Source organism: Thalassotalea nanhaiensis, from assembly GCF_031583575.1.
Lineage (GTDB): Bacteria > Pseudomonadota > Gammaproteobacteria > Enterobacterales > Alteromonadaceae > Thalassotalea_A > Thalassotalea_A nanhaiensis.
In genome coordinates, this window is sequence record NZ_CP134146.1 from 288,358 (window position 1) to 749,730 (window position 461,373).

Below are 461,373 nucleotides of genomic sequence, written 5' to 3' on the forward strand. Positions count from 1 at the left end.
AAAAGCTTACAACATTTTACAGCACCGTCATCAACCAGAAATTAGTCAAGAGTGTGGTCAGCAAGTGATTTTTAACCCACATATTGCACCTTATAAACGTGGCTTGCTGTCAACGGTAACATTAAATTTAAAAAGTGACGTAACTGCTGAGCAGGTAGAGCAAGCGTTTAGCGATGCTTATAGCAATACCCCACTGGTAAGAATAAGCAATGATTGGCCAAAAATTGATGATGTAAGCAGTACTCCTTTTGCCAATGTGAAGTGGCAGTTTGACCAAGAAAAACATGTACTGGTTGCAAGTTGTGCTATCGATAACTTATTAAAAGGTGCGGCTTCGCAAGCAATCCAATGTTTTAACTTAACCTTAGGTTTAGACTCACATTATGGCTTACTGCCTAATTCTATGAGCAACTCTATGACCAATTCTATGAATAAGGGAGATGCTTAAATGAGCACGCCTTTGGTTATTAAGATTGGTGGCGCGATTATGGAATCGCCACAAGCACTTATTGAACTATTCAAAGTAGTTAAAACGCTGCAAGACAATGTACAAGCGATTATTGTTGTGCATGGTGGTGGCTGCGTAGCTGATGAGCTACTTGCCAAAGCCGGCTACACCAGTAAAAAGGTAAATGGTTTACGAGTGAGTGAACCAGAACATATGCCTATAATTACCGGAGCACTCGCGGGCACGGTAAATAAAGCGTTAGTCGCCAGTGCTAATACGGTTGGCTTATCTGCCGTAGGTTTGGCTTTACATGATGGTCAAATGATCAAATGCACACCCGCAGAAGAATTTTTAGGCTGTGTTGGCGTACCAACCCCTAATGATGACGCATTTATTAATGCATTAGTAACAGGTAATAGCGTTGCTATTATTTCATCTATTGGCTGTTTAGATAATGGTCAATTAGTAAACGTTAATGCCGATGATGCCGCAGTTGCTATTAGCCAATTAGTTAATGGCAATCTTATTTTATTAACCGATGTTGCCGGCGTGAAAGGTGCTTCAGGCGAGTATTTAGCAAGCCTCAATCATAAAGATGCCCAACAACTAATCGAACAAGGTGTTATTGATGGCGGTATGATCGCCAAAGTAAACGCCGCCTTTACCGCTGCTACACAATTACGACGAAGTATCGCGGTTGCCAGTTGGAAGACGCCTGAGCAGTTAATCACACTGCAACAAGGGAACGTTTTTGGCACCCGTATTGAACCAAACATATAACACACACGTTAAATACAGATTTAGAAAACAGGATACTTATGTCATTACAACATTTTTTAGCAGACCAACTGCAGGATAAACAACAACTTTTAGAATTGATCGAGCAAGCGATTGATATTAAAAATAACCCAAGTAAATACTCACAAGCATTAGCCGGAAAATCTGTAGTAATGCTTTTTGAAAAGCCATCTTTACGTACACATATCAGCTTTGATATTGGTATTCAAAAACTGGGTGGTCACAGTCTTTATATTGGCCAACAAAATGGCCAATTAGGTGAACGTGAACGCGTTAAAGACGTAGCTAAAAACCTTGCCTGTTGGAGTGACGCTATTGTTGCGCGTGTTTTTAAGCAGCAAGTGCTTGATGAAATGGCTGAACATGCAGGCATTCCTGTCATTAATGCGTTGAGCGATTTATACCATCCGTGTCAAGCATTGGCTGACTACATGGCGCTTACCGAAAACTTTGGTAGTGTTGAAGGTTTAAATATTGCGTACATCGGTGATGGTAACAATGTATCAAATTCATTAATGCTAATGGGCAGTATTTTAGGTGCAAATGTTACGGTAATAACCCCTCCAGGTTATGAACCTGACAATACATTGGTCGCTAAGGCGCAAACGCTTGCAGAACAAAGTGGTGCAACCTTAACTGTGTCGACGGATATTGACGATGCGAACAACCAACAAGTTATTTATACCGATACTTGGATTTCTATGGGTGACAGTACTAAAGTTGATGCAATCCTAGAGAAATTTATGCCTTATCAAATTAATGATCAATTAATGGCTAAAGCAGGCGCGACTGCAGTAATGCATTGTCAGCCGGCTCACTTAGAGCAAGAAATTACCACAAGCGTGTTTGATTCTAAGCAATCAATTGCTTTTCAACAAGCAGAAAACCGTATGTGGGCACAAAATTCAGTATTAGTAAGTTTATTTAAATAAATTTATTTAGAACTTATTAAGCGTAACCAAATTTAAAAATTAAAGAATTGAGAGTAATAACATGAGCAAGAAAATTAAAAAGGTAGTATTAGCGTATTCTGGTGGTTTAGATACTTCGGCGATCATTCCATGGTTAAAAGAAAACTACGAAGGCTGTGAAGTAGTCGCCTTTTGTGCCGATGTTGGTCAAGGCGAAGAAGAGCTTGTTGGTATTCAAGAAAAAGCCATTGCTTCAGGTGCTTCTGAATGTCACGTAGTTGATTTAAAAGAAGAATTTGTTAAAGACTATATCTTCCCTATTGTAAAAACTGGTGCAGTTTATGAAGGCCAGTACTTACTTGGTACGTCAATGGCACGTCCTGTTATTGCTAAAGCGCATGTAGAAGTAGCTTTAAAAGTAGGCGCCGATGCCGTATGTCATGGTTGTACTGGTAAAGGTAATGACCAGGTACGTTTTGAGTCATGTTTTGCCGCGCTTGCCCCACAACTTACGGTTATTGCTCCATGGCGTGAGTGGGACATGGTTTCTCGTGAAGACTTATTAGATTACTTAGCAGAGCGTGATATTCCATGTTCTGCATCATTAACTAAAATATACAGTCGCGATGCTAACGCATGGCATATTTCGCACGAAGGTGGCGAATTAGAAGACCCATGGTGTGAGCCTACTAAAGAAGTTTGGACCATGACTACTGACCCATTAGACGCACCAAATGAACCTGGTTCAGTAATGCTTAGCTTTGATAAAGGTGAGCTAGTGTCTGTCGATGGCAAAGCAATGTCAGCCTATGAGTCTTTAGTTTATCTTAATGAAAAAGCTGGCGCACATGGTGTTGGTCGTATCGATATTGTTGAAAACCGTTTAGTTGGCATGAAGTCTCGCGGTTGTTATGAAACCCCAGGCGGCACAGTGTTAATGGCAGCTTATAAAGGCTTAGAGTCATTAATTCTTGATAAAGAATCGTTGAAATTCCGTGAGTCTGTAGCGTTAGAGTATTCACACGTAATTTATGATGGACGTTGGTTCACTCCTCTGGCTAAAGCACAAATGGCGGCAACCAACTCATTTGCAGAGCAAGTCACTGGTGATGTAGTTGTGAAGCTTTATAAAGGCCAAGCGAATGTAACACAGCGTCGTTCACCAAACAGCTTATACTCAGAAGAGTTTGCGACCTTTGGTGCAGATGATGTGTACGACCAAAAACATGCAGAAGGTTTTATTCGTTTATTCAGCTTATCAAGCCGGATTAACGCGTTAAAACAGCAGGAGAAGTAATATGGCAGCATTATGGGGTGGCCGTTTTAAGTCGGGCAGTAGTGATATTTTTAAAGCATTTAACGATTCTCTACCGTTTGACTATGTCTTGGCTCAACAAGATATTAAAGGTTCTATTGGTTGGTCAAAAGCGATTCAAAAAGCTGGTGTATTAACCATTGAAGAACAACAAAAAATGGAACAAGCGTTACTGGATTTAGCTGCGAAAGTGGAAGCGGGCGAGGTAGATTTTACTGAAGCAACTGCTGAAGATATTCACAGCTGGGTCGAATCAGAGCTTATTGAAGTAATTGGTGATACCGCTCGTAAACTCCATACTGGTCGTAGCCGTAATGATCAAGTGTCTACTGATTTACGTTTATGGTCGCGTGAACAGACCGATGTTATTTTAAATATGCTAAAAAACTGCGTCCAGCAGTTAATTAATTTAGCCGACAATAATAAACAGCACATATTGCCAGGTTATACTCATTTGCAACGTGCACAACCTGTACGTTTTGCCCATTGGTGTATGGCGTATGTAGAAATGCTTAAACGTGATATTTCACGTCTTGAAGATGCTCGTAAACGTCTGAACCAATCGCCTTTAGGTTGTGGTGCCTTAGCGGGTACTACATACCCTATTGATCGGGTTGAGTTAGCTCACTCTTTAGGCTTTGATGGCCCATGCATGAACTCGCTTGATGCAGTATCTGACAGAGATTATGTGTTAGAACTGTTGTTTGCTGCAAGTACTGGCATGATGCATTTGTCGCGTTTTTCAGAAGACTTAATCTTCTTTAACTCTGGTGAAGCTAATTTTATTACTTTAGGCGATCAGGTAACTTCTGGCAGCTCTTTAATGCCACAAAAGAAAAACCCTGATGCGTTAGAGCTGATTCGTGGTAAATGTGGTCGCGTATACGGTTCATTGCAGGCGTTATTAGTAACCTTGAAAGGTTTGCCGCTTGCCTATAACAAAGATATGCAAGAAGACAAACAGGGCTTATTTGATGCGTTAGAGCAATGGTTATCTTGTTTGGTAATGGCTATTGAAGTTGTGAACTCGATTGAGCTGAACAGTGCCGAATGTCAAAAAGCGGCGCGTGGTGGTTATGCTAACGCGACTGAGCTTGCTGATTACTTAGTTGGCAAAGGTGTACCGTTTAGAACTGCGCACGATATTACTGGCTCAGCCGTACTCTATGCCATAAACCAGGGTGAGCCATTAGAAAGCTTACGTTTAGATGAATTTAAACAGTTTTCGCCACTAATTGAAGCCGATGTATATCCGGTGCTTGAACTTGAGTATTTGGTTGATAAACGTAATATTCTTGGTGGTACTGGTATTGAACCTGTGCAAAAAGTCATTGATGATAATCGTCTTCAATTTGGCACCGCTAACTATGTCGTACGAGATGCGAAACTTACCGATTTACGTTCAATTGTTAAGTTAGTGAATTACTGGTCTTCACGCGAAGAAAACTTACCACGTAAAGAAGATGACTTAATTAAGAGTATTCGTGACTTTGCCGTAATTGAAGTGAATGGCCAAGTGTGTGCTTGTGCCGCGCTCTATATTTATAGTACTGGTTTAGCAGAAATTCGCTCACTGGGTGTAAGTATTAATCATCAAGGTAAAGGTTACGGTCAGCAGTTATGTAAATACTTATTAGGCAGAGCTAAAGAAATGGCGCTACTAAAAGTATTTGTGTTAACTCGTAAACCAACGTTCTTTGAAAAGTTAGACTTTATTCCTGGAGATAAAGACACTTTACCAGAGAAAGTTATGAAAGATTGTGACTTATGTCCTAAGCAAGATAATTGTGATGAAGAAGCACTAATGTTTAACTTAAGTGAGCATAACTTACCGCAAATATTAGGTAGTATTGAAATCGTTGAGGCGTAATCAATTAATCCAGATTGAAAATTATAAAAGGGATCTGTTTATCAGATCCCTTTTTCATATATCAATGTTGTTTTCAATGATGTGTACTTTACATTTCTTAGAACGAGTAGGTGACACTAACCACTGTTTCGGTATCAGTATCTTCGATGCCAACAGGCACTTCCTCTGTATGTTTCACGATATAGCTTACTTTCAGTGATACTTGACCTATCACTTGTACTTTGACGGCCGATTCTGAAAGGCTAATGGTATTTTCTTCACCAATCTCGGTACTGAGTAGCTGTACAAACGACGCTGTTGGTGAAAACTGCCATTTAAATAGTGTAGAAAGCCTGTAAATAACTTCTTCTTCATCTTCTGCTATTAATGGATCTTCGACTTTAGCTGAGCGGTAACCAGCACCACCTTCAAGATCCCAGTCCATTTCTTCACTATCGATAATGTTCCAACCAAGACCAACTGTCGCGGTACTCTGAGAATCATAACCACTGAATTTATCTTCATCATAAGAAACACGACCAAAAACGTAATTTTTATCAGTGAAATTATATTCTAAACGGGTATATGCTCCCCAACGTTCCGCACTTTTCTCATCATTGCTTTCAGAGTATAAAGATTCAAAATGAGCGACATACTTCCAAGGCGCACTTTCACGTAATACATGAATTTTACCACTGGTAGTCGTTTCTTCGGTGTTACCAGTAAGGTTGGTATAACCAAAATCGATGTCGCCCGACCAAATTTTTGTTTCTTCTTCAGCAAATGCTGAGCTGCTTGCAAGGGCTATTGCTATACCTAATAGTCTATATTTCATATTTACTCCCTGACTGAAAATGATTTTTTAAAATAATTCTTCTTCTTCGATGGTTGTTTCTTCTTGGTTTTCTATTATTTGCTCAATGTTATCTTTATCAACCCACTCGGTTGGCTCTGTACCTTTAATGAAGTATTCAAACCTAGAACTTTTATCTGTTTTGTTGGTTCGTTTGCCTGTTAACTTATCGATGCGGATTGAAACAATATTATCTGGTTGGGTAAATGCTTCAAATTCATATTTACTTAAGGCAACTTCCATAAATTTAATCCATGAAGGCTGAGCTGCATTTGCCCCTGCTTCACCGCCTGCAGTTTGGTTTCTGCCCAAGTTACTATTTACATTGGTACGGCCTAAATTGCGGGTAGGATCATCAAAACCTATCCAAGAACTTGCCGCTATACGTCGACTGAATCCACTAAACCAAGCATCTTTAGATTCATTCGTTGTACCGGTTTTACCTGCTATATCGCGACGATTTAAAGTTTTAGCTCGCCAACCCGTGCCGCTCCAACCGGTACCTTTTGACCAGTCACCGCCACCGCCCCAAATAACGCCGTTCATTGCTTCTGTAACTAAAAATGCATTTTCGCGACTGATAATTCTTGGCGCTAACGGTGTGGTGATCATTTCTACATCCACCTCGTCACTGGCATCGAAGCTGTTGGCATATTCTGCTTGGGCAACTTCACATTCATAACAAGCCACTTTAGGCTCTGCTTGATAAATAACTTCACCATCAGCATCTTCAATTCGGTCAATAATATAAGGCTCTACCAAATACCCCTGGTTCGCAAACGCTGAAAACCCAGCGACAACCTGCATAGGCGTCATCGAAGCGGAACCTAAAGCAATTGATTCATCTTTTGGTAATGCAGATTGATCAAAACCAAATTTTCCTAAATGTTTAATCAATGTACTTAATTTCATGCCACGTAATAAACGAACCGACATAACATTTTTTGACTTAGCCAAACCTATTCTTACGCGTAGTGGTCCTTCATACACCGCAGGCGAATTTTTTGGACGCCAGGCAAAACCAGAGCGTTTATCCCACTGGTTTATTGGCGCGTCATTTACAATTGTCGCTAACGTATAGCCATTTTCTAACGCCGAAGAATATACAAATGGTTTAATATTTGAGCCCACTTGACGGTTTGCTTGAGTGATGCGGTTGAATTGGCTTTGTTTGAAGCTGTAGCCACCTACGCTCGCTAAAATAGCCCCGGTATCAGGAGAAATAGCAACAATGCCAGCAGAAACATCTGGCAATTGGCTTAAGCGATAGACACCATCAACAGACGTTCGAACATAAATAACATCTCCGCTAGTCAATATTTGCTTTGCAAGTTTTGGTGCTTTCCCCTGAGTTTTATCATCAAGATAAGCTCTAGCCCACGACATACCATCCCAGTCAATAATGGCAGTGTCGCCATTACGAAGTTGGATTTGTGCTTGCTGTTCTTCAACATTGGTAACAACCGCTGCCTTCAAGTCGTTATAAATAGCTACTTTGTTCAAATTGTCGAGAATGTCTTCTGCTTCAGGGGGCTCTGCGCTTATTTCTGTTAATGCTAGTTGGTATGATTCGTAATCATTTTCACTTAAACGTTGTTTGGCACTTGCTAATAAATACACTTTATCTGCTTCACTGAGCCAAAGACGTTTAATAGGTCCTCTATAACCATGACGTTCATCATATGCATATATGTTGCCAATAACAGCGGCTTTCGCAGCGTTTTGCAAATCTGATTGTACAGTAGTGTAGATTTTCAAGCCCTTACCATAAGCGACTTCAGAGCCATACATTTGCAATGCTTTTTTGTTGGCCATTTCAGCAACGTATGGAGCACTTAATTCAATATCTACACCATGTCGTTTAGTATGAATTTCTTCATTATTCGCTTGCTGGTATTCGCTCTCGGTAATGTAACCACTCACTAACATACGTTGCAGGACAGTCGTACGGCGAAATTTAGCTTTATCTGGATTACTGATTGGATTGTAGGTACTTGGTGCTTTTGGTAAACCAGCGATAACTGCGATTTCAGCTAAGGTAAGGTCTTTTAATTCCTTACCGTAATAAACCTGTGCAGCTGCACCTACACCAAACGCACGATGACTTAGCTCAATCTTATTTAAATATAACTCTAAAATTTCATCTTTTGTTAACAGCTTTTCCATATGTAAAGAGATAAAAATTTCTCTTATTTTTCTGATGTAAGTTTGCTCTCGTGTTAAAAAGAAATTTCGTGCTGTTTGCATGGTAATAGTACTGGCGCCACCAGCATCATTACCGGTAATTTGGCCGATAATAGCTCGTGTCATGCCGATTGGGTCTACGCCAAAGTGCTCATAAAAGCGATTGTCTTCGGTTGCTAAAAAGGCATTGATAAGCTGTTGCGGCATATCTTTTAGCTCAACAGGAATACGTCTTTTAGTGCCGAATTGCGAAATGAGTTCACCTTCGCTACTATAGATTTGCATAGGTATTTGTAGCTGAACATCTTTTAGTACCTCCACACTGGGAAGGTCGCTGCGCATGGTTAGGTAAAAACCGCCTATAACCAAGCATACTAGAAGGAACCCGATAACGGATAGTTGCATTAAACGTTTGAAAATTAGCACTAAAAATCAACCATTAGTAAAAAAGATATTAATATTATTTACTAGTATATAGAGATATTTAGTGTAATAAATGTATTTTTAGCTATATTATGTTTAAATAAGAAAAAAAATAAGAATAATCACAGGAAGTTATGCTAAGTAGATTATGGAATAAAAATGCGTCTAAAATGGTCGGAATAGACATTGGATCTTATTCTGTCAAAGCTGTTCTTATAAGTGAAGATAAAAACGGTTACCAACTTGAAGCATTTTCAGTAGAGCCTATGCCAAAAGGCGCTGTAGTTGATCGAAAAGTTCAAGATATTGAAGCGGTCGGAGCTGTAATACGTAAAGTACGTAAAAAGGTGCTTTCCTCGGTACAGAATGCCGCTGTTGCCGTTTCTGGTTCTACAGTTATTACCAAAATAATCTATATGGACGTGTCATTAAATGATGACGAATTGGCTAGTCAAATTGAAATTGAAGCCGATAGTTTAATTCCATATCCTCTCGATGAAGTTAGCCTAGATTTTGAAAAGCTCGATGTTAACGAAGCAGACCCCAGTAAAGTAAATGTCTTATTAAGTGCGGTGAGAACCGAAACTATTGAAGCTCGTGTAGCTTCCCTTGACGCTGGCGGGTTTCATACTAAAGTTGTTGATGTCGAATCCTATGCGCTAAGTCGCTCTTCGGCACTATGCTTACCAATGCTGCCAGATGATGCAGCCGATAAAGTTGTCGCTTTTATTGATATTGGTGCAACTATGACCTTATTTACTGTCAATGAAGGCAGCGACACAATTTATACACGCGACCAACTATTTGGCAGCGAACAATATACTCGCTCAATTGTCTCCTATTATAATAAAACCTTTGAAGACGCTGAAAAAGAAAAGTTGAGTGGTGAACTACCTCCAACTTATACGTTTGAAGTGCTAGCACCATTTCAAACCACATTAATTCAGCAAATTCGCCGTGCTATTCAAATGTATTTAACATTTAGTGGTAAAGAAAAACTCGACTATTTAGTGATTTCTGGCGGTACTGCTGCACTTGAAAATATTCAAGAGTTACTATCGGCAGAGCTTGGTATTCACACTGTAATAGCAAACCCGTTTAATGATATGGTCATCGGTGACCAAATAGATGAAAACGTCTTAGCTCAGTTTGCACCTCAGTTAATGGTAGCTACAGGGCTTGCTTTAAGGAGTTTTTCACCATGCCACATATAAATCTCCTGCCTTGGCGTGAAGAAGCTCAACGTTTAAGGCAGCAACAATATTTTTCAATACTAACGTTCTTAGCGTTAATGAGCTTTTTAATAGTATTTTTAATTTCTCAATTTTATCAGGCAAAAGTTGATGGACAACGCGCTCGCAATCAATTTTTAACCAACGAAATTAAAGTGCTTGATGCTCGAATTGCTGAAATTAAAACTCTGGAAGAAAAGAAAAAAGATTTAATTCAACGGATGACCTTGATTGAGCAATTACAAAAAAGCCGTAACGTGGGTACGCAAGTTCTTGATGAGATAGCTAAAATTGTTCCTTCAGGGGTTTATATTGTTAAGCTGCAAAAGCAAGGTAATGAGTTATTAATTCAAGGTAAAAGTGAATCAAATAACCATCTTGCAAATATGATCCGTGAAATTCAAAGCTCCAATTTATTAGCTGATGCAGAACTTGAATCAATTACAAATTCTAAAACATCAAGCAAACTATTAAGTGATTTTAAAATGAGTTTGCGTATTCAAGGTTTACTTGATGACGAGCAAATTAGCAATGCAGGAGGTCGATAATGGATTTAGATCTTTCCCAATTTGATAACCTAGACCTAAATAATATTGGTCAATGGCCAAAAGCCGCAAAAGTCATACTTGCCGTAGTGATGGTCGCTTTCGTTTCATATTTTGTTTATTACCTGTTAGTAAGCGATAAAATTGTTGAACTGGAACGTGAAGCAGCACAAGAAATTAAATTAAAAACTGATTACCAGGCAAAGTACTTTGTTGCGGCAAATTTAGAATTGTTCAGAGAGCAAATGATTGAAGCTGAAGAATTGTTTTCTAAGCAGATCAAACGTTTGCCTGAAAGTCATGAAACGCCGGGTTTACTCGATGATATTACCTTTGTTGGTACCACAAGTCGTTTAGATTTTGTGAAGTTAAATTGGCAACCAGAAATTCAACAAGAATTTTACACAGAATTGCCAATTGAAGTGCAAGTAACTGGTGCTTATCATGACTTTGGCGAGTTCGTAAGTAAAATATCGGGTTTACCTCGTATTGTAACCTTGCATGACTTCTCTATTGCTGGTGATGCAAGTGGTCTTGAAAACTCATTAACGTTAACGCTGCAGGCGAAAACGTATAAATACATAGAGGGTAAATAATGCGTTATTTAGTTTTACTTTCAGTATTTTTATTATCAGCTTGTTTTGATGACTTAACCGATTTGCACGCTCATATCGATAAAGTTAAAGCGTCAACACCAAATAAAATAGAGCCTATGCCACCATTGGCAGAGTTTAATCATTTTGATTACTCTGCATTTGCATTGCGCAGTCCTTTTGTTGCACCGAAGCCTGAAGCGATTCAAGAAAAAATGCAACAAATGTCAGATTGTTTACACCCAGACCCGCGACGTAGAAAGCAACCGCTAGAAAAATTTGCTTTAGAAAGTTTAAATATGCGTGGTACATTAGGTGAAGAAGGAATTATTTGGGCGTTAGTAGAAGCGGCAGATCAAACTCTACACAGAGTATCGATTGGTAGCTACCTAGGCTTATATAATGGTCGCATTACTAATGTAGGCCAAGAAGAAATAATAATAGTAGAATTGATTCCAGATGGCGCTGGCTGTTGGGTTGAACGAGAAACAACTGTTTCTATGATTGAACCGGATCAAGAGGGGTAAGGGAATTAATGTTTAGTCGTAAAATGAAAATAAAATCACCAAACAAATCAAGACCAAGTATGCTTGCTACTGTCTTGTCTGCAGTATTGTTGTTGGTTTCTTTTGGTAGTTATGCTGAAGGAAAACTTAATGATATTTATTACAACACGTTGCTTGCCGATGAAGTTGAATTTACTTTTGGTTTTGAAGAGGCGTTAACTGCCGAGCCTGTGGTAAAAACATTTACTGAACCTGCACGTATTGAAATCCTGTTTAATGCTACTGAGTTTGCTACCCCTCTAGCTGATACTCAAGTAAATCATGCCGGTATTAAAAATATTGATGTACAGCAAGTAGCTGGAAAAATTAAAGCTACTGTTTTCCTTAAAGAATTGAAGCTATATCAAGCAGAGATAATTGAAGGTAAATTTGTGCTGTTATTAAACAGCCTTTCTTCGTTTGATAAAAGCGATCCGCAAGCAGATGTTGCCAGTGAATTTATTAATAATATTCAAGCAATTGACTTTAGAAAAGGCGAAGCAAACACCGGGCAGGTATTAGTATTCCTAGACGACAGCATGTCTGCGGTAGATGTTAAAGACAAGCTGGGTAAAATTAATATTGAATTCCATAACACTGATATTATGGAAGAACTGCTTTATAAATTAGACGTTACAGATTTTGGGACAATTGTCACCAGCATTGAAACGTTTAAAGAAGGCAACAATGCCCGTTTAGAAATAGGTACAAATAAACCATTTACCGTTGAACACAATCAAATCGATAATATCTTTTCATTAACAGTGAAAGAAGAAGAAGAGAAAAAGTCATATCTGGAAAATGGCGAAGACTTTAATGGCAAAGCTATTTCATTAAACTTCCAAGACATTCCTATTCGCACCGTGTTGCAAATTATTGCCGACTATAACGGCTTCAACCTGGTAACTTCAGACACCGTAAATGGTAATATTACCTTACGTTTAGATGGTGTTCCGTGGGACCAAGCCCTTGATATCATTTTAAGGGTAAAAGGTTTAGGTAAGCGTATGGATGGCAACATCTTGATGATCGCGCCAAATGATGAACTTGTTGCTCGTGAAGCGAAAGAATTGCAAGCACAACAACAGGTTTCAGAGCTTGCACCGCTATATGCCGAATACGTACAAATTAATTATGCCAAGGCTGCTGACTTTTCTAATTTATTGAAAAATGAAGGCACCAGCCTTTTATCAGAGCGTGGCAGTGTTACTGTCGATGAACGTACAAATACATTACTAATTCGCGATACTGCGAGTAGTATTGAAGATATTAAACGCATGATCAATGTGCTTGATATTCCGATTCGCCAGGTCGTAATTGAATCACGCATGGTGACAGTTAAAGATAACATCAGCGAAGAATTAGGTATTCGTTGGGGAGTTACCCATAATGGCGGCGATACTTCAACCTCTGGTAGCTTAGAAGGTGCTGACTTAGCCAATGGTGGTATTATTCCTTCGATTAATGACCGCTTGAATGTTAATTTACCAGTTGCTGATCCGGCTGGAGCGATTGCGTTCCAAGTGGCAAGATTGGCTGACGGCACAATACTCGATCTTGAGCTTTCTGCGATGGAGCAAGAGAACAAAGGTGAAATTATTGCCAGTCCGCGTATTACTACGTCGAACCAAAAAGAAGCGTATATCGAGCAAGGTACTGAAATTCCATTCGTACAAGCAGCTTCTAGTGGTGCCACGTCTGTAACCTTTAAAAAGGCTGTTTTAGGACTACGAGTAACACCGCAAATTACACCAGATAACCGTATAATTCTTGATTTAATTATTACGCAAGATACCCGTGGTGACACTATTGCAACGGGCACAGGCTTGGCAACTGCAATTGATACTCAAGAAATTGGTACACAAGTTTTAGTAAATAATGGTGAAACTATCGTATTAGGTGGTATTTACCAACAACAAGTGATCAATTCAATATCGAAAGTTCCAGTACTGGGCGATATTCCTTATGTGGGTTGGTTATTTAGAACAACAACAGAATTTAATGAGAAAAAAGAACTACTTATCTTTGTAACACCAAGAATAGTAACTGAAAAATTTTAAACGAAATAACAAATATTAATCTAGCGGTTTAACTTAATTTAAAAGTAAATTTAGCTAGATTGTATTTTTTTAAGGCGCATGCTTGCAATTTGTCTATAAGAATTGCGATAATTGCGCCCTTAATTTTTTCGAGGAGTGTCCTCAATTTCGTTAACAGATACCAAGTTGACTGAATATTCTCCGCTTTGGTATCACAATTTACGAGTATTAAAGAATCTCATGGCAGAAAAACGTAACATTTTCCTAATTGGTCCAATGGGCGCAGGAAAAAGCACAATTGGTAGAGAGTTGGCTGATAGGCTTCACCTGGAGTTTTTTGACTCAGACCAAGAAATAGAACGTCGTACTGGTGCAGACATCGCATGGGTATTTGACCTTGAAGGTGAAGAAGGCTTTAGAAAGCGTGAAGAAACTGTTATCGAAGATTTATCTTTGATGCAAGGCATAGTACTAGCTACAGGCGGTGGTTCAGTAATTAGTGATCAAATTCGTAATCACTTGTCTGCACGCGGCATAGTTGTTTATCTAGAAACAACAATCGATAAGCAAGTTGCTCGTACTCAACGTGATCGACGTCGTCCTTTACTTCAAACTAAAGAAGAACCACGCACAGTGCTAGAAAATTTAGCCGTAGAGCGTAACCCTTTGTATGAAGAAATTGCTGATGTAATCGTTCAAACTGACGACCAAAGCGCTAAAATCGTAGCAAATAAAATCGTAGAACGTCTGGACTTTTAATTCCAAATGGCCAGCCTAAACGTTTCATTAGCTGAACGTAGCTACCCAATCTATATCGAATCAGGGCTATTATCGAACAATAGCCCTTTGACGAAGCATATCAGCGGCAAACGTGTTTGTATTGTTACCAATACTGTTGTTGCACCACTTTATTTAGACGCATTAACACAACAGTTATCTGACTTTATCGTTGATCAAATAATCTTACCTGATGGTGAAGCGCAAAAGAGCCTCGCTAATTTTGAAAAGATTATGGAACACATGCTTGCTCACACTCATGGCCGAGACTCAACCTTAATTGCCTTAGGTGGCGGTGTTATTGGCGACATTACCGGTTTTGCCGCGGCATGTTATCAACGTGGTGTTGATTTTATTCAAATACCGACCACCTTGCTGTCACAAGTTGATTCTTCTGTTGGTGGTAAAACTGCCGTGAATCATCCTTTAGGCAAGAACATGATAGGTGCTTTCTATCAACCGAAAGCTGTACTTATTGATATTGATAGTTTATTTACCTTACCTGTGCGTGAGTTTAACGCGGGCTTGGCCGAAGTCATAAAATATGGCATTTTAGGTGATAAGGTATTTTTTGATTGGTTAAATACCAATAAAGCTGCGATTAAAGCAAAAGATAAGCATATTTTAGCTGAAATGATTCAACGTTGTTGCCAGAACAAAGCTGATATTGTTAGCCAAGATGAAAAAGAGTCTGGCGTAAGAGCGCTATTAAATTTGGGCCATACCTTTGGCCATGCAATAGAAGCAGAGCAGGGCTATGGTGTTTGGCTACACGGTGAAGCTGTTGCAACCGGTATGGTACAAGCTACCCAACTGGCAGAGCATTTAAACTTTATTACCAGTACTGAAACTCAGCAAATAATCGATCTGATTGCTTATTTTGATTTACCAATTAAAGCACCATCATCGATGAGCTTTGATGATTTCATCAAACATATGGCTCGTGATAAGAAAAATTTAGGCGGTAAACTTCGTTTAATTATTCCTACAGCTATTGGAAAATCTGAGATTTTTGATAACATAAGCCACGAACAATTACATAAAGTTATTTGATTTCCCTTTCTTAATATATCGAAAATAACACCAGCCACTTAGCTAATTAAGCAGTATAAGAATTATAATATGATCAACAAGCAAAGGGCTTTTTTAAAATGGGCTGGTGGTAAATATACCCTCAGTGATGTGATCAGAAAAATGCTACCTAAAGGCAGTCGTTTGATCGAACCATTTGCCGGTGCCGGTTCAATTTTTCTTAATACTGATTATTCAAATTACGTACTCAATGATATTAATAAAGACTTAATTAATCTTTATAAAACTCTACAAACAAAGCCTGAGCAGTTTATTAATGATGCCGCCAAGTTGTTTACCCCAGAATATAATATCAGTGAAGAGTATTACGAGATCAGAAAGCAATTTAATGCCACTGATGACCCTTATCAGCGCTCTTTAATGTTTTTATACATGAATAGACATGGTTATAACGGTTTGTGCCGATATAACTCTAAGGGAGGCTACAACGTGCCATTTGGCAAATACAAGCGCCCTTACTTTCCTGAAAATGAATTACTTAATTTTGCGAACAGAGCTATAAAAGCTGAATTTGTTTGCGAAAATTATCGTGACACCTTTGCCAGAGCTAAAGATGGTGACGTGATTTATTGCGATCCTCCGTATGTACCATTAAGCAAAACGGCTAGCTTTACCAGTTATGCTGGTAATGGCTTTGGTTTGGATGAACAAGCGGATTTAGCTAATGCAGCAGAGGAAGTAACCGCAGAAAAGAAAGTTACGGTGTTGATATCAAATCATGACACTATCTGGACTCGTAAAATTTACGAGCATGCCAATAAAATTAAATCAGTGAAAGTTGCCCGAACTATTAGCCAGAAAGGTACTAATCGCAACAAAGTTGGTGAATTACTGGCGCTTTATAAACCACAGAAATAGTCAGTAAAATTCAAATCAAAGGGGTCAGTGAAATTTAAATATCACTGAGCCCTTTAGTTTCTTTAACTCGGTAAAACTAAACTTACTATTGCTACCAAAACGCCTACAAATAGCACCACACCAATCAATCCAACCACTACAAAGTGACTGAATTTACCTTTGGTAAAATCGCGTTTCCTATTTTTATCACTCTGAACACCAATAAATGCAGCAGCTACGCTACCAGCAACGTCTTTTAGTGATGATTCAGGTTCTTTATCTGCAGAAGAGTCATGCTTTTGTTCAACATTTTTGCTATTCATTGCGCGCCCTTGTTTATGCCAATTCCATTTTTGAAACACCACATTAACAAGTGAGGCGTAAAAATTAAACAAATAAAGTGGTTGGACCAGTTCTGTTTTCTGTTATACTCGATGCTTAATTAATAAGTATTAGATAAATAACAGGGTTAGGATTTACACAATGTTGAGCTATAAAGCACCAATTACAGACATAAAGTTTCTACTTGAAGATGTGTTTAATTATTATGAACATTACCAAAAGCATCCTGAATTTGAGGAAGCAACCCCTGATCTGGTCGACGCTATTGTGGGCGAATGTGCCAAATTCTGTGAGAATGAATTATTACCGCTAAATCAAAGTGGTGACAAAGAAGGTTGCACATTTAATGATGGTGTTGTGACCACGCCAAAAGGTTTTAAAGAAGCTTACAAACAATATGTTGATGGCGGTTGGCAAAGTTTATCGCACCCAATCGAGCATGGTGGTCAAGGTTTACCGCCATCGTTAGGTATGGTGAAATCTGAAATGATGGGCAGCGCTAACTGGTCTTGGGCTATGTACCCTGGGCTAAGCCACGGCGCGATGAATACCATACAAGTGCACGGTACTGACGAACAAAAAGAGCTATATCTGACTCGACTCACTGAAGGCACATGGACAGGTACCATGTGTTTAACGGAACCACAATGTGGTACCGATTTAGGCCAAGTAAAAGCGAAAGCAGAAGACAATGGTGACGGTACTTATAACATTACCGGTACTAAAATCTTTATCTCTGCGGGTGAACATGACTTAACCGATAATATTATTCATATTGTTTTGGCACGTTTGCCAGGCGCACCTGAAGGTACTCGTGGCATTTCATTGTTTATCGTCCCTAAAATGCAAGTTGATCAACAAGGCAACATTCTTGATAGCAATAATGTGACCTGTGGATCTCTTGAAGAAAAGATGGGCATAAAAGCCTCTGCAACAGCGGTGTTAAATTTTGATAATGCCAAAGGGGTGTTAATCGGTCCTGAAAATAAAGGCTTGGAATGTATGTTCACCTTTATGAATACCGCTAGGGTAGGGACAGCATTGCAAGGTGTTTGTGCTGCTGAACTTGCGTATCAAAACTCACTTAATTATGCGAAAGAGCGTTTATCAATGCGCTCACTAACCGGAAAAAAACATCCTGATAAAGTGGCTGATCCTATTATTGTTCACCCTGACGTTCGTAAAATGCTGATGACACAGAAAGCTATCAGTGAAGGTGGTAGAGCAATGATCTACTACACTGCAAAGTTGGTCGATGATATCGAAATGGCAAAAACAGAAAAAGAACGTAAGAAGGCCGATTACCGCTTAGGTTTCATTACGCCAATTCTAAAAGCGTTTTTAACAGAGTTAGGCTCTGAGAGTGCTAACCATGGTCTGCAGATATTTGGTGGTCATGGTTATATTAAAGAATGGGGCATGGAACAAATAGTACGTGATGCTCGCATTGCAACCTTGTATGAAGGTACTACCGGTATTCAGTCGTTAGATTTATTAGCGCGTAAAATATTGCTTAATCGCGGTAAATCGTTCAAACAGTTTGCCTTTGAAATTTTAGGATTTTGTAAAGACAAATCCATGGTGTCGAGCAATCCGCATAAAGCCGCAATGAATCGATTTATTTGGCCACTAAGTAAAGCAACAGCAAATTGGCAACAGTACACCTTGCGACTAGCGTTAAAAGCGAAGAAAGACAGAGACATCATTGGCTCGGCTTCAGTTGATTATCTAATGTATTCTGGCTATGTGACTATGGCTTATTTTTGGGCTCAGATGGCACAATCGGCTTATGAAAAATTGGCAACCGATGTTGAAAACAGAGATTTTTATCGCGCTAAAATTAAAACGGCGGAATTCTATTTCGAACGTATTTTACCAAGAACGAAATCTTTGGCTGAAACCATGATGGCTGATCCTAAAACCTTAATGCAACTTGATGAAGAGTTGTTGAGCTTTTTGTAGTTGCTGTAGTATTTATTAAGCCCGTTCAAGGGCTTCTAAATAAGCCTCCAAGATCAAGTTATTACGAGCACCTTTGCGGGTAATAGCGGAAAACTTGGTGGCAAAATTTCTATTTCTAGCATCAATGCTGCGCATTTTGTCCTGACAAACCCAGCGTTCGGCAAAATGAGTCGGTAAAAAACCAATAAACTTACCTGTTAAAATTAAAAAGGCTATCCCCTCTCTGTCGGTAGACGTAGCGGCAGCATTTAATGCTTTTTGTTGGTGTTTAATCGCTACCGTTTGCGCATAACTTGGCACGACTGCATCGTATTGAGCAATGGCATTGTCACTAATAGAATCCAGGTCTTGATTAAACAAAGGGTGTTGTTCGTTGCAATAAAGCAGAGACTGCTCTTTGTATAATTGCACGTAATTCAAACCCGGCAATGGGCGCAACTCGGGTACTATGCCAATATGTAATTGACCATCAAGAATTTGCGCTTCAATGTCGTTTGGCGGGATCATTTTAATGTTAATGGTGACATTCGGCGCTTTGTGTTTTAACGAGTTTAATGCCTGGCTAATGCGCATTTGCGGTATGGTGACCATGTTATCAGTGATGCCAATGTTTAAATCACCAACAAGTTCAGTATTAATGGCGTTAATTTGAGATTTGAATGTTTCCAGGCTAGCTAATAATTGCATTGCAGATTGGTATACTTGCTCACCTTGTTCAGTTACAGAAAACCCAGCCCTGCCGCGATTACACAGTTTCATATCCATTAAACTTTCAAGTTCGCTAATAGCTTGGCTAATCGCTGGTTTGCTGATGTTCAGTTCTATTTCTGCGGCGGCAAAACCTCCCGCTTCTATCACTGCTTTAAATATTCTTAACAGTCGAATATGAGCATCACCTATTTGTCTTGGTAGTAAGTTTTTATTGGCTGGCATACTCGTTACCTTTAGTTAAGTGATTGCTTAACTTAGATTAATTAATTATGGATTTAATAATCTAACAGGTTGTAGATAATAACTGCAACTTTAATTAGGTATTTGATACGCCAAGCTGGCGATAACATTGGGGTTAACTATGCAAAATAATTCAGCCACTTATGGGTTAAGCCAGGAGCAACTTGATGCTCACTGGATGCCGTTTACGGCCAATCGACAATTTAAACAAGATCCGCGATTGATTGTGAGCGCTGAAGGTAGATATTACACCGATGCGCTGGGCCGTAAAATATTTGACGGTTTATCAGGTCTTTGGACGTGTGGTGCTGGTCATTCTCGCGACAAAATTACCGAAGCTATCGCAAGCCAAGCCAAGCAACTAGACTACTCTCCGGCGTTTCAGTTTGGACATCCAAAGTCGTTTGAACTTGCTCATAAAATTACTGAATTTATGCCAGAAGGCATGAACAGAGTATTTTTTACCGGGTCAGGTTCAGAGTCAGTTGAAACCGCGTTAAAAATGGCGCGTGGTTATTGGCGTAAAAAGGGCCAGGCAACTAAGACTCGGTTTGTCGGTAGAGCTAAAGGCTATCACGGTGTTAACTGGGGTGGTATCAGTGTTGGCGGCATTGGTCCGAACCGGGCGTTATATGGGCAGGGCATTGATGCGATTCATTTACCTCATACTATGATCAGCGAAAACAAGTTTAGCAAAGGCATGCCAGCGCGAGGTGAAAGTTTAGCAGATGAATTAGAAGACATGATCGCGTTGCATGATGCGTCAAATATCGCCGCGGTGATCGTCGAACCTTTAGCGGGATCTGCTGGTGTAATACCACCACCGGTTGGGTATTTAAAGCGTCTTCGAGAACTGTGTACTAAACATAATATTTTATTGATTTTTGATGAAGTTATTACTGCATTTGGCCGTATGGGTAGTAAAACCGGCGCGCAAGAATTTGGTGTTGTGCCCGATCTTATGACTACGGCTAAGCAAATTACCAATGGTGTTGTTCCAATGGGCGCCGTAATTGCTAAACAAGAGATCTATGATACGTTTATGGAAACGGGTGGACCGGAGTACATGTTAGAGCTGCCACATGGTTATACCTATTCTGCTCACCCCGTTGCCTGTGCTGCTGGTATTGCCACGCTTGAGCTATTAGAAGAAGAGCAATTGATCGAGCGATCGAAAGCGCTAGCACCTATATTTGAACAAAAACTTCATAGTTTACAGGGCAGTAAATACATTACTGATATTCGTAACTATGGCTTGGCTGGTGGAATTACTATTGCCGCTAAAGACGGGCAACCGGCACTTCGGCCTTATGAAATTGCGATGAAATGTTGGCAAAAAGGCTTTTATGTTCGCTATGGCGGCGACACTCTCCAACTGGGCTTACCGTTTAGCACTGAGGCAAGTGAAGTTGATAGTTTGATCAATGCCATTGGCGAGTCAATCGCAGAAACAGAATGAATTTAATTACATTTAATAAAGGAAAACTCATGACAACAATTGGTCATTTAATTAACGGTGAAATAGTTAACGAAGGTAGCCGTTCACAAGACGTATTTAATCCGGCAACAGGCAAAGCTGAAAAACAAGTCTTGCTGGCCTCTAAACAAACAGTTGAACAAGCTATTGCCTGCGCCGAAGCGGCATTTCCTGAGTGGCGTAATACACCGGCAATTAAACGTGCCAGAGTAATGTTTCGTTTTAAAGAATTATTAGAACAGCATGCCGATCATATTTGTAAGCTAATTGGTCAAGAACACGGAAAAATTAGTCATGATGCCGCCGGTGAATTACAGCGCGGTATCGAAAATGTGGAGTTTGCTTGTGGTGCACCACAGTTATTAAAAGGTGAGCATAGCCGTAATGTTGGTCCGGGGATTGATTCATGGTCTGAGTTTCAACCACTCGGCGTGGTTGCAGGTATTACCCCGTTCAACTTCCCTGCAATGGTACCAATGTGGATGTTTCCATTAGCAATTGTATGTGGTAATACCTTTATTTTGAAGCCATCTGAGCGTGATCCAAGTTCAACACTTTATATTGCTCAGTTGTTGAAAGAAGCTGGCCTGCCTGACGGTGTATTAAACGTGATTAACGGTGATAAAGAAGCGGTAGATACGTTATTAACTGATCAGCGGATAAAAGCCGTTAGCTTTGTTGGTTCAACACCAATAGCTGAATACATATACGCAACGGCCAATGCTAATGGCAAACGTTGCCAAGCATTAGGCGGCGCTAAAAATCACGCTATTGTAATGCCAGACGCCGATATGGATAACGCGGTAAACCAACTTCTTGGTGCAGCCTTTGGTTCATCAGGAGAACGTTGTATGGCGTTATCAGTTGCGGTGGCCGTAGGTGATGAAGCAGGGGACGCATTAGTTGCTAAAATGCAAAATGCCATGACCGGGTTAAGCGTAGGTGCGTACGACAATGCCAGCAATGACTTTGGTCCGGTAATTACTTGTCAGCATAAAGATAAAGTAAATGGTTTCATCAGTAGTGCTGAACAACAAGGTGCCACCATAGTGGTTGATGGTCGAAACCCTGAGGTTGAAGGTTATGATAATGGCTATTTTGTCGGTGCAACATTAATTGATGGTGTTACGCCAGAAATGGATAGTTATAAAGCCGAGATTTTTGGTCCTGTGTTACAAGTTGTGCGGGTTAAAACCATGCAAGAGGCGATGAAATTAATCGACGATCATGAATATGGTAATGGTACCTGTATATTTACTCGTGATGGTGAAGCCGCGCGTTACTTTTCTGATCATATTCAAGTTGGCATGGTTGGTATTAATGTGCCGTTACCTGTGCCAGTGGCTTATCATAGTTTTGGTGGGTGGAAGCGTTCATTATTTGGCGATCTACATGCTTATGGGCCAGATGGCGTACGCTTTTATACTAAACGTAAAACTATCACCCAACGCTGGCCTTCAAGTGGTGTGCGTGAAGGCGTTTCATTCGCATTTCCAAGCTAAATAAGCATAATAGACTTAGTCTTAACTACAAAATTCAGTTGCTGAGGGATTAAAATGAACTATCAAATAAAACAGGCGGGCGTAGAAGAACATCAACAAATAGCTGTTTTATTTGATCAGTATCGACAATTTTATAAGCAAAAAAGCGATATTAAAGCTGCCGAAGCTTACTTAAAAGCAAGGTTTGAACAAAAGCAGTCTATTATTTTTCATGCCATCGATAATACGGGTAATAGCCTAGGCTTTACCCAGCTCTATCCCAGTTTTTGCTCCATAGCACTTAAACCTGTATTCATTCTTTACGATTTATATGTTGTCGAGCAGGCTCGGAAACTTGGTGTGGGGCGTGCATTAATGAATGCTGCAAAACACCATGCGATTGAGCATGATGCAGCGCATTTGTCATTAGAAACAGATGTGAGTAATCATCAAGCACAGGCTTTATACGAAAGCTTAGGCTATAAGCAAGAAGATGAATACTTTAGCTATTATTTAGAGCTAAACAACGAATTATAAATAACAGCCACAACAACAATAAAAACAACGTTACTATGACTATATCTGCAAACCTAAGAAATATTGTTACTAAACTCAGCGTGTTTCAACTGTTCAAATATTCGGTTTATATCCTACTGTCGATGAACATTTACTTTTTTTTCGTTGAAGATTATAGCGCCAGTTCCCAAACTTTTGCGCAAGGTGTATCTGGCTTGCAAGTGATTGAAGCCTTCACTGCAACAATAGATACCGCCGCTTGGGTAGTTCTATTGTTGCTATTCGAACTTGAAACCTACGTGCTTGATGATGAGAAGATAACTGGCTGGGTAAAGTACAGCATTAACACGACTCAAGCATTGTGTTATTTGATCATAGTTTCTTCTTTTTATGGTTACATTGCTAAATACAATATGCTGCACAGCATTAGTCCATTTATCATCGATGATGTGTGCAGTTTGGTCGGCAGTACGTTTACTTATCTAAGGGACATAGACGATTATGTGCCGTTAACCCATGAAGCCTGCGCAACGTTTTCCAACCAGCCGTTGTTGCAAATAAACGGCACAGAAATTATTGCCGACCAATACCATTTAACTGAAGCTCATCGTTTATCCACGGTAGAAGTCGTGAATTCTGCAACCTGGTTGCTAGTAGTGATAATTCTTGAAATAGAAGTGTACTTACAATTAAAGGGTAAATTGACTGACCGCCGTTTGTTTATGCATAAACTGATAAAAACAGTACTGTATTCAACATTATTTGTCGCCGCAGCTTATTGGGGTGTTAAAGGTGGCTTTATTGATTTCTGGGATGCATTTTTATGGCTGGTGGCGTTTATATTTATTGAGTTAAATATATTTCAATGGAATGCTGAAACAAAAGAACATAGTGATAAGCAAGCGATAAACGTGAATGAGGCTACTGGATGAAAACCATAACCAGTAAGCCAAGCTATATTATCGATAAGCCTCTTAACATAGGCCAACATAATTGGGATCAACCTGAGCACCTAGCGATTGGCCAATTGTCCATGGAAAAGTTGTTTAAAACGGTGGAAATAGAATGCTCTACAACAATTGAGTTGCCTAGCAGTAAGCAACGATTGCACGTTGAGCAAATGCAATTTTCTGATCCGTTGATGCAAGACCGTATGATTTCGGGTGAACAGTTACTCAATCGCCGTATTTTTAATGACGGTTTATTGGTTATGCACAACGGTGAAGTTTTGCATGAATCATATCGTAACGGTATGACAGATAGTGACCGTCATGTGATCCACTCATGTACTAAGTCGTTGTGTGCAATGCAAGTTGCTATAGCAATTAGTCAAGGCCTCTTAGACCCCACTGCAAATCTAACGTTTTATTTACCAGAATTTGCCCAGCACAAAGCTTGGCAGGGGGTTACCTTACAACATGTACTTGATATGCAAGCGGGTATTGAATATGACGAAGACTATACCAACCCCGATGCACACTATTGGAGTTATGCGCGAGCTGCGGGGTATTACCCACCAAAAGCAGGCGAGCAAGCTATTGGTGCAAAAGCCTGGGCATTAAAAAACCTGAACAAACGCGAACATACTCCCGGTAGCCATTTTGTTTATAACTCTTGTTTGGCAAACGTACTGGGTATGGTACTTGAAAAAGTGTATCAACAAGACTTAGCTGAAATCTTTGAAAATATTTTGTACCAACATTCTGGTGCAGAAGCGTCGGCTTATTTTAATACTGATCCACAGGGGTTTCCAATAACTGAAGGTCAGTTTAACCTTAGGCTTCGTGACTTTGCCCGCATCTCGTCAATCATGCTTAATCAGGGCAAAAACCTGGACGGTAAGCAAGTTGTTCCGGTTGAATTTATTGAGCAACTGGTGGTGCCGAATAAAGCGTATCAGCAAGCCTATCAAGCAAGTCATCGAGATAGCATCTTCCCACAAGGCCAGTATAAAAATCAGTTTTGGGTATTAGAGCCACAGCAACAACAATTTACCATGCTGGGGATTCATGGCCAGTTTGCCTGGTTTGATTTATCGCGAAATTTGATGATAGTTGGCATGGGATCGTACCCAGTGCAAGATGGCGATTTAATGATGAAATGCTTGAATACGCTGTGGCAAACTATCGCAACAGAAGTCGCTGAATAATTGGCTACTTAGCATACTTATAGCCGCAGGTGTTGAGGCAAAGTTGTATGTTATCAGCTAATTAATCGCTTTTTCATATAGACTCTATTGTAACCATGTTCGGTTATCTGATGAGAAATACAGTAACCAAAGTGTTTATACAGTGAGATATTTTCAACCATACTTTCATGAGTATATAACTCAATGAATTCATGGCCTGTTGTTGTTGCTATCGACTCTGCTAGGTTAAGCAAAGATTTACCAAAACCTTTACCCTGAGAGTTTTTATGTATGGCTATATTTTCAATAAAAAGTTGATTGTTTGACTCAATTAATACCAAAACTCCTACAACAACCGAACCATCAGTTACAACATAAACGGTATGTTCATCAATTGCTTGTTGATAGTTAGCAAGCATAGGCGCCGGTTTTTTACCTATGCGTTCAATATAATGAAAGTAAGACGAGTTTACGCAGGCTACTATCTCTTCAATATCTAATTTATTTGCCCTTCTTATCTTCAAGCCACACTACCTAGTAAAACGACTAGCTGCCAAACAGTCAGCGGTGAAAACATTATGATAGGTTTACCTTTAAAGGACAAAGCGGTCTCCTTCTGTCGCAATATTAAACCCTGCAGACTTTACCTTACTACTTTCTGGGCTATCTGGATTCAGTAACGGATTAGTGTGATTCATATGAATAAACCATACCTTTTTACGTTCGGCTAAAGGAAGGTGCTTCAACGTTTCCATCGTTTCAGTAACAAAAGGATGCGGTATCATAGACATGTCGCGACCTGGCAATTCTCCATCAGCAAAAAAAGCTGCATCAAGCAGGGCATAATCTACTGTTTTCACAAGCTCAGATATATTCGTTTTCCATTGGTGCCATTTGTTAATATCTGGGATAAATATGGCTGTTTTATTAGGTCCTGTCACTTGATAGCCCACTGTTTCAGAATATTCATCTCGGTGCGGCACTAAAAAAGGCGTAACTTTAAGGTTGCCCAGATTCTGTTCTACTTTGTCCTGCAAGGGTACTAAAGCAATATTTTTATATGTGATCAATTGACTCCAAGGCCCATTTGATTGCAAAAACTGGGTCATTCTCGGCATCGAAAAAACAGGAATATTTGATGCTCCCATCGATTCATGGCCCAAAAACATCAATCCTGAATAGTGGCCAATATGTGCATGAGTAAGAAATATCCCTGAAAAGTCGAAACGCTGCGAAGGTGCTTCTCGCTCAAGCCCATAGAGCTGTGCGGGGAAGTTAGGTGTTGCTTCAAACATGTATTTTTTATTTGCCAAAGTGTCTATAAGCCCCAGTGAAACAGCACCTCGTCTGAGACGTGAATCTTCCCACCCAGGCAAGCAATGTGCTTCGTAGCAGCCAGCCTGTGGATACCCTGCATCTTGGACAACACCTAGAACATATAAATAAGGGTTTTTAGTCTCGGCGAACGCTGAAAAACTACCTAGCAAACAAAAGCTCAGCAGAATAATGACCTTTAATGAATGTAACTTCATACTGCTTGCAAACTCCTGATTATTATTTTTTGGATGGATAGTTATATCACTCAAGAATGGTCAATATGTATATCATTAGGGAATGGTTTACCCTTGTCTGTTTCTAATACTTCTTTCAGACTCAGTAAAAATACAGCCCACTTGGTACTACAATGAGCCATGAAATTACTTTGTTCTTTCCAGTTCGAGTGAGTAAATCTTACAAAGGTTTGGTCGCCTTCAACCCTTAGTTGAAAAGATATGTTTGTTCCCATCCATGCCTCAGGTATGTTTCCGACATGTTTCCAGATAACACTTTTATTTGGGGTTAACTGCGTCACAGCAAAGTCAGGGCCACCCCCATTAAAGCGAAATTTAATTATTGAGCCCACACTACCTGCGCCAGATACATCATTTGTCCACCATTGCGAAAGACCGCTATTGGTAGTTAACAATTCGTAGATTGCTTCAGGTGTCGCTTTAATGCCAACTTGATGATTTATATCACTCATAACATTAAACTTTAGCTCAATAGCACTATAACGTCTATCTGAGGATATATAGCCCTTTGTTAACAGTCTGGTGGTGGAGTTTGTTTTGCACGTTCTGGCTTCCAAAATGGCCCTATGTGTTGTTCACATTTAGCCACTTTATGATGCCAACGCATTTCTTTTTGATAGTATATTTCAGTCCAAATATCGCCTTTTAAGCTCGCTCTTTTAATAAACGCATAGGCAATGTTCTGTTTTAACGCCGAAGACCAAGCCGCGGATGTAACAAAGCCGATTTCTTTATTACAACTTTTGTCAGAATACAAAATGCTGCCATCTGCAGGTTTATTGCCTTCGATATCAAGTTTGATTAATTTATAAGTAGAGCCTTTTTCCTTTTCTTTTAACAGTGCTTCTCGACCATTAAAGTTGCCTTTTTTAAAGCTTACTATCCAATCTAAGCTTAGCTCAAACGGTGACTGATCATAGCCTAAATTAACCGTGTGCAGGGCACCATGAAATTCAAGCTCGGGTAAAATAAAGCCAGCTTCCAGTCGCGCTAATCCAAGAGAATCATCGCCAAGTGGCTGAATTCCATAAATTTTTCCTGTGCTAAATAACGCGTCCCATAAAGCAATAGCATCTGTTGGCTCTACCCATAACTCATAACCTAAATCTCCGGTAAAACCAGTACGAGAGATCATAAGTTCGATACTTCCTGTATCTGTTGCCAGGGTGAATTGGCCAATATCAAACGGCTTTAATAACTCAACGCCATTGATGTTTAGTGCTTTGAGCAACGCACAAGATGTAGGTCCTTGCAATGCCAGTCCTGCAATATTATGGCTTTCATCGGTGATCTCAATATCATCAAAGCCAACAGCGCTTAAACAAAACCAATCCATGCCCGGCTCTGCACAAAAGATAATGAATTCATCTTCACTTAAACGAAATAGGGTACCGTCGTCAATCACTCGGCCGTTGTCGGTACACCACACATTGTAAGCTACACGGTTTATGCCTTGTTTTGTTACGTCTCTGGTGACCATACGATTAAGCATGCGTTCAGTGTCTTTACCTTTAATACGGTATTTACACATAGGTGTACAGTCAAATACGCCACAGGTATTACGGGTAGCCATATATTCGGTATGAGCATCAAAATAGTAAGCTGGCGTGCGGTAGCCATTCCAATCAATCCAAGATTCAGAAAGATTCATAGCACTAATGCGCGGGTCAAATGGCGAGCGCCGTTTGGTCATTTTAATATGATTTATGTCACTGGCTGTTTTCATTGTTTTCGCCGTTTTAGAATTCATTGCTTAATACCTCTTTTGCGGCGTTACTGCCTGCTGCGCCCATAATGCCACCGCCAGGATGTGCTCCAGCGCCACATAAATAAAACCCTGGTATAGGTGTTTTATATTGAGCCGTGCCATAGGTAGGACGATTCATCCACCATTGGTCAATGGCCAGTTCGCCGTGGTGCCAATGGCCACCATCAACGTTAAATTGCTGTTCTAAATCGGCCGGTGTTAACAATTCGCTGGCAACGATGCAGTCATCAATATTTGGCGCGTATTGTCTTAAAACTTGCATGACGTTAGTCAGGAGTTGCGCTTTATTTTCTTGCCATCCGCCTTTAACCGTATGTGGCACATATTGAATATTCACCGACATAACGTGTTGACCGTTTGGCGCTAGGCTGCCATCAACCATTGAAGGGATCAGCACTTCCAGTGCTGGATGTTCGGGTATTTCACCATATTTAGCATAATCAAAGGCATTTTCAATGTAGCCCATTGAAGGGGTAATTAATAATCGCGCATCTGGCGTGGTAACACCGGTGAACGTTGGCAATTGATTTAATGCAATATGTAATTTAGCCACCATGCCCTTATTACGAATGCGATTAATACGATGGGTAAATTGAATTTGTAAATGCTCAGCACCAAGTAAGTGTAAGAAACTGGTTTTTGCACCGGCATTAGAAATGACCACATTCGCAGCTACGTGTTGACCCGATGCTAATTCAACACCAGTAACTTTATGATCTACCACTGATACTTTAGCCACCGGCGAATCACAAATGATATCAACTCCGTTTGCTGTACAGGCTTTTGCCATAGCTTGGGTTAAGCCCCCCATACCGCCTTTAGGTAATGGCATTTGTGCTGATAAATAACCTTTGCCATTAATATCACCAGAGCTTCGATACCATAGGTTTAATAGCGCGTTATTCGGTGATCGCGGTGCAAGTTTATTACCAATATTAATGTCCCAGCTCAACGCGGCTTTTAATAACGGGTTAGTGAAAAACTCATCCATTAAATCTTGAGCGGGCAGGGCGAAAATTCGGGTGAATTCACGCATATCGGTTTTCCCCAACGCTTTTATACGTAAGGCAAATTGGCCTAAGGTTAGGTTTTGCTGCAAATCTTTAACGCCAATTCTTGGTGGCATTTTATGCCAAAATGGTAACAGGGTTTTGCTGTATTTAGTCATTAAAGCGGTATAGGCTTGGTAAGCACTTTGCTCTTCGCTCGTTATGCCTTCAACGCCATCGGCCGACAGTGTAATATGTTCACCGTTATTATTCGCCGCTTGTGGGTCGTCTAACACTATGGTGTTTATTGATTGCTTCGCCCAACTAAAGCCAAATTTTTCGAGCTGCATATCTTTCAGTAACTGCTGATTCATTTGTGGCATTAAGTGCGCCACTGAGGCATTAAAACCTGGGCTAAACTCACGTGTAGCGGCTAAGCCACCAACCTGATTATTCGCCTCTAACACTAATACGCTTTTGCCTTTATCAGCTAGTTTGTAAGCACACACTAAGCCGTTGTGGCCTGCACCTATAACGATTGCATCATAATGTTTTTTCATTGTTATTGTTTTACTCATCATCATCGTCCTCAGGTACAACTGGTTTTCCATCTTTATTTAAACGATTTAAATCCATTAAAATTTCTCGGGCACTATTTGCCCCACATGCTGATGAAACACCACCGCCGGGGTGAGAGCCTGAGCCTGACATATACATGCCCTTAACCGGACCTCGATATTGAGCATAACCAGGAAATGGTCGGTTAAACATTAATTGATCAAGGGTTAGTTCACCTTGGAAAATGTTACCTTCGGTTAAGCCCACTTCATTTTCAATTTCAAATGGTGTTCTTACTTCCATATGAGCGATTAATGAACGGAAGTTTGGGCTGTGCTGTTCAATTCTATCGAGTACTGACTCGGCAAAGGCATCGCGTTTTTCTGCGGTCCAGCCACCTTCAATATCGGCTGGGCAATATTGAGTAAAACAAGAAACAAAATAATGCCCAGGTGCGGCAATAGTAGGATCCCAACAAGACGACTGGGTCATCTCAATAAATGGATTACTGGAAAAGCGTTGATGCTTCCAATCATCATAAGCGCGTTCCATCTCTTCTAATGATCCACAAAAGGCAAACGAGCCTGTTTCTAGCCAGTGGTCATCGGGTAAGCCAGTAAATTTAGGCATACCGGTTAGGGCAATATTAAGCTTGCCGCTTGAGCCACGTATCTTGAAATTTTTAGCTTTTTTGTATAAATCTGCTGGGATGTCTTGTTGCGCCATTATTTTAGTGAACGTGCGCTTTGGATCTAAATTGGAAATAATAATGTTGGCATTAATAACCTCACCATTATCTAACAATACGCCAATGGCTTTATTATTTTTAACCAGTATCTGCTTCACCCCTTTACCGGTTTGAATTTCACCACCAGACTCTTCCAGAGCATTAGCAATAGCCGCAGAAATTGCCCCCATACCGCCACGTGCTAAACCCCATGCGCCTACTGCACCATCAACATCACCCATTACATGATGTAGTAAAACATAGGCAGTACCAGGTGAATAAACCCCAAGTGCGGTGCCAATAATACTGGCTGAGGCCAATGATGATTTAAGCAGGTCGTTTTCAAAGTACTCATCTAAAAAGTCAGCGGCGCTCATGGTTAAAAAACGCATAAATTCATAGATTTGCTCTTCGCCAAGCTCGCCAAACTTTTTACCCATATGCAGTAATTCTTTTAAATCTCTGGGTTTTAATGAGCTTGGATCGGCAGGCGTGCGTAGTAAAAAGTGACGAATGAGTTTGGCATAGCGCAATAAGTCAGTTTCGTAGCGATGATACGCGGCTGCATCGCGTACACTGTGGCGCTCAATTTCTTTGTAGTTTAATGAATCACAAGGAAAAGCAGCGATATAATCACCATCAGCGCCGAAGGAAATAGTGCCGCCGTAGGGGACAATTAATAAGCCGTGTTTCGATAGCTCTAAATCACGATGAATAGACTGACGTAATAGGCTACATACATAAGAACAGTTTGAATATATCCAGCCCTTATGCAGCTCGCGTGATACCGCGGCACCACCTATATAATCATTTTTTTCTAATACCACTACCTTCATGCCTGCTTTGGCAAGATAGGCTGCATTGGTTAAGCCGTTGTGGCCGGCGCCAATAACGATAGCATCGTAATTTTGGCTCATAAACAAACCTCTGTTTTTATAGTTATTTTTTAATATATTTTCGGATTATCCAAAAATTATGGTTTTATTGTTGTGCACTAATACTCGTTCTTCTAAGTGATCTCTTAAGCCGCGCGATAACACCGTTTTCTCTACATCTTTGCCAAGGCGTATCAAATCATCTACTTGGTGGTAATGGTGCACACGGGCAATGTCTTGATCGATAATCGGACCGGCATCCAAATCTTCAGTGACATAATGACAGGTAGCGCCAATAAGCTTAACACCACGCTCCAATGCCTGATGGTAAGGCTTAGCGCCCATAAATGACGGTAAAAAACTGTGATGAATATTGATTACTTGGTGCTGATACTTAGCACACATCCACGGCGGTAAAATTTGCATGTATCTAGCCAAAACTACAGTGTCAGGTTGATATTTATCGATTACGTCTGACGTGGCGTTAAATGCTACTTCTTTACCGGCATCATCTTTCGGAACTGGAATGTGATAATAAGGAATGCCAAACCATTCAACATATTCTTTTAAATCGGGGTGATTTGAAATGACGCAAGGGATGTCAAAATCTAATTCGCCACTTTTCCAACGATATAATAGATCTTTTAAACAGTGGTCAATTTTACTCACCATTAATAAAACTTTGGTTTTTCTCTGAGTATCGGTGAGCTTATAGTTCATTGCATAACGTTCAATAATAGGCACAAACAAGGTGTTGAATCCTTCAGCATCCATGCGTAAATTTTCTGGGTCAATTACGTAGCGCATATAAAACATACCGCTATTAGGGTCGCTATATTGATGTGATTCAATAATGTTGCCGCCATGACCAGTAATAAACCCACTAACATCGGCAATAATGCCAGGCCTGTCTGCACAAGAAATAGTTAAACGATATGGGTGGTTCATTATGTTTTCCTTAAATAATATCTTTATGATCGATACATTATTTAACCTGAGTTTAGCTTCATTAATATAGATTATTATCTTATATCTAGTAATGGCAGTGAAAAAATAGGACAATGACGGGATAATAACGGACAGAGATTAGCCGAATATGAACCCTAGTGCACTGTGGTACGGTCACGAAATTCAACAATTAGTGAAAGCCTTAACTGAACAGCAACATGTTGATATAGATATATTATTAGCTACAACTGGGCTTACAGCTAAACAGCTAAGAGATCCAGGGCTGCGAATATCGATAGAACAAGAAGAGCAAATTTATGGCCAAATAGCTAAATATAATAGCGACCCTTATCTAGCTATCGAACAGGGCAAAAGCTTAGGGGTAAACCATTATGGGGTTCTTGGCCAGGCAATGCTGGGAGCGAATACATTTCGAGAAGCTTTATTACTAATGCAAAAGTATTCATCAATCATAAGTTGGCAGTTGAGTATGCAGTTAAAGTATGAAACTTATCAGGGGCAAGATGTGCTTACTATCGGCTTACAAACTGGTGCTGGCGATGATAGAAGCGTCGCCTTTGAACTTGAAAATACGATCGCATCCATTCATACATTGCTTAATCAAATTGTTGTTGCACCCGTTAATTTTAGCGCGATTGAGCTTAGTACCGGTCAATACGCTGATGATCTAAAGCCCTACCAAGATTTATTTAATTGCCCAATTACATTTAATGCTCCGGCAACAAAAATGATTATCAAACGATCATTACTACGTAAACGTCTACCCTACGCTGCACCAGAGTTAAGTGAATTAAGAATACAACTTTGTCAAAAGACTTTAGACTCATATAGCCAACAACACGGACTTGTGAATGCGCTCCTTACGTTTATTTCAGGCTATGAACAGGGCATACCTACGTTAAAACAAAGCGCCGAACAATTTCATCGCAGTGAACGAACTATGCGTCGACAATTATCTGAATTAAACACCTCTTATCAGCAATTAATTGATCAATACCGTTTTGACCAAGCGAAGCAATATTTAACCAATAGTACCTACACCACCGAAACTATGGCGCAACTGCTTGGTTATAGCGATAGTCGTAGTTTTCGTACTGCATTTAAACGATGGTCTGGTAAAACCCCAAGCGAATATAGAGCACTAAACTGAGTTTGCGCTAATTAAACAGTCTTGACTTGTACGTTGCGCAATCTACTATTTATATATTCATCTTGTTTGATTTTGGCCTATGATAATTCCTCCAATCCGTGAAAATATTGCAGACTTGATTGGTAATACTGACCTATTACGGATCAACAGTATTTCTGAGTTAAGCGGCTGTGAAATACTGCTTAAATGTGAACAGCAAAACCCTGGTGGCTCTATAAAAGACCGAGCGTCATTGCAACTGGTGCAAGATGCCATTGCCAGCGGTAAACTTAAACCCGGTATGACTATAGTAGAAGGAACCGCGGGTAATACCGGTATTGGTTTGGCTTTAGTTGCTAAAGCTCTAGGGTTTAAAATGTTAGTTGTTATGCCAACAGGACAAGCACCGGAAAAAGAACAAATGGTTGCACTATATGGTGCGACTCTTAAGTTGGTACCGGCTTGTCCTTTTGCCGACAGCAATCATTTTTATCATACGGCCAAGAGATTAGGGCAAGAAAACGATGACTATTGGTGGGCTGATCAGTTTGAAAATATAAGCAACACTAAAGCCCATTATGAGAATACTGGGCCAGAAATTTGGCAACAAACCCAAGGAAATATAGATGCATTAGTGTCAGTCGTGGGGACCGCAGGCACTATTGCGGGTAATTCTCGATATTTGGCAGAGCAAAATCCTAATTTAAAAACCTGGCTGGTAGACCCTGATGGCTCAGGACTGTATTCATATTTAAAACATGGTGAGTTTGTTAATAATGGTAGTTCATTTACCGAAGGTATTGGCATAATGCGCAGTGTAGAAAATTTTCGTCAAGCTAAAATAGACCATGCTATTACCTTGCCCGATCAAGATTTAGTCGATATTTCCCGTCATCTTCGCGACCGTGATGGCATTTTATTGGGTAGCAGCTCAGCGTTAAATGTAGCTGGTGCTTTGTACGCGGCCGCAAAAATGGGCCCAGGAAATACTATTGTTACATTTTGCTGTGATCTGGCCGAGCGTTCGTATACCAAACTGTATAATAGTAATTTTTTACAAGGCAGAAACTTAGTAGAAACCAACGAAAGCCTTGCCGAAAAATTTGCTCGATATCAAGCCGAACCAACAAGTAACGTTGTGCAAGTGCGTAGGTAATACCTCTTTAAATTAAAGCCCTAGCGAATCACGAAGTCCATAATACCATGCACCCATCATTGTAAATGGCACTCTAAACAGTCTTCCTCCCGGGAAGCTATAGTGCGGTAAATTGGCAAATACATCAAAGCGGCTGCTGTCACCATGGATAGCTTCAGCCAATAATTTACCGGCTAGATGTGAGGTATTTATTCCGTGGCCACTGTAGCCTTGAGTGTAATAAACATTCTCACCTATACGGCCAAGTTGTGGCAGTCGATTTAACGTTAATAAGAAATCACCGCCCCAAGCGTAATCAATTTTGTACTCCTGCATTGCAGGAAAAATTTTGTTCATGTGTGGTTTTAAAAAATTTTCGATACTGGCCGGATCGCCACCACCATAAGTTACCCCACCACCAAATAATAAGCGGTTATCTGCAGTGACACGATAGTAGTCGAGTTTATAATTCATATCTTCAACACAATATCCCGATGGGATCAGGCTGTTTGCCAACTCTTCTGGTAATACTTCAGAGGTGACAATTTGGGTGCCACAAGGCATAGATTTTTTTGCTAGTTTAGGCTCTAAATTACCCATGTAAGCATTACCTGCAAGTACTACTTTGTTGGCAGTGACACAGCCCTGTTTAGTCTTAACCAGCGTTATTTTTTTGTCTTGTTGTTGTAGGTGCTCAATATTAATGACTTTCGATTGTTCAAATACTTGTCCGCCAATTGAGGTGAATGCAACAGCTTCACCCAGAGCCAGCTTTAGTGGATGTATGTGACCACAATGTTCATCAACCAAGCCACCTACATAAGCATCGGTGTTTACTATGTTGGAGATGTTGTGTTTATCCACTATAGATAGTTTGTTGTTGTCGTAACGTTCCCAAAGTTCTTTTTTTCTGGCTAATTCATCCATTTGCTTTTCAGTGAAGGCTGCAAAAAAACCACCACTTTTATAATCGCAATCAATGGTATAACGTTTAATTAAATCTCGAATACAGTCAGCACCTTCAAAGGCCATTGACCCCATGGCATTGGCAGTATCTTTGCCGTAATGCTTCTCGATGTGATCAATATCTCTGCTAAAGCTATTGACTAATTGACCGCCATTTCTACCTGATGCACCGAAACCAATTTTACTGCCTTCCAATAAAACCACCTTGTAGCCTTTTTCTTGCAAGGCTATGGCCGTAGATAGGCCACTATAGCCACCGCCAACAACACAAATATCAGCAAATATATGATCGGTTAAGCTTGGGTAGTCGGTAGTGTCACCTCTTGAGGCGGCATAATAAGAATCAGGATAACAAGTCATATATTACTCTTAAATTATTCACTGTATTTCACAATGAGGTGTTTTAAATATTGAACAGATGTATTGATGTTATGCTAAATAATGAATAAATTAAACATATATTTTACACTTTTCTGAATATTAATTTAAAATGTAAAGAATATTGAATGGGCGATTTAGTGTCTTGCTACTAACTAACAAGCATTAAAAGTTTCCTGGTGTTGTCGCGCTAACAATTTTACACACCTTAGTGAACGGATTACGAAAACGGTGCGGTTTATTATTATCAAAATAATAACTATCGCCTTTCGTTAAAATATGAACCTGATTATCGACAGTAATTTCAATTTTCCCTTCAACGATATATCCACCTTCTTCGGCATCGTTTTGGAGCATTTCAATACCGGTATCTGCATTGGCTGGATATGTTTCTAATAAAAATGTCATTTGCCTGCGTGGAAAAGCTTTTCCCACTAACATCATAGAGATATCGCCCGTTCCAATATCCATTAGGTCTTCAGGCTTGTAGACTACTTGTTGGGTTTTTTCAGTGTTTACATCTTCAGAAAAAAAATCGACTAAGGAAATAGGGATACCGTTTAGTACTTTTTTTAGCGAACTGATCGACGGGCTAACACTATTTTTCTCGATCATCGAAATGGTGCTATTCGTCACTCCAGCACGTTTTGCCAGTTCTCGTTGAGATAAATTTTTTAACAGTCTAACTGTTTTTAAGCGCGCACCAACATCCAATTGCAGTTCCTCAAAAATTATTTATAGATTGGATAATAAAACAAATATATCTGTGTGCAATAAATAAAGCAATGATGTTCAATATTTAATACAATATTGCTTGATCTTTAGAGTTTTGCTCGTTATTTTTATCCTATTATACATTTTCTTGCGTTTTATATGACAGCTATACACACAGATGAGTATCCTGAGTCTTATTACTTTGCTTCAGCTAATCAACCTTTTCACTATCCTGTGTTGACCGAATCTATTGATGCCGATGTTTGCATTATTGGAGGTGGCTTTAGTGGTGTTGCAACCGCTTTAGAATTATCAGAAAGAGGCCTTAAGGTTGTGTTACTTGAAGCACATAAAATAGGCTGGGGCGCCTCGGGCAGAAATGGTGGCCAATTAATTCGTGGTATAGGCCATGACTTAGAAGTATTTCGCAATACAATAGGTCAAGAAGGTATAGATTCGATAACCCAAATGGGAGCAGAGTCATTAAGTATAGTTACTGACCGTATAAAAAAATACAATATCGATTGTGACTTAACCATGGGGTATTGTGACTTTGCTAATAAAGCTAAGCATGTGAAATGGCTTGAACAAAGTTATAAGCAGTTACAAAAAAATAATTATCCTTTCCCAATAAGATTGCTCGATAAAGATGAAGTGCAACAACAAGTTATTGGTTCAGCTAGTGCTCTGGCAGGATTTGAAGATATGGGCAGCGGTCACTTACATCCATTGAATTTATGTTTAAGTGAAGCACACATTGCCACAACATTAGGGGCACAGATATTCGCCGATTCAAAAGTAACTAAAATTGAAAAGGGCACAGTAAATACAGTTCACACGCTATTAGGGCAGGTAAAGGCGAAAACATTAGTGCTCGCCGGAAACGCATATATTGAAGGCTTAGAACCGAAACTTGATGGTAAAGTGCTACCAGCTGGAAGTTACATAATTGCCACCGAGCCGTTAAAAGCAGAACTTCATAGTAAAATTCTGCCAGGTAATCATGCGGTCTGTGATCAGCGTACTGCTCTGGATTATTTTCGCTTATCTGCAGATAAAAGGCTGCTCTTTGGCGGCATGTGTAACTATTCAGGCCGTGATCCGAAAGATATTAAAGCTGTACTGTACCCTAAAATGTTGCAGGTATTTCCAGAGTTAGAAAATATTAAAGTTGATTATCAATGGGGTGGAAAAATTGGCATTGGTGCTAATCGATTACCTCAAATTGGTCGCTTACAAAATAATATTTATTATGCGCAAGGGTATTCTGGTCATGGTGTAAACGTTACTCATATGGCGGGAAAACTATTGGCGGAAGCCATCAGTGGTGAAACTAATCGAATTGAAGTATTCAACCAGGTCAAACACCTTACTTTCCCTGGAGGAAGGTATTTACGCTCACCTCTGTTAGCGTTGGGAATGCTATACCATAAAATGTTTGATTAAGAGCCCGCTACGCCCGTTTATATTTACTTACTTGGATGTATAGTCGGGTGGACAGCAAGCCACTCGCTAGGAAAATACCAACTAAAAATCCGCCCCAAAAGCCATATATGCCATAGCTTTGCCCCCAAACTTCCGTAACGGCGAGGCTATAACCCAAGGGAAAGCCAATAAGCCAATATGAAGTCACCTGAAGTATCATGGGGACTTTTGTATCTTCAAAGCCGCGCAGGGTTTGTGCTGCCCATACCTGCATAATATCAAATACCAGATAGAAAGGAGCAAACCACATAATTGCGGTTGAAATCGCCGCAATGGCAATATCTTGGGTAAATAAATTTGGTAGATCAGCGCGAAAACCAAAAACTAATAAACCCACCAAGAAACCAAAAGCTGCCACCATGCTAAGCCCAGCTTGCAAGTGGTTATACATCGCACTAGTGTTAGATTTGCCAATGCTTTGCGCAACCAGTATTGAGGTTGCCTGCCCAATACCAAGGCCAAACATTAAGACTAAAGACACTACCTGAATGGTTATTTGGTGGGCTCCTAACGATTCGGTTCCTAGTGGCGCAATAAGCAGCGCGGTAAAATTGAAAAAACCTTCTTCGGCCAGTATTGCCAAACTAATTGGTAGTCCTAAAGAAAGTAGAACTCGCCAACGAGATAATATAATTCCCGGCCATTTTTTGTAGATGTTGTATCGTTTGGTTTTCTTATGCTTAGCGGTATAAATAATTGCAGAAAAACCCCAAAGCCAATAAATTATCGTCGTAGTCCAGGCACAACCAACTCCGCCAAGCGCTGGAAATCCATATTTGCCAAAAACAAATACATAATCTAAAAATAAGTTGAGAGAAACGGCAACTAGACTGGAAATTACCACAAAACGCAATAAACCGTGGCCTTCTAGAATTGCACATAATGCCCAACATACACCGCTGATAGGTAATGAGTAAGCGATTATTTCACCGTAACCTTGAGCTATTTTGGTCACTTCGACACTGGCACCCAAATGTGGGATTAAAGGTATAAGCGACAACATTAACACCGTCGCTAAAATGCCAAGAAAAGCCGCTAATAACAAACCTTGCTGACTTTCAATGGATATTTCTTTATAGTTTTTTGCACCATAGAAACGGGCAACTCTTGGGGTAATTGCACAAATTATGCCGTACAAGGTCATTTCAATAACCAGCCAAATGTTGCCGCCAATAGCAAGGCCTGCTAAGTCCTCACCACTGACCTGACCGGCCATCATTGTGTCGATAACTCCCATACCAATCATCGCTACATTAGCAATGATCAGCGGCACGGCTAAGCGTAAAATTTTATTAATTTCAGCAAACCATAACCGCTTATGCATATATTTCCCGTAATCGAAGTAGGTTAATAGCCAACAATACCTTTAATTTCGAGAAAATCATCAAATGCAAAATGTCCCCACTCACGGCCATTACCAGATTGCTTATAGCCACCAAATGGCGCATAAGGGTCAAATTCAGGGTCGTTAATATAAATGGTACCAGCACGAATGCTACGGGCAATATGACGAGCTTGATTCATATCTTTGCCTTGAATATATCCGGCAAGCCCATACAAAGTATCATTAGCAATTTCTATCGCTTGCTCTTCGTTGTCATAAGGCATAATGGCCAACACCGGCCCAAACACTTCTTCTCGGGCAAGCATCATGTCGTTGGTTACGTTGGCAAAAATGGTTGGCTTAACGTAATAACCATGATCTAATCCTTCGGGTCTACCTGAGCCACCGGTAACAAGCTCCGTACCTTGTTCTACGGCCTGCTGGATCATGTTATTGACCTTAGTAAATTGATTCTTATTCGACAGTGGACCAAGGTTGGTGTCACTATTATTTGGATCGCCAACCATGGTTTGCTGTGCAACAGCCTTGGCCGCAGCAACTGCTTTGTCATGATATTTGGCCGGTACCAACATTCTTGTTGGTGCATTACAAGATTGGCCGGTATTTGAAAAACAGTCTTTAACGCCAGCAGCAACGACTTGTTCAATGTCGGCATCTTCCATAATTATATTTGCCGACTTGCCGCCTAACTCCAAGGTCACTCTTTTTATTGTGTCAGCAGCATTTTTTGATACTGCTACACCAGCACGAGTAGAGCCGGTAAGAGAGACTAATTCAATATCTTGATGAGAAGATAGAGCTGAACCAACATTGGGTCCATCACCTTGCACCATATTAAATACACCTGGCGGAAGCCCTGCATCATGAACTATTTGCGCAAATAGTTGTGCCGATAAAGGTGCTAACTCACTTGGTTTTAATACCATGGTGCAACCGCAGGCAATCGCCGGCGCTACTTTACATGCGATCTGATTCATTGGCCAATTCCATGGGGTAATAAAGCCACAGACTCCAATGGCTTCTTTGACTACGTGGGTAATGCCCTGATTTTCTTCAAAAATGAAGTCCTCTAAAGCCTTTCGCGTTGTTTGAAAATGGGTTAACCCTATTGGTGCTTGTGAGCCTCTAGCCATGCTCATTGGTGCGCCCATTTCTAAGGATATGGCTTGTGCCATTTCTTCCATACGTTCTTTATACAAAGCAATTATACGGTCAAGGTAGCCTAATCTTTCTTCTTTAGAGGTTGATGACCAGGCAGGGAAAGCGTCTTTGGCAGCTTGTGTAGCCAGGTCGACATCTTTCGCAGTGCCTAATTTTAGCTGGCCAATAATTTGTTCATTGGCCGGGTTTATGATATCCATCATTTCGCCATGTTCTGGGGTAACCCAAGCGCCATTGATATAAAATTTATCACAGAGTTTCATATATAAGTTTCCAGAAATAGCTAAGTTGTTATTTAAATTAGTTAGATAATGCGCTTAAAAGCAATATTAACTGGTAAAGTTGAAGTCTATACTAAGGTTATCTTCAGGCTTAATAAATAACCCTATAGGGGTAACTTTTTATTGTTAATTTGGTGTAAATGCTGTTAAATGGGATAAAGGTTAGCAGTAGTTAGTGAGCATTTTGAAACTATGCCAAACAGTAAAAAACAGCAAATAAAACAATCATTTCTCTCTACTTTTAGTGAGCAATATGCTGCTTTAATGCCCATTGTTAATAGCCCGATGTTTGCTGAAAAACTTGCAGACATGTTTAAGTTATTAATACCAACAAATAACGTAATGATTATTTCTAACCCAAGCAAAAACCTACCGATTTTAGAATATAATGATCTGCCTCCCGAGAACAGAGCGTCAATTGCCAATCAATATGTTAATGGTACATTTTTACTCGACCCGTTTTATCTTGCGGCAAGAAAACAAGGCAAAAATGGTTTCTTTCATTTAATCGACATCGCCCCTGATGGTTTTGAAGATAGTGAATATTATAAAACTTATTTTAAACACTCAGGTCTGTCTGATGAATGTGGTTATATTATTCAGCTTGCCGATCACGGCGAAAAATTTATCATCATTTCTTTGGGACAGATTGCAGTTTCGGAAACGTTTACTGATAAACACTTGAAATGTATGAAAGATATATCCCCATTAATAGAGTCTCTTGCCAAGCAACATTGGTTAAGTGGAGAGCATGAAAACGAAACACAGTTTGATGTTCGCCAGCAACTTGAAACTGCACTGGAGTGTTTTGGTAAGAGCATGCTTACTGAACGAGAAATTCAAATGGTGCAAATGATCCTGCACGGTTATTCAAGTAAAGCAATTGCTGAACGATTTAACATCTCCTTGGAAACAGTCAAATTACATCGCAAAAATGCCTATGCTAAACTTGATTTAAGCAGCCAAGGTGAGTTGTTTAATTTATTTATCAATTCATTGATTAACAATGAACATTATGAAGGCGGCGATCCACTTATTTCATATTTTGGCTTAAGTGTTGTTGTTTAGGTTCTACTATTCCCCTTAGTAACTGAAATAATACCGAAAAGGGGTATTTATTTCAGGTCGATTATTCGGTTTAATCAAAGCTTAAAGATTTCTTTCAACAAGGTTGATAATTTATCAAATGGTTATTGGTAAAGCTTAATATTTCAGCTGAAGATCTTCAGCAGCGAGTTAAATGGCTCGTATACGTCCTCTTGCTGATAAATTATGCCCTGTATTTTCGGGATGATTGGGTTATCGCCTCACATACCATGCGCAATGGAGGTTCATTTCTTGAGTGGACAGCGGCCTTTGCTACAACCATCGATGAAACCGCTTGGATGTTCCTCCTTATCTTGTTTGAGATTGAAACTTATATACTTGATGACGAACCATTGTCGCGAGTAAAAAGTATGTTGCTACATAGTGTAAGAGTAATTTGCTATATCTCATTAGCTCATACACTTTACGCCTTTGGTATATACGCTGCAGATTTACAGCAAGTGGTTGTAATTGATGATGTATCTAACTTATGCCAGTTGGTGGATAAAAATGTTTCCTATGCATTAAATTTTTACTACACAGTGTTAGACGCCAATAACTGTAAAAGCCTTTCTGCTGCGACACAGTTTTTCTATATTGACCCACCAAACTTTTTAATTGTCACCGACAGTGCAGGTCTAGTTATTGAAAAACAACTCGCTTGGCTGGATGTCATTGAAGTGATTGCCTGGTTTATTATCTTATTTACCATTGAAACAAGCATTTACTTGCAAGACCGCGGCATAACAACTGGGCCGTTAACTGCTTTTCTAAAAAAGGCTAAATTATTATTCTATACAATCCTTTGGGGCGCTATCTTCTATTGGCTTTATCGTGGTCATTGGATGTATGCCTGGGATGAATTCTTATGGATTGCCGGTTTCGCTGCGATCGAATTAAATGTGGTGGATTGGCGTAAAGAAATTAATGAAACTGATAATCCAGATCAGCATCGCGAGTTAAAGGAAGAAATATGAAGAAAATAGTCGGCAAACTGGTAGCCGTTAATCTTGGCAAAGAGACAGACGGCTTAGCCAAGAGCCCCACGAATTACTTACACGCTGAACTTGATGGTTTTGTTGGTGATCGACACCGTTCAATACAAAGGCAGTGTTGGCAAGGTGATAAACAGGCGAAAGGCTCAATCAGAAGAAATGAACGCCAGTGGTCGGCTACCTCGATTGAAGAACTGGCAGAAATTACCGAGAAAATGGATCTTAGCCAACCCCTAACTGCCGATAAGGTAAGCGTTAATTTATGTTTTGAAGGTATACCAAAATTATCTTTATTACCAAAAGGCTCCATTTTAAAATTTTCATCTGGTGCTGAATTGATGGTAGAAGAATATAATCCCCCATGTGTTGAGATGGGGGAAAAATTGGCTGAAATTTTTAGTACTAATTCAGGTAAAGATCTCGTTGCGACAGATTTCACCAAGGCGGCTGCCTTTTCTCGGGGGTTGGTTGGAGTCGTGGAAGTTGCAGGTAAATTGAGCGTAGGTGATCAGGTATCGGTTAGCGTTTATCAGCCACCTCTGTGGATTGCCAAAATGCAAAGTGAGTCATAACCAAAGATTTCGTTAAAACCGTAAAATAAAAAACAGCCCATAAGGGCTGTTTTTATATTTAGTAACCTTTTGGTGGTTAATCCCAACTCATACCAAATCGTATGCCCATGGTACGTGGTTTAAATACAGACCAATGTACGGCAGGGACAACACCAACACCGTTGTATGCGTTATCATATCCTTCTTCATCGGTGACGTTATCCACGTAGGCTTGAACCCACCAATTAGAAGCCGACTCGTAGCCAAGTCGTACCGCGGCAGTATAAGTCGCATCAAGCTCTGTTTCAGGCAAATATTCCCAACCGCCGCCACGCTCATCTTCCCAATACATCTCTAAACTAGTGGTAATTGCTGCACCACTATCAAGTGGGAAAGCGCCGTCTAGCACAAATGCTCCAGTAAGCTCCGGTGCATAATACAAGGGCCTACCTTCACAATAATCTGATCCCGGCTCACCTTGACCAGTTGGACCAAGACATACATCGTGAAGATCCGTTACTTCCGTATCAAGGTAGCTTAATCCCAAGTAAAGCTTCCAATATTCGCCTAAGCTTGTATTGATAGTACCCTCTAAACCATAGGCTTCAGTCGTACCAACATTTTTCACAATCGTTGCACCGGTGTTTGGCTCAGAAGCGTTTACTTGTAAGCCGCCGTAGTCGTAGTAAAACGCGGTTAGAGCGATATCGGTATTACCTTCAAAGAATGAATCTTTATAACCTATCTCATAAGAGTCAATGGTTTCTGGGGCAAACGTTTCAAGCGGGTAGCCTGATTCATTGGTAAGATCATAGGTTTGCCAAGGAACATCTTCACCTTGAGCATTTGTTCCTAGGGAGAAGGATGCAAAGCCACCGGCTTTATAGCCTTCGGTATAGCTGGCATAAAACATCATATCATCTTGTGGTCGCCATCTAATGAGGGCTTTGACCGATGTATCGGTCCACGTTTTGCTATCCTTAATTGGTTCGGCCGTAGTGAAACCATAGTACCACCAAGCACCAAGGAAACTGTCCGGTGCTGGTACATCAATCGAAAATTCTTTTGAATCAGAACTATGACGAGCACCGAATTCAACATTAACAGTATCGGTTATTTGATAGTCAAGGTTAGCATATACTGCCCAGCCATCAAATTCGCCATCATGAATAACCGATTCAACTAAGGCGTGATCTTCACGGTAGTGAGAAAATGTCCCATAATATCCGCCATAGTAATCATTGAAGAGTTCTTCACAGCCAGAAGTACCTAGATCGTAGTAATATGAGTAATAATAGTCACATAAAATATCTTCATTGAAACTGTTTTCCACATAAACATCGAGTGATTCTTCATAGTAGGATGCACCAAAATACCAACCTAAGGCATCATTGCCTTTGGAGTTCAGTCGAGCTTCAACTTGCGTGTAATCACCTGACTGATCCATTTTCCAATCTTCAATCGGCAAAGGACCACCATCAAGATCTTCGGCATAGAAATAATCATGATCTTTGTAGCCTGCACTTACGGTTAAGTCGGCAAAACTAAATTCTTTTTCAACTCGAATTTGAATGTTTAATGCTTCGGCGTCATCTTTTGTACCGTAGTTTTTATGATAAAAACCGCCATCGAGATCAATATCAGCACTGCCGCCTTTTAAACCATTACCACCATTAACTTGATCGCCAAAAATTTCATCCCACATTTCCCAATGCTCGCCTTCTTCAACGGCACGGTAAGCGGTACCAGGCTGATTACGTTCTTCATAATCAATCATGGTATAAATAGATAAAGTATCAGATGGTTGGTAAGTGGTAGATAAACGAAATGCGGTTATTTCCCTATCGGGTATATCGCCTGCTGGGCCTAAGTTATCAACATAACTTTCTTCATTGTGAGACAGGCCAGCAATACGTACCGCAAAGGTATCGCTAACATCAAGGTTTATAGCACCATCAACCCTAACTAGATTATTTTCGCCTAAATCTACGCTAATATTACCATCACTGCTGCCTACTTCTGCGCGTTTTGTGTGTACGCTAATGGCACCACCAATAGAGTTTCGACCAAAAAGGAAGGCTTGTGGACCACGAACAATTTCCGCTCGGTCCATATCATACATACTACTAACCGCAGAGCCAGTGCGTCCTTCATACAGGTCATTTTTAAATAGACCATTAGACATATCACCACCAGAACCGTAATCCTCAGTTCGTATACCACGAATACTTAAAGCGTCGAGGAAGCTATCGGCACTGTTGCCCGTAGCCCCTGGGGTAAATTTAACTAACTCTTTAACATTGCTCAGATGTACAGCTTCGATGAAATCCCCTGTTAAAGCCGTGATGGCAATTGGAGCTTCCTGAAGAGTTTCATTTTTCTTTGTCGCGGATATGACTATGACTTCAACTTCTTCTTCTTCCTGTTCGGTAGCAAAAGTAGGGATTGAAATCATCGATGTTATAATGGCAGCAGAGACTGCCTTCGCGAGCGAGCTTTGATGGAAGGGGTGAGCCAACGATGTACGACTACTGGTGTATTTCCTAGACATTATTTACCTCGAGTTTTTATTAGTATTTTTCTTTCGGCTAAATAACAGCATAATGCTGATACAACTTTTTTAGCTTTTCATTTAACAGTATCCAATGCATTGCTTAAATAATATACCCCCTAGGGGTAGGTCGTATTTTCAATGTTACTTTTTTATTCGATTGTTTTTATTCAGAAATATCTACACCATGTGCTTTTAATGTATTTAACATTGGTTGTAGTTGTTGCTCGTATTTCCGCCATCGGCCAATAGAGCGGGTATGTGCAGGTTCACGCACCTGAACAGCACTTGCGGTTGTTACTGCACTGTCTTGGCTATGGAAATTCAGGCAGGCATCTTGCCAAGGCAAATCAAGAAATTCGATTAATGCCCGTGCATTAGGTTCTAAATCCCGCGCCGTTTGTTCATAGCTAATGTCGAAAAAACGCCCTGGGAAGCGCTCTCGCCATATTTGCATTAACTCTAAATACCTTACATGGTGTCGTGCCATTTCTTCCTGGTTATAAGAGTGCAGGTAAGCATCAGCAAATAATTGTTTATAACTGGCAAAACAGGCATCCATTGGATTACGAACTAAATGAACTATTTTGGCGTTCGGAAATGCTTTTAAAATCAACGGAATAAGCAGGTAGTTTTGCGGTAATTTATCAACAAACCTTTTCGTGTCACCTTGCATACGTTTCGTACTTCGCAGGTACATATTAGCAACTTTAGTACTATCTAAATCTTTTGCTGCTTTAAGTAATTCAGATGAAAAACGCTGTTTGTTGGTGGTTTTGCTTAGTCTGCGTAACGCCAATCCAAATTGCTGTAATTCTCCAGCAGAGGTAACGTCTGAGTGAGCGGTAATAATACGTTCAATGAGTGTTGTTCCAGTACGGGGCTGTCCTAAAACAAAAATGGGAGCAGTTGTAGGATTACCCGTACTTCCTTGATCGAGCCACTCTTTGGTGTAATTATCGATTAAACATTGAAAGGTTTGAATTTCAGCTTGTACATCATATTCGTTTGCTTCACGTTTGGCTTTTGCGCCTAGCTCAAAAGCTGAAAATGCTTGCGGCCATTGTTGCAAGTCTTCATATTCTTTACCAATGGCATACTGATAAAAAGCCAGAGTGCTGTTGTTATTTTTGTTGTTAGCTAATAATTGTTGCATTTCATCAATATGGCTTTCATCTTTTGCTTTTATTGATTTTGAAATCGACCAATGTGCTTGCGCTGAGTTTGCTCTCAGTTTAATAATATCTCTTAAGATAGATTCAGCTGCCGCTGTTTCACCATGATAAATCAAACAATTTGACAGGTTTCCCATATACAATGGATGGTTTGGTTTTATTTCATTGGCTTTAATGAAAAACATTTTTGCAAGGCCATGTTCGCCCATCATTGACAATGTGGTGCCAATTAAATCTAATACTAATGGGTCATTGGTTTTTATTCGCCTTGTATGCTGCAGTGCTTGATCGGCAAGGTTTACTTTACCTTCATCCATATACAGCTTGGCTAGATTTGCCCATGCGGCAACATGGTCATTGTCCAGTTTTACTACCGACTGAAAGGCACTGAAGGCAATTCGTTTATTTTTACTCGCCAAGCCAACCAAGCCAACTAAAAAGTGACCAGGAACCAAGTCAGGTTTAAGCGTTAATATTTTTTGACAAATTTCACTGGCGGTATCAAATTTTTGTTTTGATAGGGCGAAAAAACCCTGCTTAAGTAGGTCTTGCAATTGAGGTTGAAGTTCCTGACTGGTAATACTATTCATCTAAACTATCCGGAAATTATTATTATTTTTTAAGCTATTTTATTAGCCTTAATATCTACATTATCACGAACACACACTTAATCAAGCCGCAATATTTGAAGTGCATCAGTGTTTGTTAATGGCGAGACGTGACTATTATATATGCACCTAACATGGTGATGAATATAGAAAAAAATGGCACAACAACTTCAAATGCACTACTGATGCCTATGTTCTTCATAATGGCAAATATTGGTGCACTCCAAAAAGAACCAAAACAAATAGCCAGCACACCCACTGCGATAGCGATAACACCTAAAATTATAAATAAATATTGCTTAATATGAATAATGCTTGGTTCAGTAGTTGGAATTTCTAATGGTTCATGATTAGTGCTTCTCATTAGCAGTTTTCCTTAGCAAATTATTGGTTTGCTGCCTGTGTTTTATGCTCCAGGCGGCCATCCTTAAACTCCAAACGATAAAACCAGCCCAATAAAAAATATAATCAATGGGTTGATCAATGCCAACGTAATAAAATAGCTCGTACCAATAGGTACTCCAAACGGTAGCCCAAAGGAAGTAAATGCCCCATTTATGTAACACTTGCCACTGCTTGGGGCTTATTAATTTACGGCCAAACGTGAATGAGGTCACTGTCATGGCGACTAAAACAATATAACCAGGTACCTGAATGATAATGTCGTTAAATGAATAAACATTGCTAATATAATGCTCACTAAAAATGGTCACCAGCCAAATGATAAAGACAAGTTGCCATGCCATAGCCGCTGAATAGGCTACGCCAATGTATTTTCGGTTTCTCAATAACCAGCGACTGAATACGCCAGGAAACAGCGCGTGATAGGAGGATGCAACAAAGCTTAAGTACAGTAGAGGTACAGAACAGCGTACGGTGAACTGGATCATCGACGACACCTCGTCAGCCTTGCCCAAATCAACCGTGCTGATAACAAAAAATACTGCTATTGTGATAGTTAAACTGATAAGCCAAAACAGCTGCCAACCGTTAACTAGTTTACTTTTGAGAATTTTTTTCATATTGAAAATCTACAAACCCTAGCCATAATTATAGTCAATGTATTTAATCTCGTTTATATGTTAAGTATGCTTTGCGTACAGTTTCTAACACCTCCCAGGTGCCTTTTGAATTGTTATCAAAATAAACAGTATCTCCTGCTTTAATTTCAATAGTGTCACCATTTTCTGGGTGAAACAGAGCATGGCCAGCAACAAAGGAACTTATCTCAGCATCCATAACTAAACGAGTCCAAATACCAGGTGTACACTCCCAAATGCCTGCTTCTGAACCATCTGGATTTTCATTTATGATAAGTCCACGAAGCGTTGAAATCTCAGCTGAAATTGGTTGTGGTACCGGACCCCAATCATCTAAATCAGCGGAGGCAATATCTGCAACATTTTTTAATTGTTTAATCGCCATTGATTTTTCCTCATCTTATTTTTTGTTTAAGTTAATAGTGAGCAACCATGCATTTATTATTCAGTATTATCTGTCTTGCAAAATTTTCTTGGCAGCATTAAAACCCGGAGCGCCCGTTACGCCACCGCCCGGATGAGAGCCTGAACCACATAAATAAAGACCTTTTATAGGCGTTGAATATTGTGCGGCTTCTGGATGCGGACGCATGCTGAACAATTGATCAGGTTCAAGGCGACCATGACAAATATCACCTCTGGTCATGCCAAACATTCGCTCCAGATCTAAAGGTGATAAGCATTGATAAGACACTAAAATCTCGTCTAAATTAGAAATATATTTGCCAAGATAGGCGAGTATGTTTTTTACAACGTTTTCTTTTTCTTGATCCCAATGCTTACCATCTTCTAAGTCGTAGGGCATGTATTTACACAGAAGGCTCATAACGTGATGACCTTCTGGTGCGAGTGAGTCATCGATTATGCTCGGAATTAGTGCTTCAATAATAGGCGGATCAGCAGGTATTCCTGCGCGAGCTGAACGATAAGCCCTTTCAACATGATCTTTATTTTCGATGATTGATATTGTTGATTTATGATGCTCACCAATATCATCACCTGGTATACAAGCAAATTTCGGTAAGCCATTTAATGCAAGGTTCATCCGTAACGATGCGGACTCTTGGCGTATAACATTGATGTCTTTGGCAAAGCTACTGGGCAAATGCTCTGCGCCAACGAGCGTCAGAAATGTTCTTTTCGGGTCGGTATTGGCGGCGACTATTTTGGTACTTATTATCTGTCCATCATCCAGGGTTACCCCTGTTGTATGGTTATTTTCAATATTTATTTTAGCGACACTCGCACAGGTTTTTATCACGACACCTTTCGCTATTGCCGATTTTGCCATGGCTTGGGTGATGCCACCCATGCCCCCTTTAACTAATCCCCACGCACCTTTAACACCGTCAATTCCTCCAACAGCATGGTGCAACATCGACATAGCGGAACCCGGTTGATGTAGGGAGGTAAAGGTTGAGGGTAGGCAGTGCTGAGCCATTACCGCTTTTATTTTATCACTTTCAAACCAACGCTCAATCAAGGTTTCAGGTGCGCCAATAAATAGCTGTAACATACGATGTTTGCTGTCATTGTCCAACTTGTAAAAATCCAAGCCTAATTTTACACAATTGAGTAGATCGGTAGCGCCACCACCACTCAGTTTAGGTGGCGGTTTGAGCCATTGTTTGGCGACCACATCGCCCACCTTATCTATGATGTCATGCAGTTCTTGGTATGAGTCATAATCAGTTTTTGAAAACTTATTAAATTGTTTTCTGTTCTCCTCTTCATCTTTACCAAGTAACAGATAATCACCATTAAGGTTTGGATAAAATGCATTATCAAGGGGTAAGGTTTGATAGCCATATTTTTTAAGCTGTAAATCATCAATCACTTCAGGCCGTAATAAACTGACCACATATGAGGCAATCGAGTTACGATAACCTGGGTGAAATTCTTCACTAACTGCAGCGCCGCCTACGATATGACGTTGCTCTAATACACAAACTTTCAATCCTTGCATAGCAAGGTAATTAGCCGTTGTCAGACCATTATGACCGGCACCAATTACAATGGCATCATAGTGATTGTTGCTCATAACTGAATTCCAGGTAAACCGGATGATTTATGCATTAGTACACTCACTGCTAACGCTGCTGGTTTTAGTCGTTTTAGGGGCATATGAGCGGTTAACTACTCGGTAAGTTAATATGCCCAAAGGCACATAAATGATTGCCCAGCCAAGAGCTAATAATGCTTCTGCGCTAAGCCAATCTAAACTATTATTGTTAAGTAGAGTGCCGGTAACTTTTTGATATGGGTATACGTAGTAGATCAGTAAAATAACTGTTAATGACAGACCGAATAACATAACGGTGATGCCAGCCCATTTAGTTCTTTTGGTTTGAGATGCGCTTTGCTCGTCAATTGGCATTTGGTGTAATTCAAGTCGACGCTGTTTTTCAATGTCGCTCACATTGCCAAAGTAAGAAACCAACACTATGGTGATTAGACTTATTATACAGCCAATAAGAATTGGATTGAGGTATGAAGGCAAATCAATTATTCCCGACACATCGAGAAACCTCGGTATAACATTGCCAACAAAGCCGCTAATAATCCCCCAAAAAGCACCACGTTCAGTGATCGATTTACTCCACACGCTCATAAAGGCAATAGGCCCCCATGAAGAAGCAAAAACAGTGCCTACATAATTGCTTAACCAAAAGATATCTACTGCTGTGATAAAGCTGATTAACAAGGTAACTATACTGACTATAAGCATAACCATTCGGCTGAAACGAAGCTTGGATTTATCATCATCTTGTTTGTTGTTTTTTTGTTTACTGGGCAAGATATCGTTACTAACGCTAAAACCGACTAAAGATAAAAATGTTGTCGATGAGGAAAGCGCAGCCGCCATAATACCTGCTAACAACAACCCTCCAACGATAGCCGGCATCATATTCATTGCCGCATAGATCATAGTTTGTTCAAATGGAAAAATGTCATCTTTACTCAAGTTCACTACAGTAGCGGCAGCAAAGAGCACCAGGTTACTCACCGCAACCACGACTGCGGCGATACACGCGGAGCGAATCACTACATGCTCAGATTTTGCCATTAAGTAACGGCTCGACTGCCAGGGACTTACTGCAGTAACCAAGCCCCAGGCGAGGCCGGTGATTAATGACCATATGGCGTAATCTGCCGGTGTTTGCCACTCGGTTTCGGCGCCTACCGTCCCATGCCAGCTCATAAGGTCGGGCTTACTTTCAAGAGTAATTAGTCCTTCAAACGCAGATAACCAACCACCATGCAGATCAATGATGTAATAAAAGGCGACAAAGCTCATGATCGTAAATAACAAGAACATGATCGTATCGGTGAGGATGACCCCGCGTGAACCTGAATAGAGAGTAAAAAATGTGTAACAAAACCAAGATGTTATCAAAGCTTGATGATAATTTAGCGGTGTAAGGTTTGTTAAAATAATCGCGGTACCTTGTGTAACCGCCAATAAATAGCCGCCAAGTCCTAATACTACGGTTATACCTGCTGCGCAGCGCACTGACTTGCTATTAAAGCGGCGGCCGAAAAATTCAGCGACGGTTAATACCTGGCTGCGTCTTAGGTAACGTCCAAAATATAATGCACCAATAATATACCCGGCAACCCAAGTTGCAGGCCAGAGAATATATGAGCCACCTTGTGAAGCATAAGAAAAACCTGTTTCACCTAAAAAGGCATTGGTACTGAGGACACTGGCCACTAACGTACCGACAATTAATATTGTTGGTGCTTTGCGACCAACAACAAAATAATCATCAAGGTGTTTTACTTTTTTACCGGCATAACCGCCAACAAATAAGTAGATGAGAACACTGATCAGAATGCTAGTGGTATATATATCCATAATTCTATTTATCTATTTCCATTAAAAAGGTGCTGGTGTTTGGTTGCGTTGGGCTAAATTGATAAACGGTAGTTGATGTAAACTACAATAAATCGCTTTGCCGGTTGTTTTGTCTATAACGTAAGTATTTTTGATATCAGCACAGCTGTCCTTGATCGATGCAAACCCTATCCATTGCTGCTCACGTTCATGCCAAACCAAGGAAGGGATAGTGCCAATTTGAATCTCAATATTATCGACTGCTGCGAACAGCTCTTGTCCTTCAGCAATTGTAGATTTACTGTTTATTTTTGTGCCTTTCATCTTATATCTGGAACCGGTTACTTTGGCCATTTGTAATGCTTGCTTGCCAACAAAATCTTCTTCGCGATCAACCTTTACGTTCCAGCCCAAGGTGAGCTCAAAGGGTAAACGTTCTTTAGATAAATCAGTAAAGGTACCAGCGGTGTCCCAACCTGGTACTATCATGCCAGCCTCAATTCGACACATTTGCAGAGCGCTTAAGCCATATCCCGGCAATGATAGCTGCAGGGTGTTTTCCGCATTAATAATGGCCTGTTCTACTTCATTAATTGCCTCTGGAGAGAACCATATTTCGTATCCCAAATCCCCTGTAAATCCAACTCGACCAACAAGAATCTGCTGACCCATTAACTCATAATATTTGAGCTCAAATGGCGCTAAATGTTCGATATCGGTGAAACCGAATTGTCTTAATACTGCGCAAGACTTGGGTCCTTGGATAGCAAGGCCGGCAAATTTTGATGTTTCTTCAGTGATGCTTAAATTGTCAAAATCATTATATTTAGCGAAATGGCTATCAAGATTTAACTCTGAAATTAACAGTAAATAATCATTGTTGTTAAACTTATAAACGATACCATCATCAATAAGAAATCCTTGCTCATTACAAATAAGCCCATAAGCAGCACGCATCCACGTTAGCTGGCTTACCGGTGAGGTTAAAATTCGGTCTAGAAATGCGCTGGCATCCTTTCCAGTGATACGAATTTTTTTCATTGGTGATGCATCAAAAAGCGCACAACTGTTACGTATTGCCTGATATTCATCAGCTGGATCACTGTATTGCATTGGCAAACAAAAGCCGTTCCAAATATCGTATTCATCAACAGTATGACTGGCAACGTAATGGTCAAAATTAAAGGCGCTATGACGTGAAACCAAATCACATAACACGCTTTTTTTTATGATATTTGTCATTTAAATTCTCACTAAAGTAGTCGCATTTTAGGCGTTACAGTTCGTCTAAAATTTTATAATACATCATGCCAATGGCTAGGGCCGGTCTTCTAAAAAGTTTGCCCCCAGGAAAACTCCAATGATGGATTTTGGCCAGAATATTAAATCGTTCAGGTTTACCATCTATTGCTTCAGCGATAACTCTTGCCATCATATGGGTCGGCGCAACGCCATGGCCAGAATAGGCTTGAACATAAAATATATTGTCGGCGAGATTCCCAAGTTGAGGCATGCGGTTTAGGCCTATGCCCATTTGGCCGCTCCAGCCATAGTCGATGTCAATGCCGGCAAGTTCAGGGAATACTTTCAACATTTTTTTGGCCATTGTTGCTTTTAAATCAGTAGGTTCTAAACCGGTATAGTTTGACAGACCACCAAATAACAAACGTTTGTCTGCCGATAATCGAAAGTAATCAAGCGCTGTTCGTGGATCACATACGGCTACATCAGCGGGCATAATGGCATTAACTATTTCACTGGGAAGCGGTGCAGTAGCAATTACCGAACTATTTGATGGCAGTATTTTTGTCGCAAGTTTGGGTACCAGCTCTCCCATATAAGCATTACCGCATAACACCAAAAATTTGGCATCTACTTTGCCACAATCGGTGTGCACTTTTACTCTTGAACCATGCTCTATATTTGTGACTTTTGATTGTTCGAAAATTTGCACACCAAGTTCACTTGCCGCATGTGCCTCACCGGCACATAAATTCAGTGGATGCACGTGACCATTGCCTGTTGGATTAAACAGGCCGCCAATGTAATTGTCTGAATTGACGAATTGTTTAACTTCATGTTGATCAAGCATTTGTAGCTGATGTGGGTTACCGTCTTTTTTTGTTTGCGCCTGCCATTGCTCTAATTCTTTCATGTGTCGAGGCTTTATTGCGACATCGCAATAACCCCACTTTAGATCACAGTCAATATTGTATTTTGCAACGCGCTCTCGAATGACTTCACTTGCTTCAAAGCCCATTTCATAGATGGCATTAACGCCGGATTTGCCTATGGTCCGTTCAAACTTTGCTGGAGATCCGATACCGGCAATAATTTGCCCGCCATTACGGCCCGTAGCGCCCCAGGCGATTCGTTTCGCTTCTAATAAAACTACCGCGTAACCTTTCTCAGCTAATTCAAGAGCGGTATTGACGCCGCTAAAGCCGCCGCCGACCACTACAACATCAGTTTTTATTTCACCTTCTAGTTTCTGGTAAACGGTTTTGTCATTGGCCGTTGCCGCATAATAAGAGCTAGTATGCTCTGTTTCTTGCACAGTTTTTTTAAGCCCAAACATAATTTTCTCCATATCATTTTTATGAGGCAATCAAAGTTGCCGTCAAAGTTAAATTCATTGTTATGATTACTGCAGAAATAAATGCAAAGGGTCTTCTTCTTCACCTCGGAAAAAATTTTGCCAAATTGCTGAAGTACTCACAAAATGTGACCATTCAATGACGAAAAAATGTTGAATTAGGTTGTGTGATTTCATGGTGTTAATCTAAATAATTCTATTAATAAACACTGCTACTCTATCAATGAAAAACAACAAGGTCAGTACCCCATAGGGGTATATACATTAGCATTACAACTTCCTATTCTTTTGATAGCAGGGTCAATTGATCTTTTATGGGAAAGTAAAATGATAACCGGTAGGTGTGAGTGCTCTAAAGTACGATTTCAAGTGAACGGTAGTATTAATGACTTTAGTCATTGTCATTGCAGCCAGTGTAGAAGGCTTCATGGCGCGGCATTTGCTACGTTTGCCGGTGTAAATCGGAATGACTTTTCCTACCTGTGTGGTGAATCTGAACTTAGATCGTATGCATCTTCAGAATCTCATTCACGAATATTTTGCCGACATTGCGGCTCAAACATTTTAGTTGCTTTAATCGATGAACCCAATGCACTCTATTTATCAATGAGTGCCATTGATGGAAACCCTTCACGACCTCCTGCTTACCATATCTTTGTAGGCTCGAAAGCGCCTTGGCATGTCATTCTGGATGATGCCGAGCAATTTGATACATTTCCAGAAAATGAAGATTAACCCAGGAGTTAACAACTAAATTATGATTATAAGTTCATATTTCCTTAGAGAGTCTTCCAATATATTTGATGGCTGGCGCTCTCTTTCAATCGCTTTATTCATGGCATTAGTCGGCTATTCAGTAATGGTTAGCATTCCGGTACTAAGTACTGCATGGGTAGAAATGCTTGGCTTTACTGAAGAGCAAGTGGGTCGTGTTGCAGGGGCCGACCTTGGTGGGTTTTCAGTTGGGGCGGTGCTTGCTGCATCATTCGTAGGGCGGATGAATCGACAATTATTGGTATTAATCGGCATTATTATATCAATAGCAAGTAATGCCTTATGTATGGCTTATGTTGAGTATGAGCAAGTTCTGTGGCTGCGAGTCGCCGCGGGGTTTGGGAGCGGTATTTTTACAGCGGTTGCCGTCACTTCATTGGGGGGAACTACCAAGCCAGCTCGTGCGTTTAATTTATTATTATTCGCCTTTGCATTTTCCCAAGCGCTTGAGTTGTATATTTTACCAAAACTGTCAATGGATGGAATTTATCTATTTTTTATTGGCCTGACTGTGGTTTGTTTATTGTTTATCCGCTGGGTACCTAAGCGACCACTCAATGATAGTGAACTGGCCGAACAAGAGAAACATGAAGATAGCATTGAGGATTGGCACGTACCCAAAATATTACCTTGGTTTTGTTTGGCTGCGATTAGTTTTACCTACATTAATATTGGTGGTTACTGGACTTATATTGAACTTGCCGCGTTAAGCGATGGTATTGCCGACGATTGGATAGGGAAATTACTGGTGTTGACCTCTTTCTTCTCAATTGTAGGTTGTTTGGTTGCAACCCTACTTAGTGACCGGTTTGGCTTATTTAAACCCCTTATTTGTTCTCTTTTGGCGATGGCAATAATCGTTGGCATGCTCAGTAGCGGCATTACCGATCTTAATATTATGATCAGTTTGTTCTCTTTTAATTTGTTATGGATTTTTGTTGATGTATTTCAAACGGCTATGGTGGCCCATATGGACCGAAGTGGCTCGTTGGTCGCGCTTGTACCTGGCGCTCAAGGTTTTGGTCAAATAATTGGCCCCAACGTAGCAGCCTCGGTATTAGGTGCTGAACTTGGTTATGACACTATGTTTCTGGTGAGCGGCTCTATGGCGCTTATTGCTATGCTCATCTACATTGGTGTTTACTATACCCGCTTCACCTCAACATACAGGTTTCAGAGTGACTGAGCTATTTCAATTCAAGGCACAGCTATACAGTAATGGTGCTCCCTTACAAATAGATGTAACGTAGAAGTGGGATTGCTCAGCAACTCCGTTCCGGTGGGTTTAAAATCAATTTATGCTGCGTTATTCAATTTAACAAGGGAACAACCATTCTCTAAATTTAATGCCTTGTCTAAATTGATTTTAACTCCCACTGAAATCTCGAAATTTGAGGTGGAACGGGTATATATATGCATCAACAAAAAGCGGTGTTGTCTAATGCAAGCTAAGATAGATATGAATGCTTGTTAAATATACACGAAGAAATACAGACAATGAGTGCAAAATTTTATCCTTTAACCATCGTCAGTGTTGAGCAACTAACCTCTGACGCTATACAGGTTCAGTTTCATTTACCTGCTGAATTAATGACAGAATTTTCCTATAAGCAAGGGCAACATCTAACCATTAAAACCGACATTGAGGGCGTCGAGTATAGACGTTCATACTCTCTGTGTAGTGGCGTGGTTGAACAAGAGTTAGAGGTTGCTATTAAATGTATTAAAGGTGGAGTGTTTTCTAATTTCGCCTTTGCAAATTTTACCGTAGGAATGACTTTAGAGGTAATGCCACCGCAGGGGCACTTCTGTACAGAATTATCTCCAGACAATGAACATGACTATCTTTTAATTGCTGTCGGCAGTGGGATCACCCCAATCATCTCTCACATCCAATCTATATTAGCCATTGAACCAAAAGCAAAAGTAACTTTAATATATGGTAATAAATCAGCTGAAAGTATCATGTTTTATAAAAAGCTGTCGGTAATTCATCATTATCATAAAAGCAGGTTTCAATGGCTTAATGTGTTTAGTCAGCAAACTGATATTGCTGAGCTTTACAAGGGGCGAATTAACCAACAAAAACTTATCGATTTATCTGCCGCTAATGTGGTTGATCTTGCAAGGGTAGGTGATGTTTTTCTTTGTGGTCCTGAAGCGATGATTGATGAACTGAGAGCAGCATTTAAAGATTGGCAGTTTGATCAACAACACATTCATTCAGAATTGTTTTTCTCTTTACCAAATAGAAGTGAAAAAAGTAATTCTGCTCACAATCAAGAATCCCAAAAGTATAACGAAACCAGTAGCGTTACTGTTAAAATTGATGGTGTCAAAACGGTTTATAAGGTGCCTAAAGCGGGTGAGAGTATCATTGATTCGGTTATGGAGCAGGGCGCTGATTTACCGTTTGCATGTAAAGCAGGCGTTTGCGCCACTTGCATGGCCAAATTGATTAGCGGTAAAATTGAAATGGATGAAAACCATGTGCTCAGTGCAGAAGAGACAAACGCAGGGATGATATTAACTTGTCAGTCACACCCTGTGACTGACGAAGTAGAAATTGACTTTGATGCAGATACAACCCCGTAACATACTAACTTGGAATGACGTCTGCAGTCAGACCTGTTAGCTTACGGACAGTTGTTTTTCTTCGGCAATATCAGCTTGCCATTCGAAAATGTTCAACTCAATTAAGAAGAAAGCCACCAACCATAAAAAGCTGTCCCAAAAATCGACAAAGTTACCTTCAAATCCCCAATAAACAGAAGCGACAAACAGTACTAGATAAACGCTACCTTTCATCACTCGGCTGTACTTTTCCCAAAACAAACTCGAATATTGTCCTAACTGGACACGTACGTCGTACTCCAACATCATGACCACGACAAGCCAAGCAGTAGCATTAATCACGTCAACCCATGCTAACGCTTGTGTCATAAATAAGTCATCAGCATTACTGATCACATTGAATTTTCCGTGAGTTAAAAAGTGGCCGTTAGTTAAGGCATAATCAGCACAATTTTGTTTGCTGATTTGTACATATTCATTCAGAGTTTCCATATACTTCCAATCACCATTTATGCTACATAAATCGGTAATATCAGAGGTACTGAAATTAAATGTTAATCCTAGTTTTACGATGTAGCCATATAATGCATAAACAATAAAAAAGTAGCAAAAAACACGAAAGCCATGCATCGCTCTTTTGGTCCAACCGGTAATTTGCTCATCTTCAATGGTGTAGGTTTCCAGTTCAAATAACAGTAGCAATAATACCCAAGCAGCGGTATCTACGGTTGCTGAAAATGCTTCAACAATATTGGCGAGAGAAAATCCGGCGGCAAAAGTGACTTCACTGGCCAGAGATTCTTCTTGGTAAAACAGTACCAGATTGTAAGCCAGCAATAGATATATGAGATATTTGAATGCCTGGTATCCCCAGGCATCAAAGTGGTGCTTAATTATTGCTTTCATTAAAGCCTCTTTTATATTTTTTATTATTATTTTGCTAAAAATAAAGGCAAATTATTTATCTATAATTTGCCTTTATTCAAGTTACTTAATGCCGTAGTGCGCCGCAGTTTGGTCTAAGGTAAGTTTTGCTTTTGCAATAAGCTCATCAATTTCCTTTTCGCTGATCACTAAGGGCGGCGAAATAATCATAGTATCGCCGCAAGGTCGCATGACTAAGCCATTACTTACAGCATAATCCCTACAGACACCGCCACCTTTTGTTTCAGGTTCAAGTCGTTCCCTCGTTATTTTATTGCCGACCAACTCAATAGCGGCAACCATGCCTAGACCGCGGGCTTCACCGACAATAGGGTGGTCAGCGAGTTCTTGCCATCGTTGTTGTAGATATGGCGCTGTTTTAGCTTTAACTTGATCAACAATCCCTTCAGAATCTAATAAATTGATATTAGTTAAGGCCACATTTGCCGCTACTGGGTGACCAGAATAAGTAAAACCATGATTAAAGTCACCGCCTTCTTCAATCAATACTTCTGCGACTTTATCGGAGACAATGACTCCTCCAATTGGGATGTACCCGGAAGATAAACCTTTGGCGATTGTTATTAAGTCTGGTTTTAAGTCAAACGTTTGTGCGGCAAACCATTCACCGGTACGACCAAAACCAGAGATAACTTCATCTAGAATAAATAAAATATCGTACTTGGCTAAAATGCGTTTAATTTCGGGCCAGTAAGTGGAGGGAGGGATAATAACACCGCCCGCACCTTGAAATGGCTCCGCGATAAATGCACCAATGTTTTCTTCACCAATTTCTAGAATCTTTTCTTCTAAAGACTGGGCCGCTTTTATACCAAACTCTTCTGGTGTTAAATCGCCACCTTCGACAAACCAGTATGGTTGATCAATATGAACGATACCATCAATGGGCAAGTCACCTTGTTCATGCATGTAACCCATACCGCCCAGACTAGCTGCTGCCACGGTTGAACCATGGTAAGCGTTCTTTCGACTGATAAACATTTTCTTTTCAGGCTTACCTTTTAAATCCCAATAACGGCGCACCATTCTAAAATTGGTATCGTTAGCTTCAGAGCCAGAGCCGGTAAAAAACACTTTATTCATATGAACGGGGGCCAGCGATGCTATTTTAGCGGCCAATTCTGTTGCCGGTGTTGTCGTTGTTTGAAAGAACAAATTGTAATAAGGCAATTCGCTCATTTGTTGTTGGGCAGCATCAGCTAATTCTTTACGGCCATAGCCTATGTTTACGCACCAAAGGCCAGCCATACCATCAAGAAATTTATTACCTTCACTGTCATAAAAATAAACACCTTCGGCTTTAGTAATAACTCTGGGACCCTTTTCTGCAAGCGTTTTATTGTCACTAAATGGCTGAAAATGGTGAGCATTATTTTTTTTCTGTAATTCAGTTTGCATAAGATTCCTTTATACGGCAGTTAGCAGAAAGTGTCTTTCCCAGGCACTGATCACGCTTTTATAATTTTCATGATCGGCTTTTCGGGTTTCGGTATATCCCTGCACAAATAAATCGCCTAAGTAGTGTTTTACTTTTTCACTACTGGCCATGGTTGCAATAGCATCATCGATGTTCGTCGGCATGGCTGTCGACTTTTCATCATTCTCTTTGCCAAGCCTTGGCTTGCTAGGCTCAACCTTATCAGACATGCCAATATAGCCACACAAAAGTGTTGCTGCTATGGCTAAATAGGGATTAGTGTCAGCGCCAGGTAAACGATTTTCAACACGACGTGCCTGAATAGGGGCGTTTGGTACACGCAAACCAACAGTTCTGTTTTCTAGGCCCCAATGTAAATTTACAGGTGATGCATAGCCGGCAATAAAACGTTTGTAGGAGTTAATGTTTGGTGCAAACATCGGCATCATCTGTGGGATATATTTTTGTAAGCCACCTATATAATGGCGAAATGCGTCAGTATCACCGTCAGCGGTTGCGAAAATATTTTCACCACTGGTGGCATTGATCACACTTTGATGGATATGCATGGCATTACCCGGTTCACCATGAATAGGTTTTGCCATAAAAGTAGCGGTTATACCGTGTTTGCTGGCTGCTTCTTTTACCATCCGCTTAAATACAAAGACTTGATCGGCCAGTGCTAAAGGATCACCATGGATGAAATTAAATTCAAACTGTGCCGCCCCTTCTTCATGAATAGCAGCATCAAGTGATAACCCTAATTGTTTTGCCCAAGTGTATAAGTCATCTATAAATGGTGAAAATTCAGTCATCGCGTCGATCCCAAATGACTGTCGACCACTTTCAGTATGTCCCGAACGACCAATTGGCGGTTCAAGTGCTCGGTTTGGATCTGGGTTGGTTTTCGCTAAATATAATTCCATTTCGGGGGCAACAACCGCTTGTAAATCCGCTTTATTATATAGTTCGATAACTTTTTTAAGCACGTTTCGAGCAGATAATTCAACTAATTCACCTTTTTGGTCAAAACAATCATGAATGATCATGGCGGTTGGTTTTTGTGTCCACGGTAAAATATAGCAAGCGTTTGCATCTGGTTTTAGCACCATATCAATGTCGCGTTCATCAACCAAAGTGAATAACAAGTCATCGTCTATATAATCACCACAAGCAGCCTGCAACATAATCGCTTCTGGAATGCGAAATCCGCCATCATTGATAAAAGTCTGTACCGGTAAAATTTTGCCTCTAGGAATGCCTGTATGATCGCAAGTGATGCATTGAACTTCTTCAATGTTATTTTCTTCTAACCAGTTTTTAATGCTATCCATTGTGTTGTTTTACCTTTTGTCTATTTGCGCATGCCTTACCAAATTCGGTAAAGATTTTAATACTGTGTTGATTATTTTTATATTGCCACTCTGGATGCCATTGCACTGCCATAGCAAAACTGTTGGCGCTGTTAACAGAGAAAGCTTCCACTAGACCATCTTCGGCAACAGCTTCAACTGTAAGCCCATCACCTAATTCATTAACACCTTGAGTGTGTAAAGAATTAACGTCGATACTTTTCTCGTTCAGTATTGTATGTAGTAGGCCGTGTTCAGTAATTTTTATGGTGTGACTTTCACTATATTGCTGTTCGAGGGGGAGGTCTTTATCTTCTCTGTGTTCAATAAATTGGCCAACGTGATGTAGGTTTTGATGCAAAGAGCCACCAAATGCAACATTCATTTCTTGGAAGCCACGACAAATACCTAACAAAGGAACACCTTTTTCGATGGCCGCTTTAATCAACAGTAAACTGGAATTGTCACGCTCAACATCTAATTTTGTATCGGGATGTGCAGGCTCATCTTGGTAATGTAAAGGATTGACCATTGAATAACCCCCAGTAAGCAATACGCCATCAACGAGCTCAATGAGTTGCTCAATTTGCAAATCATTTGCTAACGCAGGAATTAATACCGGTTGGCATTTACTGCCCCCTAAAATAGCCTGCAAATATTTATCGCCGGCAATATGAAAAGGGTGAGGACCAATAATATCTCGGTCACAGATAACACCAACAATTGGAATGCTTTTACTTGTCATATAAATTCTACGTTTAATAACCATGTGTTTGATTTATTACACACTAGCATAAAAATTTAGCTACAGTCGAGTATTTAAGTGAATAAAAATTAAACTTTTAGTTAACTTAAAATGACTAAAAAAACTCAAAATTTAAATTAAAGTTGAATTAAATCAAGCATTTGTTGTTTTTTGTTGGATTGTGGGGAATTTGTTGGTTATCTACCCCTAAAGGGTGGTTGATATAATTTACAGGATGAAGTAATGGGCGCTAAAATAAGTCTATAATATACATGTTTGCTGATCAAAAATGCCGATGTAGTTCGGCATTTTATAGAGGTGAATTAACTATTCAGCAGTTGCTAGTAAAAAATGAACATGCAACTTTTGTTTAAATTCGGGGGTAATTGGTTGTGGTTTCTTCAGGGTATAATCGTAATGCACCATAATCGCAGTACCGGAAACATGCTTAACATTATTTTGCCAGGCTTCTTGGTATATATCTAAAGACGTATTACCAATACGCTTTACAAACGTTTTAATTTCTACGTCGTTACCAAATTTCAGTGGCACATGAAAATCGATGCTCATATTCGCCAAGATCAAGTTCCACTGGGTTAGGTTTAACGTAGCGTCTGGATTAAATAACTTGAAAATAGGATTACGCGCAGCTTCAAACCACTGTGGAAATACTGTGTTGTTGATGTGCCCTAAAGCATCGGTTTCACCAACCCTTGGTTTAATTATCTCGTAAAACATTAATGATTCCCTGCGATTTTAAAGTGGATAGTTCTGAATTTTATTAGGTTACACCGATTAAATTTAATGTTCAATAAATGAAGTTGCTTATAAGTTTGGTGACATTAAAACATTAGGTTGATATGTTTATATCTTACAGGTTGTTAATTTAGTGTTAGATTTATTTTGATGTCATTATTAAGGTGCATGTCATGAATAAAAAAGAAAATGAATTACAGTATGCCAATGAAGAAGAGACACAAGAGAGCTCGTTAATCTATGGCATTGAAGATGAGCAAGAAGGTATTGATAATGACCAGAGCAACAGCTATGTGCTTGGATATAACTAACCTTTAGCTAAGTGAAAGATTTCAATAACGCTTGTTTAAGTAAATTTACCTTATTTACTTCTCTAGGTACTTTTTTGTGTACCATAGATAATTTGAACTGGTAAGTTCGAGTACTGGGTTGTATCAATCTGATTTGACCCTGATTTAATTCTTCCTGAATATAACTCTGTGACATAAAACCAATATAATGCCCTGATAAAATCATCGCTTTGCGCGTATCAAATTGATAAGCCTTTGCATTAAGGTTAAGTTTTTGCAGCTGCTTACGACCAGAATCATCAATGTCTATTCCCGGATGAATTGCGGCTACTTCAGCTAAATCCGAGTCACTAATTTTATTATCAACTTTATTAAAAAATGGATGTTCTTTACCGCAACATAAATAAATCGGCTCGCTGTAAATTGGTGTGTAATTAAGCCCTTCAATTTGTTGGTAGCCAGGAAATAAACCAATATGTGCCTTATCTTTTAATAAAGACTTTTCAATATTAGAAATTGAATCGCCATCTAACACAATATGTAAATTTGGCGCATTATCATGAATTTGACGAATAACCTGGGCTAGCTTTTGTTGGCGTTTAGTGTCCAATTGATCGGCACAAAGGATAACAATTTCACCACTCAACTCTTTACCAAGCGTACCTACATAAAGAGAGAAGTCATTTAAGGAATCAAATAAACTGATCACTGCTCGATAAACTTCCTGGCCTTCTTCGGTAAGCGAAAAGCCGCCCCTGCCACGTAAACAAAGTTTTAATTTCATTCGTGCTTCAAGGTTCGACATATGCACACTGATGGTTGAGCGGGTAATACCAAGTGCCACTTCTGCAGCGGCAAAGCCACCATGCTCAACAACAGAAACAAATATACGTAATAAGCGTAAATCGTATTCTGCTATTGGTTTTGGGATTATTGATGTGTTACTCAATGTTTTGCCTGAGTCAAACTTAAGGTTGAATGTTTAGTATTTAACATCAATTCAAAATGTTATTCAATAGATAAAACAATTTGCGTTGGAGAGAAACATGCAGCAGTTACAAGACAAGCATTTACTTAAACCCTTTTCATACATCAATGGCAGCTGGCATAGCAGCGAATCGTCATTCTCAGTGACTAACCCGGCCACCGGTGAAGAAGTTGCCAATGTAAGTGATGCGGGCGTTGCTGAAACTGAACTTGCCGTTAGTGCAGCCAAAAATGCATTAAAATCTTGGTCAGCAAAATCTGCCAATGAAAGAGCTACGTTAATGCGTAACTGGTTCAATCTTATGATGCAGCACCAAGATGACTTAGGCCGAATTCTAACCTTGGAACAAGGTAAACCGTTAGCTGAAGCTAAGGGTGAGATTGCCTACGGAGCAGCCTTTATCGAATGGTTTGCTGAAGAAGGTAAGCGAGTTTATGGTGATACAATCCCAGGTCCATCTGGTGATAAACGTATTGTTGTGATCAAACAACCTGTGGGCGTTGTTGCATCGATAACGCCATGGAACTTTCCAAATGCAATGATAGCCCGAAAAGCCGCTGCGGCATTAGCTGCGGGATGTACTTTTGTAGTACGCCCAGCAACACAAACGCCACTGTCAGCATTAGCGATGGCCGAACTGGCTGAAAGAGCAGGGATCCCTGCTGGTGTGTTTAATGTCGTTGTTGGTATGGATTCTCGAGGTATTGGTAAAGTATTAACCCAACATCCTGATATTGCCAAATTCACTTTTACGGGGTCTACCCCAGTTGGAAAAACGTTAATTGCACAATGTGCAACGACCGTTAAAAAAGTATCGATGGAACTCGGCGGTAATGCACCTTTTATTGTGTTTGACGACGCAGATATAGATGCTGCTGTACAAGGTGCGATGGCCTCTAAATATCGTAATGCCGGTCAAACATGCGTATGTACTAATCGTATTTTTGTACAGCAAGGTGTGTTGAACGAATTTACAGAAAAATTCAGTCAAGCTGTAGCCGCGCTTCAGATAGGTAATGGCTTAGAGCAAGGCGTAACGATTGGTCCAATGATTTCATCTTCGGCGGTTGCTGATGTTGATAAGTTAGTGACTGCATCGATTGCAGCCGGCGCAACACTGGTAACTGGTGGGGAAGGGCATCATCTTGGTGAAAATTATTATCAACCAACCATTTTAGCGAACGTAACCAGTGATATGCCGATTGCCAGTAATGAAATTTTTGGCCCTGTTTCACCAATTATTGCTTTTACTGATGAAAGTGAAGCACTGGCCATGGCTAATGATACAGAGTATGGCTTAGCGGCGTATTTTTACACTCGTGATATTGGTCGTGTTTGGCGCGTTGCTGAAGGGCTAGAGTTTGGCATGGTAGGCATTAATGAAGGCATTATTTCTAATGCAGCAGCGCCTTTTGGCGGTGTTAAACAATCTGGAAATGGCCGTGAAGGTTCTAAATACGGCTTAGATGACTATATGGAAATTAAGTATTTATGTATGGGTGGCTTAGACAAATAAGTTAACCGCAAATAGATCGTTAAATAGCAAATTTGAAACAAAAAAGTTTAATAGGTAAGAATATGAATAATCAACAATTACAAGATAGAAAGACTAAAGTAATTGCCCGTGGTCAAGGCAACATGTATCCAGTGTATGTTGAACGTGCTGAGAATTCAGAAGTTTGGGATGTTGAAGGTAAACGCTATATTGATTTTGGCACAGGCATTGCTGTTTGTAATACGGGTCATAGTCATCCTAAAGTTGTAGCTGCAGTAAAGGCGCAAATTGATAAATTCAGCCATACCTGTGTAATGGTAAATCCATATGAAGTTGCTGTTGAACTTGCTGAAAAACTAACGGCTATCGCACCTGGCGAGTCAGAGAAAAAAGCAATATTTGTTTCTACCGGTGCTGAAGCTGTTGAGAACTGTGTGAAGATCGCTCGGGCACATACTGGGCGCCGTGGTGTTATTGCGTTCAATGGTGGCTTTCATGGTCGAACTAATTTAACGATGGCCTTAACCGGGAAAATATTGCCTTATAAGAATTTATTTGGCCCGTTTCCAGGTGATATTTTTCATGCGCCATTCCCAATTGATTGCCATGATGTTTCAGTTAAAGCGTCATTAAAAGCGTTGGAAAACTTATTTAAAGTAGACATCGCTGCCACTGATGTTGCCGCAATTATTGTAGAGCCAGTGCAGGGTGAAGGTGGTTTTTATGCCGCTCCTCCGGAGTTTTTACAAGCGTTACGTAACATTTGTGATCAACACGGCATTGTTTTAATTGCTGATGAGATTCAAACCGGCTTTGGCCGTACGGGTAAAATGTTCAGTTTTGAACACGCAGGTGTAGAGGCTGATTTGATGACTATGGCTAAAGGTATCGCTGGCGGTTTTCCTATTGCTGCGGTTGTTGGTAAAAGTGAAGTTATGGACGCACCTTTACCAGGTGGTTTAGGTGGTACTTACGGTGGTTCGCCGGTTGCTTGTGCGGCAGCATTAGCGGTTTTAGATGTAATTGAAGAAGAAAATTTAGTAAGTCGCTCAGTAGAAGTTGGAACTTTATTCAATCAACGCTTAACTTACTTACAAGCAAAGTTTCCTAACTTGATTGGTGAGGTTAGAAACCAAGGTTCTATGATTGCTATTGAATTAATTAAAGAAGGGGATTTTGAACAACCAAACCCAGAGCTTACGCAGGCGATTATTGCTAAAGCAGCTGAAAATGGCTTAATTCTTCTTGCTTGTGGGTTTTACGGTAACGTTATTCGTTTCTTGCCGGCATTAACCATTAGTGATGAGCTTGCAAATGAAGGCTTAGATAAGTTTGCTGAATTGTTCACTTCTGTAGCTTCATAACGAGAAAAAGATACTGTAGGCTAATGCTTACAGTATCTTTCAATACTAGCTCTGTCTAAGTAGATTAGAAAGATTTACTGATACTAAATACTAATGATTCTTCATCGTCTGCAAAATCTTCTTCTACGTTTAACTCTTCAGAGTTAACAATTACTGCAACACCAAGATCAAAACCAGATACTTCAGCGCCGTAACCTAATTCAACATAATCACCTTCAAAATCTTGACCCCAAGTGCCAACCGTTGCATAAAATCCTTCATACTCAACTGTCGCAGAGATAAAGTCATAATCAGCTTCTTCTATACCTAAATCATCATCTTCTTCGTGAGTACCAACGTTGTATGATAACGAGAACATGCTATAGCTTACGCCAAGGTTTACTTCATTGTATGCAGAATCAAAATCACCAGTATATTGGTAAGAAGTGAAACCAGCACTTAAACCTAAACCACCATCAAGTTCAAAACCGTATGCGCCGTAAAAATCAATTTCAAGGCCGTCTTCAACGTCTGCCGCCCAAGTACCTACAGAAAAATTGCCCTTTTCATAGTCTAAACCAGCACTTGCTGATGCTGTACTTGTTTGTGCGATTCCACGGAAAAAGTATTGTGATACTACACCGGCGTTGCCGCTTAATCCTTCGATTTCAAATGCTGTTGCTGTTGTTGATACTGAAGCGCCAAGTGTCATTGCTGCTAATAATAGCGAAGTAGTAAATGCTTTTTTCATTTTAGATCCCTAATTTAATTTTATTTTTAATAGTTTTTAAAGTAACTGTTAATAAAGTTTGCAAGGACGGTGCCTGATTGAAATAAAATGTTAAAAACAGCTGTAGAGTGCTGTTTTTCAAGGTTTATAAATACATTGGGGATAATTAATTTTCTATCAATAATTGCAATTGCTCGAAAGTGGTGCGCATTGTGCACTTTTTATGCACAAATAATATTGAATATTTACGCAATGTTACTTCAACTTAAGCGCATCATTAGGTAAAGTACGCCTATTCGAAATATAAGGTTATATGCATGTCTTCTTATTTAATTGCACCATCCATTTTATCAGCCGATTTTGCTCGTTTGGGAGATGATGTTGCTAAAGTTTTAGCCGCCGGTGCTGATGTTGTCCACTTTGATGTTATGGATAACCACTTTGTGCCTAATTTAACGTTTGGTCCTATGGTGTGTAAATCATTAAGAGACTACGGTATCACTGCACCAATTGATGTGCATTTAATGGTTAAGCCAGTTGATAGTTTAATACCTGAATTTGCAAAAGCAGGGGCAGATATTATTACCTTCCATCCGGAAGCGAGTGATCATGTAGACCGTACATTGCAACTTATTAAAGATCATGGTTGTAAAGCTGGTTTAGTATTAAACCCGGCCACACCTCTGCAAGTATTGGACTTTGTTATGGATAAACTGGACGTTATTTTATTAATGTCAGTTAATCCAGGTTTTGGCGGTCAATCATTTATCCCGTCAACACTGGACAAGTTAAAGCTTGTTAAAGAAAAAATTAACGCCAGTGGACGCGATATACGTTTGCAAATTGACGGTGGCGTAAAAGTAGATAATATTGCAGAGATTGCTGCAGCTGGTGCTGATATGTTTGTTGCCGGCTCTGCCATTTTCTCAAACAACGATTACAAAGCGGTAATCGACCAAATGCGCGCTAACCTTGCGCAAGTAGATTAACAGTTTAAGTTTTAAGGATATACATGTCTAAGCCAGTTGTATTAAGTGGTTGTCAGCCATCAGGTGATTTAACTATTGGTAACTATTTAGGTGCTCTGAAACAGTGGGTGAACATGCAAGATGACCATGACTGTTATTACATGTTGGTTGATCAGCATGCGATAACTGTTAGGCCTGATCCACAAGCATTGCGCAAAGCAACTCTTGATGGTTTAGCGTTATATTTAGCATGTGGTATTGACCCAAGTAAAAGCACGATTTTTATACAGTCGCATGTGCCGGAACACTCGCAATTAAGCTGGGTATTAAATAGTTATACACAAATGGGTGAGCTTAATCGCATGACCCAATACAAAGATAAATCACAAAAATCAGAAGCTAATATGAACAGTGGTTTGTTTACTTACCCGGTATTAATGGCGGCAGATATTTTATTATACCAAGCAGACCGTGTACCTGTAGGCGATGATCAAAAACAACATCTTGAACTTGCTCGAGATATTGCTACTCGTTTTAACAATATTCATGGTGATATTTTTAAAGTGCCAGAGCCATTTATTCCTAAATTTGGTGCAAGGGTAATGAGCTTACAAGAGCCGACTAAGAAAATGTCAAAGTCAGATGATAACCCGAAAAACTTTGTTGGCTTGTTGGAAGATCCTAAGAAGATTTTAAAGAAAATCAAAGCGGCAAAAACTGATTCTGATGAGCAAGCACGTATCTATTTTGATGTTGCTGAAAAGCCGGGTGTTTCTAACTTATTATCATTACTATCTTGTGCGACTGGTCAATCGGTAGAAAACCTGGTTCCTCAATATGAAGACAAGATGTATGGTCACTTAAAAGTAGATGTGGCAGAAGCCGTTGTTGCTATGCTAGAGCCGATCCAAGCCAAGTATCATCAGTACCGGGAAGATCAAACGTTCCTTGATAAAGTGATGCGTGAAGGTGCAGAAAAAGCGTCTGCGAAGGCCAGTAAAGTAATTACTTCAGTTTATGATGCAGTAGGCTTTATTCCTCGCCCATAAATTTTAAACCCATAAAAGGGGTCAGCGATATTTACCAAGCCAATGGTAAATATCGCTGACCCTTTTTTTATAACTGTAATAAGTTCAGGAAACAGCTCGGTTGTGTTAAGAGCTGATGATTAAACGTTGATTGTAACGATTACTTTGCTTGCCCAAGTAAATTGAAAGCAGGGTAAATAGGGTAATGCCGGTAAAGTTTGCTGCCATATCAGCAAAGCTGAATGTACGGGTAGCAATGAATATTTGGCTGAATTCTTCAGTGGTACTAAATAATAGTACTAATACGGTACCGTATTGATTCATTTTATTTGCGGTGAAATAACGAAACTTAAATGCATAGTTGGCAAATAACGTTAAGCTGCCATACATACAAAAATGGCCAATTTTATCGCCGTAAGGCAGTGAATTTTTAATATCCATAACAATACTTTGCTGGCCAGTATTAGCCATAAATAATACAACACATAAAAATGTAAAAAATAGCGCAGCGATTAGTTTCATCTAATTGGATACCTGAGAAAATTGGTGATTGTATTGTAGGGATTTGAAAAAAGAATACTGTGTTTGTTTGTTAGTAACTTGTTAATGCTTTGTTATGTTGATTAGTCAATTAAATCCTTAACAAGTTCAACAGCTTGCTTTATTGACTGGCAATTAATTTTTTCGATACAGCATTGCCCTGACATGGAAGCATGTGCCTTCACCAGTTCGATCACATTTTCAACGCTGGCGATGGCAAGGTAATCGTCACTGTTAATGTTTTTCTGTATCACCGGCAGTGAGAAAACTTTACCGGTAGAGTCAATTAACACGTCTCGTTCTGTAAAGATATAAAGTAACATTTCTTCATCACTTTGCCATTCGCTAAACGAGCTTATATAAATAAGCTCGTCTTCACCATCATGTTTTATAAAGGCAGGCCAAGTGATCATAATTACCCGTTGTTTTCACTTTCTGGTTTTATTGCCGTGGGCTCTGAAGTTCTTCCAGGAAATTCTTTAATATAAAGGTCTTGCTTGGCATAAGGGATTTCAATGTTATGTTCGGCAAACTTTCTATAAATAGAACTATTGAGTTGATGAATAATACGACCTCTAAATGCCGGTTCACTGATCCAACCCATTAATTCAAAATCTAAACTTGAGCCACCAAACATTCTAAACCGAACAACAGGCAATGGGTAAGAGCAGATATCTGCATCTTCTTTAGCCACTTCCATTAAAATTTTCTCAACTAAATCGATATCACTGCCATACGCGGCTCCAACTTTCGCTCTGATTCGATACTTAGTACTTGGGCCGCCGGACTCGTTAATAACTTTAGTGTTACCCATTACAGAATTAGGTACGGTCACTTCAATATTATCGCGAGTTAAAATACGCGTGCTACGTAAACCAATATTGGTTACCTCACCTCGCTCGCCCGTTTCTAACACAATATAATCGCCAATTTTATATGGCGCATCGGCCATAATAAATACCCCTGAAAATAGATTAGCTAGAGTGTCTTTTGCGGCAAAACCGACTGCGATACCGACGATACCGGCAGAAGCAAGCCAGGCGGACATATCGATATCCCAAGAGGAGAAAATGTAAAATACCGACAGTATAACGATTAATATTAAGGCTAAATTTTCAAATAACGGCAGCGTTTGGTTATGTAAAACTTGGAAGTGTTTTTCATTGGCGGCCATATTTCGCAAAACTACTTTGGTGATCCTAAGCAGGAACATGGTCCATAAAATCAGCAAAATGGTGTATAAAACTGGAAACATTATTGAAGTAATTGCTTCTGGCAGTTTTATAATACTGGTGGCTACGGATAAACCGATCACCAAAATTGAATAGAATAAAGGTTTATGAAGTAAATCGACCAGTTGGTCATCTAATTCAGCATTGGTTTTTGCAGTGTAATTTTTTACCCAGGCGATAATCACTTTATCAAGTATCCAGGCAAAAATGAGAGAAATAAGAATAATAACAGAAGCTTGTATAGTTGGGTCGTCACCTATATAGCTTAAGTACTTCATCAGTTCTTGCTTCCAAGTTGCTTCCATTAGTCGCTCCTTTCTCTCAATTTATTAAAATTAACTGTTATTACGACGTGCTTTATTACGGCGTAAACTTAAACAAGTATCATTAAACAAGTGCTGCCAAAATAATGTAAATACTTTTAACGATGTATCTACTGGTTTGTTATTGGCTAAACGAATTATTTGTTGGTAGTAAAAACTTACTTGGCCAACGGTATTCATCGACTTGATGAACGCGATAGGGCTGTTATTACCCCAAAATCCATCACCTATTTTTAACGTAGTTTCAAAGTCATCAATGCTATCTATGCGTTGCTCTATTAATAATTGCGACACATTGGGTTGCGTACATAGTGGTCTTGCTAAACCAACCATGTCAATTTCACCACTGGCTATTGCTTGTTCCATTACTGCACGAGAGCGAAATCCACCGGTGATCATTAACGGTACATTAGCTGAGGCTTTGATTGCTTGTGCATATTCAAGAAAATAGGCTTCACGGCGGCGAGTACTTTCTCTAACTTCTGTTGCTTCAACACCCATCAAACTTAGCTGTTCATAGGTACCACCAGATATTTCGAGTAAATCGATACTGTCTTCACTTAACCAAGCTGCAACTTGCACACAGTCTTCTAAGCTAAAGCCACCTTTTTGAAAGTCGGCTGAATTTAATTTTACCGCTACCGGAAAGTCATCACCTACAGCTTTACGCACCGCTTGTACTATTGATCGAGCAAAGCGAGCTCGGTTTTCAAGGCTACCACCCCATTTATCGGTTCTTTGATTGGTTTTTGGTGATAAAAATTGGCTGATCAAATAGCCATGAGCACAGTGTATTTGTACGCCGGTAAAACCTGCTTCTTTAGCTAAACTTGCGGTATTAGCAAAGCGTTGAATAATATCTTCAATTTCTAACTGGGTTAACGCGCGTGGTTTAGAAAAAGAGCCCAACATTTTTAACTGCACATCAGAAGGAGATAACGGTTGGCTGTTTACCAGCCTAGGACACTGACGGCCCGGATGGCTGATTTGCATCCATAAATGGTTACCATCAACGGTGCCGGCTTTCGCCCATTCTTTGAATTTATCCAAGGCTGAATCATCTTCTAAAACAACGTTACCAGCGCGTTCTAAATAGCGATGATCAATCATTACATTTCCAGTTAGATGAACACCTGTGCCACCTTGTGACCAAGTTTTGTAAAGTTGATTATGTTGCTTGGTTGGCCGATCAAAGGTGTCAGCCAAACCTTCTGTCATCGCGCTTTTACCAAGGCGATTATTAATAATAGTGCCGCAGGGTAATGTTAAGGGGTGGGCAAGTGGTGAAGTCATTATTGTGCTTATTGTAATTGTTAATTTTTCTCTATATTACCAGTTATCCAATCAGTTAACACCGTAAAAAATTCATCGCTGTGTGAGATGAATGGCGCATGTGATGCTCGATGAAACGTATAGCTGTCACTGTTAGGTAATAGTTTATCCATTTGTTCGATCATCGCTTTCGGTACTAAGGAGTCTAATCGTCCATACATGCGCAATACCGGTAACGTTAACGCTTGTATTTTTGCGCGTAAATCAACGGTTTCTAATAAGGATAAGGAGGCGTCCAAGGTTGCCGTATTTGGCTCTGGGTAAGCATTTATTAATGCTTTTATTTGCTTTATATCATTACGTACATGCTCTGAGCCCATCGCTTGAATTTTTAGAAATCCTTCAATAGTTTTATGAGCATCAACGCTTAATTGCTGATGAAACGCCAATAATAATTCTGCTTTAATTCCCGGCCAGTTCGCTTGCTCAATGAAATAAGGAGAGCTGGTGACACTGACTAGGGCATGAGCTTTTTCTGGATGGTGCAAGGCTATGTTAGTAGCAACCAATCCACCCAGAGACCAGCCAATGATAATGGCTGGTTGGTTAATACAATCAGCAACCATTGCGGTTATATTTTCCAGTGAGTAATCATCTAAGAGTACATCGGAATTTTGGCCAAAGCCGGGCAAGTCGATTGTTGTTACTTGATAATGAGTACTCAATTTTTCCACCATGGGTGAAAAAATAGCACCGTTAAGCCCCCAGCCATGAAGAAAAACCAGCGGAAAACCACTACCTTGGGTGTTAAATTTCAATTGTTCTGCCATGCTTAATTATCACTACTTTCTTTTACATCATAAGTAGTTAATTTTAAGCAAAGGATGGCTTTAATGGAAATGAACAACGCAAAAATATCTGCTTTTCTGCAAAAAAGTTACTGTAGCACTGCTCATTTAATTAAAAATATTGTCGCACAGTTCTATTGCTGTGATTTATGCAAACAGCCCAGTGATAAATATTCATTGTTGTGCAGTACTTGTTACCAAGATATTAGCCGTTTTAATTTAGCGAGAGTGAATGGAAATTTATTAAACCATCCTAAAATTAGTAAACATTTACCCTGCATCCACTTTCAGCAATTAATAGCTCTAGCACCTTATTGCTGGCCTTATACTCGTTGGGTGAGTGAGTTGAAATATCAACATCGCTTCGAACTTGCTCCCTTATTGGCGAAAATGCTGGTACAGCATATAAAGCAAGCTAATCTTTGTGACGAGCTGCCTAAACTGCTTATTTCGGTGCCTATACATTATCAACGATTGAAAGTAAGGCAATTTAATCAAGCAGCGTTGATAGCCAAGCATACTGCAAAAGAACTTGGCTGTATCTATGATGAAACTACGATTATTCGCCAGTGTAAAACTGACTCGCAGGTTGGGCAAAGCGGTGCTAATCGAAGGCGTAACTTAAAAGGGGCATTTGCGATAGATAAACCAAAAATACTCCCTGCACATGTCGGCATCGTTGATGATGTAGTGACAACTGGAGCAACAGTAAGTGAAATAAGCAAATTATTGACTCAACACGGCGTTAAAAAAATTACCGTGTTGAGTGTTTGTTTAACTATACCCGTCCCACCTCAAGATGCTGGATTTCAGTGGGAGTTAAAAGCAATTTAGGCAAGGCATTAAGTTTAGAGAATGGTTGTTCCATTGTTAAAGTTAATAACGCGGCATAAATTGCTTTTAAGCCCATCGAAGAAGCCCTTGAGCAATCCCACTACATCGTTGCAGTCATTTGAAAGGGAATAACCATATCTTCATAACTACGTCTTGTATTGGCATCGCTCAAGTACTCTGAAACCTGCATCTTGAAGTGGAACGGGTATATGCCCCAGTAGGCAATGGTTAAGCTAAGTATGGAGCAGGTAGTTTTTACTCTTTGCCATTAACGCTAAATGCCTTTGAGAAAAACAACGCATTAGCAACTATTTTAGCTGTACCTTGCCAGTAACCTCTGAACACTAAGTTACTGCTACTTGCGATTATCCGGCCTCTGCCAACATTATGAGCAACAATTGCGGCATTGCCACTTACTTTATCGATCATTTCTGGTGCAGCATAGCCACTCAATAACGGTGAATTTGTAAATCTGGCAACTGTCACAAAAGGCTTTGAAGGTTGTTCAATGATCACCGTACTATTTTTAAATACCGGTAAGCTATCTTCGCTGTACCCATAAGCAAGCGGGTGGCTTAAATCGAGTTTAGCGGAAAATATAGTGCCGGCAATAAGTTTTTGCGCAGCTAAAGAGCTTTTATCTGCATAGCTTAAGTCATGCGTATCAAACAGTCGGTTGATTTCACTTTTGCTGGTAAAACTGGCATTGAGTAAATTTTTAGCCGCTAAATATTTTAACGCACGTTTTTGCGCATAAATACTGCCACCTTGCTCTAGCCAAGCTTTTAATTTTTTACTGGTTCCTTCAGGCATGGTTTTATATTCGCCATCCACCATAATAATGTGGCTATAGGCAGATAAGTCTATTTTAGCTAAACGACTGGTTTCAATAATACTTACCGGAATGTTTAAGGTGTTATCAAGGTAATAAAGCATGTGTCCAGCTTCATTAGGCGTAACACCTTGACCACCCATCATAAGTACTTTAACTGGCGCTAATGATTTTAAAGAAGGGCTGCCTAAATCGATACCTTTAATTGTTAAACCTGTGCTAATCGCAGTCAGTTCAATAGGTATTTGCTTTTGAATCGATGTTAGCGTATCAAACCAATTATCAGATTGTTGTAACCCCTGTGATATTACTATGGTACCAGCATTGAAAGTTTCTACTTTTTGGCCGATTTCAGCACTAAATGCCTTAGTAGCCACCTTAGCTTTAATGCCGCTGTTTAATAATTTATTCAACATTTTTGGTGCTAAATAATTGTCCCATTTAAATGCATAGGCGTAAGCCGGGGCTGTGGGTGAAACAATTTTTGAATCAACAGGTTGCCATGGGCTTGAAGAGAACTTTACGCTTCTACTGCTTTCTACTTGTACGGCATTAATGTTATAAGCCAATGGTAAAGTCCAACCGGATACATCGTAAAAGGTGTTGTCTTTAAAAGACGTAACCCGTTCAAAAATGGTTTTAATTAAACGATATTGATTTTGCTTCAACGGAACATAATAACTTGTCCCTTGATTGTAATTACGCAGGTCACCTTGATAGGTCTTTGTTAGCGGGTACGCTTGTATTTGATGCTGATTTAACAAATCAAGAAATGTATTTAAGCGATAAGAGTCATGTTCTTCATTAAATAAATAACCTGCATAGTCTTCATCGGCGACCAGTTTATCGATGCTTTGGTAAAACTCATTTCTATGTTCATGCAATTGAACTTTATTTTCTTTTGCGGCAGTCAAGGTTGAAAACGATGTTAAAACATGGTTTTTAATGCCAAAACCAAATGTTAGCTCACCGTTAGCACTGTCGGTTACAAATCCTCGAGAGCTGGCTTGTTCAAATAAAATACCCACGGCAGCATTGATGTCAGGGTAGGTTGAGCCTTTGCCATAATAAAAGTCATCAAACCCTTCTTCGCTGTAATATAAGCGATTGTCAGAGTCGAGGGCCTTGGCGTGATAGTTGGCAAATAACTGTGTTAATTCAATTGTTTTTACTGGTGTTATTGGGTTGTTTCGTGAAGGTACGCCAGGTTGAAAAAAGTAATTGCCATCTTTGCCCATTTCATGAAAATCGGCTAATACGTTAGGTTTATAGTAATGGAAATTCTTCACTCGGTTTTGGCTTTCTACTTGCGAAAGTGGTAACCAATCACGGTTTAAATCAAACATAAAGTGATTCGTTCGACCAGAAGGCCATTGGCGAATATGAGTGCGATGATTAGGATCTGTATTAAAAGATTGATTACGGTTTGAATTTACCCAAGTGGTAAATAAATCCATGCCATCAGGATTTAAACTTGGCTCAATAACAACAATGACGTTATTAAGTATGGCATCAATTTCGCTAGAAATAGCCGCTGCTAGTTGATAAGCAACAAGCATTGAGGCATTGGCGCCAGATATTTCATTACCATGAATACTGTAACCTAACCAAACAACGACAGGAGCATCTGGATCTTGTTTTCCTGTTGCTCTGCGGTCAGCTAAAATTTTATCCAAATTCTCGATATTAGCTTTACTACTAATTGTTGCCACAACTTGGCGACGATGTTCATTGGTAAAACCAATATCGGTAACATTAACATTGTCGCTAGATGCTGCTAATGCATCAAAATACTGCATTAACTGATCGTGGCGCACATGTCGGTCGCCAACATTAAATTTTAAAATGGACTCAGGAGTAGGAATATCTAAGCGATATTTGGTTTGATTGCCAAAGTAGTAATCTAAAGGCTCTGCTTGTACAAGCGCAGTTATAGAAATGCTGCAAAGTATCAAGGCTTTCATTAATTTGAACAACACAAGGCTCCAAGAATGTTAGGTGAAAATGTACTTAATGACTTAAAATTATAGTCTTTTTAGGGGCTTAACAAAATAGATAATAATAAATAGCAATTTATTATCAAAAATAAGTGCCTAAACATGATTAAATATTGTGACAAAACTGGCTCTTAGGCGCATAGAATAGTATTATGGCAACATACTTGAGTTGTTTAGTAGGGTATTGCCAATTTTTATAAAGTTTTTAACGTGCTAAACAAAGTAGAACAATTTAATGGATACAAAAATGATTAAGATTTCAGATACCGCACAAGAGCATTTCGCTAAGTTATTATCGCAACAAGCAGAAGGCACTTGTATTAGAGTTTTTGTTGTAAACCCTGGTACTGCGCAAGCTGAATGTGGTGTTTCATACTGCCCTGTTGAAGCTGTTGAGCCAGACGATATTCGTATTGAATATAAGGGCTTTGCTGCATTAGTTGATAAAGATAGTGAAAAGTTCTTAGTTGATGCTGAAGTTGACTTTGTTACTGACCAAATGGGTTCACAGTTAACTCTGAAAGCGCCAAATGCCAAGTTACGTAAAGTAGATAATGATGCTCCACTGTTTGAGCGTGTTAACTACTTTATTCAATCAGAAGTTAATCCACAACTGGCAGGCCATGGCGGTGATTGTCAATTAATGGAAGTTACTGAAGACGGCTACGCTATTTTACAGTTTGGCGGTGGGTGTAATGGCTGTAGCCAAATTGATTTAACCGTTAAAGACGGTGTTGAAAAACAACTTATTGAAGTTATGGCTGGTGAAATCAAAGGTGTTCGTGATGTGACCGAACATCAACGTGGTGAACACTCGTACTACTAAACCATATTTCACGATAAACAATAAAAACCAGAGCCTAGCTCTGGTTTTTTACTTCATGGAAGAAGTAATGCAAATCGCCAGGGATGGCAGTAGATTTGTAACTTCATGGAAGAAGGAATGCAAATCGCCAAGGACCATTCCTACGCATCCTCGGCAATTGCTCCCTGCATTGCTCTAATAAACAACATCCATGTTGAAAATGCGATCACGGCATATACAACTTCCATGTTGAAAACGGCAGTAGATTTGTAACTTTATGGACAAAGGAATGTCAACCTAACAAGGAGGATAAATTTGAAAAAAAACGCCAAAGACCAGCTATTTAACCCTCATGAATAGTGCATTAATCACCTCTCGAAAGCCACTGTCCGCCCTAGTTTTACTATCTTTTGTAAGTTTTTTGTTTTATCTGTTTGATTGATTTTTCTGTGTTGTTATTTGTTTGTAATTTATCGATTTAAATCTATTAATTGGTTTTTACTTGTTTAGTATCGAAAAAATAAACTAATCAGTTAAAAATTAACCGAACCAATGAAGATCAAATTTATAATAGTTACCGCCTTACTTGCCTCACCGTTAGTTGTCGCAAAAGTAGGTGAGCCACCATCAAACCCACTTGGCTATCTACAAAGTCAATTATCAATAAAGTCTGGTTTTTATACGGTTCAAAATGGCGCAAAAAATAGCGATTATAAACAACTTGATCCTAGCTTTAGTGGTGTTGATGATACTGTTATTACCTCTGTTGAAGCCAAAAGCCAATTTACTTGGGGTGGAACTCATCTAATTGCTCATCATGGTTTAAAAAATGCCACTAATAAAGATGGTCAGCAGGTTATTGCCAATATGATGTTAAATACTGGCGTTAAACCGATAAAGTTATTTGTGGGTTATGATGAATTATCATACAAGCATGGCGCTACCGAAACTAAGTATCGTTATGGTGTGGGATTCGGTCTGCCAATTAAAGGTCAGCTGGTTACCGGTTATTTAACCAAGATATATGGCACATTAGAAACTCCCGGCTTAGCAGACTTTGAAGGCGATAATGGTTATGCGCTGGCATTAAAAAGCAGTTTCAGCATCACCGATAATATTACATGGGATAGTGCTTTTGAGTATACGTGGGATCGTAAACTTACCACACTTCCATTGCCTGAAAGCCATCCTTTAAGAGTCATTGCTGAAGAAAATTTAAGTAAAGAGTCGTTACGAGTATGCAATAAATTATCATATAAGGTGACCAGTAATTTTGACCTTGGCCTAGAGTATGTTTATTTAAAAGGTGATGCAGTATTTGTTAAGGATGGCGGGCTATTAGGTGCCTTTGCTGCCTATAAATTTTAATGATTTATAGGCTGTTTTTACGGTTTTTATAATGCCAAATACACACGAATAACATAATAGCAATAAATGGCAATGTACTATAAATCACTATTTCCCAGCTTTGGGTGAATAGCAACCAACCTGCCAACAAAGATGCTAAGCCTTGCACAGTAAAAATACTAAAATCATTTAAGGCTTGTACCTTAAAGCGTTCATTGCCTCGATAGCTTTCAGGTAATAACACCGTGCCGGTAATAAATAAGAAATTCCAACCAATGCCCAGTAATACCATCGCCCACCAGTAATGCATTACCTGTTGGCCATCTAATGCAACAATTGTCACTACGGCAAACATTACTGTTCCTACAATTAACACCTTTGCACTATTAAAGCGTTTAATTAATGCACCAGTAAATAGAGAAGGTAAAAACATGGCGGCAATATGGCTTTGAATAACCCATTTAGTATCTATTAATGAATGACCATCCATTGCATGCATGCTTAGAGGTGTTGCTGTCATGACGAAGCTCATCAAGCCGTAACCGATTGCTGACGAAAGTAAAGCGATAACAAATATAGGCTGTTTGATAATTTGTTTGAGCGGTCTATCTTGGTCAATTTGAACGTTACTTTGCTTGGCGTTAGGATCAGTAAACAATTGAAACACAAGCAACGAAATTAATAACAGGATTAAAAGACCTAAAAATGATCCCGCGTATCCATGCGGAGCTGTTATCCAATCTTTCGCCATTAGAGCTATTTCAGGCCCTATCATGGCCGCAAATATTCCGGAGAGCATTAGTGCAGATATAACTTTAGCGGCGTTATCAGGGCTCACACTTTCAAGAGCAGCGAAACGCATTTGCTGAGCAAATGCCATGCTGGAACCCATTAAAAATGTTGCTAATATAAATAAATTAAAGCTGGCGGTCACGGCACTGAACATAGCGGTTAACGTGCCAACAATAGCAATGATAAAGCCAATGTTTGTTGCTCTTTTACGACCGAATTTACTCGACAATTTAGAGACTAAAAAGGTGCTTGCTGCCATGCCTAAAATCATTATGGTCATTGGTAATGTCGCAAGGCTGGGGTCGGGAGCAATTTTGCTCGCCAAAATCCCACCGATGAATGTAATGGTAGGAGTAATACACATTAATAATGGCATGGTAAAAAAAAGCACTGCCACATTACGGGGTAGATTCAATACTTTTGTTATTGTTAATAAAGCAATAACCATTGCCACTACTATCAATGCAAGAGTGATAAACATTTAACAATAAACCTTAGGATTAACCAAACTCAGTGTACCTTAGCAAAAACGGTGTTTGTTTTTATTAAAGTGGTAAAAAAGAGTAACGCCACGCGCCACCATAAATAGACAAAACGCTGCCCATATACCATGATTTCCGTAGCCTTGTAGGATGAACCAGCATGGAAAAAAGCAGACAAATGTTGAAATTACCATTGAATTTCGCATCGTTGCAGCTTCAGTTAAACCGATATACACACCGTCATATAAATAACACCAACAAGCGAGTATTGGTAAAGCAATTATCCAGGGCAAAAACTCACTGGCATAGCTAACTACGTCAGGTATGTCAGATAACATGTTAATAAACGCTAAGCCGAATAGATAAAAGAACAAACTATACACAATCGCAAAAGCAAAGTTATATTTCAACGCTGTATTGACCGCGAGAGATAATGCGCTTGCATCTTTTGCCCCTTTTGCTCGTCCAACCCTTGCTTCGGCGCCATAAGCAATGCCGTCTAAACCAAACGAAATAAGCAGTAAAAAATTAAGCAAAATTGCATTAGCGGCAACTACGGTATCACCTAATCTTGCCCCTTGAAAAGTAATAAAGACAAAACAAATTTCTAAGCACAATGTCCGTATCACAATATCGCGGTTAAGTTTTAAATACGGGCTGAAATCTGCTTTGCTAAACAAGGTGTTTTTAGTATCAGCTAAGGTTTTAACCAAATCTCGATGGTGAATGTTCAGAGTTTTTGCGACAAAGTATAAACCTAACAGTAAGCTTGAATATTCAGCAATTAATGTTGCAACGGCTATACCCATTATTTGCCAATTAAAGCCTAAGACAAACAGTAAATCCAAACTTAAATTAACAACGTTGGTGACAATTAACAGCCACATAGCAAGTTTGGCTTTATGTAAGCCCAGTAACCAACCTAAAATCACTAAATTTGCTAATGCAGCAGGGAAACCCCATATTCTGATTTCAGTGTATTGGCGGGCATAAAATTGCACTTGTTCGCTGCCACCAGATAACCATAACGATGCATTTATATAAGGCGCTTGCAGTACAATCATTATAAGGCCAATAATAAAGGCAACAACTAAACCTCGACTTAATACCAGAAGTATTTGCTGACGGTCGTCACTACCATAAGCTTGTGCAGCAAGGCCTGAGGTAGACATCCGTAAAAAACCACAAAACCAAGTGATAAAAGTGATGATCATTGCACCAACAGCGGTGGCACCTAAAAAGTAAGCTTCAGGCAAATGACCAATTACGCCAGTATCTACCAAGCCCAATAACGGCACAGTAATATTGGATAAAATCATTGGAATGGCGAGCGCAAATAACGCCTTCCGCTCCTGTTGTTGCTTGGTTGCTGTCAATGCCACACCTTGGGTAGAAAATAATTATGTTTTTATTAGCAGAATCAATCAAATGACTCTATTCTGAAAGTAACATAGCGGTTACCATTACTATGAAAGTTAACGAGTATATAATACGGGATCTAACGAAATATTATCTATGAAAAATACATTATTTGTAATTTTACTCTCAATGTTCTCTTCTTTTGCGCAAGCGACTGTTGTTTTGGTCTATCACCATGTAAGCGAGAAAACGCCGAAAAGTACATCAATCACTCCGACACAGTTTGAACTACATCTCAATTATTTTAAAGATAATGATTTTAAAGTGATCCCACTATCTGAAATGGTTGATAAGCTAAAAGCTAAACAACCGCTGGAGGATAGAACGATCGTTATCACCTTCGATGATGGCTATAGCGATATTTTAACCAATGGCCATCCGTTATTACAAAAATTTGGCTACCCATATACTATGTTTATTAACCCAAATACAGTACCCAACAAAAGTGGTATGTATTTAGATTGGGCTCAAATAAAACAAATGTCTGATGACGGTGTGATAATTGCTAACCATGGTTTAGTACACGATTCTTTAATTAAAGCGCCTAAAGGAGTAGATGCACAAACATGGCTTGAGAAAAAGCTGGATGAATTGCAGCAATCGGAGCAAATAATTAAAAATAAAGTAGATCAAAATTGGAAATACTTTGCTCTACCTTACGGAGAATATACCCCACAAGCGCAGCAACAGTTGGCTTCATTGGGCTATGCTGTTTTTACTCAACAATCTGGCCCTGTAGGCGACACTACTGATATTACTGCGATACCACGTTTTCCCGCCTCAATGCCTTATGACCAACTTGGGCCGTTAAAAGATAAGCTAAATTCATTGGCTTTTACTGTGTCCGCGAAAAGCCAAAGAGCGCAAACAATAGTGCCTTTTGGTGAGCAACCTGACAAAACGGTGGAAGTAAGCCTTAATGACTTTTATCCCAACATGCTTGCATGTTTCATTGCTGGTGGTGGTAAAGCAGAAATCACTTGGCAAGGAGAAGAAAGTTTTACCATGAATTTTGACGCTAACTTTAAACCGGGTAGAAATCGCAGTAATTGCACTGCACCGAGTATTTCAAAACCGGGTAGGTTTTATTGGTATTCAAGGCCTTGGTTTGTACCAAAAGCAGATGGAAGTTGGTATACCGATTAAATGAAAAAGGGGTCAGTGATATTTACCATTTATGATTGGTAAATATCACTGACCCCTTTATCTATATTCGTATTTTATCGAATTACTTCAGCGTTGTGATAAATGTTTTGCACATCATCACTGTCGTTAAGCATATCCATAAATTTATCAAACATTTTAAGATCATCTTCACCACTGATTTCTTTATAATCTTGTGGATTCCAAGTGATTTCATCTACTTCTAAAGTGAGATCTGGGTATTCTTCAGTTAGTGCTGTTTTAGTGTTGAAATACTCAGTGTGCGGCGCCGTTACAGTAATGATGCCATCTTCTAACTCAACATCGGTTACATCAACATCAGCCATCATTAATGCTTCTAGTACGGCTTCTTCGTCATCACCTTTAAAACAGAAAATAGCAACGTGGTCGAACATAAACGCGGCTGAACCTGGACCACCAATTTTTGAATCGGTTTTAGTAAATGCTTGACGTACATCTTTGATGGTACGGTTGGTGTTATCTGTTAAACAGTCAACAATAACCATGAAGCCACCAGGGCCAAAGCCTTCATAGCGAGCTGCTTCGTAATTTTCACCACCAGCGCCACTTGCTTTGTCGATTGCATTTTGAATTACATGAGTTGGAACTTGGTCTTTCTTCGCCTTATCGATTAAACGACGAAGGGCTAAGTTGCCATCAGGATCAAGACCACCGTTTTTAGCGACTACGTAAATTTCTTTACCGTATTTTGAATAAACTTTAGTTTTTTGTCCCGCGGTTTTCGCCATATCGGCTTTACGGTTTTGGTAAGCTCTGCCCATCTTAATTCTGCTCTTTATTTTTTAAACTGTATTGCTACTGATTTTATCAATAATAACGCCATTTATGCTAGTGCCATTTGTGCTAGCGCAACAATTATCAATGCTAATCGCAATAATGATATTTTATTAACTAGAAGATAGGGGCAAACTTAGTGCTTTTCAAGGTTAAAAGCATTCACCCTTATGGTTGCGTTAATTGATAAATCTTTTCAAAATCTTTCAGCATAATTTCTGAGTCAATGCTGGGGATTGCCAATGGGTCGGTTTGTACCGGTTTGAAAATTGCCTGAATTTGACCATTAGGGTTGGTCAGTATAATTGAGGCACTATGGTTTACCAGATAAAACTCGTCGCTAGTGTCTTCAACAATGCCATACATTAACCCTAAACTTCTGGCGAAGGGGAACAACACTTCGTGACCCGCCCTGAGTGCAACAAATTCCTCATTGAAATAGCGTATATAGCTGTTCAATTTTTGTTGGGTATCTCGTTTTGGATCAGCAGTCACTAATGCCACTTGCATATTGTTTTGAGTAATTTCTTTAAGCTGTGGATAGATATAATTAAGCTCTTGTAACGTTACCGGACATACATCCGGGCACGATGTATAGCCAAAAAAGAATAGCGTCCATTTGCCAAGTAGTTGTTCATTAGCAAATGAATTACCGTTATGGTCGGTAAGTTCAAAATTGGCTATGGTGCGCGGTTGCTGGTACAACAAAGCATGTTCTGGTTGCTGATTGTTAAAATGCTTTTGGTAAACAAACGCACCAATGGCTGCAGATGCAACAGCCAAAATGATGATTAATAATTTATTCATAAAAACTTATACTGCCGGTAAAATATAATGATCAGCTAATAATACAATAAATAGCACCATTAAATGCACAATGGAAAATCTGAATGTTTTCATTGCCGTATCTTTTTCAGCGTTAAACTTTAATTTCCATGCATAAGCAAAAAATGCCAAGTTTAAAGCACAAGCACCAATGAGATAAATCCAGCCACTCATGCCTACCAAGTACGGCATTAAGCCAACAATAAATAATAAAATGGTATACAGCAAAATTTGTGTTTTAGTGAAGGTTATACCATGGGTAACCGGCAACATTGGAATGTTTACTTTCGCGTAATCGTCACGACGATGAATTGCCAGAGCCCAAAAATGTGGCGGCGTCCAAACAAATACTAATAACACTAAAAGTAATGCATGCGGGTGGACTTCATTAGTCATTGCCGTCCAGCCTAACAGCGGTGGAATTGCTCCAGCAAGACCACCAATGGTGATGTTTTGCGGGGTCGCGCGCTTTAAGTACAAAGTATAAATTACCGAATAACCAACTAAGCCAGCAAACGTTAACCAAGCGGTTAACGGGTTTACTAATACATACAGCATTGCAAAACCGATAACCGATAACGCGGCAGCAAAGACAATGGCATTTTTATTACTTATGCGGCCATTAGGTAACGGACGGTTGTGGGTACGAGCCATAATGGCATCGATTTTTTGATCAACAATATGATTAATGGCGGCTGAAGCCGACGACAATAAACCTATTCCCAGCATTGAAGGTAAGAGGATTTGCCATGGAATTGCACCCGGTACAGACAAACTCATGCCAACTAATGCGGTTAACACTAATAATGCGACAACTTTAGGTTTGGTTATTTCGTAATATTCGCGCCATGAAACAGGGCTAGTATCAACTTCTATAGTCTCAAGGGTATCTACGCTTGCTTTACTCATTTTAGCTCCTAAATTTTTCGTTTTAAGCTATAGCTTAAATTGATCATGCTTAACATTAACAGTGCTGCAACTACGTTGTGACTAACAGCTACTGGAAGCGGTAAAGTAAAAACAATATTACTTACGCCAAGGGCTACTTGGCAGGTTAAAATAAAGCCGATCAATACGGCAGTATTTTTGAAAAAGCTTGATTGTGCATTGCGAAACACACTGATTGCTAACCAGGCAATATATAGCGTGGTAACGATTGCGCCAATTCGATGCATAGCATGAATGGTAATGCGTTCGGCGTGACTTAAAAAACCAAATTCATAGGTTTCACGCTCTGGTGGAATTAAATCGAATGAATTAGCAAAGGTAAGTTGTTGCATCCAGCCATCCTGACAAATTGGCAATTGTGTACACACGAGCGCAGCGTAGTTACTTGATGTCCAACCACCGAGGGCTATTTGCAGCGTGAGTATAACCACACCAATAAACGCAAAGATTTGATACTTGCGTAATTTATAATCCCCACCTGGAACGCGAGAGGAAGAAAGACGAAGGTATAGCAGGTACAGCAAGCATAAAGTAACAAATCCACCTAATAAATGCCCCATAACTACAATGGGCATGAGCTTCAACGTAACTGTCCACATGCCAAGTGCCGCTTGGAATATTACTGTACATACCAAGGCAAAAGGCAGAAATAGCGGAAGCCCTTTATCTCGATGTTTAAATGAAAAGATAAAGATTGCACCAATAAGCAATCCTAACGCGCCGGCAAAGTAGCGATGGATCATTTCGTTCCATGCTTTTTCTGGTTCAACTGGACGTTCAGGGAACGCTGACTCTGCAACGGCAATTTGTTCGCTAGTTTCTGGAACATCAATAAAGCCATAACATCCCGGCCAGTCTGGGCAACCTAAACCGGCGTGAGTTAAACGAGTGTAAGCCCCAAGGGTAATAACGACTAACGCTAATAAAATGGCGACAAAAACTATTTTACGAGTGCTGGCACTGTGTTTGCGATCTTGCATAGAATCGTTCATTAGCCAATCCTCGAGTATTTTAATAGCTTTTTCAGATCACTTAACATTGCTTTACCAAAGGCAGGAATATCTTCAACGGTCGCTGGCTGGGTGTACGTTAGAACAATGTTACCTAATGGGTCGGCAACATATATTTGAGTTGATGATAACGAGCTTTGCGCTGCAACAGGGGTGTCAATTACACGCCAATGTTTATCGTTTATGTGTTGCAGTTGCTCTGCGTTAAACGGCGAATTGCTCAGTGCAATTGGAGTGACTCGCGGTGTTTCTCGACCCAAAGCTAAATAAGCGTGCTCAATACCCATTAGGGTTTGTTGACAATGCTCTTCGCAGTTTTCAGGCAATGAATAAATAACAAACCATTGTTTGATGTCGGCTTTTTCAAGGCCAATTTCTTCCAGGGTTAATGGTTGTTCTAATAACTGTCCCTGGTTTGTTACGCCATAGTTAAACCATTGATTATCTAATGCGAGTTTTGCTATTACTACGGGAAGAATAAATGCAGCTAATACGAGTACTAGTGTACGCCGTGATTTTTTCTGACTATTGGTGGAAGAGGTCATTGGGAGCCTTTTTTAATTTTTATTATTAGGTGTTTTTTTAATTAGTTTTTAATTCTGGGTTTAATCTTTAGAGCGATAAGTTTTGTAACTTGCCCAAATCATTAAGCTTAACCAGGCGATTGCCAGTGTTAACCACTGCAGCGCATAGCCTGTATGTTTTTCAGGCGGCATTACTACCGGTTGCCAGTTTTTTGTATAACCTATATGTTCTTTTTTATCTAAGAAAACCACAAAGGGCAAGAGCTTAATGTTAATTAGTTGTGATATTTTTTTTATGTCTATTTGTTGAATTCGCTGTGGCCATGAATCATGACTTAATTGTTCTTCAGTTAAAACAATGCCTTGTTCGATGATCCTGATGTTACCAACCATCCGTTGACTACCATTAATGTCGTTTACGCTAGGGATAAAATTTCTATCGATTGAGCCTTGTATCCAACCTAAATTCACTAATACCGATTTATTCGATTTTTCATCAGTAAACACCTGCAGAACTCGGTAGCCTAATTTTCCCTGATGGGTTTGGTTATCCACTAAAAACTTGTATTGGTTATTAAAGGTGCCGTTCAGAACTACCGGGATATCGTTAAGCATTTCTGTTTTACCGTTTACATCGCTGAGTACAAAGTTGAGGTCCAGCGCTTGTTGCTTGCTTAACATTTCTATATTAGCTAAGCGTTGTTGTTTATCAGCACTGCGATCAAACTGCCAAAGACTAAGCTTGATTAATCCAAAAAATACAAGCAAGGTAAAGATAACCCACGGCAGATGCCATGAAGCCAAGAATGATTTAAACGTATTTTTTGTAGTCATTGGGTACCATTACAACAATTTTTATAATAAAAAAAATCAAAAAATAAATGGGAGCAAAACATTGGTTTATAAGATTTTCATCGCTATATTTTTAGCGTTTATGATTTACAACTTGTATCGAGCTATGGTGGTAATGAATAAAAACTCAGCAGAGCAACCACCTATGTCTAAATATATAGGTCGTCGAGTAATATGCTCAGCTATTATTGTTTTAATCCTACTGATTGGTATAACCACAGGGTTAATTACTCCAAATCCAAGACCGTATTAAACATCGACTATCAGCCGACACACCAGTGTCGTCCTGAACTTGTTTCAGGATCTAGAATTAAAAAACCGCGCCTATAGTTAAGCGCGGTTTTTTATTAACTTACTACAGTATATAAACGAATAAAAACAGTAGTACCCATACTACATCGACAAAATGCCAATACCAACTGGCAGCTTGGAACGCAAAATGGTTGTCAGGGCTAAAGTGACCTTTAAGCACACGAAAGAACATCACAATTAACATGATAGTACCTAAGGTTACGTGCATGCCATGGAAGCCGGTGAGCATGAAGAAAGTATTACCATAAATACCACTTGCCAGGGTTAATCCCATTGATGAGTAGGCATGAATATATTCTTCAACTTGAAGTACTAAAAACGCTAAACCTAGTAACACTGTAATACCTAACCAAGCTTTCAATGCACCACGTTTATTTTGCTCTAAAGCTACATGAGCAAAGTGAGCAGTAACTGATGAAGTCATTAGCAAAATTGTGTTATACAGCGGTAAACCGCCCCAACCCATGGCTTCGGTAGTCGTGCCATCTGGCGTCGTTGTTAGTGGCCATGCAGCATGAAATTCAGGCCATAATACTTGGAATGTTTCCAAGTTATTACCAGCACCGCCAAGCCAAGGCACACTTAATACTCTGGCGTAAAATAATGCGCCAAAGAATGCGGCAAAAAACATTACTTCTGAAAATATAAACCAGCTCATACCTTGGCGAAATGAATTATCCATTTGCGCACTGTATTTTCCGTCCATTGATTCATCAATAACGTTACTAAACCAGCCGAATACCATATAAATTATTAACGCGATACCCGCTAATAATACCCAGCCGCCAATACCTTCACCGGTATCCAAATTGGCCACATAGTTACCAGCACCAATTGCGATTAAAAATAATGCAACGGCGCCTATAATTGGCCATTTGCTTTGATCCGGTACGTAATAACTTTCATAATCTTTTGTTGTTGTCATTAGTTTTCCCCTACGCTTAATCTGCAACTTCGGTCGACGTTTCGCTCTCTGTTATGTCATATAAGGTATATGACAAAGTCAGCTCAGAGATATGTTCTGGCAGTTCTGGATCCACATAAAATTGCAGTGGTAACCAGGCATCTTCATTTGCTTGTAATGGTTGCTGATTAAAGCAAAAACATTCAATTTTTTGAAAATAATTAGCTGCCTGTCCTGGTGAAACAGACGGTACTGCTTGCGCAACACCATCTCGACCTGATTCATTTTTTGCGTAATATTTTACAAATTTCATTTCCCCTGGGTGAACATTGATAAAGTTCATTTCTGGCTTAAATTGCCAAGGCGCACCCTTTGCAGTGCGACTAATAAATTGAACTCGAATTGTTCTTGATGTATCAATGCCATCTTCATTAACGGTCGCAGCAGTCGTTGCTGTTTTACCGTTTAACCCAGTGATATCACAAAACACATCGTATAAAGGCACCAAAGCAAAGCCAAAGGCGAACATAGCAAATACAGTAACAACAAGTTTCGTTACTCCTTTTTTTACCTTCGTGTCCATTGGCTGTGCTTGGTCTTTAGTCATGTGCTTTCCCCATTACTTAATTTCTGGTGGTGTTGAGAATGTGTGATAAGGCGCAGGAGATGGAACTTCCCACTCTAAGCCTTCAGCACCATCCCAAGGTTTCGCAGGCGCTTTCTCACCGCCACGAATACATTTGATCACCAACACTAAGAATATTAGTTGTGATAAACCAAAGGCAAAACCACCTATACTTACCCACTTGTTAAAGTCTGCAAACTGTAGAGCGTAATCAGGAATACGACGAGGCATACCAGCAAGGCCCAAGAAGTGCATAGGGAAGAACAATAGGTTTACTGAAATTAGTGAACACCAGAAATGGAATTTGCCTAACTTCTCGTTGTACATGTTGCCGGTCCATTTAGGTAACCAGTAATATGCTCCTGCATAAATAGAGAACAATGAGCCGGTAACCAATACGTAATGGAAATGCGCTACAACAAAGTAAGTATCATGATATTGGAAATCCACCGGCGTCATCGCCAGCATTAATCCAGAGAAACCACCAATAGTGAATAAGATCACGAAGGCAATTGAGAACAACATAGGTGTTTCAAAAGTCATCGAACCTTTCCACATGGTTGCTACCCAGTTAAATACTTTAACCCCGGTAGGCACCGCAATTAACATGGTGCAGTACATGAAGAACAATTCACCTGCAAGCGGCATACCTGTCGTAAACATGTGATGCGCCCATACAATAAAGGATAGGAACGCAATCGATGATGTTGCATAAACCATTGAGCTGTAACCAAATAACTTCTTGCGAGCAAACGCAGGAATAATGGTTGAAACAATACCAAAGGCTGGCAATATCATGATGTAAACTTCAGGGTGACCGAAGAACCAGAAAATATGCTGGAACATTACCGGATCACCGCCCCCGGCAGCATTAAAGAAGTCAGTACCAAAGTAAGTATCGGTTAATACCATAGTTACTGTACCTGCGAGGACCGGCATAACTGCTATTAATAAGTAAGCGGTAATGAAGAATGTCCATACAAATAATGGCATCTTCATGTAAGTCATACCTGGAGCACGTAAGTTCATTATGGTAACAACAATGTTGATTGCCCCCATAATTGACGAAATACCCATAATATGAACAGCAAATACGAAAAATGCAGTACTACCATTTGAATAGGTTGTTGATAATGGCGCGTAGAATGTCCAACCAAAGTTAGGACCACCGCCTTCCATAAACAACGAAGCCAATAAAATGCCAAAGGCAAAAGGTAATATCCAGAATGACCAGTTATTCAAACGAGGCAGTGCCATATCTGGAGCACCGATCATCATAGGTAACATCCAGTTAGCCAAACCGGTAAAGGCTGGCATAATGGCACCAAAAACCATGATCAAACCATGTACGGTTGTCATTTGGTTAAAAAAGTCAGGTTCTACAATTTGCAAACCGGGTTGAAATAGCTCGGCGCGTATCACCATTGCCATTGCACCACCGGTAAGCAGCATAATGAATGAGAACCAAAGATAAAGGGTACCAATATCTTTATGGTTAGTTGTGTATAACCAGCGTTTAATGCCAGTCATCTTATGATCATGATGATCGTCGTCATGATGATCCATAGTGTCAGTTGCTGTTGTCATAATCATTCCCCCTTATTTGGCTACGTCTTTAGCTTGAACCATATCGCCGGTGCTATTGCCCCAAGCATTACGTTCATAAGTAATTACTGCTGCCATCTCTTGTGGAGATAACTGTGCAGCAAAGCCCATCATGGCAGTACCAGGTTTACCATCTACAACCATGCTAATGTGTGCATTAACATCGCCAGTGGCAATTGGACTACCTTTTAAGGCTGGGAATGCTGGTGGCATACCAGCGCCTGAAGCTTGGTGACAAGCGGCACAACTTGCGTTGTAAACTTCTTCACCTTTGCTCATCAACTCATCCATAGATAAGTCATCTAAATTGACTTCGGCTGCTGCAACTGGTGTTTCTACAGCCGCTTCTTCTACAACTGGCGTTGCATCACTAATTGATGCTCCATCAGTACCGTCGACAATAAATTTAACATCTGCAGGTTGAACAGCTTGACCAGTATTGTTATCCCAAGCATTACGCTCGTAAGTAACCACTGCAGCAATTTCTTTAAGTGATAATTGCTTACCGTAGCCTTGCATACCAGTACCTGAACGACCATTGAATACCACATCAATGTGCTCGCCAAGTTTGCTTGGAGCCGTTGCTAGTTCACTGCCCTTAAGCGCAGGGAATGCTGGTGGTAAACCTAAACCTGTTGGTTGGTGACACGCCGCACAGTGTGCTGCATATGTTTGCTCACCTAATGCCATTAGCTCTTCCATTGGAAGTTTAGCGGTAAGCGATTGTGCTTCGGCCTCTGCGGCTTTAGTCATGGCAATTTTTTGCTCATTAACCCATAGCTCGTAATCAACTTCAGAGCGAACATCAACAACAATAGGCATGTAACCGTGATCTTTACCACAAAGCTCAGCACATTGGCCGCGATAAATGCCAGGTTCATTCACTTTGGTCCAAGCTTCATTAATAAAGCCTGGGTTAGCATCTTGTTTAACCGCAAATGCTGGTACCCACCAAGAGTGAATAACGTCATCAGAAGTTATTAAGAAACGAACCTTGCGATTCACTGGTATAACTAATGGCTTATCTACTTCTAAAAGATAATTTTCATTTGACCATTTCTCGCCATTGTCACCATCTCGGTTATCAAATTGAGATTTTGGTGTAGATAAAACACTATAAAATTCAATGCCTTGATCAAAATACTTATAATGCCATTTCCACTGCGAACCAGTCACTTGCACGGTGATATCAGAATTACTGTTATCTTCCATGTCAATTAAAGTCGTAGTTGCAGGCCATGCCATACCGATAAGAATTAAAATAGGAATAGCGGTCCAAAGAATTTCAACTTTGGTGCTTTCATGAAATGAGGCTGGTTTTGCCCCTTTAGATTTGCGGTGGAATATCATTGACCAGAACATAGCGCCAAATACCACGACACCTATTACCGTACAAATCCACATTACCAACATATGCAATTCATAGACATTTTGGCTGACATCAGTCACACCTTTGGTCAAATTTAATTGCGATTCTGCCCAAGCTGAACTGGAAAGTAAGCTTCCCAACAACAGCCAACCCAGGTTACGTCTCTTCACTCGACATCTCCTCTGCTTTTTTTAGCCAAGAAAATACAGAAATAAGTGACAAGATACATCTTAATTCGATGTCTCTAATTTCCGTAATTTATTTTTATTATTGTGTTACGTAAAAAACCTACATCGATGAATGGGGTAGGGAGTCTACAGCGTAATATTTGTATATTATCCACTCTAGAATTACTTAATTTTTAAACAAGGTCTAGTGCTTTGTTATAAAAAAGTTAAATTAATTAATTAAAAGTAGCTAGAGTAAATACTACTAAATTTGAATGAGTTAGGCTAAAACAAAGGGATGGGAAGAAAAGAAAATGGCTAAATTAAGTACATAATTTAGCCATTATTTATTGGTTATTTTTTATACTGCTAAAGGGGCGGCAGACTACATCCAGTCAGCGTTGCGAATAACACCAACAGCAATGCCTTCAATATTAAAATTTTGACTAGTTAAGTCTACAACTATTGGTGAAAAATCTTCATTTTCAGCGTGTAAATATACGACATTACCTTCGCGTTTATAGCGTTTTACCGTTACATCGTCTTCAACGCGAGCAACTACAACTTGGCCATTATTAATGTCTGTAGTTTGATGAACCGCTAATAAATCGCCATCAAGAATACCAATATCTTTCATGCTTTCACCGTTCACACGCAGTAAATAGTCTGCTGCAGGGTGAAATAAGCTACCATCAATTTTGTAGTGCTCTTCAACATGTTCTTGTGCCAGTATTGGCTCACCAGCAGCAACGCGACCAATTAAAGGCAACCCTTCTTCTTCAACGTGTTCTTCAGCTAAGCGAATGCCACGAGAAGTGCCCGGTAGCATTTCAATAAAACCTTTTTTCGCCAATGCCTTTAAATGTTCTTCGGCAGCATTCGCTGACTTAAAACCAAAAAATGTTGCTATTTCAGCACGTGTTGGCGGCATACCGGTTTCGCTTAGCTTTTCTTTAATGAAGCCAAATATTTGTTCTTGTCGAGCAGTAAGAGGGCGCATAATTATTTTTGAACCTGTTTATCTGTACAGTAACTGTCAGTATATACAGCCACAAAATAAACGCAACTGTAAATCCTTAAAAAGGTTGAATTTTGTGTGATCCAGTTTAGAGTTAAATTTAATTCAGTTTAAATAATGCTTATTGTTTTAAATTATTTTTCAAGCAATAGGTATAACAACAAGGCAGCCTGAAATGCAGATTTTTAATACATCAGAGAAAACAACAGATATTATCCAGGCCCTGTTAAAAGACGGCGGTGTTATCGTCAAGCATCAGGCACCTGATGAGCTTATTGATAATGTCAAAGCTGAATTTAGAGCAGCCTTTGACCGAGAAGGGCATTTATTTGAGAACGATTTTAACGGTTATAAAACACTGAGATTGAGTGGCATACTGGGGTTATCTCGATCTGCTGCCGAGCTTATTGCCCACCCATTAGTCAAAGACGTTGCTGATAACATACTAAAACGCCATTGTGAGTGTTATCGCATAGGAAGCTCTACTGCGATAGAGATTTTGCCGGGTGAAGCCGATCAGGTGCTGCATCGTGATGATGATTTTTATCCCATTCGCATTCCTGATGTTGAGTTCCAAATTGCCGCAATGTGGGCGCTGGACGATTTTACCCTAGAGAACGGTGCTACTCGCGTGGTGCCAGGGAGTCAGGATCTTCGCGAGATTGAAGATGTAAAAGCCTCTGATATTACTCAGGCGGTTATGCCAAAAGGATCGGTACTGCTTTATCTTGGTTCAACCATACATGGTGGTGGTGCCAATAACAGCCAAGCGGCTCGTTCCGGGTTAATCACTACGTATAGCCTGGGCTGGCTAAGGCAGGAAGAAAATCAATATTTAACTATTCCTCGAAAAACGGTCGACAGCTATCCTGAAAATATACGCCGTTTATTAGGTTACCAAAGCCATGGTGAAAACCTTGGTGTTTTTCCGGGCGATCCTGATGGCAATTGGTACGAGTCTTAGGTTTAACATGCAAATGTTTAAAATAATTAATCTTGTTAATAAATAAATGCTTAAAAATGTCTCTATAGAACAACTTGTACCATTAATGCTAGAATTACGATAATTCTGAAATTTTACTTTTTATTCTGAGTTTTTTACCCATGAGAGCACTGTTTTACTTTTTACTATCTTGGCCAGTACGTTTACTGGTTCGTTGTAAAATTATCCCCGATAACGTTGATGCATTAGAGCTAGGCGACAATAAAGATGTGTTTTATATCGTAAGGTATCAATCAGCGAGTGATTTAATTGCCCTACAAATGGCCTGTAAAAAACTTAATATGCCAGACCCTCTTGAAACCGTTCAGGTTAACGGTAAATCAATGAGTCGCTGTATTTGTCTAGAGAAGCCCAGCTCAGTTATTCCTTGGATAACTAGAAGTTCAACTAAAGCTATCGAACAAGGCTTAGCTTTATTGAAAGAACATGAAGCAAATACCAACAAAGATGCGAAATTGATCCCGGTAAATTTACTTTGGGGCAGAGCGCCAACAAAACAAAAAGCTAATGTTGGGCATGTGTTAGCTGATGAAGCATCGCCAAGTATGTTTCGTAAATTTTGGATGGTACTATTTTTGGGCAGAGATACCTTAGCTCGCTTCAGTGCTGCGGTATCCTTTAGAGAAATGGTAGAAACTCAAGGCAGTGACAAGGTAGCTGCTCGTAAACTTATCCGCATGGCTCGTATTCACTTTTACCGCCAAACCGTTGCGGCAATCGGTCCCCGTTTGATGGATCGCCAACAAAAATTTACTGCTTTATTTGCGACACCCGCGATAAAGCGCTTAATAAAAGATGAAGCGAAATCGAAAGGTAAGACAGAAGCTGAAATAAAAAAACAAGCACTTGGCATGATGAAAGAAATTGCCGCAGATTATCGCCAAACAGTGATCCGTCTGGGTGAACGTATTTTAGGTTGGTTATGGAATCGATTATACGATGGCATTGAAGTTAAAAATGCAGATCGTTTACGTACCTTATCGGAAGAAGGTCATGAGATTATTTATGTACCTTGTCACCGTTCGCATATGGATTATTTATTACTCACCTACGTTATTTATCATCAAGGATTAGTAACACCGAGAATTGCTGCCGGTATTAATTTGAACTTTTGGCCAGCAGGACCAATCTTCCGTAAGGCAGGCGCGTTTTTCATTCGTCGCAGCTTTAGGGGCAATCGTCTCTACTCAACTATTTTTCGTGAATACTTAGGCTTGTTATTCAGTCGTGGTTACTCGGTTAAATATTATACTGAAGGTGGTCGCAGCCGTACGGGGCGCTTATTGCAGCCTAAAACCGGTATGTTGGCAATGACAGTTCAAAGCATGCTTAAGGGCATTGATAGGCCTTTAACGCTGGTGCCTGTGTATATTGGCTATGAACATGTTATGGAAGTGGCAAGTTACCATAAAGAATTAAAAGGCAGCTCAAAACAAAAAGAATCGGTATTTGGCATTGTTAAAGCGATCCGTAAATTACGTAACTATGGTAAAGGTTACGTAACATTTGGTGAGCCAATAAACATTAATGAATTCTTGAATAAAGAAGTGCCAGAATGGCGAGATAGCATAGACCCTATTGATCCGCCTAAACCTAAATGGTTAACACCAGCTGTTAATGTAATGGCAAATCAGGTCATGACTGAGATTAACAAAGCGGTTGCGCTTAACTCGGTCACCTTAACGGCGCTTATTTTATTAACCGCCGAAAATAAAGCATTAACGCGTAAAGAATTGGAAGAGCAGTTAGACTTCTTCCTAGGATTACAGCGATCTGCGCCGTTCAGTAAAGAAATGTATATTCCTGAAGAGTCAGGGAAACAGTTGGTCGACTCTGTTATCCGTTTGAATAAAGTGGATGTTTGCGATGACAAGTTAGGACAGATTATTTCACTGTCAGAGCAAGCGTGTTTAGAGATGAGTTATTACCGTAATAATATTGTTCATGCCTACATGCTGCCATCGGTAGTATGTCGATTACTAAGAACATACGATAAGCTCACTACCGAAGAAATTGATCATAAAGTAGAACAGCTTGCCCAGTTGATAAAAGCTGAATTATATTTATGGCAAAGCCATGACAATATTATTGAGCAAACAGAAGCTATTTTAGCCACCTTGCAAACACAAGGGTTAATTAAATTAAGTAAAGCGGGTTACTGGTCGATTAATGAAGATTGTAGTTCTGCTTACATGCTTAATTTAATGTCTGCTTGTATTAGTGAAACTGTACAACGTTACACCATTGTATTGAACATTATTAAGCAAGCCGCGCCGATTAGTCGTTCATCACTTGAATCCGATGCAACCACATTAGCTCAGCGTATGTCTAAACTGCATAACATTAACGCGCCTGAATTTATTGACAGGAAAGCACAAGCGGCAGTGGTAAATGCATTACGTGAATATGGCTATATTGAATCCGATGAAACGGGGTGCTTTATCGCTACTGACCGTTTAACCGAATTAAACGAAACCTTAGAACACTTAATTGAACCTGACGTTTTACAAAGTATTTTACATTCATAAAAAAATAAAACAGGGCGAAAGCCCTGTTATTTTTTAGAGAGATTAGATGCGACTCACTCTGTTTATACTGCTGATCACAGCTTCATTCCTTATTACCGCCAAACCTCTAGTGTTACCTAACTTGCCCGAGCCGGTCACCAATAATGCTGTTGCACAAGTAACAACGTCTCAAGGTGATTATTTCATCAGTTTTATGGGCTTGGGCGTAAATAAAACATATAAAGACGTACATAATAAAGTGTGGGCGTTGAAATTAGGTGAAAAACAATGGCAAGCTAAAACGTCTGTACCTGCGAGCTTGCCTTTATCTGAGCGCTTGGCCTCAATAGCGGTTGGTGTAGGCCCGTATGCCTATGTGTTTGGTGGTTATACTGTCGCCAGTGATCATCAAGAAATATCAAGCCCTGACGTGTATCGCTATGATGTGGTAAATGATACCTATAAAGCACTCCCTGCAATGCCTGTCCCTGTCGATGACAGTGTGGCTCTGGTGTATAAACAGCGGTATATCTATTTAGTCAGTGGCTGGCATAACGCCGGCAATGTTAACTTGGTGCAGGTATACGACATTAAAACCAACAGTTGGCAACAGGCATCGCCTTTTCTAGGCAAGCCGGTGTTTGGCCAAGCAGGGGCAATTGTTGATAATAACTTATTAGTTTGCGATGGCGTTATTGTGCAGCCACAGTTACTAAAACGCCGAACGTATCAAGGAATTGCGCAATGTTTAAAAGGTATTATTGACGAGGGTAATCCCCTGAAAATAGACTGGCAATTGGTCGATCATCCAATGGGGCAAGGCAGATATAGAATGGCATCTGCAGTTGTTAATAAGCAAATGGTGTTTATTGGCGGCTCAACCAACCCTTATAATTTTAATGGTATGGGGTATAACGGTGTTGCGGCTCCCGCTACAGCTGAAATTTGGCTATTCAATCCCAACACTAATAGCTGGCAGGTAAAACTTGGTAGTCATGCTAAATCGATGGATCATAGGGGCCTATTAAATTACAAAAATAAGCTCATTATTGTTGGCGGAATGGATGATCACCAACAGGTTACTAATGCTGTTATAAATATTTCTATAGACAATACAAAATCCAACTAATCAATTACAAAAAGACACCTAAGTTAACGCTTTGTTGATCTAGATCATAACGCTTATCTCTATGCTTTTTATACTTAATCCATAAGTTTGAACAAGCTCAAAGCAGGAGATTCACATGAACAATTTATCATTTTTATTATCAGACCCAATCGTATTATTTTCTGCAGGTGGCTTAGTAACTGTTCTGGCTATTTGCACATTTTATGTGTTCTTCTTTTTAAAGAAAATTAACAACAACGAATAGGAATTTATCGATAATCAGCTTATGTTTGCTGGTTTTTAAAACGCTCTTCACACCCTTTTGCAATGCTAAACTTTTCTCTGTGTAGTTAATAGCATTGCTTTTTTTTGCCTGTTTTTTACGGAATCCCTAAAATTTTTCCTCTTTTACCAAGCCCATTAAACTTGCATTTGTTACTAACAAGGTTAAGCTGTTGATATATATAGTTGAATAATCCAATCAATAAAAAAAATATTGCCATTATTACGGCAGGGAATTTCCATGGGTAAAGTCAAAATTTTTCTAGTGTTCACTCTCGCATCGCTATTTTGTGGAGTGGCTCATGCTGCTTTAGTTAGTCAAACGATAAAAAGTGAAAAGTCGTTTAGTCTAAAAGACATGAAGATGGAAGCCATAAGCGGTGAGTTTACTTTTCTTATTGACCCTAACAATCCAAGTAATCAACAGATTATTGATATAGAGAAAGCCCCTACTAATAGCAAAGGATTGGTTGAGGCAAAGGCAAACTTTTTTATTATTCAAAATAAAGACCCAAAACAACGTAAAGGAGCCTTAGTTGAAGTCAGTAATCGAGGTTCCAAAGCATCACTTCGATACTTTAATCATGCTGCAAGATCAGACTCTCCAAATAAAGCATCGGCATTAGGCGATGGCCTTATTCAAGAGCTGGGTTTATCGTTGGTTTGGGTAGGTTGGCAAGGCGACTTAACCATTAATGCTACCAATATGCATGCCTCACTTCCAAAAGTTATTGGCGTTGAAGGTTGGGTGCGTAGCGATTGGACTGTGGATTCGGCAAAATCATTATTACCGCTTGCCCATAGAGAAGGTATTAACACAATTTATCCTGTTGATTTTAGTAAGCAGCAAGATGCCTGGCTTACCAAGCGAATGGGCCGAGATAATTTACGTTCAGTCGTGCCACGTTCTATGTGGCAATTCAGCTCTGATGGTAAAAAAATCGCAGGCGACTTTTCCCCTGGCATTTATGAGTTAGTTTACCCAAGCCGGGATCCTTTAGTCGCTGGTGTTGGTTTAGCCATTCTACGTGATACAGCGGCCTATTTAAAACAGGGTGATAATGCCTTTTCAGTGCCAAAAACCATCGCGTTTGGAGTGTCACAAACCGGGCGCTTTTTACGACACTTTTTGCACCAAGGTTTTAACGAAACAGAAATGGGCACAATAGCATTTGATGGCATGTTAATTCATACTGCAGGTGCTGGTAGAGGAAGTTTCAATCACAGGTTTGCTCAGCCTTCGCGCGATGCGCATCGTATGTCGGCATTTTTATACCCTACTGATGTTTTCCCATTTACCAGTGCTCGTGTGCGTTCAAATATTACTAATAAAAAACTTGGTTTATTAAAACGCCATCATGAAGATTTTTATCCTAAAATTTTTTACACCAATACAGGCTATGAATATTGGGGGCGAGCTGCGGGTTTAATTCATACGCACAATGTCTTCGATATAGCACCATTAAAAAATGAGCGTATTTATCACTTTGCTTCTGCTCAGCATTTTGTTGAAAATAAAAATAACCTTGTATTACTCGATGAAAAGACAGGTATGTACCGTGGTAATCCATTAGATTTCAAACTACATTTACGCGCTCTATTATCACATTTAACTAATTGGGTTGTTAATGATGATCAACCACCGAAGAGTGCTTACCCACGCTTTGCCGATCAAACATTAACCACCTTCTCTCATTTTCAATTACCTGAATGGATAAATTTAGAAAAACCATTTAAACCTCATACTGCTTACGAGATTGATTATGGGGAAACTTGGCCGCAAGGGGTGATTACTAATCAACCGCCGGTAGTCTTGGCCGAAATTTTGCCGCCAGTTCCTAAACTCGATAACAATGGCCATGAATTAGGTGGAATTAATCACCCACTTATTAAAGCACCTATTGCTACGTTTTTGCCTTGGGTACTTCGATACAATAAATTTTCAAGTAATGAAATTGAAGATTTTCGAGGAAGCGTTAAAAAGTGGACTAAAAAGCGCATATTTTCACGTTATGCTGATAAGAAAGCCTATTTAAATCATTTAAATAAAATGACCCTTAAAAGCTTGGCTGATGGCTGGATCCTAGCCCGCGACGTTGCAAGGGTTAAGCAGCAAGGTAATTGGCTGTGGGAATGGAGCATGGATCAACCCGATCCAATTTACGCCTCAGAAGACACAAATTTACTAGAAGAATAATGCCCAGATATTTTGGTCGTTCTCTATGAATAATATTTTTGAGCAAATACCCAAAGATTTAAGTTCGGAAGTTTTTGAAACAATCGCAAAGAGCGATACCATTAAAATAGAACGAATAATATCTAAAGGGCATTGTTCACCTCAGCAAGGTTGGTATATTCAACAAAATCATGAATGGGTAATTGTGTTACAAGGTGAAGCCATAATAACCTTTGCAGATAACAGTAAGGTAACGCTCAGTGCCGGCGATTACCTAAATATCAAACCTTTACAAAAGCATAAAGTGAGTTGGACAGACCCAGCTATAGAAACAATTTGGTTGGCTATTCATTATGATTAGTACACCAAAGCGTTAACTGTTTAACGCTCATAAAATAGCTCGACTAGCTCTTCACGGTTCATTGTCTTTAGATAGATTTTTCCAAATTTACTCTTTCAAAAGCATAATCCAAGTATTAGCGTAGTCAGGCAGATGTTTGTTTGCTTGGTGATAATCACTCCAACCGTAATAGCTATCGACCAAAAAATCTAATTGAAAACGGTTATCATCAAACGCACCACCGGTATCTGCTAAAATGCCCATTTGGCTGACGGACTGGCCATTTAACGAGTAATTAATCATGATCAGCTTACCCAAGCCTAAATCCTGCATATTACCGGCAAAAGTGACTTGTGGTTTTACCGCTATTTTACTCTCTAGGGTTTTCCCGTAGCCCATAACCGAAGGTACTTCGGCAAAATACCAGTAACGAGCTTGTTCAGTTTTACCAATGCTATAGTCATAACTAATGCCATTATTGCGGTGTACGTTAAAGTATCTGGTTTTCCCTTCTACTTCTAATACACCCGTTCCTTGTAATAGTACGTCATGCAATCCATCTTCACTGATCCAAACTAACGGCTTTGCCAAGTTGAGTTCACTAATCTTGCCTTCAATTACTTCTTGGCGAGTATATTTAAACCGGGTCAAAGTACGCTTTTGCAGCTCTGCTTGTTCTGCGGTTAGCCCTTGTTCATCAAAGGGTAATGCAAATAGAGCCTGGTTAAATTCAGCTGTTTTAACGGGGCTCGCTTTTAATAACTTAGTGTAGTATTTAGTAATAAATAACTGATTATCAGGAATGCCGGTTAACAGGCGGTTTTTAGCTGCGTTGGTACTCTTTTTACTTATATTAAGGGCAGTCGCGGTGTCAGGGTACCAACGATAAAAATCAAAATTTTGTTTTAAAAATTCAGCATCTTGTAAGCGGCTTTTTTGTTTCGTTCTAACATCGCTAACGTAGGTTTTACAAATAAAATCCAAAGTGTTCTGTACTCGCTCGAGAGTAACATCTTCAGGTAGTACCTCGCCTTGATGTACTGCAACCGGATCAGTGTCGTTTCCTGAACTGTGGCTATTAATATAAGCATTGGAGTTTTTTGCAACAGTGCATAAATCGCTGGTTTTAAACAGCTGCATACTGCCTATACTTGGATTTGGCTCTAAAACAAAACGGGCATTGCCGGCAAAAGCATTAACGCTGATGCTGGCTAAAAGTAGGGGGATGATAAATTTCATGATGCTCTTAAATTTATGCTCTTACAGTGTTCATATAAAATATGATCTAGTTATCAATTAAACTGCAGAGCAAGTTATTGCTGAGCAATAAGCTCTTGATATACGCGGTTAGCTTGTTGATGTTCACCCATTAACTCTAACAACTTTGCATAGCCTTGTAAGTCATCGCTGCTTTGCTCAATTTTTAGTAATGAGGTAAATGCTTTATGAGCCTTATCATATTCTTTATTGGCAACACAAAGGTGCGCGAGTGCGCTTAACCACAAAGTGTTCTCTGGTTGCTTTTGTAAAAGCTTTTGCACCGCAAAAATAATATGTTCACAATTCTGCATTGGTAATTGTTTCACTGCATTAATGAAGCTGACAGAGGCTCCTTTTTTTATCAACGGCAACACTAAGTCTTCTAAATTAGTAACTAAGCCATTGGCAATTAAACAATCAGCATAAGCCAAAACGATTCCTTCGCTTTGACGTTCTTTTCTTGATAGTGCTTTATAATATTTAGCCACAGCTTCTACGCTGCTGGTGTGTATAAGCTCGGCAAAATATCCACCAAACGCACGAACTTCCCAGTCAGTAATTTTTTCTTTGTCTAAGTTTTTATCTTTGCGCGCGGTTTTCAATAACTCAATTGCTTTTTCAAACTTACTTTCATGAATGTTTATTTCAATGTCTAAGCCTAATAAGCGACCATCATGACCGATCAGTTTATGGTTTTCATCTAACAGGGCTCGCGCTTTAGAAAATTGTTTATCGTCTAAATTTAAACGACCAGCAACCAGTAACGTTTCAAAACTAAAGTTTTCTTGAGCTTGTGGATGCTGAGCAATAAACTTTAAGTAATTTGCTGTTTTTGCCGACTCGCCGAGCTTGTTAGCCGACGATGCTGCAATCAACCAGGCGCTGTTAGTCATATCTGATTGTTCAGCACATTTAGCCATTAACTCTTCAGCCTGTTTATAGTCACCCAATAAATAAGCACCAATACCTTTTTGAAAATCTCGCTTAGCTTTGGCCCGGCTACTGAATGCTAACTTGCGCCAAGCACTGGAACTAAACTTGAAACCAATACGAGTCCCCCAAAATAAAAAGGCGAAAACAAAGCTGGCTAAAATCATTAATAAAATGGCACTTACTACGGTAAGTTCATAAGTTAAATCGCCCATTGCGATTAAAATGTAGCCCTTTTCATCAATCAAAAACGGTGCAATGGCGATAAGTGCCAGTAATAAAACTAATTTAATTATTGAACGGATCATGCTTTACCTTCCTCTTGCGTTGGAGAAGATAACTTTTGCTCTGGTTCAACGATAGGCTCTGGCTCTACGTTAAGCTCTGTATTAGATGGCTCTATGTTCACCGGCGTTTGAGGAGCTTGTTCTATTGTTTTTTTCGGAGCAGGCTTAACGCCACCAAGCCTTTTAACTGGTTTGTTATCCAGCATTGCTCTAAGCGCTTGCTGAGAGGCTAATGTTTGTGGGTATTCAACAGTTACCGGCATTGCTTTAATTTCAGCTAGACGAGCATTAAATTGCTGAGTTTTAACTTCGGTCATATCAAAATGATGGCTAAGCCAGCGCTGAATATCGGTTACTGTTGCAAGGAATAAGTCTTTTTTACCTTGGCTTACCGCCCACTGCGCTTGTTGAAATTTTAGTTCCAGGTTGTGATATAAATTTTGTTCAAATTGAGGTTCCATTAACGGCTCAACATTACCTGAACGACGACGAACGGTGATAAATTCGTCTTTAAATTTAGCCCAGCTTTTCGCTAAATTATCTTGCCAGTCACTTACATCTTCCGTCAAAGCGGTACTTTCTGTGAGCTCAGCTTCGTCAGGTAACTGAACTGTGGCTAGAGATAGACCATCTACCTGTTTACTAAGGCCCATTAGGGTTAAAATGATATCGTCACGTTGTAGTTTTGGCAGTACTTTAAGCTTTTCAATGTCTTCATGTAACAACTCTCGAACCTTCATCATACGAGGGTCTTTTAAATCTTTTATTCGAGCGTCAGCATCATTCATTAACATGATCGCTGTGCTGGTATCTTTTTCTAACCACAATACACGCCCAGCCATACGAGTTAAGTATTCGGCCTCGGTAATTTGCCAATTGTTTGGCTGGCTATCGATTAATTGTTCAATTTCTTGTTCTAATGCTGAAATACGGCTGCCACTGCGTTGCTCTACTTCATTGATTAATTTGCTAATTTGTTGTTGAGATTGCTTTTGCAATGCGCTGATTTGTTGCTGTAAATGTTGATCAAGTTCGACAACACTTGCTTTAGTATTTCCTACTAATCGTTGTTCCAACTCGATTGTTTGTTGTTGCTGCCACCAATAATGAGCACCAACACCGCCGGCAGCACCAAAGGCTACTAATAATGCTAAGACTGCCGTTTTAGAAAGTTTTTTCTGAATTGGAGAGGTTTGGATTTTTGCTTTAGGCGTTGGTTTCACTGCTTGTTTAGCTGGCGTTGGCGCTGCTTTACTCTTACTTGAGTCTTGGCTTTGCTGTTTTGCTTTTGCGGCAATTTTAGCAGCATCACTGGCACTTATTTTTGCTGAAGACTGCTCAGCTTTTTTAGGACTAGTTTGCGCTTTGTTGTTTTCTTTCTCGGTCATAATAAACTTCCATTGGCCGCTTGCCGTATTTTAAATAAGTGCTGTCATTGCTTTATAAATATGTTGGTGACTTGCACCTTGTGCATTAATTACCTTGATTAAACCATGAGCGTTAGCTTGCTCGGCAATTCGTGCGCTAGCAACTATCCAATGACAACTTTTAGCCCAGTTCATATCGGTGATTAAAGACAAGGTTTTTTCTAATAATTCACTTGATGTAATAACAATACAATTAATTTCATCTTTACGCCATTTATCAATGGTTTGCTTAGCTGTTAAAGTTATCCATTGGCGTTTGTATACTTCATTATAGGCAACTTTTGCCTGTTTAAGTTCAAGCTGTTGCTTTAACAATTCTCTACCGCCATTACCGCGGATAATTAGAACTTGCTTATTAGCAATGTTTTGTAACTCACTTAATGCCAATAATCCTTCACTAGTTTCTAGTTCTGGAACGATGACATTTTTAATATCATGAGCAATTAATATGTTAGCGCTGGCCTGCCCAACGGCAATAAATGTGGTGTTTTTTAATTGTTCAGAAAAGTCTGTAACTTGTAGGGCAAAATTAGCCGCAGCAGGACTAATGAATATAATGAACTCTGGATTTAAATTGCTAAGTTGTTGCTTTAATGAAGGTTGTTGTTCGCCTGACTGATAGGCGAACAAAGGTGTGATCTCAATGTTGCTGACAATAGGTGCAATGACCTTTGCCAGCTGTTGAGACTTATTTAGAGGACGAGTTAATAAAACGTTGAGTTTATTGTTGCTCATATACCTGCTTTAAAATAACATCTGCGCCATCTTTTAATAGTGCTTCTGCTAGCTGCGTCCCAAGAGCATCACCCTCGGTTAACGCGCCGCGAATTTCATTGTGTAAAATTTTGCTGCCATCTGTTGCGCCAACTAAACCGCGTAAATAGATTTGTTCATTTTCAATAATGGCGTAGCTGCCAATAGGTACCTGACAACCACCTTCTAAAGATCGATTCATTGAACGTTCGGCAAGCACTCGAATACGTGTTTCATTATGCTCAAGTGGTGCAAGTAATGCTTTAACACGCTCGTCATCTACGCGGCACTCGATACCTACAGCGCCTTGGCCGTTTGCCGGTAACATTACTTCTGGCTCAATAAATTCTTGAATACGCTCTGGCATTTCTAAACGAATTAAGCCAGCTGCTGCTAAAATAATAGCGTCGTATTGCCCATCGTCCAATTTTGCTAAACGAGTATTTACATTACCGCGTAAATCGCGAATATCTAGGTCTGGGCGTAATGCTTTAATTTGACACTGACGACGTAAACTTGATGTACCTACAATAGCACCTTGTGGTAAGTCGGCTAGGCTGTTAATTGTATTTGATACAAATGCATCACGTGGGTCTTCACGTTCACAAACAATTTCTAAACCTAGCCCTTCAGGGAATTCTACTGGCACATCTTTCATTGAATGCACCGCGATATCAGCACGATTTTCAAGCATGGCAACTTCCAGCTCTTTAACGAATAGACCTTTTCCGCCAACTTTTGATAATGGCGAATCGAGAATAATATCGCCTTTGGTTACCATAGGTACTAATTCAACAGTAAGGTCAGAATGGAAGTGTTCTAAACGTGCTTTTACAAATTCAGCCTGCCAAAGGGCCAGAGCGCTTTTTCGAGTCGCTATTTTCAGCGTTTGTTGCGTCATGTTGATATCCGTTAATATATTGTATTTGTTAGTTATTCTGCAGTTAATTTAACTTCAGTTTGTGCTTGAACACTTACTGCTTGAGATAAAAACTGCCAGAATTCATCACCACCGCGTTTATCAATCCATTGTTCATTTTGATAAGCAAAGTGATGGCCATTAAATTTGGTCGCTACCCATATTTCATGTAGAGGAGCTTGTTTATTGATAATAATTTTTGTGCCATTCACAAAGGCTAAAGTTAATAAACCACTTACACTTTCATAGTCTATGTCTACACCACAATCTTCTATTGCTTCTTCAACGGCTAAAAGTAAGTCATCTGCAATGAGATTATATTGGCTATCGTTCATTATTTACCCTTGTTTATTATCATTTTGTTCAGAATAATTGATTATACCTAATTAATCTGAGCAACAACTTGGTATTTATTGTATCGCATGCGATTATATACGTGTATAAATCTATTAATCAATCGATGCGATCAATAAAATGCTTAATAAAAAACTACTTGTTGTTGTATTATCATTATTACTATGTATGGTTTCCTCTTGCGGCCTAAAAGGCCCTTTGTATGAGACCGATCCAAATGAAAAAGAAAAGGCTGAAAAGTCTAGCGAAACAGTTAGCTCAGTCAATAAGAGCAACCAGTAAATAGCGACAACCATTTTTAACTCTTTATTATCCAATAATAAATTCAGGACTGATACCCGTGGACTTTTTTAACCGTCAAAATAATTCATTGTATGCTGAAGATTGTTCAGTAACAGAATTGGCCAAAACTTATGGCACACCGCTTTATGTTTATTCTCGTGCAACCATTGAACGTCATTGGCACGCATTTGATCAAGCTGCCAAAGATATGAAACATTTGATTTGTTATGCTGTGAAAGCCAGTTCAAATATCGCTATTTTAAATGTACTCGCACGATTAGGCTCAGGTTTTGACATTGTTTCAAAAGGTGAATTAGCTCGAGTGATTCAAGCCGGTGGTGATCCAGCCAAAGTTGTATTTTCTGGTGTGGGAAAAAAGGCTGAAGAAATTGCTTATGCGTTAGAAAAAGGCATTCATTGCTTCAACGTTGAGTCAGAAGCTGAATTGGCTCGTATAAATGAAGTGGCGGCGAGTATGAACATGCCAGCGTCAATCTCTATGCGTGTTAACCCAGACGTAGATGCGGGCACTCACCCTTATATTTCGACTGGTTTGAAAGATAACAAGTTTGGCATTCCAATTGATCATGCGGTTGAAATTTACCAAAAAGCTGCGGCAATGTCGCATCTTGTTGTTAAAGGTGTTGATTGTCATATCGGTTCACAACTTACTGAGGTTCAGCCATTTTTAGATGCATTGGATCGAGTATTAGTATTGGTTGATAAACTTGCTGACGCAGGCATTAAATTAAGTCATATTGATGTTGGTGGTGGTTTAGGTGTGCCTTATCAGGGTGAACAGCCGCCGCACCCAAGCGAATATGCAAAAGCGATAGCTGATAAAATGCAAGGTTACGACTTAGAACTCATTTATGAGCCAGGGCGAGCTATTATGGCTAACGCGGGTATTTTAGTTACAGAAGTAGAGTTTCTAAAAACTAACCAAGATAAACATTTTGCAATTGTTGATGGTGCGATGAACGATTTAATTCGTCCTGCGCTTTATCAAGCTTGGCAAGAAATCGTCCCGGTTGAACTTAATGCTAATGCGCCTACTCAAAATTATGATGTAGTAGGTCCGGTGTGTGAAACAGGCGATTTCTTAGGAAAAAATAGAGATTTAGCGATTGCCGCAGGTGATTTGCTTGCAGTTCGTAGTGCTGGTGCTTATGGTTTTACCATGAGTTCAAACTACAACTCTCGCCCAAGAGCCGCAGAAGTTATGGTTGATGGTGAGCAATCTCATTTAATCCGTCAACGAGAATCCCTAGAGTCTTTATGGCAAGGTGAAGCGGTTTTACCGTAACCTTATAAGTAGTTAAAGCTGAGTTGGTATAACAATGTTAATGAATTTTTCCAAAATGCATGGTCTGGGTAACGACTTCCTAATGTTGGATAACGTTACACAAAACATTTACTTGTCGAATGAGCAAATTCGCAAGTTGGCCGATCGCAATTTTGGTGTCGGTTTTGATCAATTACTTGTAGTTGAGCCTCCATATGACCCAGAGCTAGACTTTCACTATCGCATTTATAATGCCGATGGCAGTGAGGTAAGCCAATGTGGTAATGGCGCTCGTTGTTTTGCTCGTTTTGTTAAAATGAAAGGCTTAACGAATAAAAACAAAATTAAAGTTACCACTACCTCTGGCAAAATGACTCTTCACATAGAACGTGATGGGCAAGTAACCGTTACTATGCCAGTGCCTGACTTTGAGCCCAAAAAAATCCCATTTACAGCACAAAAAGTAGAAGGCACTTATATATTACGTGCAGAAGAAGAAACGGTGCTTTGTGGTGCTGTGTCTATGGGCAACCCGCATTGTGTCTTAACGGTAGATTCAGTTGCTGATGCGCCAGTAGAATCTTTAGGTAAAGCACTTGCTGAACATGAACGATTTTCTGAGGGCGCCAATGTTAGCTTTATGGAAGTTGTGTCTCCTAAGTATGTAAAACTTAGGGTTTATGAACGCGGCGCAGCTGAAACATTAGCGTGCGGCAGTGGTGCATGCGGTGCCGTTGCTGTTGGTATTACCCAAAACAAACTAGCAAATAACGTAACGGTAGAATTACCGGGCGGAAAACTTAAAATATATTGGAAAGGCCCTGGGCATCCTGTAAAAATGACCGGCCCAGCCGAACACGTATTCGATGGACAACTTTATCTATGAGTGACAACAAAGTAGCAAATAATAATAACATGCAGGATCCGATGACAGCTGCCAGTGAAATGGATGTGCTAAATGACGAGCTTGTGACTACTTACTTACAAGACAACCCGGATTTCTTCGGTAGAAATCCACAGCTACTTGCTTCATTGCGATTTAATGACAGCAAACGTGGTGTGGTGTCTTTAGTTGAAAGGCAGCAACAAATACAGCGTCAAAAAATTCATTTACTTGAAGAAGAAATTACCCAGTTATTAACTGTCGCTAATTACAACGAGCAATTATTCACTGTTTATAATGATCTGTATCTAAGCCTGATTGAAAGTTCAGATTTATCGCATTTTCTAGATTGTTTAACACAAACCACTACGCAACTTTTAAACCTTGCATCTTTTAAGCTTTATTTAACCAATAAAGATTTTGAAATCGGCCATGACTCGATTGTTAAAAGTGATTGCAGCTCTGTTATCAATAAGCGCTTTACCAACCAAGACTATTACTTTGGTCGCTTGCAACAAGAAGAGAAAGAACTCATTTTTAGCGAGCAAGAGGTGGGCTCAGTTGTTTTAGTACAATTAACCGAGGGAGAGCAGTGCCTAGGTTTTATTGCCATTAGCTCAAATGACGCAGAACACTTCAATCCATCTATGGATACATTATTATTAAACCAATTTCGCACACTTGTTGCTAAACTATTAGTACAACAGTTACGCAAAATAGGACTTTAATGTGCGTTTTTATCGAAGGTTGTCATCGTTTAAAGCTATAAGCTTTGATTTAGATGACACCTTATATGATAACCATCCGGTTATTTCTAAAGCCGAAGAAGAACTACAACAACACCTTAGAAATGTTGCACCAGTATGCGCAACATTAAGCCCAGACTTTTGGTGGCAACATCGAAATGTTTGTTTAACCAATCAGCCGGAACTTTGCCACGACGTAACAGCCTTGCGTCTTGCCTGTATGCAATCAGGCTTTGAGGAATTAGGTTTTTCAAGCCATGAGGCCAAGCAAAAATCAACACAAGCATTTGAATACTTTTTGGCACACCGTAACAACTTACAAGTTCCAGAGTCGGTTAAAAATTTGCTTGCAAAACTACAAGATAAATTCCCTTTAGTTGCTATTTCAAATGGTAACGTCAGCATTGAAGATATTGGTATAAGTCATTATTTCAGTGATACCTTTTTTGCCGGCAATGGCAATCTACAAAAACCTGAAAGCGACATGTTTGTGCAAGCTTGCAATAAGCTTAATATTGAAACTAAAGAGCTTTTACATATTGGTGACTGCACCCACGCCGATATTTATGGTGCCCTGCAAGCTGGCTGCCAAACTATTTGGATAAACAACAATGAATTTGGCATTAAAAAGAAACCATTAAAGGTGTTGCCTAATGCAGAATTTGATCACGTTGAACAGCTAAGTATTTTTCTTTAATAATTTCTGCCATTTAGCGCTAATATCAGCTCCTTTGTCGCAATCATGTTGTATTTGCTTATTAACAACATTCTAATAAACTTAGTAGACTTCGTATTATTAACTATCACGAGAATCCAATGAAAAACATAACAATAATAGCGTCAATGCTTTATTTTATTTCCAGTCTTGCTTTGGCAAATGACACAGACAATAGCCGTAATCTGGAAATAGACCATAAAGTGGTCACAAAACATGAAACAGAAGTAAACGGTGAAGATTTTTCTTACACTGCAACCGCTGGTACTCAACCGGTATGGAATGAAAACGGCGAAGCAATAGCTGCGTTACATTACACCTATTACCAGCGTGACGATGTAAAAAATAGAGCATCTCGACCATTACTTATTTCATTTAATGGTGGTCCTGGTTCTGCTTCTGTATGGATGCATGTTGCGTACACTGGACCACGTGTTTTAAACGTTGATTCTGAAGGTTACCCACTGCAACCTTATGGCGTTAAAACTAATCCATATTCTGTTTTAGATACTGCCGATATCGTATTTGTTAACCCTGTAAATACTGGCTATTCTCGTATTTTGAAAAATAAAGAAGGTAAACTGCCTTCAAAAGAAGAGCAAAAGAAACTGTTCTTTGGTGTAAATGCTGATGTGAAATACTTAGCAGAATGGCTAAACACGTTTGTTACTCGTAACAATCGCTGGCGCTCACCTAAATATTTAATCGGTGAAAGCTACGGTACTACACGAGTTTCAGGTTTAGCGCTTGAATTGCAAAGCCGCCAATGGATGTATTTAAACGGCGTAGTGTTAGTATCTCCTACAGATATTGGTATTGAGCGTAATGGACCGGTAAAAGCAGCGAACCGTTTGCCTTATTTTGCCGCAGCAGCTTGGTATCACAAAGCGCTAGGATCTGATTTACAAAGTAAAGATTTAGCAGAAGTATTACCAGAAGTAGAAACATTTACTATCAATGAGTATTTACCGGCGTTAGCAATGGGTGGTTTTATTGCTCCTGAGCACAAACAAAAAATCGCTGAGCAGGTGGCTAAGTATTCAGGTTTAAGTGTTGATGAAGTGTTGAAATCTAATTTAGATATTTCAGCTCGCTATTTTTGGAAAGAATTATTACGTGAGCGTGGTCAAACAATTGGTCGCTTGGACTCTCGTTATTTAGGTATTGATAAACAAGATGTAGGTGACAGTCCAGATTATAGTGCTGAACTTACCTCTTGGTTGCATTCATTTACCCCAGCGATTAATTATTACATGAGTGAAGAGTTAAATTACAAAACCGACATTAAGTACAACATGTTTGGTAATGTTCACCCATGGGATAGAACGAATAATAATACCGGTGAAAATTTACGTTTAGCTATGGCGCAAAACCCATACTTAAACGTTATGGTACAGGCCGGTTATTTTGATGGCGCAACTAACTATTTTGATGCCAAGTATACTATGTGGCAATTGGACCCAAGCAGTAAAATGAAACAGCGTTTAAGCTTTCAAGGTTACCGAAGTGGTCACATGATGTATTTACGTGCTGAAGACTTAATGAAATCAAACAACGATTTACGTGATTTTATCAAGGCAAGCATGCCGGCTAAAGACCAAGCGGCAAAATATTAGAAAAACAGAAAATACAAAGGGGTCAGTGATATTTACCAGTTTAACGGTTAAATATCACTGACCCCTTTCTTTCATCTTTCTGTGCCGCTGACTATGAATAATGATCTTCTTCCGGCTCGCTCATTACTTCCAGTAAATTAATCGCGACATTAACAAAATCACTATCGGTTACTAAACCTTTTAGCATGTTATCTTCTACGACAGGTAGGCAGCCAATCTTATGCTTTTGCAAATATAAAGCGGCTTGATGCACTGATGCTTGCGGCGGAATGGTGACTAGGTTGTTATGATAAAAATCGGCAATTTTGATGTTTTGTTCACGCTCAAGTCGTAAATCTTTTTTTATGCCATATAAGCTGGATTCTTCTGCAGCTAATACATCTCTTTGACTGATTAAGCCAATAAGTTCGTTTTTGTCGTTAACAATTGGAATGTGGCGAATTCGCTTTTCCATCATCATTAAGCGAGCATCAGATAAACTGTGTTGTGGCGTTAACGTTAACACTTCTGTTGTCATTATTTTAGTAATACTAGTCATTGTAATTTTCGCTTTTAATGTCTTTCGCTTACTTTTAAGTATGCGTTAATTTTAGAAAAATACCCGATATTTGTTGTCGATAAAGTTGCGGTAAATCAAAAATACTGTAGATATCTTATTGCGTTATAAATGTCGTTAAAATTAACCGGGTCAGATGTTCAATAATAGAATTTAAATATTTATAGGCGTTAATATTTAATATTAATTCACTGTTGTTACATACAGTGATAGACTTGGCGTATAAATCTCAATTTTTCTCTAGTTACGTGAATAAAAACAATTATGGATGTTTCTGAATTACTCGATTCTTTAAATGATAAACAGCGTGATGCTGTTGCCGCTCCTTCTAAAAATATGTTGGTTTTGGCTGGCGCTGGCTCAGGTAAAACACGAGTGTTGGTACATCGCATTGCCTGGCTTGTACAAGTAGAGCAAATATCTCCGCACAGTATATTGTCGGTAACTTTCACCAATAAAGCGGCAGCAGAAATGCGTGGCCGGGTTGAACAATCTATAGGCGGTAATATACACGGCATGTGGGTTGGCACCTTCCATGGCTTAGCTCACCGCTTGTTGCGTATGCATTTTCAAGAAGCAAAATTGCCACAGACATTCCAAGTACTCGATTCTGATGATCAATTACGAATGATTAAACGTGTCGTTCGTTCACTGCAACTTGATGAGAAAAAATGGCCTGCCAAGCAAGCAATGTACTATATCAATGGTAAAAAAGATGAAGGCCTAAGACCGCAGCACATAGATTGTCAGTTTGACCCGACCGAACAAACGTTCGTTAAAATTTATCAAACTTATCAAGATACTTGTGATCGAGCAGGCTTGGTCGATTTTGCCGAGTTATTATTGCGGGCGCATGAGCTTTGGTTAAATAATCCTATTTTATTAGAGCATTATCAGCAACGTTTTACCCGTATCTTAGTGGACGAGTTTCAAGATACCAATGCTATCCAATACGCTTGGCTAAATATGCTTGGTAAAAAGCATGGCAATGTGATGATTGTTGGTGATGATGATCAGTCTATTTATGGTTGGCGTGGCGCAAAAATTGAAAACATTCAACGTTTTGTAAAAGACTTCGATGCCGAAACAATTCGTTTAGAACAAAACTACCGTTCTACAGCGAATATCCTTAATGCTGCCAATGCTTTGATTACCAATAATAATAATCGCTTAGGCAAGGATTTATGGACAGAAGATGATGCTGGCGAAACTATTTCATTGTATACCGCATTTAATGAAATTGACGAAGCAAGGTTCATTTCAGGACGTATAAAACAGTGGCTTGAAGACGGCAATTCGTTAGATGATGTTGCGTTATTATATCGCTCAAATGCGCAATCACGTTTGCTGGAAGAAGCATTATTGCAAGCTCGCTTACCATATCGTATTTATGGTGGGTTGCGCTTCTTCGAACGTCAGGAAATTAAAGATGCATTAGCGTATTTACGCCTGATTAATAACCGCAATGACGATGCGTCATTTGAACGAATTATTAATACGCCAACACGTGGCATAGGTAATAAAGCGTTAACCCTCATTAGAGATTGTGCTCGTAGCCAAGGTTCTACATTGTGGGATGCGTGTTTGCATATGATTGAAGAAAATGAATTAGCCGGACGTAGCGCTAAATCAATAAAGGCATTTGTCGATTTAATTGTACAACTTGAAGATGATTCAACTAATTTAAACCTTGATCAACAAGCCAACCACGTCATTCAGCACAGTGGTTTAAAAGCCATGTACCAAGCTGAAAAGGGTGAACGCGCAGCAGCAAGAATTGAAAACTTAAATGAATTAGTCACCGCATGTTCTACCTATGAAGTAGACCCGGAAGTTGAAGAAGAACTAACGCCGTTAACGGCATTTTTAACTCATGCTTCACTTGAAGCAGGCGAATCGCAAGCTGACGAGTACGAGTCTGCGGTACAGCTTATGACGTTGCACTCTGCAAAAGGTCTAGAATTTCCATTAGTGTTTATTGTCGGGATGGAAGAGGGCATGTTCCCTTCTCAGCAATCTGCTGAAGATATTGTTCGTTTAGAAGAAGAGCGTCGCCTTTGTTACGTTGGCATGACCAGAGCAATGAAAAAACTGTATTTAACCCATGCTGAATCGCGCAGGTTATATGGCCAAGAAAAGTATCATCGTCAAAGTCGTTTCTTAAAAGAAATCCCAGACAAGTTCATTGACGAAATACGAATGAAAAACCAAGTCGCTAAGCCTAAAACGACTGGTCGTTTTAGTAATACCATTACCATGGAAACCTTTGAGAATACTGGCTTTAAATTAGGTCAGCGAGTAATGCATCAAAAGTTTGGTGAAGGTGTGGTACTTAACTTTGAGGGCACTGGCGCACAATCCCGTGTGCAGGTTAACTTTAGCGAACATGGTAGTAAATGGCTGGTGGTTGCTTATGCAAGACTTGAGGCCGTATAGATCAATAACAATGCTGTAAATCTTTAAATGCATTTAGAAAATGTAATGATTCAGAAAACATTTGATCTTTTGAGTATCAGTCATATATCATCGCTCTTTAACCCTCTTTAAGTCGTATTCGCTTAATCGCAATAAGGTAAAATCAGCAACTTATGATTCATAATCAATATATGATTGGGCCTTGCCTGCTTGATTGTCAAACCATGAGTTTGTCATATCAAGAAGAGACAATTAAGCTGTCAGTAAAAGTGTTTGAACTACTTAAATTGTTTCTCATAAGTAGTGAAAATATCGTCAGCAGACAAGCTGCTATCGAATCTATTTGGCTCGGGAATGAAGGGGTTGGTAAACGTGGTTATACCAATGCCGTTTGGACCTTAAGAAAGACATTTAAAGAACTTGGCTTGGAAGAGGATGATTTATTCATTACCTTGCCGAAAGTAGGTTACCAACTTAGCTTAAATGTTGAAGCCATCAAGTTAAATGAAAGCGTAGACGAAAACGCAGATACTGCTCTAAAAGCTCAATTGAAAAGCAATAGCGCAATGAGTAAATTTAGGCTTGTAAGTGCTTTTGCATTAATTGTTGTACTCATTGCTGTTTTCTTTATGTTGAAAAATATGAATGATCACCAGCACGCTGATTCAAACAACACAGAAATAAGTAAACCTGTTGTCCTCACCCAAAATAAAGTTACTAATTTTGAAGGAATTGAAGAACATCCTGCCGTTGCCAATAATGGCCAATACGTCGCGTTTCAATGGCTTCGTGAAAATTCCAAAGGCAAAATATATATTCAAGACTTGAAAAACAGCTCTACCCCATTGCGATTAATTACTATGGTGGATAAAGAAGAAGCGTCACCTGTTTGGTCATTCAACGACGAGTCATTAGCCTATATAAGAATTACCGAAAAAGGTAACTGTCAGGTTCGAGTGCGTCAGATAGTGACAAATAGTGACTCATTAGTTGATGACGATTGTTTTTATCAACCATTTAAGCGTGTACTTACTTGGTCAAATGCAAATGATAAAGCATTAACCTATACCAAGAGAATCAATGATGGCGTAGCATTATTTCGCTATGATTTTGAGTCAAAAGTTTCCACTCAAATAACCTATCCTTTAGCAGGAGACGTTGATTTTGCACCTCATTGGTCCGCTGATAATAAAACCTTGGCATTTATTCGAGAGCAGGGCACACAAGTAAATAATATTCTCCTGCAAGCAGAAGATAAAACGATACAAACTATTCTCAAAAACAAAGTAGGTATTGTCGATCTTGATTGGGATTTGGTACGAAATGAAATTTATACTAATTTGGCTGAAGATGGACGTTATGCAATTAAGAAGATCTCATTACCAAATCTTGAAGAAACTCTAATAACAGATCATGGATTGCCGAGTAATATTTCGTTTAATAATCGTAGCGGAAAATTATTTTTTACCAATCATATATCAAAAGAATACATTGCTCAGTTATCACTGGATACTGGAAGAATAATACGTAAGATTTCTTCTTCTTCAAGAGATCTTTATGGTCGATTTGTGGCAGAAACTGGTGACATTATTTTCCTTTCCAACCGAGCTGACAATTGGGCTCTTTGGTTGAATAATAAACAAAGCAGTATTAACTTAACGAAGGAGCTTGGCAATGCAACCGTACCAGCCGTTTCTCCTGATGGCAGAAAGTTTGCGGTAAATATTCGCTCATTTGATGATAATGAGAGAAGTTTGTACATTGGCTCGATAGAAACGCGAGATCTGCATAAAATTGATACTAACGGTATATATGCTGATAACTTAAGTTGGTCACGAGACGGTGAATCGATTTATTTCTATGGCAGTAATAAAACCAACTCAGGTATCTACAAACTCCATTTAGCGAGCAAAAAGATAGACCAAATCACCAATAAAGGTGAGCACTATGCGATCGAATCTAATGACGGCAAACTTTATGTTAGTCGCTCAAATAAAGATGGTATCTGGTCGTTTGATCTTAAAACTGCTGAATTTAACCTTGTTACTGAAGAATTAGCTGCTTACGATTACGCCGCGTTCTTTTTGCAAAATGGAGATATTTATTATTTAAATCGTGATGCTGATGCCGACCTACTTAAACGTATCAACAGTAAAGGCGACACTGAAATTTTGATTTCTTATCCGAAAAATAGCATCAGAAAATTCTTCGGCATATCCTCTGCGACAGAAAATAGTTTTCTCGCCACATTGAAAATTACTAATGAAGCTGACATCAACTCTGTAACAGTCGTTAACACCAATCAATAATAAGATTTTAACTCAGTCAAACCCACTTAACTGATCTACCTAAACAGTGTTAGATATTTATTAACACTGTTAACGGCTTTTTAAATTTCTTCTAATATCTATTTAATAAACGTTTAAAATTTATCATTTCGTTAAATCTGCAATTTTTTAAAATGCTCGTAACCTATTGTCTTAACATTAATTAGACCTTTTTTTGACATTTTGTAGTGCTAATTTTGAGGTTATTTTGTCTTAAATTTGAGTTTTATCATATTGCCCTTAAATGCCGCCTTCTTTACAACAAATATAGTGCTATTCACATTAAAGAAAAGTGTGACTCTCACTAAATAATTATAAAAATGAAGGGAAGAATAATTAATGAGATTTAATAAAACGGCTATTACGCTCGGCATTAGTGCGGCGATATTAGCGAACACATCCATGGCTGAAAATGCTGTTGAAAGCAAAGCTGCTTATTCAGCAGCGCCTGAAACAACCACTCAAATAGTGATTCGCCTTAAAGATAGCGCTGCGCTTGAACGTGGTTTTGAGGTGAGAAGCGATTACAGTAAAGAAGCGAATCAAATTAGTGAACAGCAACAACAGGTCTTTCAACAAATCCTAGCGATTGCTCCAAATGCTCAGTTGCTGGGACAAGCTCGTTTGTTGTCGAACTTTATTACTGTTCAGTTGGATGGTGATACTGATGTTATCAATAAAATTACTGAATTAAATGCGGTTCAGTCAGTTGTTAGTCAGCCACTTGAGTCTCGTTCAGTATTATCGAATAAAAGAACTTCAGTTCAAGCTCAAACTAATGCAGAAGAAAGCAGTGAAGAAGTTGCATTAATGGCACCTTATAATAATTCTGACACTGCCGGTTCAGGAGCAACAGTTGCCATTATCTCCACTGGTATTGATTACACCTTGCCAATTTTTGGTGGTAGCGGCGTATATGGTGACGATGGCGACCCTGAGACACCACCAGCTGCAGGAAGCTACATGGAAGCACTTGAAAATGGTGCCGTAGGTCCAACAATTCCAGCGGTCGAAGATGACCCTGCAACACCTGATATTGATGAAAGTGCAGATGCCATTCCAGGCTTTGACGGTTTCCCTACTGACGTAGTCGTTGGTGGTTGGGATTTCCAAGCAGAAAACTATGGTAATGATGCCAACCCAATTGATCAGAATCACCAATACGAACATTGGAACGGTGCTACTTACCCAACAGGTATGGGTACTGAGTTAGCGAGTATCGTACATCAGCTGGCACCAGGTGCTGGGTTATATGCTTATAAAGTATTTGATGTGAGTGAAAGCTACGGCAGTATACGCGCACGATGGGCTAGTAGAACTCAAATTTTACAAGCGATGGAGCATGCACTGGATCCAAATCAGGATGGCGATACAAGTGATCATGTTGATGTTGTTCTATTAGACTCAATGGGCGCTGCTGCATTTTATAATAAATATGAACAATCAGGCTCTGGGTTTATTTTAGACCAAGAAATGATCCAAAGAGCTTCGGCATTGGGTATGACAGTTGTTACTAATGCCGGTATTGGCGGACATTTAAATTCAAATGGCGAAGCAACAGCAATGAATCATCGTGGCTGGATTTCGTGGGAAGGTTCTGCTCCAGCTGCTGTAACTGTGGGTTCTGCGGTTATTGCCGATGATGGTGAAACTATTGTGCCAGCTACATGGTCACCAATGGGACCTGTACGTGGTAGCAGAGATTTAAAACCTGAGGTAATGAGTTTTGCTCAAGACATTCCTGTAGCAAAAATCAGTAGTGGCGACGATATGGCGCCAACAAAGGGCAAGCGTAGTGATGCAACTGTTGCCGCAGCTCGAATTGCCGCAGCTATCGCAGTTATTAAATCAGCTCACCCTGGCCTAGGCCCGGTTGAACTTAAAGCGCTATTATCAAATACAGCTAACCATAATATTAAAGAAGTTGATGTTGAAACTGGCGAAATTCTTGAACAAGCGGAGCTTCTTCATATTGGTCATGGTGTTGAAAACATAGAAGCCGCAACAAGTTCTCCTGTCGCTGTATGGGACAATGAAAGCAATCAACCGTATGTACAGTTTGGTTTTCATGAAGTTGCAGATAAGAAAGTTATCAACAAATCGATTATGGTTCGTAACTTCTCGGATTCTGTGCAAACTTATACATTAGGTTTCAACGCCAATGGTGATAAAGAAGCACAATCTGCGATCAGCCTAAATTATCCTGAGAGTGTATCTGTTCCAGCAAATCACTCCGTGCTAATTAATGTTGAAATGACAATTGATGGCACTATGTTGCCAGCATGGTCAATGGTTTCGTCTGAAGATTACACCAGCGAAAATTACTTACAAAGCGAATTAAATGGTTACTTCCAATTAACGTCTGAAGGTCAACCTGAGCTAAATGTTGGTTGGATGGTGCAAGCTCGTCCAAGTAGTACCATAAATAAAAATGTTGTGGTTCAAGAGTTTCCTTTATCATTAGGCTGGAATGCAGATTTAGGCCGTAGTGAATGGCTTAACATCGGTTGGGCGGAGCAGTTTTATCCTACCACTTTTGATGAGAGTCCTCAGTATTTTGCTTTAGCGTCATCGTTTATCAACGAATCAAATACTGCAACAACCTATGAAGCGTACCCGGTGATTGTAAAAGCCGATAATCCGCCAAAAGATAAGGCTAAAACCTTCGGTCATAAAATCAAAGCTGTTGCTGGTGGTTTATATGACGAGCCTATGTGTGAAATTTCAGGTAAAAAACTGAGTATCGCAGTTAATTTATGGGAGCCGGCTCATGATGCTATGGCGAACTGGACCGATAAAATTGGAACCCCACTGTTTTTCTACGATATGTTTTCACAAGACGTGTTGAAAGAAACAGGTGCGGATGAAAGTTTTGCCGGCATTAGCCAATATGACGTAGCAGGTGGTGAGGCAGTTTTACTTGGCCAACCCTATGTAGACATTGATGAAAATGGTCAACCAGCGACCTTTTATATCGATTACAACATGGAGTACGTTTACCTAGGGCCTTCTCGTATCAAGAAGTCAAAACTACCGGTACGTATCACTCCAAATGGGACTAATGTTGTTTCAGAAGTATGTCTTGAAGAATTATCACATCATGACATTAGTGATGCTGTAGATGACCCTTCAATTCCGTTAATGGTGCCTGAACTAGATGAAAATGGTAACCCAATAGCTGAAATGGCAGATTGTAGTGCGGCTGGCCTTACATTAGAAGAAATGATTGAGTTCGGTTACTGGCCTGCTTACTCTAGCTATTGTACGACTAGTACTGGTACTTTTGATGCCGAAGGTTATGCTACCGATGAGAACGGCGAACGCCTGTACAACATGGTAGAAAATACCGAACGTGGCGTGCCTGGACAAAATGAGTTGCTAAACTATTTTGACCAAAACTTTGGTTTCCATATAGAAACTGACCGCGATGCACAATCAGAAAAATTTGCTCCTATTGCTCAGTTTAATCCAACTAAACACGGTTTCTACTCTGATCCAGAAGAAGTATGTACTAATGGTTGGTTTGGTATGGTTTGTGAAGTGGTAAATATAGACCGCACGGTACAAGTTGGCTTTGCTAAAGTTAATGATGACAATCCAATTGAAACCGCTGAGTTTAGCCATATCATTACTCTTGAACCTAATGAAGAAGCCGCTATTGTTGCATTAAGAGCCGGGACTTTCGGTGCTGAAGGCGCAGACTTTATGGTTATCAGTACCGATGATAACTACGCAATTACCGCTCCTTCTGACTATGTTGACGAAGATGGAACTCCTATGGCTTCTGTACGAACAGAGCAAGTATTCAGCGTAATGGAAAATGCCGAAGTAGGCACCGTTGTCGGTAAAATTAAACTGGATAAAGCAGGATTCTTTGGTATGACTTCTAGCACATATTCAGAGTTTATTTTAAGCATTGTGAATGCATTGCCTGGCTCTCCATTTACTATTAATCAAGAAACATTAGAGCTGGTTGTTGCCAACCCTGAAGCATTAGATTATGAAAATAATGCAAAGTTTGAGGTGATGGTACAAGCCAGTCAGGACCTTCGAAATGCCTCACAAGCAGCAATGATTACTGTTTGGATTGATAATGCTAATGACATCGCTCCTGAAGTTACAGCAACTGTCACTTCTGTGACTTCTGTTATCACTAACTCTAGTGATGCTGAAGTAGTGATTGATATTGCCGCTATGTTTACTGATGTCGAAGGCGACAGTTTGACGTTTACCGTAACAGGCTTACCTATGGGCTTGACCTATGCAAACGGCCTAATCTCCGGAACTACCGATGTTGAAGGTGTGCATGTTCTTACCGTTACCGCTTCTGACGGTATCAATGAAACAAGCACAAACCTTGAACTTGTCATTGAAGACGAAACCACATCAAGTGGTAGCTTTGGTGGATTCTTATTAGCATTTGCTGGTTTGTCATTCCTGCGTCGTCGCAAATAACTTTTAAACACTAAGGTAAGCCCATTGGGCTTACCTTGTTTATTAGACTCCTTAAGGTAAGTGTTTTAGCCCTTGCCTTATTCAATAGAAAAAGTTGCTTAACTATGAAACCTTTTAAAACCTTACTTACACTACTTAGTGGAAGTATCTTTGCCTTTTCAGCAAATGCTGCATCCTTAAACGATGGTCAGCAAATTCACCAACCAATCGTTGGCAAAGAAAAGATAAAATATTCCCGTTCACATAAAGCCCGTCAAGACTCGCTTTATTATATCCAATTACATGAACAACCATTAGCTGCCTACGATGGCAATATTAAAGGATTAACTGCGACCAGCATTACCGCTTCAAAGGGCAGCAATACTGATCAGTCTGGTATATTGAATGTCAAATCAACCAGTAGTAAAAACTACTTATCTTATTTGAGCCAGAAGCAAAACCAAATAATTTCTCTGGCAAACAAAACGCTAAAGCGTACCATCAAGGTTCGTCACAACTATAAAGTAATCGTAAATGCACTCGCGGCAGAAATTACTGCTGAAGAAGCTAAAGTTTTGGCCAAGCAACCAACTGTTAAGTCTGTAGAAAAAGTTGGTATGCATTACATTCAAACCGATAGTGGCCCTGAGTTTATCAAGGCGAAAAATATCTGGGATGGCGTGAGTGACTATGCCGGCACTAAAGGTGAAGGCGTTGTCGTTGGTATTATCGATACTGGTATTAATGCCTATCATCCATCATTTGCCGATATTGGTGGTGATGGTTACGATCATACCAACCCACTTGGAACTGGTAACTATTTGCCGGGTGATTGTACTCTGTTCCCGCAATTTTGTAATGACAAGCTGATTGGTATTGTTAGTTATCCTGAAATAAGAGATAACCGACCTGAAGTGGTCAATGAAAATTATGAAGAGCTTGATGACAAATTAAAAGTTGGTTACGACTTTAATGCTCATGGTAGCCATGTATCATCGACGGTTGCCGGAAATATTTTAAACGATGTTCCTTATTATTTATCTGTAGTGGATGATATTGGCAGTATCGTACAAGAAAGTGAATTTCAATTTCCTCAAGTTAGCGGTGTTGCCCCGCATGCCAATATTGTGTCTTACCAAGTATGTAACGATGAAGGTTGTTATTCAGAATTAACATTGCTTGCAGTAGAGCATGCGATTGAAAATGGCGTTAACGTATTAAATTACTCTGTAGGTGGAGGGTATCGCGACCCTTGGACTTCAATTGATACTCTTGCCTTTTTGAATGCACGTGAAGCGGGTATCCATGTAGCAACGTCTGCAGGTAACAGTGGCCCAGATGCTCAAACTATAGGTGCACCAGGAAACGCACCTTGGATCACAACCGTAGCCGCTTATACTCATGATCGTGCCTTTAGTGAAAAAGCCCTAACAGCTTTTAGTGGTGGTGAAACCACTCCAGCAGATATCAGTGGTCTGGGCGCGACAAAAGCGTATACCGGCACTGTAGTGTTGGCGAAAGATTTTGGCGATGCAATGTGTTTGGAGCCATTTGAAGAAGACACGTTCAATGGTGAAATTGTAGTTTGTCAGCGTGGTGAAATTGCCAGAGTTCGCAAAGGTTTAAATGTTCAACTGGGTGGTGCAGGCGGTCTTATTTTAGCCAATATAGAAGGTGAAACAGCAGGCATTAACGCCGATAATCATGTACTTCCGGCTATTCATATTAACGCGGCTAACGGTAAAGTATTAACTGACTGGATGGCCACAGGCAGTGACCATCAACTAACCATTACTGGCTCTGAGCTTATTAGTGATGAATCTTTAGGCGACATAGCGGCTTATTTCTCTTCTCGTGGTCCTAATCTACCTTATGCGAATATTTTTGCACCAGATGTGGCCGGTCCGGGTGTTGATATTTATGCTGCCAATTCAGAAGATCATCCATTTACTGAAGACGTGACTGAAGTGCCTTTTACTACGATGAGCGGTACATCGATGTCTAGCCCACATGTTGCAGGTGCCATGGCATTAATTTATGCAGTACATCCAGACTGGACACCTGCGCAAGTGCAATCTGCGTTAATGACAACTGCACAACATAATACCCGAAAAGATGATGATTTTGATGGTGAAACAGAGCGTTCAAATTTCTTCGATCAAGGTGCGGGTAGTATTCGTGTCGATGCTGCGGTAACTGCCGGCTTGCTATTAGATATTTCTAAAGCTGAATACATAGAAGCAAACCCGCAAACAGGTGGTGATCCAACTTCGCTTAATTCATCTTCTATGGTTGGAGAAAAATGTATTTCAGTTTGTACATGGAGCAGAACTGTAACTGCAACAGCAGATGCTACATGGACAGCAACATATGAATACATCAACCCTGGTGTTGACCTAACTATTAGTCCGGCAAGTTTCACATTGGCTGCTGGCGAAAGCCAGGAAATCACCATAACGGCTGCTGCTAACATTGAGTTGGTTGATGAATGGACTCACAGTTTCGTTAAATTAACACCGAGCAATCGCGAAATTAGTGCAAGCCGCTTACAAGTTTTGGCTAATTTCGTTGCCGGTACTACTGATGAATTGGTCGAAGCTAAAATTAATAATGTGCATAACATTGTTACTATCAGTGATGTACAAACGACGGGGTCAAATGATTTGCAAGTGCGTGGTTTTGGTTTATTTAAAACTCGACAATACACTGGTCAAGCGGCTGGTGCAGGCGAAGATAAAGAAATATTTAGAAATTTAGATACCATTTTTGCCAAGCAAATCGTCATACCGGCGTATACCAAACGTATTGTTGTAGACATCATTTCTTCTACATCTCCAGATATGGACTTATTTGTTGGCCTTGATGAAGATAACGATGGTGTACCTAATTTTTACGAATTGTACTATTCAACACTTTGTTTAAGCGGCAACGTAGACTCTGTGGAACATTGTTATATTGAAAACCCACCAGCGGGAACCTATTGGGTATTTGCTCATAACTTTGAAGGTACAGCCGTTGGCACGATGGATGATGTCACTATTGAAATTGGGGTGGTGAATTATACTGAAGAGCCTTCATTTACGATCGAAGCGCCCGTCACTGTAGCCCAAGATGAGTTGTTTGATATTAATTTAATCATACAAAATGCGGTGGTGAATAATGCGCTTGATGATATTCAACCCGGCGAGAAATACTATGGTTTAGTGCAAATTGGTACAACACTTGAGCTTAAACGTAATGTTGGGGAAACATTAATAAGTTTAACCGCAATCGAAAATGAAGCGGTGCTGTCAGCAGCGCTGGAGCAAGCTGTTGCTGGCGCTGAATTAGATTATGCCATTGAACTACCTGCTAACAGTACTTCATCTGATAAAAGTTATGAGGTGAGTGTAACTTTACCAGAAGGTTTCACCTTGGTGTCTTCAACGTCTGATGCGGTGGTAACAGGTAATTTAATCGAATTTACTGTTATTCAACCGGCAAATGGCGAGATAAGTACAATTGATTTTGTTATTGCGACCACACAAATTAATGCTGCAGGTGACTACCTGTTAACTGCACAATATTCTGTCAATGGCGTTGGTAGTGTCGTATTAAATAGCGCACCAATAACTATCGAAATGCCAGTACAAGCGTTAATCAATGATAACGAAGCCCTTTCGTTATCAATAAACGAAGGTACAGCAGCCGTTACATTATCAGCCTTAAACAGTGTAAAAAGTGTGGAAACTGATGTGCTGACCTACACCTGGGTGCAAACATCAGGTACTGCTTTAGCATTGAGTGCACTAGATTCTGCAGAAGTTAGTTTTGCCACACCAACTGACTTAATTGCTTCTGGTAGCTACAGCTATGAAGTGACTGTTAGTAATGGTCGCTCTTCAGATACAGCAACAGTAACAATCAATATTGCAAACGTTGAACCAGAAAAGAAATCTTCTGGTGGAGGCTCAACCGGTATTTTATTCATATTGATTGGCGTATTCGCCACAGTGCTAAGACGCAGGTAATAGCGTTAACACTGAGTATGAAGTTTTCGGAAGGGGTATTCACCCCTTCCTTTTTTTAAATCAATTATCTAAGGCATGAAGTATATGCTCTCAAAAATCCCACGTTTTATAATCACAGCAACGGTATGTTTGATAATAGTTGCTTGTGGAGGCGATGATAAAGCGTTAAACGCTTCGCCAACTCTAGCGATACATGCCCCGGTAGAATCAAACGAGCTTGAAGTTGTAGAGTTATCTGCTGTTGCAGCTGATGATGATGGCGTTATTTCATCATATTTATGGCAGCAAATAGCAGGCACGCCTGTTGTGCTAAACGGCGTTAATCATTTAACCGTTAGTTTTACGGCACCTGAAATAGCTCAGGATGAAATATTAGAATTTTCCCTTACGGTACAAGATAACGACGGAGCTGAAGCTAGAGAAACTGTTAGCTTATCGGTGCTAAATGTGAATAAACTACCATCAATCACTATTGATGCTGTTCAACAAGTTAACGAGTTGAGTGTGTTGAATTTAGCTGCAACAGCGAGTGATGAAGATGGCGAAATTGTCAGTTACAACTGGCAGCAAGTATCAGGAACAGCAGCAAACTTAGTGAGCAATACTGAAGCTGAATTAATGATTTTATTGCCCAATATTGAACTTGATGAGCTATTAACTTTTACCTTAACGGTTACTGATGATGCTGCTGGCCAAACAACAGAAGAAATTTCCATCTTGGTCAAAGCTTTGACTTTGGCACAGAGCAGCTCTCTTGTGGCAGAACATGTTATAGAAAACGATCCTAGTTCTTCCATATTTATTTCAGCATTCGATATCCAACTGGATGATTCTGTACTCGAAAGCGTGTCATTTTCGATTCTGGCGAAAAAACAAGCCGTTGCCTCAGAAATTAAGGCAACATACGAGATTGAACGGCTAAGTAAAATTGATGGAGGCGTGCAACTACCAATATTTGGCATGTATCGTGGCTATAACAATACTATTGAATTAGCTTTTAAGTTTATCGATGGCTCTACAAAACTTTTAACTAAACAAGTTGAAACTGAAACACTGATTGAACCTGAAGATAGCCCGTTCAACCAGTATAAAATATCATCACCATCTCTTTATCAATCGTCACCAAGTTATGATTATTTATTAATGAAAACGGCTAGGCATGGACCAGTCATTATGGATGTTGATGGTAATGTCCGATGGCAAGCATATATGCCTGATAATGAATTTTACAACGGTTATTCATCTATATTCGATAATGGTGCATTTAGAATAGCGTTAAAAAACAAACTCTATACATTAGAGCTGGACGGTACATTTTCCAGCGTTGAGATTAATCATGATGAGTTTACTGACATTGCAGCCCACCACGAATTAAGTAAGGGAAAAACAGGTTACTTTGTTGAAGTAGACGCCAATAAATCAGGAACTACTGAGCAAATTATTGAATCAATTTTACTTGAAGTAGATGAAAGCGGCGATGTCATTAATACATGGGACTTTGCTGATATATTGTCAGATTACATGATTGAAAATGGCGATGACCCTGCAAATTTTGTTCGAAACGGAGTTGATTGGTTTCATATGAACTCGGCTATTTACAGTGAAAGTGATGATTCAATTATCGTTTCAAGCCGTGAAAATTTTGTCATCAAAATTGATTATAAAACCGCAAAAATCAAGTGGCTGCTAGGGGATGAAAGTAAACACTGGTATGTAAATTATCCATCGTTACGAACGTTGTCGTTATTATCAAATGATACCAAGCCAATTGGGCAACATGCGCTGTCTTTAGTTGCGGGTGAGTTATTGCTATTTAATGATGGTCAGTTCAGTTTTAACCAACCTGAAGAACAACCTGAAGGTCTTGCACTCACTTCAAGCCCTTCGGCTAAATATGTTATTGATGAGAATACATTGACTGCTTCTGTTTCATGGGAGTATGACCCAGCTATATACAGTGATGTATGTTCAAGTATCTATCAAGATGAAAGTTCAGTTACAGGGGATTATTTAGTAAATTTTGCTGCGGTAAACCGCCTTAATTCAGAGCCCATTGCAACGATCATTCAAGGAGTAAATGAAGATAAAGAGCTAATGTTTGAATTTCAATTTGAAACTAAAGCACCTTGTGCCGCGGCATGGAATAGTAGCATTGTTTATGGGTTAACAGACTTACAGGTGAACTAGTGAACTCCTACCAAATACGACATATAAAAAACTCCACAACGTCACCATTGTGGAGTTTTAGCTAAGTTTTAGTTAGAACTTGTAACTAGCTCTTAAGTAAGCGAATTGTCCTTGGCCGCTATGCACATTTACGGCAAAGCCCATAAAGTCATGGTAGGCAAAAGGAGGCTCTTCATTAAATAGGTTTGTTGCACCTAAAGTAAATACTGTGTTTTCGAAACCATAGTAATTTACTGCTGCATCGACCGTTACAAATGAATCTAAAGATGAAATACCAGGTGCTTGCACAGAAGCATCTTGTTCAAATTCATCAATATAGTTTATTGCAGCGTTTGCACCGATGTTACCGTTGCCGCTTATCCAATCTACCCCTGCAGTCCAACGAAATTCTGGTTGTTCAAAATCACCAGCTTCCGTATCAATACGTTGACCACCGTTACCATCAGGACGTTTATCTTCATACTCAAGTACATAGTTAAGTACATAAGATAATTTGAATTGACCCATGCCGGTGTCTAAATTCCAACGTAAATCGAAATCTAAGCCAGATGTATCTAAATCACCTATATTTTGGAATGAATCAAATATTTGTACGACCTCACCAGGATCGCCAGGTAATGTCGATGGTAAGCGTTCTACCACATCAGGATCAGCACCAAAATTACTAAATACAAACTGCGTATCTGAGTCGATAATATCTTCAATCTCGTAACTGTAATAATCGACCGAGAAGCTTAAGTTATCGGTAACATTATATACTACGCCTAGATTGTAACTTGTTGATTCTTCTGGTCCTAAATCAGGGTTACCTTCAAATACCGCGGTATATTCTTGCGGCTCACAGGCTTTATTAATATTACCTACCGCATCACAACGTACGGTATCAACTAAGTTTGGCGATTCATCTGTACGACCTAAACCTAATTGATGTAAAGAAGGTGCTCTAAATGCGGTACCATATGAACCACGTAAACTTAGATTATCCAAAGGTGCCCATAAGAAAGATACTTTCGGATCGGTTGTAGTACCAAAGTCACTATAGTCTTCATGACGAACAGCTAATTGAACTTCTAATGAATCTAATACCGGAATGGCTAACTCAGCAAATATCGCAGTATTGTCTCTACTACCATTCGCTTGAGTTGCTTCAGTACCAAATACATTACCACGTAAGAATTGATCATCAGGGTTATCGCTAATTGACTCTTCACGATATTCCGCACCTACACCAATCATTAAATCGCCCGCTGGCATTTCAAATACCGGCCCAGAAATTTTTGCATCAATGGTTTTATTGGTAGACTTACCTACTCGGGTAGTATTAGTTTCAATATACGCAAGTGCTTCCGCTGAGTTTGATGACGGTTCAAACGGGTTCCACAGTTCGCTATCTATCGCTTCTTGTACGCGTTGTGAGTTTGGATAACCATCTACGCCCATCTCTACAGATTCACTTTTAATGTAACTGTAGGCAGCTTCCCAGTTCCATTCACCAAATTCACCACGTAAGCCAGTAATCACTCGATAGTAATCAGTGTCTACTTCTTTCTTACGATTGCCGATATCAACCATACGGCGTCGCATAGTTAAATCTTGCATGTAAAATGGGTGAGTTGGATCATCAGCCATAGGATGATTGGCGTTATCACCACTCATGAATAACTCATTAAAGCTTGGGCTACCGGCACCACGGATCATGGTTTTGGCGTTTTGTCCGTTAAGCTCGGTAAAGAACTCTAAATTATCATTGATTTCATATTTACCCATGTAGTTATAACTAAAGCGCTCAGTTTGTGGCACCATAGACATGTGCGGCGCATAATCATAGCGACATAAATTATTGGCGGTATCAATATCTTCAGCTGGACAGTGATCATTACCAAAGGTATCTGGTAATCGAACTGTTGGATCTGATGCTAAAGCAATTGTGCCCGGAATACCTGATGAACTTCTAAAGTCAGTGGCAAATTCATCGTTAGGGCGTTGTGCCGCTTGGTTTGCTGATTCAGAATAATCTCGATCTGCGTATAAAATTTCTCCGCGTCGGAAGTAATCTAAAACAAAGGTATGGCTAGTGGTTTCTGTACTGTTACCCCAAACAAGGCTAACATTTTCTTCTTCACCACCACCATCAGCGGTGTCACCAATTTTAGCGCTTATTTCAACGCCTTCAATATCATCACGTAAGATAATATTAATTACACCGGCAATCGCATCAGAGCCATAAGTTGCTGATGCACCATCTTTGAGAATATCAACTCGTTTAATCGCAGCTAACGGAATGTTATTAATATCCACAAACGCTGTATCAATACCTTTAGCAAATGGGCTGACTGATACGCGGCGACCGTTGACTAGAATTAGCGTTGAATCAGCACCTAAACCACGCAATGAAACACTAGAGCCACCATTAGCAGTGTCATCACTACTGTTTGCTTGGGTAGAGAATGTCCCTTGACCGGCAATTGGCAGTTTAGTGAATAAACTGATGAGGTCGGTAACGCCAGACTTGGCAATGTCATCGGCTGACAAGCTGGTTAACGGTGAGGGCCCTTCCATATCTGTTCGTTTGATGTGTGAGCCGGTTACTTCAATGCGTTCAATATCTGTTTCATCTTCAGCACTTATCGCGCTAAATCCTGTTGAAGTAAATAAAGTTGCACTTGTATAGAGTAAAACTGATCGGTTTATTTTTGATAGTTTAAACATTTTCCCTGTTCCTTATAGTGATTATTTTTATACTGAACTACAGCGTCAAAAAATAATTTTTCAACAGCCGACTACAAAATCCAGTTAACAAATTATTAACAGGGTTTTCTGGGAAAAGGAAATTTGCGAGCTCTGATTTGCTGTATTATTTGTAACGAATTTTGTCCAAAGTCGATTTTTAATCGAACTTTCTGAGTAGTTTCTAGGCGAAATTGTAATAAACAACCAAGGCGCAAAAGCAAACAGTACTGGGATTTAGCTCTATTTTTTATTTAACAAAATACGCTAGACTTATTGAATGCTTATACGGGGGCAACAATGTCAGCATTATTTAAGAAACTTAATTTAAAAGATCAACAACAACTATTAATCCTTAATGCGCCGAGAGAGTTCGAACAAGAACTGCAGCAATTAAAAAGTATTGAAGTAGCCGGGCAGCTAGATATGAATAGCAGCTTTGATTTTGTCCTTTGCTTTGTTGAGAACCAGAAAGAATTAGATGCTTGTGGTCCACAAGTAACTGCAAATATCGTCGATGATGCGGTGTTATGGTTTGCTTATCCGAAAAAGTCATCTAAAAAATATAAAAGTGATATCAGTCGTGATCACGGTTGGCAATTATTGGGAAAGTTGGGTTATGAAGGCGTTAGACAAGTAGCGATAGATGACGATTGGTCGGCGCTACGCTTTCGAAAAGTCGAATTTATTAAATCGTTAAAGCGCAACCCTGAATGGCTGCTTTCGGAGCAAAGATTGAAAAAATCGAAAGCAGATAAGTGAAACGCCTTATAGGGCGAATATTCCGTTTATTGTTGTTGGTATAAAGTGGCTTCCTGCTAACAGCCAATCAACATGGCCATCGTGAAACAATTACTCGTAAATTATGAGTACATAAGCAAAACCCAAGAATAGTTACAAAATTTCCAAATCAAAGGTTGATATTTTAACGCATTGTTAACAGAATGTGTGTACTTGGACAAAAGTCCAGTAAATAATAATAATCAAGTTGGGAAACAACATGGAAAATAACATAGAAAACCGCGCTGAAGATTCAGCCAATCATGACGTTAAGTTAATGGCCACACACCCCGTAGAATTTAAATTTAACGGTAAAGCGGGCGAATTTTTTAAGATTTGGATAGTGAATATATTACTGTCGATTCTTACCTTAGGTATTTACTCTGCATGGGCAAAAGTAAGAACAAACCGATACTTTCAAGCGAGTACCGAAGTCGATAATCATAGCTTTTCTTATCTAGCCACACCGTTACAAATTTTAAAAGGTCGAATTATCGCAGTACTACTGTTTGGTAGTTATTATGTTGTGTCGATGATATCTCCTATTGCAGGAATGGCTATTATGGGATGTTTACTGCTCGCTATGCCTTGGCTAATTTGTGCAAGTTTGCGGTTTAAAATGCGCATGACCAGCTATCGAAATGTGCGTTTTGATTTTACTGGTAAATATGGAGAGGCATTTTTAAACTTTTTAGTTTTTCCTATCATTAGTGTGTTTACCCTTTACTTATTATTTCCTTATGCGTTAAAGCGCATGGACCAATTTATCGTGAATCATACTCGTTATGGCGATCGCCAATTTAAAGCGGAGCTTTGTACCACCACTTATTATATGACGAGTATCGTTACTGCAGTTATGGGAATTGCCATCTTTGGTTTATTTGCTCTTGTTATTGGAATGTCTGCTACTGATATGCAGGCTGATGCTGCTGAAGGTATGCAATGGATGACTATAGTAATATTTGCAGTTTATGTTCTGGTGTTTAGCTTTATTCAAGCATTTTATATAACGCAAATTCGCAATCATATATTTGCTTCTACAGAGCTTGAAGATGTTGCGACCTTTAAATCGAATTTTACCTTTACCAGTCTGGCGGTTATTCAGCTAACTAATATGTTGGCGTTGTTGTGTACACTAGGCTTGGCATTTCCATGGGTTAAAATTAGGATGATGAACTATATGGTTGATCGTACTGAAGTTCATATGAACGATAATAAAGAACAGGTACTTGATATTATCAGTGAAAACAACTCTGCAATATCTGAAGAAGTAGCGGAAGTATTTGATGTGGATGTAGCGTTAGTTTAATGACTGATTTAGCTAAGTACTATTTCGCGGGCAATAATAGTGCCCGCGAAGTATATGTTTCGATTGAAAATGGTCGCATTAGCATTGCTTGCCCAAACTCTGAAGATGTTTTACTTAATCAAAACATTAACTCGTGTAAGGTCAGTTCTGCATTGGGCTCAGTCCCTTGTGAAGTAAACTTCCCTGATGGTGATTTGTTAATACTTCCAGCCGATCACCCTATGGTTACTATATTACGTGGCCAACTTCCAAAAAGTAATTACATTTTACATCTGTTCGAGCAAAGTAGGGTATTTTGGTTAATTGCCCTGTTGCTGGTACCGGTTAGTTTTTATTTATTGGTCAATTATATTATTCCTTCTATGGCTGAAGCTGTGGCTAAACAGGTACCGCATTCAATTAAAGTTGACATAGATGATGAAGTGTTAAGTATCTATGATGGGGTGATGTTTGAAGTCAGTGACTTAGAGCTTTCTCAGCAAGAAGAAATAAAAACTCAGTGGCAACATTTGCTTAAAGATTTAAGGTTAGACCATGGCGCTTATTCGTTACAGTTTCGTAAAGGTGAAAGCATTGGTGCTAATGCGTTTGCACTGCCTGGTGGTACGGTGGTTGTTACGGACGAGTTAGTACTCCTATTTAAAGACAAGCCAGAAGCGATTGCTGCAATATTACTGCATGAAATTGGCCATGTTGAGCTTAATCACAGTATGAAAATTCTTGCTGAATCAGTAGGAACCACCTTGTTGATGACTTATTTTTTTGGTGATTTGGAAGGCCTGGTAGAAATATTTTCTGGAACAGCAGTAACATTACTACAAAATACTTATTCAAGAGATTTAGAAAGTGAAGCAGATGATTTTGCCGTTGCTAAATTATCCCTTATAGGGCAGTCGCCACAAGCGTTTGCTGATGCAATGCGGGGATTGACTGGAAAATCAGAAAAGCAGCATGCATTACTAAAGTATTTTAGTTCTCACCCTGATATTAAACAACGTATAAATAAAGCAGAAAAGGCAGCTGAAGGCTTCTAATGAAGCCTTTTTACTTCATAGATGAAGGAATGCAAACCGCCAGGGAAGGAATTAGATTTGTCGCTTTTGTTATTCTTTTGAATGTTTAATTTTACGAATAGAATCCCAGCTGTAAATTGCAATTGCAAACCAGATAAATACAAAAGTAAGCAGCTTTTCAAAAATAAGTTGCTCTTTAAATAAAGCAATTGCCAAGATAAACATTATTGTTGGGCCAAGGTATTGGAAGAACCCTAACGTTGCCAACGATAGTCTTTTTGCGGCCGCGGTAAAGCAAATTAACGGTGCGGTAGTCACTAAGCCGGCAGCAATCAAAGTGATGTTTAGTGAAGTATCATTTACCAGCATATTGCTTGTTGGTGTATCCATAAATAGCAACCAATAAATAATTGCTAACGGCAGCATTAACGCTGACTCGATTAATAACCCTGGTACTGATTCAACCATTAACTTTTTGCGAAATAGACCATAGATACCAAAAGTACCAGCAAGACCAAGAGCAATAACCGGTATGCTGCCAATACTAATTAATTGAATAATCACGCCACACAAGGCGAAAACTACCGCAATTTTCTGCCATTTTCGTAATCGTTCACCTAGAAATAACATACCTAAGGCGACAGAAAACAGCGGGTTAATAAAATACCCTAAGCTCGCCTCTAATATAAAGTAATTGTTGATTGCCCAAATAAATATCAGCCAATTGGCCCCAAGGACTACCGAAGTTAACAGCAACCAGGCGAGCATTTTAGGATTAACCAGTATGCGTTGCACTTTTCGCCAATTTCCCATGGCTAATACAATGATAACAAGAAGGACAAAGGACCAAATTATACGGTGTACTAATATTTCAGGAGCGGATACGTGCTCAAGTAATTTGAAATATAGTGGAGCAAGTCCCCACATAGAATAAGCCGCAAGTGCGTTTAATACACCACTGTTATTTTCATTTACTTGCGTCATAATTTACGAGCCAATTGTTAAGAAGAACTATTCGCGCGGATCCTAACATAATAGCTCCTTAAATAGACAATATTATTCGGTTACACCATATAGGTACCGGTACCAAAGGCAATATGTTCACCTTTTTCATTGTGTAACTCCATGCGCGCAACAGCCACTTTGCTGCCATGACGGATGATACGAGCAGTAGCGACAAATGATTCACCTCTACCCGGGCGAAGAAAGTCTGTGCGCAAATCAATGGTACAGAATTTACCTAATTTTTCGGCAACTTTTTGTTTATCAGGATTGTTGATGCGACTGATCATATTGGCAGATATAACCACGCCGCCAACCATATCTAAAACAGAAGCGGTAACGCCTCCATGAAGAATTTTTTGAACAGGATTCCCCATTAACTTATCTTGCCATTCAAACTTAATTTCAGCGTACTCTTCTTCCATTTTAGTGACCGTGAAACCAAGTAATGAATTGAAGGCAATGTGTTTGTTCCACATGTCGATTACTTGTTCGAAAATAATTTGTTTTTCCATAACATCCTCAAAAATAAGCGTTTCTGTATGTAGAGTAACTTAGTTACAAGAAAAGTCTACCGATCAACTGATGAGCTAGGTTAAAATGGGCTAATTACCTAATAATAACGATAATCTCTTGAAAACTGACGCTAACACCGAACAACAATTACCTGACTTGCATCATTCTTTGAATCATCATTTTGGCTATCAAAGCTTTCGCTCTGGCCAGCAGCAAGTTATTGAGCAATTATTGCAAGGTAGAGATTGCTTGGTATTAATGCCCACCGGTGGTGGTAAATCTTTATGTTATCAATTGCCTGCAACCATAATGTCAGGGTTAACCATTGTTGTGTCACCATTAATCGCTTTAATGAAAGACCAGGTAGATGGCTTAAGTCGACAGGGGATTTCTGCGGCCTATATTAATTCAAGTTTAGACGGGCAAACTATCAATCAAACCATGCAAAAGATTGCCAATGGTGAGATCAAAATATTGTACGTGGCGCCTGAGCGTTTATTAAATCATTATTTTTTGCAAAGCATTCAACAAGTACAAATCAGTTTTTTTGCCATCGATGAAGCCCATTGTATTTCTTCATGGGGGCATGACTTTAGGCCATCATATACTCAACTTGGCAAGCTGAAAGAATACTTTCCTTACACGCCGGTTATTGCTTTAACAGCAACCGCAGATGTTACTACACGCAAAGATATATTAAATCAGCTGCAACTAACTAACCCGTACGTGCTGCTTGATAGTTTCGATCGACCTAATATCCGCTATACCTTAGCAGATAAATACAATGGTGAAACACAGTTGCTTGAATACCTGAAAGAAATGGGCGATGAAAGCGGTATTATTTATTGTAATAGTCGCTGGCAAGTAGATAAATTAAGTGGCTTTTTAGCCTCTAAAGGATATAACTGTGCCGGTTATCATGCCGGTATGGAAACTGAAATCCGTGGTGTTATTCAAGACGGTTTCACTAAAGATAATATCAAGATTGTTGTAGCTACTGTGGCGTTTGGTTTAGGTATAAATAAGCCCAATGTGCGTTTTGTGGTGCACTTTGATATGCCAAGAACCTTGGAATCTTATTATCAAGAAACTGGCCGAGCAGGTCGTGACGGATTAAAAGCAGAGGCGCTGTTTTTATACGATAGCCAAGATATTGAACGAATAAAGAAACGCATTTCGCAAAATGAAAATGAACAGCGTATTAATGTTGAATTACAACGTTTTGCCGCGATGTCAGGTTTTGCTGAAGCACAAACCTGTAGAAGGCAAGTGCTGCTAAATTACTTTGCCGAATACACCAATAATGGCTGTGGTAACTGTGATATCTGTTTAGACCCACCGAGTCGATATGATGCGACAGTTGATGCCCAAAAAGTATTATCTTGTGTGTTTAGAATAAATCAAAGCGGTGATATACATCATGTTATTGATGTGCTTCGAGGACGAGAGCTCGATAAAATTGTCCAAAAAGAACACGATAAGGTAAGTACCTTTGGTATTGGTAAAGATAAAACTCGTGGTTATTGGTTTTCAGTAATTAGACAATTAATACATTTAGGTTTTTTACAACAAGATATCGAACAGCAATCAGCCCTGTGTTTAACCAATGCTTCCAAGGCGGCACTTAAAGGTACTGAGCCTTTAATGATGGCAAGACCAAGGTTACAAAGCCAAGGCTACTGGCAACAAAATAAAGCAACGTCGGCTTACGATAAAGTTTTATTCAAACAACTTCGTACATTGCGCAAAGATATTGCTGATAGTGAAGATATTGCACCGTTTATTGTATTTAACGATGCATCACTAATTGAAATGGCCCGTTTAAAACCAAGAAATTCGACCGAGTTTTTGGCGATAACCGGTGTGGGTGATACGAAACTCGCACGCTATGGCAAAGCGTTTATCGACTTGATAAAAGAGCAATCTTAGCCGCGTAGTCAGCTTCTAATTATTCTGGCACCCAAGTGTCGCACTTATAAAAAGCCGTACCATTTTCATTAACGGCGTTAACCAATTTTGGTAAAAGCTTTTCCATTTTCGCTTTTAACGTCCATGGTGGGTTGATCACTATCATGCCAGCAGATGTCATGCCATGTTCAGCCGTATCAGCTGACAACCCCAACTCAAAACGAACAATGTCTTTGATGCCGCTATTAGCAAAGCTTTTCTCTAACTTCTCAATGCGGTGTCTATCGACAACGGGGTACCAAATAGCGTAGGTACCAGTTGGGAATTTTTTATGGGCTTTTGCAACAACTTTAAATACTTTATCGTAATCTGTTTTTATTTCGTAAGGTGGATCAATCAGTACAAAAGCACGACGTGAGATTGGTGGTACTACCGAAAGTAATCCTTCAAAACCATCACTTTGCCTAACTTTTACCCGGCGAGTTTGTCTTATATTTTCATTTAGTAATTCAAAATCAGTAGGGTGTAATTCAAAGAGCCAGGCTTTATCTTCATTACGTAAAAAGTGTTGAGCAATTACAGGTGAACCAGGGTAATACTCTAATTGTTCGCTGTCGTTGTGTACTTTAATGGCTCTAAAATATTCTCTAAGCTCTGGAAAGTCACTTTCGTTTAATTTGGCAATACCATTTAAGTATTCTCCCAGCTTAGTCGCATGCTCAGAGTTTAAGTTGAACAGTCCTGCACCAGAGTGAGTATCGATATAGTCGAAGACTTTATCTTTTTGGCCTAAATAATCTAATATTTCCACTTGCACAATATGCTTGAGTACATCGGCAAAATTACCGGCATGAAAAGAGTGGCGATAGCTAAGCATAGAGATCCCTAGGTGAGTGTAATAAAGGTGGCGTTAGTATTGAATTATTATAGCGAGTAATACAATCAATAACCCGTAATGATTGTTTAAAAACGCTTTAAAGCAATTATCCCGGTCTCTATTTTTAATTAAATGTTGTTGGTAGATGAATGAACCAGCTGCAAAAATAAGACCTAAATAATAGAACATATTAAATTGCTGAATTTGTCCAACTTTAACCAGTAGAGTCAGAACCAAAATTTGTAATAAGGCGATTATCACTTTGTCTAGTCGGCCAAAAATAATTGCGGTCGATTTGACTCCTATAAGTAGATCATCATCTTTGTCTACCATGGCATACATAGTGTCATAGGCAATAGTCCACAGAACATTAGCGAAAAACATTAACCATGCTGTAGAAGGAATGCTTTGTTGAGTTTCTGCAAACGCCATGATCATGCCCCAACTAAATGCGGCGCCTAATACCACCTGTGGAAAGTGAGTAAAACGTTTCATAAACGGGTAGCTTGCTGCCAATATTACAGCAATTACTGATAAACCAATGCTGTACCAAGAGAGCGTCAACACAAGCGCTAAAGCAACAACTAATAACGTAAAAAATAAGGCTATTGCTTCTTTAGTTGTCATTAGCCCACTAACCAAGGGGCGTTGTTCAGTTCGTTTAACTTTTCCGTCTACTTTTCTATCGGCAAAATCATTAATTACACAACCGGCGCTGCGCATAATAAATACACCCACAGCAAATACTATGGTTAGATGCCAACCTGGAAATCCTTCAGCTGCAACATATAGTGCCCAAAATGTTGGCCAAAGCAATAAATAGGTACCTATGGGTTTATCCATACGAGTAATTAATTTAGTGGCTTGCCAAGAGGGGAGTATTGCTGACATTGATTGTTCCTGAAGACTAACATTTAAAATTATTATTTGTGCTTATATTATATCAACCTTAATAAGAATACGAACCACTGTATTTATTATCTTTAATAAAAAGTGGCTAAGTAAAAACTTAGCCACTAAATTAACTGTTTTTATAGAGATCGATTAACGACTCGTTATCAAGATAACTTTAGGTGAATTGTTCATTCTCTGTTGTCTGGCTAAATCAATGATCTTTATTTCTTCAGCATCTAAACGATATTTTTTCAACGCCCGTTTATTGATGAATTCAAAGGTGTCTTTGGCATTGTATTGAGCGGTAAATTTAACTAAATCTGTGTCGTTACATAGTATGTCATCGCTTGCAAAACTTGTACGACCATACATACCTGTGTGAATTCCAGCCATCATCCCCAGACGACTAATATACAATTTAGTTTTCTTTAAGTCGTTGCTGACGGCTGCTACGCATAGTTTAGTAGCAATAGTGTTGTCTCCCGCCTCAAACGTAATATTTTGGTTAGCATAAGCCTTAAATGTTAATAACAGGAAAACGCTAATAAATAATAAACCTTGTGTTAAAGCCTTCATAATTAATCTCTCCATGTAAAAGGTGATTAAATTCTAGGCGTTACATCGGATCTATTATGATTAAAATAGAATTTTTTTATGATAATTTTTAGAGGGATAGTATGTCTTTGAAATATTGGTGTTTTAGATAGAATCAGTAACGCTTGTGATGTTTCTGAATATTTTAATCATGTTTTCAAGTAAGCTCTAGCGCTTGGCAAAAATACTTCTGCTACCATTAAAGGCTTATCTTCAATAAAAAATAGCGAACGTCGGCCCCATAAATTTTGCTTAACTTGTAAATTTAACATCGCGGCTAATTCACACACTCTTAGGCTAGGTTCAATTTCAGCTACTTCAACCACTTCGCGATGCAATTTAGGGTTATTAAACAATACCTGACCTAATGGCTGCTCTCCTAAACTTGCTAATGCTTGTTGTTCGCCGGTTAAACTTTTTAAGGGCAATAGACTTCGAGCAAACACATGCGGTACATCATCACAAAATAGTATTACTTCTCGAACCAATACTTGTTCGCCAAGAATTATGTCCGCATTCGCTTCATGTGATTGGCAAGCTTCTACGCGTTGCCCTAACACATGTACTTTAAAATCATTGCAGTGACTTTTAAGACGAGCCGTGAGTGATGTCGGATCTAATAACCAATCATTTAATCGTGGCGTTTGTGGTGCATGTTTAGCGCTTACCCAGTTAACATCTAGACCGATGGGAAACTGCTTTGTTAATTCAAACATAGTTAATTAATTTTCTTTATTTTAGTCATTTGAGTAACAAACAAGGCATATAATACTCCCGAAATTAAACCCACTAAATGCGCTGTATTAGCAACATTAATCGGCATAAACTCGGTATAACCTAACACTAACCAAAATAGCATAAAGCCAATTATGGAGTTAGATAAACCAATTCCTTTATCTGGATTTAAATAACCATACCACCAGACGAAACCTACAGTGGCATAAACAACACCAGAAAGACCGCCAAAATTTGGGCCTGACATATAAAATTGAGCAACATTAGAAAGTACAGCAGAGCCAATAAATAATAGTATGATCTTATTCAGTCCCAAGTTCTTTTCTATTTGACCACCAAGTTGCCACCACCACATAGTATTAAAAGCAATGTGCAATAAAGAGTAATGGAACAAGGCCGGAGTGATCAGCCGCCAAGGTTGAGCTGCAGTTTGGCTTATATCTCCTGCTTGGTTGAATATAACCAATTGATACAAACTATTGCCGAATAGCAAGAATGTTGCGGCAAATACCAACCAACAAAGAATAAAAATACCTATGGTGAAAGGACCAGCTTGAGCCAAAAAATTAGCTTTAATTTGCTTAGTCAGACCTGAGCTACCATTGAGTTTGACCGACTGACCACTTTGCCAGGCAGACTGTTGATATTTTGGATGATTAGGCTGTCTAATGAATTGTTCAAATTCATACTTTGCTCTATCTATTTCTTGTGAATCACAAAGAATTGCCCAACCATCAAGGGTTTGATTATCGTTTAAGGCTGGTTTGATCTCACAGTTAATATTGATACTTTTTAAGTAATCAGCAAAGATCAAAGCGATGGATTTTTGTTCTACGTTAACCAATATTTGCATTTAAGATTGCACTCTAGTTATGCTTTTTCGATATGTTGCGGATAGCTGTTAGCCCATAATTCAAATCCACCATCTAGTGAGTAAACATCGGTGAAATCTTGGCTAATTAAAAACTGTGCGGCCTGTTGGCTGGATATACCGTGATAACAACATACAACGGTAGGCGCATCAAAATCAGCTTCTCGTAAAAAGTCGCTCAACACATCGTTGGTTAAATGGATTGCTCCGGGTATATGACTAGCCGCATATGAATTAGCATCACGAATATCTACAACCACATGTTCTTTGGTAGGTAAACCATTTACTACATCGGCCACATTAATGTGTTTGAAGGTGCTGTCGTTTGATAACACAATATTCTCTTTATTTGTTATGAAAAATGTCGTTAAAGTGATTTTAACAAAAAAAGCCTGTTGAGCTAGTAAAAACTCAACAGGCTTGAATAAAAAACGCTTTAACCTAAATTTTCCGGTTAATCCCAGCTAAGAATAACCTTACCAGAGTTACCTGATAACATGGCGTCAAAGCCTTGTTGAAACTCATCAATAGGGAAGTGATGGGTAATAATAGGCGATAAGTCGAGCCCAGATTGAATAAGGCTAGCCATTTTATACCAGGTTTCAAACATCTCACGGCCATAAATACCTTTGATGGTTAAGCCTTTAAAAATAACCTTGCTCCAATCAATTGCCATGTCTTGCCCTGGAATACCGAGCATGGCAATTTTACCGCCATTGTTCATGTTCTCTAACATGTCGGTAAAGGCCATAGGCACGCCAGACATTTCCATGCCAACGTCAAAGCCTTCGGTCATGCCAAGCTCATTCATAACATCTTTCAGGTTTTCGTTTGCAACATTTACTGCGCGGGTAGCACCCATTTTACGAGCTAAGTCTAAGCGGTATTCGTTAATGTCTGTAATGACTACGTGGCGAGCGCCAACATGTTTAGCAACCGCTGCAGCCATAATGCCAATAGGGCCTGCACCTGTAATAAGCACGTCTTCACCGACCAAATCAAATGAAAGGGCGGTATGTACCGCATTACCAAACGGGTCAAATACAGCAGCTAAATCGTCAGAAATTTCATCAGGTAATTTAAATGCATTGTAGGCAGGTATTACCAAATATTCAGCAAATGAGCCGGTGCGGTCAACGCCAACACCAACAGTATTACGACATAAATGAGTGCGGCCACCACGACAGTTACGACAATGGCCACAAGTGATATGACCTTCGCCAGAAACTCTATCGCCTACATTGAAGCCCTTAACCTCTTGACCCATACCAACCACAACACCGGCATATTCATGACCGACAACCATAGGTACTGGAATGGTTTTTTGTGACCATTCATCCCAGTTGTAAATATGAATATCGGTACCACAAATTGCGGTTTTGTTGATTTTAATGAGTAAGTCGTTATGACCAACTTCTGGCTTTGGTGAATCAGTCATCCAAATGCCCGGTTCAGCCTTTAGTTTTGCTAATGATTTCATTTTATAATCTCTAATTTAAGCTTATTAAATTACGCCCATTTCTTTACCAATACGGGTAAATGCTTCAATGGCTTTATCGAGCTGTGCTTTTGTATGAGCCGCAGAAATTTGTGTGCGAATTCGGGCTTGGCCTTTTGGTACCACAGGGAATGAGAAGCCAATAACGTAAATGCCTTCGCTAAGTAAACGGTTTGACATATCTGCTGCAACCTTTGCATCACCTAACATTACTGGCACAATCGCGTGGTCTGCTCCGGCACAGGTAAAGCCGGCTGCTTCCATATTGTTACGGAAATAAGCAGCGTTATCTTTTAACGTTTTACGCAATTCACCACCTTGGGCTAACATATCAATTACTTTAATTGAGGCTGTTACGATTGCTGGTGCTAATGAATTCGAGAACAAGTACGGACGAGAACGCTGACGTAACCATTCAATAACTTCTTTACTTGCAGATGTGTAACCACCTGAAGCGCCGCCCATGGCTTTTCCTAAGGTACCTGTAATGATGTCAACTCGGTCCATTACTTCACAGTATTCGTGTGAACCACGACCATCTTCACCAACAAAACCTACCGCATGTGAGTCATCTACCATAACCATTGCATCGTATTTGTCGGCTAAATCACATACACCTTTTAGATTGGCAATTACGCCATCCATTGAGAATACGCCGTCAGTAGCAATTAACTTAAAACGTGCTCCGGCTTCATTGGCAGCAATTAGCTGTTCTTCTAATGCGGCCATATCGTTATTGGCATAACGAAAACGTTTTGCTTTACATAAGCGAACACCGTCAATAATGGATGCATGGTTAAGAGCATCCGAAATTATGGCATCTTCAGCGCCTAATATTGTTTCAAATAAACCGGCGTTGGCATCAAAACATGATGAATAAAGAATAGTGTCTTCCATACCCAAGAAGTTGGATAGCTTGCCTTCCAATGTTTTATGAATATCTTGTGTGCCACAAATAAAACGTACCGATGCCATGCCAAAACCGTGGTCGTCCAAACCACCTTTAGCTGCATTAATAAGCTCAGGATGATTGGCTAAACCTAAATAGTTATTGGCACAAAAGTTAATTACTTCTTCGCCACTGCTAACTGCTATATCGGCTTGTTGAGCAGTAGTGATAATTCGTTCAGCTTTGTACAGGCCCTCTTCTTTAACTTGATCTATTTGTTGTTGAAGGTGGTTAATAAAATTAGATGACATATTAGCCTCAGTTAAATCATTTATTTAAAAAACATGATTAGTAATTGTAGTTTCTTGCGAGCATTTTGCTGCATTTTTTAATGACACATATTATTCACCTATCAGACTATAAAAAAAAGTTTACAGATGTTCAAAATGCCTTATAATCATTGCAAATTGACACCTTGCTGTGTCAATTTGCAATGTCGGTTTTTAGTTTCATATAAGGTAATTGATGAATGATCAGTGAAAAAGACGAAGAGTTGCTTTCCATTCTTAGATGTAATGCCAGGGCGAGTGTTTCAGATATCGCCAGAGCGTTAAATGTTTCAAGAACAGCCATACAAAACCGTATAAATAAGCTTGAAAGTAATGGTGTGATTAAGTCATACAGCGTTGAATTAGGCAGCAGTTACACCAAAGATTTAATTACCATAAATGTATCTTTGAAAGTTAACCCAAATTTGCGTGAGAAAATTTGCATAATTTTAAGAAAAATACACCAGATAAGCCATATCTATTCAATCAGCGGGGAGTATGATCTGCTTGTTGTTCTGCAAATCCAATCGCTTAAACATCTTACGGCAATATTGGATAATATTTGTCATTTAGAAGGGGTAGAGCGAACGAACTCTTCAATTATTCTTGATGCAATATTTGAAAGATAATACTAATTCCGATAATTTATTAAGCTAATTCAGTCCGTTGTTAGTATGATGATAACGGCTCATTTATTTAGAAGAAAACACATTGAACAAAGAAAAGCTGTCTTTACGCCTATATCAAATACTTATTTTATTGCTTGTACCAGTGTTATTATTGGTTCTCATCGTTCGCTCGTTTTCGCAACGAGAATACCGTCAGCGCTTAACTGAGCGATTTGGCTGGTTGCCTTCAAATATAAAGCCAGGCGGTATTGTTGTACACGCGGCTAGTGTAGGTGAAGTAATAGCCGCTAAACCTTTTATTGATAAGTTATTAATTACTTATCCAGATTTACCTATTACTGTAACCACGTTTACGCCGACAGGCTCAGCGCAAGTAAAAAAATTCTACATTGATAAAGTACAGCATTGTTATTTGCCATTAGACATTTCATTTTGTGTGCATTTATTCTTTCGATTGTTAAAGCCCAAAGCTGTAGTGCTTATGGAAACAGAGCTATGGCCAACACTTATTCAACGCTGCTATAAATCTAACGTTGAATTACTGTTAATTAATGGTCGTTTATCAGAAAAATCTTTAAAAAATTACAAAAAACTGTCGTGGTTAATTAGACCTGCATTGAATAAATTTTCTGCCATATTGTGCCAAAGTGCAGATAATGCCGAACACTTTATTGAAATGGGGGCTAATGCCGATTTAGTTAAAAATTCTGGTAATTTAAAGTACGACATAAGTGTTACCGATGAACTGCAAAATAAAATTTCACAGCTGCAAAAATTCATTCCTGAACATAGACGATTACTGGTTGTAGGCAGTACACACCAAGGGGAAGAATTACCCGCACTTGCTGCGTATAAAAAGTTAAAAAACGACAACCCTGAATTGCTTTTGGTGCTTGTTCCTCGCCACCCTGAACGTTTTTCTACGGTAACAAAACTGTGTGAAGAGCAAGGTTTTAAAACCGTTACGCGCAGTTCTAAACAACCGATAATTGATGACCATGAGGTTTGGGTAATCGATACGTTAGGGGAATTGTTATCTGTGTATGCGCTGGCTGAGATTTGTATTGTTGCCGGCAGCTTTTCTGATGTTGGTGGGCATAATCCACTGGAACCGGCGTTATTTTCTAAACCTGTTCTTGTTGGTGAGAACATGGCAAATTTTAAAGAGATCACACAAAAACTAACAGTAGCCAATGGCATAGTGCAGTTAGAGCAAAACAGCGAACTTGCCGTTAAATTACATTGTTTATTAACTGATCAAGAATTAGCAATAACGATTGGCAAAAATGCACTTGGTGTAGTTCTTGCCAATCAAGGTGCTACAGATAAGAGTATTGAAACCTTACAAAGTTTGCTTAAGTAACTATATTCTTGCTGTTAGTTCAATAACCTAAAGCAGGTAGCTCAGGCTATAGAAGTACATGTACTCAAATATGTTATTAACCTAGTAAGTAAACTCTTCATCAGCTTTTTTTTGTGCAGCACGTTCAGCTTGTTCCTTTTTTTCTTCAGCAAGCTGCTCTTGAATTAATGCTTGTAATTCGGCTTCAATTTTTTGCTCTTTTTGTTCTGAAGAAAGAGTGGTTAAATTTTCAACATCAACGTCATAAGCGTCAAGCAATCTACGTCGCTCTTGTGCTTTTATTTGTTGCTCATTCATCGCGGGAGGAAAAGGTAAACCAAGTTGCCTGCGAATAAAGTCTTCAACATAGACAATTTCGTGTCGATTTCCCTTCCAATAATAGTGATAACCATGGCCAACACTATTGTAAAACACCGTCTCTACATTTTTACCTAGCTGTTGTAAACGATATTTCATTCTATTGGACTGTTCAAAATGAGCGATAGTATCTTTTTTCCCCGCAATTAAGAGTACTGGTACATTAATGTCTTCAGCCAAATAAAACGGTGATACTTCTTTTAATGACTCTTTATATCCACCGATCACTTTGTCTAACGCTTGACGGCGTTCATCACTATAAACTTGATTGTTTGCATTATATAAATGTGGCAAATCGTAGATACCATATTTTGCGACAATGCATTGATAATCTTCAGGGTGTTTAATTGCAAGCATCATTGCTGAATAACCGCCATAACTAGTGCCAATAGAACACATTTTTTCGAACTTATGTTCTTTTCTAACCTGTTTCACCGCGGCGGTTATATCGTGTTCGATCAATTTACCAAACTCGCCACGCCCCTCGTTCATAAATTGTTTACCGTAACCGGAAGAACCACGAAAATTAACCTTGAGCACCGAATAGCCACGGTTGGTAAAATACTGCGTTTGTGCGTCGTATATTGCTAAATCTCTGATCCCAATAGGGCCACCATGTGGATTCACTAACAGCACCCCATTACTATAACCAACTGGTTTAGTTAATAATGCTTCAATGAATACGTCAGGCTCGACTTCTACCTGAAACACCTCAGTAGGACTAAGTTTATAAGGCGCTAAAGTAGTACGTTTTTCGGTAATAAATATTGCCTTTTTAGTATCAGCTTGAAAGAAATAAAACTTTCCCGGATTGGTAGAACTAAATGTTTTAATCAACTTATAATTGTCATCTAGGCTAGATTCAATGACTGACACCTGCTGGTTTTTAAAGGATTTTTTTAAACTTTTAGCTAAATCTGTCTTTTCTTTGGCAAAATAATGACTATTTGGAATGCCCTCTTCGAGAAAGCTTACATAATTTACGCCTTGATGCATTTTATTTAATTTAGCATCAATTAAATCATAATTTGGGTGTTGGTAAATTACTTTACCAAGCGTCTTTGTTGTTATGTCAAACTCAACTAATGAAGTTCGGTCCAAATTTTTATTGGTTAAAACTGCAAGTGTCCCCTCATTTAAAAAGCCAATGGGGATAAACTGATTTTCAGCATTAATATCATAGAATTTTTTCCACTTATCTTTAGATGTTAACTGGTACCAAAATTCTATTTGGTCATCGTTTTTGATTGCAGCAATTAGAGCTTTGTTCACATCATCATAAATATAATGAAAGGCTTCGTTGAGGGTGTTTTCAACCTCTATAGCTTCATCATAGTTACTTACAGCTAACTGATCTGTCGTTATTTTATACAGCTTAAATCTAGGGTATTTTTGCTTTTTAGTGACGTTGCGAGCGAACAGAACGGTGTCTTCTTCATTTGGTAATGTTGAAACCATAAAGCCACTAACCCCTAAGGACTGCCAAATACCTTCAGGTTTTTCACCATCATCCTTTATGTTAATAAAGCCTCTTCGCTTTTTCATCTGTAGGTATACAGTATCATTGTCAACCCATTGATAATTTTCAACGTATGAACTCCGTTTTCTATCCATACGAAACATCGGCACACTAAGTCTTTTTTGCGGGTCAATGAGCCTTACGATATTGAAGCGTTTCATGTGCTCATAAGAGAAAATATACTTACCATCGGGGCTTAATATCATCGAATAAACTTGCGATGATTGCATAATATCTTCTACTGGTATTAATTTGTATGGCTTGGCGATTACGTGGTTGCTTAACAAAGTCACTACTATCAGACTGATACGCAAAACTACTAAATTTAAGCGGCTCATTATTCACTATCCTTTTTTGCTGGCTGTGAATTAATTAACTCAAAGAAGTTCTCTTCGCCGGGGCCAGAATATGTCATCGGATGATTCAGTAAAATGTTGGAGAATTTATCTTCCATAAATTCAAGTGCGATAGATGAGTTATTGTTTAAGGACATTCTTGAGGCAACGTAGTACCAAACAACATAGCTATTCATTTTCAAATGGCCAGCGTAGTTTATTTTGTTTTCTTCTACAGTAAACGCCCAAATATCGTCTTCGAAATCTTTAAGGTAAGCGTAATTATTAAATGTGACCTTACTGATCTCATATTGACCAACAGGTAGAGGAACTAATATGTAATTACTGCCAGATTTTAAATCTTTTTCAGACAGCGCAATGCGTTTGGTGCCTGTTAATATGATTTCTTGGAGTGATCGGTTAGTGTCAACGGCGAGCAGTAAATATCCCTGTTTTTCTTGTAGAGCAACCTCACTCTCCTGATCAATACTTTCAACTTTTGTTGCGCAACTGCTTAATACCAGCATGCACAAAATCAAACTAATTAACTTTATTCTTAACATTATTGTAAACCTAGTTTTGACATTGCTTGATAGAAAAACTATCAATTCCTTGCTTAAAAAAGTCTACTTAATAAAGTTAAAATTGTACAGGTGTTTAAAAAGGTTAATGCGTTAAGATAATATTTTATCAATATTGGTAATGACCATATCAACAGTAATGCGATCCATTAATTCGCCTTTAGCGCGAGTGTTCCAGGGAAGTTGCTCTGAAGGTTTGCCATGCTGCTCTAAAACACACTCTTCATAAACGCTTGCAACATAATGTTGGCAAGTATAAGGACCGGTGCGTTTAGGGTTTGAATGGGCGTATAAACCGATCACAGGTGTTTCCACAGTTGTCGCCATATGTGTTGGGCCAGTGTCGGGAGCAATAACAAGCTTTGCAGACTCTAAAACCGCCATTAATTGTTTTAAATTAGTTTTGCCAACTAAGTTTATTAGCTCAACATTGGCATGCTTGGCGATATCATTGGCAAGATTAACTTCAAGTTCACCAGGCCCTCCGCAAAGTACAACGTGATAGCCTTTTTTACTTAAATAATCCGCTGCTTGAGCATATTTTTGCGCAGGCCAATTTCGCTCTGCTTTACTGGCTGCTGCAGAAATTACAGTATAAAACTTATCTTGTGGGATGAGCTCTTTGGCGTATGTACGTTCATTTTCACCAAAAGGCATGAGCCAGTGCGGCTCTTCGGTTTTAACTCCAATCGCATTAGCAAATGCCATAAAACCTTCCAGTACGTGTGGCTGGTTTTGCGGGGCTACTTTTCTATTGGAAAACAACCATTGGCCTTCTCTTGCTCTGGCACGGTCAAAGCCAATCCTTATTTTTGCCGAAATACATAAACTGGCAATACTTGCTCGTAGCGCTGCTTGCATATGGAACAGCACATCAAATTTTCGACCATTCATTGCTGATTTTAGTTCTTTAAAGGCGGTAAACCCTTTTGATTTATCGAAAATAACAAAATTAATACCTGGTAAATCTTTTAGCAGCATGTGCTCGACTTTACCTAACACCCAAGTGATCTCAATATCTGGATATTGTTTTTGAATTTGTTGTACCATAGCAACTGCATGGCAAACATCACCAATGGCGGAAAGCCTTAAAATACATAGAGATTTTGGGGTAGGTATTTGACCTAGCATAAACGATTTACCAAAATAGCAATTAAGCAAAATATAATTAATTAAGGCCTATTATCTTGAACCTGTCGAGATTTGTAAAACAATCATCTGTTAATTTTTTTAAAGAAGGTGATTATACCTGTATTTATGAGGGTGAATTGTTACCGGATTTTTGTTTAGAAATGTTCAATGCCGACTATTGGCAACAAAAAGATGCTGTATTAGGTAAAGCTGTTGGTCGAGGAACCGCTTGGTTTATTAATCACCCTACAACGAATATGGTGCTGCGCCATTATTATCGAGGTGGCTTAATTGGTAAGTTAATCAATGACAGTTATATTTTTACTGGTGTAATGAATAGCCGTGCGGCAAAAGAGTTTGTTTTGCTCAAAGAAATGCAGCATTGGCATTTACCCGCGCCTAAACCGGTAGCATTTCAGGTGAAACGCAATGGGTTTACCTATCAAGCCGATATTCTGATTGAATTAATTCCAGGCGCAACCGACCTTGTCGGCTTGCTTTCTAAGGCTGGGCTACCTGACGATATATGGCAAAATATTGGTCGTTGTATTAAAACGTTTCATCAAAAGAATATTTATCACCATGACTTAAATGCACATAATATTATGCTAGATAGTGAAAATAAGGTTTGGTTAATCGACTTTGATCAAGGGCGGATTATGCCTAAATCGGGTAAGTGGCAACAAGAAAATTTACAGCGCTTACTACGCTCATTTAATAAGGAGCTGGGTAAGTTACCTGAGTTTCACTTTAATGAAACTCAGTGGCAACTATTGAAGCAAGGCTACGACGAATAGCTGAAGTGGTTATGCAACCTGTTGGTCTAGTGCTTCTTGTTTTAATACTTTGTATTGGTCACGTGCAGTTTCAAAGTCTTCACGGGCCTTATCGGTAACGTATGGACTTAACAATGCAAAAATCTTTAATAGACCTTCATACAAACTAGCATCATCAATTTTTGGATTATCATCTAGTTGTGTTTGCAAATAGCTTAACCAAAATGTTGTTGTGATCCTTAGCAAGCAGGTTAAATCATCTAGTTCATCATCTTTTATACTTAAGATTTCAGCATCATTTAAAGACTGCAACATGCTAGAAACTTTTTTGATGATCTCTTTTTGTATTTCGCTGTAGCGTTTTTTTAGCGCTGGGTTTTTGCTTAACAGTACCGGTAAATTACTGTAGAAAAACCTAAACTTAGAAATTAGCTGAAACACAATGTCCATATATAACAATATACTATCTAAAGGGTTTTGCGCGTCAGATAAGCCTTTAAACTGATTAATTAAATCATCTGCATATTCGCTGTAAATGGCATTTATGATGTCTTCTTTATTACGAAAATGATAATAAAGGTTACCCGGGCTAATACCTAAATGAGCAGCAATATGGTTTGTTGTTATGTTACGTTCACCATTTTCGTTAAAAAGCTCGATGCTAGCGACGATGATTTTATCTCTGGTTTTCATTTGTAATGAAACTCTTTAATTCTGATAATAACTGTTACCAACATCATACTATCAAAATAGTTCAAAATGGAACTTTTTTGAGTAATTACTTTATTTTATTTAAAGGGATATTTTCTTTATCCTTACTGCGAAGGAAATAATAAGTTTTCCAGAACACTTTGCTTTGTTCTAAAGCAGAGCTAAAATGATGAAATTATTAATAAATAAATTTAACTAAGTGACATTATGAAAAATACCGCAATTTATCCAGGCACATTTGATCCGGTTACCAATGGTCACTCTGATTTAATTGAGCGTGCTTCGCTATTGTTTGACCGAGTAATTGTTGGCGTTGCCGCCAGTCCGAGTAAAAAACCAAGATTTAATTTAGAAAAACGAGTGGCAATGTTGACTGAAATAACCGCTCATTTAGACAATGTAACGGTACAAGGGTTTAGTGGGTTATTAGTCGATTTTGCTAAACAAGCTAATGCGCAAGTATTAATACGAGGTTTGCGTGCTGTATCTGATTTTGAATACGAATTTCAGTTAGCTAACATGAATCGACGCTTGTACCCTGAACTTGAAAGTGTATTTTTAACTCCGGCAGAAGAGAATTCATTTATTTCATCTACATTGGTAAAAGAAGTGTCTTTGCATGGCGGAAACGTAAGTGAATTTGTTCACCCTGTGGTAAAATTGGCACTGGAAAACAGTTAAACCGCTTACTGTTTTTTAAGTGCTGCAATAATATTCAAATTAATTCTAACGGCCTTTTATTAAGGCAAACAGGAAATATCATGACGCAACCTTTAGTTGTTGGTGCGAAAGCATCATTAAAGAAATCATTTAGCTCAGCAGATGTAGAAAAATTTGCTGAAGTATCTTTAGACAGCAATCCAATTCATTTGGATGAAGACGCTGGAAAAGCCTCTATTTTTAAACAACGTGTTGTTCACGGGGCTTTAGTAAGCAGCTTATTTTCTGCTTTACTGGGCTGCGAACTACCGGGAGAAGGAACTATTTTTTTAGGGCAAACTGTTAAATTTTCAGCACCGGTATTTTTAAATGAAGAAATAGAAGCGGTTGTTGAAGTTGCCAGCATTCACCCGAAAAGGCCCATTGTTAAATTTACCCTGACAGCAACCAACCCAGAAGGTGCTGTGGTAATTAGTGGTGAAGCAACAGTAATGGCGCCTAAGCACTTAATTGGCTAATAAATAGAGCCTAGTTTTTCTGACATTTAGAACAAAAAACACTGGCTCGCCCGGATTGACGAATTTCTTCCAGCGTTGTTGCACAAACAACGCACTTTTCACCGCCACGGCCATACACCTGTAATGATTGTGCAAAATAACCCGGTCGACCATCGGCCTGGGTGAAGTCCTTTAACGTAGTGCCGCCTTGATTAATCGCTTTTGCCAACACTTGTTTTATTATCTCAGTAAGGTTGTCATAACGCTTTTGGCTAATTTTACCAGCGGGCGCTGTGGGTAAAATACCTGCTTGAAACAATGCTTCATTGGCATATATGTTCCCTACACCAACAACCACATGATTGTTCATAATAAATGTTTTAATTGGTACTGTCTTTTTGCGAGATTTTTTAAATAAATAGCCTTTATCAAAATCAGCAAGTAATGGCTCAGGGCCAAGCTTCGCTAAAAGAGGGTGCTCATAAACATCTTCAGTTAACCAAAGCACTGCGCCAAATCGTCTAGGATCATTAAGGCGTAATGCAACGCCTGAAGCTAGTACTAAATCAAAGTGATCGTGTTTAGCTACTACGGTATCTTTTGGAATAACTCTAATTGTGCCCGACATTCCTAGATGCAGAACTAAGGTGCCTTTAGCCGTTTTTAATAATAGATATTTTGCCCGTCGAGTAACCTCGATAATTTTTTCACCGCACATTTCCTTAATCGTTGGCGTAATTGGCCAGCGCATTTTTGCATTGCGCACCACAACATCGGCAACGGTTTGGTTTAAAACGTGAGGGCTAATGCCTTGTCGGCACACCTCGACTTCTGGTAATTCAGGCATGTAAGTAATCGATTAATTAGTGTTAAATTGAAATATTTAAGCTTTTAATATTTATAAAGCCTCAAGGTTAGACTACATATTGTTACCCAATGTATGATTGATATCAACTAGACTAGAATTTGTGTCCATTAGGGTTAGGTGATGAAATGAAATTTGTAAATTGTTGCTATGAAATACATGCAGCTGAAATTCTTGAAATATTGAATCAGGCGATTGTTTCATCTACTGCCCTATATGATTATAAACCTAGAACCATAGACTCTATGGAAAGTTGGTTTAAAGCAAAAACTATAAATGATTATCCCGTAATTGCTGTTGTAGATGATAACGAACAAATTATGGGGTTTGCTACCTATAGTACATTTCGAGCTTGGCCAGCCTTTAAATATTCAGTTGAACATTCGGTGTATATTCACCAAGATCATCAAGGTAAAGGGCTTGGTAAAGTACTACTGGAAAAAGTTATAGAAATTGCTAAAAAACAACAATACCACACCATTATTGGCGGCATAGATATTAGTAATGCTGGCAGCATAGCATTACATGAAAAGCTTGGATTTGTGCATGCAGGTACAATTAAAGAAGCCGGTTATAAATTTGGCCGTTGGCTTGATTTAGGCTTTTATCAATTAATACTAAACACCCCCGAGAATCCGGTTGATGGATGATGAATTACTGAAAGTGTTTACTATAACTTTGCGTGCTGGCTACTGAATTATTTCAACAATCCATTCTTAATTACATTGGCTTTCATTATCGTTTTCAAGCATTGCTATTACGCCCGTTGGGTTTGAATAGACATCAAAAAAACTACCTTCACGGGTTTCGTCTAACAATGGGTCTGCTAACAAGCTTTCTTCGATAAGATCCATTGCCAGTAGTTGCATATTCTCACCGCAAAACTCAATAAACCACATGTCCTTTTGTTTTATCAATTTTCCTTTACTCACCGAATTGGCATATAAACTACGTTGCTGCTTGTTTAACTTGTTATGGTTGCTTGCTAAAAATAACTCAATTTGTTGATTAAATTGATGCAACTTTTGTTGCTCATTATCTGCAGTGACCATGTAAAAAACGACTTCAGGTTTTGACGATATCTGCCTTTCAGGTAAAGCACTTTGCACCTGTGTTTTTTCTTCTGAGTGATAAATTTCAATCTCATGTGAAACTATGGTCGATGGCGTATTTATTTTAGATACCTGCTCTTGCAGTAATGCAAATAAAGGGATAATTGCGATGGCTGAAATTACCATTAAAGCAGCGGTTTTAAAAAAATTGAAACGATTATATTTCTCGCGTAGGCTAAGTTGGTTATCAGTTTCTCTATGCAATATATCGCTCAGTTTAGTATTTAACTGTTCTGAAGGCTTATGTTCAACTTTTCGTTTTTGATATAAATTTGCCAATTTCTCATCAAACGTTGAGTTGTTATCAATGTTATTATTTGACATCTAACAACTCCATATGTCGTTTAAAGTGGGCTCTTGCATAACGCAGTCTCGATTTAATTGTTTCAGTTTTATCATTACAAATAGAAGAAATGTCCTCTAAAGAGAAACCTTCTTGTTGCAAAATAAATGCTTCTTTTTGGCTAAATGGCAACTGTTCTAATAAGTAATTAAAGATTTGTTCTACCTTCTCGTTAGCCAACAACTCTTCATAATTCACTTCAATGACTTGTATATCGTCATTATTATCGTCAAATTTCCAGCGTTGTTGACGCCTTAACTCATCAATCAAGCAATTTCTGGCGATACTGAATAACCAACTTTTTACGCTAGTTTGTATGCGATAAGAATGGCGTTTCTCAATAACTTTTAGCCAAACGGTTTGCACAATATCTTCGGCTAAATATTTGTCAGACTGACTTAATAAATAGTGATAAAGGTCATCATTGAACTGCTCAATCAAGCGAGTTAAATACTTGCTGTCATAGCACTCAGTAAGCTTTAACATTACCTGCTCATTGGTTAACGTTGTATTGAGCCCGCCTTTCATAATTGATGGTAATTTTACCAATGAAGTTCCTTTATTTTTATATTTTTTAAAAGCGATTATATGAACTGTTTTTAATACCATATTATCGCTATGCAGATTTACCAACTATTTTTTTATTTAACTGTCTTCTTGCTCTATTTTAAAATCAAGTTGTACTGTTAAATTGTGCTGCTCTATCGGTTTGCCAGATACCATTCTCGCTTTATATTTCCATTTCTTAAGCGCTTGAATTGCGGCTTTATTAAATATTCTTTTAGGTTCAGATGCTAAAACTTTAATATTTTTTACGCGACCAACTTCATCAATACTAAAAGCAAGTTGTACCCAACCTTGCTTACCATCTCTCATAGCAGGTATTGGATATTTAGGGGCTACCCTCACAATAGGTCTTGCTTCATTATCTCTATGACCTGCCACATCAAAGTCATCGATAGTTTGTTTTGCAATGTTAATACCTGGAACTTCTACTTTTATCACCGAATCATTATTGTCTGCAGGATCCATTTTTGTGTTTTCAAGCTTCACTATTTTAGGTTGTGGTGGTGGGGGTAATATGTTTGTCTTAACTTGCACCTTACTATCCTTTTTCGGTTGCACAAATTCAACAATTTGCGTCTCAAACGGAACAGTTTCAGGTGTGCTTTTGTTAGTAACTAATGACGCCATAAAGGCAAACAGGCCAAAACAAACAGCCATAGACACTAATGTTATATTGATTACTTTTATCATAATATTTCCTACTTTAATGGTTTAAAAAAGTAGTGATCACCACCAGCAAATAACAAATCCGTTGTTATTATCACTGCCTTAGTAATAAAACGATTCAGTAAAGGAAAAGGGGTTAAAATAAAATAAATAATTTTAGCCGGGAATTTTGCATAGGCTAATTGATTGAAAATTCAATGATTATGGTGTTATTGTCTAAGGACAAATATTTAGGCTAAGTAGTCTGAAAGGGCGATAAGCGGAAATAGATAAAAACTAGTTGGGTTAAAGGATTAAATGAAACTATTACCAATGATGCTAATAATTATTAGCACACTGACAGGGTGTGTTGGGCTAAGTTATACTTCGTTTAAAGCTAACACATCTACTATACAAGCACCCATTGTGTCATCAAATAAAGGCTATTTACTTGAGAGTGGTAAAAGTCTGAATCCTTCTGAGTTAATAAAAAAGTGGGGAGAGCCAAACACCAAAGTTGTGAAAGGCATGTCAGAAGAATGGACATATCATTTCAAAGAATTGGATAAAGGATTTTTTGCTTTGTTTGTTGTTATACCGATTCCTGTGTTTCTGGACGATGGATTTGAGAAAATTACTTTTTTGATAGAAGGTGATGAAATAACTAAAGCCGAAGCTCGATATCAATATGAGAGCGGTGTTGGCTGTATGGCTGTTTTTCTTGTGCACGGTCTAGTCAACAGTGTATGTAATGGTGACAGGTTATTTTTAAAAAATGATATCCCTTTGGTTTTCATAAATGAGTAAAGCTGGTCAAGAACACTTTGAGCAGTATAAAAATCGTGGAAAGCTATGGGCTGTATTGATTATTCTCCTTCCTTTTTCTATTGTCGGTCTCTTTATTTTATATTTATGTTCACTAGCATTCATCTCAATAATAGAACACGGTAATTTAGTGCATGGTTCTGAAGTATTATTAATGCCCCCCTTAGCTTTAGGTTTATTGATATTTCAATATTTACTATTGAAAAGAATCTTAAAAAGGTTAAGGTCTGTTTAGAGCGAACAAGAGACAGTCAAGGAAAGATAAAATTGAGCAAAATATTATTAATTTTAAGCTTGGTACTAATGGCGTACGGTATCGTAATGTATGTGGTAGATTTCCTTCCTGTTGATATGTTTCAAAGCTCGAACGAAAACGAATATATAAAATCAGTTAGTGGCGACTCAATATCGTGGTCAGCATACAGGTTGCACGCATTGGTTGTTGGATTGTTACTTGTGGTTGTAAGTAAGTTCACCACGGACTGAAATGAGCGAGCAACGGACGTAGATAAAAGACTAAATATGGAATATTTATGTGCTAACCCAATGGAGACTATTTACTTTTCATTAGGTGTTGGATTTATTTTGATACTCATCTTTTTAAGAGTAGAAAAGGCTATAATACCAATTGCAAAACAACATCAAATGACACGGTTTGAACTCTTCATTATGTTCTCAACTTGGCAACTTAGAAAGTTTGATGTTATAGAAGCTAATATTTCTGAATTTAAAAAGTATTTTTTATTTAAAGCTCTGTGTTTGGTAGGAATCCCTTTTTTTATTAATTCAGGGTTTCTTGTCATTACTGCTTGTTATCAATGAGCCCACGGGCTGTAATGAGCGAACAGCGGACGCAATTATACTTAGGAAAATTAATGTTCGATAAAGTTATAGATACCTTCATTGCGTCAATTATGACTGTATTTTTTGTTTTAGTTTTTGTGACAATTAGCTATTTAATATTTGGGTTAACAGACTCACCAAGAGAAAGTGATCTTCGAGATCCTGCAATTTTATTTGGCGTAATAGCTGCCATCATTTCTGGCTTCGTAGTTATTGTATGGGCAATTCCGATTCATGCTATTTTAAGTCGACATAATAAAAATCATGTCGGTTGGTACATTGCCTTAGCGATGATTCCTAGTTTCGGACTAGCGGCAATATTTACCAGTTCGTCACATCCGTTGTTGGGTGTTACTGAAGCGCTATTTCATGCTGTATTTATTGGTGTCCCAGCCTCCATTGTATTTTGGTACTTTGCAGCATATGACAATGTCATAGCTGATGATCGCTCAGAGCGGTCGGCCACATAAAGCCATAAGGACGATAAGATAATGAAGTTGATGAATCGGCTTAGAATAATAATGGCTTTGTGGGGATTTACATGTCTGGTTTTTGTTGGTCTAGGCCATCTTGGCGGCATCATAACAAAAATGTCTACCCCTATGGCTTTTTCAGCTATCGAGAGTAGTTACATCAAACTTGATTCGTTATCTGAAGAACAACTGAAAGATTATGACTTTCTTAAGTCAAGGATTCTATTAAATGGCCAAGGGCAAAAGAATTCTTCAGCGAAAGCGAGAAAATACTTAACTCGCGTAGGATTGGGGAATGCTATTATTTTTTTTGTTTTAGCCATATTTCTTCCTAGCATAAAAAAGCGGCTAACTGAGCCTAAACCTGGGTCATATTAAACGCTGCTTCTCAGCATGATTGTTATTCAGTATACTAATTCTGAATGACCGCTATTGGCACTTAGCGGACCCTCAGTATCACTGAAGGAGGTTCCTCATCTCGTTCCACTCGTGGGGGATGACGGAGTATTTTTTCTACTTCCGCAATTGGCGCAATATAGTTTTTCTATTTCCTCTTCTTTTTAAGCTCTTTCGTCTTTAGGTGAATCCATAACTACATGAGTTGAAATGGTTGTGACTTGTGGTAGGGTACCAAGTACGTCGGTATGAAAGGTTTTATAGGTTTTAAGGTTTTCAGTTTCTACTCGCAAGATGTATTCGAATGTACCTGTGACGTTATGACACTCCCGTACTTCATCAGCTTTAATAATGGCTTGTTCAAAGGCTTCTTGTGAGCCTTTGGTATGCTCACCTAAACCAACCGTAACATAGGCGATGAAACCATTGCCGAGCAGTTCATTATCAAACACTGCACGATAACCTTTAATTACCCCTGTGCGCTCTAATTCTTGCACACGACGTAAGCACGCTGAAGGAGATAGACCAACTTTGTCGGCTAATTCTAAATTAGAAATTCGACCATCTATTCTTAATGCTTGCAATATCTGTTCGTTATATCTGTCTTTTTTCATCATTTATTGTGCACTTTGATGTTTGTATGTTGAAAATAGCACATTAATTTCATAATGAAAGGCGTATTATTGTTTTACAGTGAAAGATAAGGAAATTAGTGTGATGAGCTACGATACAATCCCTGCTTTGGTAATGTTTGCCTTTGCATCTTCGGTGACCCCAGGACCAAATAATTTAATGTTAATGGCTTCTGGCGCGAATTTTGGTTTTAAGCGCACAATACCACACGCATTAGGAGTAGGAATTGGCTTTACGTTAATGGTGTTTTTAGTTGGTATTGGCATTATTCAAATTTTTGACCAATTTCCGCTGAGCTACGACATCTTAAAAGTTGCCAGTGTTGGTTACTTATTATATTTAGCGTATAAAATTGCAGGTTCTAGTTCGCCGGTAGATGATGAAAAAGTAAATTCTACACCAATGACATTCATACAGGCCGCATTATTTCAGTGGGTTAACCCGAAAGCATGGACCATGGCACTTACTGCAATCAGTATATATGCGCCAACTCAAAGCCTACAAGCAGTGATATTAGTTTCGCTAATTTTTGGATTAATTAATTTACCGTCGGTGAGTAGTTGGGTAATGCTTGGTAAACAAATGCAAAGAATATTGACCAACCATAGCCGCTTAAAAGCATTTAATATAACTATGGCCTCGTTATTGGTGTTATCGCTGTACCCTGTATTAATTTAGTCTTAATAAAATTTAAGCAAAAAAAAACCTAGCTAGTAGCTAGGTTTTTTATTAGAAGATTATCAATTACTTGATTTTAGCTTCTTTGTAGATCACGTGCTTGCGAGCTTTCGGATCAAACTTTTTGATTTCCATCTTTTCTGGCATAGTCTTTTTATTCTTATCAGTAGTATAAAAATGACCAGTACCTGCAGATGAAACTAAACGGATTTTATCGCGCATGATTCAGTTCCTTAGATCTTTTCGCCACGGGCACGGATATCTGCTAATACAGAATCAATACCATTCTTATCGATAATACGCATACCTTTCGGTGTTAAACGTAATTTTACAAAACGGTTTTCACTTTCTACCCAAAAACGGTGAGTTTGTAGGTTTGGTAAAAAACGACGACGAGTAGAATTCAACGCGTGAGAACGGTTGTTACCTACCATCGGTTTCTTGCCTGTTACTTGGCAAATCTTAGACATGTGAGTCACTCCAAAAAATATTTCAGCTCGAGCTTGTTTAAATCCCAAGGCCGTCGCCACGGGATCCTGAAAAAGGTCGCAAATTATATATACGTCTTTTCAAATGATCAAGCTTTATCGGCTACAAATTAAGCTGTTGTTTGTAATGGGCGCGATTATACTGATTTTTCTGCGAGATCCCAAACTAAATTACGTTTTTATACAATTAATTTTCACTAATGGGTTAAAAAACATCCATTTTGACAATATTCAGCCAAAAACGTTGCTACATGTCTCCGCGCTCGGCTAACGAACAAGTGAGGTGGCCAGCAATTATTATGTGATCAAGCACTCTAATATCGACCAATGCTAGTGCTTTTATTAACCTTTGGGTGATTTGTTTATCGGCTAAGCTTGGTTCTGCGATACCTGAAGGGTGGTTGTGCGATAAAATGATAGCAGCAGATTTAAACTTTAAGGCACTTTCAACCACTACTCTTGGATAAACTGTTGCTGCATCTATGGTGCCAAAAAACAATTTTTTAAAACAAATAATATTGTGTTGGTTATCTAAAAATAAAATAGCGAACACTTCATGGGGTTCGTGTTTTAGTTCAGAGATTAAATAATCTTTTGTTTGGCTAGATGATGTTAAGCCTTTTCCTTTCGTTATTTTAGACGCTAAATACCTTCTCGACATTTCCAAGCAAGCTTGTAATTGCACATATTTGGCTTTGCCTAAACCATATTGCTGACAGAAACTATCACAGTCGCTGGCAAATACATTATGTAAACTACCAAAGTGCTTTAATAAGTGGCGAGACATTTCTACCACGTCATATCCTTTTACACCGGTACGCAGAAAAATAGCCAATAATTCAGCATCACTTAAACTCTGAGCACCTAAAGATAATAATTTTTCACGGGGGCGTTCTTGAATGGGCCAATCTTTTAACATAAAACTGCTTCCTTGCAATTTGCGCTGTTATAACTGAGTTGAAATAAATAAAACGATATTTACTATTTATAAATGTATGTAAATACTCACTAATAGTATTTAATCTACTATCCATTACGTGTTATCTTATCGCAATTAATAAATAGCATTACTTATATAGCTATATATAAGTAATTAATAATATTAGCAGGTGTAGATGTTTTTACAGAATAAAAATATCGTTTTAGGCGTTACCGGTGGAATAGCCGCGTACAAAAGTGCTGAGTTAGTAAGACGCTTAAAAGATCAAGGTGCCAACGTAAGAGTGGTGATTACCAATGGTGGTAAAGCATTTATAACACCATTAACACTTCAAGCTGTGTCGGGTAACCCTGTAGCTGACAGTTTACTTGATCCTGCTGCTGAAGCGGCAATGGGCCATATTGAACTGGCAAAGTGGGCGGATTTAATTTTAATTGCTCCGGCAACGGCGAATACCATCGCCAGATTAAGTGCAGGTATGGCCGATGATTTACTTGCTACTATTTGTTTAGCTACAGCAGCACCTATTGCGGTAGCACCAGCGATGAATCAACAAATGTGGCACGCTGTTGCGACTCAAGAAAACATGGCGGTTATCAAACGTCGTGGCATTCATGTTTGGGGGCCAGGCGCAGGCGAGCAAGCTTGCGGTGATGTGGGCTATGGCCGTATGATCGAGCCTGATGATATTGTTGAATATTGCGTTAAACACTTTAACTCGAATCAATCTTTAGCAGGTCAGCATTGGGTAATCACTGCAGGTCCTACAAGAGAAGCAATTGACCCTGTGCGTTATATCTCGAATCATTCATCGGGAAAAATGGGCTTTTCAATCGCCAGTGCCGCTCAAAGCTTTGGCGCAACTGTTACACTAATTGCCGGTCCGGTAAATTTATCTACGCCATCTAACTGTAACCGTATTGACGTGCAAAGCGCAGAAGATATGCACCAAGCAGCTATAGACCAAGCCGCAAGTGCTGATGTGTTTATTGCCTGTGCAGCGGTTGCCGATTATAAAGTAGCGCAAGTAAGTGAACATAAAATAAAGAAAACCAGCACCAATGATGCAATGAGTATTGCGCTGGTTAAGAATCCAGACATTGTTGCCAGTGTGGCGGCTTTGGCAAAGAAACCGTTTACCGTAGGGTTTGCTGCTGAAACACAAGATGTTGAACAGTATGCTAAAGGTAAGCTGGTTCGTAAAAATTTAGACATGATTGCAGCAAATGATGTGGCTAAACAAGGACAAGGTTTTAACAGTGACGATAATGCCTTAAAAGTGTATTGGCACAGCGGCAACAAAGATTTACCACTAACGGATAAAAAACAACTTGCTGAGCAATTAGTAGTTTTAATCAATGACAGGATGCAAAATGATTAACGACCTTGATAAGAAGCCGATAAAGCTAAAAATTTTGGACCATCGAATTGGTAATGAGTTTCCATTACCAGATTATGCCACGTTAGGATCAGCGGGCATTGACTTGTGCGCCTGTATGGGAACAGAGTTGGTAGTAGAGCCCGGTGAAACGCAATTAATTCCAACCGGAATTTCGGTGTTTATTGAAGACCCAAAATTGTGCGCCACTATATTGCCACGTTCAGGTTTGGGCCATAAACACGGTATAGTCTTAGGTAACTTAGTTGGTTTAATTGATTCTGATTATCAAGGGCCATTAATGGTATCTTGTTGGAATAGAAGTCAAAAAAGCTATACGATCACTCCGGGCGATAGAATTGCCCAATTAGTATTTTTGCCGGTTGTACAAGCTGAATTTGAAATAGTAAATAGTTTTGAGTCCACTAGACGGGGTCTTGGCGGCTTTGGTCATACCGGTAATTAATAGTAGAAACTTTAAGTAAAGAAAAATAAAAATATGTCAGATAATAAAAAACCAAATCGTAAACAACAAATTTTAGAATGTCTTGCTCATATGTTAGAGACAAGCCCAGGACAGCGGATCACAACAGCAAAATTAGCCGGTGAAGTTGGCTTTTCAGAAGCGGCGTTGTACCGTCATTTCCCTTCTAAAGCACGTATGTTTGAAGGCTTGATAGAATATATTGAAGAATCTTTATTTTCTCGTATCAATTTAATTCTTGCCGATCAAAAAGAAACTATGGTGCGTTGTCATCATATTACCCACGTTATCTTGGTATTTGCTGAGCGCAACCCTGGCATGAGCCGTATATTAGCGGGTGATGCATTGGTTGGTGAAAATGAACGATTACGAGTTCGAGTGCATCAGTTATTTGAAAAACTTGAAACACAGTTTAAGCAAATTTTACGTGAGCGTAAGCTACGCGAAGGTAAAGGCTTGCCAATTAATGAACTTGCTTTAGCGAATATTATTCTTGCCTTCTGTGAAGGTAAAATTAGCCAATATGTTCGTTCTGGCTTTGAGAAAAAGCCAAGTGATAGCTTTGCCGAACAATGGCAATTTTTAATGTCAGGTTGCTAGATATACCAATCCGTATAATGATCTACTCATTGAGTAACTCATATAAACAACATATGAGTTACCCTTCGGGAATGTAGATAAAGCTTGATAACTTCCTGAAATTTCAAAAAAGATATGAATAACTATCTATTTAAAATTTCAGTTGTTCTAAAACTTTATATATCATTCTCATTTGATCAAATCATTACGCGAACTGGTATTAAAAACCTACACTCAACTATACTAATACCAAGCACTAATGGCTGGCTATGAACACATAGTCAGTCACTTTTATTTAAGAGAAACACATGTCTGATTTAAGCCAATTATCCCCAAGCAGTTTATGGCAAATTTTTGCCAACATTTGTAGCATTCCACATCCGTCAAAACATGAGCAAAAAATATCGCTTTGGATCCAACAATGGGCCAAAGAACATAACTTAAGCGTAAAAGAAGACGCGGTTGGTAATCTATTTATTAAAAAGAGTGCCACACAAGGCATGGAAAACCGAAAAGGCGTTATATTACAAGCACACATGGATATGGTGCCACAAAAAAATAGTGATACTAAGCATGATTTTTTAACTGATCCTATTCGTCCTTACATTGATGGGGAATGGGTAACTGCTCAAGGTACAACACTAGGCGCAGATAACGGCATTGGCTTATCTTCTGCTATGGCAGTACTTGCCAGTGATGATATAGCTCATGGTCCTTTAGAGCTTCTGGTTACTATTGATGAAGAAGCAGGAATGAGCGGCGCATTTGGATTAGAAGCTGGTTGGTTAGACGGTGAAATTTTAATTAATACCGACTCCGAACAAGAAGGTGAGGTATACATGGGCTGTGCCGGCGGTGTAGATGCCAGTGCAACTTTTACCCTTGAAAACGAAGCAGTGCCGGCTGGGTTTGAATCATTTAACTTGTCTATTTCTGGGTTAAAAGGTGGTCATTCAGGTGTTGATATTCATACCGGGCGTGCTAATGCCAATAAACTGTTGGTACGCTTTTTATTACAAGCCAGCAGAGAGTTTGGTATTCAGTTAACTGAACTGAATGGTGGCAGTTTACGTAATGCCATTCCACGCGAAGCTAATGCCAGCTTTGTGGTTGCTAGTGAAAATGTTGAAACATTAAAAACTGCCTTTGGTCTTTACCTATCTACTATTAGAGCAAATTTGCATGTTGTTGAACCTGATATTTCTATGTTGCTTATTCAACCTGAAACATTTGATCAAATGTGGACTAAAGCTTGTCAAAACAAAATCTTATTAGCACTAAATGGTTGTGTTAATGGTGTTGTTAGAATGAGTGATGATATTGAGGGGGTTGTTGAAACCTCGTTAAACTTAGGCGTATTACGTTGTAAAGGTCCTAAATTTGTTGCCTTGTGTTTAATTCGTAGTCTTCATGATGATGGCCGCATGGAAACCGAAGAAATGGTTGAGTCAGTATTTACCTTAGCGGGAGCTAAAGTAGAGTTTTCTGGCGCATACCCTGGCTGGAAACCAAGTACCAATTCAGAAATTATGAATATTGTTCGTGATACTTATCAACAGAACTTTAATAAAGTACCTGAAATTATGGTGATTCATGCTGGTTTAGAATGTGGCTTATTTAAAACTGAATACCCACATTTAGATATGGTATCTATTGGCCCTACTATTAAATTTCCACATTCGCCTGATGAGAAAGTAGAAATTGCAACTGTTGCAGAATACTGGAAATTATTAATGGCAGTGTTAGCGAACATCCCAACTCGTAACTAACATCATATATCGGACTAGGGAGCTTCCCTAGTTCGAACCTCACTCTTTACGCTTATTTATATGCTAGCAGCTTAATTATGCTTTAAACGTATATAGGTAATCGGTCTATGTAATTATCTCTAGCAATATTTAGCTTGTAAAATCTAACCTTATTAATAATGTTACTAAGGTTTATTGATGGCTAATATATTTCGACCTTCTATCGCTACATCATTACTTCTGCTCAGTACTACCAGTTTTGCAGAGACAGACACTGACGAAGATGTACAGGACATGTCCGATCCAACCGCTGTTTATACACAAGGTGGTGTCGGTGTTACCAACAAAGGCTTAAATTTTAAATATGGTGAATCATATGATACTGGTGATCCAACAAAAATGGGCATGAATGTACTGGAAATAATGGGTGTTGCCGGTGAAACCCTTGGTTGGGATAACAATCATGCAAAAGATAACTCAATTGACTCATTTCGTTTTCGCAACTTTGAACTAAACACCGTTAATGGTCGTGGTACGCAAATCGATATGACCTACAATGTCGATTCTGAAACAGGCTCAGCAGGCTATAACTTAATGCAGGCATTGCCTAAAATGGGCATGTTCCAGTTTTTCCCTCTTGCGGGAGCTGGTGTGGCGTTTGGTAATAATGTGATAGAAGATGATGGAACAACTGATAGTGGTTATTCAGTGATGGGAACTTACGCAACTATTGGTATGTATTCAAAAATCACAATAACCGATAAAATTTGGTTAAACTATAATCCGTTTTATTCTAAGACATTATCAGGCTCAGATAATTATAAAGACTCTGGTATGGAAGGGAATGACGCAGTTTTAACTCATGAGTTCGCAGCGTCTTATCAAATGACTCCTCGAATGAATATCCGTTATTTTGCAAACTGGTCAGAGAATGTTGATATAAGTGATGGTAATCACCGCGTAGAAGTTAATTACCAGTTTTAACATAACATTGCCCTAATTATTTAGGGCATTACTTTATGTTGAGTGTAAAGACATAGCTTGTTCAGCTCTTTCGTATCCCAATGCTATCATTTCATTCGCTTTACTAAACTCCATAGTACCACAAGCATTTCTAGGTATTTCGATTAATACATTAGGTGGTGATGCAGCTAAACGATGTCTTGCTATTTGACTTTGCATCGCATCAATAGCGTGGTTGGCAACATCATATGCATCCCAGTTATGACGCTCCCTAGGTTTGTTTTTGGTGAGGCTGGCAACAAAGCGATGAATTTTCTTTTTAAATGGTGAGGCGCTTATTTCGCGCATCATTTTTACGTTACCAGGTTTGCCTTTCGGATATTCCGTAGCGCCACCTAAATTAACGGCTATGGTTAAGTCGGTATCATCGACAAAGGTTGGTGCAATCGGCACTGGGTTTAATATACCACCGTCAATAACTCGTTTACCTTTATAGGTATAAGGAGTAAAAATCATAGGAATGGATATAGATGCTCTTATGGCGGTAAATAAATCGCCTTTATTTATCCAAATTTCTTTTTCTTTATCAATATCTGTGGTTATCGCGGTAAAGTTTATTGGTAAATCTTCGATGTTTTGTTGGCCAACAAGTTTTTCTAATGAGTTTATGATCTTGTCGCCTTTGATAAAGCCACCTTTATCCCATGAAATATCCATGAGTACCATTAGGTCGAACTTAGATATTGCGCGTACCCACTTTTCATAAACGTCTAACTGACCTGCAGCATATATACCGCCAACCAATGCGCCAATTGAACTACCTGAAATGGATTCAATTTTATAATTGTGTTCTTCTAGCCAACGAATTACACCTATATGGGTTAAGCCTTTAGCGCCGCCGCTGCCAAGAACTAATGATACGGTCTTCTGTTTGTGTTTTTTAATCATGCAAGCTCAGCTCTGGAAAGGGTTTTTAATATCGTTTAATAAAACACTGTAGTCGGTAATTGCCGGATATTCAGTTATTTCTCTATTCGCTTGTTTACTGTCTGGGTTAGCGACAGCCAGTAAATGTTTTATGCCAAAATTTTTGGCTGAATCAAGAATATTAATACTGTCATCGACAAATAAGGTGTTTTCATTGTCAAAGCCAATATGTTGCTGTAATCGCTGCCATAATAATTGCGATTCCTTTGTTACCCCAAATTGATGGCAAGAGATAAGCTGATCAAAATACTCATGCAATTGTGTGCGTTCAATTTTTAACGATAAACTGTCGGGATGTGCGTTAGTAACCAGTATTACTTCACGGCCTGAATTTTTTAATGCCACTAAAAAGTCATGGGCATCGTCTCTAAGTTTGATTAAATGCTGTACTTCTCTTTTTAGCTCAGTGATTGGCATCTGAATTTGTTCGGCCCAATAGTCTAAACAATACCAAGATATTGTGCCTTCAACTTGTTCATAACGCGACTTTAGATAAACATGTGCTTGCTCTAAGCTAATTTGTGCATGGTTTGCGTATCTTTTGGGAAGATGTTCCATCCAAAAATGATTATCAAAATGTAAATCAAGTAAGGTACCATCCATGTCAAGCAACACGGTATGAATTTTTGACCAATCAAACATGGATTTATTCCTGTAAAACAACGGATTAATTGCGTATATTAATGACAATATAATAAAGCAGTAAACATATGTAGTTATGGTAGGCATTATTTGCTGCTTGTTAAAGTACTATTTTCAAAAATTATCTGCATATTGTCTTTCAGATGTTGATGAAAAAAGTATGACCCGATTACTCTAAATTCCCAATTCTGTTGTAGGTAAATAAACGTGGATAAATCAACTAAACTTAAATTACCAGAGATACTTGCTTCTAAAGAAGTCGCAAAAAGTCGACTGGTTACAGTTGAACAAATTGAATTAAAGTTTAGTAATAATGAACTGCGAACTTATGAGAAAATAAAAGGCGCAGGTAGAGGCGCTGTTTTAATTGTACCTTTGCTGAACGAAGACACTATTATTTTAATTAGAGAGTATTGTGCTGGCACTCATTCATATCAATTAGGTTTTCCAAAAGGCCTAATTGATGCTGGTGAGGAGCCTTCTGAAGCAGCGAATAGAGAGTTACAAGAAGAAATTAAAATGGCGGCAACAGAGCTAACATTTGTTCATAAAGTTAGTTTAGCTCCGGCGTTTTTTAATGCCACTATGGAAATATTTATGGCTAGTGGACTCTATGAAAGTGCGCTTGAAGGTGACGAACCTGAACCACTACAAATTGTGCACTGGAAACTCAGTGATTATAAAAATTTACTCGCACAACCTGATTTTACTGAAGCTCGCAGTATTTCAGCGTTAATGTTAGTGAAAGACTTACTTAAGGGAAACAAATGACAATAAGCCAAAGCTTATTAGATATTGCTATTGCCAGTGCCAAAAAAGCAGGTGTTGAGGTGATGCGATTTTACCAAGAAGGTAATTTTGAACAATTCACTAAAGATGATGAGTCGCCTGTAACAAGTGCCGACTTGGCCGCTAATAAAATATTGGAAGACGAATTATCGCGGTTAACACCGGATATACCAATCATCTCAGAAGAAAGCACTTATTTACCCTTAGCTGAAAGAGAGCATTGGACACGATATTGGTTATTAGATCCTATCGACGGTACTGGAGAGTTTATTGCAGGTAGTGGTGACTTTGCGGTGAATGTTGCCTTGGTTGAAAATGGCTGGCCTAAAATTGGCGTAATACATGCGCCTGCTCATCAGGTTACCTATTTTGCCGAAACAGGCAAAGGCGCATTTAAACAAGACACGCATAGTACTAAGCAAATAAACGTTGCAGACTATGATGGCAAACGTGCGATAAATGTTGGTGTTAGCCGTAGACAAAAGCTTGCTGTAATGGCGCAATATTTGAATGATGATTATGCATATAACCACATTCCGTTAGGTAGTTGTTCATTAAAAAGTTGCCAGATAGCTGAAGGAATAACCGATTGTTATTTGAGAATAGGGCCAACAGGTGAGTGGGATACCGGTGCCAGCCAATGTATTTTAGAAGAAGCCGGCGGTACAATCTTAGACAGCGAATTAAATGCTCTTAGCTATAACAAGCGAGAAAGTCTAATGAATCCTGACTTTAACGGTATTGGCAATCAGCAAATTAATTGGCAAGATATCATCAAACCACACCGATGCGAACGCGATTATTAATTCAATAAGAGACAATTATGAAAACATTTATTAGCCTAATTTCAGTTTTAACCATGTTCATCAGTTTACCTACGTTTGCTATTTGGCAGTTAGATAATAAACAATCGATTGTTAGTTTTGTCAGTATTAAAAAAGCTGATATTGCCGAAGCGCATCACTTTGATGTACTTGAAGGAATGATCAAAACTAATGGTGAAGCTAAGGTTACAATTGCACTGGCAAGTGTTGATAGCGCGATTGAAATTAGAGATACGCGTTTAAAGGAAATGCTGTTCAAAACTGATCTGTTTCCAAGCGCGGTTATGACCGCCAATATAAGCAATAAATTTATAGATGAATTAGCGGTAGGTGAAAGTTCAGAGTTAATGCTGCAAGGGCGTCTAGAGCTAAATGGTAATAAAAAAAGTGTACAAGTTCCAACTTGGGTAACCAAAGTCAGTGAAACAAAGTTAATGGTCGTTAGCATAAAAGCCGTGATCATTAACGCTAAAGATTTTGGTTTAGAAGAAGGGGTACAACAGTTACAAAAAGTTGCTTCACTACCAAGCATTAGTAATGCTGTACCGGTGAGTTTTGTATTAACGTTTACTCGTGAGAAGTAAATTGCTCAAACGGTAATATATTTACCGTTTCATGAAGCTCAGAATACACTAAAACGATTTGTTTACTGCTTAACTGAGCTTTTATTTGCTGTTTTTTGTCATCCATTGAACATTCAGACTCACCGTAATCAGTGCCTTCTCGTAATATATAGTCTTCAATAATTGCATTTAATGCTTCTTTACTAATTTGTTCAATATCGATAATCATTCACTAAATTTCTCTTCAATAAAGTCTAATACTCTATGCTCAAGCCAGTATTGTGGTTTGAAGGGGTTATTGCCACTAATAAAGCCAACATGGCCACCGTGATCACTAACTTCAAAATCAATTAGACCATTTTCTGGAATTTCATCCAAATATTTATGGCAAAGAAATGGGTCGTCCATGGCATGAATAACTAAAGTTGGTTTAGTTATTTTATCAAGTCGATACAGGCCACTGGCCTTTTCATAATAATCTTCAGCACTTTCAAAACCGTTGATTGGCGCCGTGACTTTATGATCAAAGTCGTAAAGTGTTTTAATTTTATCTAATTCAGCAAGTTCAATATGGGAAATAAGCTTAAGGCTTATTTTTTCAGTAGTACTGTCTTTCAACATATCGACCAGATATTTTTGGTACACCTTCGAAAATCCTTGGTCTATTTGTGAACTACAGCTTGCCAAGTGTAGTGGGGCGCAAATAACTGCTGCACAACGAAATGGATTATTAGGATCTTCGGCTAAATAATTAGCCAATACATTACCACCCAGTGAAAAGCCTAATATGGCTAATGGCCTGTTCGCAAATCGCTCTTTTAAATACTCTGTACAATAATGGATGTCCCAAGTGTCACCACTATGATATGACGGACCTTGACGGTTAGGGCGTCCGCTGCAGCCTCGAAAGTGCATTAATAATCCGATCCAGCCTTTGTCTTTTATTGCTTCCATCATGCCTTTTGCATAATGGCTGTTAATAGAACCTTCTAGACCATGAAGCACATAAACAATTGGCTTTAAAGGGTGCAAATTTGGATCTTCAGTCCAGGCAAGATCAACAAAATCACCATCGGGTAATTCAACAGTTTCGTTGATTACTTCGATGGTTTGATTACGGCGTAAAATTTTGGCAGCCATGGTTTGTAAGTGTCGATTACTTAACCACCAAGCAGGTTTGAATGAACTGTTTTTTAACATTTGACTCTCTATATTTTCTAGAAAAATTATAACTAAAAAAGAGTAGAGAACATAGAGCTTATTTAGTCGTAAATACGGCTAAAACCTGATTTAAGTCATCTGAAACAGTTAATGTTTTTTCGCTAATTATATAGTTATCGACAGCGCTTAAGGCATTAAACAATTTATTTTCTTGCTCTGAACCCTTTTGACAGAACATACGAGTTGCTCTAGCAGGACCAATTTCCAGGTTATGCTCTTCAGATTCATAGCGTCCTGAATAATTGTTACAACCGCCGTAGCCTCGATAAGTATTCTTTTCAGTTAAAAACTCTATGCTTACCGGTTTATTGTTTTCACCTAATGTTGCCTTAACACCTGCAAGTGTCGTTAAATTCCACACTTGTCCAGTTAATGTATGAACGACAGTTTCCTGTTCCTTTTCAATGTCATTGCTTTGGCAAGCTACACATAATATTGATGCGGTAATACCTAGACTTAATTTTTTAAGTAATGAATTCATATTTTCCCAAAAAGTTAAACAGCTTAAAATAATCATAGTGCGAACTGTAAAAATTGGAAATGAGAATTCAGTTATAAAGTGTAAATAAATAAAGAAAAATTTTGTCTTATACTTGTCTTGATGTTTTTTATGGCATAATACGCGCCAAATTAACGAGGCTATTACTGACTCTGAAATAGCTGTAGTTAAAACATATTAGAAAATTAGGATCAGACAATGTCTATTGAACAAACCTTAAAAGATCGCAGTGGCGATAAGTGTGAACTTTGTGGTTCGCAAGATAACCTTTCAGTTTATGAAGTGCCACCTGTAGCAGAGCCTAATTCTGATAAAAGCATTTTGTTTTGTAGTACTTGTGACAGCCAAATAAACAGTACCGACGGCGTCTACGATACTAATCATTGGCGTTGTTTAAATGACAGTATGTGGTCGCAAGTTCCAGCAGTGCAAGTCATGGCATACCGCATGCTTAAACGTTTGAATAGCGAAAGTTGGGCGCAAGATGCTTTAGATATGATTTATCTTGAAGACGATGTACGTGAGTGGGCAGACTCTGCTGCTGGAGATGCATTAGAGGCCGACGAGCCAACATTAGATAACAATAAAGCAGCTTTAGCAGGTGGCGATAATGTAGTACTTATCAAGGATTTAGTGGTAAAAGGCGCTAACTTTACTGCTAAACGCGGTACTGCAGTACGCAATATATCCCTCACATCAAACCCGTTACATATTGAAGGCCGAGTAAATGGCACTCGTATCGTTATCATCAGTGACTACGTGAAAAAGATGTAGGATTTGGGCCTAAGTCAGGTTATTGAGTAACCTGACTTATCTTACCCATTAATTATTTCTTCAATTTGTTCTTCCAGTTCCATCCATTGCTCTTCGGCACTTTCAAGTTGCGGTTTAATTTTGCCTTGTTTTAGCATTAAGTCGCTTAACCTGGCTTTATTTTCTTGCTCATAGGTTTCTGGCAAAGCTAATTCATTTTCAATAGCTTCTAACTCAACTTGCCATTTCTCCACTTGCTTCTCTAATTTATCAGCTTGTTTTCTGAGTGGCGCGGCTTGTTTTCTGAGCTCTGCTTGTTGTCGACGTTGTTCTTTTTTATCTACTTTTTCAGGGTTTACATCAATAGATTTGGTTTGTGCCAGTGCTGATTTTTTATCATCATCAAGCCATTTTTGGTAATCATCAATGTCGCCATCAAAGGTGTCTACTTTGCCATTGCCAACAATATAAAATTCGTCAACACAAGACTCTAATAAATAACGGTCATGGGCAATTAGTATGATGGCTCCTGCAAACTCTTGCAGTGCTAATACAATTGCTTGTCGCATTTCTAAATCTAAGTGGTTAGTTGGTTCATCAAGAAGTAGTAATTGTGGTTTTTCAAGGACGATAAGTGCGAGTACCAAACGAGCTTTTTCGCCACCAGACATGGTATTAATTACATTAAGCGCTTGTTCACCGCTAAAACCAAAACGGCCTAGATAGTTTCTTGCTTGCAGTTCGGTAAAATCAGTTTTCGCTAACATTATTTGGTTTATTGCGGTTTCATCCATGCGCAATTGTTCAAGCTGATGTTGAGAGAAATAACCAATTGTTAATTCTTGCGCACAAAAACGTGTGCCACTTTGCAGTTTCAATTCACCTGCCAATGACTTAATCAGCGTTGATTTACCCGCACCATTTCGGCCTAATAAACCAATACGACTGCCTGGAACTAAATTTAATGTTACATCTTTAAGAATAATAGCGTCTTCTGAATAGCCACAGTCCGTTTGTTCTAACGATAAGAGCGGATATGGCATATAACCCGGGTTATCAAAACTAAAGCTAAATTGGCTGTCTACGTGCGCAGGCATCAAATCAGGTAATTTCTCTAGGCGTTTTAGCCTTGATTGAGCTTGTTTTGCTTTAGTGGCTTTAGCGCGAAACCGGTCAACAAATGAGGTTAGGTGTTTTACTTCTCTTTGTTGTTTTTGATACATCGCATCTTGTTGTGCAAGTTGTTCGGCGCGTTGGCGTTCAAAACTGGTGTAATTGCCTGAATATATTTTGGCTTTTTGATGTTCTATATGCAAAATTTGACCAATAACATCATCAAGAAAGTCGCGATCATGAGATATTAGAACCAAGGTGCCATCAAAACGTTTTAGCCAGCGTTGTAGCCATAAAACCGCATCTAAATCTAAATGGTTAGTCGGTTCATCGAGTAATAATAAGTCAGCTCTGCTAATCAGTGCTTGTGCTAAGTTTAAACGCATTCGCCAACCACCAGAAAAACTGCTCACGCTATTATTCAGCTGGTCTTGCATAAAGCCTAAACCGTGCAGTAATTCACTTGCTCTTGCTGGTAAACTATAACCATTGATAACATCAATTTTGTTAAGCAAATATGCTTCCTGGTTGCCGTCATCAGCATTGCGAGCTTGTTCTAACTGAGCTTCAAGTTGGCGATATTCAATGTCGCCATCCATCACGTAATCTAGGGCGCTTTGGCTTAAAGAAGGTGTTTCTTGCTTAACGGTAGCTATTTTCCAGGCTTTAGGCATATCCAAAATGCCGCTATCAATTGACAGTTGGCCAAGGAAGGCCGCAAATAGCGAAGATTTACCACAACCATTGGCGCCAACAAGGCCAACTTTATGACCAGGGTGAATGGTAAAGCTTGATGATTTTATTAAAGTTTTTAAACCTCGGTCGAAACCGAGTTCTGAAGCCAGAATCAAGTTAGTATCCTTCGCTATATTTAAAGTTATTTTAAAGGTAAAATGGCAACTTTAGTTTAGCTGTTAATTAATTTTATGAAAAAACGATTTATTGCTGGTGCTACCTGCCCAAAATGTAATGCTATGGATACTTTGGCGTTAACCAAAGAGAACGGTGTTGAAAAAGTTACCTGCGTTAGCTGTAATATGGAAATGACTCAACCTGCAGAGCAAGTTGAACCTGAAATTCGCAGCGACGAACAAGTGATTGGCGTTTTCAAGCCGTAAACATTACCGCCTTAATTTTTAATAATGGGGTGGTGGGGTTTCATCTTCTACCCGCCCAACAGCCGTTGTGTTCATATCTTTTACCCGTTGGCCGATAAGCCTTAGTTGTTCATTTAGATCACTAAGTTGCTCATGGTGAACGGTAATTTCATTATTGAGTTGTTCAATAATATCGTCTTGAAAAGCGATTTTCGCTTCCAAATTATCAACACGGTCTAGTAATACCGATATTTGTTGTAACTCTGTGGTCATAATTAAGCCTTTATTAGTACCCATTACCAATCAATATGCAGGTTTCTGAGCGTTTGAACAGCCTTTATACAAGGTACATTTAAACGGTTACGGTCGTTTCATAAAAATGAAGCTAAGGGAATGCTCAAACGTTTCTTCGATGGGTTTAAAATAGATTTATACTGCGTTATTAAAATTAACAATGGAATAACCATTCTCTAAATTTAATATCTTGCCTAAACCACTTTTAATTCCCACAGAAATCCCGCACTTTGAATTGTAACGGGTATATATCCAAGCATTATCGCTAAATAATCACTGTCGTTAAAGTTTAATTACTAAATAGATCAAATTTTACACTTTAAATGTCGAAAAACATCTCCATATTTATCCTTAAGTATATTTTTTGAGACTTTTGTACATTTTAGGGACTAGGTTTTTACTTTAATTGTCGCTAGTATAATGTCTTATTAATTATTTAAACTTAATGTAATAGGGGTTTTCTCCTTTTATGTGGTACTTATTTTTGGAGAAAAAAATGAAATTTATCGTTAAACCAACTTTGGTAGCAGTAGCTGTAATGGCATTAATGGGCTGTAACCAAGAAGCAGAGAAAAAAGCTGCTGTACTTGAAACAGAAGATCAAAAACAATCTTATGCTTTAGGTGCTTCGATTGGTACTTATATGAATAACAACTTAACTGAGCAAGAAAAGTTTGGTGTTGTTTTAGATAAAGAACTATTAATGGCTGGTTTTACTGAAAGCTTAAATGGTAATGCACAACTAGAGCAAGAAGAAATTCAGCAGCTTCTAATGGCATTAGACCAAAAAGTAAATGAGAAAAAACAAGCTCAAGCAGCAATTGAAAACGAGAAAAGTTTAGATGCTGGTAAAAACTTTTTAGCAGAAAATGCTAAAGTTGAAGGCGTTCAAACTACTGAGTCAGGTTTACAATACCAAGTATTAACTGCTGCCGAAGGTGCTAAACCTACTGCAACTGATACTGTTAAAGTACATTACACTGGTAAGTTAATTGACGGCACTACATTTGATAGTTCTGTTGATCGTGGTGAGCCAATTGAGTTCCCACTTAACCGTGTAATTAAAGGTTGGACTGAAGGTGTTCAGTTAATGAGTGTTGGTTCTAAGTACAAGTTTGTTATCCCTTCAGAACTTGCATACGGACCAAACGGTACGGGCCCAATCCCAGGTAACGCAACATTAGTATTTGAAGTTGAATTATTAGACATCATTACTCCTGCAGCACCAGCTACAGAAGAAGCTGCTGCTCACTAAATACAAGATGCATTTATACTGAACAGCCATGAATTGTTGTTCAGTATCCAGGCTATATTTATAAAGAAATCCTTCATTGAAAAATGAGGGATTTTTTTGTTTCAGGGCCTAAGGAGTTCAACCTGCCATGGAGCGTTTAAGTTTGTCCTTTAATGAAGTATTTTCTTAATATTTTAAATAGTTAGACCTTACCTAATAAAATGATCATAGGAAGTATGGTTTAATTTATTAATTATATTGATTGCTTTCGGCTTTCAAAGAATACACCGTGTTATAGGTGTAGGCTACTTCGCCTTATTTTCTGATGGGACAATAAATCGCTGAACTCCCTCCCCTTGTTACATTCCCGTTACTGATGAAGTAGTGAAGTCCTCGCTTAAATATATTATAAGAAGCTTTAGAGTGAGCGTTAATTCCTCAAAAAATTATATCAGCCTATTTATATTACTTAGTTTGCCAAGGAGTGCTCTGTGGAGTCTATAAAATTTGACGACTTTCGAGCGTTATATTGTGAACAACCTGAAGAAATGGTGGAGATCGCCCAAATATTTTGTACTCACGCCCAAGGGCTAGTGCAGAAACTGCAATTAGAACTGAACGATAACGATGAATATATGTATTTAATCTACCTTCATCAGTTGAAGGGCAGTGTTGGGTATTTATATTTGCATAATTTAGTAAATACTATTATTGAACTTGAATCAGAAATTGCAGTTAAAAGTCTGACCGGTGTGGGTCAGTTACATGACAATTTAATGAATTTGCTTAATACCCTTATTGAAAAAGTTGAAGGTGAAATTGTTATGAGCGAGTGCATATGAAAATAGTCATTATTGAGGCCGACAATTTTCAGTGCTTACTCTTAAGCAGAATGATAAAGCGAGCAGGTGATTTTGATGTTATCGCTTTTTCCAATGTTGACGATTGCTTGATGGAGTTAGCGATAACTAGTGAACCTACGGTCATTTTTTCTGATATAAATTTACCCGATAGATCTGGCATAACATTATTTAGAGAATTAAAAAAGAATGAATACATTCTTGGCTTAGTGGTTGTAAGTGCCTTACCTGAAGCTATGTTGGAATCTATAAAGGTGCTAATTGGGCAGTTCGGGATGAAATTTACCCACATATTAAATAAACCAGTAATAGAGGATGAAATAAATGGGATTATTCACTCAATAGAAAGCTTTATAAACTATCCTAAATTAAGCTGTGCTGACAACCTCTTGACTAAAGATGAATTGCAAAGGGCTAAGTATGAAAACTCTTTTCACCCATATTTTCAACCGCAAGTAAATATTCGTACCGGAGAAATACACGGTTTAGAGATTTTAGGTCGTATTATCTTTGATGGTCAATTAATGCTTCCAGAAACCTTCATTCAGCCACTAACTAAGTTTGGCATGATGACGGAATATACTTTATCGATATTGGCCAGAGCAATTCACTTATTAAGAGCGCATGGCTTGGATGAGCATCGTATTTCTTTAAATGTTGAATATGGCAGCTTACAGGAGGTTGATTTTGCGGAAAAACTTTTACAAGTATTACGCGAATCTGCATATCCTGCACGACAATTAACCCTTGAAGTTACGGAGTCTAAATCTTCATTATCTGCAAATGTGTTATATAACTTAACTGAGCTAAAATTAAATTCTATTACGTTATCTATTGATAACTTCGGACATGGCAGCAGTAATATAGATGAGTTGTTAAATATACCATTTTCTGAATTGAAAATTGATAATAGATACACGGCAAACATGATAACAAGTGTTAAAACTAAAGCCGTTAATCAATCAATTAATCAGCTATGTAAAGACTTGAATATAATTTGTATTGCTCAGGGAGTTGAGACCGAACAACAAATACAGGTATTAAAAGCCTTAGATGTCTCGTTAGCACAAGGATTCTATTTTTCACCGCCTATACCTGCGCCCAAACTGAAAAACGCATTGACAACAACAAGAGAAATGATGGAGAAATTAATTTTAGCCTAGGAAGTTAATGTAATTTAGCAGTTAGATAATTATGAAAGATTTGCACCGAAAAACCAGCTTACTATCTGCCTTGGTAAGAAATGATTTAATTGAAAAAGAGCATATTGCAGAAGTTTTTGGTAATAGCCAAAAACAAAAAATGTCGATAGTTGATTACCTTGTTACTCAAAAGAGTGTTAATTCATATGCGTTAGCGAAAGTACTATCTAAAAGTTTTGGTTGCCCTTTTTTTGATCTCCAACATTATTCTTGCGATGCAATCTTAACTGGTATACGCGATGAAAAACTATTACTAAAACATGACGCATTGCCATTATTTTCTCGAGGCAATGTGTTGTATGTGGCCGTTTCTGATCCGACAAATTTTGATGCTCTAGAGGAAATCCAATTTAATACGGGCCTGACCACTGAAATGGTGCTAACTGACAGCATTCAGTTAAAGCAAATTATAAATAAAATTGTCGAAGGGGAAGTTAATAATCTTGGTATTAGTGAAATAGATCTTGATGAACTTAGTGACATTGATGTTGCTGAGGAAAAAGTAGATGAACAGCCAAGTAACAGTACTGATAGCGATGCCCCTATTGTTATTTTTGTGAATAAAATTTTATTAGAGGCAATTAAAAAAGGCGCATCTGATTTACATTTTGAACCTTATGAAGATGAATTTAGAATTCGCTTTAGAGTAGATGGTGTTTTAATTGAAATTACCAATCCGCCAGCACACTTATCGCAACAAATTATTTCGCGGTTAAAAGTTATGTCTAAATTAGACATTGCTGAACGGCGTATGCCTCAAGATGGAAGAATAAAGCTCAAGCTTTCCAAAAAGCACTCAATTGATTTTCGGGTTTCAACTCTACCCACTATGTGGGGGGAAAAAGTGGTAATGCGTATTCTAGATTCCTCGAGTGCAAAATTGGGTATAGAGGTTCTTGGCTACGAAGCACAGCAACAAGAGTTGTTTTTAAATGCATTGAATCAATCACAAGGAATGATTTTAGTTACTGGCCCTACCGGCTCTGGTAAAACGGTATCTTTATATACCGGACTCAATATCCTAAATACTGTAGGACGAAATATTTCAACAGCAGAAGATCCTGTTGAAATTAACCTTAAAGGCGTAAATCAAGTACAGATAAACCTTAAGGCGGGCTTAGACTTTTCTATTGCTTTAAAAGCGTTCCTTCGCCAAGATCCAGATGTAATAATGGTTGGTGAAATACGAGATTTAGAAACAGCAGAAATCTCGGTAAAAGCCGCACAAACTGGCCATTTAGTTTTATCAACGTTACATACCAATTCAGCAGCAGAAACACTAACACGGTTATTAAATATGGGGGTTGCGGCATATAATATTGCCAGCTCGGTTAATTTAATCATTGCCCAACGATTAGCTAGACGATTATGTGAGCATTGCAAAATAGAAGATCCTCTTGGTAAAACTTCATTAAGAACGCTAGGTTATAACGAGGAAAGGCTGAGTTCGGTAACTGTATTCGGTCCTAAAGGGTGCGAGCACTGTAATGAAGGTTATAAAGGACGTGTAGGTGTTTACGAAGTAATGAATATTTCCAAATCATTAGCAAAGATTATTAACAATGAAGGCACGTCACTTGATATCGAAAAGCAAGCAATACAAGAAGGGTTTAAAACACTACGTCAATCGGGATTAATGAAAGTACTGCAGGGGGTGACCAGTTTGCAAGAAATTAACAGAGTTACCAGCAGTCACTAAAAACAAAATTTAAATATCTATTTTTATGGATATAGATAGGAACTATAAATGTCAGGCTTAAATGATTATAACTTCGATAACGCAAAAGTACTTGTTTGTGATGATGATCCAACTCATTTGTTAATCATGCGCGAAGTGTTAGAAAGCCAAGGATTTGAATTTCATCAAGCAGAAGATGGTAAGCAGTCGATAAATCAATACTTTGCAATTAATCCTGACATTGTTTTATTAGATATTAATATGCCGCATGCTAATGGTTATGAAGTTTGTAAAGAAATAAGGGAAAGTATTTATGGTAAAGATGTTCCTATTTTAATGGTAACAGGCGCGGATGATACCGATTCTATTGAGCAGGCGTTTGAAAGTGGTGGCACGGACTTTTTATCTAAACCGATCAACTGGACATTAGTGGCGTATCGCATCAAATATATACTGCGCAATAGTATGATATATCAAGAACATAAAAATAATGAAGATAGGCTAAGTTATCTTGCTTATTATGATTCATTAACTGGTTTACCTAACAAGCAAAATTTTTTAAAACAATTAGAAGACTATCTTGAAACATCAAAATATAGCGACATGAATGTGGCTGTTGTAAAGATTGATTTGGATAAGTTTAAAAAAGTTAATGAGGCCTTAGGTAAAAAATATGGAGATAAGTTATTACAAATAGTCGCAGATAAGCTAGAGAAATTTATTACTGCGCGAGAATTGATTTCCAAAGATTCTGAACTGCAGCCAATTTCTCATCTTAATAGTAAAGAATTTGCATTATTTTTTGCTGTAAATTCATTGAGTGAATTAAAAGAGACTATAAATTATCTTCTTGAACAGATAGCTTTGCCTGTGAAAATGGCCGGTGTAGAATTTAGTATATCGGCATCTTCAGGAGTCGCTCTATTTCCAAAAGATGGTGATTCTGCGGAAAAGTTATTATCTAAAGCTGAGGCCGCAACCTTTGACGCTAAATCTCAAGGAGGAAATTGTTTTTCATTTTGTTCAGAATCAATGATAAACGAAGCTCTTAATAAGATGTTATATGCCGAAAAAATTAACCATACTTTAAAAAATCATGGATTTAAGCTTAATTATAGCGCTCAAATTAATGTTTTGGATAATAGCGTTAGGGCACTAGAGGTTAGCATTTATGATTCAAAAGACGAAAGTTTTGAAAATAAAATCGAATACATTGATACCTTGTCTGAAAATAATTCTACAGCAAAAGAATTAGATATGTGGATAATTTATAAGGTATTCGAACAGCTGGGAGTTTGGAAAAAGGATAATGTTGAAATCTATCCTGTTGCAATAAAAATATCTACATACAGCCTACTTAAAGCGAATTTTATTGAAAATGTTATGACACTTTTAATGGCTAATGAACTTAACGCTAACTTAATTGAGTTTGAAATCACCGATCATTTACTCGTTAAAGCTGCAAATGAGAGTAATACAATTTTAGCAAGCCTACAATTACTGGGTTTTTCCATTGCAATTGAGAACTTTACCGAAAGTCAGTCATCACTAGCATATCTACCAGGTTCAGGAGTAAAAGTTTGTAAAATACCGACTGAATTAGTCAAAGAATTAGCACAAAATAAAGACAGGCTTAAAGTAATAAAAAGCATCATTGTTATGGCTAAAGAGCTTGATTTAACGGTTATTGCAACAGACGTTTCAGGGCGGGAACAAGTAAATCAATTGACGGCATTAGGATGTGAGATCATGCAAGGCGAAGCTATCGACACTCTGCATGCCAGAGCGAAAAATAACAAAGTTTAAAAATAACAAAGTTTAAAAATAATATTTGTTATTGCCGCTCTGACTTAATAATCAATATACCATTTCTGGGAGGTATTATTAGTATCGACTCTGCGTTTATGAATGATTCGTATAAAGCGCTTCTATTAGCTGATCTTCTAACTCAAATCTATCCTCTAAAAACTGTCCTAACGCCGATAGGCTTTGATCAAAACCATCTAAAATTTCATCTGAGTTGATATCTGCATATTTATCATTAAACGTTAAGCCAAAATCAGTTGTCTTTGCAATGTTAGGATAAATTCGTTGTGCTAATGCCAGTGAGTTAGGACCATTTTTTTTACATTGAGCAACCACCTGATCAAAAACTTCAAAGTGACCTGCTGACATATAGTCCATTAATAATTGGCAAAAAGATTGAATTTCATTACGGTTTGGTAAGGCTTTATCGGTTTGATCAAAAGGAGGTAATCCAGCTAATTGGCAATAACCAACCAGAACATCTTGACGTTCAGTTAACCAGTTGTCGATGGCAGATAATGAACCGCCCCATTGTTGTTGTGCTTGTTCTAAACGACTTAACATTGTCCCTCCGGTATTCTTTGCGAAGACTATGAGATTAACTATATAACACTGAATTTTAATGAAGATTGCAACATTTATTTTACATTCAAATTAGAGCTCAAACTCAAATATCATCAATTGAACAGCACATTTTTTTCTAAGCGTATATTTTCATTATATAAATTATAAATGCTCAGCTAAAAATAAATTTAGCCTTAGGGAAGCAAGTTTAATCTGTTTTATCAATATAGGCCTGTTTTGGTTGTAATATCCGTGATCGAAAATAATAGCTTGATGTGAAGAACTACATGTCAAATTGCTGCTGAACTGCTTGCAATAGCCAGTAATTTTACTTCTACTAATTGTTAAAGATTGGGTTGCCCAAAATAAGATATTATCAGTAGTGAGGTAGTCGACAGGAGAAGCGGGGAGTAAATCTTTATTGCTGTTTAATAATGTGTTTTTGCTGCTTTGGCCTAACAAGCACCTGTCCCAAACTTGATGAAGGTTTTTGCACATGTGCTTATTCGAATTAATTTTATCGACTACTTTAATTTTATTTCCGCCGAGATCTGATTTAAAGCTAACATGTAGAGGCTGATGAAGGTCGCCAATCCAGTGAGCTAAAAATAGCAGTGCTTGTATTTTTTCAACAGAAGAAGTTCGATTTATAAATTGTTGCTGGTGGTGTGTAATAGCATCGATAATACAATGGCCATGGCAGGCATCATCGTTTACGCTTATTTGATCTCTTGCAACATTTACATAATGCCAGCTTTTGAAAGATGAATACTGGACATCATTTCGAATAGCGTCGGCCCAACTACACGCATCTGCAAACGTCACTTTAAAGTTAGCGTCTCGATTTAAATATGTGTTTATTTGCTGCTGTTGTTTAACTGGAAAATGATTGGTTAATTTTGCTAACGCATCTTTTTGAGTGGAAGGGAGATTTTCGAAGGCAAGTTGACAAACTAACCAATGGCCTTTGCTGCTGAGCGCATAAACGTTAGTGCTAAAACACAATATAAAAAGTAATAATAATTTCGTCATTCCTTCGTATCCCTTGTACAGTCTATGATTGAGTATAGACTGCATAAGTGATTATTTATTGTAGGAAAAAAACTGGAAATAAAAAGGCCTTAACAAAGTTAAGGCCTGAAATGCTCGCTGTATGGTCTAGTTGAACTAGCTTCTTATTAGTTATTCTTTAAAGCGTGTAAAGTTTATAACAAAGCATTTTCGTTTGTGCAACACTTTTTTACAATTTAATCAAAATAAAGCTTTTTACTTTTGCTTAACCTGTATACCCGTTCCACCTCAAGATGCTGGATTTCAGTGGGAGTTAAAAGCAATTTAGGCAAGGCATTAAATTTAGAGAATGTTGTTCCATTGTTAAAATTAATAACGCGACATAAATTGCTTTTAAACCCATCGAAGAAGCCCTTGAGTAATCCCACTACATCGTTGCAGCCCTTTGAAAGGGAATAACCATATCTTCAAAACTGCGTCTTGTATTGGCATTGCTCAAATACTCTGAAACCTGCACCTTGAAGTGGGACGGGTATAAGCACATTCTTTTTGAATTTGCGATAAAGTTTGTCCAAGATCATAGTAACTGTGATGAACTTTGGGTAGAATGGCGGCCATAATTATCTAACAGCATTTCAAGTATTAAAATGACAACATTAAAGAATGACACTTATCTGAGAGCCCTTTTACGCCAACCAGTTGATTACACTCCCGTTTGGATGATGCGTCAAGCAGGTAGGTATTTACCAGAGTATAAAGAAGTTCGTAAAGATGCCGGTGATTTTATGGCCCTTTGCCGTAACACAGAACTTGCAACTGAAGTGACTATTCAACCTTTACGTCGTTTTCCTCTAGATGCTGCCATTTTATTTAGTGACATATTAACTATTCCTGATGCTATGGGTTTAGGACTATATTTTGAAACAGGCGAAGGCCCTAAGTTTGAACGCCCAATTACATGCGCGGCAGACGTTAAAAAGATTGGTCACCCAGATCCTGAAGGCGAATTACAATACGTAATGAATGCAGTACGTTCTATTCGTAAAGAATTGAAAGGCGAAGTTCCTTTAATCGGTTTCTCAGGTAGCCCTTGGACACTTGCCACCTATATGGTTGAAGGCGGAAGTTCAAAAGCGTTTACTAAAATTAAAAAAATGATGTTTGCAGAGCCTCAAACATTACATTTATTACTTGATAAACTTGCCGATTCAGTTATCACCTACTTAAATGCACAAATTGCAGCTGGTGCTCAGTCTGTAATGGTATTTGATACTTGGGGTGGTGTACTAAGCCCGGCAATGTATAAAGAGTTCTCATTACAATACATGGCTAAAATTGTTGACGGTTTAACCCGTGAAAATGATGGTCGTAAAGTACCTGTAACGCTATTCACTAAAAATGGTGGCATGTGGCTAGAGTCTATTGCAGCTACTGGCTGTGATGCTGTAGGTCTAGATTGGACTATTAACATTGAAGACGCCAAAGCTCGAGTAGGCGATAAAGTTGCACTACAAGGTAATATGGACCCTTCAATGCTATACGCACCTAAAGAGCGAATTGAGCAAGAAGTACAAACCATATTGAATGGCTTTGGTGATACAGGCACTGGCCATGTATTTAACCTAGGTCATGGTATACACCCAGATGTAAATCCTGAACATGCTGGTTATTTTATTGACGCGGTCCACAAATTTAGTAAACCGTACCATAAGTAGATAAACAACTACTTTGAAAGAGGCTTCGGCCTCTTTTTTGTTTATAGAGAACCTTAAAAGGTGAATTGCTTTTCGTTTCTAGTTTCTAGTTTCTGGTTTCTAGTTTAATATCTAATTAATTGAACATTAGACGCTAATTCCATGCACCACAAAAATTATCCACTTAAAGATTTGAACAGTTTTGCCTTAGATGTGTCAGCCAAAGAGCTCATTTTTGCTGAAACCATAGAGCAGGTTAAAATTTTTGCGCAAAACTTACCTGAACAATTCTATATTTTAGGTGGCGGCAGCAACTCATTATTCATCGAAAATTATCTGGGCACAATTTTCTGTCCAGACCTGCGTGGTATTGATGTTAGAGATGATGAAAATAATTTTTATCTGCATGTTGCCAGTGGCGAAAATTGGCATGAGTTAGTAAAGTACTGTTTAACTTCAAACATGCCCGGTCTTGAAAATTTAGCATTAATCCCCGGCAACTGTGGTGCTGCACCGATTCAAAATATTGGTGCATACGGAGTAGAGTTTGCCAATGTATGTGATTATGTTGATTGGTTTGATTTTCAAAGTTTGAAAACTATCAGAATGTCGGCTGAACATTGTCAGTTTTCCTATCGCGACAGTATTTTTAAGGGCGCACTGAAAAATAAAGGCGTTGTTGTTGCTGTTGGAATAAAGCTAAGTAAAACTTGGGTCCCTACGTTGAAGTATCAAGGCTTGAACGAGCTAGGAGAAAACCCTACTCCGAAACAAGTTTTTGATACGGTTATCGCCATCCGGGAAAGTAAACTGCCTGATCCAAAACGTATCCCTAATGCAGGTAGTTTTTTCAAAAACCCAATTGTTAACCATCAAACTTTTGCTGCTATTAAGGCTCAATATCCAAATTTTCCGGCCTACCCTGCAAATGGCACTGATATGAAACTTGCAGCGGGCTGGTTAATACAAGAAAGCCAATTAAAAGGAGTTGCCATTGGCGGCGCTGCTGTACATACATTACAAGCGTTAGTGTTAATTAATAACAATAACGCCACGGGTAAGAACGTGATCGAGCTTGCTCGACATGTACAAAAAACAGTAAAACAAATATTTAATGTAGACCTTGAACCTGAAGTCAGGTTAATTTCAGCACAAGGTGAACAACTCATAGAAGATATTAATTAATGGCAAAAGTAGTGCGAGAAGAATTAATTCGTCAATTAGCGGATGGCCAATTTATTTCAGGTCAGCATTTAGCAGAGCAGTTAAATGTAAGTAGAACCGCAATTTCAAAACACGTAAAAGTGTTAACAGAAATGGGCCTTGATATATTTTCAGTACAAGGTAAAGGTTATAAGTTAGCCCAAAGTATTACTCTATTAGACTCGCAAAAAATTACCAATGAGCTAACAAATCTTAATCGCAAGAATCTAATCGAAGTTCATAGCATTATTGATTCTACTAACTCATATTTAATGCGACGGTTACCAAACAATGTTACACACGGCCAAACTTGTGTTTCAGAGTTTCAATCAGCAGGTAGAGGTCGCAGAGGTAAAGAATGGATATCACCGTTTGGCTCGCATTTATATTTATCTATGTATTGGTATCTAGAACAAGGGATGTCTGCTGCTATGGGGATTTCGTTAGTCGTGGGGATTGCCGTTAGCGATGTATTGCAGCAAGAATATGAGCTTGAAGTGCAATTAAAATGGCCTAATGACATTTACGTAAATGGTAAAAAACTTGCAGGAATTCTTGTCGAGCTAGAAGGGCAAAGCATTGGCCCTGGCAATTGTGTTATTGGCTTAGGGTTAAATATTAATATGCCAAAACAAAGTGCTGATCAGATTGACCAACCTTGGACTGATTTGTCGACTGAGTTAAATCATGATGTTGATAGAAATATGCTTTCTGCTCAGTTGATTGCAAAAATAAGTGAACGATTAGAGCAACATCACCAGTTTGGTTTGGCACCAATGCTGGATGACTGGCAGCGACAAGATTTTTTCTATAATAAACAAGTTAAATTATTAACTGGCAATAAAGAAACACGGGGCATTTGCAAAGGTATAAACAGCAGCGGTGCGTTATTATTAGAAGTAAATGGCAAACAGCAACCAATTTATGGCGGCGAAGTAAGTCTACGGGGTGTTTAATGGAACTGTTAATTGATGTAGGTAATACTCGAGTCAAATATGCGCTGCTTGAAAATAAGCATTTATCTAAAATTAATCATTGCTCAACGTTTGATTTTTTAAAATTATTAAGCAGCTTTGACCATATATCTTCGATACTCATTTCCTCTGTTTCTAATCAGCTGTTTTCAAAAGAAATACATACTTGGGCTGACTTACAAGATATCCAAATTAAAGACTTAAAAACTGAAGCTGAATCTTTTGGCATTAAAAACAGCTACGAAAATTATGCAACTATGGGGGCTGACCGCTGGTTAGCCGTTATTGGTGCACAATTTCTATACCCAAATGAAAACCTTTTAATTGTAGATGCTGGTACCGCGATCACTTTTGACCTAGTCGACAAGGAAAAACAACACCAGGGTGGCTGGATCATTCCTGGCGTGGATATGATGATGCAAGCGCTGTTTAAAAATACCGATAAAGTATTTGCTGAGCAAAGCACGATTGATGTGTTGGCGTTTGGAAAAAGCACCAGTGACAACGTTAACTTAGGTTGTTGGTCTACTGCGACTGCTGCGGTGCATGGTGCTGTGGCCATGACAAAAGATACTGACTACTCTATCGAAAGGGTTGTTTTTACCGGCGGTAATGGCGCTGAGTTAAATCGACTTGGACAGTTTAATGCAACTTATGTAGAAAATTTAGTCTTTGTTGGTATGCAACGATTTCTATAAAAACTTAACTGGTTAAACCTTGTGGGTATTTCGTTAAAATATTAATATTTTTATTACAAATTCGACTGAAAAAACAGCAACTAGAAAAAAAAGCGCACTTTTTTTAATTTAGCTATTGCATGGTGCAAAACATTCATCTAGAATTCGCTCCACTTAATGCAGTGCCGTCTTAGCTCAGTTGGTAGAGCAACTGACTTGTAATCAGTAGGTCGCCAGTTCGACTCCGGCAGACGGCACCATTAATACACTTTCCAAAGTGTTAAAAAATATTGGAGGGGTTCCCGAGTGGCCAAAGGGATCAGATTGTAAATCTGACGGCTCAGCCTTCGGTGGTTCGAATCCACCTCCCTCCACCATTTTTTATTGTAAAGATAGTCTAATAGATATGCGGACGTCGTATAGTGGTAATACCTTAGCCTTCCAAGCTAAAGCTGCGAGTTCGATTCTCGCCGTCCGCTCCATATTTTTATAAGCGCTGATATAGCTCAGTTGGTAGAGCGCACCCTTGGTAAGGGTGAGGTCGGCAGTTCGAATCTGCCTATTAGCACCATTCCCTGGACCCCCTGAAGTTGCTTCTTCAATATCTATCTTTCGTCTTTACCTTAAAAAATAAACACATTTTACAATTATTTTAAAGGTATTTAACAATGGCTAAAGAAAAATTTGAACGTTCGAAACCACATGTAAACGTAGGTACAATCGGACACGTTGACCACGGTAAAACAACATTAACTGCTGCAATCTCAGCTGTACTTACAAAAGTACACGGTGGTGAAGTTAAAGATTTCGCACAAATCGATAACGCTCCAGAAGAGCGCGAGCGTGGTATTACAATCAATACTTCTCACATTGAGTACGATACAGATACACGTCACTACGCACACGTAGACTGTCCAGGTCACGCCGATTACGTTAAAAACATGATCACTGGTGCTGCACAAATGGATGGTGCTATCTTAGTAGTTGCTGCTACAGATGGTCCTATGCCACAAACACGTGAGCACATCTTACTATCTCGCCAAGTTGGTGTTCCATTCATTATTGTTTTCATGAACAAATGTGACATGGTTGATGACGAAGAGTTATTAGAATTAGTAGAAATGGAAGTTCGTGAACTTCTTTCAGAATACGATTTCCCAGGTGATGACTTACCAGTAATCCAAGGTTCTGCATTAGGCGCACTTCAAGGTGAAGCTAAATGGGAAGAGAAAGTAGTTGAACTTGCTGACGCACTTGATTCTTACATTCCAGAGCCAGAGCGTGCAATCGATGGTGACTTCATTCTTCCAATCGAAGATGTTTTCTCAATCCAAGGTCGTGGTACGGTTGTAACAGGTCGTGTTGAACGTGGTATCGTACGTGTAGGTGACGAAGTTGCTATCGTAGGTATCAAAGACACAACAGTAACTACATGTACTGGTGTTGAAATGTTCCGTAAGCTTCTTGACGAAGGTCGTGCTGGCGAAAACTGTGGTGTTTTATTACGTGGTACTAAGCGTGAAGAAGTACAACGTGGCCAAGTATTATGTAAGCCTGGTTCAGTTAACCCACACACTAAATTCGAATCAGAAGTATACGTGTTAAGTAAAGATGAAGGTGGTCGTCATACTCCATTCTTCAAAGGTTACCGTCCACAGTTCTACTTCCGTACAACAGATATCACAGGTGCTGTAGAGCTTCCTGCAGGTGTTGAAATGGTAATGCCTGGCGACAACCTTAAGTTTGTTGTTGAGCTAATCAACCCAATCGCGATGGAAGAAGGTTTACGCTTCGCTATCCGTGAAGGTGGCCGTACAGTTGGTGCTGGTGTTGTATCTAAAATCATCGACTAATATCGATAATTTATAGAACACTAAAGAAAGGTCGCTAACGCGGCCTTTTTTATTGGGTAAAAATTAGAAACGAGAAACGAGAAACGAGAAACGAGAAACGAGAAACGAAAAACGAAAAACGAAAAACGAGAAACGAGAAACGAGACCTTTTACCTGAATTTATTTCAGGATCTCTGTTTTTCAACGGCACTATTTTTTGAGTCAAAACAATGAACAAAAAGGAAAACGCAGCGGTTCGTTTCTCGCCCCTCGCTTCTTTTTTTAGTTTTCCTCTGTTGATCACCAATTTTCACTTGAGTAATAGATTTTACAACGTATAATAGCCCCTCACTTCTGATGTTAATCTTAATTTTCCAAACAAAATCTAAGAACCGCATGACAAGTGTATGTGTACCTTTTTAAGGTATGAAATTTAGGGGTGTAGTTCCAATGGCAGAACGTCGGATTCCAAATCCGAATGTTGGGAGTTCGAATCTCTCCACCCCTGCCATATTATCCAAACCTCGTCGTTAGACGGGGTAGTTTTGTCCTATTGACAGGAACAGGTTAGAAGTTATGAATGCAAGTGCAGAAAACCAAACTAGTGGTTCTCTAGATTCAGTAAAGTGGGTTTTAGTTTTCCTACTTTTAGGTGGTGCCGTTTTTGGTAATTATTATTACGGTGAAATGTCAGTTCTTGTAAGAGCTGGTGCTGTAGTAGCGGCAGTAGTTATTGCTGGCTTTATTGCTATGCAGACTACAAAAGGTCGTAATGCAGTTTCTTTCGCTAAGGAATCTCGTACTGAAGTACGTAAAGTTGTTTGGCCAACTAGACAGGAAGCTATTCAAACAACTGCTATTGTTCTTGTAGCAACCATGATTATGTCTCTTATTTTATGGGGCTTAGATAGCGCATTATTTGCTATTGTAAACTTTATCACTTCGTTACAGGTGTAATTTATGTCTGAAGATAGAAAATTAAGATGGTATGTTGTACAAGCGTTTTCTGGTTATGAAGCTCGTGTACAAAAAACTCTTTTAGAGCACATTGAAATTCAAGGCTTAGAAGACAAGTTTGGTCAAATTCTCGTACCTACTGAAGAAGTTGTTGAAATGCGCGCTGGTCAAAAGCGTAAAAGCGCACGTAAATTCTTCCCAGGTTATGTGTTAATCGAAATGCTTCCTGATGATCTTGAAGCTTGGCATTTAGTTAAAAGCGTACCTCGTGTATTAGGTTTCATCGGTGGTACTACTGATCGCCCTAGACCTATTTCTCAAAAAGAAGCTGATCGCATATTACAACGTCTTGAAGAGTCTGTTGACCAACCAAGACCTAAAACATTGTTTGAGCCAGGCGAAGTTGTTCGTGTTATTGACGGACCATTTGCAGACTTTAACGGTGTTGTTGAAGAACTTGATTACGAGAAGAGCCGTATTAAAGTATCGGTATCTATCTTTGGTCGTTCTACACCAGTTGAACTTGAGTTTGCTCAGGTAGAAAAAGGTTAAAACTTTTTCAAAATGAATAAAAAAAACCAGAGCAATGCTCTGGTTTTTTTGTATATGGATATACTTATCCTCGACAGGCAGGGACAGCCTTTAGAGAGGGTTACGTTCAGGGATGAAATAATGCAAATCACCATGGATGGTTTTAGATTTGTAAAGACTTAGGGATGAGCGAATGCAAATCACGCTAGACAGATTAAGAGATGTTGCGTCAGGGTGAATGAACATAAAAAATAGCGTTTGAGCTTGTTATCCTAATAATTATTATTTATCGTTAAACACTTATGTTATCTAGTCTTATCTCCATAAAATACCGTAGAGCAACAATTTTGGCTACATTAAGCCTTGTTGCATTTTGGGCTGTATTACTATGGAACCAAACTAACCCGTTGCAATTAGTCAGTGATTTTTTGGGTTTTTTCTTTTTAGGGATCGGCGGGGCAATAACCGCAAACTCAACAGGTGCTGGCGGTGGTGTTGTTTTTGTACCTTCGTTTAATGCCTTAGGAATGGCAATTGATGAGGTTATTGCTACAAGTTTTGCTATTCAATGTTTTGGGATGACTGTAGGGAGCATTTCTTGGTTAATATTTTTTAATGGCGACAGTAAACAAAAAATTGAAAGGGTTAATCTTTTATATCAAACATTAGCGTGTAGCGTGCCAATGTCTATTGCGGGTATATGGCTAGTTCAATACTTTCACTTACTCCCCGTCACCTCCATAAATACTATCTTTAGTGTATTCTCATTAATATTTGGTATTGTTGTGCTATATCACTGTGTTTATCTAGGGAAACGTTCAACGCACCGCGGTGTTAAACAATTAACTAAACCAGAGCTGTTACTCATCGCTGTCACCAGTTTTATTGGTGGAATCATCACAGCATGGATTTCAGTAGGTATAGGAGAAATTCTTGCCGTAATTCTCCTATTGCGGGGATTTTCAGTTATGTTTTCAGTTGCCGCCGGAGTGGTTGTTTCTTCTATATCCGTTCTAAGTGGTATTCCATACTTTATTAGCGAACAATTAATCAATTTAGATGTTCTGCTATTTGCTGCGCCGGGGGCAATGGTTGGCGCACTTGTTGCCAGGTTTATCGCTCAAGCTTTAGGGCCACAAAAACTAAAACTGTTTTTAGGCAGTTGGATTTTATTTGTTGGTTTGGCGGGCCTGCTTTAATAAAACCGTTTATTTTCCCTACTTACCCACTTTTTGCCCTTTTTTTAAACAAAATTACAATTCATCCTTGCACATTTGCCTCTGGTTAATATATAATCCGCTGCCGATTTTATTTGGGGACAGATAGAATCGTTTTTTGTTAACGGGGAGCTGTTTTAACTAATAGCGTTCGAACCCATACTAAAGGTATAAAAACCATGGCTAAAAAAGTCCAAGCTCTAATCAAGCTACAGGTTGCTGCCGGTGCAGCTAACCCGTCACCACCAGTTGGTCCTGCACTAGGTCAACACGGTGTAAACATCATGGAATTCTGTAAAGCGTTTAACGCAAAAACAGATTCTTTAGAAAAAGGCGCTCCAGTACCAGTAGTTATTACTGTATACAACGATCGTTCTTTCACTTTTGAAACAAAAACTCCACCTGCTTCTTACTTACTTAAGAAAGCTGCTGGTATCAAAAGTGGTTCAGGCCGTCCTAACACAGAAAAAGTTGGTACAGTAACTACTGCACAACTTGAAGAAATCGTTAAGACTAAAGAACCTGATTTAACTGCTGGCTCACTTGAAGCTGCAGTGCGTACCATTGCGGGTTCTGCTCGTTCAATGGGTTTAGTGGTAGAGGATTAATCAATGGCTAAATTATCAAAACGCGCTCGTCTTATCCGTGAAAAAGTAGACGTATTAAAAGAATATGAAATCAATGAAGCAATCACACTTCTTAAAGAATTAGCAACTGCTAACTTTAGAGAAAGTGTTGATGTAGCTGTTAAGCTAGGCATTGATGCACGTAAATCTGATCAAAACGTTCGTGGCGCTACAGTATTACCAAATGGTACTGGTCGTGACGTACGCGTTGCAGTATTTACACAAGGCGCAAATGTTGAGAAGGCTCAAGAAGCTGGTGCTGACATTATCGGTATGGAAGACTTAGCTGAACAAGTTAAGGCTGGCGAAATGAACTTTGACGTTGTTATCGCTACTCCAGACGCAATGCGTGTTGTAGGTCAACTAGGTCAAGTATTAGGTCCTCGTGGTTTAATGCCTAACCCTAAAGTTGGTACTGTTACTCCAGACGTTGCTACTGCAGTTAAAAATGCTAAAGCTGGTCAGGTTCGTTACCGTAATGACAAGAATGGTATCATCCATTCTACAATCGGTAAGGTTGACTTTGAAAACGCTCAATTGGAAGAAAACTTAGTAGCTTTACTTGCTGCGCTTACTAAAGCTAAGCCTGCTCAAGCGAAAGGTGCGTATCTTGCAAAAATTAGCTTATCAACAACTATGGGTGCTGGTGTTGCCATCGCTCAAAACTCGTTGAAAATCGCTTAATTTAGCGTTTTACATGGGGTAGAAATTAGACTATAATTTCGCCCCTAAAAATTTGGTAGGTGCTGGTGTCTTTTTAGATATTCAGCTCCCGTCCAAGACCGTAGGTGTTGTTAAACCCTTAAGTACTTTATGAGTATGGCGCTGACAACTTAATGTCCTACGTAGATGGTGATTACCCAGATATTTTCCTAAATTTCTGGCTCTCGCCGTAATGGCCTAAGGTGAATGATTACCTTAGGAGTTTTAAATATCGGATTCGTCCGGTGAAACCAGGAGTTAAAGCCAATGGCTATCAATCTTGATGATAAAAAAGCAATTGTTGCTGAAGTTCAAGAAGCTGCTACTGGCGCTCAATCAGCTGTAATCGTGGATTCTCGCGGTGTAACAGTTGAAGCAATTACTACTTTGCGTAAAGAAGCTCGTGAAAACGGTGTATGGATGAAGGTTGTTCGTAACACGTTAGCACGTCGCGCATTGGAAGGAACTGAATTCTCATGTATCTCTGATACATTAGTTGGTCCTTCACTAATTGCATTTTCAAACGAGCACCCAGGTGCTGCAGCACGTTTGTTCACAGATTTCGCTAAATCTAACGAAAACTTTGAACTTAAAGCGGCAGCATTTGAAGGCAACGTTGTAGAAATCTCGCTACTAGCGAAATTACCTACTTACGACGAAGCTATTGCACGTGTAATGAGCGTTATGAAAGAAGCATCTGCAGGCAAACTTGCTCGCACTATTGCTGCAGTTCGCGATCAGAAAGAAGAAGCAGCAGCATAATTACGCTGTTAGCTTATATTTATATAGTTATATAACAGCGTATTAGCTGTTTTAAAGAAATAGGAAAAACATTATGTCTATCTCTCAAGAAGATATTTTAAACGCAATTGCAGACATGTCTGTAATGGATGTTGTTGCTTTAGTTGAAGCAATGGAAGAAAAATTCGGCGTAACTGCTGCTGTTGGTGTTGCTGTTGCAGCTGACGCTGGTGGTGCTGCTGAAGAGCAAACAGAATTTGACGTAGTAATGACTTCTTTCGGTGAGAAGAAAGTTGCTGTAATCAAAGCTGTTCGTGGCGCTACAGGTCTTGGCCTTAAAGAAGCTAAAGAGATGGTTGAAGCCGCTCCTAAAGCTATCAAAGAAGGCGTTGAGAAAGCTGAAGCTGAAGCTCTTAAAGCTGATCTTGAAGCTGCTGGCGCAACTGTTGAGATCAAATAATCTGTATTTATACAGATTAGCTGCCTAAATTAGGCAATGGCTGGTGATTTATATCACCGGCCTTTTTGCGCTAAAAGAGATGGAATTTTAACCATTTCAATATTTTGGTTCTTTTTTGAATCAAAACAGTGCATTATTGATTATTAACCAAAATTTAACGGAGTTATTTTTTGGTTTTTAATTAGTTTTATTCCTGACTTATTTGAGTCAGATTTGGCCATAACCAGCTAGATGAGGAACCCATGGTTTACTCTTATTCTGAGAAGAAGCGTATTCGAAAGGACTTTGGCAAAAGTGTTCAGGTAATGGATTATCCATTCCTGCTGTCTATCCAATTAGAATCTTTCCGCAAGTTTATTGATATCGATGCAACGGGTGCAGTCGGCCTTGAAGCCGCTTTCCGTAGCGTATTTCCAATAAAAAGTTATTCTGGTAATTCAGAATTACAGTATGTTAGTTACCGTTTAGGTGAACCGTTATTTGATGTAAAAGAATGTCAAATTCGCGGTGTAACTTACTCTGCCGCTCTACGTGTTAAATTACGCATGGTAATTTACGATAAAGAAGCCGCAGCCGGTACAGTTAAAGATATTAAAGAACAAGAAGTCTACATGGGCGAAATCCCATTAATGACGGAAAATGGTACCTTTGTTATTAATGGTACTGAACGTGTTATTGTTTCGCAATTACACCGTTCTCCGGGTGTTTTCTTCGATCACGATAAAGGTAAAACCCACTCATCAGGTAAAGTGTTATATAACGCCCGCGTTATTCCTTACCGTGGTTCTTGGTTAGACTTTGAATTCGACCCTAAAGATAACTTATTTGTACGTATAGATAGACGTCGTAAGTTACCTGCATCAATTATTTTACGTGCCTTAGAATATACGACAGAACAAATTCTAGAGATGTTCTTTGAAACGACACGTTTTGATATTAAGAAAAACAAGTTAGTTATGGAACTTGTTCCAGAACGTTTACGTGGTGAAACTGCAACGTTCGATATCAAAATGCCTAACGGCGATGTACTTGTAGAACAAGGTCGTCGTATCACTGCTCGTCATATTCGTGCTTTAGGTAAAGAAGGTGTTACTACCTTAGATGTACCTGCTGACTACATTGTTGGCCGTGTACTTGCTAAAGAACATGTGAACAAGAGCACTGGTGAAGTAATCGCAGAAGCGAACGCTGAATTAACCTTAGAGCTATTAGCTGAATTAACTGAAGCTGGCTTTAAGTCTTTTGACACTCTATACATGAATGAATTCGATTGTGGTTCATACATGTCAGACACCTTGCGTGTTGATAACTCAACTAACCGCTTAGAAGCGTTAGTAGAAATTTATCGTATGATGCGTCCAGGTGAGCCACCAACTAAAGATGCTGCTGAAGCATTATTTGATAACTTATTCTTCGCTGAAGAACGTTATGACTTATCAAATGTTGGTCGCATGAAATTTAACCGCCGTGTTGGTCGCTCAGAAAGCACTGGCTCAGGCATCTTATCGAACGATGACATCATCTCGGTAATGAAAACGTTAATTTCAATTCGTGACGGTAAAGGTGAAGTGGACGATATCGATCACTTAGGTAACCGTCGTATCCGTTCTGTTGGTGAAATGGCAGAAAACCAATTCCGTGTTGGTTTAGTTCGTGTAGAACGTGCTGTTCGTGAACGTTTATCATTAGGTGATCTTGATGCTGTAATGCCACAAGATTTAATTAATGCTAAGCCTATCTCTGCTGCTGTTAAAGAATTCTTTGGTTCTTCACAGTTGTCACAGTTTATGGATCAAAACAACCCGTTATCAGAAGTTACTCATAAACGTCGTATCTCAGCGTTAGGCCCAGGTGGTTTAACACGTGAGCGTGCAGGTTTTGAAGTACGTGACGTACATCCAACCCATTACGGTCGTGTATGTCCAATCGAAACGCCGGAAGGTCCAAACATCGGTTTGATTAACTCATTATCATGTTATGCCCGTACTAACGACTATGGTTTCCTAGAAACTCCATATCGTAAAGTAGTAGACGGTGTTGTTACAGATGATATTGATTACTTATCTGCTATCGAAGAAGGTAACTTTGTAATCGCTCAGGCGAATGCTGAAGTTGATACTGATAAGAAATTAGCAGAAGGCTTGGTTAACTGTCGTCATAAGAATGAATTTACTCTTATGTCTGCAGAGCAAGTTCAATATATGGATGTATCACCACAGCAAATTATCTCTGTGGCGGCGTCATTAATTCCATTCCTAGAGCATGATGATGCTAACCGTGCCTTGATGGGTGCGAACATGCAACGTCAAGCCGTTCCAACATTAAAAGCTGATAAGCCTTTAGTTGGTACCGGTATGGAAAAAACAATTGCTGTAGATTCAGGTGTAACTGCCGTTGCCAAACGTGGCGGTGTTGTTGATTATGTAGATGCGAGTCGTATCGTTGTTCGTGTTAACGAAAACGAAATGCATGCCGGTGAAGCTGGTATCGATATTTACAACTTAACTAAATACACTCGTTCTAACCAGAATACTTGTATTAACCAACGTCCAACTTGTAATGTTGGCGAACCAGTGCAACGTGGTGACGTGTTAGCCGATGGTCCTTCTACCGATTTAGGTGAGTTGGCTCTAGGTCAAAACATGCGTATCGCATTCATGCCTTGGAATGGTTATAACTTCGAGGATTCAATGTTGATTTCTGAACGTGTAACGAAAGAAGATCGTTTCACTACTATTCATATTCAGGAATTATCATGTATCGCTCGTGACACTAAACTAGGCTCAGAAGAAATTACTTCTGATATCCCTAACGTTGGTGAGTCTGCATTATCTAAATTAGATGAATCAGGTGTTGTATACATCGGTGCAGAAGTTAACGGCGGCGACATCTTAGTGGGTAAAGTTACTCCTAAAGGTGAAACTCAGTTAACACCAGAAGAAAAATTATTACGTGCTATCTTCGGTGAGAAAGCAGCTGACGTTAAAGACAGCTCTTTACGTGTACCAAACTCTGTTTCAGGTACTATCATCGATGTTCAAGTATTCACTCGCGACGGTGTTGAAAAAGACGCTCGTGCGATGGAAATTGAAGAAATGCAATTGAAAGAAGTTAAGAAAGATCTTGGCGATGAATTCAGCATTTTAGAAGATGGTATTTATGCCCGTGCTAAGAAACTTCTATTATCATCTGGTTTAAATGAGTCTGACCTTAATGGTATGTCTCGTGACCAATGGTTAAGTCAAAGCCTAAGCGATGAAGGTCAACAAACTGAACTTGAGCAAATTGCCGAGCAGTATGATGCAATCAAAGCTGACTTTGATAAGAAATATGAAGTTAAGCGTCGTAAGATCACTCAAGGTGATGACTTACAACCAGGCGTACTTAAAATCGTTAAAGTTTACCTTGCTGTTAAGCGTCGCTTACAACCAGGTGACAAGATGGCTGGTCGTCATGGTAACAAGGGTGTTATTTCTAACGTTGTTCCTGTGGAAGATATGCCACATGACAAGAATGGTGAGCCGGTAGATATCGTGCTTAACCCTCTAGGTGTACCATCACGTATGAACATCGGTCAGATTTTAGAAACTCACTTAGGTATGGCGTGTCGCGGTATCGGTGAGAAAATTGACCGTATGATCAAAGAGCAGCAAGAATTAGCGAAACTTCGCACATTCTTAAAAGATGTTTATGCAGTTGGCGAATCTCGTCAAGTTGTCGACATCGATAGCTTCTCTGATGATGAAGTTAAGCGCTTAGCTGATAACTTACGTGCAGGTTTACCAATTGCAACACCAGCATTTGATGGTGCAGCAGAGAAAGAAATTAAAGAACTATTCCGTTTGGCAGATATGCCAGAAAGCGGTCAGTTCACTCTATTTGACGGCCGTACTGGTCGTGCATTTGAGCGTCCTGTTACCGTAGGTTATATGTACATGCTGAAACTGAATCACTTAGTTGATGACAAGATGCATGCACGTTCTACTGGTTCTTACTCACTAGTTACGCAACAACCACTTGGTGGTAAAGCGCAATTTGGTGGTCAACGTTTCGGTGAGATGGAAGTATGGGCACTTGAAGCATACGGTGCTGCTTACACTCTACAAGAAATGCTTACGGTTAAATCAGATGACGTTAACGGTCGTACTAAAATGTACAAAAACCTTGTTGACGGTGATCACCGTATGGAACCAGGCATGCCTGAATCGTTCAACGTATTGTTGAAAGAAATCCGTTCGTTAGGTATCAATATCGAACTGGATCAGGAATAACCTGAATAGCTGACTAATCAGTATACGGGGAGGGCATGATGCTCTCCCTAGATGTTAACTCCGACAGGAGATGAAGTGTGAAAGATTTACTTAAGTTTCTTAAGCAACAAAATCAAACTGAAGAATTCGATGGTATTCGAATTGGCCTAGCGTCACCAGACATGATCCGTTCATGGTCATTTGGTGAAGTTAAAAAGCCAGAAACCATCAACTACCGTACGTTCAAACCAGAGCGTGACGGCCTTTTCTGTGCCCGTATTTTCGGACCAGTGAAAGATTACGAATGTTTATGTGGCAAGTACAAGCGCCTTAAGCATCGTGGTGTTATATGTGAAAAATGTGGTGTTGAAGTAACGCTAACTAAAGTTCGTCGTGACCGTATGGGCCACATTGAACTAGCTAGCCCTGTTGCTCACATCTGGTTCTTAAAATCATTGCCATCTCGTATCGGTTTATTACTTGATATGACATTGCGTGATATTGAACGCGTATTATATTTTGAATCTTATGTTGTTACCGAACCTGGTATGACAACATTAGAGCGTAGCCAAATTTTAACCGAAGAAGAGTATCTTGATTCTCTTGAAGAACACGGTGATGAATTTGACGCGAAAATGGGTGCTGAAGCAGTTTTAGCCCTATTAAAAGAAATTGACCTTAACGGCGAAATTGATCAAATGCGTGAAGAACTACCTGAAATTGGTAGTGAAACTAAGCGTAAGAAAATCACTAAACGTCTTAAGTTAATGGAAGCATTCGCTCAATCTGGTAACAAGCCAGAATGGATGATTATGTCGGTTCTTCCGATCCTTCCACCAGATCTACGTCCACTAGTTCCACTAGATGGCGGTCGTTTTGCAACGTCTGATCTGAACGATTTATATCGTCGTGTTATTAACCGTAACAACCGTCTTAAACGTCTACTAGATTTAGTAGCACCAGACATTATCGTACGTAACGAAAAGCGTATGTTACAAGAGTCTGTTGATGCGTTATTAGATAACGGTCGTCGTGGTCGCGCTATTACCGGTTCTAACAAACGTCCTCTTAAATCTCTTGCTGATATGATCAAGGGTAAGCAAGGTCGTTTCCGTCAGAACTTACTTGGTAAACGTGTAGATTACTCTGGTCGTTCTGTAATCACGGTTGGTCCAACACTACGTTTACACCAATGTGGTCTTCCTAAGAAGATGGCATTAGAATTATTTAAGCCTTTCATCTACGGTAAATTAGAAGCTCGTGGTCTTGCGACTACAATTAAAGCGGCTAAGAAACTAGTTGAACGTGAAGGTGGTGAAGTTTGGGATGTACTTGATGAAGTAATCCGTGAACATCCGGTTATGCTTAACCGTGCACCAACGCTTCATAGACTTGGTATCCAAGCGTTCGAACCTGTACTTATCGAAGGTAAAGCAATCCATTTACACCCACTAGTTTGTGCGGCATACAATGCCGATTTCGATGGTGACCAAATGGCGGTACACGTTCCTTTAACAATCGAAGCTCAATTAGAAGCTCGTGCGTTAATGATGTCTACCAATAACGTATTATCACCAGCTAACGGCGACCCAATCATCGTTCCTTCACAGGATGTTGTATTAGGTCTTTACTACTTAACACGTGATTGTGTTAACGGTAAAGGTGAAGGTATGGTTTTCACTTCTGTTAAAGAAGCTGAAAAAGCTTACCGTACTGAAGTTGCAGAATTACACGCTCGCGTGAAAATTCGTATCACTGAAGTTGTAAATGGTGAAGATGTTGTATCTATGATTGATACAACTATTGGTCGTGCGCTTTTATGGATGGTATGTCCTAAAGGTTTACCATACGAGCTTATTAATAAGCCGTTAGGTAAAAAGCAAATTTCTACGCTGATTAACCATGCGTACCGTAACCTTGGTCTTAAAGACACGGTTATGTTTGCCGATCACATCATGTACACCGGTTTCCACTACGCGATGATCGCGGGTGCTTCTGTTGGTATCGACGATATGGTAATTCCAGATGCGAAATACACTATCATCGAAGCTGCTGAAGAAGAAGTTACTGAAATTCAAGAGCAATTTGACTCTGGTCTAGTAACAGCTGGTGAGAAATACAACAAAGTTATCGATATCTGGTCATCTGCGAACGAAAAAGTTTCGAAAGCGATGATGGACAACTTATCAAAAGAATCAATCTTAAACCGCGACGGTGAGATGGAAGAGCAAGACTCATTCAACTCTATCTTCATGATGGCTGACTCTGGTGCTCGTGGTAGTGCCGCTCAGATTCGTCAGTTGGCCGGTATGCGTGGTCTAATGGCTAAGCCAGATGGTTCAATCATCGAAACGCCAATCACAGCGAACTTCCGTGAAGGTTTGAACGTATTACAATACTTCATCTCTACTCACGGTGCGCGTAAAGGTTTGGCCGATACGGCACTTAAAACAGCTAACTCGGGTTACTTAACTCGTCGTCTAGTTGATGTAGCACAAGATTTAGTTGTAACTGAACAAGACTGTGGTATCGAAGAAGGTCTATTAATGACTCCACTTATCGAAGGTGGTGATGTTGTAGAACCTCTACGTGAACGTGTTCTTGGTCGTGTAGTAGCACAAGATGTATTAATTCCAGGTACTGAAGACGTGCTATTCGCTCGTAACAGTCTACTTGATGAAGCAGATTGTGACACGCTAGAAGAACACTCTGTGGATCAAGTTTGGGTACGCTCAATTATTACTTGTGATACTGACTTTGGTATTTGTGCATTATGTTACGGTCGTGACTTGGCACGTGGTCACCTTATCAACGAAGGTGAAGCAATCGGTGTTGTGGCAGCACAATCAATCGGTGAGCCAGGTACACAGTTAACGATGCGTACGTTCCACATTGGTGGTGCTGCATCGCGTGCATCTGCTGAAAACAGCGTACAAGTTAAAAATACTGGTACTCTTAAGCTTCAAAACGCTAAGTTTGTAACTAACTCAGAGAAGAAACTAGTAATCACATCACGTTCATCAGAACTTACTGTTATTGATGAATTAGGTCGTGAAAAAGAACGTTATAAAGTTCCTTACGGTTCAATCTTGAATAAAGCAGACGGCGAAGATATCGCAGCTGGCGAAACTATCGCTAACTGGGACCCGCATACGCATCCAATCATTACTGAGGTTGGTGGTAAGATTCAATTCGTTGACCTTATCGATGCTGTAACCATGACGCGTCAAACTGATGAACTAACAGGTTTATCAAGTATCGTTATCACTGACCCTGCACAGCGCGGTACAGCGGGTAAAGAAATGCGCCCAATGGTTAAGTTAGTAGATAAGAAAGGTAATGATGTAATGATCGCTGGTACTGAAATTCCAGCACAATATTTCTTACCTGGTAACGCAATCGTTAACCTTGAAGATGGTGCGGAAGTTAATATCGGTGATGCGTTAGCACGTATCCCACAAGAGTCATCAAAAACTCGTGATATTACCGGTGGTCTTCCACGTGTTGCTGACTTGTTTGAAGCGCGTAAGCCTAAAGAGCCTGCAATTCTTGCTGAGAAAACAGGTATCATTGGTTTCGGTAAAGAAACTAAAGGTAAGCGTCGTTTACTAATCACTCAACCAAGTGGTGAAGTATACGAAGAGATGATCCCTAAATGGCGTCAACTTAACGTGTTCGAAGGTGAATCTGTTCTTAAAGGTGAAGTTATCGCCGATGGTCCAGAGTCTCCACACGATATCTTACGTTTACGTGGTATTGACCATGTTGCTAACTACATTGTTAACGAAGTACAAGATGTATACCGTTTACAAGGTGTTAAAATCAACGATAAGCACATCGAAGTAATTGTTCGTCAGATGATCCGTAAGTGTGAGATCATGACAGCTGGTGACAGTAACTTCTTACCTGGTGAGCAAGTTGAAGTAGCACGCGTTAAAATTGCTAACCGTGAATTGGAAGCGCAAGGTAAAGAACCAGCTGAGTTCCAAACTCTAATGCTAGGTATTACTAAAGCATCGCTTGCAACAGAATCATTTATTTCTGCTGCATCGTTCCAAGAAACAACTCGTGTACTTACTGAAGCTGCTGTTGCAGGTAAGAAAGATGACTTACGTGGCCTGAAAGAAAACGTAATTGTTGGTCGTCTAATTCCTGCCGGTACTGGTTATGCGTATCATAAGAACCGCATGAACAAAGCTAATGCTGTTGAAGAAGAAACGACAGTTTCTGCTGAAGACGCAGAACAAGCACTAACTGATGCATTAAATGCAGACATGTTAGGCGGTTTTGCTCCAAGCGGTGACGAATAAAGCATAATCATAAGGCAAAAGGTCGCTTAAGATCTTTTGCCGATGATCACTAACTGTACAAAAAAGATCAAGGATCTTCCTTGTATCGCTTGACAGTGAGGTGCTTGACCTATAAAATTCCGCGACCCTATAAGTAGGGTCGCGGATTTTCACGTTTAAGAGCGTGCTGAAATTACAGAAATAAACTGTAACCAAGCACATGTTTAACTAATTTGGAGCCCATTAATGGCAACTATTAACCAATTAGTACGTAAACCACGTGTAAGACAAGTAACTAAAAGTAACGTTCCTGCGTTACAAGCTTGTCCACAACGTCGTGGCGTATGTACTCGTGTGTATACAACTACACCAAAAAAACCTAACTCAGCACTACGTAAAGTAGCTCGTGTTCGTTTAACTAACGGCTTCGAAGTTACTTCTTACATCGGTGGTGAAGGTCACAACTTACAAGAGCATAGCGTAATTTTAATTCGCGGTGGTCGTGTAAAAGATTTACCAGGTGTGCGTTACCACACCGTTCGTGGCGCACTAGATTGTTCTGGTGTAAACGATAGAAGACAAGGCCGTTCTAAGTACGGTGCTAAGCGCCCTAAATCTTAACGGAACTCCGTCAAGTAAGGCCAAACAACCTAATTTAACTTTTGTTTTGGGAAATTCCTGAAATTACAATCGGAGTACATAAAATGCCAAGAAGACGTGTCGTAGGACAAAGAAAAATCTTGCCAGATCCGAAGTTCAAAAATGAACTTTTAGCAAAATTCATCAACATTCTTATGGTTGATGGTAAAAAATCGACAGCAGAAAAAATCGTTTATGGTGCACTAGACATCTTAACTGAGAAAAATTCTGATAAAGAACACTTAGAGTTATTCGAGATCGCTTTAGAAAACATCCGCCCTTCAGTGGAAGTTAAATCTCGTCGCGTAGGTGGTTCAACTTATCAAGTTCCAGTTGAAGTACGTCCAGTACGTCGTAACGCTCTAGCCATGCGCTGGTTAGTTGACGCTGCTCGTAAACGTGGTGAAAAATCAATGGCTCAACGCCTAGCTAACGAAATGTTAGATGCTTCTGATAACAAAGGTTCAGCTGTGAAGAAACGTGAAGACGTTCACAGAATGGCTGAAGCTAACAAAGCATTCGCTCATTACCGTTGGTAAAATAATATGGCTGGCCAAGCAATTGGCCAGCCTTTTTCTGTTATCTAAGCTCAAGCTTAGAACAAGGATTAAGTAAAGTGGCTCGTACGACTCCTATTGAGCTATACCGTAACATCGGTATCTGTGCTCACGTAGATGCTGGTAAAACGACAACAACAGAACGTGTACTATTTTATACTGGTCTATCTCATAGAATTGGTGAAGTACATGACGGCGCTGCAACCATGGACTGGATGGAACAAGAGCAGGAACGTGGTATCACTATCACATCCGCTGCTACTACCTGTTTCTGGAAAGGCATGGAAGGTCAATTCAAAGACCACCGTATCAATATTATAGACACTCCCGGCCATGTAGACTTTACTATTGAAGTAGAACGCTCTTTGCGTGTACTTGATGGTGCCGTACTAGTACTTTGTGCTTCATCTGGTGTTCAGCCACAAACTGAAACCGTATGGCGTCAAATGGAAAAGTACGAAGTACCTCGCTTAGTATTTGTCAATAAAATGGACCGTACCGGTGCAAATTTCCTAAACGTTGTTGAACAAATGAAGGATCGCCTTGGCGCGAATCCTGTACCAATGCAATTAGCAATTGGTAGCGAAGAAGAATTTACTGGTGTTGTTGATCTTATCAAGATGAAAGCAATTAACTGGAATGACGCCGATCACGGCATGACCTTTACGTACGAAGATATCCCAAGTGATATGCAAGATTTAGCAGAAGAGTGGCGTGAACACTTGGTTGAATCTGCAGCAGAAGCTTCTGAAGAGCTGATGGATAAATACCTGGAAGAAGGTGAATTATCTGAAAGTGAGATCAAAGAAGGACTTAGAACTCGCAGCTTAAGTAATGAAATTATTCTGGTAACTTGTGGCTCAGCTTTCAAGAATAAAGGTGTGCAAGCGGTATTAGATGCCGTTGTTGAATATTTACCATCACCTACTGAAGTAAAGGCGATAACCGGCATCAACAACGATAAACACGAAACCGAAGGTTCTCGTGAAGCTGACGACAGTGCGCCATTCGCTGCTCTGGCGTTTAAAATTGCAACTGACCCATTCGTAGGGACGCTAACTTTTATCCGTGTATATTCGGGTGTGGTTAACTCTGGCGATGCGGTATACAACGCAGTTAAAGCTAAAAAAGAACGAATTGGCCGTATTGTACAAATGCATGCCAATGATCGTGCTGAAATCAAAGAAGTTCGTGCTGGAGACATCGCGGCCTTAATTGGTATGAAAGACGTAACAACAGGTGATACCTTATGTGACCCACAAAAAGTGATCACATTAGAGCGCATGGAATTTCCAGAACCGGTAATTTCAATCGCAGTAGAACCAAGAACTAAAGCTGACCAAGAAAAAATGGGTGTAGCTTTAGGTAAACTTGCAGCAGAAGATCCATCATTTCGTGTAGAGACTGATGATGAAACTGGTCAAACGATTATCTCTGGTATGGGTGAATTACACTTAGATATCATTGTTGATCGAATGAAGCGCGAGTTTAAAGTTGACTGTAACGTTGGTAAACCACAAGTATCTTACCGTGAAACTATTCGCAAAAGCGTTGAAGTTGAAGGTAAGTTCGTACGTCAATCTGGTGGACGTGGCCAATTTGGACATGTTTGGCTTAAATTAGAACCGCTCGCCGAAGGTGAAGGTTTCCAATTTGAGAGTGAGATTGTTGGTGGTGCTGTACCAAAAGAATATTGGGGGGCTGTTGAAAAAGGTTGTGAAGAACAAATGCAAAACGGCGTTTTAGCTGGTTTTCCATTGTTAGATATCAAAGCAACTTTATTTGACGGTTCATTCCATGATGTCGACTCAAATGAAATGGCTTTTAAAGTAGCTGCTTCAATGGGCTTTAGGCAAGGTGTGCTAGATGCAAACCCTGCATTACTTGAGCCTATGATGAAAGTTGAAGTAACTACCCCAGAAGAAAACATGGGTGATGTTGTTGGTGATTTAAACAGACGTCGCGGCATGATTGAGGGTATGGATGAAGGTCCGGCAGGTTCAAAGATAGTTACAGCACTCGTGCCACTATCTGAAATGTTTGGGTACGCTACTGATTTACGTAGTGCAACTCAAGGCCGCGCATCTTACTCAATGGAGTTCAAGCAATACAATGAAGCTCCAAAAAATGTAACAGAATCAATTTGTCAGCCGAGCGGATTTTAATTCTAATTGGCAATCTAATTAAGAGAATTAATCTTAATTAGTAATTTAAATTCAAGCTTGCTCACAAAGAGCATGCTTACTATAAACTTTAAGGTATTAGTAAAATGGCTAAAGAAAAATTTGAACGTTCGAAACCACATGTAAACGTAGGTACAATCGGACACGTTGACCACGGTAAAACAACATTAACTGCTGCAATCTCAGCTGTACTTACAAAAGTACACGGTGGTGAAGTTAAAGATTTCGCACAAATCGATAACGCTCCAGAAGAGCGCGAGCGTGGTATTACAATCAATACTTCTCACATTGAGTACGATACAGATACACGTCACTACGCACACGTAGATTGTCCAGGTCACGCCGATTACGTTAAAAACATGATCACAGGTGCTGCACAAATGGATGGTGCTATCTTAGTAGTTGCTGCTACAGATGGTCCTATGCCACAAACACGTGAGCACATCTTACTATCTCGCCAAGTTGGTGTTCCATTCATTATTGTTTTCATGAACAAATGTGACATGGTTGATGACGAAGAGTTATTAGAATTAGTAGAAATGGAAGTTCGTGAACTTCTTTCAGAATACGATTTCCCAGGTGATGACTTACCAGTAATCCAAGGTTCTGCATTAGGCGCACTTCAAGGTGAAGCTAAATGGGAAGAGAAAGTAGTTGAACTTGCTGACGCACTTGATTCTTACATTCCAGAGCCAGAGCGTGCAATCGATGGTGACTTCATTCTTCCAATCGAAGATGTTTTCTCAATCCAAGGTCGTGGTACGGTTGTAACAGGTCGTGTTGAACGTGGTATCGTACGTGTAGGTGACGAAGTTGCTATCGTAGGTATCAAAGACACAACAGTAACTACATGTACTGGTGTTGAAATGTTCCGTAAGCTTCTTGACGAAGGTCGTGCTGGCGAAAACTGTGGTGTTTTATTACGTGGTACTAAGCGTGAAGAAGTACAACGTGGCCAAGTATTATGTAAGCCTGGTTCAGTTAACCCACACACTAAATTCGAATCAGAAGTATACGTGTTAAGTAAAGATGAAGGTGGTCGTCATACTCCATTCTTCAAAGGTTACCGTCCACAGTTCTACTTCCGTACAACAGATATCACAGGTGCTGTAGAGTTACCTGCAGGTGTTGAAATGGTAATGCCTGGCGACAACCTTAAGTTTGTTGTTGAGCTAATCAACCCAATCGCGATGGAAGAAGGTTTACGCTTCGCTATCCGTGAAGGTGGCCGTACAGTTGGTGCAGGCGTAGTATCAAAAATTATTGATTAATAATTTTTATACAGCCTAGCTGAAAAGAAGGTCGCGTAGCGGCCTTTTTTTATGCCTGTTCTACCAGCTTCACGGTGTTCCGTGATGACGATAGCGTTAAGAAAATAGGCACTATTTTTAGCTATCGCTGTGAGCCTCTGGCTTGCAGATAAATCATTTATGATTTACTTGAGCCGTACAGACCGAAAATTGCTCCTGCATTTTCGGCATACACGCCATTCATGGCGTAATCGGTGCTGGTGTTGACCTATGATTGCTCCATGCATAATAGGCATATCGGCCATCCATGGCCTAATCTCTAAAATCATCGACTAATATCGATAATTTATAGAACACTAAAGAAAGGTCGCTAACGCGGCCTTTTTTATTGGCTAAAATTTAGAAACGAGAAACGAGAAACGAGAAACGAGAAACGAAAAGCTATTGTTCTATGCACGCTGTCAACTTGGGAGGTCCCGTGCCTCGTTTATACTCGCACAGGATGACGTAGTTTAAGTTAACAAGCTCTGCGGAGGCTCAATCGTATCTCGAAAAAATATAACGTCATCCCGGAGGAGCTCAAGCGACATCCGGGACCTCCGTATTTGACAGTGAGCTTACAATCCCAAACCTTATAAAACAAAAAAAGAGGATTAAGCTATAGGCTTAATCCTCTTTTATGCTAATTCTGTGTACAAACTACTTTAACGAAACGACACTTGTACCGGAATGGTTAATATCTGCTTACCGTAACGTTTTAACCAAGTATAAATGATGGCTAATGTTGCAATTACCGACAGAATACAAATGCTCGCGTACACTGGTTGCGCAGCTAAGTTGGCAACTTGGAAAGTGAATGTCGCAGCTAGATAAGCCAGTGCGAAGCTCCATAAGCCAGCAAAAGTAGCCCAGCGTGTACCCACTTCATTCTTAATTGCGCCCATAGCGGCAGCACATGGCGTGTAAAGCAAGATAAACAACAAATAACTGAATGCACCAATAGTGCCTGCAAAGGCTGTTTGCATAATGGTAATAGTGCTTTCCTCTACGCCTTGCTCTTGCGCGGCTACATGGATGTCAGATATGTCACCAATATCAGTTCCAAGTGGGTCTTCAGGTTTAATACCTAATAGGTTTTCCAATACAGTGTCCGATGCTTCATCCCATAATTCAGGTATCGTACTTAATTCGCTTACTTCTTCTTGAGGGGCAGAATATAAGCTGTTAAACGTAGCCACTAGCGCTTCTTTAGCAAATATGCCAGTGATGATACCAACACTTGCTTGCCAGTTTTCTTCCTTAACACCCATCGGCTCTAATAAAGGAGTAACAACTTGTGCAGTTTGGCTTAGTAACGACTCTTCAGTATCTTGATGACCAAACTCACCATCGGTTCCTAAGGAATTAAAAAAGTTCAGGATACACACTACTATGACAATGGTTTTACCTGCACCGAGAATAAAAGATCGAGTTCGTTGCCACACGCGCTGAATCAAAAAAGACAGCTTTGGTAATTCATATAGTGGTAACTCTAAAATGTTTACTGAATTAGTGCCCATTAATATTGTATGTTTAAGCAATAAGCCGGTAAAAAGTGCGGCAGCAATACCGATTAAATATAACAAAAATACGATATTCTGGCCTGAATCAGGGAAAAATGCTGTGGCAAATAACGCATAGACAGGCAATCGAGCACCACATGACATAAATGGTGCCATCATAATCGTGGTAATTCGCTCTCGTTCGCTATCTAGGATGCGAGCCGACATAACCGCAGGTACGGTACAACCGAAGCCAACAATTAGTGGGACAAAGGCTTTGCCAGGCAAGCCGATTTTTTGCATTAAACTATCGACTACAAACGCTGCTCTAGCTAAATAGCCGCTGCTTTCTAATAGCGATAAACCAATAAATAAACAGGCAATGACTGGTATAAATGTCGCAACCGTCTGAATGCCCAGGCCTGCTCCTTCTATTATCGTTAATAACCATATTGGTAAATCTAATTTTGCAAGGTGATACTGTGGATAGTCAACAAAAATAGCACCGGCAAAAATATCAAAAAAGTCGATAAATGCACTGCCGACATTAATGGCGAACATAAATAACAAATACATCATCAGTAAAAACACTGGCAAACCGAGCATTGGATGCAAAATGAATTTGTCTAATTTATCACTGAATGAATGAGTCTGCTTTGCGCAAATTGTTGCTTTAACCAATAAGTCATTTATAAAGTTATAACGTGACTGCATGATTGCGATTGTATCTTCGTTATGGCTTTGGCATTGGTTATTCTGACAGCCACCTTGTTCTAGCTCAAGTAAGTCACAGTTGTTTTCGGCTAATTGAGTTGAAATGTTATCAGGTAAAATGAGGTTTTTAGGGCGACTCGTTTTGTTGCTTAAAGACTCTAGAATAGATTCTATTTTTTCTGTGGTATTTTTAGCTAAGCTGTTTACTGCAATAACTGGACAACCTAACTCTTTGGATAAAATATCCAAGTTCAGCTCATCAGTTTCTTTACGATCTGACTTGTTTAACACCACGCACATAGGTAAGCCAAGTTCTAATAATTGCGTGGTTAAATATAATTGCCTTTTTAATTGAGTCGCATCAACAATATTGATCAAATAATCTATATCTTCATTTTTCAGAAAATCTTGGGTGATAGAGAGATCTTGGCTTTGTTGAGCTTTAGCAGTTAAAGAACTGATACCGGGTAGATCAGATAACAGCCTTGCTTGACCGAGTAAGTTACATTGCTTTTGTGTACTGGCAACGGTAACGCCGGTCCAATTTCCTGTTTTTTGTTTTGAACCCGTTAAATTATTGAAAAAGGTACTTTTGCCGGCATTTGCAAATCCGACCAGGGCAATATGAGAAAGTTGTGACATTAGACTAGTTCTATACCAATTTGTTTGGCGACATTTGTGGCAAGACAAACTTTAGTGCCGTGCAGATGAAAGGCGATAGGGCCGTTAAATGGTGCTTTTTGCGCCATACAAATTTCAGACTTTAAGGCGAACCCTTGTTCCATTAATTGCGCGGCTAAATCGAAGTTATCTGGTAAATAACTTATTTTAGCTCGTTGGCTTTTTTGCAATTCAACTAGGGTCATAAAACTACCTTAAATAATAATGATTCTCATTTCATTTTATAAAAACATTGCCATTTCAGCAATAAAAGAATGATTAAATCAGTTAATAATTGATGTAAAGCAACAAATTTGCGGTGGATTACGATAATTATCTCTTGGAACGAGAGTAACGAATCCAAATATACAAACCACTGAGTGAAAGGATAATAATTGCAAGGGCAACAAGATCCATGAACAACACCATATAATCACCAAATATGCGGCCAGAATGGGCATCCAAAATTACTCTTTCTAATGATAGAAACTGTGACTTATAACGTATGCTGGCATTATTAATATCGGCACTGGTAACTTGATCAGGGACAATCCACGAAGGCTCGTTAACAAAATCGACGTTATGCCAATCAAGCAAGTGTTCGCCACTTTGATAATAACCATTTGAGCTGTTTACTATGATAGAGCTGTTATTAATAGCCATCGCTGTAATGTTACTTGGAAGACCATCACTGGACGTTATTGTATCAACCAAGCTATCGTTATCATCATAAAGTGATAATGTATTTGTAGTTAACACTAGATAAAATTCTAAATATTGGCCTATTGCGATGACATCCTCTAAACCTTCCTGCAACAAAGTATCATCTTTGAAGATATAGCCGTCACTGACAGTGAATTTTTTATCATGGAAAAACGTGGAATTGGTAGGATCCTTGATGCCATAATGTTGCAGTAACCATTGGTTTGTAATGGAAGTATGGCCAAGTTTAAAAAGTTCAGTATGGTTTAGCGCGATACCTGAAATAGATAAAAAGATCAGAAGTACGGCAGCAAAAATCCCTGATTTTCGATGCCACTCACGTAAATGACGAATCAGTTTTGCGTGAAGAGAGTTTTTAGATACTTTAACCATTTTATTGTTTCACTTGGGTTTTGTTATCTAACCAGAGCGCAAGGCGAGCAACTTTATTCAATGCTCTAACAGACAAGGTAGCACCTGTTATTCCATCGATATGCTGAGTGAGTTGATTGTCATCATCTAACTGGGCATTTATAAATTGCTTGGTAAAAAATTGATGACGAACTTCATCACCTCGACTTTCTCGAAATGCGAGTACTTTTATATTTACAATTTTAGTATCTTCAATATGAACACCAATCGTAATAGGTTTTTCCTTACCAATTTCATCAAGTATCCACACTGTGGCATCATCTTGTTGCCAAAAACGAATACGCAGTTGGTTGAACTTACGCTTCATTATGGTACTGATAGCAGCCTTATCATCAGTTGATAGCCATAAAACCTCTGTTTTTGGTACTTCGGTGTTAAATGCTTGTGCTAAAAATTGCTCATTAGACTGATAAACTTCATCCGCAAATGCTGAAAATGCACTTGCAGATAAAATTAACAAAATGTAGATAAATTTGTTCACGTAGTACCTTTTACTCGGTCTGATAGTCGTTTTCTACCCGAAAATATTAATAGGTAAATATAGCATTAATCGTTTCTATTCATTTAAGAAAAATATTGTTTTATCCATACTTTTCTTAAATGAATAAAGTGAATAAGGATTATCCTTATTCACTTTAATATTGATTACTTGTCTGCAGAGACAATTAATTAGAACTGGTAACCAAATCCTAAGTTAAAACCTTTAGAGTCTTTAGAACCGCCTAACTCTTCAACATCAGCTTTAAATACAACATCTTCGTGTAGCCAATAGTTGATACCAACTGTAGTTGTTTCTACAGCTTCAGAAGAACTGTCGCCTGCTTGGTTGTTATATTCCGCATAACGAGCAAATACGCCAAACTCTTCAGATATTTTGTAAGAAGGCTCTACGTACCAACCTGTTTGCTCATCACGACCAAGTGATTCTGCTTCGTCACCATCAATATCCCATGTGGCGTATAATGCACGAATACTAAAGTCATTAACTTGATAAATTGCGTGTGCTTCAATTAATGTTGCCGCTGCTTCATCAACACCCGCTGCGCTTTGAGTAATATCCGTTTGATATTGTAATGTTGCAGCTAATTCTAAACCTGGAATAGCAGTGTATTTAACACGACCTGTATAAGCTAAGTTTTCTGCACTTGCTTCAGCAACCTTTTGACGACCTTTACGAATTAAATAAGCATTTTTATCAGTTACTTCATTAACAACATTTAAACCACTTGTGATTGCTGCATCAATGCTTAAACCAGGAGCCACTTTAAAGTTACCAGCCAAACCTGCTTCCCACCAAGTTGCAGGAATAATGTTTTTCTCAACGCCGTTACGCTCTACACCGTAGAATGTTGGTGGCTCATGAGTTTCATTGATGATACCAACAGGTACTAAAAATAAACCCGCTTTAGTAGTGATATTTTTGCTGTAATCATATTCAACGTAGGCTTGTTCTAGTTCAACTTCACCAGGCTTGTCTTCACCGTCACCGGCTAATGAATGCTCTAGTTCAAACTCTGAGAAGAAACGTGTTTTTGAATCGAACTCATGGCCAAAGAATAAAACAAAACGGTGAAAATCAATTTCAGCATCTTCATCTTCATAATTGTTATAGTGAAGTTCACCATAGCCACCAATAGTTGTATTAGCAAATGGATTTGCAGATGCATTTTCATCCATTTGATCAGCCGTTGCTTCAAGACGACTTTCAGTCTCATTTAAACGTTTCTCTAAAGACTGTAGAACTTTTTGTTGTTCTGCGATTACTTCACGTAATTCTTGAGTTTCTTCAGCAGCCATTGCATTAGTTGCAAATAAAGACATAAGCGCAGTTGCGATAATTGATTTTTTCATCACTTGGTATTCCCTGGTAAATGTAATGTTTTCAAATGGTAATTATTTTATGGCGAGACTATAACCAAAGTTAAATCTAAATGCAAACAATTCTCATTTAGATTTGTTGATTTAGATCAAATTTTTTATAAATGATAAAAAAAGTTAATAAATGTCGATATTTGTACAGGGGGGGGAGGAATACACCTAAGCTATAAAGTAATCAATGAAATTGTATCGGCAATTCAAATGAAAATTCCCAGCAAATATATATGGTTAGACATTTTGACAAGAGACAAAAAGATTTTTGAATTAAATGTTTTTTCTCACGAATAAATTACGCTCTTTTGTAAAAAGCGACTAATCTTTTTAATAGGGTATTTTTTATATTGCCACAGGATGTTCTCGGCAGTTTTAATTCATTAATAAAAACCAGGTGAAGCATGCGTTCAAGTAATAGTTCAGGGTTACTTTCAGCAACATTATTTCATTTTAAAAATTTTTATAAGTTAATACTGCTCGTCAGTATTTTACTATTGGCTGGTTGCGACCATGACGACGATGATAACGATGACAAAAATCCTGATGCAAACATTACCGCCAATGCAGGTGTTGACCAACAAGTAACCTCCCAAGTAATTGTGACCTTACCTGGTTCAGGTACAACTGATACAGGAACCATAAGCACTTATGCTTGGACTCAAATCTCTGGTGATAGTGTTACGCTACTAAACTCTGATTTTGCCACGGCAAGTTTTACCAGCCCAAGTAACCCAACAGACAATGTTTTAACATTTGAATTAACCGTAACAGATACCGAAGGCAATTTTGCTACCGACACTGTTGATATTACCGTACAAGTAGATGGTGGCGGTGGAACAGTTCCACCAACAGCAGAAGCCGGTTCAGATAAAACAGCAATGTATGGTGATGTTGTTAACTTATTTGGTTTAGGAACCGACTCAGATGGCAGTATTGTAAGTTATCAATGGCTACAAGTGTCTGGCGCAACTGTGACCTTAATTAACCCTACTTTCCCCACAACAAAATTTACAGTGCCAGATATTGAACCTGGTGATTTAGTTTTTGAACTAACTGTTACTGACAATGATGGTTTAACGGCAACTGATACAGTGACAGTGACTATTGAAGGCGAAGTGGTTCCACCGCCAATTGATGGAGTGGTCCTATTTGAAACACATTGTGGCGGTTGTCACACGGCTAATGGTTTAGGAACACCTGGCGGTAGTGATAAAACTGGTAGAACAGCAGAGCAAATAACAGATGCAATAGCAACCGTTAGTGCTATGAACTCATTGGACTTTTTAACTGCAGAAGAAATCCAAGCTATATCAGTAGCGATTACTCCAGAAGAAATTGATGGTGCAGCATTGTTTGAATCTGATTGTGGAGGTTGTCACACAGGTAATGGCTTGGGCTCTGGTAGCTCAGGACCGGATTTAACCAGTTATACCTTTGAACAGTTAACTTCTCGCCAGGATATGGTAGGTCATTTATCTGATCCTGAAGTGCAAGCGATTGCAGATGCATTGGTCCCTGAGATAATTGACGGTGCAGCATTGTTTGAATCTGATTGTGGAGGTTGTCACACAGGTAATGGCTTGGGCTCTGGTAGCTCTGGACCGGATTTAACCAGTTATACCTTTGAGCAGTTAACTGCTCGCCAAGATATGGTTGGGCATTTAACCGATCCTGAAGTGCAAGCGATTGCAGATGCATTGGTCCCAGAGATAATTGATGGTGCAGCATTGTTTGAATCTGATTGTGGCGGCTGTCACACAGGTAATGGCTTGGGCTCTGGTAGCTCTGGGCCGGATTTAACCAGTTATACCTTTGAGCAGTTGACTGCTCGCCAAGATATGGTAGGTCATTTAACCGATCCTGAAGTACAAGCGATTGCAGATGCGTTGGTACCCGAAGTACTAGATGGCGCGCAAATATTTACAGATACTTGTGGCGGTTGTCATACCGCCAATGGCCTTGGCTCTGGCAGCTCAGATAAAACCAATCGAAATGTTACGCAAATTATGAATGCCAACATGACGCAAGGCTTAAGTGATTTAGAATTGCAGGCGGTTGAAGCAGCGATCACTAATCAAGTTCAGCTCTTTGATGATAGCTGTAGTGGTTGTCATAGCCGTGCCGATAAAGCGAATCGGACAGCTGCACAAATTGCTGATGCGATCGCAACCGTCGGCTCGATGATGACAGCTGATCTTGAAATATTAAACGATAGACAGCTCGGCGTAATTTCTGACGAGTTAATTGATGGTGCTGATTTATTTACTAATACCTGTGGTGGCTGTCATACCGCCAATGGGCTCGGCTCAGGCAGCTCCGATAAAACCAACCGAAATGTTACGCAAATAATGAATGCCAACATGACGCAGGGGTTAAGTGATATCCAACTGCAAGCGGTTGAAGAAGCGATCACCAATCAAGTTCAACTGTTTGATGATAGCTGTAGTGGTTGTCATAGCCGTGCCGATAAAGCGAATCGGACAGCTGCACAAATAGCTAATGCTATTGCAACGGTTGGTTCGATGATGACGGCTGAGCTGGAAATATTAAACGATAGACAGCTTGGCGTAATTTCCGACGAGTTAATTGATGGTCCTACTTTATTTACAGATACATGTGGTGGTTGTCATACCGCCAATGGCCTTGGCTCAGGCAGCTCCGATAAAACCAATCGAAATATTACGCAAATAATGAATGCCAACATGACGCAGGGGTTAAGTGATATCCAACTGCAAGCGGTTGAAGAAGCGATCACCAATCAAGTTCAGCTCTTTGATGATAGCTGTAGTGGTTGTCATACTCGTGCCGATAAAGCGAATCGGACAGCTGCACAAATTGCTGATGCGATCGCAACGGTCGGCTCGATGATGACTGCTGACCTAGAAGTGTTAAACGATCGACAACTCGGCGTAATTTCCGACGAGTTAATTGATGGTGCTGATTTATTTACTAATACTTGTGGTGGTTGTCATACCGCCAATGGGCTTGGCTCAGGGAGTTCAGACAAGACTAATAAAAATATCGAACAAATCAAAGGCGCTAGCATGACGCAGGGCTTAAGTGATATTCAACTGCAAGCGGTTGAAGAAGCGATCACCAATCAAGTCCAACTCTTTGATGATAGTTGTAGTGGTTGTCACACTCGTGCCGATAAAGCGAATAGCAGCGCCGCTGAAATTGCTAATGCGATTGCAACGGTCGGTTCGATGATGATTGCTGATCTCGAAATATTAAACGATAGACAACTCGGTGTAATTTCCGACGAGTTAATTGATGGTGCTGATTTATTTACCAATACCTGTGGTGGCTGTCATACCGCTAATGGTCTTGGCTCAGGTAGTTCAGACAAAACAAATAAAAATATCGAGCAAATCAAAGGCGCAGGCATGACGCAAGGCTTAAGTGATATTCAACTGCAAGCGGTTGAAGAGGCGATCACCAATCAAGTCCAGCTGTTTGATGATCGCTGTAGTGGTTGTCACACTCGTGCCGATAAAGCGAATAGAAGCGCAGCTGAAATTGCCAATGCGATCGAAACGGTCGGTTCGATGATGATTGCTGATCTCGAAATATTAAACGATAGACAGCTCGATGTAATTTCCGACGAGTTAATTGATGGTGCTGATTTATTTACTAATACCTGTGGAGGCTGTCATACCGCTAATGGCCTTGGAACAGGTAGTTCAGACAAAACAAATAAAAATATTGAGCAAATCAAAGGCGCGAGCATGACGCAAGGCCTAAGTGATATCCAACTGCAAGCGGTCGAAGAGGCGATCACCAATCAAGTCCAACTGTTTGATGATCGCTGTAGTGGTTGTCACACTCGTGCCGATAAAGCGAACCGGACAGCCGCACAAATTGCCAATGCGATTGCAACGGTCGGTTCTATGATGATTGCTGATCTCGAAATATTAAACGATAGACAGCTCGATGTAATTTCCGACGAGTTAATTGATGGAGCTCTATTGTTTACGTCTAACTGTAGCGGTTGTCATAGCGAGGCAGGTAAAGCCAATGCGACATTTGCTGATATCTCAGGCGCAATTGACAATAACACTGGCGGTATGGGGCAGTTCTCAGATTTTAATGATATGCAAATTCAAGCTATTGCAGATTACTTAATTGACGGAGCGTTATTGTTTACGTCTAACTGTAGTGGTTGTCATAGTGAGGCAGCTAAAGCCAATGCGACATTTGCTGATATATCAGGAGCAATTGACAATAACACTGGCGGTATGGGGCAGTTCTCAGATTTTAATGATATGCAAATTCAAGCTATTGCTGATTACTTAATTGATGGAGCCGCGTTATTTACCAATAATTGTACAGATTGCCACCAAGGCAATGGTATGGGCAGTTCAGGCTCAGATAAAACCGATGCCACATTTGCTGAAATATCTGGGGCTATAGATGGTGATTTTGGTGGAATGGGGCAGTTTTCAAGCTACACAGACCCTCAAATCCAAGCAATAGCAGATGCTCTGCTTTCAACTCCATAACAAATATGAATAACAATAAAGGTAACAAATAATGCTAGATTTTATGGAATGGATTTTTGAATTACTCGAACCATTTGGTTTGGTTATAGTGATATTTGCCATTGTGGTTGTTTTGCTGGTTATTGCATTTATTGTTTCCCGTTTTTTTAATAAAGCAGCATATACCAGTTTCTTTTTGATTACGGTTGGTTTATTTGTCGGTGTAGGTACTGTTGTTGGTTTTGAAGTTGGTATGGGAATGACCAATACAGAAGCTTTTTGTACTGGCTGTCATTCACAACCGGGAGCTACGGCAGAAACTTACCATACATCTACTCATTTCAAGAATAAAACCGGGGTTCGCCCTATCTGTTCAGACTGTCACGTACCAGTTGAATTTGGCAATAAAATGTGGCGAAAAATTATCGCATCGCGTGAATTATGGTCATATTTTGCTGGGGAATTAGATACAACAGAACAATATCTATCAAAAGTTGTACATATGCGGGATAAAGAAATAGCCCGCTTAAAAGCAAATGACTCACAAGAATGTCGTAATTGTCACGAAGTTTCACAAATGGTGTTTGAATTGCAAACTGCAAAAGCTCAAGAGTTTCATGCAGCTATGGAAAATGAAGGTAAAACTTGTATTGATTGTCACCAGGGGCTTACTCATTTGTCTGAAGACGTTGCTGCTATTGTTGAAGCAGACACACATTGATTTTTGGTTTGGAGAAAGGAAATATGCAACAAAATATTGTGTTTAAATTGCCTTCAGCAGTTGTTGTGTTATTGGGTTTGCTTAGTTTATTTATAACTGGCAACGCTGGCGCGCAACAAATATCGGCCAAAATTGAATGTACAAGTTGTCATGATCCAAAAGTGAGTCATAAGATCAAAGCAATGCACAATAGTAAGCATTGGGACAAGTTGATAAAAGAGTCGCCAGTGAATAATGATGGTTGTGCCGCTTGTCATGGTGATAGCCAAACACATGCAGCAACACCAACTAAATTTCAACCTAGAACAAGTTATGGTCCAAGATGGACAGCTACTATCGATCAACAAAATAATACCTGTTTAAACTGCCATGAAAAAACGGCAACTCATAAGGAGTGGCGTGCAGGTAAACATGCAGAACAAGAGGTTACCTGTGTGACCTGTCATGACGTCCATGTAGATCTTGATCCTGTTCGAGAAGAAGACACACAAGCTGAAGTCTGCACTGTTTGTCATAAAGTTCAAAAGAATGGCATACATCATTTTAAAGATAAAATTGATGAAAACCCCATATGTTCAACTTGTCACAATCCGCATGCTAATCCTCTGCCGCAATTTATGATGCTGGAAAATAGATCGTTAGGTTGTCGTAACTGTCATGATTTTAGAGAGATGCAACTAAGCAGTGAAGTAAGCCTTAAGGCCAAAAATTATCATTTGGTAATGCAACATAAAGACAGAACATGTGTTGATTGTCACCTTGGTGTTGCTCATGTTGATAAAGAAAACTTTTCTAAATTACGTGAGGGCGGATTAGCGTCGATGTTGGTGGATGTATTCCACCCTGGGCAATCAGATGGTGATTGGTTACTGGAAGAGCATCCTGGAGCACAAGCACTACGTCAAGGTAGAAATTGTCGTCAATGTCATTTAGGGGAAGCGAAAGAACTTGGTAAAGCACTTGCTCCGAAAGAAATCATCTCAAGCATAGAATCCAATGTGTCAGTTAAAAAAATGGCATCAGCAGTGCAATTTACCATCACCTGGAAAGGCAGTGAAAATGATAATAGCCTTGCCTTAATGTTTGATAATGGCCAGGTTGATGCTTTTTCAAAAGGTGGCTGTTGGGCATCTTGTCATGGGGATTTACCGGGTATGAGTCGCGACAGAGGTCTTAATAAAACTAAATATTTATTAAGTTCATTAAAACAACAGCACAGTGTTGGTTTTCCTAGTGTTGAATATGATCAAAAAACACTGGATAACATGATAACAAATGGTGAGTTTGTCGAATTATGGCGGGTTAATTTAAGCAAAGGAAAGTTTGCTGATTTACAGCGATTTAAGGTTTTAGGTGAACGTAAAGAAAGTGAACTTGGACAACTTACGGCAAGTGCAAACTTTGCTAATGGTATATGGACTGTAGTCATAAATAAACCTATTGATGACAAGGTTAAGCCGCTTATTGAAGGTAATGATATTACCTTCGGTATAGCCATTCATTTAGATGGAAAATCAGGCGCAGAACATAAAGTGTCGTTACCACTGACCATTTCATCTGATGGTATTGATACAGATTTTATTTTGCAGTAATAAGTTCGCAAGGAATGTTAAAGCGTGATTAAAAAAACAAAAATAGCACAAGCTTTAAAAGGTAGCCTGATTCGTTTGCTACTCGCTATTGTTTTAGTATTTAGTATTAATAGCTTGTTTGCCGCAGAGCAAGTTACTACTGCAGAAGTCGTAGAGGTAGATTGTTTAGGTTGCCATCAGGAGTCACAAGGCTCGTCTATTCATGCTATTTGGCAAACACCACATGGCAAAGTATTTGGCAAAAATAATGAAACATGTGTTACTTGCCATGGCCCAAGTTTAGAACACGGCAAGGTACCAAGAGATAACTCTCCTAGCTTAAGCTTTGGCCCTAAATGGCCGAGCGAATTTAATGAGCAGTCTGCAGTATGTTTAGGCTGCCATGAAAAAGGAAACCAAGTGATGTGGTTGAGTGGGGTACATAATGATGAACAATTATCATGCTTATCATGCCATAACATCCATACCCAAATAGATGAAGTTTTAGTTAGAATAGAGCAGTCAGAAACTTGCTTCACGTGCCATAAATCAGTGCAGGCGTCTGCCCATATGCCATCTAGTCACCCAATTTTAGAGGGTAAAACAACCTGCGTTGATTGCCATAATCCCCATGGCAATATCAGTGAGCATTCGCTAAATGAGCCAACGGTAAATGACACCTGCTTTTCCTGTCATGCTGAAAAGCGTGGTCCATTCTTATTTGAACATGCGCCGGTTGCTGAAGACTGTACCACTTGTCATAAACCACATGGTTCTGTTAATGCCAGCTTATTAAAAACTCGCGGACCATTTTTATGTCAGCAATGTCATTCGGCAGCTTTTCACCCAAGTGTTCAGCACGATGGCGGCGGGCTTCCTAATACTGGCCAGGGGTCTGAATTTTTACTTGGAAAAAACTGTCTAAATTGTCATTCCCAAATTCACGGCTCAAACCATCCTTCTGGCTCCAGGTTAACTAGGTAGGTATGGCATGAAAATAAATGAATGCTTATCACCTTGTTTGCTTGCAACAGCAATATTTAGCATTAGTAGTTATGCTGAACAAGCTGGTGAGGAGGATCCATTTGCATTTTTAGCCGAAGAAAAATATCAACCCAAAGCCATTTCAGAAGCAGAAGAAAAGACTACATCGGACGTTTCTGAAGCAAGTAAAGAAGAAGACCCATTTGCATTCTTAAAGGACGAAAAGTATCAACCTAAGGCCATCCCTGAAACAAGTAAAAATGACAACTCAGAGATTGTAGATGTTAGCAAAGAAGAAGATCCTTTTGCTTTTTTAGCTGAAGAAAAGTATCAGCCAAAAATAGTAGTTCAGAAAGTAAGTCCTCCTGGTTTTGTGCAGCTGGATGTACTAAATGTAAGTGATGACAATTTTAGTTTTGGGCAATATAACGGTTTAAGTGAAGAAGGGACAAAAGTAAATTTATCTGGCTCTTACCGAGATTTTAATACTGATTCAACATTGACAGATTATTGGCAATTCAATGCACAAAACTTAGGGTTAGATAATCGTGAACTTTCTATTGCTTTAGGACAAGTTCGTGCTTACAAAGTAGCGTTTCATTTTAATCAAATTCAACAAGTTAAAAATTTTACCGGTTTTACACCATTTTCAGATAATGGTGATTCATTAGTTTTACCTAGAGGCCTCTTTACTTTGCCAAATAGTTGGGTTGCAGCGCAAACTACTGATGGTATGACAGCATTTAATACTATTGCCAGTCCATTTGAGCAGACGCTCGAACGCGAGCGACTCAGCCTAGAATATTCACAATATTTTGGTAAAAACTGGTTTTTAACTTCTGACTTTAGCTCTGAAGAAAAGACCGGCACAAAAACTACCGGTGCTGCATTTTACGCTAATGTACAAAACGGACATTCGGCAATTTTACCGCAATCAATAGATCAAACTACCAATAAAATGGAGCTATCTATCGCCTATAATCAGGCGCTTTATTCTGTAAAAGCAGACTATTTACTCTCTCAATTTGACAATGATAAGTCATCGCTCATTTGGCAAAATCCGTATTCTTCTCTAATAGGGCCCAATGTGGCCTACCCTGATGGGACAGGGCAAATAGGGGCCGAACCCGATAATGATTTTCATCAATTAAGAATCTCAGGGCATTATGTCTACTCGCCAACATTGCGATTTTTCGCTGATACTTCCTATTCAATGGCTAGTCAAGATGATAACTATTTACCATATACAATTAATAGCCAGTTGATAAGTGGCTCCTTACCAAGATCAAACTTGGATGGCGAAGTGATAACCATTACTGCTAAAGCTACTGCGTTATATCGCTATTCGAATACTCTAAACTTTAAGGGGCTCTATCGCTATAAGGAGCGCGACAATCAAAGTCCGCGAGATGCATATCAAGTTGTTTTTGCGGATACTTGGGCTCCACTGGAAGGAAAGTTTCACCACTACAATGCTCCCCATAGTAAAAACTCTAATTACTTTGAACTAACAGCTAACTATTCTTTACCTAGTCGCAGTAAAGTCTCGTTGATTTACGGCTATGAAGAAATTGACCGATATAACTATGCCGTAAATAGCACTATTGAAAATGGCATTAAACTAAAGCTTAGAACTCGTTCTGAAAACAACTTGGCCAGTAGGTTTGAGCTAGGATATAAAGACAGATCGGCCTCATTGTACCATTGGGACAGATCTTACTTTTCGTTATTTGATGCTCAGTTAATAAATCAGACTCCTGAAAATCAAAGGTATACCAATCACCCGTTACTTAGTCAGCACTATTTGTCTAACCGTGAACAATTAAATGCTAAAGCCAGTTTTAGTTATCCTATTGAAGACAATATGCATGCTAATTTTGATCTCAGCTTTAAAGAAAATGACTATGACAAATCTACTTTAGGTTTAACCAATGATAAAACCTTTTTCAGTACTTTAAATGGTGTTTGGGTATATTCAAACACCGTCAATTTTTCGAGTTATTTAAGTTATGACAGTTATGAGTTTGAACAAACGGGCAGAGAGTTTACTGGTGGTTACGAAAAGTCAGCCTTTGATTTATATGAACCGCTACCACAAGCAAGTGATAGTGCAAGAAACTGGCAGATAAAGCCACAAGACAGTACCGTATCACTTGGTCTGTCAGCACATTGGGACTACTTACCTAAAAAAATTGAGATGGACTTTGATTATAGGTTAAGTGATTCCACCAGTAAAAATGATAATTATTCTTCTGGCGGGGCAACTGACTTAACCAATATAGGCTTACCCGATGTGAGCAATAAAGAACATCATTTTGAATTTAAAACTTTGTATCATTATAAGCCCAATATGAGCTTCTCCTTTAGTTATCAATATTATCGATTTGATGCTAAGGATTGGGCCTATGATCAGGTTAATCCAAATTCAATCGCGAAAGTTTTGGGAACAGGTCAACGCCCAGCTAACGACCAGTTACATGTGTTTCAACTTTCCTTTAAGTATCAAATTGAGTAGGGCTTTTGAGGTGAACGATGTATAGAAAAACTACATTAATTATCATGATGTCACTGTTAGCAAGTATCGTACTTGCTGGTTGTGATGGCGATAGTGGTGGTGATAGAGCTAAGGGCATAGAAGCTACACCGCCACCAGCAAGTGGAACACCCCCAACGACACCTCCGCCGGTAACGCCTCCTCCACCTGAAAATGGTTTAATTGAGTCGGGTGATATCACCGAAGATGATACTATTAGTACAGCAATGTCAGGGGTAAAAGTAGACCAAAGTTTAACCTTAACATTCACTTTAATGGTTAATGGCGTTAGTCAAATTGTTGATTTAAATTCTAGCAACGCAAGGTTTACTCTGGCAAAGCTAGTGACAAACGCCGGTGAAGCGCAAGGTATGAGCTGGACAAGTTATTTTGTTACTTTTGAAGATCCCATTTGTCGCAACCAGACTGATGTTGACGATGAGAACAATGCTTGTACTACATTTACAGAAGACACAGATCCTGAATTGATTGCTGATACAGCCAAAAAAGTGCAAAGCGAATTTGCTACAGGTAAGTCAGTATTAACTCAAGCAACTTCAGATAATAATGGTTTATTTGAAAATAATGGTGATGGCAGCTGGAATTATACTTTCCCATTTCAGTTTTCTGACGTTGCTGCTCTAACAGAAGTTCATCGAAGCTGTATTCAGTTTAGTTTTAATGCTGATGTTGAAAATATCTGTGTGGACTTTGTACCTTCAGAGGTTGCTACTGCAACTGATGGAATTACCGGCACTTCTTTGTCTGAGATGTTTTATCAAACGCACAATGCGCGACAAATTGTTACCGAAGGAACTTGTAACACGTGTCATGATAAATTGGCCATACATGGTGGTGGACGAACTCAAACCCAATATTGTGTCACCTGTCATAACCCAGACACAAATGATAGTAATAGCGGTAACTCGGTAGATTTTAAACAACTCATTCATAAAATTCATTTTGGTCGAAACCTGCAAAATTTTGTTGATGATGGCAAACCATTCACTATTTGGGGCTATCGCAATAGCGAACACAATTATTCAACGACTGGTTTTCCACAAAATATAAAAAATTGTGGCAGTTGCCATGCAGGTGACGAAGATATTGTTTTCTCGCAAACTCAAATGATACCTGAGCCGACTGCAACAATAACTGATAATGGCCATAGTTGGGTGACAAACCCTACAAAATCGGCATGTGAGTCATGCCATGAAAAACTCTTTACCGAGGGAATTCGACTTAATGGCGAAGAGTTTACTTTGCATATCTCTTACACTGAAGAAACCAATTGTGCAGGATGCCATGCTGATTTAGGTGCTGAAACTCCTGACTCTAAACAAGCAAACCAAGCCCATAGAGATACTGCCATTGAAAAAGCGTTAACTTATGCGATGAATATTGAAAGTGTTATTAATACTGGCCCAGGTGAAAGCCCTGTGGTTACTTTTAATGTTACTGAAAATGGTGTGCCAATAGATATAAAAACGTTTGATGGTAAAATCAGAGTGGGAGTCTCATGGGATGCTGCAAGTGATTTTGATAATGAAGGGTTAACAGGGTTTGATGCGTTAAATATTGAAATTGATGCTATTGCCGAAAGCATTTTAAAAGCAGGTTCAGACAACAGTTTTGTTCTTGATATAAGTACGGTTGGTTTAACACCAAAAACAATTCCTGATGGTCAAGATACTATTGCTGTCTTGATGTTGGGCCATGCAAATGGACCAAATACTACCGCTACCAGCTTTGATGATGTAAGCCCCATCAAAAGTCCAATAGAATTTTTCGCAAGTAGTGGAACATCTGTTACTCCAAGACGAACAGTTGTTTCTATTGATAAGTGTAACAGCTGTCATAATCGCCTCTCTATGGTTGAAAAAGGTCACGTAAATTTTCATGCAGTACCTAGTGGTGAACCTTTAGTGTGTGCATCATGCCATGGTGCCAGCCTTGGTTTTGGCGAATATGCTGATTTTAGGTATCTTATCCACGGCGTACACGCGACTGATATTAGAGAGGAGCCATATAGAGGAGAGTTTTCCGAAAATATCCACTTTCCAGGTGATATAGCTAATTGTGATAGTTGTCATATTGAAGGTACTACACAATTGCCATTAGCGTTTAATACCCCAATATTTACCGGTATTACAGATCAATATACTACTCCTACGGCAACTGCTTGTAGTTCTTGCCATGATTCTGCTGAAGCTCAAACCCATATGATTTCAACAGGTGGGGCAAAATTTAATGAAAGTTATGATTTGGTGCAAAGCACTACGGAGAGCTGTGCCTTATGTCATGGTCCCGGAGAAGCGGCCGATGTTGAAATGGTCCATAAACGGTAAGGTGGTAGTTGACTATGCAAATTGGCAGATTTAAAAAATTATCGCTTCAGAATGTTCTAGTTTTATTGTTAGCATTTTTGACCATTTCTTGTGGAGGGGATGGTAGTGACAATTCTGGAGTTGAAAGTAATAGCCAAAATGTAACGGAAAAATCAGAAACAGAAGAAATCACTCCTGGTAACTTTATTACTTCTGCAACGATTGAGTCAGGAAAATTAACCGTACAATTTCAGCTTTTTGAAGTTGACAGTCAACCCGTCACCACAGTAACTGCTGAGGACGTACAGTTTACCGTGGCAAAATTAATGATAGGCCCAGAAGGAAATCTTACCGGAAATTGGCAATCCTATCTTAACAAAATTGAATACCCTGGCGTAGGAACTGGTACTGAAGCAAAATTACAGGCAACAACTGAAAAAGCAACGACAGGTAGTTTTGTAAACTTTAATAATGGCGTGTACCAATACACGTTTAGTCAACCACTTGAAACCAGCAACCAAACGTTACTACAACAAGCTGAATTAGAAGGGCTAAATTTAAATTATCAAGATAACTTTACTCATCGAGTTGGAGTTCAAATTGCCAATTTAAATGAGCCAGTTAATGTTACCTTTGATTGGAACCCTAGCTCTGGAAAAACACAATACGATGGACTCTTTAGTCAGCATATAGTTGCCACGGAAAACTGTAATGCTTGTCATGGTGAATTAGCCATGCACGGCGGTGGTAGGGTTGAAGTTGATTATTGCGTAACGTGTCATAATCCTGGTTCAACAGATGCCAATAGTGGTAACACAGTTAATTTTAAGAACATGATCCACAAAATTCATCGTGGTAAAGATTTACCGTCTGTGCAAGCCGGTGGTAGTTATCAAATTTATGGCTATCAAGACTCTTTGCATGACTATAGTGCAGTCACTTTTCCAAACGACATACTTGAATGTGGTCAATGCCATGCTGGCGGTGCTACTGCGATTTCGGGCGTTACAGTAACCCAAAGCGGAGACAACTGGCGAGAAGTCGTTACTATGCAAGCCTGTGGATCATGTCATGATGATCTCATTTTTTCTGAACACATGGGAGGCCAAACAGATAACACTAACTGTCGTAGCTGCCACCAAAACTCTGCTATTGCTGGTTCTATTGAAGATAAACATAAAAACCTGATCAACGAAGCAAAATCCCTATTCGCTGCAAATATTTTAAATATTAGTCAAACAGCGCCTGGGGAATTTCCTTTAATTCAATTTAGTATCAGTAACCCAGAAGATAACGACGCATTATATGATATTTTAACTGACGAAGAGTTTACCAACGATTTAAGTTCATTAGCTGTTGATATAGCGTGGTCGACAGCAGATTATACGAATATTGGTAATCAAGGTGACAATGCCAGCGCGGTACAAGTAAATGCATTAACAGAAGCGACGGCTGTAGGTGATGGCAGCTTTACTGTGCAATCTAGTGTGGCAGTGCCAGACGGTAGCCAAGCGCCTTTAATTTCGGCTACAGGCAGCGGTGCGGTAAATATTGAAGGTCATCCTGCGGTTAACTTTGGTGATGTTAACAATCCAGATTATCAAAGTGTTCCATTAACGAATGTTGTAGATTATTTTACTATAACAGACACATCTCCTACTGCTCGTCGAATAGTTGTAGACCTAAATAACTGTTTTGGCTGTCACAGTGAATTATCAATGCATGGTGGAAATCGCAACGATAATATTGAAGCATGTGTTATGTGTCATAACCCACGAAATACTGATAAACGAGTGAGAGCAATCGCAGCTACACCACCTACTGATGGCAAAACAGAAGAGTCTATAGATTTTAAAACCATGATCCATGGTATTCATGGCACCAATATTCGTGAAAACCCATTACAAATTGTTGGTTACCAGGGTTTTTCTACTCATGTTTATGATAATACCTTTCCTGGAGAGGTAGGAAACTGTCTTATTTGTCATAGCGACGGCACATTTGAATTACCACTTGCAGATAATGTTTTAGCGACATCTGTTAATACCGGCGTTGAAGTTTCAGACCCAAATGATGATATCGTTATATCCCCTACAGCAGCTGTATGTAGTTCGTGCCACGACAGTGAGCTGGCGCAAGGTCATATGGAGTCTAATGGAGGCAGTTTCTCTACTACACAAAGTGATATTGATAATGGAATAATTATAGAGCAATGTCAGTTTTGTCACGGTCCAGGAGCGCCACAGGATATTGCAGAATTGCATCCGATTAGCCAATAATTACTACCCTTTATCAAGATAGTAAATATCTATGCACAATACGCTGAAGGAGATCCCGTCCAAAAACATGACGGGAAAATTCCATGTATTTTACAAACCTAAAACCTTCCATGGTGGTTTGTATTCCATCATCCATGAAATAAAAAAAAGGCCGCTAATGCGACCTTTTATAAGAATTAAATAATTATATAACTAATTATTTTTTCTTAGCAGCTTCACGCTCTTTAACTTCAGCCATAACAGTTTCTGCTACGTTGTTAGGACATGGGTTCTGATGTTTGACGAGAGAATTCCATGTATTTTACAAACCTAAAACCTTCCATGGTGGTTTGTATTCCATCATCCATGAAATAAAAAAAAGGCCGCTAATGCGACCTTTTATAAGAATTAAATAATTATATAACTAATTATTTTTTCTTAGCAGCTTCACGCTCTTTAACTTCAGCGATAACAGTTTCTGCTACGTTGTTTGGACATGGGTTCCTAGGTTTGACGAGAGAATTCCATGTACTTTACAAACCTAAAACCCTCCATGGTGGTTTGCATTCCATCATGCATGAAGTAAAAAAAAGGCCACTAATGCGACCTTTTATAAGAATTAAATAATTATATAACTAATTATTTTTTCTTAGCAGCTTCACGCTCTTTAACTTCAGCGATAACAGTTTCTGCTACGTTGTTTGGACATGGGTTGTAGTGTGAGAATTCCATTGAGAATTGACCACGACCTGATGTCATTGTACGTAGAGTTCCGATGTAACCGAACATTTCAGAAAGAGGTACGTCTGCTTTAATACGAACACCTGAAGTGCCAGCTTCTTGGTCTTTGATCATGCCACGACGACGGTTTAAATCACCAATAACATCACCCACGTGATCTTCTGGAGTAAATACGTCAACCTTCATGATAGGTTCGATTAATTGAGCACCAGCTTTTGGAATTGACTGACGGAATGCGCCTTTAGCAGCGATTTCGAAAGCAACAGCAGATGAATCAACTGCGTGGAAACCACCGTCGAATAATTCAACTTCAACATCTAGTACAGGGAAACCAGCTAAAACACCAGTATCCATCATAGATTTGAAACCTTTCTCTACAGCTGGGAAGAATTCCTTAGGAACGTTACCACCAACAACTGTTGAAGTGAAAGTAAAGCCAGAATTTGGCTCGCCTGGCTTGATACGGTAATCGATTTTACCGAACTGACCAGAACCACCAGATTGTTTCTTATGCGTGTAAGAATCTTCAATTTCTTGAGTGATAGTCTCACGGTATGCAACTTGTGGCTTACCAACGTTTAATTCAACGCCGTAAGTACGCTTAAGGATATCTACTTTGATATCTAAGTGAAGCTCACCCATACCACGTAGAATTGTTTCGCCTGAATCTTCATCAGTTTCAACTTTAAACGTTGGATCTTCAGCAACCATCTTACCGATAGCAACACCCATCTTCTCTGAACCACCTTTATCTTTAGGTGCAACAGCGATTGAGATTACTGGTTCAGGGAATACCATAGCTTCTAGAGTACAAGGTTCTTTAACTGAACATAAAGTATGACCAGTTTGAACGTTCTTCATACCAACGATAGCTAAGATATCACCAGCTTGTGCTGAGCTAAGTTCTGTACGATCTTCAGCTTGCATTTCAACCATACGGCCGATACGTTCAGTTTTACCAGTGAATGAGTTAAGAACTGTATCACCTTTATTTAATGTACCTGAATATACACGTACGAAAGTAAGAGCACCGAAACGGTCATCCATGATTTTGAATGCTAAAGCACGGAAAGGCTCGTCTGCATCAACTAAAGCGAATTCACCTGTTGGCTCACCTTCTTCATCAGTTAGCGGTTGAGGTGGTACTTCAGTTGGAGATGGTAAGTAGTCAACAACAGCATCAAGTAGTAATTGCATACCCTTGTTTTTGAAAGCTGAACCACAGTACGTAGGGAAGAACATAAGCTCGTTAGTACCTTTACGGATACATGCTTTGATTTGCTCTTCAGTAGGCGTTAATTCACCTTCTAAGTAATCCATTAGTAAATCTTCGTCTGCTTCTAAAGCAGTTTCGATCATTTCTTCACGGTAAGCAGCAGCATCATCAACCATATCAGCTGGAACGTCTTTTACTTCGTAGTTTTCAGGCTGGCCTGAATCATCCCAGTAGTAAGCCTTTTGAGATAGTACGTCTACTACACCTACGAAATCATCTTCTTCACCAATTGGTAAAGTCATAACTAGAGGACGTGCGCCAAGTACGTTTTGCACTTGATCTTTAACACGGTAGAAATCAGCACCTAAACGGTCTAATTTGTTTACGAAAATCAAACGAGCAACTTTAGACTCGTTCGCGTAACGCCAGTTAGTTTCTGATTGCGGCTCAACACCACCAGAACCACAGAATACACCGATACCGCCATCTAGTACTTTCAATGAACGATAAACTTCAACTGTGAAGTCAACGTGACCAGGGGTGTCGATAACGTTAAAGCGATGCTTTTTCCATTCACATGTTACAGCAGCAGATTGGATAGTAATACCGCGCTCAGCTTCTTGTTCCATGAAGTCAGTTGTTGACTCACCGTCATGTACTTCACCAATTTTATGGATCATACCTGTTAGTTTTAATATACGTTCAGTTGTTGTTGTTTTACCAGCATCAACGTGAGCGAAAATACCAATATTTCTGTATTTTGATAAATCTGCCATTGTATTACTCTATTTCTATTAAAAGTTACGTTAAAAAATTTTGCGCGGATTATACATCAACTAAGAAAAACTAACATCAAAATTTGATAAAAATTAACCAACTTAGTTGTTTATTTTAAAAAAAATTTGCCTTTAGGTGGCTAAATTCGGTGTTTTTACAATTATTTTGCTTATTTTTGCTCTAGAAAAGCATAAAGTTTAGACAATATCGAGAGAGTTTGCTAAATTGTGCCCCTGAAAAGACTCTCTGTATAATTGTTGGTCAATTTTGAATTGTTCGACTAGAATTTGTTGGGAATCGAATACATATATAGTAGTAAACAAAAAAGATTGGGTTGCCGCCCAGTTGTATATAACTTTTAAGGTATTAGAAAAATGGCTAAAGAAAAATTTGAACGTTCGAAACCACATGTAAACGTAGGTACAATCGGACACGTTGACCACGGTAAAACAACATTAACTGCTGCAATCTCAGCTGTACTTACTAAAGTACACGGTGGTGAAGTTAAAGATTTCGCACAAATCGATAACGCTCCAGAAGAGCGCGAGCGTGGTATTACAATCAATACTTCTCACATTGAGTACGATACAGATACACGTCACTACGCACACGTAGATTGTCCAGGTCACGCCGATTACGTTAAAAACATGATCACAGGTGCTGCACAAATGGATGGCGCTATCTTAGTAGTTGCTGCTACAGATGGTCCTATGCCACAAACACGTGAGCACATCTTACTATCTCGCCAAGTTGGTGTTCCATTCATTATTGTTTTCATGAACAAATGTGACATGGTTGATGACGAAGAGTTATTAGAATTAGTAGAAATGGAAGTTCGTGAACTTCTTTCAGAATACGATTTCCCAGGTGATGACTTACCAGTAATCCAAGGTTCTGCATTAGGCGCACTTCAAGGTGAAGCTAAATGGGAAGAGAAAGTAGTTGAACTTGCTGACGCACTTGATTCTTACATTCCAGAGCCAGAGCGTGCAATCGATGGTGACTTCATTCTTCCAATCGAAGATGTTTTCTCAATCCAAGGTCGTGGTACGGTTGTAACAGGTCGTGTTGAACGTGGTATCGTACGTGTAGGTGACGAAGTTGCTATCGTAGGTATCAAAGACACAACAGTAACTACATGTACTGGTGTTGAAATGTTCCGTAAGCTTCTTGACGAAGGTCGTGCTGGCGAAAACTGTGGTGTTTTATTACGTGGTACTAAGCGTGAAGAAGTACAACGTGGCCAAGTATTATGTAAGCCTGGTTCAGTTAACCCACACACTAAATTCGAATCAGAAGTATACGTGTTAAGTAAAGATGAAGGTGGTCGTCATACTCCATTCTTCAAAGGTTACCGTCCACAGTTCTACTTCCGTACAACAGATATCACAGGTGCTGTAGAGCTTCCTGCAGGTGTTGAAATGGTAATGCCTGGCGACAACCTTAAGTTTGTTGTTGAGCTAATCAACCCAATCGCGATGGAAGAAGGTTTACGCTTCGCTATCCGTGAAGGTGGCCGTACAGTTGGTGCTGGTGTTGTATCTAAAATCATCGACTAATATCGATAATTTATAGAACACTAAAGAAAGGTCGCTAACGCGGCCTTTTTTATTGGGTAAAAATTAGAAACGAGAAACGAGAAACGAGAAACGAGAAACGAATGCCTTTTTCCTGAATTTATTTCAGGATCTGTTTAACTAGTCCCGCCAACTCATAATCTATTGTTTATTAATAGTACTTTCCAAATAACCTCTATACTTATTCACATGATAATTGTTTGTATAGGATTAATTTATGGACCATGAAAAACTAATTACTCAGCTAACTACTCTTATTATGGACTTTGGCCCCAAAATTGTAGCTGCAATTTTTGTTTGGATCATTGGTGCATGGGTAATAAAAGCGTTAATTATTGGTTTGAGCAAAGTCCTCGATAAAGGCAATGTAGATGAATCATTAAAACCATTCGTTAAAGGTTTATGTTCTACTCTGCTGAAAGTACTACTGGCTATCACTGTGCTCGGTATGATTGGTATCGAAATGACCTCATTTATTGCCATCTTAGGTGCCGCGGGTTTGGCTATTGGCATGGCACTGTCAGGGACTTTACAAAATTTTGCCGGCGGCGTGATGATCTTGATTTTCAAACCGTTTAAAATCGGAGATGTAATAGATGCTCAGGGCTATGTTGGTAAAGTTTCAGAAATCCAGATATTTAATACGATATTAAAAACGCCAGATAACAAGACTATCATTATACCTAACGGTGGTTTGGCTACTGGTTCAATGACAAACTATTCCACTGAAAGTCAACGGCGAGTAGATTGGACTATCGGTATGGGGTATGGTGATGATGTTGATAAGGCAAAAGCAATTATTCAAAAATTGTGTGATGATGATCCGCGTATCCTCAAAGATCCTGAAGTCTTTATTGCGGTATCTGCTTTAGCTGATAGTTCAGTAAACTTCGCCGTTAGAGCTTGGGTTAAGGCTGAAGATTACTGGGATGTATTTTTTGCAATGAACGAAAATACTTATAAAACATTCAATAAAGAGGGGATCAATATTCCGTACCCACAAATGGATGTACACGTACATAAATCAGATTAGCTATTTTTGATAATGTTTTTTAGAGGCCGTAACTGATAACCTCGTTTAAATTGATAACGTTTAAGGTATAAATATGAAAAATCTTTTAACTACATTGATGATAGTTTCTACAACACTGATCACCAGCGCTTGTGCTAACGAGTCTTTGAGCGAAACTTCTACCACAGCATCAAATACTGAAAAGGCATTGCCAATGAAACATCATACTCCGCCACCTACAAGTGAATTGAGCAAAGCCCCAATACAAGGGCAGTGGTATGTAGGAACATTAAAATTTTACAATCTTGAAGGGGGGTTCTTTGGCTTTACTGGTGATAATGGCGAACGCTTTTTACCATTAAACCTAGATAAAAAATATCAGCAAAATGGGGCCAAAATAAAGATTTTTGGTAAAGTTGATAACGATATAATGACCATTCAACAATGGGGAAAACCATTTAGAGTTGAGCAAGTTGAAATTATTAAAGCCGGTAAACAATCAACTGTAAATCCCAATGATATCTAACATAGCCCTAGTCACTACAAACAAAGCTTTGTTGTAAGATATTTAATTGCACAGCATCTTTAAAGATAACAACCTGATAAATTCTGTTGTAAATAGACTCATCAAAACTACCTAATGGCTGGTTTGCTAATAAACCAGCTAACACTGCAGTAGTATTACTATGGCCAACAACCATTGCATTCTCATGATTGTGTTTTAACTTTGTGGCCAGTAATTGTAATTCTTTGGGGTTGTAATTCGTTATATCTAAGCTCTTATTAATAGCAACGGGCTGTGCTGTTTGCATAGTTCGTTTAAAGTTAGTGCTATAGAGCTTATCTAAATTAACAAGTTTTAATTGATTTGCTACAGCGGCAGCTCTTTCATGACCGCACGTTGTTAATTCAGGATCTTTAATATTTAATTGTTTTTCTGCATGTCTGACTAAATAAATCGTAAAGCTTTTCTCTGTTATTGCTGTTTCTGCATTAGATGCAGAAGCAGAGTGCAAACTTAAAGAAAATACAATTAACCCTAAGCTAAATATTTTATTAAGCATATTGTGCCCTCAATAAATCCCAGTTTTTATAACGTAGGTTTAGATTTTCTTTTAATTCTTTGTAATGTTGCACTAAGCTTGAGCGTTCAACATCTTCAGATAGTTGATTACCTTTTTGCGCGATCAGTTTTTTCTTTGTTTCATAATACAAAGTCATATGATCTATAAGTAAGTCATATTCATGCTGCAGTTTGCTAATTAACTCTTCAGCATGAATAGAATGCTGTAATTTAGTTTGGCTATTAACTAATTGCATATGAGCTTTAGCCTTAGCTATTTTATCTTCAGGGGTTTTTCGTAAACTATGCGCTAAATTTAAATAGCTGCACACTTTGATAATCCATTTGGTTGGGTCAAAATGAAACCAACGTATGCCATTGCGATAGTCATTTTCAAAGATGTGATGAAAATTATGGTAACCCTCGCCAAATGTGAAAAACGCTAATATTCCATTATCACGGGCAGTGTTTTTCTTCGTATAGGTTTGCTTTCCCCAAATATGGGCAAGTGAGTTAATGAAGAAAGTCGTATGATGGCTTAGTACTAATCGCATTACACCAATAAGTAATATGCTCGACCAAACATCGCCATGTAATAAGCCCAGACCAATAGGAATACCAAAGTTAGTAATAATAGTAAGTAATAGATAGTTTTTGTGCTGCCACATTACTATTTTTTCTTTCTGTAAATCCCTAACATTATCGTAGTTACTATACGTTTCTCGATGGTAATCTCTTAACATCCAACCAATATGTGAAAACCAAAAACCTTTTTTGGCAGAGTAAGGGTCAACGTCATTATTGTCGACATGCTTATGATGCACTCGATGATCAGAACTCCAATGCAAAATACTATTTTGTAGGGCAAATGCGCCGCCAATTGCATAAATGAATCTTACTGATGCGTGCGCCTTGTATGTACGGTGTGACCATAAACGATGGTAACCAGCGGTAATAGAAATACCACAAAAGCAAAAACAAATGATTGCGGTTATTATTTCAAAGCTGTCAAATCCGTGGGTAATGGCTCTATAAGGAACGGCAACTGCTGCGACAAGGAAAGTGGCTAAGAAAACTAGGATATTTATCCATAGTAAACGAGGCTTGGTCATTAAAATCTCTTCTATATAATCATTTGAGCGTACAAGTGTACACTATTTTAACTTTTGTGTTGAATGAGTCAAGCACCAGTTTTCAAAGTTGTGTTATCATTTACCTTAATAAAACTTAATCTCATTAGAAATCAGCAAACTATGTCTGGAATTAGAGCTCAACAAAAAGAGAAAACTCGAAGGTTATTAATCGATGCTGCGTTAAATCAATTAAGTGCTGAACGCAGTTTTTCAAATTTAAGCTTACGGGAAGTCGCTAAGGAGGCGGGTCTTGCCGCAACATCTTTTTATCGTCATTTTAATGATATGGATGAGCTAGGTTTAACTCTCGTTGATGAATCAGGTTTAACCTTGAGACAATTAATGCGTCAAGCGCGGCAGCGTATTGAAAAAGGCGGTTCAGTTATACAAATTTCAGTTAAGACTTTTATGGAGTTTATTGAATCAAATGGCAATGAATTTAGATTATTACTGCGCGAACGTTCTGGTACATCACCTGAGTTTAGGGCTGCAGTTAGTCGTGAGATCCGATATTTTACTATGGAACTTTGTGACTATTTACAAAAAGCGAATAAATTAGATGCCGAAACTAGTTACTTACAAGCAAATGCTGCGGTAACTATTGTATTCAGTACCGGAGCAGAAGCACTTGATGCCAGCGCCGAAGAAAAAGCAGTACTGGCTGATCGTATGATAAAGCAACTTAGAATTATCGCTCGTGGTGCTTTAGATTTAAGTTCAAGAGCAACAAGCCCAAAAGGTTAGGGCTTGTTTGAACATAGAAAGGAACTATTTACGGGTTAAAATTACACCGCATTCAATATGATCGGTATAAGGAAATTGGTCAAACAGGGCAAAATTATCCACTTTGTGAGTTTTACAAAGGATTTCTAAATTGTCATGTAACGTATGCGGGTTACAAGAAATATAGATAATCTTTTTAAATCGAGATACCAGCTCACACGATGCATCATCCATTCCTGCTCTAGGTGGATCGACTAAAACGGTATCGTAATTATACTTACTCAAGTCAAAGCCCTGTAGGCGACGAAATTCACGTTCACCATTCATCGCTTGGCTAAACTCTTCACTCGACATTCTAATAATATCTAAATTTTCAATATTATTGGCTTTGATATTAACTTGAGCAGAATGCACTGAGCTTTTAGATATTTCGGTGGCCAACACTTTGTCAAAATTTGGCGCTAAGGCAATACTAAAATTACCGTTACCACAGTAAAGCTCAACTAAGTCACCCTTGGCATTTGTCGTTGCATCGCTAGCCCAAGCAAGCATTTTTTCATTCACACCACCGTTAGGCTGGGTAAAACTGTTTTCCACTTGTTGGTATTTTAATTGCTTACCTTTAACGTTCAGTACTTCAGTAACATACTCTTTATCTAATACAATTTTTAGTTTACGAGCGCGACCAATAATATCAACAGGGGCTATTGTTGATAGAGCTGTTTTTAATTGCTGTGCTTGCTCATGCCATTCATCGTCCAGTTGCTTATGATAGAGCAAACTAACTAACAACTCGCCACTAAGCGTTGAGAGAAAATCAACTTGGAATAACTTACGACGTAATATTTCATTATCTCGAATGTTGTCCAATAGCGCTTTCATTGCATCGTTAATAAGTTGACTGGCTACAGGGAAGTGATCAACCCGATACTTTTCACGAGTTTCTTTATTAAACATGATGTAATACAGATCATCACCTTCATGCCACACCCTAAATTCAGCGCGTAATCGGTAGTTCAAAGGTTCAGAAGTAAACACTTCTGCCTTTGGTACTCCAAACGGAGCAAACAGAGCCGACATAGCAGTTTCTTTCTCATCAAGTTGAGCTTGATAATTGTCTGGGTGTATGTGACTGAACATGTTTATAGGTACCTTTCCAATCGTATTTAAATATTAGAGCGCAGAGTTTAGCGTTAGTTATTCTTTTGTCTAGTAAATCATAGTTAAATTTTCTTATATAAGGTGTATTAGCATCGAAAAACGTGCAGATTTATTAATTTGTGCCATAGTTTTGAATGCATCTTGCATAAGTAAATGTGATTTCTTGATAAGAAAGAAAAGAAAAATATGAAAGAAATAATAACCACGCGCAATAAATTAATGTTTATTTTGCCTTCATTGCTTGGCCTTGGGTTGTTCCTCTTCCCGCTTGAATATGATGGGAAAACCAGTATTCCTGTTGCCGTTCTGGCAAAGATATTAGAAAACGCAATGTCTGATTTTGCCAGCGAAGCTGTGTGTTTGTTAATTCTTATCAGTGCAATTTTGAGCCTCATTGTCAGTATTTTTCGTCCTAAAAGTATTCATCCCGACTCATTAGTTGGTAGCCTGTTTATTGTTACCCCCATTTGGTTGGTTATTCGCTCACTCGGCGCAGCCTTTGCAATTATTGTGTATACCAAAGTAGGCCCTGAAATAGTTTGGAATGGAAATACTGGTGGTCTATTGCTTAATGACTTAATGCCGATTTTATTCGCCATGTTTATTTTTGCTGGTTTGTTATTACCATTATTACTTAACTTTGGTTTACTTGAGTTTATTGGCACTTTATTTAGCAAGGTAATGCGCCCTCTGTTTAACCTACCTGGGCGATCTGCCATTGACTGTACCACTTCATGGCTAGGTGATGGTACCGTTGGAGTGCTACTTACCAATAAACAATATGAACAAAAAATTTATACACAAAAAGAGGCCGCTGTCGTTGGCACCACATTTTCAGCTGTTTCAATTACCTTTAGTTTAATTGTCATTGCTGAAGTTGGTTTGGCACACATGTTCATTCCCTTTTATTTTGCAGTGTGTTTAGCAGGCTTTGTTGCCGCATTAATTGTTCCACGCCTACCGCCATTAGTATTTAAAAAGGATCTTTACATAGATGGCACCTTGCCAGATCCCGATGCCCATAAAATCCCTGAAGGTGATAATGTTTTCAGTCATGGCTTTAAATCAGCATTAATGCGGGCAGCGCAGATTAAAAGTTTTTCAAGTGTAATTGCCGATGGTATTCAGAATGCGTTAGAAATGCTTTTTATCGTGATACCTGTGGTTATGGGAATAGGTACCATTGCGCTTATCTGTGCAGAATATACGCCAATATTTGATTATTTAGGCATGCCATTTGTTCCTTACTTAGAACTTTTGCAAGTACCTGAAGCTGCAACGGCTGCTAAATCAGTTGTTATTGGTTTTGCAGATATGTTTTTACCAGCCATTTTAATTGCCGGCGTAGAGTCGGAATTTACCCGGTTTGTTGTTGCTGCTTTATCAATAACACAATTAGTTTATCTTTCTGAGGTTGGCGCGATGCTATTAGGTACCAAGATCCCAGTTAACATATTAGATTTATTTGTTATTTTTATTTTGCGTACTGTTGTGACACTTCCGGTAATCGTAGCGGTTGCACATTTTGTTTACCCTTAACGGCAATATTATATTCAATTATTTTCAAACAAGTGTTTACATTGGCTAAATAATTTGTGTTAATAGGGGAATTATTACACTGGTAAGACCTCAGGTTCGGTATGACAACAAATACAAAAAACGATAACAATCCATATCCACATTTACTATCTCCTTTAGATTTAGGTTTCACCCAATTAAGCAACAGAGTACTAATGGGCTCAATGCATACTGGCCTTGAAGAGGAAAAAAATGGATTTTCTAAACTTGCGGCTTTTTATGAAGCAAGAGCAAAAGGTGGCGTTGGCCTAATAGTGACTGGAGGCATCAGCCCTAACTTTCGCGGTCGTGTTTCACCGTTCGGCGGTGAGTTGAGTAAATGGTGGCATGTTAAAAAGCATAAAGCAGTAACAGCAGCAGTACATAAGTACCCGACAAAAATTTGCTTACAGTTATTGCATACCGGTCGTTATGGTTTTCACCCGTTTTCAGTATCAGCCAGTAATATAAAAGCGCCAATTAATCCATTTAAGCCTAAGCAATTATCTGAACGCCAAATTTGGAAAACCATTAAAGATTTTGCCAAATCATCAAAACTAGCCCAAGACGCTGGCTATGATGGTGTTGAAATTATGGGCTCGGAAGGTTATTTAATTAATCAATTCAGCTGTAAGCGCACCAATCATCGAACAGATGCTTGGGGGGGAAGCATTGAAAACCGTATGCGTTTAGGTGTTGAAGCTGTAAAAGCAACGCGTGAACGAGTCGGAGAAAAGTTTATTATTATTTTCCGTTTATCTATGCTCGATCTTGTTGAAGGTGGCAATACATGGGAAGAAGTTATTACCATGGCTAAAGCTATTGAAGCAGCAGGAGCCACTATTATCAATACAGGTATTGGTTGGCATGAGGCCAGAGTACCTACAATTGCTACCAGCGTTCCAAGGGCTGCATTTGCTTGGGTTACCGAGCGAATGATGGGCGAGGTCAACATTCCATTGGTTTCAACTAACCGTATTAATACACCTGAAGTTGCAGAAGATATATTAGCTTCTGGGCAATCAGATATGGTTTCAATGGCAAGACCATTTTTAGCCGATGCTGACTTCGTTAATAAAGCTGCAGAAAATAAAGCCGATGAAATAAATACTTGTATTGGTTGTAACCAAGCGTGCTTAGATCATGTATTTAAACAACAACGAGCATCTTGTTTAGTTAATCCGCAAGCGTGTTATGAAACAGAATTAACGTTTGATAAAACTAAACAATCAAAATCTATCGCTGTAATTGGCGCGGGTCCTGCAGGATTAGCATTTAGTTGTTATGCCGCTGAACGAGGTCATAAGGTTGAGCTGTTTGATGCCGCAAGTGAGATTGGCGGACAATTTAATTTTGCTAAACAAATTCCAGGTAAAGAAGAGTTTTACGAAACGTTACGTTATTTTACTAAACAACTTGAACTATTGAAGGTGAAGGTCACTCTTAATAGCCATCAAACAGCTGAAACGTTAGTTGAAAAAGGTTTCGATGATGTTGTTGTCGCCACAGGTATTTCACCGCGTACACCACCTATCGAAGGTATTGATAACCCTATGGTGCTCAGTTACCTTGACGTATTACGCGATCGCAAGCCAGTAGGTAAGCGAGTTGCAATAATCGGTGCTGGCGGTATTGGCTTTGACGTTGCTGAGTTTTTAGCTGAAGAAGATTCACTAACTAATAAGCCACAAGAGTGGTTAAAAGAATGGGGTATAGATAAATCATACCAACAGGGTGGGGCGTTAATAGCCGAACATACTCATACTAAATCTGAGCGTGAAATACATTTAATGCAGCGTAAAACAACCAAAGTTGGCGCGGGCTTAGGAAAAACCACGGGTTGGATCCATAGAAGTACACTGAAAAATCAGGGGGTTAATATGATCCCTGGCGTTGAATACTCTAAAATTGAAGGTAATAAATTGTTTTTTATTGTTAATGGCAAAGAGCAAAATATTGAACTTGATAACATTATTGTCTGTGCTGGCCAAACACCGAACAGGACGCTTTTTGAACAATTAGTTGATCGAAATCAAAGCGTTCATTTAATTGGTGGGGCAGATGTTGCTGCCGAACTTGATGCAAAACGAGCAATTCGTCAAGGCGCAGAATTGGCTGCTCGCATCTAACTTTTCTTTCTTTTTTGCAAGGAGTTTCCCTAACTCCTTGCAAACAAAGAAAAATAATCTCTATTTCCATGTAAAAAATTATAATTTTATTTGTTAATAAAATTTTAATTCCCCATTTTTGAACTACTATAAAATTAGAATAAATAATTAATCCATATACCAAAACGTCATATAATAGATCTTGATGTTATAAGTAAGTGCGTTTACTGATAACATCCAGTTGCCCTTTGGATCATTTGTTTTGCTTAGTTATTGATATATTAATCGAGTTAAAAAATAATTTAGAGTTCGCAGGAGATAATAATGCGCTTCAAAGTTTTAGGTACTTCAGCATTAATGATGCTAATGATTACAGGTTGTGGTGAGCAACAACAAGCAGCTCCAGCTGCCGCTCCAGCCCCTGAGGTTGGTGTACAAGTAATTAAGCCAGAAAAATTAACAATTTCAGAACGTTATGCTGGTAAAACAGCTGCACTGTCTAAAGTTTCAGTTATTCCTCAAGTTTCTGGTGTCATCACTAAGGTTCACATTAAAGAAGGTCAAAATATTAAACGTGGTCAAATCATGTTTGAAATTGATTCACAACCATTTGAAGCAGAAGTCCTTCGACAACAATCGAACTTGAAACAAGCAGAAGCCGGTCTTGCATTAGCTGAAGTTAAGTATGAAATGTCGAAAGGCTTAGCTGGCAGCAATGCGATGAGTAAATTGGATGCTGAGCAAATTAAGGTAAACCGTGATGTAGCTGAAGCCGCACTTGCTGCAGCAAAAGCGTCATTGGTACAGGCACAATTATCTCTTCATAAAAGTAAAGTACCGGCGCCTATTGAAGGTGTAGTTGGTATTACTAAGTTTGATGTTGGTGATTTGGTTGGTACAGCACAAGGGCCAATTGTTGATATCGTAGCTAATGGCCAAATTGAGGTTTATACCCAAATTGGCGAAAAAGAACATTTTAAATCTGTAGCTAAAAAACTGAAAAATCAGGAAGTTATTCCAGATACAATAGAGTTAGAACTTGCCGATGGATCAATGTACAACCATACCGGCACCATTAACTTTATCGGTAGTGAAATTAGCGCAGGTACGGTTACTTATCGTGTTTTATTCCCTAACCCAGACGGCCTATTGCTTGGTGGTCAAAATGTAACTCTTGTTGCTACAGCTGGCAAAGCGAAAGATTTCCATTACATCCCACAAATGGCGGTAATGGAAGATCAATTAGGTAGATTTGTCTACGTAGTAGGCAAAGATAATATCGTAGCTAAACGAGTTGTTAAACTTGGCAAACGTTATGGTGTGAACTGGATTGTTGAAGATGGTTTGCAAGATGGCGAAAAAGTTATTGTTTCTGGCATCTTAAAAGCAAAAGTTGGTCAAGCCGTTAATCCAGTTGAAGAATAAGGGGTTAACTCATGATTGAATTTTTCATAAATCGTCCCAAATTTGCAATAGTACTTTCTATTGTAATGACGTTGACCGGTATTTTGACCATGCTGAAAATGCCTGTGTCATTATACCCAACAGTAACACCACCTACTATTATGATCACGGCTACTTTCCCTGGTGCCGATCACAACACTATTCGTGATACCGTTGCCTCTGTATTAGAGCAAGATATCAACGGTGTTGAGAACATGATTTATATGGATACTAAATCAGCTAATGATGGTACCTATATTGGTCGTGTTACATTCGCTATTGGTACTGATCCTGATCGCGCACAATCTTTAGTACAGAACCGAGTAAATAAGGCGTTGCCTAAATTACCCGGAATCGTTAAGCAATTGGGTGTGACGGTACAAAAATCATCACCATCAATGTTGGTTTCTGTAAGCTTGTATTCACCAAACAATACTTATGACGATGTGTTTTTATCGAATTACATGACACTGAATATTTTAGATCAATTGCTTCGTGTAGACGGTGTTGGTGAACTGAAATTACTAGGTCAAAAAGATTACTCATTACGAATTTGGATTGATAATGAAAAAATGGCAGGCTTTGGTATTACCGATACTGAAGTAAGCAATGCTGTTGCTGCTCAAAACGCGACAATTTCTGCTGGTAAAATTGGTGAGTCACCAAACCCAGAAGGGACAACATTTCAATACACTATCAAGACGAAAGGTCGTTTGAAAAATGTTGATGAATTCGGAGAAATTGTTGTACGTGTAATGCCTGATGGCAGTGATATTCGCCTGAAGGATATCGCTCGCATTGAATTAGGCTCAAAAGCATATATGGCACAAGCAAGTTGGAGCGACAAGCCTTCTCCACTTCTTATTGCGTATCAAGCACCAGGTGCTAATGCAATTGTTGTAGCAAATGATGTTAAAGCAGCAATGAAAGAAATTTCTGAGTCGTTTCCTGACGATGTTGAATACGATATTGCCTTTGACTCAACAACCTTTATTTCAGCATCGATGAATGAGGTTTATAAAACTTTATTTGAAGCATTAATACTGGTAGCAATTATTACGTTCATGTTCTTACAAAACTGGCGCGCTACGATTATTCCTTTAATCGCAATTCCTGTTTCACTTGTAGCCACATTCTTGGTATTCCAAATGATGGGCATGGATATTAATACTATTTCTATGTTTGGCTTGATCTTGGCAATTGGTATCGTTGTTGATGCCGCCATCGTGGTAATAGAAAACGTAGAACGGTTGATGCATGAAGAGCATTTACCGGCGAAAGAAGCTACATCTAAGGCGATGAAAGAAGTGACCGCACCGCTAATCGCATCAGCATTGGTATTAATGGCGGTATTTGTACCAGTGTCACTAGCACCAGGTATGGTTGGTATCCTTTACGCACAATTTGGTGTTGCAATTGTAGCCTCAACAGTTCTATCGACAGTTGTTGCTTTAACATTAACACCTGCTCTTTGTGCAACTTTGATGCAGGTAAAACCACTTGCAACTAAAGGGCCTTTAGGTTGGTTTAACCGTTTTGTTGATGTTACCCGTGAAAAATATGGTTGGTTAGTTGACTTCCTTGGTCGTCGCTTAATGCTAACCATGGTCATTTTTGTCGCACTACTTGCCTATATTGGCTATTTGGGTAAAACCATGCCAACTGGTTTCATTCCTGAAGAAGATAAAGGTAACTTTATCGTTGATGTGTCGTTACCTGAAGCGGCAACATTAGAACGTACTATTGAACAAGTAAACGAAATGACACGACAAATAGAAGCGATTCCGGGTGTTGCCCGTGTAGTTTCGGCATCAGGTTTTAGTATGCTTAAAGGAGCTCTGGCGACTAACTCGGCAATGCTTATTGTTTCATTGGATGATTGGTCTTTACGTAAAACACCTGAATTATCGTTAATGTCTGTACTTGCCCAAACTCGCGGTTTACTTGCAGCAAACAAAGAAATCAAAGGCTTGGCAATTACCACTCCTGCAATTCCTGGTATGGGTACATCATCGGGTTTGAGTATTGTTTTACAAGATACTATGGGCCGTTCAACAGAGTCACTTGCACCAGTATTGCAAAAGTTTTCTATGGACTTGATGGCTCGACCTGAAATTGCTTTTGCATTTTCTACTTATACCGCGAATGTTCCACAACTGTACCTAGATATTGATTATGAGTTAGCAATGAAGTTAGGCATTCAGCCAACAGCAATTAACTCAACCTTGTCGACTATGTTTGGTAAAAAATACGTCAATGACTTCACTAAATTTGGTAAAAACTATCAGGTTAATATTATGTCTGACGGCCAGTTTAGGGATGATGAATCAGATCTAAATACATTGTATGTTGCTAGTGATACTGGAAAATTAATTAAATTCTCTTCGTTTGCAGAATTTAAACCAGCTATTGGTGCAGATGTATCAGCCCGTTATAACTTATACAATGCTACCCAGCTTATGGCCGCGGCGGCTCCAGGTTATTCATCTGGTGATGCAATTAATGCAGTAAAAGAAGTAGCTAAAACATTACCTGATGGATATTCTTTTGACTGGACGGGGCAAACGTATCAAGAAGTTGAAACTGGCGGCGGTATCATTTTCCTTTTCGCCTTAGCTATTTTGTTTACATACTTGTTCCTAGTAGCACAGTATGAATCTTGGATGACACCGTTTGCTATCATACTTTGTGTACCAACAGCACTATTTGGTGCATTGTTCTTGGTAAGCATGATGGGCGGAACGTTAAATATTTATACTCAAATTGGTTTAGTCTTAATGATTGGTATGGCTGCTCGTAACGCGATATTGATTGTTGAATTTGCCAAGGTTTTACGTGAAGAGAAAGGCATGTCAATTTTAGAGGCTGGTATACAGGCTGCTAAACTTCGTATGCGCGCCGTAGCAATGACAGCATTTGCATTCATCTTAGGTGTTGTGCCTCTGATGATAGCTTCAGGTGCTGGTGCTGCTTCTCGTAACGTGATGGGGCAAACGGTATTTGGTGGTATGTTATCAGCTACAATTGTTGGTTGTATATTTGTTCCAATCTTCTTCATCATGTTCCAAAGATTACGTGAGAACTTTGGTTCGAAGACTCAGATTGCATCAATCGCCGATGCTGCGAGAGATGGTAAAGAATAACGGTTTATATTAAACCATTTAAAAAGCGGGCTAATTAGCCCGCTTTTTTTGCACAAGGAAGTGCTTATCCTCCCGTGCCATGGATGGCGCAAAGGGAGGGTTTGGTTTTGGGATGGCAATAGATTTGTAAATGGGATGAATCAATGCAAATCGCCTTGGCCGTTCTTTAGAATTCCGCAGTTGTTGAATATAAAAAAGGCCGCAACAGCGACCTTAAATTGTTATTGTTTAAGAAGGCTTTATTGTTAATTCAATAAAGGTTTTAAGAATCTAGCTGTATGTGACTCTTTATGCTCAGCAACAACTTCCGGCGTGCCAGTAACAAGTATTTGTCCACCACCGGAGCCACCTTCGGGTCCTAAATCAACAATCCAGTCAGCGGTTTTAATCACATCCAAGTTATGCTCGATAATGACCACCGTATTGCCATGATCACGCAGGCGATGTAATACGTGCATTAATTGCTTAATGTCATGAAAATGCAAACCTGTTGTTGGTTCATCAAGTATATAAAGCGTTTGACCGGTATCTCGTTTTGACAGTTCTTTTGAGAGTTTTACCCGTTGAGCTTCACCACCTGACAAGGTTGTAGCCGACTGACCAAGCTTAATGTAAGAAAGCCCAACATCAACTAACGTTTGCAGCTTGCGCTTCACAGCAGGAATGGCATTGAAGAATTCAAAACCATCTTCGATAGTCATATCCAAAACTTCATGAATGTTTTTGCCTTTATAGCGAATTTCTAAGGTCTCACGGTTATAACGTTTGCCTTTACAAATGTCACATGGCACATAAACATCCGGTAAAAAGTGCATCTCAACTTTTATAACACCGTCACCCTGACATGCTTCACAACGACCGCCTTTAACGTTGAAGCTAAAGCGGCCAGGTTTATAACCGCGAGAGCGAGATTCTTGTGTTGCAGAAAAAATGTCGCGAATAGCGGTGAATATTCCTGTATAGGTTGCTGGATTAGAGCGAGGCGTTCGACCTATCGGACTTTGATCAATATCGATTACTTTATCGAGCTTATCTAAACCAGTAATGGTTTTATAAGGCGCTGGTTCATCTAACGTGGCACGGTTCAATTCGATATGAGAAATCTTATATAGTGTGTCATTAATTAGTGTCGATTTACCCGAGCCTGACACACCGGTAACACACGTCATCAAGCCTAAAGGAATGGTTAAATCAACATTTTTTAAGTTGTTCCCCGTAGCGCCAGTAAGCTCAATAACTTTGTCTTGTTCAAACGGTGTGCGTTTTTTAGGGATTTCAATCTTAAGCGCACCGGATAAATATTTGCCCGTTAAAGAATCGTCACTAGCTAAAATGTCATCAATGGTTCCTTCGGCAATAACTTGTCCGCCATGTACACCTGCACCAGGGCCTATATCAATTACATGATCGGCTTCTTTAATGGCATCTTCATCATGCTCTACCACAATTACGGTATTACCTAAGTCACGTAGATGAATTAAAGTTTTTAGTAAGCGCTCATTATCGCGTTGATGCAAGCCTATAGAAGGTTCATCGAGTACGTACATTACGCCTACCAGGCCCGCGCCGATTTGCGAAGCTAAACGAATGCGCTGTGCTTCACCACCAGATAATGTATCGGCACTTCTTGAAAGCGTTAAGTAATTTAAACCAACATTAACCAAGAAGCCTAAACGGTCATTAATTTCTTTTAATATTTTTTCGGCAATCTGGCCACGTTGGCCAGTTAACTCTAGCTGCTGAAAAAATCCGGCAGCTTGAGCAATCGAATACTCAACAACTTCATCGATGGTTTTATTATCAACAAATACATTACGCGCTTCCAAACGCAATCGGCTGCCGTCACAACTTGGACATGCTTGGTTATTTAAGTATTTAGCCAGCTCTTCTCTTACTGCATTTGATTCTGTTTCGCGGTAGCGCCTATCCATATTCACCAAGATGCCTTCAAAAGGATGCTTGCGTTTAACGATGTCGCCGCGGTCGTTCATGTATTTGAATTCAATATCTTGACGACCACTGCCAAGTAAGATTATGTGCTGGATACCTTGTTCTAATTCTTTAAAAGGCTGGTTTAGGTCAAATTTATAATGTTCAGCTAAAGAGCTAAGCATTTGGAAATAGTAAAAGTTACGCTTATCCCAACCACGGATAGCGCCACCAGCCAGGCTAAGTTCATCATTAGCAATCACACGATGTTGATCGAAAAATTGTTTATTCCCTAAACCATCACAGGTTTGACATGCCCCTGCAGGGTTGTTGAATGAAAATAGTTTTGGCTCAGGCTTTTGCATGCTGTAACCACATTGCGGACAGGCAAAGTTAGCAGAAAATAGTAGCTCTTCTTTTTCAGGCTCATCCATAAAAGCAATCGCAGCAATACCATCAGTTAGTGATAACGCTGTTTCAAAAGACTCTGCCAAACGTGTTTGAATATCTTCGCGCACTTTTAAACGGTCAACAACCACTTCAATAGTATGCTTTTTATGTAGGTCCAAGGTTGGAGGATCAGACAAATCACAAACATCGCCATCTATACGAGCACGGATGTAGCCTTGTGCGGCCAAGTTATCTAATAACTTTATATGTTCGCCTTTTCTGTCCTGAACCACCGGAGCCAACAACATCACCTTAGTACCCTCTTCAAGGGATAAAACATTATCAACCATTTGACTAATAGTTTGTGCAGCGAGAGGTTCATGGTGAGTAGGGCAACGAGGCTCTCCCACGCGGGCAAACATTAAACGCAAATAATCATAAATTTCTGTGATAGTACCTACGGTTGAACGAGGGTTATGCGAGGTAGATTTTTGTTCGATAGAAATAGCTGGCGATAAGCCCTCTATATGATCGACATCAGGCTTTTCCATTAGGGATAAAAATTGACGGGCATAAGAAGAAAGAGATTCAACATAACGACGTTGACCTTCAGCATAAAGAGTATCGAAAGCTAAAGATGATTTACCCGAACCGGATAGGCCGGTTATAACAATGAGTTTATCGCGCGGGATATCTAAGTCGATATTTTTTAAGTTATGAGTGCGAGCACCACGAACTTCAATTTGTTTCATCTTACATCCTGTTGCCACCTTTAAACCAAAATATTGGTTCCGGTCAGCCTGAAATTTTGAGAATCGAGCATTATGCCATAAAACTTATCTAAAAACTTACATTGTTAATAAATATGGAGATAGGAAAACAAACTCAATATCATTCTGGTTTTGATAGTTTGAACAATTCTAAACCATGTTCTAAAGAGTGATTTTCATAGAAAACAGGCATATAAACTTTGATGATTAAATTAGTTAACAATATAGCTACAATTTTCTAAGGCGTAGCTCATAATTTATACTTGCATCAATTGCCCAATTCTGTATAATACGCCGACTTGTCCTATATGGGTAAGTAATTTTGTTAGGTGCATTTGGCTACAGGCCTTTTGAAATCTAACCGACAGCAACTCCGATTTGGAGTTGAATGTATATATAGCAGTACGCTCCCCTACACCAAAACGTAGGTGATGAGCCGTACTTTGTTCGTTCTTTTTATATTGGGGATTTGATAAATGTCAAATCAAAGAATTCGCATTCGTTTGAAAGCGTTCGATCATCGTCTGATTGATCAATCAACAGCTGAAATCGTAGATACTGCAAAGCGCACTGGTGCTCAGGTTCGTGGTCCTATTCCACTTCCTACACGTAAAGAGCGTTTTACGATCTTGATTTCTCCACACGTAAACAAAGATGCTCGTGATCAGTACGAAATCCGTACTCACAAGCGTATGATTGATATCGTTGAACCTACTGAGAAAACTGTAGACGCATTAATGCGTTTAGATTTAGCAGCTGGTGTTGACGTTCAGATCAGCTTGGGTTAATAAGGGGATTTAACTATGACTATTGGTTTAGTCGGACGTAAAGTTGGTATGACACGTATCTTCACTGAAGATGGCGTTTCTGTACCAGTTACAGTCGTAGAAGTTGAAGCTAACCGCGTTGCTCAAGTGAAAACTCTTGAAAACGATGGTTATCGTGGTTTACAAGTAACAACTGGCAGCCGTAAAGCTAGCCGTGTTACTAAGCCTTTAGCAGGTCATTTTGCTAAAGCAGGTGTTACAGCTGGCCGTGGCTGCTGGGAATTCCGCTTATCAGATGGCGAAGGTGAAGGTATTGAAGCTGGCAGTGACATCACTGTTGAGTTATTCAATGAAACCAAATTAGTAGACGTTACCGGTACTTCGAAAGGTAAAGGTTTCCAAGGTGGTATCAAGCGCTGGAATTTCAGCATGCAAGATGCAACTCACGGTAACTCTATCTCTCACCGTTCTAACGGTTCTATCGGCCAGTGTCAAACACCTGGTCGCGTTTGGAAAGGCAAAAAGATGTCTGGTCACATGGGTGCTGAGAAAGTTACTACTCAAAACCTTGAATTGGTTCGCGTTGACGCTGAACGTAACTTGCTCCTTATTAAAGGTGCGGTTCCGGGTGCAGTAAATGGCAACGTAATCGTTAAACCAGCTGTTAAAGCCTAACGTCCAGGAGATTAGTGATGGAATTAGCAATTAAAGACGCGTCAGGCGCTCTTGAAGTTTCTGAAGCTACCTTTGGACGTGAGTTCAATGAAGCCCTAGTACACCAAGTAGTTGTTGCATATGCAGCAGGTGCTCGTCAAGGTACTCGTGCTCAACTGACTCGTTCAGAAGTTAGCGGCGGTGGCAAGAAGCCATGGCGTCAAAAAGGTACTGGCCGTGCACGTGCTGGTACAACTCGTGGTCCAATCTGGCGTACAGGTGGCGTAACATTCGCTGCTAAGCCACAAGATCACAGCCAAAAAGTTAACCGTAAAATGTATCGTGGTGCGATTCAAAGCATCCTTTCAGAATTAGTACGTCAAGAACGTCTAGTTGTGGTTGAGAACTTTGCGGTAGAAACACCTAAGACTAAAGAATTAGTTGCCAAGTTAAAAGGTCTTGAATTAAAAGACGTTTTAATCGTAACGAAAGAAGTTGACGAGAATTTATTCTTATCAGCTCGCAACTTATATAAAGTTGACGTTCGTGACGTAGCTGGTATTGATCCTGTAAGCCTTGTTGGTTTCGAAAAAGTATTAGTTACTGCTGATGCGGTTAAGCAAATTGAGGAGATGTTAGCATGATAAACGAAGAACGTTTGTTGAAGGTGATCATGGCACCTAACATTTCTGAAAAAGCAACTATGTCTGCTGAGTTAAACAACACTGTTGTTTTCAAAGTAGCTACAGATGCTAATAAAGCAGAAATCAAAGCAGCAGTTGAAAAACTTTTTGAAGTTGAAGTAACTGGTGTTCGCACTTTAAATGTTAAGGGTAAAGTTAAACGTACCGGCGCACGTTTTGGTCGCAGAAGCGACTGGAAAAAAGCTTACGTTACTCTTAAAGAAGGCAGCGACATCGATTTCGTTGGCGCAGAGCAATAGGAGATTATAATGGCTATTGTAAAATGTAAACCTACTTCTCCGGGTCGTCGCCACGTTGTTAAAGTGGTTAACTCGGAATTGCACAAAGGTAAGCCTTACGCTCCTCTATTAGAGAAAAACTCTAAGTCTGGTGGTCGTAACAATACTGGTCGTATTACAGTTCGTCACGTTGGTGGTGGTCACAAGCATCATTACCGCGTTATTGACTTTAAACGCAATAAAGATGGCATCCCTGCAAAAGTTGAGCGTTTGGAATATGATCCAAACCGTAGTGCAAACATTGCACTTGTACTTTATGCAGATGGTGAGCGTAAATACATTCTTGCACCTAAAGGTGTGAGCGCTGGTGATACGATCCAGTCTGGTGTTGACGCACCTATCAAAGCAGGTAACACATTACCACTTCGTAATGTACCTCTTGGTAGCGTAATCCATGCAATCGAACTTAAACCTGGTAAAGGTGCACAAATCGCACGTTCAGCTGGTACTTATGCACAATTAGTTGCAAAAGACGGCCAATACGTGACTTTACGTCTTCGCTCTGGCGAAATGCGTAAATTCTTAGCTGATTGTCGCGCAACTTTAGGTGAAATCGGCAACGCTGAACACATGCTTCGCTCTTTGGGTAAAGCAGGTGCTACACGCTGGCGTGGTGTTAGACCAACTGTTCGTGGTGTTGCCATGAACCCAGTTGATCACCCACACGGTGGTGGTGAAGGTAAAACTTCAGGCGGTCGTCACCCGGTATCACCTTGGGGTGTACCAACTAAGGGTTACAAGACTCGTAAAAACAAACGTACTGATAAATTTATCGTACGTCGTCGTACTAAGTAGTACTAATTAAGTAATTAAAGAGGAATTACCATGCCACGTTCTCTCAAGAAAGGTCCATTTATCGACCTACACTTGTTGACGAAGGTAGAGAAAGCTTTGGAAAGCGGGAATAAAAAACCAATTAAGACTTGGTCCCGTCGTTCAATGATCATACCTAACATGATCGGATTGACCATCGCTGTCCATAATGGCCGTCAACACGTTCCAGTATTTGTTACCGATGAAATGATCGGACACAAACTGGGTGAATTTGCACCTACTCGTACTTATCGCGGTCATGTCGCTGATAAGAAAGCGAAGAAAAGATAAGGGGAAATAAGATGGAAGCTATCGCTAAACATAAATTTGCCCGTGGTTCAGCACAAAAAGCACGTTTGGTTGTAGACCAAATTCGCGGATTGCAAGTTGAAAAAGCTCTTGAAATATTAAACTACAGCAACAAGTCTGCTGCAGATTTAGTAAAGAAAGTTCTTGATTCAGCTATCGCAAATGCTGAGCACAATGAAGGTGCAGACATTGATGAATTATTCGTTAAAACCATTATGGTTGACGATGGTCCAACAATGAAACGTATTAAACCTCGTGCGAAAGGTCGCGCGGATCGTATCCTTAAGCGCACCAGTCACATTACTGTGATTGTAGCTGATCACTAGGAGATATTAGTATGGGTCAGAAAGTACATCCTACCGGTATTCGCCTAGGTATCACTAAGCCTTTCGCGTCTACTTGGTATGCAAGCAGCAAAGAATATGCAGCTAACATTAAGGGCGATCACGAAGTTCGTGCATTCCTTACTGAAGAATTAAAGCGTGCATCATTATCGAAGATTGTTATTGAGCGTCCAGCGAAGTCAATCCGCGTTACTATCCATACAGCCCGTCCAGGTGTTGTAATTGGTAAGAAAGGCGAAGACGTTGAGAAATTACGTAAGAAAGTTTCTCAAATCGCAGGTGTACCGGCACAAATCAACATCGCTGAAGTTCGTAAGCCAGAAATGGATGCGCAACTTGTAGCTGACGGCATCGCTAGTCAGTTAGAGCGTCGTGTTATGTTCCGTCGTGCAATGAAACGTGCAGTACAAAACGCTATGCGTTTAGGTGCTAAGGGTATCAAAGTTCAAGTAAGTGGTCGTTTAGGCGGCGCTGACATCGCACGTGCAGAATGGTATCGTGAAGGTCGTGTACCTTTACATACATTACGTGCTGACATTGATTACGCAACAGCTCGTGGTGACACTACATATGGTGTTATCGGTGTTAAAGTCTGGATCTTTAAAGGTGAAGTAATTGGTAAAATGCCACTAGTGGCAGAACAACCAGCGGCTAAACCTAAAGGTAAAGGCAAGCGCAAGAGCAGTAAGTAAGGAAATAAGTAATGTTACAACCAAAACGTACTAAATTCCGTAAGCAATTTAAACTACGCAACCGTGGCCTAGCGCACACTGGTAGCTCAGTTAGCTTCGGTACTTATGGCTTAAAAGCTGTAGCACGCGGACGTATGACTGCTCGTCAAATCGAAGCAGCACGTCGTGCAATGACACGTCACGTTAAACGTCAAGGTAAAATTTGGATTCGAGTTTTCCCTGACAAGCCAATTACCAAAAAACCTCTTGAGGTTCGTATGGGTAAAGGTAAAGGTAGTGTTGAATACTGGGTATGTCAGATTCAACCAGGACGTGTTCTTTATGAAATGGAAGGTGTTCCGGAAGAATTAGCACGCGAAGCTTTCGAGCTTGCAGCAGCTAAAATCCCTTTCAAAACTACTTTCGTAACTAGGACGGTAATGTAATGAAAGCTACTGAACTTAAAGATAAAAGCATTGAAGAGCTTAATGCTGAATTACTAGGTTTATTGCGCGAACAGTTTAACTATCGCATGCAAGCAAGCACTGGTCAGTTAGCTCAAACTCATTTGCTACGTAACGTACGTCGCGATATCGCACGTGTAAAGACAATTCTAACTGAAAAGGCAGCATCATAATGAGCGAATCTATTCGTACTCTACAAGGTCGCGTTATCAGTAACAAGATGGAAAAGTCTATCACTGTTCTGATTGAGCGTCGTGTTAAACACCCTATCTACGGTAAATTCATGATCCGTTCAACTAAGTTGAAAGCGCATGATGAAGCTAACGTATGTAACGAAGGTGATGTAGTAACAATTCGTGAATGTGCACCAATCTCAAAGTCTAAAAACTGGACTTTAGTTGATGTAATCACTAAAGCTTAATTTTTTAAGCTAATTGTACTATCTAAAAGCGGTTCCTTAGGGAGCCGCTTTTTTTGTCCAAAATATATAGTTGTGAAATGCACATTCGATGAATGTATTTGCACCTTCAAGCTTCAAAGTCTGCTCTTAACTTACTAAAGATGGACTTTAGTTGATGTAATCACTAAAGCTACTAACTTATAAAAATTAAGCTAATTGTACTATCTAAAAGCGGTTCCTTAGGGAGCCGCTTTTTTTTGTCCAAAGTATATAGTTGTGAAATGCACATTCGATGAATGTGTTGGCACCTTCAAGTTTCAAAGTCTGCTCTTAACTTACTAAAAATGGACTTTAGTTGATGTAATCACTAAAGCTACTAACTTATAAAAGCTAAGCTAATTGTACTACCTAAAAGCGCCTCCTTAGGGAGCCGTTTTTTTATGTCTAAAATATATAGCTTTGAAATGCACATTCGATGAATGTATTGGCACCTTCAAGCTTCAAAGTCTGCTCTTGACTTACTAAAGATGGACTTTAGTTGATGTAATCACTAAAGCTACTAACTTATAAAAATTAAGCTAATTGTACTATCTGAAAGCGGTTCCTTAGGGAGCCGCTTTTTTATGTTCAAAATTTGACATTCAAGTTCCTGTTTACGGTAGGAGATTAAGCTCCAGTTTTTTGGTGTTCAGTTTCGTACATCGATAAATGTGCTAACTATTGATATTAATAGGTTTTTTAAAATGTTGAATAATTATCTACTTTAATGACTGAGTTTTGTGCTAATTTAGTAAGCAAAATAATAAAAATTATAAGCTTCTCATGACTTCTATATCTCTAAAACTATTTGGCGACTTATCCAATACTTTGATTGCAACTGGCTTTTATCGTGAAAAGTCTTTCCAAGTGTTTCTTGTCTCCCAAGTCGCATTGTTAATCGCATTCATTATTCAACTAAGTAATGCTGCTTATGGTTTGGCAGGGGCGTTGTTTCTTGTTTTTGTGGCAATTGCTGCAAGCTTTCTTTCCCTCTATAAAAAGCATCCTAAAACGGCAACAGGCATTTTGCTATTTGGCCACACTTGTTTGGCTACCGTATTGATGTGGTCATACGGTGGTATGCGTGATGAGGTTTTATTTGTATATCCAATGGTATTAATTTTTGCGACATTACTTGGCTCAACTAAACTTGTAACAATTATATTTTCGATAATCAGCATAGTAATATTTGCTAACGGCTATGCGAATCAATATGGACTTTATACAAACAACGCACCACAAATAGATCTCCAGTCAGCCGCTATCATTAACTTAATTTTATTAGTGATATTTATTTGCAGTTATTTCGCCGCACAAAACATAAAAGAATTAATCAACAAATTGGTTAAAGAAAACGAGAAAGTTGAAAAGTCGAAACGTGAAATTCAAAAACTAGTCCACCAGGATGCGTTAACGGGATTGCCTAATAGAGTAGTAGCTGAAAGTAAGTTCAAAGAACTAGTCGTTGCGGCTAAAGATGATAACACTTCACTGGCGTTGCTCTTTGTCGACTTAGATGACTTCAAAAATATAAACGATACTTTAGGACATCATGTAGGTGATAAATTTCTAAAAATCATCTCAACAAGAATGGCAGGTAAACTTGCCGGTATCGGTTCTTTGTATCGCCTAGGGGGAGATGAATTCATTATTTTACTTAATTCTGCCTCTACAACAGCAGAAGTTAAAAAGATATCTGAAACTATCTCTCGTACTGTTAGTGAGCCACTAACCATTAATGATTGCCATTTATCTGCATGTTGCTCTATCGGTGTAACCATAGCACCAACAGATGCTGAAGATTTTGATACCGCATTAAAATATGCGGACATAGCGTTATATGAAGCAAAAAGTGCAGGTCGAAATCAGATCTGTTTAATAACCGACAAAATGATCGAGAAAACGGAAACAGAATTCATCTTGTTAGAAGAGTTGCGTAAAGCTCTGCGTGATGAATCATTTAAAGTTCACTTTCAACCAAAACTGGATTTGGTCACAAAAGAAGTTATTGGTGCAGAAGCGTTATTACGTTGGTGGCATCCAACTATGGGGCAAATAACACCAAACCAATTCATTCCTTTAGCAGAGAAATCAGGGTTAATTAAGGAATTGGGTTTTTGGGTACTTGAGCAATCAATTAAAGAGTGTGTTTATTGGCATAAGCGCGGCTATAAAGATTTAGTCATAGCGGTCAATCTATCACCAATACAATTTAATTCGCCGGACTTTACTAAGTCAGTGTTACAGCTTTTAGGCCGACACGGTCTGTCAGAGTCACATTTAGAATTAGAAATCACTGAGAATGTGCTCATCGAGCAGAATGATGTGCAAAGAGCTAATATTAATATGCTGGCAGCTGCGGGTATAAAACTGGCTATTGATGATTTTGGTAAAGGCTATTCAAATTTGGCTTATATTAAAAAGTTAAATATAGATTCAATCAAAATAGATTTTGAATTCGTTAAGGGCATGGCTTCAAATGACGATGACTTAGCAATTGTTACCGCCATTATAGATATTGCCAAGCGCCTAGGAATTAAAAGTGTAGCAGAAGGGGTTGAGTCAGAAGATATCTCAAGTTTATTGAAAGAACTTGGCTGTAATTCAGCGCAAGGCTTTTTATGGTCGCATGCTCTGGAATCGTCGGCATTTAATGCATTCTTAGATGAAAAAGAATAATGTAAATAAGCCATTTTAGAATAAAAATAGCTGTTATTTCATAGCTGTAGCTATATCAGATTACACCTCTTAATTTTTTTAGCTAGATAACCACAATCGTGCTTATGGCAAACCGGCTAAAAAGAGAGCATTTAGAGCCCCTGTTTAAAGGGGCTTTTTTAATGCTGATTCGTAACAATATGTAATTCAGTTTTCTACTGTTTATTCCTGTAAAAACAAGTAGATAGCATGTTAATAAATTAACAACTGGTTAACCCTCCCATATTCACCTTATTTTTTGTTTAAATAAAGTACCACTTTTTTCTTAGTGGTGTTATAATCTCGCGCCCACTGACTATAGGTTAGTGGATAAAAGGCAGTGACGGGTCAAATTTTTGGCCTTGAATTTAATAACAGCGGAGCACATATAATATGATCCAAATGCAATCACAGCTAGACGTTGCTGACAACAGCGGCGCTCGACGCGTGCAATGTATAAAGGTTCTAGGTGGCTCGCACCGTCGCTATGCAGGTATTGGCGACATCATCAAAGTTTCTGTTAAAGAAGCAATTCCTCGCGGTAAAGTGAAGAAAGGTGATGTTCTTAATGCAGTAGTGGTGCGCACTAGAAAAGGCGTACGTCGCTCGGATGGTTCATCTATTCGTTTCGATGGTAACGCGGCAGTAATGCTTAATGCAAACTTACAGCCAATTGGTACACGTATTTTCGGACCAGTAACTCGTGAATTAAGAACTGAAAAGTTCATGAAGATCGTTTCACTAGCCCCTGAAGTACTTTAAGGAGTCACGAAAATGGCCTCTAAGATTCGTCTAAATGACGAAGTAGTAATCCTTGCTGGTAAAGATAAGGGCAAAAGTGGCAAAGTCACTAAAGTTCTTACAGCTGAAGGAAAAGTTTTCGTTGAAGGTATCAACTTAATCAAGAAACATCAAAAGCCTGTACCTCAGTTACAGCAACCTGGTGGCATTGTTGAGAAAGAAGCTGCAATCAACGTATCTAACGTTGCGATCAAAAACCCTGCTTCTGGCAAGGCTGATCGTGTAGGTTTTAGAATTGAAGACGGCAAAAAAGTTCGTTTCTTCAAGTCTAATAACGAATTAGTTTAATTTTTGGAGTAAAAACGATGGCGAAACTGCATGATTTTTACAAAGATACAGTTGTTGCTGAACTTGCCAAAGAGTTCGGATACAAAAGTGTCATGCAAGTCCCTCGGATTGAAAAGATCACACTTAATATGGGTGTTGGTGAAGCTATTGCTGATAAAAAAGTACTAGACCACGCCGTTAATGATCTAACAGCAATCTCTGGTCAAAAGCCTATGGTAACTAAAGCCCGCAAATCTGTTGCTGGTTTTAAAATCCGTGAAGGCTATCCAATTGGTGCAAAAGTAACTCTACGCGGTGACCGCATGTGGGACTTTTTAGAGCGCTTAATCGCGATCTCGGTTCCTCGTATCCGTGATTTCCGTGGCTTGAACCCTAAATCGTTCGATGGCCGTGGTAATTACAGCATGGGCGTGCGTGAGCAAATTATTTTCCCTGAAATCGATTACGATAAAATCGATAAGATTCGCGGTATGGATATTACTATCACTACTACTGCGAGTTCAGATGCGGAAGGTCATGCTTTGCTGACTGCCTTTAACTTCCCGTTTAAGAAATAAGGTGTAGAGTTATGGCTAAATCATCAATGAAAGCACGTGAAGCAAAACGTGCAAAATTAGTAGCTCAATATGCTGAAAAGCGTGCAGCACTAAAAGATATCATCTCTAACGTAAATTCTTCTGAAGAAGAGCGTTGGGATGCAGTACTAAAACTACAAGCTTTACCTCGCGATTCAAGCAGCAGCCGTCAACGTAACCGTTGTGCTGTTACTGGTCGTCCACATGGTTACTTACGTAAATTCGGTTTAAGCCGTATTAAATTACGTGAAGCAACTATGCGTGGTGAAGTTCCTGGTCTTAAAAAAGCAAGTTGGTAAGGGAGTAATTAATTATGATGACTGATCCTATCGCGGATATGTTTACACGCATCCGTAACGGTCAATCTGCAGCTAAAGTTGCAGTATCTATGCCATCTTCCAAGCTAAAAGTAGCAATTGCTAACTTGCTTAAAGAAGAAGGTTATATTAACGGTTTTGAAGTAACTGAAGGTGTTAAACCTTCATTAGAAGTAACTTTAAAATATTTCGAAGGTAAAGAAGTAATCGAGCAAATCAAACGTGTTTCACGTCCTGGTCTTCGCGTATACAAAGGAAGTAATGATCTTCCTCAAGTATTAGCTGGCTTAGGTATTTGTATTGTTTCTACTTCAAAAGGCCTTATGTCTGACCGTGCCGCTCGCAATGCGGGTCTTGGCGGTGAGATTCTTGGTATCGTAGCGTAAGGAGCAAGAATATGTCTCGTGTTGCAAAAGCACCTGTGTCTATCCCTGCTGGCGTTACAGTTACGTTATCTGGACAAGACATTACAGTAAAAGGTCCTAAGGGCGAATTAACTCGTACGATTCACAGTGACGTAGCAGTTTCTCAAGAAGAAAACAGCATCATCACTACAATCGTTGGCGAAGTTAAAGGCGCTTGGGCTCAAGCCGGTACTACTCGCGCATTAATCAACAACATGGTTGTTGGCGTGAATACTGGTTTCGAAAAACGCTTAATTTTAAACGGTGTTGGTTACCGTGCGAAAGCTGCTGGTCAGAACTTAAACTTATCTTTAGGTTTCTCTCACCCAGTAGACCACGCGATTCCAACTGGTGTTAAAGTTGAAACTCCTAGTCAAACTGAAATCGTACTTACAGGTACTGATAAGCAGGTGATTGGTCAAGTAGCAGCGAACATTCGCGCTTACCGTAAACCAGAGCCTTATAAAGGTAAAGGTATTCGTTATAGCGATGAAGTTGTTCGTCGTAAAGAAGCTAAGAAGAAGTAGGATAATACTATGGATAAGAAAACATCTCGTCTTCGCCGTGCAAAACGTACACGTGCAAAGATCAGCGAGTTGGGTGCGAATCGTTTAGTCGTTTTCCGTACTCCTCGTCACATTTACGCGCAACTAATCGCAGCAACTGGTTCTGAAGTAATTGCATCTGCATCTACTTTAGATAAAGAAGTTCGTGAATCAGTTAAAGCTACTGGTAACAAAGAAGCAGCAGCAGCAGTTGGTAAAGCAATCGCAGAACGCGCTGCAGCCAAAGGTATTACTAATGTTGCATTCGATCGTTCAGGTTTCTTATACCACGGTCGTGTACAAGTGTTAGCAGAAGCAGCTCGTGAAGCTGGCCTTAAATTCTAGGAGTTAGATAATGGCTAATGTAGAAAACACACAACAAAGTGAATTTGCTGAAAAGTTAATCGCAGTTAACCGCGTATCAAAAGTGGTTAAAGGTGGTCGTATTTTCAGTTTCACTGCACTAACAGTAGTTGGTGACGGCAACGGTCGTGTTGGTTTTGGTTACGGTAAAGCACGTGAAGTGCCTGCTGCAATCCAAAAAGCAATGGAAAAGGCTCGCCGTAATATCGTAAACATTGATCTTAAAGGTACTACTTTACAGCACGCTGTTAAAGGTAAGCACTCTGGTTCTAAAGTTTACATGCAACCTGCTTCTGAAGGTACAGGTATCATCGCCGGTGGCGCGATGCGTGCAGTACTAGAAGTTGCTGGCGTACAGAACGTATTGTCAAAAGCATACGGTTCTACTAACCCAATTAACGTTGTACGCGCTACAATCGGTGCTCTTGCGAACATGAAATCGCCTGAGTCTGTTGCAGCTAAGCGTGGCTTAAACGTTACTGAAATTCTGGGGTAACTAGACATGGCTAAGACTGTTAAAGTAACACAATTAAAAAGTTCTATCGGACGTTTACCGTCACATAGAGCTACATTGAAAGGATTAGGTTTACGTCGTATCCGTCATACTGTAGAGTTAGAAGATACTCCATCAGTACGTGGCATGATCAACCTAGTTCATTACATGATTAAGGTGGAGGATTAAGTTATGCATTTAAATACATTATCCCCTGCACCTGGTGCTAAGAAAGATAAAAAGCGCTGTGGTCGTGGTATCGGTTCTGGAATCGGAAAAACTGGTGGCCGCGGTCACAAAGGTCAAAAGTCTCGCTCAGGCGGCGGCATTCGTCCTGGTTTTGAAGGTGGTCAGATGCCACTTAAACAACGTTTACCTAAATTTGGTTTTACTTCGCGTAAATCTTTAGTTCGCGCTGAAGTTCGTTTACACGAATTAAATCAAATCAACGGTGATGTTGTTGATATTCACGCGCTTAAAGACGCAGGTCTAATCACTCGTAACATCGTATCTGCAAAGATCATGTTATCTGGTGAAATCAGCCGTAAAATTACGGTTCGTGGCCTAGCAGTAACCAAAGGTGCACGTGCAGCGATTGAAGCTGCCGGTGGTACAATAGAGGAATAGTACACAATGGCTACACCAGGAATGGAAAACAAAGCTCAAGGCGGTTTGTCTGAGCTTAAACAAAGATTGTTGTTCGTACTCGGAGCGCTTATTGTGTTTCGTTTAGGTTCATTTGTACCAATCCCTGGTATTGACGCCGCTGTACTAGCTCAGTTGTTTGATCAACAAAAGGGCACCATTGTAGAAATGTTTAACATGTTCTCTGGTGGTGCACTTGAGCGAGCCTCTGTATTGGCACTTGGTATTATGCCGTACATTTCAGCTTCGATTATCATGCAGATCAGCACACATATTGTGCCGAGTATGCAAGAATTGAAAAAAGAAGGTGAAGCTGGACGTCGTAAGATCAGTCAATACACACGCTACGGCACACTGCTTCTGGCAACAGTGCAAGCGATAGCAATATCAAAGAGTTTACCTGGTATGATGCCTGGCCTAGTAGTTAATGCTGGCTTTGGTTTCTACTTTACCGCGGTAGTATCTTTAGTAACTGGTACCATGTTTTTAATGTGGTTAGGTGAACAGATTACTGAACGTGGTATTGGTAATGGTATCTCAGTATTGATTTTCGCAGGTATTGTTGCTGGCATGCCATCAGCTGTTGGTCAAACAGCAGAAATGGCGCGTCAAGGTGAATTGCACCTATTAGCATTATTAGTTATCGGCGTTGTTGTCTTCGCCGTTACATGGTTTGTTGTATTTGTAGAGCGCGGTCAACGCCGCATTGTGGTAAACTACGCCAAGCGCCAACAAGGTCGCAAGGTATTTGCTGCTCAAAGTACACATTTACCACTTAAAGTAAACATGGCGGGTGTTATCCCACCTATCTTTGCTTCAAGTATTATCTTGTTTCCAGGTACCATCGCAAGTTGGTTTGGACAAGGTAGCGGTACAGTAGCTGACGTATTGCAAGAAGTTTCTCTTGCTCTATCGCCAGGACAACCTTTGTATGTAATGCTATATGCTGCAGCAATAATCTTTTTCTGTTTTTTCTACACGGCATTGGTTTTCAATCCGCGTGAAACAGCAGATAATTTGAAGAAATCTGGTGCGTTCATTCCAGGCATTCGCCCGGGTGAGCAAACATCTAGATATATCGATAAAGTAATGACTCGCTTAACTTTAGCGGGTGCTTTATACATTACTTTTATATGTTTGGTACCTGAGTTCATGATGATATTTATGGATGTACAATTCTACTTCGGTGGAACATCCCTACTAATTATAGTAGTTGTTATTATGGATTTCATGGCGCAAGTACAAACTCATTTGATGTCTCATCAATATGACAATGTACTGAAGAAAGCCAATCTTAAAGGCTATGGCCGTTAGGCCAACGGAGTATTAAATGAAAGTTCGTGCATCCGTGAAAAAGATGTGTCGTAACTGCAAAGTTGTAAAACGTTCAGGCGTTGTACGAGTTATTTGCAGTGAGCCAAAGCATAAGCAAAGGCAAGGCTAATCTTTTACTAAAGTGTCACTTGTTGTATTATTTTGCAATCTGTGACACTTTATATTGCAAAATTGTTGCTGGTTGAGTATCCTTACGGGCTTTTCAACCGGTTATCTTTTAACCTTAATAAATAGGAGATGTGTTAGTGGCCCGTATCGCTGGCATTAACATCCCTGATCGTAAACACGCAGTAATTGCCATTACTGCTATCTACGGTATCGGTGCAACTCGTGCAAAGGCAATTTGTGCGAACGCTGGTATCGCTGAAGATATAAAGATCAGTGAATTAGACGAAGCTCAAATCGATTTGCTTCGTACAGAAGTGGCGAAATTTACCGTTGAAGGTGATTTACGTCGTGAAGTTTCAATGAACATCAAGCGTCTGATGGACCTTGGCTGTTATCGTGGTTTACGCCATCGTCGCAGTCTCCCTCTACGTGGTCAACGCACTAAGACTAATGCGCGCACCCGTAAAGGTCCTCGTAAGCCGATTAAAAAGTAGATCGAGGAAATAGACATGGCTAAAACACCAACGCGCACGAAAAAGCGCGTAAAAAAACAAGTTGCTGATGGCATGGCTCATATCCATGCTTCTTTCAACAACACAATCGTAACTCTTACAGATCGTCAAGGTAATGCTTTATCTTGGGCAACTGCAGGTGGTTCAGGTTTCCGTGGTTCACGTAAATCTACTCCATTCGCTGCACAGGTTGCTGCAGATCGTGCTGGTAAAGTAGCACAAGAGTTTGGCTTGAAGAATATTGAAGTTTTCGTTAAAGGTCCAGGTCCAGGTCGTGAATCTGCAATCCGTGCCTTAAATGCTGCTGGTTTTAAAATCACCAACATTACTGACGTAACTCCGATTCCTCATAATGGTTGTCGTCCACCTAAGAAACGTCGCGTTTAATAGGTAAGTTGGAGAAATAACATGGCAAGATATTTAGGTCCTAAGCTAAAACTTAGCCGCCGCGAAGGAACAGATTTGTTCCTAAAAAGTGGTGTTAGGGCAATTGATACTAAATGTAAGATCGAAACTATTCCAGGTCAGCACGGCGCACGTCGCGGTCGTTTATCTGACTATGGTGTTCAGCTTCGTGAGAAGCAAAAAGTTCGTCGTATTTACGGTGTGCTTGAGAAACAGTTCCGTAATTACTACAAAGAAGCTGCTCGTCTGAAAGGTAATACAGGTGAAAACTTGTTACAACTTTTAGAAAAGCGTTTAGACAACGTTGTTTACCGTATGGGTTATGCATCTACACGTGCAGAAGCTCGTCAACTAGTTAGCCACAAAGCTATCGTAGTTAACGGTCAAGTTGTTAATATTCCATCTTTCGCTGTTAATGCAGATGATGTGATCTCAATTCGTGAAAAGTCTAAAACTCAAGCGCGCATCGTTGCTGCTTTAGAATTAGCTGAACAACGTGAGAAACCAATCTGGGTTGAAGTTGATAACAAGAAAATGGAAGGGACGTTCAAACGTATTCCTGACCGTTCTGACTTATCAGCAGAGATTAACGAACAGTTGATTGTCGAGCTTTACTCGAAATAAAGCTGAACTTTAAGAGAGGACAATAATGCAGGGTTCTGTAACCGAATTCCTAAAGCCGAAATTAGTAGGTATTGAAAACCTATCTGATACGCGTGCAAAGGTAACTTTAGAGCCACTAGAACGTGGTTTTGGTCATACTTTAGGTAACGCACTACGTCGTATCCTACTTTCTTCAATGCCAGGTTGTGCAGTGACAGAAGTAGAAATTGACGGTGTATTGCATGAATACAGTAGTAAAGAAGGTGTTCAAGAAGACATCATCGAAATTCTGTTAAACCTTAAAGGTTTGGCTGTTGGTTTAGAAGGCAAAACTGAAGCAGTTTTAACTTTAACTAAGTCGGGTGAAGGCCCTGTAACGGCCGCTGATATACAGCATGATGGTGATGTAACAATCGCTAATCCTGCTCACGTAATCTGTAATTTAACAGGTGACGGTTCTATCAGCATGCGCATCAAGATAGAAATGGGACGTGGTTACGTTCCAGCATCTATTCGTCGCAATGCCGAGGAAGAAGAGCGTGCAATTGGTCGTTTATTAGTTGACGCATCTTTCAGTCCTGTTGAAAGAATTGCTTATGACGTAGACTCGGCTCGTGTTGAGCAGCGTACTGACTTAGATAAACTAGTTATCGACATGGAAACTAACGGTACGTTAGATCCAGAAGAGGCGATTCGTCGTGCATCAACAATTCTAGCTGAACAGTTAGATGCGTTTGTTGACTTACGCGATGTTAAAGAAGTTGAACCGGAAGAAGTTAAACCTGCTTTCGATCCAATTTTACTTCGTCCAGTTGATGACTTAGAACTAACAGTTCGTTCAGCCAACTGTTTAAAAGCAGAAGCGATTCAGTACATTGGTGATTTAGTACAGCGTGCAGAAGTAGAACTTCTTAAAACACCTAATTTAGGTAAGAAGTCTCTAACTGAAATCAAAGACGTGTTAGCGTCTCGTGGCTTATCTCTAGGCATGCGCCTAGAAAACTGGCCACCTGAAAGCATTGCTGATAACGACTAAGTCGATCACAATAATAGTTTAAGAGAAGAAGGATTAACTTATGCGCCATCGTAAAAGCGGCCGCCAGTTAAACCGTAATAGCAGTCATCGCCAGGCGATGTTCCGCAATATGGCAAGTTCACTAGTTAAGCACGGTGTTATTAAAACTACTGTAGCTAAAGCTAAAGAACTACGTCGCGTTGTTGAGCCATTAATTACATTGGCTAAAACAGATAGCGTTGCAAATCGTCGTTTGGCATTTGCTCGTACACGCGACCAAGAAGTAGTTGGTTTATTATTCAGCGATCTAGGTCCTCGTTACCAAGAACGTCCAGGTGGTTACACTCGCATTTTAAAATGTGGTTTCCGTACTGGTGATAAAGCACCTATGGCTTATATTGAGCTTGTTGACCGTCCAGTAACTGAAGAAGTTATTGAAGACGTTGAAGAAGTTTCAGCAGAAGCATAATCGAATTTACATTCGATAAAAAAGAGTCCTTCGGGGCTCTTTTTTTTGTTTAAAATTTGTCATTTAACAAATGCACGTTTTGAATTAAGGAGGTCCCGTGCCTCGCTTAGGCTCGCACAGGATGACGTTGCACTTTTTCTAATTTTGTTGATGCTACGCGTTAATTATTAACTTACACCACGTCATTCCTGAGGACTAGTGCATGGATGCACGTAGGTAGAACAATGCAGGAGCAAATTGTCGAGCTCTAGCGACATCAGGGGCCTCCATAATTGACAGTGAGCTCTTGTTTAACATCGCTCTTTTAATCCTCATCCTTGACCTTAATCCTGATACACCGTACTGTGGTAAGTCAATTTTAATTTAAGCGAATATAATGTCAGAACGAAATCCGATAATAGCAGTAACAGGTTCATCTGGTGCTGGTACTTCTACTACATTAGACGCCTTTGAGCACATCTTCCGTTCTCTTGGTATTAACGCTGCTATGGTTGAAGGCGATAGTTTCCATCGTTTTACCAGACCTGAAATGGATTTGGAAAAAAGAAAAGCTAAAGCCGAAGGTTCGAAAGTGAGCTACTTTGGTGACGTTGCCAATGACTTTGATGCGCTAGAAAGTTTGTTTACAGATTTCGGTGAAAAAGGTGTTGGCACCATGCGCAGATATCTGCATACCTTTGACGAAGCTGTACCTTATAACCAGATGCCAGGAACATTTACTCCTTGGGAGCCCCTGGGAGAGGATTCAGACCTTTTATTCTATGAAGGTTTACATGGAGGGGTGGTTACAGAAAAAAATGATGTAGCACGTCATGTGGACTTACTGATAGGCATGGTACCTATTGTAAACCTGGAATGGATACAGAAAATTATTCGCGACACAAACTCTAGAGGACATTCTCGAGAAGCTGTTACTGAAAGTATCGTAAGAAGCATGGAAGATTACTTCTCATTTATCACCCCACAATTTTCTCGAACCCACATAAATTTTCAACGAGTCCCTACTGTAGACACATCTAACCCGTTTAGTGCAAAGGCTATTCCTACGCAGGATGAAAGCTTTGTGGTTATTCGATTTAGAGAAATGAAAAACGTAGATTTTCCTTTTTACCTTCGCATGATCGATGGTTCATTTATGTCCAGGGTAAACACATTAGTTGTACCAGGTGGTAAAATGGGCTTTGCCATGGAGCTAATTTTAAAACCGTTGATTGTTGATATTATGGAAAAGAAAAAGGCCGCAAGTCAGCAAATGGACTGGATGCAAACTTACGATTAAAATGAGAAACACAAAACGGAAAAGGAGCCAAATGGCTCCTTTTTTAATAAACGCTTTGTACAGAATTTATGCTTCGACGATCTCAAAGTCATGTGTAATGTTAACCGATGCATTTAGCATTAAGGCAACAGAGCAATATTTATCGGCTGAAAGAGATACTGCACGAGCAACATGTTTTTCACTTACATCAGTTCCGGTAATCACAAAATGTAAATGAATGTCTGAAAACAATTTTGGTACGGTATCTACTCGAGTACCATCGATTTCAACAACACAATCTTTAATGTTCTGACGAGCTTTTTCTAAAATACTAACGACATCTACTGAAGAACAACCACCTAAAGAAAGTAAAATGTTTTCTAATGGACTTACAGCGTTATTACCGCCATTAGCATCCATTAACATGCTATGACCACTTTCAGATGTGCCCATAAACATTTCTTCACCAACCCATTGTACTTTTGCTTGCATGCTTTATTCCTGTGTAAATTATGAATTTCAATTAAGTTATTTTACATCATCCAGTCTTAATAACGAATATAAAATATGCGGATTTAAATTATTAATTAGAACGAAAGCTCTAACTTTGTCGTATCATTTTTGAGCATTTTTACCGTTAAAAATTACAAAGTATCACAGATTTAACTATCCATAATCGTTAGTATTTTGTTACTTGAGTTAAGAGAATATCAGAATGCTTTATTTTTTACTTTGTGTAGGGTTATTAATCGCGGGTTACTTTATTTACGGCAGTTTCGTAGAAAAGGTTTTTGGCGTAAAACAAAATAGACAAACACCAGCGTTAACTCAACCCGATGGTGTCGATTATGTTCCTATGTCAAAAGGTAAAGTGTATTTAATTCAACTTCTGAATATTGCCGGTGTAGGCCCAATCTTTGGACCCATTTTAGGTGCTCTATATGGTCCTGCTGCGATGATTTGGATTGTTTTCGGTTGTATCTTCGCCGGTGCAGTTCATGACTACTTTTCAGGTATGATTTCGGTTCGACATAATGGTCAATCTGTACCAAACCTTGCAGGTAAGTACTTAGGTACAGGAGCAAAACATTTTATGAATGTCTTTGCCATTATCTTATTGTTACTTGTTGGTGTGGTATTTATCTCTGCCCCAGCAGGTTTACTGGCTAAGTTAACTGGTTTAGATGCCGCTATATTCCTCGGCATCATCTTCACATACTACCTGATTGCAACTCTGGTACCGGTAGACAAGCTAATCGGCCGTTTCTACCCATTCTTCGGCGCACTGTTGGTATTTATGAGTGTCGGCTTAACACTAGCGATAATATTCTCTTCTGAGCATACCTTGCTGCCAGGTGTGCAGGTTAGCGATTTCATGACTAACTTAAACCCTAATGACATGCCGTTGTGGCCAGCATTATTTATTACTATTGCCTGCGGTGCGGTTTCTGGTTTTCATGCTACACAATCGCCGTTGATGGCTCGTTGTATTGAAAATGAAGAAAATGGCCGTTTCGTATTTTATGGGGCAATGATAGGCGAAGGTATTATTGCCTTAATTTGGTGTGCGCTAGCGTTATCATTCTTTGGTGGTGTTGACGCATTAAACATTGCCATGAACGGTAACCCTGCCAATGTGGTATACGAAATATCTAATGGGCTTCTTGGCGCTGTTGGTGGGTTTTTGGCTATTCTTGGCGTGATCATTTTACCAATCACTTCTGGAGATACCGCATTTCGTTCAGCTCGACTGATTTTATCTGAATTTTTCAATATTTCTCAAAAGAAATTAAATAAGCGTTTAATATTGGCATTACCTCTATTTGCCATTGGTGCAATCCTTACACAAGTTGATTTTGGTATTATATGGCGATACTTCGGTGTTGCTAACCAAACAACTGCAGCATTAATGTTGTGGACTGCTGCAGCTTATTTGATGCAACATCAAAAAAATCACTGGATTTGTACAATCCCGGCGATGTTTATGACCGTTGTTGTAATTGCATTTATATTTAGCTCCGCCACCCTTGGTTTTGGCCTACCGATTGGTATCTCAACAGTTTCAGCTGGTGTAATTACTTTGCTTGCGACATTCTTTTTATTAAATAGAATGCTTAGGGCTGACAAGTTAATAACGACAAGTTAACTTAGTTGATATTTAAAATAAGAATGCCGCAATAAAATATTGCGGCATTCTTGATTCTGGGAGACTCAATGCAAAGAATTAATTGAGTAAAGACGTATTCGTGCTTTCAAAAATCTTATCTGCAGATGCGGCAACAAACCCGGTGTATAAATTTCCACAAGCCATTGGATAGCGTTTAGCAAATTCATAAAAACAGCTAGGGATCTCAACTTCTTTATCAGAAAATTTAACTTTGATGCTATCAGCCATTGTTGATGATTGTTCTAGAAATACTTGTGCATTTCCTTTTACTTCACCACCAGAGCTATTCAGTTTAAAGCCACCATCTTTAACAACGGTATTTACTTTATCAATACATTCAAAATCATTTAAATGATTAATGCTAACGGTAAAGTGGTTTGCTCGATAACCCCAAGCCGCTAGCCATGCAGCGTATTCACTTTCATTTAATAGTGTTTTGTATTCGTCATAGCTAATTTCCCAGTGCGTACCAGAGAATAGAAAATTGCTATCTGTAGTAACACTACTATCCATATTAGCAACGATACGGTTAATAATAGCTTGCACTTCAGTTGAAAACTCTTCAACGATTAACTCACTAATAAATACTTTCGGCAAAGTGTCATCAGGATGCTCGAAATGTTTAGCATTCAGTTTTTTTGCTTTAAATTCATATTGACCACATTCCGTATAGCCAAGATTTAAAAGGTGAGCTGATAGCTTATCAATATTAACTCTTTCAATATTGAATGTACGATATGCAACATGATCGTTAATTAAATCATTACCAGCACCTAGTAATTGATGTACTTTATCAGCAGATGGAGTAACTGCTAGGTATTGCTGCCAGATGTTTTCAAAAAGTTCTGTAACTTGTTTTTTCATGGTGGACCCTTCAAATCGTTAGATTGAATTAATTAAAATAAATTTGTTTATAGAATACCAAGTTGATTAAATATCTGATCATTTTAAATGGTTAAAACGAATAACTACTGCGTTATAAAATTTATAAGTAGAATAACTACTTACTAAATTTCATGCCTTGTATTTATCCGTTTTTCCTCATTAAAAAGTAGGCCATATACTTAATGAAATTGGTATAATTTGGTAATAGTGGGCGAAAGGTTTACTACTGCGGGGAAAACACGAGGTGAATTACCCGGCGAAGGTGTATCCTTCGCCAGCTAATTAAATGTTATCGATAGCTTTGAAAAAGCAAGGACGTAGTCCTGCAATTTGTAATATGTACGATAACCTAAGCATTAAAACGTTAAACCAGTTAGATTGATAAGCCAGGGCTTAATTGTGCTGGCAATTGTACTTTATCTGCTTCTACAGAAGCAACTGGGAATGCACAATAGTCTGCGGCATAATAAGCGCTAGCTCGGTGATTACCACTGTCGCCAATACCACCAAATGGCGCTGCACCACTTGCTCCAGTAATCGGCTTGTTCCAGTTAACAATACCGGCACGTATACGCTTAAAGAAGTGATTGTAAAGCTCTTCACTGTCACTTAATAAGCCAGCAGATAATCCAAAGCTGGTGTTATTAGCTTCAACGATAGCACTGTCAAAGTCGTCATAACGATAAACTTTCAATAATGGCCCAAAGTGCTCTTCATCAGGCATATTTTTAATCGCTGTAACATCGACAATACCTGGCGTTACAAAGCCTGTACCTTGCTCTTTGTGAGTTAACTCGACCAGAGATGTCCCACCAAGCTCAACCAATTGATCGTGCGCTGCAACTAAACCCAAAGCTGCGCGTTCTGAAATCATAGAACCAATAAACGGCTGCTCTTCATCGTTGAAGTAACCAATTTTGATTGCTTTAGTTGCATCAAGTAGCTTTGCAATAATGGCATCGCCAGTGGCATTGTTCTCAATAAACAAGCGACGGGCACAAGTACAACGTTGGCCGGTAGTTATAAATGCAGATTGGATAATGTCATGTACTACAGCATTAATGTCAGATACATCTTTAACGATAAGAGGGTTATTACCGCCCATCTCTAACGCTAAAATTTTGCCGGGTTTATCAGCAAATTGTTGGTGTAGTAACTTACCTGTGGTTGAGCTACCGGTAAAGAATAAGCCATCAATACCGTTATGGCTTGCCAATGCTTTACCTGTTTCAATTTCACCTTGAACTAGGTTAATCACGCCAGCAGGTAATTCGGCTTTTTCCCAAAGTTTAAGCATCAACTCTGCAACCATTGGCGTTAACTCTGAAGGTTTAAATACAACAGTATTGCCGGCAATTAACGCTGGAACTATATGACCATTAGGTAAATGACCAGGAAAGTTGTATGGGCCAAAAACAGCTACAACACCATGAGGCTTATGGCGAATAAAAGCCTTTGCTCCTGGAATTGGGTTTTCAACGGTACCTGTTCTATCGTTATATGCTTTAATAGACAAGTTTACCTTGCCAATCATTGCACCAGCTTCGGTGCGAGTTTCCCAAAGAGGCTTGCCCGTTTCCTGAGCTATGGCTATTGCCATTTCTTCTTTGTGTTCAGTTAGAATGTCCATGTAGCGTTGAATAACAACTAAACGTTCATCTACACTTTTAAAACCCCATTCCTCAAAAGCAAGTCGAGCACTATCAATAGCGTCATTAACTTGCTGTTGTGATGCCGATTTACCTTGCCAGATCACTTCATTCAATGCAGGGTTTAATGAATTCATTTCATGGCCTTGGCCTGGTTGCCATTGCCCGTTAATAAATTGTACCGAATTTGTCATTTTTACCTCTCGCTGATTAAACAGCACTTAACTTTTTGCAACTCTTACAGAATCACCATTAGTGACTTGTAAAGCTGTAGCCGTTTGTTGATCAATAATTGCGATTTTATCATCTTGATTAATTGCAATTGGCATCTGTACAGCTCTAAAGTCTCTTACTTTAGTGTTGCATACCATTGCTTTAGATGCGCCTTCTACATCGCCAATTTTTACCGTTAAACTTAATGAATTACGCACTGTTTTAATGGTTTTAAGTTCTGCTTCTACTGTAGGACCAGCGTCGAAAATATCAACATAGCCACGATTAACAAAACCTTCATTCTCCAGTAAACGCAATGCTGGAACAGTATGTTGGTGTACTTTACCGATAACTTTTTGTGCTTCTTTGCTTAACAAACTTACATAGATAGGATATTTCGGCATTAGCTCCGCTATAAACTCTTTTTTACCTATGCCTGTTAAGTAATCAGCAGTAGGGAAGTCTAATGAAAAGAAGTGTTCTTCTAACCATTGCCAAAATGGTGAATTACCATTTTCATCTGATACACCACGCATTTCAGCGATTACCGTTTGGTTGAATCGTTTAGTATGTTCAGCCATAAATAACATGCGGCATTTCGATAAAAATCGTCCGTTGTTATTCACTCTATAATTGTCTCGCAAATACAGGGTGCAAAGCTCAGATGTACCGGTGTAATCATTATTTAAGGTTAATGTTTCAACGGTATTATGAATATTAAGTTCACGAGATGAATGCACAACTTTACCAACGTGGTAATGGTAAAAGGCATCGTGCAAACCCACTGCACTTTCGATACCTGTTGTACCTACAACTTCACCTGTAGCAGTATCTTCCATAACAAACAGGTAACCTTCATCACCACAGTTTTCTAATTCTGTATGAAATGATTTGGTCGCACGATTTATACGGCTAAGCAATAGTTCTTCGTTAACCGGTAACGAAGTGAAACCATGCCCAGATTCTACTGCAATTTGGTGTAAAACATCGTAATCACTATTTCGAATAGGACGGATGATGATCATAGTATGTTCTCTTTAAAGTTCGTTGAAATTGGTTAAGGCGATCCTTAACCTTTTACAATATTTGCTACTGCTTTTTCAAAGCGAAGTAAGCCTTCAGCAATATCTGCATCAGGGATCACAAGAGAAGGAGCAAAACGAACTATACTTGCGCCAGCAACTAAAGACATTAAACCTTCAGACATTGCTGCGTTTAAGAATTCTTTAGCTCTGCCTTGGTAGTCATCTGTAAGTACAGCACCAATTAATAAACCTTTTCCGCGAATTTCTTTAAAGACATTATATTTATCGTTAATTTTGTTTAAGCCATCTTTAAACAGTGTGGCTTTTGATAATACCGCTGCTAACACTGCAGGATCATTTACTGTATCGAATGCAGCTTCGGCAACAGCACAGGCAAGTGGGTTACCACCATAAGTACTGCCGTGAGTACCAATTTTTAAGTGTTTAGCAATTTCTGTCGTTGTTAACATAGCACCAATTGGGAAACCGCCGCCTAACGCTTTTGCTGTTGTTAGGATATCTGGAGTAACATTTAATCCCATATACGCGTATAGGTCACCAGTACGGCCAACACCTGTTTGAACTTCATCAAATACTAATAGAGCATTATGTTGATCACAAAGATCACGTACACCTTGAATAAAGTCATTTGTTGGAGAAATAATTCCACCTTCGCCTTGTAATGGCTCCATTACAACGGCACAAGTTTTCTCAGAAATAAGCTCTTTTACAGAGTCTAAATTGTTGTATTCTGCATGGAATACATCACCAGGCTTAGGGCCAAAACCGTCAGAGTATGCTGCTTGACCACCAACAGTTACAGTGAAGAATGTTCTACCATGGAAACCTTGTTTAAAAGCTATAATTTCAGTCTTGTCTGCTCCGTGAACATCAAGTGCCCAACGACGAGCCAGCTTTAATGCTGCTTCGTTTGATTCTGCGCCAGAGTTAGCAAAATATACTTTTTCAGCAAAAGTATTATCGACAAGTTTTTTAGCTAAACGAAGAGCTGGTTCGTTAGTCATAACATTAGATAAATGCCATAGCTTTTCACCTTGTGTCTTTAACGCTTCAACTAAAGCAGGGTGACAATGGCCTAAACAGTTAACAGCAATACCACCAGCAAAGTCGATATATTCATTGTTATCTTGGTCCCAAACTTTTGAACCTTTACCGCGTACAGGTATTACTGCAGAAGGTGAATAGTTAGGCACCATTACTTGATCAAATAAATCACGATTTGCTGAATTATGTTCTGTCATACCCTAAATCCTCGTTTTAAAATGCTAAATGTTGAATACGTTGTTTATGTTTGTTTCTCTAATAACGTATAGGCTCAACTAAAAATGAGGTGATATTATGCCAGAAAAAATTGCATTTGTCTTGATTGAAAAATCCTGAAAGCCAGTAAATATAAGGGCTTGCAAGGTTTTATTCAATATTTATGCATAACTATACTTGTTAAAAGAGTGTTTAATAGCAAATAAAAAATTAATTGTTGATTAACAATTATAGTCACTTAAAGTAGTTAGGTTTAATGATTAAGTAACATTTCTATAGTTGTTAATTGTTCGGCAGAAATATTGATGAATTTTAACCCTAAGAGGAATTCATTTTGGGATATGCGACGATTTACAATTAAACGAACTGTTATTGGTGTTACGTCTGAATTGTCACTTAAATTGATTTGGAACTCAGCGGGGTGACCAGCTTGTTCTAGGATGAGGTCAACGCTTGCTTTGTCTAAACTAAGTTGGATGCCGGATAATGAGAGGTTAACAGCAGTACTTTCTAGCTGTTGTTCATTATTATTTAGCACGATATTTACTGAAAAATTCACATCCTTTCTTGGATGAAACCTTCTTTCAATCGACATAATGAGCCTCAGTTATTATTGTTATTCTTTTCATACTTTAACAAATCTGACGGCAATGTAACCAGTTTAATTTGTAGTTAATTTTAAAAAATTATTAAGTAGTTGATGACCCTGCTCGGTAAGAATTGATTCTGGATGAAATTGTACGCCCATTATCGGTAATGTCTTATGAGCAACGCCCATTATTTCATCCATATCGCCTTGCTTCGTCTCAGTCCAAGCTGTGATCTTAAGCGTGTCAGGTAACAATTGCTTATTTACTACTAATGAATGATAACGGGTAACTTGTAATGGATTATTGAGACCTATAAATACACTTTCGTTATTGTGCTTTATTAATGATGTTTTGCCGTGCATCACTTGTTTAGCTTTTTCAACCACACCACCAAAATATTGTGCAATGCACTGATGTCCTAGGCATACACCTAAAATAGGGATTACACCTGAGAACTTGTCGATGATTTCTAATGATAGGCCAGCACTTGCTGGATCGCAGGGACCCGGTGAAATAACAATATGATCAGGCGCCATTTCACGTATTTGATTAATAGTGATTTCATCATTTCTAACTACAATTACCTCTTCCCCCAAGTGCTGGAAATAATGCACCAAATTAAAGGTAAACGAATCGTAATTATCGATCATTAAAAGCATGGAACGTCCTAAAGCTTAATAAGAGCTGCAATTATATCTCTAAGCTTTACCAAGTCCATTAAATAATTTAATTGCTAACAGAGTATTCTTGGGGGGGGTGCTTACTTATTATTTCAACCTTATCACCAACTTTAATAGAGCCTTCATTTAATGCGATAAGGTTTTGTCCAAAATAAATCTCCTTGTCTTTGGCTTGTCTAAATTTCTTTAATGTCGATAGTGGCTCTTTTTGTTTATTTCTCTTACCCGTTATTTCATTAACGGTGGTAAATATACATCGACTGCAAGGTTTCACTATTTCAAAAACAACCTCACCTATCCTAATTTTGTGCCAACCGTCTTCAGCAAATTCTAAACATTGTGACACCACTAAGTTTGGTCTAAATTGCGCCATCGCAACAGGGTGTTCTAATTTAGCATTCAACGCTTCTAAAGATGCTTCACTGATGAGTAATAAAGGATATCCATCAGCAAAACTTAGTTTGTGATCCAAGCCCTTTACTTCTCGATGTGAATGTTCCCCTAGGTAATAGAACCTACAAGAAAAATTTAGGTACATTGAAAACCATTGATCTATTTCATTAGAACAATGTTGAGCAGATATTTCATCATTCCAAACTTGAACATTTTGATATTTATTTGAGAAGTTATTATAAGTAATTCTTAACTCGGGCATGCCAGGAGCATTTAATATCAATCCAGTTGCCGTTATATTACTGTTTACCAATACTAGGGCTGACTTTGTTCGGCCAGTAATAAACTTTCCATTTAAATCAGTAATAACAAAATGTCTATCGAGTTCTAGCCCCGTTTCTTTTACTAATGCATTGTTAAGGGATATACCTTGAGTTGACTTAATTGGGTAGGTAGTTACGTTTGTTAAAATGGTCGATGACATTGTGTTTATTGCCTAAAAGAAATAAAGCTAATAATCTAGCCTAACCTAGTTATAAATATTAATAAATAAACTGTTTTAAATATCAGTTCAGCTATAATGCTAATACATTTTGAAAATTAGAAAAAAGTAATCCAAATTAATGGCAGAGCAGGAAAAAAACAATAACATTTCACTAAGTTTATTATTGCCGTTATTAGCGTCAATAGTTGCCATTACTCCCTTAGCTGTTGATTTATACCTTCCAGCAATGCCTGTTATAGCTCAATACTTTAATAGCTCGATTGCTGCGGTACAAAATTCCTTAAGTATATATTTAGCCGGCTATGCTTGTGGACTGGTCTTGTTCGGGCCTTTAGCCGACATTATTGGTAGACGAAAACTTGCCATCTTTGGGTTAAGTTTTTTCTCAATTATCTCTTTTGCTATTCCTTTGTCACAAACAATTGATCAGTTTATTGGATTAAGATTTGCTCAAGCATTTTGCGGTAGTGCAGCTACTGTCGTAGTACCTGGAATTATCAGGCAATTCTATGGCAAAAATACAGCGAAAGGGATGTCATATGTCAGTATGATAATGATGTTTGCTCCAATGTTGGCGCCCACCATTGGTAGTGCCATTTTAGTGATTGCAAATTGGCAGTCGATGTTTTATTTCTTGGGCATTTACTCGTTAATTATATTAATCGCTAGCTTTACAAAGTTACCCGAAATGACCAAAAATACTGATCCTGATATTGAAAAAGTCTCGTTTTTTGGTAATTACAAAATTGTACTGTCTAATAAAGCCGCTCGTAAATATATACTGAGCTCGATGCTGGTGTCTTTGGCATTTTTTGCTTATCTAACGGCAATACCGTTTGTCTATTTGGAAGTATATAAAACCAGTGAATTTGTTTTTAGTTTCCTATTTGGTATTAATGTTGTTGCTCTGATGATGGCACAATTAATAAATACTCGCTGTGTTGGTAAATATGGCTCGGAAAAAATGCTTTTGTCTGGCCTTTTGGTTGCCCTTTTTTCTGCTTTAACTTTAGTCGTTGTTAATATTCTTGAATTGTCTTTATTCTGGACAGTTATTTCAATACTGCCTTTAATGGGCAGTATTTCATTAATCGCAGTAAATTCAGACTCATTAATATTACTGACATTCGCGAATCAAACAGGGACCGCAACAGCGGTAATCGGTACCCTTAGGTTTGGCATCGGCGCTTTAGCAGGACCAATTTTAGCATTTTTCCATACAGAATCAGCACTGCCTTTTGCGGTTCTGATGTTAACTTCAATTATTCTCGTTGGTTTATGCCAATATTCACCGTTAAAACGAAAACTATAGTTATAAAGCTTACTCTTCGATTTCACCCCTAAACTGCTATTTATCTGCTTAGGGTGAAGAATTCCCTTTCTGGTTACATTTTGATAACAAAAAATAACAAAGTATTTTTTCTTAATTGTTCAAAAATAAACCGTTTTAAATTAACCACCTATTTACTTTTGATGTTCGTAAGTTGTTTTAAAGAGTTAACTATTGGTTAAAACCTGTTCAATTTGGTTGACCGCAGTACAATTTATATCATACATTTCACACTTGAAAACAAGAACAAAAACGACTTTGCAAATATTGTTCTTAAGCATAAAGTTTGCTTTAGACCTTATTTTAAAGGGGTTTTGTAATTTGATAGAAAAGGTAGTTTTGATTTAAAATAAATTTTACAAACAATTAATTTGTTTTTAATCAAAGGTCTACGATACCTTTCCTAGTTTGCAGAACTGTCATTTTCATTTTGCATGTTAACCTTAAAAATTAACATAATAATAATAAAAGACAATTAATTGCGTTAGGGTGTGTTGTAGGCTTCACGAAAGTGAAGTCTTGGTGATTTATTTAGATAAATTGGCGTTATTTTGCCAATAAAACATTAATTAATAATGGTTTTAACTTTAAAACTGCATTTACAGTTTTTATTGTTAAGTATACCTATTGGTAGACCTGTTATTTACTGTTACTTAACTCATCAAACTTCAAGGTTTCATTTCTTTTTCTTTCCTAATTTTAAGTTCTTTTCTTTAAAAGTTTCAGATGACTGATCTTTTAATTTGTAACTAGCTCTAAAAATAACAATAGCTCTTCCTCTATCGAGCATGCCAATGGCAAAACCGGTAGGGACCCTAACTTAAATTTACTTCCTTAGGAGGAACGAGTAGTGTTCAGTATAAATGCGTTAATAAAAACAATAAAAATCTCTAAAAAAATGATCATGGCCTCAGCCATAGTTTCGTTATTACCTTTGTCAGCTTTTGCGGCAAATGATTTTGCCCCTGGGAGAATATTAGTGTCGGCTAAGCCGGGGTTGTCAGATGCTCAGCTAGCTAAGATTCTAGAAAAACATAAGGGTAAATCAAAATCTAAAATTTCCAAAATAAATGTGCATATTGTTTCTGTTCCTGAAAAAGCGGAAAAAGGCATTGTTAATGCATTATCAAAAAACCCTAATATTGATTTTGTAGAGGTAGACGAGCTTGTTGCTTCTAGTGAAATTCATGCAAATGATACAAAGTACTCTAATGCATGGCATCTATCGAAAATGAATCTTCCATCGGCTTGGGAGCAATCTAAAGGTGAGGGTATTGTTGTCGCAGTGTTAGATTCTGGCCTATATTCAAATCATCCAGATCTGATTGGTAACGTTAAATCAGGCTTTAATGTTGTTAGTAGTAACTATGATACAAGTGATATTAATGGTCATGGAACCATGGTTGCTGGTGTAATATCAGCAGTCAGTGACAACAACACTGGTGTTACTTCTATTGCATGGAATACTAAGGTGATGCCCGTGAGAATATCCAATAATAGTAATGGAAGCGCTTATACCAGCGACGTTGCGAAAGGAATTACATGGGCTGCTGATAATGGTGCAGATATAATCAACATTAGCTATGGTAGTATATTTAAAAGTAGTGCTGTCGTAAATGCCGCAGAATATTCTTACAATAAAGGTGGATTAGTTGTTACAGCTGCAGGAAATGACGGCTCAGATTTAAATTGTGTAGATAATAAATACTTCATTGTTGTTTCTGCCACAGGTAGCAATGATACTAAAACAAGCTGGTCTGATTACGGGAACTGTGTTGATGTAGCAGCTCCAGGTGCTGGTTTGCCAACAACCACGAAATCTGGTGGTTATACTAACTTCTCGGGAACATCCGCAGCATCACCCGCTACAGCTGCAGTGTTAGCATTAATGAAATCAAAATATCCAACTCTGACTAATTTTGAATTAGAAAGTCTACTAGAATCAACGGCGGATAAAACTGTAAGTGGTACAAATTATAGTAAGCTATATGGTCATGGTAGAGTTGATGCCGCTTCAGCACTAAGCAGTGATGTAGAAGTACCTGGATCTGATCAAATAGCGCCTTCTGTAGCTATTACATCTCCAGCTGAAGATAGTACAAATTCAAATAACATGGTAGTTCAAGTAAACGCCCAAGATAATACTGCAGTTAGTAAAGTTGAGCTGTATGTATCAGGGACTAAAGTAGCGACAGATACAACTCAACCTTATAGTTTTAGTTTAGATACAACAGAAATGAAAAATGGAGAAGTTTCTCTTGAAGCATATGCTTACGATGCAGCTAATAATATTGGTTCTACCGGAAATTATTGGGTACAAATCAATAATCAAATTATTGAACCTGAGCCTGAGCCGGAAGACACTATTTCTCCAACAGTAGTCATTAGCAACCCTGTTAATGGTCAAACTATTAGTGGAAATCAAGCAATCCAAGTTTCAGGAAAAGATAATGTTGGGGTGAAAAAAATTCAATTGTTTATAGATTCTCAACTTAAATCAGAAGTATTTTCATCTAGTATGAGCTACAGCTGGAATACTAAGAAAGCTGGAACTGGTAATCACAGTATTAAGGCAAGAGTTTATGATGCAGCAGGTAATTATAGTGAACAAAACATAGTTGTTTCAGTAGCTAGTAATTCAAAAGGTAACGGTAAAAAGCCTCATTAAGTAGGCATATTAAATGCATGTTGTCTAATTCAATAGTGCCTTCAGTGTTATTACAATTGAAATGCAAATGAATAAACCGTAAACGTGTATAATTTTTCAAGATAGATAAATTCAAAAAAAAGCTCTGTATAAATACAGAGCTTTTTTATTTTAGAAGTATATTACTTCACTTTTCTTCTTCTAGAAATAAATAATCCAATCAAACCAGAGCCTAAAATTAATAATGTCCCAGGTTCAGGAAGACCTCTTGGTGTCACAATACAAGTGTCGTGACCCGGATTTTCCGCACAAAAACATTCATCTCCAGGTACTTCAGCTGGACAACCAGGGCCCCCATCAGTGATTTTTACACTGCCACCACCATCAGGCAAAGCTTGAAAATGTACCATGGCAGGTGTAAAAATATTTTCTAAAGAAAGGTTGGTTAATGTCCATGTTGCAGTTTCACCATCGGTCATTCTATCGCAACTTATATTACCACAGTTAGGGAAGTCAACATCCCAGTTAAAAGTTATGGAGGCGTTAGTAAAACCGGTTCCATCAAAAGTAATAGCGTCAACATTTGCAGACTCGTTGATAAGCGAGGTTGCATCTAAATCACCGCCAAAAAACAAACGACTTAAAAAGGTAAAGTCATTGCCTGGAAATAAATTACCGATAGTATTAGTCAGGGTAAAATCTAAATTATCACCATTCTCTACATACTCGAGTGTTGCTACTACAACTCCAACAGCATCACCATTCGACAAGCCAATGTTACTACAACTACTATGACAAGTAGAAAATTCAATTAAAGCAGATTTTGCGTTTGATGAGAAAATGAGTAAAAACAGAATAAATATTTGTGGTAATAATTTTTTCATAATTAATTCTCCAAAATCAGAAAAAGCAAGCATAATTGAAGAATTAATAAGCATTAACTGTTCCATAAATTAAAAAACAATATAAATCAGTATGTTATGCCGCAAGTTAAGGTGTTTAGTTTTATCAGGGACCTTATTTGAAAAGGAGTGTATATTTTTGTGACACAAAACCTACATAAATAAAGCTTTATACGACAAGTGTCGTATTACAAATGTAAAATTTATGTTAGTAATTATATGGTTAGAATTAGATATTAAGTATATTGTAAAAATTTTAAATTTGTAAAAAAATCTGACACCAGAACGAGTGCTAGATCTAAGTTATTGATTGTTTTCGGCTTTATTGCTTTTTTCTAATTCGCTTTGCTGAATGCGCCACTTTTGCAATTCGGCATAGTAATGGTCCCAAACACAAGGGTTACACACACCGCTTTCACAACATTCATTGCTATTGGGAGGGGTTGGCTTTTCAAGAACATCGGTCATGGCTTTAAGAATCTACCTGTTGTTTAATTTCAGCTTGTTGAACACGCCACTTTTGTAATTCAGCGTAGTAATTATCCCAAACACATGGGCAACACGCACCTCCGCCACAACAGTCATCATCGGCAGGTGGGTAGGGTTTTTCTAATAATTCGGTCATGATGTTTCATTAATAATTTTAAATGTTTATTGTTCGTTATTTTACCTGAATGTTTAGGTCGGTACTAGAGCTTAGATCCTGAAACAAGCTCAGGAAATGAGTACAGAGATACACCGGATATTTAGGTAATAAAAAACCCTGCAGTTGAAGTGCAGGGTTTGATTAACTTAACAAAGATCCTGAAATAAATTCAGGAAGTGGTTTAGGGATATTTGACCCTAAACTCTACTCAATCTCAGCTAGTTTTTTCTCTAGGTAGTGAATGTTTGCACCACCACGAGCAAAGCCGACATCATTCATGATATCTTCTTGTAACGCGATATTAGTTTTAATACCGTCGATAACTAACTCATCCAAAGCGTTTTTCATGCGAGCAATTGCTACTTCACGAGTTTCACCATAAGTGATTAGTTTACCAATCATAGAATCATAATGAGGCGGTACTGAGTAATCAGTATAAATGTGAGAGTCCCAACGAACGCCCATACCACCAGCAGGGTGGAAACGCGTTATTTTACCCGGAGAAGGGATAAATGTACGTGGATCTTCAGCATTAATACGACATTCAATTGCATGACCGTTAACTTTAATGTCTTCTTGCTTGATCGTTAATTTTTGACCAGCAGCAACACGTAGTTGCTCTTTGATTAAATCAACGCCAGTGATCATTTCAGTAACTGGATGCTCAACTTGAATACGGGTGTTCATTTCAATGAAGTAGAACTCACCATTTTCAAATAAGAATTCGAATGTACCAGCGCCGCGGTAATTAATTTCATTACAAGCGTTACAACAACGAGCACCAATTTCAGCACGTAGTTCTTCAGAAATACCAGGTGCTGGCGCTTCTTCAACAACTTTTTGGTGACGACGTTGCATTGAACAGTCACGCTCTGCTAAATGAATTGCGCTACCTTGGCCGTCAGCAAGAATTTGAATTTCAACATGACGAGGGTTTTCTAGGAATTTTTCCATGTAAACCATATCGTTATTGAAGGTGTTTCTTGCTTCAGTTTTTGTTAACTGGATAGATTCTAGTAAGTCGTCTTCGCTGCGTACAACACGCATACCACGACCACCACCACCACCAGAGGCTTTGATGATTACTGGGTAACCAATACGGCGACCATGAGCAATATTTGCTGCATCATCGTCTGTAAGCGGGCCATCAGAACCTGGTACACAAGGTACACCGGCAGCTTTCATCGCAGCAATAGCAGAAACTTTATCACCCATTAAGCGGATGCTGTCTGCTAAAGGTCCAATAAATGCAAAGCCAGAATCTTCTACTTGTTCAGCAAAGTCTGCATTTTCAGCTAAAAAGCCGTAACCTGGATGAATAGCATCGGCGTCAGTTACTTCTGCTGCAGTAATTAAACGAGGGATGTTTAAGTAACTGTCTAAAGCAGAAGCTTTACCAATACAAATAGTTTCGTCTGCTAATAAAACGTGTTTAAGGTTTTTGTCAGCAGTAGAGTGAACAGCTACGGTTTTAACACCTAGCTCTTTACATGCACGTAATATACGTAATGCAATTTCGCCACGGTTGGCAATAACTACTTTCTTTAACATGGAATTAACCTTCCTTATCGGGCTTATTCAATTACGAATAGTGGTTGGTCAAATTCAATTGTGTCTTCATTTTCAGCAAGAATTTGTTTAACAACACCAGATTTGTCAGCTTCAATTTGGTTCATCATTTTCATAGCTTCAACAATACATAATGTATCACCAGCATTTACGTGTTGACCAACTTCAGCAAACGCAGGCGCATCAGGAGAAGCAGCTGAGTAGAACGTACCAACCATAGGAGAGCGAACAACATGACCTGATAAAACAGCGCCAGCCGGAGCTTCAGCAGCAGGTGCCGCCGCAGCTGGTGCCGCAACTGGAGCTGCTACAGGTGCAGGAGCTGCCATTGCAACTGGAGCCGCAGCTACAACTGAACCGCCACGACTGATTCGAACTGATTCTTCACCTTCAGAGATCTCTAATTCATTGATCCCAGACTCTTCAACAAGTTCGATTAGTTTTTTAATTTTACGAATATCCATTAGTACACCTTTTAAATGTTTTTTGTAATTTATTTGTTTAGGGCTTGGCTTGCACTATCAAGGGCATACTCATACCCCTTAGCACCCAAACCGCATATTACCCCTTCAGCTATATCTGAAAGGTAAGAATGTTGGCGAAACTCTTCACGTTTATGCACATTAGACAAGTGTACTTCAATAAACGGGATATTTACTGTTAACAACGCATCACGTAGTGCCACGCTAGTATGAGTAAATGCCGCTGGATTGATGATTATAAAATCCACTTTGTTATGTGCCTGATGAAGGGCATCAATTAATTCATGCTCTGCATTACTTTGCAGATGCTGTAAATTTATCTCTAAAGATTCAGCTTTAACTTCTAACGCGGCAATAATGTCTACTAATGATTGTGAGCCATAAATCTCAGGTTCACGTTTACCTAACATATTTAAATTAGGGCCATTCAACACTAAAACATTAAACTTTGTCGTCATCTGTCGCTAAATCCATGGTAATTATTATTATTGAATATATTATCTGCTTAAAATGCATTCGTTGCTTATTTTTTATGCAGAAAATATGTGTTTTTCCAAATATCTGCACATTATAGTCATTTTCGCAGAAATTAGCAGCAAAATACTGGTCTAATCACTGAAGTTGTTTTTATTTAACATGTTATTTACATTAAAATGCACAAAAGGGGCAAGCGCCCCTTTTATGAATCATGTTAAGTAGTAGGGCAAAGCCCTTATATTTACTGGTTAAATAACGTATTTATGTGGTTGGCAAATTCGTTTGCCCCCATAAAACCAGTTACTCGCTGCTGACTTAATTCTTTTCCATTTAAATCAAAAAACAAAATTGAAGGTAAGCCGAATACTTCAAAGTGCGACATTATTTCAATATTTTGTTCACTGCCTGTTTCAGTTAAGTCAATTTGTATCAATACCGTATTACGTAATGCTTGTTTAACTTCAGGCTTTGGAAATGTGTATTTTTCAAATTCTTTACAGGCGATACACCAGTCGGCATATAAATCTACCATAACCGTTTTACCGTCTGCATTCGCTTTAGCAACTTCGTCATCTAACTCTGATACCGTTGCTACTTTAATAAATTCTTGATGTGCAGACTGCTGAGCCGTTGGTTTATCAAATACCGTGTTATAAGCTAAATTGGCACCGAAAAACATCATTAAGAAAATTAACAATGAGCGTAGCCCATACCAAATACTTGCAGGTGATTTACGATTATCATTATTTACCATGTAAAAGTAAGTTGCAGTGACTAATAATAGTGCCGCCCACAATAAGTTAGCGATAGTTTCTGATAAGAAACGTTCAAGTAAAAATACCGGTACAGCAAGTAATAAGAATCCAAAAATATTCTTGATCACAGTCATCCAATTTCCTGCTTTTGGAAGCAATTTACCGCCTGAGCTACCTAAAGCAAGTAATGGTAAACCCATGCCTAGACTCAATACATATAATGCAGAAGCACCCAGAAATAAATCACCCGTTTGAGCAATATAAAGTAACGCACCAGTAAGCGGGGCAGTAGTACAAGGAGAGGCAACCAGACCTGAAATTGCACCCATAATAAATACAGAAGGGATCGACCCGCCTTTTTGGCTATTGCTTAAATTGTTAAGTTTATTTTGCAAGCTAGCCGGTAGGGCTAAGTTAAACACCCCAAACATCGACAGCGCTAAAAATACAAATAAAACACTAAGACCAATTAAAATTGCAGGATGCTGAAATGCGGCTTGAAATTGCGCGCCCGCTAATGCAACCACAACACCTAATGCAGTGTACGTAATGGCCATGCCTTGTACGTATGCCATAGATAGCGTAAATGCTTTGCGAGTGGTAAGGCTTTCACCTTGACCAACAATGATACCCGTTAAAATAGGGTACATAGGAAATACACATGGGGTGAAAGATAGTAATACCCCTAAACCAAAAAATGTTAATAGTGTCCAAAATAGACTACTGCCACCTAGCATTGAAGCAAGTTCGTCTTGTTGACTAACCGAGGTTAACTCATTACTTTCAATATTAGACGAGGAGCTTGTTTCATTGTTTATCGCGCCAAGTATTGAACTGGCAGTGCTTTCATCTGAGCCAGCGATATAATCATTTAATGGGATAACATGTTTGGTTGGTGGGTAACACAAACCTTTTTCAGCACAACCTTGAAAAGTAAGCGTTAACTCACCATTAGGGCCTGATTGGCTAAGAGGTATTGTAAATTTAACTTGGTTGTAATAAACCTGCTGAATACCAAAGTATTCATCTTCATGATCAACACCTTGCGGTAAAACAGGAGATGTGAACTCTGCTCGTTCGGCGTTAAATTTTAGCTTGTCTTTATATAAGTAATAGCCATCTGCAATGGCAAAATACACTTCAACTTGAGAGCTTTGTTGGTTGAAATCAAATTGAAATGCTTGATCAACAGGTAAAAATTCTTTGTCGTTACTGAACAGAGAATCCATTGAGGTATCAAAAATTGAATCTTGAGCATTGGCTACATTACCTAATAAGGTAATTGTTACTAGCAACGCAGTTATTATTGAGCGCATAGGTTAATTTTTCACAGTATTATTTATCCAGTTTAAATACAGCTCATTACCTTGCTGGATATTCAAGGCAACAATTTCAACTACATCATATGGGTGTAGTTTTATTATGTTCTGTTCAAGTTCAGAAAATGCTGAAGCTTTAGTTTTTATCAAAAGCATGACTTCTTCATCGCAATGAATTTCGTCTTGCCACTGATATACCGATGTCATTGTCGGCAAGATATTAACACAAGCCGCTAGCTTTTCAGAAACTAAGTGGTTAGCAATTGTTTTAGCTATGTCATTATCCGGACAATTACATACAACAATTTGATACATAATAAACTTTTACCTTAAGGCTTTCTTAATAATTAAATTAACTAAGTATAAATTATATTAATAGAGTAATCGCTATTCAATTGCTTACGGTTGAAATAGACCCGGTAACCCCCATATTAGTTTCATCATTATAAATATTTGGACCATTAATGTTTAAAGTTTTATTTTTATTATTTATTGTCATGCCGATTGTTGAAATTATGGTACTGATGAATGTTGGTAGTTTAATTGGCGCTTTACCTACTATTGGTATCGTTATTCTTACTGCTTGGATTGGTGCTGCCATGGTACGTCAACAGGGTATGGCCACTTATCAATCGGTGCAAAATAAGCTGGCACAGGGACAAATACCTTCAGATGAAATAATTGCCGCTATGCTGCTACTTGTTGCCGGCGTATTATTATTAACCCCAGGTTTTATTACGGATGGTTTTGGTTTACTACTATTATGGCCAGTTTCACGAGCCGTTATGGTAAAAGCAGTACAAGCTCAAATGGCAAAAAGTAAAGCTAATCCAAGCCAGAGTAGTACGTTTTTTTACAGTAATTTTCAGCAGTCAAATCACCAACAAACCCCGTTTAGTGATATCGATGAGCATGCTTCCAGCCATCATATAAATGATGGTAAAAGTAACCAAACTATTGATGGTGAGTTTGAACGCAAAGATTAATTATCAGGGGAAACCTCAAAATTAATGTTAAATGGCGCTATTTTACCAATAAGCGCTATTTTTTTAGCTAAATTTAAGCAGCACCCTTGAGAGTAAAAAAAATACCCCCATCTGTTTATTAATAAAAATTTTAATTATTTAATTTATCTAATTTGGAGATAGTAATGAGCATTCGTCCTTTACATGATCGCGTAATTATCAAACGCAAAGCTGTAGAATCAAAATCAGCTGGCGGTATCGTTTTAACTGGTAGCGCAGCTGAAAAATCAACTCGCGGTGAAGTTGTTGCTGTAGGCAATGGCCGTATTCTTGAAAACGGTGAAGTTCGCGCCCTAGACGTTAAAGTTGGCGACCAAGTTATCTTCAGTGAAGGCTATGGTGCTAAAACTGAAAAAATTGACGGCGAAGAAGTACTAATTCTTAGCGAAAGTGACATTTTAGCGATCGTTGAATAATTTCAACGTATCCAAATAAAAATATTAATCCTAGATTAAACAGAATTAAAGGAAACAAATAATGGCTGCAAAAGACGTATTATTCGGTAATGACGCACGTGCAAAAATGCTACGTGGTGTAAATGTATTAGCTGATGCTGTAAAAGTAACATTAGGTCCAAAAGGCCGTAACGTTGTTCTAGACAAAAGCTTCGGTGGTCCAACTATCACTAAAGATGGTGTAAGTGTTGCTAAAGAAATTGAACTTGCTGACAAGTTTGAAAACATGGGCGCACAAATGGTGAAAGAAGTTGCTTCTAAAGCCAATGATGAAGCTGGTGACGGTACAACTACTGCAACAGTTTTAGCTCAAGCTATTGTTAATGAAGGTCTAAAATCAATTGCTGCTGGCATGAATCCAATGGATCTTAAGCGCGGAATTGATCAAGCAGTAATTTCTGCAGTTGAAGAACTTAAAGAATTATCACAAGCATGTTCAGATACTAAAGAAATTGAGCAGGTAGGTACTATATCTGCAAACTCAGATTCTTCTGTTGGAGAAATCATCGCAACAGCAATGGATCGTGTTGGTACTGAAGGTGTTATTACTGTTGAAGAAGGGCAAGCCCTTACTAACGAATTAGACGTTGTTGAAGGTATGCAGTTTGATCGTGGTTACTTATCGCCATACTTCATCAACAACCAAGAAAGCGGTAGCGTTGAATTAGAAAATCCGTTTATTTTATTAGTTGATAAAAAAGTATCAAACATTCGTGAGTTATTAACAACGCTTGAAGGTGTTGCTAAAGCTGGTAAACCTCTACTTATTATTGCTGAAGATGTTGAAGGTGAAGCACTTGCAACATTAGTTGTTAACAACATGCGCGGTATCGTTAAAGTAGCAGCTGTTAAAGCGCCAGGTTTTGGTGACCGTCGTAAAGCAATGTTACAAGACATCGCAACATTAACGACTGGTACTGTAATATCAGAAGAAATCGGTATGGAACTTGAGAAAGCAACATTAGAAGACCTTGGTCAAGCTAAGCGCGTTGTTATCTCTAAAGACAACACCACAATTATCGATGGTATTGGCGAAGAAACTGAAATTAAAGCACGCGTTGCTCAAATTCGTGGCCAAATTGAAGATTCATCTTCAGACTACGATAAAGAAAAATTACAAGAACGCTTAGCTAAATTAGCTGGCGGTGTTGCTGTTATCAAAATTGGTGCTGCAACAGAAGTAGAAATGAAAGAGAAGAAAGCTCGTGTTGAAGATGCATTACATGCAACTCGCGCAGCGGTTGAAGAAGGTGTTGTTGCCGGTGGTGGTGTTGCACTAGTTCGTGTTGCTGACAAAATCAAAGATTTAGAAGGCCACAATGAAGATCAAACTCACGGTGTTAAAGTTGCACTTCGTGCAATGGAAGCGCCACTTCGTCAAATCGTTACTAACTGTGGTGATGAAGCATCAGTTGTATTAAATGCAGTACGTAATGGTGAAGGTAACTTCGGTTACAACGCTGGTACTAGCGTTTACGGTGACATGTTAGAAATGGGTATTTTAGATCCAACTAAAGTAACTCGTAGCGCATTACAATTTGCAGCATCTGTTGCTGGTTTAATGCTTACTACTGAAGCGATGATCACTGATCAACCTGAAGAAGTTTCAGCAGCTCCTGCAATGCCTGATATGGGCGGCATGGGCGGTATGGGTGGCATGGGCGGCATGATGTAAACGTATTGCCCAAATACTAGTACTTCCTAGAAAAGCCCGTAAGCTTATAGTTTACGGGCTTTTTTATTGACTTAGCTTCCTAAGTCATTCCATAATATATCATTAATTCCCAGAATTATTAGGTGTTAATGAGGGGTATCTCATTTTTTTTGCAACCTTAAATTGAGTCTTTGAGATACGCGTACCCTTCATTTTGTACCCCGCTTAGGAGCTTTGAATGCCATTAACAGTACAAGAAGTTAAGAATATATCCTGTCCTGATGGTAAATCACAGATCAAAAAATCTGACGGCAATAACTTGTTTTTACTGGTTAAGAATGGCGGTTCTAAGCTTTGGAGGTTGAGGTTTAGGCATGCTGGCAAGTATCAAGAAATGGCTTTAGGAAAATACCCCTCCATATCCCTAAGTGAAGCACGTAAATTAGCAGAAGAAGCAAGAGCCTCTTTAATCCACGGTATTAACCCGATGGATGAACGAAGAGAAAGAAAGCGTACAAAAACCACTGCGAAAGATAAGTTATTTTCAACCATTGCCCAAAAGTGGTGGGAACAACAAAAAGACTCTTGGTCAGAAGATCATGCCGCACGAATTAAACGCTGGTTACAGATTGACTCTAAAAGTATAAGTAAACTCCATATTGAAGAGATTGATGCGGGGCATATTACCGAATTAATGTTAGCCATTGAAACGGCTGGCACACCTAAAAAAGCGCCTAATATATTAGCGGTAATAAATAGGGTGTTTGGCTATGCGCTGGCGCATAGATTAACAAGAAGTAACCCAGCACAAGGATTACCGTTAGGGGATATATTAAAGCCCTTACCACCCGTTAAGCATAGGGCTGCAATTGTTAAACCTAATGAGCTTGGTCAATTAATTAAAGACATAGATACAACACAATCAGGTAATTATTGCACTATTGAAGCGCTTAAATTAATTCCTAGGGTATTTTTAAGACCTACTGAAATAAGAAATCTAAAGTGGGAATATATCGACTTTGATGATCGTTTGATCAGAATACCCGCCGAAGAAATGAAGCGAAATCGAGAACACTTAGTGCCGATGGCGAAACAAGTTGCCGAGCAGCTTAAAGAAGTTAAAGCCGTTACTGGTTACTCTGAACTGGTATTTCCAAACCAAAGAGACAGCAGTAAGCCGATGAGTAAAAACATATTAACCAATCGCTTACGAGATTTAGGTTATCCCGCTGATGTAATGTCGGCTCATGGCTTTAGAAGCACAGCTTCCACTATATTGCACGAAAAAGGCTGGAACCATGAAGTGATTGAAGTACAGCTTGCGCATTTGACAGGAACAGCAACATCAAGGGCTTATAACCGTTCACTTTATTTGGCGGAAAGAACAAAGTTAATGCAGGAATGGGCTGATTATCTAGATGAATTATCTGATAGTAAAGGGATGTAAATATAATGAGCAAACTATTTAAACTAAAGGAGTGGTTAACACTTAAAGAAGCAGCTAATCATATTTCTACTGTACTTGGTGAGTCTGTTACATTAGCAGATATTTACCGATTGGCTCTTGATAAGCATATAACGCTTTCGGCTGATTTTGTTAATGGCGCACAGGCGAGGACAGGCAAATTTGTCAAAACAGATGATATTGAATTTAGGAAAGTAGAAAATCATCTTTTTACGGGCGAAAAACTAGAAGATCCCTATTTAAGCCCCTTAAATAACGAAACTTATGTGTTCGAAGATGATTGGGTATCATTAGATTCAAAAACGGTTTCTATAAAAGGGCTTTGGGACTTAACAATGATAGGCTCAGAGGCTTTAGATATTGAGCATTATTACCAACAAGAAACATCGGGACTAAAGGTCACTTTAACTTGTTTAGAAGGTACTCTCCTTCGTCAAGGTGACGTTATTTGTCAACTTCAAAGTGACTTTGATGATAATGAATATCAGCAAGGCTCTAAAGCGGCAAAACAAAAATTAGAACAATTCATTACCAGCAATAAATTAACTGATGATGAAATTAAAAAGCTAAGGGATGAATACCAAACTGAACGGAAAGCATACCTTGGCGGAAAAAGAGAGTTTGAACGAGTACCAAGCTATTACCCCTCAGGTGGTTTAGATGAGCATGACTATGTTTTAGTGGTTAAAACCAATGAAGTGACACGGTTTATTCAATCACTAGAAGGTACGCCACCAGAAGCCAAACCGCTAACGTCTAAAGAGCGCAATTCGTTGTTAGTGTTATTAGGAGCAGTTTGTAAAAACGCTGATATTGATCCAAGCCAACGCGGTATAGCAACCTCATTAGTTGCTTTGACTGAATTAATTGGCGCACCATTAACAGATGATACTATCCGTAAAATATTAAACCAGATTGAACCCGCAATAGAGTCTAGAAGTAAGTAAACCAAAACCGAATTAGGGATCGTATATTCCTAATTCTCCTTTTCTAACCCCTTTATTAAATAACCTCGTGATCGTTTTCCAATAAATGATTAAGAGGTTTTAACATGTCTAAAAAATTCATTCGTTTACCAGAAGTAAAAAACAAAACGGGCTTGTCGCGTAGCAGTATTTATTTACGCATGAGCAATGGCGAGTTCCCCCAAAGTATTTCATTAGGCGGTCGTGCAATTAGTTGGCTTGAAAGTGATATCAATGAATGGCTTGAGCAGTGTATCGCGACAAGTAAAAATAGGGGGCGTTATGAAACGAACCCATAACCCTAACAAGTGCAAGATCCACCGTAGTTATACGGTGGAGGAAGTTGCCTTACTTTTTGAGGTGCATAAAAGAACGGTGAGAAATTGGATCATTAAAGGCTTAGCGGTTTGTGAGATAAACGCCCGATACTTATTTTAGGTAATGATTTAAAGCAGTTCTTACAAAAACAAAGAAAAGTTAATAAGCGTAAATGTAAGCCGTCAGAGCTTTATTGTTTAAAGTGCAGGGAGCCAAGAACGCCAGGTCAAAATACCCTTGAATTTATCGAAGAAACTAACACTAAAGGTCGAGTGATTGCGGCTTGTTCGGTGTGCAATTCGATGATGAATAAATACTTCAAATTAGAACGTTTAACATCAATTCAGCGAGATCTATCGGTGATCTTACCGCTGCAACAAAAACGATTAGGTTAGATGACTAACCCCCTCCTGAATTGTACTTTAAATAGATAAGGTGAAACGATGAAAAAGCACAACGCAAATAACGTAAGAGTTACTCGACAATATTGCATATTTTTAAAAGAAGCTAAACGGCAAAATGAAGCGTCAATTGATGGTGTGGCAAAAGCAATAAATCGCTTTGAACAATACACCAAATTTAAAGAATTTAAACAGTTTCACTTTGAACAAGCGGTAGGTTTTAAAAAGAACTTAACTAATCAAAAAAATGAAACAACCAACAAGCCATTAAGCAAGGCAACTTTGCATACAACATTACGCCATTTAAAAAACTTCTTTCAATGGCTTGCGATGCAAACGGGCTATAAATCACGAATTAATTATAGTGACACCGAATACTTTAACTTATCAGAAAAAGATACTCGTGTTGCCAATGCGAAAAGAAAAAAGCCAGTGCCTAGCCCTGAGCAAATAATTCACGTATTAGAAAACATGTCAGATTGCACCGAAATTGAAAAACGTAATAGAGCATTAATTGCTTTTACTTTATTAACAGGGGCAAGAGATAGCGCCATAGCATCAATTAAAATTAAGCATGTAAACTTAATTGAAGAAAGCCTGTTTCAAGATGCTAGAGAAGTGAACACCAAATTTAGCAAAACATTTACCACTTACTTTTTTCCTGTGGGCGAGTTACCGCTAAACATAATAAAAACATGGATTGAATACTTAACCAAAGAATTACTTTTTAGTCCTGATGATCCGTTATTTCCAAAAACTAAAATGATAAATGGCACTAACAGAAAATTTCAAGCCTCTGGTTTATTACGCGAACATTGGCAAACAGCTAGCCCGATCAGAGAAATTTTTAAACAGGCTTTTCAAAATGCAGGATTGCCGTATTATAACCCTCATAGCTTCCGCAATACGTTAGTAAGGCTAGGCGAGAACTTATGCCAGACACCAGAGCAATTTAAAGCATGGAGTCAAAATATAGGGCATGAGGGTTTTTTAACCACTCTGTATAGCTATGGTGATGTACCTGATTATCGACAAGCTGAAGTATTGAAAAAGTTAAGGGAGCCAAGTTCAGATGTTACCCCAGAAAAACAAGCTGAATATGAAGAGATGTTTATAAAAATGATGGGTACATATTAATTGAGGTGTAGTTAGTGGGTTACTTATTTTTTTATTCCCTGTAAAATCCCCCACCAACATACAATATTGGGATTAATTGGTTGAATGAAATTTAGATCAGATATTAATGGCCTAAGAGCCATTGCAGTAATAGCGGTTGTGCTGTTTCATTTTAATGCTTCATGGATGCCTGGCGGTTTCGCAGGTGTAGACGTGTTTTTTGTTATTTCTGGTTTTTTAATGACAGGGATAATTTTTAGAGGAATAGAACAAGAAAGTTTTTCTATTCTGAAGTTTTATGTTGCACGAGCTAATAGGATTATTCCTGCTTTAGCTGTTCTATGCTCGGTCTTACTTGTGTTCGGTTGGTTTTATTTAAGTTTAATAGATTATAAAGCATTAGGCATTCATGTCGGAAGTAGTATAGGGTTTCTTTCTAACATCATATATTGGAGGGAGTCAGGCTACTTTGATACAGCTTCACAAGGAAAGTGGTTATTGCATACTTGGTCATTATCAGTTGAATGGCAGTTTTATATAATTTACCCGTTAATACTTGTAGCATCAAGAAAAATCATGTCGGTAAACATGATGAAAAAAATGATTTTGCTCGGAACCATTTTAGGGTTTATGCTTTGCGTTATAGTTACTTATCAATGGCCTAGTTCGTCATATTATATGTTGCACACCCGAGCGTGGGAAATGATGCTAGGTGGCGTTGCTTATCTTTATCCATGGAACCTTGAAGATAAAAAAAAGAAGCTTTTAGAGTGGGTTGGTTTAGCTTTAATACTTAGCTCTTATATTTTTATATCAAAAGAAAGCTTTTGGCCTGGTTATTTAGCCATGCTTCCCGTTCTAGGTACGTTTATTATTATTCAAGCACAACGTAATGACAGTCTAATCACAAATAATATTATCGCTCAAAACTTAGGAGCATGGTCTTACTCTATATATCTTTGGCATTGGCCTCTTGTAGTTGCTATTTACTATTACTCATTAAGTGAAGTATTCATCTACTTAGGTCTCACGCTATCAATTTTTCTTGGATTTTTGAGTCATAAATATATTGAAAAAGTCAAATTTAGGGATAATTTTGTAAATATATCCGATCACTTTAAAGCCAAACCTGTTTATATGGTTTTATTTATTGGAGCTTTAGGTAGCATCACTTTTGTCAATAACGGTTTTGACTCTAGATTTTCTGGAGACGAGCAATTGAAAAGTAAAAATGCCATGGCAGCTATTGGTGATTGGGGCTACCCAAGCCCTAACTTTGAAGTAGATAATTATAAAATTAGGCTGATTAGAGGTAGCTCAGATAAAAATATATTATTCATAGGCTCCAGTCATATTGAACATACTTACCCTTATGTAAAAGCTTTAGGTAGCGAATATAATGTTTATTATTTGACTATGGGAGGCTGCTTTGTTTCACCTTCTTTTTTTAATCCAAAGTGGAGTTGTGAAAATATTCAGAATTATAAAGAAATTATTAAAAAAATTGGATTTGATAAAATAGTTACATCGATCTACTTTCTTGATGGGTATTTATCAGGAACTGAAAAAGATAGAAGCGATCAAATTGATTCAAGAACACTTGAATATAATGACTTTTTACATTTTGCAAAAAACAATTCGCATAAAGTATTTATGATTTTAGGTGAACCGCAAGGCTCAGCATTTGCTCCGCAATTATCGATTAGGAATAGTTTAAATGACTTTATTACGTTAAAAGAAGCTAGAGAATCTTATAAAACTCATTATGACGCATTAAATAAACTCAATGAAGTTAATGGGGTAGTTGTTATTGACCCGATTGATTACTTATGTGATGAAGTGTGCATGACTATGGATAGTAACTTTAATTATTATTATAAAGATTCTAATCATATGCGACCTTGGTATGCAGAAAAAGCTCTGGGGTATTTAGATGGAATATTTAAATAATTTAGGGGTGTAATGAGGGGTATTTATTTGTTTTGTTTTTTATTTTCCTACTAAAACAGTATGATAGGTATTGTTGTGCAGCATGATGTAAACCCAGCCTCACTATACGTTCCCTTTTACATCAAAGGGCAACAAGTAGCTATTAAACATATATTAATCATGTTTAATAGTGTGTGAAAACTCAAAAGGCATACTGTTTAGTATGCCTTTTTTGTGCCCGTCAGTTGTTATTGATTTTTGAATAAGCAAATGAAACGCCCCTGAGCCGAAGTAGGGAAGATCTAACAAACTAAATTCCTTTAGTTTGTAATCTAACCATTAAGTTTACGTAAGTCATTGGTATCGTTTAGGGCCTGTTACGAGCGAACAGCTGCCCAGCTACGTTAAAATAGTTAAAAAGTAATTGGATTATGTTTAAACTAACTACTACATCTTTTCAGACTCTCACATTTCTATAGTTTGCAATATGCATACTTTAAACTCCATCATTGATACAGCAGGGTACGCTTTATTATCTTTTATTGGTAAGTATAAGGCTCCTCACTTTCACAACTAAATTAATATTTATGATCAGATACCCTATTAAGTAGCCAATGAAAATTAAACCTTTGTACAATAAATGATCTGTGTTAGAGTCCGCAGCGCTCAAAATAATGTAAATAAAATGTTAATGAAAAACTCTAAACTAACAAGGGGTTATTTTCCTGTGAACCTTTCTGTAAAAACAATTTGTAAGAATATACTTAATTTAGGCAAACCCCCTCTTAATCATAGGGACATTACCAGGCAACAAAGCGTCTACTTTTCTCAATCATTTTTATTATTCATTCGTCCTGTAATGTTTATTTCTTTTATATGTTTATTAGCAATTTGGTCAACTGAAACTTATTTACAACAAATCAGTTCATTTAATAAATTTTGTTATCCATTACTTACCCTCTTTTTAGCAACGAATCTTATATACTCCTATCGGAGTAAAACTAACATTGAAGTAGTCACTTGCTTGTTTTTTATATTGTTCATGACTTATTTTGTTGTTGATTATTACTACATATTTATATATCTGGAAGTGATAGGTGAGAGCTCTCATTACAACTTATCTTCCTTGAGCCAGTGGTTGCCAATAGCCTATATCGGTGCTTTCCTATTTTTAAAAAAATATAATGCTTTAAAATTTTCACTGGTTTTTGCTCTATGTTTATTTCTGCCTGAACTATTATGCTTTGATAACGTATATAATCACTCACCGATCGCACATAGCTTAACCTTAAATTTAATGCTCTCACACCCTGTTTATATTTGTTTATTATGGGGAGTTAGTCATTTAAAAATGATGAGCTACCACGATAGAAACAACGCAAATCTCATGTATAAATTATCAAAAATAGATAGTTTGACTAAGGTTTCAAACCGTCGTGGCATTAATGAAAGTTTGAGAAAAATGTTAAGCGAATATAAACGTGGCTCAACCCAATTTAGTGTTGTTCTTTTTGATATAGACCATTTTAAATCAATAAACGATCAATTCGGCCACTTGGCAGGCGATGAAGTGTTAATAGCAATTGCCGATTCGATTAAAAGTGAACTTAGATTATTTGATGAGCTGGGGCGTTGGGGCGGTGAGGAATTTATTGCGATTTTAAGACACAATAACTACCACTTAGTCAGTGAAATTACAGAGCGCCTAAGGATAGCGATTAGCTCATTATGTTTTGAGAGTATTCCTCAAAAAATTACTGCTAGCTTCGGAGTTGTTCATTGTAAGGCTGAAATCAGTGAAAAAAATGACCAAAAAGCCATTGAGCTATTAATTGCTCAGGCTGACAAGGCTCTTTATAAAGCCAAAAATACTGGTCGTAATAAAGTGGTAATTGCTTAAGGCTTTAAAGTGGAAATTGAATGAGCTTCAATCTGAATAGGCAAAACTAATAATCGCCAAACTTACCAACTGACGGAAAACAACTCATTTGAGTAACTCGGTCCAATAAGATAGGCTGTAATGAGCGATAAGCGGAAGTTAACAGGGAATAATTAATATGGACTGGAGAGCATTAGATATATTCAAAGGAATTGATTTAAACGATTCTCTTGTTATAGATTGGTCTCTTGAAAACAACCGCTTAAAGTTCGATTTGATTGCTAGTATTTGGCCAGAATCCGACTTTTATTATCCCCCTAAAAAAGATGAATACACTTGCTATCGGAATGCATTAATTTCATTTGAAAATATAACTTCCATTACTGGCTTACTATCTAAGGAATCCGTCAAACCATCAACAGATGCTGATGGTTCAATTGATTATGGAAACATAGATACATTAACCGTATTAGAAGATAAGTTTGAGTTGATTGGTGATTTTGGTAAAGTTGAAATCAACGGTGGAGCTTTAAAATTTGAAGTTTTGGAATGAGCGAACAACAGCGAGTCAATAAAGGAATGTTTTGTCTTTTACTAAGTTAATGAATATTTGGGTTGTAAGTCTTCTTCTCTTGAGTGGTGTTGCTTATATACTAACTAGTGATAACCCCATAACCATTCATTCTACAGCTTTCAATTGTGAAGCTGATATTTGTAAATATAGTTACCAAATAACGAACACTACAACAAAAATACATACAGGTTTCGTTTATATTCATTTACGTAAACATCTCCCGACCATGGCGAATACACCTAAAGATTTAGGGTATATCGATATTCCGTTTAGTCTTGCTCCTGAAAGTACGAAGGATTTTGAAGGTACTTACGAATCAGATAACGAACTGATTGCTTACTTTAGGCTTTCAAGTGAAGAGCCGTAAATCATCGTCAACTTGACCTTAACTAATTGAAAAGGTTAAGGTCTGTTTAGAGCGAGGAACAGCCGTTGGCAATTTAATTAGGAGGTGAGTTTATGGCCTTGCCTTATATCCCATAAAAAATACAAGCTTACTAAAATACCACCTATCAAAACAATACACATATAGGTAAGCCAAAAAGTCCCGTTGGTCAGTGGTAGTTCATCTATAAGTGTTGGTGTACTTTCTTTGATAGCTACCCAAACTTGCATATCTACAATTAAAGATAATGCCGCACTGCCTACAGAAATTAAATACAAGGTGCTGACTACGAAAGCCTGAAATCGTGTAAGCTTCGCCCCAACAACGAACGCGGTAACTAAGAAACCAAACGTAAAAGTGATATAAATAGTAAAGCTTGTTAATGCGTTATTAGCATATAACGCAATGAGTTCAAGTGCTTCAGCATCTGTCATGGATTATCTCTCATCATATCACTACAACTATTGTAGCATCTCCTCCCAAATAGGTGCTGAGACTAATTGCACATCTAAGCAATCTATCGTAATGTAATCAAAAGTCCATCGACAGGTTTGAGCGAACAGCAGACAGTGGTATTAAAACTTCTCCACACAATCTTTATACATAGCAGGAAGCCTTGAGTGTTCGCAAAAATCATTGAAAAAATCAAAAATAAAATAAGTGAATTGGAAGAATACGCTGACAACTCCAAAATAGGTTTCACAGTTAAAGGACTTGTTACTTATTCAGGTCATGATGGATTATATGAAATAGAAAAGGTGTATCCTTTCTTAGCCATTATAGATAAAGCCAATATTGAACTCTCAGCTACTCATATTACCCAATTGCTTGAGAGTCAAGATTGGAACAATGTTAATATCGAAGAGTACAGTGAAATAACTCTACGCGATTACAGTAAGCAATCTGAAGGTCATGAGGATTGGCAAAAAATGATAAATGAGCAAGGTGCGTTCTATATAATCTACACAGAAAATGGTGCTTAACAAATTCAAGAATGGCACGTTTGCACCACTCACCGATTTAACGTAATGTAATCAAAAGCTCACAGGCCGCTGCGAGCGAGCAGCAGACATAGGGAAGTCTAAAATATGGATGTTATTACTGACGTCGAAACTATAAACGACTTTATAAAATGTCGGTGTAAAAAGTTAACTACTGATTCTTCAGACTGGGAAACTTTATACATAAATGAAGATGCGAATGAGTATTGGGTTAAGTCGTACCCTAACTCAGAATGTCATGGTGGCGGCAACCCAATTTTAAGCCGAATAACTTCGCTTGAAGTTGAGCAAAAGTTTGGGTCAACCGAACGACAAAAATGAGCGATAAGCGGAAGTTATGGGATGTAGAATTTTTAGCTTAATATGAAAAAGTTTATAGTTTATTTACTAGTCATCATCTGCTTCACGCCAGTTACATTTTTCTTGTTGACCAGTATTGGTCTCGTCCCCTATATGTTGGCTTCAGTATGGTCATTAGAAATAGAAGGTATTCTAACCTTTTTAGCATTTGCCTTTGGTTGGATTGGACTGACTTCGGTGTTTGTTGCTATAAATATTCCTTTAGGCAAAGCTTTGAACCAATCACAAACAAAATATTGTCGTATAGGGTTGGTGTTGGGAAGTTTATCAGTTCTAAAGTGCTATCAATTGATGGGGTTTGAACCTAAGTTACTAATCTTTGTATTATTACCTTTACTTGCGGCCCTATCATTGTTTTATCTTACATTTCGCAAGTACGGCTAGTTTTATTTGTATTCCTATAGGTTGAATAAAGTGAATTGTTGGCACCAATACATTTGCAACACTCAGATATATAACGTAAATTAATCAAAAGCTCACCGACAGGTTTGAGCGATAACCAGACCGTCGACTAACCAATTTATACCCGCATTAAATAAAGGATTATTCTCAGGTAGCAAGATGATTTACGACCTCAAATTAGTAGCTGAACTATCAAAGGAACTCGGTTTTAGTATAGTTGATAGCTCCCAAACCTCAGTTGACATTAAAATCTTTGAAGATGCCATTTTAGTTTTTCAAAATATAGATGAGCAAACAGATTCATTAATTGGCTTTTCTGGTACACCTTGGCATGAGCATGGTGTCTTAATGTTTAGTGGCTCAGATGGTTGCTACACAGAGCTAGCTTATATAGATGTTCTTTCTGAAATAAAACTTGGCAAAGTGTTGGTTTGTGAACTTTTTAATCACGGTGTTTTAAAAGACCGATACCTTGTCCATAAAAACCATATTGATGAGTTTGAATACATGCAGTCTGGAGATGAAATTAGAATACGTCAATATATCAACGACAGTCTCTGATTGGCACTGACTTGACCATAAGCTATTGAAAAGGTTAAGGTCGGGTTAGAGCGATAAACGGAACTAGAGCTTTATAGGGATTTAATTTTGAAAGATTTAAACAAGTTAGATTTGCATGACTCGACACTTGAATCTATTAAATTCAATTGGATAAAACAGACTACTGAATTAACACTAAAAACTAGTAGTGGCTCAACTCTGATAACATTCTTTGAATGCAATGACTTACATATTCCTGCCGAAAATCCTTGGGGAAAATCTATTTCAATTAACACGACAGTTCAGCGTGATAATACTTTTGAAATAGAAATGCAAAGCGGTGATATCATTTCAATTAAGTTTACATCTTTTGAAGTTATTCAGAGTTGAAATGGGCTAGTACGACTGTCTCTCAATGGCACAAAACTGCCTAAATAAATCATCTTAAAACTGGAGCGCTCCCACCCAAAAGCATGGTCTGATGACGGTGTTCTTTTTCGATAGTTTTATGTTCTATATTGTAGAGCCACTGTTAGGACAATATTACCTAACCCTAACAGTGCTGCAATGTAATTCTTATCGTGCTCTTTTGTTCAAGCCTGTATTCTTTTTACCTAACTTGTATTGCTCAAACCAATAGCCAAGTGTGAAGGTACAGATAGTAATGTCGGTAATCGCAAATGGTACAAACCATTCATTTAACCAAGCAGTTTCAGGTGAAAATGCATTACTTGTATATAAGTAGACCATGAACAGCTTTTCTAAAAACGAGTATAGAATTATTGATTGCTGCCATTTTGGTACAAATGCAGAGGCTGCGATAAAAAAGCCCATTAATCCAACCATAATTCCCCAGTGACGTATGATAAATAAATATTGATTGTCGTAAGGGAGTTGATTCATATCTGCAAGTGCCCATTGTGGCCAAAATGCATAAATTGCTGCGTACATGGTAACTAGGCCGCCAATAATTAAGAAGGGCTTTAAAAATTTTGTAAAAAACATAATGATCCTTGATTCAGATAAATTAAATTTTGAATATTGGTTAAGGGGTAGAGGTTTGCTTAAAACTTCTTAATAAGTTTTAAAACGGCCTTACCCATAAGTTTTTCACCGATTAAGTTTTGTGCGAAAAGCATTAACTTTGCGTCCAAGGTTGACCGGTAAGAAAGTTTTGGTTTGTTAGCAAAACCAGCTTTTAGCATGGTATTAACGGTAGATTGTGTGCAGGACCCTTTGCCATAAGCGTCTGCTAAAAAGTCATGGGATTTTTCAACAATAGCTTTGTATGTTTCCATATTGTTAGTCGCTACCATGTCTGCTAATTGATGGCTGTCAAACTCGGTTTTAACGCAGCCTGGCTCTATGGTGATCACCTTAATGTTAAAGTCAGCAACCTCTTGCGCTAATCCTTTTGCCATACCATTTAACGCGTGTTTGCTGGCCGAATACCAAGAGTTCATGCTCGTTGATATTCGTGCCGCAATAGACGTGGTAAATATAATGCGGCCACTATTTTGTTCACGCATATAAGGTAATACAGCTCTAGCAACACGTGCTGCGCCATAAACGTTGGTATCAAACTGAGCATGAACTTTGTCGATTGGTGTTTCCTCAACCGGGCCTGCTATAGCAAATCCCGAATTTGAGTAAACAATATCAAGGTGGCCGGCGTGTTTAATAACCTCTGCCACGACTTGTTGTACGTTGCTTTCATCACAAACATCCAATTTATAAATATTGGCGCCTTGCTCTTGTAAATATTGCATTTTATCTACACGGCGGGCGCAGCAATACACATTGTGATTGGCTTTAAGTAAAGCAAGTGATAAATCTTTGCCCATGCCTGATGAAGCACCAATTACTAAAATATTCTTTGTCACGTTACATCCTTAACTAATGATTTTTAATTAATTTAAACAGCACAAATTAATGTGCTGTTTTAGGTTAAAGTGTTGCTATAAGTTAATGCGCTGTGGTTTTGCGCTTAGCATTTTTCATCAGCTGTACCTTCGGGTTGTAGCCTTCTGGTACGGGTATTACATTGTTAGTTGATGCATAATCTTCATAAGCCTTAATTAACGTCGCCAATTTTTCAGGGTTTACTTTAGCAAGGTTGTTAACTTCTGCTGGGTCTTTAACAATGTTATACAGCTCCCATTGACCAGTCCCTTTAGGTGGCAGGTTTTTAACCAACTTATAATCGCCATTAAACATCGCACTACTACCAGCAAGCTCGTAACCTATCATCGAATCGTTATCGTGAACCTTACTTGTTTGGCCTGTAAACAATGGCCACATGCTTTTACCTTTAGGTGTATGTACATCGGTTTTGTCAGCGTATGCATCAGTAACGGTTGTGCCGGCTACATTTATAAGGGTTGGCAAAATATCACTAACGTAAGCGAATGAATCCAGTTGTTGTCCTGCTTTAATTTTTTTCGGGTAATACGCAATCAGTGGTGAACGAATACCGCCTTCAGAAGAATAGGTTTTCCAATAACTCATTGGTGTATTACTTACCGATGCCCAGCCAGGTCCATAGGCAGAGAATGATCCTTTCTGACCAAGCTCTGGGAAACCTTTTGTCATTTCTGACGGATAAGTGTAGTTATAGTTTCCTCTATACCAAGGCTCAAATACTGGAATGTTTTGCAGTTCTGTGGCATCAGCACCATTATCAGACATAAAAATGATAAGGGTATTTTCATCTTCACCAATAGACTTTAAATATGCCATTAAGCGGCCGATATTGTGGTCCATATTGTCAACCATCCCGGCGTATACTTGCATTCTACGTGCTTGGAATTGCTTTTCTTCTACGCTGTACTGGTCCCAATCTGAAAGCTTGTACATCGTAGATTTATCAAAGTTTTCTGCTAAAACAGTCTCTTGAGAAATCAGTCCAATTTCCTTTTGTTTTGCTAGTCGTAACTCTCTTTGCTTATCCCAACCTTGATCATAAACACCGTTGTATTTGTCTACATATTCTTTAGGAGCCTGATGTGGACTATGTACTGCTTGATATGCAACATAGCTAAAAAATGGCTTGCCTGAATTACGGTTAGATTCGATGTAATCGATCATTTTGTCAGTGTAAAAATCAGTCGAATAATAATCGTCTTTTGGAAGTTCGGTAGGCTTACCATCTTCATAATAATGTACTTTTTTATACATAGGGCCATATGATTGGTCTACCCAGTTATCGGCGCCACTTTCAAGTAATGTAAATGAGCGATCAAAGCCTCTACCTGATGGTAAATTTTCTGCTGACTTGCCAAGATGCCACTTACCTACCATATAAGTGTTGTAGCCTTGCTCCTTTAATACATTGGAAACAGTTACAACACTGTTATTTAAATGCCCTTCATAACCAGGCTTACCAAACTGGTTGTCTGCCTGTATTTCAAGCATATTACCTAAGCCGGCAAAGTGGTTATCAACACCTGTCATCAACATAGTTCGGGTTGGAGAGCAGGCAGCACCAACATGAAAATTGGTCATTTTTATGCCCTGCTCTGCGAGCGTATTTAGGTTTGGGGTGTCAATTTCACTACCAAAAGGCGCAATATCCGAATAGCCTAAATCATCTGCAAGGATGACGATAATATTGGGGCTTTTTACAGGTTGATGTTGTGCTACCTGTTCTGTTTCTGTTTCTGTTGCTGATTGAATGCAGCCACTTAATGTTAGGCAAGTGAATGCTGTGAACATTATTTGTTTAAATATGATGTGTGTATTCATTGTTAAAACTCATTTCAATTAGTGTGATTTTACAATTACAAAACTCTCAATGTTGTAATTGTTGGTTGTTAATACGGTTCGTTAAAAGTTATTCATTTTGGAAGTTCAGCAAGCATTTTGTTTATCAACTCAGCTATCGCTTGATCTCTTTGCTCTATGCTGTCAAACGTCTTCAACGGTTTAGTTAAGGTGCTGCGCCATACTGTTTGTTTAGTTTTGTTGTCAATAAAATCTAAAACAAATGTGCCTTCGGTATAGTCTTTGGCGCTAATGCCTGGATCATATGTTGGGGCGTAAACGTATCGAGGATTGTGTACGTATGACGTTACTTTTACTTTATCTTTAGTGATGACAAAGTAGCTGATAAGAATATCTGCTGAATTGTGTCCTGCTGCCTTAAATCCTTCCTTTTGCAGTTTGCTATCTATGGCATAAGAAATACGACCTCGGTCAATATCACTTAGCATAGGGTTTTTTAAGCCTTTATCAGCGATAACAAAATATGATCCTACTTTTGAAAAGTCATATTCTTTTTTATAGTCTGTATTTGCTTCATAACTGGAAGAGCAACCAGCTAAAAATGCGAAACACAAGAAAAACAAACTAAATCTATTCATCATATTCTCCACAGTTACTTATAAATTTTGATGATTGGCTAAGATGTTTTTATTGTATTAAGCTATGGATATAACAACAAATGATGTATTTTTATTTGCGATATAACTCAGGGGAATATCATCGTTTTTTAAAGAGGCTCATTAATGAACAAGTTGGAACAAAAACTGGCACGGGTTGATTTGAACCTGTTGATTTCTTTAAGTGTATTATTGAATGAACGAAGTGTAAGCAAAGCCGCTGATGTTATGTTTGTGACACAGCCGGCGATGAGTAAAGCCCTGCAAAGGCTAAGAGATATTTTTGATGATCCGCTATTTCATCGCACATCAACGGGAATATTTCCTACGGCTAAAGGTATGGAGCTGGAACAAAAGCTGCCAAGTATACTGAATCAAGTTAACGGCTTGCTAAAACAGAACGAGTTTACCCCGGCAACGTGTAATGAGACATTTTCAATTTCAGTGCCATCGGTTATTTGCCATTTAGTATTATTACCCTTTATTTTAAAATTAAACAAAATTGCACCAGATATATGCATAGTCGACTTTCCGAGCGAGGCTGATCCATTTACCTCTTTAGAAAAGGGAAAATATGATTTTGCCATTCATATTGCAAAACCTAAAAACAGCCATTTCAGCCATACCTCTTTAGGCTTTGTTAAACCCAATGTTTTTGCCAGGAAAAGCCATCCGTTAGCAAATAAAAAAGCTCCAAGTACTATTGATGATTTATGCCGTTATAAGTTTATTGATTATCAAATCGGGCCCACTGAAAGTAAGAGTTTTGAAAATCCCGCAGATAGGATATATCGACTATTAAATTTTAAACCTCAAATTTCGTGTAAAAGTAGTCAACTGAGTATGTTAACGGCATTGTTAGAAAGTAATGATTATTTATTTATTGCGCCAAGTTTTATGCTTAATACACCGGAATTTGCCGATAAATTTTCGTCTATTTATGAGTTTGATCTTGCCCAAGAGCACATGTATGAATTGCTTTTGCTAGAAGCACCTCAAATTAAATATAGCCCAGCCGAGCAATGGCTAAAAAATGAGTTGGTTAAGAGCATTAACATTGACTAATCAGCTACGGTATATTATTAACAGTAACTTACTCACTTCACCATAAGGTAATTGTTTTTCATATGAACACTGAAAAATTTAATCAGGCAATTCAATTAATCGATAAAGCCAATTCTGAAGATCCAAACAAAGAGGTTTGGCAGAGTAAGGAATATCCAAAAGAAATACTGTATTCGATGCGAATGACTGACATGTTGGCAGACTTTGCGCCTGATGCCTCACTCGCATTAAAACTGGCAACGCATAGTCAGCATATCTGCCGATGGCAACATCCGCGTAAAAATTATGAAATGAACAGAGCCGGTTATTTATTATGGCGCAAAGAGTTAAATAAATTTCATGCACAAAAGGCCGCCGAAATTCTCTCGTCGATTAATTTTGATGATGAAACCATTGAAAAAGTACAGTTTCTTCTGTTGAAAAAACAATTAAAGCGAGATCCACAAACTCAAACATTAGAAGATGTGGTGTGCTTGGTATTTTTGCAGTATTACTTCACTGATTTCGCAGCAGATCATACTGAGGAAAAAGTCATTTCGGTATTACAAAAAACTTGGGCAAAAATGTCAGATCAAGGCCATCAAAAAGCACTAACACTGTCACTGCCAGAACATGATAAAGCGTTGATCGTTAAAGCGTTGTCCTAAATTAATTAAAGCCCTGATTTGCATGTGAATTAGGGCTTTATATAGTTAAGTAACTTACATTAAACTTGCTTGATCTACTTGACTAAAATCGAGTACCTCACCACCAAACTCTTGAGCAAATGCCAGAGCATCTTGCTGTTTGCTAAAGCTTGCCAATGTTTTCCCCATGGCCCCTGTTTTTTCTGAGCCAACAACAAACCAAGCAGTTTTGGCATCGATAAAGTAGCCATCGTTTGGTGCATCCCAAGGCATTTTACTCATGTCATGTACGTAAATAGTCGTAACGTTACGTTTGTTTTCTGGGTCTAGATAAAAGCTAAACATATCTCGGGTTGAACAAAACTTATGTACTTTTTCGCCTCTGTCCTTGCGATATAACTCGCCTTTAGGACCAGCAAAGTTAGTGATTAGCATGCCACACAAATGACACTCATCGGAACTTTCTATGGCTTGTGCTTGATAAACTATTTGTTTTTGGTCTTGCTCACCACAAGCGGTTAAGCATAAAAGGGTGCTCGCAATTAACGTGATTTTTAATATATTTTTCATTACAGGGTTTTCTTCTTCAGAACAAAAATAGCTAGGCTTAACGGTAATATAACCCAAGCAAACAACGAACTTATTAATACGGTTTGTGACAAGCTGGAGTTTATGGCAATGGCAACTGCGCCATTAACATCACTACTATCTAACCCCGAAAGATTCACTAAACGGAATATGTCCGCTGGGTTTAACAACATTACTTGAGTTAATCCTTGCTGGCTTAAACCATTATCAATACCAACCAATAAGGCTAATAATGCCAGATCAAATACAAGTGCAAAAATAAACCAGGTTATTAGGGCAAAACCAGCAGCCTTTGATTTTTCACTTACCGATAAACTGATCAAGTAAGCGATAGCCGTAAAACTCAAACCCAGTAAAATTGCGCTGCAAATAAACAGGGCAAAACTGCTGATAACTTGGCTATTATCCAATTGGAAAAATAGCAGTGCAGCTGAGGTGCCAAACCCCAATAATATGGCTAAAGCAATAATCGCCCCTTGGCCAAAAAATTTACCAAGTAATAGCTGCGTTTTACTTAACGGATAAGTGAGTAACAATAACAGCGTGCCACTTTCTTGCTCACCAACAAAACTGTCATAACTTATTAATAAGGCAATTAACGGGATAAGAAATACTGCCAAGCTGGCGAGGCTGGCAATGGTTGTAGATAATGATGCAATGCCGATGCTACCTGACGCTGCGCCACCAAAATAGGTTAATCCCAAGGATAAAATAGTAAAAATAATAGTAATAGAAACCAGCCAACGATTTCGCAGCCCGTCTTGAAATTCTTTTAGTGCAACATTGAAAATTTGCATCATGAGCTCTCTCCTCTAAATTCACTTGTTCTTTGAGTGAGGTAATGCTGATAAAGCTGCTCTAAATTAGCTGGCTCAACTTGAATATCATCCATAGCGTCATAAGAGAGTAGTTGTCTTAAGGTGGATAACTTGTCTTGCTCGGGAACAAGTAAGGTTTGTTGATCAAGCTTGCAAGTTAAAAATTGACTTAATTTAGGATCATTGCTGACTGCACCATTTAACCCTTTAGGTTTAATTTTCACCGGCATATTGGCGTTTTGCCTCAATTCATTCAACGTTCCTGCCGCGAGGACTTCTCCATCAGATAAAATCATTGCACGGTCAATATGTTGTTCAACACCTGGCAGTACGTGAGAACATAAAATAACACTTGAACCATTGGTCTTTAGTTGATCAACGGTACGATAAAAGTCAGCTGTGGCGATTGGATCTAAGCCGACAGTAGGTTCATCTAATAACAATAATTTAGGTTCACCAATAAACGCTTGTGCTAAGCCTAATCGTTGCCTCATGCCTTTTGAATAGGTTTTAACTTGTCGTTTCATTGCGTGAGTAATACCGACTTGTTCGAGCAAAGCAATGGCCGTTTTCTTATTAAAGCCTTTTAGCTTTGCAAAGTAAGTAAGGACTTCTAAGCCGGTAAGTTGCTCATAAAAACTTACGTTTTCTGGTAAGTAGCCTATTTGGGTTCGGCTATGCCAAGCCTCTTTAGAATCAGGAGCCATGCCCATGACTTCAACGCTGCCACTACTTGGAGATATAACCCCTAAAATTAGTTTCATCATTGTTGTTTTGCCGGCGCCATTATGACCAAATAAGCCAAGTACTTCACCTTGATTAAGGGTCATGGTTACCGATTCCAGGGCCGCTAATTGTTGGTACTTTTTACCAACATTTTGCAAAGATATTAATGGAACATTCATCTTAATTTCGACCTTTAATGTTTAGTATCTTGCAGCTCAGTATTAGCTGCTACAGATGTAGTATTTGCTTGGTGAGGAGACTGCATCAAAGGGTAGCTGTCTTTTACACCAGGTGGTTTTAATATAGGAAATTGTCTTTGAACCCACCGTAAAATCACAATTGCCGGACTGTCCATTAACATTTTCATTTCAGGATACTGCCAAACCAATTTATCAATGCCATCGTTTGGCTCAAAAATTACATCACCAACGTTGTCATTGTTCATATCCCAACCGAGATAATTACTCCAATAGTTACCTTTGCCGTCCTTGCTCCATTCTTGTTTTTTATTAGAAACATACTTCACTTGCGTTGGATTATTGATAAAACTGTTGCCAAATACTTTGGTGTTTTCAGATCCAGCAGTTAAATGGATGCCAATCTCACTGGTATCAATTAAATTATTGCTAATGGTGTTATAGGCTGAGTTATAGACAAACAACCCTTTACCATCCCGTCCTAGTACTTTGTTTTCAGGTTTAGTCCAAACATTTTTAATAACATTGTCAGTAATGGTTGAAGAGGTAATAAAATTCATCAGAAAACCGTAGTCTTCACTGTTTTTACTGGTGTTGCCCGACACGACTAAATGTTTTGAGCTCATTAATGCGTAACCGGCCCGGGTGTTATATGCGAGGTTATTCAGTACTTTATTACTGTGTGAATACATATAATGAATGCCATAGCGCAAGTCATGCATAGTGTTATTTTGCAGTACATTTTCTTGGCTAGAAATTATATACAGGCCATCTCTGGTATTAGATACATTGTTACCACGTACTAATACATGCTTAACCATAGATAACTGAATGCCATTGCCCCTATCGGCTGAACGTAAAGTGTTATCACCAACAATGGTGTTATTTAGTACTTCAATGTGTTCTGCTTTTTGTAGCCAAATACCAAAGCCGCTGCCTTGTAATTGGTTATTTTTAATTAGGATATTGCTTGCTTTGGTGTCAGAGTAAATTGCCGCGTTCTGTTCGGTTAAATCAGCGCCCCAATTTATTATCTCCAAATCTTTTATTGTAATATTTGAATTGTGTAAATGCAGAGCATTACCTTTGCCTTGAGCATCAATTATTGCCCCAGCTTTACCTTGCAAGGTAATTTCGTTATCAATAGCAAAATTGCCGTAATAAGTACCGTTATTCAAGGTGACTATGTCGCCATTAACGCTATTATTTAGTATTTGTTGTAAATCATCTTGCGGTGAAACTTGCCACTGTTTTGCCATGGCTGTGTTATGAACAACCATTATTAGAAGTAAATAAAGTAGAAAATTTCTGATCATTGCGATTAACTTAATATTAAAAAGTTAAGGGTAAGGCGTAACACCAATCGGTATTACGCCACGGTTCATACCCAAATTGGTATTACTAAGCTTCTACGAACATACGGCCACGCATTTCCATGTGTAGCGCATGACAGAACCAGTTACAGTAATACCACTGTACGCCAGGTTTATTAGCCGTAAAGGTGATAGATGATGTTGCTTGTGGACCAACTTCCATTTGTACACCATGGTTAGTCATACAGAAACCATGTGTAACATCTTCTACTTGGTCAAGGTTAGTAACAACCACAGTTACTTCATCACCAAGTTTCACTTTAAACTCACTCATACCAAATGTAGGTGCAACAGATGTCATGTATACACGAACTTTATTGCCATCGCGGATAACTTTGTTATCTGTTTCTAACGTTACACCATCTTTTTTCGCCATAGCTACTGTAGGAGCAAAGATAGGATCATCACGTGTCCAAAGCTTATTAGGTTTCATTCTACTGCGATGAACTATCATACAGTCATGCGGTTCTGCGTACGTTGGGCCGTCATGTACAAGTTTCATTTCATCACCTGAAATATCAATTAATTGATCATTTTCAGGGCGTAATGGACCTACAGGCAAGAATCTATCTTTAGAGAACTTACATAAAGATATTAGCCATTTACCATCGGCGTCACGAGTTTCACCTTGTGAAGTATGGTTATGGCCAGGTTGGTAATGAACATCTAGTTTTTGACGGATGTAATTAACTTTTTCACCATTGTGAGCTTTAATCGCATCTTCTACATTCCACTTAGCAATTTGGCTATCAAGGAACAATGTTGTATAAGCATTACCTTTGTTATCAAATGCTGTATGCAATGGACCTAAACCTAATTCAGGCTCTGCAACAATGGTATCACGCGGTTTAATTTTATCGCTAAATAGAGCATCAAGTTTATCAATTGCGATAATAGAAACTGTTGGTGATAACTTACCGTTTGCAACAAAGTACTTACCATTTGGTGATGTATTCATACCATGTGGTGATTTAGGTACTGGGATGTAACGGGTTAAGTCAGAGCCTTTACGACCATCTAAAACAGGTACATTATTACCATTGTAAGTTTTGAACTTACCGGCTTTAAGTGCTGCTTCACAACGCGCAAGGTTAAATACCACAACATGGTCACGTTCAGCAGAAATCATTTCCCCTAAGTTCATACCCATTTCTGAGTTGTAACAAGTAGAGGCGAAGTACTTACCATCATAATCAGCATCGGTATTATCTAAATTACCATCAACCATAACTTGGAAAGTAACTTCCATTTTTTCAGCATCAATTACATTGAACAATGAACGATAGGTACTCACATCTTCCATTGAAGATTTACCGTCGTTGTTCATTGGAATTTCGAACTCACCATTACAAATTACATATTTTGTATGTGGCACTTTTTGCACGCGTAAACCGTGAATTGCTTGTACGTTCGGTATGGTGATCATCTTATCAGTTTTCATCACATCACAACGGATACGAGCAACACGAGAGTTTGCTTTATCGTTAATGAAAACGTACTTACCGTTGTAGCGACCATCGGTCATACTCATGTGCGGATGATGTGAATCACCGGCATGTAAATGTGCGCTGTCGCCTTTTATGCGTTTACTTTCGTCGGTTAAACCCCAACCTGTAGCACTGTCAGTATTAAATACTGGAATACGCATTAATTCACGCATTGATGGTAAGCCCATAATACGAACTTCACCAGAGTGGCCGCCACTCCAGAAACCATAATATTCATCTAAGTCACCTGGGTGAACAAAGGCGCTGTTTCCTGCTTCTGCCGCATTGGCTTTTGCCATTGAAGCAAACATTGTTGCTGTCATTGGGGCAGCGATTGCACCAGCGCCTAATAGGGCGGTTTTACCGAAAAATTTTCGTCTTTCTTTGTTTTCCAGCTCCAATTCATTAGAGCGTTTATCTTCGTTACTCATTCTAATTCTCCATCTTGCTGTTAATTTGTAATTCCAAAAATTAATTACTGTTAGTTGTTTAAGTTTTTTTGTTGCTTTTACATTGAGTTACTTAAGTAACTTCAACGGTTTGAATTTGTTGTTCTTTATATTTTTGTTTCTTGCGCGCTATTTTTTTCAATGGCGGGCATTTTTCATCATTAAAATAGGTGATTTGGCAATCTAAACAGTAATGACATTCACGCATATTTATCGTGCCATCAGGGTGGATTGCTTGAATTTCACATTCTTTTGCACAAGTTTTACAAGGCTGTCCACACTCAGGTCGACGTTTTAACCAGTCAAATAACCTAATACTGTTTCCGGTAGATAATGCGGCGCCGAGTGGACATAAATAGCGACAGAAAAACTTGCGCGAAAATACATTGATAAGTAGCAACAGTAATGCATAAATAATGAACGGCCATTCGCGATCAAACTTTAATAAAAATGTGGTTTTAAAAGGTTCAATTTCGGCAAATTGCTCAGCCAACGCCAGTGAGTCTAGTGATAAGCCAAATAGGCCAAGTAAGATCAGGTATTTAATTGCCCATAAACGCTCATGAACGGCCCAAGGAAGCTCAACTTGTGGAATTTTAACGTGCCTAGCAAGTACATTAATTAACTCTTGTAATGCTCCGAAAGGGCATAACCAGCCGCAATATACCGCTCGTCCCCAAAGCAAAACAGTTGCTGCTGCTGCGCCCCAAAGAATGAAAATAACCGGGTCGAGTAAGAATAAGTCCCAGGAAAAATCGGACATAAATGCTTGTAAGAAAGTAAACACATTAACAACTGATAATTGGCCACCCCAAACCCAACCGATAAATACAACGGTAATCACTAAAAAGCCATGACGGAAATTGTGTAAAAAGGTAGGGTGCCTTACTAAAATATCCTGGAAGAATAATGTTGCAAGAAGAGTTAAAAGCAATATTCCTAAAATAATTACTTCAACATTTTTTTCTTGCCAAACTTGTTGGGTAAGCGTGAGTTCTGGCTCAGGCAAAACAACCGGCGGTCTATATACATAACTATCTAGGGCATCGTAGTCGCCTTTGAAGCTGGTAAATAAACTATCAACAGCACCTAATTGTCTGCGCACTAATAATTCGAGTTGCCAATTTGTACCTGGGTTAAATTCATGATGCTCCCGAATAATAAACAATGACATTTCTTTAAATGTTGGCGCACCGTCTAAGTAAATATCGGTTATACGGTTGTGATCTAGGTCGCGAAAGGCTACTGCATCTTCATTTTGCAGCACTTGAATTCGATCAAAAATTCCGCCTCGAACATAGCCTGAGCCTTTAAATGAATAACCATTACCCATAATTGCAATCGCATGTTCGTTTGGTTTTAGGGTGCGTATTAGCCAGTTATACTCAGCATCGCCTAACAAATTTCTGCCCACGTTTGGCAAATTTGCTTGAGCATAATAAATGTCAGCAAAAGTATCTTGTTTTTGCTCTGGCTGCGCTTCATCCACATGTTCTGCTGCAGTGCCAGCAAAGGCTTCGTCAACTGTCTTTCTATTTAAGTGCAGTTTACGAATCGAACCATCACCAACTAATGTTTGCCAATCAGACTTTTGATAAACATCAGGTAAGATAGTTGCCATCGGCATAATAACTTCGTCACTTGCACTAATAATGCCTAACGAGCGAGCAACTTTGGTAGCCGATTTTGTAATGGCAACATTCATGACCATTACGGTCACTGTCGCACCTGAGAGCCCATCTATATGGATCATGTTATCGGTTTTATTGCCGCCTACTTTTAATCTATCGCTTACCTTAAGTCCTGGATATTGATCGACGAATTTATAAAGCTTGGACTCGGGTATACCGGCCAAGATAATTGGCTCATGATGCTCCAAAACCTTTGCGCCTAAATAGATGCCTTGCGGATCTATGGCCACTAACATATTTACCGGCTCACCAGAGTAGGCCGGTATTTTGTTTATATCGTTGGTTTCAAATGCGTATCCAATAATTTCATCATCGTTTTTTATCGTCCAGAAAGGCACATCACCTGATTTTTCACCAATATCAGTGGCTTGTGGAAATATTTGATGGATTAATGGAATTGGATCTTTTGGTGGGCTCACAAACAGTGCATGAGCTGGACATATAAAAGCAAATAAAAGTGTTATACAAGCCAGAAGCTGGATTGAATTAATTCTATTTAGTCTGTTCATCAGCATGTAGTTGTAAAACCTTAAACTTAGTTTGCAGCAAGAATATTTTTCTGCTGTTACCATTTAAAGTCAGTCTACGCTTTCGAATTTTAGGCTGGCTGATCTAGATCAACTAAATGTTAATGAAATGTTTAGTGGATAATTTGCTGTGTTGGGGTCGCTTTAAGGTGGTTTTTAAATGATGTTTAGTGGCAATTGGTCTAAGCTACATTTAATAACAGTTTATTATTATTCAAATTGTAAAGTTATTGTTATTATTAAAAAAAATATTATTGGAGAAAATAATAATGCCTAAGTTAATAATGGTTTTACTCGCTTTATCTTTATCTGCCTGTGTACAGGTAAATACTGAAGTTGAAAACGCTAGTTCACAACTGGCCATTTCAAGTATTCATGATCACGATATTGCACTTGATGAAAACTCAACCTATGCCTTTACGCCATTACAAGAAAATGAAAAAGGTGCATCTTTTCCAATAGTTACTGCTGAAATTGAAAAATATTTAGCTGTTAAAGGTTTTAAACAAGTTACACCAGAGCAAAATCCCACGTTTTATATTGGTTATATTCTTGAACGTGAAGAAGACTTATCTGACGAGCAGTTGTCTGAAACCTTCGGTTTAAACCCAGGTTTGCCTGATTTACCAAACTTAGATAAAGGCACCATGCTGATGTTCGCACTAGAGGGCGAGTCTAAGCAGTTTGCATGGAGAGCAGCAGCACAGGGCTTTATACTTGAAGATATTTCAGATGAAGAGCGCCACTTAAAGGTACAGCAATTGGTAAATTCAATGTTGCACCAGTTTGTTAACAAATAACAACAAATCGACGCTAAAATGCTACACTTTAATTGAAACTTTACTGGATTAGTGTCGGTCTATGTATTTGATTAATTATAAATTGATAAGGTATTAGTTATGAATAACATGATTAAAATAGTTGCCGCTATAATGTCACTTTCAATGTTTACAGTGCCTGCTTTTGCCGGACAAGCTGAAATTGATTGGGTAGATCCAGATAAATATACTGATATTAGGCCTGGAAATGAATCTCGTAGTAAAATGCAAAAACGAGTATTTAAAGAATTAGGGAAGCACTTCTCTGAATTAGCTGCCAAATTGCCTGAAGGGCAAACATTAAAGATTTCAGTGACAAACATAGATCTCGCTGGCGATGTTCGTTATATGGTTGGTCCTAATAATGACACCATCAGAATTGTTGAAGATTTATATTTTCCTAAAATGAAATTTGATTATCAACTAATCAATAGCGATAAATCGATAATTAGCACTGCTAAAGCGGACATTAAAGATATGTCGTTCAATACTGGCGTACGAAGCTCAATGAGCTCTGAAGCATTTCAGTATGAAAAGAATATGATCGATGACTGGTTTTATAAGGCATTTCCAGAAACTAAAGAAAAGTAAACCAAGCATTTATAAGTGATTAGAAGAAGCCCGTTGAACGGGCTTTTTTTTAATCCCAACGGTAGGCCCAAGCTATAGCATAAACCACTGAATCGTTACCGCGATTTGTCGTTATCCCTTTGTTCGCAAGAAGTTTAAAACTATGTTGGCTATTTATCGCTTTACTATAGGTTATTCCTGCTCGGTAATTTGCTTCTTTATTTGCAGTTTGTTCACCATCGACAAATGTGTCTCCACCCCAAAAGTAATTACCATTTAATGATATCCAATGGCCGGGGCCAAAATCATAAATTAAATGCGATTGGACATTGTAAATTGGATCTTGCTCAAACGTTTTATTTCCTTGCAAATCATTATTATCAGTAAATATTTTAGCTGAAATTGACAGATCTAATTCCCATGCTCCAAATGGCATGGATGCACCAATTTCAGGTTTAAAAAACCATCTATTGGCACCAATGTTTAATATGTATTGATCATCATACTGACCGGTAGGTGCGCTCACTTGTAAACTGGCGCCAACAACAACACCTTTTGGATGTTTAACAAACTCCGACATGGTTTTGGCTTTTGCGCCATAGAAATTGTAGTTAAGTCGAACTCGAGTATCAGTCATACCGCAGTATTTTCTCGAGACATCTTCGCCTAAATAAACTGCTTCACCATATGAACAAGCTTGCCCGCCAACAATGTCTATTTTGCTGGAGTTGCCAAATAGTTCAAACGTATGAGCATAAGCGAATGCTGGTCCGTCAATTTCTAACGTGAGATTTTCAACTGGTATGTCAGGAGATGTATATATATCACCCTCAGTATAAACGTATAAGGCACCGAAAAAATTTTGTCCGGTGGGTAAATCAATATAAGAACGAGGGTCAAGCTCTTGAGCTACTAAGGTAGTGCATTGCAATAATAAACCAGTTGTTAATATTCTTTTTATGTAATAACTCAATGTGATCCCTTACTGAAAATTTTATTTTTGATATAACGTTTCAAATTCGCCTATAACTTTAAATAGTTGTTCTATTTTTTTTACTAATGTCACCAGCAACTGTTGATCTTTACTTTGCTGCCATTGCATTAACTCATCAGCTACTTCTTCAATATACGGCTGAAACGTCATCGCTGTACATTTAAAAATCGAACCTTTTGGAAAAATGGCGCTGAAATTCCCTTGCTTATCTTCTTTAAGTTGCGCCAAAGCACTATCGGCAATAATAGAGCGTTTTAATAGTTGTGAAATGTTATCAATCAGTTGTTGTTCAATTTTAAGCATCATAATCGTTAGGTATTCTTATATAGTTTTCTTAAATTTTTAATGGTAGCGATTCTATTATGACAAATTAATAGCTGTCTTGTTAGCCTCTCCAGCAATTTCTTGTACTAATTTAGGCATTAAAAAACCAGGCAACGTAGCCATCATATGCTTTGCTATTTGAATTGCTTTATCGGGCTTAACATCAAAATGTGCTGCACCGCTAACGGGATCCAGTAAGTGTAAGTAGTAAGGCAATATACCAACAGCGAACAGTTGCTCAGAGAGTTGGCAAAGCGTATCGGCATTATCATTAATGTTTTTTAATAACACACTTTGATTTAGCAACGTTATGCGTTTTTCTCGCAGCGGCTCTAAAGCACGATCAAATATATCATCTATTTCATTGCTATGATTTATATGAAATACCATCACCGGTTTTAATCGACCCTGGGTTAAAATGTCCACTAGCTGAGGTGTGATTCGCTGTGGGATCACAACCGGTAGTCGAGTATGAATTCGTAATCGTGTTAAATGCTTAATTTGATTTAATTGCTCAATTAACCAAGCTAAATGCTCATCTTTAGCCATTAATGGATCGCCACCACTAAAAATTACTTCATTAATTTCGTCATGATTCTTTATATAATCCAAGGCTTGTTGCCAGCGTTGTTTATTGGGGCTGTTATCTTCGTAAGGAAAGTGTCGACGAAAACAATATCGACAATTAACCGCACAGCCTGATTTAACAATCATTAATACGCGATGTTTGTATTTATGTAATAAACCTTCCGCGACAGTGTCATGTTCTTCTAGTGGGTCGGTAACATAACCGTCAACATGTTTATGTTCAGCGGAACAGGGCATTACCTGTTGTAACAGCGGGTCATTAAAGTTTCCTTTCTCCATTTTTTTAATAAATGGTTTGGGCACACGCACAGGAAAAAGCGTACGGGCAGAAAAGTGTTGACAGTATTTTTTATCATCTATTTCTAATAGCGATAACAGCTCTTTTGGGTCGGTAACAACATTTGCTAATTCTTTTTGCCAAGAACAGTGCAAATTGTCTTCAATCTGCGGTATTATTTGCAGCATTAATTAATCTCTGCTTACTTTTCGTTAAATGCGAATATTAATATACGAATATTAATCTATTAGTGAGTGCAAATATAGTAAGAGAACTCTATGGCTAACTTTAGTACCAACGAATTCAAAAACGGTCTTAAACTAATGATCGATGGCGAACCATGCAACATTCTTGATAATGAAACAGTAAAGCCGGGGAAAGGCCAAGCATTTAACCGTATAAAAATACGTAAACTTATCTCTGGTAAAGTAATCGAAAAAACTTATAAATCAGGCGAGTCTGTGGAAGGTGCTGATGTTATGGAAACTGACCTAGCTTATCTTTACGAAGATGGTGAGTTTTGGCATTTCATGAATAACGATACATTTGAACAAATTGCAGCAGACGCGAAAGCAGTTGGCGATAACGTTAAATGGTTAAAAGAAGGTGATTTATGTGTAATCACACTTTGGAATGGCAGCCCAATAACTGTAACGCCGCCAAACTTTGTTGAGTTAGAAGTGACTGAAACAGACCCTGGCCTTAAAGGCGATACTGCAGGTACTGGTGGTAAACCAGCAACATTAAATACTGGCGCTGTTGTACGTGTACCACTATTTATTCAGATTGGTGAAGTAGTGAAAGTAGATACACGAACAGGTGAGTATGTATCACGCGCTGGTAAGTAATATCAATAAATAACTGAATAATTAAGGGAGCTTGTGCTCCCTTTTTATTTTTAAAATGACTATTGATGCTATGAAGGGAAGGTACCTTTTAGAAACGAGAAACGAGAAACGAGAAACGAGAAACGCAAACAGAATTGTTAACCACTTCCTGAACTTGTTTCAGGATCTTATAAACCCGGATACATTATGAATTGGCAACCAACAGCTTCGATAGATAACATAAAAAAACGCGCTAAAATGTTGGCTATGATCCGTCAATTTTTTATCCAGCGAAATGTGTTAGAGGTAGATACTCAAGCACTTTCACATGCCACCGTAACAGATTTACACTTGGTTAGTTTTGACACTCAGTTTCATGATGCTGGCGCAAGTCCTGAATCAGGAACAACGCTGTATTTACAAACATCACCTGAGTTTGCGATGAAACGTCTTATTGCTAGTGGTAGTGGCTGCATATATCAAATTTGTAAAGCCTTTCGAAACGAAGAATCAGGTCGTTATCATAATCCTGAATTTACAATGCTTGAATGGTATCGAATTGGTTTCGATCATTTTGATTTAATGGCTGAAGTAGCAGAATTAGTACAGCACGTTTTAGGTTGTAAACCTGCAGAGCAAATAACCTATCAGCAAGTGTTTATTAACAATGTTGGCTTGGATCCATTGACTTGTAGTTTAGGTGATTTGAAACAAGCTGTTATTGATCACAAATTAAATGCAGATTGGGTAATAAATGAAAACAATTTAGATACATTATTACAATACCTCTTCGTAGAATTAGTTGAACCAAACATTGGAAATATAGTGCCATGCCTAGTGTATAACTTTCCTGCAAGCCAAGCTGCTCTTGCTAAAATATGTAACGATGACAGTCGTGTTGCAGAGCGATTTGAACTGTATTTTAAAGGCATGGAACTGGCCAATGGTTTTCACGAACTTACCGATGAAATCGAGCAGCGACAACGCTTTGAAGCTGATAATAAGCTTAGGGTTGAGAATCAATTAGCGGCTAAACCCGTTGACGAAAACCTATTGTCTGCACTGCAATATTCTTTACCAAATTGTGCGGGGGTTGCTTTAGGTATAGATAGGTTGTTAATGCTTGCTTGTGGTGCTAAAAACATCGACGAAGTTATCGCTTTTCCTGTTAACAGAGCGTAACAAAAAAACTCTGTTTAACATTGTTAATTGTGATATTATCACTTTCCTAGAAACTTTTTGGAATAGAGACTCACTTATGCTCGATAGACTTGGTATTACAGCGACATCAATATGCGCATTACATTGCATTTTGCTGCCTGTGTTAGTGCCGCTATTATCTTTATTCGGCCTAGAATTCCTTGGCGATCATGAATCAGAGCATATTTTTTTATTCGTGACGTTAATCCTTGGTTCTATTGCTCTTTTCTCTGGTTTTAAACGCTATCACCGTAAAATTTATCCATTTTACTTACTGTTTTTAGGTGGCTTTATCTATTGGCATAAACATAGTGTTGATGAAAGCTTGCAACCGGTTATGATCATCGTTGGTGCTTGTCTTTTAATTGCTGCACACGTAGTAAATTTGAAGTTATGTAACAATTGTCGAAGCTGTAGCGATCACGAATGTGGCACTGAATTAGAGTAAATTCTGCTGATATAGTAGTAATTTAAACTAGATAAAAAAATAAAGGGAACTGCTTAGTTCCCTTTATTCGTTCATGGACTTGGTATTATGAGTCTTGCAGTTCTTTCAACTTTCTCGTTAAGGTATTACGTCCCCAGCCAAGTTTTCTTGCTGCTTCCTGTTTATGACCATGGGTAAAATTCAGCGCTCTATCCAGGCATATTTTTTCAAATTCAGGAATAGCAGTGGATAAAATATCTGTGGAGCCTTGATTTAACTTTTCATCTACCCAAGATGATAGTTGTTCTTGCCACCCGCCACTTACTTGCGCTGAAATTGCAGCAACAGGGTTTTGTGATAGCTCCTCTGGTAAATCATCGACTAAGATTTCTTGTCCACTTGCCATTACGGTTAAATAACGACAAGTGTTTTCTAACTGACGAACATTGCCAGGCCAATCACAGCGCTGCATAAATTTAATGGCTTCGCGTGAAATAGTTTTACACTCAACGCCGAGTTCATTCGCCGCTAAATTTAAAAAGTGCTTAGCTAATTGTTCAATATCTTCTTTACGTTCTTTTAAACTAGGGATATGAACACGAATAACATTCAAGCGGTGAAATAAATCTTCGCGAAATTCGCCTTGATTAACCCTATCTTCAAGGTTTTGATGCGTTGCAGCTATGATCCTAACATCAACTTTGATTGGGTTATGTCCACCTACACGGTAAAACTGACCGTCAGCAAGTACTCGTAATAAACGTGTTTGCACATCAATTGGCATATCACCAATTTCGTCTAAAAATAACGTACCGCCATGAGCTTGTTCAAAGCGCCCCTGACGAACAGAGTTAGCACCGGTAAACGCCCCTTTTTCATGACCAAATAATTCTGACTCGATTAAATCTTTAGGAATTGCCGCCATGTTTAATGGAATAAATGAATTTTTCTTCCTAGGGCTATGTAAATGCAACGCATGGGCGACTAATTCTTTACCAGTACCAGATTCGCCATTAATTAACACGCTAATACTAGAGCGTGATAGACGGCCAATCGCTCTAAACACTTCTTGCATTGCTGGCGCTTCACCAATGATACCAACACCGTTTTCTGTTTTGGTTACGGTAGCCTTTTTCGCATTTTGTTCTTGTGCGTGGATTAATGCGCGTTTAGTTAAATTAAGTGCATCATCTATATCAAATGGCTTCGGTAAATATTCAAAAGCACCACCTTGATAAGCGTTTACAGCACTGTCTAAATCGGAATGGGCGGTCATTATGATAACCGGTAAGTCAGGGAATTTATCGTTGATGATGCTAAGTAACGTCATGCCATCCATTTTCGGCATGCGGATATCTGAAATAATAACGTCAGGTTGGCTGTATTCAATTGCTGCTAATAAATCATCTGCATTACTAAAAGAAGCACAGCTGATGTTTTCTCCCTTGAACGCACGCTCTAATACCCAACGTATTGAGCTATCGTCGTCAACAATCCAAACTTGTTCTGGGTTCATGGTTATACTCTCTTCGGTAAAGGTAATAAAATGGTAAATTCGGTGCGTCCAGGGTAGCTATGACAAGATAATTTCCCTTTATGTTGATGTACTAGAGTTTGCGCAATTGATAGCCCTAAACCAGTACCATCATCGCGCCCAGAAACCATAGGGTAAAAAATAGTGTCTTGAATTTCGGCTGGAATGCCTGGTCCGTTATCGATAATTGATATTTTAACTGCCAATTTCACTTGTTTACCGTTAATAGTTTGGTTGGTCGCAATTCTAGTTTTAAGGGTTATTACACCGCTTTCATCAAGTATTTGCGTCGCATTTCTAATAATATTGAGTAGACTTTGTTGCAACTTTTCAGTGTCAATTTCGATATCAGGGATCGACGGATCATAATCCCTCAAAATTTCAATTTGATTTACATTATCCATGCTAACTAACTGGCGAACCTTCTCTAACACTTCATGAATGTTATGCATTTCAAGCCTTGGCAATTGATTAGGCCCTAATAGACGATCGACTAAATTTGTTAATCGGTCAGCTTGTTCAATAATCATTGAGGTAAATTCTTGTTGATCTGGATTCAACTCTTTGTCGAGTAATTGTGCCGCGCCACGTAAACCGCCTAGCGGGTTTTTAATTTCGTGTGCTAATCCTCTGATCAAATCACGAGCAGCTTCCCATTGTTGTTCTTGAAAAACTTCTGCGCTGATTTGCTTTTGTTTATCGATTTGTTTGCACTCTAAAAGGATATGCTCTTTGTCATTAAACAGTGCTACTGATGCGGTAACTTCGATAGTAATGTGGTAGTTTTCAATAAACTCCAGTACGACGTCGGAATCAGTAAAATCTTGTCCTGTCTTTAATACTTGTATTAAGCGTTCAGTAGAAATGGAGCAGTGGGTAAAAATACTCAGAAACCTTTGCTGGTATAAACGGTTGAGGCTTTTTGAAAACAGAGCTTCAGCAGAAGAGTTCAAATATTGAATATTCAAATCGTCATCGATTATGACAACAGCGGTAACAAGCTGTGGAACTAAATGTTGAGCGTAAGTCGCTCTGATCTCTTTTAAACTAGCGTTGGTGTACAATACAATCTCCAATGCACCAAATTGGTGCGACCATTTATAGCAGTGTAATAAATAGTCAGGCGTTTTGCACCTAAATAGAGAAAATTAGCTAATTAACCCTAGCACGATGCAAGTAAACAGTTCTTTCTTTAGAAGATGCAATAACCTTGCCTTGATTGTTAAGTAGCTCTAATTTTATTTTATGTTCGCCGCGATCAACATCTCGTAGGATAAATACTGAACGGGTTTGAGGTTCTCCATGTGCTTCGCCATTCATTAGTAAGCGCACTTTAAAGCCACGCTTGAAAACAGGAGCGACTCTTCCGGAGATGTATATTGAACCTGAATTATCGCGTATGGTGGCATGATCTTCAGGTTGAGAGATTTGGACCTGGTATTCTTCTTGTACGACTCTTGGGCTGATATCCAGCACAGTAGTGTTTACAGAAGATATAACAGTTTGTTTGTTTTTAATTTCAATTTCTTCGGCAATTTCTTCAGCACCAGGTTTGGGGCTATCAGAATACACTAAATCACCATTTGCATTGCGCCACACATATATCTTTGATGAGGCCGCAGTAGCAGGTGCTAAGAGTGTAAAAAACAGTATTACAAAAATTGTATACTTTGCCATCGATTAAAATGTTCCTTTTTAAATCGTCTTACTAAATGATTGATACATCATATAGTTACTAACCCAAGTTTAGGGCATTACTATCTAATTTAACTAAATATTTAGCATAGTGCTAGTAAATTGCTATAAAATTTTATTATAGCAGTTCTGTAATTTATCGCTGAAACAAAGAAGCCCGCATTAGCGGGCTTCAATAAGTTTAAATGATATTCGCGATTAAACGCTGTAGTACATATCAAATTCAACTGGGTGAGTAGTTGAGTTTAATAATTCAACTTCATCACGTTTTAAACCAATGTAAGCATTGATCATATCTTCATCCATTACACCACCAGCTGTTAAGAAGTCCATATCAGCTTCTAAGCTATCAAGTGCTTCTTCAAGTGAAGATGCAACTTGTGGGATAGCCGCTGCTTCTTCAGCAGGAAGGTCGTATAAATCTTTATCCATAGCATCGCCAGGGTGGATTTTGTTTTTGATACCGTCAAGGCCAGCCATAAGCATTGCAGAGAATGCTAAGTATGGGTTTGCTGTTGGATCAGGGAAACGAACTTCAATACGAGTTGCTTTTGGTGTAGGAACAATTGGAATACGAATCGATGCACTACGGTTACGTGCAGAGTATGCAAGCATTACCGGAGCTTCAAAACCAGGTACAAGACGTTTGTACGAGTTAGTTGAAGCGTTAGTGAATGCATTTAACGCTTTAGCATGTTTAATAATGCCGCCAACGTAGTAAAGTGCAGTTTCAGATAAACCACCGTATTGATCACCAGAGAAAAGGTTAACACCGTCTTTCGCTAATGATTGGTGAACGTGCATACCAGTACCGTTGTCACCAACTAATGGCTTAGGCATGAATGTAGCTGTTTTACCGTATGCATGTGCAACGTTATGTACAACATACTTATAAATTTGAACTTCATCGGCTTTTAATACCATAGTATTAAAACGACAAGCGATTTCGTTTTGACCAGCAGTTGCAACTTCATGGTGATGTGCTTCAACAACTAAGCCCATTTCTTCCATTACTAAACACATTGCTGAACGTAGATCTTGAGACGAATCAACTGGTGCTACTGGGAAGTAACCACCTTTAACGCCTGGACGGTGACCTGTGTTGCCGTCTTCATAGTGTGTAGCACCATTCCATGCAGCTTCTTTGTCATCAATTTTGTACATTGAACCAGACATATCAGTGTGGAATTTAACGTCATCAAATACGAAAAACTCTGGCTCTGGACCAATTAATACTGTGTCAGCAATACCTGTTGAACGCATGTACTCTTCAGCACGCTTAGCTACTGAACGAGGGTCACGGCTGTAACCTTGCATAGTTGCAGGCTCAACGATGTCACAACGAAGGTTCATTGTTGCTTCTTCAGTGAACGGGTCTAATACAGCTGTTGCTGCATCTGGCATTAATACCATGTCAGATTCGTTAATGCCCTTCCAACCAGCAATTGAAGAACCATCGAACATTTTACCGTCTTCAAAAAAGTCTTCATCAATTTGATGATGTGGAAGTGTAACGTGTTGCTCTTTACCTTTTGAATCGGTAAAACGTAAATCAACGAATTTTACATCGTTATCTTTGATTAGATCGAATACTGCTTGTGACATGAACGTCTCCGTAATTACTCTGCAGGTTATAATTAAAGTGTAAAAATATTAGTTGTTTTTCATTAAGCGATTATCGTGCCAACTCTTTAAGTGTTTATATATAAAGGTTTTGTCATATGCGGGGCATTAAATCAAAAAACTTTACGCACCACTATGGTGCGTAAATGCACTGTTGTGGTGAGTTGTTAGTTCAGGTTAGAGTTTATCAGTTCTAACGCCTCATCTAAGATTTCTTTAACCGCTATATGGGCTTTTTCAGGGTTTCTAGATTTAATTGTGTTAAGGATATGAGCGTGCTTTTCGATATCTCCTGATTCACCTTTTGTAGCATTTGTATATCGAATACTTACTTTTAGTGCCGTACTAATAAATTCGGTTAATTGTACAATAAAAGGATTGCCACTGGCTTTTAGGACACCAGTATGAAAAGCAATGTCTGAATCTAGTGGATCATCTAAACCCTTTTCAGCAGCTTCCATACGGGCTAATGCTTTTTCAATTTCTTCTAGTTCTTCAAATGTTGCATTAACTGCGGCTAATGCAGCAGCTTGTGGTTCAATAGCTGCCCTAACTTCTGTGAAAGATTTTAACAATGTAAGGGAAGGGTTCGAACTGAGAATCCAACCGAGTACGTCGGTATCAAACATATTCCAATTAGTTTCAGGTAAAACCTGAATACCCTTTTTAGGGCGCGAAGCAATTAACCCTTTAGCGGCAATCATTTTAACAGCCTCTCGGGTGGCGCTACGACTTACGTCATATTGTTCGCACAGATCAGCTTCAGTAGGGAGACCTTCACCTACTTTATATGTCCCTGTAACTATAGCTTTTCCCAAGTCATGGGTTAGTTGGTAAGTTAAGTTATGTTTTTGTACCATCGTTATACTCATTTGCGCATTTATTCATTTGTCCATTAAATCATATAATTTCCCGAAAACAAATCCCGAATACATTTTTTATATGTTAATAGGTTGTTAAGTTATCGTATTTTTGGTTTATATCCACTTATTTATATATGTTTATCAGGTGTTATCAATGATTGAAAAAAACAATTAAACATGTGAAAGTGTTTATATAATTAAAAAAAATGCACTATAGATGTATTTGTGAAAGGGGAGAATTTGATGAGTTATTCTACTCATTATCCTAGTTTGAAAGGCAAAGTTATTTTTATCACCGGTGGTGCCAGTGGTATTGGTGCTGAAATGGTTCGCTCTTTTGTCGAGCAAGGGGCAAAAGTTGCTTTTGTTGACCTAGATAATAATGCAGCACAGCATCTATCGGATGATTTGCATGGAAATGTATGGTTTCAAAGTATTGATGCGACTAAACAAACTGACTTGCAACAATCAGTTAAAGACGCTGCTGAGGCATTAGGCGCTATAAATGTTCTCATTAATAATGTTGCTAATGACATGCGCCATCATGTTTCTGAAATAAGTGAGCAACAATGGCATGACTGCATGAAAATAAACTTAGATCCGACATTTTTTGCATCACAAGCCGTTTATCCTTATATGCAGAAAAATGGTGGTGGTAGTATTGTAAATTTCAGTTCTATTAATGCGATTGTTGGTTTAGCAAATATGTCTGGTTATGTAACCGCTAAGGCTGGAATTATTGGCATGACCAGAGCCATGGCCAAAGATTTTGGCTGTGACAATATTAGAGTAAATGCCATTTTACCAGGTTGGGTTGCGACAGAGCGACAGTTACAAACTTGGTTAAATGAAGATGTTGAAAACCAATGGATGGAATCCATGGCGATAAAAAAACGAATCCTTGCCAGTGACGTTGCCAAACTCGCTTTATTTTTAGCCTCTGATGATAGTTCAATGATAACGGGCCAAAAATTAGTCATAGATGGTGGCAAGATATAATGGCTAGCCAATATCTAGTAACTATTGATTGGGGAACCAGTTTTTTACGTGCTTACCTTTGTGAGTTATCAAAGGACGCTGAATTGCGGCTTATTGAGACCCAAGTAGGACGTGGCGTGTCAAAGTGTGATGGTAATTTTGAGCAGGAGTTGCTTAATTGTATTTCATCTTGGATACCTCAGTATGGCAAACTACCTGTGTATATGGCGGGACAAATTAGTTCAAGTATTGGCTGGCAAAACACAAAATATTTACCCTGTCCGCTAGCACCCAAAGACATTGCTTTTGGTGGAAAAAGTTTTAGCGCTAACGGTCATGATATCTATGTACTTCCAGGCACATCATGCGAGTATCCAGATCAAAGTTTTGATGTCATGCGTGGCGAAGAGTTGCAAATTTTAGGTTGGATGCAATTAGCTTTAGCCCATGAAACCGGTAAGCATATCCTGTGTTTACCTGGCACCCATACAAAATGGGTATTAGTAGAAAATGGCACTATCCGATTGTTTAAAACAGCGATGACCGGTGAATTATTCGATATTTTATCAAATAGCAGTGTATTAATAGAAGAGCCAAACGATAACTTTGATTCTAAAGTGTTTATAGAAGGTGCTGAATATGTTCTACAAGGTGATGCAGGTGATTTTAGTCATGACCTCTTTAGTGTTAGAACCAGGCAAATACAGGCACAGCTAACCAAGCAACAAGCAACGTCATATCTATCAGGGATTTTGATAGGAACAGATGCAAGAGCTGCACAGCAATCACCATATTGGGAATTCGATCAAGTTGAATCCATTCATATTGTTGGTTCAATAAAATTAAGTAAATATTTTGCAACGGTTTTAGGCTTAATGGGCTACAAAAGTAAAACCTATGATGCTAAACAAACGTCTTTGTTGGGCTTCGCCTCAATTCTTAAGCAGAGATGTCTTACCAATTCTACAAATTAATCCAAACTAAAACATAAAATCCTTTTATTCAGGTATGATTTATATTATAAATGGTGTTATATGAATATAGATCTACCTAAAGGAAATATGTTGCGCCAGTTACAAAGTAATCCATGCATAGCTATCCTTAGGGGGCTGAAACCAGCTCAAGCCAAAGCTATAGGGCAAAAGCTTTATCAGCATGGCATCAAAATAATGGAAGTGCCATTGAATAGGGAAGGTGCTTATGAAAGCATTGAAATTCTTTATAACTCAATGCCTTCTGATTGTTTAATTGGTGCAGGTACAGTCACTAAAGTAGAGCAATTAGACAGGTTGCATGCTTTGGGGATTAAATTAGCAATCTCTCCAAATACTGATGTTGATATTATCCAAAAAGCGGCTGAATATAACATGTTACATATGCCTGGGGTTGCAACTCCTTCAGAGGTCTATACAGCATATAATAGTGGCGCTCGTTGGTTAAAGCTTTTTCCGGCAACAACTTTTGGTACAGGGCATTTAAAAGCATTATTAAGTATTGCCCCCAAAGGTGCTAACTTTATTGCTGTTGGTGGACTAGATACTACTAACTTAAAAGATTGGATGGCTGCCGGAGCCAAAGGTGTTGGTATTGGAAATAGCCTTTACAGTGAAGATGACATATTCGTTGAAAGTGAGAAAAAAATAGCTTTGTTTGCAGAGGCTTGCAAACAAATTAAATAAAACTAAAAACAAACTTAAAAGAGAATTTTCAGGGGAAAATTATGAACTTATCAACACTAGACATTTCAGTCTTCGTGTTTTATGTGATTGCACTTATTGCAATTGCTTATATGGTTTCAAGAGAAAAAGTGGGCCATGAGAAAAATTCGAATGATTATTTTTTAGCAGGTAATTCATTACCTTGGTGGGCCGTTGGTGCTTCACTAATTGCGGCAAATATATCTGCTGAACAGATTATTGGTATGTCGGGCTCTGGCTACAAAATTGGTTTAGCAATCGCTTCTTATGAGTGGATGGCAGCTATCACTTTAATGATAGTTGGTAAGTATTTTTTACCAATTTTCCTCGAGAAAAAAATCTACACTATGCCGCAGTTTCTAGAACAGCGCTTTGACCATCGTGTAAGAACAGTAATGGCGGTATTCTGGCTAGGGGTTTATGTATTTGTAAACTTAACTGCTATTTTATGGTTAGGGGCTTTAGCAATTAACACCATTACCGGTGTAGATGTTGTTTATGGCATGATCTTCCTTGGTGGTTTCTCAGTAGCTTACTCTCTTTATGGTGGCTTAAAGGCAGTAGCCTTTACCGATATTATTCAAGTGGTGTTATTAGTATTAGGCGGCTTGTTCTTATCTTATATTGCTTTAGATTTGATTGGCGAAGGACAAGGCCTAATAGCTGGTTTTAATAACTTAGTAGCGCAAGCGCCAGAAAAGTTTGACATGATTTTAGCCAAAGACAGTGAGCACTATATGGACCTTCCTGGTTTGTCTGTTCTTGTTGGTGGCATGTGGATCATGAACCTGTCGTATTGGGGGTTTAACCAATACATTATTCAACGTACGTTAGCCGCAAAAGATCTACGTGAAGGCCAAAAGGGTATCGCTTTTGCCGCATTTTTAAAACTATTAATGCCAGTAATTGTTGTATTACCAGGCATTGCAGCTGTGTTACTAGTACCTGATTTACACAAACCTGACCAAGCATATCCAGCATTATTGAATTTGATGCCAGAAGGCTTAAAAGGATTAGTTTTTGCAGCATTAGTTGCAGCAATAGTTTCTTCACTAGCGTCAATGACAAACTCAATCGCAACTATTTTTACCATGGATTTATATAAAAATGATAAGAAACCTCGTAGTGAAGAGCATTACGTAAAAGTTGGACGCATTGTGAGCTTAGGCGCTCTAGTTATTGCAATGATAGTGGCTAAGCCATTACTTGGTCAATTTGATCAGGCTTTCCAATATATTCAAGAGTTTACTGGCTTCTTTACACCAGGTATAGTTGCGCTATTCTTCTTAGGTATGTTCTGGAAAACAACTACTGCAAATGGAGCTTTAGTTGCAGCTTTAGGTTCTGCACTATTTTCGTTTATATTTTGGATGATTTGGCCTGAATTACCATTTATGGACCGTGTGGGTTTAGTGTTTGTACTTTGTACATCGCTCGCCGTTATTGTTTCCCTTTTAGAAAAGAAAGGTGAGCATGACAATGCAGTTGACCTGAAAGGAATGGACTTTAGCACATCAAAAGGATTTAACATTTCAACAGTCGCTGTTTGTTTAATCTTAATAGGCTTCTACTCTGCTTGGTGGTAATAAGCTATGTCAAAAGTAACAATCGGTAACTTACTCAAAGTTATCGACGTTACAAATACATTAGGTGAGGGCGTGCAATGGCACGCCCTTAGCCGTTGTATTTGGTGGACCGATATCGAAGGCTCTAGCCTTTATTGTTACTGCACTAAAACAAACCAATTAACCAGATTTCAAATGCCTGACCGAGTAGGCTGCTTTGCTTTTATTAAAAATGATAAAAGGCTGATCGTTGCTTTCGCTAATGGTTTAGCTTTTTATGATTTTGAAAGTGAAGCGATTGAATGGCTAGATAAACCTGAACAGCATATTCCCGGAAATCGGTTTAATGATGGGCGAGTTGATCGACAAGGTCGATTTTGGCCTGGTAGCATGGTTGAAACCCAATCAGCTAGCAATCAATTAGCACATTTATATATGGTAAATAAAGAGCTTAAATGCCAACCAAAGATAAGTGATATTGAAATATCTAATGGTCTTTGTTGGAGTCCTGACGGAACTAAGCTTTATCATGCTGATTCACCAAAACAACAATTATTTCAATATGATTTCAATGTTGATACTGGTGAAATCTCAAATAAAAGGCTTTTCGTTACAACAGCTGAGAATTCATATCCAGATGGTTCAACGGTAGATGCACAGGGGTTTATTTGGAATGCTCAATGGGGAGGCTCTAGAGTTGTTCGTTATAATACTGATGGGCAAGTAGATATTGAACTTAGCTTGCCAGTTTCACAGCCTAGTTGTGTTGCTATTGGGGGGCCAAATCTTGATTGGCTAATCATAACTTCTGCTCGCCAAGATTTATCAGCAGAGCAATTATTAACTGAACCACAAGCCGGTAATGTGTTTATTTATCAGCTTGATGGCGTACAAGGGCTTGAAGAAAACCAATACGTCTTACCATAAATCCTCATCAGACAATGATGATTAAATTATTTTTGGGTTAAATGCAATGCAGAGTTGCATAACCAAGAAACAAACGTTAATCTAATAATATGATAAATAGTATTATAGATACTTGATGAAGATAATAATAAAAGATAGTAAAAGTGAAGTGGTTATTGCACCTGAACTTGGTGCAAGTATCTTAGCTTATGACTACATTACAAATGATAATCGATTTTCTATTTTCCCAAATAGGCTTGGTGCTGTAGATGTTACCAGCACAGCATGCTTTCCGTTAGTACCATTTTCAAACCGCATTCGAGAAGGCAAATTCTTCTGGCAAGGTGAACAAATTCAATTGCCATTAAATCAACTTCCAGAGCGGCATACAAACCATGGTCATGGGTGGCAAGTGGCTTGGAATGTTGACGAGCAAACTGAAAGTAGCTTGACCCTAAGCTATGTGCATACCGCTAATGAATGGCCTTTTTCGTACAAGTCGATATATCGTTTTGAATTGCAAAACGGAGAGCTGTTACAAACGTTAATCTTGAAAAACCTTAGCCCAAATGAGATGCCAGCGGGTCTTGGTTTGCATCCATACTTTTCCCGTACTGCTCAAGCCACGCTTAAAGCTGATGTTAAACAAATGTGGCAGGTAGATAATGAATCCATGCCCGTTACCGTGATAGATGCACCTAAGTGCTTACAATCTGCGCAAGGTATGGTGGTTAATGATCATCAGTTGGATAATACATTCATCGATTTTCCTGCTAAAGCAAAAGTGTGCTGGCCTGAATGGCAAATGTGTGCAGAAGTTAGTGCATCTACTAACTGCAAATTTATGGTTGTTTATAGCCCTGAAAAGCAGGATTTCTTTTGTGTTGAGCCTGTTACTCATGCTCCAAATGCAATAAATAAGCATCAACGAGGCATTGAAAATACCGGATTTTCAAGTCTGAAGTCACAACAAGAAATGACTGTTTGGATGCGCGTATCACCTAAACCAGTTTAATACTCTTTCGTTTCAATTATTGCTGTAAGCGATACTTGTACATATGATAATTTGTCCTACGTACATACTCTAACAACTGATAATAAGGCCTGTCAGAAGAAGAGACTAAACCGGCATTAGCATTTTCCCCAACGACACTTCGACCAGCCGTTGTCGAGTCGGCCCACATAAACCAATGAGCACCGACATTTTTGGGGTCACGCATCGAGCTTTCTACAAAGTTTTGATATTTTTCACCTCTGTTACGCTGATCTGATGCATGGCCAAGTCCTGGATAGAATTTACCTGAATCGACAGCACCAAAGTTGAATTCAGAAATTAAGTAAGGTTTGTCTATATTAACCATTTCTGCAATGCTGTTTTCTAACATTTCGTTATCGTATTGATTAAATGAAATAACATCTAAATATTGTGCGCCAATGCTTACATTGTAGTGGTTTCGATGATCGGCATTTACGTGCCAGCGACAACCTAAATACAATTTATTAGGTGCGTGATTTTTTATTGCTTTAGAAATGGTACTGAAGTATTTGTGGCTCATTTTCTGATAAAAGGCAATGTTTGCTTGTTCAAGCATTGTTATGTTTTTTAAAGGAAATTCTTGTTTATTCGCCTTAAGAGCAGACCAATTCGTAAATGAACTTCCTAGGCGTTTATTTACTTCATCAAGAGTCTTGTATATATCTTTAACAATATCTACATACTGGTGCTTAGCAGAGCTGTTTTTAGGCTTTTTAATCAATTCTTTTGCCAAGGTATTTGGGCTTTTCCAATACAACTCGTTATCAATAAAAAAACCGATAAAAAATGGATCATCTTTTATCGCTGTCGACGCCTGTTTTACTCGCTTGTTTACACTCTTGGCAAAATTTGGAGAGAATACATCCGGAAACTTACTGGTTATCCCTGGGTTTCCCCAAATTGTAGATAGTGTCTTTGTATATGGAATTCTATTTTGCTCACTTACAAGTGCGCCCTTATTGCTAAAGCCGGCTACCGTATTTAACCCCCAGCTGTGCATTCGAGTGGCAGAAAATTGCGCATACTTTGATTCATCATTATGGCCATATTTGCGAAACATATTTAACTTACCGAAATCGAACTCGCCATTTTTCTGATAAAACTGACCATACTTGGCATCATTTTTCTTAGGAAGAAACTCGAAAAAGTTCTCACGGCCTGTTACTGGTGTACCCACATGCAATTGCAGAGCACTATTCACCCCTATAGACCAGAATAAATAGCCGTTAGGATCAACAAACCACCATTTACCCTGATGTTTCTCTACACGAAAGTGCCCACTTGCAGTTAGTTTCGGACCAAATTTACTCCACTCTTTGGAGCCAGTATGTAAGTTTAAGTCGACTTGTTCATCTTTAAGTTCTTGCTTAAGTTGTGCATCTGTTAGTGTTTTACCTAGCCAAGTTTCATGTTTGTATTGGCCAAACCTGTCAATAAATGGAAAAAATTTCTCTTTGTTAGTTGTATATAGCTGAGCAAATGCTGGGCGCTTTAAACTCATTTTTTTTAATAAAATAGTTTGCGAAAAAGACTGGGCAGGTAAGGTAAGTTTAATTTGATTAGTTAACGCTAAATCAAAACTATTAGTGAATGATATTGCGGTTGGCATGCCGCGAGTGTTCGGAAAATCCTCGCTCATCGCTGCATAGGTTGTTTTTCTAGTCGAATAATCAGGAAGTAGTAAATTGTTAAATAAGCGTACTTCTTTAGCCTCAAGCCAACCAATAGCATGTATTGGTTTAGTAAACTTTCTTCCTTTTACCTTGCCTAAGATATAGCTATCGAAGCGCAGGCGCTGGTCAGTTTTATTTTCTAAATCTAGCGTTAAGTAGAGCCATTGATGTATATCCCAATTTCCCGAAAATGAAATGCTGGCCTTCTCATTGGCTTTAACCTCGATAAGTAAACCATCTTCACTGTAAGTAATGTTGCCGCCAGAGTGAGTTATTTCATTTTTCGGTATTGCTTTGCGAAAGTCTACGAGGACTTTAGGTTCAGCATTTTCAGCAGCATTACAGCCCAACAATATAGATAAATATAAAATAAAAATCGCGCTGAATTTGGCCTTCATAATTGTCCTTTGACGATAATATTTGTCAGTTTATGCAAATTGTTCTTCCAAATTGTAGTAAAGTACTATATATAATACAATACAGATTAATAAATATGATGAATAAAGTATAACTACACTCTTTTCATCAACTGGGTATACGTCCCTGGAAGTTATAAGGTAAGAGCACCGCTATTTACGAATATGAATGTAATAAAACTATTGTTGGGGAAAGTATAGGTGAATGTTGAATATGTCATAGTTGCAGATTGGGGCAGTAGTCATTTGCGTGCCTATTTATGCCAACTTAATCAGCAAGGCACTTTAACAGTAATAAAATCTGCCAAAGGAACAGGTGTAACGAAGATTGAAGAACAATTTGAGCAGCACCTTATGCAGGTTATAGCGCCATGGCGGAAAGAGTTTGGACAAATGCCAATTCTCTTATCTGGCCAAGTAGGGTCAACCTTAGGCTGGAAAGAAGCACCGTATTTACCTTGTCCAGTTTCTCTTGATCGACTAGCAACCTCTTGTTTAACGTTTATATGTAGGGGCCACCCTATATACATCGTTCCCGGGCTAAGTTGTGAAATTCCTGATAAACACTCTGATGTAATGCGCGGCGAAGAATTACAAGTATTAGGCTTGTTACTTAAACATGAAAAGTATCAACAAGGTCGTCAGCTTATTTGCTTACCTGGTACGCATACTAAATGGGTACTGGTTGACAATGGCGAAATACAATTCTTTAAAACCGCAATGACCGGCGAGCTGTACGATCTGCTTACCAGTAAAAGTGTCTTAATTCAAAAGAAAACAAACATTTTTGATGCAGACGCATTCAAGCTTGGCGTTGATAAAGCCAATTCAAGCAGCGTCGGTAGCTTTAGTCACAATATTTTTAGTGTGCGTACGAAGCAACTTTTTGGCGAGTTAAATCAAGGTAATGCATGCTCTTATTTATCTGGACTACTTATTGGTAGTGATGTACATGCTGCCATCGCGACTGAGCAATGGAATATCTCTGATATTACCGAAGTTGTCATCGTTGGAGATGAACATTTAAGCACTTGCTTTGCAATGGCGCTTGAATCGCAAGGTGTACAGACGCGTGTTGTTGATGAGGCCGAAGTTGCCATCGCCGGCTATTCAGGGATATGTAATAGTTTATTTTTAAAAGATTTAACGCAAACAGCAATATAAAAATAAAAATAAAAATAGGAATACGTTTTCTAACAATAGAACGCGGAGATGACATTAATCCCAGGGAATTAAAATGTTTAACACCACTTTGAATAATTCAATTAAAGCGCTAATTCTAGCGACTGTAGCAGCCACTATCAGTATGTTCTTTGCACTCAAAGTGAACGCAGCAGAAAAACCTAATTTAATTGTTATTTTAACCGATGACCAAGGCTATGCTGATGTCGGCTTCAATGGCTCCAAAGAAATATTCACCCCCAATATTGATCGCATTGCCCATGAAGGAGCACGGTTTACTAAAGGCTATGTATCATACCCGGTTTGTGGACCGAGCCGAGCAGGTTTATTAACTGGTCGTTACCAAGATCGATTCGGTTTTGTCGGGAATCCAACCATAGATCCAACCGTTGAAAATGCAGGTATTCCCAAAACCGAGAAAAATATTGCTGAAGTATTAAAGCCTGCTGGCTATACGTCAGGTATTTTAGGGAAGTGGCATATGGGAACTCATCCAGACTTGCACCCGAATAAGCGTGGTTTTGATCACTTCTTTGGTTTTTTGTCTGGTGGTCATCGTTACTTTCCAGAAGAATTGAATATTAACGACTTATCAGAGGTGACGAAAAAATGGCAGTGGTATTCCACTCGATTATTACGCAATAACGAGCGCGTTGACATAAAAGAGTACTTAACCGATGAACTGTCTAATGATGCAGTAAACTTTATTAAACAAGAAAAGGATAACCCATTCTTTTTATATGTTGCCTACAATGCCCCACACGCTCCATTACAAGCAACTCAAGAGTATTTAGACCGTTATCCGCATATAAAGAATAAACGTCGCAAAACTTATGCGGCTATGATCAGCGCAGTTGATGATGGCGTTGGCAAAATTTTAGATACCTTAAAAGAGCAGGGCATCGATGATAATACTATTGTCTTTTTCCTATCAGATAATGGTGGTCCATTAGAAAAGAATGCTTCAGATAATGGCGTATTACGAGGTGCAAAAGGTGACCCGTTTGAAGGCGGTGTAAGAGTACCATTTGCTATGCGTTGGCCAACAAAAGTGCCTGCCGGCATAGATTACCATAAGCCGATAAGCTCGCTGGATATACTTGCCACAATTGTTGATGAGGCAAGTGTTGATGTTAGCAAAAATAAGCCATTAGATGGGGTGAATTTAGTGCCTTATTTAACTGGCGAAAACAAAGGCCAACCTCACGATGTTTTATTTTGGCGAAGTTTTGGTCGTTGGCAGGCATCGCTCACCGGCGATACGAAAATGATCAAACAACGCAAGCAAACCATGCTTTATGACATCGAGGAAGATATTTCAGAGAGTAGTAATCTTTATAAACAAAATAAAAGCGAGTTTAATAAGCTACACGCTGAGTATGAGCAATGGAATGAAGAGCTTGAAGGCCCATCATTCCCTAAATTAGGAAGCTGGGACTTTAAGAAGCAAAACGCTCAAGCAGTAAAGCCTAAAAATACAAAGACCAAAAAAGCAGAATAAAATCAAGGGGAAAATTATGAAAGCCAAAATGTTCACAGTAGCAGCGTTACTAACGTTAAGTTTTTCAGCATCGGCAAACGACTACTTCAATAGTTTTGATGTAGATAAAAATGGCTATATCGATATCAACGAACATAAACAAATGTCGAAAGGTTGGATGGATAAAAAAGGCATTAAGGATGAAAAGCTGAGAGCTAAATATAATCAAGGTGGCTTCGATAAAAAAGATGCCAATAAAGATGGAAAGCTAACACTTGAAGAGTTTAAAAAAGCTCAAAAAAAGAAGAAAAAAAATAAAAACAAATAACTGAGTTTATTTAAAGCAAAGCCGAAGTTGCAACTAAGCATCATAAAGTTATGGCTGCTTGTGCCGAGGACTTCGGTTTGTTTATTTTTAAGGGCTCGAGAAAGAGATTAATATGTCTAATAATACTATCAAAAAAATACAAAAATCTGTATTAAGCATCCTTGTACTGATGACCATAGGTTGTAGTGAACAAGTGGATGTTGCTAGCGCCACAATTGAGAAAAAAGCACCAGTAAAGAAACCTAATGTAGTTATATTTTATGTTGATGATTTAGGTTTTGGCGACCTTTCTAGTTACGGTATGACGGCAACAAAAACTCCTAATGTTGATGAATTAGCGGCGCAAGGTATTCGCTTTACTGATGCCCATAGTTCAGCTGCAACTTGTACGCCGAGTCGTTATTCATTGCTTACCGGGCAATATGCTTTTCGCAATAATGCAGCAATTTTACCTGGCGATGCGCCTTTAATTATTGATCACACAAAGCCAACCTTACCTAAAATGATGAAAAAGGCTGGTTATAAAACCGCTGTAGTCGGTAAGTGGCATTTGGGTCTTGGTCGTGGCGAAGTTGATTGGAATAAAGACGTTAAACCTGGTCCATTAGAGCTTGGTTTCGATTACAGTTTTTTAATGCCGGCAACAGGTGATCGAGTACCGACAGTTTATCTTGAAAATCATAAAGTGGTTAACCTTGATCCAAGCGATCCTATTACTATTAGCTATGAAAAACGAGTTGGTGACCGCCCGGTAGGGACAGAATCACCAGAGTTATTAAAGCAGACCGCAGATTTACAACACAGTGCCACAATCGTTAATGGCATAAGCCGTATCGGTTGGATGAAAGGCGGCAAGTCTGCTGAATGGGTTGATGAAGATTTCCCACAAGTATTCACAGATAAAGCCATTGATTTTATTCAAGAGTCGAAAGATGAAGCATTTATGCTATTTTTCCCATTCCATGATATTCATGTACCGCGAGTGCCGAATAAAATGTTTGCCGGTAAATCGGGTATGGGACCACGTGGCGATGCAATTTTACAAATGGACTGGATGACAGGACGCATTGTTGATGAGTTAAAAAAACAAGGTTTATATGAAAATACCTTAATTATCTACTCAAGTGATAATGGCCCGGTTATGGATGACGGTTATGACGACTTTGCTGAAGAAATGCGAGGTGAGCATGACCCAAGTGGTGGTTTTAGGGGCGGGAAATACAGCGCATATGAAGCAGGAACACGTGTTCCTATGATCGTAACTTATCCAAACGGTATGATTGAAGCGGGTGAAAGTGATGCGTTAATTAGTCATATCGATTTATATAAAACGTTAGCGACACTTGCTGGTGTTGAACTGGAAGCAAATGAAGCTGTGGATAGTGTTAATGTACTTCCTGCTTTGCTGAATTCTAAATTGTCAGCCCGTGATGAAATGCTAGAAGAGTCATTTACTTTATCTTTGCGCGCGGGAAAATGGAAATATATCGAACCATTTAGTGGTGTAACACCTGATTGGTTGGCGAATAAAACGGCGATTGAAAATGGTTTAACAACAGAGCCGCAGCTTTACGATATATCCAGTGATCAGAAAGAGCAGCTGAATTTAGCTGACAAGTATCCTGATAAAGTCATTGAATTACAGCAGCGATTAGACAGTATTAGGGCGTTAAAATAGAACTAACAAGGCAGTTCTTAACTAAGATGTTTAACAACAATAGCCAACCAATTTAATCATTTAAATTGGTTGGTTTTTTGTATAAAGTTTGACCATTTAAGCAATTCATTGTAATGTGTGATTTATATTACTTATTAAAATAATAACAAATTATGTCCCCTATCATAAACATTTCAAAAGTAAGTCTATTAAATACAGGTTTCATTCTCGCTTTATTCTCTAACTCTATATTTGCTGCAGACTATTACGTTAATAATAGTGGTGATGATAGCTATGATGGTTCATCGCATGAGCAAGCTTTTCAAACGTTGAGCAAAATAAATTCTTTGTCTTTGCAGGCCGGAGATAATGTTTTTTTAGCTGCAGGGCAGACGTTTAATGGATATTTGAAGGTTGCTTACGCTTCAGGAACAGCTGAGTCACCAATAACAATTTCAAATTATGGTGAAGATACTCAGCGAGCAATCATTGACGCAACTGGAGAATTGGCAGGTATAGAGTTTCTTAATGCTCGTCATATAAACGTGAGTAATATTGAGATAACTGCAGACGGTGGGGACAAAAAGAATTATCGAAATGACACTAAAAAGCCAATGCGGTTAGGCGTTCTTGTCGATGTTAATTCTTTAGACAATGCCACTCCTTTTGGCTATATCACCATGGATAACTTGTATATTCACGATATCTATTATGAAGAGTTTGGTTATGAAGGCCGCGGTAGCGATGTTAATACACCAAATGGTACACAGGCATATGGTTGGGGGGTTCGTCTATACAACAACAATAACGGTACGACAAAGCTTACTAATGTTTCGATGATAAATTCAGAAATCGCCGACGTCGCTCACACCGCATTCAAAGTAACGTCAAATTCTAATAAAGATATTACTGAGCGTCGTTGGGGTAATGTTTATGAGGTTGAGCTTAATAATAACTACTTTCATGATATTGGTGGTCCAGGTATACAATTTGGTGGTACTAACAGTGGTTATGTAGGTCATAACAAAGTACATCGTACCGGCAGTGGTAGTGACACGCGTAAATGGCATCGTGGCAGTGGTATGTGGCCATGGGGAAGTAAAAACTTGCTTATTGAACACAATGAGTTTACCGACGCACAAGGTCCTGCAGATTCAGCTGGCTTTCATATTGATTTCAATTGTACCAACATCGTTGTCCAATATAACTTAAGTAAAAATAACGCTGGTGGGTTTGTTGAAATATTAGGGAATAATGAAAATAACAGCTACCGCTACAATGTTAGTGTTAACGATGGTTATCGCCAAAAAGGTAAAGATGGCGCATCTCACGATGGTAAGATACTTTGGTTTAGTGGTTATGTTGGTAAAAATAACCCGCAAGTAGCAGCCAAAAACAATTACATTTATAACAACACCGTTTATGTAAAAGACGACCAACTTGCTCAGTTTGCTTTTCATAATGAAACAGATGGACTGATAGTTGCTAATAACTTATTTATCATTGAAGGCGAAAGTCACTACATCACCCAAGATATTTATAACTTAGTCGATGGTGAAAACCCCACGCAAGACATTTTGGTTAGCAATAATGTTTTCTTAGATGCTGCTGATTGGCCTACGGAATCATTAGCGGTCAGCACTAACCCGGTTATTGGGGATCCGCAATTTGCCAATAAAGGCGGATTTTCTATTACAGATTACACCCCAGGGAACATTGATTTAGTCGCATATAAAGGCATCGAAATAAACGCCATTGATGATGACCCAATTGGCTTGGTGCCTGGGTTTATATTAGCAACTGATATTTTAGGTAACAGTATTAATGGTAACCAGCATATTGGCGCTATCGCGCCAGGGGACGATAAAGGGCCTTCTGTAAATATAATCGGACCAACCGGCACTAAATTAACTGCGCAAAGCTTTTCTCTAACTTTCGAATTTGACGAGGCTATTGACACTTTTTACGAAACAGATCTTACCGTCAAAAATGCTACCCTCGCTAATTTTGTGTCTGTATCAAGTACGCAATGGAAAGTGGATGTAACCGCAATAGATTTTGGCGAAGTCACTATTACACTCCCAGAAAATACAGTTTATGACCTTTCAGGAAATGGCAACAAAGCAGTAACTTATTCAATTAATTATGAGAAACCTGCTGAAATATACAAGCAGGAGATATCTAAAGGCAGCTCAGGCGGTTCATGGCACTATATGCTAATAGTATTAGTGGCAACGTTGGTAAGAGCACGCTTAAAGGTTAACTGATAAATTTAACGGCCATTTGAGATGTTAGCATTTGCAACATTTAAATTTATAACCTAAATTATTTAAAACCTTCAGCCGGGCGTGAGTTATGTATAAACATTCACACCACTTCATATTAGTAGGGCTTTTTCTGAGCTTCACTTGCTGTCTTCTTACTCCTTTTCTGAGTCATTCAGAAGAAATGGATTTAGTGAGCATCAATATGCGTGCTAGCGTTTCAGAGGAGACAGTGCTGGGAAAAGATGCACCTGAAAATTTTGAGGCGTACGATTTGTCAGCGAATTTCGCTCTACCTTGGAAAAACTACTCAACCTCAGGTTGGGGATTGGGTACTAATTTGATGGCAAGCGCCGGAATTTTGCGCGGCTCTGGGGAAAACGCTCTTGTCGTTTCTCTTGTCCCTGAATTGGTTCTAGGGACTGAAGACGGGCGTTTTAATCTGGATCTTGGGGCTGGTGGAGCATTGTTTAGCAGACATCGCTTTGGGAAACAGGATTTTGGTGGACCTTTTCAGTTTACTCTTACTATAGGTGTCACTGTTCCGCTCTATAAAAAATTGAAGCTGGGCTATCGATTTTTGCATTATTCTGATGCCGGTGTTAATGGTTCAGATACCATAGGGGCCGATCTTCATATGATTATGCTCAGTTATAGGTTTTGATCTTAGTCGGTAGGATTAGTTGAGCTACTTCTATTGCCATATTCCATAAAAAAACTCCTTAGAGTGTAGCGAATACACCTGTAAGGAGTCTTTGTTTACGTTGGTTAAGCATTGTTAGATACATGCTAACAATGCCTGTTTATTTTTAAAACGTATACGTTTGGCTAACACCTGAGGCATGAGTTGCAGTAATGCTTGCGCCATTTAAGCTGTTGCCTATTTCAATTAACGTTGAGGCAATACCTTGTTCTGAGGCTGAACTGCTCGGCGCTAAAACTTTAATATCACCTTGCGTAGTAAAAACTACGTCTTCATTATTTAGTGGTACAGTAACATTATCAGCATCTAAGAATGTTGCATGAACAAACACGACGTCTTTGGTACCTGTTGCGGGGGCAACACCGCTGGTATCTATGCTTACAGATAGCTGAGTAAATTCTCCCGGTGTCGTTACCTGGTGAGTAGCAACTTGTTTACCATCAATATATGCTTTTGCTGTTAACGTTCCAGGAGTAAAACCTTCTAATGAAAACTTAAAAGGTGCGTATTTAAGCATGGTTGAATATTTATCGTCTGAGGCTTTATTGCGAGCAACAAGGGTGTCGTTTAAATAAAGTTCTATTTCTTGTGCATTACTAAATACGGTTACATTTGTAGACGATGTTTCGCGCCACTCGTTGGCAATAAATGCCATTGGACCAGAAGCGTAATTATCTGAAACTATGTTAGGGTCACGTTGACTTTGATAGAAGTAATAACTGTATTTAGGTAAACGGTTAATGCTCATTATGCCAGACGATTCCAAGTCGTGATAATAGCCACGGTTATAATCAAACATTACCCAGTAACCGTCGGCAAACGCAGGGTAGGTAAGGTTATCATTATGTGATTCTTGTAAATTAAACGCTTGTTGTAGTAGACGTTTCTCACCTGAGTTTAATAGTTGTCGACTGGTGCGCTCTTCTTTTTTAAGATCTTGCCATGCATCTTGGTTTAATCCTGCATTTTGCGCGTAATATTCCCAATCACCATACTCAGAAACATTATAAGGTTGGGTAGGTTCATGGTAGTGGTTTTTCTTCATGCGGTGCTGGCGTGCTTGTAAGTAAATATCAAAATCTGGTTTCCAGCCGGCAGATAAACGAGTAGTGTCTTCTTGGTGTACAACGTTGTTTAATTGCTTCATAAACCCTTTAGTCATTTTAGATTCGTTTAACGAACACTCCCACGCTAAAACACTGGCATGGTTTCTATCACGACGGATCATGTCATGACAAGTACGTAGCACTTGTTCTTTAAATTCAGGCGTATTGGCAAAGTACTGCCAGCCTAATATCGCATCAAGTAATACTAAACCCAGTTCATCAGCAGCATTCATAAACGCTTTAGAGTGTGGGTAATGTGATAAACGCACATAATCATAACCAGCAGATTTAATTTTTACTGCATCACGATAATCAGCTTGCGGTGATGTTGCATAACCAACATACGGATATTCTTGATGGCGGTTTACGCCTCGTAAAAATGTTACTTTGCCATTAATCAATAACTCGTGGTCTTCATTAAATTCAAATGAACGGATACCAATTCGATTACTTTGTGACTCTAGCACGGCATCGTTTTTAATGAGCTCTGTTGTTACGGTATATAAATTAGGAGAATTAGGGCTCCACAGCTTGGCATTGTTAACCAATAAGTCTTGGCTAAATTGTTTATCTGTATTTGCATCAAGGCTAACTGTTTCGCTAATCGTCGCAACTTCTTTATTGTCAGCTGATAACAGTGTTTGACGAATTGTGAATTCGGCTTTACTCGCTTCAGTGTTGGCAATATGAGTTTTAATATTTACTGAAGATTGCTTTTCTGCAACCACAGGAGTTGTGATAAAAATTCCGCCACTGGCAACTTTGTTTGCCATAATTTCGTCGGTTATATGTAATGAATTTTTTACCAAAATATTTACATCGCGGTATAAACCACCGTATGTATTAAAATCTAAACGTTTTAACGGTTTAGGGCCTATATCCGGATTGTCTTGGTTGTTAAGTTTAACGGTTAGGGTATTTTCTACACCAATGTTAATTACTTTAGACATGTCTAAAGTAAATGGTAAATAGCCACCCATGTGCTCACCGAGCTTTACGTCGTTTAAAAATATATGGGCATGGTTCATTGCTGCTTCAAAGCGAATCAGTAACGTTTTGTTTTGCCATTCTTTAGGCGCAATAAACGTTTTTTTATACTCAGCTAAACCTTGCCATTGATCGTTTACAATTAAAGGCTCTATCTGAGCTGTATGAGGTAAATTAACGTTAGTCCAAGTTGGGTTTTCAATAGCTAACTCTTTATTGCTTACCTTTTTAAATTGCCAATCTTGGTTAAATGGAACCACCTTAGCAACTGATAATGGGTCTACGCTCGAATCAGTATCGGCACCATTACAGGCACTTAAGGTTGATACCAAAGTTAGGTTTATAAGAAGAGTTTTGAATAAATGTTTCAACGGTTGTCTCCTAAAGAGGCTGATGCTTTATGATGTTATTTAATTAGTAGCATTACTCGTTAGTGTTAATTTTTGTGTTAACCAGCAATGCTAATTTTTAGTTATTTACCTAGTATCGCGTAAATAAAATAATTAATAAACATATTTATCATATAATTATTGATTAGAGTTAACATAGTGTTTACTATTGATGTAATACACTAATAATCAGAGTTGTAATTTATGAATCTTGGCAACACTTTACTTAATACTAAAGCCGTTTTAGTTATTAGCTTGTTTTCACTTTTGATCGTTGATCAAACAAAAGCATTTGCAGAAAATAAGTCTATTCAATCCGTTACTGAAAAACGTCCCAATATCGTGTTTTTACTGGCGGATGATCTTGGTTACGGTGAGCTTGGTGCTTATGGTCAAAAGAAAATTAAAACCCCAAACTTAGATAAATTAGCAACAATGGGAATGCGCTTTACTGATTTTTATGCTGGTAATGCCGTATGTGCTCCTTCTCGTGCCGTCTTGATGACAGGTAAGCACCCTGGACACGCAACTATTCGTGGCAATCAAGGGTACTATGCAGAGCAAAAAACATGGGATCGTGTCGCTCTTAATAAGGACGAATTAACTTTAGGTGAGTTAATGCAAAACTCTGGATACAACACAGCGTTTATTGGTAAATGGCATTTAGGTGTACCTGAAGATACTTCAACGTGGGCATCTGCTCGCGGCTTTGATTATGCGGTTCAAGAACAATGGGGACAATCTGATGAAGATACCACTTTTGATGAGCGTGAACATTGGATAAATGGGCAAGAAAGTAGCAGCTTTTATGACTATACCAAGTTTGATAACTTAGATGAGTTTCGCACTAATTTTGCCATTAAGTTTTTAGATAAACATCAACAAAACCAAGAAACTAAAGAACAGCCATTCTTTTTGTTTATGTCTTATAGAGCGCCTCATGGTCATGAATGGACCGTACGTAACGACCAAATGTACAAAGAATATCATTGGCCAGAAGGCGAGCGTCATCACGCAACTAAAATAACTCTTTGGGATCAGCAAGTAGGTCGATTATTAGATTACCTAAAACACATCGGTGAATTTGATAATACCTTAATTGTATTGACCAGCGATAATGGTCCTCATAATGAACATAGCACTACGTCAGGTAAGCATGACTATAAGTTCTTTAACAGTAACGGTCAGTTAACAGGTTATAAGCGTGACTTATATGAAGGCGGCATTCGTGTACCCCATATTGCCGTTTGGGCAAATAAAATAAAGCCTAATACTGAATCTAAACACATTGGTGCGTTTCAAGACTTTATGACTACTTTTGCTGACGTTGCTGATGTTAAAGCTCCTTCTGAGTTAGACGGTATATCTTTGTTACCTACTTACCTACAAAAAGGCAAGCAACAAGAACATCCTTACCTTTACTGGGAAGAACAGCGTAAGTTTGATAATAAACCAAGAAAATCCCTTTTACGCGCTATTCGCCAAGGCAACTGGAAAGCGGTACAAGTTAATTTAGATCGTCCGATTGAGATCTACAACCTAGAAAATGATATTGACGAAACCGATAATTTAGCTAAGCAATACCCAGAAAAAGTAAAACACTTTAAGGCATTGTTTGAGCAATCCAGTGTACCTGCAGAGCATTTTCCATTTGCTCATACTGACGAATAGTTAAGCCTAACTACTTTCAAAAAAGCCCAGTGATTAGACAATCACTGGGCTTTTTTTTTAAAGCTTTACAACTAAAATAATATCATTAGAGTGTTAATAAAGGACTTGCGGGTTCCGCCGTTAGTTACGTCATAAAGAGTAAGTGAATGAAGTTGATACTTTTGCCAGGTCTGGATGGTACCGGCAACCTTTTCAAGGCTTTGTTAGAGGTATTACCTAACCATATTACCTACCAAGTTATTCCGTTATCAGATGAGTGTTTAAACTATTCTGAACAGGCATCACAGATCGCAAACCAAATAGATACCGATGAAATCATCATCTTAGCAGAATCTTATTCAGGTAAAATTGTGTATGAGTTGTGTAAACTTGATTTGAACATCAAACACATAATATTTGCAGCAAGCTTTATAAGTCGGCCATCTTTGATCAGCAAATTTTCGAGTCTATTGCCAATAATTTTAATAAAGAAAAAATTTATACCTAACCAGATATTGAGTAAATTATTTTTTGATTCATATAATATGTCCAATAGTGTTTCGGAAGTTTTTGAATCGTTAAATAAAGTGAGCAATGAAACTCTTAGTAGTCGATTGAGTTTGGTTTCGTCTCTTGATGAGCCAAATGATAGATTTGCGGTAAAGGCTACATATATCCGACCAAGTAATGATTTATTTGTTATGCCTGAATGCATTAAACCTATAAAGAGTACATTTCAACATTTAGAAGTAATAAATGTTTCTGGAGGGCACTTTATCCTGCAATCTAACCCAGAAAGGTGCAGTGAAATAATACAAACTAAATTCGAAGGGTGGTGACTTAATTGCCTGAAATAATTGACTAAAAAAATAAAAACGGTATTAGGGCATTGCTGCCCTAATACCGTTTGTGTTAACAGAACTCTAAAATTAGAACTTAGCGCGTAAGCCTAATGTATAACGAGTTCCTGTGTATTGAATACGACCTAAACGTTCTTCTATATCTAGGTATTCATGGGTCTTTTCATCGGTTAAGTTAATTGCCGCAAGAGATACCTGGAAGTGCTCAGATATTTTGTACGAAACGCTAGCATCTAACTGACCGTAAGCTTTAACATGTTCAGGGATACCTTCACCATGTTGATAACGTGTACCATTTCTTAGTTTCAAGAAGTCATCACGCCAGTTGTAAGCAATTCGCCCTTGAAAGGCATCTTTTTCATAAAAGGCAATGATGTTATATGAGGTTTCAGAAAAACCTTCTAAACCCGAACTAGGAGCTTTGATACCATCAAGTTCAATGGTTTCAGAGTTATCATCTTCACTGTCTAAGAAGGTTGCATTCGCTTGAATACCAAAACCACTTAAAAAGCCAGGAAGATAATCAAAGTAGTGTAACGCAGCTAGTTCAACACCATTAATTTTACCGCCATTACGGTTTTCTTTCTGTGTAATTAATTCAGATAAATTTGAACCATCAGCTAAAGTAACTGTGGAATCTTCCAGTCCGCCATTAACGTAAATATCTGGCGTAGGATCTGAAGTGGTTTTTTTAGAGATAAAGGTGTCTATATCCTTTGTAAAAAAGTTCACTGCATAAGCACTGCCGTTGTCTTGATAATACTCTAAAGTAAAATCAAACTGGGTTGCTTCATATGGGTTTAAAAATGGGTTACCACCTGATTGAGCAAAGTTATCAACTCGACTGTCAGTATATTTTCTATCGGTGCCAATATCTGTAATTGCAGGTAAAGAAATTACCTGCGCACCAGATAATCGAGCTACAAGGTTGTCATTAATATCTAGTTTAAAGTTTGCACTAGGCAATACATTATCATACGAATTTTCACGCTTAATTTGGCCAGGCTCACTATACATTACATTGAGTAGTTCCTTACCTTCTTCATCGACTTCAACTTCAATTGATAAGCGGTTTTTACCATGACCACGTGAGGTAGTTTCCGTGTCTACATAACGAAGACCGACATTACCACTCCAGCTCAAGCCACCAACTTCTCCGGCTAAATTTGCTTGAGCATAAATTGATGTTCGTGTTTCTTCGACAGAGGTTGAACGGGTTTCGTCATAATCCTGACGAGGCCAATCTGGCTGCCCTCTAAGCTCTGCCATTGCCGCATGATAAGCATCTAAATCAGCTACTATCATAAATTGACGAGGGAAAGTGCCACTTTCTTCAGATAAATAATCTGACGTTGTATTTACCGCAAATATTTCATCAGGTAAATCGAACTCTTTACCACAAATAGCTGGCCCCCATGTTGTTTTATCACTAGGGTCTGGTTTATCCCTACAGGCGGTACCTTGTGGAATTCGATAGTCATCTACTATTTTTTCGCGATCAAAATAGCTTACACCGGTATCAATAGAGACCAATACTCCGCTATCAATGTTATAACTTACATCAAATTGAACTTCTGTGATCTCATCTTCTAATTCTTGATGGACAAGGTTATTAAAATGCGCTCTGGCATTAGCCGGATCAGTATAGTCGATAGGGGTGGTATAAGTGATAATGTCATTATCCCTCATATCGAAAACATCAGGATTATCTGGTGTTGAATTTGTACCATCTGAGTAATGTGGTACTAAGTCTTCCTGACCAATGTTGGCATCAGCCGTAGAATATGAAACATCAAAATTAAAGGTGAAATCATCCATATAAGCTAAAAGGTTATAACCAATGGCTTGGGTTTCACTGTCTGTTCCCCGAATACCAAATTGACCATCAAGGGGTTTTCCGTGATTTTTCTCCCCAGCAATAGCGGTACCTGCGTCTGATGCAATAACGTTCTGCCAACCTTTAACTTGCATTGGCACTTGCATGCCTTGTTTATTTTCTTGGCGGCTAAAGTCACTGTATAAAAAGTCTATTCTGTGGGTTATATCATCTGATTGAGCAAATTCTAGGGTTGCATTTGCCCCGGTACGTTCACGTTCTTCTTCAGCTAAGGTAAATTGATAACGCCCCGGAAACCAAAGCTTATTATTTACTTCCTCACCATCAACAATTTTAGTTTCTGGAACAACTTCACCACGTTCATCATGAGCACCATCAATATCGCTCACTTTTACTTGATCCCAGCGCTTAGTTTCAACTAAGTCTATTCGGTTAGTGCTTTCTTCGTGGCTAAAACCTAGTAATACCCCAAATCTATCATCTAAAAAGGTGTTACTGATAATCCCTGAAAATTTAGGACTGTATTCATCTGATAAATCGTTATATTTACTTTTAATTGAGCCTGCGGCTTGGAAGCCTGGTTTATTCAATGGGCGGGCAGTTTTAATATTAACATAAGCACCCATACTTCCTTCTGGCGTTTTTGCCATTGGGGTTTTGCTCACTTCAGCACCAGAAATAAGCTCTGATGGTAGTAATTGAAAATCAAGAGAACGAGAAGCGTCGGTAGTCGCTAAAGTTCTTTCGTTTAGTTGAACAACGTTAAATTTGGGACCAAATCCTCGAATGGTTAGTTTAGAACCTTCACCATTTTCTCGAGAGATAGCGACCCCTGAAATTCTTTGTAAAGACTCTGCAACATTTTGGTCAGGAAATTTACCTATATCTTCAGCAGCAATACTGTCAATAATGTTAGCAGCATTTCTTTTATTCCCTAGGGCTTCAGTTAAACTACTTCTAATACCAGTGACCTCTATCACCTCTAGTTCTTCTTCTGCTTGTACAGATGTGACAGCTTGTGTTTCAGATGTTTCTTCCTGAGCAATCGCGTAGGCAGGCAACTGCAGAGCTGCGAGTAACGCTAAGCTTATTTTAGACTTTTTCATGATATTCCCAATTTTTATGTATGGCTTTAGTGCTTTTTAACCATTTATAATTTTTATACTGCTAACGGTCATTACGCCGTAGCTTATTTTTGTATGCTTAAATAAAGTGCAACAATAATTTAACAAGTTTAAGTTATTGTTGCAATACTTATATTATTTATAATACAAAACAATTGTGCTTTAGTTGGAGGCAATCAAAGGTCTTTGTTGATCAGGTTAATTTTTGCTTTTATTTTTCCAAGGATTAGCAAGTTTTTTAAGTGAAAATTCAGGATGAGCGCTTCTGGCGTTTTCAAGAAGCGCTTTTAATTCATCAAATTTTTCTGGCATTTGTGCGATCAAGTTATGATGCTCGCCAATATCTTCGTCTAAATTGTATAATTCGAACTTATTAGGGTATTTTTTAACAAGCTTCCAGTTATCTTTTCTTAATGCTTGTAGCGGCCCTTCTTTTTCATTAAATTCCCAGTACAAATAGTTATGTTTTGCTTGCTCTTGTTGACCAGTAAGGGCGTTAACAAATGAAATGCCATCGGTGTTTGCACAAGCCTGCGACTTTTTATCCATGCTTAAATCGCACAATGTCGCGAAATAATCCCAAAAGGCTGATGCATGTTCACTGGTCGTGCCGGCTTTAATTTTATCAGGCCAGCGAGCAATAAATGGCACACGAATACCACCTTCATATAAATCGCGTTTTTTGCCGCGCAGCGGACCATTACTGTTGAAGAATCCATTGTCGTATTCATGACCGTTGTCACTGGTAAAAATTACCAATGTATTATCATCAATACCTTGCTCTTTAAGGGTGTTCATAACTTTACCTATGTCTCTATCCATCCTTGAGATCATGGCTGCATAGGTGACATTGCCTTCAGGATCATTACGATAATGGCCATCAGTATTTAATTTACGTTTTGGCCAACCTAAGTTTTTGTATTGGCTTTTAGCATCTTCAGGCACTGTTAAAGCAAGGTGGGGAATGGTATAGGCTAAATAAAGAAAAAATGGTTGTTGTTTGTCGGTATTACTCTGCTTGATATAGTCCAATGCCTTGGTAGTAAATAAGTCGTGAGTATATTGGCCCTTGTTTTTTAAATAGTCATTTCCAACTAATGGATATTCGCTGTTATTTTCAAACAAAGTCGGCCAATAGTAGTGATGGGCTGCAAGGTGAGTTTTATAACCAAAAAAGTAATCAAACCCTTGAGCATTAGGCATGGCGTCAAGGTTTGTGGGAACCTCTTCTGCCATTCCCCACTTACCAACTACCGCGGTGCGATAACCATTTTTTTGCAACATAGTGGCAAAGGTGGTGTCTTGTTTTGATAAGTCGACTGGTTTGCCGCTATCTGTCCATTTTGGATTACCGCGTATGCTGGAGTGACCCGAATGTAGCCCGGTCAGCAAACTTGCTCTTGAAGGGCCACATACGGTGGAACCTGCATAATGCTGAGTAAACTTAATGCCTTCTTTAGCAAGTACATTCAAGGTTGGCGTCTTGGTATATTGTTGCCCATAAGGTTCAATGTCACCGTAGCCTAAATCATCGGCAACAATTAAAATAATGTTAGGTTTGATTTCTACATTACTGATATTGCTAGCATAGCAATTAAAGGTAAAAACTGCTGTTATGGCTGCTAATTTTATGAGCGAATATTTGATTGAATTAGTCTTAGGTTTCATCGTATTCCTGGTGCAATAAATTTAATAAAAAGCGCGACACAACTTAATGATTTCGCGCTTAACTTTAACTACAGTATGTGAGTTGTTTAACGATTGGTGATATAACTTAGGATGTTTATCAATAGCGTATCAGCTACCGGGTCTTTACCTAGGTTTGGCACAATCTGCATTGTCGATAAAATTAACTTACCTTTACCAAAATCAACTTCCGATAAATCAGACCCAACCCAAACATCACCCGTACCTTTATAATGGCGCTTCATCAGGGTCATATCAGGGAAATTATCATTAGCAACAAGCGTAACAATTGGCTTGGCTTTTAAATCGACCATACTAATTTTAGGGCGTACATTTTCATATATGCCTTGCATAGCTTTGTTAACTGGAAGGTTATTAAATACAGGGTGATCGCTAACAACATGACTCATGCCAGCCCATAAACCTGTCGATGCCTTCATCTTGATAGATAATGGCATATGTACTGCAGAGCCTTTACTTAACACACCACTTTTCCATTTAGGGCCAATATATGGGAACTGAATATAGGTAACAATTCCACCTTTGTTAGCAAACGCTTTTAATTGCTTGTTAAGCGTTTTTTGCTTTTTGTTAGGCTTGCTTGCCATTGCAACAACTACTGGAGTATCAATGCTGGTGTTGTCATTAAAATCACTAAATGAAATTTGGTTATCGCTTAAGAATGCGCGTAAATTACCGGTTTGATCGGCAAGGGCAAAAGTGCCAATGTTGTTATCCTTACTGGTAGCAAACACGTTAAAATCATAGGTATAGTCAGCGATGGTGTTACCATGTTTATCGGTAACTTTGGCATCAACAATATACTTGCCTGAGAGAGTACTAGTGTCGATACTGTGTTCTAGTAAGGTTGATATGCGCGCTGCAAAGTTGATTTCTTTTTTGCTTTGCCAAACTTGTTTACCAGCTGAGTCACTAACAACTACATGTAATGTGCCTTTTACCGATTTTAAATCGTTGACGCCTTGCACTAATACCTCAACGTTTTCACCTGCATATGCGCTATATGGAAATGTTCTGATTGATAAAATACGCGGTTGGTTTGCTGCCTTTGTACGCTCATATACTTGTGGTTTGGGATCGCGCCATAAATCTAATAAACCAGCACCCATGATCCAGTCACCGCCAGTTAAGGCGTGCACACAATAGCCGGTAACATTTGGATTTAAGCGAGTTGCTTCAATCATGCGGGCATTGGCTTTACCATGAATTTCTTGTTGTTCAGTGAAGAATTCTTGTGGCGTCTTATAAATGTCAGCAAGGTCAGATTGCAATACCTTGTTTAATTGGCTGCCAAGTTGTTTGTGATAGCGAGTTGGCGGCACAATAGGGTTGCCTTGTTCACTAAACCGTTTATTTACCTTGTCAAAATCAACATAACTGCCATAGCCAAGCTCAGACACAAATGAAGTAACACCGGGTTTTAAATTATGGCCGATTGGCTTGCCTTTGATACCAAATGCTTCACGTTCTTCCTTGGTGTAACCCACGCCTAAAAATTTATCAAACCATGCGTTGGTCATGTTAGGGCCAGGGTAGGTATGGACATCGTTAAAACTAACAAAGTTTTTCTCATTTGGTAAAAATACTTTAGCACCAAATGCCCAGCCACCAGACTCATCTAAAATTAAACGACTTGGGTCTAAATCACGAGCCATCATTGATGTTTCTTGCATCATTTGTTTTAAAATAGGACGTCTTACTTCGTTATATAACTCCCACATTACAATACTGGCACGGTTACGATCACGCTTGATTGTTTTACCAATTTCACTAACAACTCGCTTAGGTAAATCTGGTGTATTTACCGGTAAATCCATACACTCGAGCGCAGGAGAACCAATTACCAAAACGCCCATTTCGTCAGCCAAATCTAGCCACTGAGGAGGTGGTGGACGTCGCCATGGACGGATCATATTAAAGCCAGCTTCTTTAGCTAGTTTGATTTCTTTTCTTGCTAATTCCATATCAACAGGTGTTGCTACACCTACCGGATAAACGCCTTCTAAGAACACTGATTTAACGTAAATTTCATCACCATTTAAATGGAAACGTTTATCTTTTACGGTAAATTCACGCAAGCCGAAGCGCTCGCTAACGCTGTCACTTAAGGCATTGTTTCGATTAATATTAACTCTAATATCATAAAGGTTCGGGCTATCTGGCGACCATGCTTTGGCATTGGGAATTACAATGTCTGTGGTTAAGCTGTTTTTACCAGGGGTGAAGGTTGTGTTAATTTGCTTGGTAACAATTAACTTGTCTGACTGATGCTCTCTAATTTCAATATCGACGATATTTTCACTGTCATAAACATCATAATTAGTGGCAGAAACAGTAACATTGGCAGACTGATTTGCTAAATCTGGTTGCACATAAACATCGCTTATATACGATTTGTCAGTAACAACAACACGTACTGATTGCCAAATTCCACCGGTAATACCGCCACGCCATTGTGGTGTTTCCATTGCACCCATGCCATCAATTACTTTGTCGGTATCAAGTAAAATAGGACCAAGTACCCGTAAAGTTAATACGTTTTCTTTATCAAAATTCAACATAGAATCAACGCGAAAACTAAATGGTGTAAAACCACCTTCATGCACACCAACTACATGGTCGTTTAAGTATACTTCGGCACGATAATTGACCGCATCAAAGGAGATATGAGCAATTTTATTTTGCCATTCTATAGGAGCATTGAAAGTACGGCGATAAACGGCAACACCCTCATAGTCTTTTTCAATTCTCTCCCAAACACTTGGTACTTCAATGTTACGAATATCTTTATGTGCTAAAAAGTTACTGTTTTTATAGGTTTTGTTGGCTCTACTTTGATTATCTTTATCAAAAATTATTTGCCAAGTACCATCAAGAGACAGGGTGTTTTGATGACTTTTTTGTGCGTAAACAGTGGTGTTGCCAACAATAGTAAGTGTTAATAGCAAAACCATCTTGAGTATATGTTTCACGGAGAGACTTCCTTTACTTATTCTTTTTAATCGTTAACTAATACGGATACACGTTTTAAGGTCATGTACTCTTCTAAGCTATAATGTGAGCAATCTTTGCCTACACCACTTTGCTTTAAACCACCATGTGGTAGTGATACGTCATAGTGCACTTCATTTACACAAACGCTGCCTGCTTGTATTTGACTTGCCGCTTGTAAGCCACGCTGTAAATTGCTGGTAAATACATAGGCCGCTAAGCCATATTCGGTATCATTTGCCATCGCAATTACATCATCACTGTCTGAGTATTTAATCACGGGTAATACTGGGCCAAAAATCTCATCACATGCTAATGGCATACAAGGGTCAACATCGGCCAAAATAGTTGGCTCAAGATAGTAGCCTTTGGCCATTGATTGTGGGATTTTTCCTCCTAAAATCAGTCGGGCACCTTTATCAATAGCATCTTTGACGTTTGTTAGTACTCGCTCACGAGCTTGTGCGGTTAGCATAGGACCCATCAAGTTTCCATCGCTTCTACCTGTACCAAAGACTAAATCTTGTGCTTGTATTTTCGCTTTATCAATAAACTCGTCATACACTGATTCATGCACAAAACAACGATTTGGTGATACACAAACTTGCCCTGAATTAGCAAACTTAAGGCCAACAATATTTGCTACGGCTTTGTCGACATCTGCATCGTCATAAACCACAACAGGCGAGTTACCACCAAGTTCAACAGAGAAATGTTTAATGTTTGTACTGGCAGTGTGCATTGCGCCAACACCAGCTTTAGTTGACCCAATCATGGTAAACATGGTGGTTTTATCTGAAGTTAATAATGGGTCGGTAATATCGTATCTATCACCTGAAATCACGTTAATAACTCCGGCAGGTATGCCAGCCTCAATAGAAAGCTCTGCACAACGAAGCGTTGCCAGTGGCGTTAACTGCGATGGTTTGATTATTGCGGTACAACCAGATGCCAAAACAGGCCCTAGCTTGTAACCTAGATTTAGTAATGGAAAATTCCAGGCTAAATATCCGACAACAACGCCTAGTGGCTGGCGCATCATATAATTTAGAAAACGGCCGTTAGGATCGGCAATTATCGGTTGGTCGATACGCTTTGCTTCTTCAAGAAAAAAGCGTAAGCAAGTAGTGAGCATGTCAAAGTCATATTCTGCATTATCGGCAGGTTTACCGGTCTCTTCAACCAATAAATCAACGATTTCATCTCGATGTTTTTCTAAAATATTTGCATAGTTTAAAATTATTTCACTGCGCTCTGCCAATGTCATTTTTGACCACGTGCTAAACGCGCTGTCGGCGCTGTCTAGTGCTGTCTGAATTTGTTCTGGTTCCACTTGAGGAGCAGTTGCAATTACCTCTTCAGTTGCAGGGTTAATCACATTTAGGCTATCTTTTGCAGTGACCAATTCACCATTGATCAGCATTTTGTATTGTTTGTTACTCATCGTGTTTCCGTATTATTAATATCAAATTGTTTTATTGCATTTAAATCAATGTTTACCCCTAAACCCGGAGCGGTAGGAACACTGGCTTGGCCACCTTCAATGTGAACAGCAACACTGTACAATTCATCACGCAATGGATTTTCGGTACGATCGTATTCAAGCATTAATTGCTTTTCTTCTGCTCTGCCAGGTTCGTGGTATGCACTTGCTAAAAAGTGCGTCGCTGCTGCCAGGTTGAGCTGAGTTCCCCAAACGTGAGGTACACAGTTAATGCCATTAGCAGAAGCTAATGTACGTATTTTTAATGCTTCACTTGGACCACCACAATAGGCAAGATCTGGTTGTAAAAGAGTCACTCCTCCTGATGCTATTAGCTTTTGAAAACCAAATCGTGTTTGTTCACACTCCCCGGTCGCGATCGCAAGGTCGAGTTTATTATGGAGTTGTTGAAATAGAGGCAAATGCTCAGGCGATAAGGGCTCTTCAAACCAGTCATAGTCATGTTTATCTAATAAACGACCAATGCGAATTGCTTCAGGTAAATCATAGGCATGATTAGAGTCAGCCATTAACGTTGTGTTTGGAAGAGCTTCGCGCATGGCAGTAATAAGCTGTTGATCAAAATCAGGATTTTTTCCGACCTTAATTTTCATCGCTTTAAAGCCTTCATCAGCATAGCCTTTAGCTTCTTCAACTAATAAGGGCAGTAATGCATCTTCTGTTAAGTCCTGATAATACATACCGGTAGCATAACAAGGGATGAAATCGCGTTGTCGTCCGCCCATTAACTCACTAACGCTTAATCCGAGTGCCTTGCCTTTAAGATCCCATAACGCCATATCAATACCTGACATGGCGCCCATCATTATTCCTGCTCTGGCAAAATCTAAGCTTGAACGCCACATGTGTTGCCATATAGCATCCGTAGCATAAGCATCCATGCCAATAATGCGAGGTGCATAAAAGTTATTTACTGCAGACTGTGTAACATCAGCTGGGCCATAACATTCCCCCCAGCCTGATATGCCAGTATCAGTGATAATCTCAATAACTAACACGTTGCGTTGATCATAAGACCATTGGGAGAAGCCAAAAGGCTTCTCTAAATGACACCTAAGGTGATGACTGCGAATACATACTATTTTCATTTAAGCGCTACCTAACTTTTAATGGTTACGGTAGTGTCTTCAAAAATATTATATTCAACATTGTTCACGCTAGTTTGTGGTTGTTCAATTGAATTTGAATAACCTAATAAGCAAATGGCGCTGATTAAAATAACAATACCGGTCGCCATAGTCTTAAATGGGCCTGGTGCACCTTTCCACTCGCCAGTGTATATACCTATAACGGTTGAGATAATAAGTGCTAAACCAAGCAACATAGGCCAACCAATTACCGGACCAATATCTCCCATAAGCGCTGCACCTTGTCCGTAAACGCCTAAAGCGGCGAACCACAATAAGCCGGCAATCACCGCCCATTTATATGCTTTACCTGATTCGGCAACACCAAACGAACTCCAGGATTTATTTTTAAATAATAAAAATATGGCGAATCCTGCGTTCATTGCATAAGCACCAATTAATACAACAACCCAGCGTGCAAGGGCGGTATTTCTAGTTACCGCACCAGCTTCTTCCGCTGCTGCGCCAATCGCTTCTGTTGCTGAAAAGCCAACATTTAACAGTGATGACAAAATACCACAGGCAATTGCTATCATTAGTCCTTTTTTAAAGGCTGCACCGGTTTGGATACCGGCAATTTCAACACCTGACTCAGCTAAAACTTTATCGCGGTTGATCCCTGCCTTTGCAACTATGGCAACAGCAATAAGCATGATCACCATACCTGTTAAAATAAAAGGAATAGCTGAGTTTGCACTCATGTTATTTAGTTGCATTAGTGGTATTAACGACCCCATCAAGGCAGCAAGTCCCATAACAATACCCATAGTTAATGCAACACCGATATAAGGCACACAAACACCAAACATTATGCCGCCTATACCCCAAAGGAAACCGTATAGAGCACCTTCTTGAATAGCTGAAGCTGGTGATGCAGCTATGACCGTAAATAAATCTGGAACTACAATAAATGCCCAAATCCCAGGGAAAATAATCATCGCGATAGTTACGTGTACTAACCACCAAGCTTCCCATGCGAGCGGTTTAGTGTATTTCATGCCAAGGCCAAATGTGCCTTGGAAAACGCTGGCCAGTAATACCAGTAATAGTGGAAACATAATTTCAATCATTGGTTTATCCTGTTGTATTTATTATTAATTGAATATTTTTTCTTATTTAAAAATCTACTATTTGCTCGTCTTCAGTAACTGACTGAATGTAAGCAACAACCGCATCGTGTTCTGGATAAACACAATAGGCCTTAAAATCTTCTTCATTATCAAAAGTTGAGAATAGGCCCACATCAAAAAACTGAGCGCCATAGCTACCAATATTGATACCAACATCATATTGGCGAACTTCTTTTATTAGCGCAGGTAAGCTGTCAAGTTTGGCTTTAACAGTTATTGCTAGCTGATCTTTGCTTTGTCCGTCGGCTTGCTCTTTTAATTTCCATAACACTAAATGTCTGTACATGGTTATCCTCAAAAATTCGTTGTTGTCTGTTGAAACTTCTTATTGTTTTGGTCCTAATGATAAAGCTTGCAATGCATTGGCCTTGGCCACTTGCATTGCTTCAGCTGTTGCTAGTCGGGCAGCTTCGCCATCTCTTGCTTTTAATGCATCAAGACTTTTGGGGTAATAGATTGAGCAGCCTCATCTGCGGCATAACTTTCTAGAGCTTCACGCACACCGTACCTTTGTGTTAACTCTTGGCTATCTGGCCTGTGCACTACCGCGCCAAACCTTGGGCTATAATCGAGCATGCCTTCAATTTCCATTTGCCTTATCGTTTCTCTGATTGGCGTTCGGCTCATGCCCAACTTTTAATTAATGCCTCAACCTTTAACTAACGTGCTCTTTAGATGCCACAAATCAATTGTTAATGGCCTGTATACAATGTATACAAGCCATTACTTTTATGCAAGAATAAATATGATTTATACGATTATCTTGTGGGTTTATAACAATAATGACTGTTTCAAAGCTAACTCTATTACTGCCGCTTTTTCTAATTTCACAACTTTGCAACGCAGTTTCAGTACAAGAATCTGCATTAAATAATGGTGTTATTGGCGAGTGGCAAGCGAACCATGTTGAAACCAATAAAGATTGGCAAGCGGCTTGGATATGGCATGAAAAAGGCAGTAACAACAACTTAATGTTGTTTCGAAAGTCATTCACATTAACTGGTGACGCGGTGAATGCAGTATTGAAAATTACAGCCAGTAGCGTTTATAAACTTTATGTAAATGGAGAGTATGTTAATAGAGGCCCTGCTCGAAGCGCACCTCATCATCAATCATTTGATCAGTTAAATATTAGCTCTTTGTTACAGCTAGGAAAAAATACGTTGGCTATTCAAGTGCATGCGCAAGACATGCTTAACAGTTATGCCTCCCCCGGGCGTGCCGGCTTGCTGGCAGAGCTTTTACTAAATGACAAGATACTCGTTAAAACCGACGCAAGCTGGAAAGTAAGTAAAGATCCTAGTTGGCGTGACAATAGCCCCAAGATGAGTCGTTTTCATCAAGAAGTAAACGACAGTGTTGACCTGAGACTCGCACTGCATGACTGGCAAAGCTTAGAATTTAACGACAGTGATTGGCAAAATGCCACTGAGCTGATGCGTAATAATGGCTGGCCTACGGCCCAAAAGAATGACAGTGCACATGCAATAACACCGCCGTGGGTTTCATTGGTCAAACGCGATATACAGTATTTAAAAGAACAAAGCCTGACAGCCAAAAAACTAGTGTCGGCACAATACATTGATGATTATTTTACGAGTAAAATATCTTTTCCTAAAAAAATAAAAAGCATTCCAAAAGTCTCACTCGAACGAGACAATAAAGCGCTACAATTTTCAACGTATCCCATTAACTTAGAGTCGTCAGATAAACCATTGTTATTGGTATTCGATTTAGGTGAAGTTAAAAATGGTTTGCCTGAATTTACTATTAAAGGCAGCGCTGGCGATAAGGTAGAGGTGATTGCCATACCATATATGATAAACAGCAAATTTACCTATCATATGGTTGATGCAAATTTAATTGACCGTGTTGTGCTGTCAGGAAAAACAGATTATTGGCAGGCGCAATATTTTAAGCCGACACGTTATTTGGGGATTGTGGTAAAACCAAGTAATACAATGGAAATTAGTCATTTTGGATTGCACCAATTAAGTTTTGAACTGCATGAACAAAGCAGTATCAAGTCAGCTTCAGCTACTTGGATAACTGACTATGTTAATGCCAGTAAAAAGACAATCAAAGTCGCAACCACAGATGCTTATACCGATAATTATCGTGAGCGTCGTCAATATGCGCAAACGGGTTTTTATGCAGCCCTTGGCAATTATTACACGTTTGCCAACCACACGTTACAACGTCGATATTTAATCCAAACAGCACAGGAACAAATGGCAAACGGCTTAATGCCTGCTTATGGCCCGTTACAAACAGATGATTATATGGTGATTTTGGATTCTAATAGTTTGTGGATCCGCAGCTTAAAAAACTATTTCCTATATTCAGGTGATAAAAATACTGTACTGCAATTGATGCCGGCAGCTACAAAAATGATGGCATTGTTAAACTCTTTTACCAATTCAGATGGTCTAATTGACAATCCTCCTTATGCCTATTGGCTTGATCATGCTAAAAATGATCGACGCGGTGCTAACTTAAATCTCAATGGTCATTATTTAGGTGCTTTAGAGGATTTTGTTGAGCTGAACGCTTGGTTAGGTATCAGTGATGTGAGGCAATATGGAGAACAAGCAAAGAGAGTTCGCACTGCAATAAATACAAAGTTTTGGAATGAAGATAAGGGTTTATTTGTTGATGCCTTAATTGATGGTGAACAGTCTAATCAATATAGCGAACATGCCAACGCGATGGCTTTGGCACTTAATATTGCAACTAAACAACAAGCTGACATGGTGATAAAAACCTTACTTGATGATACGCCTGATAATTATATTACTCGTGCCAATGGCATGACTATGGTTACGCCTGCAATGAGTTACTTTTTACATAAAGGTATTGCTAATTATGGCTATATCGATGAGTCGTTTGCGTTAATGCGTAAGCGTTTTGATAAAATGCTAGCACCGCAATATAACGGTACATTATGGGAAGAGTGGTGGCTGGATGGCACAGGACGTTCAGGTACATTTATAAATAATGGCCGTACTCGCTCAGATGCACAAACTGAAAGCGCCTTTGCTCCCGCGCTATTTGCGGAATACTTGCTTGGCATAAAGCCTATTGAACCAGGCATGAGAACCATTACTTTAGCAAAGCGTAAGCACAGTATTTCTAATATGGAGGGGACTGTTGCAACCCCTTATGGTCTATTAAAAATTCAATGGCAATATACCACCCCTAAGCAACAAGCTTTACTTATTGATGTACCAAATGGCGTAATCATTAAGCTAGACCGGCACAGTCTAGGTTTTAACGGTGAACAATATCAACAAATTAACTCAGGTACTCATCATATTGAGTTTTAATGGTAGTAATATTTTGTATTTATGTTATAAATACTATAAATACAACTAGGAGGATAAAAGAATGAAAACAATAATAACGATAGCAACAGTTGCAATTCTAGCATCAACAACGTGTCAAGCTGGGCAAGATAACAGCAATATAACTGATTGGCAAAAGACGCGTTTTAAGCAATTAGACCTTGATAACAATGGTTCATTAAATGTAGAAGAGATGCGTGGAACGACCAAAGAATGGATGACGAAAGCTGGCTTTGATGAAGCGGAGCAAGTTAAACGAACGAGTAAAAAATTAGCAAAATTAGATACAAATAAAGATAAGTCAATTTCTTTAGATGAATTTGCTGCTGATCATAATAAACAAAAAAAGAAAAAGTAAATCTAGTTTAACTTAAGCAGTATCTAGCTATTTACCAGTGAACATTGCAGTAAATAGCTAGTTAACACCAACGAAAAAATAACGGCTAACCAGATACTTAAAATGAAACACCTGTCTATATCTCTTATAATTGTGCTGTTAATGGCAACGGCAAGTTGTGTACAACTAAGTTCTGAAACTAATCAGCAGCAACCTAATATTGTCGTATTTGTTGTTGATGATATGGGACTTATGGATACATCGGTGCCATTTGTTATTGATAATAGCAACCCTATAAAACAGCCGTTAAATGACTGGTATCAAACACCCAACATGGAAGTGTTAGCTGAGCAGGGGGTACGTTTCAGCCAGTTTTATGCACAAAGTGTTTGTTCACCAACAAGAGCATCTTTGCTGACCGGGCAAAATGCAACTAGACATCACACCACAACCTGGATTATGCCGACACAGAATAATCGCGGAGAGTTTGGCCCTAAGCTGTGGAACTGGCAAGGTCTAAACAGCAATTCAACGTCCTTCCCACAATTGTTAAGTAAAGCCGGATACAAAACTATTCATGTTGGAAAAGGCCATTTTGGCCCTCTTGAGAGTGAAGGCGCCGAACCTTTAAAATTAGGTTTTGATGTTAATGTGGCTGGTGCTGCTTGGGGGCGTCCAAAAAGTTATTTTGGTCGAGAACATTACGGTAATCATAAAAAATACCTGAATAAAAACAAAACGCTAACTCATAACATTCCTCACTTAGAAGAATATTATGAAGATGATGTGTTTTTAACAGAGGCGCTAACGCTTGAAGCAAATAAACATATTGAAATTGCCAATAACGAGCAGCAACCATTCTTACTTTATTTGTCGCATTATGCTGTGCATGCGCCGTTTAATAGTGATCCAAGGTTTGCCAAAAACTATGAAACCAGTGATAAAAAACCAAACGCCAAAGCCTATGCAACGTTAGTTGAAGGCATGGATAAGTCGTTAGGTGATGTAGTTAGTAAGCTTAATGAACTAGGCGTCGCAGAAGACACACTGATTGTATTTTTAGGTGATAATGGTGGTGATGCGCCATTAGGCGGTAATGATGTTATCGCCAGTTCAGCACCTTTTAGGGGTAAAAAAGGCACAAGCTGGGAAGGGGGGATGCGCGCACCACTTATGGTAAGTTGGGCAAAAGTTAATGATAGTAATCCTCTTCAACAGCAATATCCTATCGCAAAAGGCGCAATTAATAATCAAATCGCGACTATTTTAGACGTGTATCCAACGCTTTTGTCAGTCACCAATGTTGATAACCCAAAGACACATGTGATTGATGGTTTCGATCTGAAAAAGCAATTAGTAAATGAATATGACGATGTTCGTGATAATAGCTTTTTGATGCACTTTCCCCATAAGCATCGTCATTCATATTTTACCAGTTTACGTGTTGGTGATTGGAAGGTAATTTATCATTACAACCCTGAAAACAAAGCAAAAATAAAAAGATACCAATTGTTTAACTTGAACACGGATAGAACTGAGTCTGTTGACCTTGCACAGTCAGAGCCAACAAAGTTGGCAGAGATGATGCAACTGATGTTAGTAAAGTTAGAACAAGAAAACGCTCAATATCCAATAGATAAACAAGGGCATACACTTAAACCCGTAATGCCAATATAGACTTATCATTTAACGGTAAAAGATAACAAAGAAAACTATGAAATATTACCTTCAGCTCATAACTTTATTTATTCTCGGCAGCAATTTAATAGCCTGTTCGAGCAATGAAATTCCTCTGGAAAATAAATTAGTAGCGATATCAGAAAGTAAGTCTATAGATGTAAAGAAAGTAGTACCTAGTAAGTTAATTGAATACAAAAAAACGAATGATATTTCTCTTACTTTGCACGTGTTCAATCCTGAAGGACACAAAGCCAGTGATAACCGTCCTGCTATTGTTTTCTTTCATGGTGGAGGCTGGAATGGTGGCTCGCCACACCATTTTTATCGTCAAAGTAAGTACCTAGCCGATAGGGGAATGGTTGCTATTAGCGCTCAATACCGTACTAAAAAACAGCATGGCACATCACCGGCTGAAAGTGTTAAAGATGGTAAATCAGCAATGCGCTGGGTTAGAGCACATGCCAAAGAGTTAGGTATTAACCCGAATATGTTAGCCGCAGGTGGTGGCTCTGCAGGTGGACAGGTAGCTGCAGCAGCTGGCACAGCAACAACAATTGAAGAATTGGGTGAAGATAAAACAATAAGTTATCGACCAGATGCTTTAGTGCTTTTTAATCCTGTATTTGATAATGGTCCTGGAGGCTTTGGTTATGACCGAGTAAAGGACTATTGGCAGCAGTTTTCACCGCTACACAATGTTACTAAAGATACGCCGCCAACTGTTGGCATGTTTGGTGAAAAAGATACCGCGATCAAAGTTAAATCAGCGTTAGAGTTTGAAAAGCTGATGAAGGGTTTAGGCAACACAGTAGAATTACATATTTACAAAGATCAGCCTCATGCATTTTTCAATGATGCAAAGTATGAAGAGACTGTATTAGATATGGACAAATTTTTAACTAAGCAAGGATTTATACAATGAGAATTTTATTACTTGCCTATCTACTTGTTTTTGGCGGGCAAAGTGCTTTAGCTGCTACCTATTATGTGAACGCCGAGAAAGGTAATGACGCGAATACTGGTCAGTCGAAAAATAAAGCATGGAAAAGTATTTACCATGTAAACCAACAGACGTTTCAGCCAGGCGATAAAATTTTATTTAAAGCTGGTAGTGTATTTACCGGCTCTCTTATGCCCAAAGGCAGTGGTAAAAAAGGCCAATCTATTGTTATTGATTCATATGGTAAAGGCCCAAAACCAAAGATTCACGGCCAGGGCTGGCGACCTCATGCCTTATTGCTAAGGAATGTAGAATACTGGGAAGTAAATAATTTATTTATTACCAACCATGGAAAAAAAGCTCAGGCTAGACGTACCGGTGTAACAATTGAAGCAAATAACATTGGCGAAATGCATCACATCGTTCTAAATAAACTTATCATTGGTCATGTAAACGGTAGCTTAAAGAAAAAAGAAGGCGGTGGAGCGGCGATTTTAGTGCGCAATACTGGCGATAAAGTACCTTCGCGTTTTATCGATTTACAAATTACCAATAACTATATTCACAACAGTAGCCGCAATGGCATTGGTTTTGGAGGTTATAGTAATCGTAAAAACTGGTATCCAAGCCTAGGTGTGGTTATTCGTGGTAACGTTATCGAGAAGGTACCTGGTGACGGAATCGTAGTGATTGGCACCGATGGCGCGCTTATTGAAGGCAATATATTACGTGATTTTCCTGATACCTTACCTGAAGGCGATGCTGCTGCCGGAATCTGGCCGTGGAGCGCCGATAACACTGTGATTCAATATAACGAAGTCAGTGGCCATAAAGCAAAATGGGACGGACAAGGATTTGATGCTGACTGGAATTCTATTGGCACAATAATTCAACACAACTACAGCCATGATAATTATGGTGGTTTCTTATTAATTTGTAATAACGGCAAAAAATACAAACAAGATATCAATATAGGAACAGTGCGTACTATCGTGCGTGGCAACGTAAGCGTTAACGATGGTATTAGGCCATATCCTACCCATGCAGGGGTCTTTTCACCAACGTTTCATTTAACCGGCCCTATTGAAGATACACAAATTTACGACAATTTGATCATTATCCCGAAAAAGCCTGAAAACGTTGATAACACCTTAGTTGAAATGGATAACTGGGGTGGGCCATGGCCAATAAATACCCTGTTTGAGAATAATGAATTTCATTTTGAAGATGATACTCAAATTAAACTGAAAAATATAAAAGATGTACTGTTTAAGAAAAACTTATTTTCTAAGCCGGTAACAAATTTTGATACTGCGGGTAATACCGTTGCAGAAAAAACACCTTTCGATTTACCACAATTAATGCGTTTAGCGCAGCAAAAATTGGATGAAAACAAAACTTATGAATAATAATAAAATTGCCTTGGCTGTTTTAACCGGGTTATTTGCCATTTCTGGTTGTGACTCAAAAGAGAGTGTTAAAGCAGATACACAAGTAACAGATAATGCCGCAGTTTATTGGCAAGACTTAAGTGTATTTAAAGTTAATACCGAAGAGCCAAGAGCTACCTTTATTGCTTATGATGAGCAAAGTAAAGTAGCCGCAGATGACTATACAAATTCACCATATTACAAATTACTTAACGGCGACTGGAAGTTTAACTGGTCAGCCAATCCTAGTGCAGTGCCTGAAGGCTTTTTCAAACCTGAGTTTGATGTAAGCCAGTGGGACGAACTTGCTGTACCGAGTAACTGGCAAATGCATGGTTATGATTATCCAATTTACACTAATCAGAAATACCCATTTCCACTAAATCCACCTTTTATGCCTGAAGATGACAATCCAACGGGTGCATATAGAACTAACTTTACTGTGCCAACCGATTGGGATGGCCAACAAGTGTTTCTACATTTTGGCGGGGTAAACTCAGGTTTTTACTTGTGGATCAATGGTGTAGACGTAGGTTATAGCGAAGGCAGTAAAACAGCAGCAGAGTTTAATGTAACCAAGTACTTAAAATCTGGTGATAATGTTTTAGCCGCTAAAGTTATCCGTCATACCGATGGTGCTTACCTAGAAGATCAAGATTTCTGGCGGGTGAGTGGTATTGAACGTGATGTTTACTTGCATACTGCACCTAATACGCATGTAAGAGATTTTTTTGCTAAAACGACATTAGAAAACAATTACCAAGATGGTGTTTTAAATCTAGCCATTGATGTTACAAATAAAGATAAATCTGCGCAGTCGGTTAAGGTTAATGTTGACCTGACTGATGCCAACGGCAAAGTCGTTGCAACACAAACCAGTTCAATTGAAGTTGCCACAGGTAGCGAGCAAACGATTAACCAAGTTATTAATGTTGAAAACGTAGCCGCTTGGTCTGCAGAAACAGCAAACCTGTATCAACTAAACATTACTACTGAATATAGTGATGGCACACCAACGCAATACCTTGGTGAGCAAATTGGCTTTAAAACAGTTGAACTTAAAGATGGTCAATTTCTAGTAAACGGCAAAGCAATATTACTTAAAGGGGTAAACCGTCATGAGCATGACGAGCGCACCGGTCATGTTGTAAGCCGTGAATCTATGCTTGCCGATGTAAAATTATTAAAAGAAAATAATTTCAATGCGGTACGCACATCGCACTACCCTAATGACCCATATTTTTACCATTTAGCCGATAAATACGGTCTATATGTTGTTGATGAAGCTAATATCGAATCTCATGGTTTTTATTACGCACCAAAAGATACACCTGCCAATAAACCTGAATTTGAAGGCATGCACTTAGATCGTATTGAACGTATGGTTGAGCGTGATAAAAACCATCCTTCAATCACCTTCTGGTCTATGGGCAACGAAGCCGGTGATGGTATTAACTATGTAAAAGCTTACGATTGGATTAAACAACGTGACGACTCACGTTTAACCATATACGAAAGAGCCAATCACGTAGACGCCAAGAAAAAATATGCTCCACATCAAGATGCGGAAACTTGGATGTACGCACAGGTTGATAAGCTTAAAAAACGCTACATCGGCAAATACCCTGAGCGCCCGTTCTTTTGGGTTGAGTATTCACATGCTATGGGTAACTCTAGCGGTAACTTCAAAGAATATTGGGACTTAGTACGAAGCGAACGTCAAATCCAAGGTGGCTTCATTTGGGATTGGATGGATCAAGGTTTAGTCAAAAAAGATGAAAATGGTAATGAGTTTTGGGCTTATGGCGGAGACTTTGAACCAGAGGGGGTATATAACGATGGCAACTTTGTATTAAATGGTTTAATTAATCCAGATAGAACGCCACATCCTGGTTTATTTGAAGTTAAAAAGATTTACCAAGAACTGCATTTTAGCAAAACTGCCGATAATCAATTTGAGCTTTACAACGAGCAATTTTTTGCTGACTCTTCAGCGTATGATATTGCTTGGCGTTTAATTGAAGATGGTGTTGTAGTTAAAACTGGGCAAGTTGATGCTGTTGCAAAACCACAATCAAGCACAACATTTAGCTTGGCTGAACAATTGCCATCGCTAAAAGCAGGTAAAGAATACTTTATTAACTTTTATGCAACGGCAAAAGGTGAACACCCGTTAATTGATAAAGGCCACTTGTTAGCTAGTGATCAAATTGAATTACAACAAGCCGCACCGGCTACATTTGCCAGCCAAGATGGTAGTGTAAGTGTCAGTAATAATGATAATAGTACTGTTGTAAGTACTGGTGATACAAGCTTAAGCTTTGACGCTGATGGTTATTTGAATTCGTATAAATTAAATGGCACAGAGTTACTCATTGAACCGCTTAAATTTAACCTTTGGCGAGCGCCTGTCGATAACGACTTTGGTGGTGGTGCAAAAGCGTATGTAAACCGCGCAAAAACGTGGAAAGATGCAACACAAAACCAACAAGGTAAAGGCATAGAAATCATTGCTAAAACTGATGATGCAGTTACCTTGCAGCAAACGGTTGAACTAGCCGATGCTCAATCAACAGCAACCTACAATTACACGGTTAATGGCATGGGTGAAGTTAAAGTTGATGTAAACTTTGATTTTGCTGGTGATGCTAGTGAAAAGGTAATAATCAAAAATACAAAAGGCAAGGTTAACAAGTTTAGTGCAATTCCACGTATTGGTACTAACTTCCAAATGCCTGTTGAATTTGATCAAGTGACTTACTATGGTCGTGGTCCGCATGAAAACTACTGGGACCGTAAAACATCTGCATTTGTTGGTATTTACCAAGGTATTGTTGCAGACATGGCCTTTGACTACATTCGTCCGCAAGAAAACGGTAACCGCAGTGATTTACGCTGGGCGACACTGACCAATAAAGATGGATTAGGGCTTAAAATCTCAGGTTTACCGAACTTTGACTTTAGCGCTCATCATCAACCACTAAGTGATTTTGACCCGGGCTTTACAAAAGCACAACGTCATCACACAGACATAGTTAAACAAGACTTAGTGAATGTGAACGTTGACTTTAAACAAACCGGTATAGGTGGTGACAACAGCTGGGGCGCTACAGCGTGGAAGAAGTACCAGCTTAAACCTAAAGACTATAGTTATTCATTTACCCTATCGCCAATTACCTCTGCCCCTAAGTATGAAACAGAGCAGACAATTAAAATAGGTACTCATAACGAGTTATAGTAATAAAAACGCCCAAGCAAAGATTATTTGTTTGGGCGTTTTGCTTTTAAGCTTAAATGGAAAACCATAAACACTTAACTATCATCAACGCGAGTAGCATTATGATGCGATATTTAACCAGAATAGCTTGCATGTCTAGCTTATTACTCATGTGTACTTTTTCAGCCCTAGCAGAGCAGCGAACGGGTAGAAGCCCTGCCAGAGACATAAAGGTACCCACCGGTATAACCTATGAAGTTATGTCCTATGGGGATTCTGTTGAGCCAAGAGCAAACCAAATCGGCATAGCCTATAACAAGTCGAGTACCGAGCTTAAACCAACAGTGGTGTTTATTCATGGTGGTGGCTGGCGAAAAGGCGATAAAGATGATGCCGCTTGGATGGCAATTAATGCTGCACAAAAAGGTTATATTGGTATTACTGTTTCTTATCGATTACTAGCGGACGCACCATTTCCTGCCTGTATAGAAGATACCAAACAAGCGATTCGTTTTATAAAATCGTTAAGTCCAAACATACCCATTGATACTAAGAGGATTGGCCTATGGGGTTATAGTGCCGGGGCGCATTTGGCATTGATGGCGGCACTATCACCTGAAGATGTTTTTAACAGTGGTAAGTATGCTCAATATAGCAATGAGGTTAAGTCTGTTTTTGCAGTTTCCGGGCCAACGAATTTTATCAAACGTATCGGTAAAAAATCTGGTATGAAATTATTCAGTAAAGAGCAGGCGGAAAATACTGAGTTTTTAAACGCTATTTCGCCACTCTCTTACATCAATAAAAAACAAGCGCCAGTGACAATTTTGCATGGTGATGAAGACCGTTTGGTAAAGCCGTACCACTACCTGGACTTTAAGCATAAAGCAGCAGAGTTAGGTGTAGAAAACTTCAATTTAATTGAAGTTAAAGGTGGCAATCACACCTTTTACTTTAAGAAAAAGTCATTAGTAAAGCCGATATTTAATGAATTTATTGAATCGCTCTGATGATGTAAATTATCTAAATTTGCCCAACATAATAAATAAGAATATTGATGATGACTCCTAAAACAAGTGGTGCTTTCATTTTGCTATTAGCATCTTTATTCGCGCCTTCTTTAGCAGCGCAAGAGATGCTTTATTTGTCATCAGGTGATGCAATAGAAGTAAAGAAAGTCAATGATCAAACTGGCGCATTAACCAATGTTCAAAAAGTAGAGCTGAAGGGGATTTCGGTATTCACTTTTTCTCACAACAAAAAATTTCTTTATGCCCGCGCGCTCATCAATGGCAAACGCAAACAAAATTCAATTGCCACCTATACAGTTTCCGACAGCGGCAGATTAACACTTATTCATAACGCTCCTATCGATGGGAAAACTACCGAGCTTAAAAGCGATGCAAGTGATCAATTTATCGCGGGTGCAGATTATGGCAAGGGAGCAGTCTCCATTTGGAAACTCGATAATGGCGTTTACAAGGGAGAACTGGTACAGCAGGTGAAGCTTGAACAAAAAGCTCATGCAGCACGATTTTCTCCCGATAATAATATGCTGTTTGTTCCTGCTACCGGCCCCAATAAAATATTTCAATTATCGTTTGATAACGCTACAGGGAAGGTCGAACAGATTGACCCGGCTTTAGGGCCACAAAAAGGCGCATTACAACCTCGGCATTTACTATTTCACCCAACATTAAATGTTGCCTATTCAACACAAGAAAGAATGCAGCCGGGTGTCGCTATTTGGCAAGTAACAGCAGGTGGAACACTCACCCTGAGTCAAACACTAACCAATAGCGATGACACAACAGGGCGAATAACCAATGCAGATTTACATATGTCACCGGATAATAAATTTTTATATATATCCAGTCGCGATCAGCAAAAGCAATTCGACCAAATCATCGCCTATAAGATACACCCTACAAGTGGACAATTAATCCTAGTTGAGAAGTTTGCCAGTGAGCACTTTCCCCGTTCATTTACCATAAATAAACGCGGCGACTTTCTTTATGTTGCCGGCCAAAAAGAAGACAAATTAGGCGTTTATCAAAGGGATAAGGAAACAGGACACTTAACTAAAGTAGAGCAATATAACACTGGTAAAAATCCTATTTGGGTTGAAACCTTAATTTTAGAGTCGAAAGAAAAACAATAAATGTTATGAATAAAAATAAAACCACCATTATTAAGCGCAGTTTACTGACTATATCAATACTCGTTTTGGCGTCTTGTAGCAAACAAGACGTTGGCTCATCTAATGCCAAGGACGATTCGTTAGAGCAGCTTAACGCTGTTGCTGATATGGCAGCAAACATGGCAGGTAAGGCCGAGCAAGATAAAGGGTTACCTCATCGTTACCAATTACAAAACCCATTACCTATTACTGAAAAGGGACAATGGTTTAAAAACGCAGGTTTAGGTCTGTTTATTCATTGGGGACCTGCCTCAATTCCAGATATTGAAGATGTCTGGCGTATAAGGCAGGCCAAAAAAGGAGAGCCAAACCAGCCTAAAGTGGTACCCGAAGATTACTACAATCGCGCGCCTCAAGGATTTACCGCCGAAAAATATGATCCTAAAATGTGGTTAGATGCCGCTAAAAAAGCTGGCTTTAAATATACTGTACTTACCTCAAAGCATCACGATGGTTATACGCTATGGCCAACTAAGCACACCGATCTTGGCGTGCAAAAATACCTGGATAGTAAAGACTTATTGCAGCCTTATGTTGATGCCGCACGAGCTAATGACATGAAAGTCGGTTTTTATTTTTCTGCAGTTGATTGGTATTTAGATAAAAATTACATGAACTACAAATGGGGTAATGATGCTATAGGTTGGGACTTTTCTGGCCAACCACTAGCGCGGAAATCAATAAAACCATTACCTATGGAAATCATTGAACAAAAGCGTCAAATGGCCTTTGAAGTGATGGATAAATATCGACCTGATATTTGGTGGTGGGATACCGGATTACCTGTTAGTTATGACGAAACTGTCAAAAAATATAACCCAGATATGCTCTTTAATAATCGTGGAAATTTTTACCACGACGGTAAGAAAAAAGGAAAATTTCCAGGATCTCATTATGTTACCCCGGAAGGGTTTCATACCCTAGAGTGGCAATACATTAAAAAATTGATTGAGCAAGATACTGCATGGGAAGTGTGCATGACCTTTAACCGTTCAGGTTGGTTTTATCATGCAAATAATGACTTAGGTAATCAGACGGGCAACTTAACCGATACCTTATATGCGCTTGCTAGAATTCGTTCATGGCAAGGTAACATGTTGTTAAATATGTCTCCACGTGAAGACGGCACCCTCGCACCTGCCAATTATGAAGCAATGGAAAAAATGAGTAATTGGATGGCGTGGGCTGATGTATCGGTATTTGATACGAAAGGAACACATTTTCCAGAGCAATCAAATGTCCCTATTACCACATCTAGCGATGGCAAAACTTGGTACTTACATGCAAGACCTGGTGAGCAGAAAGATTTTAACTCTTGGGGACGATGGAAAAAACCATATTACACCCATACTGAACCTGGAAAACCAATCAAAGTACAAAGCGTACCCGCAGTTACATCAGTCACTTTATTACGAACTGGTGAAACCATCGAGTTCAGCTATAAAAACGGTGAGCTTGTTATCGATAACCCTCCTGCAGGACCTGATGGCCTACATGAAGTGATTAAATTAACCTTAGTTGAACATAAATAATAAATAGTAAAGCAGGGCTTTAGTTCGGCTAATAGTCTTAATTTTGACTATTAGCTCTTTAACTTGTATATTTATATATAGTAATATTTATCATACATAATGTGAGTGATGTGTTAAATATAAGGTGTAAAAGCTTAACAACAATAACTAGATCTGCTTTTGCTAAACAGAGACATTAGATGAAAACTTTACCCAAATATTTGATCGTGATTTTAGCTTTGATAGTTATTTTTACAACACTCAAACCATTTTCTGAAGATAACCAAAACGCTCGAATAAAAGAAAATATAAACCGTGATTGGCAGTTTACCTTTAGTTCTGATACCGATGATTTTTCAAATAAAGGTGCAAAGTTAGCACAATGGCAAAACGTAGGTTTACCCCATTCATTTAGTCTGCCTTATTTCCGCTCGGAAAGTTTTTATACCGGTTTTGGCTGGTATAAAAAATCGCTTAAAATTGACCAAGAATGGTTAAATAAAAATATATCTCTTGAGTTTGATGGCGTGTTTCAAGTCGCTGAAATTTATCTAAATGGCGAAAAAGTTGGTGACCATCGTGGTGGTTATACTGGCTTTACTGTTGATATATCGAAAGCGGCAAAGGCAGGCGAAAACTTACTAGCCGTTAGGGTAAATAACCTTTGGGATGCACAACTTGCTCCTCGCGCTGGTGAGCATGTATTTAGTGGCGGTATTTACCGTGATGTTTATCTTAGTGTAACTCACCCTTTGCATGTTGCTTGGAACGGTACATTTGTAACTACCCCAATAGTTAACAAAGAAAATGCGACTGTTAATGTACAAACCACGATAGAAAATAACAGTAGCAAAGCCAGAAACTTCACCTTAAAAACACTAATAGTTGATAGTAGTGATACTCAATTAATTGAAATGGTTTCTAAACTAGCTATTGGAGCCAATGAGGCACTCGAAATTGAGCAACTCAGTGATGAAATAAAGCAACCAAAATTATGGTCGCCAGACTCACCAAATTTGTACCAAGCTAAGACCACCATTTATGAAAACAATACAGAGGTTGATAGCTACCTAACGCAATTTGGTTTTAGGTGGGTAGAGTGGACTGCCGACAGCGGTTTTTTCTTAAACGGCGAACATTTGTACCTTGAAGGCGTAAATGTCCATCAAGACCATGCAGGTTGGGGCGATGCCGTAACCAAAGCCGGTGTTTACCGAGACCTAAAATTAATGAAAGACGCCGGCTTTAATTTAATTCGTGGTTCGCATTACCCTCATCATCCTTACTTCACCCAAGTGTGTGATGAACTTGGTTTAATGTTTATTCCTGAAAATAGTGTTTGGGGCATCGGTGGCTTTAAAGAAGATGGTTATTGGGACTCAAGTACTTATCCTATTCATGACAAAGACAAACAAGCTTACGAGGAAAGTGCAGCCGCTAGCCTTGCAGAGCTAATTCTTATTAATAGAAACAGTCCTTCGGTTATCGCATGGAGCATGAGTAATGAACCATTCTTTAGCGCCAATGCCGTCATTGACGATATGAAGGGCTTGCTCAGTGATATGGTCGACTTATCACATAAGCTTGACCCTACTCGAAAGGCAATGATTGGTGGTGCTCAACGTGCAGGCGTCGACATATTAGGGGATATTGCTGGCTATAACGGTGATGGTGCAACCAGAGATAGAGATCCTGGCATGCCAAATATGGTTAGTGAGTATGGCTCTTGTGTTACCGACCGTCCAGGGGAGTATGACGCTTGTTGGTCCTCTCATTTAAATGGTGGTGAAAAGCCTAAATGGCGCAGTGGACATGCAATTTGGTGTGGTTTCGACCATGGCAGTATTGCTGGCAATATGGGGGAAATGGGCATTGTCGATTTTGCTCGTATACCAAAGAGATCTTGGTATTGGTATCGTAATTACTTTAAAGGCATTGCGCCTCCTAAGTGGCCAATTCAAGGAACACCTAAAAGCCTAAAGTTGTTTGCTGATAAAACAACAATTAAAGGTACAGATGCTACCGATGATGCTCATATCAATGTACAAGTATTGGATGCCAATGGAACGCATATTTCCAACAGCCCAACGGTTACTTTAACCATAGTTTCAGGCCCTGGAGAGTTTGCTACTGGTAGAAGCATTACCTTTAAAAAGACCACTCGTAATGATATTCAAATCTTAGATGGCCATGCTGCCACTGAGTTTCGCTCTTATCATGGTGGTGTCACAGTAATTGAAGCTACATCTTCCGGCTTAGAACCAGCTCAAATTGAAATAACTACAATGGGTACACCTTTATTTGAACAAGGTGTTTCAAAGATAGTAGAAGACCGACCTTATATTGATTATCGCTTAACCAAAGCGATTAAAGAGCAAGCACCGGTAAGAGTCTCAGACGCTCGTCCTAATCGTACTAACTCAAAAGGGACAAGTGATCCTAGCTATGCAAATGATGGCCACAAGTGGCGTCAATGGGTACCTAAGTTCGACAAAAATGCTAAGCAGGGTAACGTTTGGTGGGAGCTGGATATGGAGAATTTCTATGACGTTGAGCGCGTTGAGTTTTCTTTTAAGCCGGCAGCCGATGTAAAAATTGATATTGAAACATCAACCAATCAAAAAGACTGGGTAACCGTTGCCGATGGTAAATTTGTAAAAGCTGGCACACCCAATGTTAGCTTTGACGTAAAAGACAATACCAAGGTGCGTTTTTTAAAAGCAACCTTTTCAGTCGATGATACGAGCAAACCTTTCGGAGTGGGTGAAATAGAAGTGTTTGGCAGTACCAACTAGAAATATAAAAATAGAGGAATTACGGTTTGAATAATAACAACTATATTGCAATAACAAACTCATTAAAATTGGCGGGCATTGCAATAACTACATTTATAATTTCGGCTTGTGGTGAACCTGAAACCGCGACTAAAGGAGCCAGTCTTTCTGTAAAAAATAAATATAGCCAACCAATCAAAGTTAGCACAGGTAAACATCGTCTTTGGTATAAAAAACCTGCGACAGATTGGATGACACAAGCATTGCCCATTGGTAATGGTTTTATGGGGGCGATGCTATTTGGTGGCATTGAAGAAGACCGTATTCAATTTAATGAACAATCGTTGTGGGCAGGTGGTCCTGGTAGTAGTGAAAGCTACACCAGCGGTAATCGTAAAGGTGCGTATAAAGTATTACCTGAAGTACGAAAATTAGTGAATGATGGCAAGTTTGAGCAAGCACATGCATTAGCAAAAACAGAGTTAACCGGTAAAATTAGCAAAGAAGAAAAAAGTGCTAAAGGTCATAGTTTTGGTGACTTTGGTGCGTATCAAGCGTTTGCTGATGTCTATGTTAACCAAGTGGTCAAAAATGATACCTCAAATTACACCAGAACGCTGGACCTTGAGACTGGCTTAGTTACTGTGAAGTACCTTGATGGCCAAATAAATCATAAACGTGAATATTTTGCTAATTACCCGTCAAGGGTCATGGCATTTCGTTATGAAAACGATGCGAAAGCCGGCGTAGATTACAGCGTTCGTTTAGATTCTTTGCACCCAACTCAAGTGCACAGTGAAAGTAATGTTTTAATTTTAACAGGCCATGTTGCTGACAATGGCATGGCAATGGAAGCAAGATTAGAAGTTCGTGTTGAAGGTGGCGAAGTTAACATTAAAGATGGTCTGGCTCACATTGTTGGCGCTAATGCCATGACTTTAGTACTTACTGCAGCAACCGATTACCAAGATGTAGCACCTAAATACAAAGGCAATGATTACGCTAAATTTAACCAAGAAACGTTAGCATCAGTTGCGAGCAAAGATTATCAATCACTACTAATAGAGCATGTTAGTGATTACCAGTCACTGTTTCACCGAGTTGCTCTTACGCTAGATAATGGTGGTGATTCAAACTCTGAGATGGCAACAGATCAACGTATCCTAAATTATAGTAAAACAGCAAGTGACGTAGACTTAGAAGCGTTGTTTTTTCAGTACGGCCGTTACTTACTCATTAGTAGCTCGAGACCGGGATCTCTACCGGCTAATTTGCAAGGTAAATGGAATGACTCTCTGGTTCCTGCATGGGCATCAGACTATCACTTTAATATTAATGCTCAAATGATTTACTGGCCTGCAGAAGTGACTAACTTAGCAGAAACTCATGAACCACTCCTAGAGTACACTCAAAGTTTAGTTACGCCAGGTCAAGTAAGTGCCAAAGCCTTTTTTGGGGTAAATGGTTGGGTGGTCAATACGATGAATAACATCTTTGGTTATACCGCTACTGGTTGGGGATTTCCTTGGGGCTACTTTCCTGCTGGAGCTGCTTGGTTAAGTCAGCATCAGTGGCAACACTATGACTTTAATGGCGAACAAGCTTATCTCGCAGAAGGTGCACTGCCTACTATGGAGCAAGCGGCATTATTTTGGCTAGAGTACTTACAAGAAAATGAGCAGGGCCAACTGATTTCTATTCCAAGCTACTCACCGGAACATGGGGGCATTTCTGGCGGTGCTTCTATGGATCACCAAATTGTTTATAACTTATTCACCAACTACTTAAGTGCTTGTGAAGTGGCTGCTTATGATTGCTCTTTTACAGATAGAGTAGAAACAGCAAAAGCAAAACTACTGCCACCGCAAATTGGTCATTGGGGACAATTGCAAGAGTGGGCTGAAGATCGAGATAATCCAAACAGTAAACATCGTCATGTTTCGCACATGTTTGCCGTTTATCCGGGAAACCAAATTGGACGATTAAGTACACCTAAATTGGCAGATGCGGCTAAAGTTTCGCTTAATGCTCGTGGTGATAATGGTACTGGTTGGTCTTTAGGTTGGAAAATGAATCTATGGGCACGTTTAGCTGATGGCGACCGCGCCCATAAGTTATTACAGCGCACCATGAGATTAGTTGGCTTCAAAGAAACCGACAGCTCAGGTGTGTTAGTAAATAATCATGGCCAGTATGATAGTGGCGTTTACCATAACTTCTTATCTGCTCACCCACCGTTTCAACTTGATGGCAACATGGGGGCAACTGCGGGCATCGCAGAAATGCTATTACAATCTCACGATAGTGCCATAGAGTTGTTACCAGCACTTCCTAACGCATGGCCTAGTGGTGAAATTAAAGGGCTACGCGCACGTGGTGGTTTTGAAATTGATATGGCTTGGGAAAAAGGTCAACTGAAGCAAGTTGATATTCTTAAAGTGGGTCATACCGTTAACGGCAAAACCGTTAAATTAAAGTATGGTGCTAAAGAGATAAGCTTTAAAGATGAAGCTGGTTTGGCGATGAAACTCAATGGTGCATTAAGCGACCTTTAATAATCTATGTGTAATTAAGCTACTTATGGGAACTCCACAACAGGGTAAATTTTATGAATTATAAATATCTTATAGTATTCATATTTTCCACGTGTTTATATTCGTGTGGTCAAAGCAGTGAACCAAATAAAGAAATATCAAAACCTGTTGTATCTTCTACAATCGATATTCCTATAAGGATCGAAAGTGATAACAAACCGAATGAGTTAATTAAGGTACTTATTGTTGATGGCATAAATAACCACAACTGGCAGGAGACTACCGCTCGTATTAAGGCGATTCTAGAGCCTAGTGGGCTTTTTGATATCACTGTTTCTACAACGCCATCACGGGAAGCAACAGACAAAGAGTGGAGCAGGTGGCGTCCTGAATTTTCTGCTTATGATGTTATTTTGAATAACTTCAATGGAGGTCATAACAGTAATGGAAAACGTTGGCCCGACGCTGTTGAAAAAGCTTTTGAGAGTTATGTAAAAAATGGCGGAGGTGTTGTTAATTTTCATGCGGCAAATAACGCGTTTCTAAATTGGCAGGCTTATAACGAAATGATTGGTTTAGGGTGGCGCAACCCGAGCTTTGGCCGAGGTGTGATTGTTGATGCAACGGATAAGCTTGTTTATATCCCTAAAGGCGAAGGACTAGGTGCTGGTCATAAAGAGAACCATGACTTTGTGATGACGGTTTTCGAGAGAGATCACCCAATCACCGTTGGATTTCCACAAAAATGGATGCATGCTATGGAACAGCTTTCTCATGGTCAGCGTGGGCCAGCAAAGAATATGACGGTGCTACACTACGCTTGGTCAAAAGACAGTAAACGTAATGAACCCATAGACTGGATTGTTAACTATGGTGATGGCCGAGTTTATACAACAATGTTGGGACATTTGATGCAGGAAGAAGGGTTAAACTTTCGCAGTGTTGGTTTTCGAGTTCTATTGATTCGTGCTTTACAGTGGACCGCAACTCAGCAAGTGACCTATCCTGTGCCATCAAACTTTCCAAGTAGTGATGCTATTATATTAGTCGATTAGTAAACTATGGCTCCGTTAATTAACAGAGCCATTGCTTAACCATTATACTTATTCTAAATAGAGTAAATTAAACTCATCTACTTAATCTTAATCCCCACACGTATTTTCCAGTTTTATTCTTAGGCAGGCTAACAATAATGTCGTTATCTTTATTCGTAAAAGGTACAGAGCTATTAGCACTTATCAGTTCTATTTTATTTGCATTAAATTCAGCTGCTTGTGGCAGTTTGACTTGTCCGCTTTCTGGCCAATCTACAAACCAAGCATAAAGTGTGTCATCCTTTTGGGTGTAACGAATGGCTTTTTTCTCATATTTCCAATTGCCGTTTCCACCTGCCTGTAAACTATTAAGTTTACCTGTACCATAAGTAGACCATGGTTTTGTTTTGTGAATGCCTTCACCATTAATTTGCATCCACTCGCCAATTTCTATTAAAGCTTTTTCTTGAGCTTTATCTAATGTGCCATCAGGTCTTGGGCCAATATTGAGCAGCAAATTTCCATTGCGGCTGACAATATCAATAAACCCACGCAGTAGACTATCAGTAGCAAAAGCGGGCTTTTCCCCTGCATAACCCCAACTGCCATTTACCGTATAGTGAGCCTGCCAAGGGCGCTGCTTTATTGCGCCCTCAAGTTGTCCTTCTGTATCATGTATACCTTCACCTTCTTGCATGGCGTCGCGTTTCCACGATAAAGCGACGGTTTTATTTAACGCTGAGCTAGTGTTGTAAAAGTTTGCGGTAACACGGCGCATTGCATCGCTAAAATAATCCTTGTTGTATTCTGTTCGCGCATCACAAACACCACCGTCGACAAAAATATAATCAGGCTGGTAGTTATCGATAAGCTCATTCATTACCCGCTCCCATTTCAGCGCATCTTCTGGGCGAGGTGGGTCGGTATCTTTGCGACGTTTACCATAAAGGCCTTCATTCGCAGGGTCCCAAGTATCAAACTGTGGACGAAAGTTATAATATTTCCAGTGTCTGCCGTAATGTGTTGATACGCCAGTTTTAATGCCTTTTTTGCGCATGGCTTCAGTCAACTCTTTAACCACGTCACGCTTTGGCCCCATTTTAGAAGAATTCCATTCAATTTCTTTAGAGTCCCACATTGCAAAGCCATCATGATGTATTGCAGGTGCGGCAAAATATGTGGCACCAGTGTTAGCGATCAAATCGGCGTAATAATTAGCATCAAATTTTTCTAAAGTCAGCGCTGGAATTAAATCTTTATAACCAAAGGATTTACGGTCGCCGTATTTTTTAGTGTGATGCTCCACAAATGACATCGCATAATCAGGATGTCTTTGCATATTCGGATTGTCAGCGGTGTAGTACATATTCGTCGGATACCATTCATTCTTATAGGCAGGAACAGAGAAAACGCCTAAGTGCATAAAAAAACCTAACTTACCCTCACTGTACCACTGTGGCACATCGTAAGAAGATAATGATTGATGACTTGTATCGTACTTTTCTTTGGCGCCAATACTGCTTGTAGAGAACAAAAGTACGAGCAAAATACATTTTAAAAGTCTTTCTTTGTAGCGTTTTACATTGTTCATAGTTGACCTAACTTAACCTATAAATTGTTGATCCTAAGCACCTTAAATATTATTACGATTGCGGCAGTTAATATTTAGTACTAAATTTTTCGATGATTATTTATTATACGAATTTGCAATAATTAATATATATCATACATAATGAATATGGAGTAGTATTTACTGCACAATATTCAAATAACTCTTAATTTATGTTGAACGTACTTCTAGATAAAAACGCCATCTTTAGAACATTGATATTTGTTTTACTTTCTTCATTTAACCTTTCATTGTTGATTGGCAAAGCTGAAGCACAAGTAAAGCTTGCCACAGTATTTGCAGACTCAATGGTTATACAACGAGAACAACCAATAAATATTTGGGGAACCGCCTCAGAAAATGAGCAAATTGCTGTTGTTTTTAAGGACGAAACTTATTACGGGCAAGCCGATAAAAATGGCAACTGGTTAATTAGACTACCCTCACAATCTGTAGCAACTGAACAGTCGCTAAAAGTTGTGGGTCAAAATACACTCGAGATCAAGAACATTGCTTTTGGCGACGTTTTTTTGGCCGGCGGTCAATCAAACATGGGATTTAAACTGAAAGAGGTTTTTAGCAAGTTTCCAAATGAAACCAACCTCAGCGATTACCCTGATGTTCGTCACTTTAAAGTAAAAAGGCACTACAACTTTAGCGGGCCTCAACAGGATATTGAAGGTGGGCACTGGCAAACGGCACGTGCTGGAACTGTAGGTAACTTCTCAGCTGTTGCTTGGTTTTTTGCTAAAGATCTATACCAAAAATATAAAGTACCGATTGGCATTATTTCTTCCAGTGTGGGATCTACACCGGCAGATAGCTGGATGAGTATCGAGTCATTAAAAGACTTTCCAGATGCTCAAGCACTGGCCTATAAACTAGGCAACGATGACTATGTTAAGCAATTAAAAAATGAATACCAGCAAGAGCGACAAGCTTGGCGAAAGCAAAATCCTAACAAAAAGAAAATCCCTTTTATCCTAATGCATCGCACCAGCCTGGATTTCAAACCAACAGGCTTTTATAACGCCATGATAGCGCCGTTAAAATCGATGAAATTTGCCGGCGTTATTTGGTATCAAGGCGAGAGTAATGCTAGATCACCAAAGAACTATGCCAAGCAGTTTACAGAGTTAATCTCGCTATGGAGAGATTTGTTTTCACAACCTAAATTACCATTTATGTTTGTGCAAATAGCTAATTTTCAAATGCCTGATGAAAGTCCAGCTGAAAGTAAATGGGCTGAGCTTAGAGCCGAACAAACGTATGTAGCAAATACGGTAGAAAACACAGCTATGGCGTTAGCGATAGATACTGGCGAACGGCATAATATTCACCCATTAGATAAAAAGACTGTAGGAGAGCGTTTAGCCTTAGCTGCGCGTAACCTGATTTACGGTGAAAAACAGCTAAATTATACCAGTCCATTAGTTGATCAGGCGGTTGTAAATAATGGCCTGGTAACAATTAGTTTTAAGCACGTTAATAAAGGCCTATTGGTAAAGGGGGGGAAGCTATTTGGCTTTGCTATTGCCGCTGAAGATAAGGAATTTATTTGGGCAAATGCAAAGTTAGAAAGCAACCAAGTAACGGTTTGGCATGACAGTATAAAAGCCCCTAAATATGTACGCTATGCATGGGCAACCAATCCTGAAAATGCAAATCTATATAACGATCAAGGGTTACCGGCTACACCATTTAGTATTGCGCTTAAATATTGAGGAAGGTGATGCAGCTTTTTTATGGATCATATGTTACGAAGCTAACTTATTTCACTATCACTTTTCATTTAATCGATATTGATACAGGCGGTAATTGGTCTCGCGCATATACGAGATTAACTCGTAGTATATTTGGTCTGTCATTGACACCAAACCACAATTTGCATTTTCGCCGTTACCACGGCCTGCGGTGGTTGAATTTGCCCACATAAACCAGTGAGCACCAACAATTCGTGGGTTTCTTAACGCGCCTTCTACAAAGTTCTTATACTTCTCACCTCTATTTCGCTGGTTAGACGCATAACCTAGACCGGTAAAAAACTTGCCTGCATCCAACGCGCCAAAATTAAATTCAGAGATGATAAAAGGTTTGTCTATATCTGCTGCTGGGTAGGGGTAATGTTCAACTTCATTTTCATAGGCGTTGAATGACAATATATCGACATATTTTGCCGCGACAGAAATATTGATGTGGTTTTTATGATTACCATGCCAGCGGCAACCTAAATAAAGCTTGCCCGGTGCATGGGTGTCGATAAGTTCTTTACTGGTTTTAAAATAAACGTCCGTCATATTGGTGTAGTGAAGGACATTTATATCTTTAAGTAAACGGTGTTTAACCTTATTTTTTTTAACCTTGGTTGTTAAAAGCGCTTGCCAACTTTTAAAGTTACTGCCGGCCATTTTATTAAAGGTTTCAATGTTTTTTAGCTTGTCTTTTAATAGCGCAATATAGACTTTTTTACCGGCACTATTTTGACCTTTTGCAAGAGTGCTAGCCGCTATACTTTGTGGCGTTCCCCAATGGATTTCGTTATTGATAAAGAAACCAAAAAAATACGGATCATTTTTAACAAGAGCAGCCTTTTGTTTAACTTTCCTTTCAAGTTCGTCTTTCCACTTTGGGTCAAACACATCGGGAAATTTTTCATGAATTTCTGGTTTAGTTGCACCAATAAAAACGGTATATGGTAGCTTTTTCTTCTCGGATGACGACGCGACGTCTTCATTCGACCAGCCGCCTAAGGTATTTAAGCCCCAGCTTTTCATTCTATCTAAGCTTATATCAAGGTACTTTCCTTCACTATTATCACCATACTTTCGATGCAAGTTCTTCAAACCATGATAATAAGTTTGGCCTTTAAAATATTCTTGGTTATTTGGGCTTTTATTAGGAATTCCTTCAAAGAAATGCTCCCTGTTTTTAGTGGGGGTTCCTACAGTTAATTTACCGGCACCATTAACGCCAGATGACCAAAAAAGATTGCCATCTGGATTTATTATCCACCATTTTCCTTCTATTTTTTGTGTTCTAAAATGTCCTGTAGCCTCAAACTTTGGTCCGTTGGCAAAACCTCCAAATCTATCCCATTCAATCGACTTTGGATGTTTGGCTAAGTCTTTTTGTTCTTTTTCTATTGCTTGCTTAAACTGAGTGTCGTCAGTTATTTTTCCGGGCCAAGTGTCATGTTTATATTGGCCATATTTATTAATAAACGGAAAGTAGGACGTTTTATCTTTGGTGTATAAATATGGTAGTGCAGGGCGGTTTTTGAAGATTCGTTTTAGCAGTATTTTTTGCTCAAAACCTTTGGCCGGGAAAGCAATTTTAAGGCCGTTTATATGTTTTGCATCAACGCCTTCCCAAATCATAATAACGCCATTAGGTATGCCTTTCATGCCAGGAAAGTCACTTTTATACGGATAGTCTGCTTTGGTGATTTGGTCGCGTATTAACACATTGTTATAAATCAGAGACTCTAGTGGCTTCAAAAAACCAATATGGGCAAGGCTATGCTGATTTTTTGACTTTGCCTGTGTTTGCTTCTGTCTTTTGGGACTTTCATACATAATAACGGGATCAAAACGTATTTGTTGCTGAGTTTTATTTTCTAATTCAATACTTAAAAATACCCACTGGGTTAAATCCCAATAATCAACGCTTGGCTTGAATACAATGCTACCTTTTTGACCCGACTGTATCGTTATTTCAATGCCATCTGCAGTGCGTTTCGTTTGTACATTATTGGTCTTATAGGACTCTGCAGTTAAAGTATTTAAATTTATAATATCAGAAGTTAATTCTTGTACAGCGATAACTGGAAGAGCCAATGTTAGTGCGAGTAATATAAATAGATTTTTCATTATTTTTATATTGCTTATAACTTAGTTTCAGGGTTCAAATTAGGTGCTTGATAGACTAAAGGAATAATTTTCCCTTCATCGTCAAAACCAATTTCATCAAAATGTACAGAGCGTTGTTTAGCAGAATGTGATAACACTCGAGAGTGATAGAACACGTACCATTTGTCGTTAAACTCAGTAATAGAGCCATGACTGGTACCAGCACCAACCGGTGTCATAACTTCGCCTACATAGTCGAATGGTCCAAGTGGATTTGTGGCCATGGCATAAACCAAGGTTGTGTTTTTTTCCCAGCCATTTGAGTACATGTAGTAGTAATATTTACCACGTTTAAATACCCATGGGCCTTCGCCGTACCAGCCTCCGCCAGTTTTTTCAGTATATTGTTCAATACCATTTATTTGCACAGGCTCAATATCACCATCAAGCTCTATCATGTTGTCTTTAAGTTTGACCACTCGCGGGCTGCGACAGCCAAAATACATATAAGCCTGACCGTCATCATCAATAAGCATTGCAGGGTCTATCGGCTCTTGACCAACCACTTGCTCATTTCCAGTTTTATCAACTAAAGGTTTTCCTAGTGGATCAATAAAACCCGAAGTAGGAGAGTTACTTACCGCGACACCAATTTTTGCTTGTTCAACTGGGTAATAAAAGTAGTATTTTCCATTACGTTTTATTGCATCTGGCGCCCAAGCTTGTTTTGTTGCCCAGGAGATATCATCTAAGTTGAAAAATGCCCCATGATCTGTCCATGTATTTAAATCTTTGGTAGAAAAGACATGCCAGTCGGTCATATCAAAATGAGCTTGATGATCAGTGTCTGAGCGGTCGTGTGAAGTATACAAATATAACGTATCGTCAAACACTCTCGCTGAAGGATCCGCAGTAAATATATGTCGGATCAGGGGGTTGCCTTCATTTTTAAATTCAACAAACTGGGATTCACTACAAGCAGTTAATAAGGCGAGCATTACCATTACCATCGCCCAAATAATATTCTTCACTGAAGAATGGGAGTTCATATTAATTGCAGCTACTTAATTAGCAACAAATTTAATCTGACCGAACACCTTAGGTTCATGAACATCGATATGCTCAGTCAGAGGTAAAAGCGACGATATTGAAGTCCTATCGCCTAATGCATCATTTCGGTCTTGACGAATTATCATAATGTTCCATACACTTCCTTCTGCAAGAGGTGCAAATTCAGATGCACTATGGAATGCCTGAATAGGAATAGCCAACTCCATAGACCAACCAACATCCTGGTCAGAGTTATCATTTAAACTGCCTTCAATTCTAGTTTCCACCTGATAAGATGGGTTATATGATTTCAGTGACACTTTTGAGTTTTGATAAAAATCGTTTAAGAAAATAAAATCATTTGCAGTTTTATTTAAGTTCACCTCAAAACCATAGTGAAGTTTGATCGGCTTCGCACTTGGCATCAAAAACACTTCAAAACAATCATCATAATATGGGACACCGTCTCGCTCGGTTTCTCTAGCCGTCAAATAACGATCTTCTGCATTAAATAAAAAGTAAAGGTGACTATCATCCCATAGCATTTTAACGTTAGATGCTTGTTTGTCTTTTGAACTATTGGCGTTATAAACATAAGATAATGGATAAGCTTCTGCCTTACTCCAATCTTTATCAGTTGCCATCCCGTCCACAACTATATGTTGCGCGGCTTTTTCTACCCTAATAACAGCAGAGTTTTTGTCTACAGCAGCAAGAGTGTGATTATAAAATGTGCCTAAGAACCATATTAACAACACTAACCTTTTCATATTATTTATTACTCCACCTATTTGTTAATTAGCCATTAATTGCTTAACTTTAGGCTCAATGGTCATTGCCCAGTTTTTATATTGCTCTTTATTTGGGTGCAATAAATCTTTCATCACAGATCTGCTTAAGTTGCCATTTGCATCTAAAAAAATATGATTGATGTCTAAGTAATGAACCTTCTCGCCATCGCCATAGGTGCTGATAATGTTGTTAATGTCGTCGTTTATTTTTCTTAGAGGATCATCTGTTGTTGCCCCTCTAGGGAAAACGGCCAACAGTAAAATCTTACTATTAGGCAGCTTGTCATTAATTGATGTTAGTATTTTTTTGATCCCTAAAGCTGTATCTTCAGGCTTGTCTTGACGATGACCTGTGTTATTGGTACCAATCATAAGCACGACCAACTTCGGATCTATATTATCCACCTCGCCATGTTCAAGTCGCCACAATACTTGTTCTGTTCGATCGCCGCTAAAACCTAAATTTAAAGCGTTTCTAGATTGATAATATTGTTGCCAAACCGACTTGCCTTTGTCATCAAAAGAATGAGTTATAGAATCACCAATAAAAACTAGGTCAACCTGTTCCATCTTTACTTTTAGTGCCAGTTTTTCTTCATGTCTCGGCATCCACCAATTTTTAGTCCAAGGGTCTGTTTGTGCTTCTGCTCGAACTGATTTTGGTTGTACTTCTATCGCCGTACAGCCAGCACACAATAAAACAAGGCTTAACAATAGATACTTCATCTATGATTATCCTTTTAGTGTTCTTAATGTTTTAGGAACTTGGTCGCAGGTGCCTGGTGATTGTTCAATTGTTTTCTTAATTTTAGCAAGTGCCTGGCGTTTGCGTTTTTTAACCCATTTTTGCAAGTCTTTATCGCTAGCTTCGGGCCTTTCCTTAGCAATCTCTATCTTAAATTGTTCTATAGATAGTTTGTACTTGGTCTGGAAACTTGTATAACCAACGCCGGAAGAAATGTTGCATGCGATAGCTAATGAATTAATTCGGTTTAAATGGTTAAACCATTTTTTTACCGTTTTGTCATTATGTGCATTGAGTTTACATTCATCATTGGCATTACAGACTCTACCTGATTCTTTATTAGGAGGAGATAGTTTGACGATAAACCTAATATTTTCATATTCATCAACTTTGTTTTTGCTGTACCGCCATTTTTCTAAGCTTTGCTCAAAGTCTTCGGCAAGGCTTAAAATAGAAGGCGAACTTTCTTTAACTAGTTTTATATTTGCAGGTTTAAGCTGATCATCGCCAGCATCTACCAATTCAAACGATAATTCAGCCCAACTATCTTTTGGTAAGTTTGTTCTATAAACCGTTCGCTTAGGCTTAGCCGTTAATGGGACTAAGCTTTCAGTACTAGTTTCTTCTGGCGTACTTTTACACGCCATTAAACTGAGTGTAAGTACTAACAAAACGAGCGATTTTAAATGCATTTTATGTTGTCCCTAGCTGATTTATTATTTTGTGTTTTTTAAGCGTTTCGCATCGGCGCCAAACAAGCTCCAATTAGAAATATATTCTTCAATTGTCGGTGCTTCTTCTTTAGGTAATAGCGCTTCAAGTTCTTTTAATTTATTTTGATATTCAGTTTTATTGGCCAAATTATGCCACTCGTGTTGATCTTTTGTGTGGTGATACAGCTCCATTTCGCCATCAAAATATTTAATTAAACGCCAATCTTGGGTACGTACAGAGTAATTACCACGGCCCCAAGTGGAAATCGCTGGCGCTGCAACAGGTGATTCTTGATCTTTCAGTTGTGGCACTAGACTAAAGCCATCAACATATTCAGGTACTTGTAGGTTTGCCATATCAGCAATGGTGCGATAAACGTTAATTAGGGTAACGGCTTGATCAACTTTTCTGCCAACAGCAGCTTGTTGTCTTTTATCATGAATAATAAATGGCACTCGCGATGCTTCTTCCCAAAGGGTGAATTTTTTAAAAGATTGCTTTTCGCCTAAGTGATAACCGTGATCAGACCATAAAATTACCACCGTATTATTCGCTTCAGGGCTGTTATTTACTGCATCCATTATGCGACCAACATTATAATCAACCCAGGAAATGCAGGATAAATAAGCACGGCGAACATCTTGCCATTTGTTACCTTTTTTGAACTTTTTATCATCGCCGGCGCGGCGCATTCTGTTGCCTTCTCTGCCTATGTCGTTAAGGTCATTGGCTAATAGTGCCGGTGCTTCAATGGTTTCTGGTAAAGCATCGTAAAACTCTACTGGACAATCAAACGGTAGGTGCGGTTTTACTAAACCAATGGCGGCAAAGTAAGGTTTATCGGTGGCGTTGCTGCCATGTTTTTTAATTGCATCGATACCGTAAGAAGCAACTTGATGATCAAACAATTGTTCTAACGGGTTAGTTACCGGTCGAAACGAGTTCTTTTTGTTGGTATGAAAGCCTTTGTTTTTAGCAAACACTTTTGGGTGTCTGTCGGCATCTAAATAATCTGTCCATTCAAGGTTACTGTACTCTGGGCCGTGATGAATTTTACCTGAGCCATAAGTTAAGTAGCCATTGTCTTTTAAAAACCTTGGCAAGGTTACGTATTTTTCATGTAACTGTTTATGAATATCGTGTTCATAAAATGGATACAAGCCCGAGTTATAAGGCTCTACTCCATAAAGCAGAGCATTACGACTTGGCGAACAACCTGGGCTAACCGTTTGCGCATTCATAAAGGCAACGCCTTGATTAGCTAATTTATCCATATTAGGTGTCATTGCTTGAGGATGACCACCCATATAACCTACCCAGTCATTCATGTCATCAACGGCGATAAATACAATGTTAGGCTGCTTTGCACTATTTGTTTTTTCAGCAGCTGTACTTGGAGCCATAAAACCAATAAGGGTTATAAAAAGCGCTGCAATTTGAGTAATTTTATTCACATTATTCTCTTAGTATTTTTATGATACTTTTAGTTATTCCGTAAATTTATTTGGGTTGTGTAATTCGATATTGAGCATCGTAACTTTTAAGCTGCTCTTTTTTATATCTAGCGCCTTCCATATAAAGATGCTGTGGTGTTGATATATCCCAAGTACCGAGCGTTTTTAACATTTTAACTACTCGTTCAGGGTGTTTTGCTGCAACATCGTTTAACTCGGCAACATCTTCTTTAACGTTATATAGTAGCGGTAGGCGATCTGGTAAGCGGATAAGTTTCCAGTCACCATCGCGAATACTGGCACTTACGGTAAAGCGCCATTTCATTTGTTGATTAGGATTACCTGTGTTTTCGCCAGTTAAATACGGGTAGACATTAACGCCGTCTATTTTATCTTTAGGTAATATTTCTCCACCAGCTAACGCAACAAATGTGGGGGTTAAATCCAGGGTAGTTATAGGGTGTTCATAACGAGAATTTGCTTTCAGACCGTTTGGCCAAGACATAATAAACGGTACGTGAATACCACCTTCTAGCAATATACCTTTTGAACCTCGAAATGGTGCATTTACTGTTCTAGACTTTTTGCCAGTACCTGGACCACCGTTATCGCTTAGAAATACAATAACGGTGTTGTCGTAAACGTTGTTGGCTTTCAACTCGGCAACAATTTTACCAACGTTTTCATCTAAGCGATGTATCATCGCGGCGTAGATACGGCGGTTTTCATTTTTAATGTGTTTATAAAGATCGATATCTTTTTGCGGTGCTTGTAGTGGCGCATGTGGGGCATTGAAAGATGCATATAAGAAAAACGGTTTGTTTTTATTACGCTTAATAAACGCAGCACTTTCATTACCAGTATCATCGGTAATATAGGTAATAGGATCGGGCGTTTTAAAATTACTTTCTAATGGCGATAGATAACCTTCACCATTTGGCTCTGAACGAAAGTAATCATGACCACCAACAGGGTAGGTCCAAACTTCATCAAAGCCTCGCTTAGGTGCTTTAAAATGAGCTTCGTCACCTAAATGCCATTTGCCAATCATGCCATTAACATAACCTTGTTTTGCTAATCTGTCGGCAATGGTTTTTTCTGTGATAGGTAAGCCAAAATACTCGCGATTATATTGTGGTCCGGGTTTTACATTGTTGTTATCAAAACCAAAATTTACCTGATTACGACCTGTCATTAGGCCGGCACGAGATGGCCCACAAACAGGTGCTGAAACATAACCTTGCTCAAAAATAACGCCGCTTTTAGCCAACGCATCAATGTGCGGGGTTTTAATTTCAGTGCTGCCCGTATAGCCAACATCACCATAGCCTAAATCATCAGCGAGTATAATGATGAAGTTTGGTTTTTCATCTGCTGCAATGGCAGGTGACATTCCAATAACGACTGCAAAGAGGCTTAACGCAGCCCCTTTAATAAACTTATTTGAGATCATAACTAACCTTTAATATTTGCCGTTTACGATTTCTTCTGTACGTGCATTCAATTGCTTCACCAGATCAGGGTTATCTTTTGCAATGTTATTGCTTTCACTTGGATCTGTGTTTAGATCATACAACTGATGATGAAATTCGTAGCCGCCGCGGATCAATTTTGTTTTGATAAAGCTTGGTTTCTTTTTGCTCTTTGGAATGAACTTATAGTTGTTATGGCGAAGGGCAACATTACCTAATGACTCTTCTAATAAATCAGTACGACCAGTTGCTGTTTTACCTAACCAAGTATCAAGTTGATCTAGACTATCTACCGCTTCATTCTCGCTAACATCTACGCCGACTAATTTTGCTAAAGATTTGTAGACATCCATTTGTGAAACAAGCGCGTTATTTACTTGTGGCTTAATAGTACCTGGCCAATAAGCAATAGTTGGTACACGAGTACCACCTTCTAAGCGGCTGTATTTACCACCACTGTATGGGCCTGCAGGTTTATGATCACCTAATAAGTCAACGGCGCTGTCCATATAACCGTCAAATAACACTGGGCCATTGTCACTGGTAAAGATAATTAAAGTATTTTCGGCAAGACCTAGTTTTTCAATTTCTTTAATCACTCGGCCTGTCATCCAATCCATTTGCGCAATCGCTTGTCCACGAACGCCCATTGTGCTTTTATCTTTAAATCTGTCGTTAGGCAATCTTGGTACATGAATGTCATGATAAGATTTAAATAAGAAAAATGGTTTTTCTTTATTGGCGTTGATAAATTCAATGGCTTTATCGGTAAATACGGTAGCAAAGTCTTCATCAACCCAATGTGCTGAAGTACCACCAGACATATGACCAATACGGCTTACACCATTTACAATGGTTTCATTGTGCTGTTTGTCTGCAACATATCTTAATAGCTCTGGGTTTTCATAGCCGGTAGGCATATCACCAATTTTACCTTTGTAGCTCACCGAAATAGGATCATTTTTATCTAAATTAACAATGTTATGGTTTTCAACATAAACCGTTGGTACACGATCACCAGTTGCCGGTAATAAAAAGCTGTAATCAAAACCAATTTCTAATGGTCCTGGTTTTATATCTGCATTCCAGTCTACGTTGCCATTACCTAAACCTAAGTGCCATTTACCTACAACACCAGTGGCGTAACCGGCTTTTTTCAGCATTGATGCTAATGTCGGTTTACCTGGCTGAATTAATGCAGGTGCGTCACCTTTTAATATTTTCGCTTTATTTCTAAAGCCGTGTTCGCCGGTTAACAAAGAATAACGAGAAGGAGTACAGGTTGCTGCAGAAGAGTGGCCATCGGTAAAACGAATGCCATTGTTGGCAATGCGATCAATTTCTGGAGTTTCAACGCCAACAGCGCCATAGCTGCCTAAGTCGCCGTAACCTAAATCATCGATATAAAAAATAACTACATTAGGTTGAGTTCTTTCAGCCGTTTTAGGCGCTATTTCTTGTTCAGTAGCTGTTTGTTCAACAGCCGCTTGACCACAGCCAATTAGCATTGCTGATGCGATAATGCTGGTTATAAATTTGCTAGATTTTATCATTTGTTTTTTGCCTTATTGTTCTTTCTATTCTTTTTATTTTTGCCATTTTGTGGAGCCTTTAACCAGCTGTTAAGATCTGGGAATGCGGCGTCTTTTAAATCTTTTTGCCATACTTGGTAGTCTTCATCTAATGAGTCATAACCGCTTTGTTCTTTAGGCAATAAATTATCCTGTTCAACGTGGTCTTTTTCCATATCGAATAAGTGTGATTCACTTGGGGTATTCACAATTTTATCGTTTCCACGACGCATCGCATACGAATTAGACTTTACATGACGCCAAAACAGAACATCATGTGGTTCACCTTGATTTTGGCCTGTTAAAAATGGAATTAAGTCGACTCCATCAAGTGGTTTATTTTTACTGGTATCAATATTTGCTTGTGCGGCAATGGTGGCCATAATATCTAACGAACTTACCGGCTTGTCATAGTCAACGCCAGCAGGAATAGTGTTTGGCCAGCGCACAGCAAATGGCACTCTTATACCACCTTCAAATAATAAGTTTTTGTGACCGCGCAACTCGCCGTTATCAGAGCCATTGGTTTTGGCGCCGCCATTATCTGAGAGAAATACAACCAGAGTATTTTCATCAATACCTTGCTCTTTTAACGTGGCAAGTACTCTGCCAACACCGTCATCTACAGCGGTTACCATTGCAGCATAGGTACGACGCTTTGTATTTTTAATGTGTTTATTACGATCGATATATTCTTGTGTAGCTTGCACTGGTGCATGTGGTGCGTTGTATGCAAGGTATAAAAAGAATGGGTTATCTTTTTCACGTTTAATAAAATCAACCGCTTCATTTGATAGCTCGTCGGTAAGGTATTCGTCGATATCTTCACGAGTTTCATTTCTTAGTAAGCGGGTTTTATACCAGTCAAATTTATATTTAACGTCATCTAAGTCGTTTAGGGTTAGTTCTTCAGGGAAGTAGCGATGACCACCAGATAAAAACCCATAAAAGAAATCAAAGCCGCGTTTATTAGGACGTAAATCTGGATGAGTGCCCATATGCCACTTGCCAATTATGGCGCTTTTGTATCCCGCAGGCTCTAGCACTTCAGCAATGTTTTTTTCACTGGTAGGTATGCCATTTTGCGGCACACTTGGGTCCATGGTTGGGTTAAAGTTAAAACCGAATCTATCTTGGTACCGGCCAGTTAGTAAACCCGCACGAGATGGCCCACAAACAGAAAAAGTAACGTAACCATTGGTGAAGCGCGTACCTTCGTTGGCAATTTGATCAATATGAGGCGTTCTGATATCGGTGCTGCCATTAAAGCCTACATCGGCATAACCTTGATCGTCAGTTAAAATGACAATTAAGTTTGGTTTTTGGACGCTTTGCTTTGTTGGTGCAGCACTAGTTGACTCACTTTCATGACTGTTTGCTGTAAAAGCAGTAAAGATGGTGGAAATGAAAAGAGCAATAGTTTTACTTTTTGCGACATTCATGATTTTATAGTAATCTTGTTTTATATTATAAATAATACATTACCACTTTATATTATTAAGCTCAATAGAATTGATAGTGAGTAGAGTTAGATTTTTGTAAAGAGATTGTAAATGCTGCTTATTGAAAAATACCTGAGAAAACTATGCTAAAAAAATCAAATACAGTTTTAATAGTACTCCTTAGTACACTTTTAGTTCTATCCGGTTGTGGTGGTAGTAGTTCAAAAAGTAGTGAAAAAGAGCCACAAACAAACCTACCTGCTCAACCAGATACCGATACTTCTGACCCCACTGATACGGATAACTCAGATCAGAGCGATAATTCAGATACAGGCGACACTGATACTACACCTCCTGTTGGCGTCGAAATTACTATTGATGGCATGCAAATAAAGCATACCATTCATCCTATGATCCAAGGCCAAGGCCTAATTTACTCCCATGAAGCCGATCATATTTATGCTGATGGCTCAATGGCACAACTTTATAAAGATGTTGGTGCAGGCTTTTTGCGTTACCCCGGCGGCACAGTGACGACCATGTATCACTGGAATGATTTAAACGGACAAGGGTGGACGGATAGTTGGAACCCAAATTACAACCGAGATAACGATGCATTGCCTGAAAATTACATGGACTTAGATGAATACATGGCTCTTTGTCGGGCATCTAATTGTGAGCCTATGCTAGGTATAAACATGAGTTCAGGCCGAAATTATGATCGAGACGAAGATGGTTTAAATGAAGCCATTGCCTTGCTGAAATATTGCAAAGAGAAAAATTTTGAATTGAATTACCTTTACTTAGATAACGAGAATCATCATAAAAAATGGTCAGCAGAAGAATACGCTAACTTAATTAACTACTACGTTCCAGCGTTAAGAGAGCATGCCCCCAATGCCAAGTTAATTGCTAATTGGACCAGAAGCTTTAGAAGTAATAGAGGCTCATTTAAAACCTTATTAGATATTGCTGGTAACAATTTTGATTATATTGATGTGCACTATTATTGGAAATGGGGTGTTGCCAGTTGGGAGCTTTGGAAGGAAACCACGCCGATGGTTAATAAAACCGAATGGTACGACGGTAGCAGCTATATTGAAGAAATTGCTTACTTCAAGAGTATGATGAGTGAACTCGGCAAACCCCATATCAAGTTGGCATCAATGGAATGGAATATAGGTCCAGGCCCGCACAGTGAAGATCCTCAGCATACACCATTTAAAACAGCCTTAATGCAATCCGAAATGCAAATGCAATTTATGTTGTCGGGACTAGAAATTGGTGCAATGTGGTCAACCCAGTGGCCTGACGGAGGTGATGGTCAATTTAGGTTTTTAGTGGATTCGGGTGATAATTATCGTCCAACGCCATCTGCAAAAGTGTTTGAATTATACAAGCATGCGTTAAATGGTGAGTTAGTGCAAAGTGAAACTGCCCATGAGCAAATAATGGTTACAACAGTAATTCAAGATGATGAAGCCTTTGTCTATTTGCTTAATAAAAGTGACAGTAGTGAAGATATCTATATAAATTTGAATGGTTATAATATTCTATCAGCCGACCAAGCCGTAAGCTTTCAGCACCCTGGCGTTTTTGAATACAATGACGTATCCCAAAATAATGAATATATTCAAGCCAATTTATCAGCTGATACCTTAACCATGATTAAATTGGTTATTGAACAACAATGAAACGGCTAATACTGGTTTGCTTATATCCGTTGTTAGTTTGCTGCAACGTTTTAGCGCAGCAACCAAGCCCGCTTTGGCAAGAAGAAAATATACCAAATTATCAAAATAATTCGGCCAAAGAAGTGGTTGTAGAACGCGATATTATCTCCATTCAAAATGTACAATCAGCAACGATTGAAGTGTATTTACCATCGAATAAAAACGCCAATTCAATGGCAGTGTTAATTCTCCCCGGTGGTGGTTATAACAGTGTGTCTTACGACTGGGAAGGCACAGATTACGCTAAGTGGTTTAATAGTCAAGGTATTGCCGCCTTTGTGCTGAAATATCGCATGCCACAAGCTGAGTCAGTACTTACTTCACACAAGGCGCCAATTCAAGATGCACAACGAGCAATACGTTATATTAGACACAATGCGTTAAAGTTTAATGTGGATAAAAACAAAGTAGGGGTAATAGGGTCATCTGCTGGAGGGCATTTAGCTTCAACCTTAGCAACTCATTTTACTAGCAGTTATTATCAAGCTAAAGATGCAATAGATAATGAAAATGTTCGACCTGATTTTTTGATGCTGATTTACCCAATTGTTAGTATGAAAAATGGGGTTACTCATCAGGGCTCTAGAAATAAGCTTTTAGGTAAACAACCCTCCTTTGAGTTAATTCAACGGTTCTCAAATGAAACAAGAGTAACCGAAAATACACCACCAACATTTATCATTCACTCTGGCAATGATAAAGCTGTTCCTGTTGAAAACTCGATTAGAATGTATCAAGCACTGGTTAAACATCAAGTGGAAGCAACCTTGCATGTTTTCCCTGACGGTGGTCATGGCTATGGATTAGGGCTTAGTAAAAGCGAAGCGCCTAATTGGACAGGCTTGGCATCGAAATGGTTACAATCTTTATCTGCCAACAACTTTTGATGATAAATAACGATTAGAATATTATTTCTTAAGTTTTGCATCCATTAGTTTTCGCAATTCCTCAACCGATTGACTGCTGGCAGAATTAATTAGGTTCTGCCGCTCTAATACATCATTTTCAGTGTGATAAAGCTCTTCTGATATCATCCGCTGGCTTTTTGTTTCTATCCATCGTGTATAGCGATAAACGTCTGTTCTAACTGTATATCCCATATGAGTAATTGGTTTGTTACCAGGCCAGGGGCGACTAACTTGAGAGAACGCTGCTTTTTTATGCGCTGAAAACGGGTCTGAAAATAATTTGTTAAAGCTACTGCCGTCAAGATTTTTAGGGGATGGTAAATTACAAATATCGGCAAGAGTTGGGTATATATCTATGTACTCTGTTATCGCATTTGTTTTAAATGGTTTTTGCCCAGGGATGCGAAAGATTAAAGGCACGCGAGTATCAAGCTCTCGCACTGTCACTTTTGTCCAGTGATTGTTTTCTCCAAGGTGATAGCCATGATCTGACCAAAATACTATTACAGTGTTTTCATAAAGGCCATTATCTTTCAATGCTTTAATTAATCGCCCGATGTTATCATCTACATAGCTCGTTGCCGCATAGTAGCCGTGACGAAGTCTTTGGGCGGTTTCTTCAGCAAAGTTCCCTTTATTGGGTAAGTCTGAAAAGCCTCTGATTTCTTTAAATTTGAACCAGTTAAGGTTATCTGCAGAGTCGGGTTTGGTTACTGGACCTAGTGATTCTATATCTTCTCGTTGATAAAGATCCCAGAATTTCTTGGGGGCGTTGTAAGGGGAGTGTGGTTTCATAAAACCAACACCCAAAAAGAATGGTTTATTAGTATTTTTTAACCTTGTAATTGTTTGAACTGCATCGGAAGTAATTTTGTCATCAACATACTTATCGCCTGAATATGTTGCAGACTCTGCTGCAATACCTTTAGCTTTCCCTGATTTGAAACTGCTTTTTAACACATAATCATTAAAGTGCGGTTCTTGAGCTAAACGGGCGGGTACAGACCATGATTTTTCATCAGTTATATTAGCGTAGTTGTGATAAATTTTACCAATAGACTCAGTGTGATAACCATTGTTTTTGAAATGTTGTGGTAGGGTGACAATATCAGGTACGGTTGAACGAAAGTGGGTATTCAACTTGTACACTTTGATTGAGTCTGGTCGCATCCCGGTTAACATAGAAGCCCGAGATGCATTACAGCTGGTAAACTGAACATGAGCCTTGGTAAATACAACGCCTTGTGTTGCCAATGCGTCGATATTAGGGGTTATAGCGATATTGTCCCCATAAGCGCCCAAATTCATTCTTAAATCATCAGCACCAATAAATAAAACATTAAGCTTTTCTGTGGCTTGTTTATCGGTTGCTAATGAAGTGAATGAAATTATAAGCAAAGCTAATATTATGCGTTTCATTATCAGTTTTCTAAAATTCGCCCTCAACAATTGTGACGCTACCACTTGACGTCCAACTGTCTAATTCTTTCTGCCATGCGCTAGTATCCCAGTTAAATTCATTGCCTAACTTTATCGCTGACTCTAGGTATTCAACCGTTTTAGCAAGTTGTCTTGGTTCCATTTTTAAATGAGCCATAGCTTGCAAGTAATGGTATTCTGGGTTATCGGCTTGCGGCTCTGCAATATCTGCCAATATTTCAATAGCACCGTCGACATCAATAAGTTGCTCATCTTTAGCGACTAATTTTATTTCTGCAGTTTTTAACTTAGCCGGAAGATGATCTTTTTCAGATGCTTGTTCAAACCAGAATAATGCATTGTTCTCATCGTTAACTACCCAAGGACTATCTTGTAATATTCGCGCTAGGCGATATTGTGCGTGGCTATGCTCTTGCTTGGCAGCCTCAAAAATCCAATGTACAGCTTGTTTAAAGTCTGTTTGTTCACGATAGAGCTTCAGTCCGTATTCATATTTAGCCATAACATAGCCATGTTCGGCCGCGGCTTTAAGTAATTGGTCAACATAACCTTTTTCTTGCTTCAACCATGGAAAATTCAATAATGCCATAGCTTGATTGTACTTATCTTTAGGCGAATCACTATCGTCTAGCTTACTGGTTAACTTTCGCATTTTAGTGTAGAAATAGTTATAGTCGCGTTGCATTCTCCATTTGTTATAACTGGCGATGCCAAGGTATGTACGGTTAACAAAGTATACATTTTTATCGTTCAGCGTTGGCTTTGGTAACGTATTAAATGATAAATCAAAAAGGACTGATTTTACGTCTCCGCTAGCTTTTACCTCGGTGATGTTTCTAATAGAGCCATCAGGACCTACATCATAATCGGCAATTAGAAAATAAGGCTCTTCTTCAGGGAATGCATCTGACTCTGATTCAAAACTTTCTGCACTACTGCCCATGTCATCAGCTCCCCCAGATAAACCTCCACCAGAATAGCCATCATTCATTGATAATGAATTACTAAAACCCATATCTGTAACGATATTTGCATCACTCAAATCAGGCATATCATCGAAAAGTAGTTTATTGCTTAAGTTTTCTTCTATTATAATTGGCGCATAGTTTCGGTAAACAAGTTGTCTAGCCAATGCTTCTTGAGACGATTTGATCAGTTGTGTCACTTCAGCCTTTTCAGCAGGTTGTACATTAGCAATTAAGTTATTAACGATTTCTACAGAATTATCATAATTAAAATCAGCAGCCATCGAAAACCAAACAAGCGCTTTGATATTATCAGCAGCTGTACCTAAGCCTTTATAATGCATTACACCGAGTTGATAATAAGCTTTTGGGCTTACGGTTTCTGCGGCAACTAAATATTCATTTAAAGCTAAGTTGTATTTCTGCTCTAAAAAATATCTATCAGCTTTTTTGATAGTTGCAACATTGTCAGTGGCATTACTAGCACAAGTGATAAAAATAAATGAAGTTATCAGTGCTTTGATAACTGTATTGTTCAAAAATCGCATTTCGTAAAGTCCTTTAATAACTTAATTGATTTAATAATGAATTTAACTGAATACACATTTATTGCTCTGCATAGCAATTTTCCAATCCTTTAACATCCATGTTGGATTGCCATTCCTTCATCCCTGAAGTGAGCAAACCCTTTAACATCCATGTAGGGTTACCATTACTTCATCCCTGAAGTAAAAAAGGCTTCTCAGTACATGAGAAGCCTTTGTCAGTTAGAAGCGAAACTTATTTAACGTTAAATAAGCGTCTAGCCAGAGTCATAGTCGAAAAGAACAACATAGCTAGGAATCCAAATGAACCATTATCAGGGCTCTTTTGTTCAGTTTTAGCAACCATAGCACTTAATTGAATCGTTTCAGATGTCCACTCTGATTTGTTACCATCGGCATCTAATATATACGAACCATCATAGTCTCGAACATAGTTAGATACGGTAACCTCAATAACCAGTTCGTTATCGATATTAATTTCAGGTATGGTAAAAGTTGTACTTGCCGGACTACCTAATACCTCATTGAAAGTAATTGGTACCGAAGCTGAACCTGTTTCATTAGCACCAGGTCTAACTCTCCAAGCATAAGATAGTTCGCCTGCTTCGCTATCAAAAGAGGTTGATGCGTCTAGCATAACTTCTTCGCCTGCGGTTAACTCCATGCCCGCTAATGACATCCCGCCTGCGTCACTCAAGTAGCTGAGAGTCGCATTAGGGGTAATAACAGCTGGTGCGTTCGTTATGGTTACTGAATATGTTTGAGAAACAGATTCTAGACCATCATCAATAGTCAACATAACTTCAAAGTCTGCTTGCTCTGTAAGCATTTCTGGCGCCATGATGTTAACGCTGCCACCATTGACAGAAGGCTCTAATACAATGCCCTCAACACCTTTACCTTGAAGTTCAGTTTCAGGCACTAAACTCCACGTGTAAGTTGCATTGTCAGCATTTGGTATACTCGTTCCAGCGTCTATTGTAATCAGTTCTGATTCAACCGCTGCAATTGCAGTTCGTGGTGCTTTAATAAGAACAGTTCTCTTACTATTTTTTGGATGACCATCGTTAACATCTAGAATACCGTCATTATCATCATCGTCATCAAGGATAGCATCTGAGTTCGCAATACAAGCTTCTTCACATGTCTTCACATAGCTATCAGGTAGACCATCTCCGTCAGTATCAGCGGCGACAGAAGGATCTTCTGGGAAGCCATCAGCAATATCAATAACGCCATCTGCATCGGTATCTAAACCTGAAGGAAGCTCTTGGAAAGACAAGTTATCCATCCAAAGTCTAGCATCATCAGAATTATTTAAGTTAACTGAAGCATCACCAACTGTGTGCACAACAACTCTAAATGGATGACTTATATCGATGTCTTCTGGTGCGACGAATTCTTCTGTAAGCGTAACCCATTTGTAAGCTGATTCTGCAGTTGCATCTAACTCAACGGTTGTTACTTCCGCAACGTCATCTACAACAGGTGCATCTACCTTCACGTATCGATAAGAAAGCTGTACTGTACCTAATGCAGCAGCATCGGCAGAGAACACATAAGTAGCACCAGGTACAATACCTTCTACTTCACGGTATAAACCTTCTAAATGATTAGTACGTTTGTGGTTCATAAAGGCAACTACACCTGTTCGGCCTTCTGGTGCTCTAACGTCAAAACCATTTTCTGGTTGGGTTCGGGTTTCATTAATATATCGTGACCAACCTTTGGCTGTTTGCCCTATCGCTTGGATCTTATTACCTTCATCATCTACGCGTGCAGTAAAGATGGCGTTTGGCTCAGCAAAGCCATAGTTACCAATACCCCAGCCTTCAGTTATAAATCCAGTTACGGTTTCCATACCACCATCGAAGAAATACTCTAATGGGTATTCAACGACTGGGAACGTTTTCTTAACAGTAGCAGGTATCTCGAAAGTATTTGAACTCGCTACAATGTTGTCGCCATTATCATCAAGAATATAGGTACCATCGTAATCACGCAGATAGTTAGTTACCGTAAGCTCGATAGTAATTGGAGTATCAGCCTTCACTAATGGAACATAGAATGTTGGATCAGCGGCAGACATATCACTAAATTCAAGCGGAACACCACCTGTTACTTTCCATTTAAAAGAAAGCATTCCGTCTTCACTATCAAATGAAGCCGAAGCATCCAGTTGAATTTTTTCACCGTATGCTAATACAACGCCTTCACTGTCTAACATGCCAGTCATGGTTGCAGTAGGTGTAATAGCCGCTGGAGCATTAGTAACGCTTACATTGTAAGTATCACTAACTGTCTGTGCCGCACCGGCAACAGTTAAAGAAATAACAATTTCTTCTTGTTGAGCAATGTTAGTAGGTGCGGTAAAGGTAACCATAGAGCCATCTGGAGTTAATGAAACATTAGCTCCTGAATCTTGTGCCCAGGTGTATGTCGCCAATTCACTGTTTGGAACAGAAGGGCTTGCATCAATTGTTACTTCTTCACCTTCAACAACAGAAGAAGATTCTGTTGCAAACGCTATCATTACGCTTTGGCTAGCATCTGTCGGGTAACCATCGTTTACATCAAGAATACCATCACCATCATCATCGTCATCAATCACTAAATCGCTAGCTTCTTGACATGCAGCATCACAATCTTCGTTATAGTCATCAGGCATACCATCGCCATCAGTATCTACACTAGCTGCTGGGTCTTCTGGGAATGCATCAGAGCTGTCTGGCGTACCATCTTCATCTGTATCTGCTAAAGATGGAGGACCCATTAATGAGTAGTTATCTGTCCATAATAATGAACGTGGCGTTACACTAATATCGCCAGTAGCGGGGTATGCAACACTTGGTGCAGTGTGAATAAAGACAATAAAGTCTTTCGTAATATCTACGTCAGCAGGTACTGCAAAACTATCGGTTACATTAACCCATGCGCCATCGGAAACGACTTCGTTGGTTAACTGAACAACAGTTCTGGTTTCTTCACCTGTTTTAACATAAGAGTAAGCCCAACGAACACTACCTTTGTTGGCTGCATCACCTGATAGTTCATAGGTTTTACCAATTTGGATTTCTTCAACAATGCGGCCAATACCGGCTGCATCATTATTTCGATTGTGGTTACAAAATGCCACGGCTTCACTGTCATTTCCTGCAGGAATTGCCTCTGAACCTGCAGCAGGTTTGGCCGTTTGTGTTCTATCTTTGTTGATGAAACGACACCAACCTGATTTGAATCCCGCGACTTCTACACTATAAGCTGCAGTTGTACCATCTGATAGAAGCGGACCATTACCCCAAGCGCTGTTACCTGAGCCAAAGCCAGTTACACTTTCTAAATCACCACCAGAGAAATATTCTACAGGGTCTGGTAAGAACATTACTTCGTAATCATCTACCCACATTAAAGAGCGAGGGGTTTCTAAAATTACTGTTTCAGGATGAGCGTCACTAGGCTGTGTGTGTATATAAACACGAAATTGTTTGGTTAAATCAGCATCAGCTGGCACAGTGAATTTATCTGTAATTGTTACCCACGCAAGATCTGACACAACAATATTGTCCAAGTCTGTGTTAGTAACAACATCTTCACCTTGTTTGGTATATTCAATCGCCCATTGTAATGAACCGCGCGTTGCACCTTTTGCCGAAACACTATAAGTTTTACCTGATTCTAGGCCTTCAACAGCACGATAAATACCACCACTGTCATCAGCTCGCTTGTGGTTACAATAGGCAACGTTAGTGTTATTTCCAGCAGGTGAATGCTCTGTCACACCTGCTTTTTCAGAAGTTATTGTGTCATTAATAATACGACACCAACCCGGTCCAATTTGACCCCATGCTTGGGTAGTACCGTCAGATAACATTGGCCCGACATTAAAAGCTAGATTGCCACCAGCGTTAAAACCTGTGAGGCCTTCTAATGTACCTTCTGAAGTTAAATTTTCAGCAAGTGAAGGAGCACTTGCAAAGATTAACGTTGCAGCAACTGCTGTAGCAACTTTAGTTTTTAATAATTTGCTCATAGTTTTCTCGTATTCTTCTTTGTTGTGTTCCAACAAATGCTTTTTGTTGTATAAACTTTGTTGTTGAAAACGGATCATTATCTAATTTTTATTATTAGGGATAACGTTATACCTAATTTACACTCTGTAAAGAATTTGTAAACCTTTTTATCGTATAAATCATAAAATAAAGCGATTTAATTTAACCTTAGCATTATTTAATGTCAACAATATGTAGTTTAAGGTTTTGATAAATAAGCGTTTATATGTAAGATTTTAAGTGTTTTAAATGGAGTGGATTTTTTAGCTGTTTACTATTATTACTCTTTTAGCGTTTAAAATAGACAAAACCTTGCATTAAATAAGGTGGTTAACATCTTGTTTACATTACTTTCTGTTGAGTATTTATAAAAAACGCCCTTATTTATATGATAAATAAGGGCGTTTTAATAGATTTTAAAAAGTAGAGGTTTGAATAATAAAGCTAAAGCTCAATGGTTTATCAGCTCTTACATGATATTTCTGCATGGTTTTAGCCCCCCAACTGTGATCGCCACCAACGCCATGAATGGCTAAATCCAAGTTCACGTTGATATATGGGCGAACGGGTAAGTCATAGTAATGCTTGCGCCTGATGCGCGCGGCTTCTGAAAATTTATCATTTACATCAGTAATAGAGTACAAGTCGGTTTCATTGTGTGACCATGCTCTAAAGTTAAACGGTTGCATGCCTGTTACTTGTAAAGATACTTGCTCGTTAGCAAAACCAGCACTGCGAACATCGCTGCGGTTGCTGCTATCGGTAGCCGAAACATAAGGCACCTGGAACTCAGTCAACGATTTTTGGTAGTTGCCAATACGGGCTGCGGTTTTTCTATCTGGGTAGTTTTCAAATGGTCCTCTACCATACCAACTTATATCACTTAGCGATGGCTCTAAGGCAACACGCATACCAAATTTAGGCATGTACTTTTCAGTTATTCGAGCAACATCTGGTATATAGTCTGCCTGTACTTGAATATCGCCTTGATCATTAATTAAATAGACCAGTTTGTAATCGGCATTATTAACGATTAATTTAGCGTTAACTGTTATCTCAACGAGATTTGAATCGAGTGTTTTCGTGTTAATTGAAGTGATTTTTCGATACGCAGCGGCATTCATCCAGTTAGCCATTCGTTCAATAAACTTATTACGGCCTTGGTTGTTATTTACCGGTTTCCAAAAGTAGGGCGCAAGTGGTTCAACTAGTAACTCTTGCTTGCCAATTTGGTAACTACTGATCTCTCCGGTAATGGCATCAATACTAATTTGTTTATTATTTGTATTAACCAAAATGTGATCAGCCGTTTTTGTTACATCAATGGTTGCGTTATTGCTTTTAGCTATAACAGCGTATTGATAAGGACTGATAACAAACTGCTCAAAGGCAACTTCAAAACCTTTTTCAGCCCAAACTTCGTTTTGTTTTGTATGCGCAGATACTTCAAGCAATAGCTCACCATATTGTTTATCACTGTCGGCGTTAAAAGGGATACTAAATTCAGTCTGCCCTTTGGCTGCAGCACTAACGTTAAAGTTACCTTTAGCGATAACTTTATCTTGATCTTTCACTTGCCATTTAAAGTCGTATTTGGCCAAATCAGTGAAATCAAAGCGGTTGCTAATATTAATGGTTAACGGTTTTTCGGTTTGCTTGAACCAAATATTTTGCTGAACTTTTTTCGCTTCATAGTAACTTGGAAACGGCTTTCTATCTGCAGACACAATGCCATTAAGTAAAAATTCGGCGTCGGTAGGTTTGTCACCAAAGTCACCACCGTAAGCCCAAACTTCACGTTCATCGTTTAAGCTTAGCTGTTTAGGATCGCTGCCATAACTTACCATTGCAGTATTTTTAACTCGCGCAAGACCTTGATCTACCCAGTCCCATATTGCACCACCTACATAATTATCGTTGGCGTAAATTGTATCCCAATGCTCTTGAAAATTACCTAATGAATTACCCATAGCGTGGGCATATTCACGTTGAATAAATGGCTTGTTAACCTTTTTAGATTTCTTTAGATATTCATGCACATCAGTGGTTGTGCGATAACTGCGTTCAACAAAATCAGATGCCTCTGCATCGGTATCTGATAAAAGAGGACGAGAACTATCGATAGCTAATATTGCTTCTCGCATGGCCATAAAATTACGCCCAGCACCACCTTCATTGCCTAATGACCAAATGGCTATTGCCGTATAGTTTTTGTTGGTATGTACCATAGAGGTTGCTCTATCAATATGGGCGATAGTCCAGTTAGGGTTATCACCAAGTATTTTGTTACGCGTTTTATAGCCATGACTTTCTTGGTTAGCATCATCAAGTACATAAAGACCATATTCATTGGCAAGTGCGTACCAACGATGATCATTAGGGTAGTGACTGGTACGTACTAAATTAAAGTTACCTTGTTTCATTAATTTAATATCCAACTCCATGGTTTTTAAATCAACATAACGACCCATTCTAGGATGATGTTCATGGCGGTTTACGCCTTTGATTTTTACAGACTTACCATTTACCCAAAATTGGTTGTTTTCAACCTTGGTTTCTTTAAAACCAAACGACCAAGGAATGTACTCAAGTGCATTACCCTCATTATCAACAACCGCTAACATCATAGAATAAAGCGTAGGGGATTCAGCGCTCCATAGACTCACATCGCTAAGATCTAACGATATATTCCCTGATTGTTCACCTTGTTTTTGTTCTATTTTAGCTGATTGTTCGCTAAGTAATTCTCCATCTGGAGAATATAAAGTCATTTGCAATTGATGATCTTGAAATGACTTTGAATCATCAGAATTTGCTAGATCAAAATCAATATTTAAAGTCGCGTCTTGATAATTGTTTTTAAGATCGGTGCGAATAAGAAAATCTTCTAAATAAACTTGTGGACGAGCAATTAAATTAACGTCTCTAAATATACCGCTAAAGCGCCACATATCTTGACCTTCAAGGTAACTGCCATCTGACCATCGATATACTTCAACAGCCAAGTCATTCTCACCGTCAACTAGATATTCACTAATATCAAATTCAGCAGGAGTCATACTGCCTTGGCTATAACCGACCTTTTCACCGTTAACCCATAAATAGAATGCTGACTTAACACCTTGAAATTCAATGAAGACCTGTTGGTTTGCTAAGCTTTTATCAACAGTGAATTTACGCTTGTAACTGCCTACCGGATTACGATTAACAAAGTTAGTGTAATGCTTTGGTGGTTCGGTCATTACTCTAGGCTGGTCTTTGGCAAATGGGTAAGGATGATTGGTATAAATTGGTGTGCCATAGCCTTGAGTTTGCCAATTACCGGGTACATCAATTTCTGCCCAGGCGCTTACATCATGATCAGTTTTATAAAAGTCAGTAGGGCGCTTATCAGGGTGTCCTACCCAGTTAAATTTCCATTTACCATTTAGAGATTGAATGCGAGTTGAGCTTTTATTAGTTTCAGCATTTTCTTTATCAGCAAAAGGGCGAATGAATGCATGTCCAGCCACTTTATTGATACCTATTATTTGTGGGTTCTCCCAGTCAGGCACCGCTGATGATTCTGCAGCGACTAAATAAAAGTTAGCCAAGCAGAAAGTTGCAAAGGCTAAGGATATTTGCAAAAAACTTATTTTTTTCATAGGTATATCTCGTTGGTCTATTTTAATGCGTTTGCTGACGATGTATTTCACTCGTGGAAAATCAAAGAGTTTTTGTTTTAATTATTTGAAACTCAAGCATCACTAATTATTCAAAAGGATAACGTTTTCCTACGTGCTTGTAAATTAATATGATAAATACTATATTAAATCGCGAGAGATTTGAAAAGTTGGCAGTTTTTAAAAATATAGCTGTCGTTATTTCGTTTTACATTACTGAATCATTAGGTCACACAGCCAGTCGCATTACCTGTGGAAGCTGTTAGTTCTTTTATTGTGATATGTACTTATTGTTTAATTTAAAATCAACTTAGCTTCGTCTTCTCATACATACTCACCGATAAACTGGGTTTTTATAAAATTAAAGCTTAATTAAGGTGACTCAAATAATAAAAATAATGAGGAATTGTAATGAGTAAAAGTTTACCTGTTATTGCAGCTTTGCTGTGCGCCTGTAGCGCAAGTGTAAATGCCGCAGTACAAATTGATATTGATGGAAACAAGGTTAGTCACACTGTAAGTCCAATGATCCAAGGGCAAGGGCTTGTTTATTCAGAAGAAGCCGATGTGATTTACGCAGATGGCACCATGACACAACTATACAAAGATATAGACGCTAGCTTTTTACGTTGGCCAGGTGGCACTGTTGCGACTATGTATCATTGGAATGATTTGACCGGTGTTGGATGGATAGATAAATGGGATCCCTCATATAATTCTGCTAACGACGCAGACCCTTCTGAATATATGGATTTGGATGAATACATCGCGCTAACCAATGCTGCGGGTACTGAGCCTATGCTAGGCATCAATATGAGCTCAGGGATAGAATGGGATCGGGAAGCCGAAGCGTTACAAGAAGCTAAAGATATGATTTCTTACTGTATATCGAAAGGCTTTGATGTGAAATATTTTTATCTCGATAACGAAACGTATCACCATGGTAATGGTTACAATAAAGACCCCGATGGTGATGGTGAAGCGTGGACACCACAAAGCTACGCAGAACAAATAAACATATACGCTGCTGCAATAAAATCCTTAGTACCAGATGCTAAATTGATCGCCAACTGGACCGATAAAGTCAGAACCAACACTAGTGCATATACAACCTTGATTAATGTTGCTGGTGATAATATTGATTACATTGATGTGCATTGGTATTGGAAGTGGGGTATTTCTACCTGGGATGCATGGAAGGCTAAGACACCTATGGAAAACGAAACCGAATGGTACGACGGTGGTACGTTTATTGAGGAAATTGATTTTTTCAATTCACTTACTGCTTCACTCGGTAAACCACATATTAAGCTTGCGTCGTTAGAGTGGAATATTGCTCCTGGTGATCATAATACTAATCCAGAACATACAGCATTTAAAACGGCTTTAATGGCGTCAGAAATGCAAATGCAATTTATTCAAGGCGGCTTAGAATTAGCCTCAATGTGGACCACACAATGGGCAGGAAGTTCTACTGCTGAATTTCAGTTTTTGGTGAACTCTGACGATAACTACAACCCTGCGCCAATGGCGAAAGTGTTTGAGCTATATAAACATACCATGAATGGTCAGGTGGTTAGCAGCACATCTGCAGATAGTAACATTATGACCACCTCAGTAATCAAAGGTGATAAAGCCTATGTCTATTTATTGAGTAAACGAGATAGCAACGAAAATGCCATTTTTGTGCTTGAGGACTACAACATTTTGTCGGTTGAAAGTGCCAAGCGCTTTAGTGACCCAGGTGATATTTCTAATATCGGTTTGTGGAATGATGCTGCAACGGGCAACTATATGGCAACAATTAAGCCAAATACATTAACTATGATTGAATTTAACGTTGAGGCATTACCACCAACCAGTTTAATCACAAATGGTGATTTTGAGCTAGGGCTAAATGATTGGAGTTTGTGGAACAATCCGCAAGTGATCAGCAACGATGTTTATCAAGGTAATTCTGCAATAAAAATGCTCGATAAAGGCTCCATAAACCAAGTTGTGAGTGTTCAACCTAATACCACATATTCTTTGACGGCTTATTTGAAAACCAGTGATAGCAGTAAACAGGTTGTTTTAGGAGTACAAGATATTGAAGGGATTGAGGTTTACGATACTTCATATACACGGCATCAATTAGTGTTCACAACTGGTGCAAGTCAAACTACTGCGCAAATTTATGTATGGCAACCTCCTAGTGACGGTGCTTCAGCATTTGTTGACGATATTCAATTAAAAGAATTTGTCGCTGAGGTGGTAAACGGTGATTTTGAAAGTGGGCTGAACGATTGGAACACTTGGAATCCTGTTACTACAACATCTACAGATGTGCACAGTGGGAGTTTGGCATTACAGTTAGATGGCAACGCTTCAGCAAACCAGTTTATCGCAGTTAAGCCGGATACTTCCTATACCGTGACTGCTTATGCAAAAGTTGAAGATCCTGGTAACAGCAAAGTTGTGTTAGGGGTAAAAGATGGAGCTGATAACAGCACAATAGATAAAGTTGATGTTTATGACAGTGAATATACCCAACATCAAATAACCTTCACTACAGGTGCGAACATGGATTTGATCAAACTGTATTATTGGCGTCCACAGGCTGGTCAACAAGCGTCTCACCTTGATGATGTCAAAATTGAAGAAAATTATTAACCCATTAGTCTCAATCGTTAAGTGATCGTGGAAAATTGCTTCGATTAACTGGTTACTCATATAAGACTTCTATTTTTGAAAGAATAGAAGTCTTTTTTAAGATTGAGTATGGCTATTAAAGAACTTAGAACCAACAAACTAACTAACAGTAGATGTAATAATGAACATAATGAAACGAATTTTGCTAGCAAGTTTACTATTGGTAAACGGACAAGTATTGGCACAAGAAAAGCCTAACTTTATTGTAATTTTAACTGATGATCAGGGCTATGCTGATGTTGGCTTTAATGGCAGTAAAGATATTATAACGCCGCATATCGATCGTATTGCCAATGAAGGTACAAAATTCAATAACGGTTATGTTACTTATGCCGTATGTGGTCCCAGTCGTGCTGGTTTATTAACAGGAAGATATCAAGGTCGTTTTGGTTTTGACCGTAACCCGCATATGGATCCAACTGATATTAATTCTGGCATGCCACTAGATGAAAAAATGATTTCTGAGGTATTAAAACCTGTGGGTTATACGTCTAGCATTATCGGTAAATGGCATATGGGTTCACACCCTAAACTGCATCCTAATAATCGTGGCTTTGATCATTTCTATGGTTTTCTTGCTGGCGGCCATCGCTATTTTCCTGAAGATTTAATTTACAAAGATATAAGTGAAGGCTTAAATCAAGAGAATCCTAAAAAAGTTTGGACGTCTTGGTATTACACCAAATTATTAGAAAACCAAACGCGCATAGAGACCGATGAATATTTAACGGATGAGCTATCAACTGCTGCTGTTGAATTTATTAAACGAGAAAAAGACAACCCATTTTTCTTATACCTTTCTTACAATGCACCTCATACTCCACTGCAAGCGAGTCAGGAATACCTAGATCGCAATAAACATATTCCAAAAGGTAAACGCAGAACCTATGCTGCGATGATCACTGCGGTTGATGATGGCGTAGGTCGTGTTCTGGCGACATTAGATGAGCTTGGTATTGATGATAATACCTTAGTATTTTTTCTTTCAGATAATGGCGGCCCAGAATCTAAAAATGCCTCAGATAACGGTGAATTAAGAGGCCATAAAGGTGACTATTTTGAAGGTGGAATACATGTTCCATTTGCCATGCGCTGGCCAGGTAAAGTACCGGCAGGCATTGAATACTCCAATCCTATAAGTTCTCTCGATATTATGGCCACTTTTGCCGATTTAACTAACGCACCAATTGCCAAAGACAAACCACTAGATGGTGTTAACTTACTGCCATTTGTTACCGGTGAAAACAAAGGGCAACCTCACGATGTATTGTTTTGGCGTAATTTCGACAAGGGCATAGTTGCTGCTCGTCGTGGTGATAATAAAACCATTTTGTTTAAGAGAAACCAGCAAAAACATTTATATGATTTAGACAAAGACTTATCTGAATCCACTAATCTTTATAAAGCTAAAACAGAAACCTTTAATAAACAGCAAGGTGAAATGGCTGCTTGGGAAAGTGAGTTAGCCGATGAACCAGCTTTTAAAGGTTTGCTAATGGCTAAAAAAGAGCAAGCCAAAAGAGTGAAAGAGTATCAGAAACAAAATAAAAAGCAGAATCAAAAATGACCAATAAAAACAATTCTAGCCAAACCAAATCTTCATGTTGTGCAGCGAATGAAACCTGTGCACCCAAGGTGAATAGACGGCAACTATTAAAAGGTATTGGCGCTGGTATGGCGACTATGACAGGGGCATTTACTATGCCTGCTATGGCGGGGCCTTTTTCAAAGGAGCCTACAGGGCCAACTACTGATGGACCTATTCCCATAGATAAAAAGCTTAGTGCTGACTGGGTTGAATCACTCTATGCTCGAGGAAAAGCCACCACCTACAAAGGTTGGCAACAACTGCAATATATAGGTATGCCTATAAGTGGTATTGGTACAGGTACTGTTTATATTGGTGGTGATGGCAAGTTATGGGTATGGGATATATTTAACGAACAGCACGAAGGTGTTGTGCCGCAAGTTTATGAACATCCGACGCTTAGAAATGAGCACGGTGATAACAAAATTAAAGAACGTAATGGTGCCAATTATATTAGCCCACCTGCGCAAACAAGCCCATGGCATTTTGAGCAGGGCTTTGCTGTTGCCATTGAACAAGGTAAAAACAAAGTTCGTCGTACGTTAGATCATAATGGCTTTAGTGATATTAGCTTTAAGGGACAAGCGCCAATTGCTGACATTAATTACTATGATGCTTCAACAAAAATAAATGTTGAGCTTGAGGCAATGACTCCTTATATTCCACTTGATACCGATCGTTCAAGTTATCCTGCAACTATCATGCGTTATGTATTCACTAATAAGAGTACCAATGCAATGCGCTTGTCGGTAGAAGGCTGGTCAGAAAATCCCGTTCTTCAAAACAAAGCAGAGCAACAAAATGCCCATTTATTAACATCAAAGTATGTAGATCAAGGCGGTGTTGGCTTTATTTCCACCGCAGTAGGTAATGACTCGACAGCACAACAGGCGATCAACACTCTGCCAGACTTTGGTTCGTTTTCTATGATGTGCCTTGATAGTAAGAGCTCTGTGGCTATTGACTCAGAATTAGCCAAGTTAACAGCAAATTTAGAACTTAAGCCTGGTGAAACAAAAGAAGTAACCTTTATTGTTTCTTGGTTTTTTCCAAATCAAACCGCACTTTATAAAAAAGAACATAAAAATATTAAGCGTTGGTACGCTAGCAAATATGATGATGCAAAAGCAGTAGCCTTAGATGTGGCGAATTCTATTACTGAGTTAACCAGTCTAACCAAGCTTTGGCGTGATACATGGTACGACAGTACCTTGCCTCACTGGTTACTAGAGCGGGCAATTATTCCAACCAATGCTCTACAAACTAATACTGCTTATCGATTTGATAACAATCGTTTTTGGGCGTGGGAAGGTGTGGGATGTTGTGCCGGTACCTGTACCCACGTTTGGCATTATGCACAAGCGGTTGGTCGTTTGTTTCCTAATTTAGAAAGAGATTTACGCGAACGAACCGATTACGGAATTGGCTTTAAAGACAATGGCGCGATTCTTTTTCGGGGTGAATATAACAATAAAGACGCCACTGATGGTCAAGCTGGCGTTATATTAAGAACCTACCGCGAACATCAAATGAGCCCCGATTCTGAGTTTTTAAAACGTGTTTGGCCGAACGCTAAAAAAGCGCTGCAATATCTCATTTTAGTAGATGCTCAAGGCGGTATGCCTGACGGTATTCCAGAAGGTGAACAACACAACACCTTAGATGCAGAATGGTATGGGAAAATACCGGTATTAAGCTCACTGTATATTGCTGCGTTGCGCGCTGGTGAAGAGATGGCAAAGGTCATGGATGATAAAGAGTTTGCCAAACTCTGTTCAGGTATTTATCAGCAAGGGCAAAAAAATATTTTGAAATTGTTTAACCCTAAACATGGCTTTTTTACCCAAGAAATTGACCCGAACCATGCTGATGCGATTGGTATAGGTGAAGGTTGTTATATTGACCAAGTGATGGGGCAATGGTGGGCTAACCAGCTAAACCTTGGCCGCCTTTATGACGGAAAAACCATTCGTTCTGCGCTCTCAAGTCTTTGGGATTATAACTTTTGCCCAGATATGGGGCCTTTTAGAGATTCAATTGAAACACCAAGTGCAAAAGGTCGTACTTATGCACTTGCAGGTGAAGCTGGCTTAGTTATGTGTACTTGGCCCAAAGGCGGCCGCCAAGGCGACTGGGAAAAATATTGGCAATATGGTTATTTTCAAGAATGTATGACGGGCTTTGAATATCAAGTTGCCGGCCATATGGTTTGGGAAAGTGATCACGATCCTGAGTTTTTAACCAAAGGTCTGGCGATTACTCGTGCGATTCATGACAGATACCATGGCAGTAAACGTAATCCGTTTAATGAGATTGAATGTTCTGATCACTACGCCCGCGCGATGGCCTCTTATGGCGTATATTTAGCCGCAGCCGGTTTTGAAAGTGATAGCCCGAAAGGGCATTTAGGCTTTAAACCAAGAATGACAGACAAGGGCAACTTTAAATCAGCCTTTACCAGCGCAGAAGGTTGGGGAGCTTTTGAACAAAAAGGTCAGAGCATTACGCTTAAATTACATTACGGTAAGTTAACCCTTAATACGCTTTCGCTAAGGTCAGGAACAAGAGGATTAGTTGCTAATAATATCCCTCCAACGGTGAGCTCATCGCATGGTAAAGCGTCAATATCACGTGAGGGAAAAGACATCACTTTAAGCTTTAATCAGCCACTAGTACTTAGCGCTAACGAAACATTAACAATAGAGTTGTAAAATTTAAACTATGAAGATATCGACATTTAACAAAACAGTCATTGCACTATCTCTGGTGGGATCGTCATTAGTCGCGGGTGTTAATGCACAGGAAACGAATAGTGAAAATAACCAAGGCGCCTCGTGGCGTTTCCTCAGCCTTGCCGACTGGCATTGGGCTGAAAAACATATTATGGGTGAACGCTTCAAAGATTACCCAGCATCAGTTGATCAAAACATTGATACATTAAAGTTGATGAAGCGTGACTTTGGCGGCGATCTTATTATTTTGCCAGGCGACAGTAACGGTGGTCATTGGGATACGCCTAAATTTATAAAGAAATTTAATGCTAAATTAACGCCAAAGCAGTCTATTTTACAAGCTGGAAAGCTTTGTTATGAAGGCATGATAGATACCTTTGAACGCGGTGGTTATCCAAACTTACTGATGGCAGTAGGCGATCATGAAGTCGGAGATAACCCTTGGCCTGTTGGATCGGATGTATCTAAATACCAAGCTGAATTTAGAGAAAGTTTTGCTAATGCATTTAACTACACAAAAGATGGTAGTGAGTTTAAGTTCAATGAAAAAATTGGTAGTGCAAACTCAAGACCTTTAGGAACAAAATATCAAGATACATCTTATGCTCATCAGCATAAAAATGCATTATTTGTCACCATGGATGTGTTTCATCAACAAGATTATCAAACATCGCTTGGTGAGCAAGGTACAGTAACTGGTACCGTTGTTGGACCACATTTACAATGGCTAGAGTCGGTATTGTCTGAGGCGCGTAAAGACTCTTCGATAAAGCATATATTTGTGCAGTCGCATTTACCCGTAATTTACCCTGTTCGCAAAGTAAGTAGCAGTGGCATGCTTATCGATAATGGTATCGATAATCCGTTTTGGCAATTAATGCGAAAGTACAACGTTGATATTTATTTTGCTGGCGAAGTGCATGCCAATACGGTAACAAAAGATCCTGAATCAGACTTACTACAAGTGGTAACACGTGGAAATTTCTTTACCAACTTCCAAACCATAGATGTTAGCGATGATAAAATTGATATGACCTTGTATCGTCATTATGGCGAGGATACCTCGGATGGAAATTACCGAGAAGCAGGAACATTAAGCGTTGATAAATCTGAATCCAAAACAGTTATTAAGGCAACCGGTGAGTTGGCATTGCTTGAAACAAAATCAAAACTTCTGAATTTTGATTTTGAGCAAGATTTTGCTGAAATCGATCGCCCAATAAATGGACTTAGCGAAAAGAAAAGCAGTTATGTTATCGATGGCAAACGTGTAAATAGAACAATTGCCAATAATGGCAGTTTTGGTAGCCAGTATGACGCACTACATCACAAGGTTGCTATTGTAGCAAGCAAGAATGGTAATGCAGGGCAGTTTTCACAAGATTCACGTATGGCGGTTTTTGCCATGGGGCCACTGCAAGGAAAACATGCTGTCGCATATGAGTTGTCTTTTAAAACAGACTCTAAAGCGAACCAAATACTCATTAATACCGCAACTATTTGGGGCAATAGAGCTAGAGACTTTCTAAATTTATACCTAGATAACGGTGTGGCAACGGTTGCTATATCAGATAAAAAAATGCTTAAAGCTGACTCGAATAAACTCAACGATGGCAAGTGGCATCGCATTAAGGTGAGCATGCCACATGACAACGCTAAACTGTCGCAATTAATTATTGAAATAGATGGCAAAATTGTGAGTGCAAACCAAACCGGCGGTGATGCACCAATCAAGCTAAATCAAAGTATGCGTTTTACTGTTGGTGGCAAAGGTTATAGCAGTAATGCTTTGAAAACAGTGCCAGTTAAAAACTTCATTGGTTTAATTGATGATGTATCACTGTGGACGCTATAAAGAATAAAAATAAAAGGTAAACCAAGATGAAAAAATTTACTTTATTACTTAGTGGTGCACTGCTTATTGCCTCTGCTCTGGCGCCGAACTTAGTGTCAGTAGCAAACGCTGCAGAAGAGCAACAAGATTGGCGTAGCGAGCTTGCTAACAATCTGCCTGTGCTTGGTCATCGCAATTTTATTGTTATTGCCGATTCAGCCTACCCGCAACAAAGCAATCCGGGTATCACCACAATTTATACTGGCGAGAGCCAAATTGCCGTGGTTAAAGAAGTTCTTAAAGCTGTCGAAAGTGCCGCACATGTAAATGGTACTATCTATGTCGACAAAGAGCTAAGTTATGTTGCTGAGCATAATGCCAAAGGTATAAGCGAATACAGAGAAACACTTGATAAAGTCTTAGCTGGTAAAGATATTCAACGCTTACCGCATATGGATATTATTAAGAAGTTAGATGCCAGTAGTGATCTATTTAACGTATTGATTTTAAAAACAGACTTAACCCTACCTTATACCTCGGTGTTTATCGAGTTAGGTGCTGGTTATTGGAATGAAAAAGCAGAAACTGAACTAAGAGAAAGTATGAAGTAGGGGAGCTTACTTTACGCTCTATTAGCTGACGTTATGAGGGTTAAATAACGTTAAAAAGCCAAAATCGAATAGTGATATTGGCTTTTTTGGCTGTAGAGTCGTAATGCAAATTAGGGCTTATTCCAAACCACTTTACTCATCTTTCCTAAAAAGTCTTTAATCAAACTGGCATATTTGGCGTCACTTGCTAAGTTATTCCACTCATGTGGGTCTTGTTCAAGGTCATACAAATGCAGTTCGCCGTCTTTCATTTGGGTAAAACGATACTTATCAGTTATCACGCCATGACTACCTTTAGCGCTAGTATGGGCAATATTTTGCCAATCAACTTCTTCATTGTGAAGTAAAGGCACAAGGGACTTACCGTGAAGTTTAATGTTTTTATCTATCTTGCTGCCAGTTAGCTCCATAAGTGTCGGATAAATATCAATATTTTGAACAATATTTTCTACAACTTGGCCACCTCTGGTGCTCGGGGTTTTAATCATTAGAGGGCTGCGCAATGAAATAAGAAATGGTGTGTTTTTACGCCATAGACCGTGGTCGGTAAGGTGGTAGCCATGATCGCCCCAAACTACGATGACAGTGTTTTCATATAAGCCTTCTTCTTTTAGCGCTTGGATTACTTTACCCATTTGAGCATCGGCATAGGTGGTGCTGGCCATATAGCCTCTGATAAGCTTTTGAGCAGTTTTATCATCTACACCTTCGTTCCAGCCATGGTCTCTAGTTTTACTTTTGTATTTCTCCATATCAAAAGCTGCTTTTGCGCCTTTAGGAAAGGGGGCAAGTTTGCCTGCATCTTCTGGGTACATATCAAAATATTTTTTCGGTGCTACCCAAGGCATATGAGGACGAGCAAAACCACTGGCGATCATAAACGGTTTGTTTTTATCGCGTTTATTTTTAATAAAATCGATAACATCCTTCGCTACCTTGCCATCGTTTAATATCTCATCAGGGCCATCAACTGCAGCATACATAAGTGAGCCTGGGCCTGCGCCTTTGTCTTTATAAATTTGGATTTGGTCTTCACGACCGCCCATTTCAACAATTTTCTTTAATATTTCCGGACCACCATCTTGAATTTTTCCCCAAAATTTACCACCAATATCCCAAGATGACTTATCGTTACCTGGTATTTTTCCGTGATAAAGCTTGCCGCGCGTTGCCGTCCAATAGCCATTGTCTTTTAACACACCCGGCCATGTATCTTGTTTTGCAATAAGCTTTGGGTGTTTATTGTCTTTCCAATTGTCGCTTTGTAAATCAAAACGCACGCCGGTCAACATTGAAGCACGTGATGGGTTACATAATGGATAGCTGACGTAAGCTTTGTTAAATAATACGGAATCTTTAGCGAATGCGTCCAGGTTTGGCGTAATAGGCTCAGGCTCACCATAAGCACCAATTAGCGGCCTTAAATCATCAAAGGCGATAAAGAGTATATTAGGTTTGTCATGACTCTTTTGTTGCTTGCTATCTTCGGCATTTGTGCTTAAACAGGTGAACAATATTGCCAAGGCAAGAATGGCTTTCGACTTAAAAAATATTTTCATGAGTATGCCTTTTGTTATTCGTTTTTATTTTCATTGTTGGCTCTAGTTTCGTATAGGCTATAGCCAATCTTCCTAATAGCTTCTATGGTCTCAGGGTAGGGGGTGTCAGTTATATCTACTAAAGAAACTTGATAGTTTTCACCATCGCCTCTACCGGTTAGGGCCTGTGAGCGATATTGAAACCAATGCGTGCCAACAAATAATGGATTATTTAACGCACCTAACACGTATTCGTAATAGTGTTGTGCCCGCTCTTCTTGGCTTGATACTTCTTGTAACCCCGTACTAAACATACCTCTATCCATAGCGCCAAAATGAAACTCAGTTGCCATAAGAGGTTTGGTTAATCCTTTGGCCTTACTGGTGAAGTCACGAATAGTTCTGCGGTATAAGTTATATGAAATTACGTCGGTATGTTTTTCTGCGGCTCGCAATACCATAGCGTTTACATCGCCATGCAATCGGCTACCTAGGTACAAATGATTAGGGAATACGCTTTTTACCGCTTGGCGACAGATTTTAAAGTACTGGTCAGCCATTTGCTGATAAAACCATGTGGCATCTTCTTTAAACTGGTTAAATGTCAGTTTATTACGACTCGTTAAAATATCATTAAATGATGAAAATTTTGTTTGCCAAGTGTCATTTAGCTCGCCAATAGTTTTGTATTTTTTTTGCAGTGCATCGACAAAATAGATTTTAGCTGGCTGGTCTGCAGGTGCATTGCTAATTATAGTTGCGTAGCTAATTGGTCCCATCCAGTGCAATTCATTATTAACGAAAAAACCAAGGTTCCATGGTGAGTCGCCATGCTCATGGCGCTGTTTATTTTTTAACTCTTCAGTAATATTGCGGCCAAAGTCTTTATCCCAAGGGTCGGGCATTTTTTCTTCTAACATGCGACTTTTGTAATGCACGGCAATGGTAAAAGGCGTTTGCTGTAAGGCGAACCCGCTTGGATCAGACCAATTTGCAAAGGTATTTAGGCCCCAACTTTTTAACCGCTGATGATTGCGTTTGTTGGTTGTCTCTTGCCAGTTTTTTCCGAATTTTCGGTATAAGTTCGCTTTGGTAAAATCAAAGCGTGTCCCTCGACCTTTACTATAAAAGTCTTGGTATTTACTATGTTTGCTTGGTAAGTCTTGGAAGTAATGTTCACGTCCTGCAATTAAAGTATTTGCGCCATGATAGCCTACCCCTGTAACCCCATGAGACCAAAATAAGTAACCGTCAGGGTCAACAAACCACCATTTACCATCAATTTGTTTTGTATAGAAATAGCCGGTAGCTTTTTGCTTTGGACCATTGAGCCAACCGCCCCATTTTGAGCGATTACCAGGCCCAGGATGTGCTTTTAAATCGTCAAGTTCTTGTTGTTCTCTTTCAATAAAATCGAGTTCATTGTTTAACTTTCCAGGGTACTTGCCATGTAAATATTGCCCGTACTTATCAATAAATGGAAAGGGGATTTCTTTTTTGTTATCAAAGATTTGATCGTAACGAAATGGCTCTATGTGCTGAACAATATAAGAGCCCTGTGCCGATATATAGTCGCGTACATTAATTGCCGAGAATGAAAGCTTATTAATATTACTAATATCTATGCCATCCCATTTGATCATTTGGGTATTAGGGCCGCCATTCATCTTTTGATATTGTGGATAACGCTGAGCAAAATCTTTGGCTGTGATATAAAAATAGACCAATAATGTTTTGCTTTGTTGTGGTTCTAAATAAAGAGAATTATCAATTTCTTGCCACTTTTCTGAATTTGGTGCATCGAGTGTGATTAACGGCATAATGCGTGCATTGGAGATATTTTTAATCGATACTTTTAGGCCATGATAGGCAGAAAAATCCCAGGTTTTACCATTACTAGGGCGAAGTATGACAGCAGCGCCTTTGCTGCTGTTCAACGTTATTGTGAGTTGTTCGTTTTCGCTAAATTTAGCATTTGCCTTATAGTTATGCAGCTTTGCTGATTGCCAGTCAAACTCATTAGCAAGCGCTTTGGTAGAGGTAAGTAATACCAAAGCGACGATAATTGTTAGGTAAACATTACTTAATTTATTCATTGCTAAACCTATGGCAGTTATTTTTGTGAGATATACTGCCAGCGTTCAAATAACCAACTATCAATTTTAAAGGTATCACTACCGCGTACTGGTGCTTTTACCGTTAAGGATTTTGGTATCGGGAATACTTTACCGGTATGTTCATGAATAAATGCGGCGATATTCAGTATCTCTACCTGAATCAAGCGGTTTTCTTCGTTTGCGATCAACTTTGTTAGCGGCTCAACTGGTTCAATCGCCTGTTGGAGCGTTAAATATTCAATCGCACGAGCTTTCACTAATGAGCTTTTTGACGAAGCGAGCACTTCCTTAACCTTGCTGATAAGATGCTTGCTGTCTTTAGCAAACCAGCTCAAGTTAATAAGCGCCCAAATTTGTTGCTCACTGGTACCTTTTTTAAGATAAGAAATAAGCTTGTCTTCAACGCTTTTAAATGGCTCTAACTGCATATCTGCTAAAGTAATCAGTTCATTTATACGTGCTTTTTGTTGTTGTCCGTATGCAAAGGCATTGCCTTCACTTTCTTTTAGCCAAACAGACTCTGGTAAGAATCCAAGATCAGGTAACGTTTTAACCGTTTGTTGTAACTGGCTACGAAGCGATAATAGCGTTTCTTGAAACTGTTTTTTACCGGCTAGATTAACCGTCTCATAAGGATCGGCGTCCATATCAAAAAGAAGCTCTGTACCTGGGGCTTCAAAAAATGCCCCCTGAATCGCACTTAACTTGCCTTGTTGATGCATGTCTTTCCACTGTTTAAACGCAAGCTGACGATAACGGTAATAGGCATGTAAACTATCGCTATAATATGGCTGGTAGTGACGAATATACTTATATTTACCCACACGTATACTGCGCACTAGATCAGATTTTTCATCAAAACGGTCGGCATGGCCAAAGGTTACATTGCGCTTATTAAGTTCATCAATAGATAAGGCTGGTGCTAAGAATGTTTGCCCATCCATTTGCTTATCAGCACTGATTCCGGCAAGCGCTAACATGGTTGGGGCAAAGTCAATGAAACTAACAAATCCATCTACTCGAACATTATCTTTACGTAAGCCTTCGCCAACTAAATGCTTAAAGTTTTCTGGCACTCTAACTACCAAAGGTACTGATAGACCACGGTCGAACAGGTAGCCTTTGCTTCCAGGTAATACACCACCGTGATCGCCAAAATAAAAGATAAAGGTATTTTCAAGTTCGCCATCTTGTTTTAATTTTTCGATAACGCTGCCTATTTGATTATCGGCAACGACATGATTATCCAACGTTTTCGCCATGGTATAACGAAACGTTTTTGTATCAGGGTAAATCGGTGCTAAAGTAACTTTTTCTGGATCATGCTTGGTCTTGCGATTATCAATTGCGCCTTGTTTAAAATGAAGTTTACCTTCGTGGGTAATAGCAAAGGTTTGCATATGAAAAAACGGTTGGCCGGGTTTACGGTTACGCCAGCTGGCCTTTTTTGATGACTCATCCCAAATATTAGCATCAGCTATAAAGTTATAATCTGTTTTAGCGTTATTAGTTGTGTAATAGCCTGCTTTTTGCAAGCTTTTGTTGAACGTTGTAAAGCCTTGTGGCAAAGCGACTTCTTCAAAACCGCGGTGTTGATAGGTACCTAATTTTGGCCCGTAAATACCCGTTGCCAAAGTCGTTCTTGCCGTAGAACATACAGGTGCATTAGAAAACGCATTGTTAAATGTTAATCCATGCTCTGCTAGTTTCTCAACGTTTGGCATTACTGCACCACCTTCATCATACAGCTTGAGATAGTGCTTAGAATTATCTTCACTTACTAACCAAAGGATATTAGGTTTTTCGGCTGAACTAGCATGTGTAAGTGCAGATGTCATAGTCAAAATAGTGACTATCAAAATTTGAAATTTCATTTACTTACCCTGTTTTCTTGCTTATGAGAAATACTATTATGTATGAATTATATGATAAATGGTTGGGCGATGAAATGCTAGTTTTGTAAATAAACAGTAAATGTGAAAATAAGCATAACCTGAACTTGGGATAACAACTTGCTTTCTACCTGCTGTTATTCCTTATTACTACGTTAAATTTATTTGCAATAGACCAGCTATTGACGCACAAATTTGCCTTGTATTAAGAAACAACATCAAGCTAGAACCATAAAAATATCGAATTTTATAAATTACAGCACGCTAACTAACTTCTTATCCCGAGTTCAGGTTACGTATCTTTATGGGATTTTTGGTACTTGTTTAACAAAAATACGGCGAGCATGCTTGGAATGATAGTGCCAAGGCTTAATATTAATTTCATTGATAGCAAGGCATTGCTTGATTGAGCATTAGCTAAACTGGCATCAAAACCAATTATATTTAAACTCATGCCACTGGCTAATAATGCAAATATAATACTTAACGCTACTACCCATTGGTATACGGAAGCAAAACCACCTTGGCGGCTTATCTTGTGAGTTTGGTGATCTTGATCGCTAGCTTGTGCAACCAATGCAGGGATAATAATGGTCATCGAAGTCCAAATCGCAGAACATAATATTGGATCAAGCAATATCAACCATTGTACGCCAGGTGTGTATATAAACCATTTTGCCCCCCCACCAATGGCAGTCATAATAAAAATTATTTTAAGTGTGGCTAACTTGCCAATGCGTCTGGAAAACCAAGATACAATAGGGATATAAATGGCTGCTATTATTGCATAGCCCATAGAAAGTACGGCTTTCCATACCGCCCCGTCGCTGATATTGCCATCGAACATATAATAAACGAGTACGTAATAGTCCATTTTTGCAGCATAAGCGCCAATCCCCAATTGAATGAAGATAATGACAAATACCAGTCGCATTAAATGCGATTGCATAATAGATTTTACATTTTCCACAACAGTAAAGTTATTATGTGGATGGTTAATGGGTTCAACGCTATTTTCTTTCACATACAGAGCAGGCAACATACCAATGATGCCAATAACAAAAATAGCGGTAAACCAACCAACAGCTTTAATGCCAACAAAGGTGCTGGAGAATATAGTTAAGGTAGCAAGTGGATACAACCATTGATTGCTCATTGAGGCCAGCTTGATGAAATACGAGTTGGTTTCCATCACTTTTATACGTTGGTGAGCGTCTTTGGTTATCTCATAAGATAATGAAGTTAATGGAACGCTATAAAAGGAAGCTGCTGCATAAAATAATAATGAAATAACAAAAAAGTACAGTAGTTGGTTATCTGTAGACCAATGTTCAGGAACCATCCACATTAAACCGAAAAGCGAAGCACTTAGCCATGCTGATACAAATATAAAAGGGCGTCTACGGCCAAATTTACTGGTGCAGTTATCAGATAATTTACCAACCCATGGTGCTAAAAATGCAGAAAAAATTATCGGTATGGTTAAGGTAATACTAAACAAGAAAGGGTCTACGCCAAGCGTCATTTGATAAAAAGGTATGGCTAAAATTTCACAAGCTTTCTCTAAAAAAAGCAAACAGAAAAAGCCGCTGCCTAACGCAAGTTTTTGAGAAAGCTTGAGTTCACTGTTTTCTGTATTATTAACGCGATTGAGGCGAGTCATTGCAACTTGCTAGTAGTTATTTGGCACAAAAGTTTGCCACTGAATCTCTCTCAATGAGGTGTGGCATAAATAAATGTGTTCGCCCATTTGGTTCTGGATTTGTAGACAGTTCAATGGCTAAATTAGTAGCAAACTGGGCCATTTCTCTTACTGGGTAGTGCATAGTAGTAAGCTGTGGAATACAAGCAACAGAAATCAACATATCATCAAAACCAATTACCGAAATATCTTCAGGAACGCGTATGCCGCGAGCATTTAGTTCATGAACAGCACCAATCGCCATATTATCGTTATAAACCAATAGGGCAGTGAATTTTTTATCTTTTTTGAATAAGGCACTAACAGCTTCCTTACCGCCTTCCATATCGGCAGTAGCACCATATTCAATCATTGAGTTATCTAATTGGATATTGGCGTTATTTAAAGCTGTGTGAATCCCTTCAAGGCGAAGAAGTGAATCAGGGTTTGAATCTTTACGAGTAATGACTGCAAAATTGGTATGGCCTTTCTCTAAAAGGAAGGAGCCGGCTTTTTGTGCACCTAAGTTATTGTCTAACCAGATACATCGATGTGGTATTTCGGCAATAAAGCGATTAATGAAAACCAAACCTGATATTTTTTCCGCCAAGGTAACTAAAGTTTCATCACTACAATGTTGAGAATGAAAAACTATGGCATTGCAGTGATGTTGCACCAATGAATCTATTGCATCAAGCTCTGCTTGCTCACTGCCTTGTGCGTTACTAATTAATACTCGGTAGTTTTTTTCTATTGCCGCTTCTTCAGCGCCACAAGCTAAAGTACCAAAAAATGGCATAGATACTTTTGGAATAACTACACCGAGTGAGTTAGATTTTTTATTTACCAATGCTTGTGCATTAATATTTGGTCGATAACCTAACTCATCAATAACTTTTTGAACTTTAGCGCGGCACGCATCGCCAACTTTTCCCTGTTTTCGAACAACCCGAGATACGGTAGAAATGGATACTTCTGCTACTCTTGCAACGTCTTTTATTGTGACCATTTATCTATTCCTTCAGACTGTTAAAAGCGCCATTAGTGGTATTCTAAATAACCCTTCCCCTAGCAGGGAAAATACTAGGACAACGTTACCAATAATTTTCCTATATAGCCAGAAAATTAATAGAAATTGATATTAATAACAGTCGGTTGTATTTATTTTGGTAGTGCAGAATCGGCACCTAACGCTTTAATGATTTACAAAATTAGAGCAAAAAAAAGCTAACTTAAAAAAGTTAGCTTTTTGACTTATTAAGAGCTAAGTCTTCAAGTTAAATCCACTCGATAGGGAGAATATCGAGTGGAATAATCATCTTAGAAGTTTGCTCTAACACCTGCATACCAGCTGATACCACGGTGAGTTTGTTCCAGGATGAAATTTGGGTGTGCTGTGCCAACTTTATCACTATAAAGGTTGCCAGAAGTTGTTTCTTCGTCTAACAAGTTTGCGGCTTGTGCAAAGACTTGAAAACTTTGGCTGACTTTGTATCTCAAGCTCAAGCTTAAGTTTTTGCTTGGCCATTGAACCGAAGCTTTGTCACCTTCTGGACGTGCTTGGTACTCTTGCTGATTAAGGTTTAATCTAGCATTGAATTTTCCGCCGTAATCATAAGTAAGCGCAACGTTATAAGTACTGTCTATCCAGCCAAGCGGTTGGTAGTACAACTCAGTAGGTCTATCTAATGGTCCATCACCAGGCTCTCTTGGGTTGTAATCTTGTTCCGCATCATAGTAGAAATCCATGTAGTTACCAGACAGAGCGAAGCCTTTTAAGTACTTGGTAATTCCACCTAGGTTTTGTCTAAATGAGAATTCTACACCAGATACCGTACCGCCTTCAGCTTTAACTTGAGATGTTACTGGTAAAGCCAATGGATTGCCATCTTGATCAAACATGCCCTCTGCAGGAATATAATTTGCACCTGTCTCATAAATACCATCAAGATCTTTATAGAAGCCTGCTAATGCATAGTAATCCCATCTAGTCGGGTAATACTCGAACGAAATATCCGCTTGTTTAGACTCGATAGGGTCTAAATAAGGGTTACCTGCCCGACCTAAAGATCTACTGTTTGTTGGTTGATTCTCGTCAAAGCCATTGTCATTTAATGCAACACTTGAATTAATATCACCTAAGCTTGGGCGTATAATCGCTTTACCTGCGCCAATACGAATTACCACATCGTCAATTAATCTTAAGTTAACGTTCAATGTTGGTAATATGTCTTCATATTCGTTTTTCTCTGTTGCCCATTCTAACTCACCAATAATAAGTTCAAACTCATTCATGGTTTCATCTGTTGGTGTTAAATAGAATGGACTTTGCCAGCTCGAAGATTCGAGTTCAGTTTTATAATAACGAAGACCAAACGTACCATCATACCATTGGCCTGCGAAGCTTGTTTGAACGTAGAATGCAGTGGTGTTTTCTTCCAGTTCATAGCTTTCTATTTTATCGGCATCATCCATTACTCTTGCTGGTAAATATTCAGCTTTATCACTTAATATTTGCCCAGGGTTGAAAGCAAAAATTTCATCATAGCCTTTAATCTTAGTTAACTTTTGAAAAGGCTTTGTGGTAATAGTACGGTTTAGTGCGTGAAAATCAACATCACTGATTTGATCCCAGTTTTCGGTATTTTGATCATATTTTTCACTATCAGCGATATGGTCTTTGGTATTTTCTGAGTACCTTGCGCCCACTTTAAATTGGTGGAAAATGCCAAATTCTGTATCCCAAGTTATGTCAAACTTAACTGCAGAAACTTCACTTTCCATAAAGTTATGACCATTACTAAGGCCTTCAAAGTTCCATAGGTCTGGGTTATTCATTACATTGGTTAATTGGCTTTGATCTAATTCATACGTATCTGGGTTAAATGCATTGCCATCACTAGGCTCACTACCTAAATACTCAAAACCATATTCGTCATTATAGTGATCAAACGCAAGATAATGATTCATGTTAGCAGCATATTTACCATTACCTGCACGCCAACTGTAAAAACGATCTGCGGTTGAGCGAGACACATCAAAATTAAGATGTAAATCGTCAGTTAATTGATATTTAGTATTAATACCAAATACTTCCGTTTCGTCGTTGTTTAATACGTTCGCATCCCATTTACCCAAAGAATTCACACTTGCGATGCCACTCATAACGTAATGTGTATCAGGGTCAATATCTGCCATTGTAGGGTCAACATGGGATACACCACTTGCTAATCCCCAATGGCTCATGATTGCCATATCCATGGTGTAGTCATAAGTAGAAGTTAGGTAATCAACACTAACCATTAAATCATCAGTGGGAGCCCATTGAGCGGCAGCAAATATAGATTCTTGTCTAATGTCAAATTTCTTAGAACTAAGTGTTGATGCTGGGTTAGCGATTTCATCATTAACCCCATCATCATTCCAATCGGTTAACCAGCCCATATTGGTAACTAGCTCGCCATTTTTAATGCCTTCGATGTAACGAATATCATCTCTAAATGAACCACCAATAGAAACAGCAATATCGTCGGTAATATGGTGACTTACTAAAGCTTGAAGATTTCTACCGTATTTATCGTTGTCAGTTAACTCTTTAAAAAGGTGTGCATCCTCTTCTTTGGCAGAAGTTAAATCATCGTAAAGCGTATTACTATTAACCGTCGCAGAGATAGTTCGGATGTTTTTGTCCACCTCTAATGGTTTAAAGGTTTCCATATTTATGTGGCCCGCGATACCACCCTCTAATGAGTCAGCTCTTGCGGTTTTATAGACTTGTGCTCTACGAATACTTGCCGACGGGAATAAACTTAAGTTTACAGAGCGAGAGCCAAATGAACTCACAATTTCACGGTCATTTAATGTGGTTAGCGTATAAGCACCACCCATACCACGAACAGATATTGTATTACTACGACCTCTATCTTGGTTACCTGTTACACCAGTTAATCTTTCTAGTGATTCAGCAATACTTTGATCAGGTAAAGCACCAACTTCTTCTGCTGATAAGTTATCTGAGATGGTATTGGCGAACTTTTTCATGTTAATGGCTGCAACTTCACTCGAGCGCATACCACCAACGGTAATTACTTCGATTTCATCTTCTTTAAGTGCAGCTTCTTTTTCGGCAGCTTTTTCTTTTGCTGTTTTTTCTGCTGTTACTTCAACTGCTTCAGCTTCTTCAGCAAAAGCATATGAAGGAGCTTGTACTGCAATTGCTGCAAGTAATGCTAAACATAATTTGGACTTTTTCATTTTTTTCCCGCCTTGAATGCATCAAGTTATCGTTTGTTTTGTTATCTTTTTCTTCGCAAACTTTTTTTTCAAACTTTGTTATCTCAATAATTACAATAAGTAATTCAAAACAGAGAAAAACAATAGGTAGGGAAAACGTTACCATAGGCTTTTCGCTGTGGCAACATTTATGTTACTTATCTTATAAATAAATTAATTTTTTATTAACCTCTCTGCAACGTTGTTTTTTTGTGTTTTTTCGTATCTCCTTGAAAAGATTGTGTTTTTTGTATTTGTTGTATTTTTTTGTATTTTTGGTTTATTTATTAATTAATATAAAATATGAGGAATAGGCGGCTATTTAACGTTTTTTCATACAAAAACATGCCAGAGGTTTAACAAGGTGTTAACGCCGTGTGCAGGTAAAAGCATTATTGATTATTTAAACTTATAGCGCAAAAAATTTTCTGAAAAACCAAAAAGTCTAAGAAATTACACCTGAATATATAGGGATTGGTTCGTGTTAGTTCTATTTATTTGAGTACTGGTTATTCATGGTTAATGATATTGGTCATTTGGTTTTCCAGAATTTTTTTCTGTTGGCTATATTTTTTATCCTGCGCCAAATTATGCCATTCAAATGGGTCGTTTCTATGATCGTATAATTCTTCCTGGCCATCTTTATAACGAATATAGCGCCAATCTTTAGTGCGGTATGAATACGTTTGCTGCCAAATGTATTCATCTGGTAAGTCTTTAATTACTTTCACGTGCCACAATGCTTGTCGATTGGTACCAACCGCTAAGCCTTCAATAGGCGTATCTATGCCAACGCCCATTACTGTTAATGCACCTTTTGGACCTTGCCATTGCTTACTTGTGTCGGTTTTTAATAATGGCGCAATAGAGAAACCGCCTAAAGGAGCTGAACCTTTAGACATACTTGTTGAGCCTTTCAAGTTAGCAAGGTCAATAAAACTAGGGTACAGATCAACTAGTGAAATAGGTTGTTGTTGCTTTAATCCAGCGACACTTTTGCCTGGTACCTTCCAAAGCATAGGAACTTTAGCGCTTTCTTCCCATGGGGAGTTTTTATAAAGGTAATCTTTTTCACCAAATTGCCAGCCATGATCGCTAGTGAAAACAACTATGGTGTTATCTTTCAAGCTTGAATTATTTAATGCATCAATCACGATACCGAGTTGTTCGTCCATAAAGGCAATACAAGCGAGGTAGGCTTGGATAACTTTCTTTAATCCTTCTTCGTCATCTTCATAAGATTCTTGCAACGCCTTAAAATAAGACAAACCCATTTGTGTCATCGGGTAGTTGTCTTTAAAAAATGAATCATTAAGATCATTTTCTTTAATGGTAGGTAGCTTAATGCTTTCTAATGGAAACATATCGAAGAACCGCTTTGGAGCATAAAGCGGAGTGTGCGGGCGAACAAAACCAATCCCCATAAAGAATGGTTGTTTACTATTAGCCTTGGCAAGCTCTTTTAATTTATTACTCGCCCAAATGGCGTGTTGTTCATCTGGGAGTCGGTCGCGATTGTTTTCATCAACATAATTGAAAGGCATATGAGGGTAACCCCAGCCCGCTGCGTGTTTAACTTTATCAGTTTTACTTAAATTGAACTTTGGTACATCGGTTAATGGAGCGAATGAGCCGTCAACTATGTTAATGCTCCTAAACGGCTCTGGAACAGACGGGTGGCCAACAATTTTTTTGCCATTAAAGGCATGCGGTCCATAATTTATGCGCTCTGGTACGCCCCATTCATGCCAAAGTTTGATTTGATTTTTATGCAGTAATTTGCCCGTGCCAAGCATTTGGTAACCATTTTCTTTAAACAACTGAAGAAAGGTTTTGTTGTGCTTTAATACATGTTGTTTAGTTAATGGCGTCCAACCAAAATCTTTAGATTTGTGCGGATAAACACCGGTAAACAAGCTGTTTCGAGATGACTGGCACACAGGAGCATTTGTTTGCGCATTTGTAAATTGCACCGACTGAGCGGCAAGGGCATCAATGTTAGGCGTTTTACTTTGTGGATGACCACCAAATGTTCCTAAATAATCGTTCAGATCGTCAACAATGATAAAGAGCACGTTAGGCTTTTCAACTTTACTGCTAATACCATGCTCTGCTGCCAAAGCTTGTGAGCTAGTTGCCAGAAAAAAACTAATCAATAAAGCGCTTTTAAAAAAGTGTCTTATGCTCATTTTACTTCCTACAGTTGTTGGCCAATGATGGCACTAACTTCACTCTTTAGGGTTTTGATAATGTCTTTATATTGCTTGTTTGATGCTAAATTTTCCCACTCATGCGGATCGCTAGAATGGTCATATAGTTCTTCTTTACCGTTTGAATAATGAATATAACGAAATTCTTTGGTGCGGTACGAGTAGTTTTGTTTAGCGACACTTTTTTCTTTGCCACTGTTGGCATAATTACCGACAACAGTTAATGCGCCATTTGGACCTTGCCAACTGTCGGTTGTTGGAGCTTCAATAAATGGACGTAAACTAAAGCCACCTAATTTTCCACCTTTTTTATTATGTCGGTGATCGCCCTTTAACTGACCATAATCAACCAATGTTGGAAATATATCGATTAATGAAACAGGTTGTTCAACAGACGCATTGTTAATATTACTATTAGTAGCGGAACGAATAACTGGTCTTATAATCAGGGGAATACGTGCACTTTCTTCCCAAGGCGAATTTTTAAAAATGTAATTTTTTTCACCCATTTGCCAGCCATGGTCACTGGTGAACACTACCATGGTATTTTCATTTAATTCTGGGTTTGCTTCTAACGCAGTTATCACTTTACCCACTTGTTCATCCATAAATGTAATGCAGGCTAAGTAAGCCTGTAGAAAGTGCTTAATGGCAATTTCTCTATCACCACCGTAAGACGCTAATAATTTTTGATAATACTTTAACCCTTTGCCATTATCTGGAAAGTTTTCATTGAAATATGTGTCGTCAGTATCGTTTTTCATCCAAGGCGTTAACTCTATTGACTCAAGTGGGTACATGTCAAAGAAGCGGTCTGGTGCATAAAGTGGAGTATGAGGCCTAACAAAACCAACGCCCATAAAGAATGGTTGCTGTTTGTCTTTTTTGGCTAGTTCAGAAAATTTAGTTTCAGCCCACTGTGCATGAGCTTCATCGGGTAATAAATCACGATCGCTTTCACTGGCGTAACGAAATGGGACTTTTGTCCAGCCGTTTACCCAACCAGGTTTACCTTTTATACCAGGAGATATTCCACCTTCGGATAATCGCCCAAATGAACCATCAATAGCACCAATTTCTCTAAAAGGAGAGGGCACATTTTTGGTTGCTGTTAATTTTTCACCATCGAACATTGTTGGTCCATAATTATGCTTAACATTGTTGCCCCATTCTTGCCATTCTGGGGTCTTATTACCGTGCATTAATTTGCCAGTACCTAGAGTGTAATAACCATTTTCATTAAACATCTCCATTATCGTTTTGTTGTGCTTCAATACCGGATGTTTATATTTAGCTGTCCAAGCAAAATCTTTAGACTCATGTGGGTAAACACCAGTAAACAGACTATTTCGTGAAGGCTGACAAACAGGCGTATTGGTTTGCATATTCGTAAACCGTATGCCACTTGCTGCCAGTTTATTAATATTCGGTGTTTTTACTTGTGGATGACCACCAAACACACCTTGATAGTCATTTAAATCGTCTACAACAATTAAAAGGATATTAGGTTGCGCGTTGACTTGCTCTTTTGCTGTAATACCAGTTGAAAATGCACTTAGCATTACACAACCAAGGAAACTTACTTTTTTTACAAGTTTAGAGATTGATGTTGTTTTAATTATGTAACTCATGATTAACCTTGGTTTTATTTTGCATCTGCGGTTGCAGTCAAAAGCTTGGCTTTTAATGTGTGTTTAATGTTGTTGTATTCAACATTATCAGCCAGATTTGTTATTTCATTTTGGTCTATCTGGTTATGATAAAGTTCTTCTTTGCCGTTTCCATAAAGTATGTAACGCCAATCTTTAGTTCTAATCGCAAAGTTTTTCAGGCCTTTATCTCCCCACAGTTTTACGACCGTTAAGGCAAAGCGCTCATGTTTATCATTTCCGTCAATAAGCGCTTTAATTGACTTTCCACTTATGGGTAAGCCTTTATCATTTTTTCGGTTATCACCGCTTGCTTGGGCATAGTCCATAAAGGTTGGATATAGATCGATTAAACTAACAGGCTGATCTATGGTCTGTTTTTTCTTGGTTCGAGGGTCAAAAACAATTAATGGAATTTTAGTAGAGCGTTCCCATAAGTTATTTTTAAATAGGTTATTTTTCTCACCTAAGTTGTAGCCGTGGTCGCTGGTTAATACCACTACGGTGTTATCCTTATAGATACTGTTTTGCAATGCATCTAACACTTTACCTACTTGTTCATCCATAAAGCTAATGCTGGCTAAATAGGCTTGATAATAGGTTTTAAGTGCCAGCTCTTTATTTGGGTAAGATTCCATTAATTTTGTAAAATGCTTACGACCTAAAGATGTTTTAGGTACGTATAAGCTTTCAAAATGGGTATCGGCATCATCATTTTCGACAAACTCGGGTAGATTGATTGTATCTAAAGGATACATATCAAAAAATCGATCAGGTACCACAAGAGGGGTGTGCGGTCGAATAAAGCCAACACTTAAAAAGAATGGTTTTCGCAGCTTATTACGCTCAAATTCTTTAAGTTTATTTGCTGTCCAATCAGCGTACATCTCGTCTGGCAATGGATCTCGGTCTTGTTCATTTTCATAGTTGAACGGCTTTTTAAAACCGCCATAATACCAACCATTATGACCTGCTTTATTTCCCTTAGCTTCAACGTTTGGAACTTTTGAAAGCGGGATGAAGGTAGAATCTAAAGGGCCAATATCTTTATTGTAAGGTGAAGGTACATCAGGGTGCTGTGTTACTTTTTTGCCATCAAAAGCAAGCGGGGTGTAGTCTGGTCTAATGCCAAAGTCATCCCAGGCTTTTGGCCATTGATGATGAGTTAGCTTACCCGTACCAGCACTGTGATAACCATGATGACTTAACTGTTCCATAATCGTTCTGGAATTAGCTAACACTTTATTATGGCGCCAATTACCAAAGGCATATTGGCCAGATGCATGTGGCTGAATGCCCGAGAACAAACTTGCTCGAGATGGACTGCAAATTGGTGCGTTAGAATGAGCATTGGTAAACAAGGTTGCATGCTCGGCAAGTTTATCAATATTTGGTGTTTTTACCCCGATAGAGTTATTCATTACGCCAACAAAGTCATTTAGATCGTCAGCCATAATGAATAAAATGTTAACTGGTTTCTCTAGGTTTTCTTTAGCATTTTGAACGTCTTCACTTGCTAGAGATGAACAGGTCATTAGCAACGTAACGCTGGCAAGTGCGACCTTCGTTATTATTGTCATAAATTTTCTTATTATTTATTTTATTCGCTAATTTCTATCGCGCCCATATCAGGTTTGCCTTTGATAGGAGTTCCTAAAATGTCATGGCTTACTTTTAAAGCTCTGAACAAACCTTTTTTGTCACCTTCAATAAATGGAATTTCGATGCCTTTGTTGGCGACAAGTGCTTTATTTAAAGGGATGTAGTCGGTTAATTTTGTGCCGCCAGGATTGCTAAATTTAACATCGCCAATAACCGGAGCGCTGTCTTGAATAAGAATAGATTTAGGCCAAGTGGTATCTTTTAGGAAAATGTTATTGGTAAAGTTTACGTTTTTAATGTGGTTGATGCCTTTAGCTTCTGGGCGATATTGATCCCCTTTTACGGCTTTACTGTCACCAAGCACATGGAAAATATTATTGGCTATTAATGCCCCTTTAGACATACGAGTAACTGCCATTTTACTTAAAATATCTTCTTTAACATAAATGGTATTATTATAAATGTAGCTATTGAAAGGCCCATTATGTGGGTTGTTTTTACCAACAAAACCACTGAACCAAAATGTTTTACCCTCTTGGAAAGCGTTGTTTATTCCTTTGGTGCGGTAGCCATCATTAATACTGACGTTGTAGCGATAGGCATTGTTGTAATTGTTGCCTAAGATCTCGATAAAGCCGCCGGCATTGTTGGCGCTAATGTTGTATTGGAAAATGATGTTGTCACAATTAAAGTCTATGTGAAAACCGGCAGAGTCTGCTGGGCCATTCGCATTTAAAAATTTATTGTACTCAATAAGGGCGTACGATGTACCCCAGGTCCACATTCCGCTGCCACGGCCCCAGTTTCGCGTGTCTTTTGTGCTACCTGAGTTTTTAACTATGTTGCCATATACATGAACACTTTCACCGCCGCTCATTTGCATACCAGGGCCACCAACATCAAATACCTTGTTATTGCTCAGCGTGATGTTTTTGATACTTCCTTTAGGCCCATTTAACTTAATACCAGTATGAGCAACACGGGTTACTGTTGAGTTGTTTATGACAAGACCATCAAATTTACCGCCGTTACGGGCAAATGCGCGAATTCCCCAACCATAACTTTCGGTGCCATTGGCACTGCCGGTTTCTTTTTTAGAGCGGGTAACTCCAGGGTCGTTAAAGTAAACATCTTTTACTAATAAATTATCAAGCTTAATGCCTTGAAAATTCCCTTTTTTACTTGCCTCAAGCAATACACCAATACGCATAGTTGGTAGTTTGTTTTTGTTATTCTTTTGATATTTTTTTTCAATCCACTTATGCACGCCACCGGCATTCGCCGACACTTCAATATTACTTACATGAACATGTTGAGAATTAATGATACTGATACCGTTTAAAAAACCTTTAGAGTTGATGGCGACTCGGGCATCTTTGTTTTTGTCATCAGCAGCATAGGTAGTAACAATAATTGGTTGCTCACTGGTACCTCTTAAATTTTTAAGCTCAAGTTTGTTCCAAAACGTAGTCCCGGCAGCCAGCAATAATTTGTCTCCCGCTTTTAGATTCTTTGGAAATGACTTTCGAGGTAACTCCGCTGAGGTACCTTTATTACTGTCTTTACCTATTCCCGGGTGCACGTAGTAGTCAGTTGCCTGTACCGATAAGCTAAGCAAAAAGCTTGATAGTATTAATAAGCGTGAAAAAGCGTTCATTATTATAGACCTTAGGAATAAAGTTATTTGCTTGTCCTTTATACCTCTTCTAGTAGTATTAAATCAAGTATAGTATTATTTATAATATAATTATTAGTTGTATAAAATGATTAATGAACATAAGTAGAAATCGTTTCAGTTACATTTGTTTTTCAAAATATATCTTATAATGGTTGTAAAATGATTTAATCCTATTTATCATACAAATAGTGTTTATATAAAATTATAATAAAAGAGTAACTCAATGAAAGTGTTAGTTGCAGGCGGGTTGGGCTATATAGGTAGTCACACATGTTTAGCGTTACAAAAAGCAGGTGTAACACCTATTATCTATGACAATCTGTCAAACGCTAGCATTAATGTGTTGGAGCAACTCAAACATATAAGTGGTAAAGATTTCACTTTTGTTGAAGGTGATATACGCAACCAAGCTCTGTTAGAACAGGTCATGCAAGAGCACAATGTTACTGCCGTATTACACTTTGCAGCATTGAAAGCTGTTGGCGAATCGTGCGAACAGCCTAGACGCTATTATGACAATAATGTTGCTGGTAGTGTCGTTCTGTTAGATGCAATGGCAAATGTTGGCGTAAAACAAATTATTTTTAGTTCTTCCGCCACGGTATATGGTGATCCACAATATTTACCTTTAGATGAAAATCATCCAATTTCAGCGACTAACCCATATGGCTGGACTAAGGTAATGGTTGAGCAAATCTTACAAGATAATTGTCAGGCCGATGCGGGTAATTTGGCTATTTCTCTTCGTTATTTTAATCCGGTAGGAGCTCACCCAAGTGGTTTATTAGGAGAAAGCCCTAATGGTATTCCTAATAACTTGATGCCTTATATTGCTCAAACTGCGGTAGGGAAACGCGAATTTGTCAGTGTTTACGGCGATGATTATGATACTCCCGATGGCACTGGAGTTCGTGATTATATTCATATCATGGATTTGGCTGAAGGCCATGTTGCGGCGTTTTTAAACCATAAAAATGATACCAGTTTTATTGCTTATAATTTAGGTACAGGGCAAGGGTATTCGGTATTGGACGTTATTAAAGCATTCTCAAAAGCGGCGAAAAATGAAGTACCTTATAAGTTTGCACCAAGACGCAGTGGTGATGTCGCTTGTAATTATGCCGATGCAAGTTTGGCAAAACAAAAATTAAATTGGCAAGCAACTTTAGGCTTGCCTGAAATGACCGAAGATACATGGCGCTGGCAGTCAAAGTATCCTCAAGGTCTTTAAAAAGTAGGAATAATTAATGAGTTCTCTTGAATTTACCCATCGTCGTAAAAACCCATTAACGGGGGACTGGGTTCTAGTCTCACCACACAGAAATAATCGCCCTTGGTCAGGTGCTACAGAATCCGGTTCTAGTGAGCAGTTACCTAGCTATGATGACAACTGTCCTTTATGTCCGGGCAATGAGCGAGCAAGTGATACGTCTAATCCTGATTATAAAGATACCTTTGTATTTAAAAATGATTTTGGTGCATTAGTAAGTGATAACGAAAATGTTGTTGAGCAAGATACTCCTGAATTTATCAAAGCAGATGTTGCAAGAGGTGAGTGTCGAGTTATTTGCTTCTCACCTGATCATTCAAAAACTTTGCCTGAATTGTCTAAGACAGAAATTCAAAAAGTAATCGATACTTGGCAATCAAACTATACTGAATTGTCAAAGCAATATAGTTGTGTTCATGTATTTGAAAATAAAGGGGCAATTATGGGCTGCTCACAGCCGCATCCGCATGGACAAGTTTGGGCTCATGATCATATGTCTACTGAAATAGCAGTTGAAAATGATAATTTAGCCGCGTATCAGCATAAAACTAATAAAAATTTATTGGCTGAGTACATAGAGTTTGAGCAAGACAACAAAGAACGTGTGATTTTTAGCAATGAACATTGGTTAGTTGTTGTTCCATATTGGGCTGCATGGCCATTTGAAACTCTACTGATAGCTAAGGACGATGTTCGTCATATGGGGCAGTTAACAGTGCAACAAAAAGCATCATTAAGTGAAGCCTTGCAAATACTTACAACCAAATATGACAATGTATTCAATTGCAGCTTTCCTTATTCAATGGGCTGGCACAGTGCTCCTGGTAACTTAGGTGACGATTCTCATTGGCGTTTACATGCACATTTTTATCCGCCTCTATTGCGCTCTGCGACTGTGAAAAAACATATGGTAGGTTATGAAATGTTGGCTGAAAGCCAGCGTGACTTAACCGCAGAAACGGCAGCCAATATTTTGAAATCGGCAAGCTCTACTCACTATAAAAAGGGACTTTAATATGGTTGATTCACTATCGACAGAATTTGAGAAAATTTATCAGCATCCTGCTACCTCACTTTCATCAGCGCCAGGTAGAGTGAATATTATTGGCGAGCATACTGACTACAGTGAAGGCCTGGTACTTCCTTGTTCATTAGAGTTTTGTACCAAAGTTTTATATCGAGAACGAGAAGACAATTTAGTGGTTGTGCATTCTACCAATTATCCTGGAGAATCAGATCGCTTTGACATTAGTGAAGCTATTGAGCATGGAAACTCACAATGGGGCAACTACATCCGAGCTATGGCATTTGTAATAAAGCGCCAAGGTCACTCGCTTTGTGGTGTTGATGTATTAATTAGCTCCGATGTGCCCCAAGGTAGCGGCTTGTCGTCGTCAGCGGCACTTGAAGTAGCAATTGGTGGGATGTTTAGTGAGTCAGCAGACTTAAACCTAAACTCTGTAACAATAGCACTGTTGGGGCAAGAGGCCGAAAATGATTTCATGGATTGTCAGTGTGGCATTATGGATCAAATGATCTCTGCCAAAGGCGAACCAGGCTCTGCTTTAATGATTGATTGTCGTGATTTATCAACTCAATCGATTAAGATCCCAGACGATCTTAGCTTGGTAATTGTTAATTCGAATTACCCTAGAAAGTTAGTCGACAGTGAATACAACCAACGTCGAATTGATTGTGAGCAAGCCGCGAAAAAAATGAACGTGCCAATGCTTAGAGATGCAACACTGGAGTTGTTGGCAAGCCATAGAACAGCATTAACAGCAATAGAATACAAACGAGCGCATCATGTGATCACCGAGAATCAACGAGTGCTTGATGCTATGTCAGCATTAGCCAACAGTGATATGCCGACTTTAAAGCAATTAATGTCAGCATCGCACGCATCGTTGCGCGACGATTTTGAAGTTACGGTGCCTGCCACTGATGGCTTGGTTGAAATTTGTCAGACAGCCCTAGGCGAAAATGGCGCTGTCCGCATGACTGGTGGCGGTTTTGGTGGTGCGATTGTATGTTTGTGCAGAGAAGACGATGTCGCTTTAGTAAAGCAAGCTGTTGATGATCAGTATTTTAATAAGTACCAATTACACGCTGATGTTTACGTGTGTAGCGCTGGCAGTGGCTTAAAAGTTGAAGATATAATTGCAGAACCTTCATAATATTTGGGCTCACAGCCTATAAATAAAGCCGAATGCTAATTTATTAGCATTCGGCTTTTTTATTACCTAATTTTTACTCGTTACTTTTGTCATTAGCATTTAGCTGGCGTTTATTTTTGCAGCACAAATTCCGGACTGGTATTGGCACCGTAAAAGGCTAATTTAAACCGATTATTACTTGCAGCTTGGACCAAGTTTTCAATAAATAATTTTCGAGTGCCTTGGTTGTCGTTGGCTTTCATTAGTCCTGCATTTAAATAAAAGTCGAGGTAGTCAACAACCGCTGTTGCTTTATCTGTATCAGTTCCAGAAGTATTCTGCCAAATCTCAAAAAAATCTTCCTGCTGCAACCATACTTTTAGATGCCAGTTTTGGTAAATTATGCTGTATTTGGCTGCATTGTTACGGTATAGGCTACTGTTCATTAAGCCATTATAAATGTTCATTGTGGAAAACATTTGCGCTTCAGTTAGCAGTTGTAATTCCGGCGCCATTAAAGAGTTACTGGCTAGAGCGCCGCTTGGCGTATAACTTGGTAAATAGAAGTTAAACACTGAGTTTGCACCTAGTGCTCGTTGACCAATTGCTAAGTCACCCATTCTAATTAATGTTGCTCCAGACTGATATTTATCGGCTAATTCAAGGTTTAATCCTGGTATTGGTGTATCAAAAGTAGTATCGACACTGTCATCTAGTGCTATTCTGGATTTGACCTTAAAAAGTCGTAAATTTGCAGTAAGTTGTATTATTGGTTCTTTAATTTTGCCAAAGCTGTTTGAGCTGTGTACTTGTGGGTTACGGGCTTCCTCATCTAACAAGATCGCTTTTATTGTTGCAGTTAAATCACCTTTTTCAGCAAACTTGTTGGCCACTCTTTCAATATAAGCCGAGCTTGGATTTGAAGTAACAAATCGTTGAATGAGCTGCTTTGAAATAAAAGGAGCGGTAGAGCTATGAGCAACCAGGCTGTCTACCACAAATGCAACTTCTGACATTGCCGCATCATCAGTTTTATCATTATTTGCAGCGACCGTTACAGTGCCATTGTTATCTGTGAATAGTGTTTTACTGCCAAAGTCATGCTCAGAAGTGAAAAATTTCATTGGCTCGCGCCAGCGGTATTGATATTCGTTGGCCCAATCACCTAAAAAGAAATTGTTATTCGCAACCTTGTTTTCACCATCATTTTTAAATCTAAATGATAAACCGGTGAATACTCGAGCCATTTCTTTTATGGTTTCGTTACTATAAGTTGGTTTAGGCAAGTTATCGTCACCCAAGGCGATAGTGCCATTTTTGTTTAAGTGCACTAACCCAAAACTGAACAATTGCATAACTTCTCGGGCGTAGTTTTCATCGGGGTAATAACCAGCGCCAACATCTTCTTTCTGATTATACAAATGGCTTAACCACACTCCCATTATTGGACTTAACGTTGCATCAAACAACGCCTTGTTATAATAATCGAAAGCATTGCTCGCAAGGTTATCCCAATAGATTGCAGCCCCTTTATGAGCATTGCGGATAGCTGCTGCTTCATCACTAACCACTAAAATTTGGCTAAGTGCAAATGCCATACGTTGACGCAATTGGTCTTTACCATGAACGGCTAAATTGTAAAATGCGTCGCGACGAATGTTTACGCCTGCTTCTTCTGGAAAATGCTGAGCAACTGCCTCAGTAAAGTCGTATAAACTGCTTGCAGGCATGGATATTTGTTGCTCTATCCATTGATTATAAACTTGCATACGGTTTGTGCCGTCGGCATTGATTTGATCTCTAAGAGGCTGATAGTCTTCAGGAGTAGCGCCAAAAGTTGCCTGGTTTAAAAAGCGAATAATGTCCCTGTCAACATCGGCCTCGGTAAGGTCAACTTGCTCAGGCGGCTTTATATTTGCGTCATACAATAGCGTTGCTGAAATTTCACCTGCAGGGTAATTGGCAGAATGAATATTGACAAAAAACTCGCCATTAAACAGAGTATCAAGCATTTCTTGCTCGGTCTTAAATATGCCTCCTGGTGCTAAATCCCAAATCATATTTATAACATTGCCAGGACCTTCCAGATCTTTAATCATCGTACCTGAAGGTGCCAAATGAATGTGTTGATCCGTTTGTTCAGATCCTAGGTTGGTAAAACTATAGCTTAATTGGCCTAGCTCATTATCGCCTTGTAATATAAAACTTAAAACACCTGTGGCCGACGTTATTGCATCGCCCTGTGGCGTGAATACGCCATAAAATACTTTGGCATTATCGCGCGTATTATCAGCATCGATAATTGTTAATGAAACTGTAGGTTCTTGGCTTAGTTGATAGGTGCTTTGCGTGGTTAAATTTACATTTAACTGCTCTGGAACTTCGAATAGATTGTCAGATATTGGTTTTACTTCAATAATGCGAGAGCTTTCATTTGCAGGAATAATGAAACTGTCGCCAACAATGTTGCCATCGGCATACAACAACTGATAATCACTTGCATCCGCTGAGCCTTTGGTTATATCGGTATGGCCAGTGACATCAAAGCTAACAGCCAGTTGTTCAGTACCAGAACTACGCTCTATTTTGAATTTAGCAACTTGACTGTTCTGTTCTACAGCTGTTGGCTCAATAGAAATAATTGAGATGGTAGGTAAACTTGTTTTCACAGTTGGCTTTGTTGAGCTACTACCACCGCCACCACAAGCACAAAGAAGCCCAAAGGAGGAAATAGTCATTAACAGTGCAATGCGTCTAGTAACGTTAGTCATTAGCTTACCTCCTGTTTAAAAAAATCTAGGTTAGAACTTGCGGTAAAAGTATCTGGGAAGTTGTTTATACTTGGAATTAACAAAGGGAGTTCTTCTTGGTTTACCCCAAACCAATTGGCAATTTTGGCAACGCATTGGCTTGTCGATGTTGTTGGGATCCAGCGTCCACGACCGGAACTTGCATCTAGCCCCTCTTTAAGCTTTAAATCGGGGTGCGTGCCGAACATTTGTCCGCCATTTATCATGCCTCCCATCAACAAAGCATGACCGCCCCATGCGTGGTCTGTACCAAATTCAGCATCGTTACCGTTTGGTGTTAATGTACGGCCAAACTCAGAGCCAACAAAGCTTAAGGTTTTATCAAAATCACCTTGCGCAACTAATACATCTTTAAAACCTTTTAATGCCGCATTAAGATCTGTCATTAATGTTTGATGATTGGTTAACAGTTTTTTATGAGTATCAAAACCGTTCATTTCTACAAAATAGATAGGGCGGTTGTTGCCAGTAGAGTTTCGACCAGCAATCATTTTTGCAATGGTTTTAAGCTGACGACCTATTTTGCTGGTGTTTGCTCCTGCCGCAGTAAATATAGCGTCATAGTCGACGCCTGTTTGCTCAGCTTCTGTAAAGGCGCTTGTTACTATTGCTTCAGACTTTTTAGCCGAATTAAAAACGTCACGGTATTTTTGTAGCATTAAATGCGACGATGCATCGATACTATCGATAGATGACTCTAATAGAGTTTTACGCTCGTTAGTGACGCCATTAAGTTTTACTGCGCCGTCGTAACCCATAACATAGGCTGATACATCTGGTTGCGAAGCTACTTGAAAAGAGTTTAAGCCTGATACCGATATTAAAGGTGATACATTACTGCTGCTATTAAAATCTTCAACCATTTCTGCTAAACGGCCACCCCATCCATATCTGAATGGAATATCTGGTTGGCTTTGAAATTGTAATTGTTGATCGCTGTGCGAATATAATTGTGGTGGAAGTGTTACTTTATCATTCAGAAGTTGCCAACGGGTTGTAGGCTCATACAGATTGCCAATATTACACACTATCGACATTTCTTCATTATTAAACATTTCTGCCATGTCTGCACAAGCAGGGTGTAAACCAAACTCATTGTATTGCTCACCACCATAAATTTTGACATCGGTTTTTGGTGTTATGGCATTTAATTGTTCAGCAGAAATTGCTGCGTTGCGACGTCCATCTTCGTAATTAGTACGTAAATTACCAACACCCTTAGGCGCAATCATATTGAATGAGTCGTTACCGCCAGCTAAAAAAATAAACACTAAAGCTTTATAATCTTGCTCGGCAGCCAAGCTTTGCTGGGCATGTAACAAGCTGGAAAGTCCCAGGGCTTTTACAACACTAGCGCTAACACCAATTTTGCAGGAGTTCTTTAGAAACTCTCTTCTATGTAATTTTTTCTTAGAGTTTGCCATTATTTAACCATTTTATTTTTATAAAGTTTTCTGAACACTTTTTGACCAGATAACTAATCCTACCATTAGTCATATAAATATGAAAATATAATTGGCTTTTAAATTTTGCGGTTAAATATCGATAATATTTTTGATATCAGAATCAGTTAACAAAAAAGGTCAATACATGGCTCACTTTTTCGTCTATAATACGCGCCAAATTATATGCACCCGCTAATTAAAGGCTAAAGATAGTGTTAGACAACTTACGTAACATCGCAATTATTGCGCACGTTGACCATGGTAAAACAACCTTGGTTGATAAATTACTCGACCAATCAGGTACGTTAGATGCTCGTACAGGTCATGACGAACGAGTAATGGATTCAAATGATATCGAGAAAGAACGTGGTATCACTATTCTTGCAAAAAACACAGCAATTAACTGGGGCGACTACCGTGTAAATATTGTAGATACTCCTGGTCACGCCGATTTTGGTGGTGAAGTTGAGCGTGTTATGTCTATGGTTGACTCTGTTCTACTTATTGTTGATGCACAAGAAGGCCCTATGCCGCAAACTCGCTTTGTTACTAAGAAAGCATTTGCTCAAGGCTTAAAGCCAATTGTTGTAATCAACAAAATTGATAAGCCAGGCTCTCGTCCTGAGTGGGTTATGGATCAAGTTTTCGATTTATTCGATAACTTAGGTGCTACTGATGACCAACTAGACTTCCAAGTTGTTTACGCTTCAGCGATTAACGGTTGGGCTTCTATGGATTCAGAAGAAGAAGGCACAGACATGACGCCTTTATTCCAAACAATTGTTGACCAAGTTCCAGCGCCAGATGCAGACACGGAAGGTTCTTTCCAAATGCAAATTTCTCAACTTGATTATAGCTCATACTTGGGTGTAATCGGTGTTGGTCGTATTACTCGTGGTTCAGTTAAGCCTAACCAACAAGTTACGGTTGAAGGCTCAAACGGTAAAATTCATAACGGTAAAGTAGGTAAAGTTTTTGGTTACCTAGGCCTTGAGCGTCATGAAGTTGAAAAAGCAGAAGCTGGCGATATTATTGCAATTACCGGTTTAGGTGAATTAAAAATTTCTGACACTATTTGTTGTCCAAATGAAGTTGAAGCACTACCGCCATTGTCAGTAGATGAACCTACTATTAACATGACATTCCAGGTAAATACTTCTCCGTTCTCAGGCCAAGAAGGTAAGTTTGTAACGTCACGTAATATTAAAGATCGTTTAGATAAAGAACTTGTGCATAACGTAGCGTTACGTGTTGAGCAACTTGATGATCCTGATAAGTTTAAAGTTTCAGGTCGTGGTGAGCTTCACTTAGGTATCTTAATTGAAAACATGCGTCGTGAAGGTTTTGAGCTAGCTGTGTCTCGCCCTGAAGTTATCATGCGCGAAGTTGATGGCCAAATGGAAGAACCATATGAAACCGTAACTATTGATGTTGAAGAACAACATCAAGGTACAATTATGGAAAGAATGGGTGTTCGTAAAGCTGAATTAACTGATATGGCACCAGATGGTAAGGGCCGTATTCGTATGGACTTTATCATGCCTTCTCGTGGGTTAATTGGTTTCCAAACTGAATTCATGACTATTACTTCAGGCTCAGGTTTAATTTACCATACGTTCCTACAGTACGGCCCTCATAAAGGTGGCGAAATCGGTCAACGCCTTAACGGTGTAATGATCGCTAATGCTACTGGTAAAGCTCTTACTAACGCTATCTTTAACTTACAAGCACGTGGTCGTATGTTGATTGGTCACGGTGTAGATATTTACGAAGGTCAAGTTATCGGTATTCATTCACGTGATAACGATTTAACTGTAAATGCTCTTAAAGGTAAGCAGTTAACGAACGTTCGTTCATCTGGTACTGATGAAGCGCAAACACTAACGCCGCCAATTATCATGTCTTTAGAGCAAGCGCTTGAATTCATCGATAACGATGAGTTAGTAGAAGTTACACCTGATAGCATTCGTATCCGTAAAAAGTCATTAAAAGAAAGTGACCGTAAACGCGAAGGCCGTGCTGCTAAGTAATTATATTTAGTACACGTACAGATGCTTAAAAATGCCAGCTTATGCTGGCATTTCTTTTTTCTGGCATGGATGTTTTAAGGTTTGTTCACATCAGAAATTGTTGCCCTTAATATTCAATATAGCTATACCCTTAATTTACATAGGGTTTAATTGCTGAATATTAATGCAATTAAACTGCGTTTTACCGTAAAAAGTTGCTTATTTACTACTTTAAGGGTATTTTTGACGGTGGTAAAAACAATAAGAATAAGACGCATTTCAACTTAATATGAATGGAAGCGAACTTATTCATTAACATCATTATTAAGGGTGAATTATGGACATCATGGAAATTATTAATTTCTTGGCTCGCTGGGGCCACTTACTATTCGGTATGACTTGGATAGGACTTTTATACTACTTTAACTTTATTCAAGGTGGCTACTTTAAGCAAGCTACTCCAGAAGCATTAGCTGATGCGAAAAAACATTTAGCACCTGCTGCTCTTTGGTGGTTCCGTTGGGGCGCAATGTTCACTTTACTAACTGGTTTAGTGTTACTAATGGGCGTTACCAAAATGAATGTATTAAATGATTACATCATTGTTGGTGCTGTTATGGGTACATTAATGTTTTTAAACGTTTGGTTAATTATCTGGCCAAACCAAAAAATTGCTTTAGGTATGGTTGAAGGTGACGGTCCTGCTGCTGGCGCTAAAGCTCTTTTAGCATCTCGTACTAATACATTATTCTCTGGCCCTATGGCATTCTTCATGATGGCTGGTCCACACTTTGGTGGTTACGGTTTAGGTTGGGGTTCTACAGCAATGTGGGTTGCTTTAGCGATTGTTGCTGTATTAGAAGTAAATGCAATTGTTGGTAAGCAAGGTACTATGACTACCGTTAAAGGTGTTATTACTTCAAGCTTAGTATTAACTGCTGTATTAGTTGCAGTATTAAAATTAGTTTAAATTTCAGCTAATTAAATCTTTGAAAAGCCGAGTTATATACTCGGCTTTTTTTTACTTCAAGGATGATGGAATGCAAATCGCCAGGGATGGCACTAGATTTGTAACTGCACATGGAAGTGCTTATCCTCCTGTACCATGGATGGGGGAAAAGGAGGGTTTACTTCAAGGATGATGGAATGCAACGCCTTTCCATACATCCTGTATCCAAGGCATATAATACTTCCCTGTATAAATTACCTGGGACCACTCCATCACATCCTGTGATCGTGGCATACGCAACCTCCATGTTGAAAATGGAACTAGATTTGTACTTCAAGGATGAAGAAGTTTAATCACTTTGTAAATGCAATTAGGTTTGTAAAATATTTTGGTATACACTTCTTACTAACACTATCCAATTAATTATTCTATGAAACCTCTTTTAAACGCCCTATGCCCAATGTTTTTTCTCGTCAGTTTACATTGCCAAGCAACTGATAAAACTGTGGATGTAGGAACACAAGCAGGGCAGAAACTTGCTGAAAGACAACAGCAAGAAAAGCTTGCAGCTCAGCAGTTGGCAGCTAAAGGGACCGGTCTAGATCCAACAGAAGTTATTGGCCGAATAGAATTTAACTATACCTATTTGGAGCAAAAAACAGGCACTGAACGCCATAGTGGGATTTTAAAGTTAGATACTGACCTGGATAGTAAAACCATAGCAGGTATGGAGGTTCCGTTATCATCAGCAAAGTTACCTGAGGGTAGTGATCAAAATGGTATTGGTGATGTAGGTTTCAACATTCGCCGCTCAGTGTATGTAAGCCCGTCTTTTTCAGTTATGGCCGGTGGAGGTATTACTCTAGATACAGCTAGCGATGATGAGCTTGGTGAAGGAAGCCACAACGTAAGTGCAGGGGTATTTACTGCTTGGCGACATGGTACTTGGATGATTGCTAATATTGCTTCATTAAAGTTTTATGAAGATCATGCTAAAGATTTAAATTCATTTAGTTTGGTACCATTAATTGCCTATCAACCGATGGCAGAATATTTAAGTTATGTGTCTTTAGGTTTACCTTTTACTTATCGATATGAAGCCAAAGATGAAATTATGAATGCCTTTTTAAGCTTTGGTAAGGTTATGCCTAATAAAGACGTTTATTCAGTAGGGACTAAATTCAATATCAGTGGTCCAGACAACGATGACTTCGTATTAACCATTGGCTACAAACGATTATTTTAAATTATGCAAATTAATGAGTAAGCGATTTGACGCTTACTCTAATAATCCTGATAAGCTTCTGTACCTTGCAGCATCAATAATTGACCAAAGGTGAACAAAAGCTCCAGCAATCCACAAAATAAAACTGAAATATAAAACGCCACTCACCACAAAGAACAATAATGCTGCCATAATTCGGCCTTGCACTAACTGCCCTAAACCAGGGATAAAAATACAACAAATTGCGGCCAATACATTGCCACCTGATCCCGGTCTTGCCATTTTTTACTCCACATTATTTATCTAGTTAAAACTTATATATCTAGTATAGTTAATATAACACTAAGAAAACCATAGAATAATTAATGAAATTGTCACAAATTATTGCACGTTACCCAAAAGTGATACCGGTAATACGGTTTGCTCAACATTACGTTAAACGTTGTAAACATGATCAAATACAAGTATCTGCAGGCTATTTGTCGTATGTGACTTTAATGTCATTGGTACCGTTAATTTTAGTGATGTTTTCCATCGTCACTGCATTTCCGATATTTGGTGAAATTCATAATGATATAGAAAGCTTCATCTTTAGCAATTTTGTGCCTACCGCTTCAGAGCAAATACAAGACCAAATAGATGGTTTTGTGACTAATGCTTCACAAATGCCCGGTGTGGAAATATTTTTCCTCTTCATCCTTGCCATGTTGCTTATATCGACTGTGGATAAGTCCTTAAATCGAATTTGGCGTATTCATACTCGTCGCAAACGTATCACTTCGTTCGCTGTTTACTGGATGATACTTACCTTAGGTCCAGTTCTGATAGGTATCAGTATAATTGCTACGTCTTATATTATTTCTCTTGTTTCTAGTAGTGGAGTTGATGCGTCTAGTTTAAATAATTTATTACTTAGGGCTTTGCCATTTGTTGCATCATTGTCGGGTTTTTTAGTTTTGTATATGTTGGTACCGAATACGGCGGTTAGGTTTAAACATGCATTCATTGGTGCCGTGTCAGCAACGGTGCTATTTGAACTGGCAAAAAAAGGTTTCGCTATATTTGTTACTAAGTTGCCTACATATGAAGCAATATATGGCGCTTTAGCGATTATTCCTATTTTGTTTATTTGGGTGTATTTATCGTGGCTAATTGTATTTATTGGCGCCGAAGTAACGGCTTGCCTACAAGAAATTAGTGCTACAAAGCATAAATCAGCTAAAATTAATTAGCGTTAAATTATTATCAGGAAAATCTCGTTGCATAGCTTATACCCCAAAATAAAGCCTAACCAAACACAATACCTTAGCATTGGTGAACATAAAATTTATGTTGAAGAAAGTGGTAACCCTGACGGGATCCCTGTGTTGTACTTACATGGTGGTCCTGGTGGTGGCAGTAGTAGCGATCATCGTCGTTATTTCAATCCTGAAAAGTATAGAATAATCATCTTTGATCAACGTGGATGTGGAAAATCTACTCCCCATGCAAGCACGAGTAACAACACTACTTGGGATTTAATTGATGATATAGAAGAAATTCGTGAGTATTTTTCCATTACCAAGTGGTTGGTTGCCGGAGGCTCATGGGGAACAACATTGGGCTTGGCTTATGGTATTAAACATAGTGAGAGAGTCACAGGTTTTATCTTGCGCGGTATCTTTTTAGGTACCGATGAAGAAACAGCTTGGCTTTACGGTAAAGACGGCGCTGGCGCAATCTACCCGGATCACTATCAAGACTTTATTGCACCAATCAAGCATCAGCACTTTAGCGAGCCAGTTAAAACATTCCATAAACTGCTAACCTCCGATAATGAAATCGCTAGAATTGCAGCGGCAAAGGCATGGACATTATGGGAAACTCGAATATCAGCACTACAAATTGATAAGGCTGAGTTGACCGGGACCGATGAGACGCATGGTGCCATCGCAATGGCCTGTTTAGAAAATCATTACTTCATTAATCAGTGCTTTTTTGAGCCTGATTTTATTATTAAAAATATTGCCAAAATAACCCACATTCCAGCCTTTATTATTCACGGACGTTACGATATGGTTTGCCAACTTAAACAAGCTTATATCCTCGCCCAACACTGGCCAAATGCACAACTGCAAATTATTCCAAAATCTGGTCATAGCGGCTTTGAAGTAGCAATAATTGATGCCATTTGTCAGGCTTCTGATAAAATGGCCGCATTTATCGAATCCAAATAAAATCTAAGAATAATTTATGATCGCGTTAGTACAAAGAGTAAGCCATGCTCATGTTTCTATTGATGGCAAAATTAATGGTCAAATAGACAAAGGTTTAATGGTGCTGTTAGGTGTTGAAAAAGGCGATGACGCTGCCAAAGCAAAACGTCTCGCGCAAAAAGTTGCTACCTATCGAATGTTTGAAGATGAGCAAGGGAAAATGAATTTAGATGTTGGCCAAGTGGCTGGCGATTTATTAGTAATTTCACAATTTACCTTAGCCGCAGATACCAAGCGTGGTAAAAGACCAAGTTTTTCTGGGTCAGCAGAGCCTGGTTTGGGAAAAGAGTTGTATGAATACTTTTGCCAGCAATTAAGAGAGCTTGGCTTTAAAGTACCAACCGGAGTTTTTGGCGCCGATATGCAGGTGACATTAACAAACGATGGCCCCGTTACATTCACTCTAACCAGTTAAATCATCAGTAGTATAAGCATGTCAGAATATATATTTACGGTTAAGCAACCGACCAGTGAAGATGATTATCAAGGGTATCATCAACTTAGATTTCAGCAATTAAGACAGCCTTGGGGTCAGCCAAAGGGCTCAGAAGTAGACGAACTTGAAAACCAATCTGTGCACCGCATGGTGGTTGATCAATGTGGTAATGTTGTTGCGGTAGGGCGCTTTCACAAAACCAGCTGTTTTGTTGCACAAATTCGATTTATGGCGGTAAGCGATAAATATCAGGGCCAAGGGCTGGGTAAAATGATACTCAATGCCCTTGAACATGAAGCGGCAGTTCAGGGAGTTAAAACCATTGAACTTAATGCCAGAGAAGTGGCGTTAAATTTTTATAAAGCCTGTGATTACCAGTTGCATGATGAAGCACATACTTTATATAGTGAAGTAAAGCACTTTGCCATGAGCAAAACATTACAGCCAATTAATAATCAATTCACGCCTTGGTTAGCTGAACTTGAGGGGGTTTGGCATAGCACTATCCCTGTGTCTAAACACATGCTGATACATCCGGCTTCCCTAGTTAATAAACAATTTACCGTTTGCGCAAATCGAGAAGCAAACATTAACCTGCACAATACAATGTTTGCCGGGAGTATTTATACCTTGGCTACTTTGACGGGGTGGGGCTGGGTACACTTACTGGTAAAACAACAGCAACTACAGGGCGATATCGTGCTTGCCGATGCAGACATCCGCTATAAGCAACCGTTACATGGTCAGCCTCTTGCAAAAGTACAGCAGGAATTTACATCTGGTAGTGTTGAAGTGTTAGGTAAAGGGCGCAGAGCACGTATACAAGTAAAGGTTGATGTGTGTGATGGTGATACAGTCGTTGCTACATTTAATGGCAAATATGTTGTGTTACCGCCTGCTAAGCCAGTGCAACAGGGCAAGGAAAGTTAATTGACTGAGCAAACGAGTAACAATGATAGTGTTGGTATTATTGGCGCAGGCTGGCTTGGTCTGCCGTTAGCATTAAAATTGCAAGAAAAAGGTGTAAGGGTAATTGCTAGCGCGACAAGCCAAGACAGTGAAGATAAGCTCAAACAACAAGGGCTTAATACTTGTCGGTTAACGTTACCTGACATAAACAGTGATTGTGCAGTACTTCAATGTCAGCACATTGTTATTTGCATCCCTCCGGGTATTCGCTATGGCAAGAGTGATTACGTAGCAAAAGTGTCGGCAATAGTGCGTAAAGCGGAGCTAGCGAAAAGTTATGTAAAAAGCATCACCCTATTAAGCTCAACAGCCGTTTACAATGGTTTGGCTGGTGAAGTGTGTGAACAGTCAGAGTTAAATTTTAGCAGTGCAAAAGTTGAAATAATGCACCAAGCTGAACAAACAGTATTAACCAGCCAATGTGCAAACAAAACGGTTTTAAGGTTGGGTGGTTTAATGGGTTATGATCGCCAACCGGGGCGATTTTTCAAAAACAACCGATCCATACCTAACCCTGAGTCGGTGATTAATTTTATTCACCGAGACGATGTTATTGGTATTATTTGTCAGTTGTTTGAGTGCTTTAAACGTACAAAAACATTGAATAACCCAACCAATATATTTAATTGTGTCGCGCCATCACATCCTAAACGACGTGATTTTTACCAGAAAGCATTCACTAATTTAGGAATGCCTGCGCCATGCTTTAGTGAACAAGAAGAACAGAATGGTAAACTGGTTAACAGTATATATATTGGCAATTTACAATATCAATTTAAGTATCCTGATATACTGACTTGTCTAGAAAATAAAACTAACTTGGATTAAGTATTTGTTAAAGCAAAGCCCATTAACTGCGAAAAAATTACTGCAGTTTTTTATTATTATTTTTATCCATATTACCTTATTAGATTTGTTCGTAATAACTATTAAGGGACCGGTTTTTTTATGGCAAGAAAACCTGAAAATTAGCACTGTTGCCGTACACTTAAGTATAGTGATGTGCAGTTGTATTTTGTTATGGGTATTAAATATCGTTAACAATAAAATTTCTAAATAACAGAAGATATTATGAACTTTGAAAGTAAATTTACCCTAAGCAAGCGTCATTTTAGAGAATGTTTTGAACAATCAAGTTCATTACAGCCAAAAACAAATAAGCGCTACTTAAAAGCATTGGCCCTGTTTGTTCTTGGCTTGTTTTTTTACTGGAGCCAAATTGAAGGGCTAAGTGCTCATCTTGGTATGTTCTTTTTTATTCTGGCGTTTGTTGATGCACTTAGTGTTAAGTTTGCTAAAGGCTGGTGGGTTACCAGACAAATGCTTAGTAAAGCTGCAGGTAATGAGGTTACGATAATGCTTAGCGACGACGGTATTAATATTGAGTCAGATTTTGCTAAACAACTATTAGCTTGGTCAGACATTAACACTTACCAAGAAACCGAAAAAGGCATCGTGTTAATGACTATAAAAGCTGGCAATAGCTATATTTCAAAACGTTGTTTTAATGACGATGCTTGGCAGTTTTTATTAGCAAAACTGGCCGGAAAGTAACTTTGATAAATTTATGTCGGTTACTGGCTTGTGGCGTCTTCTTGTTTTTCTTTTGCGAGATTTAAATCAACGCCATCCATCAATAACAATAAGTCAGCAAATGCTTCTCTTAACTTCGATGATAGTTTTTGCGGGTAAGGAGTGCGGTTCAAAGTCGCCTTTGAATTACCGATATAAATAGACTCAAATACCTTTTCTATCGATTTAATATCATTAAAATCTATAGGCTTAGGTGTTATTTTCAACGAGGCTACATATTCGTCATATAGCTCAGTGATTAGTTTTTGAGTGTCTTTTATTCTATCCATGAAGCACCTTATTTTAACTGTATTAATAATAAAAGCACCTAAGGCTAGGTGCTTAGAATCTCATGGCGAGACATAACTAATCAGTTATTAAAGCTATGCTAACAATTAAAATTGTACTCGCTTAATATAGTTATACCTTGTTTTTATTCACATTTGCAAGACCCATAGTGTTCATCCACTGTTGGTAGTCTAGTAAGTTGGCAGGAAGTATAACCTTACGGCTTTCTTTACTCAGCCCTTTCATTTGCTTTAAGTACTGTTCACTTAGTTGCATTTCCAGGGCTTTTTGACCACCTTCCTGGTTAATCACATTGGCCACTTTTTTAATCGACTCAGCGGTTGCTTTTGCTAACGATAAAATTTCTGAGGCTTTACCTTCTGCAGCGTTAATACGACGCTGTTTTTCACCTTCAGAAATGTTAATTGTTTCACGTTTAATACCTTCTGAGCGGTTGATAACACTTTGTTTGTCACCTTCACTTTTTGCCATAATTGCGCGGCGCTCACGTTCAGCATTCACTTGCATTTCCATAGCTAGACGCACTGTTTGTGGTGGCGTTATATTTTTAATTTCATAACGGTGTACTCTAATACCCCAAGCCTCACCGGCTTTATCCAATACATCCACAACTTTAGCACTAATTAAGTCACGTTCTTCAAAGGTACGGTCTAAATCTAACGTGCCTATTACAGAGCGGGTTGTTGTTTGTGCTAATTGCATTGCTGCGAATCGATAATCGACAATACCGTAGCTGGATCTAATTGGTTCAGTGACCGAAATATAAATAACCCCGTCAACTTCAACATTTACTTCATCTTTTGAGAAACACTCTTGTGGCGGCACATCGATAGTTTCTTCTTTTAAATCCTGAATGTATGCAACTCGGTCAATAAATGGTAGCAAGGCATGAAATCCAGCATCGAGAGTTTTATGATATTTCCCTAAACGCTCTACCACATAGGCTGATTTAGTAGGGACTAAGCAAATTGATTGAAATAATTTAACGATAAAGGTTAAAAATATCGCGCCCCAAACGATTAAGACAATTAAATCGGCGGGTGCATAGTTATTTAAAAATTCCATTATTTAGCTCCTTGTGCTGTTGCGGTTACTTTATCCATGCCTTCGAAGAAACCTTCCAACTTAGCGATCTCGCTTGGTAAAATAGAAACATCGGCAGTATTTAATACGTCACCAACTTGTTGGATATACTCTTCCATTAAGCGCATTTTAATCGCGTCATCACCACATGGTTGATTGGCAGCTTCAGCAATTAAACTGATCCCTTGCGCCGTAGCATCAGCGATAATTTCAATTTCTCTAGCGCGACCTTCTGCCTCATTAATTTGTTTTTGTTTATCACCTTCAGACAGGTTGATTGCTTCTTGGCGATCGCCTTCTGATAAATTAATCATTGAGTCACGAGCGGCATTGGCAAGAGTTATTTCTGCACGCTTGTTACGCTCAGCTTCCATCTGTTTTTCAAGGGTGTGAATTACATTCAATGATGGAGTAATGTTACGCACTTCATAACGGAGCACTTTTATACCCCAAGGATCAGAGGCTTTATCGATTTCGCTAACAATGGTTTCGTTTAGTGTGTCACGTTCTGAAAACGTTTGGCTTAAACTTAATTTACCAATTTCACTACGCATTGTTGTTTGGGCTAAGTTAACACTGGCTCGGCGGTAGTCTTCAATACCGTAACTGGCTTTCGCGCCATCCATTACTTTTATGTAAACTAAACCATCTACATCAATTTGAATGTTATCTTTGGAAATACAGCTTTGTGCCGGTATATCCAATACCTGTTCACGAGTTTCATGTCGATAGGCGACACGGTCAAAAAATGGAATTAAAAAATGCAAACCTGGGTGCATTACTGCTCTAAATTTTCCTAGTCGTTCGATAACGCATACTTCGCGCATTTCAACAATAAGCACCAGCTTATATAAAATAAATAATATGCCTAACAAGACAAAAGTTAATACTGCAAACACATGACTCTCCTTAGCTAGAAATTAAGGCCTACGCCTATTTCTACGTTTATTTAGCTTCTATTAAAATAATGTAGTTGGAATTTTTTATGATAATTTTTCGACTACGTAAGATATGTTTTCTCGGCAAACAATTTTAACTTTTTCGCCAGACTTAATTTCGCTGCCATCGCCCAGCGCTGTCCAATTTGTACCTTGAAACACAATTCGACCTTTCTTATTACCAGGGCCAATCGTTTCAATAACATCGACTTCATAGCCAAATACATCCAAATTTTCGTCGGTATTTTCAATTCGGCTGTCACCGCCAACCATCTTTTGGCCAACGTTTCTAAAAACAATAAGTAATACCATTGAAAGGATGAACCATAAGGTAAAGGCATGCATCCAACTGGTAATAATGCCAAATTGCAGGGTTAGTGCTACGGCTAATGCTGAGGTACCAAGAAACACAACAATACCGCCAGGAATAACTAATTCAGCCAGCATCAACACAATGCCAACACAGCCCCAAGCAAAAACATCATTACTAAAATCCATAAGGTACCTCTTCAAAAATAACGACTCATCTGTTAATGAGTCGTTAATCAATATAGCAACATTTTTATTGAATTGCGACATATTATGTCAAGAGGGCGTCTGTTAAATGTAAAAAAGTATTTTTAAAGATAATTAATTTTGACAGAGTCATGCTAGATTAAATATATAATTCATATCATGTTTTTTGCTTTGCAGAAGGGGTTTCAATTGTCTGAACCTGAAAATATACCATCATTACATTCCTATGAACCGCTTTCGCATGCGGTTATATGGATCATGGTTTTGTATGTGCCGACCATATTTTTAAGCGTAGCTATTGTGATGTATGCTGAGTCGAGTCCGCAAATAATGGATACAACCGCTTGGTTAACCGATGGCGATGTAACGACGGTTTTTTCAATTTTAATGGCGCTTGTTACATTGCCACTGTTGGCGTATGGCACAAAAACCTTGTCGGTAAAGCAACGGCTTAACTTTTTTGGATTGCAAAGCTCGTTCAATTTTAACGAGTTTAAACCTTGGTTAATACTCACTTTTGTATACATAGTGTTGAGTTACTTAATTAATATTTTACTCGATGTACGCATACCCGAGTGGATGTTAGACATGAGGGATACGATTGATTATGGCTGGCTGAGTATATTGTCGGTATGCATTATTGCACCTATTTTTGAAGAGCTGGTATTTCGTGGTTTTATCTTTTCTAAAATAGAGCGAACTCGTTTAAGAAAGTCTGGAGCAGTTGTTGTGACTGCGATTATTTTCACCCTTATTCATACTCAATATGAAGGTATTGTATTGGCCGACTTATTTGTACTGTCGCTGCTGCTATCTTTTATTCGTTTAAAAACCAATAACCTTAAATATTGTATTGCCGTACACATGCTAAACAATATGATCTCGGCACTGTTTTTATTTTAAATAAAGAAAAGCCGAAGATGTTATTACACCTTCGGCTTACAATTTTAGTTTCTAGTTTCTAGTTTCTAGTTTCTTCAGCTTACAGCGATAAATTATTTAAAATATCGTCATCAACTAAGTTAGCTAGGGTAACTTTTAGCTTAGGCGTTCTTGCCATTTCTCGTTTAATCGCAAAGTTAGCTTCTTCATTTCGTGCCCAACTGCGTCTGGCAATACCGTTGTTTACATCAAACAACAACATAGATTTAAGTCTACGTTCGGAATCAATGGTGCCATCGAGTAACATGCCAAAACCACCGTTGGTCACTTCACCCCAGCCAACACCACCGCCATTATGGATTGAAACCCATGTTGCACCGCGGAAACTGTCACCAATTACATTGTGAATAGCCATATCTGCAGTAAAGCGGCTGCCATCATAAATGTTAGATGTTTCGCGGAACGGTGAGTCTGTA

398 protein-coding genes and 5 tRNA genes (2 of these 403 cut by a window edge) are annotated in these 461,373 nt (G+C 38.9%); 227 read left to right on the forward strand and 176 right to left on the reverse strand.

The window, feature by feature from the left end; genetic code table 11:
* The 5 genes from argC to argH form a co-directional block, all read left to right on the forward strand.
* On the forward strand, positions 1 to 448 hold the 3' portion of the coding sequence (argC, locus tag RI845_RS01385) for an N-acetyl-gamma-glutamyl-phosphate reductase (RefSeq protein ID WP_348387971.1). The gene continues 611 nt to the left of window position 1, outside the view; the window shows 448 of its 1,059 coding nt (coding positions 612-1,059); its start codon lies off the left edge, out of view; its stop codon occupies positions 446 to 448.
* The gene (gene argB / locus RI845_RS01390; RefSeq protein ID WP_348387972.1) at positions 449 to 1,228 is read left to right on the forward strand and encodes an acetylglutamate kinase; all 780 of its coding nucleotides are present in this window, start codon (positions 449 to 451) and stop codon (positions 1,226 to 1,228) included.
* Between the two features lie 38 nt (positions 1,229 to 1,266).
* On the forward strand, positions 1,267 to 2,178 hold the full coding sequence (locus RI845_RS01395) for an ornithine carbamoyltransferase (protein WP_348387973.1): 912 nt from the start codon (positions 1,267 to 1,269) through the stop codon (positions 2,176 to 2,178).
* Positions 2,179 to 2,239: 61 nt separating this feature from the next.
* Complete coding sequence (locus RI845_RS01400; RefSeq protein ID WP_348387974.1) at positions 2,240 to 3,454, forward strand: argininosuccinate synthase; 1,215 nt, start codon at positions 2,240 to 2,242, stop codon at positions 3,452 to 3,454.
* Between the two features lies 1 nt (position 3,455).
* Entirely contained in the window at positions 3,456 to 5,342 is a 1,887-nt protein-coding gene (gene argH / locus RI845_RS01405) for an argininosuccinate lyase (protein ID WP_348387975.1), read from the forward strand.
* Positions 5,343 to 5,439: 97 nt separating this feature from the next.
* On the opposite strand, the gene RI845_RS01410 is transcribed toward argH, so the two are convergent.
* Positions 5,440 to 6,156 carry a DUF481 domain-containing protein gene (locus tag RI845_RS01410; RefSeq protein ID WP_348387976.1) on the reverse strand — a complete coding sequence of 239 codons (717 nt, stop codon included), beginning with the start codon at positions 6,154 to 6,156 and terminating at the stop codon, positions 5,440 to 5,442.
* A gap of 27 nt (positions 6,157 to 6,183) precedes the next feature.
* Entirely contained in the window at positions 6,184 to 8,784 is a 2,601-nt protein-coding gene (locus RI845_RS01415) for a penicillin-binding protein 1A (protein WP_405054071.1), read from the reverse strand.
* Between the two features lie 131 nt (positions 8,785 to 8,915).
* Between RI845_RS01415 and RI845_RS01420 the strand changes: the two genes are divergently transcribed.
* The 8 genes from RI845_RS01420 (at position 8,916) to RI845_RS01455 (ending at position 16,462) form a co-directional block, all read left to right on the forward strand.
* Positions 8,916 to 9,995, forward strand: a complete 1,080-nt coding sequence (locus RI845_RS01420; protein WP_348387978.1) for a pilus assembly protein PilM — start codon at positions 8,916 to 8,918, stop codon at positions 9,993 to 9,995.
* On the forward strand, positions 9,983 to 10,561 hold the full coding sequence (locus RI845_RS01425; protein ID WP_348387979.1) for a PilN domain-containing protein: 579 nt from the start codon (positions 9,983 to 9,985) through the stop codon (positions 10,559 to 10,561). The genes RI845_RS01420 and RI845_RS01425 overlap by 13 nt, the downstream gene beginning before the upstream one ends.
* On the forward strand, positions 10,561 to 11,154 hold the full coding sequence (gene pilO, locus RI845_RS01430) for a type IV pilus inner membrane component PilO (RefSeq protein WP_348387980.1): 594 nt from the start codon (positions 10,561 to 10,563) through the stop codon (positions 11,152 to 11,154). Before RI845_RS01425 ends, pilO begins: the two co-directional genes overlap by 1 nt.
* On the forward strand, positions 11,154 to 11,678 hold the full coding sequence (locus RI845_RS01435; RefSeq protein WP_348387981.1) for a pilus assembly protein PilP: 525 nt from the start codon (positions 11,154 to 11,156) through the stop codon (positions 11,676 to 11,678). Before pilO ends, RI845_RS01435 begins: the two co-directional genes overlap by 1 nt.
* 8 nt (positions 11,679 to 11,686) lie before the next feature.
* Positions 11,687 to 13,756: a type IV pilus secretin PilQ gene (locus tag RI845_RS01440; protein ID WP_348387982.1), complete on the forward strand. Its 2,070-nt coding sequence runs from the start codon at positions 11,687 to 11,689 to the stop codon at positions 13,754 to 13,756.
* A 219-nt stretch (positions 13,757 to 13,975) separates the two neighbouring features.
* The gene (aroK, locus tag RI845_RS01445; RefSeq protein ID WP_348387983.1) at positions 13,976 to 14,494 is read left to right on the forward strand and encodes a shikimate kinase AroK; all 519 of its coding nucleotides are present in this window, start codon (positions 13,976 to 13,978) and stop codon (positions 14,492 to 14,494) included.
* Positions 14,495 to 14,500: 6 nt separating this feature from the next.
* Positions 14,501 to 15,565, forward strand: coding sequence for a 3-dehydroquinate synthase (gene aroB / locus RI845_RS01450; protein ID WP_348387984.1), 1,065 nt, complete (start codon positions 14,501 to 14,503; stop codon positions 15,563 to 15,565).
* Positions 15,566 to 15,634: 69 nt separating this feature from the next.
* Complete coding sequence (locus tag RI845_RS01455) at positions 15,635 to 16,462, forward strand: Dam family site-specific DNA-(adenine-N6)-methyltransferase (RefSeq protein WP_348387985.1); 828 nt, start codon at positions 15,635 to 15,637, stop codon at positions 16,460 to 16,462.
* Positions 16,463 to 16,524: 62 nt separating this feature from the next.
* Here the strand turns inward: RI845_RS01455 and RI845_RS01460 are convergent, their stop codons facing one another.
* Positions 16,525 to 16,764 carry a DUF2970 domain-containing protein gene (locus RI845_RS01460; RefSeq protein ID WP_348387986.1) on the reverse strand — a complete coding sequence of 80 codons (240 nt, stop codon included), beginning with the start codon at positions 16,762 to 16,764 and terminating at the stop codon, positions 16,525 to 16,527.
* A 160-nt stretch (positions 16,765 to 16,924) separates the two neighbouring features.
* Here RI845_RS01460 and RI845_RS01465 point away from each other — a divergent pair, with 160 nt between their 5' ends.
* On the forward strand, positions 16,925 to 18,745 hold the full coding sequence (locus RI845_RS01465; RefSeq protein WP_348387987.1) for an acyl-CoA dehydrogenase C-terminal domain-containing protein: 1,821 nt from the start codon (positions 16,925 to 16,927) through the stop codon (positions 18,743 to 18,745).
* 15 nt (positions 18,746 to 18,760) lie between these two features.
* On the opposite strand, the gene RI845_RS01470 is transcribed toward RI845_RS01465, so the two are convergent.
* Positions 18,761 to 19,678, reverse strand: coding sequence for a LysR family transcriptional regulator (locus tag RI845_RS01470; protein ID WP_348387988.1), 918 nt, complete (start codon positions 19,676 to 19,678; stop codon positions 18,761 to 18,763).
* Positions 19,679 to 19,817: 139 nt separating this feature from the next.
* Between RI845_RS01470 and RI845_RS01475 the strand changes: the two genes are divergently transcribed.
* The 5 genes from RI845_RS01475 to RI845_RS01495 are packed head-to-tail and all read left to right on the forward strand — an operon-like array spanning position 19,818 to position 25,319.
* On the forward strand, positions 19,818 to 21,155 hold the full coding sequence (locus tag RI845_RS01475; protein WP_348387989.1) for an aspartate aminotransferase family protein: 1,338 nt from the start codon (positions 19,818 to 19,820) through the stop codon (positions 21,153 to 21,155).
* A 29-nt stretch (positions 21,156 to 21,184) separates the two neighbouring features.
* Positions 21,185 to 22,675: a CoA-acylating methylmalonate-semialdehyde dehydrogenase gene (locus RI845_RS01480; RefSeq protein ID WP_348387990.1), complete on the forward strand. Its 1,491-nt coding sequence runs from the start codon at positions 21,185 to 21,187 to the stop codon at positions 22,673 to 22,675.
* A gap of 54 nt (positions 22,676 to 22,729) precedes the next feature.
* Positions 22,730 to 23,191, forward strand: coding sequence for a GNAT family N-acetyltransferase (locus RI845_RS01485; RefSeq protein ID WP_348387991.1), 462 nt, complete (start codon positions 22,730 to 22,732; stop codon positions 23,189 to 23,191).
* Between the two features lie 35 nt (positions 23,192 to 23,226).
* On the forward strand, positions 23,227 to 24,102 hold the full coding sequence (locus RI845_RS01490; RefSeq protein WP_348387992.1) for a hypothetical protein: 876 nt from the start codon (positions 23,227 to 23,229) through the stop codon (positions 24,100 to 24,102).
* On the forward strand, positions 24,099 to 25,319 hold the full coding sequence (locus RI845_RS01495; RefSeq protein ID WP_348387993.1) for a serine hydrolase domain-containing protein: 1,221 nt from the start codon (positions 24,099 to 24,101) through the stop codon (positions 25,317 to 25,319). The genes RI845_RS01490 and RI845_RS01495 overlap by 4 nt, the downstream gene beginning before the upstream one ends.
* Before the next feature lie 53 nt (positions 25,320 to 25,372).
* Here RI845_RS01495 and RI845_RS01500 read toward each other — a convergent pair whose 3' ends face one another.
* The 7 genes from RI845_RS01500 to purU form a co-directional block, all read right to left on the reverse strand.
* On the reverse strand, positions 25,373 to 25,822 hold the full coding sequence (locus RI845_RS01500; RefSeq protein ID WP_348387994.1) for a GNAT family N-acetyltransferase: 450 nt from the start codon (positions 25,820 to 25,822) through the stop codon (positions 25,373 to 25,375).
* A gap of 69 nt (positions 25,823 to 25,891) precedes the next feature.
* Positions 25,892 to 26,830 carry an MBL fold metallo-hydrolase gene (locus tag RI845_RS01505; protein ID WP_348387995.1) on the reverse strand — a complete coding sequence of 313 codons (939 nt, stop codon included), beginning with the start codon at positions 26,828 to 26,830 and terminating at the stop codon, positions 25,892 to 25,894.
* A gap of 50 nt (positions 26,831 to 26,880) precedes the next feature.
* Complete coding sequence (locus RI845_RS01510; RefSeq protein WP_348387996.1) at positions 26,881 to 27,321, reverse strand: SRPBCC family protein; 441 nt, start codon at positions 27,319 to 27,321, stop codon at positions 26,881 to 26,883.
* A 59-nt stretch (positions 27,322 to 27,380) separates the two neighbouring features.
* Entirely contained in the window at positions 27,381 to 28,619 is a 1,239-nt protein-coding gene (locus RI845_RS01515; protein WP_348387997.1) for an aminomethyltransferase family protein, read from the reverse strand.
* The gene (locus RI845_RS01520; RefSeq protein WP_348387998.1) at positions 28,609 to 30,204 is read right to left on the reverse strand and encodes a phytoene desaturase family protein; all 1,596 of its coding nucleotides are present in this window, start codon (positions 30,202 to 30,204) and stop codon (positions 28,609 to 28,611) included. Before RI845_RS01520 ends, RI845_RS01515 begins: the two co-directional genes overlap by 11 nt.
* The gene (locus RI845_RS01525; RefSeq protein ID WP_348387999.1) at positions 30,197 to 31,828 is read right to left on the reverse strand and encodes a phytoene desaturase family protein; all 1,632 of its coding nucleotides are present in this window, start codon (positions 31,826 to 31,828) and stop codon (positions 30,197 to 30,199) included. Before RI845_RS01525 ends, RI845_RS01520 begins: the two co-directional genes overlap by 8 nt.
* A 45-nt stretch (positions 31,829 to 31,873) precedes the next feature.
* Entirely contained in the window at positions 31,874 to 32,734 is an 861-nt protein-coding gene (gene purU / locus RI845_RS01530; RefSeq protein WP_348388000.1) for a formyltetrahydrofolate deformylase, read from the reverse strand.
* 148 nt (positions 32,735 to 32,882) lie between these two features.
* Here purU and RI845_RS01535 point away from each other — a divergent pair, with 148 nt between their 5' ends.
* Positions 32,883 to 33,905 (forward strand): AraC family transcriptional regulator, encoded by a 1,023-nt coding sequence (locus tag RI845_RS01535; RefSeq protein ID WP_348388001.1) that lies wholly within the window; start codon positions 32,883 to 32,885, stop codon positions 33,903 to 33,905.
* A 79-nt stretch (positions 33,906 to 33,984) separates the two neighbouring features.
* Entirely contained in the window at positions 33,985 to 35,040 is a 1,056-nt protein-coding gene (locus RI845_RS01540) for a cysteine synthase A (RefSeq protein ID WP_348388002.1), read from the forward strand.
* 12 nt (positions 35,041 to 35,052) lie between these two features.
* Here the strand turns inward: RI845_RS01540 and RI845_RS01545 are convergent, their stop codons facing one another.
* Together RI845_RS01545 and RI845_RS01550 are read right to left on the reverse strand one after the other, a co-directional pair.
* Positions 35,053 to 36,345 carry an NAD(P)/FAD-dependent oxidoreductase gene (locus RI845_RS01545; protein WP_348388003.1) on the reverse strand — a complete coding sequence of 431 codons (1,293 nt, stop codon included), beginning with the start codon at positions 36,343 to 36,345 and terminating at the stop codon, positions 35,053 to 35,055.
* A gap of 183 nt (positions 36,346 to 36,528) precedes the next feature.
* Positions 36,529 to 37,077 carry a cupin domain-containing protein gene (locus RI845_RS01550; protein WP_348388004.1) on the reverse strand — a complete coding sequence of 183 codons (549 nt, stop codon included), beginning with the start codon at positions 37,075 to 37,077 and terminating at the stop codon, positions 36,529 to 36,531.
* Positions 37,078 to 37,236: 159 nt separating this feature from the next.
* Here RI845_RS01550 and RI845_RS01555 point away from each other — a divergent pair, with 159 nt between their 5' ends.
* The gene (locus tag RI845_RS01555) at positions 37,237 to 38,523 is read left to right on the forward strand and encodes an NAD(P)/FAD-dependent oxidoreductase (protein ID WP_348388005.1); all 1,287 of its coding nucleotides are present in this window, start codon (positions 37,237 to 37,239) and stop codon (positions 38,521 to 38,523) included.
* Positions 38,524 to 38,530: 7 nt separating this feature from the next.
* Here the strand turns inward: RI845_RS01555 and RI845_RS01560 are convergent, their stop codons facing one another.
* Positions 38,531 to 39,886, reverse strand: coding sequence for an MATE family efflux transporter (locus tag RI845_RS01560; protein WP_348388006.1), 1,356 nt, complete (start codon positions 39,884 to 39,886; stop codon positions 38,531 to 38,533).
* Positions 39,887 to 39,909: 23 nt separating this feature from the next.
* Complete coding sequence (locus RI845_RS01565; RefSeq protein WP_348388007.1) at positions 39,910 to 41,331, reverse strand: aldehyde dehydrogenase family protein; 1,422 nt, start codon at positions 41,329 to 41,331, stop codon at positions 39,910 to 39,912.
* A gap of 210 nt (positions 41,332 to 41,541) precedes the next feature.
* On the opposite strand from RI845_RS01565, the gene RI845_RS01570 reads away from it, so the two are divergent.
* The 3 genes from RI845_RS01570 (at position 41,542) to RI845_RS01580 (ending at position 44,002) form a co-directional block, all read left to right on the forward strand.
* Positions 41,542 to 42,417, forward strand: coding sequence for a helix-turn-helix transcriptional regulator (locus RI845_RS01570; RefSeq protein ID WP_348388008.1), 876 nt, complete (start codon positions 41,542 to 41,544; stop codon positions 42,415 to 42,417).
* A 248-nt stretch (positions 42,418 to 42,665) separates the two neighbouring features.
* Positions 42,666 to 43,412 (forward strand): hypothetical protein, encoded by a 747-nt coding sequence (locus tag RI845_RS01575; RefSeq protein ID WP_348388009.1) that lies wholly within the window; start codon positions 42,666 to 42,668, stop codon positions 43,410 to 43,412.
* Positions 43,409 to 44,002, forward strand: a complete 594-nt coding sequence (locus tag RI845_RS01580) for an MOSC domain-containing protein (protein ID WP_348388010.1) — start codon at positions 43,409 to 43,411, stop codon at positions 44,000 to 44,002. The genes RI845_RS01575 and RI845_RS01580 overlap by 4 nt, the downstream gene beginning before the upstream one ends.
* A 76-nt stretch (positions 44,003 to 44,078) precedes the next feature.
* On the opposite strand, the gene RI845_RS01585 is transcribed toward RI845_RS01580, so the two are convergent.
* From RI845_RS01585 to RI845_RS01625, 9 genes are all read right to left on the reverse strand, one after another.
* Positions 44,079 to 46,532, reverse strand: coding sequence for a TonB-dependent receptor (locus RI845_RS01585; RefSeq protein ID WP_348388011.1), 2,454 nt, complete (start codon positions 46,530 to 46,532; stop codon positions 44,079 to 44,081).
* A 166-nt stretch (positions 46,533 to 46,698) separates the two neighbouring features.
* On the reverse strand, positions 46,699 to 48,297 hold the full coding sequence (locus tag RI845_RS01590; RefSeq protein ID WP_348388012.1) for a tetratricopeptide repeat-containing sulfotransferase family protein: 1,599 nt from the start codon (positions 48,295 to 48,297) through the stop codon (positions 46,699 to 46,701).
* Positions 48,298 to 48,412: 115 nt separating this feature from the next.
* A complete protein-coding gene (locus RI845_RS01595; protein ID WP_348388013.1) occupies positions 48,413 to 48,679 on the reverse strand; it encodes a hypothetical protein in 267 nt (88 codons plus the stop codon).
* Positions 48,666 to 49,337: a hypothetical protein gene (locus RI845_RS01600; protein ID WP_348388014.1), complete on the reverse strand. Its 672-nt coding sequence runs from the start codon at positions 49,335 to 49,337 to the stop codon at positions 48,666 to 48,668. The genes RI845_RS01595 and RI845_RS01600 overlap by 14 nt, the downstream gene beginning before the upstream one ends.
* Before the next feature lie 43 nt (positions 49,338 to 49,380).
* The gene (locus tag RI845_RS01605; RefSeq protein WP_348388015.1) at positions 49,381 to 49,740 is read right to left on the reverse strand and encodes a cupin domain-containing protein; all 360 of its coding nucleotides are present in this window, start codon (positions 49,738 to 49,740) and stop codon (positions 49,381 to 49,383) included.
* Between the two features lie 66 nt (positions 49,741 to 49,806).
* Positions 49,807 to 51,396, reverse strand: a complete 1,590-nt coding sequence (locus RI845_RS01610; protein ID WP_348388016.1) for a phytoene desaturase family protein — start codon at positions 51,394 to 51,396, stop codon at positions 49,807 to 49,809.
* Positions 51,397 to 51,423: 27 nt separating this feature from the next.
* Complete coding sequence (locus RI845_RS01615; protein ID WP_348388017.1) at positions 51,424 to 53,214, reverse strand: sodium:solute symporter family protein; 1,791 nt, start codon at positions 53,212 to 53,214, stop codon at positions 51,424 to 51,426.
* A 21-nt stretch (positions 53,215 to 53,235) separates the two neighbouring features.
* Positions 53,236 to 54,435, reverse strand: a complete 1,200-nt coding sequence (locus tag RI845_RS01620) for an aminomethyltransferase family protein (RefSeq protein WP_348388018.1) — start codon at positions 54,433 to 54,435, stop codon at positions 53,236 to 53,238.
* 34 nt (positions 54,436 to 54,469) lie between these two features.
* Positions 54,470 to 55,771 carry an NAD(P)/FAD-dependent oxidoreductase gene (locus tag RI845_RS01625; protein ID WP_348388019.1) on the reverse strand — a complete coding sequence of 434 codons (1,302 nt, stop codon included), beginning with the start codon at positions 55,769 to 55,771 and terminating at the stop codon, positions 54,470 to 54,472.
* A 345-nt stretch (positions 55,772 to 56,116) separates the two neighbouring features.
* Here RI845_RS01625 and RI845_RS01630 point away from each other — a divergent pair, with 345 nt between their 5' ends.
* The 3 genes from RI845_RS01630 (at position 56,117) to RI845_RS01640 (ending at position 59,158) form a co-directional block, all read left to right on the forward strand.
* On the forward strand, positions 56,117 to 56,524 hold the full coding sequence (locus RI845_RS01630) for a GFA family protein (RefSeq protein WP_348388020.1): 408 nt from the start codon (positions 56,117 to 56,119) through the stop codon (positions 56,522 to 56,524).
* A gap of 22 nt (positions 56,525 to 56,546) precedes the next feature.
* Positions 56,547 to 57,749: an MFS transporter gene (locus RI845_RS01635; protein ID WP_348388021.1), complete on the forward strand. Its 1,203-nt coding sequence runs from the start codon at positions 56,547 to 56,549 to the stop codon at positions 57,747 to 57,749.
* Positions 57,750 to 58,060: 311 nt separating this feature from the next.
* A complete protein-coding gene (locus RI845_RS01640) occupies positions 58,061 to 59,158 on the forward strand; it encodes a 2Fe-2S iron-sulfur cluster-binding protein (protein ID WP_348388022.1) in 1,098 nt (365 codons plus the stop codon).
* A 36-nt stretch (positions 59,159 to 59,194) separates the two neighbouring features.
* Here the strand turns inward: RI845_RS01640 and RI845_RS01645 are convergent, their stop codons facing one another.
* From RI845_RS01645 to RI845_RS01665, 5 genes are all read right to left on the reverse strand, one after another.
* On the reverse strand, positions 59,195 to 60,043 hold the full coding sequence (locus tag RI845_RS01645) for a hypothetical protein (RefSeq protein WP_348388023.1): 849 nt from the start codon (positions 60,041 to 60,043) through the stop codon (positions 59,195 to 59,197).
* An 81-nt stretch (positions 60,044 to 60,124) separates the two neighbouring features.
* Complete coding sequence (locus tag RI845_RS01650) at positions 60,125 to 61,480, reverse strand: aspartate aminotransferase family protein (protein ID WP_348388024.1); 1,356 nt, start codon at positions 61,478 to 61,480, stop codon at positions 60,125 to 60,127.
* 9 nt (positions 61,481 to 61,489) lie between these two features.
* The gene (locus RI845_RS01655) at positions 61,490 to 62,833 is read right to left on the reverse strand and encodes a glutamine synthetase family protein (protein ID WP_348388025.1); all 1,344 of its coding nucleotides are present in this window, start codon (positions 62,831 to 62,833) and stop codon (positions 61,490 to 61,492) included.
* A complete protein-coding gene (locus RI845_RS01660) occupies positions 62,826 to 63,596 on the reverse strand; it encodes a gamma-glutamyl-gamma-aminobutyrate hydrolase family protein (RefSeq protein WP_348388026.1) in 771 nt (256 codons plus the stop codon). Before RI845_RS01660 ends, RI845_RS01655 begins: the two co-directional genes overlap by 8 nt.
* Before the next feature lie 327 nt (positions 63,597 to 63,923).
* Positions 63,924 to 64,334, reverse strand: coding sequence for an acyl-CoA thioesterase (locus tag RI845_RS01665; protein WP_348388027.1), 411 nt, complete (start codon positions 64,332 to 64,334; stop codon positions 63,924 to 63,926).
* Positions 64,335 to 64,525: 191 nt separating this feature from the next.
* Between RI845_RS01665 and RI845_RS01670 the strand changes: the two genes are divergently transcribed.
* Entirely contained in the window at positions 64,526 to 64,663 is a 138-nt protein-coding gene (locus tag RI845_RS01670) for a hypothetical protein (protein ID WP_348388028.1), read from the forward strand.
* Positions 64,664 to 64,670: 7 nt separating this feature from the next.
* Here the strand turns inward: RI845_RS01670 and RI845_RS01675 are convergent, their stop codons facing one another.
* Positions 64,671 to 65,591 carry a LysR family transcriptional regulator gene (locus tag RI845_RS01675; protein ID WP_348388029.1) on the reverse strand — a complete coding sequence of 307 codons (921 nt, stop codon included), beginning with the start codon at positions 65,589 to 65,591 and terminating at the stop codon, positions 64,671 to 64,673.
* 97 nt (positions 65,592 to 65,688) lie between these two features.
* Between RI845_RS01675 and RI845_RS01680 the strand changes: the two genes are divergently transcribed.
* Positions 65,689 to 67,146, forward strand: coding sequence for an NAD-dependent succinate-semialdehyde dehydrogenase (locus tag RI845_RS01680; protein WP_348388030.1), 1,458 nt, complete (start codon positions 65,689 to 65,691; stop codon positions 67,144 to 67,146).
* 62 nt (positions 67,147 to 67,208) lie between these two features.
* Positions 67,209 to 68,489, forward strand: coding sequence for a 4-aminobutyrate--2-oxoglutarate transaminase (gene gabT / locus RI845_RS01685; RefSeq protein WP_348388031.1), 1,281 nt, complete (start codon positions 67,209 to 67,211; stop codon positions 68,487 to 68,489).
* Between the two features lie 64 nt (positions 68,490 to 68,553).
* On the opposite strand, the gene RI845_RS01690 is transcribed toward gabT, so the two are convergent.
* Complete coding sequence (locus RI845_RS01690; RefSeq protein WP_348388032.1) at positions 68,554 to 69,219, reverse strand: TorF family putative porin; 666 nt, start codon at positions 69,217 to 69,219, stop codon at positions 68,554 to 68,556.
* Positions 69,220 to 69,515: 296 nt separating this feature from the next.
* On the opposite strand from RI845_RS01690, the gene rpe reads away from it, so the two are divergent.
* Together rpe and trpS are read left to right on the forward strand one after the other, a co-directional pair.
* On the forward strand, positions 69,516 to 70,187 hold the full coding sequence (gene rpe, locus RI845_RS01695; protein WP_348388033.1) for a ribulose-phosphate 3-epimerase: 672 nt from the start codon (positions 69,516 to 69,518) through the stop codon (positions 70,185 to 70,187).
* 23 nt (positions 70,188 to 70,210) lie between these two features.
* Positions 70,211 to 71,215 (forward strand): tryptophan--tRNA ligase, encoded by a 1,005-nt coding sequence (gene trpS / locus RI845_RS01700; RefSeq protein ID WP_348388034.1) that lies wholly within the window; start codon positions 70,211 to 70,213, stop codon positions 71,213 to 71,215.
* Between the two features lie 105 nt (positions 71,216 to 71,320).
* On the opposite strand, the gene RI845_RS01705 is transcribed toward trpS, so the two are convergent.
* From RI845_RS01705 to bioH, 5 genes are all read right to left on the reverse strand, one after another.
* Complete coding sequence (locus RI845_RS01705) at positions 71,321 to 71,716, reverse strand: VanZ family protein (RefSeq protein ID WP_348388035.1); 396 nt, start codon at positions 71,714 to 71,716, stop codon at positions 71,321 to 71,323.
* Positions 71,717 to 71,817: 101 nt separating this feature from the next.
* Positions 71,818 to 72,147: a DUF4144 family protein gene (locus tag RI845_RS01710; protein ID WP_348388036.1), complete on the reverse strand. Its 330-nt coding sequence runs from the start codon at positions 72,145 to 72,147 to the stop codon at positions 71,818 to 71,820.
* A gap of 2 nt (positions 72,148 to 72,149) precedes the next feature.
* Complete coding sequence (locus tag RI845_RS01715) at positions 72,150 to 73,271, reverse strand: mechanosensitive ion channel family protein (RefSeq protein WP_348388037.1); 1,122 nt, start codon at positions 73,269 to 73,271, stop codon at positions 72,150 to 72,152.
* A 30-nt stretch (positions 73,272 to 73,301) separates the two neighbouring features.
* Positions 73,302 to 74,582 (reverse strand): NADH:flavin oxidoreductase/NADH oxidase family protein, encoded by a 1,281-nt coding sequence (locus tag RI845_RS01720; RefSeq protein ID WP_348388038.1) that lies wholly within the window; start codon positions 74,580 to 74,582, stop codon positions 73,302 to 73,304.
* A 20-nt stretch (positions 74,583 to 74,602) separates the two neighbouring features.
* Entirely contained in the window at positions 74,603 to 75,391 is a 789-nt protein-coding gene (bioH, locus tag RI845_RS01725) for a pimeloyl-ACP methyl ester esterase BioH (protein WP_348388039.1), read from the reverse strand.
* 63 nt (positions 75,392 to 75,454) lie between these two features.
* Between bioH and RI845_RS01730 the strand changes: the two genes are divergently transcribed.
* The gene (locus RI845_RS01730; RefSeq protein WP_348388040.1) at positions 75,455 to 76,243 is read left to right on the forward strand and encodes a ComF family protein; all 789 of its coding nucleotides are present in this window, start codon (positions 75,455 to 75,457) and stop codon (positions 76,241 to 76,243) included.
* Positions 76,244 to 76,498: 255 nt separating this feature from the next.
* Here RI845_RS01730 and RI845_RS01735 read toward each other — a convergent pair whose 3' ends face one another.
* On the reverse strand, positions 76,499 to 79,054 hold the full coding sequence (locus RI845_RS01735) for a M14 family zinc carboxypeptidase (protein WP_348388041.1): 2,556 nt from the start codon (positions 79,052 to 79,054) through the stop codon (positions 76,499 to 76,501).
* 265 nt (positions 79,055 to 79,319) lie between these two features.
* On the opposite strand from RI845_RS01735, the gene nfuA reads away from it, so the two are divergent.
* Both nfuA and RI845_RS01745 read left to right on the forward strand, forming a co-directional pair.
* Positions 79,320 to 79,898 carry a Fe-S biogenesis protein NfuA gene (gene nfuA / locus RI845_RS01740; RefSeq protein WP_348388042.1) on the forward strand — a complete coding sequence of 193 codons (579 nt, stop codon included), beginning with the start codon at positions 79,320 to 79,322 and terminating at the stop codon, positions 79,896 to 79,898.
* Between the two features lie 531 nt (positions 79,899 to 80,429).
* Complete coding sequence (locus tag RI845_RS01745; RefSeq protein WP_348388043.1) at positions 80,430 to 81,245, forward strand: hypothetical protein; 816 nt, start codon at positions 80,430 to 80,432, stop codon at positions 81,243 to 81,245.
* Positions 81,246 to 81,249: 4 nt separating this feature from the next.
* Here RI845_RS01745 and RI845_RS01750 read toward each other — a convergent pair whose 3' ends face one another.
* Together RI845_RS01750 and RI845_RS01755 are read right to left on the reverse strand one after the other, a co-directional pair.
* Positions 81,250 to 82,497, reverse strand: coding sequence for an MFS transporter (locus tag RI845_RS01750; RefSeq protein WP_348388044.1), 1,248 nt, complete (start codon positions 82,495 to 82,497; stop codon positions 81,250 to 81,252).
* A gap of 39 nt (positions 82,498 to 82,536) precedes the next feature.
* A complete protein-coding gene (locus RI845_RS01755) occupies positions 82,537 to 83,880 on the reverse strand; it encodes an MATE family efflux transporter (protein WP_405054073.1) in 1,344 nt (447 codons plus the stop codon).
* Positions 83,881 to 84,013: 133 nt separating this feature from the next.
* Here RI845_RS01755 and RI845_RS01760 point away from each other — a divergent pair, with 133 nt between their 5' ends.
* Complete coding sequence (locus tag RI845_RS01760; RefSeq protein ID WP_348388046.1) at positions 84,014 to 85,063, forward strand: polysaccharide deacetylase family protein; 1,050 nt, start codon at positions 84,014 to 84,016, stop codon at positions 85,061 to 85,063.
* Between the two features lie 74 nt (positions 85,064 to 85,137).
* On the opposite strand, the gene RI845_RS01765 is transcribed toward RI845_RS01760, so the two are convergent.
* The 6 genes from RI845_RS01765 to RI845_RS01790 form a co-directional block, all read right to left on the reverse strand.
* The gene (locus RI845_RS01765) at positions 85,138 to 85,863 is read right to left on the reverse strand and encodes a YebC/PmpR family DNA-binding transcriptional regulator (RefSeq protein ID WP_348388047.1); all 726 of its coding nucleotides are present in this window, start codon (positions 85,861 to 85,863) and stop codon (positions 85,138 to 85,140) included.
* Between the two features lie 181 nt (positions 85,864 to 86,044).
* Positions 86,045 to 86,683 (reverse strand): SCO family protein, encoded by a 639-nt coding sequence (locus RI845_RS01770; protein ID WP_348388048.1) that lies wholly within the window; start codon positions 86,681 to 86,683, stop codon positions 86,045 to 86,047.
* Positions 86,684 to 86,689: 6 nt separating this feature from the next.
* Positions 86,690 to 87,610 carry a heme o synthase gene (cyoE, locus tag RI845_RS01775; protein WP_348388049.1) on the reverse strand — a complete coding sequence of 307 codons (921 nt, stop codon included), beginning with the start codon at positions 87,608 to 87,610 and terminating at the stop codon, positions 86,690 to 86,692.
* An 8-nt stretch (positions 87,611 to 87,618) separates the two neighbouring features.
* Positions 87,619 to 88,641: a COX15/CtaA family protein gene (locus RI845_RS01780; protein ID WP_348388050.1), complete on the reverse strand. Its 1,023-nt coding sequence runs from the start codon at positions 88,639 to 88,641 to the stop codon at positions 87,619 to 87,621.
* A complete protein-coding gene (locus RI845_RS01785) occupies positions 88,641 to 89,204 on the reverse strand; it encodes a hypothetical protein (protein ID WP_348388051.1) in 564 nt (187 codons plus the stop codon). The genes RI845_RS01780 and RI845_RS01785 overlap by 1 nt, the downstream gene beginning before the upstream one ends.
* A gap of 60 nt (positions 89,205 to 89,264) precedes the next feature.
* Positions 89,265 to 90,017 (reverse strand): SURF1 family protein, encoded by a 753-nt coding sequence (locus tag RI845_RS01790; protein WP_348388052.1) that lies wholly within the window; start codon positions 90,015 to 90,017, stop codon positions 89,265 to 89,267.
* 61 nt (positions 90,018 to 90,078) lie between these two features.
* On the opposite strand from RI845_RS01790, the gene RI845_RS01795 reads away from it, so the two are divergent.
* A complete protein-coding gene (locus tag RI845_RS01795) occupies positions 90,079 to 90,288 on the forward strand; it encodes a DUF2909 domain-containing protein (RefSeq protein ID WP_348388053.1) in 210 nt (69 codons plus the stop codon).
* Between the two features lie 102 nt (positions 90,289 to 90,390).
* Here RI845_RS01795 and RI845_RS01800 read toward each other — a convergent pair whose 3' ends face one another.
* From RI845_RS01800 to lexA, 5 genes are all read right to left on the reverse strand, one after another.
* Positions 90,391 to 91,272 carry a cytochrome c oxidase subunit 3 gene (locus RI845_RS01800; protein ID WP_348388054.1) on the reverse strand — a complete coding sequence of 294 codons (882 nt, stop codon included), beginning with the start codon at positions 91,270 to 91,272 and terminating at the stop codon, positions 90,391 to 90,393.
* Positions 91,273 to 91,288: 16 nt separating this feature from the next.
* Entirely contained in the window at positions 91,289 to 91,858 is a 570-nt protein-coding gene (locus RI845_RS01805) for a cytochrome c oxidase assembly protein (RefSeq protein ID WP_348388055.1), read from the reverse strand.
* A gap of 12 nt (positions 91,859 to 91,870) precedes the next feature.
* Complete coding sequence (gene ctaD, locus RI845_RS01810; protein WP_348389485.1) at positions 91,871 to 93,442, reverse strand: cytochrome c oxidase subunit I; 1,572 nt, start codon at positions 93,440 to 93,442, stop codon at positions 91,871 to 91,873.
* Between the two features lie 33 nt (positions 93,443 to 93,475).
* Positions 93,476 to 95,020, reverse strand: a complete 1,545-nt coding sequence (gene coxB / locus RI845_RS01815; protein WP_348388056.1) for a cytochrome c oxidase subunit II — start codon at positions 95,018 to 95,020, stop codon at positions 93,476 to 93,478.
* A 382-nt stretch (positions 95,021 to 95,402) separates the two neighbouring features.
* On the reverse strand, positions 95,403 to 96,017 hold the full coding sequence (gene lexA, locus RI845_RS01820; RefSeq protein ID WP_348388057.1) for a transcriptional repressor LexA: 615 nt from the start codon (positions 96,015 to 96,017) through the stop codon (positions 95,403 to 95,405).
* A 193-nt stretch (positions 96,018 to 96,210) separates the two neighbouring features.
* Here lexA and RI845_RS01825 point away from each other — a divergent pair, with 193 nt between their 5' ends.
* The 6 genes from RI845_RS01825 (at position 96,211) to RI845_RS01850 (ending at position 103,472) form a co-directional block, all read left to right on the forward strand.
* Entirely contained in the window at positions 96,211 to 96,999 is a 789-nt protein-coding gene (locus tag RI845_RS01825) for a phytanoyl-CoA dioxygenase family protein (protein WP_348388058.1), read from the forward strand.
* A gap of 140 nt (positions 97,000 to 97,139) precedes the next feature.
* Positions 97,140 to 99,566, forward strand: coding sequence for a glycerol-3-phosphate 1-O-acyltransferase PlsB (plsB, locus tag RI845_RS01830; protein ID WP_348388059.1), 2,427 nt, complete (start codon positions 97,140 to 97,142; stop codon positions 99,564 to 99,566).
* 46 nt (positions 99,567 to 99,612) lie between these two features.
* Entirely contained in the window at positions 99,613 to 100,674 is a 1,062-nt protein-coding gene (locus RI845_RS01835; protein ID WP_348388060.1) for a Kelch repeat-containing protein, read from the forward strand.
* 115 nt (positions 100,675 to 100,789) lie between these two features.
* Entirely contained in the window at positions 100,790 to 100,918 is a 129-nt protein-coding gene (locus RI845_RS01840) for a hypothetical protein (RefSeq protein WP_348388061.1), read from the forward strand.
* Between the two features lie 258 nt (positions 100,919 to 101,176).
* Entirely contained in the window at positions 101,177 to 103,132 is a 1,956-nt protein-coding gene (locus RI845_RS01845) for an alpha/beta hydrolase domain-containing protein (protein ID WP_348388062.1), read from the forward strand.
* A gap of 25 nt (positions 103,133 to 103,157) precedes the next feature.
* Positions 103,158 to 103,472: a cupin domain-containing protein gene (locus RI845_RS01850; protein WP_348388063.1), complete on the forward strand. Its 315-nt coding sequence runs from the start codon at positions 103,158 to 103,160 to the stop codon at positions 103,470 to 103,472.
* Between the two features lie 87 nt (positions 103,473 to 103,559).
* On the opposite strand, the gene RI845_RS01855 is transcribed toward RI845_RS01850, so the two are convergent.
* From RI845_RS01855 to cyaY, 6 genes are all read right to left on the reverse strand, one after another.
* Positions 103,560 to 104,690: an MltA domain-containing protein gene (locus RI845_RS01855; RefSeq protein WP_348388064.1), complete on the reverse strand. Its 1,131-nt coding sequence runs from the start codon at positions 104,688 to 104,690 to the stop codon at positions 103,560 to 103,562.
* Positions 104,691 to 104,764: 74 nt separating this feature from the next.
* Positions 104,765 to 105,949: a heme biosynthesis HemY N-terminal domain-containing protein gene (locus RI845_RS01860; RefSeq protein WP_348388065.1), complete on the reverse strand. Its 1,185-nt coding sequence runs from the start codon at positions 105,947 to 105,949 to the stop codon at positions 104,765 to 104,767.
* Positions 105,946 to 107,316 (reverse strand): uroporphyrinogen-III C-methyltransferase, encoded by a 1,371-nt coding sequence (locus RI845_RS01865; RefSeq protein WP_348388066.1) that lies wholly within the window; start codon positions 107,314 to 107,316, stop codon positions 105,946 to 105,948. The genes RI845_RS01860 and RI845_RS01865 overlap by 4 nt, the downstream gene beginning before the upstream one ends.
* Before the next feature lie 30 nt (positions 107,317 to 107,346).
* The gene (locus RI845_RS01870) at positions 107,347 to 108,090 is read right to left on the reverse strand and encodes a uroporphyrinogen-III synthase (RefSeq protein ID WP_348388067.1); all 744 of its coding nucleotides are present in this window, start codon (positions 108,088 to 108,090) and stop codon (positions 107,347 to 107,349) included.
* Entirely contained in the window at positions 108,077 to 109,009 is a 933-nt protein-coding gene (hemC, locus tag RI845_RS01875; protein ID WP_348388068.1) for a hydroxymethylbilane synthase, read from the reverse strand. The genes RI845_RS01870 and hemC overlap by 14 nt, the downstream gene beginning before the upstream one ends.
* Before the next feature lie 32 nt (positions 109,010 to 109,041).
* Positions 109,042 to 109,362, reverse strand: a complete 321-nt coding sequence (gene cyaY / locus RI845_RS01880) for an iron donor protein CyaY (protein ID WP_348388069.1) — start codon at positions 109,360 to 109,362, stop codon at positions 109,042 to 109,044.
* A 139-nt stretch (positions 109,363 to 109,501) separates the two neighbouring features.
* Between cyaY and lptM the strand changes: the two genes are divergently transcribed.
* The 6 genes from lptM to RI845_RS01905 all read left to right on the forward strand — a co-directional run bounded on the left by lptM (position 109,502) and on the right by RI845_RS01905 (position 114,908).
* Positions 109,502 to 109,663, forward strand: coding sequence for an LPS translocon maturation chaperone LptM (lptM, locus tag RI845_RS18795; RefSeq protein ID WP_405054076.1), 162 nt, complete (start codon positions 109,502 to 109,504; stop codon positions 109,661 to 109,663).
* 58 nt (positions 109,664 to 109,721) lie between these two features.
* On the forward strand, positions 109,722 to 110,969 hold the full coding sequence (gene lysA / locus RI845_RS01885) for a diaminopimelate decarboxylase (RefSeq protein WP_348388070.1): 1,248 nt from the start codon (positions 109,722 to 109,724) through the stop codon (positions 110,967 to 110,969).
* Between the two features lie 34 nt (positions 110,970 to 111,003).
* Positions 111,004 to 111,834: a diaminopimelate epimerase gene (gene dapF, locus RI845_RS01890; protein ID WP_348388071.1), complete on the forward strand. Its 831-nt coding sequence runs from the start codon at positions 111,004 to 111,006 to the stop codon at positions 111,832 to 111,834.
* Positions 111,831 to 112,559, forward strand: a complete 729-nt coding sequence (locus RI845_RS01895) for a DUF484 family protein (protein ID WP_348388072.1) — start codon at positions 111,831 to 111,833, stop codon at positions 112,557 to 112,559. Before dapF ends, RI845_RS01895 begins: the two co-directional genes overlap by 4 nt.
* 1 nt (position 112,560) lies before the next feature.
* Complete coding sequence (locus RI845_RS01900; RefSeq protein ID WP_348388073.1) at positions 112,561 to 113,274, forward strand: HAD-IA family hydrolase; 714 nt, start codon at positions 112,561 to 112,563, stop codon at positions 113,272 to 113,274.
* A gap of 119 nt (positions 113,275 to 113,393) precedes the next feature.
* On the forward strand, positions 113,394 to 114,908 hold the full coding sequence (locus tag RI845_RS01905) for a S10 family peptidase (RefSeq protein ID WP_348388074.1): 1,515 nt from the start codon (positions 113,394 to 113,396) through the stop codon (positions 114,906 to 114,908).
* A gap of 91 nt (positions 114,909 to 114,999) precedes the next feature.
* Here RI845_RS01905 and RI845_RS01910 read toward each other — a convergent pair whose 3' ends face one another.
* Complete coding sequence (locus RI845_RS01910; RefSeq protein WP_348388075.1) at positions 115,000 to 115,446, reverse strand: CBS domain-containing protein; 447 nt, start codon at positions 115,444 to 115,446, stop codon at positions 115,000 to 115,002.
* Between the two features lie 282 nt (positions 115,447 to 115,728).
* Between RI845_RS01910 and uvrD the strand changes: the two genes are divergently transcribed.
* The 5 genes from uvrD to RI845_RS01935 all read left to right on the forward strand — a co-directional run bounded on the left by uvrD (position 115,729) and on the right by RI845_RS01935 (position 130,837).
* On the forward strand, positions 115,729 to 117,900 hold the full coding sequence (gene uvrD / locus RI845_RS01915) for a DNA helicase II (RefSeq protein ID WP_348388076.1): 2,172 nt from the start codon (positions 115,729 to 115,731) through the stop codon (positions 117,898 to 117,900).
* A gap of 152 nt (positions 117,901 to 118,052) precedes the next feature.
* Complete coding sequence (locus RI845_RS01920; protein ID WP_348388077.1) at positions 118,053 to 120,188, forward strand: DUF5050 domain-containing protein; 2,136 nt, start codon at positions 118,053 to 118,055, stop codon at positions 120,186 to 120,188.
* Between the two features lie 357 nt (positions 120,189 to 120,545).
* Positions 120,546 to 124,661: a S8 family serine peptidase gene (locus RI845_RS01925; RefSeq protein WP_348388078.1), complete on the forward strand. Its 4,116-nt coding sequence runs from the start codon at positions 120,546 to 120,548 to the stop codon at positions 124,659 to 124,661.
* 104 nt (positions 124,662 to 124,765) lie between these two features.
* On the forward strand, positions 124,766 to 128,650 hold the full coding sequence (locus RI845_RS01930) for a S8 family serine peptidase (protein ID WP_348388079.1): 3,885 nt from the start codon (positions 124,766 to 124,768) through the stop codon (positions 128,648 to 128,650).
* A gap of 84 nt (positions 128,651 to 128,734) precedes the next feature.
* The gene (locus RI845_RS01935; protein ID WP_348388080.1) at positions 128,735 to 130,837 is read left to right on the forward strand and encodes an aryl-sulfate sulfotransferase; all 2,103 of its coding nucleotides are present in this window, start codon (positions 128,735 to 128,737) and stop codon (positions 130,835 to 130,837) included.
* 72 nt (positions 130,838 to 130,909) lie between these two features.
* Here RI845_RS01935 and RI845_RS01940 read toward each other — a convergent pair whose 3' ends face one another.
* The gene (locus RI845_RS01940; protein WP_348388081.1) at positions 130,910 to 133,546 is read right to left on the reverse strand and encodes a TonB-dependent receptor plug domain-containing protein; all 2,637 of its coding nucleotides are present in this window, start codon (positions 133,544 to 133,546) and stop codon (positions 130,910 to 130,912) included.
* A 318-nt stretch (positions 133,547 to 133,864) separates the two neighbouring features.
* On the opposite strand from RI845_RS01940, the gene RI845_RS01945 reads away from it, so the two are divergent.
* From RI845_RS01945 to RI845_RS01955, 3 genes are all read left to right on the forward strand, one after another.
* Positions 133,865 to 134,326, forward strand: coding sequence for a hypothetical protein (locus RI845_RS01945; protein ID WP_348388082.1), 462 nt, complete (start codon positions 133,865 to 133,867; stop codon positions 134,324 to 134,326).
* A gap of 238 nt (positions 134,327 to 134,564) precedes the next feature.
* On the forward strand, positions 134,565 to 135,653 hold the full coding sequence (locus tag RI845_RS01950) for a YjgN family protein (protein WP_348388083.1): 1,089 nt from the start codon (positions 134,565 to 134,567) through the stop codon (positions 135,651 to 135,653).
* Entirely contained in the window at positions 135,653 to 136,687 is a 1,035-nt protein-coding gene (locus tag RI845_RS01955; protein WP_348388084.1) for a M48 family metallopeptidase, read from the forward strand. Before RI845_RS01950 ends, RI845_RS01955 begins: the two co-directional genes overlap by 1 nt.
* Before the next feature lie 69 nt (positions 136,688 to 136,756).
* Here the strand turns inward: RI845_RS01955 and rarD are convergent, their stop codons facing one another.
* The gene (gene rarD, locus RI845_RS01960; RefSeq protein ID WP_348388085.1) at positions 136,757 to 137,650 is read right to left on the reverse strand and encodes an EamA family transporter RarD; all 894 of its coding nucleotides are present in this window, start codon (positions 137,648 to 137,650) and stop codon (positions 136,757 to 136,759) included.
* An 80-nt stretch (positions 137,651 to 137,730) separates the two neighbouring features.
* Positions 137,731 to 138,183, reverse strand: a complete 453-nt coding sequence (locus RI845_RS01965) for a thioesterase family protein (protein WP_348388086.1) — start codon at positions 138,181 to 138,183, stop codon at positions 137,731 to 137,733.
* 118 nt (positions 138,184 to 138,301) lie between these two features.
* Between RI845_RS01965 and recQ the strand changes: the two genes are divergently transcribed.
* The gene (gene recQ / locus RI845_RS01970; RefSeq protein WP_348388087.1) at positions 138,302 to 140,113 is read left to right on the forward strand and encodes a DNA helicase RecQ; all 1,812 of its coding nucleotides are present in this window, start codon (positions 138,302 to 138,304) and stop codon (positions 140,111 to 140,113) included.
* A 19-nt stretch (positions 140,114 to 140,132) separates the two neighbouring features.
* Here recQ and RI845_RS01975 read toward each other — a convergent pair whose 3' ends face one another.
* The 8 genes from RI845_RS01975 to RI845_RS02010 form a co-directional block, all read right to left on the reverse strand.
* The gene (locus RI845_RS01975) at positions 140,133 to 140,969 is read right to left on the reverse strand and encodes a 23S rRNA (adenine(2030)-N(6))-methyltransferase RlmJ (RefSeq protein WP_348388088.1); all 837 of its coding nucleotides are present in this window, start codon (positions 140,967 to 140,969) and stop codon (positions 140,133 to 140,135) included.
* A 33-nt stretch (positions 140,970 to 141,002) separates the two neighbouring features.
* A complete protein-coding gene (gene ubiA / locus RI845_RS01980; RefSeq protein ID WP_348388089.1) occupies positions 141,003 to 141,860 on the reverse strand; it encodes a 4-hydroxybenzoate octaprenyltransferase in 858 nt (285 codons plus the stop codon).
* Positions 141,861 to 142,013: 153 nt separating this feature from the next.
* The gene (locus RI845_RS01985; RefSeq protein WP_348388090.1) at positions 142,014 to 142,439 is read right to left on the reverse strand and encodes a hypothetical protein; all 426 of its coding nucleotides are present in this window, start codon (positions 142,437 to 142,439) and stop codon (positions 142,014 to 142,016) included.
* Between the two features lie 167 nt (positions 142,440 to 142,606).
* Positions 142,607 to 143,173, reverse strand: a complete 567-nt coding sequence (locus RI845_RS01990) for a chorismate--pyruvate lyase family protein (protein ID WP_348388091.1) — start codon at positions 143,171 to 143,173, stop codon at positions 142,607 to 142,609.
* A gap of 2 nt (positions 143,174 to 143,175) precedes the next feature.
* Complete coding sequence (gene glpG / locus RI845_RS01995) at positions 143,176 to 144,045, reverse strand: rhomboid family intramembrane serine protease GlpG (RefSeq protein ID WP_348388092.1); 870 nt, start codon at positions 144,043 to 144,045, stop codon at positions 143,176 to 143,178.
* Positions 144,046 to 144,062: 17 nt separating this feature from the next.
* Positions 144,063 to 144,398: a thiosulfate sulfurtransferase GlpE gene (glpE, locus tag RI845_RS02000; RefSeq protein ID WP_405054078.1), complete on the reverse strand. Its 336-nt coding sequence runs from the start codon at positions 144,396 to 144,398 to the stop codon at positions 144,063 to 144,065.
* Positions 144,399 to 144,517: 119 nt separating this feature from the next.
* Positions 144,518 to 145,543 carry an L-threonine 3-dehydrogenase gene (gene tdh / locus RI845_RS02005; RefSeq protein ID WP_348388093.1) on the reverse strand — a complete coding sequence of 342 codons (1,026 nt, stop codon included), beginning with the start codon at positions 145,541 to 145,543 and terminating at the stop codon, positions 144,518 to 144,520.
* 24 nt (positions 145,544 to 145,567) lie between these two features.
* On the reverse strand, positions 145,568 to 146,761 hold the full coding sequence (locus RI845_RS02010) for a glycine C-acetyltransferase (protein ID WP_348388094.1): 1,194 nt from the start codon (positions 146,759 to 146,761) through the stop codon (positions 145,568 to 145,570).
* Positions 146,762 to 146,979: 218 nt separating this feature from the next.
* Here RI845_RS02010 and RI845_RS02015 point away from each other — a divergent pair, with 218 nt between their 5' ends.
* The gene (locus RI845_RS02015; protein WP_348388095.1) at positions 146,980 to 147,408 is read left to right on the forward strand and encodes an Lrp/AsnC family transcriptional regulator; all 429 of its coding nucleotides are present in this window, start codon (positions 146,980 to 146,982) and stop codon (positions 147,406 to 147,408) included.
* Positions 147,409 to 147,490: 82 nt separating this feature from the next.
* On the forward strand, positions 147,491 to 148,771 hold the full coding sequence (waaA, locus tag RI845_RS02020; protein ID WP_348388096.1) for a lipid IV(A) 3-deoxy-D-manno-octulosonic acid transferase: 1,281 nt from the start codon (positions 147,491 to 147,493) through the stop codon (positions 148,769 to 148,771).
* An 81-nt stretch (positions 148,772 to 148,852) separates the two neighbouring features.
* Here the strand turns inward: waaA and RI845_RS02025 are convergent, their stop codons facing one another.
* The 3 genes from RI845_RS02025 to RI845_RS02035 all read right to left on the reverse strand — a co-directional run bounded on the left by RI845_RS02025 (position 148,853) and on the right by RI845_RS02035 (position 152,694).
* A complete protein-coding gene (locus tag RI845_RS02025) occupies positions 148,853 to 150,985 on the reverse strand; it encodes an alpha/beta hydrolase family protein (RefSeq protein WP_348388097.1) in 2,133 nt (710 codons plus the stop codon).
* On the reverse strand, positions 150,985 to 151,545 hold the full coding sequence (locus RI845_RS02030) for a hypothetical protein (RefSeq protein WP_348388098.1): 561 nt from the start codon (positions 151,543 to 151,545) through the stop codon (positions 150,985 to 150,987). The genes RI845_RS02025 and RI845_RS02030 overlap by 1 nt, the downstream gene beginning before the upstream one ends.
* A gap of 111 nt (positions 151,546 to 151,656) precedes the next feature.
* The gene (locus RI845_RS02035) at positions 151,657 to 152,694 is read right to left on the reverse strand and encodes a glycosyltransferase family 9 protein (RefSeq protein WP_348388099.1); all 1,038 of its coding nucleotides are present in this window, start codon (positions 152,692 to 152,694) and stop codon (positions 151,657 to 151,659) included.
* Positions 152,695 to 152,750: 56 nt separating this feature from the next.
* Between RI845_RS02035 and RI845_RS02040 the strand changes: the two genes are divergently transcribed.
* Complete coding sequence (locus RI845_RS02040; RefSeq protein WP_348388100.1) at positions 152,751 to 153,491, forward strand: 3-deoxy-D-manno-octulosonic acid kinase; 741 nt, start codon at positions 152,751 to 152,753, stop codon at positions 153,489 to 153,491.
* Positions 153,492 to 153,500: 9 nt separating this feature from the next.
* On the opposite strand, the gene RI845_RS02045 is transcribed toward RI845_RS02040, so the two are convergent.
* Positions 153,501 to 154,163, reverse strand: a complete 663-nt coding sequence (locus RI845_RS02045) for a TetR/AcrR family transcriptional regulator (RefSeq protein ID WP_348388101.1) — start codon at positions 154,161 to 154,163, stop codon at positions 153,501 to 153,503.
* A gap of 225 nt (positions 154,164 to 154,388) precedes the next feature.
* Between RI845_RS02045 and coaD the strand changes: the two genes are divergently transcribed.
* On the forward strand, positions 154,389 to 154,862 hold the full coding sequence (coaD, locus tag RI845_RS02050) for a pantetheine-phosphate adenylyltransferase (RefSeq protein ID WP_348388102.1): 474 nt from the start codon (positions 154,389 to 154,391) through the stop codon (positions 154,860 to 154,862).
* Between the two features lie 80 nt (positions 154,863 to 154,942).
* A complete protein-coding gene (locus RI845_RS02055) occupies positions 154,943 to 155,359 on the forward strand; it encodes a MaoC family dehydratase (protein WP_348388103.1) in 417 nt (138 codons plus the stop codon).
* A 10-nt stretch (positions 155,360 to 155,369) separates the two neighbouring features.
* On the opposite strand, the gene mutM is transcribed toward RI845_RS02055, so the two are convergent.
* Complete coding sequence (gene mutM / locus RI845_RS02060; RefSeq protein ID WP_348388104.1) at positions 155,370 to 156,185, reverse strand: bifunctional DNA-formamidopyrimidine glycosylase/DNA-(apurinic or apyrimidinic site) lyase; 816 nt, start codon at positions 156,183 to 156,185, stop codon at positions 155,370 to 155,372.
* Positions 156,186 to 156,331: 146 nt separating this feature from the next.
* Between mutM and RI845_RS02065 the strand changes: the two genes are divergently transcribed.
* Positions 156,332 to 156,853 carry a GNAT family N-acetyltransferase gene (locus tag RI845_RS02065; RefSeq protein ID WP_348388105.1) on the forward strand — a complete coding sequence of 174 codons (522 nt, stop codon included), beginning with the start codon at positions 156,332 to 156,334 and terminating at the stop codon, positions 156,851 to 156,853.
* Positions 156,854 to 156,919: 66 nt separating this feature from the next.
* Here the strand turns inward: RI845_RS02065 and RI845_RS02070 are convergent, their stop codons facing one another.
* From RI845_RS02070 to RI845_RS02080, 3 genes are all read right to left on the reverse strand, one after another.
* Entirely contained in the window at positions 156,920 to 157,639 is a 720-nt protein-coding gene (locus RI845_RS02070) for a hypothetical protein (RefSeq protein ID WP_348388106.1), read from the reverse strand.
* Complete coding sequence (locus RI845_RS02075) at positions 157,629 to 158,207, reverse strand: RNA polymerase sigma factor (protein ID WP_348388107.1); 579 nt, start codon at positions 158,205 to 158,207, stop codon at positions 157,629 to 157,631. Before RI845_RS02075 ends, RI845_RS02070 begins: the two co-directional genes overlap by 11 nt.
* Positions 158,208 to 158,303: 96 nt before the next feature.
* Entirely contained in the window at positions 158,304 to 158,915 is a 612-nt protein-coding gene (locus RI845_RS02080; RefSeq protein ID WP_348388108.1) for an energy transducer TonB, read from the reverse strand.
* A gap of 273 nt (positions 158,916 to 159,188) precedes the next feature.
* Between RI845_RS02080 and RI845_RS02085 the strand changes: the two genes are divergently transcribed.
* The 5 genes from RI845_RS02085 (at position 159,189) to RI845_RS02105 (ending at position 161,389) form a co-directional block, all read left to right on the forward strand.
* Positions 159,189 to 159,677, forward strand: a complete 489-nt coding sequence (locus tag RI845_RS02085) for a hypothetical protein (RefSeq protein WP_348388109.1) — start codon at positions 159,189 to 159,191, stop codon at positions 159,675 to 159,677.
* 285 nt (positions 159,678 to 159,962) lie between these two features.
* Complete coding sequence (locus RI845_RS02090; RefSeq protein WP_348388110.1) at positions 159,963 to 160,181, forward strand: hypothetical protein; 219 nt, start codon at positions 159,963 to 159,965, stop codon at positions 160,179 to 160,181.
* Between the two features lie 36 nt (positions 160,182 to 160,217).
* A complete protein-coding gene (locus tag RI845_RS02095; RefSeq protein WP_348388111.1) occupies positions 160,218 to 160,517 on the forward strand; it encodes a hypothetical protein in 300 nt (99 codons plus the stop codon).
* Between the two features lie 53 nt (positions 160,518 to 160,570).
* A complete protein-coding gene (locus tag RI845_RS02100; protein ID WP_348388112.1) occupies positions 160,571 to 161,008 on the forward strand; it encodes a hypothetical protein in 438 nt (145 codons plus the stop codon).
* Positions 161,009 to 161,029: 21 nt separating this feature from the next.
* A complete protein-coding gene (locus RI845_RS02105; RefSeq protein ID WP_348388113.1) occupies positions 161,030 to 161,389 on the forward strand; it encodes a hypothetical protein in 360 nt (119 codons plus the stop codon).
* Positions 161,390 to 161,571: 182 nt separating this feature from the next.
* Here RI845_RS02105 and RI845_RS02110 read toward each other — a convergent pair whose 3' ends face one another.
* Positions 161,572 to 162,024: an Lrp/AsnC family transcriptional regulator gene (locus RI845_RS02110; protein WP_348388114.1), complete on the reverse strand. Its 453-nt coding sequence runs from the start codon at positions 162,022 to 162,024 to the stop codon at positions 161,572 to 161,574.
* Between the two features lie 100 nt (positions 162,025 to 162,124).
* Between RI845_RS02110 and RI845_RS02115 the strand changes: the two genes are divergently transcribed.
* Positions 162,125 to 162,718 carry a LysE family translocator gene (locus RI845_RS02115; RefSeq protein ID WP_348388115.1) on the forward strand — a complete coding sequence of 198 codons (594 nt, stop codon included), beginning with the start codon at positions 162,125 to 162,127 and terminating at the stop codon, positions 162,716 to 162,718.
* A gap of 66 nt (positions 162,719 to 162,784) precedes the next feature.
* On the opposite strand, the gene rpmG is transcribed toward RI845_RS02115, so the two are convergent.
* The 3 genes from rpmG to radC all read right to left on the reverse strand — a co-directional run bounded on the left by rpmG (position 162,785) and on the right by radC (position 164,125).
* On the reverse strand, positions 162,785 to 162,940 hold the full coding sequence (gene rpmG / locus RI845_RS02120; RefSeq protein ID WP_033078277.1) for a 50S ribosomal protein L33: 156 nt from the start codon (positions 162,938 to 162,940) through the stop codon (positions 162,785 to 162,787).
* An 11-nt stretch (positions 162,941 to 162,951) separates the two neighbouring features.
* Positions 162,952 to 163,188 carry a 50S ribosomal protein L28 gene (rpmB, locus tag RI845_RS02125; protein WP_348388116.1) on the reverse strand — a complete coding sequence of 79 codons (237 nt, stop codon included), beginning with the start codon at positions 163,186 to 163,188 and terminating at the stop codon, positions 162,952 to 162,954.
* A 265-nt stretch (positions 163,189 to 163,453) separates the two neighbouring features.
* A complete protein-coding gene (gene radC / locus RI845_RS02130; RefSeq protein WP_348388117.1) occupies positions 163,454 to 164,125 on the reverse strand; it encodes a RadC family protein in 672 nt (223 codons plus the stop codon).
* A gap of 196 nt (positions 164,126 to 164,321) precedes the next feature.
* Between radC and coaBC the strand changes: the two genes are divergently transcribed.
* The 5 genes from coaBC to RI845_RS02155 all read left to right on the forward strand — a co-directional run bounded on the left by coaBC (position 164,322) and on the right by RI845_RS02155 (position 169,319).
* Positions 164,322 to 165,527 carry a bifunctional phosphopantothenoylcysteine decarboxylase/phosphopantothenate--cysteine ligase CoaBC gene (gene coaBC / locus RI845_RS02135; RefSeq protein ID WP_348388118.1) on the forward strand — a complete coding sequence of 402 codons (1,206 nt, stop codon included), beginning with the start codon at positions 164,322 to 164,324 and terminating at the stop codon, positions 165,525 to 165,527.
* Positions 165,520 to 165,990: a dUTP diphosphatase gene (gene dut, locus RI845_RS02140; protein WP_348388119.1), complete on the forward strand. Its 471-nt coding sequence runs from the start codon at positions 165,520 to 165,522 to the stop codon at positions 165,988 to 165,990. The genes coaBC and dut overlap by 8 nt, the downstream gene beginning before the upstream one ends.
* A gap of 33 nt (positions 165,991 to 166,023) precedes the next feature.
* Positions 166,024 to 166,608 (forward strand): nucleoid occlusion factor SlmA, encoded by a 585-nt coding sequence (slmA, locus tag RI845_RS02145; protein ID WP_348388120.1) that lies wholly within the window; start codon positions 166,024 to 166,026, stop codon positions 166,606 to 166,608.
* 287 nt (positions 166,609 to 166,895) lie between these two features.
* Positions 166,896 to 168,356 (forward strand): aminoacyl-histidine dipeptidase, encoded by a 1,461-nt coding sequence (locus tag RI845_RS02150; protein ID WP_348388121.1) that lies wholly within the window; start codon positions 166,896 to 166,898, stop codon positions 168,354 to 168,356.
* Between the two features lie 177 nt (positions 168,357 to 168,533).
* Entirely contained in the window at positions 168,534 to 169,319 is a 786-nt protein-coding gene (locus RI845_RS02155; protein ID WP_348388122.1) for a hypothetical protein, read from the forward strand.
* A gap of 33 nt (positions 169,320 to 169,352) precedes the next feature.
* On the opposite strand, the gene RI845_RS02160 is transcribed toward RI845_RS02155, so the two are convergent.
* Together RI845_RS02160 and yrfG are read right to left on the reverse strand one after the other, a co-directional pair.
* Positions 169,353 to 170,246: a patatin-like phospholipase family protein gene (locus RI845_RS02160; protein WP_348388123.1), complete on the reverse strand. Its 894-nt coding sequence runs from the start codon at positions 170,244 to 170,246 to the stop codon at positions 169,353 to 169,355.
* Between the two features lie 6 nt (positions 170,247 to 170,252).
* Complete coding sequence (gene yrfG, locus RI845_RS02165; RefSeq protein ID WP_348388124.1) at positions 170,253 to 170,927, reverse strand: GMP/IMP nucleotidase; 675 nt, start codon at positions 170,925 to 170,927, stop codon at positions 170,253 to 170,255.
* Between the two features lie 207 nt (positions 170,928 to 171,134).
* Between yrfG and nudE the strand changes: the two genes are divergently transcribed.
* Genes nudE through RI845_RS02180 form a run of 3 tightly spaced genes read left to right on the forward strand, consistent with a single transcriptional unit; the run spans position 171,135 to position 173,124 of the window.
* Positions 171,135 to 171,698: an ADP compounds hydrolase NudE gene (gene nudE, locus RI845_RS02170; RefSeq protein ID WP_348388125.1), complete on the forward strand. Its 564-nt coding sequence runs from the start codon at positions 171,135 to 171,137 to the stop codon at positions 171,696 to 171,698.
* Positions 171,695 to 172,522: a 3'(2'),5'-bisphosphate nucleotidase CysQ gene (gene cysQ / locus RI845_RS02175; RefSeq protein WP_348388126.1), complete on the forward strand. Its 828-nt coding sequence runs from the start codon at positions 171,695 to 171,697 to the stop codon at positions 172,520 to 172,522. Before nudE ends, cysQ begins: the two co-directional genes overlap by 4 nt.
* A gap of 17 nt (positions 172,523 to 172,539) precedes the next feature.
* On the forward strand, positions 172,540 to 173,124 hold the full coding sequence (locus RI845_RS02180) for a YceI family protein (RefSeq protein WP_348388127.1): 585 nt from the start codon (positions 172,540 to 172,542) through the stop codon (positions 173,122 to 173,124).
* Here RI845_RS02180 and RI845_RS02185 read toward each other — a convergent pair.
* Genes RI845_RS02185 through RI845_RS02195 form a run of 3 tightly spaced genes read right to left on the reverse strand, consistent with a single transcriptional unit; the run spans position 173,108 to position 174,805 of the window.
* On the reverse strand, positions 173,108 to 173,332 hold the full coding sequence (locus tag RI845_RS02185) for a YheU family protein (RefSeq protein ID WP_348388128.1): 225 nt from the start codon (positions 173,330 to 173,332) through the stop codon (positions 173,108 to 173,110). The two genes, RI845_RS02180 and RI845_RS02185, sit on opposite strands and share 17 nt — an antisense overlap.
* Positions 173,329 to 174,303 carry a hydrolase gene (locus RI845_RS02190; protein WP_348388129.1) on the reverse strand — a complete coding sequence of 325 codons (975 nt, stop codon included), beginning with the start codon at positions 174,301 to 174,303 and terminating at the stop codon, positions 173,329 to 173,331. Before RI845_RS02190 ends, RI845_RS02185 begins: the two co-directional genes overlap by 4 nt.
* A 58-nt stretch (positions 174,304 to 174,361) precedes the next feature.
* A complete protein-coding gene (locus tag RI845_RS02195; RefSeq protein ID WP_348388130.1) occupies positions 174,362 to 174,805 on the reverse strand; it encodes an META domain-containing protein in 444 nt (147 codons plus the stop codon).
* Positions 174,806 to 175,021: 216 nt separating this feature from the next.
* On the opposite strand from RI845_RS02195, the gene RI845_RS02200 reads away from it, so the two are divergent.
* Positions 175,022 to 175,597 carry a PhnA domain-containing protein gene (locus tag RI845_RS02200; RefSeq protein WP_348388131.1) on the forward strand — a complete coding sequence of 192 codons (576 nt, stop codon included), beginning with the start codon at positions 175,022 to 175,024 and terminating at the stop codon, positions 175,595 to 175,597.
* Between the two features lie 41 nt (positions 175,598 to 175,638).
* Here the strand turns inward: RI845_RS02200 and RI845_RS02205 are convergent, their stop codons facing one another.
* Positions 175,639 to 177,540: an ATP-binding cassette domain-containing protein gene (locus tag RI845_RS02205; RefSeq protein ID WP_348388132.1), complete on the reverse strand. Its 1,902-nt coding sequence runs from the start codon at positions 177,538 to 177,540 to the stop codon at positions 175,639 to 175,641.
* 75 nt (positions 177,541 to 177,615) lie between these two features.
* Here RI845_RS02205 and RI845_RS02210 point away from each other — a divergent pair, with 75 nt between their 5' ends.
* Complete coding sequence (locus tag RI845_RS02210) at positions 177,616 to 177,807, forward strand: YheV family putative zinc ribbon protein (RefSeq protein WP_348388133.1); 192 nt, start codon at positions 177,616 to 177,618, stop codon at positions 177,805 to 177,807.
* Positions 177,808 to 177,825: 18 nt separating this feature from the next.
* Here RI845_RS02210 and RI845_RS02215 read toward each other — a convergent pair whose 3' ends face one another.
* Positions 177,826 to 178,059: a SlyX family protein gene (locus RI845_RS02215; RefSeq protein ID WP_348388134.1), complete on the reverse strand. Its 234-nt coding sequence runs from the start codon at positions 178,057 to 178,059 to the stop codon at positions 177,826 to 177,828.
* A gap of 517 nt (positions 178,060 to 178,576) precedes the next feature.
* Here RI845_RS02215 and fkpA point away from each other — a divergent pair.
* The 5 genes from fkpA (at position 178,577) to RI845_RS02240 (ending at position 184,860) form a co-directional block, all read left to right on the forward strand.
* Positions 178,577 to 179,335: an FKBP-type peptidyl-prolyl cis-trans isomerase gene (gene fkpA / locus RI845_RS02220; protein WP_348388135.1), complete on the forward strand. Its 759-nt coding sequence runs from the start codon at positions 178,577 to 178,579 to the stop codon at positions 179,333 to 179,335.
* A gap of 470 nt (positions 179,336 to 179,805) precedes the next feature.
* Complete coding sequence (locus RI845_RS02225; protein WP_348388136.1) at positions 179,806 to 180,156, forward strand: Hpt domain-containing protein; 351 nt, start codon at positions 179,806 to 179,808, stop codon at positions 180,154 to 180,156.
* Positions 180,153 to 181,337, forward strand: coding sequence for an EAL domain-containing response regulator (locus tag RI845_RS02230; protein WP_348388137.1), 1,185 nt, complete (start codon positions 180,153 to 180,155; stop codon positions 181,335 to 181,337). The genes RI845_RS02225 and RI845_RS02230 overlap by 4 nt, the downstream gene beginning before the upstream one ends.
* A gap of 31 nt (positions 181,338 to 181,368) precedes the next feature.
* On the forward strand, positions 181,369 to 183,075 hold the full coding sequence (gene pilB / locus RI845_RS02235; protein WP_348388138.1) for a type IV-A pilus assembly ATPase PilB: 1,707 nt from the start codon (positions 181,369 to 181,371) through the stop codon (positions 183,073 to 183,075).
* 48 nt (positions 183,076 to 183,123) lie between these two features.
* Positions 183,124 to 184,860, forward strand: coding sequence for a two-component system response regulator (locus RI845_RS02240; protein WP_348388139.1), 1,737 nt, complete (start codon positions 183,124 to 183,126; stop codon positions 184,858 to 184,860).
* Positions 184,861 to 184,956: 96 nt separating this feature from the next.
* Here RI845_RS02240 and rsd read toward each other — a convergent pair whose 3' ends face one another.
* Together rsd and RI845_RS02250 are read right to left on the reverse strand one after the other, a co-directional pair.
* On the reverse strand, positions 184,957 to 185,424 hold the full coding sequence (rsd, locus tag RI845_RS02245) for a sigma D regulator (protein WP_348388140.1): 468 nt from the start codon (positions 185,422 to 185,424) through the stop codon (positions 184,957 to 184,959).
* Between the two features lie 162 nt (positions 185,425 to 185,586).
* The gene (locus RI845_RS02250) at positions 185,587 to 186,456 is read right to left on the reverse strand and encodes a S1/P1 nuclease (protein ID WP_348388141.1); all 870 of its coding nucleotides are present in this window, start codon (positions 186,454 to 186,456) and stop codon (positions 185,587 to 185,589) included.
* Between the two features lie 626 nt (positions 186,457 to 187,082).
* On the opposite strand from RI845_RS02250, the gene hemE reads away from it, so the two are divergent.
* The 23 genes from hemE to tuf (RI845_RS02365) all read left to right on the forward strand — a co-directional run bounded on the left by hemE (position 187,083) and on the right by tuf (RI845_RS02365) (position 211,238).
* Positions 187,083 to 188,150, forward strand: a complete 1,068-nt coding sequence (gene hemE, locus RI845_RS02255; protein WP_348388142.1) for a uroporphyrinogen decarboxylase — start codon at positions 187,083 to 187,085, stop codon at positions 188,148 to 188,150.
* A gap of 141 nt (positions 188,151 to 188,291) precedes the next feature.
* Entirely contained in the window at positions 188,292 to 189,314 is a 1,023-nt protein-coding gene (gene murB / locus RI845_RS02260; RefSeq protein WP_348388143.1) for a UDP-N-acetylmuramate dehydrogenase, read from the forward strand.
* Positions 189,314 to 190,288, forward strand: a complete 975-nt coding sequence (gene birA / locus RI845_RS02265) for a bifunctional biotin--[acetyl-CoA-carboxylase] ligase/biotin operon repressor BirA (protein ID WP_348388144.1) — start codon at positions 189,314 to 189,316, stop codon at positions 190,286 to 190,288. The genes murB and birA overlap by 1 nt, the downstream gene beginning before the upstream one ends.
* On the forward strand, positions 190,288 to 191,004 hold the full coding sequence (locus tag RI845_RS02270; protein ID WP_348388145.1) for a type III pantothenate kinase: 717 nt from the start codon (positions 190,288 to 190,290) through the stop codon (positions 191,002 to 191,004). The genes birA and RI845_RS02270 overlap by 1 nt, the downstream gene beginning before the upstream one ends.
* Before the next feature lie 163 nt (positions 191,005 to 191,167).
* Positions 191,168 to 191,243: transfer RNA gene (locus RI845_RS02275), tRNA-Thr, on the forward strand.
* A 32-nt stretch (positions 191,244 to 191,275) separates the two neighbouring features.
* Positions 191,276 to 191,360: transfer RNA gene (locus tag RI845_RS02280), tRNA-Tyr, on the forward strand.
* Positions 191,361 to 191,391: 31 nt separating this feature from the next.
* Positions 191,392 to 191,465: transfer RNA gene (locus tag RI845_RS02285), tRNA-Gly, on the forward strand.
* A 13-nt stretch (positions 191,466 to 191,478) separates the two neighbouring features.
* Positions 191,479 to 191,554, forward strand: a tRNA-Thr gene (locus RI845_RS02290).
* Between the two features lie 97 nt (positions 191,555 to 191,651).
* The gene (gene tuf / locus RI845_RS02295; protein WP_348388146.1) at positions 191,652 to 192,836 is read left to right on the forward strand and encodes an elongation factor Tu; all 1,185 of its coding nucleotides are present in this window, start codon (positions 191,652 to 191,654) and stop codon (positions 192,834 to 192,836) included.
* Positions 192,837 to 193,250: 414 nt separating this feature from the next.
* Positions 193,251 to 193,326: transfer RNA gene (locus tag RI845_RS02300), tRNA-Trp, on the forward strand.
* Positions 193,327 to 193,391: 65 nt separating this feature from the next.
* Complete coding sequence (gene secE / locus RI845_RS02305) at positions 193,392 to 193,772, forward strand: preprotein translocase subunit SecE (protein ID WP_348388147.1); 381 nt, start codon at positions 193,392 to 193,394, stop codon at positions 193,770 to 193,772.
* 3 nt (positions 193,773 to 193,775) lie between these two features.
* Positions 193,776 to 194,324: a transcription termination/antitermination protein NusG gene (nusG, locus tag RI845_RS02310; RefSeq protein ID WP_348388148.1), complete on the forward strand. Its 549-nt coding sequence runs from the start codon at positions 193,776 to 193,778 to the stop codon at positions 194,322 to 194,324.
* Positions 194,325 to 194,650: 326 nt separating this feature from the next.
* Entirely contained in the window at positions 194,651 to 195,502 is an 852-nt protein-coding gene (locus tag RI845_RS02315; protein WP_348388149.1) for a sulfite exporter TauE/SafE family protein, read from the forward strand.
* A gap of 197 nt (positions 195,503 to 195,699) precedes the next feature.
* A complete protein-coding gene (gene rplK, locus RI845_RS02320; protein ID WP_033078701.1) occupies positions 195,700 to 196,128 on the forward strand; it encodes a 50S ribosomal protein L11 in 429 nt (142 codons plus the stop codon).
* 3 nt (positions 196,129 to 196,131) lie between these two features.
* Positions 196,132 to 196,830, forward strand: a complete 699-nt coding sequence (gene rplA, locus RI845_RS02325) for a 50S ribosomal protein L1 (protein ID WP_348388150.1) — start codon at positions 196,132 to 196,134, stop codon at positions 196,828 to 196,830.
* A gap of 285 nt (positions 196,831 to 197,115) precedes the next feature.
* The gene (rplJ, locus tag RI845_RS02330) at positions 197,116 to 197,610 is read left to right on the forward strand and encodes a 50S ribosomal protein L10 (protein WP_348388151.1); all 495 of its coding nucleotides are present in this window, start codon (positions 197,116 to 197,118) and stop codon (positions 197,608 to 197,610) included.
* Between the two features lie 73 nt (positions 197,611 to 197,683).
* On the forward strand, positions 197,684 to 198,049 hold the full coding sequence (gene rplL, locus RI845_RS02335; protein WP_348388152.1) for a 50S ribosomal protein L7/L12: 366 nt from the start codon (positions 197,684 to 197,686) through the stop codon (positions 198,047 to 198,049).
* A 242-nt stretch (positions 198,050 to 198,291) separates the two neighbouring features.
* On the forward strand, positions 198,292 to 202,320 hold the full coding sequence (gene rpoB, locus RI845_RS02340; RefSeq protein ID WP_348388153.1) for a DNA-directed RNA polymerase subunit beta: 4,029 nt from the start codon (positions 198,292 to 198,294) through the stop codon (positions 202,318 to 202,320).
* Positions 202,321 to 202,397: 77 nt separating this feature from the next.
* On the forward strand, positions 202,398 to 206,609 hold the full coding sequence (gene rpoC / locus RI845_RS02345; protein ID WP_348388154.1) for a DNA-directed RNA polymerase subunit beta': 4,212 nt from the start codon (positions 202,398 to 202,400) through the stop codon (positions 206,607 to 206,609).
* A gap of 225 nt (positions 206,610 to 206,834) precedes the next feature.
* Complete coding sequence (gene rpsL, locus RI845_RS02350) at positions 206,835 to 207,209, forward strand: 30S ribosomal protein S12 (RefSeq protein WP_077343579.1); 375 nt, start codon at positions 206,835 to 206,837, stop codon at positions 207,207 to 207,209.
* 83 nt (positions 207,210 to 207,292) lie between these two features.
* Positions 207,293 to 207,766 (forward strand): 30S ribosomal protein S7, encoded by a 474-nt coding sequence (gene rpsG / locus RI845_RS02355; RefSeq protein WP_348388155.1) that lies wholly within the window; start codon positions 207,293 to 207,295, stop codon positions 207,764 to 207,766.
* Positions 207,767 to 207,843: 77 nt separating this feature from the next.
* On the forward strand, positions 207,844 to 209,949 hold the full coding sequence (gene fusA / locus RI845_RS02360; protein WP_348388156.1) for an elongation factor G: 2,106 nt from the start codon (positions 207,844 to 207,846) through the stop codon (positions 209,947 to 209,949).
* A 104-nt stretch (positions 209,950 to 210,053) separates the two neighbouring features.
* A complete protein-coding gene (gene tuf / locus RI845_RS02365) occupies positions 210,054 to 211,238 on the forward strand; it encodes an elongation factor Tu (RefSeq protein WP_348388146.1) in 1,185 nt (394 codons plus the stop codon).
* Between the two features lie 683 nt (positions 211,239 to 211,921).
* Here tuf (RI845_RS02365) and feoB read toward each other — a convergent pair.
* The 5 genes from feoB to RI845_RS02390 form a co-directional block, all read right to left on the reverse strand.
* Positions 211,922 to 214,114, reverse strand: a complete 2,193-nt coding sequence (feoB, locus tag RI845_RS02370; RefSeq protein ID WP_348388157.1) for a ferrous iron transport protein B — start codon at positions 214,112 to 214,114, stop codon at positions 211,922 to 211,924.
* On the reverse strand, positions 214,114 to 214,338 hold the full coding sequence (locus RI845_RS02375) for a FeoA family protein (protein ID WP_348388158.1): 225 nt from the start codon (positions 214,336 to 214,338) through the stop codon (positions 214,114 to 214,116). The genes feoB and RI845_RS02375 overlap by 1 nt, the downstream gene beginning before the upstream one ends.
* Positions 214,339 to 214,465: 127 nt before the next feature.
* Positions 214,466 to 215,227, reverse strand: coding sequence for a PepSY-associated TM helix domain-containing protein (locus tag RI845_RS02380; RefSeq protein ID WP_348388159.1), 762 nt, complete (start codon positions 215,225 to 215,227; stop codon positions 214,466 to 214,468).
* A 1-nt stretch (position 215,228) separates the two neighbouring features.
* Positions 215,229 to 215,747, reverse strand: coding sequence for an FMN-binding protein (locus tag RI845_RS02385; RefSeq protein WP_348388160.1), 519 nt, complete (start codon positions 215,745 to 215,747; stop codon positions 215,229 to 215,231).
* A gap of 188 nt (positions 215,748 to 215,935) precedes the next feature.
* Positions 215,936 to 217,117 carry a porin gene (locus RI845_RS02390; protein WP_348388161.1) on the reverse strand — a complete coding sequence of 394 codons (1,182 nt, stop codon included), beginning with the start codon at positions 217,115 to 217,117 and terminating at the stop codon, positions 215,936 to 215,938.
* A gap of 422 nt (positions 217,118 to 217,539) precedes the next feature.
* On the opposite strand from RI845_RS02390, the gene RI845_RS02395 reads away from it, so the two are divergent.
* Genes RI845_RS02395 through RI845_RS02425 form a run of 7 tightly spaced genes read left to right on the forward strand, consistent with a single transcriptional unit; the run spans position 217,540 to position 232,034 of the window.
* A complete protein-coding gene (locus tag RI845_RS02395; protein WP_348388162.1) occupies positions 217,540 to 221,640 on the forward strand; it encodes a c-type cytochrome in 4,101 nt (1,366 codons plus the stop codon).
* 31 nt (positions 221,641 to 221,671) lie between these two features.
* Positions 221,672 to 222,340: a NapC/NirT family cytochrome c gene (locus RI845_RS02400; RefSeq protein WP_348388163.1), complete on the forward strand. Its 669-nt coding sequence runs from the start codon at positions 221,672 to 221,674 to the stop codon at positions 222,338 to 222,340.
* A 23-nt stretch (positions 222,341 to 222,363) separates the two neighbouring features.
* The gene (locus RI845_RS02405) at positions 222,364 to 223,932 is read left to right on the forward strand and encodes a NapC/NirT family cytochrome c (protein WP_348388164.1); all 1,569 of its coding nucleotides are present in this window, start codon (positions 222,364 to 222,366) and stop codon (positions 223,930 to 223,932) included.
* Positions 223,933 to 223,956: 24 nt separating this feature from the next.
* Positions 223,957 to 224,895 carry a DmsE family decaheme c-type cytochrome gene (locus tag RI845_RS02410; protein ID WP_348388165.1) on the forward strand — a complete coding sequence of 313 codons (939 nt, stop codon included), beginning with the start codon at positions 223,957 to 223,959 and terminating at the stop codon, positions 224,893 to 224,895.
* 7 nt (positions 224,896 to 224,902) lie between these two features.
* Positions 224,903 to 227,410: an MtrB/PioB family decaheme-associated outer membrane protein gene (locus RI845_RS02415; protein WP_348388166.1), complete on the forward strand. Its 2,508-nt coding sequence runs from the start codon at positions 224,903 to 224,905 to the stop codon at positions 227,408 to 227,410.
* 17 nt (positions 227,411 to 227,427) lie between these two features.
* Complete coding sequence (locus RI845_RS02420; RefSeq protein WP_348388167.1) at positions 227,428 to 229,776, forward strand: OmcA/MtrC family decaheme c-type cytochrome; 2,349 nt, start codon at positions 227,428 to 227,430, stop codon at positions 229,774 to 229,776.
* 14 nt (positions 229,777 to 229,790) lie between these two features.
* Positions 229,791 to 232,034 (forward strand): OmcA/MtrC family decaheme c-type cytochrome, encoded by a 2,244-nt coding sequence (locus tag RI845_RS02425; protein WP_348388168.1) that lies wholly within the window; start codon positions 229,791 to 229,793, stop codon positions 232,032 to 232,034.
* 618 nt (positions 232,035 to 232,652) lie between these two features.
* On the opposite strand, the gene fusA (RI845_RS02430) is transcribed toward RI845_RS02425, so the two are convergent.
* On the reverse strand, positions 232,653 to 234,746 hold the full coding sequence (gene fusA / locus RI845_RS02430; RefSeq protein ID WP_348388169.1) for an elongation factor G: 2,094 nt from the start codon (positions 234,744 to 234,746) through the stop codon (positions 232,653 to 232,655).
* 375 nt (positions 234,747 to 235,121) lie between these two features.
* On the opposite strand from fusA (RI845_RS02430), the gene tuf (RI845_RS02435) reads away from it, so the two are divergent.
* The 3 genes from tuf (RI845_RS02435) to RI845_RS02445 all read left to right on the forward strand — a co-directional run bounded on the left by tuf (RI845_RS02435) (position 235,122) and on the right by RI845_RS02445 (position 237,862).
* Positions 235,122 to 236,306 carry an elongation factor Tu gene (gene tuf, locus RI845_RS02435; RefSeq protein ID WP_348388146.1) on the forward strand — a complete coding sequence of 395 codons (1,185 nt, stop codon included), beginning with the start codon at positions 235,122 to 235,124 and terminating at the stop codon, positions 236,304 to 236,306.
* 235 nt (positions 236,307 to 236,541) lie between these two features.
* Positions 236,542 to 237,357: a mechanosensitive ion channel family protein gene (locus tag RI845_RS02440; protein WP_348388170.1), complete on the forward strand. Its 816-nt coding sequence runs from the start codon at positions 236,542 to 236,544 to the stop codon at positions 237,355 to 237,357.
* A gap of 73 nt (positions 237,358 to 237,430) precedes the next feature.
* Complete coding sequence (locus RI845_RS02445) at positions 237,431 to 237,862, forward strand: hypothetical protein (RefSeq protein WP_348388171.1); 432 nt, start codon at positions 237,431 to 237,433, stop codon at positions 237,860 to 237,862.
* A 7-nt stretch (positions 237,863 to 237,869) separates the two neighbouring features.
* Here the strand turns inward: RI845_RS02445 and RI845_RS02450 are convergent, their stop codons facing one another.
* Together RI845_RS02450 and RI845_RS02455 are read right to left on the reverse strand one after the other, a co-directional pair.
* Entirely contained in the window at positions 237,870 to 238,400 is a 531-nt protein-coding gene (locus RI845_RS02450) for a SixA phosphatase family protein (RefSeq protein ID WP_348388172.1), read from the reverse strand.
* Complete coding sequence (locus RI845_RS02455) at positions 238,393 to 239,511, reverse strand: acyl-CoA desaturase (protein WP_348388173.1); 1,119 nt, start codon at positions 239,509 to 239,511, stop codon at positions 238,393 to 238,395. Before RI845_RS02455 ends, RI845_RS02450 begins: the two co-directional genes overlap by 8 nt.
* Before the next feature lie 141 nt (positions 239,512 to 239,652).
* Between RI845_RS02455 and fabR the strand changes: the two genes are divergently transcribed.
* The gene (gene fabR, locus RI845_RS02460; RefSeq protein ID WP_348388174.1) at positions 239,653 to 240,276 is read left to right on the forward strand and encodes an HTH-type transcriptional repressor FabR; all 624 of its coding nucleotides are present in this window, start codon (positions 239,653 to 239,655) and stop codon (positions 240,274 to 240,276) included.
* 24 nt (positions 240,277 to 240,300) lie between these two features.
* On the opposite strand, the gene trmA is transcribed toward fabR, so the two are convergent.
* Positions 240,301 to 241,395: a tRNA (uridine(54)-C5)-methyltransferase TrmA gene (gene trmA / locus RI845_RS02465; protein ID WP_348388175.1), complete on the reverse strand. Its 1,095-nt coding sequence runs from the start codon at positions 241,393 to 241,395 to the stop codon at positions 240,301 to 240,303.
* Positions 241,396 to 241,602: 207 nt separating this feature from the next.
* Between trmA and RI845_RS02470 the strand changes: the two genes are divergently transcribed.
* The 4 genes from RI845_RS02470 (at position 241,603) to RI845_RS02485 (ending at position 249,667) form a co-directional block, all read left to right on the forward strand.
* Positions 241,603 to 242,955 carry a YjiH family protein gene (locus tag RI845_RS02470; protein ID WP_348388176.1) on the forward strand — a complete coding sequence of 451 codons (1,353 nt, stop codon included), beginning with the start codon at positions 241,603 to 241,605 and terminating at the stop codon, positions 242,953 to 242,955.
* A 101-nt stretch (positions 242,956 to 243,056) separates the two neighbouring features.
* Positions 243,057 to 245,102, forward strand: a complete 2,046-nt coding sequence (locus tag RI845_RS02475; RefSeq protein ID WP_348388177.1) for an NADPH-dependent 2,4-dienoyl-CoA reductase — start codon at positions 243,057 to 243,059, stop codon at positions 245,100 to 245,102.
* 303 nt (positions 245,103 to 245,405) lie between these two features.
* On the forward strand, positions 245,406 to 246,506 hold the full coding sequence (locus tag RI845_RS02480) for an efflux RND transporter periplasmic adaptor subunit (RefSeq protein WP_348388178.1): 1,101 nt from the start codon (positions 245,406 to 245,408) through the stop codon (positions 246,504 to 246,506).
* Positions 246,507 to 246,517: 11 nt separating this feature from the next.
* A complete protein-coding gene (locus tag RI845_RS02485; RefSeq protein ID WP_348388179.1) occupies positions 246,518 to 249,667 on the forward strand; it encodes an efflux RND transporter permease subunit in 3,150 nt (1,049 codons plus the stop codon).
* Positions 249,668 to 249,912: 245 nt separating this feature from the next.
* Here the strand turns inward: RI845_RS02485 and uvrA are convergent, their stop codons facing one another.
* Positions 249,913 to 252,738, reverse strand: coding sequence for an excinuclease ABC subunit UvrA (uvrA, locus tag RI845_RS02490; RefSeq protein ID WP_348388180.1), 2,826 nt, complete (start codon positions 252,736 to 252,738; stop codon positions 249,913 to 249,915).
* 494 nt (positions 252,739 to 253,232) lie between these two features.
* Here uvrA and rpsJ point away from each other — a divergent pair, with 494 nt between their 5' ends.
* From rpsJ to RI845_RS02640, 30 genes are all read left to right on the forward strand, one after another.
* The gene (rpsJ, locus tag RI845_RS02495) at positions 253,233 to 253,544 is read left to right on the forward strand and encodes a 30S ribosomal protein S10 (protein WP_118958508.1); all 312 of its coding nucleotides are present in this window, start codon (positions 253,233 to 253,235) and stop codon (positions 253,542 to 253,544) included.
* Between the two features lie 15 nt (positions 253,545 to 253,559).
* Positions 253,560 to 254,198, forward strand: a complete 639-nt coding sequence (gene rplC, locus RI845_RS02500; RefSeq protein ID WP_348388181.1) for a 50S ribosomal protein L3 — start codon at positions 253,560 to 253,562, stop codon at positions 254,196 to 254,198.
* A 17-nt stretch (positions 254,199 to 254,215) separates the two neighbouring features.
* Positions 254,216 to 254,821 carry a 50S ribosomal protein L4 gene (gene rplD / locus RI845_RS02505; RefSeq protein ID WP_348388182.1) on the forward strand — a complete coding sequence of 202 codons (606 nt, stop codon included), beginning with the start codon at positions 254,216 to 254,218 and terminating at the stop codon, positions 254,819 to 254,821.
* Positions 254,818 to 255,120, forward strand: a complete 303-nt coding sequence (gene rplW / locus RI845_RS02510) for a 50S ribosomal protein L23 (protein ID WP_348388183.1) — start codon at positions 254,818 to 254,820, stop codon at positions 255,118 to 255,120. The genes rplD and rplW overlap by 4 nt, the downstream gene beginning before the upstream one ends.
* A 9-nt stretch (positions 255,121 to 255,129) precedes the next feature.
* Positions 255,130 to 255,954 carry a 50S ribosomal protein L2 gene (rplB, locus tag RI845_RS02515; RefSeq protein ID WP_348388184.1) on the forward strand — a complete coding sequence of 275 codons (825 nt, stop codon included), beginning with the start codon at positions 255,130 to 255,132 and terminating at the stop codon, positions 255,952 to 255,954.
* 30 nt (positions 255,955 to 255,984) lie between these two features.
* Positions 255,985 to 256,263 (forward strand): 30S ribosomal protein S19, encoded by a 279-nt coding sequence (rpsS, locus tag RI845_RS02520; RefSeq protein WP_033078130.1) that lies wholly within the window; start codon positions 255,985 to 255,987, stop codon positions 256,261 to 256,263.
* Between the two features lie 11 nt (positions 256,264 to 256,274).
* The gene (rplV, locus tag RI845_RS02525; RefSeq protein WP_348388185.1) at positions 256,275 to 256,607 is read left to right on the forward strand and encodes a 50S ribosomal protein L22; all 333 of its coding nucleotides are present in this window, start codon (positions 256,275 to 256,277) and stop codon (positions 256,605 to 256,607) included.
* A gap of 11 nt (positions 256,608 to 256,618) precedes the next feature.
* On the forward strand, positions 256,619 to 257,317 hold the full coding sequence (gene rpsC, locus RI845_RS02530; RefSeq protein ID WP_348388186.1) for a 30S ribosomal protein S3: 699 nt from the start codon (positions 256,619 to 256,621) through the stop codon (positions 257,315 to 257,317).
* Positions 257,318 to 257,328: 11 nt separating this feature from the next.
* Positions 257,329 to 257,742 (forward strand): 50S ribosomal protein L16, encoded by a 414-nt coding sequence (gene rplP, locus RI845_RS02535; protein ID WP_348388187.1) that lies wholly within the window; start codon positions 257,329 to 257,331, stop codon positions 257,740 to 257,742.
* A complete protein-coding gene (gene rpmC / locus RI845_RS02540) occupies positions 257,742 to 257,933 on the forward strand; it encodes a 50S ribosomal protein L29 (protein ID WP_033078134.1) in 192 nt (63 codons plus the stop codon). Before rplP ends, rpmC begins: the two co-directional genes overlap by 1 nt.
* A complete protein-coding gene (gene rpsQ / locus RI845_RS02545; RefSeq protein ID WP_348388188.1) occupies positions 257,933 to 258,181 on the forward strand; it encodes a 30S ribosomal protein S17 in 249 nt (82 codons plus the stop codon). Before rpmC ends, rpsQ begins: the two co-directional genes overlap by 1 nt.
* An 801-nt stretch (positions 258,182 to 258,982) precedes the next feature.
* Complete coding sequence (locus tag RI845_RS02550; protein ID WP_348388189.1) at positions 258,983 to 260,878, forward strand: putative bifunctional diguanylate cyclase/phosphodiesterase; 1,896 nt, start codon at positions 258,983 to 258,985, stop codon at positions 260,876 to 260,878.
* 411 nt (positions 260,879 to 261,289) lie between these two features.
* Complete coding sequence (gene rplN / locus RI845_RS02555) at positions 261,290 to 261,658, forward strand: 50S ribosomal protein L14 (RefSeq protein WP_348388190.1); 369 nt, start codon at positions 261,290 to 261,292, stop codon at positions 261,656 to 261,658.
* A 12-nt stretch (positions 261,659 to 261,670) separates the two neighbouring features.
* Entirely contained in the window at positions 261,671 to 261,985 is a 315-nt protein-coding gene (gene rplX / locus RI845_RS02560) for a 50S ribosomal protein L24 (RefSeq protein ID WP_348388191.1), read from the forward strand.
* Positions 261,986 to 262,002: 17 nt separating this feature from the next.
* The gene (gene rplE / locus RI845_RS02565) at positions 262,003 to 262,542 is read left to right on the forward strand and encodes a 50S ribosomal protein L5 (protein WP_348388192.1); all 540 of its coding nucleotides are present in this window, start codon (positions 262,003 to 262,005) and stop codon (positions 262,540 to 262,542) included.
* A gap of 11 nt (positions 262,543 to 262,553) precedes the next feature.
* Positions 262,554 to 262,859: a 30S ribosomal protein S14 gene (gene rpsN / locus RI845_RS02570; RefSeq protein ID WP_348388193.1), complete on the forward strand. Its 306-nt coding sequence runs from the start codon at positions 262,554 to 262,556 to the stop codon at positions 262,857 to 262,859.
* An 11-nt stretch (positions 262,860 to 262,870) separates the two neighbouring features.
* Positions 262,871 to 263,263 carry a 30S ribosomal protein S8 gene (rpsH, locus tag RI845_RS02575; protein ID WP_348389487.1) on the forward strand — a complete coding sequence of 131 codons (393 nt, stop codon included), beginning with the start codon at positions 262,871 to 262,873 and terminating at the stop codon, positions 263,261 to 263,263.
* 11 nt (positions 263,264 to 263,274) lie between these two features.
* Entirely contained in the window at positions 263,275 to 263,808 is a 534-nt protein-coding gene (gene rplF / locus RI845_RS02580) for a 50S ribosomal protein L6 (RefSeq protein ID WP_348388194.1), read from the forward strand.
* Positions 263,809 to 263,817: 9 nt separating this feature from the next.
* Complete coding sequence (gene rplR / locus RI845_RS02585) at positions 263,818 to 264,171, forward strand: 50S ribosomal protein L18 (RefSeq protein WP_348388195.1); 354 nt, start codon at positions 263,818 to 263,820, stop codon at positions 264,169 to 264,171.
* A 10-nt stretch (positions 264,172 to 264,181) separates the two neighbouring features.
* Positions 264,182 to 264,685, forward strand: a complete 504-nt coding sequence (gene rpsE / locus RI845_RS02590; RefSeq protein WP_068544995.1) for a 30S ribosomal protein S5 — start codon at positions 264,182 to 264,184, stop codon at positions 264,683 to 264,685.
* Positions 264,686 to 264,691: 6 nt separating this feature from the next.
* Positions 264,692 to 264,871 (forward strand): 50S ribosomal protein L30, encoded by a 180-nt coding sequence (rpmD, locus tag RI845_RS02595; protein WP_348388196.1) that lies wholly within the window; start codon positions 264,692 to 264,694, stop codon positions 264,869 to 264,871.
* 3 nt (positions 264,872 to 264,874) lie between these two features.
* On the forward strand, positions 264,875 to 265,309 hold the full coding sequence (rplO, locus tag RI845_RS02600; protein WP_348388197.1) for a 50S ribosomal protein L15: 435 nt from the start codon (positions 264,875 to 264,877) through the stop codon (positions 265,307 to 265,309).
* 6 nt (positions 265,310 to 265,315) lie between these two features.
* Complete coding sequence (gene secY / locus RI845_RS02605) at positions 265,316 to 266,641, forward strand: preprotein translocase subunit SecY (protein WP_348388198.1); 1,326 nt, start codon at positions 265,316 to 265,318, stop codon at positions 266,639 to 266,641.
* Between the two features lie 16 nt (positions 266,642 to 266,657).
* The gene (gene rpmJ / locus RI845_RS02610) at positions 266,658 to 266,771 is read left to right on the forward strand and encodes a 50S ribosomal protein L36 (protein ID WP_348388199.1); all 114 of its coding nucleotides are present in this window, start codon (positions 266,658 to 266,660) and stop codon (positions 266,769 to 266,771) included.
* A gap of 136 nt (positions 266,772 to 266,907) precedes the next feature.
* Positions 266,908 to 267,264 (forward strand): 30S ribosomal protein S13, encoded by a 357-nt coding sequence (rpsM, locus tag RI845_RS02615; RefSeq protein ID WP_348388200.1) that lies wholly within the window; start codon positions 266,908 to 266,910, stop codon positions 267,262 to 267,264.
* Positions 267,265 to 267,279: 15 nt separating this feature from the next.
* Positions 267,280 to 267,669 carry a 30S ribosomal protein S11 gene (gene rpsK, locus RI845_RS02620; protein WP_068544990.1) on the forward strand — a complete coding sequence of 130 codons (390 nt, stop codon included), beginning with the start codon at positions 267,280 to 267,282 and terminating at the stop codon, positions 267,667 to 267,669.
* Positions 267,670 to 267,690: 21 nt separating this feature from the next.
* Positions 267,691 to 268,311 carry a 30S ribosomal protein S4 gene (gene rpsD, locus RI845_RS02625; protein WP_348388201.1) on the forward strand — a complete coding sequence of 207 codons (621 nt, stop codon included), beginning with the start codon at positions 267,691 to 267,693 and terminating at the stop codon, positions 268,309 to 268,311.
* 25 nt (positions 268,312 to 268,336) lie between these two features.
* On the forward strand, positions 268,337 to 269,326 hold the full coding sequence (locus tag RI845_RS02630) for a DNA-directed RNA polymerase subunit alpha (RefSeq protein WP_348388202.1): 990 nt from the start codon (positions 268,337 to 268,339) through the stop codon (positions 269,324 to 269,326).
* Between the two features lie 40 nt (positions 269,327 to 269,366).
* Positions 269,367 to 269,774: a 50S ribosomal protein L17 gene (gene rplQ / locus RI845_RS02635; protein WP_348388203.1), complete on the forward strand. Its 408-nt coding sequence runs from the start codon at positions 269,367 to 269,369 to the stop codon at positions 269,772 to 269,774.
* 376 nt (positions 269,775 to 270,150) lie between these two features.
* A complete protein-coding gene (locus RI845_RS02640; protein WP_348388204.1) occupies positions 270,151 to 271,053 on the forward strand; it encodes a phosphoribulokinase in 903 nt (300 codons plus the stop codon).
* 66 nt (positions 271,054 to 271,119) lie between these two features.
* On the opposite strand, the gene RI845_RS02645 is transcribed toward RI845_RS02640, so the two are convergent.
* Complete coding sequence (locus RI845_RS02645) at positions 271,120 to 271,524, reverse strand: OsmC family protein (protein WP_348388205.1); 405 nt, start codon at positions 271,522 to 271,524, stop codon at positions 271,120 to 271,122.
* A gap of 223 nt (positions 271,525 to 271,747) precedes the next feature.
* Between RI845_RS02645 and RI845_RS02650 the strand changes: the two genes are divergently transcribed.
* Positions 271,748 to 273,178 (forward strand): carbon starvation CstA family protein, encoded by a 1,431-nt coding sequence (locus tag RI845_RS02650; RefSeq protein WP_348388206.1) that lies wholly within the window; start codon positions 271,748 to 271,750, stop codon positions 273,176 to 273,178.
* Positions 273,179 to 273,256: 78 nt separating this feature from the next.
* Here RI845_RS02650 and RI845_RS02655 read toward each other — a convergent pair whose 3' ends face one another.
* The 7 genes from RI845_RS02655 to RI845_RS02685 all read right to left on the reverse strand — a co-directional run bounded on the left by RI845_RS02655 (position 273,257) and on the right by RI845_RS02685 (position 280,399).
* Positions 273,257 to 274,063, reverse strand: coding sequence for a DUF1338 domain-containing protein (locus RI845_RS02655; protein WP_348388207.1), 807 nt, complete (start codon positions 274,061 to 274,063; stop codon positions 273,257 to 273,259).
* Positions 274,064 to 274,457: 394 nt separating this feature from the next.
* Positions 274,458 to 275,927 (reverse strand): succinylglutamate-semialdehyde dehydrogenase, encoded by a 1,470-nt coding sequence (gene astD / locus RI845_RS02660; RefSeq protein ID WP_348388208.1) that lies wholly within the window; start codon positions 275,925 to 275,927, stop codon positions 274,458 to 274,460.
* A gap of 27 nt (positions 275,928 to 275,954) precedes the next feature.
* Positions 275,955 to 276,971: an arginine N-succinyltransferase gene (astA, locus tag RI845_RS02665; RefSeq protein WP_348388209.1), complete on the reverse strand. Its 1,017-nt coding sequence runs from the start codon at positions 276,969 to 276,971 to the stop codon at positions 275,955 to 275,957.
* Between the two features lie 44 nt (positions 276,972 to 277,015).
* On the reverse strand, positions 277,016 to 278,233 hold the full coding sequence (locus RI845_RS02670) for an aspartate aminotransferase family protein (RefSeq protein WP_348388210.1): 1,218 nt from the start codon (positions 278,231 to 278,233) through the stop codon (positions 277,016 to 277,018).
* Between the two features lie 272 nt (positions 278,234 to 278,505).
* Positions 278,506 to 278,847: a PilZ domain-containing protein gene (locus RI845_RS02675; protein ID WP_348388211.1), complete on the reverse strand. Its 342-nt coding sequence runs from the start codon at positions 278,845 to 278,847 to the stop codon at positions 278,506 to 278,508.
* A gap of 66 nt (positions 278,848 to 278,913) precedes the next feature.
* Complete coding sequence (locus tag RI845_RS02680; protein ID WP_348388212.1) at positions 278,914 to 279,501, reverse strand: anthranilate synthase component II; 588 nt, start codon at positions 279,499 to 279,501, stop codon at positions 278,914 to 278,916.
* Between the two features lie 67 nt (positions 279,502 to 279,568).
* Entirely contained in the window at positions 279,569 to 280,399 is an 831-nt protein-coding gene (locus RI845_RS02685; RefSeq protein WP_348388213.1) for an MOSC domain-containing protein, read from the reverse strand.
* 139 nt (positions 280,400 to 280,538) lie between these two features.
* Between RI845_RS02685 and RI845_RS02690 the strand changes: the two genes are divergently transcribed.
* Positions 280,539 to 281,732: a Bcr/CflA family efflux MFS transporter gene (locus tag RI845_RS02690; protein ID WP_348388214.1), complete on the forward strand. Its 1,194-nt coding sequence runs from the start codon at positions 280,539 to 280,541 to the stop codon at positions 281,730 to 281,732.
* An 868-nt stretch (positions 281,733 to 282,600) separates the two neighbouring features.
* On the forward strand, positions 282,601 to 284,418 hold the full coding sequence (locus RI845_RS02695) for a S8 family serine peptidase (protein WP_348388215.1): 1,818 nt from the start codon (positions 282,601 to 282,603) through the stop codon (positions 284,416 to 284,418).
* Positions 284,419 to 284,579: 161 nt separating this feature from the next.
* Here the strand turns inward: RI845_RS02695 and RI845_RS02700 are convergent, their stop codons facing one another.
* From RI845_RS02700 to cutA, 8 genes are all read right to left on the reverse strand, one after another.
* The gene (locus RI845_RS02700) at positions 284,580 to 285,281 is read right to left on the reverse strand and encodes a PEP-CTERM sorting domain-containing protein (protein WP_348388216.1); all 702 of its coding nucleotides are present in this window, start codon (positions 285,279 to 285,281) and stop codon (positions 284,580 to 284,582) included.
* A gap of 321 nt (positions 285,282 to 285,602) precedes the next feature.
* The gene (locus RI845_RS02705) at positions 285,603 to 285,767 is read right to left on the reverse strand and encodes an oxidoreductase-like domain-containing protein (protein ID WP_348388217.1); all 165 of its coding nucleotides are present in this window, start codon (positions 285,765 to 285,767) and stop codon (positions 285,603 to 285,605) included.
* A gap of 4 nt (positions 285,768 to 285,771) precedes the next feature.
* Positions 285,772 to 285,924 (reverse strand): oxidoreductase-like domain-containing protein, encoded by a 153-nt coding sequence (locus RI845_RS02710; RefSeq protein WP_348388218.1) that lies wholly within the window; start codon positions 285,922 to 285,924, stop codon positions 285,772 to 285,774.
* A gap of 225 nt (positions 285,925 to 286,149) precedes the next feature.
* Positions 286,150 to 287,496, reverse strand: coding sequence for an acetyl-CoA carboxylase biotin carboxylase subunit (gene accC / locus RI845_RS02715; RefSeq protein ID WP_348388219.1), 1,347 nt, complete (start codon positions 287,494 to 287,496; stop codon positions 286,150 to 286,152).
* Between the two features lie 23 nt (positions 287,497 to 287,519).
* Positions 287,520 to 287,978, reverse strand: coding sequence for an acetyl-CoA carboxylase biotin carboxyl carrier protein (gene accB / locus RI845_RS02720; protein ID WP_348388220.1), 459 nt, complete (start codon positions 287,976 to 287,978; stop codon positions 287,520 to 287,522).
* A gap of 29 nt (positions 287,979 to 288,007) precedes the next feature.
* Positions 288,008 to 288,454, reverse strand: coding sequence for a type II 3-dehydroquinate dehydratase (gene aroQ, locus RI845_RS02725; RefSeq protein ID WP_348388221.1), 447 nt, complete (start codon positions 288,452 to 288,454; stop codon positions 288,008 to 288,010).
* 260 nt (positions 288,455 to 288,714) lie between these two features.
* Positions 288,715 to 290,544, reverse strand: a complete 1,830-nt coding sequence (locus RI845_RS02730) for a protein-disulfide reductase DsbD (protein WP_348388222.1) — start codon at positions 290,542 to 290,544, stop codon at positions 288,715 to 288,717.
* 3 nt (positions 290,545 to 290,547) lie between these two features.
* Complete coding sequence (cutA, locus tag RI845_RS02735; RefSeq protein WP_348388223.1) at positions 290,548 to 290,862, reverse strand: divalent-cation tolerance protein CutA; 315 nt, start codon at positions 290,860 to 290,862, stop codon at positions 290,548 to 290,550.
* A 149-nt stretch (positions 290,863 to 291,011) separates the two neighbouring features.
* On the opposite strand from cutA, the gene RI845_RS02740 reads away from it, so the two are divergent.
* The 11 genes from RI845_RS02740 (at position 291,012) to RI845_RS02790 (ending at position 302,695) form a co-directional block, all read left to right on the forward strand.
* Positions 291,012 to 291,533, forward strand: a complete 522-nt coding sequence (locus tag RI845_RS02740) for an FxsA family protein (RefSeq protein WP_348388224.1) — start codon at positions 291,012 to 291,014, stop codon at positions 291,531 to 291,533.
* Between the two features lie 164 nt (positions 291,534 to 291,697).
* Positions 291,698 to 291,988 carry a co-chaperone GroES gene (locus RI845_RS02745; RefSeq protein ID WP_348388225.1) on the forward strand — a complete coding sequence of 97 codons (291 nt, stop codon included), beginning with the start codon at positions 291,698 to 291,700 and terminating at the stop codon, positions 291,986 to 291,988.
* A 61-nt stretch (positions 291,989 to 292,049) separates the two neighbouring features.
* The gene (gene groL, locus RI845_RS02750; RefSeq protein WP_348388226.1) at positions 292,050 to 293,702 is read left to right on the forward strand and encodes a chaperonin GroEL; all 1,653 of its coding nucleotides are present in this window, start codon (positions 292,050 to 292,052) and stop codon (positions 293,700 to 293,702) included.
* A gap of 217 nt (positions 293,703 to 293,919) precedes the next feature.
* Positions 293,920 to 295,128: a tyrosine-type recombinase/integrase gene (locus RI845_RS02755; protein ID WP_348388227.1), complete on the forward strand. Its 1,209-nt coding sequence runs from the start codon at positions 293,920 to 293,922 to the stop codon at positions 295,126 to 295,128.
* A 5-nt stretch (positions 295,129 to 295,133) separates the two neighbouring features.
* Positions 295,134 to 296,093 (forward strand): hypothetical protein, encoded by a 960-nt coding sequence (locus RI845_RS02760; RefSeq protein ID WP_348388228.1) that lies wholly within the window; start codon positions 295,134 to 295,136, stop codon positions 296,091 to 296,093.
* A 104-nt stretch (positions 296,094 to 296,197) separates the two neighbouring features.
* Entirely contained in the window at positions 296,198 to 296,410 is a 213-nt protein-coding gene (locus RI845_RS02765) for a helix-turn-helix transcriptional regulator (protein ID WP_348388229.1), read from the forward strand.
* Positions 296,411 to 296,872: 462 nt separating this feature from the next.
* Entirely contained in the window at positions 296,873 to 297,967 is a 1,095-nt protein-coding gene (locus RI845_RS02770) for a tyrosine-type recombinase/integrase (protein WP_348388230.1), read from the forward strand.
* An 84-nt stretch (positions 297,968 to 298,051) separates the two neighbouring features.
* Positions 298,052 to 299,896 (forward strand): acyltransferase family protein, encoded by a 1,845-nt coding sequence (locus RI845_RS02775; RefSeq protein WP_348388231.1) that lies wholly within the window; start codon positions 298,052 to 298,054, stop codon positions 299,894 to 299,896.
* A gap of 670 nt (positions 299,897 to 300,566) precedes the next feature.
* On the forward strand, positions 300,567 to 301,775 hold the full coding sequence (locus RI845_RS02780) for a GGDEF domain-containing protein (RefSeq protein WP_348388232.1): 1,209 nt from the start codon (positions 300,567 to 300,569) through the stop codon (positions 301,773 to 301,775).
* 157 nt (positions 301,776 to 301,932) lie between these two features.
* The gene (locus tag RI845_RS02785) at positions 301,933 to 302,307 is read left to right on the forward strand and encodes a hypothetical protein (protein WP_348388233.1); all 375 of its coding nucleotides are present in this window, start codon (positions 301,933 to 301,935) and stop codon (positions 302,305 to 302,307) included.
* Between the two features lie 247 nt (positions 302,308 to 302,554).
* Complete coding sequence (locus RI845_RS02790; protein ID WP_348388234.1) at positions 302,555 to 302,695, forward strand: hypothetical protein; 141 nt, start codon at positions 302,555 to 302,557, stop codon at positions 302,693 to 302,695.
* Between the two features lie 77 nt (positions 302,696 to 302,772).
* Here the strand turns inward: RI845_RS02790 and RI845_RS02795 are convergent, their stop codons facing one another.
* Complete coding sequence (locus RI845_RS02795; RefSeq protein ID WP_348388235.1) at positions 302,773 to 303,147, reverse strand: hypothetical protein; 375 nt, start codon at positions 303,145 to 303,147, stop codon at positions 302,773 to 302,775.
* A gap of 186 nt (positions 303,148 to 303,333) precedes the next feature.
* Here RI845_RS02795 and RI845_RS02800 point away from each other — a divergent pair, with 186 nt between their 5' ends.
* From RI845_RS02800 to RI845_RS02820, 5 genes are all read left to right on the forward strand, one after another.
* Positions 303,334 to 303,696, forward strand: coding sequence for a hypothetical protein (locus RI845_RS02800; protein ID WP_348388236.1), 363 nt, complete (start codon positions 303,334 to 303,336; stop codon positions 303,694 to 303,696).
* 105 nt (positions 303,697 to 303,801) lie between these two features.
* The gene (locus RI845_RS02805; protein WP_348388237.1) at positions 303,802 to 304,035 is read left to right on the forward strand and encodes an Imm27 family immunity protein; all 234 of its coding nucleotides are present in this window, start codon (positions 303,802 to 303,804) and stop codon (positions 304,033 to 304,035) included.
* Positions 304,036 to 304,167: 132 nt separating this feature from the next.
* Positions 304,168 to 304,458, forward strand: coding sequence for a hypothetical protein (locus RI845_RS02810; protein ID WP_348388238.1), 291 nt, complete (start codon positions 304,168 to 304,170; stop codon positions 304,456 to 304,458).
* A 177-nt stretch (positions 304,459 to 304,635) separates the two neighbouring features.
* Positions 304,636 to 305,037: a hypothetical protein gene (locus tag RI845_RS02815; protein WP_348388239.1), complete on the forward strand. Its 402-nt coding sequence runs from the start codon at positions 304,636 to 304,638 to the stop codon at positions 305,035 to 305,037.
* 87 nt (positions 305,038 to 305,124) lie between these two features.
* Positions 305,125 to 305,406: a hypothetical protein gene (locus tag RI845_RS02820; RefSeq protein WP_348388240.1), complete on the forward strand. Its 282-nt coding sequence runs from the start codon at positions 305,125 to 305,127 to the stop codon at positions 305,404 to 305,406.
* A gap of 186 nt (positions 305,407 to 305,592) precedes the next feature.
* Here RI845_RS02820 and RI845_RS02825 read toward each other — a convergent pair whose 3' ends face one another.
* From RI845_RS02825 to RI845_RS02840, 4 genes are all read right to left on the reverse strand, one after another.
* Complete coding sequence (locus tag RI845_RS02825) at positions 305,593 to 306,021, reverse strand: hypothetical protein (RefSeq protein WP_348388241.1); 429 nt, start codon at positions 306,019 to 306,021, stop codon at positions 305,593 to 305,595.
* A gap of 59 nt (positions 306,022 to 306,080) precedes the next feature.
* Complete coding sequence (locus RI845_RS02830) at positions 306,081 to 306,899, reverse strand: SDR family oxidoreductase (RefSeq protein ID WP_348388242.1); 819 nt, start codon at positions 306,897 to 306,899, stop codon at positions 306,081 to 306,083.
* 82 nt (positions 306,900 to 306,981) lie between these two features.
* Entirely contained in the window at positions 306,982 to 308,760 is a 1,779-nt protein-coding gene (locus RI845_RS02835) for an arylsulfatase (protein WP_348388243.1), read from the reverse strand.
* A gap of 92 nt (positions 308,761 to 308,852) precedes the next feature.
* A complete protein-coding gene (locus RI845_RS02840; RefSeq protein ID WP_348388244.1) occupies positions 308,853 to 309,380 on the reverse strand; it encodes a DUF4136 domain-containing protein in 528 nt (175 codons plus the stop codon).
* Positions 309,381 to 309,521: 141 nt separating this feature from the next.
* Here RI845_RS02840 and RI845_RS02845 point away from each other — a divergent pair, with 141 nt between their 5' ends.
* Both RI845_RS02845 and RI845_RS02850 read left to right on the forward strand, forming a co-directional pair.
* Entirely contained in the window at positions 309,522 to 310,460 is a 939-nt protein-coding gene (locus RI845_RS02845; RefSeq protein ID WP_348388245.1) for a LysR family transcriptional regulator, read from the forward strand.
* Positions 310,461 to 310,522: 62 nt separating this feature from the next.
* Positions 310,523 to 311,107, forward strand: a complete 585-nt coding sequence (locus tag RI845_RS02850; RefSeq protein ID WP_348388246.1) for a DUF4202 domain-containing protein — start codon at positions 310,523 to 310,525, stop codon at positions 311,105 to 311,107.
* A 54-nt stretch (positions 311,108 to 311,161) separates the two neighbouring features.
* On the opposite strand, the gene RI845_RS02855 is transcribed toward RI845_RS02850, so the two are convergent.
* The 6 genes from RI845_RS02855 to nosR all read right to left on the reverse strand — a co-directional run bounded on the left by RI845_RS02855 (position 311,162) and on the right by nosR (position 318,930).
* Complete coding sequence (locus tag RI845_RS02855; protein WP_348388247.1) at positions 311,162 to 311,656, reverse strand: nitrous oxide reductase accessory protein NosL; 495 nt, start codon at positions 311,654 to 311,656, stop codon at positions 311,162 to 311,164.
* On the reverse strand, positions 311,656 to 312,474 hold the full coding sequence (locus RI845_RS02860; RefSeq protein WP_348388248.1) for an ABC transporter permease: 819 nt from the start codon (positions 312,472 to 312,474) through the stop codon (positions 311,656 to 311,658). Before RI845_RS02860 ends, RI845_RS02855 begins: the two co-directional genes overlap by 1 nt.
* Positions 312,471 to 313,397, reverse strand: a complete 927-nt coding sequence (locus RI845_RS02865; RefSeq protein WP_348388249.1) for an ABC transporter ATP-binding protein — start codon at positions 313,395 to 313,397, stop codon at positions 312,471 to 312,473. Before RI845_RS02865 ends, RI845_RS02860 begins: the two co-directional genes overlap by 4 nt.
* Before the next feature lie 14 nt (positions 313,398 to 313,411).
* Positions 313,412 to 314,731, reverse strand: coding sequence for a nitrous oxide reductase family maturation protein NosD (locus RI845_RS02870; protein ID WP_348388250.1), 1,320 nt, complete (start codon positions 314,729 to 314,731; stop codon positions 313,412 to 313,414).
* Between the two features lie 85 nt (positions 314,732 to 314,816).
* Complete coding sequence (nosZ, locus tag RI845_RS02875; protein WP_348388251.1) at positions 314,817 to 316,706, reverse strand: TAT-dependent nitrous-oxide reductase; 1,890 nt, start codon at positions 316,704 to 316,706, stop codon at positions 314,817 to 314,819.
* 91 nt (positions 316,707 to 316,797) lie between these two features.
* The gene (gene nosR, locus RI845_RS02880; RefSeq protein ID WP_348388252.1) at positions 316,798 to 318,930 is read right to left on the reverse strand and encodes a transcriptional regulator NosR; all 2,133 of its coding nucleotides are present in this window, start codon (positions 318,928 to 318,930) and stop codon (positions 316,798 to 316,800) included.
* A 281-nt stretch (positions 318,931 to 319,211) separates the two neighbouring features.
* Here nosR and RI845_RS02885 point away from each other — a divergent pair, with 281 nt between their 5' ends.
* Positions 319,212 to 319,742: a DUF4136 domain-containing protein gene (locus RI845_RS02885; protein ID WP_348388253.1), complete on the forward strand. Its 531-nt coding sequence runs from the start codon at positions 319,212 to 319,214 to the stop codon at positions 319,740 to 319,742.
* 99 nt (positions 319,743 to 319,841) lie between these two features.
* On the forward strand, positions 319,842 to 320,351 hold the full coding sequence (locus RI845_RS02890) for a DUF3016 domain-containing protein (RefSeq protein WP_348388254.1): 510 nt from the start codon (positions 319,842 to 319,844) through the stop codon (positions 320,349 to 320,351).
* Between the two features lie 49 nt (positions 320,352 to 320,400).
* Here the strand turns inward: RI845_RS02890 and RI845_RS02895 are convergent, their stop codons facing one another.
* Genes RI845_RS02895 through epmB form a run of 3 tightly spaced genes read right to left on the reverse strand, consistent with a single transcriptional unit; the run spans position 320,401 to position 322,701 of the window.
* The gene (locus tag RI845_RS02895) at positions 320,401 to 321,303 is read right to left on the reverse strand and encodes a transporter (RefSeq protein ID WP_348388255.1); all 903 of its coding nucleotides are present in this window, start codon (positions 321,301 to 321,303) and stop codon (positions 320,401 to 320,403) included.
* Between the two features lie 21 nt (positions 321,304 to 321,324).
* Positions 321,325 to 321,630 carry a hypothetical protein gene (locus RI845_RS02900; protein ID WP_348388256.1) on the reverse strand — a complete coding sequence of 102 codons (306 nt, stop codon included), beginning with the start codon at positions 321,628 to 321,630 and terminating at the stop codon, positions 321,325 to 321,327.
* Between the two features lie 54 nt (positions 321,631 to 321,684).
* Entirely contained in the window at positions 321,685 to 322,701 is a 1,017-nt protein-coding gene (gene epmB, locus RI845_RS02905) for an EF-P beta-lysylation protein EpmB (protein WP_348388257.1), read from the reverse strand.
* A 90-nt stretch (positions 322,702 to 322,791) separates the two neighbouring features.
* On the opposite strand from epmB, the gene efp reads away from it, so the two are divergent.
* The 3 genes from efp to RI845_RS02920 all read left to right on the forward strand — a co-directional run bounded on the left by efp (position 322,792) and on the right by RI845_RS02920 (position 324,988).
* The gene (gene efp / locus RI845_RS02910) at positions 322,792 to 323,361 is read left to right on the forward strand and encodes an elongation factor P (RefSeq protein WP_348388258.1); all 570 of its coding nucleotides are present in this window, start codon (positions 322,792 to 322,794) and stop codon (positions 323,359 to 323,361) included.
* A 186-nt stretch (positions 323,362 to 323,547) separates the two neighbouring features.
* A complete protein-coding gene (gene epmA / locus RI845_RS02915; RefSeq protein ID WP_348388259.1) occupies positions 323,548 to 324,522 on the forward strand; it encodes an elongation factor P--(R)-beta-lysine ligase in 975 nt (324 codons plus the stop codon).
* Positions 324,523 to 324,598: 76 nt separating this feature from the next.
* Complete coding sequence (locus RI845_RS02920; protein ID WP_348388260.1) at positions 324,599 to 324,988, forward strand: MerC domain-containing protein; 390 nt, start codon at positions 324,599 to 324,601, stop codon at positions 324,986 to 324,988.
* A gap of 85 nt (positions 324,989 to 325,073) precedes the next feature.
* Here RI845_RS02920 and glnG read toward each other — a convergent pair whose 3' ends face one another.
* The 5 genes from glnG to RI845_RS02945 all read right to left on the reverse strand — a co-directional run bounded on the left by glnG (position 325,074) and on the right by RI845_RS02945 (position 330,691).
* On the reverse strand, positions 325,074 to 326,483 hold the full coding sequence (gene glnG / locus RI845_RS02925) for a nitrogen regulation protein NR(I) (protein ID WP_348388261.1): 1,410 nt from the start codon (positions 326,481 to 326,483) through the stop codon (positions 325,074 to 325,076).
* Between the two features lie 2 nt (positions 326,484 to 326,485).
* Entirely contained in the window at positions 326,486 to 327,565 is a 1,080-nt protein-coding gene (gene glnL, locus RI845_RS02930) for a nitrogen regulation protein NR(II) (RefSeq protein ID WP_348388262.1), read from the reverse strand.
* An 88-nt stretch (positions 327,566 to 327,653) separates the two neighbouring features.
* The gene (locus RI845_RS02935) at positions 327,654 to 328,178 is read right to left on the reverse strand and encodes a DUF4124 domain-containing protein (RefSeq protein WP_348388263.1); all 525 of its coding nucleotides are present in this window, start codon (positions 328,176 to 328,178) and stop codon (positions 327,654 to 327,656) included.
* 216 nt (positions 328,179 to 328,394) lie between these two features.
* The gene (glnA, locus tag RI845_RS02940; protein ID WP_348388264.1) at positions 328,395 to 329,801 is read right to left on the reverse strand and encodes a glutamate--ammonia ligase; all 1,407 of its coding nucleotides are present in this window, start codon (positions 329,799 to 329,801) and stop codon (positions 328,395 to 328,397) included.
* Positions 329,802 to 329,986: 185 nt separating this feature from the next.
* Positions 329,987 to 330,691, reverse strand: a complete 705-nt coding sequence (locus tag RI845_RS02945; RefSeq protein WP_348388265.1) for a FadR/GntR family transcriptional regulator — start codon at positions 330,689 to 330,691, stop codon at positions 329,987 to 329,989.
* Positions 330,692 to 330,925: 234 nt separating this feature from the next.
* On the opposite strand from RI845_RS02945, the gene RI845_RS02950 reads away from it, so the two are divergent.
* The 6 genes from RI845_RS02950 to RI845_RS02975 all read left to right on the forward strand — a co-directional run bounded on the left by RI845_RS02950 (position 330,926) and on the right by RI845_RS02975 (position 336,843).
* Positions 330,926 to 331,681 (forward strand): SDR family NAD(P)-dependent oxidoreductase, encoded by a 756-nt coding sequence (locus RI845_RS02950; RefSeq protein ID WP_348388266.1) that lies wholly within the window; start codon positions 330,926 to 330,928, stop codon positions 331,679 to 331,681.
* Positions 331,681 to 332,634, forward strand: a complete 954-nt coding sequence (locus RI845_RS02955) for a 2-dehydro-3-deoxygalactonokinase (protein WP_348388267.1) — start codon at positions 331,681 to 331,683, stop codon at positions 332,632 to 332,634. The genes RI845_RS02950 and RI845_RS02955 overlap by 1 nt, the downstream gene beginning before the upstream one ends.
* Positions 332,635 to 332,694: 60 nt before the next feature.
* Positions 332,695 to 333,339, forward strand: a complete 645-nt coding sequence (locus RI845_RS02960) for a 2-dehydro-3-deoxy-6-phosphogalactonate aldolase (protein ID WP_348388268.1) — start codon at positions 332,695 to 332,697, stop codon at positions 333,337 to 333,339.
* A 41-nt stretch (positions 333,340 to 333,380) separates the two neighbouring features.
* Complete coding sequence (locus tag RI845_RS02965; protein ID WP_348388269.1) at positions 333,381 to 334,943, forward strand: sodium/sugar symporter; 1,563 nt, start codon at positions 333,381 to 333,383, stop codon at positions 334,941 to 334,943.
* Positions 334,944 to 334,949: 6 nt separating this feature from the next.
* A complete protein-coding gene (locus RI845_RS02970) occupies positions 334,950 to 335,849 on the forward strand; it encodes an SMP-30/gluconolactonase/LRE family protein (protein WP_348388270.1) in 900 nt (299 codons plus the stop codon).
* A 115-nt stretch (positions 335,850 to 335,964) separates the two neighbouring features.
* Positions 335,965 to 336,843, forward strand: a complete 879-nt coding sequence (locus tag RI845_RS02975; protein WP_348388271.1) for an aldose 1-epimerase — start codon at positions 335,965 to 335,967, stop codon at positions 336,841 to 336,843.
* 16 nt (positions 336,844 to 336,859) lie between these two features.
* On the opposite strand, the gene RI845_RS02980 is transcribed toward RI845_RS02975, so the two are convergent.
* Positions 336,860 to 338,935, reverse strand: coding sequence for a hypothetical protein (locus RI845_RS02980; protein ID WP_348388272.1), 2,076 nt, complete (start codon positions 338,933 to 338,935; stop codon positions 336,860 to 336,862).
* Between the two features lie 219 nt (positions 338,936 to 339,154).
* Here RI845_RS02980 and RI845_RS02985 point away from each other — a divergent pair, with 219 nt between their 5' ends.
* The 6 genes from RI845_RS02985 to RI845_RS03010 all read left to right on the forward strand — a co-directional run bounded on the left by RI845_RS02985 (position 339,155) and on the right by RI845_RS03010 (position 346,528).
* A complete protein-coding gene (locus RI845_RS02985; protein WP_348388273.1) occupies positions 339,155 to 340,117 on the forward strand; it encodes a 2-dehydro-3-deoxygalactonokinase in 963 nt (320 codons plus the stop codon).
* 73 nt (positions 340,118 to 340,190) lie between these two features.
* Positions 340,191 to 341,636 carry a sulfatase-like hydrolase/transferase gene (locus RI845_RS02990; RefSeq protein ID WP_348388274.1) on the forward strand — a complete coding sequence of 482 codons (1,446 nt, stop codon included), beginning with the start codon at positions 340,191 to 340,193 and terminating at the stop codon, positions 341,634 to 341,636.
* Positions 341,637 to 341,652: 16 nt separating this feature from the next.
* Positions 341,653 to 341,943, forward strand: a complete 291-nt coding sequence (locus RI845_RS02995) for an EF-hand domain-containing protein (protein WP_348388275.1) — start codon at positions 341,653 to 341,655, stop codon at positions 341,941 to 341,943.
* Positions 341,944 to 342,055: 112 nt separating this feature from the next.
* Complete coding sequence (locus RI845_RS03000; protein WP_348388276.1) at positions 342,056 to 343,621, forward strand: sulfatase family protein; 1,566 nt, start codon at positions 342,056 to 342,058, stop codon at positions 343,619 to 343,621.
* Positions 343,622 to 343,773: 152 nt separating this feature from the next.
* A complete protein-coding gene (locus RI845_RS03005) occupies positions 343,774 to 345,867 on the forward strand; it encodes an Ig-like domain-containing protein (protein ID WP_348388277.1) in 2,094 nt (697 codons plus the stop codon).
* 88 nt (positions 345,868 to 345,955) lie between these two features.
* Complete coding sequence (locus RI845_RS03010) at positions 345,956 to 346,528, forward strand: acyloxyacyl hydrolase (protein ID WP_348388278.1); 573 nt, start codon at positions 345,956 to 345,958, stop codon at positions 346,526 to 346,528.
* Between the two features lie 145 nt (positions 346,529 to 346,673).
* Here RI845_RS03010 and RI845_RS03015 read toward each other — a convergent pair whose 3' ends face one another.
* A complete protein-coding gene (locus RI845_RS03015; RefSeq protein WP_348388279.1) occupies positions 346,674 to 349,031 on the reverse strand; it encodes a glycoside hydrolase family 2 protein in 2,358 nt (785 codons plus the stop codon).
* A gap of 222 nt (positions 349,032 to 349,253) precedes the next feature.
* On the opposite strand from RI845_RS03015, the gene RI845_RS03020 reads away from it, so the two are divergent.
* Together RI845_RS03020 and RI845_RS03025 are read left to right on the forward strand one after the other, a co-directional pair.
* Complete coding sequence (locus RI845_RS03020; protein ID WP_348388280.1) at positions 349,254 to 350,720, forward strand: sulfatase-like hydrolase/transferase; 1,467 nt, start codon at positions 349,254 to 349,256, stop codon at positions 350,718 to 350,720.
* Positions 350,721 to 350,866: 146 nt separating this feature from the next.
* The gene (locus RI845_RS03025) at positions 350,867 to 351,538 is read left to right on the forward strand and encodes a hypothetical protein (RefSeq protein ID WP_348388281.1); all 672 of its coding nucleotides are present in this window, start codon (positions 350,867 to 350,869) and stop codon (positions 351,536 to 351,538) included.
* A gap of 90 nt (positions 351,539 to 351,628) precedes the next feature.
* On the opposite strand, the gene RI845_RS03030 is transcribed toward RI845_RS03025, so the two are convergent.
* The 8 genes from RI845_RS03030 to RI845_RS03065 all read right to left on the reverse strand — a co-directional run bounded on the left by RI845_RS03030 (position 351,629) and on the right by RI845_RS03065 (position 363,606).
* Positions 351,629 to 354,502: a TonB-dependent receptor gene (locus tag RI845_RS03030; RefSeq protein ID WP_348388282.1), complete on the reverse strand. Its 2,874-nt coding sequence runs from the start codon at positions 354,500 to 354,502 to the stop codon at positions 351,629 to 351,631.
* 216 nt (positions 354,503 to 354,718) lie between these two features.
* Complete coding sequence (locus RI845_RS03035) at positions 354,719 to 356,188, reverse strand: arylsulfatase (RefSeq protein WP_348388283.1); 1,470 nt, start codon at positions 356,186 to 356,188, stop codon at positions 354,719 to 354,721.
* Between the two features lie 86 nt (positions 356,189 to 356,274).
* Positions 356,275 to 359,199, reverse strand: coding sequence for a glycoside hydrolase family 2 TIM barrel-domain containing protein (locus RI845_RS03040; RefSeq protein ID WP_348388284.1), 2,925 nt, complete (start codon positions 359,197 to 359,199; stop codon positions 356,275 to 356,277).
* Between the two features lie 26 nt (positions 359,200 to 359,225).
* Entirely contained in the window at positions 359,226 to 360,662 is a 1,437-nt protein-coding gene (locus tag RI845_RS03045) for an aldehyde dehydrogenase family protein (RefSeq protein ID WP_348388285.1), read from the reverse strand.
* The gene (locus RI845_RS03050; RefSeq protein WP_348388286.1) at positions 360,659 to 361,810 is read right to left on the reverse strand and encodes a mandelate racemase/muconate lactonizing enzyme family protein; all 1,152 of its coding nucleotides are present in this window, start codon (positions 361,808 to 361,810) and stop codon (positions 360,659 to 360,661) included. The genes RI845_RS03045 and RI845_RS03050 overlap by 4 nt, the downstream gene beginning before the upstream one ends.
* Before the next feature lie 11 nt (positions 361,811 to 361,821).
* On the reverse strand, positions 361,822 to 362,919 hold the full coding sequence (locus tag RI845_RS03055; RefSeq protein ID WP_348388287.1) for an L-rhamnose/proton symporter RhaT: 1,098 nt from the start codon (positions 362,917 to 362,919) through the stop codon (positions 361,822 to 361,824).
* A gap of 46 nt (positions 362,920 to 362,965) precedes the next feature.
* On the reverse strand, positions 362,966 to 363,265 hold the full coding sequence (locus RI845_RS03060; RefSeq protein WP_348388288.1) for a Dabb family protein: 300 nt from the start codon (positions 363,263 to 363,265) through the stop codon (positions 362,966 to 362,968).
* Between the two features lie 140 nt (positions 363,266 to 363,405).
* Positions 363,406 to 363,606 (reverse strand): GntR family transcriptional regulator, encoded by a 201-nt coding sequence (locus tag RI845_RS03065; protein ID WP_348388289.1) that lies wholly within the window; start codon positions 363,604 to 363,606, stop codon positions 363,406 to 363,408.
* A gap of 155 nt (positions 363,607 to 363,761) precedes the next feature.
* On the opposite strand from RI845_RS03065, the gene RI845_RS03070 reads away from it, so the two are divergent.
* The 12 genes from RI845_RS03070 (at position 363,762) to RI845_RS03125 (ending at position 384,001) form a co-directional block, all read left to right on the forward strand.
* A complete protein-coding gene (locus tag RI845_RS03070) occupies positions 363,762 to 366,305 on the forward strand; it encodes an alpha-L-rhamnosidase-related protein (RefSeq protein ID WP_348388290.1) in 2,544 nt (847 codons plus the stop codon).
* 61 nt (positions 366,306 to 366,366) lie between these two features.
* The gene (locus RI845_RS03075) at positions 366,367 to 366,681 is read left to right on the forward strand and encodes an EF-hand domain-containing protein (protein ID WP_348388291.1); all 315 of its coding nucleotides are present in this window, start codon (positions 366,367 to 366,369) and stop codon (positions 366,679 to 366,681) included.
* A 102-nt stretch (positions 366,682 to 366,783) separates the two neighbouring features.
* Entirely contained in the window at positions 366,784 to 368,337 is a 1,554-nt protein-coding gene (locus RI845_RS03080) for a sulfatase (protein WP_348388292.1), read from the forward strand.
* Between the two features lie 37 nt (positions 368,338 to 368,374).
* Positions 368,375 to 369,262, forward strand: coding sequence for an alpha/beta hydrolase (locus RI845_RS03085; RefSeq protein ID WP_348388293.1), 888 nt, complete (start codon positions 368,375 to 368,377; stop codon positions 369,260 to 369,262).
* Positions 369,259 to 370,689, forward strand: a complete 1,431-nt coding sequence (locus RI845_RS03090; protein WP_348388294.1) for a right-handed parallel beta-helix repeat-containing protein — start codon at positions 369,259 to 369,261, stop codon at positions 370,687 to 370,689. The genes RI845_RS03085 and RI845_RS03090 overlap by 4 nt, the downstream gene beginning before the upstream one ends.
* A complete protein-coding gene (locus RI845_RS03095; RefSeq protein WP_348388295.1) occupies positions 370,682 to 373,948 on the forward strand; it encodes a glycoside hydrolase family 2 TIM barrel-domain containing protein in 3,267 nt (1,088 codons plus the stop codon). Before RI845_RS03090 ends, RI845_RS03095 begins: the two co-directional genes overlap by 8 nt.
* A gap of 131 nt (positions 373,949 to 374,079) precedes the next feature.
* A complete protein-coding gene (locus RI845_RS03100; RefSeq protein ID WP_348388296.1) occupies positions 374,080 to 374,937 on the forward strand; it encodes an alpha/beta hydrolase in 858 nt (285 codons plus the stop codon).
* A 47-nt stretch (positions 374,938 to 374,984) separates the two neighbouring features.
* Positions 374,985 to 376,088, forward strand: coding sequence for a lactonase family protein (locus RI845_RS03105; RefSeq protein WP_348388297.1), 1,104 nt, complete (start codon positions 374,985 to 374,987; stop codon positions 376,086 to 376,088).
* Positions 376,089 to 376,093: 5 nt separating this feature from the next.
* The gene (locus RI845_RS03110) at positions 376,094 to 377,659 is read left to right on the forward strand and encodes an alpha-L-fucosidase (RefSeq protein ID WP_348388298.1); all 1,566 of its coding nucleotides are present in this window, start codon (positions 376,094 to 376,096) and stop codon (positions 377,657 to 377,659) included.
* A gap of 179 nt (positions 377,660 to 377,838) precedes the next feature.
* Positions 377,839 to 380,433 carry a glycoside hydrolase family 2 protein gene (locus RI845_RS03115; protein WP_348388299.1) on the forward strand — a complete coding sequence of 865 codons (2,595 nt, stop codon included), beginning with the start codon at positions 377,839 to 377,841 and terminating at the stop codon, positions 380,431 to 380,433.
* A 26-nt stretch (positions 380,434 to 380,459) separates the two neighbouring features.
* Positions 380,460 to 382,967, forward strand: a complete 2,508-nt coding sequence (locus tag RI845_RS03120; RefSeq protein ID WP_348388300.1) for a glycoside hydrolase family 95 protein — start codon at positions 380,460 to 380,462, stop codon at positions 382,965 to 382,967.
* A 53-nt stretch (positions 382,968 to 383,020) separates the two neighbouring features.
* Positions 383,021 to 384,001 (forward strand): ThuA domain-containing protein, encoded by a 981-nt coding sequence (locus tag RI845_RS03125; RefSeq protein ID WP_348388301.1) that lies wholly within the window; start codon positions 383,021 to 383,023, stop codon positions 383,999 to 384,001.
* A gap of 73 nt (positions 384,002 to 384,074) precedes the next feature.
* Here the strand turns inward: RI845_RS03125 and RI845_RS03130 are convergent, their stop codons facing one another.
* The gene (locus RI845_RS03130) at positions 384,075 to 385,571 is read right to left on the reverse strand and encodes an alpha-L-fucosidase (protein ID WP_348388302.1); all 1,497 of its coding nucleotides are present in this window, start codon (positions 385,569 to 385,571) and stop codon (positions 384,075 to 384,077) included.
* 191 nt (positions 385,572 to 385,762) lie between these two features.
* On the opposite strand from RI845_RS03130, the gene RI845_RS03135 reads away from it, so the two are divergent.
* Positions 385,763 to 387,313 carry a sialate O-acetylesterase gene (locus tag RI845_RS03135; protein WP_348388303.1) on the forward strand — a complete coding sequence of 517 codons (1,551 nt, stop codon included), beginning with the start codon at positions 385,763 to 385,765 and terminating at the stop codon, positions 387,311 to 387,313.
* Between the two features lie 57 nt (positions 387,314 to 387,370).
* Here the strand turns inward: RI845_RS03135 and RI845_RS03140 are convergent, their stop codons facing one another.
* From RI845_RS03140 to RI845_RS03180, 9 genes are read right to left on the reverse strand one after another with little or no spacing between them, the layout of a single operon-like run.
* Positions 387,371 to 389,458 (reverse strand): hypothetical protein, encoded by a 2,088-nt coding sequence (locus RI845_RS03140; protein ID WP_348388304.1) that lies wholly within the window; start codon positions 389,456 to 389,458, stop codon positions 387,371 to 387,373.
* A 14-nt stretch (positions 389,459 to 389,472) separates the two neighbouring features.
* Positions 389,473 to 390,486 carry a family 43 glycosylhydrolase gene (locus RI845_RS03145; RefSeq protein WP_348388305.1) on the reverse strand — a complete coding sequence of 338 codons (1,014 nt, stop codon included), beginning with the start codon at positions 390,484 to 390,486 and terminating at the stop codon, positions 389,473 to 389,475.
* A 15-nt stretch (positions 390,487 to 390,501) separates the two neighbouring features.
* On the reverse strand, positions 390,502 to 391,257 hold the full coding sequence (locus RI845_RS03150; protein ID WP_348388306.1) for a carbohydrate-binding family 9-like protein: 756 nt from the start codon (positions 391,255 to 391,257) through the stop codon (positions 390,502 to 390,504).
* A 24-nt stretch (positions 391,258 to 391,281) separates the two neighbouring features.
* On the reverse strand, positions 391,282 to 392,004 hold the full coding sequence (locus RI845_RS03155) for a GDSL-type esterase/lipase family protein (RefSeq protein WP_348388307.1): 723 nt from the start codon (positions 392,002 to 392,004) through the stop codon (positions 391,282 to 391,284).
* 6 nt (positions 392,005 to 392,010) lie between these two features.
* On the reverse strand, positions 392,011 to 392,715 hold the full coding sequence (locus RI845_RS03160) for a hypothetical protein (protein WP_348388308.1): 705 nt from the start codon (positions 392,713 to 392,715) through the stop codon (positions 392,011 to 392,013).
* A gap of 24 nt (positions 392,716 to 392,739) precedes the next feature.
* On the reverse strand, positions 392,740 to 394,191 hold the full coding sequence (locus tag RI845_RS03165) for a sulfatase (protein ID WP_348388309.1): 1,452 nt from the start codon (positions 394,189 to 394,191) through the stop codon (positions 392,740 to 392,742).
* A 46-nt stretch (positions 394,192 to 394,237) separates the two neighbouring features.
* On the reverse strand, positions 394,238 to 395,644 hold the full coding sequence (locus tag RI845_RS03170) for a sulfatase-like hydrolase/transferase (protein ID WP_348388310.1): 1,407 nt from the start codon (positions 395,642 to 395,644) through the stop codon (positions 394,238 to 394,240).
* 9 nt (positions 395,645 to 395,653) lie between these two features.
* Positions 395,654 to 397,216, reverse strand: a complete 1,563-nt coding sequence (locus tag RI845_RS03175; RefSeq protein ID WP_348388311.1) for a sulfatase family protein — start codon at positions 397,214 to 397,216, stop codon at positions 395,654 to 395,656.
* Positions 397,213 to 398,676 carry a sulfatase-like hydrolase/transferase gene (locus tag RI845_RS03180; protein ID WP_348388312.1) on the reverse strand — a complete coding sequence of 488 codons (1,464 nt, stop codon included), beginning with the start codon at positions 398,674 to 398,676 and terminating at the stop codon, positions 397,213 to 397,215. Before RI845_RS03180 ends, RI845_RS03175 begins: the two co-directional genes overlap by 4 nt.
* A 143-nt stretch (positions 398,677 to 398,819) precedes the next feature.
* Between RI845_RS03180 and RI845_RS03185 the strand changes: the two genes are divergently transcribed.
* Together RI845_RS03185 and RI845_RS03190 are read left to right on the forward strand one after the other, a co-directional pair.
* Positions 398,820 to 400,370 (forward strand): hypothetical protein, encoded by a 1,551-nt coding sequence (locus RI845_RS03185; protein WP_348388313.1) that lies wholly within the window; start codon positions 398,820 to 398,822, stop codon positions 400,368 to 400,370.
* On the forward strand, positions 400,367 to 401,296 hold the full coding sequence (locus RI845_RS03190; RefSeq protein WP_348388314.1) for an alpha/beta hydrolase: 930 nt from the start codon (positions 400,367 to 400,369) through the stop codon (positions 401,294 to 401,296). Before RI845_RS03185 ends, RI845_RS03190 begins: the two co-directional genes overlap by 4 nt.
* A gap of 21 nt (positions 401,297 to 401,317) precedes the next feature.
* Here the strand turns inward: RI845_RS03190 and RI845_RS03195 are convergent, their stop codons facing one another.
* The 4 genes from RI845_RS03195 to RI845_RS03210 all read right to left on the reverse strand — a co-directional run bounded on the left by RI845_RS03195 (position 401,318) and on the right by RI845_RS03210 (position 411,960).
* A complete protein-coding gene (locus RI845_RS03195; RefSeq protein WP_348388315.1) occupies positions 401,318 to 402,736 on the reverse strand; it encodes a sulfatase in 1,419 nt (472 codons plus the stop codon).
* 10 nt (positions 402,737 to 402,746) lie between these two features.
* Positions 402,747 to 404,270 (reverse strand): hypothetical protein, encoded by a 1,524-nt coding sequence (locus RI845_RS03200; protein WP_348388316.1) that lies wholly within the window; start codon positions 404,268 to 404,270, stop codon positions 402,747 to 402,749.
* Between the two features lie 232 nt (positions 404,271 to 404,502).
* Entirely contained in the window at positions 404,503 to 408,297 is a 3,795-nt protein-coding gene (locus RI845_RS03205) for a carbohydrate binding domain-containing protein (RefSeq protein ID WP_348388317.1), read from the reverse strand.
* 435 nt (positions 408,298 to 408,732) lie between these two features.
* On the reverse strand, positions 408,733 to 411,960 hold the full coding sequence (locus RI845_RS03210) for a glycoside hydrolase family 2 TIM barrel-domain containing protein (protein ID WP_348388318.1): 3,228 nt from the start codon (positions 411,958 to 411,960) through the stop codon (positions 408,733 to 408,735).
* Between the two features lie 429 nt (positions 411,961 to 412,389).
* Between RI845_RS03210 and RI845_RS03215 the strand changes: the two genes are divergently transcribed.
* The 5 genes from RI845_RS03215 (at position 412,390) to RI845_RS03235 (ending at position 421,434) form a co-directional block, all read left to right on the forward strand.
* Positions 412,390 to 414,630: a carbohydrate binding domain-containing protein gene (locus RI845_RS03215; protein WP_348388319.1), complete on the forward strand. Its 2,241-nt coding sequence runs from the start codon at positions 412,390 to 412,392 to the stop codon at positions 414,628 to 414,630.
* A gap of 160 nt (positions 414,631 to 414,790) precedes the next feature.
* Positions 414,791 to 416,236: a sulfatase-like hydrolase/transferase gene (locus RI845_RS03220; protein WP_348388320.1), complete on the forward strand. Its 1,446-nt coding sequence runs from the start codon at positions 414,791 to 414,793 to the stop codon at positions 416,234 to 416,236.
* Entirely contained in the window at positions 416,233 to 418,968 is a 2,736-nt protein-coding gene (locus RI845_RS03225) for a GH116 family glycosyl hydrolase (RefSeq protein ID WP_348388321.1), read from the forward strand. Before RI845_RS03220 ends, RI845_RS03225 begins: the two co-directional genes overlap by 4 nt.
* A 10-nt stretch (positions 418,969 to 418,978) precedes the next feature.
* Positions 418,979 to 420,844 (forward strand): LamG domain-containing protein, encoded by a 1,866-nt coding sequence (locus RI845_RS03230; protein ID WP_348388322.1) that lies wholly within the window; start codon positions 418,979 to 418,981, stop codon positions 420,842 to 420,844.
* Positions 420,845 to 420,870: 26 nt separating this feature from the next.
* On the forward strand, positions 420,871 to 421,434 hold the full coding sequence (locus RI845_RS03235; RefSeq protein WP_348388323.1) for an RbsD/FucU domain-containing protein: 564 nt from the start codon (positions 420,871 to 420,873) through the stop codon (positions 421,432 to 421,434).
* 110 nt (positions 421,435 to 421,544) lie between these two features.
* On the opposite strand, the gene RI845_RS03240 is transcribed toward RI845_RS03235, so the two are convergent.
* The 10 genes from RI845_RS03240 to RI845_RS03285 form a co-directional block, all read right to left on the reverse strand.
* Positions 421,545 to 422,993, reverse strand: coding sequence for a sulfatase (locus tag RI845_RS03240; RefSeq protein WP_348388324.1), 1,449 nt, complete (start codon positions 422,991 to 422,993; stop codon positions 421,545 to 421,547).
* A 14-nt stretch (positions 422,994 to 423,007) separates the two neighbouring features.
* A complete protein-coding gene (locus RI845_RS03245; RefSeq protein ID WP_348388325.1) occupies positions 423,008 to 425,068 on the reverse strand; it encodes a beta-galactosidase in 2,061 nt (686 codons plus the stop codon).
* Positions 425,069 to 425,085: 17 nt separating this feature from the next.
* On the reverse strand, positions 425,086 to 426,963 hold the full coding sequence (locus RI845_RS03250) for a sulfatase family protein (RefSeq protein ID WP_348388326.1): 1,878 nt from the start codon (positions 426,961 to 426,963) through the stop codon (positions 425,086 to 425,088).
* Between the two features lie 310 nt (positions 426,964 to 427,273).
* Positions 427,274 to 428,644: an MFS transporter gene (locus RI845_RS03255; RefSeq protein ID WP_348388327.1), complete on the reverse strand. Its 1,371-nt coding sequence runs from the start codon at positions 428,642 to 428,644 to the stop codon at positions 427,274 to 427,276.
* Between the two features lie 16 nt (positions 428,645 to 428,660).
* Positions 428,661 to 429,671: a LacI family DNA-binding transcriptional regulator gene (locus RI845_RS03260; protein WP_348388328.1), complete on the reverse strand. Its 1,011-nt coding sequence runs from the start codon at positions 429,669 to 429,671 to the stop codon at positions 428,661 to 428,663.
* Between the two features lie 311 nt (positions 429,672 to 429,982).
* On the reverse strand, positions 429,983 to 432,916 hold the full coding sequence (locus RI845_RS03265) for a TonB-dependent receptor (RefSeq protein ID WP_348388329.1): 2,934 nt from the start codon (positions 432,914 to 432,916) through the stop codon (positions 429,983 to 429,985).
* 527 nt (positions 432,917 to 433,443) lie between these two features.
* Positions 433,444 to 435,123: a sulfatase gene (locus tag RI845_RS03270; RefSeq protein WP_348388330.1), complete on the reverse strand. Its 1,680-nt coding sequence runs from the start codon at positions 435,121 to 435,123 to the stop codon at positions 433,444 to 433,446.
* Between the two features lie 8 nt (positions 435,124 to 435,131).
* Positions 435,132 to 436,775, reverse strand: coding sequence for a sulfatase (locus tag RI845_RS03275; protein WP_348388331.1), 1,644 nt, complete (start codon positions 436,773 to 436,775; stop codon positions 435,132 to 435,134).
* Between the two features lie 14 nt (positions 436,776 to 436,789).
* Positions 436,790 to 438,373, reverse strand: coding sequence for a sulfatase (locus RI845_RS03280; RefSeq protein WP_348388332.1), 1,584 nt, complete (start codon positions 438,371 to 438,373; stop codon positions 436,790 to 436,792).
* A 20-nt stretch (positions 438,374 to 438,393) separates the two neighbouring features.
* The gene (locus RI845_RS03285; protein ID WP_348388333.1) at positions 438,394 to 440,052 is read right to left on the reverse strand and encodes a right-handed parallel beta-helix repeat-containing protein; all 1,659 of its coding nucleotides are present in this window, start codon (positions 440,050 to 440,052) and stop codon (positions 438,394 to 438,396) included.
* A gap of 244 nt (positions 440,053 to 440,296) precedes the next feature.
* Here RI845_RS03285 and galE point away from each other — a divergent pair, with 244 nt between their 5' ends.
* From galE to galK, 3 genes are read left to right on the forward strand one after another with little or no spacing between them, the layout of a single operon-like run.
* On the forward strand, positions 440,297 to 441,304 hold the full coding sequence (gene galE, locus RI845_RS03290; RefSeq protein WP_348388334.1) for a UDP-glucose 4-epimerase GalE: 1,008 nt from the start codon (positions 440,297 to 440,299) through the stop codon (positions 441,302 to 441,304).
* Between the two features lie 16 nt (positions 441,305 to 441,320).
* Complete coding sequence (locus RI845_RS03295; RefSeq protein WP_348388335.1) at positions 441,321 to 442,358, forward strand: UDP-glucose--hexose-1-phosphate uridylyltransferase; 1,038 nt, start codon at positions 441,321 to 441,323, stop codon at positions 442,356 to 442,358.
* 1 nt (position 442,359) lies between these two features.
* Complete coding sequence (gene galK, locus RI845_RS03300) at positions 442,360 to 443,520, forward strand: galactokinase (RefSeq protein ID WP_348388336.1); 1,161 nt, start codon at positions 442,360 to 442,362, stop codon at positions 443,518 to 443,520.
* A gap of 110 nt (positions 443,521 to 443,630) precedes the next feature.
* Here the strand turns inward: galK and RI845_RS03305 are convergent, their stop codons facing one another.
* Both RI845_RS03305 and RI845_RS03310 read right to left on the reverse strand, forming a co-directional pair.
* Positions 443,631 to 446,270: a DUF1800 family protein gene (locus RI845_RS03305; RefSeq protein WP_348388337.1), complete on the reverse strand. Its 2,640-nt coding sequence runs from the start codon at positions 446,268 to 446,270 to the stop codon at positions 443,631 to 443,633.
* Positions 446,270 to 447,733, reverse strand: coding sequence for a DUF1501 domain-containing protein (locus tag RI845_RS03310; protein ID WP_348388338.1), 1,464 nt, complete (start codon positions 447,731 to 447,733; stop codon positions 446,270 to 446,272). The genes RI845_RS03305 and RI845_RS03310 overlap by 1 nt, the downstream gene beginning before the upstream one ends.
* 230 nt (positions 447,734 to 447,963) lie before the next feature.
* Here RI845_RS03310 and typA point away from each other — a divergent pair, with 230 nt between their 5' ends.
* The 3 genes from typA (at position 447,964) to RI845_RS03325 (ending at position 451,958) form a co-directional block, all read left to right on the forward strand.
* On the forward strand, positions 447,964 to 449,784 hold the full coding sequence (gene typA, locus RI845_RS03315; RefSeq protein WP_348389488.1) for a translational GTPase TypA: 1,821 nt from the start codon (positions 447,964 to 447,966) through the stop codon (positions 449,782 to 449,784).
* A gap of 316 nt (positions 449,785 to 450,100) precedes the next feature.
* Positions 450,101 to 450,733: a urate hydroxylase PuuD gene (locus tag RI845_RS03320; RefSeq protein WP_348388339.1), complete on the forward strand. Its 633-nt coding sequence runs from the start codon at positions 450,101 to 450,103 to the stop codon at positions 450,731 to 450,733.
* 409 nt (positions 450,734 to 451,142) lie between these two features.
* Positions 451,143 to 451,958 carry a hypothetical protein gene (locus RI845_RS03325; RefSeq protein WP_348388340.1) on the forward strand — a complete coding sequence of 272 codons (816 nt, stop codon included), beginning with the start codon at positions 451,143 to 451,145 and terminating at the stop codon, positions 451,956 to 451,958.
* A gap of 33 nt (positions 451,959 to 451,991) precedes the next feature.
* Here the strand turns inward: RI845_RS03325 and RI845_RS03330 are convergent, their stop codons facing one another.
* Entirely contained in the window at positions 451,992 to 452,219 is a 228-nt protein-coding gene (locus tag RI845_RS03330; RefSeq protein WP_348388341.1) for a hypothetical protein, read from the reverse strand.
* Between the two features lie 83 nt (positions 452,220 to 452,302).
* Between RI845_RS03330 and RI845_RS03335 the strand changes: the two genes are divergently transcribed.
* From RI845_RS03335 to RI845_RS03360, 6 genes are all read left to right on the forward strand, one after another.
* Complete coding sequence (locus tag RI845_RS03335; protein WP_348388342.1) at positions 452,303 to 453,169, forward strand: virulence factor BrkB family protein; 867 nt, start codon at positions 452,303 to 452,305, stop codon at positions 453,167 to 453,169.
* A 27-nt stretch (positions 453,170 to 453,196) separates the two neighbouring features.
* The gene (pip, locus tag RI845_RS03340; RefSeq protein WP_348388343.1) at positions 453,197 to 454,153 is read left to right on the forward strand and encodes a prolyl aminopeptidase; all 957 of its coding nucleotides are present in this window, start codon (positions 453,197 to 453,199) and stop codon (positions 454,151 to 454,153) included.
* A gap of 16 nt (positions 454,154 to 454,169) precedes the next feature.
* A complete protein-coding gene (gene dtd, locus RI845_RS03345) occupies positions 454,170 to 454,607 on the forward strand; it encodes a D-aminoacyl-tRNA deacylase (protein WP_348388344.1) in 438 nt (145 codons plus the stop codon).
* 18 nt (positions 454,608 to 454,625) lie between these two features.
* Entirely contained in the window at positions 454,626 to 455,558 is a 933-nt protein-coding gene (locus tag RI845_RS03350; protein WP_348388345.1) for a bifunctional GNAT family N-acetyltransferase/hotdog fold thioesterase, read from the forward strand.
* Positions 455,559 to 456,425, forward strand: coding sequence for an NAD(P)-binding domain-containing protein (locus tag RI845_RS03355; RefSeq protein ID WP_348388346.1), 867 nt, complete (start codon positions 455,559 to 455,561; stop codon positions 456,423 to 456,425).
* A gap of 243 nt (positions 456,426 to 456,668) precedes the next feature.
* Positions 456,669 to 457,151, forward strand: a complete 483-nt coding sequence (locus RI845_RS03360) for a YcxB family protein (RefSeq protein ID WP_348388347.1) — start codon at positions 456,669 to 456,671, stop codon at positions 457,149 to 457,151.
* A gap of 20 nt (positions 457,152 to 457,171) precedes the next feature.
* Here RI845_RS03360 and RI845_RS03365 read toward each other — a convergent pair whose 3' ends face one another.
* The 4 genes from RI845_RS03365 to RI845_RS03380 form a co-directional block, all read right to left on the reverse strand.
* Positions 457,172 to 457,459 carry a hypothetical protein gene (locus RI845_RS03365; protein ID WP_348388348.1) on the reverse strand — a complete coding sequence of 96 codons (288 nt, stop codon included), beginning with the start codon at positions 457,457 to 457,459 and terminating at the stop codon, positions 457,172 to 457,174.
* Positions 457,460 to 457,589: 130 nt separating this feature from the next.
* Positions 457,590 to 458,543, reverse strand: coding sequence for an SPFH domain-containing protein (locus RI845_RS03370; RefSeq protein WP_348388349.1), 954 nt, complete (start codon positions 458,541 to 458,543; stop codon positions 457,590 to 457,592).
* On the reverse strand, positions 458,543 to 459,460 hold the full coding sequence (locus RI845_RS03375; protein ID WP_348388350.1) for an SPFH domain-containing protein: 918 nt from the start codon (positions 459,458 to 459,460) through the stop codon (positions 458,543 to 458,545). Before RI845_RS03375 ends, RI845_RS03370 begins: the two co-directional genes overlap by 1 nt.
* Positions 459,461 to 459,544: 84 nt before the next feature.
* Positions 459,545 to 459,997: an NfeD family protein gene (locus RI845_RS03380; RefSeq protein ID WP_348388351.1), complete on the reverse strand. Its 453-nt coding sequence runs from the start codon at positions 459,995 to 459,997 to the stop codon at positions 459,545 to 459,547.
* Between the two features lie 207 nt (positions 459,998 to 460,204).
* Between RI845_RS03380 and RI845_RS03385 the strand changes: the two genes are divergently transcribed.
* The gene (locus RI845_RS03385) at positions 460,205 to 460,918 is read left to right on the forward strand and encodes a CPBP family intramembrane glutamic endopeptidase (protein WP_348388352.1); all 714 of its coding nucleotides are present in this window, start codon (positions 460,205 to 460,207) and stop codon (positions 460,916 to 460,918) included.
* Positions 460,919 to 460,997: 79 nt separating this feature from the next.
* Here RI845_RS03385 and RI845_RS03390 read toward each other — a convergent pair whose 3' ends face one another.
* Positions 460,998 to 461,373: the 3' end of a urocanate hydratase gene (locus RI845_RS03390; protein ID WP_348388353.1), read on the reverse strand. The gene runs 1,625 nt beyond the window's last position; the window shows 376 of its 2,001 coding nt (coding positions 1,626-2,001); its start codon lies off the right edge, out of view; it ends in the stop codon at positions 460,998 to 461,000.

Coding starts and splice junctions, on each gene's coding strand:
- argB (WP_348387972.1), top strand. CDS start 449: ATGAGCACGCCTTTGGTTATTAAGATTGGTGGCGCGATTATGGAATCG.
- RI845_RS01395 (WP_348387973.1), top strand. CDS start 1,267: ATGTCATTACAACATTTTTTAGCAGACCAACTGCAGGATAAACAACAA.
- RI845_RS01400 (WP_348387974.1), top strand. CDS start 2,240: ATGAGCAAGAAAATTAAAAAGGTAGTATTAGCGTATTCTGGTGGTTTA.
- argH (WP_348387975.1), top strand. CDS start 3,456: ATGGCAGCATTATGGGGTGGCCGTTTTAAGTCGGGCAGTAGTGATATT.
- RI845_RS01410 (WP_348387976.1), bottom strand. CDS start 6,156: ATGAAATATAGACTATTAGGTATAGCAATAGCCCTTGCAAGCAGCTCA.
- RI845_RS01420 (WP_348387978.1), top strand. CDS start 8,916: ATGCTAAGTAGATTATGGAATAAAAATGCGTCTAAAATGGTCGGAATA.
- RI845_RS01425 (WP_348387979.1), top strand. CDS start 9,983: ATGCCACATATAAATCTCCTGCCTTGGCGTGAAGAAGCTCAACGTTTA.
- pilO (WP_348387980.1), top strand. CDS start 10,561: ATGGATTTAGATCTTTCCCAATTTGATAACCTAGACCTAAATAATATT.
- RI845_RS01435 (WP_348387981.1), top strand. CDS start 11,154: ATGCGTTATTTAGTTTTACTTTCAGTATTTTTATTATCAGCTTGTTTT.
- RI845_RS01440 (WP_348387982.1), top strand. CDS start 11,687: ATGTTTAGTCGTAAAATGAAAATAAAATCACCAAACAAATCAAGACCA.
- aroK (WP_348387983.1), top strand. CDS start 13,976: ATGGCAGAAAAACGTAACATTTTCCTAATTGGTCCAATGGGCGCAGGA.
- aroB (WP_348387984.1), top strand. CDS start 14,501: ATGGCCAGCCTAAACGTTTCATTAGCTGAACGTAGCTACCCAATCTAT.
- RI845_RS01455 (WP_348387985.1), top strand. CDS start 15,635: ATGATCAACAAGCAAAGGGCTTTTTTAAAATGGGCTGGTGGTAAATAT.
- RI845_RS01460 (WP_348387986.1), bottom strand. CDS start 16,764: ATGAATAGCAAAAATGTTGAACAAAAGCATGACTCTTCTGCAGATAAA.
- RI845_RS01465 (WP_348387987.1), top strand. CDS start 16,925: ATGTTGAGCTATAAAGCACCAATTACAGACATAAAGTTTCTACTTGAA.
- RI845_RS01470 (WP_348387988.1), bottom strand. CDS start 19,678: ATGCCAGCCAATAAAAACTTACTACCAAGACAAATAGGTGATGCTCAT.
- RI845_RS01475 (WP_348387989.1), top strand. CDS start 19,818: ATGCAAAATAATTCAGCCACTTATGGGTTAAGCCAGGAGCAACTTGAT.
- RI845_RS01480 (WP_348387990.1), top strand. CDS start 21,185: ATGACAACAATTGGTCATTTAATTAACGGTGAAATAGTTAACGAAGGT.
- RI845_RS01485 (WP_348387991.1), top strand. CDS start 22,730: ATGAACTATCAAATAAAACAGGCGGGCGTAGAAGAACATCAACAAATA.
- RI845_RS01490 (WP_348387992.1), top strand. CDS start 23,227: ATGACTATATCTGCAAACCTAAGAAATATTGTTACTAAACTCAGCGTG.
- RI845_RS01495 (WP_348387993.1), top strand. CDS start 24,099: ATGAAAACCATAACCAGTAAGCCAAGCTATATTATCGATAAGCCTCTT.
- RI845_RS01505 (WP_348387995.1), bottom strand. CDS start 26,830: ATGAAGTTACATTCATTAAAGGTCATTATTCTGCTGAGCTTTTGTTTG.
- RI845_RS01510 (WP_348387996.1), bottom strand. CDS start 27,321: ATGAGTGATATAAATCATCAAGTTGGCATTAAAGCGACACCTGAAGCA.
- RI845_RS01515 (WP_348387997.1), bottom strand. CDS start 28,619: ATGAATTCTAAAACGGCGAAAACAATGAAAACAGCCAGTGACATAAAT.
- RI845_RS01520 (WP_348387998.1), bottom strand. CDS start 30,204: ATGAGTAAAACAATAACAATGAAAAAACATTATGATGCAATCGTTATA.
- RI845_RS01525 (WP_348387999.1), bottom strand. CDS start 31,828: ATGAGCCAAAATTACGATGCTATCGTTATTGGCGCCGGCCACAACGGC.
- purU (WP_348388000.1), bottom strand. CDS start 32,734: ATGAACCACCCATATCGTTTAACTATTTCTTGTGCAGACAGGCCTGGC.
- RI845_RS01535 (WP_348388001.1), top strand. CDS start 32,883: ATGAACCCTAGTGCACTGTGGTACGGTCACGAAATTCAACAATTAGTG.
- RI845_RS01540 (WP_348388002.1), top strand. CDS start 33,985: ATGATAATTCCTCCAATCCGTGAAAATATTGCAGACTTGATTGGTAAT.
- RI845_RS01545 (WP_348388003.1), bottom strand. CDS start 36,345: ATGACTTGTTATCCTGATTCTTATTATGCCGCCTCAAGAGGTGACACT.
- RI845_RS01555 (WP_348388005.1), top strand. CDS start 37,237: ATGACAGCTATACACACAGATGAGTATCCTGAGTCTTATTACTTTGCT.
- RI845_RS01560 (WP_348388006.1), bottom strand. CDS start 39,886: ATGCATAAGCGGTTATGGTTTGCTGAAATTAATAAAATTTTACGCTTA.
- RI845_RS01565 (WP_348388007.1), bottom strand. CDS start 41,331: ATGAAACTCTGTGATAAATTTTATATCAATGGCGCTTGGGTTACCCCA.
- RI845_RS01570 (WP_348388008.1), top strand. CDS start 41,542: ATGCCAAACAGTAAAAAACAGCAAATAAAACAATCATTTCTCTCTACT.
- RI845_RS01575 (WP_348388009.1), top strand. CDS start 42,666: ATGCGCAATGGAGGTTCATTTCTTGAGTGGACAGCGGCCTTTGCTACA.
- RI845_RS01580 (WP_348388010.1), top strand. CDS start 43,409: ATGAAGAAAATAGTCGGCAAACTGGTAGCCGTTAATCTTGGCAAAGAG.
- RI845_RS01585 (WP_348388011.1), bottom strand. CDS start 46,532: ATGTCTAGGAAATACACCAGTAGTCGTACATCGTTGGCTCACCCCTTC.
- RI845_RS01590 (WP_348388012.1), bottom strand. CDS start 48,297: ATGAATAGTATTACCAGTCAGGAACTTCAACCTCAATTGCAAGACCTA.
- RI845_RS01595 (WP_348388013.1), bottom strand. CDS start 48,679: ATGAGAAGCACTAATCATGAACCATTAGAAATTCCAACTACTGAACCA.
- RI845_RS01600 (WP_348388014.1), bottom strand. CDS start 49,337: ATGAAAAAAATTCTCAAAAGTAAACTAGTTAACGGTTGGCAGCTGTTT.
- RI845_RS01605 (WP_348388015.1), bottom strand. CDS start 49,740: ATGGCGATTAAACAATTAAAAAATGTTGCAGATATTGCCTCCGCTGAT.
- RI845_RS01610 (WP_348388016.1), bottom strand. CDS start 51,396: ATGAGCAACAATCACTATGATGCCATTGTAATTGGTGCCGGTCATAAT.
- RI845_RS01615 (WP_348388017.1), bottom strand. CDS start 53,214: ATGGATATATATACCACTAGCATTCTGATCAGTGTTCTCATCTACTTA.
- RI845_RS01620 (WP_348388018.1), bottom strand. CDS start 54,435: ATGACAAATATCATAAAAAAAAGCGTGTTATGTGATTTGGTTTCACGT.
- RI845_RS01625 (WP_348388019.1), bottom strand. CDS start 55,771: ATGTTTGGGCTTAAAAAAACTGTGCAAGAAACAGAGCATACTAGCTCT.
- RI845_RS01630 (WP_348388020.1), top strand. CDS start 56,117: ATGATAACCGGTAGGTGTGAGTGCTCTAAAGTACGATTTCAAGTGAAC.
- RI845_RS01635 (WP_348388021.1), top strand. CDS start 56,547: ATGATTATAAGTTCATATTTCCTTAGAGAGTCTTCCAATATATTTGAT.
- RI845_RS01640 (WP_348388022.1), top strand. CDS start 58,061: ATGAGTGCAAAATTTTATCCTTTAACCATCGTCAGTGTTGAGCAACTA.
- RI845_RS01645 (WP_348388023.1), bottom strand. CDS start 60,043: ATGAAAGCAATAATTAAGCACCACTTTGATGCCTGGGGATACCAGGCA.
- RI845_RS01650 (WP_348388024.1), bottom strand. CDS start 61,480: ATGCAAACTGAATTACAGAAAAAAAATAATGCTCACCATTTTCAGCCA.
- RI845_RS01655 (WP_348388025.1), bottom strand. CDS start 62,833: ATGGATAGCATTAAAAACTGGTTAGAAGAAAATAACATTGAAGAAGTT.
- RI845_RS01660 (WP_348388026.1), bottom strand. CDS start 63,596: ATGACAAGTAAAAGCATTCCAATTGTTGGTGTTATCTGTGACCGAGAT.
- RI845_RS01665 (WP_348388027.1), bottom strand. CDS start 64,334: ATGTTTTACGAGATAATTAAACCAAGGGTTGGTGAAACCGATGCTTTA.
- RI845_RS01670 (WP_348388028.1), top strand. CDS start 64,526: ATGAATAAAAAAGAAAATGAATTACAGTATGCCAATGAAGAAGAGACA.
- RI845_RS01680 (WP_348388030.1), top strand. CDS start 65,689: ATGCAGCAGTTACAAGACAAGCATTTACTTAAACCCTTTTCATACATC.
- gabT (WP_348388031.1), top strand. CDS start 67,209: ATGAATAATCAACAATTACAAGATAGAAAGACTAAAGTAATTGCCCGT.
- RI845_RS01690 (WP_348388032.1), bottom strand. CDS start 69,219: ATGAAAAAAGCATTTACTACTTCGCTATTATTAGCAGCAATGACACTT.
- rpe (WP_348388033.1), top strand. CDS start 69,516: ATGTCTTCTTATTTAATTGCACCATCCATTTTATCAGCCGATTTTGCT.
- trpS (WP_348388034.1), top strand. CDS start 70,211: ATGTCTAAGCCAGTTGTATTAAGTGGTTGTCAGCCATCAGGTGATTTA.
- RI845_RS01705 (WP_348388035.1), bottom strand. CDS start 71,716: ATGAAACTAATCGCTGCGCTATTTTTTACATTTTTATGTGTTGTATTA.
- RI845_RS01710 (WP_348388036.1), bottom strand. CDS start 72,147: ATGATCACTTGGCCTGCCTTTATAAAACATGATGGTGAAGACGAGCTT.
- RI845_RS01715 (WP_348388037.1), bottom strand. CDS start 73,271: ATGGAAGCAACTTGGAAGCAAGAACTGATGAAGTACTTAAGCTATATA.
- RI845_RS01720 (WP_348388038.1), bottom strand. CDS start 74,582: ATGACTTCACCACTTGCCCACCCCTTAACATTACCCTGCGGCACTATT.
- bioH (WP_348388039.1), bottom strand. CDS start 75,391: ATGGCAGAACAATTGAAATTTAACACCCAAGGTAGTGGTTTTCCGCTG.
- RI845_RS01730 (WP_348388040.1), top strand. CDS start 75,455: ATGGAAATGAACAACGCAAAAATATCTGCTTTTCTGCAAAAAAGTTAC.
- nfuA (WP_348388042.1), top strand. CDS start 79,320: ATGATTAAGATTTCAGATACCGCACAAGAGCATTTCGCTAAGTTATTA.
- RI845_RS01745 (WP_348388043.1), top strand. CDS start 80,430: ATGAAGATCAAATTTATAATAGTTACCGCCTTACTTGCCTCACCGTTA.
- RI845_RS01750 (WP_348388044.1), bottom strand. CDS start 82,497: ATGTTTATCACTCTTGCATTGATAGTAGTGGCAATGGTTATTGCTTTA.
- RI845_RS01760 (WP_348388046.1), top strand. CDS start 84,014: ATGAAAAATACATTATTTGTAATTTTACTCTCAATGTTCTCTTCTTTT.
- RI845_RS01765 (WP_348388047.1), bottom strand. CDS start 85,863: ATGGGCAGAGCTTACCAAAACCGTAAAGCCGATATGGCGAAAACCGCG.
- RI845_RS01770 (WP_348388048.1), bottom strand. CDS start 86,683: ATGAATAAATTATTAATCATCATTTTGGCTGTTGCATCTGCAGCCATT.
- cyoE (WP_348388049.1), bottom strand. CDS start 87,610: ATGAGTAAAGCAAGCGTAGATACCCTTGAGACTATAGAAGTTGATACT.
- RI845_RS01780 (WP_348388050.1), bottom strand. CDS start 88,641: ATGAACGATTCTATGCAAGATCGCAAACACAGTGCCAGCACTCGTAAA.
- RI845_RS01785 (WP_348388051.1), bottom strand. CDS start 89,204: ATGACCTCTTCCACCAATAGTCAGAAAAAATCACGGCGTACACTAGTA.
- RI845_RS01790 (WP_348388052.1), bottom strand. CDS start 90,017: ATGACTACAAAAAATACGTTTAAATCATTCTTGGCTTCATGGCATCTG.
- RI845_RS01800 (WP_348388054.1), bottom strand. CDS start 91,272: ATGACAACAACAAAAGATTATGAAAGTTATTACGTACCGGATCAAAGC.
- RI845_RS01805 (WP_348388055.1), bottom strand. CDS start 91,858: ATGACTAAAGACCAAGCACAGCCAATGGACACGAAGGTAAAAAAAGGA.
- ctaD (WP_348389485.1), bottom strand. CDS start 93,442: ATGGATCATCATGACGACGATCATCATGATCATAAGATGACTGGCATT.
- lexA (WP_348388057.1), bottom strand. CDS start 96,017: ATGCGCCCTCTTACTGCTCGACAAGAACAAATATTTGGCTTCATTAAA.
- RI845_RS01825 (WP_348388058.1), top strand. CDS start 96,211: ATGCAGATTTTTAATACATCAGAGAAAACAACAGATATTATCCAGGCC.
- plsB (WP_348388059.1), top strand. CDS start 97,140: ATGAGAGCACTGTTTTACTTTTTACTATCTTGGCCAGTACGTTTACTG.
- RI845_RS01835 (WP_348388060.1), top strand. CDS start 99,613: ATGCGACTCACTCTGTTTATACTGCTGATCACAGCTTCATTCCTTATT.
- RI845_RS01840 (WP_348388061.1), top strand. CDS start 100,790: ATGAACAATTTATCATTTTTATTATCAGACCCAATCGTATTATTTTCT.
- RI845_RS01845 (WP_348388062.1), top strand. CDS start 101,177: ATGGGTAAAGTCAAAATTTTTCTAGTGTTCACTCTCGCATCGCTATTT.
- RI845_RS01850 (WP_348388063.1), top strand. CDS start 103,158: ATGAATAATATTTTTGAGCAAATACCCAAAGATTTAAGTTCGGAAGTT.
- RI845_RS01855 (WP_348388064.1), bottom strand. CDS start 104,690: ATGAAATTTATCATCCCCCTACTTTTAGCCAGCATCAGCGTTAATGCT.
- RI845_RS01860 (WP_348388065.1), bottom strand. CDS start 105,949: ATGATCCGTTCAATAATTAAATTAGTTTTATTACTGGCACTTATCGCC.
- RI845_RS01865 (WP_348388066.1), bottom strand. CDS start 107,316: ATGACCGAGAAAGAAAACAACAAAGCGCAAACTAGTCCTAAAAAAGCT.
- RI845_RS01870 (WP_348388067.1), bottom strand. CDS start 108,090: ATGAGCAACAATAAACTCAACGTTTTATTAACTCGTCCTCTAAATAAG.
- hemC (WP_348388068.1), bottom strand. CDS start 109,009: ATGACGCAACAAACGCTGAAAATAGCGACTCGAAAAAGCGCTCTGGCC.
- cyaY (WP_348388069.1), bottom strand. CDS start 109,362: ATGAACGATAGCCAATATAATCTCATTGCAGATGACTTACTTTTAGCC.
- lptM (WP_405054076.1), top strand. CDS start 109,502: ATGCTTAATAAAAAACTACTTGTTGTTGTATTATCATTATTACTATGT.
- dapF (WP_348388071.1), top strand. CDS start 111,004: ATGTTAATGAATTTTTCCAAAATGCATGGTCTGGGTAACGACTTCCTA.
- RI845_RS01895 (WP_348388072.1), top strand. CDS start 111,831: ATGAGTGACAACAAAGTAGCAAATAATAATAACATGCAGGATCCGATG.
- RI845_RS01905 (WP_348388074.1), top strand. CDS start 113,394: ATGAAAAACATAACAATAATAGCGTCAATGCTTTATTTTATTTCCAGT.
- RI845_RS01910 (WP_348388075.1), bottom strand. CDS start 115,446: ATGACTAGTATTACTAAAATAATGACAACAGAAGTGTTAACGTTAACG.
- uvrD (WP_348388076.1), top strand. CDS start 115,729: ATGGATGTTTCTGAATTACTCGATTCTTTAAATGATAAACAGCGTGAT.
- RI845_RS01920 (WP_348388077.1), top strand. CDS start 118,053: ATGATTCATAATCAATATATGATTGGGCCTTGCCTGCTTGATTGTCAA.
- RI845_RS01925 (WP_348388078.1), top strand. CDS start 120,546: ATGAGATTTAATAAAACGGCTATTACGCTCGGCATTAGTGCGGCGATA.
- RI845_RS01930 (WP_348388079.1), top strand. CDS start 124,766: ATGAAACCTTTTAAAACCTTACTTACACTACTTAGTGGAAGTATCTTT.
- RI845_RS01935 (WP_348388080.1), top strand. CDS start 128,735: ATGCTCTCAAAAATCCCACGTTTTATAATCACAGCAACGGTATGTTTG.
- RI845_RS01940 (WP_348388081.1), bottom strand. CDS start 133,546: ATGTTTAAACTATCAAAAATAAACCGATCAGTTTTACTCTATACAAGT.
- RI845_RS01945 (WP_348388082.1), top strand. CDS start 133,865: ATGTCAGCATTATTTAAGAAACTTAATTTAAAAGATCAACAACAACTA.
- RI845_RS01950 (WP_348388083.1), top strand. CDS start 134,565: ATGGAAAATAACATAGAAAACCGCGCTGAAGATTCAGCCAATCATGAC.
- RI845_RS01955 (WP_348388084.1), top strand. CDS start 135,653: ATGACTGATTTAGCTAAGTACTATTTCGCGGGCAATAATAGTGCCCGC.
- rarD (WP_348388085.1), bottom strand. CDS start 137,650: ATGACGCAAGTAAATGAAAATAACAGTGGTGTATTAAACGCACTTGCG.
- RI845_RS01965 (WP_348388086.1), bottom strand. CDS start 138,183: ATGGAAAAACAAATTATTTTCGAACAAGTAATCGACATGTGGAACAAA.
- RI845_RS01975 (WP_348388088.1), bottom strand. CDS start 140,969: ATGCTTAGCTATCGCCACTCTTTTCATGCCGGTAATTTTGCCGATGTA.
- ubiA (WP_348388089.1), bottom strand. CDS start 141,860: ATGTCAGCAATACTCCCCTCTTGGCAAGCCACTAAATTAATTACTCGT.
- RI845_RS01985 (WP_348388090.1), bottom strand. CDS start 142,439: ATGAAGGCTTTAACACAAGGTTTATTATTTATTAGCGTTTTCCTGTTA.
- RI845_RS01990 (WP_348388091.1), bottom strand. CDS start 143,173: ATGTTTGAATTAACAAAGCAGTTTCCCATCGGTCTAGATGTTAACTGG.
- glpG (WP_348388092.1), bottom strand. CDS start 144,045: ATGCAAATATTGGTTAACGTAGAACAAAAATCCATCGCTTTGATCTTT.
- tdh (WP_348388093.1), bottom strand. CDS start 145,543: ATGAAATCATTAGCAAAACTAAAGGCTGAACCGGGCATTTGGATGACT.
- RI845_RS02010 (WP_348388094.1), bottom strand. CDS start 146,761: ATGTCATCTAATTTTATTAACCACCTTCAACAACAAATAGATCAAGTT.
- RI845_RS02015 (WP_348388095.1), top strand. CDS start 146,980: ATGATCAGTGAAAAAGACGAAGAGTTGCTTTCCATTCTTAGATGTAAT.
- RI845_RS02025 (WP_348388097.1), bottom strand. CDS start 150,985: ATGAGCCGCTTAAATTTAGTAGTTTTGCGTATCAGTCTGATAGTAGTG.
- RI845_RS02030 (WP_348388098.1), bottom strand. CDS start 151,545: ATGTTAAGAATAAAGTTAATTAGTTTGATTTTGTGCATGCTGGTATTA.
- RI845_RS02035 (WP_348388099.1), bottom strand. CDS start 152,694: ATGCTAGGTCAAATACCTACCCCAAAATCTCTATGTATTTTAAGGCTT.
- RI845_RS02045 (WP_348388101.1), bottom strand. CDS start 154,163: ATGAAAACCAGAGATAAAATCATCGTCGCTAGCATCGAGCTTTTTAAC.
- coaD (WP_348388102.1), top strand. CDS start 154,389: ATGAAAAATACCGCAATTTATCCAGGCACATTTGATCCGGTTACCAAT.
- RI845_RS02055 (WP_348388103.1), top strand. CDS start 154,943: ATGACGCAACCTTTAGTTGTTGGTGCGAAAGCATCATTAAAGAAATCA.
- mutM (WP_348388104.1), bottom strand. CDS start 156,185: ATGCCTGAATTACCAGAAGTCGAGGTGTGCCGACAAGGCATTAGCCCT.
- RI845_RS02065 (WP_348388105.1), top strand. CDS start 156,332: ATGAAATTTGTAAATTGTTGCTATGAAATACATGCAGCTGAAATTCTT.
- RI845_RS02070 (WP_348388106.1), bottom strand. CDS start 157,639: ATGTCAAATAATAACATTGATAACAACTCAACGTTTGATGAGAAATTG.
- RI845_RS02080 (WP_348388108.1), bottom strand. CDS start 158,915: ATGATAAAAGTAATCAATATAACATTAGTGTCTATGGCTGTTTGTTTT.
- RI845_RS02085 (WP_348388109.1), top strand. CDS start 159,189: ATGAAACTATTACCAATGATGCTAATAATTATTAGCACACTGACAGGG.
- RI845_RS02095 (WP_348388111.1), top strand. CDS start 160,218: ATGGAATATTTATGTGCTAACCCAATGGAGACTATTTACTTTTCATTA.
- RI845_RS02100 (WP_348388112.1), top strand. CDS start 160,571: ATGTTCGATAAAGTTATAGATACCTTCATTGCGTCAATTATGACTGTA.
- RI845_RS02105 (WP_348388113.1), top strand. CDS start 161,030: ATGAAGTTGATGAATCGGCTTAGAATAATAATGGCTTTGTGGGGATTT.
- RI845_RS02110 (WP_348388114.1), bottom strand. CDS start 162,024: ATGATGAAAAAAGACAGATATAACGAACAGATATTGCAAGCATTAAGA.
- RI845_RS02115 (WP_348388115.1), top strand. CDS start 162,125: ATGAGCTACGATACAATCCCTGCTTTGGTAATGTTTGCCTTTGCATCT.
- rpmG (WP_033078277.1), bottom strand. CDS start 162,940: ATGCGCGATAAAATCCGTTTAGTTTCATCTGCAGGTACTGGTCATTTT.
- rpmB (WP_348388116.1), bottom strand. CDS start 163,188: ATGTCTAAGATTTGCCAAGTAACAGGCAAGAAACCGATGGTAGGTAAC.
- radC (WP_348388117.1), bottom strand. CDS start 164,125: ATGTTAAAAGATTGGCCCATTCAAGAACGCCCCCGTGAAAAATTATTA.
- coaBC (WP_348388118.1), top strand. CDS start 164,322: ATGTTTTTACAGAATAAAAATATCGTTTTAGGCGTTACCGGTGGAATA.
- dut (WP_348388119.1), top strand. CDS start 165,520: ATGATTAACGACCTTGATAAGAAGCCGATAAAGCTAAAAATTTTGGAC.
- slmA (WP_348388120.1), top strand. CDS start 166,024: ATGTCAGATAATAAAAAACCAAATCGTAAACAACAAATTTTAGAATGT.
- RI845_RS02150 (WP_348388121.1), top strand. CDS start 166,896: ATGTCTGATTTAAGCCAATTATCCCCAAGCAGTTTATGGCAAATTTTT.
- RI845_RS02155 (WP_348388122.1), top strand. CDS start 168,534: ATGGCTAATATATTTCGACCTTCTATCGCTACATCATTACTTCTGCTC.
- RI845_RS02160 (WP_348388123.1), bottom strand. CDS start 170,246: ATGATTAAAAAACACAAACAGAAGACCGTATCATTAGTTCTTGGCAGC.
- yrfG (WP_348388124.1), bottom strand. CDS start 170,927: ATGTTTGATTGGTCAAAAATTCATACCGTGTTGCTTGACATGGATGGT.
- cysQ (WP_348388126.1), top strand. CDS start 171,695: ATGACAATAAGCCAAAGCTTATTAGATATTGCTATTGCCAGTGCCAAA.
- RI845_RS02180 (WP_348388127.1), top strand. CDS start 172,540: ATGAAAACATTTATTAGCCTAATTTCAGTTTTAACCATGTTCATCAGT.
- RI845_RS02185 (WP_348388128.1), bottom strand. CDS start 173,332: ATGATTATCGATATTGAACAAATTAGTAAAGAAGCATTAAATGCAATT.
- RI845_RS02190 (WP_348388129.1), bottom strand. CDS start 174,303: ATGTTAAAAAACAGTTCATTCAAACCTGCTTGGTGGTTAAGTAATCGA.
- RI845_RS02195 (WP_348388130.1), bottom strand. CDS start 174,805: ATGAATTCATTACTTAAAAAATTAAGTCTAGGTATTACCGCATCAATA.
- RI845_RS02200 (WP_348388131.1), top strand. CDS start 175,022: ATGTCTATTGAACAAACCTTAAAAGATCGCAGTGGCGATAAGTGTGAA.
- RI845_RS02210 (WP_348388133.1), top strand. CDS start 177,616: ATGAAAAAACGATTTATTGCTGGTGCTACCTGCCCAAAATGTAATGCT.
- RI845_RS02215 (WP_348388134.1), bottom strand. CDS start 178,059: ATGACCACAGAGTTACAACAAATATCGGTATTACTAGACCGTGTTGAT.
- fkpA (WP_348388135.1), top strand. CDS start 178,577: ATGAAATTTATCGTTAAACCAACTTTGGTAGCAGTAGCTGTAATGGCA.
- RI845_RS02230 (WP_348388137.1), top strand. CDS start 180,153: ATGAAAATAGTCATTATTGAGGCCGACAATTTTCAGTGCTTACTCTTA.
- pilB (WP_348388138.1), top strand. CDS start 181,369: ATGAAAGATTTGCACCGAAAAACCAGCTTACTATCTGCCTTGGTAAGA.
- RI845_RS02240 (WP_348388139.1), top strand. CDS start 183,124: ATGTCAGGCTTAAATGATTATAACTTCGATAACGCAAAAGTACTTGTT.
- rsd (WP_348388140.1), bottom strand. CDS start 185,424: ATGTTAAGTCGTTTAGAACAAGCACAACAACAATGGGGCGGTTCATTA.
- RI845_RS02250 (WP_348388141.1), bottom strand. CDS start 186,456: ATGACGAAATTATTATTACTTTTTATATTGTGTTTTAGCACTAACGTT.
- hemE (WP_348388142.1), top strand. CDS start 187,083: ATGACAACATTAAAGAATGACACTTATCTGAGAGCCCTTTTACGCCAA.
- murB (WP_348388143.1), top strand. CDS start 188,292: ATGCACCACAAAAATTATCCACTTAAAGATTTGAACAGTTTTGCCTTA.
- birA (WP_348388144.1), top strand. CDS start 189,314: ATGGCAAAAGTAGTGCGAGAAGAATTAATTCGTCAATTAGCGGATGGC.
- RI845_RS02270 (WP_348388145.1), top strand. CDS start 190,288: ATGGAACTGTTAATTGATGTAGGTAATACTCGAGTCAAATATGCGCTG.
- tuf (WP_348388146.1), top strand. CDS start 191,652: ATGGCTAAAGAAAAATTTGAACGTTCGAAACCACATGTAAACGTAGGT.
- secE (WP_348388147.1), top strand. CDS start 193,392: ATGAATGCAAGTGCAGAAAACCAAACTAGTGGTTCTCTAGATTCAGTA.
- nusG (WP_348388148.1), top strand. CDS start 193,776: ATGTCTGAAGATAGAAAATTAAGATGGTATGTTGTACAAGCGTTTTCT.
- rplK (WP_033078701.1), top strand. CDS start 195,700: ATGGCTAAAAAAGTCCAAGCTCTAATCAAGCTACAGGTTGCTGCCGGT.
- rplA (WP_348388150.1), top strand. CDS start 196,132: ATGGCTAAATTATCAAAACGCGCTCGTCTTATCCGTGAAAAAGTAGAC.
- rplJ (WP_348388151.1), top strand. CDS start 197,116: ATGGCTATCAATCTTGATGATAAAAAAGCAATTGTTGCTGAAGTTCAA.
- rplL (WP_348388152.1), top strand. CDS start 197,684: ATGTCTATCTCTCAAGAAGATATTTTAAACGCAATTGCAGACATGTCT.
- rpoB (WP_348388153.1), top strand. CDS start 198,292: ATGGTTTACTCTTATTCTGAGAAGAAGCGTATTCGAAAGGACTTTGGC.
- rpsL (WP_077343579.1), top strand. CDS start 206,835: ATGGCAACTATTAACCAATTAGTACGTAAACCACGTGTAAGACAAGTA.
- rpsG (WP_348388155.1), top strand. CDS start 207,293: ATGCCAAGAAGACGTGTCGTAGGACAAAGAAAAATCTTGCCAGATCCG.
- tuf (WP_348388146.1), top strand. CDS start 210,054: ATGGCTAAAGAAAAATTTGAACGTTCGAAACCACATGTAAACGTAGGT.
- feoB (WP_348388157.1), bottom strand. CDS start 214,114: ATGTCACAACTTTCTCATATTGCCCTGGTCGGATTTGCAAATGCCGGC.
- RI845_RS02375 (WP_348388158.1), bottom strand. CDS start 214,338: ATGACCCTAGTTGAATTGCAAAAAAGCCAACGAGCTAAAATAAGTTAT.
- RI845_RS02380 (WP_348388159.1), bottom strand. CDS start 215,227: ATGGTTAAAGTATCTAAAAACTCTCTTCACGCAAAACTGATTCGTCAT.
- RI845_RS02390 (WP_348388161.1), bottom strand. CDS start 217,117: ATGAAAAAATCAATTATCGCAACTGCGCTTATGTCTTTATTTGCAACT.
- RI845_RS02395 (WP_348388162.1), top strand. CDS start 217,540: ATGCGTTCAAGTAATAGTTCAGGGTTACTTTCAGCAACATTATTTCAT.
- RI845_RS02400 (WP_348388163.1), top strand. CDS start 221,672: ATGCTAGATTTTATGGAATGGATTTTTGAATTACTCGAACCATTTGGT.
- RI845_RS02405 (WP_348388164.1), top strand. CDS start 222,364: ATGCAACAAAATATTGTGTTTAAATTGCCTTCAGCAGTTGTTGTGTTA.
- RI845_RS02415 (WP_348388166.1), top strand. CDS start 224,903: ATGAAAATAAATGAATGCTTATCACCTTGTTTGCTTGCAACAGCAATA.
- RI845_RS02420 (WP_348388167.1), top strand. CDS start 227,428: ATGTATAGAAAAACTACATTAATTATCATGATGTCACTGTTAGCAAGT.
- RI845_RS02425 (WP_348388168.1), top strand. CDS start 229,791: ATGCAAATTGGCAGATTTAAAAAATTATCGCTTCAGAATGTTCTAGTT.
- fusA (WP_348388169.1), bottom strand. CDS start 234,746: ATGGCAGATTTATCAAAATACAGAAATATTGGTATTTTCGCTCACGTT.
- tuf (WP_348388146.1), top strand. CDS start 235,122: ATGGCTAAAGAAAAATTTGAACGTTCGAAACCACATGTAAACGTAGGT.
- RI845_RS02440 (WP_348388170.1), top strand. CDS start 236,542: ATGGACCATGAAAAACTAATTACTCAGCTAACTACTCTTATTATGGAC.
- RI845_RS02445 (WP_348388171.1), top strand. CDS start 237,431: ATGAAAAATCTTTTAACTACATTGATGATAGTTTCTACAACACTGATC.
- RI845_RS02450 (WP_348388172.1), bottom strand. CDS start 238,400: ATGCTTAATAAAATATTTAGCTTAGGGTTAATTGTATTTTCTTTAAGT.
- RI845_RS02455 (WP_348388173.1), bottom strand. CDS start 239,511: ATGACCAAGCCTCGTTTACTATGGATAAATATCCTAGTTTTCTTAGCC.
- fabR (WP_348388174.1), top strand. CDS start 239,653: ATGTCTGGAATTAGAGCTCAACAAAAAGAGAAAACTCGAAGGTTATTA.
- trmA (WP_348388175.1), bottom strand. CDS start 241,395: ATGTTCAGTCACATACACCCAGACAATTATCAAGCTCAACTTGATGAG.
- RI845_RS02470 (WP_348388176.1), top strand. CDS start 241,603: ATGAAAGAAATAATAACCACGCGCAATAAATTAATGTTTATTTTGCCT.
- RI845_RS02475 (WP_348388177.1), top strand. CDS start 243,057: ATGACAACAAATACAAAAAACGATAACAATCCATATCCACATTTACTA.
- RI845_RS02480 (WP_348388178.1), top strand. CDS start 245,406: ATGCGCTTCAAAGTTTTAGGTACTTCAGCATTAATGATGCTAATGATT.
- RI845_RS02485 (WP_348388179.1), top strand. CDS start 246,518: ATGATTGAATTTTTCATAAATCGTCCCAAATTTGCAATAGTACTTTCT.
- uvrA (WP_348388180.1), bottom strand. CDS start 252,738: ATGAAACAAATTGAAGTTCGTGGTGCTCGCACTCATAACTTAAAAAAT.
- rpsJ (WP_118958508.1), top strand. CDS start 253,233: ATGTCAAATCAAAGAATTCGCATTCGTTTGAAAGCGTTCGATCATCGT.
- rplC (WP_348388181.1), top strand. CDS start 253,560: ATGACTATTGGTTTAGTCGGACGTAAAGTTGGTATGACACGTATCTTC.
- rplD (WP_348388182.1), top strand. CDS start 254,216: ATGGAATTAGCAATTAAAGACGCGTCAGGCGCTCTTGAAGTTTCTGAA.
- rplW (WP_348388183.1), top strand. CDS start 254,818: ATGATAAACGAAGAACGTTTGTTGAAGGTGATCATGGCACCTAACATT.
- rplB (WP_348388184.1), top strand. CDS start 255,130: ATGGCTATTGTAAAATGTAAACCTACTTCTCCGGGTCGTCGCCACGTT.
- rpsS (WP_033078130.1), top strand. CDS start 255,985: ATGCCACGTTCTCTCAAGAAAGGTCCATTTATCGACCTACACTTGTTG.
- rplV (WP_348388185.1), top strand. CDS start 256,275: ATGGAAGCTATCGCTAAACATAAATTTGCCCGTGGTTCAGCACAAAAA.
- rpsC (WP_348388186.1), top strand. CDS start 256,619: ATGGGTCAGAAAGTACATCCTACCGGTATTCGCCTAGGTATCACTAAG.
- rplP (WP_348388187.1), top strand. CDS start 257,329: ATGTTACAACCAAAACGTACTAAATTCCGTAAGCAATTTAAACTACGC.
- rpmC (WP_033078134.1), top strand. CDS start 257,742: ATGAAAGCTACTGAACTTAAAGATAAAAGCATTGAAGAGCTTAATGCT.
- rpsQ (WP_348388188.1), top strand. CDS start 257,933: ATGAGCGAATCTATTCGTACTCTACAAGGTCGCGTTATCAGTAACAAG.
- RI845_RS02550 (WP_348388189.1), top strand. CDS start 258,983: ATGACTTCTATATCTCTAAAACTATTTGGCGACTTATCCAATACTTTG.
- rplN (WP_348388190.1), top strand. CDS start 261,290: ATGATCCAAATGCAATCACAGCTAGACGTTGCTGACAACAGCGGCGCT.
- rplX (WP_348388191.1), top strand. CDS start 261,671: ATGGCCTCTAAGATTCGTCTAAATGACGAAGTAGTAATCCTTGCTGGT.
- rplE (WP_348388192.1), top strand. CDS start 262,003: ATGGCGAAACTGCATGATTTTTACAAAGATACAGTTGTTGCTGAACTT.
- rpsN (WP_348388193.1), top strand. CDS start 262,554: ATGGCTAAATCATCAATGAAAGCACGTGAAGCAAAACGTGCAAAATTA.
- rplF (WP_348388194.1), top strand. CDS start 263,275: ATGTCTCGTGTTGCAAAAGCACCTGTGTCTATCCCTGCTGGCGTTACA.
- rplR (WP_348388195.1), top strand. CDS start 263,818: ATGGATAAGAAAACATCTCGTCTTCGCCGTGCAAAACGTACACGTGCA.
- rpsE (WP_068544995.1), top strand. CDS start 264,182: ATGGCTAATGTAGAAAACACACAACAAAGTGAATTTGCTGAAAAGTTA.
- rpmD (WP_348388196.1), top strand. CDS start 264,692: ATGGCTAAGACTGTTAAAGTAACACAATTAAAAAGTTCTATCGGACGT.
- rplO (WP_348388197.1), top strand. CDS start 264,875: ATGCATTTAAATACATTATCCCCTGCACCTGGTGCTAAGAAAGATAAA.
- secY (WP_348388198.1), top strand. CDS start 265,316: ATGGCTACACCAGGAATGGAAAACAAAGCTCAAGGCGGTTTGTCTGAG.
- rpmJ (WP_348388199.1), top strand. CDS start 266,658: ATGAAAGTTCGTGCATCCGTGAAAAAGATGTGTCGTAACTGCAAAGTT.
- rpsK (WP_068544990.1), top strand. CDS start 267,280: ATGGCTAAAACACCAACGCGCACGAAAAAGCGCGTAAAAAAACAAGTT.
- rpsD (WP_348388201.1), top strand. CDS start 267,691: ATGGCAAGATATTTAGGTCCTAAGCTAAAACTTAGCCGCCGCGAAGGA.
- RI845_RS02630 (WP_348388202.1), top strand. CDS start 268,337: ATGCAGGGTTCTGTAACCGAATTCCTAAAGCCGAAATTAGTAGGTATT.
- rplQ (WP_348388203.1), top strand. CDS start 269,367: ATGCGCCATCGTAAAAGCGGCCGCCAGTTAAACCGTAATAGCAGTCAT.
- RI845_RS02640 (WP_348388204.1), top strand. CDS start 270,151: ATGTCAGAACGAAATCCGATAATAGCAGTAACAGGTTCATCTGGTGCT.
- RI845_RS02645 (WP_348388205.1), bottom strand. CDS start 271,524: ATGCAAGCAAAAGTACAATGGGTTGGTGAAGAAATGTTTATGGGCACA.
- RI845_RS02650 (WP_348388206.1), top strand. CDS start 271,748: ATGCTTTATTTTTTACTTTGTGTAGGGTTATTAATCGCGGGTTACTTT.
- RI845_RS02655 (WP_348388207.1), bottom strand. CDS start 274,063: ATGAAAAAACAAGTTACAGAACTTTTTGAAAACATCTGGCAGCAATAC.
- astD (WP_348388208.1), bottom strand. CDS start 275,927: ATGACAAATTCGGTACAATTTATTAACGGGCAATGGCAACCAGGCCAA.
- astA (WP_348388209.1), bottom strand. CDS start 276,971: ATGATCATCATCCGTCCTATTCGAAATAGTGATTACGATGTTTTACAC.
- RI845_RS02670 (WP_348388210.1), bottom strand. CDS start 278,233: ATGACAGAACATAATTCAGCAAATCGTGATTTATTTGATCAAGTAATG.
- RI845_RS02675 (WP_348388211.1), bottom strand. CDS start 278,847: ATGTCGATTGAAAGAAGGTTTCATCCAAGAAAGGATGTGAATTTTTCA.
- RI845_RS02680 (WP_348388212.1), bottom strand. CDS start 279,501: ATGCTTTTAATGATCGATAATTACGATTCGTTTACCTTTAATTTGGTG.
- RI845_RS02685 (WP_348388213.1), bottom strand. CDS start 280,399: ATGTCATCGACCATTTTAACAAACGTAACTACCTACCCAATTAAGTCA.
- RI845_RS02690 (WP_348388214.1), top strand. CDS start 280,539: ATGGCAGAGCAGGAAAAAAACAATAACATTTCACTAAGTTTATTATTG.
- RI845_RS02700 (WP_348388216.1), bottom strand. CDS start 285,281: ATGAAAAAATTATTACCACAAATATTTATTCTGTTTTTACTCATTTTC.
- RI845_RS02705 (WP_348388217.1), bottom strand. CDS start 285,767: ATGACCGATGTTCTTGAAAAGCCAACCCCTCCCAATAGCAATGAATGT.
- RI845_RS02710 (WP_348388218.1), bottom strand. CDS start 285,924: ATGACCGAATTATTAGAAAAACCCTACCCACCTGCCGATGATGACTGT.
- accC (WP_348388219.1), bottom strand. CDS start 287,496: ATGTTAAAGAAAGTAGTTATTGCCAACCGTGGCGAAATTGCATTACGT.
- accB (WP_348388220.1), bottom strand. CDS start 287,978: ATGGATATTCGTAAAATTAAAAAACTAATCGAACTTGTTGAAGAGTCT.
- aroQ (WP_348388221.1), bottom strand. CDS start 288,454: ATGACGACAAAGTTTAATGTTTTAGTGTTGAATGGCCCTAATTTAAAT.
- RI845_RS02730 (WP_348388222.1), bottom strand. CDS start 290,544: ATGCGCTCAATAATAACTGCGTTGCTAGTAACAATTACCTTATTAGGT.
- cutA (WP_348388223.1), bottom strand. CDS start 290,862: ATGTATCAAATTGTTGTATGTAATTGTCCGGATAATGACATAGCTAAA.
- RI845_RS02740 (WP_348388224.1), top strand. CDS start 291,012: ATGTTTAAAGTTTTATTTTTATTATTTATTGTCATGCCGATTGTTGAA.
- RI845_RS02745 (WP_348388225.1), top strand. CDS start 291,698: ATGAGCATTCGTCCTTTACATGATCGCGTAATTATCAAACGCAAAGCT.
- groL (WP_348388226.1), top strand. CDS start 292,050: ATGGCTGCAAAAGACGTATTATTCGGTAATGACGCACGTGCAAAAATG.
- RI845_RS02755 (WP_348388227.1), top strand. CDS start 293,920: ATGCCATTAACAGTACAAGAAGTTAAGAATATATCCTGTCCTGATGGT.
- RI845_RS02760 (WP_348388228.1), top strand. CDS start 295,134: ATGAGCAAACTATTTAAACTAAAGGAGTGGTTAACACTTAAAGAAGCA.
- RI845_RS02765 (WP_348388229.1), top strand. CDS start 296,198: ATGTCTAAAAAATTCATTCGTTTACCAGAAGTAAAAAACAAAACGGGC.
- RI845_RS02770 (WP_348388230.1), top strand. CDS start 296,873: ATGAAAAAGCACAACGCAAATAACGTAAGAGTTACTCGACAATATTGC.
- RI845_RS02775 (WP_348388231.1), top strand. CDS start 298,052: ATGAAATTTAGATCAGATATTAATGGCCTAAGAGCCATTGCAGTAATA.
- RI845_RS02780 (WP_348388232.1), top strand. CDS start 300,567: ATGAAAAACTCTAAACTAACAAGGGGTTATTTTCCTGTGAACCTTTCT.
- RI845_RS02785 (WP_348388233.1), top strand. CDS start 301,933: ATGGACTGGAGAGCATTAGATATATTCAAAGGAATTGATTTAAACGAT.
- RI845_RS02790 (WP_348388234.1), top strand. CDS start 302,555: ATGGCGAATACACCTAAAGATTTAGGGTATATCGATATTCCGTTTAGT.
- RI845_RS02795 (WP_348388235.1), bottom strand. CDS start 303,147: ATGACAGATGCTGAAGCACTTGAACTCATTGCGTTATATGCTAATAAC.
- RI845_RS02805 (WP_348388237.1), top strand. CDS start 303,802: ATGGATGTTATTACTGACGTCGAAACTATAAACGACTTTATAAAATGT.
- RI845_RS02810 (WP_348388238.1), top strand. CDS start 304,168: ATGTTGGCTTCAGTATGGTCATTAGAAATAGAAGGTATTCTAACCTTT.
- RI845_RS02815 (WP_348388239.1), top strand. CDS start 304,636: ATGATTTACGACCTCAAATTAGTAGCTGAACTATCAAAGGAACTCGGT.
- RI845_RS02825 (WP_348388241.1), bottom strand. CDS start 306,021: ATGTTTTTTACAAAATTTTTAAAGCCCTTCTTAATTATTGGCGGCCTA.
- RI845_RS02835 (WP_348388243.1), bottom strand. CDS start 308,760: ATGAATACACACATCATATTTAAACAAATAATGTTCACAGCATTCACT.
- RI845_RS02840 (WP_348388244.1), bottom strand. CDS start 309,380: ATGATGAATAGATTTAGTTTGTTTTTCTTGTGTTTCGCATTTTTAGCT.
- RI845_RS02845 (WP_348388245.1), top strand. CDS start 309,522: ATGAACAAGTTGGAACAAAAACTGGCACGGGTTGATTTGAACCTGTTG.
- RI845_RS02850 (WP_348388246.1), top strand. CDS start 310,523: ATGAACACTGAAAAATTTAATCAGGCAATTCAATTAATCGATAAAGCC.
- RI845_RS02855 (WP_348388247.1), bottom strand. CDS start 311,656: ATGAAAAATATATTAAAAATCACGTTAATTGCGAGCACCCTTTTATGC.
- RI845_RS02860 (WP_348388248.1), bottom strand. CDS start 312,474: ATGATGCAAATTTTCAATGTTGCACTAAAAGAATTTCAAGACGGGCTG.
- RI845_RS02865 (WP_348388249.1), bottom strand. CDS start 313,397: ATGAATGTTCCATTAATATCTTTGCAAAATGTTGGTAAAAAGTACCAA.
- RI845_RS02870 (WP_348388250.1), bottom strand. CDS start 314,731: ATGATCAGAAATTTTCTACTTTATTTACTTCTAATAATGGTTGTTCAT.
- nosZ (WP_348388251.1), bottom strand. CDS start 316,706: ATGAGTAACGAAGATAAACGCTCTAATGAATTGGAGCTGGAAAACAAA.
- nosR (WP_348388252.1), bottom strand. CDS start 318,930: ATGCTGATGAACAGACTAAATAGAATTAATTCAATCCAGCTTCTGGCT.
- RI845_RS02885 (WP_348388253.1), top strand. CDS start 319,212: ATGCCTAAGTTAATAATGGTTTTACTCGCTTTATCTTTATCTGCCTGT.
- RI845_RS02890 (WP_348388254.1), top strand. CDS start 319,842: ATGAATAACATGATTAAAATAGTTGCCGCTATAATGTCACTTTCAATG.
- RI845_RS02900 (WP_348388256.1), bottom strand. CDS start 321,630: ATGATGCTTAAAATTGAACAACAACTGATTGATAACATTTCACAACTA.
- epmB (WP_348388257.1), bottom strand. CDS start 322,701: ATGCTGCAAATAATACCGCAGATTGAAGACAATTTGCACTGTTCTTGG.
- efp (WP_348388258.1), top strand. CDS start 322,792: ATGGCTAACTTTAGTACCAACGAATTCAAAAACGGTCTTAAACTAATG.
- epmA (WP_348388259.1), top strand. CDS start 323,548: ATGAATTGGCAACCAACAGCTTCGATAGATAACATAAAAAAACGCGCT.
- RI845_RS02920 (WP_348388260.1), top strand. CDS start 324,599: ATGCTCGATAGACTTGGTATTACAGCGACATCAATATGCGCATTACAT.
- glnG (WP_348388261.1), bottom strand. CDS start 326,483: ATGAACCCAGAACAAGTTTGGATTGTTGACGACGATAGCTCAATACGT.
- RI845_RS02935 (WP_348388263.1), bottom strand. CDS start 328,178: ATGGCAAAGTATACAATTTTTGTAATACTGTTTTTTACACTCTTAGCA.
- glnA (WP_348388264.1), bottom strand. CDS start 329,801: ATGTCACAAGCAGTATTCGATCTAATCAAAGATAACGATGTAAAATTC.
- RI845_RS02945 (WP_348388265.1), bottom strand. CDS start 330,691: ATGAGTATAACGATGGTACAAAAACATAACTTAACTTACCAACTAACC.
- RI845_RS02950 (WP_348388266.1), top strand. CDS start 330,926: ATGAGTTATTCTACTCATTATCCTAGTTTGAAAGGCAAAGTTATTTTT.
- RI845_RS02955 (WP_348388267.1), top strand. CDS start 331,681: ATGGCTAGCCAATATCTAGTAACTATTGATTGGGGAACCAGTTTTTTA.
- RI845_RS02960 (WP_348388268.1), top strand. CDS start 332,695: ATGAATATAGATCTACCTAAAGGAAATATGTTGCGCCAGTTACAAAGT.
- RI845_RS02965 (WP_348388269.1), top strand. CDS start 333,381: ATGAACTTATCAACACTAGACATTTCAGTCTTCGTGTTTTATGTGATT.
- RI845_RS02970 (WP_348388270.1), top strand. CDS start 334,950: ATGTCAAAAGTAACAATCGGTAACTTACTCAAAGTTATCGACGTTACA.
- RI845_RS02975 (WP_348388271.1), top strand. CDS start 335,965: ATGAAGATAATAATAAAAGATAGTAAAAGTGAAGTGGTTATTGCACCT.
- RI845_RS02980 (WP_348388272.1), bottom strand. CDS start 338,935: ATGAAGGCCAAATTCAGCGCGATTTTTATTTTATATTTATCTATATTG.
- RI845_RS02990 (WP_348388274.1), top strand. CDS start 340,191: ATGTTTAACACCACTTTGAATAATTCAATTAAAGCGCTAATTCTAGCG.
- RI845_RS02995 (WP_348388275.1), top strand. CDS start 341,653: ATGAAAGCCAAAATGTTCACAGTAGCAGCGTTACTAACGTTAAGTTTT.
- RI845_RS03000 (WP_348388276.1), top strand. CDS start 342,056: ATGTCTAATAATACTATCAAAAAAATACAAAAATCTGTATTAAGCATC.
- RI845_RS03005 (WP_348388277.1), top strand. CDS start 343,774: ATGTCCCCTATCATAAACATTTCAAAAGTAAGTCTATTAAATACAGGT.
- RI845_RS03010 (WP_348388278.1), top strand. CDS start 345,956: ATGTATAAACATTCACACCACTTCATATTAGTAGGGCTTTTTCTGAGC.
- RI845_RS03020 (WP_348388280.1), top strand. CDS start 349,254: ATGAATCTTGGCAACACTTTACTTAATACTAAAGCCGTTTTAGTTATT.
- RI845_RS03025 (WP_348388281.1), top strand. CDS start 350,867: ATGAAGTTGATACTTTTGCCAGGTCTGGATGGTACCGGCAACCTTTTC.
- RI845_RS03030 (WP_348388282.1), bottom strand. CDS start 354,502: ATGAAAAAGTCTAAAATAAGCTTAGCGTTACTCGCAGCTCTGCAGTTG.
- RI845_RS03035 (WP_348388283.1), bottom strand. CDS start 356,188: ATGAAACCTAAGACTAATTCAATCAAATATTCGCTCATAAAATTAGCA.
- RI845_RS03045 (WP_348388285.1), bottom strand. CDS start 360,662: ATGAGTAACAAACAATACAAAATGCTGATCAATGGTGAATTGGTCACT.
- RI845_RS03050 (WP_348388286.1), bottom strand. CDS start 361,810: ATGAAAATAGTATGTATTCGCAGTCATCACCTTAGGTGTCATTTAGAG.
- RI845_RS03055 (WP_348388287.1), bottom strand. CDS start 362,919: ATGATTGAAATTATGTTTCCACTATTACTGGTATTACTGGCCAGCGTT.
- RI845_RS03060 (WP_348388288.1), bottom strand. CDS start 363,265: ATGTACAGACATTTAGTGTTATGGAAATTAAAAGAGCAAGCCGACGGA.
- RI845_RS03065 (WP_348388289.1), bottom strand. CDS start 363,606: ATGAGCCGAACGCCAATCAGAGAAACGATAAGGCAAATGGAAATTGAA.
- RI845_RS03070 (WP_348388290.1), top strand. CDS start 363,762: ATGACTGTTTCAAAGCTAACTCTATTACTGCCGCTTTTTCTAATTTCA.
- RI845_RS03075 (WP_348388291.1), top strand. CDS start 366,367: ATGAAAACAATAATAACGATAGCAACAGTTGCAATTCTAGCATCAACA.
- RI845_RS03080 (WP_348388292.1), top strand. CDS start 366,784: ATGAAACACCTGTCTATATCTCTTATAATTGTGCTGTTAATGGCAACG.
- RI845_RS03085 (WP_348388293.1), top strand. CDS start 368,375: ATGAAATATTACCTTCAGCTCATAACTTTATTTATTCTCGGCAGCAAT.
- RI845_RS03090 (WP_348388294.1), top strand. CDS start 369,259: ATGAGAATTTTATTACTTGCCTATCTACTTGTTTTTGGCGGGCAAAGT.
- RI845_RS03095 (WP_348388295.1), top strand. CDS start 370,682: ATGAATAATAATAAAATTGCCTTGGCTGTTTTAACCGGGTTATTTGCC.
- RI845_RS03100 (WP_348388296.1), top strand. CDS start 374,080: ATGTCTAGCTTATTACTCATGTGTACTTTTTCAGCCCTAGCAGAGCAG.
- RI845_RS03105 (WP_348388297.1), top strand. CDS start 374,985: ATGATGACTCCTAAAACAAGTGGTGCTTTCATTTTGCTATTAGCATCT.
- RI845_RS03110 (WP_348388298.1), top strand. CDS start 376,094: ATGAATAAAAATAAAACCACCATTATTAAGCGCAGTTTACTGACTATA.
- RI845_RS03115 (WP_348388299.1), top strand. CDS start 377,839: ATGAAAACTTTACCCAAATATTTGATCGTGATTTTAGCTTTGATAGTT.
- RI845_RS03125 (WP_348388301.1), top strand. CDS start 383,021: ATGAATTATAAATATCTTATAGTATTCATATTTTCCACGTGTTTATAT.
- RI845_RS03130 (WP_348388302.1), bottom strand. CDS start 385,571: ATGAACAATGTAAAACGCTACAAAGAAAGACTTTTAAAATGTATTTTG.
- RI845_RS03135 (WP_348388303.1), top strand. CDS start 385,763: ATGTTGAACGTACTTCTAGATAAAAACGCCATCTTTAGAACATTGATA.
- RI845_RS03140 (WP_348388304.1), bottom strand. CDS start 389,458: ATGAAAAATCTATTTATATTACTCGCACTAACATTGGCTCTTCCAGTT.
- RI845_RS03145 (WP_348388305.1), bottom strand. CDS start 390,486: ATGAACTCCCATTCTTCAGTGAAGAATATTATTTGGGCGATGGTAATG.
- RI845_RS03150 (WP_348388306.1), bottom strand. CDS start 391,257: ATGAAAAGGTTAGTGTTGTTAATATGGTTCTTAGGCACATTTTATAAT.
- RI845_RS03155 (WP_348388307.1), bottom strand. CDS start 392,004: ATGAAGTATCTATTGTTAAGCCTTGTTTTATTGTGTGCTGGCTGTACG.
- RI845_RS03160 (WP_348388308.1), bottom strand. CDS start 392,715: ATGCATTTAAAATCGCTCGTTTTGTTAGTACTTACACTCAGTTTAATG.
- RI845_RS03170 (WP_348388310.1), bottom strand. CDS start 395,644: ATGATCTCAAATAAGTTTATTAAAGGGGCTGCGTTAAGCCTCTTTGCA.
- RI845_RS03175 (WP_348388311.1), bottom strand. CDS start 397,216: ATGATAAAATCTAGCAAATTTATAACCAGCATTATCGCATCAGCAATG.
- RI845_RS03180 (WP_348388312.1), bottom strand. CDS start 398,676: ATGAATGTCGCAAAAAGTAAAACTATTGCTCTTTTCATTTCCACCATC.
- RI845_RS03185 (WP_348388313.1), top strand. CDS start 398,820: ATGCTAAAAAAATCAAATACAGTTTTAATAGTACTCCTTAGTACACTT.
- RI845_RS03190 (WP_348388314.1), top strand. CDS start 400,367: ATGAAACGGCTAATACTGGTTTGCTTATATCCGTTGTTAGTTTGCTGC.
- RI845_RS03195 (WP_348388315.1), bottom strand. CDS start 402,736: ATGAAACGCATAATATTAGCTTTGCTTATAATTTCATTCACTTCATTA.
- RI845_RS03200 (WP_348388316.1), bottom strand. CDS start 404,270: ATGCGATTTTTGAACAATACAGTTATCAAAGCACTGATAACTTCATTT.
- RI845_RS03205 (WP_348388317.1), bottom strand. CDS start 408,297: ATGAGCAAATTATTAAAAACTAAAGTTGCTACAGCAGTTGCTGCAACG.
- RI845_RS03210 (WP_348388318.1), bottom strand. CDS start 411,960: ATGAAAAAAATAAGTTTTTTGCAAATATCCTTAGCCTTTGCAACTTTC.
- RI845_RS03215 (WP_348388319.1), top strand. CDS start 412,390: ATGAGTAAAAGTTTACCTGTTATTGCAGCTTTGCTGTGCGCCTGTAGC.
- RI845_RS03220 (WP_348388320.1), top strand. CDS start 414,791: ATGAACATAATGAAACGAATTTTGCTAGCAAGTTTACTATTGGTAAAC.
- RI845_RS03225 (WP_348388321.1), top strand. CDS start 416,233: ATGACCAATAAAAACAATTCTAGCCAAACCAAATCTTCATGTTGTGCA.
- RI845_RS03230 (WP_348388322.1), top strand. CDS start 418,979: ATGAAGATATCGACATTTAACAAAACAGTCATTGCACTATCTCTGGTG.
- RI845_RS03235 (WP_348388323.1), top strand. CDS start 420,871: ATGAAAAAATTTACTTTATTACTTAGTGGTGCACTGCTTATTGCCTCT.
- RI845_RS03240 (WP_348388324.1), bottom strand. CDS start 422,993: ATGAAAATATTTTTTAAGTCGAAAGCCATTCTTGCCTTGGCAATATTG.
- RI845_RS03245 (WP_348388325.1), bottom strand. CDS start 425,068: ATGAATAAATTAAGTAATGTTTACCTAACAATTATCGTCGCTTTGGTA.
- RI845_RS03250 (WP_348388326.1), bottom strand. CDS start 426,963: ATGAAATTTCAAATTTTGATAGTCACTATTTTGACTATGACATCTGCA.
- RI845_RS03255 (WP_348388327.1), bottom strand. CDS start 428,644: ATGACTCGCCTCAATCGCGTTAATAATACAGAAAACAGTGAACTCAAG.
- RI845_RS03260 (WP_348388328.1), bottom strand. CDS start 429,671: ATGGTCACAATAAAAGACGTTGCAAGAGTAGCAGAAGTATCCATTTCT.
- RI845_RS03265 (WP_348388329.1), bottom strand. CDS start 432,916: ATGAAAAAGTCCAAATTATGTTTAGCATTACTTGCAGCAATTGCAGTA.
- RI845_RS03270 (WP_348388330.1), bottom strand. CDS start 435,123: ATGAGCATAAGACACTTTTTTAAAAGCGCTTTATTGATTAGTTTTTTT.
- RI845_RS03275 (WP_348388331.1), bottom strand. CDS start 436,775: ATGAGTTACATAATTAAAACAACATCAATCTCTAAACTTGTAAAAAAA.
- RI845_RS03280 (WP_348388332.1), bottom strand. CDS start 438,373: ATGACAATAATAACGAAGGTCGCACTTGCCAGCGTTACGTTGCTAATG.
- RI845_RS03285 (WP_348388333.1), bottom strand. CDS start 440,052: ATGAACGCTTTTTCACGCTTATTAATACTATCAAGCTTTTTGCTTAGC.
- galE (WP_348388334.1), top strand. CDS start 440,297: ATGAAAGTGTTAGTTGCAGGCGGGTTGGGCTATATAGGTAGTCACACA.
- RI845_RS03295 (WP_348388335.1), top strand. CDS start 441,321: ATGAGTTCTCTTGAATTTACCCATCGTCGTAAAAACCCATTAACGGGG.
- galK (WP_348388336.1), top strand. CDS start 442,360: ATGGTTGATTCACTATCGACAGAATTTGAGAAAATTTATCAGCATCCT.
- RI845_RS03305 (WP_348388337.1), bottom strand. CDS start 446,270: ATGACTAACGTTACTAGACGCATTGCACTGTTAATGACTATTTCCTCC.
- RI845_RS03310 (WP_348388338.1), bottom strand. CDS start 447,733: ATGGCAAACTCTAAGAAAAAATTACATAGAAGAGAGTTTCTAAAGAAC.
- RI845_RS03320 (WP_348388339.1), top strand. CDS start 450,101: ATGGACATCATGGAAATTATTAATTTCTTGGCTCGCTGGGGCCACTTA.
- RI845_RS03325 (WP_348388340.1), top strand. CDS start 451,143: ATGAAACCTCTTTTAAACGCCCTATGCCCAATGTTTTTTCTCGTCAGT.
- RI845_RS03330 (WP_348388341.1), bottom strand. CDS start 452,219: ATGGCAAGACCGGGATCAGGTGGCAATGTATTGGCCGCAATTTGTTGT.
- RI845_RS03335 (WP_348388342.1), top strand. CDS start 452,303: ATGAAATTGTCACAAATTATTGCACGTTACCCAAAAGTGATACCGGTA.
- dtd (WP_348388344.1), top strand. CDS start 454,170: ATGATCGCGTTAGTACAAAGAGTAAGCCATGCTCATGTTTCTATTGAT.
- RI845_RS03350 (WP_348388345.1), top strand. CDS start 454,626: ATGTCAGAATATATATTTACGGTTAAGCAACCGACCAGTGAAGATGAT.
- RI845_RS03360 (WP_348388347.1), top strand. CDS start 456,669: ATGAACTTTGAAAGTAAATTTACCCTAAGCAAGCGTCATTTTAGAGAA.
- RI845_RS03365 (WP_348388348.1), bottom strand. CDS start 457,459: ATGGATAGAATAAAAGACACTCAAAAACTAATCACTGAGCTATATGAC.
- RI845_RS03370 (WP_348388349.1), bottom strand. CDS start 458,543: ATGGAATTTTTAAATAACTATGCACCCGCCGATTTAATTGTCTTAATC.
- RI845_RS03380 (WP_348388351.1), bottom strand. CDS start 459,997: ATGGATTTTAGTAATGATGTTTTTGCTTGGGGCTGTGTTGGCATTGTG.